Origin of the sequence: Streptomyces pactum, assembly GCF_002005225.1 — a bacterium.
Classification (GTDB): Bacteria; Actinomycetota; Actinomycetes; order Streptomycetales; family Streptomycetaceae; genus Streptomyces; species Streptomyces pactum_A.
Genome location: NZ_CP019724.1, coordinates 2,943,874 through 3,403,736, shown reverse-complemented (window position 1 = coordinate 3,403,736; position 459,863 = coordinate 2,943,874). Strand labels below are relative to the sequence as shown.

General features: G+C 71.5%; 401 protein-coding genes, 4 tRNA genes, 3 pseudogenes and 1 riboswitch (2 of these 409 only partly in view). Of the genes and pseudogenes, 226 read left to right on the top strand and 182 right to left on the bottom strand.

All coding sequences use genetic code 11. From position 1 onward, the window contains the following. Positions 1-95: the 5' end (the start) of a two-component system response regulator AfsQ1 gene (gene afsQ1 / locus B1H29_RS13855; protein ID WP_055418182.1), read on the bottom strand. 583 nt of this gene lie to the left of the window's left edge; 95 of the gene's 678 nt are visible here — the first part of the coding sequence; its start codon is at positions 93-95; the stop codon falls past the left edge of the window. A 224-nt stretch (positions 96-319) separates the two neighbouring features. Between afsQ1 and B1H29_RS13850 the strand changes: the two genes are divergently transcribed. Further along, a complete protein-coding gene (locus B1H29_RS13850; protein ID WP_055418181.1) occupies positions 320-1,078 on the top strand; it encodes a SigE family RNA polymerase sigma factor in 759 nt (252 codons plus the stop codon). Between the two features lie 216 nt (positions 1,079-1,294). Here B1H29_RS13850 and B1H29_RS13845 read toward each other — a convergent pair whose 3' ends face one another. Beyond that, a complete protein-coding gene (locus B1H29_RS13845; protein ID WP_234393009.1) occupies positions 1,295-1,930 on the bottom strand; it encodes a uridine kinase family protein in 636 nt (211 codons plus the stop codon). Between the two features lie 18 nt (positions 1,931-1,948). On the opposite strand from B1H29_RS13845, the pseudogene B1H29_RS40190 reads away from it, so the two are divergent. Beyond that, positions 1,949-2,353 (top strand): annotated as a pseudogene (locus tag B1H29_RS40190) (hypothetical protein); the annotation flags it as partial. 96 nt (positions 2,354-2,449) lie between these two features. Here the strand turns inward: B1H29_RS40190 and B1H29_RS13835 are convergent. From B1H29_RS13835 to deoC, 3 genes are read right to left on the bottom strand one after another with little or no spacing between them, the layout of a single operon-like run. Further along, positions 2,450-3,349 carry an aldehyde dehydrogenase family protein gene (locus B1H29_RS13835; RefSeq protein ID WP_055418179.1) on the bottom strand — a complete coding sequence of 300 codons (900 nt, stop codon included), beginning with the start codon at positions 3,347-3,349 and terminating at the stop codon, positions 2,450-2,452. Further along, positions 3,342-4,802: an aldehyde dehydrogenase family protein gene (locus tag B1H29_RS13830; protein ID WP_055418178.1), complete on the bottom strand. Its 1,461-nt coding sequence runs from the start codon at positions 4,800-4,802 to the stop codon at positions 3,342-3,344. Before B1H29_RS13830 ends, B1H29_RS13835 begins: the two co-directional genes overlap by 8 nt. Positions 4,803-4,807: 5 nt before the next feature. Then, the gene (gene deoC / locus B1H29_RS13825) at positions 4,808-5,773 is read right to left on the bottom strand and encodes a deoxyribose-phosphate aldolase (RefSeq protein WP_055418952.1); all 966 of its coding nucleotides are present in this window, start codon (positions 5,771-5,773) and stop codon (positions 4,808-4,810) included. A gap of 113 nt (positions 5,774-5,886) precedes the next feature. Here deoC and B1H29_RS13820 point away from each other — a divergent pair, with 113 nt between their 5' ends. Continuing rightward, the gene (locus B1H29_RS13820; RefSeq protein WP_079160211.1) at positions 5,887-6,567 is read left to right on the top strand and encodes a PH domain-containing protein; all 681 of its coding nucleotides are present in this window, start codon (positions 5,887-5,889) and stop codon (positions 6,565-6,567) included. A 541-nt stretch (positions 6,568-7,108) separates the two neighbouring features. On the opposite strand, the gene B1H29_RS13815 is transcribed toward B1H29_RS13820, so the two are convergent. From B1H29_RS13815 to B1H29_RS13800, 4 genes are all read right to left on the bottom strand, one after another. Next, on the bottom strand, positions 7,109-8,347 hold the full coding sequence (locus B1H29_RS13815) for a hypothetical protein (protein WP_055418176.1): 1,239 nt from the start codon (positions 8,345-8,347) through the stop codon (positions 7,109-7,111). 232 nt (positions 8,348-8,579) lie between these two features. Further along, the gene (locus B1H29_RS13810; protein ID WP_055418175.1) at positions 8,580-10,226 is read right to left on the bottom strand and encodes a phospho-sugar mutase; all 1,647 of its coding nucleotides are present in this window, start codon (positions 10,224-10,226) and stop codon (positions 8,580-8,582) included. Between the two features lie 467 nt (positions 10,227-10,693). Next, complete coding sequence (locus B1H29_RS13805) at positions 10,694-11,530, bottom strand: purine-nucleoside phosphorylase (RefSeq protein ID WP_055418174.1); 837 nt, start codon at positions 11,528-11,530, stop codon at positions 10,694-10,696. A gap of 96 nt (positions 11,531-11,626) precedes the next feature. Beyond that, positions 11,627-12,064, bottom strand: a complete 438-nt coding sequence (locus B1H29_RS13800; RefSeq protein WP_055418173.1) for a gamma-glutamylcyclotransferase — start codon at positions 12,062-12,064, stop codon at positions 11,627-11,629. Positions 12,065-12,148: 84 nt separating this feature from the next. Between B1H29_RS13800 and B1H29_RS13795 the strand changes: the two genes are divergently transcribed. Together B1H29_RS13795 and B1H29_RS13790 are read left to right on the top strand one after the other, a co-directional pair. Next, positions 12,149-13,597 carry an NAD(P)H-quinone dehydrogenase gene (locus B1H29_RS13795; protein WP_055418172.1) on the top strand — a complete coding sequence of 483 codons (1,449 nt, stop codon included), beginning with the start codon at positions 12,149-12,151 and terminating at the stop codon, positions 13,595-13,597. 179 nt (positions 13,598-13,776) lie between these two features. Next, a complete protein-coding gene (locus B1H29_RS13790) occupies positions 13,777-14,772 on the top strand; it encodes a DeoR/GlpR family DNA-binding transcription regulator (RefSeq protein WP_079160210.1) in 996 nt (331 codons plus the stop codon). A gap of 95 nt (positions 14,773-14,867) precedes the next feature. Here the strand turns inward: B1H29_RS13790 and B1H29_RS13785 are convergent, their stop codons facing one another. After that, complete coding sequence (locus B1H29_RS13785; RefSeq protein ID WP_055418170.1) at positions 14,868-16,640, bottom strand: acetyl/propionyl/methylcrotonyl-CoA carboxylase subunit alpha; 1,773 nt, start codon at positions 16,638-16,640, stop codon at positions 14,868-14,870. A 374-nt stretch (positions 16,641-17,014) separates the two neighbouring features. Here B1H29_RS13785 and B1H29_RS13780 point away from each other — a divergent pair, with 374 nt between their 5' ends. After that, positions 17,015-17,497, top strand: a complete 483-nt coding sequence (locus tag B1H29_RS13780; RefSeq protein ID WP_055418169.1) for a hypothetical protein — start codon at positions 17,015-17,017, stop codon at positions 17,495-17,497. Here the strand turns inward: B1H29_RS13780 and B1H29_RS13775 are convergent. From B1H29_RS13775 to B1H29_RS13760, 4 genes are all read right to left on the bottom strand, one after another. Further along, complete coding sequence (locus B1H29_RS13775) at positions 17,466-18,089, bottom strand: Maf family protein (protein WP_055418168.1); 624 nt, start codon at positions 18,087-18,089, stop codon at positions 17,466-17,468. The genes B1H29_RS13780 and B1H29_RS13775 overlap by 32 nt on opposite strands. 39 nt (positions 18,090-18,128) lie before the next feature. Next, complete coding sequence (gene mmpB / locus B1H29_RS39865; RefSeq protein WP_079160209.1) at positions 18,129-18,257, bottom strand: morphogenic membrane protein MmpB; 129 nt, start codon at positions 18,255-18,257, stop codon at positions 18,129-18,131. Positions 18,258-18,365: 108 nt separating this feature from the next. Next, positions 18,366-18,572 (bottom strand): acyl-CoA carboxylase subunit epsilon, encoded by a 207-nt coding sequence (locus B1H29_RS13765; RefSeq protein ID WP_055418167.1) that lies wholly within the window; start codon positions 18,570-18,572, stop codon positions 18,366-18,368. A gap of 10 nt (positions 18,573-18,582) precedes the next feature. Further along, positions 18,583-20,181: an acyl-CoA carboxylase subunit beta gene (locus B1H29_RS13760; RefSeq protein ID WP_055418166.1), complete on the bottom strand. Its 1,599-nt coding sequence runs from the start codon at positions 20,179-20,181 to the stop codon at positions 18,583-18,585. A gap of 110 nt (positions 20,182-20,291) precedes the next feature. Between B1H29_RS13760 and B1H29_RS13755 the strand changes: the two genes are divergently transcribed. Continuing rightward, complete coding sequence (locus B1H29_RS13755) at positions 20,292-21,155, top strand: biotin--[acetyl-CoA-carboxylase] ligase (protein WP_055418165.1); 864 nt, start codon at positions 20,292-20,294, stop codon at positions 21,153-21,155. Between the two features lie 540 nt (positions 21,156-21,695). Next, on the top strand, positions 21,696-22,838 hold the full coding sequence (locus B1H29_RS13750; protein ID WP_055418164.1) for an adenylate/guanylate cyclase domain-containing protein: 1,143 nt from the start codon (positions 21,696-21,698) through the stop codon (positions 22,836-22,838). A gap of 60 nt (positions 22,839-22,898) precedes the next feature. On the opposite strand, the gene B1H29_RS13745 is transcribed toward B1H29_RS13750, so the two are convergent. Continuing rightward, on the bottom strand, positions 22,899-23,579 hold the full coding sequence (locus B1H29_RS13745; protein WP_234393008.1) for a hypothetical protein: 681 nt from the start codon (positions 23,577-23,579) through the stop codon (positions 22,899-22,901). Between the two features lie 210 nt (positions 23,580-23,789). Here B1H29_RS13745 and B1H29_RS13740 point away from each other — a divergent pair, with 210 nt between their 5' ends. The 3 genes from B1H29_RS13740 (at position 23,790) to hutH (ending at position 27,645) form a co-directional block, all read left to right on the top strand. Then, positions 23,790-24,590, top strand: coding sequence for an enoyl-CoA hydratase/isomerase family protein (locus B1H29_RS13740; RefSeq protein WP_055418163.1), 801 nt, complete (start codon positions 23,790-23,792; stop codon positions 24,588-24,590). A gap of 274 nt (positions 24,591-24,864) precedes the next feature. Then, a complete protein-coding gene (locus B1H29_RS13735) occupies positions 24,865-26,013 on the top strand; it encodes a GGDEF domain-containing protein (RefSeq protein WP_055418162.1) in 1,149 nt (382 codons plus the stop codon). Between the two features lie 93 nt (positions 26,014-26,106). Next, entirely contained in the window at positions 26,107-27,645 is a 1,539-nt protein-coding gene (hutH, locus tag B1H29_RS13730) for a histidine ammonia-lyase (protein WP_055418161.1), read from the top strand. Between the two features lie 217 nt (positions 27,646-27,862). Here hutH and B1H29_RS38535 read toward each other — a convergent pair whose 3' ends face one another. After that, the gene (locus B1H29_RS38535; protein ID WP_167392533.1) at positions 27,863-28,180 is read right to left on the bottom strand and encodes a hypothetical protein; all 318 of its coding nucleotides are present in this window, start codon (positions 28,178-28,180) and stop codon (positions 27,863-27,865) included. A gap of 109 nt (positions 28,181-28,289) precedes the next feature. Here B1H29_RS38535 and B1H29_RS38530 point away from each other — a divergent pair, with 109 nt between their 5' ends. Together B1H29_RS38530 and B1H29_RS13720 are read left to right on the top strand one after the other, a co-directional pair. Further along, a complete protein-coding gene (locus tag B1H29_RS38530; RefSeq protein ID WP_055418159.1) occupies positions 28,290-28,643 on the top strand; it encodes a hypothetical protein in 354 nt (117 codons plus the stop codon). A gap of 224 nt (positions 28,644-28,867) precedes the next feature. Further along, a complete protein-coding gene (locus B1H29_RS13720; RefSeq protein WP_055418949.1) occupies positions 28,868-30,115 on the top strand; it encodes a L,D-transpeptidase in 1,248 nt (415 codons plus the stop codon). A gap of 188 nt (positions 30,116-30,303) precedes the next feature. On the opposite strand, the gene B1H29_RS13715 is transcribed toward B1H29_RS13720, so the two are convergent. Continuing rightward, on the bottom strand, positions 30,304-31,176 hold the full coding sequence (locus B1H29_RS13715; RefSeq protein ID WP_055418158.1) for a helix-turn-helix domain-containing protein: 873 nt from the start codon (positions 31,174-31,176) through the stop codon (positions 30,304-30,306). Between the two features lie 169 nt (positions 31,177-31,345). Between B1H29_RS13715 and B1H29_RS13710 the strand changes: the two genes are divergently transcribed. Together B1H29_RS13710 and B1H29_RS13705 are read left to right on the top strand one after the other, a co-directional pair. Further along, positions 31,346-32,386 (top strand): NAD(P)-dependent alcohol dehydrogenase, encoded by a 1,041-nt coding sequence (locus tag B1H29_RS13710; protein WP_055418157.1) that lies wholly within the window; start codon positions 31,346-31,348, stop codon positions 32,384-32,386. 173 nt (positions 32,387-32,559) lie between these two features. Then, a complete protein-coding gene (locus B1H29_RS13705; protein ID WP_055418156.1) occupies positions 32,560-33,375 on the top strand; it encodes an SDR family oxidoreductase in 816 nt (271 codons plus the stop codon). A gap of 87 nt (positions 33,376-33,462) precedes the next feature. Here B1H29_RS13705 and B1H29_RS13700 read toward each other — a convergent pair whose 3' ends face one another. Continuing rightward, positions 33,463-34,482 carry an aldo/keto reductase gene (locus B1H29_RS13700; protein WP_055418155.1) on the bottom strand — a complete coding sequence of 340 codons (1,020 nt, stop codon included), beginning with the start codon at positions 34,480-34,482 and terminating at the stop codon, positions 33,463-33,465. A 237-nt stretch (positions 34,483-34,719) separates the two neighbouring features. Between B1H29_RS13700 and B1H29_RS13695 the strand changes: the two genes are divergently transcribed. Then, entirely contained in the window at positions 34,720-35,316 is a 597-nt protein-coding gene (locus B1H29_RS13695; protein ID WP_055418948.1) for a TetR/AcrR family transcriptional regulator, read from the top strand. A 31-nt stretch (positions 35,317-35,347) separates the two neighbouring features. Here B1H29_RS13695 and B1H29_RS13690 read toward each other — a convergent pair whose 3' ends face one another. Then, a complete protein-coding gene (locus B1H29_RS13690) occupies positions 35,348-36,019 on the bottom strand; it encodes a hypothetical protein (RefSeq protein ID WP_055418154.1) in 672 nt (223 codons plus the stop codon). A 319-nt stretch (positions 36,020-36,338) separates the two neighbouring features. Between B1H29_RS13690 and msrA the strand changes: the two genes are divergently transcribed. Beyond that, positions 36,339-36,851, top strand: a complete 513-nt coding sequence (gene msrA, locus B1H29_RS13685) for a peptide-methionine (S)-S-oxide reductase MsrA (protein ID WP_055418153.1) — start codon at positions 36,339-36,341, stop codon at positions 36,849-36,851. 245 nt (positions 36,852-37,096) lie between these two features. Here msrA and B1H29_RS13680 read toward each other — a convergent pair whose 3' ends face one another. After that, on the bottom strand, positions 37,097-38,215 hold the full coding sequence (locus tag B1H29_RS13680; protein WP_055418152.1) for a hypothetical protein: 1,119 nt from the start codon (positions 38,213-38,215) through the stop codon (positions 37,097-37,099). 97 nt (positions 38,216-38,312) lie between these two features. Between B1H29_RS13680 and B1H29_RS13675 the strand changes: the two genes are divergently transcribed. Then, positions 38,313-39,467, top strand: a complete 1,155-nt coding sequence (locus tag B1H29_RS13675) for a cystathionine gamma-synthase (protein WP_055418151.1) — start codon at positions 38,313-38,315, stop codon at positions 39,465-39,467. A gap of 10 nt (positions 39,468-39,477) precedes the next feature. Here the strand turns inward: B1H29_RS13675 and B1H29_RS13670 are convergent, their stop codons facing one another. The 3 genes from B1H29_RS13670 to B1H29_RS13660 all read right to left on the bottom strand — a co-directional run bounded on the left by B1H29_RS13670 (position 39,478) and on the right by B1H29_RS13660 (position 40,994). Further along, the gene (locus tag B1H29_RS13670; protein WP_055418947.1) at positions 39,478-39,735 is read right to left on the bottom strand and encodes a hypothetical protein; all 258 of its coding nucleotides are present in this window, start codon (positions 39,733-39,735) and stop codon (positions 39,478-39,480) included. 109 nt (positions 39,736-39,844) lie between these two features. Continuing rightward, positions 39,845-40,360: a sigma factor-like helix-turn-helix DNA-binding protein gene (locus B1H29_RS13665; protein ID WP_055418150.1), complete on the bottom strand. Its 516-nt coding sequence runs from the start codon at positions 40,358-40,360 to the stop codon at positions 39,845-39,847. Between the two features lie 133 nt (positions 40,361-40,493). After that, entirely contained in the window at positions 40,494-40,994 is a 501-nt protein-coding gene (locus tag B1H29_RS13660; protein WP_055418946.1) for a MarR family winged helix-turn-helix transcriptional regulator, read from the bottom strand. 168 nt (positions 40,995-41,162) lie between these two features. Between B1H29_RS13660 and ilvA the strand changes: the two genes are divergently transcribed. The 3 genes from ilvA to B1H29_RS13645 all read left to right on the top strand — a co-directional run bounded on the left by ilvA (position 41,163) and on the right by B1H29_RS13645 (position 44,407). Then, positions 41,163-42,392 carry a threonine ammonia-lyase gene (gene ilvA, locus B1H29_RS13655; RefSeq protein ID WP_055418149.1) on the top strand — a complete coding sequence of 410 codons (1,230 nt, stop codon included), beginning with the start codon at positions 41,163-41,165 and terminating at the stop codon, positions 42,390-42,392. Positions 42,393-42,539: 147 nt separating this feature from the next. Further along, positions 42,540-43,553: an ATP-binding cassette domain-containing protein gene (locus B1H29_RS13650; RefSeq protein WP_055418148.1), complete on the top strand. Its 1,014-nt coding sequence runs from the start codon at positions 42,540-42,542 to the stop codon at positions 43,551-43,553. After that, positions 43,550-44,407 carry an ABC transporter permease gene (locus tag B1H29_RS13645; RefSeq protein ID WP_055418147.1) on the top strand — a complete coding sequence of 286 codons (858 nt, stop codon included), beginning with the start codon at positions 43,550-43,552 and terminating at the stop codon, positions 44,405-44,407. Before B1H29_RS13650 ends, B1H29_RS13645 begins: the two co-directional genes overlap by 4 nt. A gap of 94 nt (positions 44,408-44,501) precedes the next feature. Here B1H29_RS13645 and greA read toward each other — a convergent pair whose 3' ends face one another. Together greA and B1H29_RS13635 are read right to left on the bottom strand one after the other, a co-directional pair. Next, entirely contained in the window at positions 44,502-44,999 is a 498-nt protein-coding gene (gene greA, locus B1H29_RS13640) for a transcription elongation factor GreA (protein WP_055418146.1), read from the bottom strand. A gap of 180 nt (positions 45,000-45,179) precedes the next feature. Then, positions 45,180-45,578, bottom strand: a complete 399-nt coding sequence (locus tag B1H29_RS13635) for a DUF4307 domain-containing protein (protein ID WP_055418145.1) — start codon at positions 45,576-45,578, stop codon at positions 45,180-45,182. 179 nt (positions 45,579-45,757) lie between these two features. Between B1H29_RS13635 and mca the strand changes: the two genes are divergently transcribed. Continuing rightward, positions 45,758-46,639 carry a mycothiol conjugate amidase Mca gene (gene mca / locus B1H29_RS13630; RefSeq protein ID WP_055418144.1) on the top strand — a complete coding sequence of 294 codons (882 nt, stop codon included), beginning with the start codon at positions 45,758-45,760 and terminating at the stop codon, positions 46,637-46,639. Continuing rightward, positions 46,632-46,868 (top strand): hypothetical protein, encoded by a 237-nt coding sequence (locus B1H29_RS13625; protein WP_199832336.1) that lies wholly within the window; start codon positions 46,632-46,634, stop codon positions 46,866-46,868. The genes mca and B1H29_RS13625 overlap by 8 nt, the downstream gene beginning before the upstream one ends. A 174-nt stretch (positions 46,869-47,042) precedes the next feature. On the opposite strand, the gene B1H29_RS13620 is transcribed toward B1H29_RS13625, so the two are convergent. Next, entirely contained in the window at positions 47,043-50,294 is a 3,252-nt protein-coding gene (locus tag B1H29_RS13620; protein ID WP_055418142.1) for a tetratricopeptide repeat protein, read from the bottom strand. 532 nt (positions 50,295-50,826) lie between these two features. Here B1H29_RS13620 and B1H29_RS13615 point away from each other — a divergent pair. The 4 genes from B1H29_RS13615 to B1H29_RS13600 all read left to right on the top strand — a co-directional run bounded on the left by B1H29_RS13615 (position 50,827) and on the right by B1H29_RS13600 (position 56,292). Beyond that, positions 50,827-52,302, top strand: a complete 1,476-nt coding sequence (locus B1H29_RS13615) for a xanthine dehydrogenase small subunit (protein ID WP_055418141.1) — start codon at positions 50,827-50,829, stop codon at positions 52,300-52,302. Continuing rightward, positions 52,299-54,743 carry a xanthine dehydrogenase molybdopterin binding subunit gene (gene xdhB / locus B1H29_RS13610; RefSeq protein WP_055418140.1) on the top strand — a complete coding sequence of 815 codons (2,445 nt, stop codon included), beginning with the start codon at positions 52,299-52,301 and terminating at the stop codon, positions 54,741-54,743. The genes B1H29_RS13615 and xdhB overlap by 4 nt, the downstream gene beginning before the upstream one ends. 1 nt (position 54,744) lies before the next feature. Next, a complete protein-coding gene (gene xdhC / locus B1H29_RS13605) occupies positions 54,745-55,617 on the top strand; it encodes a xanthine dehydrogenase accessory protein XdhC (RefSeq protein ID WP_234393007.1) in 873 nt (290 codons plus the stop codon). A 171-nt stretch (positions 55,618-55,788) separates the two neighbouring features. After that, positions 55,789-56,292: a nucleoside deaminase gene (locus B1H29_RS13600; protein ID WP_055418139.1), complete on the top strand. Its 504-nt coding sequence runs from the start codon at positions 55,789-55,791 to the stop codon at positions 56,290-56,292. A 161-nt stretch (positions 56,293-56,453) separates the two neighbouring features. Here the strand turns inward: B1H29_RS13600 and B1H29_RS13595 are convergent, their stop codons facing one another. The 3 genes from B1H29_RS13595 to kdgD all read right to left on the bottom strand — a co-directional run bounded on the left by B1H29_RS13595 (position 56,454) and on the right by kdgD (position 60,959). Next, the gene (locus B1H29_RS13595) at positions 56,454-57,962 is read right to left on the bottom strand and encodes a GntP family permease (protein ID WP_055418138.1); all 1,509 of its coding nucleotides are present in this window, start codon (positions 57,960-57,962) and stop codon (positions 56,454-56,456) included. A gap of 100 nt (positions 57,963-58,062) precedes the next feature. Next, positions 58,063-59,421, bottom strand: coding sequence for an enolase C-terminal domain-like protein (locus tag B1H29_RS13590; protein ID WP_199832335.1), 1,359 nt, complete (start codon positions 59,419-59,421; stop codon positions 58,063-58,065). A 611-nt stretch (positions 59,422-60,032) separates the two neighbouring features. Then, complete coding sequence (gene kdgD, locus B1H29_RS13585; protein WP_055418137.1) at positions 60,033-60,959, bottom strand: 5-dehydro-4-deoxyglucarate dehydratase; 927 nt, start codon at positions 60,957-60,959, stop codon at positions 60,033-60,035. Positions 60,960-61,239: 280 nt separating this feature from the next. Between kdgD and B1H29_RS13580 the strand changes: the two genes are divergently transcribed. The 6 genes from B1H29_RS13580 to B1H29_RS13555 all read left to right on the top strand — a co-directional run bounded on the left by B1H29_RS13580 (position 61,240) and on the right by B1H29_RS13555 (position 71,061). Continuing rightward, positions 61,240-62,115, top strand: a complete 876-nt coding sequence (locus B1H29_RS13580; protein ID WP_055418136.1) for a LysR family transcriptional regulator — start codon at positions 61,240-61,242, stop codon at positions 62,113-62,115. A gap of 174 nt (positions 62,116-62,289) precedes the next feature. Beyond that, positions 62,290-64,332, top strand: coding sequence for a thioredoxin domain-containing protein (locus tag B1H29_RS13575; protein ID WP_055418135.1), 2,043 nt, complete (start codon positions 62,290-62,292; stop codon positions 64,330-64,332). 207 nt (positions 64,333-64,539) lie between these two features. Beyond that, complete coding sequence (locus B1H29_RS13570; RefSeq protein ID WP_055418134.1) at positions 64,540-65,802, top strand: glycosyltransferase; 1,263 nt, start codon at positions 64,540-64,542, stop codon at positions 65,800-65,802. Then, the gene (locus tag B1H29_RS13565; protein ID WP_055418133.1) at positions 65,799-67,454 is read left to right on the top strand and encodes an ArnT family glycosyltransferase; all 1,656 of its coding nucleotides are present in this window, start codon (positions 65,799-65,801) and stop codon (positions 67,452-67,454) included. Before B1H29_RS13570 ends, B1H29_RS13565 begins: the two co-directional genes overlap by 4 nt. Beyond that, entirely contained in the window at positions 67,451-68,632 is a 1,182-nt protein-coding gene (locus tag B1H29_RS13560) for a glycosyltransferase (protein WP_055418132.1), read from the top strand. The genes B1H29_RS13565 and B1H29_RS13560 overlap by 4 nt, the downstream gene beginning before the upstream one ends. Before the next feature lie 20 nt (positions 68,633-68,652). Further along, positions 68,653-71,061 carry a galactose oxidase-like domain-containing protein gene (locus B1H29_RS13555; protein WP_055418131.1) on the top strand — a complete coding sequence of 803 codons (2,409 nt, stop codon included), beginning with the start codon at positions 68,653-68,655 and terminating at the stop codon, positions 71,059-71,061. Here the strand turns inward: B1H29_RS13555 and B1H29_RS13550 are convergent. Genes B1H29_RS13550 through trhA form a run of 4 tightly spaced genes read right to left on the bottom strand, consistent with a single transcriptional unit; the run spans position 71,048 to position 73,611 of the window. After that, entirely contained in the window at positions 71,048-71,401 is a 354-nt protein-coding gene (locus tag B1H29_RS13550) for a hypothetical protein (RefSeq protein ID WP_055418130.1), read from the bottom strand. The genes B1H29_RS13555 and B1H29_RS13550 overlap by 14 nt on opposite strands. A 48-nt stretch (positions 71,402-71,449) precedes the next feature. Further along, positions 71,450-72,181 carry a Mut7-C RNAse domain-containing protein gene (locus B1H29_RS13545; protein WP_055418129.1) on the bottom strand — a complete coding sequence of 244 codons (732 nt, stop codon included), beginning with the start codon at positions 72,179-72,181 and terminating at the stop codon, positions 71,450-71,452. Between the two features lie 33 nt (positions 72,182-72,214). Next, the gene (locus tag B1H29_RS13540) at positions 72,215-72,859 is read right to left on the bottom strand and encodes a TetR/AcrR family transcriptional regulator (protein ID WP_055418128.1); all 645 of its coding nucleotides are present in this window, start codon (positions 72,857-72,859) and stop codon (positions 72,215-72,217) included. Between the two features lie 47 nt (positions 72,860-72,906). Next, positions 72,907-73,611, bottom strand: coding sequence for a PAQR family membrane homeostasis protein TrhA (gene trhA, locus B1H29_RS13535; RefSeq protein WP_055418127.1), 705 nt, complete (start codon positions 73,609-73,611; stop codon positions 72,907-72,909). A 296-nt stretch (positions 73,612-73,907) separates the two neighbouring features. Between trhA and B1H29_RS13530 the strand changes: the two genes are divergently transcribed. Both B1H29_RS13530 and B1H29_RS13525 read left to right on the top strand, forming a co-directional pair. Beyond that, positions 73,908-75,737, top strand: a complete 1,830-nt coding sequence (locus B1H29_RS13530) for a phosphoenolpyruvate carboxykinase (GTP) (RefSeq protein WP_055418126.1) — start codon at positions 73,908-73,910, stop codon at positions 75,735-75,737. Between the two features lie 357 nt (positions 75,738-76,094). Then, positions 76,095-77,591, top strand: a complete 1,497-nt coding sequence (locus tag B1H29_RS13525) for an FG-GAP and VCBS repeat-containing protein (RefSeq protein WP_159027819.1) — start codon at positions 76,095-76,097, stop codon at positions 77,589-77,591. A gap of 211 nt (positions 77,592-77,802) precedes the next feature. Here B1H29_RS13525 and B1H29_RS13520 read toward each other — a convergent pair whose 3' ends face one another. Next, complete coding sequence (locus B1H29_RS13520; protein WP_055418124.1) at positions 77,803-78,225, bottom strand: hypothetical protein; 423 nt, start codon at positions 78,223-78,225, stop codon at positions 77,803-77,805. Positions 78,226-78,306: 81 nt separating this feature from the next. Continuing rightward, positions 78,307-79,518, bottom strand: a complete 1,212-nt coding sequence (locus B1H29_RS13515) for a pyridoxal phosphate-dependent aminotransferase (protein ID WP_055418123.1) — start codon at positions 79,516-79,518, stop codon at positions 78,307-78,309. A gap of 125 nt (positions 79,519-79,643) precedes the next feature. On the opposite strand from B1H29_RS13515, the gene B1H29_RS13510 reads away from it, so the two are divergent. Then, positions 79,644-80,432: a hypothetical protein gene (locus B1H29_RS13510; RefSeq protein WP_159027818.1), complete on the top strand. Its 789-nt coding sequence runs from the start codon at positions 79,644-79,646 to the stop codon at positions 80,430-80,432. 227 nt (positions 80,433-80,659) lie between these two features. After that, on the top strand, positions 80,660-81,592 hold the full coding sequence (locus B1H29_RS13505) for a S1 family peptidase (RefSeq protein ID WP_055418121.1): 933 nt from the start codon (positions 80,660-80,662) through the stop codon (positions 81,590-81,592). A 68-nt stretch (positions 81,593-81,660) separates the two neighbouring features. Here the strand turns inward: B1H29_RS13505 and B1H29_RS13500 are convergent, their stop codons facing one another. Both B1H29_RS13500 and B1H29_RS13495 read right to left on the bottom strand, forming a co-directional pair. Beyond that, positions 81,661-83,271 carry an N-acyl-D-amino-acid deacylase family protein gene (locus B1H29_RS13500; protein WP_055418120.1) on the bottom strand — a complete coding sequence of 537 codons (1,611 nt, stop codon included), beginning with the start codon at positions 83,269-83,271 and terminating at the stop codon, positions 81,661-81,663. Positions 83,272-83,282: 11 nt separating this feature from the next. Beyond that, on the bottom strand, positions 83,283-84,578 hold the full coding sequence (locus B1H29_RS13495) for an amino acid deaminase (protein WP_055418119.1): 1,296 nt from the start codon (positions 84,576-84,578) through the stop codon (positions 83,283-83,285). Positions 84,579-84,775: 197 nt separating this feature from the next. Between B1H29_RS13495 and B1H29_RS13490 the strand changes: the two genes are divergently transcribed. From B1H29_RS13490 to B1H29_RS13465, 6 genes and pseudogenes are all read left to right on the top strand, one after another. Then, positions 84,776-85,816, top strand: coding sequence for a sugar kinase (locus B1H29_RS13490; protein ID WP_055418118.1), 1,041 nt, complete (start codon positions 84,776-84,778; stop codon positions 85,814-85,816). Next, on the top strand, positions 85,813-86,628 hold the full coding sequence (locus tag B1H29_RS13485) for an IclR family transcriptional regulator (RefSeq protein WP_055418117.1): 816 nt from the start codon (positions 85,813-85,815) through the stop codon (positions 86,626-86,628). The genes B1H29_RS13490 and B1H29_RS13485 overlap by 4 nt, the downstream gene beginning before the upstream one ends. Further along, positions 86,625-87,035: a RidA family protein gene (locus tag B1H29_RS13480; protein ID WP_055418116.1), complete on the top strand. Its 411-nt coding sequence runs from the start codon at positions 86,625-86,627 to the stop codon at positions 87,033-87,035. Before B1H29_RS13485 ends, B1H29_RS13480 begins: the two co-directional genes overlap by 4 nt. Before the next feature lie 123 nt (positions 87,036-87,158). Continuing rightward, the gene (locus B1H29_RS13475; RefSeq protein ID WP_055418115.1) at positions 87,159-88,646 is read left to right on the top strand and encodes a GntP family permease; all 1,488 of its coding nucleotides are present in this window, start codon (positions 87,159-87,161) and stop codon (positions 88,644-88,646) included. A 91-nt stretch (positions 88,647-88,737) separates the two neighbouring features. After that, positions 88,738-89,271, top strand: a pseudogene (locus tag B1H29_RS13470) (hypothetical protein); the annotation flags it as partial. A 385-nt stretch (positions 89,272-89,656) separates the two neighbouring features. Beyond that, positions 89,657-90,979: an Nramp family divalent metal transporter gene (locus tag B1H29_RS13465; RefSeq protein ID WP_055418114.1), complete on the top strand. Its 1,323-nt coding sequence runs from the start codon at positions 89,657-89,659 to the stop codon at positions 90,977-90,979. Between the two features lie 20 nt (positions 90,980-90,999). Here the strand turns inward: B1H29_RS13465 and B1H29_RS13460 are convergent, their stop codons facing one another. Further along, positions 91,000-92,079 carry an LCP family protein gene (locus tag B1H29_RS13460; RefSeq protein WP_055418113.1) on the bottom strand — a complete coding sequence of 360 codons (1,080 nt, stop codon included), beginning with the start codon at positions 92,077-92,079 and terminating at the stop codon, positions 91,000-91,002. Positions 92,080-92,327: 248 nt separating this feature from the next. Beyond that, positions 92,328-94,040, bottom strand: coding sequence for a chitinase (locus B1H29_RS13455; protein ID WP_055418112.1), 1,713 nt, complete (start codon positions 94,038-94,040; stop codon positions 92,328-92,330). A 476-nt stretch (positions 94,041-94,516) separates the two neighbouring features. Here B1H29_RS13455 and B1H29_RS13450 point away from each other — a divergent pair, with 476 nt between their 5' ends. From B1H29_RS13450 to B1H29_RS13390, 13 genes are all read left to right on the top strand, one after another. Continuing rightward, positions 94,517-95,422, top strand: a complete 906-nt coding sequence (locus B1H29_RS13450) for a hypothetical protein (protein WP_055418944.1) — start codon at positions 94,517-94,519, stop codon at positions 95,420-95,422. A gap of 84 nt (positions 95,423-95,506) precedes the next feature. After that, entirely contained in the window at positions 95,507-96,214 is a 708-nt protein-coding gene (cpaB, locus tag B1H29_RS13445) for a Flp pilus assembly protein CpaB (RefSeq protein WP_055418111.1), read from the top strand. A gap of 8 nt (positions 96,215-96,222) precedes the next feature. Next, complete coding sequence (locus tag B1H29_RS13440; protein ID WP_055418110.1) at positions 96,223-97,479, top strand: AAA family ATPase; 1,257 nt, start codon at positions 96,223-96,225, stop codon at positions 97,477-97,479. Next, a complete protein-coding gene (locus B1H29_RS13435) occupies positions 97,476-97,886 on the top strand; it encodes a TadE/TadG family type IV pilus assembly protein (protein ID WP_055418109.1) in 411 nt (136 codons plus the stop codon). Before B1H29_RS13440 ends, B1H29_RS13435 begins: the two co-directional genes overlap by 4 nt. 277 nt (positions 97,887-98,163) lie before the next feature. Then, on the top strand, positions 98,164-98,484 hold the full coding sequence (locus tag B1H29_RS13430) for a TadE/TadG family type IV pilus assembly protein (RefSeq protein ID WP_055418108.1): 321 nt from the start codon (positions 98,164-98,166) through the stop codon (positions 98,482-98,484). Between the two features lie 18 nt (positions 98,485-98,502). Then, complete coding sequence (locus tag B1H29_RS13425; protein WP_055418107.1) at positions 98,503-99,840, top strand: CpaF family protein; 1,338 nt, start codon at positions 98,503-98,505, stop codon at positions 99,838-99,840. A 132-nt stretch (positions 99,841-99,972) separates the two neighbouring features. Beyond that, entirely contained in the window at positions 99,973-100,917 is a 945-nt protein-coding gene (locus B1H29_RS13420; RefSeq protein WP_055418106.1) for a type II secretion system F family protein, read from the top strand. A gap of 14 nt (positions 100,918-100,931) precedes the next feature. Next, entirely contained in the window at positions 100,932-101,834 is a 903-nt protein-coding gene (locus tag B1H29_RS13415) for a DUF5936 domain-containing protein (protein ID WP_079160204.1), read from the top strand. A 444-nt stretch (positions 101,835-102,278) separates the two neighbouring features. Then, entirely contained in the window at positions 102,279-102,479 is a 201-nt protein-coding gene (locus tag B1H29_RS13410; protein WP_055418105.1) for a Flp family type IVb pilin, read from the top strand. Beyond that, positions 102,476-103,066, top strand: coding sequence for a pilus assembly protein TadG-related protein (locus B1H29_RS13405; protein ID WP_055418104.1), 591 nt, complete (start codon positions 102,476-102,478; stop codon positions 103,064-103,066). Before B1H29_RS13410 ends, B1H29_RS13405 begins: the two co-directional genes overlap by 4 nt. A gap of 33 nt (positions 103,067-103,099) precedes the next feature. Beyond that, positions 103,100-103,675: a hypothetical protein gene (locus B1H29_RS13400; protein ID WP_055418103.1), complete on the top strand. Its 576-nt coding sequence runs from the start codon at positions 103,100-103,102 to the stop codon at positions 103,673-103,675. An 8-nt stretch (positions 103,676-103,683) separates the two neighbouring features. Continuing rightward, the gene (locus B1H29_RS13395; protein ID WP_055418942.1) at positions 103,684-104,313 is read left to right on the top strand and encodes an OmpA family protein; all 630 of its coding nucleotides are present in this window, start codon (positions 103,684-103,686) and stop codon (positions 104,311-104,313) included. 76 nt (positions 104,314-104,389) lie between these two features. Continuing rightward, positions 104,390-104,887 (top strand): hypothetical protein, encoded by a 498-nt coding sequence (locus tag B1H29_RS13390; protein ID WP_055418102.1) that lies wholly within the window; start codon positions 104,390-104,392, stop codon positions 104,885-104,887. A 280-nt stretch (positions 104,888-105,167) separates the two neighbouring features. Here B1H29_RS13390 and B1H29_RS13385 read toward each other — a convergent pair whose 3' ends face one another. After that, positions 105,168-105,542: a DUF192 domain-containing protein gene (locus B1H29_RS13385; RefSeq protein ID WP_055418101.1), complete on the bottom strand. Its 375-nt coding sequence runs from the start codon at positions 105,540-105,542 to the stop codon at positions 105,168-105,170. Between the two features lie 141 nt (positions 105,543-105,683). Here B1H29_RS13385 and B1H29_RS13380 point away from each other — a divergent pair, with 141 nt between their 5' ends. The 8 genes from B1H29_RS13380 (at position 105,684) to B1H29_RS13345 (ending at position 112,397) form a co-directional block, all read left to right on the top strand. Beyond that, on the top strand, positions 105,684-106,343 hold the full coding sequence (locus B1H29_RS13380; protein WP_055418100.1) for a hypothetical protein: 660 nt from the start codon (positions 105,684-105,686) through the stop codon (positions 106,341-106,343). Continuing rightward, entirely contained in the window at positions 106,331-107,362 is a 1,032-nt protein-coding gene (locus tag B1H29_RS13375) for a hypothetical protein (RefSeq protein ID WP_055418099.1), read from the top strand. The genes B1H29_RS13380 and B1H29_RS13375 overlap by 13 nt, the downstream gene beginning before the upstream one ends. Before the next feature lie 128 nt (positions 107,363-107,490). Next, entirely contained in the window at positions 107,491-107,808 is a 318-nt protein-coding gene (locus tag B1H29_RS13370) for a hypothetical protein (RefSeq protein WP_055418098.1), read from the top strand. Further along, positions 107,805-109,169 carry a hypothetical protein gene (locus B1H29_RS13365; protein WP_055418097.1) on the top strand — a complete coding sequence of 455 codons (1,365 nt, stop codon included), beginning with the start codon at positions 107,805-107,807 and terminating at the stop codon, positions 109,167-109,169. The genes B1H29_RS13370 and B1H29_RS13365 overlap by 4 nt, the downstream gene beginning before the upstream one ends. 84 nt (positions 109,170-109,253) lie before the next feature. Further along, positions 109,254-109,847, top strand: a complete 594-nt coding sequence (locus tag B1H29_RS38095) for a hypothetical protein (RefSeq protein ID WP_159027817.1) — start codon at positions 109,254-109,256, stop codon at positions 109,845-109,847. Positions 109,848-109,864: 17 nt separating this feature from the next. Beyond that, on the top strand, positions 109,865-110,533 hold the full coding sequence (locus tag B1H29_RS13355) for a hypothetical protein (RefSeq protein ID WP_055418096.1): 669 nt from the start codon (positions 109,865-109,867) through the stop codon (positions 110,531-110,533). 41 nt (positions 110,534-110,574) lie between these two features. Beyond that, positions 110,575-111,447, top strand: a complete 873-nt coding sequence (locus B1H29_RS13350) for an LLM class flavin-dependent oxidoreductase (protein ID WP_055418095.1) — start codon at positions 110,575-110,577, stop codon at positions 111,445-111,447. Between the two features lie 158 nt (positions 111,448-111,605). Beyond that, positions 111,606-112,397 carry a methyltransferase domain-containing protein gene (locus B1H29_RS13345; RefSeq protein WP_055418094.1) on the top strand — a complete coding sequence of 264 codons (792 nt, stop codon included), beginning with the start codon at positions 111,606-111,608 and terminating at the stop codon, positions 112,395-112,397. 22 nt (positions 112,398-112,419) lie between these two features. Here B1H29_RS13345 and B1H29_RS13340 read toward each other — a convergent pair whose 3' ends face one another. Further along, positions 112,420-113,703, bottom strand: coding sequence for a winged helix DNA-binding domain-containing protein (locus B1H29_RS13340; protein ID WP_055418093.1), 1,284 nt, complete (start codon positions 113,701-113,703; stop codon positions 112,420-112,422). A 1,119-nt stretch (positions 113,704-114,822) separates the two neighbouring features. Here B1H29_RS13340 and B1H29_RS13330 point away from each other — a divergent pair. From B1H29_RS13330 to B1H29_RS13320, 3 genes are all read left to right on the top strand, one after another. Beyond that, positions 114,823-116,148: a PhoH family protein gene (locus B1H29_RS13330; protein ID WP_055418092.1), complete on the top strand. Its 1,326-nt coding sequence runs from the start codon at positions 114,823-114,825 to the stop codon at positions 116,146-116,148. Positions 116,149-116,575: 427 nt separating this feature from the next. After that, entirely contained in the window at positions 116,576-117,280 is a 705-nt protein-coding gene (locus tag B1H29_RS13325; protein WP_234393006.1) for a transglycosylase SLT domain-containing protein, read from the top strand. A 148-nt stretch (positions 117,281-117,428) separates the two neighbouring features. Then, positions 117,429-118,790 (top strand): AI-2E family transporter, encoded by a 1,362-nt coding sequence (locus B1H29_RS13320; protein ID WP_055418090.1) that lies wholly within the window; start codon positions 117,429-117,431, stop codon positions 118,788-118,790. Positions 118,791-118,855: 65 nt separating this feature from the next. Here the strand turns inward: B1H29_RS13320 and B1H29_RS13315 are convergent, their stop codons facing one another. Continuing rightward, entirely contained in the window at positions 118,856-119,392 is a 537-nt protein-coding gene (locus B1H29_RS13315; protein WP_055418089.1) for an alkyl hydroperoxide reductase, read from the bottom strand. Positions 119,393-119,398: 6 nt separating this feature from the next. Continuing rightward, positions 119,399-119,953 carry a peroxiredoxin gene (locus tag B1H29_RS13310; RefSeq protein WP_053136447.1) on the bottom strand — a complete coding sequence of 185 codons (555 nt, stop codon included), beginning with the start codon at positions 119,951-119,953 and terminating at the stop codon, positions 119,399-119,401. 137 nt (positions 119,954-120,090) lie between these two features. Here B1H29_RS13310 and B1H29_RS13305 point away from each other — a divergent pair, with 137 nt between their 5' ends. Beyond that, entirely contained in the window at positions 120,091-121,029 is a 939-nt protein-coding gene (locus tag B1H29_RS13305) for a LysR substrate-binding domain-containing protein (RefSeq protein ID WP_055418088.1), read from the top strand. A 68-nt stretch (positions 121,030-121,097) separates the two neighbouring features. Here the strand turns inward: B1H29_RS13305 and B1H29_RS13300 are convergent, their stop codons facing one another. From B1H29_RS13300 to B1H29_RS13280, 5 genes are all read right to left on the bottom strand, one after another. Continuing rightward, positions 121,098-123,440 carry an ABC transporter permease gene (locus tag B1H29_RS13300; RefSeq protein ID WP_055418087.1) on the bottom strand — a complete coding sequence of 781 codons (2,343 nt, stop codon included), beginning with the start codon at positions 123,438-123,440 and terminating at the stop codon, positions 121,098-121,100. Continuing rightward, positions 123,437-124,126 carry an ABC transporter ATP-binding protein gene (locus B1H29_RS13295; protein ID WP_055418086.1) on the bottom strand — a complete coding sequence of 230 codons (690 nt, stop codon included), beginning with the start codon at positions 124,124-124,126 and terminating at the stop codon, positions 123,437-123,439. The genes B1H29_RS13300 and B1H29_RS13295 overlap by 4 nt, the downstream gene beginning before the upstream one ends. After that, positions 124,123-124,647, bottom strand: a complete 525-nt coding sequence (locus tag B1H29_RS13290; RefSeq protein ID WP_055418941.1) for a PadR family transcriptional regulator — start codon at positions 124,645-124,647, stop codon at positions 124,123-124,125. The genes B1H29_RS13295 and B1H29_RS13290 overlap by 4 nt, the downstream gene beginning before the upstream one ends. A 161-nt stretch (positions 124,648-124,808) precedes the next feature. Next, positions 124,809-125,102: a hypothetical protein gene (locus B1H29_RS13285; protein ID WP_055418085.1), complete on the bottom strand. Its 294-nt coding sequence runs from the start codon at positions 125,100-125,102 to the stop codon at positions 124,809-124,811. Beyond that, positions 125,099-126,055, bottom strand: a complete 957-nt coding sequence (locus B1H29_RS13280) for an SPFH domain-containing protein (protein WP_055418084.1) — start codon at positions 126,053-126,055, stop codon at positions 125,099-125,101. The genes B1H29_RS13285 and B1H29_RS13280 overlap by 4 nt, the downstream gene beginning before the upstream one ends. Before the next feature lie 272 nt (positions 126,056-126,327). Between B1H29_RS13280 and B1H29_RS13275 the strand changes: the two genes are divergently transcribed. Beyond that, positions 126,328-128,637 (top strand): transglycosylase domain-containing protein, encoded by a 2,310-nt coding sequence (locus B1H29_RS13275; RefSeq protein ID WP_055418083.1) that lies wholly within the window; start codon positions 126,328-126,330, stop codon positions 128,635-128,637. Between the two features lie 63 nt (positions 128,638-128,700). Here the strand turns inward: B1H29_RS13275 and B1H29_RS13270 are convergent, their stop codons facing one another. From B1H29_RS13270 to B1H29_RS13255, 4 genes are all read right to left on the bottom strand, one after another. Further along, on the bottom strand, positions 128,701-130,800 hold the full coding sequence (locus tag B1H29_RS13270; RefSeq protein ID WP_055418082.1) for a SpoIIE family protein phosphatase: 2,100 nt from the start codon (positions 130,798-130,800) through the stop codon (positions 128,701-128,703). A gap of 280 nt (positions 130,801-131,080) precedes the next feature. After that, a complete protein-coding gene (fomD, locus tag B1H29_RS13265) occupies positions 131,081-131,797 on the bottom strand; it encodes a cytidylyl-2-hydroxypropylphosphonate hydrolase (protein WP_055418081.1) in 717 nt (238 codons plus the stop codon). A 77-nt stretch (positions 131,798-131,874) separates the two neighbouring features. After that, a complete protein-coding gene (locus tag B1H29_RS13260) occupies positions 131,875-133,278 on the bottom strand; it encodes a class II fumarate hydratase (RefSeq protein WP_055418080.1) in 1,404 nt (467 codons plus the stop codon). A 77-nt stretch (positions 133,279-133,355) separates the two neighbouring features. Continuing rightward, complete coding sequence (locus B1H29_RS13255) at positions 133,356-135,023, bottom strand: fumarate hydratase (RefSeq protein ID WP_055418940.1); 1,668 nt, start codon at positions 135,021-135,023, stop codon at positions 133,356-133,358. A gap of 216 nt (positions 135,024-135,239) precedes the next feature. Between B1H29_RS13255 and B1H29_RS13250 the strand changes: the two genes are divergently transcribed. Continuing rightward, positions 135,240-135,947, top strand: coding sequence for a DUF1707 SHOCT-like domain-containing protein (locus tag B1H29_RS13250; protein ID WP_055418079.1), 708 nt, complete (start codon positions 135,240-135,242; stop codon positions 135,945-135,947). Between the two features lie 103 nt (positions 135,948-136,050). Further along, complete coding sequence (locus B1H29_RS13245; protein WP_055418078.1) at positions 136,051-136,428, top strand: WhiB family transcriptional regulator; 378 nt, start codon at positions 136,051-136,053, stop codon at positions 136,426-136,428. Positions 136,429-136,618: 190 nt separating this feature from the next. On the opposite strand, the gene glpX is transcribed toward B1H29_RS13245, so the two are convergent. Continuing rightward, complete coding sequence (gene glpX / locus B1H29_RS13240) at positions 136,619-137,650, bottom strand: class II fructose-bisphosphatase (RefSeq protein ID WP_055418077.1); 1,032 nt, start codon at positions 137,648-137,650, stop codon at positions 136,619-136,621. A gap of 126 nt (positions 137,651-137,776) precedes the next feature. Between glpX and B1H29_RS13235 the strand changes: the two genes are divergently transcribed. Then, positions 137,777-138,310: a DUF4245 domain-containing protein gene (locus B1H29_RS13235; protein ID WP_055418076.1), complete on the top strand. Its 534-nt coding sequence runs from the start codon at positions 137,777-137,779 to the stop codon at positions 138,308-138,310. A 336-nt stretch (positions 138,311-138,646) separates the two neighbouring features. Continuing rightward, positions 138,647-139,771 carry an IS30 family transposase gene (locus tag B1H29_RS13230; RefSeq protein WP_234392994.1) on the top strand — a complete coding sequence of 375 codons (1,125 nt, stop codon included), beginning with the start codon at positions 138,647-138,649 and terminating at the stop codon, positions 139,769-139,771. 75 nt (positions 139,772-139,846) lie between these two features. Here the strand turns inward: B1H29_RS13230 and B1H29_RS13225 are convergent, their stop codons facing one another. Beyond that, positions 139,847-140,437, bottom strand: a complete 591-nt coding sequence (locus B1H29_RS13225) for a malonic semialdehyde reductase (protein WP_055418074.1) — start codon at positions 140,435-140,437, stop codon at positions 139,847-139,849. A 348-nt stretch (positions 140,438-140,785) separates the two neighbouring features. Between B1H29_RS13225 and B1H29_RS13220 the strand changes: the two genes are divergently transcribed. Then, positions 140,786-140,998, top strand: coding sequence for a DUF4287 domain-containing protein (locus B1H29_RS13220; protein ID WP_055418073.1), 213 nt, complete (start codon positions 140,786-140,788; stop codon positions 140,996-140,998). Between the two features lie 187 nt (positions 140,999-141,185). On the opposite strand, the gene B1H29_RS13215 is transcribed toward B1H29_RS13220, so the two are convergent. The 3 genes from B1H29_RS13215 to B1H29_RS13205 form a co-directional block, all read right to left on the bottom strand. Then, positions 141,186-141,446, bottom strand: coding sequence for an exodeoxyribonuclease VII small subunit (locus B1H29_RS13215; RefSeq protein ID WP_055418072.1), 261 nt, complete (start codon positions 141,444-141,446; stop codon positions 141,186-141,188). Positions 141,447-141,455: 9 nt separating this feature from the next. After that, entirely contained in the window at positions 141,456-142,664 is a 1,209-nt protein-coding gene (xseA, locus tag B1H29_RS13210) for an exodeoxyribonuclease VII large subunit (RefSeq protein WP_055418071.1), read from the bottom strand. Between the two features lie 78 nt (positions 142,665-142,742). Then, positions 142,743-144,116 carry an APC family permease gene (locus tag B1H29_RS13205; RefSeq protein ID WP_055418070.1) on the bottom strand — a complete coding sequence of 458 codons (1,374 nt, stop codon included), beginning with the start codon at positions 144,114-144,116 and terminating at the stop codon, positions 142,743-142,745. Positions 144,117-144,232: 116 nt separating this feature from the next. On the opposite strand from B1H29_RS13205, the gene B1H29_RS13200 reads away from it, so the two are divergent. Together B1H29_RS13200 and ppgK are read left to right on the top strand one after the other, a co-directional pair. Next, positions 144,233-145,249 (top strand): 4-hydroxy-3-methylbut-2-enyl diphosphate reductase, encoded by a 1,017-nt coding sequence (locus B1H29_RS13200; RefSeq protein ID WP_079160199.1) that lies wholly within the window; start codon positions 144,233-144,235, stop codon positions 145,247-145,249. A gap of 29 nt (positions 145,250-145,278) precedes the next feature. Further along, positions 145,279-146,043: a polyphosphate--glucose phosphotransferase gene (gene ppgK, locus B1H29_RS13195; RefSeq protein WP_055418069.1), complete on the top strand. Its 765-nt coding sequence runs from the start codon at positions 145,279-145,281 to the stop codon at positions 146,041-146,043. Positions 146,044-146,052: 9 nt separating this feature from the next. Here ppgK and B1H29_RS13190 read toward each other — a convergent pair whose 3' ends face one another. Next, positions 146,053-146,685: a DUF6542 domain-containing protein gene (locus tag B1H29_RS13190; protein WP_063787495.1), complete on the bottom strand. Its 633-nt coding sequence runs from the start codon at positions 146,683-146,685 to the stop codon at positions 146,053-146,055. Positions 146,686-146,862: 177 nt separating this feature from the next. Here B1H29_RS13190 and ychF point away from each other — a divergent pair, with 177 nt between their 5' ends. After that, positions 146,863-147,951, top strand: a complete 1,089-nt coding sequence (gene ychF, locus B1H29_RS13185) for a redox-regulated ATPase YchF (RefSeq protein WP_055418067.1) — start codon at positions 146,863-146,865, stop codon at positions 147,949-147,951. A gap of 108 nt (positions 147,952-148,059) precedes the next feature. On the opposite strand, the gene B1H29_RS13180 is transcribed toward ychF, so the two are convergent. Next, the gene (locus tag B1H29_RS13180) at positions 148,060-149,178 is read right to left on the bottom strand and encodes a tyrosine-type recombinase/integrase (protein ID WP_055418066.1); all 1,119 of its coding nucleotides are present in this window, start codon (positions 149,176-149,178) and stop codon (positions 148,060-148,062) included. Positions 149,179-149,202: 24 nt separating this feature from the next. Continuing rightward, entirely contained in the window at positions 149,203-149,703 is a 501-nt protein-coding gene (locus B1H29_RS13175) for a helix-turn-helix transcriptional regulator (RefSeq protein WP_055418065.1), read from the bottom strand. Between the two features lie 121 nt (positions 149,704-149,824). On the opposite strand from B1H29_RS13175, the gene B1H29_RS13170 reads away from it, so the two are divergent. Both B1H29_RS13170 and B1H29_RS13165 read left to right on the top strand, forming a co-directional pair. Next, positions 149,825-150,019, top strand: coding sequence for a helix-turn-helix transcriptional regulator (locus tag B1H29_RS13170; RefSeq protein ID WP_043473837.1), 195 nt, complete (start codon positions 149,825-149,827; stop codon positions 150,017-150,019). A 484-nt stretch (positions 150,020-150,503) separates the two neighbouring features. Continuing rightward, positions 150,504-151,757: a DUF3631 domain-containing protein gene (locus tag B1H29_RS13165; protein WP_055418064.1), complete on the top strand. Its 1,254-nt coding sequence runs from the start codon at positions 150,504-150,506 to the stop codon at positions 151,755-151,757. A 294-nt stretch (positions 151,758-152,051) separates the two neighbouring features. On the opposite strand, the gene B1H29_RS40185 is transcribed toward B1H29_RS13165, so the two are convergent. After that, positions 152,052-153,130, bottom strand: a protein-coding gene (locus B1H29_RS40185; protein WP_432280061.1) for an IS630 family transposase whose coding sequence is annotated in 2 segments (ribosomal slippage) — positions 152,052-152,629 and positions 152,629-153,130 — 1,080 coding nt in all. Because the reading frame shifts where the segments join, the coding sequence is not laid out codon by codon here. A gap of 163 nt (positions 153,131-153,293) precedes the next feature. On the opposite strand from B1H29_RS40185, the gene B1H29_RS13150 reads away from it, so the two are divergent. The 3 genes from B1H29_RS13150 to B1H29_RS13140 all read left to right on the top strand — a co-directional run bounded on the left by B1H29_RS13150 (position 153,294) and on the right by B1H29_RS13140 (position 157,357). After that, positions 153,294-153,818, top strand: a complete 525-nt coding sequence (locus B1H29_RS13150) for a hypothetical protein (protein ID WP_055418937.1) — start codon at positions 153,294-153,296, stop codon at positions 153,816-153,818. Beyond that, positions 153,808-155,505: a relaxase/mobilization nuclease domain-containing protein gene (locus B1H29_RS13145; RefSeq protein ID WP_055418063.1), complete on the top strand. Its 1,698-nt coding sequence runs from the start codon at positions 153,808-153,810 to the stop codon at positions 155,503-155,505. Before B1H29_RS13150 ends, B1H29_RS13145 begins: the two co-directional genes overlap by 11 nt. Positions 155,506-155,770: 265 nt before the next feature. Then, positions 155,771-157,357 (top strand): endonuclease NucS domain-containing protein, encoded by a 1,587-nt coding sequence (locus B1H29_RS13140; protein ID WP_159027816.1) that lies wholly within the window; start codon positions 155,771-155,773, stop codon positions 157,355-157,357. Positions 157,358-157,600: 243 nt separating this feature from the next. On the opposite strand, the gene B1H29_RS13135 is transcribed toward B1H29_RS13140, so the two are convergent. From B1H29_RS13135 to B1H29_RS13120, 4 genes are all read right to left on the bottom strand, one after another. Next, positions 157,601-158,146, bottom strand: a complete 546-nt coding sequence (locus B1H29_RS13135; RefSeq protein WP_055418061.1) for an HAD domain-containing protein — start codon at positions 158,144-158,146, stop codon at positions 157,601-157,603. Between the two features lie 33 nt (positions 158,147-158,179). Continuing rightward, positions 158,180-158,872 (bottom strand): class I SAM-dependent methyltransferase, encoded by a 693-nt coding sequence (locus B1H29_RS13130; protein ID WP_055418060.1) that lies wholly within the window; start codon positions 158,870-158,872, stop codon positions 158,180-158,182. A 1-nt stretch (position 158,873) separates the two neighbouring features. Beyond that, positions 158,874-159,785, bottom strand: a complete 912-nt coding sequence (locus B1H29_RS13125; protein WP_055418059.1) for a phosphotransferase family protein — start codon at positions 159,783-159,785, stop codon at positions 158,874-158,876. A gap of 74 nt (positions 159,786-159,859) precedes the next feature. Continuing rightward, complete coding sequence (locus B1H29_RS13120; RefSeq protein ID WP_079160197.1) at positions 159,860-160,609, bottom strand: hypothetical protein; 750 nt, start codon at positions 160,607-160,609, stop codon at positions 159,860-159,862. Positions 160,610-160,832: 223 nt separating this feature from the next. Here B1H29_RS13120 and B1H29_RS13115 point away from each other — a divergent pair, with 223 nt between their 5' ends. Beyond that, positions 160,833-162,188 carry a hypothetical protein gene (locus B1H29_RS13115; protein WP_055418057.1) on the top strand — a complete coding sequence of 452 codons (1,356 nt, stop codon included), beginning with the start codon at positions 160,833-160,835 and terminating at the stop codon, positions 162,186-162,188. Position 162,189: 1 nt separating this feature from the next. After that, the gene (locus B1H29_RS13110) at positions 162,190-162,726 is read left to right on the top strand and encodes an NUDIX domain-containing protein (RefSeq protein WP_055418056.1); all 537 of its coding nucleotides are present in this window, start codon (positions 162,190-162,192) and stop codon (positions 162,724-162,726) included. A gap of 476 nt (positions 162,727-163,202) precedes the next feature. Here the strand turns inward: B1H29_RS13110 and B1H29_RS13100 are convergent, their stop codons facing one another. Beyond that, a complete protein-coding gene (locus B1H29_RS13100) occupies positions 163,203-163,745 on the bottom strand; it encodes a hypothetical protein (protein WP_055418054.1) in 543 nt (180 codons plus the stop codon). 95 nt (positions 163,746-163,840) lie between these two features. Between B1H29_RS13100 and B1H29_RS13095 the strand changes: the two genes are divergently transcribed. Then, positions 163,841-164,197, top strand: a complete 357-nt coding sequence (locus B1H29_RS13095) for a hypothetical protein (protein WP_055418053.1) — start codon at positions 163,841-163,843, stop codon at positions 164,195-164,197. Positions 164,198-164,310: 113 nt separating this feature from the next. On the opposite strand, the gene B1H29_RS13090 is transcribed toward B1H29_RS13095, so the two are convergent. Further along, positions 164,311-165,375, bottom strand: coding sequence for a serine/threonine-protein kinase (locus B1H29_RS13090; protein ID WP_055418052.1), 1,065 nt, complete (start codon positions 165,373-165,375; stop codon positions 164,311-164,313). A 153-nt stretch (positions 165,376-165,528) separates the two neighbouring features. On the opposite strand from B1H29_RS13090, the gene B1H29_RS38090 reads away from it, so the two are divergent. Continuing rightward, positions 165,529-165,882, top strand: coding sequence for a hypothetical protein (locus B1H29_RS38090; protein ID WP_159027815.1), 354 nt, complete (start codon positions 165,529-165,531; stop codon positions 165,880-165,882). Here B1H29_RS38090 and B1H29_RS38085 read toward each other — a convergent pair. The 7 genes from B1H29_RS38085 to B1H29_RS13060 all read right to left on the bottom strand — a co-directional run bounded on the left by B1H29_RS38085 (position 165,860) and on the right by B1H29_RS13060 (position 173,966). Continuing rightward, positions 165,860-166,306 (bottom strand): phosphoribosyltransferase, encoded by a 447-nt coding sequence (locus tag B1H29_RS38085; RefSeq protein ID WP_055418051.1) that lies wholly within the window; start codon positions 166,304-166,306, stop codon positions 165,860-165,862. The genes B1H29_RS38090 and B1H29_RS38085 overlap by 23 nt on opposite strands. A 495-nt stretch (positions 166,307-166,801) precedes the next feature. After that, positions 166,802-168,040, bottom strand: a complete 1,239-nt coding sequence (locus B1H29_RS13085) for a hypothetical protein (protein WP_324610995.1) — start codon at positions 168,038-168,040, stop codon at positions 166,802-166,804. Positions 168,041-168,138: 98 nt separating this feature from the next. After that, on the bottom strand, positions 168,139-170,139 hold the full coding sequence (locus B1H29_RS13080; RefSeq protein WP_055418049.1) for a hypothetical protein: 2,001 nt from the start codon (positions 170,137-170,139) through the stop codon (positions 168,139-168,141). After that, entirely contained in the window at positions 170,136-170,930 is a 795-nt protein-coding gene (locus B1H29_RS13075; protein WP_055418048.1) for a toll/interleukin-1 receptor domain-containing protein, read from the bottom strand. Before B1H29_RS13075 ends, B1H29_RS13080 begins: the two co-directional genes overlap by 4 nt. A gap of 307 nt (positions 170,931-171,237) precedes the next feature. Beyond that, entirely contained in the window at positions 171,238-172,491 is a 1,254-nt protein-coding gene (locus B1H29_RS13070; RefSeq protein ID WP_055418936.1) for a helix-turn-helix domain-containing protein, read from the bottom strand. 366 nt (positions 172,492-172,857) lie between these two features. Further along, on the bottom strand, positions 172,858-173,589 hold the full coding sequence (locus B1H29_RS13065) for a HEAT repeat domain-containing protein (RefSeq protein WP_055418047.1): 732 nt from the start codon (positions 173,587-173,589) through the stop codon (positions 172,858-172,860). Further along, positions 173,511-173,966, bottom strand: a complete 456-nt coding sequence (locus B1H29_RS13060; protein WP_079160195.1) for a CPCC family cysteine-rich protein — start codon at positions 173,964-173,966, stop codon at positions 173,511-173,513. The genes B1H29_RS13065 and B1H29_RS13060 overlap by 79 nt, the downstream gene beginning before the upstream one ends. A 527-nt stretch (positions 173,967-174,493) precedes the next feature. On the opposite strand from B1H29_RS13060, the gene B1H29_RS13055 reads away from it, so the two are divergent. Further along, positions 174,494-176,671: an ATP-binding SpoIIE family protein phosphatase gene (locus B1H29_RS13055; protein WP_055418046.1), complete on the top strand. Its 2,178-nt coding sequence runs from the start codon at positions 174,494-174,496 to the stop codon at positions 176,669-176,671. Between the two features lie 61 nt (positions 176,672-176,732). Here the strand turns inward: B1H29_RS13055 and B1H29_RS13050 are convergent, their stop codons facing one another. From B1H29_RS13050 to B1H29_RS13040, 3 genes are all read right to left on the bottom strand, one after another. Next, the gene (locus B1H29_RS13050) at positions 176,733-177,917 is read right to left on the bottom strand and encodes a polyketide synthase (protein WP_079160194.1); all 1,185 of its coding nucleotides are present in this window, start codon (positions 177,915-177,917) and stop codon (positions 176,733-176,735) included. Between the two features lie 370 nt (positions 177,918-178,287). After that, complete coding sequence (locus B1H29_RS13045) at positions 178,288-178,779, bottom strand: DinB family protein (RefSeq protein ID WP_055418044.1); 492 nt, start codon at positions 178,777-178,779, stop codon at positions 178,288-178,290. 38 nt (positions 178,780-178,817) lie between these two features. Then, positions 178,818-179,444: a class I SAM-dependent methyltransferase gene (locus B1H29_RS13040; protein WP_055418043.1), complete on the bottom strand. Its 627-nt coding sequence runs from the start codon at positions 179,442-179,444 to the stop codon at positions 178,818-178,820. Between the two features lie 102 nt (positions 179,445-179,546). Between B1H29_RS13040 and B1H29_RS13035 the strand changes: the two genes are divergently transcribed. Beyond that, complete coding sequence (locus B1H29_RS13035) at positions 179,547-180,134, top strand: helix-turn-helix domain-containing protein (RefSeq protein ID WP_055418042.1); 588 nt, start codon at positions 179,547-179,549, stop codon at positions 180,132-180,134. 384 nt (positions 180,135-180,518) lie between these two features. Beyond that, a complete protein-coding gene (locus B1H29_RS13030) occupies positions 180,519-182,102 on the top strand; it encodes a S8 family peptidase (RefSeq protein WP_055418041.1) in 1,584 nt (527 codons plus the stop codon). Positions 182,103-182,123: 21 nt separating this feature from the next. On the opposite strand, the gene B1H29_RS13025 is transcribed toward B1H29_RS13030, so the two are convergent. Further along, the gene (locus B1H29_RS13025) at positions 182,124-182,702 is read right to left on the bottom strand and encodes a serpin family protein (RefSeq protein ID WP_055418040.1); all 579 of its coding nucleotides are present in this window, start codon (positions 182,700-182,702) and stop codon (positions 182,124-182,126) included. Between the two features lie 296 nt (positions 182,703-182,998). Here B1H29_RS13025 and B1H29_RS13020 point away from each other — a divergent pair, with 296 nt between their 5' ends. From B1H29_RS13020 to B1H29_RS12985, 7 genes are all read left to right on the top strand, one after another. After that, complete coding sequence (locus B1H29_RS13020) at positions 182,999-184,270, top strand: DUF4190 domain-containing protein (protein ID WP_055418039.1); 1,272 nt, start codon at positions 182,999-183,001, stop codon at positions 184,268-184,270. A 147-nt stretch (positions 184,271-184,417) separates the two neighbouring features. After that, entirely contained in the window at positions 184,418-185,170 is a 753-nt protein-coding gene (locus tag B1H29_RS13015) for a GntR family transcriptional regulator (RefSeq protein WP_055418038.1), read from the top strand. A 398-nt stretch (positions 185,171-185,568) separates the two neighbouring features. Then, on the top strand, positions 185,569-185,760 hold the full coding sequence (locus B1H29_RS13010; protein WP_055418037.1) for an SPOR domain-containing protein: 192 nt from the start codon (positions 185,569-185,571) through the stop codon (positions 185,758-185,760). 33 nt (positions 185,761-185,793) lie between these two features. Beyond that, positions 185,794-186,216, top strand: a complete 423-nt coding sequence (locus tag B1H29_RS13005; RefSeq protein WP_055418036.1) for a (deoxy)nucleoside triphosphate pyrophosphohydrolase — start codon at positions 185,794-185,796, stop codon at positions 186,214-186,216. A gap of 80 nt (positions 186,217-186,296) precedes the next feature. Further along, positions 186,297-186,770: an ATP-binding protein gene (locus tag B1H29_RS13000; RefSeq protein WP_055418035.1), complete on the top strand. Its 474-nt coding sequence runs from the start codon at positions 186,297-186,299 to the stop codon at positions 186,768-186,770. Between the two features lie 305 nt (positions 186,771-187,075). Further along, positions 187,076-189,661, top strand: a complete 2,586-nt coding sequence (locus B1H29_RS12995) for a SpoIIE family protein phosphatase (protein ID WP_055418034.1) — start codon at positions 187,076-187,078, stop codon at positions 189,659-189,661. 241 nt (positions 189,662-189,902) lie between these two features. Continuing rightward, positions 189,903-191,153 (top strand): glycosyl hydrolase family 18 protein, encoded by a 1,251-nt coding sequence (locus B1H29_RS12985; protein WP_055418033.1) that lies wholly within the window; start codon positions 189,903-189,905, stop codon positions 191,151-191,153. Between the two features lie 24 nt (positions 191,154-191,177). Here the strand turns inward: B1H29_RS12985 and B1H29_RS12980 are convergent, their stop codons facing one another. Genes B1H29_RS12980 through B1H29_RS12965 form a run of 4 tightly spaced genes read right to left on the bottom strand, consistent with a single transcriptional unit; the run spans position 191,178 to position 195,040 of the window. Continuing rightward, positions 191,178-191,945, bottom strand: a complete 768-nt coding sequence (locus B1H29_RS12980) for a succinate dehydrogenase/fumarate reductase iron-sulfur subunit (RefSeq protein ID WP_055418032.1) — start codon at positions 191,943-191,945, stop codon at positions 191,178-191,180. Beyond that, positions 191,942-193,885, bottom strand: coding sequence for a fumarate reductase/succinate dehydrogenase flavoprotein subunit (locus tag B1H29_RS12975; RefSeq protein WP_055418031.1), 1,944 nt, complete (start codon positions 193,883-193,885; stop codon positions 191,942-191,944). Before B1H29_RS12975 ends, B1H29_RS12980 begins: the two co-directional genes overlap by 4 nt. Continuing rightward, positions 193,885-194,721 (bottom strand): hypothetical protein, encoded by an 837-nt coding sequence (locus tag B1H29_RS12970; RefSeq protein ID WP_055418030.1) that lies wholly within the window; start codon positions 194,719-194,721, stop codon positions 193,885-193,887. Before B1H29_RS12970 ends, B1H29_RS12975 begins: the two co-directional genes overlap by 1 nt. Positions 194,722-194,749: 28 nt before the next feature. Beyond that, positions 194,750-195,040 (bottom strand): hypothetical protein, encoded by a 291-nt coding sequence (locus tag B1H29_RS12965; protein ID WP_055418029.1) that lies wholly within the window; start codon positions 195,038-195,040, stop codon positions 194,750-194,752. Between the two features lie 348 nt (positions 195,041-195,388). Between B1H29_RS12965 and B1H29_RS12955 the strand changes: the two genes are divergently transcribed. From B1H29_RS12955 to B1H29_RS12900, 12 genes are all read left to right on the top strand, one after another. Continuing rightward, a complete protein-coding gene (locus B1H29_RS12955; protein WP_055418028.1) occupies positions 195,389-197,755 on the top strand; it encodes an ABC transporter family substrate-binding protein in 2,367 nt (788 codons plus the stop codon). Between the two features lie 178 nt (positions 197,756-197,933). After that, a complete protein-coding gene (typA, locus tag B1H29_RS12950) occupies positions 197,934-199,841 on the top strand; it encodes a translational GTPase TypA (RefSeq protein ID WP_055418027.1) in 1,908 nt (635 codons plus the stop codon). 900 nt (positions 199,842-200,741) lie between these two features. Further along, positions 200,742-201,773 carry an ABC transporter permease gene (locus B1H29_RS12945; protein WP_055418026.1) on the top strand — a complete coding sequence of 344 codons (1,032 nt, stop codon included), beginning with the start codon at positions 200,742-200,744 and terminating at the stop codon, positions 201,771-201,773. A gap of 112 nt (positions 201,774-201,885) precedes the next feature. After that, positions 201,886-203,688: an ABC transporter substrate-binding protein gene (locus B1H29_RS12940; RefSeq protein ID WP_055418025.1), complete on the top strand. Its 1,803-nt coding sequence runs from the start codon at positions 201,886-201,888 to the stop codon at positions 203,686-203,688. Between the two features lie 113 nt (positions 203,689-203,801). Next, on the top strand, positions 203,802-204,779 hold the full coding sequence (locus tag B1H29_RS12935) for an ABC transporter permease (RefSeq protein WP_055418024.1): 978 nt from the start codon (positions 203,802-203,804) through the stop codon (positions 204,777-204,779). 10 nt (positions 204,780-204,789) lie between these two features. Then, positions 204,790-205,851, top strand: coding sequence for an ABC transporter ATP-binding protein (locus tag B1H29_RS12930; RefSeq protein WP_055418023.1), 1,062 nt, complete (start codon positions 204,790-204,792; stop codon positions 205,849-205,851). Positions 205,852-205,878: 27 nt separating this feature from the next. Further along, positions 205,879-207,024 (top strand): ABC transporter ATP-binding protein, encoded by a 1,146-nt coding sequence (locus B1H29_RS12925; RefSeq protein ID WP_055418022.1) that lies wholly within the window; start codon positions 205,879-205,881, stop codon positions 207,022-207,024. Positions 207,025-207,249: 225 nt separating this feature from the next. After that, positions 207,250-208,875, top strand: coding sequence for a peptide ABC transporter substrate-binding protein (locus tag B1H29_RS12920; RefSeq protein WP_055418021.1), 1,626 nt, complete (start codon positions 207,250-207,252; stop codon positions 208,873-208,875). 9 nt (positions 208,876-208,884) lie between these two features. Then, complete coding sequence (locus tag B1H29_RS12915) at positions 208,885-209,808, top strand: ABC transporter permease (RefSeq protein ID WP_055418020.1); 924 nt, start codon at positions 208,885-208,887, stop codon at positions 209,806-209,808. Beyond that, entirely contained in the window at positions 209,801-210,793 is a 993-nt protein-coding gene (locus B1H29_RS12910) for an ABC transporter permease (RefSeq protein WP_055418019.1), read from the top strand. Before B1H29_RS12915 ends, B1H29_RS12910 begins: the two co-directional genes overlap by 8 nt. Positions 210,794-210,801: 8 nt before the next feature. Beyond that, positions 210,802-211,785, top strand: a complete 984-nt coding sequence (locus B1H29_RS12905; RefSeq protein ID WP_055418018.1) for an ABC transporter ATP-binding protein — start codon at positions 210,802-210,804, stop codon at positions 211,783-211,785. Further along, positions 211,778-212,929 (top strand): ABC transporter ATP-binding protein, encoded by a 1,152-nt coding sequence (locus B1H29_RS12900; protein ID WP_055418017.1) that lies wholly within the window; start codon positions 211,778-211,780, stop codon positions 212,927-212,929. The genes B1H29_RS12905 and B1H29_RS12900 overlap by 8 nt, the downstream gene beginning before the upstream one ends. Before the next feature lie 136 nt (positions 212,930-213,065). Here B1H29_RS12900 and B1H29_RS12895 read toward each other — a convergent pair whose 3' ends face one another. Continuing rightward, on the bottom strand, positions 213,066-215,180 hold the full coding sequence (locus B1H29_RS12895) for a S9 family peptidase (protein ID WP_055418016.1): 2,115 nt from the start codon (positions 215,178-215,180) through the stop codon (positions 213,066-213,068). 188 nt (positions 215,181-215,368) lie between these two features. On the opposite strand from B1H29_RS12895, the gene B1H29_RS12890 reads away from it, so the two are divergent. Beyond that, a complete protein-coding gene (locus tag B1H29_RS12890; RefSeq protein ID WP_029393692.1) occupies positions 215,369-215,563 on the top strand; it encodes a hypothetical protein in 195 nt (64 codons plus the stop codon). Here B1H29_RS12890 and B1H29_RS12885 read toward each other — a convergent pair. Beyond that, positions 215,553-215,756 (bottom strand): DUF397 domain-containing protein, encoded by a 204-nt coding sequence (locus B1H29_RS12885; RefSeq protein ID WP_055418015.1) that lies wholly within the window; start codon positions 215,754-215,756, stop codon positions 215,553-215,555. The two genes, B1H29_RS12890 and B1H29_RS12885, sit on opposite strands and share 11 nt — an antisense overlap. Beyond that, positions 215,753-216,616 (bottom strand): helix-turn-helix domain-containing protein, encoded by an 864-nt coding sequence (locus B1H29_RS12880; RefSeq protein ID WP_055418014.1) that lies wholly within the window; start codon positions 216,614-216,616, stop codon positions 215,753-215,755. Before B1H29_RS12880 ends, B1H29_RS12885 begins: the two co-directional genes overlap by 4 nt. A 130-nt stretch (positions 216,617-216,746) precedes the next feature. On the opposite strand from B1H29_RS12880, the pseudogene B1H29_RS12875 reads away from it, so the two are divergent. The 5 genes and pseudogenes from B1H29_RS12875 to B1H29_RS12855 all read left to right on the top strand — a co-directional run bounded on the left by B1H29_RS12875 (position 216,747) and on the right by B1H29_RS12855 (position 221,792). Further along, positions 216,747-217,633, top strand: a pseudogene (locus B1H29_RS12875) (helix-turn-helix domain-containing protein). Positions 217,634-217,691: 58 nt separating this feature from the next. Further along, a complete protein-coding gene (locus B1H29_RS38080) occupies positions 217,692-217,928 on the top strand; it encodes a hypothetical protein (RefSeq protein WP_055418013.1) in 237 nt (78 codons plus the stop codon). Positions 217,929-217,938: 10 nt separating this feature from the next. Continuing rightward, positions 217,939-218,814 carry an N-acetyl-1-D-myo-inositol-2-amino-2-deoxy-alpha-D-glucopyranoside deacetylase gene (gene mshB, locus B1H29_RS12865; RefSeq protein WP_055418935.1) on the top strand — a complete coding sequence of 292 codons (876 nt, stop codon included), beginning with the start codon at positions 217,939-217,941 and terminating at the stop codon, positions 218,812-218,814. Next, positions 218,811-219,233 carry a DUF6113 family protein gene (locus B1H29_RS12860; RefSeq protein ID WP_055418012.1) on the top strand — a complete coding sequence of 141 codons (423 nt, stop codon included), beginning with the start codon at positions 218,811-218,813 and terminating at the stop codon, positions 219,231-219,233. The genes mshB and B1H29_RS12860 overlap by 4 nt, the downstream gene beginning before the upstream one ends. A gap of 156 nt (positions 219,234-219,389) precedes the next feature. Continuing rightward, positions 219,390-221,792 (top strand): hypothetical protein, encoded by a 2,403-nt coding sequence (locus tag B1H29_RS12855; protein WP_055418011.1) that lies wholly within the window; start codon positions 219,390-219,392, stop codon positions 221,790-221,792. A 164-nt stretch (positions 221,793-221,956) separates the two neighbouring features. Here the strand turns inward: B1H29_RS12855 and B1H29_RS12850 are convergent, their stop codons facing one another. Continuing rightward, positions 221,957-222,859 carry a transglutaminase-like domain-containing protein gene (locus B1H29_RS12850; RefSeq protein WP_055418010.1) on the bottom strand — a complete coding sequence of 301 codons (903 nt, stop codon included), beginning with the start codon at positions 222,857-222,859 and terminating at the stop codon, positions 221,957-221,959. A 30-nt stretch (positions 222,860-222,889) separates the two neighbouring features. Further along, complete coding sequence (locus B1H29_RS12845; RefSeq protein WP_063787494.1) at positions 222,890-223,903, bottom strand: GNAT family N-acetyltransferase; 1,014 nt, start codon at positions 223,901-223,903, stop codon at positions 222,890-222,892. 140 nt (positions 223,904-224,043) lie between these two features. Between B1H29_RS12845 and fdxA the strand changes: the two genes are divergently transcribed. Further along, positions 224,044-224,364 carry a ferredoxin gene (gene fdxA, locus B1H29_RS12840; RefSeq protein ID WP_003973842.1) on the top strand — a complete coding sequence of 107 codons (321 nt, stop codon included), beginning with the start codon at positions 224,044-224,046 and terminating at the stop codon, positions 224,362-224,364. Between the two features lie 133 nt (positions 224,365-224,497). Continuing rightward, positions 224,498-225,595, top strand: coding sequence for a bifunctional succinyldiaminopimelate transaminase/glutamate-prephenate aminotransferase (locus tag B1H29_RS12835; protein ID WP_055418009.1), 1,098 nt, complete (start codon positions 224,498-224,500; stop codon positions 225,593-225,595). A 405-nt stretch (positions 225,596-226,000) separates the two neighbouring features. On the opposite strand, the gene B1H29_RS12825 is transcribed toward B1H29_RS12835, so the two are convergent. Beyond that, the gene (locus B1H29_RS12825; protein ID WP_055418008.1) at positions 226,001-226,432 is read right to left on the bottom strand and encodes a hypothetical protein; all 432 of its coding nucleotides are present in this window, start codon (positions 226,430-226,432) and stop codon (positions 226,001-226,003) included. 323 nt (positions 226,433-226,755) lie between these two features. After that, positions 226,756-227,778: a heavy metal transporter gene (locus B1H29_RS12820; RefSeq protein ID WP_079160192.1), complete on the bottom strand. Its 1,023-nt coding sequence runs from the start codon at positions 227,776-227,778 to the stop codon at positions 226,756-226,758. A gap of 84 nt (positions 227,779-227,862) precedes the next feature. Between B1H29_RS12820 and dapE the strand changes: the two genes are divergently transcribed. After that, entirely contained in the window at positions 227,863-228,942 is a 1,080-nt protein-coding gene (gene dapE, locus B1H29_RS12815) for a succinyl-diaminopimelate desuccinylase (protein WP_055418006.1), read from the top strand. Positions 228,943-229,050: 108 nt separating this feature from the next. Beyond that, the gene (locus B1H29_RS12810; protein WP_055418005.1) at positions 229,051-229,809 is read left to right on the top strand and encodes a TIGR00730 family Rossman fold protein; all 759 of its coding nucleotides are present in this window, start codon (positions 229,051-229,053) and stop codon (positions 229,807-229,809) included. A 147-nt stretch (positions 229,810-229,956) separates the two neighbouring features. Here the strand turns inward: B1H29_RS12810 and folP are convergent, their stop codons facing one another. Further along, a complete protein-coding gene (folP, locus tag B1H29_RS12805) occupies positions 229,957-230,817 on the bottom strand; it encodes a dihydropteroate synthase (protein ID WP_055418004.1) in 861 nt (286 codons plus the stop codon). Positions 230,818-231,107: 290 nt separating this feature from the next. On the opposite strand from folP, the gene B1H29_RS12800 reads away from it, so the two are divergent. Then, entirely contained in the window at positions 231,108-231,467 is a 360-nt protein-coding gene (locus B1H29_RS12800) for a DivIVA domain-containing protein (protein WP_055418003.1), read from the top strand. Then, entirely contained in the window at positions 231,464-232,078 is a 615-nt protein-coding gene (locus tag B1H29_RS12795) for a DNA-3-methyladenine glycosylase I (protein ID WP_055418002.1), read from the top strand. The genes B1H29_RS12800 and B1H29_RS12795 overlap by 4 nt, the downstream gene beginning before the upstream one ends. Before the next feature lie 74 nt (positions 232,079-232,152). Here the strand turns inward: B1H29_RS12795 and B1H29_RS12790 are convergent, their stop codons facing one another. Continuing rightward, positions 232,153-232,956 (bottom strand): enoyl-CoA hydratase/isomerase family protein, encoded by an 804-nt coding sequence (locus B1H29_RS12790; protein ID WP_055418001.1) that lies wholly within the window; start codon positions 232,954-232,956, stop codon positions 232,153-232,155. A gap of 371 nt (positions 232,957-233,327) precedes the next feature. Between B1H29_RS12790 and B1H29_RS12785 the strand changes: the two genes are divergently transcribed. Beyond that, on the top strand, positions 233,328-233,495 hold the full coding sequence (locus B1H29_RS12785) for a DUF3117 domain-containing protein (protein WP_003966491.1): 168 nt from the start codon (positions 233,328-233,330) through the stop codon (positions 233,493-233,495). A gap of 113 nt (positions 233,496-233,608) precedes the next feature. Here the strand turns inward: B1H29_RS12785 and B1H29_RS12780 are convergent, their stop codons facing one another. After that, positions 233,609-234,307 (bottom strand): O-methyltransferase, encoded by a 699-nt coding sequence (locus B1H29_RS12780; protein ID WP_167392597.1) that lies wholly within the window; start codon positions 234,305-234,307, stop codon positions 233,609-233,611. 287 nt (positions 234,308-234,594) lie between these two features. Here B1H29_RS12780 and sigE point away from each other — a divergent pair, with 287 nt between their 5' ends. The 5 genes from sigE (at position 234,595) to B1H29_RS12755 (ending at position 239,979) form a co-directional block, all read left to right on the top strand. Then, the gene (gene sigE / locus B1H29_RS12775) at positions 234,595-235,266 is read left to right on the top strand and encodes an RNA polymerase sigma factor SigE (protein WP_055418933.1); all 672 of its coding nucleotides are present in this window, start codon (positions 234,595-234,597) and stop codon (positions 235,264-235,266) included. Positions 235,267-235,334: 68 nt separating this feature from the next. Next, positions 235,335-236,273: a zf-HC2 domain-containing protein gene (locus tag B1H29_RS12770; RefSeq protein ID WP_348273497.1), complete on the top strand. Its 939-nt coding sequence runs from the start codon at positions 235,335-235,337 to the stop codon at positions 236,271-236,273. A gap of 94 nt (positions 236,274-236,367) precedes the next feature. Then, positions 236,368-238,455 (top strand): trypsin-like peptidase domain-containing protein, encoded by a 2,088-nt coding sequence (locus tag B1H29_RS12765; protein ID WP_055417998.1) that lies wholly within the window; start codon positions 236,368-236,370, stop codon positions 238,453-238,455. Between the two features lie 148 nt (positions 238,456-238,603). Next, positions 238,604-239,062 carry a sec-independent translocase gene (locus B1H29_RS12760; RefSeq protein WP_055417997.1) on the top strand — a complete coding sequence of 153 codons (459 nt, stop codon included), beginning with the start codon at positions 238,604-238,606 and terminating at the stop codon, positions 239,060-239,062. A gap of 245 nt (positions 239,063-239,307) precedes the next feature. After that, the gene (locus B1H29_RS12755; protein ID WP_055417996.1) at positions 239,308-239,979 is read left to right on the top strand and encodes a hypothetical protein; all 672 of its coding nucleotides are present in this window, start codon (positions 239,308-239,310) and stop codon (positions 239,977-239,979) included. A gap of 66 nt (positions 239,980-240,045) precedes the next feature. On the opposite strand, the gene B1H29_RS12750 is transcribed toward B1H29_RS12755, so the two are convergent. The 3 genes from B1H29_RS12750 to B1H29_RS12740 are packed head-to-tail and all read right to left on the bottom strand — an operon-like array spanning position 240,046 to position 243,104. Continuing rightward, complete coding sequence (locus B1H29_RS12750; RefSeq protein WP_055417995.1) at positions 240,046-241,179, bottom strand: Mrp/NBP35 family ATP-binding protein; 1,134 nt, start codon at positions 241,177-241,179, stop codon at positions 240,046-240,048. A 43-nt stretch (positions 241,180-241,222) separates the two neighbouring features. Then, positions 241,223-241,822, bottom strand: a complete 600-nt coding sequence (locus tag B1H29_RS12745) for a DUF1003 domain-containing protein (RefSeq protein WP_055417994.1) — start codon at positions 241,820-241,822, stop codon at positions 241,223-241,225. After that, the gene (locus B1H29_RS12740) at positions 241,812-243,104 is read right to left on the bottom strand and encodes a magnesium transporter MgtE N-terminal domain-containing protein (RefSeq protein ID WP_055417993.1); all 1,293 of its coding nucleotides are present in this window, start codon (positions 243,102-243,104) and stop codon (positions 241,812-241,814) included. Before B1H29_RS12740 ends, B1H29_RS12745 begins: the two co-directional genes overlap by 11 nt. Positions 243,105-243,339: 235 nt before the next feature. Between B1H29_RS12740 and B1H29_RS12735 the strand changes: the two genes are divergently transcribed. Next, complete coding sequence (locus B1H29_RS12735; RefSeq protein WP_055417992.1) at positions 243,340-244,077, top strand: hypothetical protein; 738 nt, start codon at positions 243,340-243,342, stop codon at positions 244,075-244,077. Here the strand turns inward: B1H29_RS12735 and B1H29_RS12730 are convergent. Both B1H29_RS12730 and B1H29_RS12725 read right to left on the bottom strand, forming a co-directional pair. Beyond that, on the bottom strand, positions 244,074-244,595 hold the full coding sequence (locus B1H29_RS12730; protein ID WP_055417991.1) for a hypothetical protein: 522 nt from the start codon (positions 244,593-244,595) through the stop codon (positions 244,074-244,076). The genes B1H29_RS12735 and B1H29_RS12730 overlap by 4 nt on opposite strands. Positions 244,596-244,628: 33 nt before the next feature. Beyond that, a complete protein-coding gene (locus tag B1H29_RS12725; protein ID WP_055417990.1) occupies positions 244,629-245,744 on the bottom strand; it encodes a magnesium and cobalt transport protein CorA in 1,116 nt (371 codons plus the stop codon). Positions 245,745-246,253: 509 nt separating this feature from the next. Between B1H29_RS12725 and B1H29_RS12720 the strand changes: the two genes are divergently transcribed. Beyond that, on the top strand, positions 246,254-246,850 hold the full coding sequence (locus B1H29_RS12720) for a suppressor of fused domain protein (protein ID WP_055417989.1): 597 nt from the start codon (positions 246,254-246,256) through the stop codon (positions 246,848-246,850). A 23-nt stretch (positions 246,851-246,873) separates the two neighbouring features. Here the strand turns inward: B1H29_RS12720 and B1H29_RS12715 are convergent, their stop codons facing one another. Continuing rightward, positions 246,874-248,181 (bottom strand): MFS transporter, encoded by a 1,308-nt coding sequence (locus B1H29_RS12715; RefSeq protein WP_234393004.1) that lies wholly within the window; start codon positions 248,179-248,181, stop codon positions 246,874-246,876. A gap of 181 nt (positions 248,182-248,362) precedes the next feature. Between B1H29_RS12715 and B1H29_RS12710 the strand changes: the two genes are divergently transcribed. The 3 genes from B1H29_RS12710 (at position 248,363) to B1H29_RS12700 (ending at position 250,887) form a co-directional block, all read left to right on the top strand. Next, complete coding sequence (locus B1H29_RS12710; RefSeq protein ID WP_055417988.1) at positions 248,363-249,004, top strand: DUF6758 family protein; 642 nt, start codon at positions 248,363-248,365, stop codon at positions 249,002-249,004. Between the two features lie 355 nt (positions 249,005-249,359). Further along, positions 249,360-250,217: a PHP domain-containing protein gene (locus B1H29_RS12705; protein ID WP_055417987.1), complete on the top strand. Its 858-nt coding sequence runs from the start codon at positions 249,360-249,362 to the stop codon at positions 250,215-250,217. Positions 250,218-250,281: 64 nt separating this feature from the next. Next, positions 250,282-250,887, top strand: coding sequence for a MarC family protein (locus B1H29_RS12700; RefSeq protein ID WP_055417986.1), 606 nt, complete (start codon positions 250,282-250,284; stop codon positions 250,885-250,887). 115 nt (positions 250,888-251,002) lie between these two features. Here the strand turns inward: B1H29_RS12700 and B1H29_RS12695 are convergent, their stop codons facing one another. Further along, positions 251,003-251,155 (bottom strand): hypothetical protein, encoded by a 153-nt coding sequence (locus B1H29_RS12695; RefSeq protein ID WP_079160191.1) that lies wholly within the window; start codon positions 251,153-251,155, stop codon positions 251,003-251,005. Positions 251,156-251,393: 238 nt separating this feature from the next. Here B1H29_RS12695 and B1H29_RS12690 point away from each other — a divergent pair, with 238 nt between their 5' ends. Then, entirely contained in the window at positions 251,394-252,299 is a 906-nt protein-coding gene (locus B1H29_RS12690; RefSeq protein ID WP_079160190.1) for an NYN domain-containing protein, read from the top strand. 58 nt (positions 252,300-252,357) lie between these two features. On the opposite strand, the gene B1H29_RS12685 is transcribed toward B1H29_RS12690, so the two are convergent. Continuing rightward, positions 252,358-253,251 carry an alpha/beta fold hydrolase gene (locus B1H29_RS12685; protein ID WP_055417984.1) on the bottom strand — a complete coding sequence of 298 codons (894 nt, stop codon included), beginning with the start codon at positions 253,249-253,251 and terminating at the stop codon, positions 252,358-252,360. Positions 253,252-253,680: 429 nt separating this feature from the next. After that, a complete protein-coding gene (locus B1H29_RS12680) occupies positions 253,681-256,377 on the bottom strand; it encodes a DEAD/DEAH box helicase (RefSeq protein ID WP_055417983.1) in 2,697 nt (898 codons plus the stop codon). A gap of 512 nt (positions 256,378-256,889) precedes the next feature. On the opposite strand from B1H29_RS12680, the gene B1H29_RS12670 reads away from it, so the two are divergent. Further along, on the top strand, positions 256,890-257,654 hold the full coding sequence (locus tag B1H29_RS12670) for a ferritin-like domain-containing protein (protein WP_079160748.1): 765 nt from the start codon (positions 256,890-256,892) through the stop codon (positions 257,652-257,654). Between the two features lie 41 nt (positions 257,655-257,695). On the opposite strand, the gene B1H29_RS12665 is transcribed toward B1H29_RS12670, so the two are convergent. The 4 genes from B1H29_RS12665 to B1H29_RS12650 form a co-directional block, all read right to left on the bottom strand. After that, the gene (locus B1H29_RS12665) at positions 257,696-257,965 is read right to left on the bottom strand and encodes a hypothetical protein (protein WP_055417980.1); all 270 of its coding nucleotides are present in this window, start codon (positions 257,963-257,965) and stop codon (positions 257,696-257,698) included. Between the two features lie 246 nt (positions 257,966-258,211). Then, positions 258,212-258,439, bottom strand: a complete 228-nt coding sequence (locus B1H29_RS12660; RefSeq protein ID WP_055417979.1) for a DUF3107 domain-containing protein — start codon at positions 258,437-258,439, stop codon at positions 258,212-258,214. 167 nt (positions 258,440-258,606) lie between these two features. After that, a complete protein-coding gene (locus tag B1H29_RS12655) occupies positions 258,607-259,248 on the bottom strand; it encodes a TetR/AcrR family transcriptional regulator (RefSeq protein ID WP_055418932.1) in 642 nt (213 codons plus the stop codon). A gap of 255 nt (positions 259,249-259,503) precedes the next feature. After that, positions 259,504-259,725: a hypothetical protein gene (locus B1H29_RS12650; RefSeq protein WP_055417978.1), complete on the bottom strand. Its 222-nt coding sequence runs from the start codon at positions 259,723-259,725 to the stop codon at positions 259,504-259,506. A 259-nt stretch (positions 259,726-259,984) separates the two neighbouring features. On the opposite strand from B1H29_RS12650, the gene B1H29_RS12645 reads away from it, so the two are divergent. The 7 genes from B1H29_RS12645 (at position 259,985) to moeZ (ending at position 269,324) form a co-directional block, all read left to right on the top strand. Then, positions 259,985-261,007, top strand: a complete 1,023-nt coding sequence (locus B1H29_RS12645) for an alpha/beta fold hydrolase (protein ID WP_055417977.1) — start codon at positions 259,985-259,987, stop codon at positions 261,005-261,007. Positions 261,008-261,015: 8 nt separating this feature from the next. Then, a complete protein-coding gene (locus tag B1H29_RS12640) occupies positions 261,016-262,650 on the top strand; it encodes a DUF3152 domain-containing protein (protein ID WP_055417976.1) in 1,635 nt (544 codons plus the stop codon). 234 nt (positions 262,651-262,884) lie between these two features. Continuing rightward, positions 262,885-264,672 (top strand): DUF3492 domain-containing protein, encoded by a 1,788-nt coding sequence (locus tag B1H29_RS12635; protein ID WP_055417975.1) that lies wholly within the window; start codon positions 262,885-262,887, stop codon positions 264,670-264,672. Continuing rightward, complete coding sequence (locus B1H29_RS12625; protein WP_409350908.1) at positions 264,669-266,171, top strand: hypothetical protein; 1,503 nt, start codon at positions 264,669-264,671, stop codon at positions 266,169-266,171. Before B1H29_RS12635 ends, B1H29_RS12625 begins: the two co-directional genes overlap by 4 nt. 115 nt (positions 266,172-266,286) lie before the next feature. Beyond that, the gene (locus tag B1H29_RS12620) at positions 266,287-267,345 is read left to right on the top strand and encodes an NAD-dependent epimerase/dehydratase family protein (RefSeq protein ID WP_055417972.1); all 1,059 of its coding nucleotides are present in this window, start codon (positions 266,287-266,289) and stop codon (positions 267,343-267,345) included. Beyond that, positions 267,333-268,082, top strand: a complete 750-nt coding sequence (locus tag B1H29_RS12615; protein ID WP_055417971.1) for a spherulation-specific family 4 protein — start codon at positions 267,333-267,335, stop codon at positions 268,080-268,082. Before B1H29_RS12620 ends, B1H29_RS12615 begins: the two co-directional genes overlap by 13 nt. A 63-nt stretch (positions 268,083-268,145) precedes the next feature. Then, positions 268,146-269,324: an adenylyltransferase/sulfurtransferase MoeZ gene (gene moeZ, locus B1H29_RS12610; protein WP_055417970.1), complete on the top strand. Its 1,179-nt coding sequence runs from the start codon at positions 268,146-268,148 to the stop codon at positions 269,322-269,324. Positions 269,325-269,395: 71 nt separating this feature from the next. Here the strand turns inward: moeZ and B1H29_RS12605 are convergent, their stop codons facing one another. From B1H29_RS12605 to B1H29_RS12595, 3 genes are all read right to left on the bottom strand, one after another. Beyond that, a complete protein-coding gene (locus tag B1H29_RS12605) occupies positions 269,396-270,949 on the bottom strand; it encodes an alpha/beta hydrolase (RefSeq protein ID WP_055417969.1) in 1,554 nt (517 codons plus the stop codon). Positions 270,950-271,091: 142 nt separating this feature from the next. Further along, positions 271,092-272,648 (bottom strand): alpha/beta hydrolase, encoded by a 1,557-nt coding sequence (locus B1H29_RS12600; RefSeq protein ID WP_055417968.1) that lies wholly within the window; start codon positions 272,646-272,648, stop codon positions 271,092-271,094. 365 nt (positions 272,649-273,013) lie between these two features. Then, positions 273,014-275,818 carry a lysylphosphatidylglycerol synthase transmembrane domain-containing protein gene (locus tag B1H29_RS12595; RefSeq protein WP_055417967.1) on the bottom strand — a complete coding sequence of 935 codons (2,805 nt, stop codon included), beginning with the start codon at positions 275,816-275,818 and terminating at the stop codon, positions 273,014-273,016. 185 nt (positions 275,819-276,003) lie between these two features. Between B1H29_RS12595 and B1H29_RS12590 the strand changes: the two genes are divergently transcribed. Next, positions 276,004-276,390, top strand: coding sequence for an MGMT family protein (locus tag B1H29_RS12590; RefSeq protein ID WP_055417966.1), 387 nt, complete (start codon positions 276,004-276,006; stop codon positions 276,388-276,390). Positions 276,391-276,665: 275 nt separating this feature from the next. Continuing rightward, positions 276,666-280,517: a UvrD-helicase domain-containing protein gene (locus tag B1H29_RS12585; RefSeq protein WP_079160187.1), complete on the top strand. Its 3,852-nt coding sequence runs from the start codon at positions 276,666-276,668 to the stop codon at positions 280,515-280,517. A 110-nt stretch (positions 280,518-280,627) separates the two neighbouring features. Here B1H29_RS12585 and B1H29_RS12580 read toward each other — a convergent pair whose 3' ends face one another. Further along, complete coding sequence (locus tag B1H29_RS12580) at positions 280,628-281,827, bottom strand: IS110 family transposase (protein ID WP_055416408.1); 1,200 nt, start codon at positions 281,825-281,827, stop codon at positions 280,628-280,630. A gap of 261 nt (positions 281,828-282,088) precedes the next feature. Here B1H29_RS12580 and B1H29_RS12575 point away from each other — a divergent pair, with 261 nt between their 5' ends. From B1H29_RS12575 to nudC, 3 genes are all read left to right on the top strand, one after another. Further along, positions 282,089-285,658: an ATP-dependent DNA helicase gene (locus tag B1H29_RS12575; RefSeq protein WP_055417964.1), complete on the top strand. Its 3,570-nt coding sequence runs from the start codon at positions 282,089-282,091 to the stop codon at positions 285,656-285,658. Between the two features lie 10 nt (positions 285,659-285,668). Continuing rightward, a complete protein-coding gene (locus B1H29_RS12570) occupies positions 285,669-287,072 on the top strand; it encodes a dipeptidase (protein WP_055418931.1) in 1,404 nt (467 codons plus the stop codon). A gap of 161 nt (positions 287,073-287,233) precedes the next feature. Continuing rightward, positions 287,234-288,178, top strand: a complete 945-nt coding sequence (nudC, locus tag B1H29_RS12565; RefSeq protein WP_055417963.1) for an NAD(+) diphosphatase — start codon at positions 287,234-287,236, stop codon at positions 288,176-288,178. A gap of 84 nt (positions 288,179-288,262) precedes the next feature. Here nudC and B1H29_RS12560 read toward each other — a convergent pair whose 3' ends face one another. Then, positions 288,263-288,505: a mycoredoxin gene (locus tag B1H29_RS12560; protein ID WP_055417962.1), complete on the bottom strand. Its 243-nt coding sequence runs from the start codon at positions 288,503-288,505 to the stop codon at positions 288,263-288,265. A gap of 210 nt (positions 288,506-288,715) precedes the next feature. Here B1H29_RS12560 and B1H29_RS12555 point away from each other — a divergent pair, with 210 nt between their 5' ends. The 4 genes from B1H29_RS12555 (at position 288,716) to B1H29_RS12540 (ending at position 292,278) form a co-directional block, all read left to right on the top strand. Next, positions 288,716-290,917: an ATP-dependent DNA helicase UvrD2 gene (locus B1H29_RS12555; RefSeq protein WP_409350907.1), complete on the top strand. Its 2,202-nt coding sequence runs from the start codon at positions 288,716-288,718 to the stop codon at positions 290,915-290,917. A gap of 164 nt (positions 290,918-291,081) precedes the next feature. After that, positions 291,082-291,414 carry a hypothetical protein gene (locus tag B1H29_RS12550; RefSeq protein WP_167392530.1) on the top strand — a complete coding sequence of 111 codons (333 nt, stop codon included), beginning with the start codon at positions 291,082-291,084 and terminating at the stop codon, positions 291,412-291,414. A 175-nt stretch (positions 291,415-291,589) separates the two neighbouring features. After that, positions 291,590-291,958 (top strand): WhiB family transcriptional regulator, encoded by a 369-nt coding sequence (locus B1H29_RS12545; protein WP_055417960.1) that lies wholly within the window; start codon positions 291,590-291,592, stop codon positions 291,956-291,958. After that, positions 291,955-292,278: a hypothetical protein gene (locus B1H29_RS12540; protein ID WP_055417959.1), complete on the top strand. Its 324-nt coding sequence runs from the start codon at positions 291,955-291,957 to the stop codon at positions 292,276-292,278. The genes B1H29_RS12545 and B1H29_RS12540 overlap by 4 nt, the downstream gene beginning before the upstream one ends. Positions 292,279-292,387: 109 nt before the next feature. Here B1H29_RS12540 and B1H29_RS12535 read toward each other — a convergent pair whose 3' ends face one another. Together B1H29_RS12535 and B1H29_RS12530 are read right to left on the bottom strand one after the other, a co-directional pair. Continuing rightward, a complete protein-coding gene (locus B1H29_RS12535) occupies positions 292,388-293,782 on the bottom strand; it encodes an ABC1 kinase family protein (RefSeq protein WP_055417958.1) in 1,395 nt (464 codons plus the stop codon). After that, entirely contained in the window at positions 293,775-294,989 is a 1,215-nt protein-coding gene (locus tag B1H29_RS12530) for a TOMM precursor leader peptide-binding protein (protein ID WP_055417957.1), read from the bottom strand. Before B1H29_RS12530 ends, B1H29_RS12535 begins: the two co-directional genes overlap by 8 nt. Before the next feature lie 280 nt (positions 294,990-295,269). Between B1H29_RS12530 and B1H29_RS12525 the strand changes: the two genes are divergently transcribed. The 4 genes from B1H29_RS12525 (at position 295,270) to B1H29_RS12510 (ending at position 299,224) form a co-directional block, all read left to right on the top strand. Beyond that, entirely contained in the window at positions 295,270-295,866 is a 597-nt protein-coding gene (locus tag B1H29_RS12525) for a M48 metallopeptidase family protein (protein ID WP_055417956.1), read from the top strand. Between the two features lie 148 nt (positions 295,867-296,014). Beyond that, on the top strand, positions 296,015-297,757 hold the full coding sequence (locus B1H29_RS12520; protein WP_055417955.1) for a TerD family protein: 1,743 nt from the start codon (positions 296,015-296,017) through the stop codon (positions 297,755-297,757). Between the two features lie 13 nt (positions 297,758-297,770). Next, complete coding sequence (locus B1H29_RS12515) at positions 297,771-298,451, top strand: AIM24 family protein (RefSeq protein WP_030974882.1); 681 nt, start codon at positions 297,771-297,773, stop codon at positions 298,449-298,451. A 17-nt stretch (positions 298,452-298,468) separates the two neighbouring features. After that, positions 298,469-299,224, top strand: coding sequence for an AIM24 family protein (locus B1H29_RS12510; RefSeq protein ID WP_055417954.1), 756 nt, complete (start codon positions 298,469-298,471; stop codon positions 299,222-299,224). Between the two features lie 65 nt (positions 299,225-299,289). On the opposite strand, the gene B1H29_RS12505 is transcribed toward B1H29_RS12510, so the two are convergent. Together B1H29_RS12505 and B1H29_RS12500 are read right to left on the bottom strand one after the other, a co-directional pair. Further along, positions 299,290-299,805: an NUDIX hydrolase gene (locus B1H29_RS12505; RefSeq protein WP_055417953.1), complete on the bottom strand. Its 516-nt coding sequence runs from the start codon at positions 299,803-299,805 to the stop codon at positions 299,290-299,292. Then, on the bottom strand, positions 299,802-301,247 hold the full coding sequence (locus B1H29_RS12500) for a zinc-dependent metalloprotease (protein ID WP_055417952.1): 1,446 nt from the start codon (positions 301,245-301,247) through the stop codon (positions 299,802-299,804). Before B1H29_RS12500 ends, B1H29_RS12505 begins: the two co-directional genes overlap by 4 nt. Positions 301,248-301,439: 192 nt before the next feature. Between B1H29_RS12500 and B1H29_RS12495 the strand changes: the two genes are divergently transcribed. The 4 genes from B1H29_RS12495 to B1H29_RS12485 all read left to right on the top strand — a co-directional run bounded on the left by B1H29_RS12495 (position 301,440) and on the right by B1H29_RS12485 (position 304,621). After that, complete coding sequence (locus tag B1H29_RS12495) at positions 301,440-302,561, top strand: SDR family oxidoreductase (protein ID WP_055417951.1); 1,122 nt, start codon at positions 301,440-301,442, stop codon at positions 302,559-302,561. A gap of 140 nt (positions 302,562-302,701) precedes the next feature. Beyond that, positions 302,702-303,163 carry a molybdenum cofactor biosynthesis protein MoaE gene (locus B1H29_RS12490; RefSeq protein ID WP_055418930.1) on the top strand — a complete coding sequence of 154 codons (462 nt, stop codon included), beginning with the start codon at positions 302,702-302,704 and terminating at the stop codon, positions 303,161-303,163. A 143-nt stretch (positions 303,164-303,306) separates the two neighbouring features. Beyond that, positions 303,307-303,471: a hypothetical protein gene (locus B1H29_RS38515; RefSeq protein WP_167392529.1), complete on the top strand. Its 165-nt coding sequence runs from the start codon at positions 303,307-303,309 to the stop codon at positions 303,469-303,471. A gap of 55 nt (positions 303,472-303,526) precedes the next feature. Continuing rightward, entirely contained in the window at positions 303,527-304,621 is a 1,095-nt protein-coding gene (locus B1H29_RS12485) for a YlbL family protein (RefSeq protein ID WP_055417950.1), read from the top strand. 71 nt (positions 304,622-304,692) lie between these two features. Here B1H29_RS12485 and B1H29_RS12480 read toward each other — a convergent pair whose 3' ends face one another. After that, positions 304,693-305,235, bottom strand: coding sequence for a PPA1309 family protein (locus B1H29_RS12480; protein ID WP_055417949.1), 543 nt, complete (start codon positions 305,233-305,235; stop codon positions 304,693-304,695). 163 nt (positions 305,236-305,398) lie between these two features. Here B1H29_RS12480 and B1H29_RS12475 point away from each other — a divergent pair, with 163 nt between their 5' ends. The 4 genes from B1H29_RS12475 to B1H29_RS12460 all read left to right on the top strand — a co-directional run bounded on the left by B1H29_RS12475 (position 305,399) and on the right by B1H29_RS12460 (position 310,970). Next, positions 305,399-308,380 (top strand): UPF0182 family membrane protein, encoded by a 2,982-nt coding sequence (locus B1H29_RS12475; RefSeq protein WP_055417948.1) that lies wholly within the window; start codon positions 305,399-305,401, stop codon positions 308,378-308,380. Between the two features lie 75 nt (positions 308,381-308,455). Beyond that, a tRNA-Met gene (locus tag B1H29_RS12470) sits at positions 308,456-308,529 on the top strand. 230 nt (positions 308,530-308,759) lie between these two features. Then, positions 308,760-310,586 (top strand): tetratricopeptide repeat protein, encoded by a 1,827-nt coding sequence (locus tag B1H29_RS12465; RefSeq protein WP_199832333.1) that lies wholly within the window; start codon positions 308,760-308,762, stop codon positions 310,584-310,586. A gap of 310 nt (positions 310,587-310,896) precedes the next feature. Further along, positions 310,897-310,970 (top strand) — tRNA-Met (locus B1H29_RS12460). Between the two features lie 175 nt (positions 310,971-311,145). Here the strand turns inward: B1H29_RS12460 and B1H29_RS12455 are convergent. After that, the gene (locus B1H29_RS12455) at positions 311,146-311,562 is read right to left on the bottom strand and encodes a Fur family transcriptional regulator (protein ID WP_055417946.1); all 417 of its coding nucleotides are present in this window, start codon (positions 311,560-311,562) and stop codon (positions 311,146-311,148) included. Between the two features lie 144 nt (positions 311,563-311,706). Here B1H29_RS12455 and B1H29_RS12450 point away from each other — a divergent pair, with 144 nt between their 5' ends. Then, the gene (locus B1H29_RS12450; protein ID WP_055417945.1) at positions 311,707-313,158 is read left to right on the top strand and encodes a catalase; all 1,452 of its coding nucleotides are present in this window, start codon (positions 311,707-311,709) and stop codon (positions 313,156-313,158) included. A 174-nt stretch (positions 313,159-313,332) separates the two neighbouring features. Here B1H29_RS12450 and B1H29_RS12445 read toward each other — a convergent pair whose 3' ends face one another. Continuing rightward, on the bottom strand, positions 313,333-313,740 hold the full coding sequence (locus tag B1H29_RS12445) for a CBS domain-containing protein (protein WP_055417944.1): 408 nt from the start codon (positions 313,738-313,740) through the stop codon (positions 313,333-313,335). A gap of 142 nt (positions 313,741-313,882) precedes the next feature. Then, complete coding sequence (gene hisN / locus B1H29_RS12440) at positions 313,883-314,683, bottom strand: histidinol-phosphatase (protein WP_055417943.1); 801 nt, start codon at positions 314,681-314,683, stop codon at positions 313,883-313,885. A gap of 530 nt (positions 314,684-315,213) precedes the next feature. Between hisN and B1H29_RS12435 the strand changes: the two genes are divergently transcribed. Further along, positions 315,214-315,831, top strand: coding sequence for a TetR/AcrR family transcriptional regulator (locus B1H29_RS12435; RefSeq protein WP_199832332.1), 618 nt, complete (start codon positions 315,214-315,216; stop codon positions 315,829-315,831). 11 nt (positions 315,832-315,842) lie between these two features. On the opposite strand, the gene B1H29_RS12430 is transcribed toward B1H29_RS12435, so the two are convergent. The 4 genes from B1H29_RS12430 to B1H29_RS12415 form a co-directional block, all read right to left on the bottom strand. Continuing rightward, positions 315,843-316,166: a DMT family transporter gene (locus tag B1H29_RS12430; protein WP_055417941.1), complete on the bottom strand. Its 324-nt coding sequence runs from the start codon at positions 316,164-316,166 to the stop codon at positions 315,843-315,845. Between the two features lie 147 nt (positions 316,167-316,313). Continuing rightward, positions 316,314-317,327, bottom strand: coding sequence for a ribosome small subunit-dependent GTPase A (rsgA, locus tag B1H29_RS12425; RefSeq protein ID WP_055417940.1), 1,014 nt, complete (start codon positions 317,325-317,327; stop codon positions 316,314-316,316). A gap of 12 nt (positions 317,328-317,339) precedes the next feature. After that, positions 317,340-318,656 carry a 3-phosphoshikimate 1-carboxyvinyltransferase gene (gene aroA / locus B1H29_RS12420; RefSeq protein ID WP_055417939.1) on the bottom strand — a complete coding sequence of 439 codons (1,317 nt, stop codon included), beginning with the start codon at positions 318,654-318,656 and terminating at the stop codon, positions 317,340-317,342. Between the two features lie 138 nt (positions 318,657-318,794). Continuing rightward, a complete protein-coding gene (locus B1H29_RS12415) occupies positions 318,795-319,517 on the bottom strand; it encodes a M50 family metallopeptidase (RefSeq protein WP_055417938.1) in 723 nt (240 codons plus the stop codon). A gap of 103 nt (positions 319,518-319,620) precedes the next feature. Between B1H29_RS12415 and B1H29_RS12410 the strand changes: the two genes are divergently transcribed. The 10 genes from B1H29_RS12410 (at position 319,621) to B1H29_RS12365 (ending at position 330,098) form a co-directional block, all read left to right on the top strand. Then, on the top strand, positions 319,621-320,436 hold the full coding sequence (locus B1H29_RS12410; RefSeq protein WP_055417937.1) for an SOS response-associated peptidase: 816 nt from the start codon (positions 319,621-319,623) through the stop codon (positions 320,434-320,436). A gap of 22 nt (positions 320,437-320,458) precedes the next feature. Next, a complete protein-coding gene (locus tag B1H29_RS12405; RefSeq protein WP_055417936.1) occupies positions 320,459-321,094 on the top strand; it encodes an alpha/beta hydrolase family protein in 636 nt (211 codons plus the stop codon). A 317-nt stretch (positions 321,095-321,411) separates the two neighbouring features. Continuing rightward, positions 321,412-322,095: an RNA polymerase sigma factor SigR gene (gene sigR / locus B1H29_RS12400; protein ID WP_003973756.1), complete on the top strand. Its 684-nt coding sequence runs from the start codon at positions 321,412-321,414 to the stop codon at positions 322,093-322,095. Beyond that, positions 322,092-322,403, top strand: coding sequence for a mycothiol system anti-sigma-R factor (gene rsrA / locus B1H29_RS12395; protein WP_055417935.1), 312 nt, complete (start codon positions 322,092-322,094; stop codon positions 322,401-322,403). Before sigR ends, rsrA begins: the two co-directional genes overlap by 4 nt. Before the next feature lie 157 nt (positions 322,404-322,560). After that, on the top strand, positions 322,561-323,886 hold the full coding sequence (locus tag B1H29_RS12390) for an HD-GYP domain-containing protein (protein ID WP_055417934.1): 1,326 nt from the start codon (positions 322,561-322,563) through the stop codon (positions 323,884-323,886). A 448-nt stretch (positions 323,887-324,334) separates the two neighbouring features. Beyond that, a complete protein-coding gene (locus tag B1H29_RS12385; protein WP_055418928.1) occupies positions 324,335-325,549 on the top strand; it encodes an HD-GYP domain-containing protein in 1,215 nt (404 codons plus the stop codon). A gap of 114 nt (positions 325,550-325,663) precedes the next feature. Then, a complete protein-coding gene (locus tag B1H29_RS12380) occupies positions 325,664-326,644 on the top strand; it encodes a tetratricopeptide repeat protein (RefSeq protein ID WP_055417933.1) in 981 nt (326 codons plus the stop codon). Between the two features lie 88 nt (positions 326,645-326,732). Next, positions 326,733-327,383: a peptide deformylase gene (gene def / locus B1H29_RS12375; RefSeq protein ID WP_055417932.1), complete on the top strand. Its 651-nt coding sequence runs from the start codon at positions 326,733-326,735 to the stop codon at positions 327,381-327,383. Positions 327,384-327,633: 250 nt separating this feature from the next. Further along, entirely contained in the window at positions 327,634-328,725 is a 1,092-nt protein-coding gene (gene cyc1, locus B1H29_RS12370; protein ID WP_079160747.1) for an epi-isozizaene synthase, read from the top strand. Next, positions 328,722-330,098: a cytochrome P450 gene (locus B1H29_RS12365; RefSeq protein ID WP_055417930.1), complete on the top strand. Its 1,377-nt coding sequence runs from the start codon at positions 328,722-328,724 to the stop codon at positions 330,096-330,098. The genes cyc1 and B1H29_RS12365 overlap by 4 nt, the downstream gene beginning before the upstream one ends. Before the next feature lie 18 nt (positions 330,099-330,116). On the opposite strand, the gene B1H29_RS12360 is transcribed toward B1H29_RS12365, so the two are convergent. Further along, the gene (locus tag B1H29_RS12360) at positions 330,117-331,085 is read right to left on the bottom strand and encodes a GlxA family transcriptional regulator (protein ID WP_055417929.1); all 969 of its coding nucleotides are present in this window, start codon (positions 331,083-331,085) and stop codon (positions 330,117-330,119) included. 92 nt (positions 331,086-331,177) lie between these two features. Here B1H29_RS12360 and B1H29_RS12355 point away from each other — a divergent pair, with 92 nt between their 5' ends. After that, on the top strand, positions 331,178-331,423 hold the full coding sequence (locus B1H29_RS12355) for a hypothetical protein (protein WP_079160183.1): 246 nt from the start codon (positions 331,178-331,180) through the stop codon (positions 331,421-331,423). On the opposite strand, the gene B1H29_RS12350 is transcribed toward B1H29_RS12355, so the two are convergent. From B1H29_RS12350 to B1H29_RS12325, 6 genes are all read right to left on the bottom strand, one after another. Next, positions 331,336-332,412 carry a ribonucleotide-diphosphate reductase subunit beta gene (locus B1H29_RS12350; protein ID WP_079160182.1) on the bottom strand — a complete coding sequence of 359 codons (1,077 nt, stop codon included), beginning with the start codon at positions 332,410-332,412 and terminating at the stop codon, positions 331,336-331,338. The genes B1H29_RS12355 and B1H29_RS12350 overlap by 88 nt on opposite strands. Further along, a complete protein-coding gene (locus B1H29_RS12345; RefSeq protein ID WP_055417928.1) occupies positions 332,412-334,799 on the bottom strand; it encodes a ribonucleoside-diphosphate reductase subunit alpha in 2,388 nt (795 codons plus the stop codon). The genes B1H29_RS12350 and B1H29_RS12345 overlap by 1 nt, the downstream gene beginning before the upstream one ends. Positions 334,800-334,923: 124 nt before the next feature. After that, positions 334,924-335,072: riboswitch (cobalamin riboswitch) on the bottom strand. 77 nt (positions 335,073-335,149) lie between these two features. After that, positions 335,150-335,656 (bottom strand): GNAT family N-acetyltransferase, encoded by a 507-nt coding sequence (locus B1H29_RS12340; RefSeq protein ID WP_055418926.1) that lies wholly within the window; start codon positions 335,654-335,656, stop codon positions 335,150-335,152. A gap of 73 nt (positions 335,657-335,729) precedes the next feature. Beyond that, positions 335,730-337,340, bottom strand: coding sequence for a monocarboxylate uptake permease MctP (gene mctP / locus B1H29_RS12335; RefSeq protein ID WP_055417927.1), 1,611 nt, complete (start codon positions 337,338-337,340; stop codon positions 335,730-335,732). Then, positions 337,337-337,594 (bottom strand): DUF3311 domain-containing protein, encoded by a 258-nt coding sequence (locus B1H29_RS12330; RefSeq protein WP_079160181.1) that lies wholly within the window; start codon positions 337,592-337,594, stop codon positions 337,337-337,339. Before B1H29_RS12330 ends, mctP begins: the two co-directional genes overlap by 4 nt. A 158-nt stretch (positions 337,595-337,752) precedes the next feature. Then, positions 337,753-338,517, bottom strand: a complete 765-nt coding sequence (locus B1H29_RS12325) for a GntR family transcriptional regulator (RefSeq protein WP_055417925.1) — start codon at positions 338,515-338,517, stop codon at positions 337,753-337,755. A gap of 453 nt (positions 338,518-338,970) precedes the next feature. Between B1H29_RS12325 and B1H29_RS12320 the strand changes: the two genes are divergently transcribed. The 4 genes from B1H29_RS12320 to B1H29_RS12305 all read left to right on the top strand — a co-directional run bounded on the left by B1H29_RS12320 (position 338,971) and on the right by B1H29_RS12305 (position 343,661). Beyond that, positions 338,971-340,251, top strand: a complete 1,281-nt coding sequence (locus tag B1H29_RS12320; RefSeq protein ID WP_055417924.1) for an extracellular solute-binding protein — start codon at positions 338,971-338,973, stop codon at positions 340,249-340,251. A gap of 97 nt (positions 340,252-340,348) precedes the next feature. Continuing rightward, complete coding sequence (locus B1H29_RS12315) at positions 340,349-341,335, top strand: carbohydrate ABC transporter permease (protein WP_055417923.1); 987 nt, start codon at positions 340,349-340,351, stop codon at positions 341,333-341,335. Next, positions 341,332-342,162 carry a carbohydrate ABC transporter permease gene (locus B1H29_RS12310; protein ID WP_055417922.1) on the top strand — a complete coding sequence of 277 codons (831 nt, stop codon included), beginning with the start codon at positions 341,332-341,334 and terminating at the stop codon, positions 342,160-342,162. Before B1H29_RS12315 ends, B1H29_RS12310 begins: the two co-directional genes overlap by 4 nt. 8 nt (positions 342,163-342,170) lie before the next feature. Next, positions 342,171-343,661 (top strand): glycoside hydrolase family 3 protein, encoded by a 1,491-nt coding sequence (locus tag B1H29_RS12305; RefSeq protein WP_055417921.1) that lies wholly within the window; start codon positions 342,171-342,173, stop codon positions 343,659-343,661. Positions 343,662-344,169: 508 nt separating this feature from the next. Here B1H29_RS12305 and nagB read toward each other — a convergent pair. After that, complete coding sequence (nagB, locus tag B1H29_RS12300) at positions 344,170-344,955, bottom strand: glucosamine-6-phosphate deaminase (RefSeq protein WP_055417920.1); 786 nt, start codon at positions 344,953-344,955, stop codon at positions 344,170-344,172. A 132-nt stretch (positions 344,956-345,087) separates the two neighbouring features. Continuing rightward, a complete protein-coding gene (locus B1H29_RS12295) occupies positions 345,088-345,849 on the bottom strand; it encodes an SDR family oxidoreductase (RefSeq protein ID WP_055417919.1) in 762 nt (253 codons plus the stop codon). A gap of 97 nt (positions 345,850-345,946) precedes the next feature. Here B1H29_RS12295 and B1H29_RS12290 point away from each other — a divergent pair, with 97 nt between their 5' ends. Both B1H29_RS12290 and B1H29_RS12285 read left to right on the top strand, forming a co-directional pair. Continuing rightward, positions 345,947-346,591, top strand: a complete 645-nt coding sequence (locus B1H29_RS12290) for a TetR/AcrR family transcriptional regulator (protein ID WP_055418925.1) — start codon at positions 345,947-345,949, stop codon at positions 346,589-346,591. Positions 346,592-347,066: 475 nt separating this feature from the next. Next, the gene (locus tag B1H29_RS12285; protein ID WP_055417918.1) at positions 347,067-348,542 is read left to right on the top strand and encodes a sensor histidine kinase; all 1,476 of its coding nucleotides are present in this window, start codon (positions 347,067-347,069) and stop codon (positions 348,540-348,542) included. 171 nt (positions 348,543-348,713) lie between these two features. Here the strand turns inward: B1H29_RS12285 and B1H29_RS12280 are convergent, their stop codons facing one another. Next, positions 348,714-348,971 carry a WhiB family transcriptional regulator gene (locus B1H29_RS12280; RefSeq protein WP_003973730.1) on the bottom strand — a complete coding sequence of 86 codons (258 nt, stop codon included), beginning with the start codon at positions 348,969-348,971 and terminating at the stop codon, positions 348,714-348,716. Between the two features lie 321 nt (positions 348,972-349,292). Then, positions 349,293-350,261 (bottom strand): diacylglycerol/lipid kinase family protein, encoded by a 969-nt coding sequence (locus B1H29_RS12275; RefSeq protein ID WP_055417917.1) that lies wholly within the window; start codon positions 350,259-350,261, stop codon positions 349,293-349,295. Positions 350,262-350,386: 125 nt separating this feature from the next. Here B1H29_RS12275 and B1H29_RS12270 point away from each other — a divergent pair, with 125 nt between their 5' ends. Further along, positions 350,387-350,833: a hypothetical protein gene (locus tag B1H29_RS12270; RefSeq protein ID WP_055417916.1), complete on the top strand. Its 447-nt coding sequence runs from the start codon at positions 350,387-350,389 to the stop codon at positions 350,831-350,833. 55 nt (positions 350,834-350,888) lie between these two features. Here B1H29_RS12270 and B1H29_RS12265 read toward each other — a convergent pair whose 3' ends face one another. The 3 genes from B1H29_RS12265 to B1H29_RS12255 all read right to left on the bottom strand — a co-directional run bounded on the left by B1H29_RS12265 (position 350,889) and on the right by B1H29_RS12255 (position 352,886). Continuing rightward, the gene (locus B1H29_RS12265) at positions 350,889-351,965 is read right to left on the bottom strand and encodes an RNA polymerase sigma factor SigF (RefSeq protein ID WP_079160180.1); all 1,077 of its coding nucleotides are present in this window, start codon (positions 351,963-351,965) and stop codon (positions 350,889-350,891) included. Then, complete coding sequence (locus B1H29_RS12260) at positions 351,962-352,375, bottom strand: anti-sigma regulatory factor (RefSeq protein WP_003973726.1); 414 nt, start codon at positions 352,373-352,375, stop codon at positions 351,962-351,964. Before B1H29_RS12260 ends, B1H29_RS12265 begins: the two co-directional genes overlap by 4 nt. Positions 352,376-352,625: 250 nt before the next feature. Continuing rightward, positions 352,626-352,886 carry a UBP-type zinc finger domain-containing protein gene (locus B1H29_RS12255; RefSeq protein WP_055417915.1) on the bottom strand — a complete coding sequence of 87 codons (261 nt, stop codon included), beginning with the start codon at positions 352,884-352,886 and terminating at the stop codon, positions 352,626-352,628. 62 nt (positions 352,887-352,948) lie between these two features. Here B1H29_RS12255 and B1H29_RS12250 point away from each other — a divergent pair, with 62 nt between their 5' ends. Then, on the top strand, positions 352,949-354,541 hold the full coding sequence (locus B1H29_RS12250; protein ID WP_055417914.1) for a Na+/H+ antiporter: 1,593 nt from the start codon (positions 352,949-352,951) through the stop codon (positions 354,539-354,541). 397 nt (positions 354,542-354,938) lie between these two features. Here B1H29_RS12250 and B1H29_RS12245 read toward each other — a convergent pair whose 3' ends face one another. Next, positions 354,939-355,847: a 1-aminocyclopropane-1-carboxylate deaminase/D-cysteine desulfhydrase gene (locus tag B1H29_RS12245; protein ID WP_055417913.1), complete on the bottom strand. Its 909-nt coding sequence runs from the start codon at positions 355,845-355,847 to the stop codon at positions 354,939-354,941. 36 nt (positions 355,848-355,883) lie between these two features. Further along, entirely contained in the window at positions 355,884-356,462 is a 579-nt protein-coding gene (locus B1H29_RS12240) for an N-acetylmuramoyl-L-alanine amidase (RefSeq protein ID WP_055417912.1), read from the bottom strand. Positions 356,463-356,791: 329 nt separating this feature from the next. Between B1H29_RS12240 and B1H29_RS12235 the strand changes: the two genes are divergently transcribed. The 3 genes from B1H29_RS12235 (at position 356,792) to B1H29_RS12225 (ending at position 360,382) form a co-directional block, all read left to right on the top strand. Beyond that, positions 356,792-358,198 (top strand): family 2B encapsulin nanocompartment shell protein, encoded by a 1,407-nt coding sequence (locus B1H29_RS12235; RefSeq protein ID WP_055417911.1) that lies wholly within the window; start codon positions 356,792-356,794, stop codon positions 358,196-358,198. A gap of 87 nt (positions 358,199-358,285) precedes the next feature. Beyond that, positions 358,286-359,452 carry a family 2 encapsulin nanocompartment cargo protein polyprenyl transferase gene (locus tag B1H29_RS12230; protein WP_055417910.1) on the top strand — a complete coding sequence of 389 codons (1,167 nt, stop codon included), beginning with the start codon at positions 358,286-358,288 and terminating at the stop codon, positions 359,450-359,452. 282 nt (positions 359,453-359,734) lie between these two features. Then, positions 359,735-360,382, top strand: coding sequence for a GNAT family N-acetyltransferase (locus B1H29_RS12225; protein ID WP_055417909.1), 648 nt, complete (start codon positions 359,735-359,737; stop codon positions 360,380-360,382). A 188-nt stretch (positions 360,383-360,570) separates the two neighbouring features. On the opposite strand, the gene sodN is transcribed toward B1H29_RS12225, so the two are convergent. Beyond that, the gene (gene sodN / locus B1H29_RS12215) at positions 360,571-360,966 is read right to left on the bottom strand and encodes a superoxide dismutase, Ni (RefSeq protein ID WP_055417908.1); all 396 of its coding nucleotides are present in this window, start codon (positions 360,964-360,966) and stop codon (positions 360,571-360,573) included. Between the two features lie 145 nt (positions 360,967-361,111). Here sodN and sodX point away from each other — a divergent pair, with 145 nt between their 5' ends. Next, entirely contained in the window at positions 361,112-361,549 is a 438-nt protein-coding gene (gene sodX / locus B1H29_RS12210; RefSeq protein WP_055417907.1) for a nickel-type superoxide dismutase maturation protease, read from the top strand. On the opposite strand, the gene B1H29_RS12205 is transcribed toward sodX, so the two are convergent. Then, entirely contained in the window at positions 361,453-362,082 is a 630-nt protein-coding gene (locus tag B1H29_RS12205) for a CGNR zinc finger domain-containing protein (RefSeq protein ID WP_055417906.1), read from the bottom strand. The two genes, sodX and B1H29_RS12205, sit on opposite strands and share 97 nt — an antisense overlap. 100 nt (positions 362,083-362,182) lie before the next feature. On the opposite strand from B1H29_RS12205, the gene B1H29_RS12200 reads away from it, so the two are divergent. Further along, positions 362,183-362,962: a class I SAM-dependent methyltransferase gene (locus B1H29_RS12200; protein WP_055417905.1), complete on the top strand. Its 780-nt coding sequence runs from the start codon at positions 362,183-362,185 to the stop codon at positions 362,960-362,962. 83 nt (positions 362,963-363,045) lie between these two features. On the opposite strand, the gene B1H29_RS12195 is transcribed toward B1H29_RS12200, so the two are convergent. Genes B1H29_RS12195 through B1H29_RS12185 form a run of 3 tightly spaced genes read right to left on the bottom strand, consistent with a single transcriptional unit; the run spans position 363,046 to position 365,747 of the window. Continuing rightward, complete coding sequence (locus B1H29_RS12195; protein WP_055417904.1) at positions 363,046-363,807, bottom strand: amino acid ABC transporter ATP-binding protein; 762 nt, start codon at positions 363,805-363,807, stop codon at positions 363,046-363,048. Further along, positions 363,804-364,754, bottom strand: a complete 951-nt coding sequence (locus B1H29_RS12190; protein ID WP_055417903.1) for an amino acid ABC transporter permease — start codon at positions 364,752-364,754, stop codon at positions 363,804-363,806. The genes B1H29_RS12195 and B1H29_RS12190 overlap by 4 nt, the downstream gene beginning before the upstream one ends. 30 nt (positions 364,755-364,784) lie before the next feature. Next, complete coding sequence (locus tag B1H29_RS12185; RefSeq protein ID WP_055417902.1) at positions 364,785-365,747, bottom strand: ABC transporter substrate-binding protein; 963 nt, start codon at positions 365,745-365,747, stop codon at positions 364,785-364,787. Positions 365,748-366,387: 640 nt separating this feature from the next. Between B1H29_RS12185 and B1H29_RS12175 the strand changes: the two genes are divergently transcribed. The 4 genes from B1H29_RS12175 (at position 366,388) to B1H29_RS12160 (ending at position 369,752) form a co-directional block, all read left to right on the top strand. Further along, positions 366,388-367,617, top strand: coding sequence for an NAD(P)-dependent malic enzyme (locus B1H29_RS12175; RefSeq protein WP_055417901.1), 1,230 nt, complete (start codon positions 366,388-366,390; stop codon positions 367,615-367,617). A gap of 263 nt (positions 367,618-367,880) precedes the next feature. Then, entirely contained in the window at positions 367,881-368,846 is a 966-nt protein-coding gene (locus B1H29_RS12170) for a zinc-binding dehydrogenase (protein WP_055417900.1), read from the top strand. Positions 368,847-368,979: 133 nt separating this feature from the next. Next, positions 368,980-369,189: a helix-turn-helix domain-containing protein gene (locus tag B1H29_RS12165; protein ID WP_055417899.1), complete on the top strand. Its 210-nt coding sequence runs from the start codon at positions 368,980-368,982 to the stop codon at positions 369,187-369,189. Beyond that, positions 369,189-369,752 carry a Clp protease N-terminal domain-containing protein gene (locus tag B1H29_RS12160; protein WP_055417898.1) on the top strand — a complete coding sequence of 188 codons (564 nt, stop codon included), beginning with the start codon at positions 369,189-369,191 and terminating at the stop codon, positions 369,750-369,752. The genes B1H29_RS12165 and B1H29_RS12160 overlap by 1 nt, the downstream gene beginning before the upstream one ends. Before the next feature lie 129 nt (positions 369,753-369,881). Here the strand turns inward: B1H29_RS12160 and B1H29_RS12155 are convergent, their stop codons facing one another. Together B1H29_RS12155 and B1H29_RS12150 are read right to left on the bottom strand one after the other, a co-directional pair. Next, positions 369,882-370,937, bottom strand: coding sequence for a PadR family transcriptional regulator (locus B1H29_RS12155; RefSeq protein ID WP_055417897.1), 1,056 nt, complete (start codon positions 370,935-370,937; stop codon positions 369,882-369,884). Position 370,938: 1 nt separating this feature from the next. Continuing rightward, positions 370,939-371,883 (bottom strand): DUF4097 family beta strand repeat-containing protein, encoded by a 945-nt coding sequence (locus B1H29_RS12150; protein WP_159027814.1) that lies wholly within the window; start codon positions 371,881-371,883, stop codon positions 370,939-370,941. Between the two features lie 137 nt (positions 371,884-372,020). On the opposite strand from B1H29_RS12150, the gene B1H29_RS12145 reads away from it, so the two are divergent. After that, positions 372,021-372,830, top strand: a complete 810-nt coding sequence (locus B1H29_RS12145) for a hypothetical protein (RefSeq protein ID WP_055417895.1) — start codon at positions 372,021-372,023, stop codon at positions 372,828-372,830. 177 nt (positions 372,831-373,007) lie between these two features. Here the strand turns inward: B1H29_RS12145 and B1H29_RS12140 are convergent, their stop codons facing one another. The 5 genes from B1H29_RS12140 to B1H29_RS12120 all read right to left on the bottom strand — a co-directional run bounded on the left by B1H29_RS12140 (position 373,008) and on the right by B1H29_RS12120 (position 380,159). After that, a complete protein-coding gene (locus B1H29_RS12140) occupies positions 373,008-373,187 on the bottom strand; it encodes a DUF6104 family protein (protein ID WP_014674941.1) in 180 nt (59 codons plus the stop codon). A gap of 175 nt (positions 373,188-373,362) precedes the next feature. Then, positions 373,363-377,190 carry a multifunctional oxoglutarate decarboxylase/oxoglutarate dehydrogenase thiamine pyrophosphate-binding subunit/dihydrolipoyllysine-residue succinyltransferase subunit gene (locus tag B1H29_RS12135; RefSeq protein ID WP_055418923.1) on the bottom strand — a complete coding sequence of 1,276 codons (3,828 nt, stop codon included), beginning with the start codon at positions 377,188-377,190 and terminating at the stop codon, positions 373,363-373,365. A gap of 295 nt (positions 377,191-377,485) precedes the next feature. After that, on the bottom strand, positions 377,486-378,610 hold the full coding sequence (locus B1H29_RS12130; protein WP_055417894.1) for a sensor histidine kinase: 1,125 nt from the start codon (positions 378,608-378,610) through the stop codon (positions 377,486-377,488). Next, complete coding sequence (locus B1H29_RS12125; protein WP_055417893.1) at positions 378,607-379,347, bottom strand: response regulator transcription factor; 741 nt, start codon at positions 379,345-379,347, stop codon at positions 378,607-378,609. The genes B1H29_RS12130 and B1H29_RS12125 overlap by 4 nt, the downstream gene beginning before the upstream one ends. Before the next feature lie 113 nt (positions 379,348-379,460). Beyond that, positions 379,461-380,159 carry a spermidine synthase gene (locus tag B1H29_RS12120; protein ID WP_055417892.1) on the bottom strand — a complete coding sequence of 233 codons (699 nt, stop codon included), beginning with the start codon at positions 380,157-380,159 and terminating at the stop codon, positions 379,461-379,463. A gap of 253 nt (positions 380,160-380,412) precedes the next feature. On the opposite strand from B1H29_RS12120, the gene lon reads away from it, so the two are divergent. Next, positions 380,413-382,911, top strand: coding sequence for an endopeptidase La (gene lon, locus B1H29_RS12115; RefSeq protein WP_055417891.1), 2,499 nt, complete (start codon positions 380,413-380,415; stop codon positions 382,909-382,911). Positions 382,912-382,987: 76 nt separating this feature from the next. On the opposite strand, the gene B1H29_RS12110 is transcribed toward lon, so the two are convergent. Beyond that, positions 382,988-383,815: a lysozyme gene (locus B1H29_RS12110; RefSeq protein ID WP_055417890.1), complete on the bottom strand. Its 828-nt coding sequence runs from the start codon at positions 383,813-383,815 to the stop codon at positions 382,988-382,990. A gap of 238 nt (positions 383,816-384,053) precedes the next feature. On the opposite strand from B1H29_RS12110, the gene B1H29_RS12105 reads away from it, so the two are divergent. After that, positions 384,054-384,548, top strand: coding sequence for a MarR family winged helix-turn-helix transcriptional regulator (locus B1H29_RS12105; protein ID WP_055417889.1), 495 nt, complete (start codon positions 384,054-384,056; stop codon positions 384,546-384,548). 18 nt (positions 384,549-384,566) lie between these two features. On the opposite strand, the gene B1H29_RS12100 is transcribed toward B1H29_RS12105, so the two are convergent. Beyond that, positions 384,567-385,358 (bottom strand): protein phosphatase 2C domain-containing protein, encoded by a 792-nt coding sequence (locus B1H29_RS12100; RefSeq protein WP_055417888.1) that lies wholly within the window; start codon positions 385,356-385,358, stop codon positions 384,567-384,569. Positions 385,359-385,798: 440 nt separating this feature from the next. On the opposite strand from B1H29_RS12100, the gene B1H29_RS12095 reads away from it, so the two are divergent. Genes B1H29_RS12095 through B1H29_RS12075 form a run of 5 tightly spaced genes read left to right on the top strand, consistent with a single transcriptional unit; the run spans position 385,799 to position 391,887 of the window. Beyond that, positions 385,799-388,981, top strand: coding sequence for a sensor histidine kinase (locus tag B1H29_RS12095; protein ID WP_279636547.1), 3,183 nt, complete (start codon positions 385,799-385,801; stop codon positions 388,979-388,981). Further along, positions 388,978-389,523, top strand: coding sequence for a roadblock/LC7 domain-containing protein (locus tag B1H29_RS12090; RefSeq protein WP_055417887.1), 546 nt, complete (start codon positions 388,978-388,980; stop codon positions 389,521-389,523). Before B1H29_RS12095 ends, B1H29_RS12090 begins: the two co-directional genes overlap by 4 nt. After that, positions 389,520-389,990, top strand: coding sequence for a DUF742 domain-containing protein (locus tag B1H29_RS12085; RefSeq protein ID WP_055417886.1), 471 nt, complete (start codon positions 389,520-389,522; stop codon positions 389,988-389,990). Before B1H29_RS12090 ends, B1H29_RS12085 begins: the two co-directional genes overlap by 4 nt. Continuing rightward, the gene (locus B1H29_RS12080; protein ID WP_055417885.1) at positions 389,971-390,609 is read left to right on the top strand and encodes a GTP-binding protein; all 639 of its coding nucleotides are present in this window, start codon (positions 389,971-389,973) and stop codon (positions 390,607-390,609) included. The genes B1H29_RS12085 and B1H29_RS12080 overlap by 20 nt, the downstream gene beginning before the upstream one ends. 15 nt (positions 390,610-390,624) lie before the next feature. Continuing rightward, positions 390,625-391,887, top strand: coding sequence for a styrene monooxygenase/indole monooxygenase family protein (locus tag B1H29_RS12075; RefSeq protein ID WP_055417884.1), 1,263 nt, complete (start codon positions 390,625-390,627; stop codon positions 391,885-391,887). Here B1H29_RS12075 and B1H29_RS12070 read toward each other — a convergent pair. The 10 genes from B1H29_RS12070 to B1H29_RS12025 all read right to left on the bottom strand — a co-directional run bounded on the left by B1H29_RS12070 (position 391,851) and on the right by B1H29_RS12025 (position 401,518). Beyond that, positions 391,851-393,008, bottom strand: a complete 1,158-nt coding sequence (locus B1H29_RS12070) for a C40 family peptidase (RefSeq protein WP_055417883.1) — start codon at positions 393,006-393,008, stop codon at positions 391,851-391,853. The two genes, B1H29_RS12075 and B1H29_RS12070, sit on opposite strands and share 37 nt — an antisense overlap. 103 nt (positions 393,009-393,111) lie before the next feature. Beyond that, the gene (locus B1H29_RS12065; protein ID WP_055417882.1) at positions 393,112-393,435 is read right to left on the bottom strand and encodes a hypothetical protein; all 324 of its coding nucleotides are present in this window, start codon (positions 393,433-393,435) and stop codon (positions 393,112-393,114) included. A gap of 31 nt (positions 393,436-393,466) precedes the next feature. Next, positions 393,467-394,120 (bottom strand): TetR/AcrR family transcriptional regulator, encoded by a 654-nt coding sequence (locus B1H29_RS12060; RefSeq protein ID WP_055417881.1) that lies wholly within the window; start codon positions 394,118-394,120, stop codon positions 393,467-393,469. A gap of 62 nt (positions 394,121-394,182) precedes the next feature. Then, positions 394,183-395,121, bottom strand: coding sequence for an AurF N-oxygenase family protein (locus tag B1H29_RS12055; protein ID WP_055417880.1), 939 nt, complete (start codon positions 395,119-395,121; stop codon positions 394,183-394,185). 236 nt (positions 395,122-395,357) lie between these two features. After that, positions 395,358-396,815, bottom strand: coding sequence for a penicillin-binding transpeptidase domain-containing protein (locus B1H29_RS12050; protein WP_055417879.1), 1,458 nt, complete (start codon positions 396,813-396,815; stop codon positions 395,358-395,360). 16 nt (positions 396,816-396,831) lie between these two features. After that, the gene (locus tag B1H29_RS12045; protein WP_055417878.1) at positions 396,832-398,214 is read right to left on the bottom strand and encodes an FtsW/RodA/SpoVE family cell cycle protein; all 1,383 of its coding nucleotides are present in this window, start codon (positions 398,212-398,214) and stop codon (positions 396,832-396,834) included. A 43-nt stretch (positions 398,215-398,257) separates the two neighbouring features. Then, positions 398,258-398,734 carry an SH3 domain-containing protein gene (locus tag B1H29_RS12040; protein ID WP_055417877.1) on the bottom strand — a complete coding sequence of 159 codons (477 nt, stop codon included), beginning with the start codon at positions 398,732-398,734 and terminating at the stop codon, positions 398,258-398,260. 121 nt (positions 398,735-398,855) lie between these two features. After that, on the bottom strand, positions 398,856-400,100 hold the full coding sequence (locus B1H29_RS12035; RefSeq protein ID WP_055417876.1) for a sensor histidine kinase: 1,245 nt from the start codon (positions 400,098-400,100) through the stop codon (positions 398,856-398,858). Continuing rightward, on the bottom strand, positions 400,097-400,903 hold the full coding sequence (locus tag B1H29_RS12030; protein WP_055417875.1) for a hypothetical protein: 807 nt from the start codon (positions 400,901-400,903) through the stop codon (positions 400,097-400,099). The genes B1H29_RS12035 and B1H29_RS12030 overlap by 4 nt, the downstream gene beginning before the upstream one ends. A 108-nt stretch (positions 400,904-401,011) precedes the next feature. Continuing rightward, positions 401,012-401,518: a protein-tyrosine phosphatase family protein gene (locus B1H29_RS12025; RefSeq protein ID WP_055417874.1), complete on the bottom strand. Its 507-nt coding sequence runs from the start codon at positions 401,516-401,518 to the stop codon at positions 401,012-401,014. A 107-nt stretch (positions 401,519-401,625) separates the two neighbouring features. Here B1H29_RS12025 and B1H29_RS12020 point away from each other — a divergent pair, with 107 nt between their 5' ends. After that, on the top strand, positions 401,626-402,429 hold the full coding sequence (locus B1H29_RS12020) for a nuclease-related domain-containing protein (protein WP_055417873.1): 804 nt from the start codon (positions 401,626-401,628) through the stop codon (positions 402,427-402,429). Between the two features lie 330 nt (positions 402,430-402,759). Here B1H29_RS12020 and ligD read toward each other — a convergent pair whose 3' ends face one another. After that, entirely contained in the window at positions 402,760-403,641 is an 882-nt protein-coding gene (ligD, locus tag B1H29_RS12015) for a non-homologous end-joining DNA ligase (protein WP_055417872.1), read from the bottom strand. Between the two features lie 85 nt (positions 403,642-403,726). On the opposite strand from ligD, the gene B1H29_RS12010 reads away from it, so the two are divergent. Then, positions 403,727-404,848: a Ku protein gene (locus tag B1H29_RS12010; protein WP_055418921.1), complete on the top strand. Its 1,122-nt coding sequence runs from the start codon at positions 403,727-403,729 to the stop codon at positions 404,846-404,848. A 6-nt stretch (positions 404,849-404,854) separates the two neighbouring features. On the opposite strand, the gene B1H29_RS12005 is transcribed toward B1H29_RS12010, so the two are convergent. The 5 genes from B1H29_RS12005 to B1H29_RS11985 form a co-directional block, all read right to left on the bottom strand. Then, on the bottom strand, positions 404,855-405,649 hold the full coding sequence (locus B1H29_RS12005) for a hypothetical protein (RefSeq protein ID WP_055417871.1): 795 nt from the start codon (positions 405,647-405,649) through the stop codon (positions 404,855-404,857). Continuing rightward, positions 405,636-406,247: an ATP-binding cassette domain-containing protein gene (locus B1H29_RS12000; protein ID WP_055418920.1), complete on the bottom strand. Its 612-nt coding sequence runs from the start codon at positions 406,245-406,247 to the stop codon at positions 405,636-405,638. The genes B1H29_RS12005 and B1H29_RS12000 overlap by 14 nt, the downstream gene beginning before the upstream one ends. A gap of 155 nt (positions 406,248-406,402) precedes the next feature. Further along, entirely contained in the window at positions 406,403-407,056 is a 654-nt protein-coding gene (locus tag B1H29_RS11995) for a TetR/AcrR family transcriptional regulator (RefSeq protein ID WP_055418919.1), read from the bottom strand. 22 nt (positions 407,057-407,078) lie between these two features. Next, positions 407,079-407,579: a hypothetical protein gene (locus B1H29_RS11990; RefSeq protein WP_055417870.1), complete on the bottom strand. Its 501-nt coding sequence runs from the start codon at positions 407,577-407,579 to the stop codon at positions 407,079-407,081. A gap of 250 nt (positions 407,580-407,829) precedes the next feature. Then, positions 407,830-408,441: a nitroreductase/quinone reductase family protein gene (locus B1H29_RS11985; RefSeq protein WP_055417869.1), complete on the bottom strand. Its 612-nt coding sequence runs from the start codon at positions 408,439-408,441 to the stop codon at positions 407,830-407,832. 243 nt (positions 408,442-408,684) lie between these two features. Here B1H29_RS11985 and B1H29_RS11980 point away from each other — a divergent pair, with 243 nt between their 5' ends. After that, positions 408,685-409,221 carry a MarR family winged helix-turn-helix transcriptional regulator gene (locus B1H29_RS11980; protein ID WP_055417868.1) on the top strand — a complete coding sequence of 179 codons (537 nt, stop codon included), beginning with the start codon at positions 408,685-408,687 and terminating at the stop codon, positions 409,219-409,221. 86 nt (positions 409,222-409,307) lie between these two features. On the opposite strand, the gene B1H29_RS11975 is transcribed toward B1H29_RS11980, so the two are convergent. From B1H29_RS11975 to B1H29_RS11930, 10 genes are all read right to left on the bottom strand, one after another. Continuing rightward, on the bottom strand, positions 409,308-410,054 hold the full coding sequence (locus B1H29_RS11975) for a DUF4142 domain-containing protein (protein WP_055417867.1): 747 nt from the start codon (positions 410,052-410,054) through the stop codon (positions 409,308-409,310). Positions 410,055-410,185: 131 nt separating this feature from the next. After that, positions 410,186-410,620 carry a PPOX class F420-dependent oxidoreductase gene (locus tag B1H29_RS11970; RefSeq protein WP_055417866.1) on the bottom strand — a complete coding sequence of 145 codons (435 nt, stop codon included), beginning with the start codon at positions 410,618-410,620 and terminating at the stop codon, positions 410,186-410,188. 69 nt (positions 410,621-410,689) lie between these two features. Continuing rightward, positions 410,690-411,622, bottom strand: coding sequence for a DUF3152 domain-containing protein (locus B1H29_RS11965; RefSeq protein WP_055417865.1), 933 nt, complete (start codon positions 411,620-411,622; stop codon positions 410,690-410,692). A gap of 341 nt (positions 411,623-411,963) precedes the next feature. Next, positions 411,964-412,299: a TcmI family type II polyketide cyclase gene (locus B1H29_RS11960; protein WP_055417864.1), complete on the bottom strand. Its 336-nt coding sequence runs from the start codon at positions 412,297-412,299 to the stop codon at positions 411,964-411,966. Positions 412,300-412,389: 90 nt separating this feature from the next. After that, positions 412,390-412,869: an SRPBCC family protein gene (locus B1H29_RS11955; protein ID WP_055417863.1), complete on the bottom strand. Its 480-nt coding sequence runs from the start codon at positions 412,867-412,869 to the stop codon at positions 412,390-412,392. Position 412,870: 1 nt separating this feature from the next. Next, on the bottom strand, positions 412,871-413,140 hold the full coding sequence (locus B1H29_RS11950) for an acyl carrier protein (RefSeq protein ID WP_055417862.1): 270 nt from the start codon (positions 413,138-413,140) through the stop codon (positions 412,871-412,873). Positions 413,141-413,268: 128 nt separating this feature from the next. After that, positions 413,269-414,561 (bottom strand): ketosynthase chain-length factor, encoded by a 1,293-nt coding sequence (locus B1H29_RS11945; RefSeq protein WP_055417861.1) that lies wholly within the window; start codon positions 414,559-414,561, stop codon positions 413,269-413,271. Further along, positions 414,558-415,829, bottom strand: a complete 1,272-nt coding sequence (locus B1H29_RS11940; RefSeq protein WP_055417860.1) for a beta-ketoacyl-[acyl-carrier-protein] synthase family protein — start codon at positions 415,827-415,829, stop codon at positions 414,558-414,560. Before B1H29_RS11940 ends, B1H29_RS11945 begins: the two co-directional genes overlap by 4 nt. After that, positions 415,826-416,326 (bottom strand): cupin domain-containing protein, encoded by a 501-nt coding sequence (locus B1H29_RS11935; protein WP_055417859.1) that lies wholly within the window; start codon positions 416,324-416,326, stop codon positions 415,826-415,828. Before B1H29_RS11935 ends, B1H29_RS11940 begins: the two co-directional genes overlap by 4 nt. A 167-nt stretch (positions 416,327-416,493) precedes the next feature. Beyond that, on the bottom strand, positions 416,494-417,726 hold the full coding sequence (locus tag B1H29_RS11930) for a SchA/CurD-like domain-containing protein (RefSeq protein ID WP_079160175.1): 1,233 nt from the start codon (positions 417,724-417,726) through the stop codon (positions 416,494-416,496). A 373-nt stretch (positions 417,727-418,099) separates the two neighbouring features. Between B1H29_RS11930 and B1H29_RS11925 the strand changes: the two genes are divergently transcribed. After that, positions 418,100-419,971, top strand: a complete 1,872-nt coding sequence (locus B1H29_RS11925; protein WP_055417858.1) for an FAD-dependent oxidoreductase — start codon at positions 418,100-418,102, stop codon at positions 419,969-419,971. Positions 419,972-420,085: 114 nt separating this feature from the next. After that, positions 420,086-420,925 (top strand): patatin-like phospholipase family protein, encoded by an 840-nt coding sequence (locus B1H29_RS11920; protein ID WP_055417857.1) that lies wholly within the window; start codon positions 420,086-420,088, stop codon positions 420,923-420,925. Between the two features lie 311 nt (positions 420,926-421,236). On the opposite strand, the gene B1H29_RS38075 is transcribed toward B1H29_RS11920, so the two are convergent. Continuing rightward, positions 421,237-421,295 (bottom strand) — tRNA-Ser (locus B1H29_RS38075). Between the two features lie 200 nt (positions 421,296-421,495). Beyond that, positions 421,496-421,735 (bottom strand): helix-turn-helix domain-containing protein, encoded by a 240-nt coding sequence (locus B1H29_RS11915; RefSeq protein ID WP_079160174.1) that lies wholly within the window; start codon positions 421,733-421,735, stop codon positions 421,496-421,498. Between the two features lie 62 nt (positions 421,736-421,797). Between B1H29_RS11915 and B1H29_RS11910 the strand changes: the two genes are divergently transcribed. Both B1H29_RS11910 and B1H29_RS37305 read left to right on the top strand, forming a co-directional pair. Then, the gene (locus tag B1H29_RS11910; RefSeq protein ID WP_234393000.1) at positions 421,798-423,501 is read left to right on the top strand and encodes a DNA methyltransferase; all 1,704 of its coding nucleotides are present in this window, start codon (positions 421,798-421,800) and stop codon (positions 423,499-423,501) included. A 246-nt stretch (positions 423,502-423,747) separates the two neighbouring features. After that, positions 423,748-424,404, top strand: a complete 657-nt coding sequence (locus tag B1H29_RS37305) for a hypothetical protein (RefSeq protein WP_107095263.1) — start codon at positions 423,748-423,750, stop codon at positions 424,402-424,404. A gap of 385 nt (positions 424,405-424,789) precedes the next feature. Here the strand turns inward: B1H29_RS37305 and B1H29_RS11905 are convergent. After that, positions 424,790-424,861 (bottom strand) — tRNA-Arg (locus tag B1H29_RS11905). A gap of 200 nt (positions 424,862-425,061) precedes the next feature. Between B1H29_RS11905 and B1H29_RS11900 the strand changes: the two genes are divergently transcribed. The 16 genes from B1H29_RS11900 to B1H29_RS11825 all read left to right on the top strand — a co-directional run bounded on the left by B1H29_RS11900 (position 425,062) and on the right by B1H29_RS11825 (position 444,987). Continuing rightward, the gene (locus B1H29_RS11900; RefSeq protein WP_055417855.1) at positions 425,062-425,523 is read left to right on the top strand and encodes a response regulator; all 462 of its coding nucleotides are present in this window, start codon (positions 425,062-425,064) and stop codon (positions 425,521-425,523) included. 139 nt (positions 425,524-425,662) lie between these two features. Beyond that, positions 425,663-426,736 (top strand): ArgS-related anticodon-binding protein NrtL, encoded by a 1,074-nt coding sequence (gene nrtL / locus B1H29_RS11895; RefSeq protein WP_055417854.1) that lies wholly within the window; start codon positions 425,663-425,665, stop codon positions 426,734-426,736. A gap of 17 nt (positions 426,737-426,753) precedes the next feature. After that, positions 426,754-428,145 carry a diaminopimelate decarboxylase gene (gene lysA / locus B1H29_RS11890; RefSeq protein ID WP_055417853.1) on the top strand — a complete coding sequence of 464 codons (1,392 nt, stop codon included), beginning with the start codon at positions 426,754-426,756 and terminating at the stop codon, positions 428,143-428,145. A gap of 176 nt (positions 428,146-428,321) precedes the next feature. Next, positions 428,322-429,614, top strand: a complete 1,293-nt coding sequence (locus B1H29_RS11885) for a homoserine dehydrogenase (RefSeq protein ID WP_055417852.1) — start codon at positions 428,322-428,324, stop codon at positions 429,612-429,614. 6 nt (positions 429,615-429,620) lie between these two features. Further along, on the top strand, positions 429,621-430,679 hold the full coding sequence (thrC, locus tag B1H29_RS11880; protein ID WP_055417851.1) for a threonine synthase: 1,059 nt from the start codon (positions 429,621-429,623) through the stop codon (positions 430,677-430,679). A 420-nt stretch (positions 430,680-431,099) separates the two neighbouring features. Continuing rightward, a complete protein-coding gene (gene thrB, locus B1H29_RS11875) occupies positions 431,100-432,017 on the top strand; it encodes a homoserine kinase (protein ID WP_055417850.1) in 918 nt (305 codons plus the stop codon). A 407-nt stretch (positions 432,018-432,424) separates the two neighbouring features. Next, the gene (gene rho / locus B1H29_RS11870) at positions 432,425-434,521 is read left to right on the top strand and encodes a transcription termination factor Rho (protein WP_055417849.1); all 2,097 of its coding nucleotides are present in this window, start codon (positions 432,425-432,427) and stop codon (positions 434,519-434,521) included. A gap of 219 nt (positions 434,522-434,740) precedes the next feature. Further along, on the top strand, positions 434,741-436,540 hold the full coding sequence (locus B1H29_RS11865; protein ID WP_055417848.1) for a trypsin-like serine protease: 1,800 nt from the start codon (positions 434,741-434,743) through the stop codon (positions 436,538-436,540). 341 nt (positions 436,541-436,881) lie between these two features. Then, on the top strand, positions 436,882-438,045 hold the full coding sequence (locus B1H29_RS11860) for an LCP family protein (RefSeq protein WP_055417847.1): 1,164 nt from the start codon (positions 436,882-436,884) through the stop codon (positions 438,043-438,045). A gap of 124 nt (positions 438,046-438,169) precedes the next feature. Next, positions 438,170-438,394, top strand: a complete 225-nt coding sequence (rpmE, locus tag B1H29_RS11855; RefSeq protein ID WP_019326867.1) for a 50S ribosomal protein L31 — start codon at positions 438,170-438,172, stop codon at positions 438,392-438,394. 108 nt (positions 438,395-438,502) lie between these two features. After that, positions 438,503-439,579: a peptide chain release factor 1 gene (prfA, locus tag B1H29_RS11850; RefSeq protein WP_055417846.1), complete on the top strand. Its 1,077-nt coding sequence runs from the start codon at positions 438,503-438,505 to the stop codon at positions 439,577-439,579. Positions 439,580-439,682: 103 nt separating this feature from the next. After that, entirely contained in the window at positions 439,683-440,522 is an 840-nt protein-coding gene (gene prmC / locus B1H29_RS11845) for a peptide chain release factor N(5)-glutamine methyltransferase (protein WP_055417845.1), read from the top strand. Between the two features lie 50 nt (positions 440,523-440,572). Beyond that, positions 440,573-441,220 carry an L-threonylcarbamoyladenylate synthase gene (locus B1H29_RS11840; protein WP_055417844.1) on the top strand — a complete coding sequence of 216 codons (648 nt, stop codon included), beginning with the start codon at positions 440,573-440,575 and terminating at the stop codon, positions 441,218-441,220. Next, positions 441,217-441,894, top strand: coding sequence for a protein-tyrosine-phosphatase (locus tag B1H29_RS11835; RefSeq protein ID WP_055417843.1), 678 nt, complete (start codon positions 441,217-441,219; stop codon positions 441,892-441,894). Before B1H29_RS11840 ends, B1H29_RS11835 begins: the two co-directional genes overlap by 4 nt. Before the next feature lie 390 nt (positions 441,895-442,284). Then, positions 442,285-443,541, top strand: coding sequence for a serine hydroxymethyltransferase (gene glyA, locus B1H29_RS11830; RefSeq protein ID WP_055417842.1), 1,257 nt, complete (start codon positions 442,285-442,287; stop codon positions 443,539-443,541). A 129-nt stretch (positions 443,542-443,670) separates the two neighbouring features. Then, a complete protein-coding gene (locus B1H29_RS11825; protein WP_055417841.1) occupies positions 443,671-444,987 on the top strand; it encodes an MraY family glycosyltransferase in 1,317 nt (438 codons plus the stop codon). Positions 444,988-445,023: 36 nt separating this feature from the next. Here B1H29_RS11825 and B1H29_RS39300 read toward each other — a convergent pair whose 3' ends face one another. Continuing rightward, positions 445,024-446,193 (bottom strand): methylmalonyl-CoA mutase family protein, encoded by a 1,170-nt coding sequence (locus B1H29_RS39300; RefSeq protein ID WP_055417840.1) that lies wholly within the window; start codon positions 446,191-446,193, stop codon positions 445,024-445,026. A gap of 581 nt (positions 446,194-446,774) precedes the next feature. Between B1H29_RS39300 and B1H29_RS11815 the strand changes: the two genes are divergently transcribed. The 4 genes from B1H29_RS11815 to B1H29_RS39295 form a co-directional block, all read left to right on the top strand. Continuing rightward, on the top strand, positions 446,775-447,533 hold the full coding sequence (locus B1H29_RS11815; protein WP_055417839.1) for a thioesterase II family protein: 759 nt from the start codon (positions 446,775-446,777) through the stop codon (positions 447,531-447,533). Between the two features lie 316 nt (positions 447,534-447,849). Beyond that, positions 447,850-450,654, top strand: a complete 2,805-nt coding sequence (locus B1H29_RS11810) for a LuxR C-terminal-related transcriptional regulator (protein ID WP_079160172.1) — start codon at positions 447,850-447,852, stop codon at positions 450,652-450,654. Positions 450,655-450,762: 108 nt separating this feature from the next. Continuing rightward, positions 450,763-453,582, top strand: a complete 2,820-nt coding sequence (locus tag B1H29_RS11805) for a helix-turn-helix transcriptional regulator (RefSeq protein WP_079160171.1) — start codon at positions 450,763-450,765, stop codon at positions 453,580-453,582. A gap of 236 nt (positions 453,583-453,818) precedes the next feature. After that, positions 453,819-459,863, top strand: the 5' end (the start) of a protein-coding gene (locus B1H29_RS39295; protein WP_279636546.1) for a type I polyketide synthase. It continues 12,441 nt past the right edge of the window; only the first 6,045 of its 18,486 coding nucleotides appear in the window; its start codon is at positions 453,819-453,821; the stop codon falls past the right edge of the window.

Below are 459,863 nucleotides of genomic sequence, written 5' to 3'. Positions count from 1 at the left end.
GCAGCGGTGGCCACCCGGTGGCCCTGGCGGGTCAGGGAGAGCTCCAGGGCCGTGCGGATGGCGTCGTCGTCCTCGATCAGCAACAGGGAAGGCACGGGCTCATTCTGGCCCATGGAGGGGGTGCGGTTCGACCTGTGGGTCCGGATGGGGTCCCGCCACGCCGCCGGACCTCGTGAAGGAACGGTGGTGCAGCGGTGACGGACCCCTGTGACAGGTCTGTGACAGTCGGCGGACACGGCCATGAAGTCGCCGCGGCAAGCTTTTCGGCACAGGCAACACGGCAAGCCGAACACCGGAAGTCCACGACGGGGGGCGCGAGATGAACACGCTGAAGGGCACCAGCACCAGCGCAGTGGTCACGCGTCTGCACGACGTGCACACACACCGGGGTTCCGAGAAGTCCGGTGCCGTGAGCGGGCGGGGGTGCGCTCGCGGCACCGGGCGTCAGCACACCGCCTACATGGCGGTGGTCGACGCGCGTCAGGGGGAGACGCACGCGGGGTCGGTGTACGGGGAGGGCCCGGGGGAGCGTCGCTCCACGGAGGAGACGGTGGGTGCCGAAGCGGCGTTCACCGCCTACGTCCAGGAGCGCCGCGCCTCCCTGTACGCCACCGCCTACCACCTCACCGGTGACCGCTTCGAGGCCGAGGACCTGCTGCAGAGCGCGCTGTTCTCGACGTACCGGGCGTGGGACCGGATCAGTGACAAGGCGGCGGTCGGCGGGTACCTCCGCCGCACCATGACCAACCTGCACATCAGCGCCTGGCGGCGCCGCAAGCTCAACGAGTACCCGACCGAGGAACTGCCGGAGACGGTCGGCGACACGGACGCGATGCGCGGCACCGAGCTGCGCACGGTCCTGTGGCAGGCGCTGGCCCGGCTGCCCGAGCTCCAGCGCACCATGCTGGTCCTGCGCTACTACGAGGGCCGCACGGACCCGGAGATCGCGGACATCCTCGACATCAGTGTCGGCACGGTGAAGTCCAGCATCTGGCGGTCGCTCCGCCGGCTGCGCGAGGACGAGGTCCTCAGCTTCGGCCGTGACCGGGAGGACGCCTTCGGCGAGTTGGTCGCCTGAAGGACGGGGGCGGGGGCCCGTGAAAAAAAGTTCGAGCCGGGGTGTATCAGGGGGAGGGGACCGGGCTCTTACTCACGGGGAAGCACCACGGGGGATACGGGGGACACGGGGGAACAACCCGGGGGGACACGGGGGAAGCACGGGGGAGCGGAAGGAGAGCGGGACTGGAGGGCCGGGGGGTCCGTCCAGTCCCGCTTCTCTGTGTGCGGGCACGCGTCACACGGCCGTACGCGCCGTGGCGCACCGCCCCGCCGCCGCGGCGGCCAGGCGGCCCATCGCCTCGTCCCGGTCGCAGGCGTGCGCGCCCAGGGCCGTCTGCCGGGCGATGACCGACCGCTCCTGCCGCATCAGCCGCCAGCCGCGGCGCAGCAGGAACGGCACGGACTTCCGGCCCTCCCGCAGATCCCGCAGGAAGCGGCGGCGGAAGGTCGTCAAGGGGCCCCGGCTCAGGCACAGCGCGTCGGCCAGGACGCCCAGTTCCCGGCAGCGCGTCACGAGTTCGGCGGCGAAGATGCCCTCCGCGAGGAACAGCGGGGCCCGCCCGATGCCGATCGTCTCCTCGCCGGTGCGGGCGCTGAGCGCGAGGTCGTAGACGGGCACCCGCGTACGGCCCGTGCGGCACAGCTCCGTGATGGCGGCGACGGCCGTGTCCGCGTCCCACGATGCGGGATGGTCCCAGTCGATGTCGGAGCTCTCGGGCACCAGCGGCAGCGTCGGGTCGGTGCCCTCCTTGTAGAAGTCGTCGAGGCGCAGCACCGGAAGACCGGAGTGGGCGGCGAGGAGGGACTTGCCGGAGCCGGAGGGGCCGCAGAGCAGCACGACTCGCGTCGGTATGGGCGGATGGGAGCTCACGGGACACCAGTCTGGGGCATCGGACGGCCGCCGTACGACCCCGCGGGTCGACTTTGCAGCGCTCGTCACATCTCGGTGACGCTGTGCGGTGATCCGGTCACTGCCCGCACTGTTGGTGCGGTGGTCCGTGGCAACCGCCAAGAGGTGGCAGCGGCGACGGCCCGCCACGCGCTCCCCCCGGCGCCCCCACCGCAGGCCGGTCCGCAGGCCGTGACCGGCGTGGTCGGCTGCGTCACCGGTCCGGTCGCCGACCTCAAGCCCGGCCCGCCGGCCGGCGTCGGCGTCGACCCGCTGGACAACGGCGTCGGCACGAAGGTCGCCGACTTCCGGCCGCTGATCTCGACCGCCCTGACCGGGCCGGTGGCGCAGGCGCACTCCCTCGGCTCCGTGCCGGTGGCGGGGCAGGCGGCGGAGCTGCCGCGCCGACGCGCCCGCCCGCGCGGCACGCACACGAAGAACCGCGCCTTCCCCGGACGGAGGGAGGGCGCGGCTCGCTCGTGGGTGCGGAGCTCCGGCGCCTCAGTACGACGAGCCGGACGCGCCCAGCGCGCCCGTCGGGTGCCAGACCGTCTTCGTCTCCAGGAACGCCGTCATGCGGTCGGTGCCCGGCGTCGCCGACCAGTCCACGTCGTCCACAGGCTGTGGACGAAGGACGCGCTTCAGGTTGTCCGCCGCCGCGACCTCCAGCTCCTTCGCCAGCGTCTCGTCGGCGCCCGCGAGGTCGATGGCGTTGACGTCCTGGTGCGCGGCCAGCGGCGCGGCGATCTCCGCCGTACGGCCGGACAGGATGTTGACCACGCCGCCGGGGAGGTCTGAGGTGGCCAGCACCTCGCCGAGGGAGAGCGCCGGGAGCGGCGACTTCTCGCTCGCGATCACGACCGCCGTGTTGCCGGTGGCGATGACCGGGGCGACGACCGAGACCAGGCCCAGGAAGGACGACTCCTGCGGGGCGAGGACGGCCACCACGCCCGTCGGCTCCGGGGAGGACAGGTTGAAGAAGGGGCCCGCGACCGGGTTTCCGCCGCCCACCACCTGGGCGATCTTGTCGGTCCAGCCCGCGTACCAGACCCAGCGGTCGATCGCCGCGTCCACCTGGAGGCCCGCCTTGGACTTCGACAGGCCCTCGGCGTCGGCGACCTCCGCGACGTACTGGTCGCGGCGGCCCTCCAGCATCTCGGCGACGCGGTAGAGGATCTGGCCGCGGTTGTACGCCGTCGCGCCGGACCAGCCGCCGAACGCCTTGCGCGCGGCGACCACCGCGTCACGGGCGTCCTTGCGGGAGGAGAGCGGGGCGTTCGCCAGCCACTTGCCCTTTGCGTCGCTCACCTCGTACACCCGGCCGCTCTCGGAACGCGGGAACTTCCCGCCGACGTACAGCTTGTAGGTCTTGAAGACGCTCAGTCGGTTCTGGTCAGACATCGAGGTACGCCTCCAGGCCGTGGCGGCCGCCCTCGCGGCCGAAGCCCGACTCCTTGTAGCCGCCGAACGGCGAGGTCGGATCGAACTTGTTGAACGTGTTGGACCAGATCACACCGGCGCGGAGCTTGTTCGCGACCGCCAGGATGCGCGAGCCCTTCTCCGTCCAGATGCCCGCCGACAGGCCGTACGGCGTGTTGTTGGCCTTGGCGACGGCCTCGTCGGGCGTACGGAAGGTCAGCACCGACAGGACCGGGCCGAAGATCTCGTCGCGGGCCACCGTGTGTGCCTGGGTGACGTTCGTGAAGAGCGTCGGGGCGAACCAGTAGCCGCTCTCCGGGATGTCGCAGGCCGGGGACCAGCGCTCGGCGCCCTCCGCCTCCCCCTGGTCGGCCAGCGCGGTGATCCGGGCCAGTTGCTCGGCGGAGTTGATCGCGCCGATGTCGGTGTTCTTGTCCAGCGGGTCGCCGAGGCGGAGGGTGGACAGGCGGCGCTTGAGGGAGTCGAGGAGCTCGTCGTGGATCGACTCCTGGACCAGCAGGCGGGAGCCCGCGCAGCAGACCTGGCCCTGGTTGAAGAAGATGCCGTTGACGACGCCCTCGACGGCCTGGTCGATGGGGGCGTCGTCGAAGACGATGTTGGCGCCCTTGCCGCCGAGTTCGAGCGTCAGCTTTTTGCGGGTGCCCGCCACCGTGCGCGCGATCTGCTTGCCGACGGCGGTGGAACCGGTGAAGGCGACCTTGTTCACGTCGGGGTGGGCGACCAGCGCGGCGCCCGCGCGGCCGTCACCGGTGATGATGTTGACGACGCCCTTGGGCAGGCCCGCCTGACGGCAGATGTCCGCGAAGAAGAGGGCGGACAGGGGAGTCGTCTCGGCGGGCTTGAGGACGACCGTGTTGCCGGTCGCCAGCGCCGGGGCGATCTTCCACGCCAGCATCAGGAGGGGGAAGTTCCACGGGATGACCTGGCCGGCCACGCCCAGCGGGCGCGGGTTCGCGCCGTAGCCCGCGTGGTCGAGCTTGTCGGCCCAGCCCGCGTAGTAGAAGAAGTGCGCGGCGACCAGGGGGAGGTCGGCGTCGCGGGTCTCCCGGATCGGCTTGCCGTTGTCGAGGGTTTCCAGGACGGCCAGCTCGCGGCTGCGTTCCTGGATGATGCGGGCGATGCGGAAGAGGTACTTCGCGCGCTCCGGGCCGGGGAGCGCCGACCACTTCTCGAAGGCCTTGCGGGCGGCCTTCACCGCGCGGTCGACGTCCGCCTCACCGGCCTCGGCGACCTCGGAGAGGACCTCCTCGGTGGACGGGGAGACCGTCTTGAAGACCTTGCCTTCGGCCGCCTCGGTGAACTCGCCGTCGATGAACAGGCCGTAGGACGCGGCGATGTCGACGACGGCGCGGGACTCGGGCGCCGGTGCGTACTCGAACGCGGATGCGGCGGTCGGTGCGGATGCAGATGCCATGGTGATCAGTCCACCGTCACGTAGTCGGGGCCGCTGTAACGGCCCGTGGCCAGCTTCTGACGCTGCATCAGCAGGTCGTTCAGGAGCGAGGAGGCGCCGAAGCGGAACCAGTGGTTGTCCAGCCAGTCCCCGCCCGCGGTCTCGTTGACCAGGACGAGGAACTTGATCGCGTCCTTGGCGGTGCGGATGCCGCCGGCCGGCTTCACGCCGACCTGCACGCCGGTCTGCGCACGGAAGTCGCGGACCGCCTCCAGCATCAGCAGGGTGTTGGACGGGGTCGCGTTGACCGCGACCTTGCCGGTGGACGTCTTGATGAAGTCGGCGCCCGCCAGCATGCCGAGCCAGCTCGCGCGGCGGATGTTGTCGTACGTCGACAGCTCGCCGGTCTCGAAGATGACCTTCAGGCGGGCGGACGTCCCGCAGGCCTCCTTCACGGCGACGATCTCGTCGTGGACCTTCAGGTAGTCGCCCGCGAGGAACGCCCCGCGGTCGATGACCATGTCGACCTCGTTCGCGCCCGCCGCGACGGCCTCGCGCACGTCGGCCAGCTTGACCGCGAGCGAGGCGCGGCCCGCCGGGAACGCGGTGGCGACCGAGGCGACCTTGACGTCCGAGCCGGCGACGGCCTCCTTGGCGGCGGGCACCATGTCGGGATAGACGCAGACGGCCGCGGTGGCCGGGGCCGTGCGGTCGGTCGGGTCGGGGCGGACCGCCTTCGCGCCGAGCGCCCGGACCTTGCCCGGGGTGTCCGCGCCTTCCAGCGTCGTCAGGTCGACCATCGAGATGGCGAGGTCGAGGGCGTACGCCTTCGCGGTGGTCTTGATGGAACGGGTGCCGAGCGAGGCGGCGCGCGCCTCCAGGCCGACCGTGTCGACGCCGGGCAGCCCGTGGAGGAAGCGGCGCAGCGTGCTGTCGGACGCGGTGACGTCGGCGAGTCCGTGTGCGGGAACAGCGGATGCAGTGGTGGGCATGGTCACCAGGCGAGCATATCTACGCGCGTAGCGGCTGTACAGTCCCGTGCGCTCATTCCGCGGACCGGCACCGCCTATGAGCGCTCCCCGGGACGTCGGGCACAATCGGCACCATGACGACCCCGGAGCCCCAGCCACCATCGCCGCAGCCGTCGGTACCCGTGTCCAAGGACCGGGTCTACCGCTCGCCCGCGGGCGTCGCCGGCGGCGTCCTGCTGCTCGCGCTCGCCCTGTGGCTCGGCATCGACGCCCTGGTCGCGGGCGAGGGCCGCACTCCCTGGATGGCGCTCGCCACGCTGCTGTTCCTCGTGCCGCTGATCGCCGCCTACACCGTGCGGCCCGCCGTCTTCGCGGACGAGGACCGGCTGCGGGTGCGCAATCCCTTCCGCGTGATCGTGCTGCCCTGGGGTCAGGTCGCCTCGTTCCGGTCCGGCTACTCCAACGAGGTCTTCACGGAGTCCGACGACAAGTACCAGCTATGGGCCATTCCCGTCTCGCTGCGCGGCCGCAAGAAGGCCGTCCGGCAGGAGGCGCGACGGGCCTCCGGCGGTGGCCGGGGGCGCGGTGGCGTGCTCGGCGGCCTTGGCGGTGGCGGTGGTACCGGGTCCGCGGCGGCGGACGGTCCGGTGCGTGCGGAGACCGACAAGGTCATGGACGAACTGCGCGAACTGCTGGAGACGCGCAAGCCGGCCGACGGCTCGCAGGGCGAGGTGACGGTGCGCTGGGCGTACGAGGTCCTCGCGCCGGCGGTGGCCGGGGCGGTGCTGCTTGCCGTGCTGCTGGGCACGGGCTGACGCGCCGGGCGGCGCCGGGCTGTGGCAGGGGTCGGTGACTGGCTGACCCGCGCCGGGCGGTGCCGGGCTGGCGTGCCGGGTGGTGTGCGGCTGTGGGATCGAGTGGTGTCCGGCTGACGCGCTGCCGGGTGGTGGGGGCTCTTGGGGCAGGTGGTGTCTGGTTTGACGGGCGTCGGGTGGTGCCGGGCTGGCGTGCCGGGCTTGCGGTGCTGTCGCTCCGGGTGGTGTGGGGCTGTGGTGTCGGGTGGTGTCTGGCTTGACGGGCGTCGGGTGGTGCCGGGCTGGCGTGCCGGGCTTGCGGTGCTGTCGCTCCGGGTGGTGTGGGGCTGTGGTGTCGGGTGGTGTCTGGCTTGACGGGCGCCGGGCGGTGCCGGGCTGGCGTGCCGGGCTTGCGGTGCTGTCGCTCCGGGTGGTGTGGGGCCGTGGTGTCGGGTGGTGTCCGGCTGACGCGCGCCGGGCGGTGCCGGGTCATCGGCGTGGGCGGGCGCTGAGCCCGGGAGTGCCCGGTCGCCGGCGTTGTGGGCCGGCCGGCGGCGGGGTGTCACGGCGCGGCCGACCAGACCAGCAGCATGTACGCCCCGCAGTACGTGGAGCCCAGTACCGCCGCCGCCAGCACCATCGCGCGGTGGCGCCGGGAGGCGCGGGACAGGTGCAGGGCGAGCGGCAGGAGCAGGGGGAAGGCCGGGAGCAGGAAGCGGGCCCGGGAGAAGTACACGCCGCCGCTGCCCAGCACGATCGCCAGCATGACGCCCGTGAAGACCAGCAGGGCGGCGGGCTGGCGGTCCCACGCCGACAGGCCGAAGAGGACCACCGACGCGATCAGCGTGAGCGTCACCATCACCAGGAAGAGCTGCGGTGTCGGGTCGCGCCACAGCAGCCACCGGATCTGGTGCAGCGTCCGCAGGCCGCCGTCCAGCTCGTTGTACCAGAGCCGCTGTACGGCGAAGTAACCGTCCCAGCGGCCCAGGCGCAGGCCCACCCAGCCGAGGTAGGCGCACCAGCCGAGCGGCGCGAGGGCCGCGGCCGCGAGGACGCGCGGGACGAGCGCGCGGTGGCGGACGAGGTGCAGCAGCGCCGTCACGGTGACCGCCGCCGCCACCGCGATGCCGGTGGGACGGGTCAGGCCCGCCAGCGAGGCGAAGCCCGCCGCGCACAGCCAGCGGCCCGTGAGCACCGCGTACAGCGACCACGCCGCGCACGCCGTGAACAGCGACTCCGTGTACCCCATCCACTGCACCGCGCCGACCGGGAACGCCGCCCACAGCGTGGTGAGGAGCACGCCGACGCGGCGGCCGTGGAGGTGGTCGCCCACCGCGAAGACGCCCCACGCCGCGACGAGCGAGGCGACGACCGCGAGGCCGAGGCCCGTGGACGCGCGTGTGCCCGGCGTGAGGACCGCCAGCGCCTTCACCAGGACCGGGTACAGCGGGAAGAAGGCCAGGTTGTTGGAGTTGCGGGCGGTGCCCAGCTCGTGGTCGTAGCCGTGGTCGGCGATGGCGAGGTACCAGTCGGAGTCCCACTGCGCGGCGAGGTTCACCCAGAGGTCCTGGTGCCGGCGGGGGGCCCAGACGGCGAGCACCAGCAGGCCCGTGAGGCGTACGGCGAGGAAGGCGCCGAGGGCGGGGGCGGCACGGCGTGCGGCGCGCAGGACGCGCCGGGCGTGGCCGCGGGCGGTGCCTTGCGGGCGCGGGGAGCCGGCCGCGGGGGTCTGGGGGCGCCGGGTGCCGGGGATGTGTCCGCTGCGTCCGCTGGGGGTGGTCTTGGGGGCGGTCGAGGACACGGCGGCGGCTCCCTGGTGGCTCGGCGGTGCGGGTACCGGCGGTGCGTCCACCGGCGGTACGCGTGCCGGTGGCTGCGGGTACCGGCGGTGCGTTTTCCGGTCCACGGTTGCCCGGGGGGCGGTCCTGGGAGGGGAGGGCGGGTCAATGAGCGGGGGGAAATCACCCGATGGGGTGCCTCCGGGTGGGGGCACCCCATCGGGTTCCGTGGGCCGGGTGATCAGCCTCGCGTGGTCAGATGCCCGCCGCGGCCGACAGGTCGCGCTTGAGTGCCGTCAGCAGGTCCGTCGCCTTCGCGCGGGCCTCGGGGAGGGCGGCGTGCGCCGAGACCGGGACGACCACCTCCAGGTAGCACTTCAGCTTGGGCTCCGTACCGCTCGGGCGGACGATCACCCGGGCGCCGTCGAGGGTGTAGCGCAGGCCGTCCGTGGGCGGCAGCGTGTCCGTGCCCCGGGTGAGGTCCTCGGCCTTCGTGACGGGGAGGCCCGCGAGGCGGGCCGGGGGCTGTTCGCGCAGGCGGTGCATCGCGGCGGCGATGAGGGAGAGGTCCTCGACGCGGACCGAGAGCTGGTCGGTGGCGTGCAGGCCGTGCTCCACGGCGAGGTCGTCGAGGAGGTCGAGGAGGGTGCGGCCGGACTCCTTGAGGGCGGAGGCCAGCTCCGTGATCAGGAGGGCCGCGGTGATGCCGTCCTTGTCGCGCACGCCCTCGGGGTCGACGCAGTAGCCGAGGGCCTCCTCGTAGCCGTAGCGCAGGTCCTCGACGCGGGCGATCCACTTGAAGCCGGTGAGGGTCTCCTCGTACGACAGGCCCGCCTTCTCGGCGATGCGGCCGAGGAGGGAGGAGGAGACGATGGACTCCGCGAACGTGCCGTGCGCTCCGCGGGCGACCAGGTGGGCGGCGAGGAGGGCGCCCACCTCGTCGCCGCGGAGCATGCGCCAGTCGGTGCCGTCGTGGACCGCCACGGCGCAGCGGTCGGCGTCCGGGTCGTTGGCGATGACCAGGTCGGGGCCCGTCTCCCGGGCCTTCGCGAAGGCGAGGTCCATCGCGCCGGGCTCCTCCGGGTTGGGGAAGGCGACGGTGGGGAAGTCCGGGTCGGGCTCGGCCTGCTCGGTGACGAGGGCGGGCCGCGGGAAGCCGGCGCGGGCGAATGCCGCGAGGAGGGTGTCCTTGCCCACGCCGTGCATCGCCGTGTAGACGGTGCGGGCGGTGCGCGGGGAGCCCTCGGAGAGGACCGCGTCCGTGCGGGCGAGGTAGGCGTCGAGGACCGAGTCGTCGAGGGTCTGCCAGCCGGTCTCGGGGCGGGGGACGTCGTGCAGGGAGCGCACGGCGTCGATCTCGGCCGCGATGCCGGCGTCGGCGGGGGGCACGATCTGGGAGCCGTCGCCGAGGTAGACCTTGTAGCCGTTGTCGCGGGGCGGGTTGTGGCTGGCGGTGACCTCCACGCCGGCGACGGCGCCGAGGTGCCGTATGGCGAAGGCGAGGACGGGCGTGGGGAGGGGGCGGGGGAGGACCGCCGCCCTGAGGCCGGCGCCGGTCATCACCGCGGCGGTGTCCCGGGCGAAGTCCTGTGACTTGTGGCGGGCGTCGTAGCCGATGACGACGAGGCCGGCGGTGCCGTCCCCGTGCGGGGTCCCCTGCTTCTTGAGGTACGCGGCGAGGCCGGCGGCGGCCCGGACGACGACCGAGCGGTTCATGCGCATCGGGCCGGCGCCGAGTTCGCCCCGCAGGCCCGCGGTGCCGAACTGGAGGGTGCCGGAGAAACGTGCGGTGAGCTCGGCGTGGTCCTCGGCGTCGATGAGCTTGGCGAGTTCCGCGCGGGTGTCCGCGTCGGGGTCCTCGGCCAGCCATGCCCTGGCCCGTGCGAGGAGGTCGTCGTGCACGTCGGTCAGCCTCTCGTGTGGTCGTGGTGCGGGTGCGGGTGCGGGGTGCCTTCGGCGGCTTGTGCGGGGGCGGTGCCTGCTGCGGCCTGTGCGGGTTCGGTCGGGGTGCGGGGTGCTTGCGGCGGCCTGTTTCGGTGGGGGTGCGGGGTGCCTGCGGCGGCCTGTGCGGTTTCGGTGGGGGTGCGGGTGGCGCGTTCGGTTCGGTGCGGGGCGGGGCCGCGCCGGGGGTGTCCGTCCTCGGAACGGCGCGGACTCGGTCGGCCACGGAAGTGCCGGGCGATGACGCGCCGACCGCTGCGGGCGGACACCCCCCGGCACGTCCCCTTCCCGCCGTACGCGGCTCTGAGTCCGCGCGGTTCCCCGCGCCACGGTGCTCAGTCGCGCCGTGGCGGCCGTCGGTCGTACTTCCTGTGGCCGACTTCCCCGGGTGGGCGCAGGCGGCACCCACGCCCCGTGCCGAGGCCGGGCTACAGCCGGCCCAGTACCCGCGTCAGCAGCGAACCCATCCGGGTGGCCGAGTCGCGGCCCGCCTGGAGGACCTCCTCGTGGTTGAGGGGCTCGCCCGTCATGCCCGCCGCGAGGTTGGTCACCAGGGAGATGCCGAGGACCTCCGCGCCCGCCTCGCGGGCGGCGATCGCCTCCAGGACCGTCGACATGCCCACCAGGTCGGCGCCGATGACGCGGGCCATGCGGATCTCGGCCGGCGTCTCGTAGTGCGGGCCGGGGAACTGGGCGTAGACGCCCTCCTCCAGCGTGGGGTCGACCTCCTTGCACAGGGCGCGCAGGCGGGGGGAGTAGAGGTCGGTGAGGTCGACGAAGTTCGCGCCGACGATGGGGGAGGTGGCGGTGAGGTTGATGTGGTCGCTGATCAGGACCGGCTGGCCGGGGCGCATGCCTTCGCGCAGGCCGCCGCAGCCGTTGGTCAGGATGATCGTCTTGGCGCCGGCGGCGACCGCGGTGCGGACGCCGTGGGCGACGGCGGCCACCCCGTGGCCCTCGTAGTAGTGGGTGCGGCCCAGGAAGACCAGCGCGCGCTTGTCGCCGATGGAGTACGAGCGGATCTTGCCGCCGTGCCCCTCCACTGCCGGCTTGGGGAAGCCCGGCAGGTCGGTGACCTGGAGATCGGCCTCGGGGGCGCCCAGCGCGTCCACGGCCGGTGCCCAGCCGGAGCCCATCACCAGGGCGACGTCGTGGGTCTCGGCGCCGGTGAGTTCGCGCAGGCGGGCCGCGGCGGCGTCGGCGGCGGCCCTCGGGTCTACTGGGGTGGCGCCCTGGATGTCGTCCGGAAGAAGAGATGCGTTCACGCCGAAGAGGGTAGCCGGTTTACGCCTACGCGCGTAGATGACAGAGCTCACGGGATCCCGATTGTTGTTTCGTCGTTTCCGACGAGGGGCCGCGGTTCAGCAGGGGCGCTTGCGGAGTTCCATGACGTAGTCGTGCGGCGCGCCCGCCGATTCGGCCGCGTCCGCCACCTCGCCCAGGTAGCGGGCGGAGGGCAGGCCGCCCTCGTAGGCGTTCAGGACGTACGTCCAGGCGTTCTCCTCGCCCTCCAGCGTGTGGACGCGGACGCGGGTGCGGCGGTATATGTCCAGCCCCACGCCCTCCCACCGGTCGAGTGAGTCCTCGTCCATCGGGGCGATGTCGTACAGCGCCACGAAAACCTGGGTGATCGGGTCCTCGACGAGGGTCGCGAGCGCGCCCTCCCAGCCCATGTGCTCGCCCCCGAAGGTCAGCCGCCACCCGTTCAGCCAGCCGGTGGCGCGCAGCGGCGAGTGCGGGGCGCGGCGGGTCATCAACCGCGCGTCGAGGTTGCCGGCGTACGCGGCGTAGAGCGACATGGGGAGAGGGTACGGCAGCCTTCCGAGCGCCGCTCTTGTAACAGACGTGCCCCCGGGCGGCTCCGCGTCGGAGGGTGCGGGACAATGGAGTACGTGACTCGGATCGTGATCATTGGTGGCGGACCCGGCGGATACGAAGCGGCGCTGGTGGCCGCTCAGCTCGGCGCGGAGGTGACCGTCGTCGACTGCGACGGGCTGGGCGGGGCGTCGGTGCTGACCGACTGCGTGCCGTCCAAGACTCTGATCGCCACGGCCGAGGTGATGACCACCTTCGATTCGTCCTACGAAGAGCTGGGGATCATCGTCGCCGACGACACCCCGCCCATGGAGCAGGCCGCCCGGGTGGTCGGCGTGGACCTGGGGAAGGTCAACCGGCGTGTCAAGCGGCTGGCGCTGGCCCAGTCCCACGACATCACCGCCTCCGTGACGCGGGCCGGCGCCCGGGTCATGCGCGGGCGTGGGCGGCTGGAGGGCATGCAGGCGCTCGACGGGTCGCGGAAGGTCGTGGTGCGCGCCGCCGACGGGAGCGAGGAGACGCTCACCGCGGACGCGGTGCTCATCGCCACCGGTGGCCATCCCCGCGAGCTGCCCGACGCCCGGCCCGACGGCGAGCGGATCCTGAACTGGACCCAGGTGTACGACCTCGACGAGCTGCCCGAGGAGCTCATCGTGGTGGGGTCCGGTGTGACCGGTGCCGAGTTCGCCGGCGCCTACCAGGCGCTGGGGTCGCGGGTCACGCTCGTGTCGTCGCGGGACCGGGTGCTGCCCGGCGAGGACCCGGATGCCGCCGCCGTGCTGGAGGACGTCTTCCGGCGGCGCGGCATGAACGTCATGTCGCGGTCGCGGGCCCAGTCCGCCAAGCGCGTCGGGGACCGGGTGGAGGTGACGCTCGCCGACGGGCGGGTCATCACCGGCTCGCACTGCCTGGTGGCCGTGGGTGCCATCCCCAACACGGAGGGGATGGGGCTGGAGGAGGCCGGGGTCAAGCTCAAGGACTCCGGGCACATCCGGACCGACCGGGTCTCGCGGACCTCCGCTCCCGGCGTGTACGCCGCCGGTGACGTGACCGGCGTCTTCGCGCTCGCCTCGGTCGCCGCCATGCAGGGGCGTATCGCCATGTACCACTTCCTCGGGGACGCGGTCACCCCGCTGAACCTGAAGACCGTCTCGTCCAACGTCTTCACCGACCCGGAGATCGCCACGGTCGGGTACTCGCAGGCCGACGTCGACGCCGGCAAGATCGACGCCCGCGTGGTGAAGCTGCCGCTGCTGCGCAACCCGCGCGCCAAGATGCAGGGCATCCGGGACGGGTTCGTCAAGATCTTCTGCCGGCCGGGCACCGAGATCGTCGTGGGCGGTGTCGTGGTGGCGCCGCGCGCCTCCGAGCTCATCCACCCCATCTCGCTCGCGGTCGACAACAACCTGACGGTCGAACAGATCGCGAACGCCTTCACCGTGTACCCCTCCCTTTCGGGGTCGATCGCGGAGGTGGCACGGCAGTTGCACACGCGGAAGGCCGGCGCGGAGGGCTAGGCGCTCCGGCCGCGGCCGGAGCCGACTCCCGGCTGGTCACGGGGAGTTGCGGACCTTGCGGGCGGCATAGGCGGCCGGAGTAGGCGCGTATACCACTTCGGATCCTGCCATGCGAACAACTTCTGTTATTCGGCGCATACTGCTGAAAGCAGACGGTCGTTGGGGTTACTGTCAGTTTCGTGTTCGCTGCAGAACGTCGCCAATTGATCCTCGAAATGGTGCGAGCGAACGGGGCCGTGTCGCTCCGTGAGCTCGCCCGCGTCGTCCAGACCTCCGAAGTGACCGTACGGCGGGACGTGCGCGCACTGGAGGCAGAAGGACTCCTCGACCGCCGGCACGGCGGTGCGGTATTGCCGGGCGGATTCACGCGAGAATCCGGCTTTCCGCAGAAGTCCCATCTCGCGACCGCCGAGAAGACGGCCATCGCCGACCTCGCCGCGGGCTTCGTCGAAGAGGGCGAGGCCATCGTGGTGGGGGCGGGGACCACGACGCAGGAGCTGGCACGCCGGCTCGCGCGGGTCCCCGGGCTGACCGTCGTCACCAACTCGCTGCTGGTGGCCCAGGCCCTCGCCCATGCCAACCGGGTCGAGGTCGTGATGACCGGTGGCACGCTCCGGGGGTCCAACTACGCCCTCGTCGGGTCGGGTGCCGAGCAGTCCCTGCAAGGGCTGCGGGTGTCCAAGGCCTTCCTGTCCGGGAGCGGGCTGACGGCCGAACGGGGCCTGTCCACGTCCAACATGCTGTCGGCGTCCGTCGACCGCGCCCTGGTGCAGGCCGCCGCCGAGGTCGTCGTCCTCGCCGACCACTCGAAGTTGGGCACGGACACCATGTTCCAGACCGTGCCCACGGACGTGATCACCCGCCTGGTCACCGACGAGCCGCCCGGCCACGACGACCGTGCCGCCACCGAGCTCCAGGCCCTGGCCGACCAGGGCGTGCAGATCGCCGTGACCGGGGCGTCGGGGGGTGCGACGACGACCGGCTCAGGAGGGCCAGGGGCCTCGGGGACCTCCGGCGGTGATGCCGTCCCGGCGCGTCAGCAGCGCCGGGACGTGCCGCTTCCCGGACCCCGCCGCCAGGTCCCGGGTGCGGCGGCCGGGCTGCGGGCCACGGCCCTGGGAGAGCAGAACGCCGGGGCGGAACGGGCCCGCGTCGCGGATCTGCGCCGACGCTGAGCCACGCAGGGTCCGTCGCGTCCCCGGCACCAACGGCGGGGCGCCCGGCGGACCGCTGTGGTCCACCGGGCGCCCCGGACGCCCTGTACGGCCGCTCAGTCCTTGATCTCGCAGATGGGAGCACCGGAGGTGACGGAGGCGCCGACTTCGGCGCCCAGGCCCTTGACGGTGCCGGACTTGTGGGCGTTGAGGGGCTGCTCCATCTTCATGGCCTCCAGGACGACGATCAGGTCGCCTTCCTGGACCTCCTGGCCTTCCTCGACCGCGATCTTCACGATGGTGCCCTGCATGGGCGAGGCGAGGGTGTCGCCGGAGGCGGCGGGGCCGGACTTCTTGGCCGCGCGGCGCTTGGGCTTGGCACCGGCCGCCAGACCGGTGCGGGCCAGGGACATGCCGAGGGAGGAGGGGAGGGAGACCTCCAGGCGCTTGCCGCCGACCTCGACGACGACCGTCTCCCGCCCCATCTCGTCGTCCGCCTCGGTGTCGGCGGGCGCGGTGAAGGGCTTGATCTCGTTGACGAACTCGGTCTCGATCCAGCGGGTGTGAACCGTGAACGGGTCGGCGGAGCCGGTCAGCTCGGGGGCGAAGGCCGGGTCGCGGACGACCGCGCGGTGGAAGGGGATGGCGGTGGCCATGCCCTCGACCTGGAACTCCTCCAGGGCGCGGGCGGCCCGCTGCAGGGCCTCCTTGCGGGTGCGCCCGGTCACGATCAGCTTCGCCAGCAGGGAGTCCCAGGCCGGGCCGATCACGCTGCCGGACTCGACGCCGGCGTCGAGGCGGACGCCGGGGCCGGCGGGCGGGGTGAAGGCGGTGACGGTGCCGGGGGCGGGGAGGAAGCCCCGGCCGGGGTCCTCGCCGTTGATGCGGAACTCGAAGGAGTGGCCGCGCAGCACGGGGTCGCCGTAACCGAGTTCCTCGCCGTCGGCGATGCGGAACATCTCCCGGACCAGGTCGAGGCCGGCGACCTCCTCGGTGACCGGGTGCTCGACCTGGAGGCGGGTGTTGACCTCCAGGAAGGAGATCGTGCCGTCCACGCCCACCAGGAACTCCACGGTGCCGGCGCCGACGTAGCCGGCCTCCTTCAGGATCGCCTTCGAGGCCGCGTACAGCTCGTCAACCTGTGCCTGGGACAGGAAGGGGGCGGGGGCCTCCTCCACCAGCTTCTGGTGGCGGCGCTGCAGGGAGCAGTCGCGGGTGGAGACGACGACCACGTTGCCGTGGGTGTCGGCCAGGCACTGGGTCTCCACGTGGCGGGGCTTGTCGAGGTAGCGCTCGACGAAGCACTCACCGCGCCCGAACGCGGCCACGGCCTCACGGACGGCCGAGTCGTACAGCTCGGGGACCTCTTCCAGGGTGCGGGCGACCTTCAGGCCGCGCCCGCCGCCGCCGAAGGCGGCCTTGATCGCGATCGGCAGGCCGTGCTCCTTGGCGAAGGCCACGACCTCCTCCGCGCCGGAGACCGGGTCGGGGGTGCCGGCGACCAGCGGGGCGCCGGCCCGCTGGGCGATGTGCCTGGCCGCGACCTTGTCACCCAGGTCGCGGATCGCCTGCGGGGGCGGGCCGATCCAGATCAGACCGGCGTCCAGGACCGCCTGCGCGAACTCGGCGTTCTCGGAAAGGAATCCGTAGCCGGGGTGGATGGCGTCCGCGCCCGACTCACGCGCCGCTTTGAGGACCTTGGCGATGTCCAGGTAACTGGTGCCGGGGGTGTCACCACCCAGGGCGAACGCCTCATCAGCGGCGCGGACATGCAGAGCGTCCCGGTCCGGGTCCGCGTAGACGGCCACGCTCGCGATCCCGGCGTCCCGGCAGGCCCGGGCCACGCGGACAGCGATTTCGCCACGGTTGGCGATGAGCACCTTGCGCACGATTGAGGCTCCCTCCTTGAAACAAGCCGAGTTTAGGGACTGCCGACACGGCACTTCGACCCGTCCCCAATGGTGAGCTTGCCCACACGGAGCGTGATTCGAGGCTCGCTCGACCCGCGAAATCCCTTGTCGTACCGCGAAACGCAGGACTCCTCCGGGAAACCCTAGCCCCCCGATGTGGGCAAGGTCTCTGTAAGAGGGTGCTGCGGGCCACTCTGTTTCTTTGTGGAGTCCCTACGAATGGCCCAATGATTCTTTGCTCGTCGCAGACCTCTTGTCGTGGGGTTTACCCGTTAGTAGCGTTCCGGGTGTCTCGAACGTACTTGGGGTAACGGCTGTCCTGTGCGGCAGCGGTCGGAAGTGGGTGGGGACCGGTGTCAGTGCGCAGGCCGGTGGCGTGGATCGTGGCGGTCGTGCTCTTCGCGGAGGCGGTCGGCGTCGCTGCGCTGAACTGGTTCCTGGGAATCGTCGTCGACCGGCAGGACATGTCCCTGGCCGGCCTGGACCCGGGCATGATGTCCGTGTCCTCGAAGATCGGCGGTGTCGTCTTCGGGCTCTACTTCGCGCTGTGCGGGCTGGTCGCCCTGCTCGTGGCGTTGCGCGACCGCCCGCCCGCCGGGCTCGGCCGGATCCTGCTGATCAGCGCGGCCGTGGTGCACGGCCTGCTGGGCGCCTTCACCTGGGGGCTGGTGGGCCCCGGCGCCTTCGTCTTCATGATCGCCGTACTCGGTCTCCTCGTGCTGCTGCTGATGACCTACGACGCCCGCGAGGAGCCCGCGGCCGGGCAGCGGCCCGAGGACGGCAAGGGCGGCGACGGCGCCCCGGTCAGCCCCCCGCCGGCGCCCACAACTCCGTGATGCCGACCCCGAGCTCGGCGAGCAGCCGGCGTACGAGGGGCAGGCTGATGCCGATCACGTTCCCGTGGTCGCCCTCGATGCCGTCGATGAACGGGGCCGAGCGGCCGTCCAGGGTGAACGCCCCGGCGACGTACAGGGGCTCGCCGGAGGCCACGTAGGCCGCGATCTCCTCGTCGGTCGGCTCGCCGAAGCGGACGACGGTGGAGGCGGTGGCCGAGACGTGGCGGCCGGAGGCGGTGTCCCAGACGCAGTGGCCGGTCTGCAGCGTGCCCGCCCGGCCGCGCATCGCCTTCCAGCGGGCGGTGGCCTCCCCGGCGTCCGCCGGCTTGCCGAGGGCCTGGCCGTCCAGGTCGAGCACCGAGTCGCAGCCGATCACCAGGGCACCGCGCACCTCGGGCTTCGCGGCCACGACGGAGGCCTTGGCCTCGGCGAGGGCCAGGGCCAGCTCGGCGGGGGTGGGCGCGGTGACGGCGTCCTCGTCGACGCCGCTCACGAGCACCTCGGGGGCGAGCCCGGCCTGGCGGAGCAGGCCGAGCCGGGCCGGGGACTGGGAGGCGAGGACGAGCCGGCGGCGCGGCTGCTGGTCTGTCATGGGATCAAGGGTATCGGCGGCGTCACGGTCGCCGGCGCCTCAGCGCACGCCGATCACGATCATCGCCAGGACCATGGCCAGCGCCAGGAGAACGCTCAGCCGCCGCAGCATGTCCTGCATGTCGCGCAGTTCCTTGGGCGGCTCGTTCTCGGGGTCGGACCACAGCATGTCACCAGCGTGCGGCCTGGCCGCCGGGGGCGCTTGAGTACGGGTACTCATTCGGGGCGCGGCGTCCCTCTTCCGTGCGCGGTCCCCCGCGCCCCCGGGTGCCCGGCCTCAGCCCGGCCAGTATGTGCGGCCCCATGAGGCGGGGCCTGGCTGGGGCAGGTGCCGGGCCGCGATACGGGACGGGTCGGACCACGCGTCCCTGCTGCTCGGCGGGCCGGACGGCTCCGTCTCCGCCGCCGCGGCGCGGGCGCGGACCACCGCCAGGGCGGCGGCCAGCTCCTCCGGGGTGGGGTTGCCCCTTACGACCTTGATCACGCCGGGCTCCTTAGAGGGGGATGTTGCCGTGCTTCTTCGGAGGGAGGGATTCCCGCTTGGTGCGTAGCTGACGCAGGCCGCGGACGATGTGGCGGCGGGTGTCGGACGGCATGACCACCGCGTCGACGTAGCCGCGTTCGGCCGCCGTGTAGGGGTTGAGGAGGGCGTCCTCGTACTCCTGCATCAGGCGGGCGCGGGTGGCCTCGGCGTCGTCACCGGCCTCGGCCTCGGCGAGGGTGCGGCGGTGCAGGATGTTGACCGCGCCCTGGGCGCCCATGACGGCGATCTGGGCGGTGGGCCAGGCGAGGTTGAGGTCGGCGCCCAGGTGCTTGGAGCCCATGACGTCGTAGGCGCCGCCGAAGGCCTTGCGGGTGATGACCGTGATGAGCGGGACGGTGGCCTCGGCGTAGGCGAAGATCAGCTTGGCGCCGCGGCGGATGATGCCGTCGTGCTCCTGGTCCACGCCGGGCAGGAAGCCGGGGACGTCCACGAAGGTCAGGACCGGGACGTTGAAGGCGTCGCAGGTGCGCACGAAACGGGCCGCCTTCTCGGAGGCGGTGATGTCCAGGCAGCCGGCGAACTGCATCGGCTGGTTGGCGACGATGCCGACCGGGCGGCCCTCGACGCGGCCGAAGCCGGTGAGGATGTTCGGCGCGTACAGCGGCTGCGTCTCGAGGAACTCGGCGTCGTCGAGGACGTGCTCGATGACGGTGTGCATGTCGTACGGCTGGTTCGCCGAGTCCGGGACGATGGTGTCCAGCTCGGCGTCCTCGTCCGTGACCGCGAGGTCGGCCTCCTCCGGGAAGGCGGGCGGGTCGGAGAGGTTGTTGGACGGCAGGTACGACAGCAGTTGCCTGACGTACTCGACGGCGTCCTTCTCGTCGCCCGCCATGTGGTGGGCCACGCCCGAGGTGGAGTTGTGGGTGCGGGCGCCGCCCAGCTCCTCGAAGCCGACGTCCTCACCGGTGACGGTCTTGATCACGTCGGGGCCCGTGATGAACATATGGCTGGTCTGGTCGACCATCACCGTGAAGTCGGTGATCGCGGGGGAGTACACCGCGCCGCCCGCGCACGGGCCGACGACCAGGCTGATCTGGGGGATGACGCCGGAGGCGTGGGTGTTGCGGCGGAAGATCTCGCCGTACGCCCCGAGCGAGGCCACGCCCTCCTGGATGCGGGCGCCGCCGGAGTCGTTGATGCCGATGACCGGGCAGCCGGTCTTCAGCGCGAAGTCCATGACCTTGACGATCTTCTGGCCGTAGACCTCGCCCAGCGCCCCGCCGAAGACGGTGAAGTCCTGGGAGAAGACGGCGACGGGGCGGCCGTCGACGGTGCCGTAGCCGGTGACGACGCCGTCGCCGTAGGGGCGGTTGGCGTCCAGGCCGAAGTTGGTCGAGCGGTGCCGGGCGAACTCGTCCAGCTCGACGAAGGAGCCCTCGTCGAGGAGGAGGTCGATGCGCTCGCGGGCCGTCAGCTTGCCCTTGGCGTGCTGCTTCTCGACGGCGCGTTCCGACCCGGCGTGCGTCGCTTCCTCGATACGGCGCCTCAGGTCCGCGAGCTTGCCCGCGGTCGTGTGGATGTCGGGCTGCTGCTCTTCCGGCTCGGACATCGGGATGCGGCTCCCTGCCTGCTCAAAAGGGGGGACGGTTACTCATCCGTAGAGTAGTAGGGGGCCTTCCCTTCGGCAGTGCGGTGTTTCCCACACCTAGGGTGGGTTGCATGACGCCCCGAGATGCCTCTGACTCCCCCCGCGGCCGTTGGTCCGACCTGGACCGGCCGCCCCTCAACACCGCGGCCCTGCGCCGGGGACTGGTGCGGGAGGGCGGGCTGTGGCGGCAGGTGGACGTGGTGCAGCGCACCGGTTCCACCAACTCCGACCTGGTGGCCCGCGCCGAGGGGGAGCAGGCGGAAGGGCTCGTCCTCGTCGCCGAGGAGCAGACCGCCGCGCGGGGCCGCCTGGACCGGCAGTGGACGGCTCCGGCCCGCTCCGGGCTCTTCTTCTCCGTACTGCTGCGGCCCGCCGAGGTGCCCGTGACCCGCTGGGGCTGGCTGCCGCTGCTCACCGGCGTGGCGGTGGCCACCGGACTGTCCCGGGCCGCGGGTGTCGACACCGCCCTGAAGTGGCCCAACGACCTGCTGGTGACGGTCGGCGACGAGGAGCGCAAGGCCGGCGGCATCCTCGCCGAGCGGGCCGGTGACGACGGGGTGGTCATCGGCGTCGGCATCAACGTCAGCCTGCGGGCGGACGAGCTCCCGGTGGAGCGGGCCGGGTCGCTGGCGCTGGCCGGAGCCGTGAGTACCGACCGGGACCCGCTGCTGCGCGGGGTGCTGCGGTCGCTGGAGGACTGGTACGGGCGGTGGCGGGCGGCCGGCGGCGACCCCGCGGCCAGCGGGCTGCAGGAGACGTACGCGGCCGGGTGCGCGACGCTCGGGCGGATGGTGCGGGCGGAGCTTCCGGGCGACCGGTCGCTCGAGGGGGAGGCGGTGGCCGTGGACGGGGACGGGCGGCTGGTACTGGCCACGGAGGCGGGGGTGCAGGAGCCGGTGGGGGCGGGGGACATCGTGCACTTGCGGTTGGCGTGACCGGGGCCCGGGGGCCCGGGGGCCCGGGGGCTCGGGGGTGGGCGCGACCCGAGTTCGCCCGGGCAAGCGAGCGGGGCCCGGGGTGCCCCGCCTGGGCCGGTTGGGGAGTCCTGGAGATGTCCGCCTAAGCCGGCGGTGGGCTTGGGGGTGGGCGCGCTGTGTGGCGTGGTCTGTGCCCGGCTGGGCCCGGCGGTGGTGCTTGGGGGTGGGTGCGTTGCGGGGTGCGGCCCGTGCCTGCCGGGGCCGCTGGGGGGCCGGGGGGTGCCCCGCCCGGGTCGGCCGGGGGTTTCCTGGGGGTGCCCCCGCCTGGGCCCGGCGGTGGGCTGGGGGTGGGCGCGCTGCGGGGTGCGGCCCGTGCGTGCCCGGGCCGCCGGGGAGCCCGGAGGCACCCGCTCGGGTCGGCCGGGGTTCCTGTGGGGCCGTTCGGGTTCCGGGTGCGGCACGACTGCCCGCAGGCCGCGCGGGAGTGAGCTGGGGCACACCTGACGTAAAGTTGGGGCCGGTCGAACCTGACCGCAGCAGATCGGAAGGGCAGCAGGCGTGACCGTCGACGACACGGGCTCCGGCGCGGACGGGGACGGCCGGGTGGACCCCGAGCCCGGCCCGGACTCCGCCGAATCCGGCGAGGACCCGCTCGCGCTGCGCCTCGAAGGGCTCATTCTGGGCGCCGAGCGCCGCTACACCCCCTTCCAGGCCGCCCGCAGCGCGGGCGTCTCCATGGAACTGGCCTCCCGTTTCTGGCGGGCCATGGGATTCGCCGACATCGGCCAGGCGAAGGCGCTCACCGAGGCGGACGTCCTCGCCCTGCGGCGCCTGGCCGGTCTGGTGGAGGCGGGACTGCTCAGCGAGGCCATGGCCGTGCAGGTGGCCCGGTCCACCGGGCAGACCACCGCCCGGTTGGCCGAGTGGCAGATCGACTCCTTCCTGGAGGGCCTGACCGAGCCCCCGGAGCCCGGGATGACGCGCACCGAGGTGACGTATCCCATCGTCGAGCTGCTCCTGCCCGAGTTGCAGGAGTTCCTCGTCTACGTCTGGCGGCGCCAGCTCGCCGCCTCGGCCGGCCGGGTCGTGCAGGCCGGGGACGACGAGGAGATGGTGGACCGGCGGCTCGCCGTCGGCTTCGCCGACCTGGTCGGCTTCACCCGGCTGACCCGCCGCATGGAGGAGGAGGAGCTCGGCGAGCTGGTCGAGGCCTTCGAGACCACCGCCGCCGACCTGGTGGCCGCGCGCGGCGGTCGGCTGATCAAGACCCTCGGCGACGAGGTGCTCTACGCCGCCGACGACGCCGGCACGGCCGCCGAGATCGCGCTGCGGCTCATCGAGACGATGGCGAACGACGAGACCATGCCGGAACTGCGCGTCGGCATCGCCTTCGGCACGGTGACCACCCGGATGGGCGACGTCTTCGGCACGACCGTCAACCTGGCCTCCCGGCTCACCTCGATAGCTCCCCGGGACGCCGTCCTCGTCGACACCGCCTTCGCGGAGGAGCTGATCCGTACGCGGGACGCCCCGGCCTCGGAGGCGGCGGCCGCCGAGGAGGCCGCCGCGGCGGAGAAGGAGGGCGAGGAGCCGCCGGCGTACCGCTTCGCGCTCCAGCCGATGTGGCAGCGGCCGGTACGCGGTCTCGGCGTGGTGGAGCCCTGGCTGCTCTCGCGGCGCGCTGGCGGCGGGGAGTCGTAGGGCCAGGTGCGTCCGGTGGGCGGTCGCCGCGCACCGGCGCCCGCCGGGGGCCGGGGGCCGTCAGTGGTCGTCGCCGAGCAGGTCCACGCAGACCCCGATGACCGGTACGCACAGACCCGGACCGCCCGGTTCCGGAACCGGGGCGGACGTTGGCGGTGGCGGCGTCGGGGTGGGACGAGGTGCGGGGGTGTCCCGGCTTGGTGGCTGCGGACTCCGCGGGGACCGCGGTGGCTGTGACGTGGGCGGGGGCGGCGAGTCCCCGGCGCCCGAGTTCCTTGCGCCCGAGTTCTCGGCGCCCGAGTTCTCGGCACCCGTGTCCGCGGCGCCCGGGTCCGCACCGCCCGGGGCGGTCGTCGCGGAGGGGAGCGTGGCCGGGGGGCCGCTCGCGGACCGGCCCGGTATGAGGCCCGGCCCGGGGACCGGCGATCCGCTCGGACCGCCCATGGCCGAGGTGGCCGACGGGCTCACGTCCGGTGGACCGGCGGTGCTCGCCGCGGCGGGGTCCGTCGCCCGGTCCGTCGCGGTGCCGCCGCCCGTCCCCCCGTGCGGCGCGGCCTGCGCGCCGTACCCGTCCACGTCGCCGCCCCCGGGCCCGGGCAGCAGGCGGACGAGGCTCAGGGTGCCTGCCGCCAGGGCGAGGCCGCCGGCGGTGAGCAGCACCTTGCGGGGGCGGGGCCTGCGGTGCCGGCCCCGGTGGCCCCACGGGTGCTGCGGTCTCGTCGGTGTGCCGGTCGTCGTCATGTCCCCTCCCCGGTGCGCAGGCGCCCCCGCCGCGCCGTGGCGGAGCGAGGCTACGGGCTGCCGTCGGCCGGGGTACTGCGGTCGGCCGGATGTCACTCGAACGGGGAAGCAGGGCGGGGCGGGCCAGGGCGCGGCCGGCCTTTCCCCGCGGGGTCCCGCCTGCGATGATCGGGCGGTCGGATTGTTAACCCGCGTTAACCGGAGGGTGTCATGAGCGAGGAGCGGTTCGGAGAGTTCGTCCTGGTGCGGCGGCACGGGGACGGGCATGTCGCGGAGCTCGCGCTCGACCGGCCGAAGGCCATGAACGCCGTGTCGACCGCGATGGCCCGGTCCATCGGGGTGGCGTGCGCGGCGCTGGGCGAGGACCGGAGCGTACGCGTGGTGGTGCTGACCTCGACCCATGAGCGCGCGTTCTGCGTCGGGGCCGACCTCAAGGAGCGCAACTCCTTCTCCGACGCCGATCTGCTGCGGCAGCGGCCGGCGGCCCGGGCGGCGTACACGGGGGTGCTCGAGCTGCCGGTGCCGGCGATCGCGGCCGTGCACGGGTTCGCGCTCGGGGGCGGTTTCGAGCTGGCGTTGTCGTGCGACGTGATCGTGGCCGACCGCACGGCGGTGGTGGGCCTGCCCGAGGTGTCGGTCGGGGTGATCCCGGGCGGCGGCGGTACGCAGTTGCTGCCGCGCCGGGTGGGGGCGGCGCGCGCCGCCGAGCTGGTGTTCACGGCGCGGCGGGTGAAGGCCGCGGAGGCGCGCGAGCTGGGGCTCGTGGACCAGCTCGTGGACGAGGGGCGGGACCGGGAGGAGGCGCTGGACCTCGCCTCCCGGATGGCCGCGAACTCGCCCGTGGGGCTGCGCGCGGCCAAGCGGGCGCTGCGGCTCGGGCACGGGCTCGACCTGCGGGCCGGGCTCGAGGTCGAGGACGCGGCGTGGCGGGCGGTGGCGTTCTCGGGGGACCGGGCGGAGGGGGTGGCGGCGTTCAACGAGAAGCGGGCGCCGCGGTGGCCCGGGGAGTGACCTCGCCCGTGTGGCGCGGGCCGGCGGCAGCCACCGGGCCGGCGGCAGCCACCGGGCCGGCGGCAGCCACCGGGCCGGCGGCATCCGCATCCGCATCCGTAGCCGTCGGCCGGTCCGGTGCCCGGGGCGCGTCCGTGCGGGCCGAAGGGGGGCGCGTCCACGGCAGCGCGTGAGCGGGCATGTCGCTGTCCCGCGCGTTCACCACGCGCGCAAACGGCCCAACCGCCGGAGGTCTCATGTCCACTTTCTCCGTGAATCTCCCTAGCCTGGAGTGATGGGTGACGACAGGCGGCTCGCGGCCGTAGTGGCGCTGGCGCAGGGCATGGCCGCCGCGCACAGCTCGCGTGAGGCCTGGCGGGCGGCGGCCGTCGGCGCGTGTCTGGCGCTGGGCGGCGGTTTCGCCGCGCTGTCGGTGTGGGAGCGCGAGCTGGGCCGCCTCCGGGTCCTGGTGAACGTCGGCGAGCGGGCCGAGGGCGAGGAGGAGTTCCCGGAGGACGAGTCCTACCCGGTGCACCAGTTCGCGGAGATCACCGAGTTCCTGCACGAGCGCTGGGCCGGCGGCGGTGAGCCCGACGCCTGGGTCGAGACGGCCGAGGGTCCCGCCGCCGGGCGTCCGGGCTACGTCCACCAGCGCGTCGCCGCCCTGCGCCGCCGGGGGCGCGGCTGCTGCGTGGTCGCGCCGATCGTGCTGCACGGCCGCGCCTGGGGCGAGCTGTACGTGGCCCGTCCGGTGGGGGAGCCGGTCTTCGCGCGGCCCGACGCCGACTTCGCGACCGTGCTGGCCTCCGTCGTCGCCGCCGGGATCGCCCAGACCGAGCGGCTGGAGGAGGTCCGGCGCCTCGCGTACACCGACGCGCTCACCGGGCTGGCCAACCGCCGCGCCGTCGACTCCGCGCTGGACGAGGCCGTCGAACGGCACCGCGAGGAGGACGTCGTCGTCAGTCTCGTCGTATGCGATCTGAACGGCCTCAAGCGCGTGAACGACACGCACGGGCACGCCGTCGGCGACCGTCTGCTGGAACGTTTCGGATCGGTGCTGTCGCTGTGCGGGGCGATGCTGCCGGGGGCGCTCGCGGCGCGGCTCGGCGGGGACGAGTTCTGCCTGCTCGCGGTCGGGCCGTCCGCCGACGCGGTGGTCAAGGCCGCCGAGGAGCTGTGCCGCCGGGCGGCCGAGCTGGAGCTCGGTGACGGTGTGGCCTGCGGGGTCGCGTCCACGGATGACCCCGTCGGGCCGGTGCGCTCGGCCCGCCGGCTGTTCCGGCTCGCCGACGCCGCCCAGTACCGCGCCAAGGCCGAACGGTCCGCCGGGCCGGTCGTCGCCGGCCGCGAGGGGCCCGACGACCCCGTCGTACGGCTCGCGGACGAGCCCTCGCGGGAGGAGGACGGGGAGCGCAGGCGGTTCCGCGGGCGGCACTCGCCGTAGGGCCGGCGCGGTAAGGGGTGCAACCGGCACGCATCCGTGACGGCCTCCCTCGTGACATCATCGAATTCACTGCGTACGCTCCTGAATATGGATATGCACACTGTGGTGGTGGGGACGACCGGCGTCACCGCGTCCGACGTCCTCGCCGTGGCGCGCGCCGGCGCCCGGGTCGAGCTCTCCGACGAGGCGGTGGCCGCCCTGGCCGCGGCCCGCGAGATCGTGGCCGCGCTGGCCGCCAAGCCGGACCCCGTGTACGGCGTGAGCACCGGCTTCGGCGCCCTGGCGACCCGGCACATCAGCCCCGACCTGAGGGCCCGGTTGCAGCGCAACATCGTCCGCTCGCACGCCGCCGGGATGGGCCCGCGCGTCGAGCGCGAGGTGGTCCGCGCGCTGATGTTCCTGCGGCTGAAGACCGTCTGCTCCGGGCGCACCGGCGTCCGCCCCGAGGTCGCGCGGACCATGGCCGACGTGCTGAACGCCGGGATCACCCCGGTCGTGCACGAGTACGGCTCCCTCGGCTGCTCCGGCGACCTCGCCCCCCTGTCGCACTGCGCGCTCACCCTCATGGGCGAGGGTGACGCCGAGGGCCCCGACGGCACCGTGCGGCCGGCCGGCGAGCTGCTCGCCGAGCACGGTATCGCCCCCGTCGAGCTGCGCGAGAAGGAGGGCCTCGCCCTTCTCAACGGGACCGACGGCATGCTCGGCATGCTGGTCATGGCCCTCGCCGACCTCGACACCCTCTACAAGTCCGCCGACGTCACCGCCGCGCTGACCATGGAGGCCCTGCTCGGCAGCGACAAGGTGCTCGCCGCCGAGCTGCACGCCATCCGCCCGCACCCGGGGCAGGCCGCCAGCGCCGCCAACATGGCCGCCGTGCTCAAGGGCTCGGGCCTGACCGGGCACCACCAGGACGACGCCCCCCGCGTCCAGGACGCCTACTCGGTGCGCTGCGCCCCGCAGGTCGCCGGCGCCGGACGCGACACCATGGCCCACGCCTGCCTCGTCGCCGAGCGCGAGCTGGCGGCGGCCGTGGACAACCCCGTGGTGCTGCCCGACGGGCGGGTGGAGTCCAACGGCAACTTCCACGGTGCCCCGGTCGCCTACGTGCTCGACTTCCTCGCCGTCGCCGTCGCGGACCTCGGCTCCATCGCCGAGCGGCGCACCGACCGGCTGCTGGACAAGAACCGCAGCCACGGGCTGCCGCCGTTCCTCGCCGACGACGCCGGCGTCGACTCCGGTTTGATGATCGCCCAGTACACGCAGGCCGCCCTGGTCAGCGAGTTGAAGCGGCTCGCCGTACCCGCCTCGGCGGACTCGATCCCGTCCTCCGCGATGCAGGAGGACCACGTGTCGATGGGCTGGTCGGCGGCGCGCAAGCTGCGCACGGCCGTCGACAACCTCACCCGCGTGATCGCCGTCGAGCTGTACGCCGCCACGCGCGCGATCCAGCTCCGCGAGGGCCTCGCCCCCGCCCCGGCCTCGCGGGCGGTCATCGACGCCGTACGGGCGGCCGGTGTCGAGGGTCCCGGCCCGGACCGGTTCCTGGCGCCCGATCTCGCCGCGGCGGACGCGTTCGTGCGCGCCGGGCACCTGGTGGCGGCCGCGGAGGCGGTGACCGGGCCGCTGCGGTAGCCGGGCCGACGAGGTCCGAGGAGCCCTGTCGGGACGGCGGGGCTCCGCTGCGCTGTCGCGCCGTGCCGTCCCCCGAGCGTCCGCTGACGCCCGAGCGTCCGCTGACGCCCGAGCGCCCGCGGACGCCGGAATGCGCGCTGACGCGGGAGCGCCCGCTGACGCAGGAGCGCCCGCCGCCTTCGAACGGTCAAGAAGTCCAAAAGAACGTCAAGCGCCGTCAAAAACCGAGGCGTTCCCGGCGCACCGAGTACCCGACGAAGCCGGCGCCGAGACCGAGGCAGAGGGCGCCGCCGACGACGTACGGCGTGCTGTCGAAGCTTCCGGTGTCGGCCAGGCGGGTGGTGCCCCCGCCGCCGGCCTCCGTGCCCGTGGACACCACTCTGGCCTGCGCTGTGACCTGCGGAGACGAACTGGCGGAGGCGGACTTGAGTGCCGGTGTGTCGGGTGTCGCGTTCGCGGACGGGACGAACCACAGGGCGCACAGCAGGCCGCCCGCGGCGGCGGCGGTCAGCAACGGACGGCGAGCGGATGACACGGAATATCGATCCCCTTGTGGCGCTGGCGAATTGGCCGTGTGGGCAGATGTTAGTGAAAGCCGCGGGTCACAGGAAAGTCACGGGAGCGGTCGGCCTTACGCTCCGGGCATGAGTACTCCAGAGACGTCATCTTTTGTACGGATTCGCGTCGAGCTCGTTCTCGAGATCGACGACGAGGAGGCCGTCACCGGGGCCGCGCTGCGGTCGCTCGCCGACGACACCGACCTGTCCGACGCGGAGAGGGCCCACGCCGAGCGCGCTGTGACGGAGGACACCGCGGAGGCCCTGGCCCATCTCGTGGACCCGTTCGACCTGGTCAGCGCGGTACCCGGAGTCGAGCTCCAGCAGGCCTCCTGGAGTGGCGAGCAGATCGACTACGACCCCGATTCGCCGGAGTGGGACCTGGACGAGGAAGATGGCGACGAGAACGACCCCGAAGACGATGAACTGACGGTCGGCTGACGCGGTGTGGGGAAAAACGTGACCCCGGGCGGCAACCACCGTCCGGGGTTTCGTCGTCTCAAGGGGCGCGCCGGCCGGCCCCGCACCGCCCCCGCCTCCGCGGCAAACGTGGTGTGCCCCACACCTGTGAGCGATGTGGAACGGGACGAACCGGTCGTAGCGTTGAAAGTTCTTGACGGGGAATCTCGGGGTTTCCGGACTCGGCAACGATGGAGAAGCGTGTGATGACGGACGGTAAGCGGCGCAAGGGCCTGGCGGCCGCGTCCGCACTGCTCGGCGGTGTGCTGGTGCTCTCGGCATGTTCCAGTGGCGACGCCGACACCTCCGGAGGGGGGGACGGCAAGACCTCGCAGGCCGAGGTCGACGAGGCGGCGGCCAAGAAGTCGTCCGAGGCCCAGATCAAGATCACGCCCAAGGACAACTCGGACAACGCCTCCATCAACAACTCCGCCGGCGTCACCGTGAGCAAGGGCACGCTCACGGAGGTCAAGATGACCGCCACCGACGGCACGGAGGTCGAGGGCCAGATATCCGCCGACAAGACGAGCTGGAAGCCCAGCGGTCAGCTCGAGCGGGCCACCAAGTACCAGATCACGGCGACCGCGCAGGACTCCGAGGGCCGCGCCGCCCACGAGAACGCGTCGTTCACCACGGTCTCCCCGAAGAACAGCTTCATCGGCACCTTCACCCCGGACGACGGCAAGACCGTCGGCGTCGGCATGCCGGTGTCGATCAACTTCGACAAGGAGATCACCGACAAGGCCGCCGTCCAGAAGGGCATCACGGTCAACACCACCAGTGGCCAGGAGGTCGCCTGCCACTGGTTCAGCACCCAGCGCATGGACTGCCGCCCCGAGAACTACTGGCAGGAGGGCTCGACCGTCACCCTCAAGCTGGCGCTCGACGGGGTCGAGGGCGCCGAGGGGATCTACGGCGTCCAGCAGAAGTCGGTCACCTTCAAGATCGGCCGCAACCAGGTCTCCTACGTCGACGCCAAGACCAAGCAGATGAAGGTCACGCAGGACGGCAAGACCGTCAAGACGATCCCGATCTCGGCCGGCTCCCCCGAGAACAAGACCTACGAAGGCCAGATGGTGATCTCCGAGAAGTTCAAGGAGACCCGGATGAACGGCGCGACGGTCGGCTTCACCGACGACGACGGCGAGGGCGAGTACGACATCAAGGACGTGCCGCACGCCATGCGCCTGAGCACCTCCGGCACCTTCATCCACGGCAACTACTGGGGCAAGGGCATCTTCGGCAACGCCAACACCAGCCACGGCTGCGTGGGTCTGGCCGACGCCAAGGGCGCCGACGACCCGAACACGCCGGGCGCCTGGTTCTACGACAACTCGATCATCGGTGACGTGGTCGTCGTTCAGAACACCGGCGACAAGACCATCGCCCCGGACAACGGCCTCAACGGCTGGAACATGGACTGGGCCCAGTGGAAGGCCGGTTCGGCGGTCTGACGGCCCCGCCCCCCTCCGCGCCGCCCGTACAGCGCCTGCCGCCCCTCACCGGGGGCGGCAGGCGCTGCCGCATGTCCGGCGCGCGGGCGCTTCCCCATGTCCGGCGCGCGGGCCGTGGCGGGACGTCAGCCGGTGCGGTTCCGGGCGGCGGTGGCCACGGCCGCGGCCACTGACGGTTCGGCCGACCCTCACCTCGGCAGCGAGGCCGCCGCGTCCGTCCCCCAGCTCGCCAGCAGCCGCAGCGCCTCCGCCGAAGGGGAGCCGGGCTCGGCGTGGTACGTGACGAACGCCTGCTCCTCGTCGTCGACCAGGCGGAACGTCTCGAAGGACAGGGTCAGGTCACCGACCAGCGGGTGCCGCATCCGCTTGACGCCGTAGCTCTTCTCCTTGACGTCGTGCGTGGCCCACAGCCGCCGGAACTCCTCGCTCTTCACGGACAGTTCGCCGACCAGGGCGGACAGCCGCGGGTCGTCCGGGTGCCGGCCCGCGTCCATGCGCAGGAAACTGACCATGTCGGACGCCTTCTGGTCCCAGTCCACGAAGAGGTCCCGGTAGTCCGGGTTCAGGAAGACCAGCCGCGCCCAGTTCCGCTCCTCGGCGGGCAGCCCGCCCCAGTCGCCGAAGAGGGCCGCCGCCATCCGGTTCCAGGCCAGGATCTCCGAGCGCCGTCCCGTCACGTACGCCGGCACGGTGTCGATCGACTCCAGCAACTGGAGCAGCGCCACCCGCACCGGCTGCTGCGCCCGCGCCGCCGTCGCCCGCCTGCGCTGCTGCTTCGGCTTCGCCAGGTGTGTCAGGTGCGCCTGCTCGGCGTCGGACAGCCGCAGGGCGCGGGCGATCGCGTCGAGGACCTCCGCCGACACGTTCCGCCCGTTGCCCTGTTCCAGACGCGTGTAGTACGCCACCGACACCCCGGCCAACTGCGCCAGCTCCTCGCGCCGCAGCCCCGGCACCCGGCGGTGCCGCCCGAACGACGGCAGGCCCACGTCCTCCGGCTTCAGCCTGGCCCTGCGGGTGCGCAGGAACTCGCTCAGCTCGGCACGCCGGTCCAGTCCATCCATACCCTCCAGTATCGCCGGACGTATTCCCGGTCGTACGCACCCGAGACTGTCCCCGCCGGTGGTACGCACGCTGGACGTACGCAAAAGCGTGGTCTGGGTGATCCCGCAGGCCGGAGGCAGGGTGGAGGCATCACCCTGTCAATGCCAAGAGAATTCCGGAGAACCCGGCATGACCACTGTCGCCGCGTACGCAGCACCCGCCGCCAAGGCTCCGCTGGAGCGGACCACCATCGAGCGGCGCGAGGTGGGCGAACACGACGTTCTGATCGACATCAAGTTCGCCGGCATCTGCCACTCCGACATCCACCAGGTCCGGGAGGGCTGGGGCGAGGCCATCTTCCCGATGGTCCCGGGCCACGAGATCGCCGGTGTCGTCGAGGCCGTCGGCCCCGGCGTCACCAAGTTCAAGGCCGGCGACCGGGTCGGCGTCGGCTGCCTCGTCGACTCCTGCCGCGAGTGCGAGAACTGCGAGGCCGGCCTGGAGCAGCACTGCCTCAAGGGCAGCGTCGGCACGTACAACGCCGTCGGCTACGACGGTGAGCCGACCTACGGCGGCTACGCGCAGAAGGTCGTCGTCGCCGAGGACTTCACCGTCCGCATCCCCGACGGGCTCGCGCTCGACGTCGCCGCGCCGCTGCTGTGCGCGGGCATCACCACGTACTCCCCGCTCAAGCACTGGGGCGCCGCCCCCGGCAAGAAGGTCGCCGTGATCGGCCTGGGCGGCCTCGGCCACATGGGCGTCAAGATCGCCCACGCGATGGGCGCCGAGGTCACCGTCCTCTCGCAGTCGCTGCGCAAGAAGGACGACGGCCTGAGGCTGGGCGCCGACCACTACTACGCGACCAGCGACGAGAAGACCTTCCAGCACCTTGCGGGCAGCTTCGACCTGATCCTCTCCACGGTCTCCGCGCCGCTGGACTTCGGCTCCTACCTCGGCCTGCTCAAGACCGGCGGTGCCCTGGTGAACGTCGGCGCCCCCGAGGAGCCGATCGCCCTGAACCTGTTCTCGCTCATCGGCGGCAACAAGACCCTCGCCGGCTCCATGATCGGCGGCATCCAGGAGACCCAGGAGATGCTGGACTTCTGCGCCGAGCACGGCCTCGGCGCCGAGATCGAGGTGATCGCCGCGTCCGAGGTCAACGAGGCGTACGAGCGGGTCCTGGCGAGTGACGTGCGGTACCGCTTCGTGATCGACACGGCGACGATCTGACGGACCGGGAAGCCTCTGCCGACCGGCCGGAGAGGTTCTTCGGGAATCTTTCCCCCGGCTGTCACACGGCCGCGACGCCGCGGGTCATACCGCCGTAGACACACACGGCGGACGCCCGGACGGGCGGGGACCAGAAACCCGTCCGTCCGGGCGCCAGGACCCCGGGAGCAGTCATGACGTACCCCTCGTCCCCCTCCACCCCCATCCTCGTCACCGGCGGCACCGGCACCCTCGGCGGCCACGTCGTCCCACTGCTGCGGGCGGCCGGCCACGAGGTACGGGTCCTCACCCGGCGGGCCCGCCCCGCCGGGGACGGCGTCACCTACGTCACCGGCGACCTCCTCACCGGTGAAGGTGTCGAGGCCGCGGTCGACGGCGTGCACACCGTCCTGCACCTGGCGGGCGGCCCGAAGGGCGACGACAAGGCGACCCGCGCCCTGGTGCGGGCCGCCTCCGGCGCGGACGTACGGCACCTCGTGTACATCTCGGTGGTGGGCGCGGACAGTGTGCCGCTGGCGTGGCTGCGCACCAAGCTGGACTCGGAGCGGGCGATCGCCGACTCGGGCATCGGGTGGACGGTGCTGCGGGCGGCCCAGTTCCACGAGCTGACCCTGACGATGATCGAGAAGATGGCCAAGCTGCCGGTCCTCCCCGTTCCGGGCGGGTTGCGCCTCCAGCCGGTCGACTCCCGCGAGGTCGCCGCCCGCCTCGTCGAACTGACCCTCGCGGCACCCTCCGGCCGGGTTCCCGACATGACCGGCCCCGAGGTCCACGACCTGGCCGCCCTGGCCCGCCCGTATCTCGCCCTGCATGCCCGGCGCCGGCGTCCGCACCTGCCGGTCCGGATCCCCGGCAGGGCGGGCCGTGCCTACCGTGCGGGGGCGAACCTCACGCTGGAGGGGGCGCGGGTGGGCCGGCGGACGTGGGAGGAATTCCTGACGGAGCGTGCCGGACGCGAGGCGGCGACGGCTGCCGCCCGCCGCTCGTGACCCGGGCGGCCGGCGGCGCCTGCCCCCCACGACGGTCCGCGGCGTCACGCTCCGGCGGCCGGCGGCCGGACGCGCCGCCCACGACGGTCAGCGGCGCCGCAGCGACGCGTCCAGCAGCGCGGGCGGGGTGTCGAACTTCTCGTGCGCGGCCAGGTCGGTGCCGGGAGCCACGACGGCGTCGACGGCGTCGAGGACGTCGGCGGAGAGCACGGTGTCGGCGGCGGCGAGCTGCGCGTGCAGGTGGTCCAGGGTGCGCGGGCCGATGAGCGCGCTGGTCACGGCGGGGTGCGCGGTGACGAATCCGAGCGCGAGCTGGATCATGGTCAGACCGGCCCCGTCGGCGACCTCCGCCAGCCGCTCGACGGCGTCGATCCGTGCCCGGTTGGCCGGCAGGGAGGTGTCGAACCGTTCGGGCAGGACCGCCGAGCGGTGAGTGGCGATCTCCCGCCCGGCACGGACGGCCCCCGACAGCCAGCCCGAGGCCAGCGGGCTCCACACCAGTACGCCGAGCCCGTATTCCTCGGCCACGGGCAGCACATGGCTCTCGATCCCGCGCTGGAGGACGGAGTAACTGGGCTGCTCGGTGACGTATCGGCCCAGGCGGTGCTCGCGGGCCGCCCACTGGGCCTGCACGATGCGGTACGCGGGGAAGGTCGAGGAGCCGAAGTAGCGGATCTTCCCGGCGCGCTGGAGGTCGGTCAGGGCCGACAGCGTCTCCTCGTCGCTGGTGGCCGGGTCCCACCGGTGGATCTGGTAGAGGTCGACGTGGTCGACACCGAGGCGGCGCAGGCTGTTGTCCAGCTCGGTGACCAGCCAGCGGCGCGAGGCGCCCCGGTGGTTGGGCTCGTCGCTCATCGGCATGCACGCCTTCGTGGCCAGCACGATGTCGTCGCGGCGGCCGGCGATGGCCTTGCCGACCATCTCCTCCGACTCGCCGGCGCCGTACATGTCGGCGGTGTCGATGAGGTTCACCCCGCCCTCCAGGGCGGCGTCGACGATGGCGGTGGCCTCGTCCTGGGTGGTGCGTCCGATGGCGCCGAAATTCATGGCGCCGAGCGCGAGGGAGCTGACCTGCACGCCGGTGCGGCCCAGGGTGCGGTATCGCATGGGGTGTTCCTCCGTTGTGGGTGAAGCGGGGTGCGCGGGGCGGGACCGCGGACACCGTGAGTGGCACGGCGAGCGGCAGGGCGAGTGGCACGGCAAACGGCATGGCAAGCGCCCGGCGCTCGGGGGCGCTGGTGCCGGGAGTCGCGCTCTGGCATCATGACCAAGTGGAACGCCGTCCCGTTTGACAATACGGAACAGCGTCCCGTTTAGCAATCCCGGTGGCGGAGGAACGACGTGGTGCGAGAGCAGGACGGCGGCGAGGGCACGGCGCAGGCGGCCCGGCCCAAGCGTGCGGACGCCCGGCGCAACCAGAAGACCCTGCTCGACGCGGCCGCCGCGGTCTTCGTCGAGTCGGGCGTGGAAGCGCCGGTACGCGACATCGCGGCCCGGGCCGGCGTCGGAACGGCCACGATCTACCGCCACTTCCCGACACGCGCGGACCTCATCATCGGCGTCTACCGGCACCAGGTGGAGGCCTGCGCCGAGGCCGGCCCGGCCCTGCTGGCGAGCAGCCCGACCCCGTACGCCGCCCTGGGGCGGTGGATCGACCTGTTCGTCGACTTCCTGGTCACCAAGCACGGACTCGCTGCCGTACTGCAGTCCGACAACGCCGGCTTCGAGACGCTGCACGCGTACTTCCTCGACCGCCTCGTGCCCGTGTGCACCCGGCTCCTCGAAGCCGCGACCGCCTCCGGCGAGATCCGGTCCGACCTGTCCGCCCTGGAGCTCATGCGCGGCGTCGGCAACCTCTGCATCGGCGCGGAGAGCGACCCGCGCTACGACGCGCGGCGCCTGGTCGAACACCTCATCGCGGGGCTGCGCCAACCGGACTGACGGACCGGGACCCGCCTGTGTCGAGGCTGGGTCAGTGCTGAGCGACGCTGCCGTGGCTGTGCTCAGGGCGGCGGGTCCACAGGGATACGTCACTGCTCGTCGCGACGGCGATGGTCTCCCCGGAGGGGGAGAAGCCGAAGGCCCGAAGTTCCGAGTAGCTGGAGTGGAAGATGTGCCACCACTTCTCTCCGTACGGGCCGGAGTGGGGAAGCCCGCCATCGACCGAGAGCAGCACACGATCGTTGGGCCAGGCCGGGGTGACGACCTCCAGGGTCCAGCCGTCCCCGGTCGTGGTGTGCAGCCCACCGCCGAAGAGCCCCGCGATGCGCACGCGGCTCCCGGCGATGGGCCCGAGTCCGGGGCAGGACAGGTCGGCGACCGCGTCGGGGGTGCTGTCCTCGGGATCGGGGTCGCGGTCCCTGGCGATCTTCTCGCCGGTGACGGCGTCGAAGAGACCGTGACCGTCGTGCGAGACGACCATGACCAGGTCATGGCCGCTGCCGGGATGCGACGCGAAGCCGATGCCGAGCAGTCCACCGACAGGGACTCCGTACGCGTACGCGAAGACGGGCCGCCAGGGCGCGGGCGCGGGGACGACGGGGGCGGCGAGCGATCGGTCTCGCAGCGACCGCTGGTAAGCGGAGATCTCCGGTTCGCTGACGGATCGCTCCACCGGAGTCGCCTTCCTGATCTGCTTCGTCACCTGTTCATGATCTCGCGCCAGGCGGCCACCGCGTGGAGCCGGGCAGCGGAGAAGACCGCGGCATGGCAACCTCTGCCGGGCATCCCCACGTGCACGCTCCGCGCCTCCCGAGCTCCGTGAGGCAGCGCGGCGAGCGGTCGCCGCACCGTGATCGCTCCGGCAAGCCCAGCGAGGCGGACCATGGTTTCCGGCCGCGGGGCCGGTGCGGCGGGCCCGGAATCGCCGGGAACCCTCGCGCGTTGAGAAGAGTGGCCGGGGGATGCCGGCGGTGCCGGCCGAGTAGCCCGAGTGACCGAACGACGAATTGTGGAGGGCCGCAATGGCTGCGCAGACGCAGAGGGCCGTGCTCGCAGGTGGATGCTTCTGGGGGATGGAGGAGCTGATCCGCCGGCTCCCGGGCGTCACGGCGACCCGGGTGGGATACACCGGTGGAGACGTGCCGAACGCGACGTACCGCCACCACGGCACGCACGCGGAGGCCATCGAGATCCTTTTCGACCCCGAGGAGACGGACTACCGCGCGATCCTGGAGTTCTTCTTCCAGATCCACGACCCGAGCACCAAGAACCGTCAGGGCAACGACATCGGCCTCAGTTACCGCTCGGCGATCTACTACGTGGACGACGAGCAGAAGCGGATCGCCGAGGACACGATCGCGGACGTGGACGCCTCCGGACTGTGGCCGGGCAAGGTCGTCACCGAGGTGGAGCCGGTCGGCCCCTTCTGGGAGGCCGAGCCCGAGCACCAGGATTACCTTCAGCGTTACCCGGAGGGCTACACCTGCCACTTCCCGCGCCCGGGTTGGCGGCTGCCCGCCCGCGCCGAGGGCTGACCGGGGGCGGCCCGGCGGACGACCGAGGGCCGGCCGGAGGCGCGTAGACGTGCGCGGATCGGCCGGCGCGTAGACGTGCGCGGATCGCCCGGCGAGGAGACGAGGAGACCTGTGCGGACCGGCCCGAGGGGGGGAGAGAGACGTGTGCGGACCGGTCGGGGGTGCGATGAGTGCGTACCGGCCGGGGAGCGCGGTGTGTGCGTACGGCCGGCGGGTAGTCCGCCGGCCGCGTCAGGGGGTGGCCGTCAGTGCGGCAGTGTCGCCGGGCTGCCGCCGTTCGCCTCGTAGCCCGCGACGGCCAGGGCGCGGTAGACCGCGAACTCCGCCGCCGGGTCGGCGGACAGGGTCCAGGGCAGGGCGCCGACGTGGCCGTCGATGACTATGAGCTGGTTCATGGCCTCGGCCCAGCGCTCGCCGCGGACCAGGAAGAGGACCAGCAGATGGCGGACGTGCGCCTGCATCGGGTCGTCCGGGCGGGCCGAGTGGACCGCGTGCAGGGCGCCGTGGACCGCCTTGGTGACGACCTCGCTCTGGTAGAAGCCGCTGACCAGGTTGACCTCGGGGAGATGCTCGAACACGGCGAAGAGCGGCATCGCCGCGAGCAGGGAACCGCGGGGGGCACGGGCCGCCGCCGCCTCGGCGAAGGAGTACGCCAGGTCGCGGGAGCCGTGCCACTTCTCGCACCAGTAGTGCAGGGCGGCCAGGTGCGCGCCCATGTGGGCCGGGGCGCGGTCCAGGATCTTCAGCCAGAGCTGCTCGAAGTCCTCGCGCGGGTAGGCGAGGCCGCGGGCGACCGAGAGCTCGATGATGTACGGGATCGGGTCGCCGGGGGCGAGCAGTGCCGCCTCCCCGCAGGCTGCCTTCGCCTCCTCCATGATGATCCGGAACTCGTCCGTGCCCGGCGTCGCCGTCCGCCACGCCTGCTGCACCAGGAACTCGGCGTGCACGGCCGCGCCGCCCGCGTCCTTGGGCGCCTCGGCCCGCCACACCCGCAGCCACTGCCCGCCCGGCGTCTCGCCGACGCCGCCGGGCCGCTGCCGCAGCTCCAGCGACGCGGCACCCGCGAAGGCCTGCACACGCTGCCAGCGCCGCTCGCCCTCCGCCTCCGTGCCGGCGAGGAGCTGCTTGGCCCCCCGGTAGTCCTGCGTGCGCTGGACCAGGTCCAGGACGTCCAGCAGGTCCTGGTCCGGGCCGGGCATGCGGATGTCCAGCTCCTCCTCGCGGGCGAAGCCGTAGTTCTCGGGGTCCGCCGCGTCCGGGTGGCCGGCGGGTACCAGGCCGACCGCGCTCCGCCGGCGCCGCAGAACGGGGAGCAGCACGAAGCCGAGCATGACCAGCGCTATCAGGACCCACAGAATCTCCATGTCTCAAGCGAACCAGACGGCGCCGACAATTGGCCAACCTGGGCCGTGGCCCTGTGGAAAACGCGCGGAGCCGTCCGCGCGGCTACCCTCGGTTCCCATGAGCGACAGGCACATCAGTCAGCACTTCGAGACGCTCGCGATTCACGCGGGCAACACCGCCGACCCCCGGACGGGCGCGGTCGTCCCGCCGATCTATCAGGTGTCGACCTACAAGCAGGACGGCGTCGGCGGACTGCGCGGCGGATACGAGTACAGCCGCAGCGCCAACCCGACCCGTACGGCCCTGGAAGAGAACCTGGCCGCTCTGGAGGGCGGCCGTCGCGGCCTCGCGTTCGCGTCCGGACTGGCGGCCGAGGACTGCCTGTTGCGTACGCTGCTGCGTCCCGGTGATCACGTGGTGATCCCCAACGACGCGTACGGCGGTACGTTCCGGCTCTTCGCCAAGGTCGCCACGCGGTGGGGCGTGGAGTGGTCCGTGGCCGACACGAGTGACCCGGCGGCGGTGCGGGCCGCGCTAACCCCGAAGACCAAGGCCGTGTGGGTGGAGACGCCCTCCAACCCGCTGCTCGGCATCACCGACATCGCCGCCGTGGCCCAGGTCGCCCGGGACGCCGGCGCCCGGCTCGTCGTCGACAACACCTTCGCCACGCCGTACCTCCAGCAGCCACTGGCGCTCGGTGCGGACGTCGTCGTGCACTCCCTGACCAAGTACATGGGCGGCCACTCCGACGTCGTCGGCGGTGCGCTGGTCGTGGGCGACCAGGAGCTGGGGGAGGAGCTGGCGTTCCACCAGAACGCGATGGGCGCCGTCGCCGGGCCCTTCGACTCCTGGCTGGTGCTGCGCGGCACCAAGACGCTCGCCGTGCGCATGGACCGCCACAGCGAGAACGCCACCAAGGTCGCCGAGATGCTCTCCCGGCACGCGCGCGTGACGAGTGTGCTGTACCCGGGGCTGCCGGAGCACCCCGGGCACGAGGTCGCCGCCAAGCAGATGAAGGCGTTCGGCGGCATGGTGTCGTTCCGCGTCGAGGGCGGCGAGGAAGCGGCCGTCGAGGTGTGCGACCGCGCGAAGGTGTTCACGCTGGGCGAGTCCCTGGGCGGCGTCGAGTCGCTGATCGAGCACCCGGGCCGGATGACGCACGCCTCCGCCGCGGGCTCGGCCCTGGAGGTGCCCGCCGACCTGGTGCGCCTGTCGGTCGGTATCGAGAACGTCGACGACCTGCTCGCGGACCTCCAGCAGGCGTTGGGTTAGTCCGGCGCGTTCACCAGCCCTCCCAGCCCGTCACGGGTGGGGTCGTCTCCGACGGCGGCACCACCCAGGGCTGGACGGTCAGCGCCCACACCGTGAACGCCACGGCAGCGGCGCACAGCACCAGCCACAGCAGCCGACGGGCGGCGGTTCTGCGCCGCAGCATGCGAACGCCGCGGCGCACGGCGTCCGCGTACAGCTCGGGCGGCACCCGCGGCGGCGACTGCTCCATGATCCGCCGCGCGGCGGCCTCTCGCTGGAGGCGGTTCACCGGGGCCTCCCGGTGCCGCACGCGCGCGTGCCCGGCATCGTGCCGGCCGTCCCCACAAGCACCGTCCCCTCAAGCGCTGTGTCACGCGCCGCAGCGAGTGCCCCGCCCGTCATGGCGTCGCCGCCTTCGCCTTCGCCTCGGCGGCCACCGGGCGGGCCGGGTCCGCGGGCGGGTGCAGGAGGGTGGCCGTCGCACGGTCGCAGATCGTCCGTACGCGTTCCACGGGAAGTCCCAGCAGGGCGGCGGCCTGTTCCTCGGCGACACCCTCGTAGAGCCTGAGCACCAGGATCAGGCGTTCGCGCGGAGTGAGCCGGCCCAGGGGCCCGGTGGCGTACCGCCGGGCCCGGCCGAGGCCGTCGCGGTACCGGTGCCAGGCCTCGCGGGCGAAGCGGGTGGCCAGATACTGACGGGCCCGGTCGTAGGGGTCCTCCCCGTGCAGCCGGTCCCAGCCCGCGTACGTGTGGGCGAGCGACAGGGACAGCAGGCGCCGCGCGCGCGGGTTGTCGCCCGGCGGTTCGGCCGTGAGCAGGGTGGCGGCGTGCAGCAGCCGCCCTGCCGCGCCCGCGACGAACGCCTGGAACTCCCGGGCCCGGCGGGCACTGTGGGATGCCTGCCGTTCTCGCACCGCGCCTCCCGACCAGAGGGCGACGACTCCTCGAGTCCCGTACGACGACCCCTGCGTCTCATATCAGGCCAGGGGCGGCCCGCCGGTCAAGAGTCCGGTGCGGAACCGCCCCGGAAAGCCCGTGGAAGCCGGCTCAGGAGGCCGACGGCGACTCGGGGTCCGCGACACCCGTCGGGGCCATACGGGCGGACAGGGCGCCGTTGAAGCGCGCGAGGAGGGCGCAGAACGCCTCACGCTCCTCCGGCGCCCAGTCCTGGGTCAGTTCGGCCATGAGCTGACGCCGGGAGGAGCGGACCTCCTCCAGCCGCGACACGCCGCGGGGGGATAGCTGGAGCACCACGGCGCGGCCGTCCTCGGGGTGCGAGGTCCGCTTGACGAGTCCGGTGTCGACGAGCGGGGCCACCTGCCGGGTGACCGTGGAGGAGTCGATTCCCATGCTCGCGGCGAGCGCCTTGACGCCCATCGGGCCTTCTTTGTCGAGGCGGTTGAGCAGCAGGTAGGCGGCGCGGTCCATCGAGTTGCGCACCTGCCCGACCCCGCCGAGCCGGGTCTGTTCGGCACGTCGGGCGAAGAGCGCCACCTCGTGCTGGAGCGTCTCGAGAAGACCGGTGTCACCGGCGGTCGTCATGTCCATCGACATTTCGGGTGTTGTGGGCATGGCCGGGGGCTCACTTCGTGGAGGGCTGCTAATTGGGGGACAGGGTACGCGGCTGGGCGGCGAGCCGTACCTGCGCTGGGCAAAGCGGGTCTCGGAGGTTGGTCACAACGGCCCCGGGCGCCTGTGAACTGCGATGCTGGAGACATGAGCTACAGCACGGCCGCCCTTGCCGCACCCGTCACCCTCGACGACGTACGCGGGGCCCAGAAGATGCTCTCGGGCGTGGCGCGGGTGACGGCGATGGAGGGCAGCAGGCACCTGTCCCACCTGGTCGGCGCGCCGGTGCACCTCAAGTGCGAGAACCTTCAGCGGACGGGTTCGTTCAAGCTGCGCGGCGCCTACGTCCGGATCGCCGGGCTGCTGCCCGAGCAGCGGGCCGCCGGCGTGGTCGCGGCGAGCGCGGGCAACCACGCGCAGGGCGTGGCGCTGGCGTCGTCGCTGCTCGGGGTGCGTTCGACGGTGTTCATGCCGAAGGGCGCCCCGCTGCCCAAGATCAGCGCGACCAGGGACTACGGCGCCGAGGTGCGGCTGCACGGCCAGGTGGTCGACGAGACGCTGGCCGCCGCGCAGGAGTACGCGGAACGGACCGGCGCGGTGTTCATCCACCCCTTCGACCACCCCGACGTCATCGCGGGCCAGGGCACGGTCGGGCTGGAGATCCTGGAGCAGTGCCCCGAGGTGCGGACCGTCGTGGTCGGCATCGGCGGGGGAGGGCTGGTCGCCGGGATCGCGGTCGCGGTGAAGGCGCTGCGGCCGGACGTGCGGATCGTGGGCGTGCAGGCGGAGGGCGCGGCGGCGTATCCGCCGTCGTTGGCCGCGGGGCGTCCGGTGGCCGTGGAGAATCCGGCGACGATGGCCGACGGCATCAAGGTGGGACGGCCCGGCGACGTGCCGTTCGGGATCGTCGGCGAGCTGGTGGACGAGGTCCGCACGGTCTCCGAGGACGAGTTGTCCACCGCGCTGCTGCTGTGCCTGGAGCGGGCCAAGCTGGTCGTGGAGCCGGCCGGAGCGAGTCCGGTGGCGGCGCTGCTGAGTGAGCCGGGCGCCTTCGAGGGGCCGGTGGTGGCGGTGCTGTCCGGCGGCAACGTGGACCCGGTGCTGATGCAGGGCGTGCTGCGGCACGGCATGGCCGCGCAGGGCCGCTACCTGGCGGTCCGGCTGCGTCTGACGGACCGGCCCGGCGCCCTCGCCACGCTTCTCGGGGTGTTGTCAGTGGTCGACGCTAACGTCCTCGATGTGAGCCACGTCCGGACCGATCCACGGCTCGGGCTCACGGAGGCGGAGGTCGAGCTGCACCTGGAGACGAAGGGCCCGGAGCACTGCGCCGAGGTCGGCCGGGCGCTGCGTGAGGCGGGATACCCCGTCATCGGCTGACCCGGTCACCGGTTCCGGTCACTCGTTCGAGTAACTGCATTGTGAGACGCGATACATCGCGTTATGGTGTGTCGTAAATCGCTCGCCGCGCCGAGCGAAACGTACAAACCTAGCTTCCGAAGAATCCCCGACGACGTGGAGACTCATATGCCAGGCGCCATCTATGCCGAAGGCCTGGTGAAAACCTTCGGTGACGTAAGGGCTCTGGACGGCGTCGACCTCGACGTTCCAGAGGGCACGGTCCTGGGCCTGCTCGGTCCGAACGGCGCGGGCAAGACGACCGCCGTCCGCTGCCTGACCACCCTGCTGCGCCCGGACAGCGGCAAAGCGGTCGTCGCGGGCATCGACGTCCTCAAGCAGCCCAACGAGGTGCGGCGTTCGATCGGCCTCTCCGGCCAGTTCGCCGCGGTCGACGAATACCTGACCGGCCGCGAGAACCTCCAGATGGTCGGCCAGCTCTACCAGATGAGGTCCAAGGCCGCGAAGGCCCGGGCCGGCGAGCTGCTCGAGCAGTTCCACCTCGCGGACGCCGCCGACCGTCCCACGAAGACCTACTCGGGAGGCATGCGCCGCCGGCTCGACCTGGCGGCCGCCCTGGTCGTCTCCCCGCCCGTCATGTTCATGGACGAACCGACGACCGGCCTCGACCCACGCAACCGGCAGGAGCTGTGGGAGGTCATCAAGCAACTGGTCGCCGGCGGTACGACCCTTCTGCTGACCACGCAGTACCTGGAGGAGGCAGACCACCTGGCGCACGACATCGCGGTCGTCGACCACGGCCGGGTCATCGCCCGCGGCACCTCCGACCAGCTCAAGGCGCGCACCGGTGGAGAGCGCGTCGAGGTCGTGGTGCACGAGCGTGAGCACATGGGGACGGCCGCCGAGGTGCTCGGCGGGTTCGGCAAGGGCTCGACCACCGTCGAGGAGCACACCCGCAAGCTCACCGTCCCCGTCACCGGTGGCGCCAAGCTGCTCGCCGAGGTCATCCGGGAACTCGACACCCGCGGTATCGAGATCGACGACATCGGCCTGCGCCGCCCCACCCTCGACGACGTCTTCCTCTCCCTCACCGGCCACGTGGCCGAGGCCGGGAGGAACGGCCCGGCGGCCGATGCCGGCCGTGAGGACAAGGACAAGGAAAAGAAGGAGGCAGCCAAGTGAGCGCCGCCACCGACGCCGCTCGAGCCGCGGCGCCCGCCAACCCCGTCGGCCAGTCCGTCCGGGACTCGCTGGTCATCGCCCGCAGAAACCTGATCCGGATGACCAGGATCCCCGAGATGGTCCTGTTCGGGGTCATTCAGCCGGTGATGTTCGTCGTCCTCTTCACCTACGTCTTCGGTGGCTCGATGAAGATCGGGAACACCACCGACCCGGAGGTCTACAAGGACTTCCTGATGGCGGGCATCTTCGCGCAGACCGTCACGTTCGCCACCGCGGGATCGGCGGCCGGCATCGCCGACGACATGCAGAAGGGGCTGGTGGACCGCTTCCGCTCCCTGCCGATGGCCCGTGGCGCGGTGCTGACCGGCCGCACCGTCGCCGATCTCGTGCAGACGGCCGTCACGCTGCTCGTCCTCGCGATCGTCGCGCTGATCGTGGGCTGGCGCACCGGCTCCGCGGAGCCGACCAACGTCGGACAGATCCTGGCCGGCTTCGGCCTGCTGCTTCTCCTGGGCTACGCCTTCACCTGGATCGGCGCGCTGATCGGCCTGTCCGTGCGGACCCCGGAGGCGGCGACCTCGGGAGGCATCATCTGGCTGTTCCCGGTGACGTTCATTTCGAACGCCTTCGTGGACTCCAGCCAGATGACCCCCTGGCTCAGGCACATCGCCGAGTGGAACCCGTTCAGTGCCACGGTGCAGGCCTGCCGTGAGCTGTTCGGCAATCCGGGCGTCGTGCAGTCCGACGCCTGGCCCATGCAGCATCCCGTCTGGGCCTCGGTGATCTGGTCCGTCCTGATCATCGCGGTCTTCCGGACCCTGTCGGTGCGCAAGTACCGCTCGGCCGCCACCTGACGGCGGGATGACGACGAGCCCCCGGCGTCACCGGGACGCCGAGGGCTCGTCAACAACAGACGGCCGGTTGAGCACCGGCCGGGGAGGGGCCCGGTCAGCCGTTGTAGGGCTCGGCCTTGAGGATCTTCACGGACGCCGGCTTGCCGTTGGGCAGTTCGTACTGCGCGTCCTCGCCGACCTTGTGGCCCATGACGCCCGAGCCCAGCGGGGACTGCGGCGAGTAGGTCTCGATGTCCGAGCTCGCGTACTCGCGCGAGGCGAGCAGGAAGGTCAGCGTGTCGTCCTCGTCACCGTCGAAGGCGATCGTGACGACCATCCCGGGCGCCACGGCGCCGTCCGCGGCCGGAGCCTCACCGACCTTGGCGCTCTCGAGCAACTGGGTCAGTTGGCGCACGCGGAGCTCCTGCTTGCCCTGCTCCTCCTTCGCCGCGTGGTACCCGCCGTTCTCGCGCAGGTCCCCCTCCTCACGGGCCGCGGCGATCTTGGCAGAGATCTCGGTGCGCGCAGGACCAGTAAGGTATTCAAGCTCCTCCTTGAGCTTGTTGTACGCCTCCTGGGTCAGCCAGGTGACGTTCTCGCTGGTCTGGGTCACGGGTGCTCCTCGTTGGTACTGGGAATACAAATCAACGCCCTACCCAGAAGGATGTTCCTTCACGGAAGGGCGAAACCACGAGCCTAACAATTGAGTGGCCAAAGGGGGAGGACATAAGCCACCAGAATCATGTCACCGCAGGTCAGCGCCACGTATTTGCGCCGACTGGGCTCCGCGGGATCAGTCCGCGTGGCAGCCGAGCAGCTCGGCGGTCGTGCCCGCGGCCTTGGTCCGCAGGGTGACGACCTGGTCGATGCGCGTCTCGTCCCCGTCGAAACGGAAGTCGGCGCGGCCCACCTCGTCGCCGTCCTCCGCCTGGGAGCGCACCGTGCAGTAGCCCGCGACACCGGCGTCCTTGCGGACCTCCAGGTGCACCTGCACCGAGTCCTCGGCGAGCTCGAACCCGATCAGCTCGCCGCTGATCTTGTTCTGTCCGACGTAGTGGTAGCCGAACCAGCCGATCACGGCGAGCAGGACGGCGCCGAGCACGGCGCCGACGACCTTGAGCGTGCGGTCGGCCCGTTCGTCCGAGGAGCGGCCGTACCGGCTCTCGGGCGGCTGGGTGCTCGCCGTACTCATGATCGTCCTCTCGGCAGGAGCCGGTCTTCCCGGGCCCCGGAATTATTCGGCGTCCGATTCGGTCACTATAGAAGCCTCCGACCGCCACCCGACCGCCGCCCCTCGACGACGCCCCTGCGGGGCGGCACCTATTGGAATGCGCCGACGCACGCGGGCGCCGACTGACCGAGGAATGAGTCTTGACTGACCAGCTACGACTGATGGCCGTTCACGCCCACCCCGACGACGAGTCGAGCAAGGGCGCGGCCACCATGGCGAAGTACGTGTCCGAGGGGGTGGACGTGCTGGTCGTGACCTGCACCGGCGGGGAGCGCGGCTCCATCCTCAATCCCAAGCTCCAGGGTGACGCGTACATCGAGGAGCACATCCACGAGGTCCGCAAGAAGGAGATGGACGAGGCCCGGGAGATCCTGGGGGTCAAGCAGGAGTGGCTCGGCTTCGTCGACTCGGGCCTGCCCGAGGGCGACCCGCTGCCGCCGCTGCCGGAGGGCTGCTTCGCCCTGGAGGACGTCGACAAGGCGGCCGGTGAGCTGGTGCGCAAGATCCGCTCCTTCCGTCCCCAGGTGATCACCACCTACGACGAGAACGGCGGCTACCCGCACCCCGACCACATCATGACCCACAAGATCACGATGGTGGCCTTCGAGGGCGCGGCCGACACCGAGAAGTACCCGGAGGCCGAGTACGGGGCGGCGTACCGGCCGCTGAAGGTGTACTACAACCAGGGCTTCAACCGCCCCCGCACCGAGGCGCTGCACAACGCGCTGCTGGAGCGCGGGCTGGAGTCGCCGTACGGGGACTGGCTCAAGCGCTGGTCGGAGTTCGAGCGCAAGGAGCGCACGCTCACCACCCACGTGCCCTGCGCGGACTTCTTCGAGATCCGGGACAAGGCGCTGATCGCGCACGCCACGCAGATCGACCCCGACGGGGGCTGGTTCCGGGTGCCGATGGAGCTTCAGAAGGAGGTCTGGCCCACCGAGGAGTACGAGCTCGCGAAGTCCCTCGTGGACACCTCCCTCCCCGAGGACGACCTCTTCGCGGGCATCCGGGACAATGCCTGACATGAGTGCAAGCGCAAGCATGGCAATGACGCACCTCGTCACTCTCGCCGAACTCGACGAGGACAAGGTCACCCCCGGCGTCCTCGGGTTCATCGTCTTCGCGGTGATGGCCCTGGCGGTGTGGGGCCTGATGCGATCCATGAGCCGGCACATGGGGAAGGTGGACTTCAAGGAGGCGCCGGAACCGGAAGCCTCCGGCGGTGAGCGGGCCGAGCCGCAGCGGGGTTAGCGGCGCGGCGGTCCTGCCGAGACCGGGGGCGAGGGCGGCGACGTGGCCCGGGACGGTGGGCCTCCTCCACCGCCCCCGGCTGCCCGCGACCGCGCGGCGCGGCCGCGGGCAGCCGCGTCAGGTTGGTGACGCGGCCGCGGGCGGCCGCGTCACCAACCTGTCCGGACAGCACAGCTAGGGCGTCGCCGTCACCGCCACCCCCATGACCTCGCGGGCCTGGCGGCTGGGGACCATGCCCAGGTGCCAGGCCCGCCAGCCGGATTCCAGTTGGACGCCGCGTTCCAGGAGCAGTCGGTACGCCTCGATGTAGTCGTCCAGCTTCGCGTCCCGAGCCGGATGGCGGGCGCGGGACAGTTGGGCCAGTTCCTCCTGGGCCACCGCCGTACCCACGTCTACGCCCCCCGGGGCGGCGTACGGCAGGAGCGTGCAGCGCAGGAAGCGGGCCCAGTCGTCGCCCCTCCGGTCGCCGTAGGCCGCGAACAGCGCCGCCGCCTCGTCGCACAGCGCCAGCGCCTGCGGCGTACGGGCGTTGCCCGCGTCCACCACCGCCAGCTCCAGGCAGGTCCACGCCTCTCCGTGGCCGACGCCGATGCGCTGGAAGTCGGCGCGCGCGTCGACCAGGAGCTGACGGGCGAAGCCCGAGTTCCGCAGCGAGCCGGTCTGGGCGGCGCGCTGGTCGCGGGTCACGCGGGCCGAGTGGTGCCGGGCGCAGGCCAGGCCGTACACGTCCCGCATCCGGGAGAACATCGTGCGGGAGCGTTCCAGCTCGCGGACCGACTGGTCCAGGTCGCCGGTCTCCTCAAGGGCCTGGCCCACGTAGTAGACCGTCCACGCCTCGCCGCGCGCGTCCTCGTTCTCGCGGTGCCGGGCCGCCGCCCGCCGCAGCTCCCCGACCGCCTCCGACGCGTCGCCCTCCACCAGCCTGGCCCGCGCGAGCTGGGTCAGCGCCCAGGCCTCGCCGCGGGCGTCCTGGGTGCGGCCGTACAGCTCCAGGGCCGCGCGCAGGTCCGTCACGGCCCGGGGCACGTCGCCCATGCGCAGGTGCAACTGGCCGAGCTGGAAGTGGGCCCACGCCTGGCCGTGCACCGACTCGCCCGCCCGGTGCAGCACCAGTGACTCGGTGAGCAGGTCCAGGGCCTCCGCGAGCCGCGCCCGGTCCCGCTGCACCGCCGCCAGCGCGTGCAGCGTCCACGCACGGTCCGTGTCCAGCTCGGGCGAGGCCTGGAGGTCCAGCGCCTCGCGCAGCTTCGCCGCCGCCTCGGTCAGGTTGCCCTGGTGGTGCAGCGTGATGCCCAGCGAGCACAGGGCGCGGGCCGCCCCCGCGTCATGATGGGCCTCCAGGTACAGGTCGACCACGGAGGTGAGCGTCGTCCGGGCCTTGTCCAGCTCGCCGAGCTGCCGGGCCGCGATGCCCGTACGCCACTGCACCGAGCGCACCAGCAGCCCCTGGTCCACGGACTGGGCCAGCTCGCTGATCTCACCCAGCCGGTACAGGTCGCCGCGCAGCAGGCAGTAGTCGCACAGCGCGCCCAGCAGGTTCAGCACCGCGCCCTGGTCGACGCCCTCCGCGTGTCTGAGCGCCGCCGTGATGAAGCTCGACTCGTCGTCCAGCCAGCGCAGCGCCTCGTCCAGGGACGTGAAGCCGTGCTGCCCGAAGCGGTCCGAGCGGGTCGACATGTTGCCGTCGACCAGGCGCAGCACCGAGTCGGCCAGCTCGGCGTAGTTGGCGATCAGCCGTTCCTGTGCCGCCGCGCGCTCGGCCGGCTCCTCCTCGTCGGCGAGCCGGGCCCGGGCGAAGGCACGCACCACGTCGTGCAGCCGGTAGCGGCTGCCCCGGACGTGATCGAGCAGACCCGCCCGCGACAGTGCCGCGAGCTGCCGCGTCGCCTCCGCCTCGTCCGTGGCCAGCAGCGCGGCGGCGGCAGCGGCACCCAGCGAGGTGCGCCCCGCCAGCGCCAGTCGGCGCAGCAGCCGCCGGGCCGGCTCCGGCTGGTCGGTGTAGCGCAGCCACAGCGCCCGTTCGACCGGCTCGACCGGCCCGTACGCGCCCAGGTCGGTCGCCAGGGCGCGTGGCGAGCGCGGGCCCAGCGACGACCCCGCGACCCGCAGCGCCAACGGCAGGCCGCCGCAGAGCTGCCGGATCCCGTCGGTGGACTCGGCGTCGTAGGGCCCCGACGCGTCCTGCGCGGCGGCGCCCAGCAGTTCCTCCGCACCCGCCGCGTCCAGTGCCTCGACCGGGAGGTGGTGCACCCGTGCGGCCAGGTCGGGCGGCAGCTCCAGCGGCTCGCGGGCGGTGACCAGCACCAGGCTGTCCGACCGCTCCGGCACCAGCGTGCGCACCTGCCCGGCGTCCGAGGCGTCGTCCAGGACGACGGTGACCGGGACACCGGTCAGATGCTGGTGGTACAGCTCGCTGAGCCGCTTGACCTGCTGGGCCGCAGAGGAGCGCTCGCGGAACAGCAGTTGCTCGCGGGGCGCCCCGAGCCGGTTCAGCAGATGCAGCAGGGCGTCCCGGGTGCTCAGCGGCGACTCGCCGCCCGGCGCGGCACCGTCCCCGCCCGGCGCGGCACCGTCCCCGCGCGGATCGGCGCCGCCCCCGCGCAGGTCGACGACGCACGCCCCGCGGAAGTAGTCCCGCAGCTCGTGGGCGGCCCGCACCGCTAGCGTCGTACGGCCGCTGCCCGGCGCCCCGTGCAGCACGACCACCGTCGGCTTCGTCTCCGTGCTCGCGCGGGCCGCCTGCACCCACTGCCGCAGCCGCGCCATCTCCTGCCGCCGGCCCGCGAAGGTGCCCTCCGGCTCGGGCAGGTGCGCGAACGACTGCTCCAGCGCGCTGCGTCCCCGGGCCGCGGCGCTCTTGTCGGCACCCCTCAGCTTCGGGCCGCTCGTCTTCGGCCCGGTGGACGCGGCGAGCATCCGCTGCTGGTCCAGGAACGGGCGGATGCCGCGTACCTCGAGCGCCGTCAGCCACTGCAACCGCAACTGCTCGGGCCCGCCGGGCTGGCTGACGGCGCCGGCGCGGTGGTGGGCGGCCGGCACGTGGGACCCGACCACCTTCACCACGGTCGCCGCGGCGCCGACGACCCCGACCGCCACTCCCGCGCCCACCGCCGTGCCCGTGCCGGTGCCGAGCGCCATGTCCGCCACCACCGCGGCGACCGCCGCCACGGCGGCCACCAGCAGGGGAGTGCCGGCGCCCTCCCGGGCGTAGCGCTGCCGGAAGGTGAGCTGGCCGGCCGCCGCCTCGTCGAGGGCGCGGGTGTAGGCCTCGTACTCCTCGGCGGCCGTGCCCGCCATCGCGTCCAGCGCCCCGCGTGCCCGGGACAGCAGCACGTTCCCGTCCGTGCGCCCGCCCGAGCGCCGGACTTCCTCCTCCACGGCCCGCCCCAGTAGCCGCTCGGCCTCCGACCGATGACTGTCCCGCATGTCGCGCCCCCTCCGGCGGCATCGGTGTCACCCGGGTCTCCCCAGACCTCGCTGGGGCCCTCCCCGGCCCATCCCCGGGTCCTTCCCCGGTTGTGCCTCGGTCAAGTGTCCCGCGATGGGGAGACCCTGGGGAGGGCCGGCCCGGCATCGGCCGGGGCGGCCGGCCCGTTCACCTCTTGACCCCGGTGGCCCCAGCCACTAATTTGCGACGGAAGCAGACTCATGACTGCCGATAACCATGACTGGCGAAAGGAGGCGACCGGCGGATGAACACGAACTCCGATCTGGGACGCCTCGCCCGCCGTACCGTCTGGGTTTCGGGCCGGGTCGCGCACGGCTGCTGACAACGCCGTTCTGCTGTGCCCGTGAACGGGGCACATCTCGGGTTTCCCCTTCATCACTTCACGGCATGCCGCTGTCGCGTGCCGATGTGCGCTCGCTTTTCTCAAGCGGCGCGTCCGGACATAGAAAGCTGCCTGAAATTGGCGAACATGATGAATCGACCTGTCCCGAGTCGAAATGAAGGTCTGTCATGGTAGCGGCACGGATCACGGTAAACGGGAAAGAGGCACCGATCGCACCGGCCGCGGCCCACACCACGGTGCTGGACTTCCTGCGCGAGCGTGGCCTCACCGGTACGAAGGAGGGCTGCGCCGAGGGTGAGTGCGGGGCCTGTTCGGTCCTGGTGGCCCGCCCCGGGGTGAACAAGCCCACCGACTGGGTGCCGGTCAACGCCTGCCTGGTCCCGGTCGCGGCGCTCGACGGTCAGGAGGTCGTCACCTCCGAGGGCCTCGCCACCGCCGGCGAACCCGGCACGCTGCCCACCCTGCACCCGGTGCAGCAGGAGATGGCGGTCCGCGGCGGCTCACAATGCGGCTACTGCACGCCGGGGTTCATCTGCAGCATGGCCGCCGAGTACTACCGGCCCGACCGCTGCGCGCACGCGGACTCCGGCCCGGACGCGACCGACGGCACCGACGCCGAGCACGGCCCGAACGGTTTCGATCTGCACGCGCTCAGCGGAAACCTGTGCCGCTGCACCGGATACCGCCCCATTCGCGATGCCGCGTTCGCCGTCGGCGCGCCCACGGACGAGGACCCGCTGGCGCGGCGTCGCGAGCAGGCATCGCCCGCACCGGTCGCCACCGAATACGACCAGGACGACAGCACGTTCCTGCGGAAGAACACCCTGGCCGAAACACTGCGGTCGCTGCGCGAGCGGCCCGACGCGGTGGTGGTCGCCGGAAGCACCGACTGGGGCGTCGAGGTGAATATCCGTTCCCGCCGGGCGGATTGCGTGGTCGCCGTCGACCGGCTGCCCGAATTGCGGGAACTGCGGGTCGCATCCGACCACATCGAGATCGGGGCGGCTCTGACGCTCACCGAGATCGAACGCCGCCTCGACGGAACGGTCCCGCTGCTGGCGGAGCTGTTCCCGCAGTTCGCGTCCCGGCTCATCCGCAACGGTGCGACCCTGGGCGGCAACCTGGGAACCGGCTCGCCCATCGGCGACAGCCCGCCGGTGCTGCTGGCGCTGGAGGCCTCGGTGGTGCTCGCCGACGCCGACGGCGAGCGTACGGTCCCGCTGGCGGACTACTTCACCGGCTACCGGCAGAGCGTGCGGCGCCCCGGCGAGCTGATCCGCGCGGTGCGCGTCCCGCTGCCGCTGTCTCCGGTCGCGGCCTTCCACAAGATCGCCAAGCGGCGCTTCGACGACATCTCCAGCGTGGCGGTCGCCTTCGCGCTCGACATCGAGGCGGGGATGGTCCGCAAGGCGCGCATCGGTCTGGGCGGCGTGGCCGCCACCCCGGTCCGCGCTCTCGCCACCGAGGCCGCTCTGGAGGGCAGGCCCTGGGCGGCGGGAACCGTCGAGGCCGCGGCCGAGGTGCTGCGGGGGGAGGGCACGCCGATGAGCGATCACCGCGCCAGCGCCGACTACCGCTCCGCGATGCTCGGCCAGAGCCTGCTGAAGCTGTACGCACAGACCACCGAGGCGGTGCCGTCATGAGCCAGTTGTCCGAGCGTCCCGAAAAGTCCGTCGTCGGCGTCTCGATGCCGCACGAGAGTGCCGTCCAGCACGTCACCGGCACCGCGCTGTACACCGACGACCTGGTCCAGCGCACCAAGGACGTGCTGCACGCCTACCCCGTCCAGGTCATGAAGGCCCACGGCAGGATCACCGCGCTGCGCACCGAGCCCGCGCTCGCCGTGCCCGGAGTGGTCCGCGTGCTGACCGGTGCCGACGTGCCCGGCGTCAACGACGCCGGAATGAAGCACGACGAACCGCTCTTCCCCGACGAGGTCATGTTCCACGGCCACGCGGTCGCCTGGGTGCTCGGCGAGACCCTGGAGGCGGCCCGGCTCGGCGCGGCGGCCGTGGAGGTGGAGCTGGCGGAGCTGCCCTCCCTGATCACGCTGCAGGACGCCATCGCGGCGGGCAGCTACCACGGCGCCCGGCCGGTCATGGCGCACGGCGACATCGACGCCGGCTTCGCCGACTCCGCGCACGTGCTCACCGGCGAGTTCCAGTTCTCCGGTCAGGAGCACTTCTACCTCGAGACGCACGCGGCGCTCGCCCAGATCGACGAGGACGGGCAGGTGTTCGTCCAGAGCAGCACCCAGCACCCTTCGGAGACCCAGGAAATCGTCTCCCACGTGCTCGGTGTGCCCGCCCACGAGGTGACCGTGCAGTGCCTGCGGATGGGCGGCGGCTTCGGCGGCAAGGAGATGCAGCCGCACGGGTTCGCGGCCATCGCCGCGCTCGGTGCCAAGCTGACCGGCCGGCCGGTCCGGTTCCGGCTCAACCGGACCCAGGACCTGACCATGTCCGGCAAGCGGCACGGGTTCCACGCCACCTGGAAGATCGGCTTCGACGCCGAGGGCCGCATCCAGGCCCTGGACGCCACGCTGACCGCGGACGGCGGCTGGAGCCTGGACCTGTCCGAGCCGGTGCTGGCCCGGGCGCTGTGCCACATCGACAACACGTACTGGATCCCCAACGCGCGCGTCGCCGGGCGCATCGCCAAGACCAACACGGTCTCCAACACCGCCTTCCGCGGCTTCGGCGGACCGCAGGGCATGCTGGTGATCGAGGACATCCTGGGCCGCTGCGCGCCGCGGCTCGGCCTGGACCCCAGGGAGCTGCGGGAACGCAACTTCTACCGGCCGGGCCAGGGCCAGACGACACCGTACGGGCAGCCGGTCACGCAGCCCGAGCGGATCGCCGCCGTCTGGCAGCAGGTCCTGGACAACGGCGGCGTCGCCGATCGCGAGCGCGAGATCGCCGCCTTCAACGCCGCGCACCCGCACACCAAGCGGGCCCTCGCGATCACCGGCGTCAAGTTCGGCATCTCGTTCAACCTCACCGCGTTCAACCAGGGCGGCGCGCTGGTGCTGATCTACAAGGACGGCTCCGTCCTGATCAACCACGGCGGCACCGAGATGGGCCAGGGCCTGCACACCAAGATGCTGCAGGTGGCCGCGACCACGCTGGGCATCCCCCTGCACAAGGTGCGCCTCGCCCCGACGCGGACCGACAAGGTGCCCAACACCTCCGCCACCGCGGCCAGTTCCGGTGCGGACCTCAACGGCGGGGCGGTGAAGAACGCCTGTGAGCAGTTGCGCGAGCGGCTGCTGCGGGTGGCCGCGAGCCAGTTGGGGTCGAACGCCTCGGACGTGCGCATCGTCGAGGGCGTCGCGCGCGCCCTGGGCAGCGACGAGGAGCTGGCCTGGGACGACCTCGTACGCACCGCCTACTTCCAGCGGGTCCAGTTGTCGGCGGCCGGTTACTACCGCACCGAGGGGCTGCACTGGGACGCGAAGACGTTCCGGGGCTCGCCCTTCAAGTACTTCGCCGTCGGCGCCGCCGCCGCCGAGGTCGAGGTGGACGGCTTCACCGGCGCGTACCGCCTCCGGCGGGTGGACATCGTGCACGACGTCGGCGACAGCCTCTCCCCGATGATCGACATCGGCCAGGTCGAGGGCGGTTTCGTGCAGGGCGCGGGCTGGCTGACGCTCGAGGACCTGCGCTGGGACAGCGGCGACGGTCCCCACCGCGGCCGACTGCAGACCCAGGCAGCCAGCACCTACAAGCTGCCGAGCTTCTCGGAGATGCCCGAGGAGTTCAACGTCACGCTGCTGGAGAACGCCACCGAAGAGGGCGCGGTGTACGGGTCCAAGGCGGTCGGTGAGCCTCCGCTGATGCTGGCGTTCTCGGTGCGGGAGGCGTTGCGGCAGGCCGCCGCCGCCTTCGGGCCGGGCGGGGCCGTCGTCGAGTTGGCCTCGCCGGCGACACCGGAGGCCGTGTACTGGGCGATCCAGTCGGTGCGCCAGGACGCCGCCTCACGGAACGAGCCGACCCGCGACGGGGCCGCCACCGCCGGCCACGCCGGAAACGGGCAGGTGGACGGCGCGGTCCGGACCGACGCAGAAGCGCTGAGCGGTGCCTGACATGACATGGGTCGCCGCGGTCGCGCGGTTGCGGGCACGCCGGGAGTCCGGCGTGCTGGTGACCGTCGCGACCGTGCGCGGCCACGCCCCGCGCGACGCCGGTGCGAAGCTCGTCGTGGGGCGGACCGAGACGTGGGGCTCCATCGGCGGCGGCAACGTCGAGGCCGTCGCGATCGACCGGGCCCGGGAGATGATCGCCGCGTCCGGGCCGGAACCGGAGCTGATCGACTTCGCCCTGAACGACAAGGTGACCAACCAGCACGGCGTCCAGTGCTGCGGCGGCACGGTCTCGGTGCTGCTGGAACCGCTGCCGGTGGTACGCGCGGTGGCGATCTTCGGTGTCGGGCACGTCGGGCTGGAACTGGCGCGCATCCTGGCACGTCAGGACCTCGACCTCCACCTGGTCGACAACCGCTCCGGCATGCTCACCGAGGAGCGGCTCGACGTGCTGGCGGACGCGGTGGCGCAGGTGCACGTGCATCACACGCCGCTGCTGCCCGAGGAGGTGCTGGCCGAACTGCCGCACGGCACCCACGTCCTGATCATGACCCATGATCACGCCGAGGACGCCGCTCTGTGCGACGCCGCCCTGCGCACCACCCATCTCGCCTCCGTCGGGCTGATCGGTTCGGCGGCCAAGTGGGGACGGTTCCGCAAACGCCTCGCCACCGAGGGCGGCCACGACGAGGCCGCCCTCGACCGGATCAAGACCCCGATCGGGCTGGCCGACATCACCGGCAAGGAACCCGCGACGATCGCCGTGAGCGTCGCGGCCGATCTGCTGCGCACCTTCGAGACCGAGGGCGCCTGCGACGGGCCTGGGCCTGCCACGCGCCGTCCGGCCGACGAACACGGGCCCGACCGGTCCTTGTAGGAGTCTACGAAGCGTCGTTCTCAGCCCGCCCGCTGTTCGTGCCTTCGGCCTCTGGCCGGTTGTGATCGGCAGGATGTGTACTCCCCGTACAGGCTGGGATTCCGCGGACGCCCCGAACCGCGCCGAGGGGCGTCGCGGGCCCACCACTCACACGCCAACCAGGGGACACCCATGACCACCCACACCGTCGAGACCGGCAGCCGCGAATTCGAGCGGGCCTGGATGGACCAGGCCATCGAGCTCGCCACCACCAGCGTCCACAACGGCGGCGGCCCCTTCGGCGCCCTCGTCGCCAAGGACGGCGAGATCGTCGCGCTCGCCAACAACCGGGTCACCTCCAGCCTCGACCCCACCGCGCACGCCGAGGTCAACGCGATCCGCGCCGCCTGCCAGAGGCTCGGCACCTTCAGCCTGGAAGGCTGCACCCTCGTCACGTCCTGCGAGCCCTGCCCGATGTGCCTCTCCTCCTCCCTGTGGGCACGCGTCGACCGGCTCATCTTCTGCGCCGACCGCCACGACGCCGCCGTGGCCGGCTTCGACGACCGCAAGTTCTACGACCTGTTCGAGAAGCGGCCCCAGGAGATGTGGCCCATGTCCGTCGAGCACCTCGACCTGCCCCACCGCACCCAGCCGTTCGACGCGTGGATCGCCAAGACCGACCGCGTCGACTACTGACCGGCAGCCGCCTCCCTTCGGCGGAAGGGGCGAGGTGTCCTGCCACTTGGGATTCCCCGGATGACCGTGCGGCGTGCCGGTGATGTGGCACGCCGCTGCCCGCGGCACGGGGCCGCGGGCAGCGGGGGGCGGCGTTCAGGCGGTGCGTTCAGGCGGTGCGTTCAGACCAGGGCCAGGACGCCGCTGAGGGCGGCGGCGATGGCGAAGGCGGTCAGCCCCAGGAACGTCTCCATCAGCGTCCAGCTCTTCAGCGTGGTGCGGATGTCGATGCCCATGTACCGGTTGAAGAGCCAGAAGCCGGAGTCGTTGACGTGCGACAGCACCGTGCCGCCCGCTGCCACGGCCACTACGACGAGTGCGATCTCCGGCTGGGAGAGGTCCAACTCGCGGATGAGCGGCGCCACGATGGGCGCGGTGGTCACGATCGCGACCGTCTTCGAGCCGAGCGCCACCCGAAGGACCGTCGCTATGAGGAACGCGAGCACCACGGCCGGCAGCGCCGTCGCGCCCATCAGATCCGCCAGCGCGTCCCCGGCGTTCGACTGCTCGAGGACGGCGCCGAAGACTCCGCCCGCGCCGGTCACCAGCAGCACCAGCGCCACCGGGCCGAGCGACGCGGAGGCCGCCTTCTCGATGCGCTCCATGCTGAAGCCGCCCCGCACACCGAGCATCCAGATCGACAGCAGTGTGGCGATGGTGAGAGCGATGACCGGGGCACCGATGAACTCGAGCGCCGTACGCAGTGCGCCCTCGTCGAAGACCAGGCTCGCGAAGGTGTGCAGCATGATCAGCAGCACCGGAAGAACGATCACGAACACGGTGACGCCCAGCGAGGGCGGCGCATGTGACGGGGCCTTCGTCTCCTGGCCCTGCGCGCCGGTCGCCTCCGAGCGGCCCGCCTCCGAGCCGCTCGCCTCGCCGGTGCCCGCCTTCGACGACGCAAGGGTGCGCGCGTGGTCGGGGACCGGGATGTTCATCCGGTCACCGATCTTGACCCCGAAGAGGTAGGCGCCCACGAACCAGGCCGGAATGCCGCATATCAGCCCCATGACGGCCACCCAGCCCAGGCTCGCGCCGAGCAGACCGGCGGCGGCGACGGGACCCGGGTGCGGGGGCAGCACGGCGTGCATGATGGCCAGGCCGCCGACGGCGGGCAGGGCCACGCTGATCAGCGAGCGGCCGGAACGCTCCGCGACCGCGTAGATCAGCGGCATCAGCAGGATGAAGCCGACGTCGAAGAAGACGGGTACGCCCACCAGGAGCGCGGTGAGCCCCACGGCGAGCGGCGCCCGCTTCTCCCCGAAGGACGCCAGGAGCCTCCCGGAGAGCACCTCCACGGCACCGGACTCCTGCATGACCCGCCCCAGCATCGCGCCGAGGGCGACGATGATCGCGATCTCGCCGAGGGAGTCCCCCATGCCCTGTTCGAGCAAGCCGGGCAGTTCGTCGAGGCTGATCCCGGCGGCGACGGCGAAGCCGATGCTCACCAGGAGCAGGGCGAGGAAGGCGTGCAGCTTCACCTTCACGACCAGGAGCAGCAGCAGCGCGACCCCGCCCGCCACGAGCAGCAGCAGCGCCCAAGGCGGCAGGCTCCAGGTGGTGGTCGGCGCATCGGCTGCCAGTGTGGTCCAGGGCAGCCCGGAGGGGAGATCCGATGGTGCAGTAGGCATCGTTGCCTCCTGTCAGGCATGGATGACCCGGCAGGCCATGAGCGGCTCGCCTGCCGGGCCGAGGGCGGCGCGGGGCCGGTGGCTGCCGGCCCCGCGGGTATCAGTCCCGGTCGAGAGCCGGGCGCTTGGGGTCGAAGGACCAGCCGGGTACGAGGTAGCGCATCGCCACCGCGTCGTCGCGGGCGCCGAGTCCCTCGCGCTCGTACAGTTCGTGCGCGGCCGCGACCTGCTCCTCGTCCAGCTCGACGCCGAGGCCGGGCGCGTCGGGGACGCGCAGCAGCCCGTCGCTGATCGTGAGCGGGTCGCGGGTGAGGCGCTGGCCGTCCTGCCAGATCCAGTGCGTGTCGATCGCCGTGATCTCGCCGGGTGCCGCGGCGGCGACGTGCGTGAACATCGCCAGCGACACGTCGAAGTGGTTGTTCGAGTGCGAGCCCCAGGTCAGCCCCCACGCCTGGCACAGTTGCGCCACCCGTACCGAGCCGCTCATCGTCCAGAAGTGCGGGTCGGCGAGCGGGATGTCCACGGCGTCCGTACGGAGCGCGTGGCTGAGCTGCCGCCAGTCCGTGGCGATCATGTTGGTGGCGGTGGGCAGGCCGGTGGCCCGCCGGAACTCCGCCATCGTCTCCCGGCCCGAGTAGCCGTTCTCGGCGCCGCAGGGGTCCTCCGCGTAGGCGAGGACGTCCCGCAGGCCACGGCCGGTCCGGATCGCCTCGTCCAGCCGCCAGGCTCCGTTCGGGTCGAGGGTGACGCGGGCCTCGGGGAAGCGCCGCGCGAGTGCGGTGACGGCCGCGGCCTCGTCCTGTGCGGGCAGCACGCCGCCCTTGAGTTTGAAGTCGCGGAAGCCGTAGCGCTCGTGCGCCGCCTCGGCCAGCCGTACGACGGCCTCGGGGGTGAGCGCCTCCTCGTGCCGCAGCCGCAGCCAGGCGTCGGCCGGGTCCCCGGCGCCGCCCTCGTTCCGCGGGCCGCGGTAGTCGAGGTCCGTGCGGTTGCGGTCGCCGATGTAGAAGAGGTAGCCCAGGACGGGCACCTCGGTGCGCTGCCGCCCGTCGCCGAGCAGCTCGGCGACGGGCACGCCCAGGTGCTTGCCGTGCAGGTCGAGGAGTGCCGACTCGACTGCCGCGGCGGCGTGCACCGCCACGCGCAGGTCGAAGGTCTGCGTCCCGCGCCCGCCGGAGTCGCGGTCCGCGAAGTGTCCCCGTACTCGCGCGACGAGGGAGCGCAGCCGGGCCACCGGCTGTCCGACGACGAGTTCCGCGGCCGCCTCCAGCGTGCGGCGGATCGGCTCACCGCCGGGGACCTCACCGAGGCCCGTCCTCCCGTCCGAGTCGGTGAGGATCACCAGGTTGCGGGTGAAGTAGGGGCCGTGCGCGCCGCTCAGGTTGAGCAGCATGCTGTCCCGGCCCGCGACCGGTACGACGCGCATCGCGTCCACTTTCGGCCCGTGTTCTGTCACTGCCATGTCCGCCCATCTCCTGTCTCTGTGTCTTCCGCGTGGCTCAGTGCCGGCCCGGTTCGCCGTCGACGTGGCGCCACAGCCCCTCGGGGTTGCCGTCCGCCGGCGAGCGGGGCAGCAGTTGTCCGGGCAGGTCCTGGCAGGCAACAGCACGCGTCCGGCTCCCCGTTCGAGTACGGGCAGCAGCTCGCGGGCCGCCTCCTGGTCGCCTTCGGCGGTGTGGACCGTGGCGGTGAGCTGCCTCTCCAGGGCGCGCAGTACGCCGGTGACCTGCTCCAGGTCGCGGCAGCGCACCGCCAGCGCGGCGGGGGCCGAACATCTCCCGCCGCAGGGCCGGTTCGGCGGCGAAGTCGTCCGCGCCGACCGCCATGAGTACGGCCCGGGAGGGGCTCGCGCCGTCCGGCGGTGTGCCTTGCGGCTCGGCTTCCGGGGTGCGGTCGGAGTGTGGTGCGGGCACCAGTAATCCTTACGTGCGGGGCGTGCGGGGCGTGCGGGGCGTGCGGGGCGTGCGGGGCGTGCGGGGCGTGCGGGGTGTGCGGGGCGTACGCGGTGTTCAGGGCGTACGCGGTGTTCAGGGCGTACGGCCCCGGGGGCGGCTGTCCTGGGAGGGGTGGCCGTCAGGCGGAGAGGCCGGGCAGCCGCTCGACCAGCGCGGTGAGTTCGGCGAGCTCGTCCCCGGTGAGGTCGGTGAGCGGCGGGCGCACGGGGCCGGCGGGGTGACCGACCGCGGTCATGCCCGCCTTGACGATGCTCACCGCGTAGCCGGGCCGCCGGTTGCGGATCTGCGTGTACGGCAGGACGAAGCCGTCCAGCATCCGCGCGACGTCCTCGCGGCGGCGCTCCCGCACGGCGTCGTAGAAGGAGAGGGCGAACTCCGGGGCGAAGTTGAAGATGGCGGACGAATAGGTGGTGACGCCGAGTTCGAGGTAGGGCAGCGCGAACGTCTCGGCGGTGGGCAGACCGCCGATGTAGGTGAGCCGGTCGCCGAGGCGGGTGTGGATCCGCGTCATGGCCTCGATGTCGCCGATGCCGTCCTTGTAGCCGATCAGGTTGGGGCACGCCTCGGCGACCCGCGCGAGGGTGTCGGCGCAGTACACGGCGTTGGCCCGGCCGTACACGATGACGCCCAGCGAGGTGGCGCGGCAGACGGCTTCGACGTGCGCGGCCAGCCCCTCCTGGGAGGCCTCGGTGAGGTAGGGCGGGAAGAGCAGGATCCCGTCGGCGCCCGCGCGCTCGGCGGCGGCGGCGAACTCGCACGCGGTACGGGTGCCGTAACCGGCGGGCGCGAGGATCGGCGTTTCCTCGGGTGCGCTCGCCACGGCGGCGGCGGTGACCCGCTCGACCTCGACGGGAGTGAGCGAGAAGAACTCACCGGTCCCGCCGGCGGCGAAGAGGCCCCCGACGTCGTACGCGCCCAGCCGGGCGATGCTCGCGCGGTAGGCGTCCTCGTCGAAGGACAGATCACCGGCGAAGTGGGTCACGGGGAACGACAACAACCCGGACCCGACGCGACGGCCGAGCTCGACGGGGGAGAAGGAGGACATGGCTGCATTGCTCCAGGTGTCAACGGAAGGGGGCGGCGGCCGGGCGCGGCCCCTCGGGGTGGTGGGAACCGCGCGAGACCCCGCCCGGCCGGGAAGGGCCGGGCCCGGCAACGGCGGCTCGCTCCGGGCGACCTCGCGGACCACCGGCGGGGGTGCGCGGTGCGTCGTGCTGGTCGGGACCGCCGGACGAGTCCCACCGTTGGCGTTCCGACGAAGTTAAGGTCGTTTCTGATCCACGTCCAACATCACTTTTGGATCCAGTAATACTCGGAGAGCATGAATGTTCACCCTCGCGCAGTTGGCCGGCTTCGTCGCCGTGGCCGAGGAACTGCACTTCACGCGAGCAGCCGAGCGTCTCCGGATGACCCAGCCACCGCTGAGCCGCCAGATCCAGTTGCTGGAGAGCGAGCTGCGGGTGGAGCTCCTCGACCGCACGACGCGCTCCGTCCGGCTCACCCCCGCCGGGCGCGCGTTCTTCCACGAGGCCCGCCGTATCCTGCGCCAGGCGCACGACGCGGCCCTCGCCGTCCGTCAGGTCTCCGCCGGGGAGGCCGGGGTGGTGGCCGTGGGCTTCACCGCCGCCAGCGCCTACTCGAGTCTCGGCCGCCTGCTGGAGACGGCGCGTGGCGTCATTCCGGGCGCGGACATCGTGTTGCGCGAGATGGTCACCCGCGACCAGTTGGCGGCCATCGCCGAGGGCGCCCTCGATCTGGGCATGGTGCGTCCCGCCGCCATCGGCCCCGGTCTCGTCTCGCGTCCCGCCGCCCGTGAGGCCCTCCTCGCCGCCCTGCCCGCCGGCCACCGGCTGGCCGAGCGGGACGAGGACCCGCACATCACCGACTTCGACGGGCAGGAGCTGCTGATGTACGCGCCCGTCGAGGCGCGCTACTTCCACGAGCTGCTGATCAGCATCTTCCGCGCCGCGGGGATCATGCCCGAGTTCACCCAGTACCTCACGCAGGTGCACAGCATCCTGGCGATGGTCAACGCGGGCTGGGGTGTCGCGCTCGTCCCGGAGACGGCCGCGCAGATGCGCTTCCCGGGCGTCGTCTTCCGCCCCGTCGGCCTGACCGCGCCCGCCTCGGCCGAGCTGGACCTGGTGTGGAGGAAGAACAACGACAACCCGGCGCTGCACGTCCTCCTCGAACATCTCTAGTGTCTTCGACGCCGGCCGCACCGTTCCCGGCGACAGAACGACAGAACGACAGAACGACAGAACCCCGCCCCGGCCACGCGCGCACCGAGCGGCCACTCCCGCGCCCCGTCCGCGAGTCCCTTCCCCCCCCGTGGCGTATCGGCGGGGCGGCGGCGCGTGCGCGAGGATGGAGGTATGCCCAACCGACTTGCGCAGGCGACGTCCCCGTACCTCCTCCAGCACGCGGAGAACCCGGTCGACTGGTGGCCGTGGGAGGACGGCGCCTTCGAAGAAGCCAGGCGGCGTGACGTCCCCGTCCTCCTGAGCGTCGGCTACAGCGCGTGCCACTGGTGCCACGTGATGGCGCACGAGTCGTTCGAGGACGGGCCCACGGCCGAATTCCTCAACTCGCACTTCGTGAGCGTCAAGGTCGACCGCGAGGAGCGCCCCGACGTCGACGCCGTCTACATGGAGGCCGTGCAGGCGGCGACCGGGCAGGGCGGCTGGCCCATGACCGTGTTCCTCACGCCGGACGCCGAGCCCTTCTACTTCGGCACCTACTACCCGCCGGAGCCCCGGCACGGCATGCCGTCCTTCCGCCAGGTGCTCCAGGGCGTCCACCAGGCCTGGGCGGAACGACGCGACGAGGTCACCGAGGTCGCGGGGAAGATCGTGCGGGACCTCGCCGGGCGGGAGATCTCCTACGGCGACGCGCGGCCGCCCGGGGAGGCGGAGCTCGGGCAGGCGCTGCTCGGACTCACCCGGGAGTACGACCCGCAGCGCGGCGGGTTCGGCGGGGCACCGAAGTTCCCGCCGTCCATGGTGGTCGAGTTCCTGCTGCGCCACCACGCCCGCACCGGCGCCGACGGCGCGCTGGAGATGGCCCGCGAGACCTGCGAGCGGATGGCGCGCGGCGGAATCTACGACCAGTTGGGCGGCGGCTTCGCCCGGTACTCCGTCGACCGCGAGTGGGTCGTGCCCCACTTCGAGAAGATGCTCTACGACAACGCCCTGCTGTGCCGCGTCTACGCCCACCTGTGGCGCGCCACCGGCTCGGACCTCGCCCGCCGCGTCGCGCTGGAGACCGCCGACTTCATGGTGCGCGAACTGCGCACCGCCGAGGGCGGGTTCGCCTCCGCGCTGGACGCGGACAGCGACGACGGAACGGGCCGGCACGTCGAGGGCGCGTACTACGTGTGGACGCCCGCGCAGCTCACCGAGGTCCTCGGGGCCGACGACGCCGCACTCGCCGCGCGGTACTTCGGCGTGACCGAGGAGGGCACCTTCGAGCACGGGTCCTCCGTGCTGCAACTGCCGCGGCAGGAGGACGGGTTCGACGCCGAGCGGATCGCCTCGGTCAGGGAGCGGCTGCTCGCGGTGCGGGACGGGCGGCCCGCCCCGGCCCGGGACGACAAGGTGGTCGCCGCCTGGAACGGCCTCGCGATCGCCGCGCTCGCCGAGACGGGCGCCTACTTCGAGCGCCCCGACCTGGTGGAGGCCGCCGTGGCCGCCGCCGACCTGCTCGTGCGGCTGCACCTCGACGAGCAGGCCCGGCTCTCCCGCACCAGCAAGGACGGCCGGGCGGGCGCCCACGCCGGGGTGCTGGAGGACTACGCCGACGTGGCGGAAGGTCTCCTCGCGCTCGCGTCGGTCACCGGGGAGGGCGTCTGGCTGGACTTCGCCGGGCTGCTGCTCGACCACGTCATCACCCGCTTCACCGACGAATCCGGCTCCCTCTACGACACCGCGGCCGACGCCGAGCGGCTGATCCGCCGCCCGCAGGACCCCACCGACAACGCCACCCCGTCCGGCTGGACCGCCGCCGCGGGCGCCCTGCTGTCCTACGCCGCGCACACCGGCTCCGAGCCGCACCGCACCGCGGCCGAGCACGCCCTCGGCGTGGTGAAGGCGCTCGGCCCGCGCGTCCCGCGCTTCGTCGGCTGGGGGCTGGCCGCCGCCGAGGCGCTGCTCGACGGACCCCGTGAAGTCGCCGTGGTCGGACCCTCGTTGAGCGACGGTGCCACGAAGGGCCTGCACCGTACGGCACTGCTGGGGACGGCGCCCGGCGCGGTCGTCGCCTTCGGCGCCGAGGGGAGCGACGAGTTTCCCCTGCTGGCCGGCCGGCCGCTGGTGGACGGGGCGCCGGCCGCGTACGTCTGCCGGAACTTCACCTGTGACGCACCGACGACCGACCCGGAGCGGCTGCGTATCGCGCTGGGTGCCGCCCTGAACAGCTAGAACGACATAAGCGGAAGCATTCGGAACGCGACCGGCGGGCGAATTGTTCAGACCCGGTCCTCATTGTGAGGAAACACGCTCTTCACCCAAACACCTTATGAGTTTCACAGGTTACCCCTAGTCTCTTCACCGTGACGCGGCGGAGCGGGCGCCCGATTCGGGTGCTCCGCCGCGCAGGGGGAGTTCGAAGATCTGGGGGGATCTTTCTTGCTTACGTCCGTTTTCATCGCTGCCGTTTCACTGGCGCTTTTCTGGATGGCGGCGTTCACGCTCTGGTGGCAGATGCACGCCTGGCGTACGCCGGAGGTACTCGCCTCCACCCGGTTCAGCCGGCCCGACGGCGACGAGCACGTGTCGTTCTCGCTGCTGCTGCCCGCGCGCCACGAGCAGGCCGTGCTCGACCACACCGTCCAGCGGCTGCTCACCTCGTCCCACACCGACTTCGAGATCATCGTGATCGTCGGGCACGACGATCCGGCGACCACCGCCGTCGCCGAGAAGGCCGCCGACCGTGATCCGCGGGTCCGGGTCGTCGTCGACACCCACGAGAAGAAGAACAAGCCGAAGGCCATGAACACGGCGCTGCCGCACTGCCGCGGCGACGTCGTCGGCGTCTTCGACGCCGAGGACCAGGTCCATCCCGAACTGCTCGCCCACGTCGACCACGCCTTCCGCACCACCGGCGCCGACGTGGTGCAGGGCGGGGTCCAGTTGATCAACTTCCACTCGAGCTGGTACAGCCTGCGCAACTGCCTGGAGTACTTCTTCTGGTTCCGCTCCCGGCTGCACCTGCACGCGCAGAAGGGGTTCATCCCGCTCGGCGGCAACACCGTCTTCGTGCGCACGGACGTGCTGCGGGCGGCCGGCGGCTGGGACCCGGACTGCCTGGCCGAGGACTGCGACCTCGGCGTACGGCTCTCCAGCACCGGCAGGAAGGTCGTCGTCGCCTACGACTCCGACATGGTCACCCGGGAGGAGACCCCGGGCACGCTGGTGTCCCTGCTCAAGCAGCGCACCCGCTGGAACCAGGGCTTCCTCCAGGTGTACCGGAAGAAGGACTGGAAGCAGCTCCCCACCTTCACCCAGCGGCTGCTGGCCCGCTACACCCTGATGACGCCCTTCCTGCAGGCCTTCACCGGCGTGATCATCCCGCTCAACGCGGCCGTCGCGCTCTTCCTGGACGTGCCCGTCGGCATCGCCTTCGTCACCTTCCTGCCGGCCGTAACCGCCCTGGTCACCTTCGTCTTCGAGGTCGTCGGCCTGCACGACTTCGGCAAGCAGTACGGCCTGCGGGTCCGCTTCACGCACTACCTGAAGCTGATCGTCGGCGGCCCCTTCTACCAGGTCCTCCTCGCCGGGGCCGCGGTCCGCGCCGTATGGCGTGAGCAACGCGGCCGCAACGACTGGGAGCTGACCAGCCACGTGGGCGCCCACCTGGCCCCCGCGGACCGAGAGGACGTTCCCGCGTGACCTCCACCCTCCCCGCGGCGACCGGCGCCAAGGTCCCCGCGCAGCGCCGCCCTGCCCACGACACCGGCCCGGGCCCCGGAACCGGACCGGGGGCGCCGCCGGGCCGTCTGCGCTCCTCGCGCCCCGACCTGCTGCTGTGCGGCGGGCTCCTGGTGGCGATCATGCTCGTGCAGGGCTGGAACGTCTCCGACTACCCGACCCTCAGCGACGACGAGGGCACCTACCTCGCCCAGGCCTGGGCCGTCCAGCAGGGCGAGGGCCTGGCCCACTACACCTACTGGTACGACCACCCGCCGCTCGGCTGGATCCAGATAGCCGTGCTGACCTGGATACCCGCGCTGCTCAGCCCCGAGTCGATGACCGTCGGCGCCATGCGCGGCGTGATGCTGATCATCAGCGCCGTCTCCGCGGTCCTCGTCTACGTCATCGCCCGCCGGCTCTCCCTGCCCCGCTGGGCGGCGGGCCTGGCCATGGCCCTCTTCGGCCTCTCCCCGCTGTCCGTGGTCCTCCAGCGGGAGATCTTCCTCGACAACCTGGCGGTGATGTGGACGCTGCTGGCCTTCGCGCTCGCCGCCTCCCCCAGCCGCCACCTGTGGCACCACTTCGGCGCGGGCATCGCCGCGGCCACGGCCGTGCTCACCAAGGAGACGATGCTCCTCGTCCTGCCCGCCGTGCTGGTCACCATGTGGCGGCACAGCCATCCGGACACCCGCAAGTTCGCGGTGACCGGAGCCGTCACGGCCTGCGCGCTCATCGGGTTCTCCTACCCCCTGTTCGCCCTGCTCAAGGGCGAGCTGCTGCCGGGCGCCGGGCACGTCTCCCTGTGGGAGGGCATCGAGTACCAGCTCACCCGCCCCGGCTCCGGCTTCATCCTCGACGAGGGTTCCGGTTCCTGGGGCGTCCTGCAGTCCTGGCTGTACTACGACCGCGTCCTGCCGCTCGGCGGCCTCGCCGGGGCGCTGCTCCTGCTGGCCACCTGGCGCTGGTCGGTCACCGCGCGGGCGCTGGCCGGACCGGCCCTCACCGTCGCGATCCTCGCCGCCCTCGCCCTGCGCCCCAGCGGCTACCTGCCCGCGATGTACGTCATCCAGGCCCTGCCCTTCCTCGCCCTGGTACTGGCCGGCGGCGCCGCGAGCGTCGCCCACGCCGTGCTGCGCAGAGGGCGCGCGGAGGCCGAGAAACGGGGCGTCACCCTCGGCCGGTACGCGCTCGCCGGCGTCCTGGTGCTCGCCGCCGGCGCCTACGTCGTACCGCGCTGGTACGACGGCGACCGCACCGCCGTCACCGCCGACGCCAACGCCCCCTACGAGGCCGCCGCCGACTGGCTGGCGACCGAGGTGGTGAACCCGGAGGACACCCGCGTCCTCGTCGACGACGCGCTCTGGCTGGACCTCGTGCACGCCGGGTACGAACCCGGGCTCGGCGTCATCTGGTTCTACAAGGCGGACCTCGACCCGGCGGTGACGAAGACGATGCCGGGCGGCTGGCGCGACATCGACTACGTGGTCGCCTCCCCGACGGTGCGGCGTGACGCGGTCGACCTGCCCAACGTCAGGGCCGCCATGAACCATTCGGCCCCGGTCGCCGTCTTCGGCACCGGTGCGGACCGCATCGAGATCCGCCGTATCCAGCCCTCCGGAGCCGCCCGATGAGCCACGAGTCCACCGTCCCCGGCGAGCTGGGCCGTCCGGCCGTACGAGCCTCGGAGGTACCCGAGCCGGGTGCCGTCACCATCGTCGTACCGACCTTCAACGAGTCCGGGAACGTACGGCGGCTGCTGCACCTGATCACGGAGTCGGTGCCCGCCCGACTGCCCTGCGAGGTCGTCTTCGTGGACGACTCCACCGACGACACCCCGGACGTGATCCGCGAGGCGGCGCTCGACTGCCCCTTCCCGGTCACCGTCCTGCACCGGGACGAACCGGCCGGCGGGCTCGGCGGCGCGGTCGTCGAGGGCATGAAGGCGGCCGGGTCGGACTGGATCGTCGTCATGGACGGCGACTGCCAGCACCCGCCCTCCCTGGTACCGGAGCTGGTCGCCACCGGCGAGCGGGCGAACGCCGGGCTCGTCGTCGCCTCCCGCTACATCAAGGGCGGCAGCCGCGCCGGGCTGGCCGGCAGCTACCGGATCGCCGTCTCGCGCGCGGCGACCTGGCTGACCAAGGCGCTCTTCCCGCGCCGACTGCACGGCGTCAGCGACCCGATGAGCGGCTTCTTCGCCATCCGCCGCAGCGAGGTCACCGCCGAGGTGCTCAAACCCCTCGGCTACAAGATCCTCCTCGAACTGGCCGTCCGCAGCCGCCCCCAGGCCGTCACCGAGGTGCCGTTCGTCTTCGAGGAGCGGTTCGCCGGCGAGTCCAAGTCCACGGCGCAGGAGGGGCTGCGCTTCCTGCGCCACCTGGCCGGGCTGCGCACCACCTCGCCGCTGGCCCGCATGGTCGTCTTCGGGCTGATCGGGCTGAGCGGCTTCGTGCCGAACCTGGCCGCGCTGTGGGCGCTCACCGAGGCCGGGGTGCACTACCTGCCCGCCGAGATCGTCGCCAACCAGTTCGGCGTGGCCTGGAACTTCCTGCTCCTGGAGCGGGTGCTGTTCCGCGACCGGCGCCGGCACCGGCACTGGGCCGACCGGACCCTGCGGTTCGCGCTGATCGCCAACGCCGACCTGGTGCTGCGCATCCCGCTCATCGCCCTGCTGGTCGGGCAGTTCGGGCTGACCGTGCTGCCGGCCACCGCCCTGGCCCTGGTCATCACCTTCGTCCTGCGCTTCGCCGGGACGGAGGCGCTCGTGTACCTCCCGCGCAGGCGCCGTGGACCAAGGAGTGACGCATGAGAAGACTCGAGGAGTGACGCATGAGAAGACCCCGAAGGAGAACCTCCGCCCTCCTGGCGGTGTCCGCCCTCACCGGCGGCCTCCTCCTCACCGCGCCCCAGCCCGCCTCGGCCGCCAACCTGATCGAGAACCCCGGCTTCGAGACCGCCGGCACCGGCGACATGCCGTACTGCTGGGAGAAGTCCGGCTGGGGCGACAACGACTTCACCTTCGGGACCGTCGGTGACGCCCACTCCGGCACCAAGGCCATGAAGGTCGAGCTGACCCGCCGCACCGACGGCGACCGCAAGGCCCTGATCACCGAGTCCGCCGAGTGCGCGCCGGTGGTGACGCAGGGCAAGCAGTACGACCTGTCCCTCTGGTACAAGACGACGACCCCGGACGCCTCCCTCACCCTCTTCCGGCACGACGCCACCGCGGGCTGGCAGTACTGGACCGACCTCAAGACCCTCGACATGGCGGCCGACTGGACCGAGGCGAGCGTCCGCACGCCCGAGGTCCCGGCCGGCACCGACCGGTTGAGCTGGGGCGTCTCCGTCTACGGCACCGGCTCGGCGACGACCGACGACTACACGATGGAGCAGGTCGCCGACCCGGTGCCGGTCCCGGGGTGCACGGGCACCGCCGAGGAGTGCGCCAACGGCCGCTGGGACGTGCTGCCGACGCGCAACCCGGTCCGTTCGATGCACTCGGTCGTCCTCCACAACGGCAAGGTGCTGCTGATCGCGGGCTCCGGCAACGACCCGGAGATGTTCGAGGCGGGCACCTTCACCTCGGCCGTCTACGACCCGCGGACCGGCGAGTACACGACGATCCCGACGCCCGAGGACATGTTCTGCGCCGGGCACGTGCAGCTCGAGGACGGCCGGGTCCTCGTCATGAGCGGCAACGCCGGCTACCCGTCGGCGGACGGCTCGATCGGCTACCAGGGCTACAAGGACTCGTACATCTTCGACCCGGAGACCGAGACCTACGCCAAGACCAACGACATGAACGACGGCCACTGGTACCCGTCGGCGACGATCCTCGGCAACGGCGACGTCATCTCCTTCGGCGGCCTGCGCGAGGACTCCACCGGGTCGGTGACGGCCGACCTGTGGTCCGCCGAGCAGCAGAAGTGGCTGCCGACCTGGCAGGTCAACCAGACCTGGTCGTACTGGGGCCTGTACCCGTCGATGATCCTCATGCAGGACGGGCGGCTCTTCTACTCGGGCAGCCACGTCTTCGGCAACAACATCCCGGGCACCGGCTCGGCGATCTACGACTACGACGCCAACACCATCACCCAGGTGCCGGGCCTCGAGGACAAGGACGAACGCGACCAGTCCGCCAGCGTGCTGCTGCCCCCGGCGCAGGACCAGAAGGTGCTGACCATCGGCGGCGGCAACATCGACTCCAACCCGGACGCCAACCGCCTGACCGACATCATCGACCTCAAGCAGCCCGACCCGGCCTACGTCGCCGGCCCCCCGCTCCCGCAGGGCACCGTCGACCTCGGCGAGGGACCGGTCCCGCAGACCGGCGACCAGGGCAAGATGTACGTCTCCACCGTCCTGCTGCCCGACGGCACCGTGCTGGAGACCGGCGGCGCCCTGCACAACCGGGCCGACCCGGTGTACGAGACGTCGATCTTCGACCCCGCGACGGAGACCTTCGACCCGGTGGCCGCGGACCCGGAGGCCCGCGGCTACCACTCCTCGGCGTTCCTGCTGCCCGACGGCCGGGTGATGACGACCGGCGACAACCCGGGCAACGGCTCCTGGAACCACGACGTGTCGGTCTACACCCCGCCCTACCTGCTCAAGGGCGAGCGTCCGACGATCACCTCGGTCATCGACACCGAGTGGAACTACGGCGACACCCAGCGGATCACCGTCGACCGGCCCGTGGCCAAGGCCGAGCTGATCCGCCCCGCCGCCGTCACCCACTCCTCCGACCCGAACCAGCGGTTCGTGGACCTGCCCCTGTCCGTCGACGGGAACAACGTCGACCTCAACGTCACCAGCAACCCCAATCTGGCCCCGCCCGGCTGGTACATGCTCTTCGCGGTCGACGCGAACGGTGTGCCGTCGGTGGCCAAGTGGGTGCACCTCGACGGCCCGCGGGCGCTGAGCAGCAAGGACGCCTCCGCGCACGTCCACTCCTTCGCCGACGCCCCGTCCGGCAAGGCCGCGGGGCCCGGCCGGAAGCGCGCGTCGCACCCGGTCGGCCCCGCCGTCTCCGGCTGCGACCGGCACTACGGCACCGCCAACGTCTGCGTGCCGACCGCCTTCCCGGCCGAGGTGAAGAAGACGACGGCCGACCGCTGCGACTGGCTGGAGCGCAACGACTACGGCCGCCTGGCGGTCAACGGCCAGGACGATCCGCTGCGCCTGGACCCGGACGGGGACGGCACCGCCTGCGGGAAGGGGGACGTCAGGCGCCGCTGAGGATGAGCGCGCCCAGCGTGAGCTGAGCGCCCCACTGCAGGACCACAGCCCCGCACCTGGCCGACGTCCACCGGGCGCGGGGCCACGCCAGTGCCAGTACGCCCAGGACGGCCGCCGCCCACAAGCAGGCCCACAGCGCCTCGCCCGGGACGGCCGAGCACTGCTCGCCGTACGTCAGACAGCGGCCGCCGCGTTCGGTGGCGAGCACGGCGAGCCACGCGACGACGACGGTCGGCGCCAGCAGGACGAGCCCGGCCGCGGACCACCCGGTCAGGGCGCGGGCGGCGGGCGGCGGTGCGGCGGCGGACCGCGGCGCGGTGGGCGGGGTCGGGGTGCTCATGCCCTCCATCACACCGCGCCGGCCGCCCCCGGTGATCGGCCCGCGTACTCAACCGCCCTGAGTACCCCGGCGCACCGCCGCCTCGACGATGGCCTCCAACTGCTCGTGGTGCGCGCCCTTCCAGTACGCGCGTCCGCACGCGCGGCACTGCGCGAACACGTCGTACGACCGCTCGGTACCGCCCTTGAGCTGGTCCGCCACCTCCTCTTTGGTGGCCTCCTGGAGCAGTCCGTTGCAGGCGGTGCACCTGGTCCACGGGCGCAGCTCGGGCCGGAACCGGTCCAGGACCTCCTGGAGCTGGTCGCCGGGGCGGGTGCTGTAGACGTAGGCGCCGGCCCACAGCTCGCGGCGGCGCAGCAGGCCGCGGTCGCGGCTGAGCATGACCCGCTTCTCGGCCGCCGACAGCGCGGCGAGCGCCGGGTCGCCGAGGTCCGTCGACTCGTACGCCGTGTCCACGCCGAGCAGCCGCAGTCGGCGGGCGAGGGTGCCGAGATGCACGTCGAGCAGGAAGCGCAGGGGTGCGCCCGGGACCCGCTGGGGGTGCTCCACGGGCCGTACGCTCACCGACTCGCCGCCCGTGGGGACGTGTCCGGGCGGCACCTCGCGGCCGTCCACGAGGAGCGTGCCGACCTCGGTCAGCGGGACGCCGAGGGACTCGACGACGTGGCCGAGCGTGGAGACGCCGTCCGTGGCCGTGCGGGCGGCGCCGGTGGGGCGGGCGCGCGGGACGAACAGGTGCAGTTGCGGGGCGAACTCGACGCGGATCTCGGGACCGTTCACCCGGTCAGGATGCCACGGGCCGGGGACGTGGCCTCAGCCTTTTCCGAGGCCCGGCGGACCGTGCTCCAGGACGTCCAGGGCGCGCTCGACGAGATCGGCCGGGTCGTCCTCGTGACCGTGCTCGGCCCAGTACCGCGAGACCTCCAGCAGGCCGCCGACCAGGGACGTCGAGAGGACCCGCACCTCCAGGGCGTCGGGGTCGAGGCCGGTGCGGCGGGCGATGGCGCGGCCGAGCGGGCGGCCGGTGGCCGACATGGTCTCCAGCATCCGCGAGCGCACCGTCGGCACCTCGGCCAGCAGCCGCGCCCGGAGCCGGGTCAGCTCGGCCTCCTCGCCGGCGCCGGGTCGGACGGCCCCCCGCAGGACGTGCCGCAGGGAGACCGGCCACGGCTCGCCCTCGGGGCGGGCGGCCAGCTCCGCCGCCATGACCGGGGCGTACTCGTCGGTGAGGACGATGTCCTCCTTGGCCGGGAAGTAGCGCAGGACGGTCGACGGCGAGACCTCGGCGCGGTCGGCGATCCGCTCGATCGTCGTGGCGTCGTACCCCTGCTCCCGGATCAGTCCGTAGGCCGCGGTGCGGATCGCCTCACGGGTCTGGGTCTTCTTCCGCTCCCGCAGCCCCGGTCGCGGACCGTCGGCGGGGGAGTGGGGGGAACGCGCGGCCTTCATACCGGTCATTGTCGGCCATCGAGCGTCGGCGGGGCCCAGGGCGTGTCAGACGGCCTCTAGTAGGCGACCAGCGAGATCCCCACGTAGTGCGCGATGAAGGCGGCCAGCGTGAAGGAGTGGAAGACCTCGTGGAAGCCGAACCAGCGCGGTGACGGGTTGGGACGCTTCAGGCCGTAGATCACGCCGCCCGCGCTGTAGAGCAGTCCGCCCGCGATCACCAGGACGAGGACGGCGACGCCGCCGGCCCGCATGAACTCGGGGAGGTAGAAGACGGCCGCCCAGCCCATGGCGAGGTAGCAGGGGGTGTAGAGCCAGCGCGGGGCGCCGACCCAGAAGACGCGGAAGAGTATGCCCGCCGCCGCGGCGGCCCAGATGCCCCACAGCAGCCACTGGCCCTCGGCCTGGGGCAGCAGCAGCATCGTGAGCGGCGTGTAGGTGCCCGCGATGATCAGGAAGATGTTGGCGTGGTCGAGGCGGCGCAGTACGCCGTCCATCCGCGGGCTCCAGTCGCCCCGGTGGTAGAGCGCGCTGACGCCGAACAGCAGACAGGCCGTGAGGACGTAGATCCCGCAGGCGACGCGCGCTTCGGACGACTCGGCGAGGGCGGTGAGGACCAGGCCCGCGACGAGGACGGCCGGAAACATGCCGAGGTGCAGCCAGCCGCGCAGCTTCGGCTTGACCGGATGCGGCAGGGAGAGCGCCACAGGACCGCGGCCGTCGGCCTGCGTGTCCCTGGGCGCGTCGGGGGCGGACGCAGTCATGGGCGCATCGTACCTACGGGACCGTAAGTTACGCATCAGTACGGAGGTTCGCGGGCGGTGAGTGGTCATCGTCTCACGGGGTACCCGGCGCCACACCCCCCAAAAGAACCCGATGCGGGCACGTGGCGATCCTCACGCCGCTCAGGTGTGACGCCCTCTGGACAGATGGGCGCTCGCGTCGGATGATCAAATGAGTGCGGTCGACACCGGATGAGCGCCCAAGAGGTCAACGTCACGCATCCGGGTCGCAGCCCCCACGGGGCCCCAAACAAAAAACCCCTCATTTAGGAGCAATCGTGGCGCGCGACATCGCTGCTCCCCCCGTCCCCACCAACCACCAGGAGCTGATCTCGTGGGTGAACGAGATCGCCGAACTGACCCAGCCGGACGAAGTGGTCTGGTGTGACGGATCCGAGGCCGAGTACGAGCGCCTGTGCGGGGAGCTCGTCGAGAAGGGCACCTTCCGCAGGCTCGACCCGATCAAGCGCCCCAACTCCTACTACGCGGCCTCCGACCCCTCCGACGTCGCGCGCGTCGAGGACCGGACCTTCATCTGCTCCGCCGAGGAGGAGGACGCCGGCCCGACCAACCACTGGAAGGACCCCGCCGAGATGCGGGAGATCTTCCGGGGCACGGGCGGCGAGGGCGGCCTGTTCCGCGGCTCGATGCGCGGTCGGACCATGTACGTCGTGCCGTTCTGCATGGGCCCCCTCGGCTCTCCGCTGTCCGCGCTCGGCGTGGAGATCACCGACTCCGCGTACGTCGCCGTGTCCATGCGCACCATGACCCGCATGGGACGGCCGGTCCTGGACGAACTCGGTGACGACGGCTTCTTCGTCAAGGCCGTGCACACCCTCGGCGCCCCGCTGGCCGAGGGCCAGGCCGACGTCCCGTGGCCCTGCAACAGCACCAAGTACATCTCGCACTTCCCCGAGGACCGCGAGATCTGGTCCTACGGCTCCGGCTACGGCGGCAACGCCCTGCTCGGCAAGAAGTGCTACGCCCTGCGCATCGCCTCCGTCATGGCCCGCGACGAGGGCTGGCTCGCCGAGCACATGCTGGTGCTGAAGCTGACCCCGCCCACCGGGGAGCCCAAGTACGTCGCCGCCGCCTTCCCCTCGGCCTGCGGCAAGACCAACCTCGCCATGCTGGAGCCCACGATCTCCGGCTGGACCGTGGAGACCATCGGCGACGACATCGCCTGGATGCGCTTCGGCGAGGACGGCCGCCTGTACGCCATCAACCCGGAGGCCGGCTTCTTCGGCGTCGCGCCCGGCACCGGTGAGCACACCAACGCCAACGCGATGAAGACCCTGTGGGGCAACTCCGTCTTCACCAACGTCGCGCTGACCGACGACGGCGACGTGTGGTGGGAGGGCATGACCGAGGAGACGCCCGCCCACCTCACGGACTGGAAGGGCAACGACTGGACCCCCGAGTCCGGCACGCCCGCGGCGCACCCCAACGCCCGCTTCACCACGCCCGCGGCGCAGTGCCCGATCATCGCGCCGGAGTGGGAGGACCCCAGGGGCGTGCCGATCTCGGCGATCCTCTTCGGCGGGCGCCGCGCCACCGCCGTACCGCTGGTCACCGAGTCCTTCGACTGGAACCACGGCGTCTTCCTCGGTGCCAACGTGGCCTCCGAGAAGACCGCCGCCGCCGAGGGCAAGGTCGGCGAGCTGCGCCGCGACCCCTTCGCCATGCTGCCGTTCTGCGGCTACAACATGGGCGACTACATGGGTCACTGGGTCGACGTGGCCAAGGACAAGGACCAGTCCCAACTGCCGAAGATCTACTACGTCAACTGGTTCCGCAAGGACGACGAGGGCAAGTTCGTCTGGCCCGGTTTCGGCGAGAACGGCCGCGTCCTGAAGTGGATCGTGGAGCGTCTGGAGGGCAAGGCGGACGGCGTCGAGACCCCGATCGGCGTGCTGCCGACCAAGGAGTCCCTCGACACCGACGGCCTCGACCTCGCCGACGCCGACCTGGACTTCCTGCTCAGCGTCGACAAGGAGGTGTGGCGCGAGGAGGCGGCGCTCGTCCCCGACCACCTGAACACCTTCGGCGACCACACGCCCACCGAGCTGTGGGACCAGTACCGCAACCTGGTGCGGCGCCTGGGCTGACCGGCACCCACCCACCCAGCTCCGCGGCCGGTCCGGCTAGCCCTGACCCGCGAAGTCGTCACGAAGGCCGGCCGCGAGGGGGTCTCTCCCCGCTCCAGTAGCTCGCAGTACCCCGGAGCGTGGGGAGCCCCGCTCGGGCCGGGTCCCCGCACAACGGCGTGCGCAGGACCCGGCCCTTCGGCATGTCCGGGCCTCGCCCGCCTCCGGCCCCCAGATGTGAACCACGGGTGAAGGGCCCGGGATTGTTCGCCCACAAGTACGGGTCCCGGCCCGTTCGGGTACAACCCCTGCCTCACCTGGACCGTCGTGTGTGTGGCCCCCCACGCCTCACTGCTGTTCTCCGAGACTGGAGCAATCTTGCGCACACGCACCCTGGCCGCTGCCATGGCGGTCGCCACGGCAGCCGCGGGCCTGTCGCTGACCCTCGCCCCCACAGCGAGCGCGGCCACCTCCGCGGCCGACGACTTCAACGGCGACGGCATCGCCGACCTCGTCGTGGCCACCCCCGACGCACCCGTCGACGGGCACGTCAACGCCGGCTCGGTCACCGTCCTGTACGGGTCCGCCGACGGCGTCTCGCCCGCCCGTTCGACGACGCTCACCCAGAACTCGCCCGGCGTCCCCGGCGACGCCGGGTCGCACGACCTGTTCGGCACCAGCCACGCCGCCGGCGACCTCGACGCGGACGGCTACACGGACCTCGTCGTCGGCGCGCCGGGCGACGCGGTCCCCTACAGCCAGTCCTTCGGCACGCTCACCGTCCTGTGGGGCAGCGCGACCGGCCTGACCGGCGACGGCGTCTCGATCGCCAGCCCGCTCGCCTCCAGCCAGTGGGACGCCGAGAAGGAGTACGGCAAGAAGGTCGTCGTCGCCGACCTCGACGGTGACGGCACGCCGCAGCTCGCCGCGCTCAGCCGCACCAACCTGTGGGCGTACGACGACCTGGCGGGCCGCACGGCCCCCACCGACGCCCGGTACTCCGAGAGCTTCGCCCCCTACATACAGCCCCGCACCCTGACCGCGGGCGACTTCGCGGGCGCCGGACGCGCCCAACTCGTCGTCACCGGGTCGGAGAACTGCGACGGGACGGCGGGCGGGTGCCGGTACACCGGCGTCCACACCTGGGGCGACTACGGGCTCGAGCCGGTCTCCCTGCCGGACCCGGGCGGCGACGTCTCCGGCACGAACGAGGCGCCCACCGTCGCGACCGCCGCCGGGGACGTCGACCACGACGGCTACACCGACCTCGTCACCGGCCACGTCCCCGCGTCGGCGGTCACCGAGGGGGAGTACTCGGACGCGGCGGGCTTCGTCCACGTCCGCTACGGCAGCGCGGAAGGCCTCGGCGCCCACCGCACCGCCACGCTCGACCAGGACGCCACCGGGGTCCCGGGCAGGAGCGAGTCCGGTGACAACTTCGGCGCGTCCGTGGCGGTCGGCGACGTCACGGGCGACGGCTACGCGGACGTCGCGGTGGGAGTGCCGGGCAAGACGGTCCGGGGCGTGTCGGGGACCGGCGCGACGGTCCTGCTCAAGGGCACGGCCACCGGACTGACCGGCACCGGTGCCCAGACGCTCCACCAGACCACCGACGGCGTGCCCGACACGGCGGAGGCGGACGACTGGTTCGGCTCGGCCGTCGCCGTCACCGACCTCGACGGCGACGGCGCGGCGGACGTCACCGTCGCGGCGAAGGGCGAGGACGTCTTCGCCGGGTCGGTGCGGGACGGCGGCGACTGGGTGCTGCGCGGCTCGGCCACGGGCCTGACGACCAGCGGCGCGGCCTCGTTCAGCGCGCAGTCCTTCGGATTCACCCACCCGGACGCCGAGTTCGGCTCGGTCCTCGGCGGCTGACCCCCGCTCACGTGGCATGAGGGACGGACGGCTGCCGCGGGGCGCGACCCCGCGGCAGCCGTGCGACTACACGGTGAGCCGGCCCGGCGACGACCTGCACGAGGGGGCCACCGCTTCGGCGACGGCCCGCGTGTGGGATGCATGGCGCCCGGTCCGCGCGTCGCTGCGGGTGCACGCGGACCGGGGCCGTTCGGGGGGAGCCCCGCGGGGCTCAGTGGGGCGCGAGTGTGCGCGGCCGCAGGGCCGCGGTGTGCGCGTCCATCCGTTCGGCGGCGAGGATCGCCGCCGCCGTGTCGGCGCGCGACGCGGCGACGACCAGGGCGCGGCCCGCGAGGGCGTGCGCCCGCCCGTGCAGAGCCGCCGGGTCCGGCTCGCGGCCCGTCGTGGCCGCCGGCGCGCGGGCCGGCGTACGTCCTCCCCGCAGGCGGGCGACCTGCTCGCCGAGCCGTTCGGCCGCGGCGTCCAGATCGGCCGAGGGCGCGCTCACGCGCAGCTCGTCGGTGACGGCGAGCAGCGCGGCGAGATGGCCCGCGAGCTGGATGTCCAGCTCTTCCTCGCGGGAACGGTGGGGGAAGTCGTCGGGGGTGCCGGCCATCGTGCTGTGGACCGACTTGGTACGTATCGGCTCGTACATGGATGGCCTCCTGGGTGCTGACAGGAAACCATCCTACATTGGATTCGGTCTAAAGTTGATTCGTTCATAAGTGACGAACGGTCAGGGCTGGGCGTAACCGTCCAGGAAGCGGCCGATCCGGCCCATCGCGTCCCGCAGGTCGGTGACCGACGGCAGGGTGACGATCCGGAAGTGGTCCGGGTCCGGCCAGTTGAAGCCCGTGCCCTGGACGACCATGATCTTCTCGCGGCGCAGCAGGTCCAGGACCATCCGCCGGTCGTCCTTGATCTTGAAGACGTCGGGGTCGAGGCGCGGGAAGAGATACAGCGCCCCCTTCGGCTTCACGCAGCTCACGCCCGGGATCCGGGTCAGCAGCTCGTACGCCGCGTCCCGCTGCTCGCGCAGCCGGCCGCCGGGCAGGACGAGGTCGTTGATCGTCTGGCGTCCGCTGAGCGCGGCGACCACTCCGTGCTGACCCGGCATGTTCGCGCACAGGCGCATGTTCGCCAGGGTCGTCAGGCCCTCGATGTAGGAGTCGGCGTGGGCGCGCGGCCCCGAGATCGACATCCAGCCCACGCGGTAGCCGGCCACCCGGTACGCCTTCGACATGCCGTTGAAGGTGAGGGTGAGCAGGTCGGGGGCGACGGAGGCGGTGGGGACGTGCTTCGCGTCGTCGTAGAGGATCTTGTCGTAGATCTCGTCCGAGCAGACCAGCAGGTTGTGGCGGCGGGCGATGTCCGTCAGGCCCTTGACGACCGCCTCGTCGTAGACCGCGCCGGTCGGGTTGTTCGGGTTGATGACGACGATCGCCTTGGTGCGGTCGGTGACCTTGCGCTCCACGTCGGCCAGGTCCGGCATCCAGTCGGACTGCTCGTCGCAGCGGTAGTGCACCGCCGTACCGCCGGAGAGCGCGACGGCCGCCGTCCACAGGGGGTAGTCGGGCGCGGGGACGAGTACCTCGTCGCCGTCGTCCAGCAGGCCCTGCATCGCCATCACGATCAGCTCGGACACGCCGTTGCCGATGAAGACGTGCTCGACGTCGGTCTCGATGCCGAGGGTCTGGTTGTGCATGACGACCGCCCGGCGCGCGGCCAGCAGGCCCTTCGCGTCGCCGTAGCCGTGCGCCGTCGAGACGTTGCGGAGGACGTCCTCCAGGATCTCGGGCGGGCACTCGAAGCCGAACGCCGCCGGGTTGCCCGTGTTCAGCTTGAGGATGCGGTGCCCGGCCGCCTCGAGCCGCATGGCCTCCTCGAGCACCGGGCCGCGGATCTCGTAACAGACGTTGGCGAGCTTGGTCGACTGGATCACCTGCATGCAGGGAGCTTACGGCCCGGTATCGCCCCTCGGGCCGTGTTTTCCGCCACGTGAGACGCGTCGGTTCGGGTGACTATGTCCGTCCGCTGTCCCCTGCGCCCCTCGCGTCCCTACAATGCGCGGCCATGTCCAGGCCATCTCCGTACGCCGACGGGGTGAACGACGCGGCCGAGTCCCCGGGCCCGCCGAACGTCTACCTCCCGCAGAGCACCGCATCCCCGGCGTACGACGCCTTCGCCGACCCCGCGACCGCCCACGGCTGGCAGGACGCGTACGACGAGCCGCGGCCGGTGCGGGGCGGTGAGGACGGCGCCGCCGATCGCCCCGGTGGAGGCCGCTCGCGCCACGGATCGCGCCGGCGCGGCCGCCGCGCGGCCGGGTCGAGGGGCTCGCGCCGCGTGGTGGTGACCGCCGGGGCGGTCGGTGCGGTGGCGGTGGCGGTGCTGGTCGCCGGGCTCGCGTCCTCGGGCTCGTCGTCCGGTGGTGGCACGGGTGGGGGCGGCCGCACGGAGCCGGGACCCACGGCTGTGGAGGCCGGCGCTTCGCCCCCGGAGCCGGGCACCGCCTCCGGGGGGCCGGCCGTCGGCGGTGCTGCCCCGTCCGGGGCGGGCTCTCCCGGCGCGGGGGGCCCGGGCGAGGGACGGAACGCGGACGGCGGTACGGCGGACGGGAGCCCGGCGGACGGCGAGCCCGCGGACGGGGAACGGGCGGACGGGGAACGGGCGGACGGGGAGCCGACGGGCGGGGCGCCGGGCGGCGGGGTGCCGTCCGCCTATGTGAGCGACGCCTCCATCACCTCCACACCGACCCTCCCCGGGGCGACCCCCTCCGTCTCCACGGGGCCGGGCGAACCTGGTCCGGGCGATGCCGACGACCGGCCGGGCCGCGGCCGGGGTCCGAAACGGTCCAGGTAGGCGCGGGCGCCGGGCGGACGCCCGACCCGGGCGGACGTGGTCTGCGCGGTGGGCGGGCGGGCCGTCGGCCGGGCGCGTCCGGGTTCCGCGGTCCGCGGCCGTCCGGTGAAGCTACTCGTCGGAAACAAGTCCTTGCCCCCTCGACGTCCACGTGATGACAATGCGCATGACAATCCGTGGGCGGCCGGAGGATTTCCGGTCGCCCGACGTCACAAGAGGGGACCCCCATGAGAAAACCTCTCGTCGTCGCGCTCTGTGCCCTGGCCTTCGCCGGGGTGGGCGCGACTCCCGCGGTCGCCGCCGAGCCTTCCCCCACGGGCGCGGACACGACCACGGGCGCGGGCCCGACCACGTTGACGGACGCCGTCAGCGGCATGGTCGGGACCGTGACGGACACCCTGTCCGGGCTCACCGCACCCAGGGCCGGCGCGGTGGACTTCGCCGGCACCGTCTCGCTCAGCAACTGCTCCGGCTCCGTCGTCCGCATGCCCGGCTCGGCCGACGACGACCCGGCGCTCGTGCTCACCAACGGCCACTGCGTGGAGAGCGGCTTCCCCGCGCCCGGCGAGGTCCTGGCCGACCGGCCGTCCAGCCGCAGCTTCGGGCTGCTGAACTCCTCCGGCTCCCGGGTCGCCACTCTGCGGGCCGACCGGCTCGTGTACGCGACCATGACCGACACGGACGCGGCGATATACCGGCTCGGCACGACGTATGAGCGGATCAAGAGCTCGTACGGCATCGACGCGCTGACGCTGAGCGACACCCGGCCGACCGCCGGCACGGCCATCAGCGTCGTGTCCGGTTACTGGAAGCGGATCTACGACTGCTCCATCGACGGGTTCGCGTACCGCATGAAGGAGGGTGACTGGACCTGGAAGGACTCGGTCCGCTACACCGCCGCCTGCGACACCATCGGCGGCACCTCCGGCTCACCCGTCGTCGACAGCGCCACCGGCACGGTGGTCGCCGTCAACAACACCGGCAACAACGACGGCGAGCGCTGCACGGTCAACAACCCCTGCGAGATCGGCGAGGACGGCGAGGTCACGGTCCGCCGGGGCATCAACTACGCCCAGCAGACCTACCTGTTCCCCGCCTGTTTCGGCGTGGACAACAAGCTCGACCTCGACGCGAGCGGCTGCGCCGTGCCCAAGCCGTAGCGGACCGGACGGTCCGGAGCAGGCCGGACGCGCCGGAGCGTGCGGGCAGGCCGGACGGGGGCGGTCGGTCAGCGGGGAGTCCCGCGGACCGACCGCCCCGCCAGTTCGCCCGTCCGCCGACCGTCCTCGATCACGAACCGCCCGTCGACCAGCACGTGGGGGATGCCGGCGGGAAGTGTCCGCGGCTGCTCGAAGGTGGAGCCCGCGGCCACCGTCCCCGCCTCGAAGAGCACCAGGTCCGCCTTGTAGCCCTCCTTCACCAGCCCCCGGTCCGGCAGCCGCAGCCGGGCGGCCGGACGCGAGGTCAGATGCGCGACGCACTCCTCCAGGGACAGCACACCCAGTTCGCGCACGTAGTGACCGAGGTAGTGCGGGAAGGTGCCGTAGGCGCGCGGGTGCGGCTTGCTGCCCTGGAGGATGCCGTCCGACCCGCCGGTGTGGACCCGGTGCCGCATGATCGCGCGCACGTTCTCCTCGTGGCCGACGTGCTGGAGGATGGTCGGCGCCAGCCGGTCGGCCAGGAGGAGGCGGCGGGCGACCGTCCAGGGGCTCTCGCCGCGCAGCCGCGCCGACTCCAGGACCGTACGGCCGACGTACTCCCCGAGCGCGGGGTCGCCCGTGCCGGAGATCTCGATCGTCTCCCACTCCACGGGCACCCCGTGGCAGCCGTCTGAGCCGGTCTCCTCCATGTGGTGCCGGACGCGCTCGGCGGTGTCGTCGTCCGCCAGCCGCTGCAGGATCCGCTCCGGTCCGCCCTCGCTCGCCCAGCTCGGCAGCAACGCCACGAGGGTCGTGCAGCCGGGGGTGTACGGGTAGGTGTCGAGGGTGATGTCGGCGCCGGCGGCCAGCGCGTCGTCGAGCAGCGTCAGCAGCTCGGGCGCCCGGCCCTTGTTGACGCCGAAGTTCATGGTGGCGTGCGCCAGGTGCAGCGGGCAGCCCGCCTCCCGGGTCAGCTCCACCATCTCCTCGTACGCCTCGAGGGCCCCGGCCCCGTACGAGCGGTGGTGGGGGCAGTAGTAGCCGCCGTACCCGGCCACCACCCGGCACAGCTCGGTCAGCTCCGCGTCCTTGGCGTACATGCCGGGCGTGTACGTCAGCCCGGACGACATGCCGACCGCGCCCTGCTCCATGCCCTCGGCGACCAGCCGCCGCATGTGCTCCAGCTCGGCCTCGGTCGCGTCCCGGTCGTCCCAGCCGACCGCGAGGGCGCGCACCGTGCCCTGCGGGATCAGGTACGCGGCGTTGACCGCGATGCCCGCGTCGAGCCGGTCCAGGTACTCGCCGACCGACCGCCAGTCGAAGTCGATGTCGTCACCGGAGCCGTTCCACCCGGCGATGGCGCGGCGCACCTCGCCGAGGGTGCGGTCGTCGACCGGCGCGTAGGACAGCCCGTCCTGGCCGATGACCTCCAGGGTGACGCCCTGGGCGGCCTTGGCGCTGTGGTCGGGGTCCCGCAGCAGCGCCAGGTCGCTGTGGGCGTGCATGTCGATGAAGCCGGGGGCCAGCACCAGGCCCTCGGCGTCCAGCTCCCGGCGGGCCTCGGGACGCTGGCAGCCCGCGGCCGCCGCCTCCTTGACGATCGAGACGATCCGGCCGCCGTCGACCACGACGTCGGCGCGGTAGGAGTCCGCGCCGGAGCCGTCCACGACGTCCGCGTCCCGGATGACGAGCTCTTCCATGTCCCGCTCCCTCAGAAGAACGTACGGATGTAGTCGACGACCGTCCCGTCCGCCCGCACGAGGGGGATGAGCTGCCACTTGTCGAAGGACGTGCACGGGTGGGACAGGCCGAGGCCCACCCAGTCGCCGACCTCCAGGTCCGCCTCCGGGGCGGTGCGCAGCCAGGCGTGCTGGTCGGACAGACCGCTCACCGTGACGCCGCTCGCCGCCCGCTCCGGTCCGCCGTCCGCCGGGCGCACCACCTGCGCGAACGGCAGGTCGAGGTCGTACGCCGCGTCCCGCTTGCCCGCGTTGGCGAAGGCCTGTCCGGGCGAGGGGCGGGAGACCACCTGGGTCCACAGCCGGAACGCCGGCTCCAGGGCGCCCTCGGCGGGGACGCGGTTGAAGGGCGTCACCTCGCGGTAGTGCCCGTCGTCGTGCGAGACGTACGCGCCCGAGCGCAGCAGCTTCAGTACGGGCAGGGAGAGGCCGGGGACCTCGTCGAACACGTCGGCCACCGCGTCGAACCAGGCGCTGCCGCCCGCGCTCAGCACGATCTCGTCCAGACCGGCCGCGCCGAACCGCCCCGCCTTGTCGAAGTCCACGGCCAGCGCGACCAGCCGCCGCAGCCACGCGCGCACGCTCGTGGGGTCGGCGTCCCGCACCTCGCCCTCGTACCCGGCGACACCGGCCAGCCGCAGCGTCCGCGCCCCGGCCACCGCGTCGGCGACCGCCGCGCACTCCGCCTCGGTGCGCACCCCGGTCCGGGCTCCCTCACCGGCGCCCAGCTCGACCACGACGTCCACCGGGCGGACGGCGCCCGCGTCGGTCAGGGCCGCGTCCATCAACCGGACGCCGCGCACGGAGTCGGCGTAGCAGACGAAGCGGAAGTCCGGGTCGGCGTCCAGCTCCGAGGCGATCCAGCGCAGGGCGGCGGCGTCGGTCAGCTCGTTGGCGAGGAAGATCCGCGGGATGCCGAAGGCGCGGGCGACCCGCACCTGGTGGGGCACGGCGAGGGTGATGCCCCAGGCACCGCGCTCGAGCTGGCGGTGGAAGAGCTGCGGGGCCATGGAGGTCTTGCCGTGCGGCGCGAAGGCGAGGCCGTGCCGGGCCGCGTACGTCTTCATCAGCGCGAGGTTGTGCTCCAGGCGCTCGGCGGACAGGGCCAGCACGGGCGTGGTGAAACCGCCGGTGAAGAGGTTGCGGCGCTGACCGGCCAGTTCGCCGACGGTCAGGCCGTCGGCGTCCGGCGGGAGGCCCTTGAAGCGGTGGTCGACGCGCTCCTCGGCCAAACGGGCGAGGGCTGCGGTGCCGGTGTCGAGGGCCATGGAACCTCCGTGAGGTGCGGGTAGCGCAGGGGTCGCGCCAGGGGTCGCGTCCAGTGTCGCGCCGGTGTCGCTTTTTTGGTATTGCAATATGCGCAACGGTCATTGCGTATGTCGCTTACTGCTGTCTAACATCTCGGCCAACGCGGGGTCAACGGATCCACCGAGGCCCGCGAGAGCGACGAGGAGCCCCCACCATCGTGACCGCCACCGGACCCCCCAGCACCGCCCCCGGCGTCGTGGACGTCGTCGCGCTCGGCGAGTCCATGGTCACCTTCCTCCCCTCCCTGCCCGGGCGCCTCGCCGACGTCCCCTCCTTCGACCGGGCCATCGGCGGCGCCGAGTCCAACGTGGCCTGCGTGCTCGCCGCCGCCGGACACTCCGCGCGCTGGGTCGGCCGGGTCGGCGCCGACGGCTTCGGCGACCACCTCGTCGAGGCGATCGGCTCCTACGGCGTCGACGTCTCCGCCGTGCGCCGGGACCCCGTCCGCCCCACCGGGATCTACTTCCGCACCGCCGGCGACCGGGCCACCGACGCGCACGAGGTGGCGTACTACCGGGCGGGCTCCGCGGCCTCCGCGATGTCGGCCCGGAACATGGACCTCGACGCGATCTGCTCCGGGCGCGTCCTGCACCTCTCCGGCATCACACCCGCGCTCTCCGCCGACTGCCTCGGCCTGATGCGCGAACTCACCGCCCGCCGCCCCGGCCGCCCCCTCGTCTCCTTCGACGTCAACCACCGCCCCGGCCTGTGGCGCGGGGACACCGACGGCTCGCGGGTGCTCCTGGAGCTGGCGCGCGGCGCCGACCTCGTCTTCGTCGGCGAGGACGAGGCCTGGGGACTGGGCGGCGCCGACGCCGTGCGCGCCGCGCTGCCCGAACCCGAACTGCTCGTCGTCAAGCAGGGCGCGACCGGCGCGACCGCCTTCCACGGGCCGCACGTCACCTCCGTCCCCGCCCTCACCGTCGACGTCGTCGCCGCCGTCGGCGCGGGCGACGCCTTCGCCGCCGGGTTCCTCTCGGCCACCCTGCGCGGCCTGCCCGTCCGCGAGCGCCTGCGCCACGGCCACCTGATGGCCGCAGCAGCCCTCACCGTCCCCGGCGACCTCGCCGTGCCCCCGGCGCGCGACCACGCCGACCGCCTGGCCGCCCTCGACGACGACGCGTGGGGGACACTTCGACTCGGCCCCGGCTGGACACAGGCCGACGAAGGGGCCGAGGAGGAGGTACGTACGCCATGAGCCAGACCGTCGACCGCGCGCTGAGCATCCTGCCACTGCTCGCCGAGGGCCCCGCCGACCTGGGCCGGGTCGCCGACCGCCTCGGCGTCCACAAGTCCACGGCGCTGCGCCTCCTGCGGACGCTGCACGAGCACGGCTTCGTCTACCGCCAGTCCGACCAGCGCTACCGCCTCGGCGCCCGGCTGATCGCCCTGGCCCAGGAGGCGATGGAGAACCTGGACGTCCGCGAGATCGCCCACCCCCACCTCGTACGCCTCAACGAGCAGTGCGGACACACCGTCCACCTCGCCGTCTACGAGGAGAACGAGGTCCTCTACATCGACAAGGTGGAGAGCCGCTACCCGGTCAGGATGTACTCCCGGATCGGCAAGCCCGTCGCCATCACCGTCGCTGCGGTGGCCAAGCTGCTGCTCGCCGACCTCCCCGAGAACGAACGCCGGGCCGTCGTCGAGAAGCTCGACTACCCCATGTACACGGCCCGTTCGACACCGAACGCCGAAGGCTTCCTCAAGGAACTGGCCAAGGTGCGCGAACAGGGCTGGGCCACCGACCTCGGTGGCCACGAGGAGTCCATCAACTGCGTCGCCGCGCCCATCCGGGGCGCCGACGGCCGGGTGACGGCCGCGATGTCGGTCTCCGCGCCGAACGTCGTCGTCACCGCCGACGAACTCCTCACCCTGCTCCCGCTGGTGCGCCGTACGGCGGACGCGATCAGCGGCGAGTACTCCGGCAGGACCCCCGCTCCCGCCCCCGTGCGGCACACGGATCCTGTGCACCACCCCGAGCACCGCCCCGAGAAGGACACGGTATGACCGACAAGACCGCGCTCACCCCCGCGACCCACACCACCCCGCCGGCGAAGTTCTCCCACGGCGTCAGGAAGGGCAACATCCTCCAGGTCGCCGGCCAGGTCGGCTTCCTCCCCCACGAGGAGGGCAAGGCCCCCACCCCGGCCGGCCCGACCCTGCGCGAGCAGACCCTCCAGACCCTCGCCAACGTCAAGGCGATCCTGGCGGAGGGCGGCGCCTCCTGGGACGACGTGATGATGATCCGCGTCTACCTCACGGACGTCGACCACTTCGCCGAGATGAACGAGATCTACAACGCCTACTTCGAGGAGCAGGGCCTCACCCAGCCGCCCGCCGCGCGCACGACCGTGTACGTCGGTCTGCCCGCCGGACTCCTCATCGAGATCGACGCGCTGGCCGTCCTCGGCTGACCCTCCCCCCGGTCCTTCCTTCCGTCTGTCTGTCGCACGGCACGGTGCCCCTCGCCCCTCGGGGCGCCGTGCCGCGCCCCGCCCTGCCCGAAAGCTCTATGTGGTTACCCAGAGGACCCCCGTATGCCCTCCATATCCCTCCAGCTCGCCGCCTCCGCCCCGGCGGAGACCCCGCCGCACACCGGCGGTCTGCTCCACCTGATCGACGGCACGGCGGGCCTGCTGACCGTCGCCGCGATCGGCATCGCACTCCTGCTCTTCCTGATCATCAAGGTCCGGCTCCAGCCGTTCGTCGCGCTGCTCGCCGTCTCCATAGCCGTCGGCCTGCTCGCCGGCCTGTCGGTCACCGAACTCTTCGGCACCGTCCAGAAGTCCGACGCCGTCTCCACCATCGAGTCCGGCATGGGCGGCATCCTCGGGCACGTCGCCATCATCATCGGCCTCGGCACCATGCTCGGCGCGATCCTCGAAGTCAGCGGTGGCGCCCAGGTGCTGGCCTCCCGGCTGCTGGGCCTGTTCGGCGAGAAGCGCGCCCCGCTCGCCATGGGCCTGACCGGCCTGATCTTCGGCGTCCCGGTCTTCTTCGACGTCGGCATCTTCGTCCTCGCGCCCATCGTCTACGCCGCCGCCAGGCGCTCCGGCAAGTCGGTCCTGCTCTACTGCCTGCCGCTGCTGGCCGGCCTGTCGATGACCCACGCGTTCCTGCCGCCGCACCCCGGCCCGGTGGCCGCCGCGGGACTGCTGCACGTGGACCTCGGCTGGGTCATCCTCATGGGCATCGTCTGCGGCATCCCGGCCGTCCTGGCCGCCTGGGCGTTCTCCGCCTGGATCGGCCGCCGCATCTTCGTTCCCGTACCGCAGGACATGGTCGAGGCGGCCGAGGAGGCCAAGCAGGCCGTCATCGACGAGCAGAGCAAGGCCGGCGTGGCACCGCACGAGAGCCCGGTCGCGCTCGGCACCGTCCTCGGCATCATCGGCACCCCGCTGGTCCTGATCCTCGCCGCGACGTTCTCCTCCATCGCCCTGGACGAGTCCACCCCGCGCTCGGTGATCGAGTTCTTCGGCAACCCGTTCGTGGCCCTGACCATCGCGCTGCTCCTCGCCTACTACCTGCTCGGCATCCGGCGCGGCTGGTCCCGCAAGTCCCTGGAGACCGTCTCGACGGCCTCGCTGAAGCCGGTCGGCAACATCCTGCTGGTGGTCGGCGCCGGCGGCGTCTTCGGTGCCGTCCTCAAGGCCAGCGGCGTCGCGCAGGCCCTGTCCGACACCTTCAACGACGTCGGCCTGCCGGTGATCGTCCTCTCCTACCTGATCTCCCTGGTGCTGCGGGTCGCCCAGGGCTCGGCCACGGTGGCGATCGTGACGACGGCGGGCATCGTGGCACCGCTGCTCGCCGAGGGGGACCACTCCCAGGCGTTCGTCGCCCTGGTCATCATGGCCATCTCGGCGGGCTCCATCTTCGCCTCGCACGTCAACGACGGCGGCTTCTGGATGGTCGCCAAGTACTTCGGCATCAGTGAACGGGACACGCTCAAGACGTGGACCGTGCTGGAGAGCGTGCTGTCGGTCGCCGGCTTCGTGGTCGCCGCGGTGCTGAGCCTGTTCGTGTAGGTGGTCACGTGCGGGCGTCTCGTGTAGGCGTCTGATAACGAAGTTGGGGCTGGCTGTGTCCGGCACAGGTTCGTCGACCATACTGCCCGCTGTGGAGCAGCGCAGAGGATCGACCAGCCAGCCCCTGGAAGGCGCCGGATTCGACCCGGCATTCATCCCCGGGCTCACCGCGCCCGTGACCGGTGAGCCGGAGGACGCGAGACCGGCGAAGACGGACGCGGCGGACGCGGCGGAGACCGCGGCCGAGGACGTCCGCGACGCGGACGGGACCGCGGCCGTGGAACCCGCCGCCGAGCGGGCCGGGGAACCGGAGGAGGAAGAGGAGGCCCCCGACGGCCCCGTCTTCGAGGCCTCCGACCGCCGCGCCAGGATCGTCGCCGACCACAAGGGCGTACGGCTCTCCCTCGACGACCAGGCCTGCGAGTTCCGCTGGGACGAGGTCGGCGCCGTCGAGACGGAGACGGGACGCTTCGGCAAGCGGTTCACCGTCACGGTGCACACGCCGGACCGCCGCTGGTACCCGATCGAGATCGAGGCGTCGTCCCGGAGCCGCTTCCCGGAGTGGGAGTCGGCCCTGGACGAGGTCCTGGACGCCTACTTCGAGGACGGCGAGACCGAGGCCGAAACGCGAAACGAGGCGGACGGCGACGAGAAGGACGGCGACGCGCCGGAGGACACGAGCCGCGAGGCGTCGGACGAGAACGACGGCGAGGCGCCGGACGGCAAGGACCGCGACGCGCCGGGCGAGAACGACGGCGAGGCGCCGGACGGCAAGGACCGCGACGCGCCGGGCGAGAACGACGGCGAGGCGCCGGACGGCAAGGACCGCGACGCATCGGACGGCAAGGACCGCGACGCGCCCGACGGCAAGGACCGCGACGCGCCCGGCGGGAAGAACGGCGGGAGCGCCGAGCCCGACGGGGCCCGGACCCCCGCCGAGTAGGCACATCGCGTGAAGATCCCCGCACGCCCTCTTGTCCCACCGGCCGCCATGGGCTTGGTTGGCCCGCATGGCGGACACCACGGACAACACCAGTGACACCGGGGCACCACGGGACAGCGACTCGGCACCCCGTAAATCCAGTTGGCGCTACATCGGCCCCGGCATCGTCGTCGCGGCGACCGGGGTCGGCGCCGGCGACCTCGTCGCCACCCTGATCGCGGGCAGCAACTTCGGCTACACCCTGCTGTGGGCGGCGGTCCTCGGCTGCCTGGTCAAGATCTCCCTCGCCGAGGCGGCGGGCCGCTGGCACCTGTCCACCGGCCGCACCCTCTTCGACGGCTGGGCCAGCCTCGGCCGCTGGACCACGTACTTCTTCGCGGTCTACGTCGTGATCTGGGGCTTCTCCTACGGCGCGGCGGCGATGTCGTCCAGTGCCCTGCCGCTGCAGGCCCTGTTCCCCGGCGTGATGGACCTCGAATGGTGGGGCGTGGCCTGCGGCGTGGTCGGCCTGGTCTTCGTCTGGTTCAACAAGTACGCCGTCTTCGAGAAGGTCATGACGGTCATGGTGGGCGTCATGTTCGTGGTGACGGTCTACCTCGCGATCCGGGTGGTCCCCAACCTGGGGGACGCCTTCGCCGGCCTCCTCCCCGTCATCCCGGACGGCGAGGACTCCGTCCTCAACACCCTCGGCCTGATCGGCGGCGTCGGCGGCACCATCACGCTCGCCGCGTACGGCTACTGGGTCAACGCCAAGGGCTGGTCCAACACCGGCTGGATGAAGGTCATGCGGCTGGACAACCGGGTCGCCTACATCACGACCGGTGTCTTCGTCGTCGCCATGCTCTTCGTCGGTGCGGAGCTGCTGCACGCCGCGAACATCGCGCTCTCGGGCGGCGGGAAGGGACTGGTGCAACTCGGCGACATCCTGGAGGACGAGTACGGCACGGCGACGGCCAAGTTCTTCCTGATCGGCTTCTTCGCCACGTCCTTCACCTCACTCATCGGCGTGTGGCACGGAGTGAGCCTGATGTTCGCGGACTTCGTGAGCCGGCAGCGCGACAAGACCGCGGGCAGGGCCAGGGAGGTCGCCACCGGCGAGCACGAGCGCTCCTGGCCCTTCCGCGCCTACCTGCTGTGGCTGACCTTCCCGCCCATCGCCCTGCTCTTCCAGGGCGAGCCCTTCCGCCTGGTCATCATCTACGGCGTCCTGGGCGCGGCCTTCATGCCCTTCCTCGCCCTGACCCTGATCTGGCTCCTCAACTCCTCCCGCACTCCGCGCGAGTGGCGCAACGGCTGGCTGAGCAACACGATGCTCGCGGTCGCGGGACTGCTGTTCCTGGTGCTGTGCGTGAAGGAGGTCTGGGACCAGCCGTGGGCGGAGTTCTTCTGACCCGCCGCGGGCCGGCCCGGTCAGCCGCCGGAGGCCGGTGACTTCTTCGCCGACTCGGGGATCTCCCCGTCCTCCTTGATGGCCTTCCACAGCGCGGAGGCCCGCGGTTCCACGGCGACGACACGGGCCGGTTCGAGCTTGTCGTACTCGACCGGGAGCATGAGCGTCTCCATGGTGTCCGGGTTGACGCCCTGCATGCTGCGGCCGAACTCGGCCAGCGAGGTGAGCGAGGAGATCGCGGAGTCGGTGGTGAGCGACTTGGTCGCCGCGTTGGCGATCTTGTAGGCCTTGGTGGGGCTGCCGAGGAGGTCCTGCTTCCGCACCTCCGCGAGGAGCGCGAGCATGAACTGCTGCTGGAGGCCGATCCGTCCGAGGTCGCTTCCGTCGCCGACGCCGTGCCGGGTGCGGACGAAGGCCAGGGACTCCCGGCCGTTGAGCCTGTGCGAGCCGACCGACAGGTCGAGGCCGGTCTTCGAGTCCTTGATCGGCTGGTCCACCTCGACGGTCACCCCGCCGATCGCGTCCACCAGACTCGCGAAACCGGCGAAGTCGACCTCTATGTAGTGGTCGATGCGGACACCGGACATGTGCTCCACGGTCTTCAGCACACAGGCCGGCCCACCGGTCGGGTAGAGCGAGTTGAACATCACCCGCTCCTTGGCGGGAAGCGTGCTTCCGTCCTTCGCCGGGCACTCGGGCCGGGTCACCAGGGTGTCGCGGGGGATGCTGACCGACACGGCCTTGCTCCGGCCCTCCGGTATGTGCACCACCATCGTGGTGTCCGCCAGACCGCTGCTGTCGCCGCCGGCCAGGTCCGCGTTCTCGCCGGAACGGGTGTCGGAACCGAGGATCAGCAGGTTCTGTCCGCTGGTGGGCAGCTTTTCCGGACGGTCGTCGCCGAGGGCCTTGTCGAGGTCGATACCGTTGCCGAGGTTCGAGTTCAGGCGGTCGTACAGCCACCAGCCGGTGCCACCGGTGACGAGCACCACCGCCAGGAGGGTCCAGCCGATGGCGCGGCGGACGCGCTGACCGCGGGTGCGTACCTTGCGACCGCGGCGTCTGGACGGGCGGTCGGTGGGTATCGCGGTATCGGTGCTCATGCTGCTCAAACTCTCCTGGCATCGGCGAGACGAGGTGGACATCCGAGCTGCGGTGTCCTCGATACCGTCAGGGAGGTGGCATCCATGGCACTGATCAGTCGGCTGAACGAGCACTATAGACCGAACAGGCGCTCGAGGCCTGGACTTGTCGTACTTTCTGCCCGTTCCGGGCGGAACGGGTCGGCCGCTCACGCGAAGCGCCCGGCTGGGGAACCCCGGCCGGGCGCCGCGCGCAACCGCGTCGGAAGCTACGGCAGGGCGTGCACGTGGGCACCCACCGCGTTCGACCAGGCGTTGCCGGCCGTGGCGTCCCAGTTGGTGGACCAGGTCATCGCGCCCCGCAGGCCGGGGTACGTCCTGGACGGCTTGAAGGTGCCGCAGTTCGTCCCCTTGGTCAGGCAGTCCAGGGCGTTGTTCACCACGGACGGGGAGACGTAGCCGCCGCCCGCCGCCCGGGTGGAGGCCGGCAGACCCAGGCCGACCTGGGACGGGTCGAGGCCGTTCTCCAACTGGATGCAGGCCAGGGCGGTGAGGAAGTCGACCGTGCCCTGCGCGTACACCTTGCCGTCGCAGCCCAGCATCGTGCCGCTGTTGTAGTACTGCATGTTGACGACGGTGAGGATGTCCTTCACGTTCAGCGCCGTGCGGAAGTACGAACCCGACGTCGACTGCATGTCGATCGTCTGCGGCGCCATCGTGAGGATCATGTCCGGACCCGCCTTCGCCGACAGGGCGCGCAGGGCCTGCGTCATGTAGGTCGCGTTGAGACCGTTCTCCAGGTCGATGTCGACGCCGTCGAAGCCGTACTCCTGCATGACCGAGTAGACGGAGTCGGCGAAGTTCGTCGCGGAGGCCGAGTCGTTCACCGAGACGGTGCCCTTCTCGCCGCCCACCGAGATGATGACCTTCTTCCCGGCGGCCTGCTTGGCCCGGACGTCCGCCTTGAACCGGTCGACCGTGTAGCCGTCGAGGCCGGCCGTGTCGAGGTTGAAGTCCACCGCGCCCGGCGTGCCGGTCGCGTCCGCGAAGGCCACCGCGATGATGTCGTACTGGGAGGAGACGTCCGAGATCCTCTGGACCGCCGCGCCGTTGTCGAAGTTCTGCCAGTAGCCGGTCACCGCGTGCTCGGGCAGATCGCCGCCGCCCCCGCCGTCGTCCTTCTCCGCCGTGCGGGCCGTCACCGCCGCCGACTTCGCCGACTCGCCGGCCGCGTTGGTCGCCGTGACCCGGAAGGAGTACGACGTGGCGGCCGCGAGGCCGGTCACCGTCGCCGACGTGCCGGTCACCGCCGTCACCTTCGTGCCGTCGCGGTAGACGTTGTACCCGGTGGCGCCCGACACCGCGCTCCAGGCCAGCGACGCCGACGAGGACGTCGTACCGGAGACGCCCAGGCCGGCCGGGGCCGACGGGACCGTGGGCTCGGGCCCGCCGTCGTCGCCGCCGCCCCCGTCCGGGCCGAAGACGGACAGGTCGTCGGCGTAGTAGGCCGACTGCCCGTACCAGCCGTGCGTGTACACGGTCACCGAGGTCGTCGAGGAGCCCGTCGTGAACGTCGTCGACAGTTGCTTCCAGGAGCCCGAGTCCGGCGTCCAGGTCGACACGTCCGTCGTCCCCGTGCCCGTCACGCCCAGATAGGAGTACCCGCCCCGCACCCAGGCGCTCAGCTTGTACGTGGAGCCGGGCTCGACCTTCACCGTCTGGGCGCACCGGGCGTTGTCCTGCCCGCTCGGCGTCGCCTTGAGCGCGGCGGAGCCGGCGTGTACCGGGGAGGAGACGGTCGTACCGCTGTTCGCGGAACAGGTCCAGTTGCTCAGGCCGGCCTCGAAGCCGGCGTTCTTCGCGTTGTTGACGTCGGCGGCGGACGCCTGGCCGACCGCCGTGACCGAGAGGGCGAGAGCGGCGGTGACGGCCGACGCCCAGAACTTCGTCCGCCTGCCGAACCGTCTGTGCACGGGCTCCATTGAGGCCTCCGGTGGGGGAGTGGGGGCATTGAGGTACAAGGTGGTCCAGACCAATTGAGAGTGTCAAGAGGTAGGTCCGGACCAAGTTCGCCCTCGGGTGCCGGACTTGGCGCGCGCCCAGGCGGCGGGTCGCCGGTCGGGGTGTCGGCCGGCTGTCGGCCGGGGCGCCGGTCGGCTGTCGGTAGGGGTGTCGGTCGGATGCCGGTAGTGGTGTCGGTCGGCTGCCGGTGGGCCGTCCCTCGCTCGGTCGCCGACGGGAAATGCTCAACCTGCCCCGTTTTGCCGCACCTTGTGCAACGCGAGTTGTCCCAGAGCTACAGAAAGGCTGTTCTCCGGCCACAGACGCGTGGATACAGTGCTCAGGTAGTCACGCAGTGAAGTCATCCGGGTGTGCCGGAGTAACACCGGCGCACCGACGGGCATGGGGAGACGGGGAGCCGCGCGTGCCAACTGCCATTGCCGTGACCAGTGCCGACATGGCACTGCCGCCGCAGGACGAACGGACGCTGCCCGCGGTCGTGCTCCAGGACGTCGACCAACGTCCCCTGGAGCACGCGCTGGCCGAGCTGCAGTCGCTGATCGACCAGCACGGGCACGTGATCGTGGTGTGCTCGCAGGCCGCCCCGGCGAGCGTGGAACGCCGGCTGCACACCGTCCGCGCCCTCCTGGAGACCGACCGCATCGCCCTGTTCCGTCCACCGCTGCCCCCGCTCGGGCTCGCCGTACTCGCCCGGCAGTTGCGGCAGCTCGCCTCCTGCGACCTCAGCCCCGGCGTCCTCGCCTCGGCCGGCCGGCTGCTCACCCACTACATCCACGCCGGCGCGCTGCTCGGCTCCGTCGCCCGGCTCGATCACGTCCCCGTCGGCCTGAAATCGCACGCCAGGTCATGGATGCCGGGCAGCCAGTTCGGCGTCGTGGCCCACCCCGTACCGCAACTCGTGCGGATCGGCCCCGAAGCCGCCCTCGACGGACCCGAGTTCGGTACCTGGCTGCTGGTCGCCAGGGGCCAGCTCCCGGCCGACTGGGTCGCCGGCACCCTCGCCCCGTCCTGGCGGGTGCAGGGACTGCGCGAGACGCCCCTGCCCGCCGAGTCCCCCGGCTGGTGGGGGACCGGGCGGCTGACCGAGTTCTGCGCCTACCTGCCCGACCTCTCGGTCCTCTACCAACTGGTCACGTCGGTGCGGCAGAGCACCTGCCACTGGTGCGGCATCGACGTCATCGGCGACCGGTGCGTGTTCTGCTCCGCGACGCCGCCGGTGTACGACACCGGCAAGGACACCCGCGGCGACGCCGCTGAGGGCCACCGCGGCGTCAGAGCGCTCGGTCACCGCCGCGACCCCGCCCTCGGTCACCGCCGGGAGAGACGAGCCCTCACCCGGTAGGCCCGCACCACGCCGCTCCCGTCGCTCAGCCCGCCCGCCATCCGATCCGGTTCGACCGATTCCCCCAATGAGGTTGCACGGCTCATGAACTCCCGTCAGCGCCGCGGCATCATCCTGCTGATCCTGTCGGTCTTCTGCGCCCTCGGCGCGTTCGCCGGCGTGCTGTCCGTCATCGACGACGTGAAGTCCAAGGTCGGACCCGAGGTCACCGCCTACCGGCTCAAGACCGACGTGGAGCCCTACACGCCCCTGGGCGCCGGGCAGTTCGAGAAGATCGAGATGCCCGAGCGCTGGCTCTCGGAGAACGCCGTCACCGACCTCGGCCAGGTCCGCGGCAAGATCGCCGTGACGACGCTGAAGGAGGGCTCGTTGCTGCAGAGCGACATGATCGTCGACCAGCCCGCCCTGCGGCCCGGGCAGCAGGAGGTCGCCATCATGATCGACGCGGCGACCGGCGTCGCCGGCAAGATCACACCGGGCTCCACCGTCAACGTCTACGCCACCTTCGAGGGACAGCGTGAGGGCGACCCCGCCCAATCCAAGATCATCGTGACGAACGCCAAGGTCATCGACGTCGGCGACCTCACCTCGCTGCAGCCAGACGAGAACAGCCGCGACCGGGAACCCACCGACGCCGTGCCCATCACCTTCGCACTGTCCACCATCGACGCCCAGCGCATCACCTACGCCGAGTCGTTCGCCCAGCGGGTCCGGCTCGCGCTGGTGGCGCCCGGCGGCGACACCACGGTTCCCGACAAGGACCGGACGTACGAACTCGCGAAGGACAAGTGAGAGCCCGTATGCCCACGAGGATCCTCCCGGCAGTCGGCGACGCGGACGCCGTACGGTCCATCACGACCCTGCTCAGCCAGCTCCCGGACGCCGAACCGATGGCCCCGGTGACCGACTCCACCCAGCTCGTCGACACCCTCGCCCGGCTGGCCGCCGAGTCCGTCGACGAACTGCCCGAGGTCGTCGTCGTCCACGAGCGCATCGGCCCGGTCCCCGCGCTGGAACTGATCCGCGAGGTCGCCCTCCGCTTCCCGGCCGTCGGCGTCATCCTCGTCACCTCCGACCCGGGTCCCGGCCTCTTCCAGGCCGCCATGGACTACGGCGCCCGCGGCCTGGTCGCCCTGCCGCTGGGCTACGAGGAACTGGCCAGCCGCGTCCAGGCGGTGGCCCAGTGGTCGGTGGGCGTACGCCGGCACCTCGGCAGCGGCGTCGAAGTGTTCACCGGCGCCGGCGGCACGGTCGTCACGGTCAGCGGTGCCAAGGGCGGTGTCGGCACCACCCTGACGGCGATCCAGTTGGCCCTCGCCGCCCAGGCGTCGGGCCGCCCGACCGCCCTGGTCGACATGGACCTCCAGGCCGGCGACGTCGCCTCCTACCTGGACGTCCAGTTCCGCCGCTCCGTCGTCGACCTGGCCGCCATCACGGACATCTCCCCGCGCGTCCTGGCCGACGCCGTCTTCCGCCACGACACCGGCCTCGCCCTGTTGCTCGCCCCCGGCGAGGGCGAACGCGGCGAGGAGGTCACCGACCGTGCCACCCGCCAGATCGTCAGCGCCCTGCGCTCCCGCTACGAGGTCGTCGTCCTCGACTGCGGTGCCCAGCTCGGCGGCGCCGGCGCCGCGGCCGTGGAGATGGCCGACGCGGCGCTGCTGGTCACCACCCCGGACGTGGTCGCCGTACGGGGCGCCAAGCGGGCGGTGCGGATGTGGGACCGGTTGCAGATCCGCAAGGCGGAGGAGACCACCGTGGTGGTCAACCGGCACACGCGCGCCACGGAGATCCAGCCCCCGCTGATCCGGAAGATCACCGGCACGGCGGTCGCGAACACCACCGTCCCCGCCAACTTCAAGGAGCTCCAGGGCGCCGTGGACGCCGGCCGTGTCCACGAACTGGACAGCAGGGGCACGGTGAAGCAGGCCCTGTGGACCCTGGCGGGCGAACTGGGCCTGGCCCGGGCCGCCGAGGGGGACCACCGAAAGGGCGGCCGCTTCCGCGGCGACCGGGGGTCGGTGAGCTTCCGGCGACGGAAGGACGGTGCGGGATGAGTGCCTTGCGGCGCGGCTCCCGGGACGCCCGGCGCACGGGAGCGGACGCGGGCCAGGTCACCGTCGAGTTCCTCGGCATGACCCCGGTGATCATCGCGACGCTGGTGGTGCTGTGGCAGCTCGTCCTCGTGGGATACACGTACACGCTCGCGGGTAATGCTGCGGACGAGGCGGTACGGGCGGCTACGGCGGCGGACCGGGGGGCGCGGCAGGGAGCCTGCCAGGAGGCCGGCCGGGACAAGCTGTCCGGCGCGTGGGAGGGAGGCGCCGAGGTGGGCTGCGACACCGCGGGCGGCTATGTCACCGCCGACGTGCGCATCGAGGTGCCCATCCTCTTCCCGGGCACGGTCAGCTTCCCGTTCACCGTGCACGGCCACGCGGGCGCCGTGGAGGAGGAGACCGACTGAGATGCCGTACTCCGTGACCTCTGTGACCTCCGTGACTTCCGCGACCTTCGGGTACTCCGGGTGCTCCGGGTGCTCCGGGTGCTCCGGGTGCTCCGGGTACTCCGGGTACCCCGGGTATGCGTCCAGCTCGACGCGTGCGCCGGTTGCGCCGCACGCGTCGGACTCGTCGAACGCGCCAGACCGGCCGAACGCGCCAGACCGGCCGAACTCGTCGGACTCGTCGGATTCGTCGGACTCCTCGCGCTCGTCGAGCAGCCGGGCCGGAGACCGTGGCCAGGTGGCCATCGAGTACCTCGGATTCCTGCCGATCCTGATCCTCGTCGCCCTGGCAGCCGTACAACTGGGCCTGATCGCGTACACCGCCCAGCAGGCCGGTACGGCGGCCCGCGCCGGGGCCCGCAGCGCCTCGCTCCAGGAGAGCGCGGGCGAGGCGTGCGCGGCGGCGGTCAGCAGTTGGCTCGCGGACGGCACCGACTGCCCACCGTCGTACGGCGGGGACGAGGTGACGGTCACCGCCACCGTCGAGATCCCGTCGATCGTCCCGGGCTGGGAGTTCGACCCCGCCACCAGGACCGCCACCATGCCGCTGGACCACTGACCGAGGAGCCGAGGACGCATGAGCCTGCGCGCACGCATCCACTCCCCCGAGGAGCACGGCAGCCGGGGCGAGGACGGACACCTGGTCGCCTCCTACCGGGCCAAGCTCCTGGAGGAGATCGACCTCGCCGAAATGAGCTCCCTGGCGATGGCCGAGCGCCGCGCCCGCCTGGAACGGGTGCTCGGCCACATCATCAGCCGCGAGGGCCCGGTCCTGTCGACGGTCGAGCGCTCCCAGCTCATCCGCCGGGTCGTGGACGAGGCCCTCGGCCTCGGCATCCTGGAACCGCTGCTCGAGGACGCGTCCATCACGGAGATCATGGTGAACGGCCCGGACGCGATCTTCGTGGAACGCGGCGGCCGAGTCGAACAACTCCCGCTCCGCTTCGCCTCCAACGACCAACTGATGCAGACCATCGAGCGCATCGTGTCGACGGTCAACCGCCGCGTGGACGAGTCGAACCCGATGGTCGACGCCCGCCTCCCCTCCGGCGAGCGCGTCAACGTCATCATCCCGCCGCTGTCGCTGACCGGAGCCACGCTCACCATCCGCCGCTTCCCGCGCTCCTTCACCCTCCAGGAGCTGATCGGCCTCGGCTCGCTCGACGAGCACATGCTGTACCTGCTCGCCGGCCTGGTGCAGGCCCGCTTCAACATCATCGTCTCCGGCGCCACGGGCACCGGTAAGACCACCCTTCTCAACGCCCTCTCCGGCCTGATCCCGGAGACCGAACGCATCATCACCATCGAGGACTCCGCGGAACTCCAGCTCCAGCAGGCACACGTGATCCGCCTGGAGTCCCGCCCGCCGAACGTCGAGGGCCAGGGCAGGGTGACGATCCGCGACCTGGTCCGCAACTCGCTGCGCATGCGCCCCGACCGCATCGTCGTCGGCGAGGTCCGCGGCGGCGAGTCCCTGGACATGCTCCAGGCCATGTCGACGGGCCACGACGGCTCCCTCGCCACCGTCCACGCCAACAGCGCCGAAGACGCCCTGATGCGGCTCCAGACCCTGGCCTCCATGTCGGACGTGGAGATCCCGTTCGTCGCCCTGCACGACCAGATCAACAGCTCCGTCGACGTCATCGTCCAGCTCACCCGCTTCGCCGACGGCGCCCGCCGCATCACCGAGATCGCCCTGCTGGCCAGTCACGGCGGCGAACCGTACCGCCTGGCCACGGTCGCCCGCTTCAACGCCCGGCCGATGACCGCCGACGGCCGCATCTACGGCGCCTTCGAGTACCACCCCCTCCCGCGCCGCACCGCCGAGCGCCTCTACATGGCTAGCCAGCCCGTCCCGCAGGCCTTCGGCGTGGCCCACACCGCGGACCAGCTCGCCACCCGGGAGGCGAGGTAGGAAGCCGGGCAGGACCAACGGAAGCCAGGCGGAGAACGGAGCAGAACAGAACCACCCACACAAGCCAGGCAGGACCGCCCGAGATGGAAGCCAGGTAGGACCGCCCGATGGAAGCCAGGTAGGAACCGTCCCATGGAACTGGAAACGCTCGTCACGCTCACCACCGGCATCACGCTGCTGACCTGCGCCCTGGCGGTCATGGGCCTGCATTCCTACGCCGCCGGCAAGGCCCAGCGGGCGGCCCTGGTCGACCGCCTCTCCGCCACCGGCCAGCTCCCTCCCGCCGGCCGCCCGCGCCGTTTTCGCATCCTGGACCGCCGCCTGCGCCGGACGAAGCTCGGCCGCGACCTCGAACTGCGCTTGGCGGCGACCGGCCTGGACGTCACGCCCGGGGAGTTCTTCGCCTACATGCTCGCCACGGTCGCGGGCCTCTGGCTGATCGGCCAGGCCGCCCTGGCCCCGTTCTTCGGCCCCCTGGCGGGCCTGCTGGGCATCGGGGCGGCCATCCAGTTCCTCAACTGGCAACGCCAGAAACGCATCGAGAAGTTCATCAACCAACTCCCCGAACTCGCCCGCATCCTCGCCAACGCCACCCAGGCCGGCCTCGCCCTGCGCACCGCCATCGGCATGGCGGCGGAGGAGCTGGAGGCCCCCGCCGGAGAGGAACTGGGCAAGGTGGCCGCTCAGTTGGCCGTCGGCGCCTCCATGGACGACGCCCTCGGCGAACTCGCCGACCGCCTCCCCTCCCGCGAACTCGTCGTCCTGGTCACCACGCTCGTCCTGTCCAACCGCGCGGGCGGCCAGGTGGTGAGCGCCCTGCGCAACCTCACGGAGACCCTGGAGGAGCGAAAGGAGACCCGGCGCGAGGTCCGCACCCAGCTCTCCCAGGTCAGCATGACGTCGTACGCCGTCCCCGTACTCGGTGTCGGCTCGTTGTTCCTGATGGACGGGGTGAAGGACGGCGCCCTGGAACGCATGACGGGCTCCTCGGCCGGCCAGGCCGCGGTGATCATCGCCTTCACGCTCTACGCGGTCGGGTTCGTTCTCATCCGCCGCCTGTCCCGCATCGACGTCTGAGAGGGGGATCCACCATGGAACTGGGACGACTGGGACTGCTCCTGGCCCTGCTCATGGGCCTGAGCGTCTGGGGCGCCTTCGCCGGCATCCGCATGTACCGGGCCGACGCCAAACTCCCCGGCGACCTCGCCCTCGCCCTGGAGGTCGGCTCCACCCGCACCGGGGCCGTCGACTCCCTCATCGACCGCATGGGCATGCGCTACGCCCCCGCCGTACTGCGTCTGATGGGCCCGGCCCTGGTGGCCAAGTACCGCCGCAGGATCGACCTGGCCGGCAACCCCGGCGGCCTGACCATCGACCGCTACGCCGCCCGCCGCGCGGTGTACGGCTTCCTGGGCGCGGTCGGCTTCGTGGTCTTCCTCCTGCGCGGCCAGTACGTGGTGGCCCTGCTCCTCCTCGCCTTCGGCGCGTTCTGGACGGAGGTCGGCATCTGGTCGGCGATCCGGGTCCGTAAGGACGTCATCGAGCGCACGCTCCCCGACTTCCTGGACGTCCTCGCGGTCGTGGTCAGCGCCGGCCTCGGTTTCCGCCAGGCCCTGGACCGCGTGGCGATCCGCTACGAGGGCCCTTGGGCCGACGAACTGCGCATCACCCTCCGCCAGATGGACCTCGGCATGAGCCGCCGCCAGGCCTTCGCGGAGCTGCGCCGGCGCAACGACTCCGAACAGGTGGCGATGTTCGTGACGGCGCTCCAGCAGGGCGAGGAGCTGGGCGCCCCCATCGTCGACACCCTGGTCTCCCTGGCCAAGGACATGCGCCGCACGGACGCCCAGAACGCCCGCCGCAAGGCAGCGCGCGCGGTACCCAAGGCCACGATGATGATCACGACCTTCATGGTCCCGGCCACGATGATCCTCCTCGGCGCCGGCCTGATCCTGGGCTCGGGGACGGACTTCGGCACGATCACCGGCGAGTAGGGGAGGGGAGGGGCGCCATGCCGATCCAAGAGCCGGCGAAGGAGGGCGGCGTAAACGAACAGAGTGCGACTGCACACGAAGCGATGACGTCAACAAGCTCGCGCCTGAGGCATAGTCGGACCATTTCCGAGTTACATCTTTCGCACATGCAATCTGCTGTGGGAGAGTCGTTGTCTGGTACTCCCGACAGGTCGAGGTCCCAACCGAGCGCAGGGGAGGTGGAGATCGTGGACGACGCGACGTCCGGCATGACCAGCCAGCACATCGCCGCCACCCGCCCCCGCGACCACCACCACGCGGCTGCGCCCGGGGTGACCTCGGTGGACCGACTCACAGCACAAGACGGGGCCCGCGACGGGTCCCCGGGGCCCTCCGAGCCGAGGGCCCTCCCGCCGTACGTTCCGCACGACGAACGCGGCATCGTCCACCCTGGAGGGGAACACCATGACCAACTGGCTTCACACCACCGCCGCCTACCTGCACTCCCGCGCCACCGCCCGCAACGACAAGGGCCAGACGGCTGTGGAGTACCTGGGGATCATCGCGGTGGTGGTGGCGATCGTACTGGCGATCACGGGGACGGATATCGGGCAGACGATTTACAACGCGATCACGGACAAGATCACCGAAGTCACTGGCGGTTGAGGCACCTCCGCGGACACGGTGACGCAGGGCAGGCTTTCCCCATCTACATCACTGTGGTGGGGGGTCTGCTCTTTCTAGCGCTCGCATACTTTGCTGTCGGCCAGGCCGCATCGACTCGTAGCGAAGCCCAGACGGCGGCGGACGCGGCGGCACTCGCTGCAGCCTTGGAAACCCGGGATCAGCTCGCGGACCAGTGGTTGGCGAACGTATTGGAGCCAGGTTCATGGCAGGGGATCTTCGACGGTGAGGCACCGGTTCCCAGTGCATGCTGGCGCGCGCATGAGTTGGCTGCACGCAACGATGCAACGCTGAAATGCCATCCGGACGGGCTGCTGGGATACACCGTCGTGGCGGAGACCAACGAGACTGTCGGAGACACCATCGTGCCAGGCACGGAGGATCAGACGGCCACGGAATCCGCCACTGCCGTCATTGAAGCTCGCTGTTCGTTCGAATCACCCGCTGAGGAGGCCGGTGATGTGCTGCCCAAGCTCACGTGCGAGGGCGAGCAGTGGAATTTGGAACCGGACGACCTTTTGAACCTACCCAAGCCGGAGGATCTGTTCGATGTCCACCTGGCTGACTGACAAGGGAACGACGAGTAAGAAGGAAGCGGAGTCATGCGTATGGGGTTCACAGCCAAGACCCGCAGGGGACTGGTCGCCGTGCCCGTTGTCATCGGACTAGCTCTCGGCGTGGCTGGTTGCGCCGGCGGCGACGACGACAAGCCAGAGGCTACTGCGTCCTCGTCCGGAAGCGGCGAGTCCATGCCGGATGCGCATGAGGGAAAATCGGAGGCGCCACTGGCGGAGCTCAAAGGGCCTTCAGGCCTGATGCTCAAAATCACGCTCGCACAGCGGGACGCCGGAGGCTTTGTCACCGTCAGTGGTGAGCTGAAGAACGACGGCAGTAAGACGGTCACGGTGCCGGCGCAACTGAGTGGCAATGAGACCGAAATCGTTCGTAATGGCAGGTCGCTCGGCGGGGCCACGCTGGTGGATTCCAAGGGGAAGAAGCGCTACTACGTACTGCGAGACACAGATGGACGTCCGCTCACTACAGCCAATTTCTCCGCGATGAAGGCAGGCGAGTCACTGCCCGTCTTCATGCAGTTCCCTTCGCCTCCCATGAGCACGACTGAGATGACGCTTCAACTGCCGATGTTCTCGACTGCCGCCATCGAGATCTCCGGGTGAGGTTCACCATGACCCCAACCCCACGCCTAACCCTGTCCATCACCGCCGTCGCTCTCATGCTCGCCACGAACGTCTACGGCACAACCACCGCCCACGCCGACGACGACCCCAACGACCCCCCAGGCACCGAACCCAGCGCCTCCGCCCCCGTGGAAGTGGACCCCAACGACCCGGACCTCAAACTCCCGGACGGCGCCACGCTCGCCCAGGCGAAGGTGCTGGACATCAAGTCGGTCGTGGAGGAGCAGAGCGGCGACGAACGCCGTGAGGACACCAACACGAGCGTGACACTCGCGCTCCAGGCAGAGGTGCTGTTCGGAAAGGACAGCGCGAAACTCGGCGCCGAGGCGAAATCCCGGATCACGGGAATCGCGGAGGAGATCAAGACCCAGAACGCCTCCAGAGTCCGCGTCTTCGGCTTCACCGACAACCTCGGCTCCTCCGCCCACGGCGACGTACTCTCCAAGAAGCGCGCCAACGCCGTACACGACGTCCTGTCCCAGACCCTGAACGACCCGAGTGTCACATACGAGGTCCGCGGCTACGGCGAGCAGTACCCCATCTCCGACAACTCGACGGAGGCCGGCCGCAAGAAGAACCGACGGGTCGAGATCTCGTTCCCGCGCTCGGAGGGCTGACAGACCGATGCCGGGCCGAGAGGGTCACGAAGGGCAGCCGGTGCGACGACGCTCATTGCGGGGCCGCGGGAGAGCGATGGCCCTCGCGGCACTGACGCTGCTCACGGTGGCTGCGTGCGGCGGTCCGGACGAAACGGACTCGGTGCCGTCCTCGCCCCCGGAACGGCCGGCGGACTCCCGGTCGACGACGCAGTCCCACTCCGCGGGACCCGAGCCCTCCGTTTCGGCGGCGGACGGCCGGGACACCACAGCCTGCGCCGACGGCGACTGCGAGATCGCGGTGTCCGAGCCCGTGACGCTCCGCTTCGAGGGCCCGGACGGACCGGCGACGCTGTCCGTGACCGAGGTCGGCCCGAACAAGGTCGAGTACACGGTGAAGTCGGGCAACGGCCAGTCGAAGGGCGGCGCGAGCGGCCCGGGCCAGGGCTGTGTCACGGTCCTCCGGGAGAACGGCAGCGGCAACTCCTGCGGCGGCCTGTCCCGCACTCGCCCGAGCGCTCAGCCCGATGCCGTAGTGATCCAGGCGACGACCGAAGCGGACGGTACGGCACTCCTCCACATCGTGTCGCACTGACGGCGGAAAGGCCCGGGAGAAGGTCAGATGCCGCCTTCGGGTACCCACGTCCAGGCATCATCGCCGAGTTCGTCGTCGGGTTGAGCATGGCGTGTGAAGCCGGAGCGTGACGGGCCATCCACATCTCGATCCGCTTCCATGCCCGCTGTACGCGGAGGAAATCGCCGCTGCTGGTCACGCCGGGGAGCGTATCGATCGTGGTCGGTGCGCCGGACGTCACGCACGTGCCCGACGTCCGGCGAGGGAGGAGGCTGCCCAGGCGGGCGATGCCGCCTGCTCTCTACCCTTCCAGGACCTCCGTGCGTACCCCCACCCGCACTCCCCACCCGGCCATGGCCCCGGCCTCGGCCTCCAGGACATGCCGGGAACGCATCCGGGGCAGCCCCAGTCTGCCTGGCCGCATGGTGCGTACGGCGATGACCGTGAGCCGTTTGTCGAGGTATGCCACGTCGATGGGCATCCGCATCCGGAAGGTGTGCACGCTGTTGGCGGGGGACAAGAGAATCGCCCCGTCCACGAACTCCCGCCCCAGCAGCCCCTTGGTGCGGGCGCGGTAGGAGACGGCGATCTCCAGCGGAATGCGAACACTCGCGCCGTCGGTGTCTCCTCCGACGACCAGCACACCCGTCCCGTCCCGCCAACGCCGCAGTCCCATCTTGGTCCCCCTCCCGCAGCCGCCCTCCGTCCCACCGAACGTATCTGCCGCGGAGCAGACGCTTTCACCCTGGTGCCACTCCACCCCGGTGGCTACCGTTGCTTCGCTCGAGAGAAGCCCCGTCCCACCCAGGAGCCGACCGTGAACCGCCGCCGCCCCACCCTGCTCGCAGCGCTCACGCTGACCGCCGCTGCGGCCTTGACGCTGACCGCCTGCGGAGGCGGCGACAGCGCTGCAAAGGACAGCGACAAGATCGCAGGCGCTGACACAGGCGGCGAGACATCGGTCTCGTCAAGCCCTAGCGCATCGGATACCGGCGGCCGCCCGAAGATCTCATTCCCTTCTGACGCCAAGAACGTCTTCGACTACCAGAAGACAGGAAACGCGGCGAAGGACGCCGTCCTCGCGGACAGTGCACTGAGCGTCAACTCTGTCGACGAGGCCATCTTCAAGGGGAGCACTGACACCAAGGCCCTCGGCTTTTACAACACCGAGTCAGCCCTGCGCGACTCCATCACGTATGCACTTGGGTACATCAACAAAAAGAATACGTGGGTCGGTGAGACTCGGTACTTCGACCACAAGGTGAACCTCGCCGGGGCCGACCAGGCATACGTGACCTACTGCTCGGACGAGAGTAAGTCCTTCATCAAGAACAAAGAGACGGGCAAGGTCGAGAAGACGCCGACGACGGCTGACAGTTACGTCCTCTACAACACGAAGCTGGCGAGAAGCTCCAACGGCGTTTGGCAGACTACCGACATCGCGTCGAACCGGGGGAGCAAAGAATGCCAGCCGTGAAGAACAGTCTGAGGGTTACGGCCCTTGTCTCACTTGCCAGTGTTCTCGTGATCGCGGCTCCTACGGCGTTCGCGGGCGGGCGTGGTGAGGGCGGCACCCGCGGTTCGACGGATCAACGGGCCGAAGCCGGCGGTGATGGCACCGTCTCCGTGACCGTGGGCGGTGTCGTCTTCGACCGTTCGAAGAACGGCAGTGGTGACTCGGCTGGGGCATTGACATCCCCAGCATCATGGAGCCCGCCACCCTGCTGGTATGCCCCCAAATACAGCCCCGAGCAGTTGCAGGAGCATCTGGAACCGATTTGGGAAGCCGGCTCCACGGGGCACGAGTGGGACGCCAAGCAGCGGGACAAGTTCAACGCCGACGACGAGAAGACGGGCTTCAACAAGGACAAGTCCGGCAAGGGCTATTGGTGGGGCTCGTACGTCAACAGGAGCTACCCGCCCGGCTGGGACTCCTGTGACGAGGACTACTTCTGGGTGGACACGGGGGACGCCCCGCCAGCCAACGTCGAGAACGCCGTAACCCCCGAGGTCCTCGCCGAGCTCGCCTACGCGGAGATCCGCGTTCCCGGCACCGAGGTGACGCTGGCACCCGCGGAGACCACCAAGGTGAACCTTCCTACGTGGGCGTGGCTGGACGGAGCCGAGTTCAAGCCGGTCTCGGTCACCGCGTCCGTGGAGGCGATCGGTATCGAGGCGACGGCCACGGCGGAACCGGTCTCACTGAGGATCGAGCCGGGCACCGAGGACGCCGAGACGCACCCCGCATCCGGTGTGTGCGAGATCAATAATGGTCGTATCGGTGAGGCCTACGCCAAGGGCAGGGCGGAGGAGACGCCGCCCTGCGGTGTGACTTACCTGCGTTCCTCGGGCGACGGTTCATATCCGCTCCGGGCCACCGTCACCTGGCAGATCCACTGGACCGGCACGGGCGGCGCGGGCGGTGGCCTCCCCGACGGCGCGTTCGGCGCTACCCAGGACGTCGTCGTCCAGGAGATCCAGGCCGTCAACCGCTGATCGGTGACGCCAGCCCTCAGTGCGGTAAGTGATCCCCCGGAGGGGGTCAGTAGCCACCCGCACGCCACGAAAACCAGATGTGGTCGTTCCTCTCTCCGGTACAGGTGGACCGGAGAGGGGACGGACACATGGCGGAGCGGCTCGCCGTTGACGGCGATGAACTCGGGCGGTTCATGAAGTCGCTGAGGGAGTCGTCGACTTCGCTCAGGGGCGTGCGGAAGGCACTGTCGGACGCCACGATCACCGGCCTGGGCACGGACGACCTCGACTCGGCTTGCGAGACCTTCCAGGAGGACTGGAAGTACGGCTCCGAGGAAATCGGCAAGCAGACCGAGGACTTGGCCGACATCATCGGCAAGAGCAAGGACAGTTACCTCGAAGTCGACAAGGCGCTCGAGGAAGCGGTGCGGAAGTCGCGCGAGGCCGAGAGCGGCGGCAAGAAGTGACCGTCACCGCCGGAAACGACCAGTACGGCGCCGCCCTCGATCCTCGGTCCCGAGCGGACCTGGGTAAGCCGCAGGGGCTCAAGTCCGCCCCGCGTATCCCGAACCCCGGCTACCCGCATCTCGGCTTCAACCCCGTACCGGGCGACACCGACACCGTGCGGAGCCTGCGGAAGAAGCTCAGCGGTTGCGCCAAGGTCCTCCAGGAGGCCCACGACCTGGTCACCAAGCTCCTGGACGGCAGCTATTGGAAGGGCGACGCCGCGGTCGCCTTCCGCGAGCAGCTCGACGGTGGCCCACTGCCGCTGAACCTCAAGAACGCGGCGCACTCCATCCGCAAGGCGGCCAGGCAACTGGATCGCTGGGAGGGCGAACTCGACGACTTCCAGCGGCGGGCCGGGAAGCTCGAAGCGGACGCGAAGGAAGCCCAGGGCGCGGTCGACCGCGCGCAGGGCCGCGCGAGCAAGGCCGGCGACGATCCCGACCTCAAGAAGGACGGGACCGATCACGATGCCGCACAGAAGGCGTTGACGCGAGCGCACGCGGATCTGGACGACGCCCAGGCGGAACTGAAGAAGATCATCGGCAAGGCGAAGAGGCTGGCCGAAGAGCACGAGGAGAAGGCCGGGTACCGGGCGGACAAGATCCGCGACGCCACGAAGAAGCTGGTGCCGCACGAGCCGGGGTGGTTCGACGAGGTCCTGGACTGGCTGGGCGACAACTTGCCGGACATCCTCAGCTTCACGGCGGGGCTCATTGGGGTGGTGGCACTCCTCCTTTCAGGACCGCTGGGGTGGGGTATCGCGACGGTTGCGGCGCTCATGCTCACGGCTTCGGGGCTGAGCGCGACGGCGCTTGCGTTGCGGCTCAACGACCCGGAGGTGCGAGCGTCTTTGTGGGACGGCATTACCAAGGGAGAACTCGATGCTGACTTCTGGAGCAACGCCGTCTCTGTAGGAGCGGATGCCGCAGGTGCATTTCCCGGTGTTGCGGCAGTAGCTAAGGGATCCTTCGAGGCTACACGGGCGCTTCGGAGAAGCAGTCAAGTGCTTGACTTCTGGCAGAAGGCAGGCATCTATGGTTCGAAGGTCACCGGTGAGGCGAGGGCGATCACTAACCTTGGCAACTCGACGATTGCCCGAGCTGTGCACGGTTTCAGCGATCCCGATCGAGCGGCCAGAGTAATCGCCGGAGCTTCGGGCCTGACTGGTGTCGGCACAGGAGGGTTCGGGCTATACAACAAAGCCGTAGACGCAGAGGACGACGGCATCAAGGACGGCACCGTAGCCGGCGTCGACGGCTCACGCCTCATCCTCGACAGCGGTGGTCTCGTCGATATTGCACGGCACGTTTTGTGCCGCTAGGCGCGAAGGGGAGAAATTGTGAACCCTGTCGACTATGCCACCGCTTGGCAGCATCCAGCGACACGTAGGGCCTGGGTCGGTCACATGGTGATGAATCTCGTCGGATTCATCGGCTGGGCCAGTGGCTGGATCGTGCTGCTTGGAATTTCGGTGTACTCAGCCGACTGGGTCGTGTGGGTGTTCCTTCCGTACTTCCTTTATGGCCCATACCGTGCTCTGACGCAATTGCGGTACTTACCCGCAGCGGTGCGAATGCTGCGCATCCTGCACACTTATCCTTGGCAGATTCTGCGAGGTGTTCCGTACGGGCTGAGTGACCGGCCTGAGGTATTCAGCAGGCACTACGGATGGTTTGAGTTGCCGAACCCGGGTCGTCCGGGTCAGTGGTTGCCAGCCGTCTTCACCCAGCATCTTCGCTTGGAGTGGTGGTCTCGGCGTATGGCGCCTCGCGCCAAGCCGAGCCTGAAGGCGCAGATTGAAGAGATCTGGTTTGCGGGGGACGTGCGCTTCGTTGGTGTCATTGCTGCACCCACACGGAAGGGGCCGGCTCCTCGACGTTTGCATCTCATCGAGCAGCGGATGGATGTGCAGAGTGGCCAGCGGTTCAGCGATTGGGGTGCCGGTCCTGAGGACATCGAGCGCGGCCGGCAAGCGGGTGTTTACCGCGTGCAGTCCTGATTCGCTGGAGGGAAACTGTGAGTAGCTCTGAGATCGTCATTCACGACTCTGTCAACGACGCACAGGCAGAGTTATGGTTCGCCGAACCGGCTGGCTTCACGGCGCTGCCGCTGGACGCCCTGCTCGCCGAGCCCGATTCGCCGGCTGCCGAAAGGATGCGCACGGCCGTCGCTCCGGTGCTCGAGGCCGCGCCCAGCGAAGCGGTTCGCCACCGGCTGATTACGCAGGTTGCGTCAGGTCAGCAGATGCTTGGGGCGTTGTACGCCTCCGGCACCGTCCACTGTTCGATCGGTCTGCACCGCGACGACGTCGACGCGATGAGGTCGGGGACCCACCTGCTCTCCCTTTTCACGATCTCCTGGCGCGAGACGAACGTCGCCCCCCGCAGCGTCACAGCGGCCCGCGCGGTCACGTCGGTCGAGGGGCATACGCGCGTCGCCTTCCTCGAGGCTCCTTGCGGGCCCGCGGTTCTCAGCGAGACCACGTTGAGAAGTGCCGACGGCGGCGCACTCCCGCAGCGACCCCTCCTCCAGGTCCACGCGCACCTCCCGCACCCCGACTGCCGGCGCCTGGCCGTGCTCACGCTCAGCACCACGGCCACGGCACGTCGGGAGGAGTACCGGGCGATCCTGCGTCAGGTCGTCGAGACGGTCAGATTTGTGCACCCCCTGGGCGGCGACTCGTAATGCTGTTGTCCGGCGCCCCGGGCCGCGGGTAGGAAGAGCGCATGACTGGACTCGGTGCCGTGTTCCGCCCCCAGCTCGCCCCCGAGCGGCTGCGCGCCGTCGCGCGTGTTGCCGATGAGGTCGGGTTGGAGGAGCTGTGGTTGTGGGAGGACTGCTTCCGCGAGGGTGGGATCTCCGCGGCCGCCTCCGCGCTCGCCTGGACCGAGAGGGTGCGGGTCGGGGTCGGGCTGCTGCCCGTGCCGTTGCGGAACGTGGCCGTCACCGCGATGGAGGCCGCCACGCTGCACCGGATGTTCCCCGGCCGCGCGATCCTCGGCGTCGGGCACGGGGTTCAGGACTGGATGGGGCAGGTCGGGGCGAGGGCCGAGTCGCCCCTCACCCTGTTGCGGGAGCATCTCCTGGCGCTGCGGGCGCTGTTGGGCGGTGAGCGGGTGACCACCGAGGGACGCTATGTACGGCTCGACGACGTCGCGCTGGACTGGCCGCCGGGCCAGGGTGTCGAGGTGTTCGCCGGCGCCACCGGGCCCCGTTCGCTGCGGCTCGCCGGGGAGGCCGCCGACGGGACCGTGCTCACCGCGTCGACTCCACCCGACGGGGTGCGTCGGGCCAGGCGGCTCATCGACGAAGGGCGTGCGACGGCCGCGCGGGCCGACGGGCACAGGGTCGTGGTGTATCTCCTGGCCGCCACCGGCCCCGACGCCGGCGAGCGGTTGCGGGCCGAGCTGGCCGCCGAAGGCGACGCATCGGTGCCGGACCTCGGTGTCGCCGGTGACGCGGCGGCCGTCGCCAAGGCAGTGGAGAGGCTGGCCGAGGCCGGGGCCGACACCGTGGTCCTCCAGCCGACCGGTGACGAGCCCGACCCGGAGGGGTTCGTACGGTTCGCCGCTGAGGAGGTCCGGCCCCTGGTGGCCTAGGCGGCCGACGGTCTGGACAGCCGGTGGCTCCCGTGGGCGACGCGCTCCAGCCAGGCCGGTGACCTGGAGGAGAGGGCGCACGCGACTTCCCTCTCCCCGGCCGGTGACCCCCCTCCCCCTCCCCCTCTCCCCGTCCCCCATCGATCGGATACGCCCCGATGGCTCTGCATCACCCCCGCACCTTCGACGACCTCGTGGCCGAAGGCGCCTCCGCGCCCACCGAAGGGTGGGACTTCTCCTGGTTCGAGGGGAGGGCGACCGAGGAGCGGCCGTCCTGGGGGTACGCGCGGGCCATGTCGGGGCGGCTGGCCGAGGCCACCGCCGTGTTGGACGTACAGACCGGGGGAGGGGAGGTCCTGGACTTCGCCCTCGGAGCCGCCGCCCCGCACCGCCCGCCGCTCGTCGTCGCCACCGAAGGGTGGCGGCCCAACGTCGCCAAGGCCACCGCACTGCTCCGCCCTCGCGGCGTCCCCGTGGTCGCCGTGCCCGACGACGTGCTCCTGCCCTTCGCGGACGGGGCCTTCGACCTGGTCGTGAGCCGGCACCCCGTCGAGCCGCACTGGGGCGAGGTCGCCCGCGTGCTCGTGCCCGGCGGGACCTACTTCGCCCAGCATGTCGGGCCCGGCAGCGTCTTCGAGCTCATCGAGTACTTCCTCGGGCCCCAGCCGGAGGAGAGCCGGTACCACCGTCACCCCGAACGCGAGCGTGCCGACGCCGAGGCCGCCGGGCTGGAGGTCGTCGAGCTGCGGGCGGAGCGGCTGCGGATGGAGTTCCACGACATCGGCGCCGTCGTCCACTTCCTGCGCAAGGTGGTGTGGATGGTTCCCGGCTTCACCGTCGAGGGCCACCGGGACCGACTGCGTGCTCTGCACGAGCGCATCGAGGCCGACGGGCCCTTCGTCGCCCACAGCACGCGCCATCTCTTCGACGTGCGCAGGCCACGCCCCTAGGTCACACAGGGGCGCCGGCCGCTCAGGCGTGCGCGCCCACCGTCACCTCGCCCACCACCAGCTCGGCCCGGGCCTCCAGTACCTCCCCGACCCGATCCACCCGTGCCGCCAGTTCCCTCTCCTGCCGGGCCGTCAGGCGTCCCAGCGGTTCGACCGTGACCGTCGTACGCCGCCCCCGGCGCCGCTGGTGCCAGACGCCCGCCGCTACGCCGTCCACCAGCAGTACGGGGAAGTTGCCCGCCTGCCCGCCCGCCAGCGCCCGCTGGTACGCGGCTCCGGGGAAGAGCAGCTCCCGCGGCTGGGCCGCGATGAGATACGCGTCGAAGTACGGCAGCAGCCGCACGCCACGCAGCAGGTCTTCCTGTTCGGGCCCGCCGGGGAAGGCGGTGTCGCCCGTGACCACCCATGCCTGGGCCGCGCCGGTTGCCTCGAAATCGGCCTGCTCGATCTCGCCGGCGGCGGCCAGCCGGTCGTACAGGGCCCCGGCCCAGGCGGGCGGTGCGGCCAGCCACCGGGCGAAGTGCTGCGGCGTGGCCGGACCGTATGTGTGCAGGTAACGGAGTACGAGGAGCCGCAGTGCTTCGTCGGACCGCAGCGGAGTGATGCGGGGCGGGCGGGTGTACGTCACCTTGCGGCCACGGTTGGGGCCGAAGCACAGGGCGCCTGACTGGCCCGCCAGGTGCAACGCCTGCCGCCAGCGCGGCCACATGGTCTGGAACGCCGGCATCACCAGGTCGCCGGCCCAGGGACCGGTGCGGGCGACGACCTCGTCGCCGAGTTCGTCGATGGTCAGGAACGTGCCGTCGAGGGCGTCGCCGATAGCCGCCACCACCTCTTCCGCCTGCCTCCGCGTGAGCCGTACGCCGGACGGGAAGGGGCCCGGCCCGCCGGAGATCGCGGGCAGTGCGGCACACCACATCGGCAGGTCGCGGGCGGGGAGCAGGTGCACCGTCCCGCGCGGGCCGTGCGTCTTGACGAGCGAGGGAGCCGTGGAGGCCGACGCGGAAGGAGACGTGGAGGCCGACGCGGAAGGAGCCGTTGAGGCCGGCGTGGAGGGAGCTGTGGAGGCCGGCGCGGAGGCGGATCCGGTCGGCCACAAGGACGTCCGTACGTCCGCCCGGGTCACGCCGTCGGTCCGCAGGCCCAGCGAGAGTTCGGCCGCCGACAGCACCTGGGCGTGGACGCCGAGCATCGCGCCGGCCACGTCGGCGACCGGCGTGCCCGTTCGGGCGGACATGGCCAGGAACTGTCGCTCGAGCCGCCGCGCGCTCGCCGCGCCCCAAGTGATGCGCACCGTCTTCGTCATGAGGTGACGTTAGGGGAGGAGTAGGACAGTTCCCGGCCTACTAGGGGCACTGCGGATCGGGATCTTCAGGGTGTATGCGGCGCACCTTCGCAAATATCTGCACGCTCGGTGAGAGGGTGCGGAATCACCCTTCGATCCTCACGGGGTGTCCACATCGTTATTCATCGTTGTCCTCCTTGGGGCGGATCCGGCTCGCCAGATCACGTAGGTTCGGACCAGGTAATTCGCGTGAGCAAAGCTGCGCGTGTGGCACCGCGCAGTGGAGGGGGCTGCGCGGTGCCCGGTCAAGCGGGCGTTCGCCGGTGGGTTCACCCGGTGGAGGGAAGCGGGGGTGGTCCGCTGTCCGGCATCCGGTGCGCGTCGGCCCGCTTCGGGGCCCACGGTCCGTTCGCTCGGCCCCTTCAGGCGCCCGGTTCGCTGAGGAGGCCGCTGCCTTTTGGCCATGATTCAGGGCGGAACGAGTGCTTCCAGGGCCATCCGGGCGTTGCCGGGCGACTTCGGAGAGTAGTTGTGGCACGCCGATGCACGCAGCATCACTTACAAAGGGTTATGGTGGAAACCCCCCCCCTCGGGCCGGTCCGTCTCCCCCCCACGGACCGGCCCGTTTTTTCTGCCTCGGCCCGGCACCGCTTCTCCGCTCCGGGACCGTGCCCCCTCCTCCGCTCCCGGACCGCGCACCCCCTCCTCCGCTCCCGGACCGCGCACCCCCTCCTCCGCTCCCGGACCGCGCACCCCCTCCTCCGCTCCCGGACCGCGCACCCCCTCCTGCCCTCCTCCCCTCGCCCTCTTCCCGCCTCCCGCGGGGCGCCCGTAATGAGGAGTTCACCGGTGCGTCGTCCTGTGTCGTGGCATGGCGGCGCTCGTTCTAGGGCATAAGCCAAGCAGGTCGACGCCCGAACCACGGGTGTCGTATCTCAGCGGACGGCACGGAGCCGTCCGCCCGGGAGGCCCTTTGCACCAGCCCCACCGTGCGGTCACGGCACGGAAGACGCGGCGGAGGGCCGGTCCGCGGCCCGCGCCAGTGCAGGGCGGCCCTCGACCGGCCGGCTCGTTCCCGCCCTCCCGGCCCAGCGTCCACTCCGTCGCTCCCCGACCTCTTCCGAGGGGGTACGTCCTTCCGTGGTGACCAGCACAAAGCGCCACAAGCCCGATAGGCGCACCTACGTTCTCGACACCAGCGTCCTGCTGGCGGACCCGAACGCTCTGAACCGCTTCGACGAGCACGAGGTCGTGCTCCCCATCGTCGTGGTGACGGAGTTGGAGGCCAAACGGCACCATCCCGAGCTCGGCTACTTCGCCCGGCAGGCTCTGCGCCTGCTCGACGAGTTCCGAGTACGGCACGGTCGCCTCGACGCCCCCATTCCGATCGGGGATCTCGGCGGCACCGTGCGTGTCGAGCTCAACCACTCGGACCCCGGCGTGCTGCCCACCGGCTACCGCCTGGGGGACAACGACTCCCGCATCCTCGCGGTCGCCCGCAATCTGCAGGCGGAGGGGTTCGACGTCACCGTCGTGTCCAAGGACCTCCCGCTGCGGATCAAGGCCTCGTCCGTCGGCCTGCTCGCCGAGGAGTACCGCGCCGAGCTCGCCATCACGGACGCCTCCGGCTGGACCGGCATGTCGGAACTGACGCTGCCCGGCGAGCAGGTGGACATCCTCTTCGAGGAGGGGCGGGTCCACGTCCCGGAAGCCGCCGAACTGCCGGTGCACACCGGTCTGACCATCCAGTCCGAGCGCGGCAAGGCCCTCGGCCGGGTCACGCCCGACGGCAGCGTCCGCGTGGTGCGCGGCGACCGGGAGGCGTTCGGCATCAAGGGCCGCAGCGCCGAGCAGCGGATCGCGCTCGACCTGCTTCTCGACCCGGACGTCGGCATCGTGTCGATGGGCGGCCGGGCCGGCACCGGCAAGTCGGCGCTGGCGCTGTGCGCGGGCCTGGAGGCCGTGCTGGAGCGCCGGCAGCACCAGAAGGTGATGGTCTTCCGTCCGCTGTACGCGGTGGGCGGGCAGGAGCTCGGGTATCTGCCCGGCTCCGAGGCGGAGAAGATGAGCCCGTGGGCGCAGGCGGTCTTCGACACGCTGTCGGCGGTCACCAGCCGGGAGGTCATCGAAGAGGTCACCGCGCGCGGGATGCTGGAGGTGCTGCCGCTCACCCACATCCGCGGCCGCTCTCTGCACGACGCGTTCGTGATCGTGGACGAGGCCCAGTCCCTGGAGCGGAACGTCCTGCTGACCGTGCTGTCCCGGGTTGGAGCCAATTCGCGGGTCGTACTGACCCATGACGTGGCGCAGCGGGACAACCTGCGGGTGGGGCGGTACGACGGAGTCGTCGCCGTCGTCGAGAAGCTGAAGGGTCATCCGCTCTTCGCGCACGTCACCCTGACGCGCTCCGAGAGGTCCCAGATCGCGGCACTTGTGACCGAAATGCTGGAGGACGGCCACATCTGACGCTTCCGCGAAATCCGACCCGTCAAGGGCCGGTTACCCGAGAGTCGGCGCCGTTCGGAAAGGCCAAGAGCCTAGCCGGGCGGCGCCTTCGCGTGTGGGGGTTTCCGGGAATCCCCTGGGCCAAACGGGATGTGAGCTTTCACACGCAACGCAGAATTGCCTCACCCCGTCGGGTTACGGCAGAGTCTCACTCCTGTCAGGCCCCGCATACGACACAGCCGTACCCCCAGCGGTACGGCGCCACAGAAGCACCAGATCCAACTCCATAGCAGCGTCGTATGCCGCCCGAGCACCACGCGGCGCTCCCCTCGGGGGAGTTGTCCACCGGGCCCGTGCCTCCCGTGACCCGTAGTTGGGGAGGCCAGCGCCAGGGGCACGATTGCGTCCGCGAGGGTCACCGAAGCGGGCGATGCTGGAAGGAAACCGTGTGAGCCGGATCTCGGTCCGGGGATTCGCAGTGGCCTCGGCCACGGCGGTCACCGCAGTCGGAAGCGTCGTCGGCGTTGCCTCGGGCAGCACCGCGCAGAACAACGACGCGGAGGCGACAGCAGCGGGTACGACGCTGCTCGCGGACATCCCCATGGGCGAGCAGGCGCAGGTGCAGACCGCGTCCCTGACGCAGCAGGCCGACGTACAGGCCATCGCCGCGGACGCGAGCGCCAAGAAGGACGCCGAGGAGGCGGCCCGCAAGGCAGCCGCCGAGACCGCTGTGGCCAAGCAGGAGAAGGCCAAGAAGGCGGCAGCGGCGGCCGAGGAGGCCAAGAAGCGCGAGGCGGCGAAGGAAGCGGCCAGCCGCGACGCCGAGCGCGAGTCCACCAGCTTCTCCGTCCAGAGCTCCTACAGCACCAGCCAGATCCAGGCGATGGCCCGTCAGATGGTCCCCAGCGGCCAGTGGCAGTGCTTCAGCAACATCGTGGACCACGAGTCGAGCTGGAACTACAAGGCGGTCAACCCCTCCTCGGGCGCCTACGGTCTCTTCCAGGCGCTGCCGGCGGGCAAGTACTCCTCCGCGGGCGCCGACTGGCGGACCAACCCGGCCACCCAGATCAAGTGGGGCCTCAACTACATGGACAACCGCTACGGCAGCCCGTGTGAGGCCTGGACCTTCTGGCAGGCCAACCACTGGTACTGAGCCCCCTCCGGGGCGGCCCGGACCCCGCTCAACCCCGCGCAGCCCCTCACCGTCCTACGGTGAGGGGCTGCGTGCTTCCGCCATGTACGGTCGGACCGGAACGACTCCGGGGGGAGTGGTGGGGAAGGACGGGGGAAGAGGACGGATCATGTCTCGAGTGCCAGGGTGGCTCGGTCGGCTCGGCGCCGGACTGACGCGGATGAGCAAGCGGTTGGACGAGCGCCGCGAGGGCGCCGACGCACCGGAGCCGGCCGCCGACGACGCAGCGCCGCCGTTCCCGTACGACCTGTCTCAGGAGCACGCCTCCACGCAGTACCCGCTCGTGGTCCAGGCCCGCCCCGACCCGGCCCAGGCCGTGCCCTGGGGAATGCGCGTCGCCGCCGAGGCGGGGTGGCGGCTGCTGGTCCTCGCGGGCACCGTGTGGGTGCTGATGCGGGTCATCAGCGCCGTACAGCTCGTGGTGCTGGCGTTCGTGGCGGCGCTGCTGATCACGGCACTGCTCCAGCCGACCGTGGCGTGGCTGCGCCGGCACGGGGTGCCGAGGGGGCCTGCCACCGCCCTGACCGCGATCCTGGGGTTCGTGGTGATGGGGCTGATCGGGTGGTTCGTCACCTGGCAGGTCATGGAGAACATCGACAACCTCTCCGACCAGGTCCAGGACGGCATCGACGAGCTGCGCAACTGGCTCTTGAACAGCCCGTTCCACGTCACCGACAAGCAGATCAACGAGATCGCCAAGAACCTGCGCGAGGCGGTCGGCGCCAACACCGACCAGATAACGTCCGCCGGTCTCGAGGGGGTCACCGTCGTCGTCGAGGCGCTCACGGGCATCCTGCTGGCCGCCTTCTCGACGCTCTTCCTGCTCTACGACGGCAAGCGCATCTGGCAGTGGACGCTGAAGCTGGTGCCGGCGGCGGCCCGGCCGGGCGTGGCCGGTGCCGGCCCGCGCGCGTGGCGGACGCTGACGGCGTATGTGCGCGGCACGGTGGTGGTGGCGCTGATCGACGCCATCTTCATCGGCATCGGCATCTACTTCCTGGACGTGCCGATGGCCGTCCCGCTGGCCGTGTTCATCTTCCTGTTCGCCTTCATCCCGCTGGTCGGCGCCGTGGTGTCGGGAGCGCTCGCGGTCGTGGTGGCGCTGGTGACGCAGGGCATGTTCGCGGCGGTCATGACGCTCGTCGTGGTGCTGGTGGTGCAGCAGATCGAGGGGCACATCCTGCAGCCGTTCATCCTGGGACGCGCGGTACGGGTCCATCCGCTGGCGGTGGTGCTGTCGGTGGCCACGGGCGGCATGGTGGCCGGCATCGGCGGCGCGGTGGTCGCCGTACCGCTGGTGGCGGTGACGAACACCGTCGTGGGCTACCTGCGTGCGTACTCCCGTGAGGCCGTCGTGCGGCAGGCCCCGAAGCCGACCGGCGCCACGCCGACGGACGCCTCCCCGGCGGCGGAGCCCACGCCGCCGCCCACGGAGGCCGAGCCGCCCCCGGCGGACACCTCTCCGGCGTAGCGACAGGCAACGGGCCCCGCTCACCTCATCGGTGAGCGGGGCCCGTCGTGTTCCGCGTCGCGGGACTACTGGCCGGCGAGAACCGCCTCGGCGTCCAGCGTGGCGCCGACGGCCTCGACCACGGCGGCGATCTTGAACGCCTCCTGGATCGTCTCGCGGTCCACACCGGCCTTGCGGAGCACCTGCTCGTGCGAGTCCAGGCACATGCCGCAGCCGTTGATGGCGGACACCGCGAAGGACCACAGCTCGAAGTCGACCTTGTCGACGCCCGGGTTGCCGATGACGTTCATCCGCAGACCGGCGCGCAGGGTGCCGTACTCGTGGTCCGACAGCAGGTGCCGGGTCCGGTAGAAGACGTTGTTCATCGCCATGACGGCGGCGGCCGACTTGGCGGCCGAGTACGCCTCGGGCGTGAGGCTGGCCTTCGCCTCCGGCTCCAGCTCGCGCAGCACGATGGGGGAGCGCGAGGCGATGGCGGTCGCCAGCACGGTGCCCCAGAGCTGCTGCGCCGGGAGGTCGGAGTTGCCGATGACCGAGCCCAGGTTGAGCTTCAGGTCCTTGGCGTAGTCCGGTACGGCGGACTTCAGGGAGTCGAGGGACATGTCAGCTCACTCCCCGGCCAGCAGCGCGACCGGGTCGAGGGTCTCGTCGCCCTTGCTCCAGTTGCACGGGCAGAGCTCGTCGGTCTGCAGGGCGTCGAGGACCCGCAGGACCTCCTTGGGGTTACGGCCGACCGAGCCGGCGGTCACCATGGTGAACTGGATCTCGTTGTTCTGGTCCACGATGAACACGGCGCGCTTGGCGAAGCCGTCCTCGCCCTCGATGCCGAGGTCGCGCATCAGCTCGTGCTTGGAGTCCGCCATCATCGGGAACGGCAGGTCGGTCAGGTCCGGGTGGTCCTTGCGCCAGGCGTGGTGCACGAACTCGGAGTCGCCGGAGAAGCCGAGGACCTGCGCGTCACGGTCGGCGAACTCGTCGTTCAGCTTGCCGAAGGCGGCGATCTCGGTCGGGCACACGAAGGTGAAGTCCTTGGGCCAGGCGAAGACGACCTTCCACTGACCCTCGTAGGTCTTGTGGTTGATCTGCTGGAACTCCTTGCCCTTCTCCAGCGAGACGCAGGCGGTCAGATCGAACTCGGGGAACTTGTCACCGACAGTGAGCACGCGCTCTCCAAAAATGCAGCGAAGAAACACCCATTTTGCGAGTGTTTCCCATGGGTTGGACGTTATTGATGTTGGCACAGAGTGCATTGATTAGTGAAATAGCTACACTCGGTCGAGTTGATCGGAGGTGGCTATTAGTGACAGGTAGGAAGAGGCAGCCCAGCCTCGCCCAGCTACGGGCTTTCGCGGCGGTCGCCGAGCATCTGCACTTCCGCGACGCCGCCGCCGCGATCGGTATGAGCCAGCCCGCGCTCTCGGGCGCCGTCTCGGCGCTGGAGGAGGCACTGGGTGTCACCCTCCTGGAGCGTACGACGCGCAAGGTGCTGCTCTCGCCGGCGGGCGAACGGCTCGCGGTGCGGACGAAGGCGGTACTCGCGGAGGTCGGCGCGCTGCTGGAGGAGGCGGAGGCGGTGCGGGCACCGTTCACCGGGGTGCTGCGGCTCGGGGTCATCCCGACGGTGGCGCCGTATCTGCTGCCCACGGTGCTGCGCCTCGTCCACGACCGCTACCCCGACCTCGACCTCCAGGTCCACGAGGAGCAGACCGCGAGCCTGCTGGACGGCCTCACGTCCGGCCGCCTCGACCTGCTCCTGCTGGCGGTGCCGCTCGGCGTGCCCGGGGTCACGGAACTCCCGCTCTTCGACGAGGACTTCGTGCTCGTCACCCCGCTCGACCACCGGCTCGGCGGCCGGGAGGGCATCGAGCGCGAGGTGCTGCGCGAGCTGAGGCTGCTGCTGCTCGACGAGGGGCACTGCCTGCGCGACCAGGCGCTCGACATCTGCCGTGAGGCGGGCCGCGCGGGCGTCCCGGCGACGACGACGGCCGCCGGTCTGTCGACGCTGGTGCAGTTGGTGGCGGGCGGCCTCGGGGTGACGCTGCTGCCGCGTACGGCGGTCCGCGTCGAGACGTCCCGCTCCAGCCGGCTCCTCACCGGCTCCTTCGCGGACCCGGCCCCGACCCGCCGCATCGCCCTCGCCATGCGCACGGGCGCGGCGCGCTCCGCGGAGTACGAGGAGCTGGCGGCGGCCCTCCGGGAGGCGATGGCGGACCTGCCGGTGCGCACGGTCCACGGCTGAGGGCACGCCGGCGCGGCGTGCCCTCGGTCCCGCCCCGGGTGGGCCGGGGCCCTGCTCGGTGCCGGGGCCTACTCCGTGCGCAGCCCCTCCGGCCGCATCAGCCGCAGCAGCGGCGGCAGGCTGAGAAGGGTCACCGTCAGGACCACCCCGGCGCCGATGCCGGTCATGGAGAGGACGCCGGTCCAGTCGACGCGGACCGGGGTGCCGGTCATCTTCAGCAGCACCGTGCCCAGCGTCAGGCCCACCACCGAGGCCAGCAGCAGGCCCAGCGCGATGGGGATCGCGGTCTGCCACAGCACCGACAGGCTCAGGGTGCGGCGCCGGGTGCCGAAGGCGACCAGGGCCGACAGCAGTCGCTTCCGCTCGCGCAACTGCTCGAGCTGCGTGACCAGCAGACTGGCGCCGATCAGTGCCAGCACACACGTCGTCCCGACGAGCAGACCGGTGCGGATGGCGTCGAACCGGCCGGTCCGCTCCGTGGCCGCCCACTGCATGGCGTCCGCCAGTGGGTCGATGGCCGCGGTGGTGTTGCGTACCCGCTCGTGCACGTCCGTGACGGACTCGTCGAGCTTGAGGTACGCGTGCCCGGTCAGGGTGGGTGCGAGTGCGTCCGGCGACGCCTTGGTCGTGATCAGGAAGCCGCCCCGGTCGATACCGGCGAGCAGGCCGGTACGCGGCTTCGCCGCCTTGACGCCCTGCGGCACCGTCCAGGGGACCTGCATGCCCTTCGGCCCGCCCTCGTACGACGGGTCGAGGTACAGCTTGCGTCCGGGCGTCGCCAGCTTCGCCATGTCGACCTCGCCGTCCCACTCGGCACCGTGGACGGCGAACACGTCCCCGTCACGGCAGGACGGCAGGTCGGCGATCTCCCGCAACGACTCACAGTCGCCCACGGTCACCATCGCGCCGACGTCAGGCTCCAGCGCGCGGTCGCCGAGGTAAGCCTCGCCGTAGGCGTAGACGGCGTTCACACCCTCGGTGTCCCGCAACTTGTCGGCGGCCGGCGCCACCGGCACCTCGCTCGGCAGCACCACCTCCATCTGCGCCCGCGACAGGTCCTGCCCGGTGGGCCTGGTGTAGTCGTCGTCCACGCCCGCGAACAGCATCTGCAGCGCGATCGCCCCGGCGACGGCCACCGCCACGCCGTTGACCATGCGGGCCGCCGTGCCGCTGCTCATCTGCAGCCTGCGCACGGCGAGCTGCCAGGCCACGGGGCCGGAGCCGAGCCGGGCGACGACGGTCTCCACGATCCACGGCAGCAGCGCGGTCACGCCGACCAGGAGCAGGACGACACCGCCGGTCACCAGATACTGGTTGAAGTCCCCGTTGTCGCGCCCGTCACCGATCATCGGGTAGAGCATGGCCAGCCCCGCCAGCGGCAGCAGCAGCCGCCACCACAGCCGGCGCCGCGCCGGCCGGCCCGCCCGCACCACGCCGAGCGGCTCGATGACCACCCCGCGCAGCGCGAACAGCGTCACCAGCACCGCGGCCGCCGGCACCGCCACCGCCACCAGCAGGGCGAGCAGCGGCGAGGGGTTGAGGTAGCTCGGGAACACGCTGATGCGGTACACCTCGGCCGTCCCGGCGAGCTGGCGCCCGATCATGAAGAACCCGGCGCCGAAGACCAGCCCCAGCAGCGCGCCCGCCAAGGCCTCCCCGGCGGCGATGCGCCGGGTCATGCGGCTGTCGGAGCCCACCAGCCGCAGGGCCGCGAGCCGCCGGTCCCGCCGCTCGCCGCCGAACCGCACCGCCGCGGCGATGAACACCGCGACCGGCATCAGCAGCACCACGAAGACGACGAGGACCAGCAGGAGCAGCACCGGGTCGGACCGCTCGGACACCGGGTGCGGGTCCCCGTACCGGTCGATACGGCTGATCCGGCCGCCGTCCAAGTGCGGCGCGAGACCCTCGGCGCCCCGGTAGAAGGCGAGTTCGGCCGAGCCGATCAGCCCGCTCTCCGCGATGGTGCCGACGATCCGGTCCGGCAGCCGCTCGCGCAGCAGCGCCCCGGAGTCCGACTCCAGCAGCCTCTTCAGCGCGGGGGAGACCACCATCTCGCCCTCGGCCGGGAACTCGTCCACCCCCGGCGGCAGCGGAGCCCGCGGCCCCTCGGGCTCCAGGGCACGGCCCCGGACGTCCGCGTCGCGGAACTCCGTGCCGACGTCGGCGACCACGAGGGTGTCGTCGGCCTTCGGTATCTGCTCGACGGCGAAGGTGATGTCGGTCCGTGCGGCCTCCCGCTCGTGCCGGACGGAGAGCGCGTTGGGGATCGCCGTCGTCAACAGGAGCAGCGCCACACCGAGTCCGACGCCGATGGCCGTCAGCACGGCCCGGGTCCATCCCTCGCGCCCGCCGGTGAAGGCGAAGCGGACCCCCATGGCGAGGTCCCGGCCCCACTGGCCCGCGGTCATACGACCCGCTCCATGTCCCTGGACTTGCCGTCCCGTACGACGATCTCGCGGTCGGAGTAGGCGGCCACCCGCGCCTCGTGCGTGACCAGGACGACGGCGGCGTTGGTGGAGCGGGCGGCGTCCGTGAGGAGTTCCATCACGCGCTCGCCGTTGAGGGAGTCCAGCGCACCGGTCGGTTCGTCGGCGAACAGGACACGGGGGCCCGTGACCAGCGACCGCGCCACCGCGACCCGCTGCCCCTGGCCGCCGGAGACCTCGCCGGGCCGCTTCTTTCGCAGGTCGTCGACCTCGAGCCGCTCCATCCAGGTCAGCGCGGCCCGCTCGGCCTCCTTGCGGGAGGTGCCGTTCAGGCGCAGCGGAAGGGCGACGTTCTCGACGCAGGTCAGCTCCGGCACGAGCTGCCCGAACTGGAACACGAACCCGAAGTCGCTCCTGCGCAGCGCGCTGCGCCGGGTGTCGCTCATGGCGGACAGTTCACGCCCGTTGTACGTGATCGTCCCCGAGTCGGGCGGCACGATGCCGGCGAGGCAGTGCAGCAGCGTGGACTTGCCGGACCCGGAGGGGCCCATCACGGCGACGACCTCGCCGGGGTGGATGGAGAACTCGGCACCGTCGAGGGCGAGGGTGGGGCCGTAGGCCTTGCGGAGCTGCTCGGCCGAGAGCAGCGAACCTGCGGGAGGAGTCATCGGGCCACCGCCTCACGGAGCTTTTCGAGGCGCGCCGCGGTGAGCTCCAGCCAGCGCAGGTCGGCCTCCAGGTGGAACAGGGCGTGGTCGCAGATGAGCTGGTCGGCGAGGTCGCCCTTGCGCTTGCGGTCGGTGAGGATCCGCATGCCGCGCAGATGCTCCGAGCGCTGCGTGTCGAGGATGTCGGCGGCGTCGCGGTGGGTGAGCAGCGCGAGGACGACCTTGGTGTAGAGCGTCGACTGGAGATACGGCTCGGGCTTCTCGGGCGTGGCGAGCCACTGCTGTACGTCGGTGATCCCCGCGTCGGTGATCGCGTACCGCTTGCGCTCGGGACCGTCGCCCGCCTCGATGCCGTCGACCACGACGAGGCCGTTCTTCAGCAGGCGGGACATCGTCGAGTAGACCTGGCCGTAGTGCAGCGGCCGGTCGTGACCGAACTTCTCGTCAAAGGCGCGCTTGAGGTCGTAACCGTGGCGCGGCCCGGACTCCAGGAGTCCCAGGAGGGTGTGACCGATGGACATGCCGAGCACTCTACACATGGTGTATACGCACTATGTATACGTCGTGTGCAGAGGCCATGGCGACGCGTAGGGGAGCGCAGGTCGGAGCCGATTGTCACGGTTCCGTGACGACGGGGGCCGCGCCTCCGCGTGATGCGGCGACGCGGCCCGTTCCGGCTTCGCTACGACGGTGGCGCGGGTCCCGTTTCCGGGTCCGGTGCCCGGGGCGGTCGCCCCCGGCGCGGCAGCGGTCCGGCGTCCCCGGGCAGCCGGCCCGCCTCCGCCAGTGCCCTGCGGAGCAGGAACTCGATCTGGGCGTTGGCCGAGCGCAGCTCGTCGCCCGCCCAGCGGGCCAGCGCCTCGTACACCTGTGGGTCCAGCCGCAGCAGCACCTGCTTGCGCTGCTGGCGTGTCCGGCGCGGCGTGGGCGGCGTCCCCCCGGGCTCCGGGGCCGGCTCTTCGGAAGGGGCCGTCACTGGTAGAGGGACCCCGTGTTCAGGACCGGCTGGGCGGCGCGGTCCCCGCAGAGCACGACCATCAGGTTGGATACCATCGCCGCCTTGCGTTCGTCGTCCAGCTCCACGATGTCCTGCTCGCTGATCCGGGCGAGCGCCGCCTCGACCATGCCGACCGCGCCGTCCACGATCTGCCGCCGCGCCGCGACCACCGCGCCGGCCTGCTGCCGCTGGAGCATCGCCGAGGCGATCTCCGGCGCGTACGCCAGGTGCGTGAAGCGGGACTCGATGATCTGCACCCCGGCCGCATCCACGCGCGCGTGCAGTTCGATGGCGAGCTTCTCGGTGATCTCCTCGGCGTTGCCGCGCAGCGAGAGGCCGTCCTCGTCGTGGGCGTCGTAGGGGTATTCGATGGCGATGTGCCGCACGGCCGCCTCGGTCTGGGTGGAGACGAACTCGATGTAGTCGTCCACCTCGAAGGTGGCCTGCGCGGTGTCCTCCACCCGCCACACCACGACGGCGGCCAGCTCGATGGGGTTGCCGTAGGCGTCGTTCACCTTCAGGACGGCCGTCTCGTGGTTGCGCACCCGCGTCGAGATCTTGGTGCGCGAGGTGAGCGGGTTGACCCAGCGCAGCCCGTCCTGCCGGATCGTCCCCCGGTAGCGCCCGAAGAGCTGGACCACTCGGGCCTCGCCCGGCGCCACCATGTTCAGCCCGCACATCGCGAGGAACGCGGCCAAGCCGACCACGATGCCCCCGATGATCAGTGCCGCCTTCGCTCCCGCCGAGTCGACCGCCGTGGCGGCGGCGATGAGGCCGGCGCCGGCGAGCAGTCCGACCAGTCCCAGCAGCAGCGCGAGGCCGCCACCGATGCTGTGCGCCTGCATCTCGCGCACCCGTGGCGCGGGCATCTCGGGCACGTCGGCACCGACCTGCGAAGTGTCGAGCGTGTCGTGCGTGTCATGTGTGGTCATGAGTGGTCCCCCCGTGTCGGGCCGGCCGTGCTCGCGCAGGCTCGGCTTCTATCGTCGATTTAGCTAAGTGATATCACTTTACCCGCGAATGACAACCTTGAACCCCCCTCGTACGTCGGTTCCGTAGGAGCGGGTGCTGATTCTCACGTCCGTACAAGGCCGGATCGGCAGCCGTTCGTCACATCTCGCGGTGTTAGCTTTCTGAGCTGACCTGAGCGGCGAACCTGTGTGACGCGTGAGCACACACGAACGAAGCGGAGCGGATCGGACCCATGGGACGAGCGGAAGAGAGAAAAGCGCGACAGCGCGGTGGCCGCCGCGCGGCGCCGAAACGCCGCAGTCCGTCGGGTGCGGGCGGGAAGAGCGGCATACGCAGGCTGTTCACCTGGAAGAAGATCCTCGGGACCTTCTTCGGTCTCTGCCTGCTCGGCATGGGCGCCTTCATCGTCCTGTACATGGTGATCGACATCCCCGAGGGCAACCCCGAGGCGGAGCTGCAGAGCAACGTCTACAAGTACAGCGACGGCAGCATCATGGCCCGTGACGGTGAGCGCAACCGCGAGATCATCGACTTGGCCAAGGTTCCCAAGAAGGTCCAGCGCACCTTCGTCGCCGCCGAGAACAAGACCTTCTACAAGGACTCCGGCGTCGACCTCAAGGGCACCGCGCGCGGTGTGCTCAACACCCTCTCCGGCAAGGGCGCGCAGGGCGGTTCGACGATCACCCAGCAGTACGTGAAGAACTACTACCTGTCGCAGGAACAGACGGTCTCGCGCAAGCTGAAGGAACTGGTCATCTCCCTGAAGCTGGACCGGGAGAAGTCCAAGGACTACATCCTCGCCGGCTACATCAACACCAGCTACTACGGCCGCGGCGCCTACGGCATCCAGGCCGCCGCCCAGGCCTACTACCGCGTCGACGCCGAGGACCTGACGGTCGAGCAGGGCGCGTACCTCGCCGCGCTGCTCCAGGCGCCCAACCAGTACGACTGGGCGATCGCCAGCGACACCGGCAAGAAGATGGTCCAGGAACGCTGGAACTACGTCCTGGACAACATGGTCGAGGAGAAATGGCTGAGCCAGGCCGACCGTCAGGCCATGAAGTTCCCGGAGCCCCCGGCGCCCAAGCCGGTGCAGGGGATGGAGGGGCAGACCGGGTACCTGGTCGACGCGGCCAACCACGAGCTCAAGAAGCAGCTCGTCGCCCAGGGCGCCGCCGAGGACATGGAGCAGGCCAAGGCGCTGGTGGACCTCGGCGGCTACACCGTCACGCTCAACGTCGACAAGAAGAAGCAGGCGGAGCTGGAGAAGGCGGTCAAGGCCAAGCTCACCAGCAAGCTGGACCCCGACAAGCGCGAGGTCGACGCCGACGTCCAGGCCGGCGCCGTCTCCGTGGACCCGAAGACGGGCGGGGTCGTGGCGATGTACGGCGGCGTGAACTACGTGGAGCACTACACGAACAACGCCACCCGTGACGACTACCAGCCCGCCTCCACCTTCAAGCCGGTGATCCTCGCCGCGGCCGTCGACCAGGACGCCGAGACCCAGGACGGCGTGCCGATCACGGCCAACACCATCTACGACGGTACGAGCAGGCGCCCCGTGATGGACGGCGACCGCGAGGTCGGCTTCGCGCCCCCCAACGAGGACGACGTCGACTACGGCGACATCACCGTCCAGGAGGCGATGAACAAGTCCGTCAACTCGGTCTTCGCGCAGATGGGCATCGACGTCGGCATGACCCAGGTCATGAAGACCGCCGGCGAACTCGGCATGGACACCGAGGGCGTGCAGGCCGTGCCCGCCCAGACCCTGGGCAGTATGGGCGCGAGCCCGATGGAGATGGCCGGCGTCTACGCCACCCTCGACAACCACGGCCGGCAGGTCACCCCGGCCGTCGTGAAGTCGGTCGAGCACAAGGACCGCACGGTCGAACTCCCCGATCCGATCGGCGAGCGGGTCATCACCCGCGAGGCCGCCGACACGGTGACCTCCGTGCTCACCGGCGTCGTCGACGACGGTACGGCCAGGCGGTCCGTGCGGGAGAACCCGCTGCGCGACGGCCAGCAGGTCGCCGGCAAGACGGGTACGTCCGACAACAACAAGTCGGCCTGGTTCACCGGCTTCACCCCGGGCCTGGTCACCTCGGTGGGTCTGTTCGGCGAGGACCCGAAGACCCACAACCAGGTCCCGATGTACAAGGCGGGCGGCGTCGACTACCGCGTCAACGGCGGTGGCTTCCCGGCGGAGATCTGGGCGGCGTACACCTTCGGCGTGATGGGCGAGGTCACCGAGTTCGACCTGGAGACCAAGCAGGGCAACGCGGTCAAGCCGAGCAGCACGCCGACGCGGAGCGAGTCGCCGACCCAGTCGCCCACCCATGAGGAGACCACCGAGCCGCCGGAGAGCGAGGAGCCGACGACCGAGGCGCCGACGACCGAGGCGCCGGAGACCGAGGCGCCCGAGACCGAGTCGCCGACGCAGTCGCCGTCCGGCACCCCGACCACGGAGGAACCGCCCACCGGCGGGGAGTCCACGGAACCGGAGGACCCGCTCTTCCCGGACGGGGACTGGCAGCAGTAGCCGAGACAGGCAGCCGAAGGGCGCCCGGTGCTCACCGGGCGCCCTTCCGCGTGTGCCGGGGGCTCAGCCCCGGTTCAGCTCGAACCACACCACCTTGCCGGTGCTCAGCCGCGTCGCGCCCCAGCGCCGGGCCAGCCGGTTCACCAGGTACAGCCCGCGACCGCCCTCGTCCGTGTGCCGCGCCTGCCGCAGCCGCGGCAACTGCGGCACGTCGTCGCCGACCTCGCAGCGCAGCACGTCCGTGCGCAGCAGCCGCAGGGTGACCGGTTTCGAGGCGTACCGCACGGCGTTGGTCACGACCTCGCTGACCAGCAGCTCCACCGAGTCCGTGAGGTCCTCCATGCCCCAGCGGGCGAGTGCGCGCCGGGCCAGGCGGCGGGCCCGGCCGGGGGCGGCGTCCTCGGGCTCCAGGAACCAGTACGCCACGTCGCTGGGCGCGATGCCGTCGAAGCGGGCGGCGAGCAGCGCGATGTCGTCGTCCCGGTCGCCCGGGCCGAGCATGTCCAGCACCTCGTCGCACAGGGCTTCCAGGGGCGGCGGATGGTCGGGCCCGGTGAGCTGCGCGGTCGCCGCGAGGCGCTCCCGCAACTGCTCTATGCCGGTCCACACGTCCCGCAGCCGGGACTCGACCAGCCCGTCCGTGTAGAGGAGCAGGGTCGCACCGGCGGGGGCGTCCAGCTCCACGGCCTCGAAGTCCACGCCGCCCACGCCGATCGGGGCACCCGCGGGCACCCGCAGCACCTCCGCGTGACCGCCCAGGTGCAGGAGCACGGGCGGCGGGTGCCCGGCGTTGGCGACGGTGATGCGGTGCGATACCGGGTCGTACACCGCGTACAGGCAGGTCGCCATGCGGTCGGTGCCCAGGCGCTGGGCCTGCTCGTCGAGGTGGTGCAGCACCTCCTGCGGGGGCAGGTCGAGCCCGGCCAGGGTCTGCGCGGTGGTCCGCAACTGGCCCATGATGGCCGCCGACGTCATGGAGTGACCCATCACGTCCCCGACGACCAGCGCGACCCGGCTGCCGGGCAGCGGGATGGCGTCGTACCAGTCGCCGCCGACACGCGCCGTCTCCGCGGCCGGGAGGTAGCGGGAGGCCAGCCGCACGCCGGTGCAGCGCGGCAGGTTCTCCGGGAGCATCGTGCGCTGCAACTCGTCGGCGATGTACGCCTCCCGCCCGTACAGCACCGCCTTGTCGATGCCGAGGGCGCTGTGCGTGGCGAGCTGGGCGGCGACCAGCAGGTCGTCGGCCTCGAAGGCGACGCGCTCCGGTCCGCGCAGGAACAGCGCGGCCCCGATCACCCGGCGCCGGCCGCGCAGCGGCGCGAGGATCGCCCGCCGGCCGTCGGGCACGGCGAAGTCCTGGCCGTCACCGAGCAGTTCCGGCAGGGCGGCGCGGGCGGCGGGGGTCTCCGTGAAGACCGGTCGCACCCCGCGCAGCACCTCGGCGAGCGCGCTGCCCGGCCGCACCTCGCACAGCTCGGAGCCGACCGCCTCCAGTTCGGAGGGCTCGGGCTGGGCCGCGGGCGTGAACCCGCCCTCGGTGTCCCGCTCGGCCGGTATCCGGTCGGTGCGGCGCAACCGCAGCACCAGAGGGCCCGTGGGCCGCTCGTCGCCGACCGGCAGCGGTTCGCGCAGATAGACGAGGATCGCGTCCGCGAACGTCGGCACGGTGGCCCGGCACAGCCCCATCACGATCTCGTCGAGGTCCATGCCCCGGGCGATCCGCCGGGTCGCGGCTCCCACGAACCGCAGCCGGTCCCCGTCCCGGCGCATGGGCGTGGGCTGCCCCGGCACGGTGAGCTGCCCGGTACGGCGTTCCGCCCCCGTCGCCGCCCCGGAACCGGAGAGGGGCCCGGGAACGGCTCCAGCGCCGCTGTGCGCACCGCCCGGCTGGACCGGGACGCCCTCGGGCGTGGGCCGCGGGCGGTGCGTGTCGGGCTCGGCGGCCTGCTCGGCGCCCGGCTGGGAGTGCTCGAAGGCGCCGGAGGGGTCCGCGCCCGCGGTGGGCGGCGACTCCCCGGTACGCCCCTGTGCCGCTAACGCGGACCCGCCGGCGCGTGGCGGCACGGGGGTACGCAGGAGCGCCCCGCGGGGTTCCGTGGGGTCGCCGCCTGTCTGGGGGCGGTCGAAGGAGGTCGGGTGCTCCGTCACGCGTGTCGAATCCATCCGTCCGGGACTGCGCGCGGCGCGTGCAGTTCGTCCCGCAGAGATCCCGATACCCGCAATACGTGCCCGGGGAACGGGATCTCCGCGTGGTCAGAGGCTGTTCGTGTGTCACCGGCGGACCGTCTGCGGCCCGTCTCCGTGTTGTCCTCGTACCTCTCGCTCACGTCCTGCCGCCCCTCGGTGACGATCGGTCAAGCACAGCGCACGCTCGGCCGGTTGCTGCCGCGCTCCCTTGCGGAGGACGATCCTACGTTTCCTGCCCGGGGGCGTATCAAGGGTCTCATGAGGACACGTGCGCGGGCGTGCGGTCCCAGTCCCCCGGCAGCGACGGTACCGCCCAGGACGGATCCGGCCGCCAGTGTTCCCAGCCGTCCGCGAAGGGGGAGCCCCAGGCCCGGACCTCCGCCACCGCGGCACGCCCCGCCTTGCGCACCCGCTCGGCGAGCCGGGCGTCCACCAGCCGGTCCCGCTGGGCCTGCGCGAACTCGTCCTCGTCCCGCCAGTGCCAGGTGCGGTCCGGGTGGACGGAGATGTCCAGGAAGTGGTCCTCGGAGTCGACCCCGCCCTCCCAACGGGCCAGCGGTTCCTCCAGGTTCACGTACCAGTTCTTGAACCGCCAGTCCGGGTCCCAGAACAGCCACACCGACCAGGGCGCGCCGGGCCGGGCCAGCTTCAGCACACCCGTACCGAACCACCGGTCGCGCTGCACGGCGCGCGGTTTGGTGTAGCGCGACGCCAGCGGTTCCAGGTGCACGGGCGTGCCGTCGGCGAGCACCGGCTTCACACACTCGGTGCCGGGCGCCAGCCACACGGCGAGCAGGTCGGCGTCGTCCCGTACGACGGTGACGGGGCGCGCGATGTGCAGGTGCGGACCGCCGTTCTCCCGGTACCGCCACAGGATGTGGCTGCCGGGCGCCCAGTACCCCGCCGGGGCCGCCGGGGCGCCCACCTCCGCCTCCGCTTCCGTCGCCGCGCGCACCGCTTCACCGTCTGCCATGGACAGATATTAGGTGCCCTGGCCACCTGACGCGCGGGTGATCGCGGCGAGCGCCCGCGTCCGCGGCGGCCGCCCGGTCACGGACGGGTCATCCGCAGCACGTCCAGCGCCTCGTCCAACTGCGCGTTCGTGAGATCGCCGCGCTCGACGTACCCGCTCTCCAGCACCACCTGACGGATCGTCTTCCGCTCGGCCAGCGCCTTCTTCGCGACCTTGGCGGCCTCTTCGTACCCGATGTACCTGTTGAGCGGCGTGACCACGGACGGCGAGGACTCGGCGTACTCGCGAGCCCGTTCGCGGTGGGCGACGATGCCGTCGACGGTCCGGTCGGCCAGCAGCCGCGAGACGTTGGCGAGCAGCCGGACCGACTCCAGTACGTTCTTGGCGATGACCGGCAGCATGACGTTGAGCTCGAAGTTGCCGGCCGCTCCGGCGGCGGCCACCGTCGCGTCGTTTCCGGTGACCTGGGCGGCGACCATCAGCACGGCCTCGGGGACCACCGGGTTGACCTTGCCGGGCATGATGGACGACCCGGGCTGGAGGTCGGGCAGGGAGATCTCCGCGAGCCCGGTCCGCGGTCCGGACGCCATCCAGCGCAGGTCGTTGGCGATCTTCGTCAGTCCGACGGCGACGGTCCGGAGCTGACCGCTCGTCTCGACGATGCCGTCCCGCGCGCCCTGCGCCTCGAAGTGGTCGCGCGCCTCGGTCAGCGGCAGCCCCGTCGCGCGGGCCACCTCCTCGATGACGGCGGCGGAGAAGCCGGGCGGGGTGTTGATGCCGGTGCCGACCGCGGTACCGCCCAGCGGCAGCTCGGCGAGGCGGGGCAGGGACGCCTCCAGCCGCTCGATGCCGTACCGCACCTGGGCGGCGTACCCGCCGAACTCCTGGCCCAGCGTGACCGGCGTGGCGTCCATGAGGTGCGTACGCCCGGACTTCACCACGTCGGCGAACTCCTCGGCCTTGCGCTCCAGGGCGCCGGCGAGGTGGCCGAGGGCCGGGATCAGGTCGCGGGTGACGGCGGCGGTGGCGGCGATGTGGATCGAGGAGGGGAAGACGTCGTTGGACGACTGGGAGGCGTTGACGTGGTCGTTGGGGTGCACGTCCCGGCCGAGCCGCTCGGTGGCGAGGGTGGCGACGACCTCGTTGGTGTTCATGTTGGACGAGGTCCCCGACCCCGTCTGGAACACGTCCACGGGGAAGTGCTCGTCCCACTTCCCCTCGGCGACCTCACCGGCCGCCTCCTGGATCGCGGCGGCGACGTCCTCGTCCAGGACCCCCAGCTCGGCGTTGACCTTGGCCGCCGCGCCCTTGATCCGGGCGAGCGCCTCGATGTGGGCGCGTTCGATGCGCTGCCCGGAGACGGGGAAGTTCTCCACCGCCCGCTGGGTCTGCGCCCGCCACTTGGCGTGGGCGGGCACCCGCACCTCGCCCATGGAGTCGTGCTCGGTGCGGTACCCGGTCCTGTCCTGCTCGTCGGTCATCGACGATCACCTCCACGTCTCACAGCGTCCGCGACGCGACCACTGTTCCCCGTGGAGGCGGACCGTCACCACCGTTCTCAGGCGAGTCCGGGGCCCCGTACCGGAATGGACGTGAACGTCGGGGCCGGCGCCGGGTCCTGGAAGAAGTCGTTGCCCTTGTCGTCCACCACGATGAACGCCGGGAAGTCCTCGACCTCGATCTTCCAGACCGCCTCCATGCCGAGCTCCTCGTACTCGACGACCTCGACCTTCTTGATGCAGTCCTGGGCGAGCCGGGCCGCCGGGCCGCCGATGGAGCCGAGGTAGAAGCCGCCGTGCGCGTCGCACGCGTCGGTGACCTGCTTGCTCCGGTTGCCCTTCGCCAGCATCACCTTGGAGCCGCCCGCCGCCTGGAACTGCTCGACGTAGGAGTCCATGCGCCCGGCCGTCGTCGGACCGAAGGACCCGGACGCGTACCCCTGGGGCGTCTTCGCCGGTCCGGCGTAGTACACCGGGTGGTCCTTCAGGTACTGCGGCATCTCCTCGCCCGCGTCCAGCCGCTCCTTGATCTTGGCGTGCGCGATGTCGCGGGCCACGACCAGCGGGCCGGTCAGGGACAGCCGGGTCTTGACCGGGTGCTTCGTCAGCTCGGCCAGGATGTCGTCCATCGGCTGGTTGAGGTCGACCTTCACGACGTCGCCGGCCTCGTCGAGCTGCTCGTCCGTCGTCTCCGGCAGGAACCGCGCCGGGTCGGTCTCCAACTGCTCCAGGAAGACGCCCTCGGCGGTGATCTTCGCGACCGCCTGCCGGTCCGCCGAGCAGGACACCGCGATGGCGACCGGGCAGGACGCCCCGTGCCGCGGCAGCCGTACCACGCGCACGTCGTGGCAGAAGTACTTGCCGCCGAACTGCGCGCCGATGCCGATCTTCTGCGTCAGCTCGAAGACCTTCTCCTCCAGGTCCTGGTCCCGGAAGCCGTGCCCGAGCTCGGAGCCCTCGGCCGGGATCTCGTCCAGGTAGTGCGCGGAGGCGTACTTCGCGGTCTTCAGCGCGTACTCGGCCGACGTGCCGCCGACCACGATCGCCAGGTGGTAGGGCGGACAGGCGGCCGTGCCCAGCGAGCGGATCTTCTCCTCCAGGAACTTCATCATGGAGACCTCGTTCAGGACGGCCTTCGTCTCCTGGTAGAGGAACGACTTGTTGGCCGACCCGCCGCCCTTGGCCATGAACAGGAACTTGTAGGCGCCGCCGTCGGTCGCGTACAGCTCGATCTGGGCCGGGAGGTTGGAGCCGGTGTTCTTCTCCTCCCACATGGTGAGCGGAGCCATCTGCGAGTAGCGCAGGTTCAGGTTCTTGTAGGCGTCGTGGATGCCCCGGCTCAGGGCCTCCTCGTCACCGCCCGCCGTCAGGACGTTCTGGCCGCGCTTGCCCATGACGATCGCCGTGCCGGTGTCCTGGCACATGGGCAGCACGCCCGCCGCCGCGATGTTCGCGTTCTTCAGCAGGTCCAGCGCCACGAACTTGTCGTTGCCCGACGCCTCGGGGTCGTCGATGATGCGGCGCAACTGCGCCAGGTGGGCGGGGCGCAGGTAGTGCTGGATGTCGTGGACGGCCTCCTCGGCCAGTTGGCGCAGCGCCTCCGGCTCCACCTTGAGGAAGGTCCGCCCGTCGGCCTCGAAGGTGGTGACACCCTCGGAGGTCACCAGCCGGTACGGAGTGGTGTCCTCTCCCTGGGGGAGCAGATCGGTGTACGCGAACTCAGGCATCTCGCCCATTCCTCACTCGACAGACGCGCGGCTGGATTCCACCACGGCGGCTGGCCTCCATCGGCAGCGTCAACCAGCGTAGAACCTGCCACCGGCGGTGAGCTTGTGAGGTAAGGCTCAGTAGGGGCGGGAGGGATCCGGCGCGTCACGGCCGGTCCGCGACAAGGTGGTCCACAGGGGTAGTCGCGATCTATCGCGTTTCGGTACGCTGCTGCCGTGGACCTTCAGAAGCACGCCCAACCGCAGGACGCGGCACCGCGCGGCACCGCAGCGCACGTCTCCGAGATGCGCGCCTCGGACGCCGACCGGGACCGCGTCACCGACATGTTGCGCGAGGCCCTCGCCGAGGGGCGGCTCACCGCCGATGAGCACGCCGAGCGCGTCGAGGGCGTGCTGGCCGCCAGGACGGTCGGTGAGCTGGACGGCTTCGTGCAGGACCTGCCCGCCGCGCACGCCGGACGGCACCGGACCGCCGCCCCGGCCCCCAGCCGCCCCACCGCCGGTGCCATCCCGGCCGAACCCGACGAGAACCTGGTGGCGGTGTTCAGCAGCGCCGTCCGCAAGGGCCGCTGGCGGGCGAGCCGCCGCATCCACGCGTACGCGGTCTTCGGCAGCGTCGAGATAGATCTCAGTGAGGCGGTCTTCGAGCAACAGCAGGTCGTGATCAAGGCGTTCTCCGTCTTCGGCAGCGTCGAGGTGCGCGTCCCGGAGAACGTGTCGTTGCGCGGCGCGGGCGGCGGCGTGCTCGGCAGCTTCGAGGTCCACACGCTCGACTCGGCCGAGGTCGAGGCCCCCGTCGTCTACGTGGACGGCTGGGCCGTGCTGGGCAGTGTCGAGGCGCGGCCCAAGCGCGGCAAGGTCGTCGCGGACATCCTCGACCGGGTGCACCGCAAGGTCGAGAAGGGTTTGCGCAAGCACCTGTAGCGCGGCACCGGCGACGGTTGGAAACCCAGTGCATAGGCGCGCGCACAACGGGTAAGCCTGACGCATCGTCTCTCGCTCGCGAAGCCGTCGTCAGGAGTAGACCGTGCTGCAACCGCCGCATTCGTCCCTGCAGGTAGCCGCCGTTCCGGCCCAGCGGGTGCCCGTGCGGGACAGGGACCAAGACGCTCCCTGGCACACCGAGGCGGTGTGCCGGCGCGACGAGGCCGGACTGTTCTTCGCACCTTCCAAGGAACCCACCGCCGCCCGGCTCTCCCGCGAGGAGGCGGCCAAGCGCGTCTGCGCGCGCTGTCCGGTCATGGTCGAGTGCCGCGAGCACGCCCTCCTGCAGCCCGAGCCCTACGGCGTCTGGGGCGGCCTCACCGCCGCCGAGCGCCGTGTGGTCCTGGCCCGGCGCCGCCGCCGCGACGTCGAGCTCAAGAAGACCGCCCGCACGACGGGCCACATAGCGGCGGCCGGTTAGAACCCGGGCGTGAGAAGGGCACCCTCTCCGCACAGAGGGTGCCCTTCTCACGCCCGGGCGGGTCGAGCCGCTGAAGGCGCCGGGGCCGTGCCCGAACCGCGCTGCGCCGCGCGGGCGTGACCAGCCCCACTCCACCCGCACCCGCCACGCGACACCCTGGATCAGCAGGCGCCCCGCGGAACCGGCGGAGTCACTTCGCCCGGTCGAAGTCGATCGCGCTGTAGGCCCGCAGCTTGCTCAGCCGGTGCTCGGAGTCGATCCGCCGCACGGTGCCCGACTTGGACCGCATCACGATCGAGTCGGTCGTGGCGGTCTCGGACCGGTACCGCACCCCGCGCAGCAGCTCACCGTCGGTGATGCCGGTCGCGACGAAGAAGACGTTGTCCCCGGAGACCAGGTCGTCGGTGGTCAGCACCCGGTCCAGGTCGTGCCCGGCGTCGACCGCGCGCTGCCGCTCCTCGTCGTCCTTGGGCCACAGCTTGCCCTGGATGGTGCCGCCCAGGCACTTCACGGCGCAGGCCGAGATGATGCCCTCCGGCGTGCCGCCGACGCCGAGCAGCAGGTCGATGCCGGTGCCCTCGCGCAGCGCCAGGATCGAGCCGGCCACGTCGCCGTCGGAGATCAGCTTGATGCGGGCGCCGGTCTCCCGGACCTCCTTGATGAGGCCCTGGTGGCGGGGCCGGTCGAGGATGACGACGGTGACGTCCTCGGGGGTGCGCCGCTTGGCCTTGGCGATCCGGCGGATGTTCACGGACACAGGCGCGTTGATGTCGACGAAGTCGGCGGCATCAGGCCCGGTGACCAGCTTGTCCATGTAGAAGACCGCGGACGGGTCGAACATGGAGCCGCGTTCGGCGGCGGCCAGCACCGCGATCGCGTTGGTCATGCCGTTGGCGGTCAGCGTGGTGCCGTCGATCGGGTCGACGGCGATGTCGACCTCGGCCCCGGTGCCGTCGCCGACCCGCTCTCCGTTGAAGAGCATCGGCGCCTCGTCCTTCTCGCCCTCGCCGATGACGACGACGCCGTTCATCGAGACGGTGTGGACGAGGGTCCGCATGGCGCGCACCGCGGCGCCGTCGGCGCCGTTCTTGTCACCGCGCCCGACCCAGCGGCCGGCGGCCATCGCCGCGGCTTCGGTGACCCGCACCAGTTCCATGGCGAGGTTGCGGTCGGGGGCCTCTGAGGGGACGTCCAACTCGGACGGCAGATGATGCTCGGTCATCGGAGCGCACCTTTCTGATACGACGACGGCCGGATGAGGGTGTGCGCCGCACTCTATCGTCAGTCCGACTAAATGAGCAGGGGACCCCACGGATGAGCGGATCAGGCACCTGCGACGATAGGGGGTGTGGCAGGTATGCAAGGCAAGCAGAAGTCGGCCCGGGACATGATCCTCTCCCTCGGGCTCATCGTGCTCGCGGCGGGCGTGATCTGGATCTTCATTCCGCACGACGACGGCGAACCCCCCGTCGAGCGGGTCGACTACCGGGTCGAGCTGCTCACCGCGCAGCGCGCGGCGCCGTACCCGGTGGCGGCGCCCCAGGGCCTCTCCGAGGACTGGAAGCCGACCTCCGTCCGCTTCCGGGGTGACGAGTTCGACGCATGGCACCTGGGCTTCCACGCCCCGGGCGGCGAGTACGTGGCGATCGAGCAGTCCACGCAGAAGCCGTCCACGTTCATCGACGACGCCAGCCAGGGGGCGCGGGCGACCGAGGCGACCCAGGAGATCGGCGGCCGGACGTGGACCCGGTACACGGGCGGCCGGTACGACGCGCTCGTGCTGCACGACGCGGACGGCATGGAGGGCGCGACGACGGTCGTGGCGGGCACGGGCTCGTTCGACCAGCTCGGCCGGATGGCGGCGGCGCTGAAGCTGAGCTGATCCCCGCCGCCCGACGACGTGACGAAGCCCCCGGCCCTTGCCGGGTTCTACTGATCCCCGCAACACCCTGGAGTTCAGGGAGCTGCGGGGATCGTGGATTTTGAGGTGCTGAAGGCGAAGTTCTTCGAGGCGCTGGATCGGGAGGGCGGCAGCGTCACCGCTGCTGCTCGCGCGGTCGGAGTGAACCGCAATACGGCGTTCGGATGGGCCCGCCAGGCTGGTGTCCGCGGTCGCGGTAAGTCCGGCACGTCTGGGCATCCCGGTCGGGCGGAGTACGAGCGGCTGCGTGCGGCCGGAGTCCGACGCCGGGATGCCGCCGCGCAGGTCGGTGTCCACGTGCGCACGGCCCACGACTGGGACCAGGGCATCCGGCAGATCGGCCATTCGCGACTGCGCCCTGACGGCCGCCTGATCGTCTATAAGACCGGTGTGACCATCATCCAGCCGCCTCTCGCGGCGGTCGACGCGCCGCTGCACCCCAGGTTCCTGAACGTGGCCGAGCGGGAGACGATCGCCGACATGCACCGGGCCGGCCACTCGCTGCGGGCGATCGGGCGGGCTCTGGGACGGCCGGCGTCCACGGTCAAACGGGAGATCGACGCCCGGGCAGTCGACGGCGTCTACCGGCCGCACCGGGCCCAGCGGACCTGGGCCGAGAGCCGGTCACGGCCCAAGACCTCGAAGCTCGCCGCAGACGGGCCGCTGCGTCGATACGTTGAGGACAAGCTGCGCGAACGCTGGTCTCCAGAGCAGATCAGTCACGCTGTGGTCATCGAGTTCCCCGACGACGAGAGCATGCGGGTGAGTCCGGAGACGATCTACCAGGCCATCTACGTCCAGGCCCGAGGCGGCCTGCGCCGTGAGATCGCGGTCGCACTGCGCAGCGGTCGCACCCGCCGCAAGCCTCACCGCAGCCCGGAGCAGCGCACTCGCCGCTTCGTCGACGAGATGGTGATGATCTCCGAGCGGCCTGCCGAGGTGGAAGACCGGGCGGTTCCCGGCCACTGGGAAGGCGATCTGATCGTCGGTCCCCGCAGCGACAGCGCGATCGTCACCCTGGTCGAGCGCTCCACCCGCTACGTCATGCTCGGACACCTGCCCGGCGGACACACCGCCGAGGAAGTCCGCGACGTGCTGGTGCCGCTGATCCAGACCCTGCCCGAGCACCTGCGCGGCTCGCTGACCTGGGATCAGGGCTGCGAGATGGCCTCCCACAAGCAGCTCACCGTCGCCACGGGAGTGCCGGTCTACTTCTGCGATCCGCACTCCCCCTGGCAACGCGGGTCGAATGAGAACACGAACGGCCTGCTGCGGCAGTACTTCCCCAAGGGCACCGACCTGTCCGCGCACAGCGCCGAAGACCTCGAACACGTTGCCCAACAACTCAACGGCCGGCCACGCAAAACGCTCGGCTGGAGAACCCCAGCCGAGTGCCTGCGTGATCTACTGACAGCCGCGTAAGCCATCAGGTGTTGCGAGGACCCCGAGAATCCGCCCTTCGCCGGGGGCTTCGTCAGGTCATCGGGGCCGCGCGGCTCAGACCGTGGTGACGACCTCGTCGTACGCCAGGCGCGGGGAGCGCGGGAACCAGGAGTCCGGGCCCGGGCGGCCGATGTTGACGACCATCAGCGGGGTGTGGTCGTCGTCCAGGAACTCCTTGCGGACGCCGTCGAAGTCGAGGCCGGTCATGGGGCCGGCGGCCAGGCCCGCGGCGCGGACGCCGACGATGAAGTACGCGGCCTGCAGGGCGGCGTTCAGCGTGGCCGCGCCCTCCCGCACCGGGCGCTCGCTGAAGAAGGCGTCCTTGGCCTGCGGGAAGTGCGGGAAGAGCTGCGGCAGCTCCTCGTGGAACTCGTTGTCCGCCGACAGGATCGCGACCAGCGGTGCGGACGCCGTCTTGGGCTGGTTGCCCTCGGCCATGTGCCGGACGAGGCGCTCGCGGGCCTCGGGGGAGCGGACCAGCGTGATGCGCAGGGGCGACTGGTTGAAGGCGGTCGGGCCGTACTTGACCAGGTCGTAGATCGCCTGCACCTGCTCGTCGGTCACCGGCTCGTCGGTGAAGGTGTTCGCGGTGCGGGCCTCGCGGAACAGCAGGTCCTGGGCGGCGGGGTCAAGAACGAGAGACATACGTGAACTTCCTCGGGGTGTACGTCGGCGCTCCGCGCAGATCGGCGGGGAGCCGTTGACGGGCACGACGCTACGGGAATGAAGTTCAACCTTCAACCAAAACGGGAGTGCGGTGATCCGCTTCACATGGCCGAGGCGTGCGGGGGCGGGCGCCGCGGCTCCGGGCGTGCCGGGCGAGCGGGGTATGCGGCAAGGGGGCCGTCCGGCGACGCCGGACGTGCCGTGGTTCCGTCCCGTGCCCCCGAGGGTGAGGTGTCGCAGATCACATCGGCGGGGCGATCAGTTCTCCCGCTTCTCGCGGTCTTACCGGGCAGCACACCGCCACTCGCACACAGGGAGCACGCCGACATGACCGCCACCGTGAAGGGCCCCGCCTCCTACTTCCCGTCGATCGAGAAGAAGTACGGCCGCCCGGTCGCGGAGTGGAAGGAGCTGATCCGCTCCTCGCCGCTCACCAAGCACATGGAGCTCGTCGCCTGGCTCAAGGCCGAGCACGCACTGGGCCACGGGCACGCCAACGCGCTCGTCGCGCACACCCTGGCCGAGGACACCGCCAAGTAGGCCGTCCGTCCCCGCCCCGAGGAGCGGCGCGAAGCGGGCGCCCGTCCGTCCCCGCGCCGCCGCGGGACAGTGCGGAGAGGGCCGCCCGCCTCCTCGCGGCCGGGGACCGTTCGGCGGATCAGGCGGGCGTGCCGGCCCCGCGCCCGTGCCGGCCCCGCGCCCGTGGCGCGACGCGCCGGCGGAGGGGCTAGCGGTCCGCGTCCGCGTCCCGCGCCCCGGCCTCCTCGGCCTCCTCGGCCAGCGCCGCGTCCAGGCGGGCCCGGGCGCCGTCCAGCCAGCGGCGGCAGACCTTCGCCAGCTCCTCGCCCCGCTCCCACAGGGCGAGGGACTCCTCCAGCGTCGTACCGCCGGCCTCCAGCCGCCGTACGACCTCGATCAGCTCGTCCCGCGCCTGCTCGTACCCGAGCGCCTCGGACACGGCCGTCGGCTGCTCCACCTCGCTGGTCATCCACCCACCCTATGCGTCGACTCGTACGGAGAAGTCACCCTCACTGACGCGTGCCCGCAGCGTCTCGCCCGGCTCCACCTCGCCCGGGTCCCGGACGGCGTGGCCGTCGGCCCGCTGCAGCACGGCGTACCCGCGCTTCAGGGTCGCGGCGGGGGAGAGGGCCACCACGCGCGCGTGCGTGTGCGTCAGCTCGGAGTCGGCCCGGTCGAGGTGGTGCCGCAGCGAGCGCCGGCCCCGCTCCAGCAGGGCCGTCACCTGCTCGGCCCGCTCGTCGATCATCCGGTGCGGGTCCTGTATCGAGGGCCGGGCCAGCGCATGGGCCAGCCCCCGCTCCTCGCGGTCCACGTACGCCGCCACACACCGCCGGGCACGGTCGCGGAGCTGGCGCACCCGCTCGTACTCCTCGCCGACGTCCGGTACGACCTTCTTCGCGGCGTCGGTCGGCGTGGAGGCGCGCAGGTCGGCGACATGGTCGAGGAGCGGATTGTCCGGCTCGTGCCCGATCGCGGAGACGACCGGCGTACGGCACTGGGCGACCGCCCGCACCAACTGCTCGTCGGAGAACGGCAGCAGATCCTCCACGCTGCCACCACCCCGCGCGACGACGATCACGTCGACGTCGTCCATCGCGTCCAGCTCCTTCACCGCCTGCACCACCTGCGGCACGGCGTGCACGCCCTGCACCGGGACGTTGCGCACCTCGAAGCGGACGGCGGGCCAGCGGTGCCGGGCGTTCTCCAGGACGTCCCGCTCGGCCGCCGACGCCCGCCCGCACACCAGGCCGATCAACTGCGGCAGGAACGGCAGCGGCTTCTTGCGCTCCGGCGCGAACAGCCCCTCGCGCGCGAGTGCCTTCTTGAGCTGCTCCAGACGCGCGAGCAGCTCCCCGACGCCCACCGGCTTGATCTCGGCGGCCCGCAGCGACAACTGCCCGCGCGGTGCGTACCACTCCGGCTTGGCGTGCACGACGACCCGCGCGCCCTCGCCCACCACGTCCGCCACCGCGTCGAACACCTGCCGGTAGCAGGTCACGCTCACGGAGATGTCGTACGACGGATCGCGCAGCGTCAGGAACACGACACCGGCACCCGGCCGCCGCGACAACTGCGTGATCTGCCCCTCGACCCACACCCCGCCGAGCCGGTCGATCCAGCCCCCGATCAGCCGTGACACCTCACCCACGGGCAGGGGCGCTTCGGGGGTCGAGTTAACAGCCATGCGCCCGAGCGTAACGGCCGGGTGTGACAACCCGGCCCGGCGCGCGAGCCGCCCTTCGCCGGCCTCGGCTCACCGGCCTCACGTCCCCGCGGACCGCCTGCCGCGCGCCTGCGCCACCAGCACCACCAGTCCGACCGCCAGCCACACCGCCCCCACCACCTGCGCGGTCCCCGACGCCTCCACGATCACCGCGACGGTGATCACCGCCCCGAGCACCGGGATCAACACATGCCGCCACCAGCTCACCGGTCCCGCGCCGCGCCGGATCGCGAACCAGCCCACCACACTCGCGTGGAGCATCGTGAACGCGGTCAGCGCGCCGACGTCGACCACCGAGACCAGGTGGTCGAGACCGTCGTCCCGACGCGCCGCCCACACCGCCGCCACCATCGTGATCACGGCCGCGACCAGCAGCGCCACGCGAGGCACCCCGGAGTCCGTCCGCGACAGCGCCTTCGGCAGCCGCCGGTCGCGGCCCATCGCGAACAGCAGCCGCCCGGCCGCCGCCTGCCCGGCCAGCGCCGCGAACGCCGCGCCGATCGCCTTGCTCACCGCCACCAGGTCGTGCAGCCACGTGCCCACGGAGGCGTCCACGGCGTCGTAGAACGCCGACCCCTGCCGCTCCGGCTCCGCCGCCAGCTCCGCCGACGACACCGGCTCCAGCAGCGCCACCAGGTACGTCTGCGCCACGAACAGCACGCCCGCCAGTGCCAGGCAGAACAGCAGCGCCCGCGCGACCTTCGCCGAACCGCCGGTGACCTCCTCCGCGAAGGTCGCGATCGCGTCGAAGCCCAGGTACGACAGCACCGCCACCGACACCGCGCCGACCACCGCGGACAGCGCGAACGCCCCCTGCGTGCCGTCCCCGGACAGCGGCGACAGCCACCCGCGCTCGGCCCCGTCGCGCGCGAGCACCACGATCGCCGCCACCACGAACACCACCAGGACCGCGATCTCCATGGCGAGCACCAGGAAGCCCACCCGGGCCGCCGCGCGCACCCCCCACAGGTTCAGCAGGGTCGTGACGACCACCGCGATCGCCGTCCACACCCACCGCGACACCTCGGGGACCAGCGCCTCCATCGCGATGCCGGAGAAGAGATACGCCACCGCCGGGATGAGCACGTAGTCCAGCATCGCCATCCAGCCGGCGATGAATCCGGCCCCGTTGCCGAGCCCCGCGCGCGCGTAGGCGAACACCGACCCCGCCTGGGGGACCACCCGCACCATCTGGGCGTAGCTGAACGCGGTGAACGCCATGGCGATCGTCGCGACGACGTAGACGAGCGCCACGGCCCCGTGCGACTTGGCGTCCAGCGTGCCGAAGACCCCGACCGGCGCCATGGGGGCGATGAACAGCAGCCCGTAGACGACCAGGTCCCTGAAGCCCAGGCTGCGCTTCAGCTCGTGTTCCCCACCGGCCCCCTGGGCCGCCGTACCGGTCTCGGACATCGTGCCTCCGCCAGCGCATCGGACTGTGCCTCGGAACGTCCCCGTCAACGTCCCCGCCAGTCTCCCCGGCGACGTCGCACCCACGCGATCTCTGACCCGCCGAACGCGGCCTTACGATGGGTGCCATGACTGCTTCGCCCGGCCGCCGTGTCCTGCTCGCCGCCCCCCGTGGCTACTGCGCGGGTGTGGACCGCGCCGTGATCGCCGTCGAGAAAGCCCTCGAGCAGTACGGGGCTCCCGTCTACGTCCGGCACGAGATCGTCCACAACAAGTACGTCGTCCAGACCCTGGAGAAGAAGGGCGCCGTCTTCGTCGAGCAGACGGAGGAGGTCCCCCCGGGGAACATCGTGATGTTCTCCGCGCACGGCGTGGCCCCCGTGGTCCACGAGGAGGCCGAGCGCGGCAGGCTCGCCACCATCGACGCCACCTGCCCGCTCGTCACCAAGGTCCACAAGGAAGCCGTCCGCTTCGCGAACGACGACTACGACATCCTCCTGATCGGTCACGAGGGCCACGAGGAGGTCATCGGCACCTCCGGCGAGGCCCCCGACCACATCCAGCTCGTCGACGGCCCCGAGGACGTCGCCAAGGTCGAGGTCCGCGACCCGTCGAAGGTGGTCTGGCTCTCCCAGACCACCCTCTCCGTCGACGAGACCATGGAGACCGTCGACGCACTGAAGGACAAGTTCCCGCAGCTCATCTCGCCGCCGAGCGACGACATCTGCTACGCCACGCAGAACCGCCAGCTCGCCGTGAAGCAGATGGGCGCCGAGGCCGAGCTGGTGATCGTCGTCGGCTCGCGCAACTCCTCCAACTCCAAGCGCCTCGTCGAGGTCGCCAAGCAGGCGGGCTCCCGCGCGGCGTACCTGGTGGACTTCGCCGACGAGATCGACGAGTCCTGGCTGGAGGGCGTCACCACGGTCGGCGTCACCTCCGGCGCCTCCGTCCCTGACGTACTGGTCGAGCAGGTTCTGGAGTGGCTGTCGCAGCGCGGCTTCGAGGACGTGGAGATCGTCAAGGCCGCCGAGGAGTCGATCATCTTCTCGCTGCCCAAGGAGCTCCGCCGCGACCTGCGCGAGGAGGCCACGTCCCTGGTGGCGGAGCGGGGCGGCTCGGGTACCGCGGGGGCGTGACCGTCAGTCGTCCGTCGTAACGTGGTGCCATGCAGATCTTCGGCGTGGACATCGGCGGATCCGGGATCAAGGGCGCCCCTGTGGACCTCGACAGGGGCGACCTGGCCCAGGAGCGCTGCAAGGTACTGACCCCGCACCCTGCGACCCCCGACGGCGTGGCCGAGGGGGTGAAACAGGTCGTCGAGCACTTCGGCTGGACCGGACCGGTCGGGCTCACCTTCCCGGGCGTGGTCACGGGCGGCGCCATGGTCCGCACGGCGGCCAACGTCGACAAGAACTGGGTCGACACGGACGCGCGCGCCCTCTTCAGCGAGCGGCTCGGCGGGCTCGACGTGACGGTCGTCAACGACGCGGACGCGGCGGGCGTCGCCGAGATGCACTTCGGCGCCGGACGCGACCGCAAGGGCACGGTCGTCCTGCTCACCTTCGGCACCGGCATCGGGAGCGCGGTCTTCACCGACGGCGTCCTCGTCCCGAACAGCGAGCTGGGCCACCTGGAGCTGGACGGCCACGACGCGGAGAAGCGCGCCTCCAGCAAGGCCAAGGAGGACCACGACCTGTCCTGGGAGCACTGGGCCCACCGCGTGCAGCGCTACCTCGCCCACGTCGAGATGCTGCTCTCACCCGAGCTGTTCGTCATCGGCGGCGGGGTCAGCCGCAAGGCGCACAAGTTCCTGCACCACATCGAGGGCGTCCAGGCGGAGATCGTCCCCGCGCAGCTCCAGAACAACGCGGGGATCGTGGGCGCGGCGATGCGCGCGGCGGAGGGAAGCGGCCGGCCCGTCGCGGGCTGACCCCGGCCGTCACACCGGCGGACGGTTCCGGGCGGCGGCGGCCCGGCGGCGCAGCAGCCGCACCCTGCGCACGATCACGGTCGACCCGGCGACCAGGGTCCCGCCGTACAGCCAGCCTGCCTCGGTGGCCAGGGCGGTCACCAGTGCCATCAGGCGCCCGCCCAGCCCCTCGCCGCCGTCGGCGACCGCCACCAGGCCCACGGCGAAGGCGATCGGCACGACGACGGGTGCGGTCAGCAGGTCGCCTCTGCGCACCCAGAGCGCCGTGAGCAGGCTCACCGGCAGGAACAGCACGCCGTACACCGTGAGGGACGCGCCGAACAGCGACCGGTCGAGGAAGCCGAGCACGAGCATCACCGCCGCGCAGAACAGGCCGCCGCCCAGTCCGGTGAGCCTCGGATTGGGCATCCCGCGCAAAGCCCGCAGCGCCCGCACCACCGGAGGACCGGACCGCGCCACCGGCCGTGCCGTCGTCGGCTGTGCCGCGGCCTGCCTGCGCGGATCGCCGCCCGCGCCCGGACCGGCCGGGCGCGCGACGGGCCGCCCGACCGCGGCGCCGCCCGCTCCCCGCCCCTGCGGGGGCAGCGGCGCCCGGCCCCGTCGCGGTCCGTACTGCGCAGGTCGCGTCCCGTGTTGCTCCACTGGACCAACTTAGGTCGGTTTATGTGCCGAATAGCCCGACAGACACGCCGTCGGGCACAGCTTGGCCAAGCGTTCGACACCGCGCGGGGCCGGTACCGGCCACCCCGTAGACTGGTGGATCGGCCCTGCCCGGCCCGCCCCACCTCCTCCGCATCCTCACGTACGGGAAGTCGCAACGTGTCGCTCACGATCGGAATCGTCGGTCTGCCCAATGTCGGCAAGTCGACCCTGTTCAACGCCCTGACCAAGAACGACGTGCTGGCGGCCAACTACCCGTTCGCCACGATCGAGCCCAACGTCGGCGTGGTGGGCGTGCCCGACCCCCGCCTGACGAAGCTGGCCGAGATCTTCTCCTCCGAGAAGATCCTCCCGGCCACGGTCGACTTCGTCGACATCGCGGGCATCGTGCGCGGCGCGAGCGAGGGCGAGGGCCTGGGCAACAAGTTCCTCGCCAACATCCGCGAGTCCGACGCGATCTGCCAGGTCATCCGCGCCTTCAAGGACGAGAACGTCGTCCACGTCGACGGCAAGGTCTCGCCCAAGGACGACATCGAGACGATCAACACCGAGCTGATCCTCGCCGACCTCCAGACCATCGAGAAGGTCCTCCCGCGCCTCCAGAAGGAGTCCCGGATCAAGAAGGACGTGGCGCCCAAGGTCAAGGCGGTCGAGGAGGCCAAGGAGATCCTGGAGAAGGGCGACACGCTCTTCGCACACGGCATCCTCCAGGGCAGCGAGCGCGCCGAGCTCCTCCACGACCTGCACCTGCTCACCACCAAGCCCTTCCTCTACGTCTTCAACGTCGACGAGGACGAGCTGACCGACGAGGACTTCAAGAACGAGCAGCGCGCCCTGGTCGCCCCCGCCGAGGCCATCTTCCTCAACGCCAAGCTGGAGTCGGACCTCGCCGAGCTGGACGAGGACGAGGCCCTGGAACTCCTCCAGTCCGTCGGCCAGGAGGAGCCCGGCCTCGCCACCCTCGCCCACGTCGGCTTCCGCACGCTGGGCCTGCAGACCTACCTGACCGCCGGCCCCAAGGAATCCCGCGCCTGGACCATCGAGAAGGGCGCCACCGCCCCCGAGGCCGCCGGTGTCATCCACACCGACTTCCAGAAGGGCTTCATCAAGGCCGAGGTCATCTCCTTCGACGACCTGGTCGCCACCGGCTCCGTCGCCGAGGCCCGCGCCAAGGGCAAGGCGCGCATGGAGGGCAAGGACTACGTGATGCAGGACGGGGACGTGGTGGAGTTCCGCTTCAACGTCTAATACGTTCGGCGAAAGGCCGTCTGACCTGCGGCGGAGCGGGTTGGGCGGCCTTTGCGGTCCGCACGGAGTCCGCAGCGTGCTGACTTCGGTCAGCGCGCGGGGTAGCGGCTACGCCGCTTCGTCGACCTGGGGTTGGGCATCGGCGGACTGGTCCGCATACGCCTTGTCGACGGCGGCCCGGGTCCGCTCCTCGGAGTCGGGCCACAGGTGGGTGTAGATGTTCAGCGTCATGGCCGCGTTGGTGTGGCCGAGACGCTCAGAGACCGTCTTCACGGACTCGCCGTGCTTGATCAGCAGGCTGGCATAGTGATGCCGGAGGGCATGGGGTCCGGTGCCCTTCGGTATGCCGGCCTTCGCACAGGCGGGCCGCCAGGACCCGTCCATGAAGTGCGTGTAGACCACGGGTCCGCCCTGCGGCGCCGTGAAGATCCAGCCCTCGGGCCCATCGGCGGGGAAGTCCCGCAGGTGGGCCTTCATCGTATCCACCGCCATGCGGGGGAGCGGGACCGTGCGGTGCGAGCGAGCGGTCTTGGGCGGACAGACGTACACGCCGTGCTTGGCGGTCTGCTGGATCTGCTGCTCGACCGAGACGGTCGCGTGCAGCAGGTCCACGTGCCGGAGCTGGAGGCCGAACAACTCGCCGGGACGGAGCCCGGTGGCCGCACCGAGCAGCACGAGGCCCTTGTACCGGGCGGGCATCTCCTCGGACAGCGTCCGCACCTGCTCGACGGCCAGCGGCACGATCTTCTTCCGGGGCACCGAGGGCAGCTTCGCCTCGGCGCACGGGTTGTGAGGGATCATCCGGTCACGGACGGCCGCCCGGAAGACGGCGTTGACCGTGTTGAAGACCGTCCGTGAGGTGCTGGCGGCCAGCCCGTGCGTGGTGCTCAGGCTGGTGACCCAGCTCTGTACGTCGCCGGGCTTGATCGCGCCGAGTGCCCGCTTCTCCCAAGCCGGGTAGACGTAGCAGCGCAGGTGCTGGGCCACCGCCTTGGCCGTGGAAGGGCGGTGCGGCTGGATGGCCCGCCATTCCTCCGCGTAGTCCTTGAAGGGTTTCTTCGCCGACCGCGGGTCGACGTACTGACCGGTGACCAGGCTGGCCGTGACCTCGTCGATCCACCGTTGGGCGTCGATCTTGCGGTCGAAGTGGCGGGCGTGCTCCTTGCCGTCGAGGTCGCGGTAGCGAGCACGCCATTTGCCGTTGGGGCGTTTCTGGATGTTGGCCAAGTGGCCTCTCCTTCTTGTCGGTTGTCAGTAGTGGCCGTCGTCCTCGATGTCGCTGCTGAGCGTGCGAGCGTCGCGCTCGTCGCCCATGAGGCGGAGGCACTGCTCGTGGATCGCCCGCGAGCTGTCGGGATGGGCCTTGATGTGGTCGGCGATGGCGACCACGGCGTGATGGAGGCGGTCGCGCGCGTCTCGGGCCTCGTAGAACGCCTCGACGGCCTCTTGGACGAGCCGTCGACTGTCGATGTCGAGCCCCTCCAGGGGCGGTGACATCAGCTCTTCGAGAGGAAGCTCGAAGACGCGGGAGAAGGCGAGGGCCTCGTCGAGGTTGATGCGCCGGCGGGGGGTGCCGTTCTCGATGCGCCAGACCGCTGTCTGGTTCATCTTGATGCCGGCTCTGGTCACCCGCTCCGCCAGCTCGGTCGTGCTCCACCCTCTGACCTCGCGCTCTAGGGCGACGCGTGCGGCCACGTTCCCCTCGCTGTACAGCAGTGGCACTTCGCCACCCTCGGGCTTGTCGCCTGCCATCGAACCTCCATCATCACCATCGCTATCCCAATTGAAACATGAGCTTCCCGATTTGGGTAACCGCCGATCCTGGGGTACAACTCTATGCAGATCGAATCGTCGCCTAGTCGAATGGGAATGCATGCGATACCTGACCACCACCGAGGTCGCCGAGCGCTACCGCACGGCCGAGAGCACCGTCCGCTACTGGCGCCACATCCAGAAGGGGCCGCGCGGCATCAAGATCGGCAAGCGGGTGCTGTACCCCGAGGCGGAGCTGCTGCGCTACGAGCGCACGCTGATCGACGGCCAGGAGGAATGGGGCCTGGCCTCGTGAGCCGCCAGCAGTCCCGGACACAGCAACGGCCCCCGGCGCGCCAACGCCGAGGGCCGGAGATTCCCCTGCACGTCGCCCATCCCTGAACGAACGAACCGGTGAGGGGCGGGACCTTGCCCGTCCCGTCCCTCACCTGAGAGGAACGTCTATGGAGGACCCTACGTCCCCCGCCGCCTCGAACGCATCCGAGGTTGTCTGGCCCACCCCCGCGGTCCCCGGCCAGGGCATCCCCTGGCGCAACGGGGACCGAACGGAGTCACGGTCCCCTGCTTCGACGGGTGTTCCGGTCGGGGACCGAAACTCCGTCAGCGTGGAACATGCGCAGGTCAGCGCCTTGGGGACCGGTCCCGTCGAACCGGAAGCCGGGGACCGGACAGTGACTTCCGGTCCGCCGGTCCCCGAACCCGGTCCCCGAATTCTGGGCGAGCACGGCGCTCTCCGAGCCAATCTTGAGAGCCACGGTCCCCGCGCATCTGCGGGGACCGTGGTCCCCGACGGCGGATCGGGGACCGGGGACCGCGCTGGTACGGGCGGCGAGACGGCCGAAGAAGGAGCCGCGCTGCTGGATGACCTACGTGCGGCGATCGGCCGGTACGTGGTGCTGCCGAGCGAGGAGGTATTGACCGCAGTCACCCTCTGGGTGGCGGCCTCCCATATCCAGCCGGCTCTCCAGCACGCACCGCGCCTGGCGGTGGTGGGACCGACCAAGGGGTGCGGCAAGTCCCGGGTCCTGGACGTGCTCCACGAGACCGTGTCCCGGCCGATGATGACGGTGAACACCTCGCCGGCGGTGGTCTTCCGGATCATCGGCGAGGATCCGCCGACGCTGCTGGTGGACGAGGCCGACACCATCTTCGGCCCCAAGGCCGGCGACAAGGAGGACCTCCGGGGCCTGCTGAACGCCGGCCACCAGCGCAACCGCCCCGCCTGGCGGATCTCCGGCCCGGAGCACAAGCCCACCGCGTTCCCCACCTTCGCCATGGCCGCGCTGGCAGGCATCGGCGACCTGCCGGACACGATCATGGATCGCGCCGTCGTGCTCCGCATGCAGAAGCGCAAGCCCGGCGAGAAGGTCGCCCCCTTCCGCTCCCGGCACTCCGTCCCGGAACTGAACGCGCTGCGCGACCGACTGGCCGCGTGGCTGACCCCGCTGTGCGGGACAGCGCACCGGCTGGTGCCACCGATGCCGGTCGAAGACCGGGCCGCGGACACCTGGGAGCCCCTGGTGATCGTCGCCGACCTGGCCGGCGGCCACTGGCCCGCCCAGGCCCGTGCCGCCTGCCTGGCGATGACCCGGAACGAGGTGGTCCAGGACGAGCAGACGACCCTGAAGACCCGGTTGCTCCGGGACATCCGCCGCGTCTTCGAGCAGCAGGGCGACCGGGAGGCTCTGCGCAGCCACGATCTGCTCGCCGCCCTCATCCAGGACGCCGAGGCGCCCTGGGCCGAGTACGGGACGAAGGGCCTGAACGCCTACCACCTGGCCAACCTGCTGCGCGACTTCGGCATCAGCCCGGCCAACCACCGCTTCGAGAACGGCAGGCAGGCCAAGGCGTACGCCCGTAACCAGTTCCTCGACGCCTGGGCCCGCTACTGCCCCGACCCCGCCCAGCCGATCCCCGCAGCCGGCGAGACCGTGGTCGCACGTCGAGCCCAGGGCAAGCCACCGACGCCTCCGTCGGGGACGTTGCCCATCGGGCCGCCCGGTGGGCCTGCCGGCCCCAGGCCCACTCGCTGACACCAGCTCCGTATCAATCCGTCGCCTCCGTCCCCGCGCAGGTCAGCGCGGGGACGGAGTTCCTTGCCGATACGGATCACTCCGTACCTGCGACCGCTTCCGTACCTGTCCTGACCAGCTACGGGACGGATGCAACGGACGTGACGAAGCCCCACCGCACACGACTACCGGAGCACCACCGTGTCCGAAACGAGCACCGACAACTCCCCCGTCCGCCACCGCAAGGGATTCTTCGGCCTGACCCGCCGATCAGCAGCAAGCTGGAGCGAACGAGCCTCTACTGACTTCGGCTCGTCAGGGTGAGGCAGGTTCGTCGAGAGTCAGGCCGGTGCCGGCTATGAAGCCGTCGAGGGTGCCGGGCCGGTACTGAAGGCGCTTGAGTCGGTTACGGACGAGTGCTTCGAGCCGGTCGAGCGCGACGACGGCGAGGTTGGCCAGGCTGCGTTTGATGTGTGCCCATACCCATTCGACGGGGTTGAGGTCGGGTGAGTAGGCGGGCAGCAGGAACACTGTCAGCCATGCGCGCTCGGCGATCAACTTGCGCATGGCGTGAGAGACGTGGGTGTTGAGGCGGTCCCAGACCAGCACGATAGGTGCCTTGAGGAGCTGGTGGACGCCGTCGACGAGCGCGATGAAGTCACGCTCGCCCATGCTGCGGCGTTTGCCTCTGCCCGCCCGGTGGGCGCGCAGGCGGTGGCACAGCCGGGTACGGGAGCCGGGCCGCATGGCGATCAGTCCGGCCACCGACAGCCGCCCCGAGCGTCGCCCGCTGACGGTCACGACCGGGGTGTGCCCGCGCCGGCCCCAGGTTCGTCCCCGGGGCGGCTTCCGCGTGAACCCTGCTTCGTCCTCGAAGCAGATGTAGCCCCCGCAGGCCGCCCGGGCTCTTTTACCTCCGCCCAGGTCACCTCCTTCCACACGGTGACGGCCCTCTCGTCGCGCTCGGCGACCCGCCGTGCGGGGACCTGCGGGCTGAAGCCGAGCCGGTGCATCAGCCTCGTGGCACCGGAGACGCTGTAGGAGACGTGGAACTTCCGGCCGATCAGCGTGGCCACCCTCGCCGCGGTCCACACCTGGTCCTCCACCCAGCCGTGGGCGGCCGGGCCCTCATCGAGGTACGCAGCCAGTTTCTCCAGACAGCGCGGGGACAGCCGGCAACGGGATCCGCTCGGGCCGCGGGAGGCCAGAGCCTCATGACCACCGTCCCGCCACAGCTGGTGCCACTGGTAGGCCGATTTCAGGCTCACCCGCAGTCGCCGTGCCACCTCCGGCGGCTTGATCTCCTGCTCGAACAGCTCGGCCGCCTGCATCCGCACCGACTCCCGGCGCCGACGTCCCGCAGCGGTCAGCCCGCCCCCATCCGCATATCTCACACACCACGGAATACAGCCACCGCTCCAGACCCATCAGGGACTTCGCAAAGATTCACCCTGGCGAGCCGAAGTCAGTAACGAGGCTTCGTCCGCGCTTGCCCCCGCCCCAGGGGAGGCTGAGGAGAAGGCCGGGCGCCAGGGGGCGCCCGAGCCGGGGGAGGGCATAGCCGAGACCAGTTGCCCGCCCGCACCCAACTCCGTCGCCCCAAGCACCCAGCCGCCGGCCGATGTCCAACCGCCCGCCGAGCAGCCCTCCTGGCGGGACCTCGACGCCCCCGTCCTGCCCGCCCTGATGAACCGCAAGCGCACCGTGGAGAAGCGCGACCAGGAGAAGACCATCCGCTTCACCCGGACCGCTGTAAGCGTGATCAGCGCCGCAGCTCACCAGCGCGGCCAGAAATTTGCCGGATTCGTCGGCGACGCCGCTCTGGCCGTCGCCCTCGGCAAGGCGGGCCTGGTCGGCAGCCCGGAGGACGACCCAGTCCGCCCGCTGATCGAGGCCCTCGAGGCACACACGGTCGCGCTGAACCGCATCGGCAGCAACCTCAACCAGATCACCGCAGCCATCCACCGAGGAACAGTGCCCGAGCGCGCCGAAGCGGTGCTGGACCGCGTAGAGCAAGCAGCCGAGAGCAGCTACCAGCTGATCGACCAGCTCCTGACGGAGGGCACCGCGCATGGTTCCTGACGTCTCCACCGGCTCCGACACCCGCGGACTGATCGTCTACCTCTTCGGCCCAGGCCGCCGCGACGAACACACCGACCCTCACATAGTCGCCGCCTGGGACATGGCCGGCGCCCCCGACCCCGGCCGCGACCCGGCAGCCACCTACACCCAACTCGCCAAGCGCCTCGACCACCACGTCGACCTGCGCACCCGCGAACTGGGTGGCAAGAAGCCACCTCAGCACGTCTGGCACTGCCCGGTCCGCACCGCGCCCGGCGACCGCTACTTCACCGACGCCGAGTGGGCCGAGGTCGCGCGCCGCATCGTTCGCGCCGCCGGCATCGCCCCCGAAGGTGGCGAGAAGGCATGCCGGTGGATCGCGGTGCGCCACGCCGACGACCACATCCACATCATGGCCACCACCGTCCGCGCCGACGGACGCCGCCCCCGCACCCACCACGACGGCCAGCGCGCCCAAGCCGAATGCCGCAAGATCGAAGCCGAGTTCGGCCTGCGCCGCCTGACGTCCGGCGACCTCACCGCGCCCCGCACCCCCACCGGCGCCGAACGCGCCAAGGCCGAGCGCCAGGGCCAGACGGTCACAGCACGGCACTGGCTGCGCGAGCAGGCGTACGCGGTCGCCGCCGCCGTACGAACCGAAGCCGACTACTTCACCGTGCTGCAGTCCCTCGGCATCAAGGTCAAGACACGCCTCGGCCCCGAGACCGGCGACGTCATCGGCTACAGCCTCGCCGCCCCCGGCGACACCAACGCGGCCGGCGAACCCGTCTGGTACGGCGGCTCCAAACTCGCCCCCGACCTCTCCATCAACCGCCTACGCGAACGCCTCCCCGACCAGAAGGTGGCCGACCGCCCCCGGCATGTCGCGGACCCCGCCGCTCTATGGCGGCACACCACCACCGCCATAGACACGGCACGCACCGTGCTCGACTCCGGTGACGATGCGGCCGCCCAGGGCCACCTGGCCGCCTTCGGCGATGCCCTGTACAACATCGCCAGCGCCACGACCGGCCCTCACTGGGCGGAACTGCGTTCAGCGGCGATGGCGTTCAACCGCGCTCGCCGCTCCGCCATCCGTGCCGACCACGAGGCTGCCACCGCCCTGCGCAAGGCCGCCAAGGAACTCGCCTACGCCTCCGGCGAGCCGGGCGGGCTCGCCATCGCCCTGCTCTTCGCCACCGTGCATCTGGCCCGCGCCGCCGCCAAGTGGCACGAGCAGCGTGGCCACGAGCAGCAGGCCGCTGCGGCCGAGGAAGCCTTCCGCCACCTCCAGGCGGGCTACCAGCAGGCCGCCGCACCCGTCCTGGCTGACCTGGCCCGCCGCGCACCGCGAGCCGCGACCGCGCGCCGCTTCGAGCAGGACGTTCGTGCGGCCCTCCCCGACCACGCCGACCGAATCCTCACCGACCCCGCTTGGACCGCCCTGACCACCACCCTCGCCCACGCCGAAACCGCCGGCCACAACCCCCGACGCCTCCTGGCCGAAGTGGGCACCCAGCAGGAACTCGACAGCGCCGAGCACCCCGCCGAGGTCCTCAACTGGCACATCACCGCTCAACCGAACCGGCGGACGCAAGCAGCTCGCAGCCGAAGTACCACCAGCGGAACACCGGCCATGTCCGCCACGCCACACCCTCCGGCCACACCAGTGGCTACGAAGCCCGAAGAGCGCAGTCGGCACCGCTGACCCCGGCCAGATGCCCCGCCACGCGTCGTGGCGGGGCGTCGGGTTCAACGGCAGAGCTTCATGTCGTGATCTCCACTGCTCGGGCCTAAGTGAGAGCTCATCCAGGTGGTGGACCTTCTGACAGTCCTTGGCTCCGGGCAACCCACGGCTTCGTTAGGTCGAGGCCGAGAACGGGGTCAGGATTGTCGGACCGATCGCCTACTGTCAGACACTGATCGTCAGTCAACTGACCTGTTAGACACGAGACTTGTTTGAGGTGCGCGACATGAACGTTCCATACGAGGCACGACTGCGCGACATGCTGGCCAATCGCCTTCCTCTCATCGAGCCGAGTCTTCAGTTGATTGGCACGGAGTACCCGCTTCCCAATGCTCATGGAACGCGCGGGCGTATAGACATCCTGGCTCGAGACGGCCACGGGTCGTGGGTGGTGATCGAATTGAAGCGATCGGACTCGACTTCGGCTCGAGCCCTTCATGAGGTCACGAAGTACGCCGAGCTGTTGCAGCAGGAGATGGGGCTCCGTAAGGACCGCATCCGCGCGATGATCGTCTCCACCACTTGGCGCGAACTGCGAGTCCCAGTGAGCAACATGGCGCGAGACTGGTCCCACGATCTCCGCGGGTACCAACTTACATTGGACGACAATGGCGTTCCTGTGCGTGCGGACCGGGTGGAATTCCTCGAAGCGGCGGTACCGCCGCGGGTGACCCCACACCATTTCATCTACTTTTACAACTCTCCGGAAGAGCGAAGGAAAGGCTGGCACGAAATTCTGGGCAGAGCCGCCGAAGCGGGCGCGCGCGATCTCCTCGCAGCGGAATTCCGTCGCATCTCGCAGAGAGACCTTGTGGTCGCACCGTACGGCCTCTATTTCGCAGTCGGGCGTATAGACCCCATCGAAGCGCCGGCATGGCTTGATGGCAATGGGGCGGATTCGTACGAGGAGACCGGGGGTTATCCCTTGGAGTACTCGGCCCTCTGTCACATCACCAGACATGTCTTCGCGGCTGGCTATGATGCGGCCCGCCCTGGCGTGTTCCGGCATCTGGCGGAGAACCCACAATGGAAAATCGAGGGCTATCGGGCGGCTGGCAAATTTGAGAAGCGCACTTCACTGGACGAGCGAGATCTCCTCCGCGAGCTGAACGGTGACGAAGAGGGGATCGGTGAAGTCCTCTATACAGGCTCAGCGCGTACTACGGACCGTGGAAGATGGCCGGCTTTCCGGGAGGAGAGCAGGATGTGCTTTGCGGGGAACCCCGATTGGGAGAGGCTCGTGGCGCGGTGGCTTGATGACGTCTCAGCTGATGGCGTGGAGCGCGACGTCATGCTCCACGTTTACAACCCCTGCGATTTGATCCAATCTCTGATTCACGGGTGGCCTGACAAGCTCTCAGACCTTGTTCCGATGGCCTTTGGAACGGCACTCACCCAGGACGGTGTCGATCGCACGATCCGCGGCTCGCTCTACTGGGATGGAATTCCTCACGTCGATGTGGCTGACCGGGTGAGGCTGGTGTATCGCGACGCTATGCACTGGCAGGCTCACCGCCTCATGGATGAAGCCTGGGTAACCGATTTCGATCTCCTTGGCCTGCTCGGGCTCCGTTACGTACTCATCGAGCAAATCGGAGGAAATCCGCTGAACGTCTCCGAGGCGAACGAACTCCGACTCCACTTCATGCAGGGCACGGATCTCTGCACACTACCGATCCCTTGCGAGGGGTCGCAGTTGCGCGACGCTGGTTGGAATGGAGTCTACTCGCTCGATACATTTCTGGAGAGGCATAGCAGTCAGATCGATGTAATGATTTCGGCATATCGGTCTGGATTTCATTTCGGGCCCTGAAGCCCCTCGATAGTCAGTCGGCGGAGTGTCTCGCGTTATCGCCAGAATTCGCAGGGACTAGGTCACGCCCTCTGAGTAGTTGATAGATGCCAGTCAAATTCTGGTCGACGATACCGGCAGCATCGAGAAAAAACCCCATCACGCTGCTATCTCGTTTCCAGAAACTGAACGGCGCCCAGGCGTAGGCAGGGGCCACAGTGCACCCTGGTGCCCTCGCTGCTCGTGCAGCGAGGGCACCAGTCGTCAGGCGGCGTGGGCTGTGCGTAACTGCGCGACCCACCTCGTGGCCTCGGTCAGATGCTCGGGCTGCAGCCCGAGGTGTGGGTCGGGCTGAATGAGGAGGGTTGCCGTTCCCTTAGCAGTGCGCTCCACCGCCCATTCATGGTCGAGGCCGGTGAAGTCGTCGTCGATCCAGACAGCGGGGGCGTCGCCCAGCCAGGCGTCGACATGGTCACGCTTCCACAGGTAGCCGTTGGGATGGCTGGTGGTGATCTGCGGACGCGGCAGGTGGACGCACGGCAGGTCTGGGAGACCCAGGAGCGGGCCGATAAGGGTGGTGGCGTCCTGCCGCCAGCTGGTGCACCAGATCGGGGTGACCAAGCCGGTGCGGATGGCGTCCATGAGCAGGCGGCCGTGGTCGGGGTTGAGCCAGACGGTGACCGGGTTGTCGGCGCTGCGGCCGGCGGGGACGACGTCGTGGCGGGCGTGCGTGGCCGGGGTCGAGCCGTGCTCGTCGGGGAAGGGTATGAGGACGCCGTCGATGTCGAGAAGCAGGTAGGGCGGGCGCATCGGTTCCTCCGGGGGGAAGCCGGACGGGGGCTGTCAGAGCTTGCAGGCGCGGAGCAGCAGGGTGGTGGGCCAGTGGCCCATGCGGGGGTCGTGGAACTCCTGGGCCGAGGTGAGCCAGAAGCCGGCTTGGCTGAGGTGCTTCTCCCAGCGGTCGGTGTCAAATTCCCAGCGGGCGATGGGGAGCCGGGAGCGGTCGGGGAGGGTGACGAAGTCGCGGCGGGGCCGGCCATCGCCCGAGGGGCTTCGGCCGCCACGCTGCGGGTGGGGGACGGAGAAGGCAAGCACTCGTCCGGGCATGAGGCGCTGCGCGATGGCCGGCAACAGGAGCTCGGGGGCGACGAGGCCGACGGCGCCGAAGACGGAGTAGATCGCGTCGAACTGCTCGTCGGAGGCGTGCAGGTAGTGCAGGGCGTGACCGGCGACGAAGGTGAGGTTGTTCAGCCGTCCGTAGTGGGAGCGGGCGCGGCGGATCTGGAGGCCGACCAGGTCGACGCCGGTGACGTGGGCGCCGTGGCGGGTGGCGAGGTGGGCGGCGTTGTGGCCGGGGCCGCAGCCGAGTTCGAGGAGTCGCTTGCCGCGCAGGTCGGGGCCGAGGATGTCGGCGCCGGGTTCTTGGCCGGGTCTCGTGGTCCATTCCATCCGGGTGGGTACGGAGAGGGGTTCGGCGAGTCCGGCGGCGGTGCGTTGGAGGGCGTGGGCGTGCCATGGGGATGCCTGGGCGAGCACGTCAGATCTCCAGGAGGTGGAGGACGTCGGTGAGGTAGCGGCGGACGGCCTTGATGTAGGCGGGGTCGGTGGCCGGTTCGTTGATCCAGCGGATGGACTGTTCCATGAACCACTCGACAGCCCACATGCGGTGCCAGCCCAGGGCCCAGTTCTCGGCGGTAAGCCCGCCGCGCTGGGCGAGGGCGTCGGGGGTGCCGCCGGCGGTGACGTACTGCTCCAGGAAGACGCGCAGGCGCACGGGGTGCGGGGGCTCGATGGTGCCGTGCCAGCTGGCGAGGTCGAGCAGGCCGGGGCCGGTGAAGGCTCGGGCGAAGTCGAGTAGCCGCCAGCCGCGCTTGCCGATGTGGAGGCTGGTGGGGTGGAACTCGGAGTGCACCCAGCCGAACGGTTCCAGCGTCGCTCCGGCCGAGCGGGCCTCGGCGGCCTGGGCGATCCGGTCGAGCGCGTCCTCGACGTCGTCGGCGTCCTGCCACCGGTCGGCCTTACGCAACCGTTCGAGGTGCTCCAGCGCCCTGGCCGGGAGCGTCTGCAGCCGGTCCTGGTCGAGGACGGGCAAGGGCGGAGCCGTACGGGTGCCGTGCAGGACCACCGCTGCGGCGACGCCGTCGAGGTCGTCGGCTTCGCGGATGGACGGTCCGAGGTCCTCCATGAGCATGCCGAGCCAGCCGTCCAGGACGGCGGAGGCGTGGACCTGGGGGACGGGTACGCCGAGGGTGTGGGCCAGGCGGAGGGCCTGGTCTTCGCTGTCGAAGGGCTTCTTTGCGTATTTGAAGATGGCGGTGGCACTGTCGGGGAAGGTCACGCGCTCAACGCCGGACATGGACCACACGCGTACCTCCTCCCGTACGGCGGTGGTCTGGCCGGCCACGGTGAGCAGGTTGTCGAGGAGTTCGGCGCTGGGGTTCGTGGTCACGTGGGGCTCCGGGGGATGGTGGCGTCCGGGGCGGGCGGGGGATGCCAGCCCGCCCCGGAGCCTGATCGGGTGGGTTACGCGGCGGGGTTCACACGGTGGGCGTAGACCTGCTCGATCCAGCCCGCCTTGAATGCGGCGAGGTCGTCGCGGAAGTTCGCCATCGAGGCACCGTAGGGCGCGACCACGCCGCCGGACTGGTCCGGCACGGACTGGCAGCCGTGCACGAGCCGACCTCCGAGCGCGGCGTGGGCCTTGATGGACTCGATCCGGCGGTGCTCGTTGAACCAGCCGCCGTGGTAGACCTCGTCGAGCATCCCGCCCATCTCGTCGTCCAGGTCGAAGACGACGGAGGTGGCGGCGGGGAAGAACCAGCACGGGCCGACGTTGGAGATGTGACCGTCCAGCTCGACCTTGTTGAGCGCCATGAGCGTGGCCGCCTCGCGGAGCATCCGCAGGTGGTCGGCGGTGATCTGCGGCAGGCCGAGGCTGGCCAGGTGCTCGTCGCGGAAGAGGTACGCGTACACCTCGTACGCGGTGGCCAGAACGCGGGCCGCGTCGGAGGTCGACTCGCTGTGCTGCTTGATGAAGTCGAGCGCGAGCTGCTCGACCGCGCTCTCGGTCGTCTCGTCCACGTTCAGGAGCTGGGACTTGACCAGCTCCCAGTCGGCGACGAGCCACGTGCTCGACTCGAAGCGGAAGAAGTACTCGGCCGGGTCGATCGTGATGCGCCGGCCGTCGACCTGGATACCGGGCAGGCGGCTCCAGCGCGGGTCGAACGCCTCGGGCAGCTCGACCGTGATGGCCGTGGTGTCGATGGTGGTCACCGTGTCTCCGTCTCTGATCGGCCGGGCTCGGGCACAGGAATGCCCGAGCCCGGTGTGGGCGTACGGAACTTCGGGGTGCCGCCCGGACCAAGGGGGAGCCTGGATCACGGTCGCGCCGTTCCGGGCGGCTGCTGATAAGTGAACCGGTGGTCACGCTCAGTGGGTACGGTGGAAGGCAGTTGAAGCGGTATACGCGGTTTACAGCTCCAGGGCGGAGGCGATCGTGGCGGCGCAGAGAGAACCCAATTCCCGTCTGTGCGACGTCATTGCGGCGGTCGACTGCACCTACGAGGGCCTCGCCAGAGACGTGCGGCGCATCGCCGCCGAGAACGGCGAGATCCTCCAGACCAACAAGTCGGCCATCTCGCACTGGGTGAACGGAACCCGTGCCCCGTCGGGCCGGGTAGGCCAGTACCTGGCCGAGGCACTGTCCCGCCGCGCGGGACGCACGATCACCCAGACCGAGATTGGCCTCCATGCCGGAGATGACGAAGCGTCGGCGGAATCCGACCCCGTCCTCGCGGTCACCGACCTGGGCCGCGCCGACGTCGAGCGCCGCCGCTTCCTCGCCATCGCGGCCTTCACCACTGCCGGCGTCGCCATGCCGCTCGGCTACGACCACGGGGCCACCGCCCGCATGCTCCGCGCCCGCACCGGCACGTCCATGGTTGGCGCGGAGGAAGTGGACGTCGTGCGGCAGATCACCGCGGCCTTCAGCGCCGCCGACGAGCGCCTCGGCGGCGGCCACGGCCTGACCACCGTCACCGCGTACCTCGCCGACACCGCCGCCCCCATGCTGCGCGGACGCTTCCCCAGCGAAGCCTTACGCCGGGCCGCCTTCGGAGCTGTCTCCGAACTCGCCTACCTGGCGGGGTGGAAGCACCACGACCTCGGCGAGGAAGGTGCCGCCCAGCGCTACTACCAGGTCGGCTACAAGCTCGCCTGCGAAGCCGACCCCTACGGCCACGCCGCCTGGATGATGCGTGCCCTCGCCCACCAGGCCCTCAGCCTCAAACAGCCCCACCACTGTGTCGACCTCGTCGAAGGGGCTTTGAAGCGCGGCCTCGGCCACGTCGACGGCCAGACGAAAGCACTCCTCCACATCACCCACGCCCGCGCCTACGCCGCCACCAACGAGAACCCGTCGGCCGCACGCGCCCTGCTCGCCGCCGAGGACGCCCTCCTACGGGACGACGGCCCTCAGCCCAGCTACTCCCGTGTGAGCGGCCCCGCCGCGGGCACCGTGGCCAGCCACACCGCCCGCACCCTGACTGACCTCGCCGACCACATCGGCACCGAACAGCAGCACCGAGACGCCCTCACCCGCTGGGACCCGGAGAAGTACAAGCGCGTCCACGCCCTCACCCACGCAGACCTCGGCGACAGCCTCGCCGCCCAGGCACGCGCCGACGAGGCCGTTGCCGCCTGGACCCAGGCCCTGGTCCTCATGGAGGGCATGACCTCCGACCGCACCCGCAAGGCGATCACCTCGATCCGCTCCACTCTCGCGGTCTACCAGAGGCGCAAAGTGCCCGGTGCCGCTGATCTCGCTCGCCGCGCCCGCGAGGCCCTCGCCTAACATGCCCAACAACCCGCCCGACGAAGGGAACACCGTGGCCCAGCAGACCGACGACCAGCCGAAGGCCCTCAAGCCGGCGCTCGAATCCATGACCCTGCTGGTCGCCGCGGTCATCGTCCACGACAAGGCCACCAACCGCGTAGTCCTCCTCCAGCGCAGCGAGAACGCCAAGTTCGCCCAGGGAATGTGGGACCTCCCCGTCGGCAAGAGCGAGCCCGGTGAGCCCATCACCGAAACCGCGGTCCGCGAGCTCTACGAGGAGACTGGCCTCACGGTGAAGCCCGAGTCCCTCAAGGTCGCCCACATCATCCACGGCGCTTGGGGCGTCGAGGCCCCCAACGGCTTCCTCACGGTCGTCTTCGCCGCCCACGAATGGACCGGCGAACCCGAGAACCGCGAACCCCGCAAGCACTCCCAGGTCCGCTGGGTCGACGCCAACGCCATCCCCGAGGCGTTCGTGGATACCACGGCCAGCGCCCTCCACCATTACCTGAATGACGGCTCGGAGGTCTCGCTGGACGGCTGGTCGGCAGCGTGAGCATCACGCTGCTCCACCTCATACCCAAGGACCCGCACTTTTCGCCTGCGCCCGCTGCGAGCGAGGCTGCGCAAGCCCGGCTACGACAACTGGTTCCTGAGGCGTTGGGCGGTTACGACGTCTGGCACATCCCCGGCACAGCCTTCATTGATCCCGGGGAGAACTGGTGTGGTGTCCGGTGCCCCGTATGCGGCTCCGACATCGAAGACTGGTGGGGCGACGCGATGGACACGGCAACGCTTCCAGACGGCTAGTTCGACGCGCTTGCCGTGACGATGTCCTGTTGCTCTGCCCAGACGGACTTGAACGCCCTCGACTACGTCGAGGCTGCGGGTTTCGCCAGGTACAGCCTCGTCACCACAGACCCAGAATGCGAGCTGCCACTACCGCCAGCCACCGTCCAGGCGCTGGAGGACCTCCTGGGCACGGACCTGCGACAGGTCATCGCCCGGTACTGACGTCAAGCGCTGGCTTCGCTAGGCGGGGCCGCTCGGAAACAGAAGCTCGTACGGCAGGTGATCATCGTCAGGTACGCACGGCACGTAGTCCGGGGCCGTGCGTGCGGCCACAGCCAGCAGGCGAGCGGCAGCCTCCTCCTCGGAGAGGGAGGCAAGCCCGAGGGCGTGCAGAAGGCGGTCGCGCTCGGCGTCGAAGTCTGGGTGGTCGGCCCGAAGGCCCGAGCCGAGCTCGCTGATCGCGAAGCCCTTCGCCAGGTCGCGCCAGAAGGGCAGGACCACGATGAGGGCGATGGCCTCGACGAGGTCGGCGCCGATCAGTGTCGCCTGGCCCTCCGAGTCGGTGTACAGGACGGGCCTCTCCTCGGCCCCGGCTTCCCCGCACAGGAAGTAGGTGCCGCCAGCGCCGCAGCCGGCTATCGGGTGCAGGGGAAGCCCGGCGGGAAGGGCAAGGTCCTCAATGGGGTCCCGGCGCTCGATGTCGAAGTCGCCAGGCCAGGCGAGCGCGGCAGCAAGGGAAGGCTCCTGCTCGATCCGAAGGAGTAGATCGTCTGGTGCGGTCATGGGCGGAACGTAACAGCTCCCTCGGACGTCTGGTGCGGCTGGCCTGCTGATCGACGCTAAGCGGTACTGTCAGTAGGGCGTGGCACAGTTCGGCCATGAGCTACGACCTGGCGGTGTGGGAAGGCAGCAAGCCCGCTGACGATGTGATCGCGGGCGAGGTCCTCACCCAGCTGTACGACCGCTACATCGACACGGAGGAAGAGTTTCCACCGTCACCGCGTATCGCGGAGTACGTTGCTGGGCTCTTGGCGCGATGGGTGGATCTCACGGAGGACGAGGAGGACACCTCCCCTTGGTCGACGGGGCCGTTGATCGGCGAGGCGGCCGGGCCGTTCATCTACTTCCCAATGCGGTACAGCATGGCCGAGAAAGCGTCGGCCTACGCTGCGGACCTCGCGGCATCGATGGGGCTTGTCTGCTTCGATCCGCAGCTTCGGCTGCTGAGGCCGTGACTGCTTCCGCCCGTAAGCGTGTGTAGCGCCCCGGGAAGGCAGCCAGTAACCCGCTCACTCGTGCTGGCGGGCGGGACAGCACGGTATGGAATTCTGCCGTCCTCAATACCGTGCTAGAGGTTGCGAAGCACAGTGCGCAAAGCGGCAGGAAGGCTGTCTCGTTGGAGTCCGCTCTTCTCGTGCTGGCGTGCTCGCCGGCCTGTCTCGTGGCGCACCTCGACGCCGTAGCGCCCACGTGCGTCCTGTACCGCGCAGACCGAGACTGCCTTCGCCGTGTTGGTGGCGCCCCCTTCAAAGCATTGGTCGTGTCCGTCGTGGGGTGTGACGCGGCGCCAAGGTCTGTGAGGGCGTATACATTGAGCGAGTTGGTTTGCGAGAGCTTGCGCGCTGCTGGGACGAGCAACTGGATCGAGAGAGAGTCCTCGCTCGACGACGCTGCCGAGGCCCTGGGAGACATGCGGGGCGACATCGCGCAGTTTGTCGAACTGGCCGTGGAGAATTCGCTCCCTGCGGGCGCTTCGTCCCAGGGTTATCGGCCCGTTCGGGTACTGCCCGGACAGGAGGTAGAACATGGTGGCAGCCAGCGAGTAGACGTCTGAGGCCACCGAGCATTTGCCTGTACTCAGTACCTCCGGAGCTACGGTGGCGTATGTTCCGTTCGCGGCGGTATAGCCGTCGGCATCCATCCGCGCGGCAAAACCAAGATCTCCCAGCAGGACGTTGTTGCCGGTGTCGACGAACGCGTTGCCTGGTTTGACGTCGCGATGCAGTAGGCCGGCGGCGTGGACGCGCTCAAGTCCGTGCCCGAGCTGCTGGCCCCAGCGCACCGCCTTGGCGATGTCGATGCCGAACGGTACTGAAGCTGTTTCAAGATCGCCGTCCATGACGGGCATCGTGATGTAGCGGATGTCGGTCCCGCTGGCGATGTCGGCGTTGTAGACGGGGAGGAGGTACTGGCTCTGCAGCTCCTTGAGCGCCTGGGCTTCGTCCCACGTGGCTGGCTGACCTGACTGCGGTTCGAAGAGCTTGAGCGCCACCTCTGCGCGCAGATGCTCGTCCTCGACCCGATAGACCTGGCCACCAGCCCCGCCCCCGAGGTGTTCCAGCACCTTGTAGCGATCACTGAAGCGGTTCCCGACCTGGTGGTTGCCGACCTGGGCGATGACCGTTCCCGACATGCCTGTCACTCTATAGTGCTGTGCATGGAGGTACTTGGGATCAGTGTGGGTTTTCCAGCGGCAGGGCGAGGCCCTGTAGTTACCTGCGTTGTCCTGGGAGGATCGCAGGACGAGCCCCAGATTCAGGAGGCTTGTGAGCTTCGAACGGCGGCGTTGGAGGTCATCGACCAGGTTGAAGACCTGGGGCGCATGCTCAGTAGCAAGCTCTCGGCCTTGAATCCCAACGCCGTGGTGATCTGCGTTGCGGACGTTAGTCCCGCCGGGAACCGCAAGGAGGCACCCCGACATCGCCTCATGATCGAAGGTGCTCTCGGATACGTGTGTCGCGATCACAAGATCCAGCAGGTTGTGTACCGCAACGGCAAGGAAGTCGGCGAGGCGCTTGGCCTGAGCAAGGCGAAGGCACTGGCACGCGGTAAGACGCTGGACTCTAGGCGATCGGTGGCCGCTGCTGCGGCCCTTACGGGCTTGCCCGCTGCATCTACTACAGACCCGAATCTGTCGTAGACAAAGAGCGGGTCGGCGGTCGTTCTCCGAGGACGTCCAATGCATCTACGCCGCAGTCTGCGGCCTGCGCTGCAACCGCGGTCAGTTGATGGAGGACGACTGCGTGGATACGCCGTGCTCCGCGGCTGCGGGCGTGGCGGGCGGCCTGCGCCACCGTAGTGCCGCTGGCAAGGTTGACGTCCACGATCAGTACGTTCTGTGAGGCTGCGGCTGCCTGCGAGGACAAGCTGACCAAGTCGCTGCATGACGACAGGAGCGCGCCGACCAAGCGCTCGGCAACGGGGCTGGCGGCAAGGACCGCTTGGGCGCCGCACTGGCGAGCGACAGCGATCACTTGCTCGGTGGCGTCGCGTAGTGCACCCGGATCGGTGAGGCGCTCGATGTTGCTGTGAGCCGTGTCCACGGCGTCCAACAGATCGCTCATCGGTACACCCCCATAGGATCGCTGGCTTTCGGTATCTGCAGTCTTGATGGGCAACGGCGGCGTGCCAATACCGACGCTGATTCCGTTACCAACGACACTGCCTTCGGCTGCTGCGCGCGGCAAGCCGAACGGCTACCCACCCGTCCTGAGGTGTAACACGTCTCCAGGGAGAGTGGTACCGATTGCCGATCAAGCACGTGAGCGCAGCAGCATCCAGAAGACATCCAAGGGCAGCTACTCCAGGGAGTGGCACTCGTAGAAGGGCTCGGGCGCCATGAAGCTCAGGCCGTTCTCGTCGAGCGCGTTGAAGACGGTGACCCGGCCGTGTGGGAAGACGAACCCGATGGCCACCATCCCTTGCGCCGCATCGTGGCGCCAACGCAGGTCGAACCCAGGCCAACGGACGGACCCGGTGATGGTCTCGCAGGACAGGAGAGGCTCCCCTGCCGCGGTGTGCGGTGAAGGGGAGCCTCGGCGAGCTGACCGTCTACCGGATCAGACCCCGTTCTCGTCGTCCTCGTTCCATGGGCGGGGTTCGGCGGGCCGGTGCGGGCTGTGCGACGGGTCCCAGAAGTGGGGAGGCGGAGTGTCGTCCTCGCTCGTCTCCCACCGATCCTGGTCCCGGTCACCGGCGTTCGCGCTGCCCTCCGCCGTCCTCGGTGTGAACGTGCTCGCACCGGGGGCCACGTCCGGGTCGGTGAACGGCGGGCCTTCGGGGGCCGGGGAGCGGGGCGGCCAGGGGCCGGTAGTGTTCCCCTCGCTCGAAGGCTCGTCCTCCGGGCCATCGCCGGGAGCCAGGCCAAAGGCCCGCCTGATCTCGGCGGCGGCCTCGTCCAGCCCCTCCGTTTTCAAGAACCTCATTACGCGGTGCGCGAGCACCGTGTACCCGTCCATGTCCGGCTTCAGGCCCGCCTCCGTCAGCAACAGGCGCAGTCGATCCGAGACCCCTACTTCCTCCTCGCGGTCGAAAACCCCTCCTCCGTGGTCGTCCCCGTCCCACAGCGGGCCCCCGACGGTCGCTTCGCTCCGTGCGCTCACGGGTGGGACGAGCAGGTGGCGGAAGAGCTCGGGCACTTCCACGTCGTTGGCCGCCGCCGCGACCTGTGCGAGCGGGCCGATCATGTCGACCGCCTTCTCGATTTCGTTCTCGTGGCGGGCGAGCCACCACACCACCGCGCTGCCCGCGCTCTTGAGCACGTCGTCACCGAGGTAGCGCCGCTTGTTGCGCTCGTGCTGACGCTCGTACTCCCAGATCTCCTCGTCCTTGCGAAGGTCGTTCAGCTTCTGCAGGCGTTCGCGGTCGGCGGGGGCGAGGGTCAGCGTCACATCGGCCGCCATGGCCTTCACCCGTCCGCTCAGGTCGGGGAGCGGGATGCCCAGCTGCCCCTCCAAGAGATACCGTGCGAAGCTGGCCCGGCCGGGTTCCTCGTGACGGACGACCTCCAGGGCCCGGCTGACGACCGAGGACACGGCGAGGGCTGAGGAGGCACTGTCTGCCTGGCCGGCGTGGTCGGGGACCGGCCTCCACCACACGGTGGCGGAGAAGAGGAAGTCGTAGCCGTTCGTCGCGCTCGACAGCGCCGCGTCGACCACCCGTGCCTCCTGGTACGGCTGCTCCGTCGGCACCGCGGGCGGCTCGGGCTCCCCGGGCTCGTACGGGTCGGCGGACGTGTGGCCACCGCTGAGGACCGTCATCACGAGCAGCAGGGAACCGGAGGCCGTGACCATGGACATAAAGCCCCACAACCATGCCGACCAGTCCAGAAAGTGTCCGAGCACAGCCGGTGCGAGGCCGCAGAGAGCGACGAACAGCAGGCTGGGAAAACGGTGTTTCATCGTTCCTCTTCCGTGATCCGTGGTTCGGCGCCCGCACGCTCCTTACTCTCCGGGCGGGCGTACTGCGCTTGGTCGATGTGCCGCCAGAAGAGGGCGGCGACGGCCGCCCGGGACGGGTGGCGCGCAGACCGTGCCCAGCCGCAGGCGATGACGTAGAGGCGGTGGAGGGCGGCCGTGCGGCCGTGCGTCGCCCTGACCATCACGTCCAGCGCCATCTCTTGCGTGCGGTCGTCCGCCACGGCGTCCAGCCAGCTGCTCACCAGCGGGTTCCAGAGTTCCGTCGGCGGTTGCGAGAACACCGTCTTCCAGCCCAGGAAAAGGTCCGGCCAGCGGGGTGGGTCCGGCGCTCGGTCGCTCCTCAACAGCTCTGCGAGCAGGTGGAGATGGGAATGAGCCCCGGGTTGTTCCTGACGTGCCCGGTCCCGCAGGCGGTCGATCAGCAGTCGGTAGAGCCGACGGTCACGGCCGGCGAGGTCGAGAAGCGCTTCCCGGGCCCCGTGCGCTGCCCCCTCCCTCCGTACGGCGAGGTGGTGGAGGCGCACCACTGCTTGATCTGGGTGCGTCGCGCCGAGGCTCTGGTGACAGGCGGTTGTCAAGACACGGGCCAGGCCGTCAGACAAGGAGCCGGACCTCGTGACGCACTCGTACATCCGCCTGCGGAACCACCCCCCGAACTCCTCGTGGCGGAGACCGAGTTCGAGAGCTGTCGCGGCTCGCGGATCGCTGGACGCCCTGGCCGCGTCGTTCGCCCAGCGCACCACGAGGCCGAAGAGGTCGTCGGGCCGCCGGACGGCCAGAGACCGCTCGCCGAAGCGGACGACGACGTCCACCTGGTCGTCGGTGGTCAGGCCGTCCAGCTCGGCGGCAGAGCCGATCCAGTCCCTGAGGCCGTTGCGCACCCCGGGGAAGTTCGCCCAGAAGTACGTCCGCACCGCGTCGGCGTAGGCCAGCCGCTCGAAGCGGAGCCGTCCGTTCGGGGCCCGTTCGATCCCGAGCGCTTTCAACCGCTCCCCGAAGTCCGTCTGCGCGAACTCGGAGGTCACCTCCTCCTTGTGCCCCACTTCCTTCAATAGGCGTTGCCATGCCTCGTAAACGGTGTCTGCGCGAGATCCTTCGAACACTGCCGCCGTGAGCAGCAAGGCCCGCTCGGGCGCGGTGCGGACCGCGACCATCTGCTGACCCACCTCACCGGCACGGTCGGTCACCGCGTGCATCGCCTGGTCGAGCCATCCCGCGAAGTCGGATCCGAACCGGCCACTGTCGCGAGCGGCCTTCACCAGCCTCGCGAGCCGCGCCAGTTCCCGCATGGGGGAGCGGTCACACAGGTGCTGGAGGCCGGCGCTCCTCAGATCCGCAGGGTGGAAGGCCATCCGGTCCATGCGGAGGTACCGGGTGACGACAGCGACGCCCCGGGGGCGCTCCAGCTTCACCCTGTGCGGTTCGAAGTCCGGCGCATGGGCGTACTCCATGACCGACGGCAGGACGACGACCATGTGGGCCCCCGCCTCCTGGACCTTCGACCGGTGCACGGCCAGACGGCGCTGGGCCCTGGTGTACTCCTCTTCGTCGGTGATCCCGGAGAGGTCGAGAAGGAAACGGTCCCCCTCGCCGGGGGTGAGTGGCTTGTCGTTCCTGTTCTCGTCCTTGGCTGTGGCGGGAAGCTCCTCGACCCGAACCCTCTCCTCGTCGGTGTTCCTGTCATCCCCGACCCCGTGCAGCAGCATGATTGCCGCGGCACGGCGGCCGCTGCCGGGCGGTCCCTCCAGCAGCACCACCGATCCTGGTTTCTCCAAGTGGTCGGCGGCGATGCGGTAGCCCCTAGGGGGAACGAACCGGTCGGCCAGGCGCACCCGGTCCTCGAGGGCGATCCGGAGGGACTCGACCCCTTTGCGGGTCATCCAGTCCGTGGCAGCGCCGTAGAAGACGTACTGATGCCCCTCGCCGTTGTTCACCGGGCCGTGCGGATCGCTGACGGTGACGCGGTCCTGCTCGGTCATCGCCCGTCGTCCCAGCGTCGACGCTCGCGCTCGAAGCGCTGGTGGACCGTACCGCTGTTGTCGCCGGCGGTGAACTGGACCCCGGTGTTGTCGCCCTCGAAGTGAGGCGCGTTGTACTGGTGGCCCCGGCCGGTGTTCACGGGCCCCTGCGGCTCGTTGACGAAGGTGCCGGACAGGTCTCCGTTGAGGTTTCCGATGCCGCCGCGCACGCGCTGTTCGACGTCACGCGTCCGCATCCTGATGTGCCCGGTGTCCCGGGCCGACTTCTCGTGTGACTTCGCCTCCGTCCGCTCCCTTGCCGCACGGCCGTCGCGGTCCACCCTGCTCAGCTCGGGCAGCAGCCGGGCGAGGGTGTCTCCGAGCGTCGTCAGGTCCGATTCGGCGTTGCGGTGGTCGAACCGCCTGTACTGGAAGTCCGCCAGCTCCAGCAGATCGTCCGGAAGGACGGTGCGGTCGATCCGCGTGGCCTTTCCGACGAGCACGGGGATCACCAGGATCCCGCGGTCGAGCGCGGTCTGGATCTCGCGACGGGTCCAGTCCTGTTCGGCTTCGAGCGCGGGGCGGCCGTCGGTCCCCCGTACCTCCGCCCAGCGCGGGCCGATCACGGCGAGGAGCGCCTCGCACTCCTCCACCGCCCTGACCAGTTCCGCCGGGAAACGGCGTCCGGGATCAATTGAGTTGCTGGCGAAGAAGATCCGCTCGTCGCCGAACCTCCGGGTGAGCTCCCGGGCGATCATGGTCGCGGCGGATTCCTCGTCGCCTGTGCGGTAGTTGACGAAGACGTCGGGCATGAAGGTTCCCTTCGTGAGAGAAAGACGAGTGAACGGGCACAGGGCTGTGGACCGGGGTTTCGGTTCACCCGAGCCATGGGGTCCCGACCGTGTGACGGCATGGCGCGTCCACGGGAGGGCATGCGAATGGAGGGGCACCGCCTGTGCGTCACTGGCTGCGGGCAGCCCGGAGAAGCCGGGGGGCGCGATGCGACGCGTCGGGCGGGAATCAGAGAGGCCCGCGGGGATCATGGGATCCGGAGGGCCGGAGGGGGCGGTAGTGGGGCGAGCCGGGCGGCTCGAGTCCGTGTCGGTTGTGGAGCGGCTGTCAGTCGTGCGCGGGAGCGAGTACGCGCGCCAGCGCGGGTTGTAGATCACGCACGGCGCGGCTGCTCCGAAACCGGGACAGTTCCCGTGAGAGGCGTCGGACGTCGCTGTTCACCGTCGCCGAGGGCACGGCCGGCATCACTCCCAGGAGCTCCCCGGCGATCGCGCACGCGTGCTCGACCTCCCCGGAGGCGGCATGTGCCAGGGACCTGCGGAAGCCGTACCGGGCGCGGGTACGCAGCGCGTGCGGCGGGAGGCGGCGGTACTCTCGGTCGAGTACCTCGGCAGCAGTCTTGGGGCGCCCGAGGTCGTGCAGACACCAGCCGGTCGACATCGCCGCCGGATCGCTCACGTGTGAGGTGCCGATCACGGGCTCGGCGCCGTTGAGGGCGTCATCGTCGGCGAGCAGTTCCCGCGCCCTATCGAGGCTGCGGAGGCAGTCGACTTCGTTGCCGACGAGCGCGTGCCCTTGGGCCTCTCGTTGGGCCGCGAGTCCCCTGATGCGCGGTGGGAGTTCGCTGCTCTGGGCGCGGCGGGCCAGGGCGACGGTGCCAGCGGCGTCCCCGCCGTACATTGTGACCAGGGCGCGCCGCACCAGTGCGTAGGAACCGAGGTACGGGTCACCCCCGGCGCGTGCCAATTCGACGGCCTCGCCCGTCCAGCCGAGTGCTGCGTCGCTGTCCCCGGCCTCCTGGGCCATCCAGCCGGTGAACTCCGCGAACCGTGAGGCGAGCAGGAACGCAGGGGCCCGGGAGGCGGACCGGGCGTCGGAGGCGAGCCCGGCGACCATGCGGGTCTGCGTCTCCAACAGGGGGAGCAAGATCTTGGGAGCGGTGGACTGGCCGAGCTTCCGCAGCTGGTCGAATTGCATGCGGTAGGACCCCAGGAGGGGGTCGTCGGCGTAGGACAACGCCTGACCGCCGAGTTTCAGGCCGAGGTCGATCAGCACTCCCGTGCCCGCCGAGAGGACTGCCCGACGCCCGACTAGCCAGCGGCAGGGACCGGCGGGGGAGGCGGCGGAGCCCGAGTCCGAGTCCGCTTCGGGGCTGACGACCAGGCGCTGCAGTTCGCCGTCCGCGCCGAGAAAGGCGTCACACCGCCGGGCCAGTTCGGGGGACGCGGAACGCTCTCCGCGCTCGACCTTGCTGAGGTGCCCCTTGTCGTAGTTGAGCGCCACGGAGAACTCGGTAAGAGTTAGCCCCGCTTCCACTCGTAAACGGCGAAGTTCCGGGCCAAAACGTAAAGTCGTGCTCATCATCAACCTCCCCTTGAACAGTGACCGCGAGAGCCGTCCGCCCTCACGGGAGCCGTCATCAGACGACCACCGGTCGACGCGAAACCCGATGGTGAACACTTGCTGTAACGGTGTCGTTTCGCTTCGCGTCCGAAACTGAGTCTGGCACGACCCTCGTTTGGAGAATCGGGGTTCGACGGTGTTGCCCGTTGCCTCTTTCGTTCTTCGCTGTTCCCTGCCCGTTCCTCGGGGCGACCGGGATTGACCATGATCGGAACAAAGTGTTCGAGAGCGACAGGCCCATGGGCGGGGTCCCGTCCTTCGCGAAGTCACAGCGCTCGACTACGTAGCCGCAGCTGGTCTCCGCGGGTGCCGGAACGGCATCGGTCACTTATCCGGGTACAGGTCGGTACGGTCGATCCAGGTGGGGACGACGAAGGTGTTGTCGCCGACGGGGGCTTCGGAGGCTTCCAGCAGGGACCAGGTGCGGGACTTTTCGACCAGGTGCTCCCAGGGCGCACTCCAGTCGAGTTCCCAGTCCAGGCCGGGGTCGGAGACGCCGTACGTGCGGCCGGCGTCCACCTGCCAGAACTGGGAGTAGAGGATCACCTGGGCGTGGTCGGCCAGGTCGTTGATGATCTCGGTGAAGCGGGCCGAGGGCCAGCCCGGAGCGTTGTCCGCAGCGGTGGCTCGTAGGTGAGCAGTAAGCGGTGGGACGACGGGGGTGCGTGCGCCGAGTTCGGTCAGGGCCCAGCGGATGCCTTCCGGCTCGCTCCAGTCCGGTGGCGTCGCCCGTTCCAGGCAGGCGCGATAGGCGCTGCGCACGGGCTCGACCGCGTCGTCGATCTTCAGGCTGGCCAGGGCCATCGCCGCCCATTCCCGGACGGTGGAGTCGTCGCTGTGCAGGAGGGCGATCAGCGCGGGGCCGCAGCGGGGGTCCGCCACCTCTTCGAAGACCTCGATGGCGGTCAGCTGACCGAAGCCGCCGAGGGAGGACAGTCCGTCGATGATGGCGGGGATGGCGGCAGAGCCGATGCCGATCAGTTCCGCGCGGGCGTAGTACGACGGGCCGGACGAGTCGTCGAGCTGCTGGAGGAGTCTCTCGATGTGAGTGGGCATGGGTGATCGCGCCGCCAGAAGGTGGGCAGCCACCAGCAGAGCACCGAGCGGTCCTCGGGCCACGGGACGCGGTCCTCGGCTGACCAGTCTTCGAAGGAGTCGCGTGTCAGGTCGATGGGGCGCCAGGCGGGGGCGAGCGGCTCGTCCTCGGCCGGCGGGCGGACGTACCGCCGGCCGTGCTGGTCGCAGGCGCCGAAGTCCTGAAAGTTGCGCTGGGCCTCGATCAGGGAGATCTGGTTTGCTCCGCCGGGCATGGTCGGCCAGCGGAACTGGACCCCGTCGTCCTCCCAGAAGCAGACGGGGCAGATTTCGTAGGAGCCGGGCATGGCGTCGAGCACGCGGTGCCCGCAGCAGGGACAGGGGTAGCGGTCGCTCACCTGCGCAGTCTCGTTGCAGGTCTGGCCGGTGCGCCATGGATTTCTCCGCCTCGGCACCCCCGGCCAGTCCGCAGCCAGTCCGCAGGACACCCGTAAACGGCCGTCTGGAGTCAACGCATGCCAACGAGGAAATCCTAGGTCAGAGCCCTGGCTGGGGGCTCCGTCGCAGGTTAGGATCAGCCCGCAGACATTCCGCTTCAATGTGTAGCGGGTGACGCACCACCGCGCCTGGAGCCGGTGTCCTCGGCGCCCCGACATCCCGATGTCATCTCTGACTCGTGGCGCCGCCTGACGCTTCGGCAGCCCGGTCGTCGCGCCGGCACCGTCCCGGTCGGGCGAAGGGCCCGGCACACCTGCCGTGTGCCGGGCCGTCGCCATGTCCGCGTCGTGCGATCGGCTGGTGTGGGCGAAGCGGCCCCGGGTGTTATTGAATGAGGTGTGCGGTGAGGAATCTCGGGGTCCCGCCGCACGGGTTCCGGACGGCCCCGGCACTGTGCCGGGGTTGGTGAGCGAGCTGAGAGAGCCGGATGGACTCCACACCCTCGTCCTCGTCCTCGTCGCCGTTCGACCTGGTCAGCAGTGCCTTGGGGCAGTACATCCCGCGCGACGCAGCGGCAGCGGCCGCCGGTTCGGCCGACTCGCCGGGCGAGGGCACCGCCCCCCGGCAGGAACCCGCCAACCACACGGCCCGCCGTCAGGAGCAGATCCTCGGCGTGGTCAACCTGGACCGGGACCTCAGGATCACCCGCTGCAATCTGGACGCCCCCGTCTTCGCGGGGCTGGACCCCCCGGTCGGGAGCCCCATCGTCGATCTCCTGCCTCCCGGGGACGTACCGACGGTCACCCGGCGGTTGCGGCAGGTCCTCGAGACCGGTGACGCGCACGTCGCCCGGGTCCAGCGCCTGCGGCGTGGCGACGGGACGGAGCTGGTGGTCTCGATGAGCATCCTGGCCGCCGCGGAACCGCACGAGGGCCTGACCGTCTCCCTGATCGCCATGGCCAGGAGGCTGCACCTGTACGCCGCCGAGACCGCGATCGGCACCTCCCTGGACATCGGCGAGACCGCGCAGTCGCTGGCGGAGTCCCTGCTGGCCTGGGGAGACGTGGCCGCCATCGACCTCGACTTCGCCGTGTGGACGGGCGAGGGCGTCACCGGTCAGGCGCCGGGGCGCATCCGACTGCGGCGGGCGGCCCTGGTGCCGGACCGGGCGTGGCCCGAGGGCTACCTGACTCCGGGCGACGACCTCCCCCGGGACGCGAGTCGCCTGCTGGCACAGGCGATCCGGCGTGACGACGCCGCCCAGGCCATCGTCATACCCGACCGGGCGACGATCGAACGGGTACTCGGCAGTCCGCGGCTGGTACGTGCCCTGGTGCCCAGCGACCGGTCGGCGGGTGTGGCGTGCATACCGCTGGTCCTGGAGGGCACACCGCCCGTCGTACTGGGTGTGGCCGAGGTCTGGCGGCGGGCGGACCGCCCCTTCCACGACAGCGAGCTGTTCGACCTGCAGGAACTGGTGGCCAGGACCTCCCACCACGTGGACCTGGCCCGTCAGCACCAGCGCGAGCACACGCAGGTGCTGGCGTTGCAGCGGCGGCTGCTGCCACGGGCCGGCGGCGACACCATCGAGACCGCCAGCGTCTACCAGCCCGCCACCCCCGACAGCGCGGGCGTCGGCGGCGACTGGGTGAACAGCTTTCCGCTGCCGGACGGCCGTACCGCGCTGGTGGTCGGCGACGTCGTCGGGCACGGGCTGGGAGCCGCGGCGACCATGGGCCAGCTCAGCATGGAGGCCCGCGCGCTGCTGTCCGCGGGGCTGGCGCCCGACGAGGTGCTGGAGCACCTGGACGAGACGGTGACGCTGCTGGACGACGCGGAGTCCGGACTGGCGGCCGGCTACAGCGCCCTCGGGTCGACCTGCTGCATCGCCGTGTACGACCCGGTCAGCCACCACGTGGCGCTGTCCAGCGCCGGCCATCTGCCCCCGGTGCTGGTGTCGCCGGACGGATCCTCCGGCCCGCTCCCGGTCCGCCCCCACCCCGGCCTGGGCGCCGAGTTCGCGCTGCGGGAGCCGTTCCACGTGCACACGTTCGCCGCGCCCCCGGGCACCCTGCTCGCCCTCTATACCGACGGCCTGGTGGAGGACCCCGCCCTGTCGATCGACGAGGGCATCGGCCGGCTGGCGGACGCCGCGGCCACGGTGCACCCCTGGGACGCCCTGCCGGAGGCCGCACGGCACGTGGTCTCCGCGCTGGCGCCGGTGCGCCAGCGCGACGACGTCACCCTGCTGCTCGCCCGCATGATCGGCTACCGCAAGGGGGACACCGCGACCTGGCGGCTGCCCGCGCGCGACGACGCGGCAGCCCGGGCCCGCGTGCTGGTCTCCGCGCTGCTGCGGCAGTGGCGCAGCAGCGCCGACACCCGGGACAGCGTGCTGCTGCTGGTCAGCGAGCTGGTCACCAATGCGGTCCGCTTCGCCCGCGGACCCATCACGGTACGGCTGATCAGGGCCGGTCACGGCCTGCTGTGCGAGGTGGGGGACACCGGCAACGGCAGACCGAGGCTGGGTTCCGGCGGGCTCCTCGACGACAGAGGCCGCGGCTTGCACGTGGTGCACCGGCTCACCACCGGATGGGGGGTGCGCTGGACGGACACCGGCAAGGTGGTCTGGGCGAAAGTCGCGGTGCGGCCGTGGTGCCGGTGACCGGTGGTGCGGACGGCCCGGCCACCGGTGCCGGCGGTGCCGGCGGTGGCGCGGGCTCGCGCTAGAGCCACTCACCTTCCAGGGCGGTGGCCGTGAGGCCCGGTGCCGCCGCGTACAGGACGGCACGGTTGCCCGGCTGCTGCCCGGCGTCGTGCGCCCTGCGCATGATGTCGAACACGGCGGCGCCTCCGCGGTTGCCGCTGGCGTAGCTCTCCCGGCTGTGGTCCAGCAGCCCCGACGGCCACGCCTCGGGCATCGTCTGCTCCATGTACTCCAGCACCCGGGTCCCGCCGGGGTGCGCGAGCAGGACGTCGGGGTGCCAGGAGCCGGGGTCGTCCTGGTGACGCAGGCGCAGCCACTCCCACATCGCGGTGACCGTCTCCTGTACGGCGCGCGGCCCGCGCCGGTCCATCACGAAGTGGGTGCCGTCCGCCCGTGTCTCCAGGCGGTGCAGGTCCTGGGTGCCCGGCAGGGTGTGGTGCCAGGCGGTGTCGAGCCGGAGCACCGACTCGGGCCGCCGGCGGCCCGTGACCACCGCGGCGACGGCGGTGTCCGCGAACAGCAACCGGACGATCAGGGACTCCAGGGTGTCGTCCGCGGGCTGGTAGGTCGTGCTCAGCGCCTCCGCGATCACGACCAGGACCACCCGGTCGGGGTCCGCGGCCACGAGGTCGGCCGCCAGGGCGAGGGAGCGGGTCCCGGCTATGCAGGCCCACTGCGTGGCCGGCAGCAGCATCGCGTCGGCGCGCAGCGGAAGCCTGTTGGCCAGGGCGACGTCCAGGCCCGGCAGCGCCGGGGTGGTGGAGTGACTGGTGATCAGACAGTCGATGTCCGAGGCGTCCAGCCCCGCGATCTGCAGGGCGCCGCGCGCGGCGTGCTCCCCGTAGGACCGCACGGCCTCCCAGGCCGGCGCGGTGCGCTCCTGGACGGTCTGCGGCGCGGGCACCGCTTCGAGAGCGGCGATCACGCGGTCCACGTCCTGCTCGGTGAACCCGTCGCGGGCCAGCGCCTCTCGGGCCGGCCCGGTGCCGCCGGCCCCCAGGCCGTTCCCGGTGCCGGGGGCGACGGCGGTCTCCAGCGGCAGCATCCACCCGCGGGACTCGATGCCCGTACTGGCCGCGATGCCGTCGATGCGGGGTGTCCACGTGGCGTGCGGGTGCCGGCCGCGTACCTCCGCCACGATCTGGTCGGTCTGCACGGTGTGCTCGCCGTGTATCACGGCGGGAGGGCACAGGTAAGCGGCCACGGGTCACGCCTTTCTGCGGGGGACAGGGGGACGTCACGAGCGCCGGGTTGTGGGGTACTTGGCACTTCGCGTCCGGGAAACTGCCGCTGCGCTCTGCTTCGGGCGCCGGCATCCGTTCCGAGCATGGCCGCTAAAAGGACATTTCCGCTGTGATGTAGGCAACTTGGGCAGCTTTTGGGTGCGTGACACGGCACACACCGTCGGGGGCGAGACTCCTGACCCGCTCCCACGGGCCCGCTCTGACGCGCCGTCAACCGGTAGCCCGGCGATGCCGATGCCGATGCCGATGCCGACGCCGACGCCGACGCCGTGACGGTACCGGCCGTCCCGGGCGCCGCCCCGCCGCCCGGCGCCGCCCCCGCCGCGGGCGTCAGCGCCCTGTCGCGCCGTCGATCAGTTCACGGAGGACGTCCGCGTGGCCGGCGTGCCGGCCGGTCTCCTCGATCATGTGGGCGAGTGCCCAGCGGACACTGGGCGCGGGGCGGCCCGGCCGCGGCCGGGGGACCGGCTCGCCGAGGTCGGTGCAGTCGTCGAGGGCGGCGTTCGCGCGCTCGACGGCCGCCCGGTAGCGGGCGACGACGTCGTCCACGCCGTCCTGCGGCGCGGCGTGGAACGTCGCCTGCCAGTCGGTGACCGTCTCGCCCAGGAAGATCGCGCGTTCGACGAAGGTCAGGTGGTTGAGCAGGCCGAGCAGGTTCGTGCCCGAGGGGACTTGGGCCGTGCGGACCTGTGGCTCTGGGGCGCCCTCGACCTTCGCGGCCATCGAGGTCCGCAGGTAGTCGAGGAACCCGCGCAGCACGTCGGTCTCGCCGCTTCCGGTCCGGGGCGGCGGGGTGTCCCCGCGGCGGGATCCGGTGGGCATGTGACCTCCTTTACGGTGGTGGCTCCCGGGCCGCCCGGTCAGGCGGTGCGGCGGACGAGCAGGACGTGGTCGACGACCTCGGCGGTGCGCCCGCCCGGGCCGGTCGCCGTCCTGCGGGGCGCGTCGGCCCGCTCGACCGTCCACGCCGCCGGGTCCAGGCCGATGTCCGCCGCGACCTCCCGCGGGGCCGGGTACCGGACGTCGGCATCCTGGTTCCACGACCACGGCGCGGTCGAGCCGTGGTCGACGACCAGCAGCCGCCCGCCCGGGCGCAGCGCGTGCGCGGCCCCGCGCAGGACCGCCGACCGGTCCAGGTCGAAGGGGGTGTGGAGGTAGTGGGCGCAGACCAGGTCGAACCGGCCCCCGGGGAAGGACTCGCGCAGGTCGTGCTGCTCGGCGGTGACCAGGTCGCCGAGGCCCAGTGAGCGGGCGCGGCCGGCGAGCCGCTCGGCCGCCACGGCCGAGATGTCGACGGCGGTGACCCGCCATCCCCGGCGGGCGAGCCACAGGGAGTCGCCGCCGTCACCGCATCCGAGGTCCAGCACGTCGCCGGGCGGCAGGTCCGTGACCGTCTCGACGAGGCGGCTGTTCGGCCGCGGATCGGTGGCCGGCGGCCGGCCGCCGTAGACGCCGTCCCAGAACGTGACCGCATCGGTGGCGCTCATCGGAGCTCCTTGTCTGCCGGGATCGTCTGTCGGAATGCGGCCAGTCTTCACCGGGGGCACGCGAGCCGGCACGGATTCTTGCCGTTGTGGCAAGGTGGTCCGATGGACGGCGGAACGGAAGACGTGCTCGGCTCGGTGGGGCCTCGGCTGCGCGCGCTGCGGCGCGACCGCGCCATCACCCTCGCCGACCTCTCGGCGGCGACCGGCGTGTCGGAGAGCACGCTGTCCCGGCTGGAGAGCGGGCAGCGCCGGGCGACCCTGGAGCTGCTGCTGCCGCTCGCCCGCATCTACGACGTTCCGCTGGACGACCTCGTCGGCGCCCCGCGCACGGGCGACCCCCGCATCCACCTGAAGCCGATCCGGCGGTTCGGGATGGTCTTCGTACCGCTGTCCCGGCGGCCGGGCGGGACCCAGGCCTTCAAGATGATCATCCCGAGCCGGCCCCGGCCGCTCGAACCGACCCCGCAGACGCACGAGGGCTTCGAGTGGCTGTACGTGCTGGGTGGCCGGCTGCGCCTGGTGCTGGGCGAGCGCGACCTGACGCTGACGCCCGGTGAGGCCGCCGAGTTCGACACGTCCCTGCCGCACTGGCTGGGCAGCGCCGACGGCGGCGCGGTCGAACTCCTCGTCCTGTTCGGCCTCCAAGGGGTGCGTGCGCACGTACGCACCGGCTCCCCGCCGGTCGCGTAGTACACCTGCGGGGCCCGGTCTCCCGGGCGGACGTCACGTCCGTCCCGGACGGCTGGCCGGACGGCTGGCCGAACGGGACGGCTGACCGGACGGCTGACGGGGCGACAGGCCGACTGACCGGCTGGACGGCCGACTGAACGACCGGCCGGCCGACTGAACGACGGGTCAGGAAGCGCATCGGGAAGCAGGTCGCTCAGACGGCACGGGGGCCCGCACATCCGTGCAAGGCCCTTGTGCAATTCCTCTGGAAGCCTCAATCTTTCGGCTGACGCACCAAAGTCGCCCCGGATTGACATGACCATGACCCGATGGTCGTGACCAGGGGCGGCCTGCTCGGCGTGCACGAACCCCACCACGCACCACCGACTGAGGAGGACCCCTCACATGGCAGTGCTGCGTCAGCACCCCCACCGCACCACCCGGCGAAGACTGGCCGCCGTCAGCGCCGCGGCCACCGCGGCCCTCGCCGCGAGCCTCGTCTCCGCGCTCCCCGCCACCGCCGCGGAGGGCCGCATCCAGTACCAGGACGCGGCGAACGCGGTCGCCGGCAGCTACATCGTGACCCTGAAGGCGGACGAGGCGAAGGCCGGTTCGGCCGAGGGCCGCGCCGTCGCGGGGCGCCACGGCGCCGAGATCGAGCGCACGTACACCAAGGCCCTGAACGGCTACGCGGTCGAGGCCTCCGAGGCCGAGGCGAAACGTCTCGCCGCCGACCCGGCCGTCGCCTCCGTCGTCCAGAACCGCACCTTCCACGTCACCGGCACGCAGCCCAACCCGCCGTCCTGGGGCCTGGACCGCATCGACCAGCAGAACCGCCCGCTGGACAACTCGTACACCTACCCGGACAGCGCCGGACAGGGCGTGACCGCGTACGTCATCGACACCGGCGTCCGCATCACCCACAACGACTTCGGCGGCCGCGCCTCCTACGGCTACGACGCCATCGACAACGACAACACCGCCCAGGACGGCCACGGCCACGGCACCCACGTCGCCGGCACCGTCGCGGGCGGCGCGTACGGCGTCGCCAAGCAGGCGGATGTCGTCGGCGTCCGGGTGCTCGACAACTCCGGCTCCGGCACCACCGCGCAGGTCGTCGCCGGCATCGACTGGGTCGCCCGCAACGCCGTGAAGCCGGCCGTCGCCAACATGTCGCTGGGCGGCGGCGCCGACAGCGCCCTGGACACGGCCGTCCGCAACGCCATCGCCTCCGGCGTCACCTTCGCCGTCGCGGCCGGCAACGAGTCCACCAACGCCTCCTCCAAGTCCCCGGCCCGGGTGACGGAGGCGATCACGGTCGGCGCCACCACGTCGAGCGACGCCCGCGCGAGCTACTCCAACTACGGCTCGGTCCTGGACCTGTTCGCGCCCGGCTCGTCCATCACCTCGGCCTGGAACAGCGGCGACTCGGCCACCAACACCATCTCCGGTACGTCCATGGCGAGCCCGCACGTCGCCGGGGCCGTCGCGCTGTACCTGGCCGACCACCCCTCGGCCACCCCGGCGCAGGTCGCCTCCGCGCTGACGTCCGCCGCCACCAGCGGCGTCGTCTCGAACCCGGGCAGCGGCTCGCCCAACCGGCTGCTGAACGTCGGCGACGGCGGCACCACGCCCCCGCCGACCGGCGACCGCTTCGAGAACACCGGCGACTACACCATCCGGGACAACGCCACCGTCGAGTCCCCGGTGACCGTCTCCGGCGTCTCGGGCAACGCGCCCTCGTCCCTGGCCGTCGAGGTGAACATCGTCCACAGCTACATCGGCGACCTCCAGGTCCAGTTGGTCGCCCCGGACGGCACGGCGTACACGCTGAAGTCGTACGGCACCGGCGGCAGTGCCAACGACATCAACACCACGTACACCGTGAACGCCTCCTCGGAGGCCGCGAACGGCACGTGGAAGCTGCGGGTCAGCGACAACGCGTCGTGGGACACCGGGCGGATCGACGCCTGGGCCCTGCAGTTCTGACGGACCGCTCCTGACGCGGGCTCAGTGCAGGACCTCGCCCTCGCGGTGCGGCTCCGGGTCGGTGACCCGGCCCGCCGCGAGGGCGAGGCGCGTGTGCCGGTGCACGGCGAGAAAGCCGAAGGGGCGGTCGAACACGGCCCGGACGGCGGTGCTCAGCCGGCGCGGCCGGGGCAGGGCGCAGCCGAGCGCGCCGATCGCCGTCACCGCGGCGGTCCCGAAGCCCCGGGCGTCGAACGTGGCCGTGGCCAACTGCCGGGCCGCCTCGACGTACCGGGAGTCCGAGCTGACGCCGGGGAAGTGACCGTGCGCGTCCCGCGCGGCCGCCGTGAGCCCGAACAGCCCGGGGCGCGCCGGCAGATCGTGCCCGGCCGTCATGCCGGAGGCCGTCGTCGACACCTCGAGCGCGGGCGGCTCGGGCCCGCTCGTGTGCTCCCGCCCGACACGGAGTCCGGGGCCCGCCTCCCCGTACGGCAGGCGGGAGCCCGGTGTCACCGGACGGGCACGCGCGAGGATGCCGATCCCCGCCCCCAGCACCTGCCCGGACGCCATGCTCTCCGCACCCAGCAGCAGATGGACGTCCACCGCGGGGTCGCCCAGCACCTTCAGCTCGGTGACGTGGCCGTCGGGTGTGTCCGCACCCCGATCCGGTCCAGCAGCACGCTCCGCCGGCTCAGCCCCGGCAGTTCACGCCCCTCCCACGGACCGCCCTCCGGGACGACGCGGACCTCTTCGAAGAGCCGCAGCCGCCGGGTGCGTCGCGTTCGTGCCCCGCATACCGCCCCCGTCCGCCGCGCGCTTACCATGCGCTCAGTGATCGGCCGGCCACCTCTCGGACCCGGCCGCCCCCAGCCCCGCGGCGCCTTGGCGTCACCGCCCGAAACAGGAGCACGGTACACGTGTCCATACCCCCGCCGCCCGGCCCTCAAGGGCCCTACGACCAGGGGCAGTACCCGCAGGGGCAGTATCCACAGGGCCAGCACCCGCAGGGGCAGTACCCGCAGGGGCAGTACCCGCAGGGGCAGTACCCGCAGGGGCCGGACTCGCCGGGCCGGTATCCGCAGGGGCCGTACCCGCCCCGGCAGCCGTACCCGGGCGGCTGGGGCGGGCCCTACGGGCCCTTCCCCCGGCAGCCTCCCGTCAACGGTCTCGCCATCGCCGCGTTCGTGCTGGGCCTCCTGTGCTTCGTGCCGGCGGTCGGGCTCGTGCTGGGGCTGACCGCGCTGGCCCGGATCAGGAGGAGGGGCGAGCGGGGCAAGGGGTTCGCCGTGGCCGGTTCCGTGCTGTCCTGCGTGGGGCTGGCCCTGTGGGCGGTGTCGCTCTCCACCGGCGCCGCCGCCGACTTCTGGGACGGCTTCCGGGACGCCGCGCGGGGCGAGGGCACCGCCTACGCGCTCGAGAAGGGCCACTGCTTCACCACCCCCAGCGGATCCCTGCAGGGGGTGACGTACGACGTCGAGCGGGTGTCCTGCCGGGAGGAGCACGACGGGGAGGTGTTCGCCGCCTTCGAACTGCCGGGCGGCGCCTTCCCCGGCGACGGGGAGATCACCCGGACCGCCGACGAGCGGTGCTACGGCCTCCAGGACGCGTACGCCATGGACCGGTGGGCGCTGCCGACCGACGTCGGCGTGTACTACCTGACCCCGACCTCGCAGAGCTGGCGCGCGGGTGACCGGGAGATCACCTGCCTGTTCGGGAACACGGACGAGCGGGGGACGCTGACCGGCTCGCTGCGCAACGACGGTACGGGCCTCGACTCGGAGCAGTACGCCTACCTGGTGGCGGAGGGCTACCTCAACCGGGCCACGGACGAGATGCCCGTGGCCGACAGCGTCGAGGACGACCTCGCCGGATACCGGGTCTGGGCGGGGCAGATGTCGGAGGCGCTCGTCCGGGAGACCGGGATGCTGCGCCGGCACGACTGGTCCGCCGACGCCGAGCAGCCGGTCGCCGACCTGGTCGAGGACCTGGAGACGGCGCGCGAGGAGTGGGGGCTGGCGGCCAAGGCCACCGACGTGGACACGTACTACGAGCACCTCGACAAGGGCTTCGCGCTCATCGAGGCCGACACGACGGTCACCGCCCGCAAGGCTCTGGGGCTCGACACCACGCCGCCCGTGTACGAGGAGAGCGGTGACGGCGGCGGAGAGAGCCCCGGCAAGGAGGTGTGACGGCGGCCATAGCGGGGAGAAAGTGCCTGCGTAAAGCCCTCCGACGGCACAAGTCATCACATCGAGTGATTCTCTGGCCTTTGCTTGCCTGGCGGAACCTACGGTTGCCACGCTGTTGCTGTCTGTACAACCCGATGGGAGCGGCCAGTGACATTCGGTGAGCAGCCGGCGTATCTGCGTGTCGCGGGTGATCTCCGTAAGAAGATCGCCGACGGCCTGCTGCCGCCCCACGCCCGCCTCCCGTCCCAGGCGCGGATCCGCGAGGAGTACGGCGTCTCGGACACCGTCGCCCTGGAAGCGCGCAAGGTGCTGATGGCCGAGGGGCTGGTCGAGGGCCGCTCCGGTTCCGGGACGTATGTGCGCGAGCGGCCCGTGCCCCGGCGCATCGCCCGCTCCGGGTACCGGCCGGCCGGCGGTGCCACGCCCTTCCGGCAGGAGCAGGCCGACGGCATGGCCCGCGGCACGTGGGACTCGCGCAGTGAGCAGGCCGAGGCGAGCGTCGCCGTCGCCGAGCGGCTCGGCATCAAGCCCGGGGACCGGGTGATGTGCACGCGGTACGTCTTCCGGGACGCCGGCGAGGCCATGATGCTCTCCACCTCCTGGGAGCCGCTGGACCTCACCGGCCGCACGCCGGTGATGCTGCCCGAGGAGGGACCGCTCGGCGGCATGGGCGTCGTGGAGCGGATGGCCGCCATCGACGTCGTCGTCGACAACGTCACCGAGGAGGTCGGCGCCCGCCCCGGCCTCGCCGAGGAGCTGCTCGCGCTCGGAGGCGTCCCGGGACACGTGGTCCTGGTCATCCAGCGCACGTTCTACGCCTCGGGCCGGGCGGTCGAGACGGCCGACGTGGTCGTTCCCGCCGACCGCTACCGCGTGGCGTACCACCTGCCCGTCAGGTAGTGGCGTACCACCTCCCGTCAAGTAGCGGCGCCGCCGGGGGAGTTCGCGCGTCGCCGGTGGTGTGAGATGGCGCACGCCTCTCGTGCGCCTCCCGCGCCCCTTTTCCTTGCCGGCGCCGGTCTCCACGCCCCGTGCCGTGCTCCGCGCGGCGCTGGATCACGGTCGTTCCCGCAGGTCGTCCCGGGGGTTTCCGGCATGCCTCCGACCGGAAGCACGGGCGTGCGCGGACGGCGCGTTTCGCATCGTGCGCCCCCTGCGTTCTGGCTGGTTGCGTACCTCTTTGTGTAAAGCCGTATTCGCTGCGTGAAGGTTGGGCGTAGGCTCGGGCATATGCGGATCGGGGTTTCCTCAGCGGGCGGGGTACGGCGCGGGCCGTGGACGGGAAGTGGAGGGGCGCGATGAACGACGGCACGGTCACTCTTCCCTGGCTGGTCTTCCGGCAGGACGACAACGGCAACCGCTACCGCGTGGGCAGGTACGCGACCCGGGCCGAGGCCCAGAAGATCGCGGACACCCTCGACGGTCGCGGACACAAGCAGCTCTACTGGGTCGAGGAGCTCGGCGCGAACGGCACGGGCACGGCGGACTGACCGCGCCGGCGAGCAGGCCGTAGGCTCCGGCGCATGACGGAACGGATCGTGGTGGGCGCCGCCCTCGTCGACGGTGGACGCCTGCTCGCCGCGCGCCGCAGCGCACCGGCCGAGCTGGCCGGACGGTGGGAGCTGCCCGGCGGCAAGGTCGAGGCGGGCGAGACGCCCGAGGCCGCGCTCGTACGCGAACTGCGCGAGGAGCTGGGCGTGACGGCCGAGCCCGGTGAGCGGGTCCCGGGGCAGTGGCCCCTGCGGCCGCCCTTCGTCCTGCACGTGTGGACCGCACGTATGCTTCCCGGCTCCGCCTCCCCCGAACCCCTCGAGGACCACGACGCCCTGCGCTGGCTCGCGCCCGCCGAGGTCTGGGACGTGCCCTGGCTCGACCAGGACGTGCCGGCCGTCGAGCGGGCGCTCGCGCACCTGGGGCTGGAGGCGACGGACGCGCGGGGCGGGTGAGCGCTCCGGCGTGAGCGCCCCGTGTGCCGTCGGCGCCACAGTGCGCCCCCCGGTGCGGTACCGGCGCTGGAATATCGGGTATGTGCCCATTAACCCCACGAAAGTGGACATGGGTAGGGGCGCCTGCCGGGGAAGTGATCGGCGTGATCGACAGCGAAGGCGGCTGTGCCGAGTGGTTCTTTCCCGCGGCGCCGGACGCCGTGCGGACCGCCCGCTCCCTCGTCCGCCGCACCCTGCACGGGTGGGACCTCGACGACCTCGGCGACATCGCCGCCCTGCTGGTCAGCGAACTGGTCACCAACGCCCTGCGGCACGCCACCGGCCCCATCGGCGTCCGCCTGGTGCGCCACCCCGCCGGACCGGACGGCGTGCTGCTGGTCGAGGTCTCCGACCCGCTTCCGGACCCGCCCCGCGAGCGCGTCGCCCGCCCCGGGGACGAGGACGGCCGGGGCCTGCAACTGGTGGCCTCCTCCGCGCGCCGCTGGGGAACCCGGCCCGGAGAGGTGGGCAAGACGGTGTGGTTCGAACTCGCGGTGCCGGAACGACCCGCGTGACACACCGATTTCAGGGCGTCCTTCACTCCTTCCGGTACGTCCTTCACCGCGCCGGAACGCCCCGACGCCGGGCCCGGCCCCGCCGGCCTACTGGTTCAGGCCAGTGGCAGTTGTCGAACTGCGTGATTCGATGCCGTGTCCGCTGGTTAGAAGAGTGGAAGTGTTGTCACGGTCCGGACCGAAAACCATCGGGACCGTGCTGTGATCGTGAACACCGTGTTGTGCGGCGCCGTAGTGCTGGATACTGCGGGCAGCCGCCCCCGGTGACCGGTGCCGGACGCGGTGAGCTGGAGGGGACGGTTCGCGTGAGCGAGATACCAGCGAGGGCCACGGAGTCCGAGGGCCCGTCGGACGGCGTGCCGTTCGGTGACGCGGTGTGGCAGAGCAGCCCACCCGGCTCCATCTACGACTACGTCAAGGTCGCGTCCTTCTCGATCGGTCCCGACGGGCTCGTCGACCAGTGGAGCCTGCGCGCGGAGCAACTGCTCGGCATCCGGGCCCCGGACGCCGTGGGCACCGACCCCATCGAGGCCTTCGTCGATCCCGAACTGCGGGAACGGGGCCAGCGCAAGATGGCCGAGATCCTGGACGGACGGGAGTGGACCGGAGTGGTCCCCTTCCGGGTGCCGGACGACGGCGCCGGCGGCGGGCAGCGCCGGCGCGGACAGCGCGGGCTCGCCGAGGTGTACGTCATGCCGACGCGGACGGAGGACGGTGAGAAGGCCGCCGTCTGCATCGTCGTCGACGTCCGCGTCCTGCGCACCATCGAGACCGACCTCGCCGCCTCGCAGGCCATATTCGGCCAGTCCCCGTTCGGCTTCCTGCTGATCGACCCCGACCTCAGGGTGCGCCGCGCCAACGAGCGGTTCGCCTCCGTCTTCGGCGGCACCCCCGACGACCACCGCGGCAAGGGCGTCCACGACTACCTGCCGCGCGCCGAGGGCGACCGGGTCTCCGCGACCCTGCGCCGGGTGCTGGAGACCGGCGACTCCATCACCGACATGCACGTCACCGGCTTCGTGCCGGGCTCGGAGGAACGCCGCCACTGGTCCGTCAACCTCTACCGCGTGCACAGCGGTTCCGGCCGGCCCATCGGCGTGGCCTGGCTCGGCACCGACATCACCGCCCGCCGTGAGGCCGCCCGCGAGGCCGCCGCCGCCCGGCGCAACCTCGCCCTCCTCAACGAGGCGGGCGCGCGCATCGGCAACTCCCTCGACCTGGAGACCACCGCCCGCGAACTCCTCGACGTCGTCGTCCCCGGCTTCTGCGACCTGGCCACCGTCGACCTCTACCAGGGCCTGCTGGCGGGCGACGAGACCCCGCCCGGCCTCGCCGACGGCGGCGCGGAACTGCGCCGCGTGGCCTTCTCCAGCGCAGTCTCCGACGTGCCCTTCCACGGCACCGGCGAGCGGGTCCAGCTCGGCGCCGTCCACCACTACCCGTTCAACTCACCCTGCGCGGACGCCCTGCGCACCGCCCGCCCGCGCAACGTCCCCGCCGAGGACGGCGGCCTCGTGCAGTCCACGCTGGCCGTGCCGATGGTCGCCCACGACACGGTCGTCGGACTCGCCCAGTTCGCCCGGACCAAGGGCAGCGAGCCGTTCGGTGACCGCGACCGCGACCTCGCCGTGGAGCTGGCCGCGCGGGCCGCCGTCTGCATCGACAACGCCCGCCTCTACCGGCGTGAGCACGAGCGCGCGCTGATACTGCAACGCTCCCTGCTCCCGCCCGGCGACCCCGAGGCGTCCGGCCTCGACATCGCCTGCCGCTACCTGCCCGGCAACGCCGCCACCGGCCGGCCCAGCGAGGTCGGCGGCGACTGGTTCGACGTGATCGAACTCCCCGGTCACCGCACCGCTCTGGTAGTCGGCGACGTCATGGGGCGCGGCCTGCGCGCCGCCGTCGCGATGGGTGAACTCCGCACCGCCGTACGCACGCTGGCCCAGCTCGACATCGAACCGGCCGAGGTGCTCTCCCAACTGGACGAGATCGCGCGCGGTCTCGGCGCCCCGGGGGGCGTCCAGCAGGCGACCCGGGCCGCCCGCCGGCCCCGCGAGGCCGACCTGTCCGAGGTCTACCTGGCGACCTGCGTCTACGCCGTCTACGACTCGGTGACCAGGCGCTGCACCTTCGCCAACGCGGGCCACCTGCCGCCCGTCCTGGTCGAGCCCGGCGAGTCCGCGCTGATGCTGGACGTCCCCCCGGGCCTGCCGCTCGGCGTCGGCGGCGAGCCCTTCGAGGAGGTGGAGGTGGAACTGCCCGAAGGCTCCCTGCTCGCGCTCTACACGGACGGACTGGTCGAAAGCCGCGACCACCCCCTCGACGAGGGCCTCCAGGCCTTCGTCGGCGCGCTCACGGACCCCGCACGCCCCCTGGAGGACGTCTGCGACCAGGTCCTCAACACCCTCGACAGCCACCACGGAGAGGACGACATCGCCCTGCTGATGGCCCGCGTCCAGGGCCTGCCCAGCGAGTCCGTCGGAGACTGGACCCTGCCGCGCGAGCCGCGCAGTGTCGGCCGGGCACGCGAGCTGGCCCGCGCCAAGCTGTTCGACTGGGACATGGAACCGCTGGTCGACACGACGGAGCTGCTCGTCAGCGAACTGGTCACCAACGCCCTGAGGTACGGCGAGGGCGAGATCAGACTCCGCCTTCTCCTCGACCGCACCCTGGTCTGCGAGGTCTGGGACTCCGGCCTGGTCCAGCCCCGGCGGCGCCGGGCCCGCGCCACCGACGAGGGCGGCCGCGGCCTGCAACTGGTCGGCCTGCTCAGCGCGGCCTGGGGCTCCCGCCGTACACCGCGCGGCAAGACGGTGTGGTTCGAACTGCCCCTTCCGGGCGCCGACACCCAGCTCACGGACCCGGCGGAGGCTCTGCTGAGCCTGTTCTGACCCGGCCCGGTGTCGTACGGGTCCGGGCGCGCCGGGTGCGGCGCCGGTGGCCGTAACCGGCCAGCAGCAGCGCCGCCCCGGCCGTGACCAGGGGCGGCACCAGGTCGGCGGAGATCACGGCGCCGCGCTCCCGACCGCAACCGGAACACCGGTTCGAGTCGTCCACGCTGGCAACACGTTCGGAGCGTATGCGCGTGAACCGGCCACCGCGACCGGGGAGGGCCACAGGGAGGGGAACGCCGTGGATCACACGGAACCGAGCACTGACCCGAGAACCACCGACCCGAAAGCCACCGACGCCAGAACCACAGACTCGAGCTCCACCGACCCGAAAGCCACCGACCCCGGAACCACAGACTCGAGCTCCGCCGACCCGGCAGCCACCGACCCGGCGGCCGACGGCGGCGAGGGCCCGCCACAGGGGCCGCCGCCCGCCCCCGACGACGAGGCCCGCACGGACGGTTCCGGTGGGAGCGGAAAGCGAAGAAGGCGGCTCCGCCGCGTACGCCGCACCACCCTCGCCATCCTCCTGGTCCTGCTCCTTCCCCTCCTCACCGCCGAGACGGCCCTCCGCGTCAATTACATGGGCGACCCCGCCGAAGGCACCCACACCAGGAACCGCGACGCGATGTGGCTGGGCCACGCCTGGGTGGACGGCCGCAAGGACGACGCGGAGCTCGCCGCCTTCGCCCGCCGCCTGAAGACCACCGGCATCCGGGACCTGTACGTCCACACGGGCCCGCTGGAACACGACGGCACCCTGCCCGAGTCCCGCTACCCCGAGGCCCGCTGGCTGATCGACGCCGTGCACCGCGAGCTGCCCGGTGTCCGCGTCCAGGCATTCCTCGGCGACGTCCTGGCCACCGAGGGCCCCGACGGCATGCACCTGGAACGCACCGCCACGCGCGCCGCCGTCGTCCGCAGCGCCGCGCAGGTCCTCGACGCGGGCTACGACGGCGTCCACCTCGACCTGGAGCCGCTGCACTCCGGCGACCGGGACTACCTCTCCCTCCTGGACGACCTGCGCGCCGTCACCCGTGACCGGGACGCACAGCTTTCCGTGGCCGCCCACCAGATCGACCCGCTCCCGGCCCTGCACTCCGTCTTCGGCGTCTTCACCGCACACCCCAAGTGGTGGTCCCAGGAGTTCTTCGGCCAGGTCGCCCGCCGCGTCGACCAGATCGCCGTGATGTCGTACGACACCGCGCAGCCGCTGGAGGGCACCTACGGCGGCTACGTGGCGCAGCAGACGTCCCTCGCCCTGGAGGTCACGCCGCCCACCACCCACCTGCTGATGGGCCTGCCCTTCTACTACGAGAGCAACTTCGACCACTGGGGCCACGCCGAGACCGTCGCCGCCGCCGTCCGGGGCGTCCGCCTGGGCCTGTCCCGGACGGACGCCGACCGCAAGCTCTTCGGCGTCGCCCCGTACATCGACTTCGCGGCGACGGAGACGAACTGGGACGAGTACCGAGAGGGCTGGGTCCGCTGAGCGAGCGCTCGACGCCCTACGGGCCTAGGACCGGCGCCTGATCTTCGACCCCAGCCACACCAGCGGGTCGTACTTGCGGTCCACGGCCCGTTCCTTCAGCGGGATCAGCGCGTTGTCCGTGATCTTGATGCCCTCGGGGCAGACCTCCGTGCAGCACTTGGTGATGTTGCAGTAGCCGAGGCCGTGTTCGTCCTGGGCCGTGCGCCCGCGGTCCAGGCCGGTGTCGCCGGCCGCGTCCAGCGGGTGCATGTCCAGTTCGGCGACGCGCATGAGGAAGCGCGGCCCGGCGAAGGCGGGCTTGTTCTCCTCGTGGTCACGGACCACATGGCAGGTGTCCTGGCACAGGAAGCACTCGATGCACTTGCGGAACTCCTGCGAGCGGTCCACGTCCTCCTGCGTCATCCGGTACTCGCCCGGCCCGAGATCGGCGGGCGGGACGAAGGCCGGGACCTCGCGGGCCTTGGCGTAGTTGAAGCCGACGTCCGTCACCAGGTCACGGATGACCGGGAAGGCGCGCAGCGGCGTGACGGTGATCGTCTCCTCGCGGGTGAAGACGGACATCCGGGTCATGCACAGCAGCCGCGGCCGTCCGTTGATCTCCGCCGAGCACGAACCGCACTTGCCCGCCTTGCAGTTCCAGCGCACGGCGAGGTCGGGGGCCTGGGTGGCCTGGAGGCGGTGGATGATGTCGAGGACCACCTCGCCCTCGTTCACCTCGACGCGGAAGTCCTCCAGGCCGCCGCCGTCGGTGTCGCCCCGCCACACCCTGAAGCGGGCCTCGTAGCCGCTCATTCGGACAGCTCCTCCTCGGCGAGGTACTTGGCGAGCTCGTCCTTCTCGAAGAGGGCGAGCAGGTCGGGCCGGACGGGTTCGGTGGCCGTCCGTTCCAGGGCGATCTGGCCGCGCTCGGGGTCCGTCGCCGCCGCGCCGCCGCTCGGGTCGGCCAGGGAGCACAGCAGGTTGGCCGGGCGCCACCGGCGGTCCATCGAGGGATGGTCCTCGCGGGTGTGCCCGCCGCGCGACTCGGTGCGTTCCAGCGCGGCCCGCGCCACGCACTCGCTGACCAGCAGCATGTTGCGCAGGTCCAGGGCGAGGTGCCAGCCCGGGTTGAACTGCCGGTGCCCTTCGACTCCGGCCCGCCGGGCCCGTACCCGCAGCTCCGCGAGCTTCTCCAGGGCCTGCTTCATCTCCGGCTCGCGGCGGATGATGCCGACCAGGTCGTTCATCGTCTGCTGGAGCTCCTGGTGGAGGGTGTACGGGTTCTCCGGCGGGCCGTCGGACGGCTCGGGCGCCTCCGCCTCGGCGGAGAACGGCCGCAGCGCCTCCGCGGCGGCGGCGTCGACCTGGGCGCCGTCCACCCGGGGCCGCGCGTCGGACGCCCGCCCGGCCGCGTACTCGGCGGCGTGCCAGCCCGCCCGGCGCCCGAAGACCAGCAGGTCGGACAGCGAGTTGCCGCCGAGCCGGTTGGAGCCGTGCATGCCGCCGGCCACCTCACCGGCCGCGAACAGCCCCGGCACCCCGCGCGCGGCGGCCGTGTCGGAGTCGACCGCGATGCCGCCCATCACGTAGTGGCAGGTGGGCCCGACCTCCATCGGCTCGGCCGTGATGTCGACGTCGGCCAGCTCCTTGAACTGGTGGTACATCGAGGGCAGCCGGCGCTGGATCACCTCGGCGGGCATCCGGGTCGAGACGTCGAGGAAGACGCCGCCGTGCGGGGAGCCCCGGCCCTCCTTGACCTCGGCGTTGATCGCGCGCGCGACCTCGTCCCGCGGGAGCAGTTCGGGGGGCCGCCGGTTGTGGTCCGGGTCGTCGTACCAGCCGTCGGCCTCCTCCTCCGTCACCGCGTACTTGTCCTTGAAGACGTCGGGGACGTAGTCGAACATGAACCGCCTGCCGTCGGAGTTGCGCAGCACCCCGCCGTCGCCGCGCACCGACTCGGTGACGAGGATGCCCTTCACGGACGGCGGCCAGACCATGCCGGTCGGGTGGAACTGCACGAACTCCATGTTCAGCAGCGGCGCACCGGCCAGCAGCGCCAGCGCGTGGCCGTCACCCGTGTACTCCCACGAGTTCGACGTCACCTTGAAGGACTTGCCGATGCCGCCCGTGGCGATCACCACCGAGGGCGCCTCCAGCACGAAGAAGCGGCCCGACTCGCGCTCGTAGCCGAAGACGCCGGAGACCTGGCGTCCCTCCTTGAGGACACGGGTGACCGTGCACTCCTGGAACACCTTCAGGCGGGACTCGTAGTCACCGGTCTCCCGGAAGTCCTCCTGCTGGAGCGAGACGATCTTCTGCTGGAGGGTGCGGATCAGCTCCAGGCCCGTACGGTCGCCGACGTGGGCGAGGCGCGGGTACTCGTGGCCGCCGAAGTTGCGCTGCGAGATCCGGCCGTCCTTCGTACGGTCGAACAGCGCGCCCCAGGTCTCCAGCTCCCACACCCGCTGCGGGGCCTCCTGGGCGTGCAGCTCGGCCATCCGCCACTGGTTGAGGAACTTGCCGCCGCGCATGGTGTCGCGGAAGTGCACCTGCCAGTTGTCGCCCGGGTTGGCGTTGCCCATGGCGGCGGCGATGCCGCCCTCGGCCATCACGGTGTGCGCCTTGCCGAACAGCGACTTGCAGATCACGGCCGTACGGGCGCCCCGTTCGCGGGCCTCGATGGCGGCGCGCAGTCCCGCGCCGCCCGCGCCCACCACGACGACGTCCCATTCCTGCCGGTCGACCACGGACATCAGAACAACCTCGGATCGTCGAAGGCACCGGACGCGACGAGATACACGTAGAGGTCGGCGAGCGCCACGCTCACCAGCGACGCCCAGGCGAGCAGCATGTGCCGGGCGTTGAGCTTCCCGACCCACTGCCACATCCGGTAGCGCACGGGGTGCCGGGAGAAGTGCTTCAGCTTGCCGCCGACGATGTGCCGGCAGGAGTGGCAGGAGAGGGTGTACGCCCAGATCAGCACGATGTTGACGAGGAACACCAGGGTGCCCAGGCCCATGTGGCCCCACGCGTAGTGCTCGTCGCGGAAGGCGAGCACCGTGTCGTAGGTGAGGATCAGCGCGACCAGGAGCGCGGCGTAGAAGAAGTACCGGTGGATGTTCTGCAGGATCAGCGGGAAGCGGGTCTCGCCGGTGTACTTCTTGTGCGGCTCGGCCACCGCGCAGGCCGGCGGGGACGCCCAGAACCCCCGGTAGTAGGCCTTGCGGTAGTAGTAGCAGGTCAGGCGGAAGCCGAGCGGGAAGATCAGGATGATGATCGCGGGGGAGATGCCCCACCAGCCGCCGAACAGGTCCCAGTTGGGGCCGCCGCGCATCGGCTCGCAGTTCTGCGCCAGACAGGGGGAGTAGAAGGGCGAGACGTACGGCGCCGCGTAGTAGTCCGCATTGGCGAAGGCCCGCCAGGTCGAGTAGACGACGAAGGCCAGCAGGCCCGCGGCGGTGGCGGCCGGTGCCAGCCACCAGCGGTCGGTGCGCAGGTGCGGGGCGCGGATGGCGGCGCGCGTCGGGGTGTGGACGCCACCGCCCCGGGGATGGGGTTCGGTGGCTGGAGGTTCCGTACCAGTGGCCACTGGGCGACTCCGGTCGGTCGGGTCGGGTTCAGGGGGCGCGGCGGTCGCGGGCGCCGAGGCCCTCGTCGTCCGAGTCCGTCCACAGTGAACCGTCGTAGGGCGTGTCGGGGATCGGGACGAGGTCCGGACGTTTGGGCGCGTCCGGTACGGCCGCCGCCGTCCGCAGCAGCGCGAAGCTCTCGCGCAGGTGGTCGGCGTCGGTGCGGACCCGGCGGACCTCGAGTCCGCCGCTGCCCAGCCGCTGTTCCAGTCGGGCCACCGACCGGCACAGCTCGTCGAGACTGCGTTGCATCGATGACAGGTCGTCGTGCACGGACATGACGTGACCTCGCTCTCGTCGGACGCGGCACGGGGCCGGCCCTGGGTGTCGACGTTCATGCGCCTGCGAGTGTCGCGCGTCACACCTGCCGCTGGGAAGGGATGTGCGCCGATTGGCCGGGGCGTGTCGGTGCATCACGGGTGGTATTGCGCCGCACGGGTGAGGTTACGCACCGTCGTCGCCGTGTCTCCCAGCGTCGCCGAACCGTTTCCTCTTCAGTGGCGGCATCCCCGCCCGGGATACAAATGATCAACACCAATACCGCATATAGCGCATTCAACACCCGCGTACCACGTATATGCCGCCACAAGTGATCACCATGCCCGCGGCCCACCGGAGGTAGCAGAGATGTCCTACGTCGGCGTCGGACCGCGCGCGGTCATGCGCTCGGTCGCCTTCCTCACCGCGGGCGTGCTCGCGGTCCCCGCGCTGGCCGGCTGCAGCTCCGAGGACCCGTCGGGCAAGCCGCTCGCCGAGCAGGACGTCGCCGCGGCGGCCCGCGCCCAGGTCTCCGACGGCGGCACCCTGCGCTGGGCCGTGGACTCCGTGCCGGACACACTGAACACCTTCCAGTCGGACGCCGACGCCGCCACGACCCGCGTGGCCCAGGCCGTGCTGCCCTCGATGTACCGGATGGACGAGACCGGCCGCCCGGTGCGCAACCCCGACTACCTGGAATCGGCCGAGGTCGTCGAGACCGAGCCCAAGCAGGTCGTCGTCTACAAGCTCAACCAGCAGGCCGTCTGGAGCGACGGCCGCGAGATCGGCGCCGCCGACTTCGCCGCCCAGTGGCGCGCCCTGTCCGGCAAGGACAGCGCCTACTGGACCGCCCGCAACGCCGGCTACGACCGCATCGAGAAGATCCAGCGCGGCGACAGCGACCTGGAGGTCAAGGTCACCTTCAGCCGGCCCTACGCCGACTGGAGGTCGCTGTTCACGCCGCTGTACCCGAAGGACGTCATGGGCACCCCGGACGCCTTCAACGACGGCGCCCGGCGCAAGCTCGAGGTCACCGCCGGCCCCTTCGCCGTCGAGAAGGTCGACACCGAGGACGACGAGGTCGTACTCACCGGCAACCCGCGCTGGTGGGGAGAGCCGGCGAAGCTGGACCGGATCGTGCTGCGCGCCGTACCCCGCGACGAGCGGGTCTCCGAGCTGGTCGCGGGCAAGCTCGACCTGGCCGAGGTCGACCCGGGCACCGCCGAGCGGGCCGGCCTGGCCGCCGCCGAGCGGGAGGCCGGTACCGGCGCCCCGCTCATGGGCCCGGACGGCACCCCGGCCGCGGACTCGGGCGGCTCACCGCTCCCCGGCCCGCAGGGCAGGTCCGCCGCCCAGGCGCTGCGGTCCTGGGCGGTGGCCAACGGATCCGACGAGGAGGCCGCCGAGGAGGAGATCGAGGCCCGCGAGGAGCGGCGCGAGGCCCGGGCGAAGCTCGAACGCCGGCAGCAGGCCCTGAGCGGCTTCGAGGTCCGCAAGTCGCTTGAGCCCGCCTACACCCAGCTCGCCCTGAACGGCGCCGACGGCCCCCTCGCCGACGAACGCGTCCGTCGGGCCGTGGCCCGGGCCCTGGACCGCGAGGAGCTGGCCGAGGCGGTGCTGGGGCCGCTGGGCCTGCCCACCGAGCCCGTGGGCAGCCACCTCGCCCTGTCCGGGCAGGCCGCCTACGCCGACGGCAGCGGCGCCCTCGGCGAGCAGGACGCCAAGGAGGCCCGGGCCCTGCTCGCGGACGCCGGGTGGGTGCCGGGCGGGCCCGTGAAGGAGTCCGAGGACGGCGAGGAGGCGGCCGGCGCCGAGGGCGAGAAGGACGAGGACGGCAAGGACGAGGACGGCAAGGACGAGAAGAAGTCCGAGGGCGGCGACGAAGGGACGTACATCGTCGGCGAGGACGGCAAGAACACGGACGGCAAGAACACGGACGGCAAGGACGGGGACGGCAAGAACACGGACGGCAAGGACGGGGACGGCAAGGACAGTAAGGACGGGGACGAGGACGGTAAGGACGAGGACGGGGACGACACCGACGACACCGACCAGGAGAGCGGCGAGAAGCACAGCAGCGGCAAGAACACCGCACAGGGCGGCGCCACCGGCGCCTACGCCCCCAAGGGCACCGCCGCCCCGGCCGGCTCGGCGACGGCTCCGCTCGCCAAGGACGGCAAGGCGCTCACCCTGCGCTTCGTCCTCCCCTCCGGCCCCGGTTCCGAGGCGCTGCGCACCGTGGCCGACCGGATTTCGGACATGCTGGAGAAGATCGGCATCGGCACCGACGTCACCAGGGTCCCGGACGAGAGCTACTTCAAGGACCACGTCGCCTCCGGCGAGTACGACCTGGCCCTCTACTCCTGGCCCGCCTCCGCCTTCCCCGCCACCGACGCCCGCCCCATCTACGCCAAGCCGGTCCCGGCCGCCGACGGCTCCCTGAACGTCGCGCAGAACTACACCCGGGTCGGCACCGACCAGGTCGACCAGCTCTTCGACCAGGCCATGGCGACGCTGGACCAGAAGGAGGCCCGGGACCTGCTCCGCAAGGCCGACTCGCGGATCTGGGCGGCGGCCGGTTCCATCCCCCTCTACCAGCGCCCCCAGATCCTGGCGGCCCGGAAGAACCTCGCCAACGCGGGCGCCTTCGGTTTCGAGACCCCGGTCTACGAGGACATGGGCTTCCTCAAGAAGGGCGCCCACGGCTCACGTCCGTCGGCCTCTCCCGCGTCCTGACCGGGGTGCCGCGGAGCCCTGACCGGGGGCCCGCGGCCGGCCCGTACAACACCCGGGAAGCCTTGGCCCCCGGGGCCCCGTACCATTGGGTGAGGCCGTGGCATGTATCGCCCGGCAGGCCCGCGTGACACGGACGTACGCGAGGGCCGTCCTCACACCCTCCGGGAGTACGCCTCATATGGCCACGCGCCACGACATCCGCAACGTCGCCATCGTCGCCCACGTCGACCACGGCAAGACCACCATCGTCGACGGAATGCTCAAGCAGGCCGGTGCCTTCGCCGCGCACCAGCTCGACTCCGTCGACGACCGCATGATGGATTCGAACGACCTGGAGCGTGAGAAGGGCATCACGATCCTCGCCAAGAACACCGCGGTGAAGTACCACCCGAAGGACGGCGGGGACCCGATCACGATCAACATCATCGACACCCCCGGCCACGCCGACTTCGGCGGCGAGGTCGAGCGCGGTCTGTCGATGGTCGACGGCGTCGTCCTGCTCGTGGACGCCTCCGAGGGCCCGCTGCCGCAGACCCGCTTCGTGCTGCGCAAGGCGCTCAGCCAGCGGCTGCCGATCATCCTCTGCATCAACAAGACGGACCGCCCGGACGCCCGGATCGACGAGGTCGTCAACGAGACGTACGACCTCTTCCTCGACCTGGACGCCGACGAGGAGCAGATCGAGTTCCCGATCGTCTACGCCTGCGGCCGGGACGGCGTCGCCTCCCTCACCAAGCCCGAGGACGGCACGGTCCCGTCGGACTCCACCGACCTGCGGCCGTTCTTCTCGACGATCCTGGACTACATCCCGGCTCCGACCTACGACGAGGAAGCCCCGCTCCAGGCGCACGTCACCAACCTGGACGCCGACAACTTCCTCGGCCGTATCGCCCTGCTCCGCGTCCACCAGGGCGAGCTGAAGAAGGGCCAGACGGTCGCCTGGATGAAGCGCGACGGCTCGGTGAGCAGCGTGCGCATCTCCGAGCTGATGATGACCGAGGCGCTCACCCGCAAGCCCGCCGAGAAGGCCGGCCCCGGTGACATCTGCGCGGTCGCCGGCATCCCGGACATCATGATCGGCGAGACCCTGGCCGACCAGGAGAACCCGGTTCCGCTGCCGCTGATCACGGTGGACGAGCCCGCGATCTCCATGACCATCGGCACCAACACCTCCCCGCTGGTCGGTCGCGGCGCCACCGGCAAGGGCGCGGACAACAAGGCGGTGGTCAAGGACCGCAAGGTCACCGCCCGCCAGGTCAAGGACCGCCTGGACCGCGAACTGATCGGCAACGTCTCGCTGCGCGTCCTGGACACCGAGCGTCCGGACGCCTGGGAGGTGCAGGGCCGAGGTGAGCTGGCGCTCGCCATCCTGGTCGAGCAGATGCGGCGCGAGGGCTTCGAGCTGACGATCGGCAAGCCGCAGGTCGTCACCAAGGAGGTCGAGGGCAAGACGTACGAGCCCGTCGAGCGCATGACGATCGACGTGCCCGAGGAGCACATGGGCGCGGTCACGCAGCTCATGGGCGTGCGCAAGGGCCGGATGGACAACATGTCCAACCACGGCTCCGGCTGGGTCCGCATGGAGTTCGTGGTTCCGTCCCGCGGTCTGATCGGTTTCCGCACGGAGTTCCTGACCCAGACCCGCGGCACCGGCATCGCGCACTCCATCCACGAGGGCCACGAGCCCTGGTTCGGCACCCTCACGACCCGTAACAACGGTTCGCTGGTCGCCGACCGCTCCGGTGCCGTCACCGCGTTCGCGATGACGAACCTCCAGGAGCGCGGCGTGCTCTTCACGGAGCCCGGCACCGAGGTGTACGAGGGCATGATCGTCGGCGAGAACTCCCGCGCCGACGACATGGACGTCAACATCACCAAGGAGAAGAAGCTCACCAACATGCGGTCGTCCTCGGCCGACTCCTTCGAGGCGATCGTCCCGCCGCGCAAGCTCTCGCTGGAGCAGTCGCTGGAGTTCTGCCGCGACGACGAGTGCGTCGAGGTGACCCCGGAGGCGGTTCGCATCCGCAAGGTGAACCTGGACGCCCGCGAGCGCGCCCGCGCCGCGAGCCGCGCCAAGCACGGCTGATTCCACTCACCGACGGCACCGGACACCACGTTCGACGTGGTGTCCGGTGCCGTTTGGCGTGGTGCGGAGCGCCGGCGGCCGCGAGGGGCCGCCGAGAGGCGTAGGGATAACCCTCGATTTCGTGACGAGGCGCCGTCGAGCGGCTCGTTCCGCACTAACCTGCGCGGAAACCGGAGCGCCGACGGGTCGATTTTCGGTCCCCGTGGCCGGCGTCGCCGAGCGCGAGACAGACCTGCAAGGCAGCCTGCACCGCCGTCGCGTTACGCGCAATCACTTTTCGTCACACAGGCGTCCGTTATACGGACAGTGACCTCCGTTAGATGTGTAACAAGTCCGTTTCGCTGTGATCTCTCACCAAACCCTTTGTCCGGATTTTGAAAGATCTGGCCTCTATCTGTGATCGAACCGAGACCTCGAAGGTGTGGTTCGTTCCCTGGCCGATGGCAGATAGTTAGCCACATAAAGCTCGGATGAACGGGTCACGCGCTGACGGTGCGGACTCGCGAGCGGCGGGGGCACTTGGCGAATCTCCGGTCACCCATGAGTGGCCGGGATGTGTCGTGTGCTCCTCTTTGCGGTGAACCAGCGGATTCATGAGGAGGAACCCATGCGAGGTGCCACAAGCGCCATATGGGTCGTATCGTCCCCGATGGCAGGTGTAGGCCCCGCGGGTGCGTTCAGTGCCGTCACGGTGGTTGCGGTAGCGGCCAGGCGTCGCGAACTTCCTTGACGACGCGTGCCGTCGGCCGGTGGATGCCGGTCGCGAGCCAGGGTTCTCCAGGGGTGATGTCGCCCCTCCGTCGTTGTTCCCCTCGCGCGCTGCGGAAGACGTACGCCGTGCGAAGGCCGTCGGACGGCCGTGCAGTCCCGACGACCTCCAACCTGTGAAATGGACGAATCATGACGAGTCCAATCGAGATTGAGGGTGCTGAAGCCTCTTCCGTCTTGGACAAAGAGAGCGCGCCGCAGGGTGACGCCCAGGAGACCAAGGCGCCGGAAGGGCGCAAGCCCGGGCAGTTGATGTGGGCGCGCTTCAAGCGCGACCGGGCCGGTGTGGTCTCTGCCTTCGTCGTCCTGTTCTTCTTCGTGATCGCGGCGGCGGCGCCGCTGATCTCGAAGGTGTACGGCAAGGACCCGTACACGCTGTACGGGCAGGAGAACCCCGACCTCCTGGACATGTTCACCATGCCGGCCGCGCCGTTCGGCGGTATCTCCGGCGACTTCTGGTTCGGCATCGAACCGGGTCTGGGCCGCGACGTGTTCACCCAGTTGCTGTACGGGATGCGCAACTCGATGGCCACCGCGCTGGCGGCGACCGTCATCATGACGGTGCTGGGTGTCCTGATCGGCCTCGCCGGCGGCTACTTCGGCGGCAAGATCGACTACTGGCTCGGCCGGACCACCGACTTCTTCATGGCGCTGCCCAGCCAGCTCTTCTTCGTCGCCGCGATGCCCGTCATCACCACGGTGTTCGTCGCCCCGGACAAGGAGACGCCCACCTACGTGCGCGCCTGCGCGATCATCATCGTGCTGTCCTTCCTGGGCTGGATGAGCATGGCCCGCATCGTCCGGGGCGCCACGATGTCCCTGCGCGACCGGGAGTTCATCGAGGCGGCGCGCATTTCCGGTGCCTCGCCCTGGCGCATCCTGCGCAAGGAACTGCTGCCCAACATCGTCACCCCGACGCTGGTCCAGGCGACGCTCACGCTGCCGAGCACCATCCTCAGCATCGCGTTCCTGTCCTTCGTGGGTGTGGGGTACGTCGAGCCGACGCCGGACTGGGGGCGGATGTTCGCCATCGGCGCCGGCATCGTCGAGCAGGATCCGTACTACATGCTCTTCCCCGGAGTGGCCATGGTGATCTTCATTGTGGCCTTCAACCTCCTCGGTGACTCGGTGCGGGACGCCTTCGACCCCAAGACGAACCGCTGAGATCACAGGGGAATCCCCCCACATCCCCGCCCGGCCGGTTCGGTGCCGCTCAGCCCGGCCCAGGCCACGTACCAGCAGTGCTCACTACTCACAGGCAGGTGGATTCGTCCCTATGAGCATCTTCCGTAACCGCACCGCCACGGCCGCCATAGTCGCGGTCGCAGCCGGCGCCCTGACCCTCACCGCCTGCGGTGGTGGCGACAGCGACAGCTCGTCCAAGGACGCCAGCAAGCAGAAAGAGGACGCCAAGTCGCAGTCGAAGCCGGTCAAGATCGGTGACGCCAAGGCGTCGGTCGGTCCGGCCCCCGAGGTCCCGGGAGCCAAGTCGGGCGGCACGGTCACCGTGTACCAGGAGGACGACTTCTCCCACCTGGACCCGGGCCAGATCTACGTCTCGGACGGCAAGCTGCTCAGCCGCCTCATCTTCCGCGGTCTGACCCAGTACCAGGAGGACGAGAACGGCCAGATGACGGTCGTGGGCGACCTCGCCACCGACGCGGGCAAGCCGTCCGACGGCGGCAAGACCTGGACGTACACCCTCAAGGACAACCTGAAGGACGAGAACGGCAACCCGATCAACGCGGCGGACATCCGCAACACGGTCGAGCGCCTGTACTCCAACTACATCACCGACGGTCCGACGTACCTGCAGCAGTGGCTGTCCGGCGCCGGCACCACCTACCGTGACGCCTACGCCGGCCCGGACAAGGGCAAGCACCTGCCCGACACGGTCCTCGAGACGCCGGACGACAAGACGATCGTCTTCCACTTCAAGGACGCGCGGCCCGACGTCCCGCAGATGCTGACCATGCCCGGTTACAGCGTCGTCCCGGAGGAGACGGACACCAAGGCGAAGTACGACTCCGACCCGGTCGCCGTGGGTCCGTACAAGATCGCCGACTTCAAGCCGGGCAAGTCCATGAAGCTCGTCAAGAACGCCCAGTGGGACCCGAAGTCCGACTCGGTGCGTCACCAGTACGTCGACGGGTTCAACATCTCGATGAACCACGACGACGAGGACCAGACCAAGACCCTCCTCGCCGACCAGGGCGAGGCCAAGAACGCCATGATGTTCACGGGCCAGGTCGCCACCACGCAGCTCCAGAAGGTGGTGGGCGACAAGGAGGCCATGAAGAACCGCACGATCCAGGGCTACGCGCCCTACGTGTGGCAGCTCAACTTCAACCTGGACCGCGTCAAGGACAAGAAGCTCCGTGACGCCATCACCCTGGCGCTGCCCTCCGACGCGGTCTTCAAGACCGACGGTGGTGCCTACGGCGGTGAGGTCGCCAACTCGCTGATGTCGCCCACCACTCCGGGCTACAACGAGGACTTCGACCCGTTCAACCGGCACAAGAAGCCCAACGGTGACATCGAGGCCGCCAAGAAGCTGATCAAGGAAGGCGGCTTCGAGGGCAAGAGCCTCGTCTACGCCTACGGCAACACGCCGGTCCGTCAGAAGCAGGCCGTCCTGATCGCCGACGCCCTGGAGAAGATCGGTCTCGACATCCAGAAGAAGGAGATCGACTCCGCCACCTGGTACGAGCAGGTCGGCAAGGTCAAGAACGGCTACGACCTGTACATGACCGGCTGGGGCCAGGACTGGCCGTCCGCCTCCACGGTCATCCCGCCGGTGTACGACGGCACGCAGATCCAGGACGGCGCGTCGAACTACTCGCACATCAACGACGAGCACGTCAACTCCGAGATCAAGCGCATCGAGAAGATCGCTGACCCGGCCGAGGCCACCAAGGCCTGGGCGGAGCTGAACGAGTACATCTCCACGGAGGTCAACCCGGCCGCGCCGATCTACTACACCAAGGTCTTCCAGATCTTCGGTTCGAACATCGGCGGTCTCCGCTACAGCTCCGACTCGAGCTACGTGGACGTGACCCGGATCTTCCTCAAGAAGTAACCGTCAGGCCGGGACTTCGGTGGTGGGCGCGCGGCGGAGCGCCCACCACCGGGGCCCGGACACCTCCCAGCCTCCCCCTCCGATTGCCGCCGTCCTGAGAGCAGCTGCCTGCCATGCTTCAATTCCTCATTCGCCGGACGTTCGGCGCGGCGCTGATTCTGCTGTTGATCAGTGCGTTCACGTTCTTCATGTTCTTCGCGATCCCGCAGGACCCGGCCATGCTGGCCTGTGGCAAGAACTGCACTCCGGACGCGCTGGCGATCATTCACCAGAACCTCGGCCTCGACAAGCCGGTCACCGTCCAGTACTGGAACTTCCTGATCGGCATCTTCGCCGGGCGTGACTTCGCCGTCGGCCACTGCAGCGCCCCCTGCTTCGGCGTCTCCTTCGCCAACGACCAGAACGTCTGGGACACGATCCTCGACCGCTTCCCGCTGACCGTCTCGCTGACGCTCGGCAGCCTGGTGGTCTTCCTCATCCTCGGCCTCGGCGCCGGCATGCTGGCCGCCAAGTACCGCGGTACCTGGATCGACAAGGTGTTCAGCTCCGGGTCGCTGGTCGTCAGCTCCCTGCAGATCTACTTCCTCGGCCCGCTCGTGCTGCTCGCGTTCGTCTACAGCACCGGCTGGCTGGAGAAGCCGAAGTACGTGCCGTTCTCCGAGGACCTCGGCGGCTGGTTCGCGGGCCTGCTGATCCCCTGGGTCGTCATGGCGACCATCTTCACCGCCAACTACACCCGTATGAGCCGCTCGTCGATGATCGAGCAACTCCAGGAAGAGCATGTGAAGGCGGCCCGCGCCAAGGGCATGTCGGGCAACTACACCTTCTTCCGCTACGCCTGGCGCGGCTCCCTCGTCCCCATCGTCACCATCCTCGGCATCGACCTGTCCGCGCTGATGGGCGGCGGCATGGTGACCGAGCTGACGTTCGGTCTGGCCGGGGTCGGCCGGCTGGCGCTGGACTCCGTCACCAACAAGGACCTGCCGATGCTGATGGGCGTCATGCTCGTCAGTGCCGCGCTCATCATCGTCTTCAACCTGATCGTGGACGCCCTGTACGCCGTCATCGACCCGCGCGTGCGCCTGTCCTAGGAGAACCACCGTGACCACTCAGACCAAGCCCGATGAGGCCCCGGCCGCCGCCGCGGGGGACGCGTTTCTCTCGGTGCGCGACCTCAAGGTCCACTTCTCCACCGAGGGCGGCGTCGTCAAGGCGGTGGACGGGCTCTCCTTCGACCTGGAGCGCGGCAAGACCCTCGGCATCGTGGGCGAGTCCGGCTCCGGCAAGTCGGTGACCAACCTGGCCGTGCTCGGCCTGCACGACCGCCGGAAGACCGCCATCGACGGGTCGATCACGCTGGACGGCCAGGAGCTGACCGACGCCGACGAGAAGCAGTTGGAGAAGCTGCGCGGCAAGAAGATGGCGATGATCTTCCAGGACGCGCTGACCGCGCTGTCGCCGTACTACACGGTCGGCCGGCAGATCGCCGAGCCGTTCATCAAGCACAACGGGGCGTCCAAGAAGGACGCCCGGGTGCGCGCCATCGATCTGCTGGAGAAGGTCGGCATCCCGCAGCCGCAGACGCGCGTCGACGACTACCCGCACCAGTTCTCCGGCGGTATGCGGCAGCGCGCCATGATCGCCATGGCCCTCTCCTGCAACCCGGACCTGCTCATCGCCGACGAGCCGACCACGGCCCTCGACGTCACCGTCCAGGCGCAGATCCTCGACCTGCTCAAGGACCTCCAGCAGGAGTTCGGCTCCGCGATCATCATGATCACCCACGACCTGGGCGTGGTCGGCAACATGGCCGACGACATCCTGGTCATGTACGCGGGCCGCGCCGTCGAGCGCGGCACGGTGCGCGAGGTGCTCAAGTCGCCCCAGCACCCGTACACCTGGGGCCTGCTGGGCTCGATGCCGAGGCTCTCCTCCGACGTCGACGAGCCGCTGCTGCCGATCCCGGGATCGCCGCCCTCGCTGCTCAACCCGCCCTCGGGTTGCCCGTTCCACCCGCGCTGCGGCTTCACCGACCTGGTGTCCGGCAGTCGCTGCTCGGGTGAGCGTCCGACGCTCGCCCAGGGCCGCGCGGCCGCCTGTCACCTGACGGGGGACCAGCGGCAGCAGGCGTTCATCGACAAGATTCAGCCCCGGCTGGGCTGAGCGGAAACCGGCGACTGGGGCATCACCATGAGCGACAACAGCAAGACGACCACGGCGGTGGCCGACACGTTCCCGCAGCAGCGGGACGGAGACACCGCGCCGCTCCTCAAGGTCAGCGGCCTGTCGAAGTACTTCCCGATCAAGGGCGGCTTCCCGATCAAGCGCACCGTCGGCCACGTCAAGGCCGTCGACGGTGTCGACTTCGAGGTCTACCCGGGCGAGAGCCTGGGTCTCGTCGGCGAGTCCGGCTGCGGCAAGTCGACGACCGGCCGGCTGCTGACCCGCCTGTACGAGCCCACCCAGGGCACCATCGAGTACCGGGGCCAGGACATCACCCGCGCCAACCGGCGCCAGTTGGCGCCGATCCGGTCCGAGATCCAGATGATCTTCCAGGACCCGTACGCGTCGCTGAACCCGCGGCAGACCGTCGGCACGATCATCTCGGGCCCGATGGAGATCAACGGGATCAACCCGCCCGGCGGCCGGGAGAAGCGCGTCCGCGAGCTGCTGGAGATCGTCGGTCTCAACCCGGAGCACTACAACCGCTTCCCGCACGAGTTCTCCGGCGGTCAGCGCCAGCGCATCGGTGTCGCCCGTGCCGTCGCCCTGGAGCCGAAGCTGATCGTCGCCGACGAGCCGGTCTCCGCGCTCGACGTGTCGATCCAGGCCCAGGTGGTGAACCTGCTGCAGGAAGTGCAGCGGGAGATGGGGATCGCGTTCGTCTTCATCGCCCACGACCTGGCGATCGTGCGGCACTTCTCGCAGCGCGTCGCGGTGATGTACCTGGGCAAGGTCGTGGAGATCGCGGACCGCGACTCGCTCTACAACCGCCCCCGTCACCCGTACACGCACGCCCTGCTGTCGGCCGTGCCGGAGGCGGACCTCGACGTCGCAAAGCGGGAGCGGATCCGGCTCGAGGGTGACGTGCCCTCGCCGATCTCGCCGCCGTCCGGCTGCCGGTTCCGTACCCGGTGCTGGAAGGCGCAGGACAAGTGCGCGACCGAGGAGCCGCCGCTGGTCCGGCTCTCCGGCAACCGGGAGGGCCACCTGACGGCCTGCCACTTCCCGGAGGCGGGTACGACGGAGGCCAGGGACGCGGACATCGTCATGGACCAGGGCCTGAAGGCGCTGGAGGACGACGCCGACGGCGGCGCGGCGGTCTCCAAGAGCTGAAGCGGGCACGACCGAGGCGACCCGGCAGGAGAGCGGGGGCGGGAGGAGGACTCCCGCCCCCGCTCCGTGCGTGTGCGGCCGCCTCCCGCGGCCCCTCCCTCCCGGCACCCGTCCGGAGGACATCCGCAACCCGTACGGACCGGACGGGTGTGCGCCACGGAGCGGCCCCCCTGAAGCTGACCGGTAACGGACCAGCGGACGAGTCAGGGCACGAGGAGGCACTCCATGCGCGGAGCCACGCACGCCAAACGGGCCGTGTGCGCGGTGATGGTGGCCCTCGCGGCGACCGCCTGCGGAGGCGGGGGCGGCAGCGGCCAGGACACGAGCGCGGTCCTCAGCTCCTCCTGGGGCGACCCGCAGAACCCGCTCGAGCCGGCCAACACCAACGAGGTCCAGGGCGGCAAGGTCCTCGACATGATCTTCCGGGGCCTGAAGAAGTACGACCCGGAGACCGGCGAGGCGCAGAACATGCTCGCCGAGAGGATCGAGACCTCCGACTCGCGGAACTTCACCGTCACCGTCAAGGACGGCTGGACCTTCAGCAACGGCGAGAAGGTCACCGCCCAGTCCTTCGTGGACGCCTGGAACTACGGCGCGAGCCTGAGGAACAACCAGCGCAACGCGTACTTCTTCGCGTACATCGAGGGCTACGACAAGACGCACCCCGAAAGCGGCGAGCAGAGCGCCGACACGCTCTCCGGGCTGAAGGTCACCGGGCCCCTCACCTTCACCGTCGAGCTCAGCCAGAAGTTCTCGACCTTCCCCGACACCCTCGGCTACCCGGCCTTCGCGCCGCTGCCCCGGGCCTTCTTCGACGACCACGACGCCTGGCTGAAGAAGCCGATCGGCAACGGCCCGTACATGGTGGACAACTACACCCGCGGCTCCCAGATGTCCCTGCGCAAGTGGGAGGAGTACCCGGGACCGGACAAGGCGCGGAACGGCGGCGTCGACCTGAAGGTCTACACCGACAACAACACCGCCTACACCGACCTGATGGCCGGCAACCTCGACCTCGTCGACGACGTCCCCGCCGCCCAGCTCAAGAACGTCGAGAACGACCTCGGCGACCGGTACATCAACACCCCGGCCGGCATCATCCAGACGCTCGCCTTCCCGTTCTACGACGAGGACTGGAACAAGCCCGGCTCCGAGAAGGTCCGCAAGGGCCTGTCCATGGCGATCGACCGCGAGCAGATCACCGACACGATCTTCCAGCAGACCCGCACCCCGGCCACCGACTGGACCTCACCGGTCCTCGGCGAGGACGGCGGGTACAAGGCCGGCCTGTGCGGCGAGGCCTGCGAGTACAAGCCCGACGAGGCCAAGCAGCTCATCAAGGACGGCGGTGGCCTCCCCGGCGGCCAGGTCAAGATCACGTACAACGCCGACACCGGCTCCCACAAGCAGTGGGTCGACGCGGTCTGCAACTCCATCAACAACGCCCTGGACAACCAGCGCGCCTGCGTCGGCAACCCGGTCGGCACCTTCGCCGACTTCCGCAACCAGATCACCGACCGGAAGATGAGCGGCCCCTTCCGCGCCGGCTGGCAGATGGACTACCCGCTCATCCAGAACTTCCTCCAGCCGCTCTACTACACCAACGCCTCCTCCAACGACGGAAAGTGGTCCAACGAGGAGTTCGACGACCTCGTCGACCGGGCCAACGCCGAGACGGACACCGCCAAGGCCATCGGTCTCTTCCAGCAGGCCGAGGAGGTCCTGAGGGACGAGATGGGGGCCATCCCGCTCTGGTACCAGAACGGCAGCGCCGGCTACTCGGACCGGCTGTCCAACGTGGAGCTCAACCCGTTCAGCGTCCCGGTCTACAACGAGATCAAGGTCGGCTGAGGGGGCGCCATGGGACGCTACGTCGTCCGGCGGCTGCTCCAGATGATCCCGGTCTTCATCGGGGCCACGCTGCTGATCTTCCTGATGGTCAACGTGATGGGCGACCCCGTCGCGGGCCTGTGCGGCGACCGGGAGTGCGACCCGGCGACGGCCGCGCGACTGCGGCACGAGTTCGGCCTCGACCAGCCCGTGTGGCAGCAGTACGTCACCTACATGGGCAACCTCTTCACCGGCGACTTCGGCACCGCCTTCAACGGCCAGCCGGTCACCGAGCTGATGGGCACGGCGTTCCCGGTCACCATCCGGCTCACCATCATCGCCATCCTCTTCGAGATCGTCGTCGGCATCGTCCTCGGCGTCGTCACGGGCCTGCGCCGCGGCCGGCCCGTCGACACCGGGGTCCTGCTGCTCACCCTGGTCGTCATCTCCGTCCCCACCTTCGTCACCGGCCTCCTCCTCCAGCTCCTGCTCGGCGTCAAGTGGGGCTGGATCGACCCGGCCGTCTCGTCCGAGGCCCCGTTCCGCGAGCTGATCGTCCCCGGCCTGGTCCTCGCCTCGGTCTCGCTGGCGTACGTCACCCGGCTGACCCGGACCTCCATCGCGGAGAACCGGCGCTCCGACTACGTCCGCACCGCCATCGCCAAGGGCCTGCCCCGCCACCGGGTCATCAGCCGGCACCTGCTGCGCAACTCCCTCATCCCCGTCGTCACCTTCATCGGCACCGACATCGGCGCCCTGATGGGCGGAGCCATCGTCACCGAGCGGATCTTCAACATCCACGGCGTCGGCTACCAGCTCTACCAGGGCATCCTCCGCCAGAACACGCAGACCGTCGTCGGCTTCGTCACCGTCCTGGTCCTGGTCTTCCTCGTCGCCAACCTCCTCGTCGACCTCCTGTACGCCGTACTCGACCCGAGGATCCGCTATGCCTGAGCAGGAGCCCTACGAGCCGGAGCGCGCCATCGCCGGCACCGGCATGGGCGGCACGATGGACCTCGGCGCGAGCGAGGCGGTCACCCTCGAGAAGACCCCGGCGGGCCCGGACGGCGGCCCCGGCCCCGGCCCCCGGGACAAGCCCCGCAGCCTCTGGTCCGACGCCTGGCACGACCTGCGCCGCAACCCCGTCTTCATCATCTCGGCCCTGGTGATCCTCTTCCTGTTCGTCATCTCCGTCTGGCCGTCGCTGATCGCCTCCGGCAGCCCCCTCGAATGCGACCTGGCCAAGGCCCAGGAGGGCTCCCAGTCCGGCCACCCCTTCGGCTTCAACGGTCAGGGCTGCGACGTCTACACCCGCACCGTCTACGGCGCCCGCACGTCGGTGGCGGTCGGCGTCCTCGCCACGCTCGGGGTCGCCGTCCTCGGCAGCGTCCTCGGCGGGCTCGCCGGGTTCTTCGGCGGCGCGGGCGACGCGGTCCTGTCCCGCATCACCGACGTGTTCTTCGCGATCCCGGTCGTCCTCGGCGGTCTCGTCCTCCTCTCCGTCATCACCAGCAACACCGTCTGGCCGGTCATCGGCTTCATCGTGCTGCTCGGCTGGCCGCAGATCTCCCGCATCGCCCGCGGCTCCGTCATCACCGTCAAGCAGAACGACTACGTCCAGGCCGCCCGCGCGCTGGGCGCCTCCCACTCCCGGCTGCTGCTGCGCCACATCGCGCCCAACGCCATCGCGCCCGTCATCGTCGTGGCGACCATCGCGCTCGGCACCTACATCTCCCTGGAGGCGACCCTGTCCTTCCTCGGCGTCGGTCTCAAGCCGCCCAGCGTCTCCTGGGGCATCGACATCTCCGCCGCCGCCCCCTACGTCCGCAACGCCCCGCACGCGCTGCTGTGGCCCTCCGGGGCGCTCGCCATCACCGTCCTCGCGTTCATCATGCTCGGCGACGCGGTGCGCGACGCCCTCGACCCGAAGCTGAGGTGAGCCGCCGCATGCTGCTGGAAGTGCGCGACCTGCACGTGGAGTTCCGCACCCGGGACGGCGTCGCCAAGGCCGTCAACGGCGTCAGTTACGGCGTGGACGCGGGCGAGACCCTGGCCGTCCTCGGCGAGTCCGGCTCGGGCAAGTCCGTCACCGCCCAGACCGTCATGGGCATCCTCGACGTCCCGCCGGGCCGGATCACCGCGGGCGAGATCCTCTTCGAGGGCCGGGACCTGCTGCGACTGAAGGAGGAGGAACGCCGCAAGGTCCGCGGCGCCGAGATGGCGATGATCTTCCAGGACGCGCTGTCCGCCCTCAACCCGGTCCTCACCGTCGGCGACCAGCTCGGCGAGATGTTCACCGTGCACCGCGGGATGTCCCGCAAGGACGCCCGGACCAAGGCCGTCGAGCTGATGGACCGCGTACGCATCCCGGCCGCGAAGCAGCGGGTGCGGCAGTACCCGCACCAGTTCTCCGGCGGCATGCGCCAGCGCATCATGATCGCCATGGCGATGGCCCTGGAGCCGAAGCTGATCATCGCCGACGAACCGACCACCGCCCTCGACGTCACCGTCCAGGCCCAGGTCATGGAGCTGCTCGCGGAACTCCGGCGCGAACTGCACATGGGCCTGATCCTCATCACCCACGACCTCGGCGTGGTCGCCGACGTGGCCGACAAGATCGCCGTCATGTACGCCGGCCGGATCGTGGAGACGGCGCCGGTCCACGACATCTACAAGGCGCCCGCCCATCCCTACACCCGCGGCCTGCTGGACTCGATCCCGCGTCTGGACCAGAAGGGCCAGGAGCTGTACGCCATCAAGGGCCTGCCGCCCAACCTCACCCGGATCCCGCCCGGCTGCGCCTTCCACCCCCGCTGCCCGATGGCCCAGGACGTCTGCCGCACCGACGTGCCGCCCCTGTACGACGTGACGGACTCCGACGCGGAGCGGGGCAGTGCCTGCCACTTCTGGAGGGAGTGCCTGCATGGCTGAGGCGACCGAGCCGATCCTCGAAGTGCGCGGGCTCGTCAAGCACTACCCGCTCACCACCGGCATCGTTTTCAAGAAGCAGGTCGGCGCGGTCAAGGCGGTCGACGGCGTCGACTTCCACCTCGACCGGGGCGAGACCCTGGGCATCGTGGGCGAGTCCGGCTGCGGCAAGTCCACGGTCGCCAAGATGCTGGTCAACCTGGAGAAGCCGACGGCCGGCGAGATCCGCTACAAGGGCGAGGACGTCACCAGGCTGTCGGGCAAGGCCCTCAAGGCCGTACGCCGCAACATCCAGATGGTCTTCCAGGACCCCTACACCTCCCTCAACCCCCGCATGACGGTGGGCGACATCATCGGGGAGGCCTACGACATCCACCCGGAGGTGGCGCCGAAGGGCGACCGGCGGGCACGGGTCCAGCACCTGCTGGACGTGGTCGGCCTCAACCCCGAGTACATCAACCGCTACCCCCACCAGTTCTCCGGCGGCCAGCGCCAGCGCATCGGCATCGCGCGGGGCCTCGCCCTGCGCCCGGAGATCATCGTCGCCGACGAACCGGTCTCCGCCCTCGACGTCTCCGTGCAGGCCCAGGTGATCAACCTGATGGGCCGCCTCCAGGAGGAGTTCGACCTCTCCTACATCTTCATCGCCCACGACCTGTCGATCGTCCGGCACATCTCGGACCGGGTCGGCGTGATGTACCTCGGCCGCATCGTGGAGACCGGCCGCGACGCCGAGATCTACGACCACCCGACCCACCCCTACACCCAGGCCCTGCTGTCCGCCGTGCCCGTGCCCGACCCGGAGGCCCGGGAACACCGCGAGCGGATCATCCTGGCCGGCGACGTGCCGTCCCCGACCGACATCCCCTCCGGCTGCCGCTTCCGTACCCGCTGCTGGAAGGCGCGGGAGCGCTGCGCCCTGGAGGTACCGGCGCTGGCGGTGCCCGCCGAGTTCCGGGGCGTGTCGGGTCCCGCGGCCCACGACTCGGCGTGCCACTTCGCGGAGGAGAAGCAGGTGGTGCCGCCGGAGGAAGGCGGCACGGACGGACCCGGCGGCCCGCACGGCCGGCACGGCTCGCACCGGGAGGACGCCGAGGACGCCGAGGGCGCCGAGGACGGCGGTGGGCACGGCGGCGGGCCGGGGTGACATGGCGCTCCCCGGCCCGCCTACGGCACCCGCACGGCCGTACGCTGATCAGCCTCGCGCGTCCGTATGTCGGAACCGCGTCGGTGAAGTTGCCAGCGTGTTGAAGCGGTGGGTGCCTTCGGGTGAGGGGGTGAGGTCAGGTCAGCGACCGCTTGAGGAAGTCCACCTGGAGGAGCAGCAGGTTCTCGGCGACCGACTCCTGCGGGGTCATGTGCGTGACGCCGGACAGGGGGAGCACCTCGTGCGGGCGTCCGGCGGCCAGCAGGGCCGAGGACAGGCGCAGGGAGTGGGCGACCACCACGTTGTCGTCCGCCAGCCCGTGGATGATCATCATGGGGCGGTGCGGCTCGGCGGCGTCGACCAGGCCCGCGTCGTCGATCACCGAGTTGCGGCGGTAGACCTCCGGCTGCTCGTCCGGGTGGCCGATGTAGCGCTCCTGGTAGTGGGTGTCGTACAGCCGCAGGTCGGTGACCGGGGCGCCCACGACGGCGGCGTGGAAGACGTCCGGACGGCGCAGGGCCGCCAGCGCCGCCAGATAGCCGCCGAAGGACCAGCCGCGGATGGCGACGCGGTCCAGGTCGAGCGGGAAGTCGGCGGCGAGGGCGTGCAGCGCGTCCACCTGGTCCTGGAGCACGACGGCGGCCACGTCGTCCTTGATGGCCTTCTCCCAGGCGGGGGAGCGGCCGGGGGTGCCGCGGCCGTCGGCGACCACGACCGCGAACCCCTGGTCGGCGAACCACTGGGACGTGAGGTGGGCGTTGTGCGCGGCCGCCACGCGCTGACCGTGCGGGCCACCGTAGGGGTCCAGGAGAACGGGCAGGGAGGTGTCACCGCGGTAGTCCCTTGGCATAAGCACGGCGCACGGGACACGCCGTGCGCCCCCTTGGATGAGCGTCACGCGCGGGGACAAACCGGGGTCTTCGGCATAAGAGGCGACCGTCGCCAACGGCTTCCCGTCCCGGAGGACCTGTGCCCGCGCCCCCGGTCGGTCGAGCGTCGCGGAGACGAGAACGGTCACGCCCCCGGCACGCACCGCCGAGTGCACGCCGGGCTCCTGCGAGACGCGCTCCACGCCGAGTTCGTTGACCCGGTACACGTGCACCTCGCCCGTCTCCGGCTCGGCCGCCTCCTCACCCGCCGACGCGGAAACCAGCACGTCGTCGCCTGAGACGTCCAGTACGGCCCGCAGATGCAACTGCGCACCGGTGAGCGGTCGTTCACCGACCGCCAGCACTCGCGCCCCGCCCTCGTCGGCGATCCGGACGAGCTGCCCGGAGGGGCTCCAGCAGGGCACGCCGGGGAAGAGTTCCAGCCAAGTTGGATCTTCGTCGGCGTGCACCATCCGGGTCGTCCCGGAGTCGGTGTCCACCGCCAGGATCAACTGGCTGCGCTGGTCGCGCGCCTGTACGAGAAGGAGTGGCGCACCCGCCGCTGACCAGTGCACTCGCGCCAGGTACGGATAGCGCGCCCGGTCCCAGAGGACCTCCGTGCGCCCCCCGTCCAGCCCGACCACGAACAGCCGTACGTCCGCGTTGGCGGTGCCCGCCGCCGGGTACGGCACGTGTTGTGGATCACGCCCGGGATGGGCCGGGTCGGAGATCCACCACCGCCGCACCGGCGTGTCGTCCACACGCGCCACCAGCAGCCGGTCCGACTCCGGGCCCCACCAGAAGCCCCGGCCGCGCCCCATCTCCTCGGCGGCGATGAACTCGGCGAGCCCGTACGTGACACCCTCCGCGTCCGCCTCGGCCAGCGCCCTGTCACCGTCCCCCTCGGCGCCCACGACCCGCAGGGCGCCCTGGGCGACGTAGGCGATGTGCCGGCCGTCGGGGGAGGGGCGCGGGTCGATCACCGGCCCGGGGGTGGGCAGTTCGAGTGCCGTCCCGGCCCGCAGCTCGGCCGCGAAGAGCCGCCCTGACAAGGCGAAAGAGGCCAGCTCGACGGCCGCGTCGGTGGCGTAGCCGACGATGCCGGCGCCGCCCTCGCGGCTGCGTTCACGCCGTGCCCGCTCCTCGGGCGACAGACGCTCCTCGGCGCCGCCCAGGAGGACGCGCGGGTCGGCGGCGACGCGCTCGCCGCCCTCCTCGGTATCGAGGATCCACAGTGAACTGGCCCGGTCCGTGCCGGTGCCGGAGCGTAGGAAGGCGACCCGGGAACCGTCGGGTGCCACGGTGAACGAACGCGGCGCGCCGAGCGTGAACCGCTGGGTGCGGGCGTGCCGTTTGGGAAAGGAGTCGGACTCGGTCGTCATGCCCTGACCATATTGGCCATGCGCCCCCTTGTGCGGCCGTGCGCCGAGAGATGCGCGCGCACGGATAGTTATGATCACTGGCGCATAGTGGGTATCAACCAGATGCCCGCTGCGTGGATTTATCTGCCCCAAGGTTCGACTGCGTCCGACCCCCCCCATGTCCCTGGGCTTATTGGAGGTGAGCCGCCGTGGCACTCTCGATATCGGCGGTTGTGCTGCTGGCGATCATCGTCTTCCTGCTGGTCAAGAAGTCAGGACTGAAGGCGGGGCATGCGGTCGTCTGCATGCTGCTCGGCTTCTACCTGGCCTCGTCGACCGTCGCACCCACGATCAGTGAGCTGACGACGAACATCGCGGGGATGATCGGAAGCATCAACTTCTGACGGCGGTCACGAAGTCGGCCCAGGCCTCCGGAGTCACCACGAGCCGGGGGCCGGCGCCCGGGCGGTTCTTGGAGTCGCGGACGTGGACGGTGTCGGGTTCGTTGGCGATCTCGACGCAGGAGTCCGTTTCCCCGCCGCTGCTGTAACTGCTCTTGAACCACGCCAGGTCTGTGGACGAGGACGTGCGGATCATGTCTCCCCCAGCAGTTGCTCGATGAAGGCGGTCGACTCACGCGGCGTGAGGGCCTGCGCCCGGATGATGCCATACCGCAGTTCAAGGATACGGAGCTGCCTCGGATCAGTGACCGGTCGACCGCCGGCGATCCCCGGGGAGCGGCCCACTGCCGTACCGTCGCCGAACTTCAGCACCTCGATCCCGCCGTCTACCCCGGCGTGCTCCTCGCAGTCCATCGGCATCACCTGGATCTCGACGTTCCGCAACTGCGCGACTTCGAGCAGGTGCTCAAGCTGTCGACGCATCACGACGGAGCCGCCGAGACGTCGTCGAAGCGTCCACTCGTCCTGGACGAAGCTGAGTTCGGGTGCGGGGTCACGTTCGAAGACTGCCTTCCGGGCCATGCGGGCGGCCACGCCCCGCTCGATCTCCTCCTGGGCGTATCCCGGACGCCGCATCCGGAACAGTGCCAGTGTGTGTTCCGGCGTCTGCAACAGACCGTGGACGTTCACGGGGTCGTAGAGCTGAAGCTCCACCGCCCGCGCCTCCATCTGCGCCAGATCCCGCACCTTCTTCGGGTACCGGACCTTCCGCACGTCCTCCTTCATCGCCGAGATGAGCCCGCCCGCGTCCAGTACTTGGTCCGCGGTGTCGAGATAGTCGAGCCGGGGGATGCGCTTGCCGCCCTCGACCTTGTAGACCATGTCCTCCCCGTACCCGACCGCCACTCCGAACTCGGCGGCCCGCATCCCCGCCGCCTCGCGCCGCAGCTTCAACTGCCGTCCCACCGTGGCGATCACGGCGAGCGCCCAGTCGTCGTCCGGGTCCACCTCCCATCCCGGCTCGTCCGTCTGTTCCGTCTCGACGTCCACCGACATGTCGCGCCCCTCCGTAGTCCCGCGCCGTACGGCCGTTGCCCTACCCACAGCAACGCCGCCGACGGCCCGGACGGCACCGGACAAGCCCTGGACAGTCGCGGACACGGCGTCTCCAGGCACCGGAACCAGCGTGCCCCCGCACGCCCAGGCCCGCGTTGCGGGCGACAAGCACCCGAACCGGCGGCCCGGCGCGGCCCACCGCACCGGCGGGATCGTCCACGACAACACCCGCCACGCCACCCGCTTCACGGTGGTCGGCAACCACCTGGCCCAGCACCGCGAGCTGTCGCTCCTGGCCATCGGGCTCGGCACGCACCTCCAGTCGCTGCCCAAGGGCGCCCCCGCCGACATCAAGACCCTCACCGCCCGCTTCCCCGAGGGAGCGACCCGGATCTCAGCCGCCCTGCGCGAGCTGGAAGCCCACGGCTACCTGCGCCGGGAACGCGTACGCACTCCTGACGGCCGCATCGTCACCCGGACCGTCTCCTGCAACCAGCCCGCCTCGGCCCGCGACAGGTGCGGGCCGCGGGAGGGGGCCGAGGATCAGGAGACACGGCGGGAGCCGCACGGGCAACGTGGCCAGCGCGAGCGGCGCGCACCCCGGAAGACCCTGCCCACGGTCCCGCGCCCCGGGCACCCCGTCCCGGCCCTGCTCCAGAAGGCCACCGATCTCCTCGCGGGCCTCCACCGCGTCGACTCCCGCCTGCTCCTCTCCGCCTGCGACACGGACCACCTGGCTCCAGGCGTCGCCGCCTGGCTGGAGCGGGACGTCGGCCCCGCAGCCGTACACCAAGTCCTGACCGCCGACCTGCCACCCGAGGGACTGCGCCGCCCCGCCGCCTTCCTCGCCCACCGCCTCATGGCCCAGCTACCGCCCCCGCCCCCGTTCCGCGTACCGGCCACGCCGCCCCCGGTACGGCCCCCCTGCAGAACTGCGACGACTGCGACCGCGGCTTCCGCGCCCCGGAACCCGGCCGCTGCCGCGACTGCCGAACCGACCACCTGGAGGACGCCTAGCATGAACGTGACGGTCCTTGCCCGAGCCCGTGGGCACAGACGACGAGGAGCGAGCGCCATGACCATCGCACCCCACAGCGCACCGCAGGGCGCCTCCCACCTCTACCGGGCCCACGCGGTCTTCGACCCCCGCACCGGCACCGGCGCCGTCTTCACCGACATCCACGCCACCCCGGACGGCCCCCGCTACGCCACCCGCAAGGACTTCGTCTACGGCGAGGAGGTCACCGTCGCGGAGTGGACGATCCCCACGGACGGTCTCCCGCGTTACGAGGACGAGCACGCGGCCTCATAGGGTGGAGCCCATGACGGAACTCCCCGCCCGGCGTCTGCTGCTGGTGCACGCGCACCCGGACGACGAGTCGATCAACAACGGCGTCACCATGGCCAGGTACGCCGCCGAGGGCGCCCACGTGACGCTGGTGACCTGCACCCTCGGCGAGCGGGGCGAGGTCATCCCGCCCGAGCTCGCGCATCTGACCGGCGCCGCCCTGGGCGGGCACCGCAGGGGCGAGCTGGCGGCCGCGATGCGCGCGCTCGGCGTCGACGACTTCCGGCTGCTCGGCGGGCCGGGACGGTTCGCCGACTCGGGGATGATGGGACTGCCCGACAACGACGACCCCGGATGCCTCTGGCAGGCCGACGTCGACCGGGCCGCAGAGCTCCTCGTCGAGGTGATCCGCGAGGTGCGTCCCCAGGTGCTCGTCACCTACGACCCCGACGGCGGATACGGCCACCCCGACCACATCCAGGCCCACCGCATCGCCATGCGGGCGGTGGAGCTGGCCGCCGAGGCGGGGTGCCCGGTCGCCAAGGTCTACTGGAACCGGGTGCCGCGCACCGTCGCCGAGGACGCCTTCGCCAGGCTGGGCGAGGAGCTGCCGGGCCTGTCCTTCGAGAAGGCGGCCGCCATCGACCACGTACCGGGCGTCGTCGACGACGAGCGGATCACCGCCGAGATCCGCGGCGAGGGCTCCACGCACGCCGCCAAGGCCGCCGCCATGCGCGCGCACGCCACCCAGATCACCGTGGACGGGCCGTACTTCGTCCTCTCCAACGCACTGGCCCAGCCCCTCTTCACCACCGAGTACTACGAACTGGTGCGAGGCGAGCCGGCAGCGGCCGGGGGCGGGCGCGAGAGCGACCTCTTCGCCGGGATCGAGACCGAGGAGGCGTCGTGAGCGGGCGCGGCGAACCCACGACCTCCGCCCTGGCGCAGCCCCTGCGCGCGCCGTCCCTCGGGCGGGCCGCCCTCTACTTGGGGCTCTTCGTGCTCGGCGCGGTCGTCGGCGTGGCGGGAGCGCTGGTGCAGCCCGGGTGGTTCCCGGGCGGACTGCTGCTCGCGCTGGCCGCGGAGGCGGGACTCTGCGTCGGCGCGGGCCGGGCCGTGGGGCGCCGGGGCGGGGCCGTCGCGCCCGCCGCGGGCTGGGCGCTCGCCGTGGTCCTGCTCACCAGCAGCCGTCCCGAGGGCGATTTCCTCTTCGCCGCCGACAGCGGCTCCTACCTCTTCCTGCTCGGCGGGATCGCCGTCGCTGTGATGTGTGCCACCCTGGCGCCCGTGCGGCAACCGGACGGCGACGCCGCCCGACTTGGCAAGTGACGTACCACTTCGCCGGGGCGCGGGCGTGCGAGTCCGGTGTGGGTTTCCCCGGCGGTCGCGGGATACGCGCGAGAAGTGGCCAGTATGGTGGTGCGCGCCGCCGAGCCGCCCGCTTTCTGGTGTGCCGGGCGGCGGAGCCAACCGGGAGAACCTGCCTTGAGTCGTGAAACTGACAGTCCGTCCTCCGGGCCCCACGGGCGCGGCGGAGCCGCATACCCGTCGGGTACCCCGCCCTACGGGACACCCACGGCTTCCGACGCCGGTGCGGACGCGGGCCGTTCGGCCCCGCGGCCGGAGGAGCGCAAGACCGAGACGACGCTGACGACCCGAATCCGGATCAACATCCCCGGGTCGCGGCCCATCCCGCCGGTCGTCATGCGCAAGCCCGTCGCGGACGCCGAGGGCGCCGCCGGCGACACGGAGGCGACGGCCGAGCGGCCCGCGCCCGCGCCCGCACCGAGTGCCGCGGGGCCCACGGGAGCCGTCGAGGCCCCCGCCGAGCCGGCTCAGCACGCCCGGCCGGGCGAGGAGAAGCCGACCAGCGACTGGTTCGCGCCGCGCAAGTCCGGTCCGGGCGCGGGCGCTCAGGGTGGCGGCCCCGCCAACGGCACCGGTCTGCCCGGCGGTTCCGGAGCTGCCGCGGGCCCGCCGGGCGCGCCTTCCGCGGGGCCCGCGGGGCCGGGTGCCGGTGCTTCCGGTGCCGGTGCGCGACCGGGCGGCGGGAGTGGCCGTCCCGGTGGCGTCGTCGGCTCCATGAACGTGCCGGGCACAACCCGCCCCGGCTCCACCAACGGCGCCGGACTGTCCGGGGCGACCGGCGGACCCGTGGCGCCCGGTCACGGCGGCGGTACCGGCTCCTTCGACGTGACCGAGGCGCTGGCGTCGGGACCGCTGGGCAACGGCGGCGGCAACGGCAACGGCGGCGGAACCCGCCCGGGCCCCGACGGCGGTGCCGGACCGCGCCGCGACGACCTGCCGTACTTCTCGGAGAACGGCCAGGGCGACCAGCGCCCCGGCCCCCGCGGCGGGCAGGGCGGCCCGAACGGGCAGTCACCGTACGGCGGCCCCCAGGGCCCCGCGGGCGCGACGGGCGGCCCGGTCACCGGGGACAGCCGGCTGACACCGCCCCCGGTCGGTGATCTCGGCGATCTCGGCGGTCTGGGTGCCAGGGCGCAGGGCGGCCCCGGCGCGCCCGACGGACAGCGCGGGCCCGCACCGAACGCCATGCGCGGCCCGGGTGGCCCCGGTGGCCCCGGTGGTCCGGGTGGTCCGGGTGGCATGGGCGGTCCCGCTGGTCCGGGTGGCCCGGCTGGCCCGGGCAGGCCGCAGGGCGCCGGCCCGGACGCCGCGCGCCCCGGCCCCGGCGGCGGGCTCAGCGACGACACCGCGATCCTCACCCCGCAAAAGCCGGCCCCCGAGCCGGGCACCCCCGGCTACGGCAACCCGGACAACGTCTCCGGGAACACCGTCACCAGCGGCATCCCCGTCGTGCCGACCGACCGGAACGCGCCGCCGTTCCAGGGCGCGCCCGGCGATGGACCGCTGCCGCACACGCCCCCGAAGCTGCCCGAACCGGTCTCCACGGCCCCGGCGGGCTCGGCCAAGCCGGCGAAGAAGAAGGGGCGCGGGAAGCTCCCGCTGCTCGTCGGCGGGTTGGTCGTGATCGCCGGTGTCACCTACGGCGCCGGCCTGCTCATGAACCGCTCCGACGTGCCGAAGGGCACCACCGTGCTCGGCGTCGACATCGGCGGCAGTACGCGCGACGACGCCGTCGAGAAGCTGGACGACGTCCTGTCCGAGCGCGCGAGCGAACCGCTCAAGCTCACGGTGGGCGGCGAGACCGTATCCCTCAAGCCGGACCAGGCGGGACTCCAGCTCGACACGCAGGCCACGGCCAGCGCGGCGGCGACGAGCGACTACAACCCGGTGTCCGTGATCGGCTCCCTCTTCGGCCGGCAGCGCGTCGTCGACCCGGTCATGCCCGTCGACGAGGAGAAGCTGCACGCCGCCCTGGAGGACGCCGCCGGCGGGGCCGGATCGGTGACCGAGGGCACGATCAGGTTCGAGTCCGGCAAGGCCGTCCCCGTGTACGGCAAGCCCGGCAAGGGCATCGACGTCGACAAGTCGACTGAGGCCGTGCAAGAGGCGTACCGCGCCCAGGTGGAGACGGGCACCGCCACCCCCGTGAACGTGCCGACCACCACCCAGCAGCCCACGGTCTCCAAGGCCGAGGTCGACCGGATGATGAAGGAGTTCGCCGAACCGGCGATGTCGGCCCCGGTGACCGTGCAGGCCGACGGCGCGCAACCCGTCCCGATGAGCCCGGAGAAGTCGCTCTGGAAGTTCCTCCGGGTCACGGCCGTCAACGGCAAGCTGACCGACAAGCCCGACCTGAAGGCCCTCGAGGACCTCTACGGCGGGGCTTTCGACGGCGTGCTCATCACCCGGGCCAACGGTGAGAAGACGCCCGTCACCCCCGAGGACGTCTACGGCGCCCTGCGCCAGGCCCTCAAGAGCAAGACCGACCGCGTGGCGGTCATCGAGACGAACCCGAGCTGACGCCGCTCGACGAGGGGCGCCCGGCGAGTGCCGGGCGCCCCTTCTCGGTGACCGCGAACGCCGGCTCCCGCCAGGAGGGCCGGCTGTACCGCCGAAGTCAGGAGGGCCGGCTGCACCGCCAGAAGGGTCAGCGGTACCGCCAGAGGGGCCCGGACGGCGAAACCTCAGTTGAGCATGGACCGAGCCACCCGCGCCTCCCCCCGCACCTGCTCCGCGACCGCCTCGTCCACCGCCCCCACAACCTCCGCGTACGCCTCCAGCTCCCCGGCGCCCGCCGCGAACTCCCCCCGCTGCACCAGCACCCGCGCCCGCTCGTACCGCAGCCGCGCCGCGTGCGCCGGCAACAGCAACGCCAGCTCGATCGCCCACAGCCCGACAGCCGACTGCTCCGGACGGCCCGCCGCCCACGCCCGGATGTTGTTCAGGATCCGCGACACCACGTCCAACGGCGCCGCGGGCCTCAGCATCGACGGCCGCAGCCCCGCCCCCGTCGCCCCGGCGACCAGCAGCTCCGCGTCGTTCCCACTGAGCACCCGGCCACCGTCGAACGGATCGGCGAGCACCCGTCCCTCCTCCGGCCCGCACTCCGGTCCGAGCCGCGATCCGGACTCGTCGGGTCCGAACTCCGGCCCGAACCCGACCACGAAGTGCCCCGGCAGCGCGACCCCGTACACCGGGGCCCCCGCCCGCCGGGCGACCTCCAGCCACACCACCGACAGCATGATCGGCAGCCCGCGCCGGCGCCGCAGCACCTCGTGCAGCAACGACGACTCCAGCCGCTGGTAGTCGGCGGCGACCCCGTGGAACCCGCACCGCTCGCCGAGCAGGTCCCGCAGCGCCACCGCCCAGGCCTGCGGCGACCCCGGCCGGAACGGCAGCAGCCCGGCCAGCCGGTCGAGCTCCATCTGCGCGGCGTCCAGGCCCGCCTCGTCCAGGGCCCCGTCCGCCTCCGCGCCCACCAGCAGGCAGAGCGTGGCCAGGTCGGGCCGCTCGGACCGCGCCTCTTCGGCGAACCGCCGCCGCACCTCGGCGGAGCGTTCCGGCGACGGGGGATGAGGATGGCGCATGGCTGGTTCGTGCCCTTTCGCGGTGATCGGTTACCGGTCCGTTCCGGCGTTCGGGGGCTCCCGGTAGTGGTGGTACGCGTGATGTGCCGTGAAGCCCATGCCGGCGTACAGCGCCCGCGCCCCCGCGTTGTCCGTCTCGACCTGGAGCCACGCCGCGGACGCGCCCTCGTCGAGTGCCCGCCGGGCCAGCGCGGCCATCACCGCGGTCGCGAGTCCCCGGCGACGCTGCGCGGGGTCGACCTCGACGGCCGCGAACGAGGCCCACCGCCCGTCCACGACACACCGCCCGATCGCCGCGGGGGCGCCCGCGGCCGCACCGGGCACCGTCGCGAACCACACCGACGGTCCGGCGTTCAGCACCCGCAGGGCCACGTCGCTCACCCCCTTGCGCTGGTACCGCGCCAGCCACGCCTCGTCCGCCTCCCGGGACAGGGCCACACCGGTCCCCTCCGCCAGGTCGGCGACCGGCGCCAGTCCGCCGGTCCACACCTCGGCCGTCACCTCCCGGATCCAGCCCCGCCGCTCCAGCTCGGCGGACAGCAGCTCCTGCGTGCCCTCGGCCCCGGTCGCGGTCTGGACGTACGCGGGCAGGCCCCGTTCGGCGTACCAGCGCCGTACGGCGGTCAGCGCCTCGTCGAGCGGCAGCCCCGGATCGCCCAGCGGGAGTACGGAGTTGGCCCGCCGGGTGAACCCGGCGGCCGCCCGCAGCTCCCACTCACCGAGCCGCTCGCCCTCCACGGGGCACCAGGCCCGCGAGGCAACCCTCGCCAGCTCCTCGTAGGAGGCGGCGGGTCCGCGCCGACGCGCGGGCGCCGACGGCACGACCTTCCCCGCGACCAACGCGGACTCGGGGATACGGACGGATTCGCCACTCTTCCGTGTGATGAGCAACACACCGTCGTTCCATGATGTGAGAACACCGACCGTGTCGGTGAAGTTCCCGCCCGCGACACCCGGTTCGCTCAAGCGCCGGACGGAGACTCGTTTGCCCACGTCAGCAGCGGTGATACGAACCTCAAGACGCCCTGCGGCAGAGATTTCCACGGGTCGGTCCACCCCTCCTGTTCGGATCATGCCCAAGAACGGAGATACTAGGGGCGGGCATCGACGACGCCGCGCTCCCGCGCGCCAGGCGGCGGAGCCTGAGGAGGCCCGCCAGCGCCCTATCGAGGAGGAACGACAGCGTGACCTACGTCATCGCGCAGCCTTGTGTCGACGTGAAGGACAAGGCGTGCATCGAGGAGTGCCCGGTCGACTGCATCTACGAGGGCCAGCGGTCCTTGTACATCCACCCGGACGAATGCGTCGACTGTGGTGCCTGTGAGCCGGTCTGCCCGGTCGAGGCGATCTTCTACGAGGACGACACTCCGGAGGAGTGGAAGGACTACTACAAGGCGAACGTCGAGTTCTTCGACGAGCTCGGCTCGCCCGGCGGCGCCAGCAAGCTGGGGCTGATCGAGCGCGACCACCCGTTCGTCGCCGCGCTGCCGCCGCAGAACCAGTAGGAGCGGCCCCGCACCGCGCCGCCCCGGTCCCGTACGGCTGATCGCCCCGATCGACGCCGTGCGGGACCGAGGCGTTTCGCCCCGCAGCCGCACCGGCCGCACCGGCCGCACCGAAGAAAGTGAGCCAGTCACCGTGTCCGCAGTCTCCGACCGGCTTCCGGCCTTCCCCTGGGACAAGCTGGAGCCGTACAAGAAGACGGCCGCCGCGCATCCGGACGGCATCGTCGACCTCTCCGTCGGCACCCCGGTCGACCCGGTCCCCGAGCTGATCCAGAAGGCCCTGATCGACGCGGCGGACTCACCGGGCTACCCGACGGTCTGGGGCACCCCGGCACTGCGCGACGCGATCACCGGCTGGGTCGAGCGCCGCCTCGGCGCCCGGGACGTCACCCACCGCCACGTCCTGCCCGTCGTCGGCTCCAAGGAACTCGTCGCCTGGCTCCCGACCCAGCTCGGTCTCGGACCCGGCGACCGGGTCGCCTTCCCGCGGCTGGCCTACCCGACGTACGAGGTCGGTGCGCGCCTGGCCCGCGCGGAGTACGAGGCGTACGACGACCCGACCGAGCTGGACCCGACGGGCCTGCGGCTCCTGTGGCTCAACTCCCCGTCGAACCCGACCGGCAAGGTGCTGTCGAAGCCCGACCTGACCCGGATCGTGTCCTGGGCCCGCCAGCACGGCGTCCTCGTCGTCTCCGACGAGTGCTACCTGGAGCTGGGCTGGGAGGCCGACCCGGTCTCCGTCCTCCACCCGGACGTCAACGGCGGCTCGTACGACGGCCTGGTGGCCGTCCACTCGCTCTCCAAGCGCTCCAACCTCGCGGGCTACCGGGCGGCCTTCCTCGCGGGCGACCCGGCCGTCCTGGGACCCCTCCTGGAGATCCGCAAGCACGGCGGCATGATGACCCCGGCGCCGACCCAGGCGGCCGTGGTGGCGGCTCTGGGCGACGACGAGCACGTCCGCGTCCAGCGCGAGCGCTACGCGGCCCGCCGCACGGCCCTGCGCGGGGCGCTCCTCGGCCACGGCTTCCGCATCGAGCACAGCGAGGCCAGCCTCTACCTCTGGGCCACCCGCGACGAGTCCTGCTGGGACACGGTGGCCCGGTTGGCCGAACGCGGCGTCCTGGTGGCCCCCGGCGACTTCTACGGCCCGGCGGGCGGCAACTTCGTCCGCGTAGCCCTCACGGCCACGGACGAGCGCGTACGCGCGGCAGTGGAGCGGCTGACGGCCTGAGGCCGGACGCCCGACGCCTGAGGTCTCACGCCGGACGCCCGAGGCCGGACGCCGGACGCCCGAGGCCGGACGCCCGAGGCCGGACGCCCGACGCCGGATGCCGGACGCCCGACGCCGGATGCCTGACGCCCGACGCCCGAGGCCGGACGCCCGACGCCGGATGCCGGACGCCCGACGCCGGATGCCTGACGCCGGACGCCCGAGGCCGGACGCCCGACGCCGGACGCATGGCGCCCGGCGCATGGCGCCCGGCGCATGGCGCCCGGCGCATGGTGCCCGGCGCCCTGGCCGCCCCACGCCGGGTGCGTGGTCGCGACGCGCGCCCACCGCCCCGGCGTGGACACGCGAACGCCGGGGCCTGGGAACCCCAGACCCCGGCGCCGTACGAGCCGGGCGCGGCCGCCGTCAGCCGACCGGCAGATCCTGCACCGGCAGCCCGCCCGTGCCCAGCGCGTCCTTCGGCAGTCCGTCCTTCGTGGCCGTCTGCGCCGTGTCACCGACGACGTCGCCGGCGGAGTCCGCCGCGTCACCGGCGGCCTTCTGGGCCACCGGGGTGGCCTTCTTGACGACCGAGCCACCGGTCTTGCCCGCGGCCGGCACGGACTTCTTGAGGGCCTTGCCGCCGGTGTCACCCGCGGTCTTGGTGACGCTCTGGGCCGCGGAGTCGACGGTGTTGCCGACGTTCGCCCCGTCCAGGGCGGTCAGTCCCCCGAGGTTCGGGGTGGCCGGCAGTTCGGGAGCCGCGCTGGCGGAGCCGGCCGCACCGACCCCGGCAGCCGCTCCCGCAGCGACGAGCAGCGCGGCACGGGCGATCCGGCGGGTCAGGGGGAGGGACATGATGCTCCTTCGACGGAAGTCAATGATGAGGAATCCGACCGTGCCCGGCGAGTGATCGACCGGGCTCGGACGCAGTGACTACCGCTCGAAGGCCAGGAAGGTTGCGGCGGCGCAACGTAAAGAGTTGGTAATGCGTCGCATTATCAGGTGCACAGAAAAACGGGCAAAAGGACTCCGGTTCGGGAAGTCTGCCGAATCCTTACAGCCCTTGATGCTCCTGGACTCCGGCGGAACGAGGGGCGACGGCGCGCAAACCCGCGCACCGCGTCGACCCGACGCCGGTGCGGGTAACTCCCAGGGGTGACGGCTCGTACGGGCGAGCGCTACCGCGCGGAGGTGATGCGGACGGACCCCGCGGCCCGCTCGGCGCCGCCCGTGCTGCCCGTACCCGTCGGGTACCACTTGCTGTCGGTGCTTCCCGCGGTCCACACGCGGCCCGCGTAGGAGACGCGTTCGATGCGCAGCGAGGAGGCGTTGGCCACCGCCCAGTGGGCGAGCTGCCAGCCTCGCCGGTCGAGGCGCTCCTCCGTGCCCGAGCCGGCGGTCACGGGCAGCGTCACGGTCCGCCCGTCGGAGCCGTCGGAGCCGTCGGAGCCGTCGGAGCCGGCGGAGGCGCCCGTTCCGCCCGGGGTCGGGGAGGGGGAGGCCGTGGGTGCCGCCGAGGCGCCGTCCGCGGTCGCCCCGGCCGGCTGGAGCACGTCCTGCCCGAAGTCCCGTACGAGCGCCGCGCGGACCGCGGCCGGCCCCTCGGCCCGGGCCGCGCCCGGGCGTCCCTCGCAGGTCAGCGTCGCCGCGGAGCGTCCGGTCAGCGCGGCCGCGAGCAGCTTGGCGTCCGTTTCGTGCTTGGCGTAGGCCTGCGGGAAGCCGCTGCGCTGCACGCGCTGGGCGGCGACGGTCAGCGGCAGGCGCGTGTAGCCGGGCACCTCGACCAGGTGGTCGTAGAACCTGGCCGCCGAGTAGGCCGGGTCCATGATCTCCTTCGGGGTGCCCCAGCCCTGGGACGGCCGCTGCTGGAACAGGCCGAGAGAGTCGCGGTCGCCGTAGTCGATGTTGCGCAGTGTCGACTCCTGCAGGGCGGTTGCCAGCGCGATCGTCACCGCCCGCTCCGGCAGGTTGCGCGCGGTGCCCACGGCGGTGATCGTCGCTGCGTTCACCGCCTGCTCCGGTGTGAACTCGTAGGTCGTCCGGTCGTCCTCGGCCGAGACGACCTTGCAACCGGGGGCGCCCACGCCCCCGGTGACGTACTGCACCGCGAGGTACCCGGCGACCGCGAGCAGGACCATGGAGGCCGCGCCGGAACGGAGCAGGCGGCCACGGCGTTTGCGGGGTGGGGACGGCTGAAGCACGCGTACAAGGTACTGGAGGGTAGGGCGTGGCGTACGCCGGGTACGCACAGTGCCCGAAAGGGCGGGGGAGTTAGGGTCGGAGCCATGGCCGATACCCCGCTTGACCTCACGCTGGACGCCGCGGAGCTTACCGCGCGACTCGTCGACTTCCCCTCCGAGAGCGGCACCGAGGAGCCGTTGGCGGACGCGATCGAGAGCGCGCTGCGCGCCCTGCCGCACCTGTCGGTCGAGCGGTTCGGCAACAACGTCGTGGCGCGTACGGATCTGGGGCGGGCGGAGCGGGTGCTCCTGGCCGGCCACATCGACACCGTTCCGATCGCGGACAACGTTCCGTCGCGGCTGGACGAGGACGGCGTGCTGTGGGGGTGCGGCACCTGCGACATGAAGGCGGGTGTCGCGGTGCAACTGCGCATCGCCGCCACCGTCCCGGCCCCCAACCGCGACCTGACCTTCGTCTTCTACGACAACGAGGAGGTCGCCGCCGAGCTGAACGGGCTGAAGCACGTCGCCGAGGCGCACCCCGAGTGGCTGGAGGGCGACTTCGCGGTGCTGCTCGAACCGTCGGACGGCCAGGTGGAGGGCGGCTGCCAGGGCACGCTGCGGGTGCTGCTGAAGACGACGGGGGAGCGGGCGCACTCCGCGCGCTCCTGGATGGGTTCCAACGCCATCCACGCCGCCGCGCCGATCCTCGCGCGCCTGGCGGCGTACGAGCCGCGCTACCCGGTGATCGACGGGCTGGAGTACCGCGAGGGCCTGAACGCGGTCGGCGTCACGGGCGGGGTGGCGGGCAACGTCATCCCCGACGAGTGCGTGGTCACGGTCAACTTCCGCTACGCCCCGGACCGCAGCCCCGAGGAGGCCCTCGCCCACGTGCGCGAGGTCTTCGCGGACTGCGGGGTGGCGGAGTTCGTGGTCGACGACCACAGCGGCGCGGCCCTGCCGGGGCTGTCCCACCCGGCCGCGGCGGCCTTCATCGAGGCGGTGGGCGGCACCCCGCAGCCCAAGTACGGCTGGACGGACGTGTCGCGCTTCTCGGCGCTCGGCGTCCCGGCGGTCAACTACGGCCCGGGCAACCCCCACTTGGCCCACAAGCGCGACGAGCGGGTCGAGGTGGCGAAGATCCTCGCGGGGGAGGAGCGCCTGCGGTCCTGGCTGACCGCGTGATCCGCGCCGGGTTTACGCGGCTGTGTGACGGACATGCTGAGGTCCCTCGTACGTAACCCGCGTAGATCTACGCTGAGGTGGAGAAACCTGGAACTGGAGGGAGCGCGCATGGCTACCGGCAACCCCGAGGGCAAGAAGCGGCCACCGGAGGAGCAGCGCCTGGGCCCTGTCCTCCGGCGGCGGGGTCAGGTGCAGAAGAGCACCACGGACCAGCGTCTGCTGGACGAGCGTGCCCCGACGGACTGGGTGCACACCGACCCCTGGCGCGTCCTGCGCATCCAGTCGGAGTTCATCGAGGGCTTCGGCACGCTGGCCGAACTCCCACCCGCGATCAGCGTCTTCGGCTCCGCCCGTACGGCGGCGGACTCACCGGAGTACGAGGCGGGCGTGCGGCTCGGGCGCGGCCTGGTGGAAGCGGGTTTCGCGGTCATCACCGGCGGTGGGCCCGGCGCCATGGAGGCGGCCAACAAGGGCGCCCTCGAGGCGAACGGCACCTCGGTCGGTCTCGGCATCGAGCTGCCCTTCGAGCAGGGGCTCAACCCGTACGTCGACATCGGCCTGAACTTCCGCTACTTCTTCGTCCGCAAGATGATGTTCGTGAAGTACGCGCAGGGCTTCGTGGTGCTGCCCGGCGGACTCGGCACCCTCGACGAACTCTTCGAGGCCCTCACCCTGGTGCAGACCCAGAAGGTCACCCGTTTCCCCATCGTCCTCTTCGGCTCCGAGTACTGGGGCGGGCTGGTCGACTGGCTCCGCGGCACCCTGGTCGCCCAGGGCAAGGCCGCGGAGAAGGACCTCCTCCTCTTCCACGTCACGGACGACGTGGACGAGGCGGTGGCCCTGGTCTCCAAGGAGGCGGGGCGGTAGACACCAGCGGGGCCCATGGGCCCAGGTCCCCAGGCCCCCAGCCCCCAGGCCCCCAGGGGCCAGGGGGCGGGAGTCGGGCCCCTTGGGTCCCTTGGGTCCCCTGGGCCTCCCCTGAGTCTTCTCCGGGCCTGTCCCCGAGTCCGTCCCCTAAGCCAGGCCCCGCCTGGCGACGGCGGGCTCCCGGTGGCCCGCGATGGTCGCGACCATGTCCAGCACCTGCCGTGTCTCCGCCACCTCGTGCACCCGGTACACCCGCGCCCCCAGCCACGCGGACACCGCCGTCGTCGCCAGCGTCCCCAGCACCCGCTCCTTCACGGGCCGGTCCAGCGTCTCCCCGACGAAGTCCTTGTTGGACAGGGACACCAGCACCGGCCACCCCGTCTCCACCATCTCCCCGAGCCGCCGCGTCGCCTCCAGGCTGTGCCGCGTGTTCTTCCCGAAGTCGTGACCGGGGTCGATCAGCACCGACTCCCGCGGCACGCCCAGCGCCACCGCCCGCTCGGCCAGCCCCAGCGTCACCTTCAGGATGTCGGCCATGACGTCGTCGTACGTCACCCGGTGCGGCCGGGTCCTCGGCTGAGCGCCGCCGGCGTGTGTGCACACCAGCCCCGCCCCGTACCGCGCGGCGACCTCCGCGAGCTTCGGATCGACGCCGCCCCACGCGTCGTTGAGCACGTCGGCCCCCGCCTCGCACACGGCCTCGCCGACCTCGTGCCGCCAGGTGTCCACGCTGATCACGACGTCCGGGTACCGCCGCCGCACCTCCGCGACGAACCCCACCGTCCGCCGCGCCTCCTCCTCGGCCGACACCTCGTCCCCCGGTCCGGCCTTCACCCCGCCGACGTCGATGATCGCGGCACCCTCGGCCACCGCCTGCTCCACGCGCGCGAGGGCCGGCTCGTCGCGGAAGGTCGCCCCCCGGTCGTAGAAGGAGTCCGGGGTCCGGTTCACGATCGCCATGATCACCGGCTCGTGCGCCGCGAATCCACGCCTGCCCAGCCTGAGCATCCCCTGTGACCTCTCCTCATCCATACCGTTCTCACGTCCCGCTCTCGACCCTTGGGCCGACCACCGGATCCGACCACCGGGTCCCGTTCTCTCCGGTCCTCAACGTGCGGCTTCGACCGCCTGCGGCCCCGACTGTCAGACTCGCATGGCACGATCGGACCCGACACAACCGACTCCGACTCACTCGGGCTCCCGGTCCGACTCCCAGCCCGACTCAGATCCAACCAGCCACGCGATCCCGTCGAACCCACGCGATCGCCGCGCTCGACCCGACCATGGGGGCCTCAGCGATGGTCATGTTCCTGTTCCTCGTCGTCGCGCTGGCCGTCGTGGTCGCCGCGGTGACACTCGCCGTGGTGAGCGGCGGCGACAGCGGGCCGTTGCCCGACGCCGCCCCCGAGCGGCTGCGGGACTCCCTGCCCCCGGACCGCCCCGTGGGCCGCGCGGACGTCGAACGGCTCCGCTTCCCGCTCGTCGCCCGCGGCTACCGCATGGCGGACGTCGACGACGCCCTCGGCCGCCTCGGCGCCGAGCTGGCCGAGCGCGACGCCCGCATCGCAGACCTGGAGTCCGCGCTGGCCGGCGCCCGGGCCGCCATCGCCCACCAGCACGTCTCCATGGAGAAGCCGACCCCGAAGGAGCAGCAGTGAGCGCCGGGGAGGCCGTCGCGGGACCGGACGGCGCGCCGCGCTGCCCCTGGGCCCTGTCCACCGCGGACTACGTGACCTACCACGACGAGGAATGGGGTCGCGCGGTCCACGGCGACGACGCCCTGTACGAGCGCCTCAGCCTGGAGGCCTTCCAGTCCGGCCTGTCCTGGATCACCATCCTGCGCCGTCGCCCCGGCTTCCGTACCGCCTTCGCCGGCTTCGAGATCGCCAAGGTGGCGGACTTCACCGACGAGGACCGCGAGCGCCTGCTCGCCGACACGGGCATCATCCGCAACCGCGCCAAGATCGACGCGACCATCGCCAACGCGCGGGCGCTGGCCGAGTGGGCCCCAGGCGACCTGGACGAACTGATCTGGTCCCACGCCCCCGACCCGGCCGGCCGGCCGGTGCCCGGGAACCTCGCCGACGTCCCGGCCGTCACACCGGAGTCCACGGCGCTTTCCAAGGCACTGAAGAAGCGGGGCCTGCGTTTCGTCGGTCCGACGACCGCGTACGCGCTGATGCAGGCGTGCGGACTGGTCAACGACCACCTGGCGGCGTGCGTGGCACGCGACAGCCCGTCCGGGGGTGCCCCCTCCGGGGGAGCCTGAGGACGAGACCGTCCGGGCCGGGGCGGGGGCCCCGGCACCGGCACCGGTCAGCGCGGCCGGCGAGCAGGGGGGGCTCACTTGCCGAGATAGCGCGGCTTCTCCTTGTCGACGAACGCCCGCACCGCGATCGCGTGGTCCTGGGAGGAGCCCGCCCGGGACTGCAACTCGTCCTCCTTGTCCAGGGTCTCGGAGAGCGAGTGCGTCAGCCCGTACGCCATCGCCTCCTTCAGCGCCGCGTACGCCACCGTCGGGCCCTCCGCCAGCGCCCGCGCCGTCTGCTCGGCCTCGGCCCGCAGGTCGGCCGCGGGGACGACCCGGTTGGCGATGCCCAGCTCGTACGCCTCGCGGGCGCCGATGCTGCGCGGGAAGAGCAGCAGGTCGGCGGCGCGCCCGGGGCCGACGACGCGCGGCAGCGTCCAGGAGACGCCCGAGTCGGCGGTGAGCGCCACGCCCGCGAAGGACGTGTTGAAGGTCGCCGTCTCCGCGACGACCCGGTAGTCCGCCGCGAGCGCGAAGCCGAAGCCGGCCCCGGCCGCCACGCCGTTCACGGCGGCGACCACCGGCTTCCGGGCCTCGGAGAGCGCCCGCACGATCGGGTTGTAGTGCTCGCGCACCGTGCTCATGGTCTGGCCCGAGCCCGTTTCCCGGTCGGCGGCCAGCAGCCCGATGTGCTCCTTGAGGTCCTGGCCCACGCAGAACGCCCGATCCCCGGCCGCGGTCAGCAGTACCGCGCGTACGGCGTCGTCCGCCGCCGCGGAGCGCACCGCGTCCCGGAGCGCGACCTTGGTCTCGATGTTCAGCGCGTTCATCGCCTCGGGGCGGTTGAGCGTGATCGTCGCGAGCCCGTCGCTCACCTCGTAGAGCACGGTGTCGGCCATGGGGTTCCCCTCCGCGTCGTAGTCGTACGGTCGTGGTCGTAGGTGTCTGTCCGGGACACAGCATGACGGAGACCACCGGCGACGGATCGCTCGGGAGATGTGACCTGCGTCAAAGAATTCCGGTCCGTATCCATTCGGCGGAAGTGGGCGAGGGCGCGCAGTATCGCAGTCACATCGCCGAATTGAGTGGTTTTGCTCGCGTGCGTTGCCCAAGCGATGCCGACCGATGTTGGTCATCGGGTCCTGGGATGCGGGATAATGGCTTGGAAGCAATGTGTTCGATGCCGGTGTCGCGCGTCCATGCCGGACTGCGCGTGCCCTCACGGGCCGTCGGCGGTGACGGTGAGCTGGTATCAGGAAGGGGAACGAGCATGGCGGCCATGAAGCCGCGGACGGGCGATGGCCCGCTCGAGGTGACCAAGGAGGGGCGGGGCATCGTCATGCGCGTTCCGCTCGAAGGCGGCGGTCGACTCGTCGTCGAGCTGACCCCCGACGAGGCCGACGCGCTCGGCGACGCCCTCAAGAAGGTCGTCGGCTGACGCGCGAGCGACCATACCCGTTCAATCGCCCCGGTACCGCACAGGGTGCCGGGGCGATTGTTTTTCTGTTTTCACGTGAGATCCCGGTTTTTCCGGTCTGCCGCGGCCGGCATTCAGCGCTTGACGGCGCACAGCAGTCCGTCGCCCACCGGCAGCAGTGACGGCACCAGTTCCTGGCTCTCCCGCACCGCGCGCAGGACTTCCCGCAGCCGCAGCACCTCGGTGGGCTGCGGCCCGGAGTCGATCGTCCGGCCGGCGCCGAAGACGCCCTCGAAGGCGACGAGCCCTCCGGGGCGCAGCAGGCGCAACGATTCAGCGAGATAGTCCAGGTACTCCAGGCGGTCGCCGTCGCAGAAGACCAGGTCGTAACCGGCGTCCGCGAGCCGGGGCAGCACGTCCAGGGCGCGGCCCGGGATGAAGCGGGCCCGGTTGCTGGCGAAGCCCGCGGCCCGGAAGGCCTGGCGGGCGAACTGCTGGTGTTCCGGCTCCGGGTCGACCGTGGTCAGTACCCCGTCCGGCCGCATGCCGTGCAGCAGATGGATCCCGGAGACGCCGCAGCCGGTGCCGATCTCCGCGACGGCCTTGGCGTCCACGGCGGCGGCGAGCAACCCCAGCGCGGAGCCCGTGCCCGGGGTCACCGAGCGCAGGCCGGCCTCCCGGGCCCGGTCGCGTGCCCAGAGCAGCGCGTCGTCCTCGGCGACAAAGGCGTCGGCGAACGCCCAGCTCGTCTGCCGGTTGCCGGTAATGACCCTCTCCTGTCCCCGTCGTTGCCTCGGCGTGACTGTATCCGTTGGCGTCGGGAACCCGCAGATGGGACCGGTCGTTTAAAGGGGCGAGTAAAGAGACGACCGAGCGGCGGGACTGCGACGGGGGGCGGCGGATGGACCAGGGCGTCGAGCAAGTGCTGACGCAGCCGTACGAGCCGTGGCAGCCCAGATCAAATTCTCGTAAAACCGCTTATCCGGAGCTAACGGGCGAGGTGGCTATGGTAGGGGCTCCACTGGACACCACCAGAGCCGACAGGGGAGGTGCGGCCGCACCAGCGGATCGGGGAGGAGTGCTGCGGCGCTTCCTCGGATCGGCGGGCAGGCCGAAATCCGTGAACGACACCGCTGCTGACAACAGCCACGCCAATGGTCCCGCCACGGGACACGTTCAGACCGCGACCTTTTCCAGCGACGCGGACGGGCAGGCGTGGACTCCGCCCACCTGGGAGGAGATCGTCAGCACCCACAGCGGCCGGGTCTATCGCCTCGCCTACCGCCTCACCGGCAACCAGCACGACGCCGAGGACCTCACTCAAGAGGTCTTCGTCCGCGTCTTCCGGTCGCTGTCGACCTACACGCCGGGCACCTTCGAGGGCTGGCTGCACCGCATCACCACCAACCTCTTCCTGGACATGGTCCGCCGCAAGCAGCGCATCCGCTTCGACGCGCTCGGCGACGACGCGGCCGAGCGGCTGCCCAGCAAGGAGCCCAGCCCGCAGCAGGTCTTCCACGACGCCCACTTCGACGCGGACGTCCAGCAGGCCCTGGACACCCTCGCGCCCGAGTTCCGCGCAGCCGTGGTCCTGTGCGACATCGAAGGGCTGTCGTACGAGGAGATCGCCGCGACACTCGGCGTCAAGCTCGGCACGGTCCGTTCCCGGATCCACCGCGGCCGTTCCCAGTTGCGCAAGGCACTCGCGCACCGGTCTCCCAAGGCGCGTGCCGAGCGTCGCTCGTTCGCGCCCCGTGTTCCCGCACTGGGAGGAGGGGGCACGAGCGCGTGAGTGGATCACGGCCGAAATCCGAGGGGCACCTCGCAGAGCAGCATCTGGGAGACCGACTCTCCGCCCTGGTGGACGGAGAGCTCGGTCATGACACGCGTGAGCGTGTACTGGCGCACGTGGCCACCTGCCCGAAGTGCAAGGCGGAGGTGGACGCACAGCGCCGGCTGAAGAACGTCTTCGCGGAAGCGGCCCCGCCCGCCCCGTCCGAGAGCTTCCTGGCCCGCCTCCAGGGGCTCCCCGGGGGCGGTGACACCGGCGGTGCCGGTGGCTCGCCGCTGGGCGGGCAAAGGTTCGCCGGTGGCCTCGACGGGGTCTTCGGGACGAAGCGCGACGAGCGGTTCGAGTTCGACTACGTCCCCGCCCGGCCGCACTCCGCCGTACTGTCGCCCTCCTCGCGGGGCCCGTCCTCGCCGGGGCGGGGCTTCCGGGTTCATGACGTGAGCCGGCACGAGTCCGAGCGGTCGTCCTCGCGCGGCCTGCGGTTCGCCTGTGCCGCCGCCGGCGCGGTGTCGTTGGCCGCGATCGCGCTGGGCGGTGTCACCGTCGGCACCCCGGACACCAGCACGGAGGCCCGCGGCTCCGGGAGCGGCAGCAATGTGACGCCGACGCGCTCGCAGGGCGCGGGAGCGGTCACCGGCTCCGAGAGCCAGCGCCGGCGCGGGGGCGGTTCGCTGCTCGGGCAGGTCCAGGGGCAGCGGGCGCTCGGTGACACCCCCGTCGCCCCCACCGCGTTGTCCGCGCCGCTGCTGCCCGGGCTGCCCGCCCCCGCGGGCGCCGATCCGCGGCAGCAGGCCCTGCGTGCGCTGACGACTCCGGTGACGGCCGGTGCGGCCGCCATGTCCCCGCTGATACGTCCGCTCGAAGCGGTCCCGCCGCTCGCCCTGACCTCATGGTCGACGGCGCCCGAGGTCAGGCCGCCCGGCCTGTTCGCCGCACCGGTCCCCGACCCGGCCCCGTCTCCCTACCCGATGGCGGCTCCCACCGCGTCCCACCGTCCGGCTCCCTGACCGGGCTCTGCGCGCCGGCCCGCGAACCTGATTGAATCCGGGGTGGCATCAGAGCCCTTGGAGCCGACGATCTGCGGCTAGCTGCGGGGAGAACATGAACGAGGGGAAGCCCACGAAGGCGAAGTGGTGGAGTCGTCCCCGCTCGTCCGAAGGCCCGACCGACGGCGACTTCGAACTGGAACGCCCTCGCACGGCCCACACCACCGGCACCGGTGAAGACGTGGCCGACGGGGGCGGCGACCGGACCGACTTCGAACTGGCCCGCCCGGCGCCGTCGCGCGTGGCCGACGAGGGGGACTACGAACTGGACCGGCCGGCGTCCGAGACGGACGGACACCCGGACACCGGCCCCCACGGGGGCGCGGGCGCGGATCCTCGTGGCGCCGATGCCGGTCCGCATGCGGGCGTGGGCGCGGATGCCGTTCGGGACGTGGGCGCGGGCGCGGATGTCGTCCCGGAGGCCGGTGCGGGCGCGGATCCTCGTGGCGCCGATGTCGGCGGTGTCCTGACCGTCGCGTCCGGCGCCGAGCGGCCCAAGCCGCTGCACGACCCCGACCCGTACAGCACTCCGCCGTACGGCGAGCCGGGCCCCTGGGCCCCCGCTCCGCCGGTGCAGCATCCGGCGGCGACGCCCGCGCACGGCACGGTGGCGGCCGGACTTCCCGCGTCCGGCGTGGCCGCGGTGCCGTCGCAGGCTCCGCCTGCGGGTGCGGTGCCCGACCCGGCGTTGGCGGATGCTCCCCCTCCGGTTTTGCCGGCCCGGCACCCCGCGGGGTCTGCCGTGGCCGCGGTGCCGTCGCAGGCTCCGCCTCCGGGTGCGGTGCCCGACCCGGCGTTGGCCGAGGCCCCGCCTCCCGCCCCGCCCACGGCACCGGTGCACGGCGCGACGGCAGCCGCGGTGGCGCCCGCGCCGGCGGGGTCGCCGCAGGCACCGGTGCCCCCCGGTCCGGGCGGTGACGGCCAGGGTGGCGGCACCGACCCTTGGGGGCGTTACGACCCCTGGGCCGTCTCGGCCGCCGCCCCCCTCCAGCACAACGGTGCGGCCGCGCCGACGCGGGAGCAGCGCCGTAAGCGGGCCGGGAAAGCGATCGCCGGCGGCGCGCTGCTGATCGCCCTGGTCTCCGGCGGCATCGGCGGCGCCCTGGGCACGTACCTGGAGCGGAACGGCGGCGTGGGGACGGTGGAGCTGCCGCAGGCCGGCAAGGAGGCGGCGGAGCGGGCGCCGGACAGTGTCGCCGGGATCGCCGCCCGGGCCCTGCCCAGCGTGGTGACCCTGCACGTGAGCGGCAGCGACTCGGCAGGCACCGGCACCGGGTTCGTACTCGACGACCGCGGCCACATCCTGACCAACGACCACGTGGTGGAGCCCGCCGGTTCCGGCGGCGACATAACCGTCACCTTCAACAGCGGCGACACCGCCGAGGCCACGGTCGTCGGCCGCGACAGCGGTTACGACCTCGCCGTCGTGAAGGTGAAGGGCGTCAGCGGCCTCACCCCCCTGCCCCTCGGCAACTCCGACAACGTGCGGGTCGGCGACCCCGTCGTCGCCATCGGCGCCCCCTTCGACCTGGCCGGCACCGTCACCTCCGGCATCATCAGCGCCAAGGAGCGGCCCATCACGGCGGGCGGCGAGGAGGGCGACGGCAGCGACGTCTCGTACGTCGACGCCCTGCAGACCGACGCGCCCATCAACCCGGGCAACTCCGGCGGCCCCCTCCTGGACGCCCGGGGCCGGGCCATCGGCATCAACTCCGCCATCCGGTCCGCCGACAGCGGCGGCGCCGAGTCGGACGGAGGCCAGTCCGGTTCCATAGGGCTCGGCTTCGCCATCCCCATCAACCAGGGCAAGCGCGTCGCCGAGGAACTGATCAACACCGGTAAGGCCACCCACCCCGTCATCGGCATCACCCTCGACATGAACTACTCCGGCGACGGCGCCCGCGTCGGCGCCAAGGGCAGCGACGGCGGACCCGCGGTCACCACGGGCGGGCCCGGGGCCGAGGCCGGCATCCGGCCGGGTGACGTGATCACCGCCGTGGACGGTCAGCGCGTGCACTCCGGTGAGGAACTCATCGTCAAGACCCGCGCCCACCGCCCCGGCGACCGCCTGGAGCTGACGCTCGAGCGCGACGGCAAGGAGACGAAGGTCTCACTGGTGCTCGGCTCCTCCGACGGGGGCTGAGCGGCCGCGCGGGTCCACACGAGGCGCCGGGAAGGCAAACAATTCGGAAAGCGCCCGCGTACACGCACTCGGGGCTCACGGGACGGTACCGGTCGGACGGGGTCGCCGGGTACCGTGGTGGCGGCCCGGACATCCCAAGGAGCTTCAGGTGTTCAATGACATAGGCGCACTAGAGCTGGTGACGCTCGTCGTCCTCGCCGTGCTCGTCTTCGGTCCGGACAAGCTCCCCAAGGTCATCCAGGACGTGACGCGCACCATCCGGAAGATCCGGGAGTTCTCGGACAGCGCCAAGCAGGACATCCGGCAGGAGCTGGGCCCCGAGTTCAAGGACTTCGAGTTCGAGGACCTCAACCCCAAGACCTTCATCCGCAAGCAGTTGGACAACGACGAGCTGGGGCTCAAGGAGATCCGCAACGGCTTCGACCTGAAGAAGGAGATGGCCGAGGTCACCGACGCGGTGCACGGCCGTGAGTCGGACTCGTCGTCCGGTTCGGGGTCGTCCGGTTCCTCGTCGGCCGGCTCCACCGGCGGTCGCATCGACATGACCAAGAAGCCCGAGACCCCCGCCCTCGACGACCGCCCGCCCTTCGACGCGGACGCCACCTGAGTCCGGCCCACGGGCAGCGGTACGGCACGGAGGCCGGCCCCCTCGCCATAACGTGACGCGTCTCACACTCCGGACGGGGCGCACAGGGCCTGAAGGCGACGCCCGGGCGACCCACGCGCCGGGCGATTTCCCGGCTGCCGCCAGTGGTGTGGCTATGCTGCCCGAGTTGTTGTGCGGACCGGACGAGTCGCCCGAACGGGGGCGGGCCGTTCCGTTCCGACGAGAGCGAGGAGGCGTCCGGGCACATGGAGACGACGAGTCAGGCGGTCGCGCAGACGCCGGGCACGGAGGATGGACAAGACGTCCCCTCCGCCCGGCGGACGATCGACGGCTACCTGAGCGCGCCCTTCCCGTGGTACGGCCTCGACGAGGCCTTCACAGGGCGGCGCTGGCTGATGCAGGTGGGCACGGCGGCCGACGGAACCGTGGAACACGGCTCGACCGGGCACGGCGACGAACCGTCGGTGCGCAACGAACACGTGTCCGGTGACGACCAGGACGCCAAGGAGAAGTTCGCGGTCGTCGTGACCGTCGCGGCCAACCCCGACCGGCGCAGCGCCGACGGCACGGGACTGCTGGAGGCCACCTCGGTCTCCTCGGCGGCCTGGCTCGCCGGAGTGGGGCTGCTGTCCTTCACCTGGCCCGGCCAGATGGACCACTCGCTGCGCGACGACTGGCTGGAGCAGCAGACCGAGACCGCGTGGGTCCTCGCGGACGATCTCGACGGAGCGGACTGGTCGACGCTGTCCCTGCCCGTGGACGGCGTGCCGACGCAGTTCCACTACCGGGAGACCGAGTTCGGCTGGGTGCTCGCCGGTTCCACCGGGCAGGGCGTCCACCTGGGGGCGTACGGCAGGGGCATGAGCGCGTACGGGCTGGCCTTCTCGGTGGTCAAGGACATCGCCGCGTACGCCTAGGGAGCGCCCGGGCGTACGAAGAGGGGCGCCGTCCCGGTGGACAGCGCCCCGGCCCCGTACGGAGCCTCAGAACTTGTTCTTCGGCGTGATCCCCAGCGACAGCCCCGACAGGCCGCGCTGACGCCCGCCCAGCTTGCCGGCGATCGAGCGCAGGGCCGCGCCCGCCGGGGAGTCCGGGTCGGTCAGGACGACGGGCTTGCCCTCGTCACCGCCCTCGCGCAGGCGGACGTCGATCGGGATGGAGCCGAGGACCGGCACCGACGCGCCCGTGGTGCGGGTCAGGCCGTCGGCGACCGACTGGCCGCCTCCGGTGCCGAAGACGTCGACCATCTCGCCGCAGTGCGGGCAGGGCAGGCCGGACATGTTCTCGACCACGCCGACGATCTTCTGGTGGGTCTGGACGGCGATCGCGCCCGCCCGCTCCGCCACCTCGGCCGCGGCCTGCTGAGGGGTCGTCACGACCAGGATCTCGGCGTTCGGCACGAGTTGCGCCACGGAGATCGCGATGTCGCCGGTGCCGGGCGGCAGGTCGAGCAGCAGGACGTCCAGGTCGCCCCAGTACACGTCCGCCAGGAACTGCTGGAGCGCGCGGTGCAGCATCGGGCCGCGCCAGACGACCGGCGCGTTGCCCGGGGTGAACATGCCGATGGAGATGACCTTCACGCCGTTGGCCGAAGGCGGCATGATCATGTTCTCGACCTGGGTGGGCCGGCCGTCGGCGCCCAGCATGCGCGGCACGGAGTGGCCGTAGATGTCGGCGTCGACGACACCGACCTTGAGGCCGTCCGCCGCCATCGACGCCGCCAGGTTCACCGTCACCGAGGACTTGCCGACGCCGCCCTTGCCGGAGGCGACCGCGTACACCCGGGTCAGACTGCCGGGCTTGGCGAAGGGCACCTCGCGCTCGGTCTGGCCGCCGCGCAGGGCGTTCGCCAGCTCCTTGCGCTGCTCGTCGCTCATCACGTCCAGCTCGACGTCGACACGCGTGACACCCTCCACCCGCGACACCGCGTCCGTCACCCGCTGCGTGATCGTGTCCCGCATGGGGCAGCCGGAGACCGTCAGGTACACGGCGACCGCGACCGCTCCGTCCGCGCCGATCTCCACCGACTTGACCATCCCGAGCTCGGTGATGGGGCGGTTGATCTCGGGGTCGTTCACCGTCGCCAGTGCTTCACGCACCGCGTCTTCCGTAGCCATAGGTCGATGGTACGGCGCCGCCCACGGGGCACGGAAAGCCCCGTCACCGGTCGTGTACGTCACGCCCCGCGGACCGATCTGCCGGGAATACCCCGCGCTCGGGGTGGTGGCCGTTCTGCCGCTCCTCCAGGTCCCTGAGCACGTCCTGCAGCTCGGAGCGGATCCAGTCCCTCGTCGCCACCTCCCCGAGGCCGATGCGCAGGGCGGCGATCTCCCGCGTCAGGTACTCGGTGTCGGCGATCGACCGCTCGTTCTGCTTGCGGTCCTGCTCCAGGTTGACCCGGTCCCGGTCGTCCTGCCGGTTCTGCGCGAGCAGGATCAGCGGGGCCGCGTAGGAGGCCTGCAGCGACAGCATCAGCGTCAGGAAGATGAACGGGTACTCGTCGAAGCGCAGGCCGCTCGGCGCGGACACGTTCCACACCACCCACAGGATGATGACGACGGTCATCCAGACGATGAACCGCCCGGTGCCCAGGAATCGCGCCACGCGCTCCGACAGCCGCCCGAAGGACTCCGGGTCCCACTCGGGCAGCAGCCTGCGGCGCGGCGGGCGGGGCTGGTCCAGGCGCGTCCGGGCACGGGAGGACGCCGTGGCACCCGACGCGGCACGCTCACGGGTCGCGGTCTCGCGCTCAGGCGCCATCGGCGCTCACCTCCCCCGGCGTCTCCTCGAGGTGGTACTCGGTCTCCCGCCAGTCGTCGGGCAGCATGTGGTCCAGTACGTCGTCCACGGTGACCGCGCCCAGCAGCGACCCGGAATCGTCGACGACGGGCGCCGCGACCATGTCGTACGCGGCGAAGAACCCGGCGACCACGGGCAGCGCGGCGTCCGGATCCAGGGGTTGCAGGTCGTCGTCGATGATCGAGCCGACCAGCGTGTACGGGGGGTCGCGCAACAGGCGCTGGAAGTGGACCGTGCCCAGGTACTTGCCGGTCGGGGTCTCCTCGGGCGGCCGGCAGACGTAGACCTGCGCCGCGTGCGCCGGGGAGAGGTCGGGGTTGCGGATGTGGGCCAGGGCGTCCGCGACGGTCGCGTCGGGCCGCAGCACGATCGGCTCGGTCGTCATCAGACCGCCGGCCGTGTGCTCCTCGTACGCCATCAGGCGCCGCATGTCGGCCGCGTCGTCGGGCTTCATCAGGCTCAGCAGCCGCTCCTTGTCCTCCTCGGGCAGCTCACCGAGCAGGTCGGCCGCGTCGTCGGGGTCCATCGCCTCCAGCACGTCCGCGGCGCGCTCCTCCTTGAGCTTGCCGAGGATCTCGATCTGGTCGTCCTCGGGCAGCTCCTCCAGTACGTCCGCCAGGCGGTCGTCGTCGAGGGCGGCGGCGACCTCGGCGCGGCGCTTGGCGGACAGGTGGTGCAGGACGTTGGCGAGGTCGGCGGGGCGCAACTGCTCGAAGGTGGCGAGGAGGTTCTCCGCGCCCTGCCCCTGCTCCTCCACGGAGAAGCCGGTGACGCCGGACCACTCGACGGTCAGCGTCTCGCCCTTGTTGCGCCGGAAGGCGCCGCCCTTCTTGCCCTTGCGGACGAAGACCTTGTCGATCTCCCAGTCCCGGCGGGCCGGCAACTGCTGCACCGACAGGTCCAGGACGGTGACCTCCTCGCCGGTCTCGGTGAGGGTGACCCGCCGGTCGAGCAGCTCGCCGAAGACGAGGCGCTCGGTGGGCCGCTGCTCGAAGCGCCGCACGTTCACCACGCCGGTGGTGATGACCTGGCCGGACTCGATGCCGGTGATCCGGGTCATGGGCAGGAAGATGCGGCGGCGGGTGCTGAGTTCGACGACCAGGCCGAGCACGCGCGGGGGTTTGCGGGCGACGCGGAGCATGACGACCAGATCACGTACGCGTCCCACCTGGTCGCCGGCCGGGTCGAACACGGCGATGCCGGAGAGATGGGAGACGAAGATCCGGGGGGCGCCCGCTGCCATGGCCGCGGCTCCTTTTCGTAAGCGTGCGTGAGAGCTGATTCGTACGGTGTCTCATTCCCGAATTGCCCGCTCGGACGGGCTTCAGGCTAGCCCGTCCCGAACGGCTCCGCCCTGGTGGCCGGTCCGGACGGACTGGCTCCGTTCGCCGTCCACGGCCCCGGTACGCTGCGGTACGCCGCTGGGACCCGTCTCCCCGCCGGCCCTTGCCAGCTCTCGTCAGAAAGGCAGCCCACCTGTGTCTGCGACTCCCCGGCGTCGAATCCGCAGGGCCGCTGTGACGGGCGCGGTGTGCGCCCTGGCGGTGACCGGAGCGGGGCTGACGGGATGCAGTAGCGAGGACCCGGACGCGGGCACCAACGGCGTCGGGAAACTCTCCGCCACCGAGATCCAGGCCAAGGCCCGCACGGTCGCCGAGTCCGCCGAGGCGGTACGTCTGCACGGGACCGTGGCCGCCGGCGGGTCCACGTACACCCTCGACATGCGGCTGAAGCCCGACGGAGGGACCGGGTCGGTCGCCGCGCAGGGGACGACGTTCGGGCTGCTGCGCGTCGGCGAGCAGCTCTTCCTCAAGGCCGACGCCGGGTTCTGGAGTCATGACGGCGGGGACGCCGCGGCCGCCGAGAAGCTGGCCGGCAAGTACGTGAAGGTGCCGCAGAGCGACCCCGTGTACAAGAAGTTCAGCGGCTTCACGGACAAGGACGTCCTCCTCGGTGGTCTGCTGACCCTGCACGGCAAGTTGGAGACGGACGGCCGCCACGAGCAGGCGGGCGTGCGCACCATCCGGATCACCGGCGACCAGGGCTCCGGCGGTTCGCTGGACGTCTCCCTGGAGGGCACGCCGTATCCGCTGCGCCTGGTGCGGGCGGGCAGCGCGGGCACGCTCAGCTTCTCGGACTGGAACAAGGACTTCGCGCTCAAGGAGCCGGCCAAGGACGAGACGCTGGACTACGGCAAGCAGTTGCCGACGTCCTAGGCGCGCCAGCGCTTCTTCCGGCGCTTCAGCAGCAGGCGCGGCAGCCCCGCCGGGGCCGGTTCGCGCGTCGTCGCCGGGCTCGGCAGCGGAGCCTCGGCCAGCGAACCGTCGGGCAGGGGCGCCGTCGCCCCGGTCGGCTCCAGGCGCAGCACCCGGCACTCGCGGGCCCAGCGGTCGGTCATCGCCTCGCCGTCCGGGGCGTTCAGGCGCTTACCCTTGAGGTCGGCGACCGCCGCCTGCCAGGCCTCGGAGCCGGCCCGCAGCTCCACGACCAGGGCCGTCCAGGAGACCAGCCGGCCCCCCTTGTCCTTGCTGCGCACCGTCACCTCGGCCGCGGCCCCGTCGGCCAGCCCCGGCAGCGGCTGCTCGCCGGGTCCGTCACCGATGACGCAGGCCGCGCCCTCGTGCCAGACGTGCCACAGGGCGCGGGCGGGCACTCCCGGCCCCCGGACCCAGACGAGGCCGGACTTCTTCGTGGCCTCCTCGACGAGGGCCTGGTCGAGCAGCTCGCTTGTCATGCGGTCAGCCTATCCAGCCGTGTCCGGCCCCGGTCAGAGCCAGCCGTTGCGCTTGAGGGTGCGGTGGATGCCCAGACAGATGCCGACCGTGATCGACAGGACCAGCGGGTAACCGAACTTCCAGTGCGTCTCCGGCATGTAGTCGAAGTTCATGCCGTAGACCCCGCACACCATCGTCGGCACGGCGATGATCGCGGCCCACGAGGTGATCTTGCGCATGTCCTCGTTCTGCGCGACGGACGCCTGGGCGAGGTTGGCCTGGAGGATGGAGTTCAGCAGTTCGTCGAAGCCGATGACCTGCTCCTGCACCCGCGCCACGTGGTCGGCGACGTCCCGGAAGTACTTCTGGATCTCCGGGTCGATCAACCGCATCGGCCGTTCGCTGAGCAGCAGCATGGGCCGCAGCAGCGGGGCCACCGCGCGCTTGAACTCCAGTACCTCGCGCTTGAGTTGGTAGATCCGGCTGGCGTCCGTACCGCGCGGCGTGCCCTTGCGGCCCGGCGAGAACACCTCCGTCTCGACCTCGTCGATGTCGTCCTGCACCGCGTCGGCGACCGCGATGTAGCCGTCGACGACGTGGTCGGCGATGGCGTGCAGCACCGCCGAGGGGCCCTTGAGCAGCAGCTCGGGGTCCGCCTGGAGCCGGTGCCGCAGCGCGCGCAGCGAGCCCTGCCCGCCGTGCCGGACGGTGATGAAGAAGTCCCGCCCGGTGAAGCACATGACCTCGCCGGTCTCGACGACCTCGCTGTTGGCGGTGAGCTCGGCGTGGTCGACGTAGTGGACGGTCTTGAAGACCGTGAACAGGGAGTCGTCGTAGCGCTCGAGCTTGGGCCGCTGGTGGGCCTGGACGGCGTCCTCCACGGCCAGCGGGTGCAGTCCGAACTCCCGGGCGATACCGGCGAACTCGTCCTCGGTGGGCTCGTGCAGGCCGATCCACACGAACCCGCCGTCGCGGCGCACCTGGCGCATCGCCGTGTGCGGGGTCAGCGGCGCGTCCGTCTCGACGCGCGCGCCGTCGCGGTAGACGGCGCAGTCGACGACGGCGGAGGCGGTCGCCGGGTCCCGGGTGGTGTCGTAGGCGCCACTGTCCTTGCGCAGCGAGACGCGGGAGGGGCGGACCGCGGCGCGCAGGTCACGGATCATCGACATGGCAGGCTCCTTCGCGACGGGCAGCGAACGGGCCGGAAGACGGGTGGAACCACCCGGAATGAGGACGTCCTGACTACGTGCGTTCGGCACGTCCACAAAGCGGGGAGCACCGCACCGTCGCGGTGGCCGACTTCGCTGCTGATTCAGCTACTGATCCGGATCGATGGACCGGAACAGGCAAAACGAGACGAAGTGCTCTTCCCTGTGCGGGCGCGCGGGCGGAAAGCGGCGACGGAAGAAACCGGAGCGGCTGTGTCAGCGGCCGGAAGAGCGGGTGGTACTGCACGGTCGACTTCGGTCCATGCCAGCCCCACCTCCTCCGGCCGGTCCCTCGTGAGGGACGATCCATTCCCTCGTTTAGAGGGGTTCCCCGTAGGGGAGTGTTCATAGGGTCGGGAGCTTGATCGCGACGCGCTGCGTGCTGCCCCGAACCGCTGGGCCAGAGTACCAGTCACCCGGCGTGTCAAGGCGCCGCTTCGCCGCTCCGCTACGAGTTCTATGCTCGCCGCATGGCTGATGTTCTTCCTCTGGTCGAAGCCCGGTTGCGCAGCGCGCTGGGCGAGCCGGACGCGCGCGCGGCGGTCACCTTCGTCGGCACCGACCGCATCGAGGTGCTGCGCTTTCCCGGCGGTGGCCAGGAGGGCGACATCGTGCGCTACGCCACTCTCGGTATGTCGTCGCAGCCCATGGCGGACCCCACGGCCGTGCTCGCCGACCCGGTCAAAGGCCCCCGTGCCGAGCTGGTCCTCTCCGTCCGGGCCGGTCTCGCCGACACCGACAAGGTGCTCCGCCCGCTCGCCGTGCTGGCCGCCTCCCCGCAGGTCGAGGGCGTCATCGTGGCGCCCGGCGCATCCCTGGACGTCGGCGGGGCGCTGTGGCCCGGGGCGCCGTTCACGTCGGTCCTGGTCGCCGAGCCGGGTGGCCTGGTCGAGGATCTGGAGCTGGACGCCCCGCTGGACCCCGTACGGTTCCTTCCGCTGCTGCCGATGACCGCGAACGAGGCGGCCTGGAAGCGCGTCCACGGCTCCCAGGCCCTCCAGGAGCGCTGGCTGACGCACGGCACGGACCTGCGTGATCCGTCCCGCAGGTCCGTCCCTCTCGAGTGACGTAACTCACCGGTCTCCGGGTGTCAGTTGGCGGACCCCGTGGGCCGGGCGGCGGTTTCCGTGGGAGGGGTGGCGGTTTCCGTGGGCCGGGTGGCGGTCTTCGGCGGCCGGTCGGCGAAGACCGCCACCCCGTCCTGCGTCGCGTGCCGCGGTTCCAGCTCCTCCGCCTCGTGCGTCAGCGCGCGGCGCCGTACGAGGACCACGGCCGCGCCCAGCAGGGCGGTGACCGCCGCCACGGCGAAGGGGAGGTGGATGTCGGTCCACTCCTCGATCTTCGGCGCGAAGTAGGGAGCGGCCGCCGCCGCGAACCAGCGCACGAAGTTGTAGCCCGCGCTCGCCACCGGACGCGGCGCGTCCGACACCCCGAGGGCCAGTTCGGTGTAGACGGTGTTGTTCACGCCGATGAAGGCGCCGGACAGGATCGTGCAGACGATCGCCGTGGTGTGGTCGCCGTAACCGAGCACCAGTACGTCGGCCGCGAGCAGCACCAGAAAGCCGCCGAGCACCTTGAGCGAACCGAAGCGCTGCTGCATGCGCGGCGCCACGAGGACCGAGAAGAGGGCGAGCAGCACGCCCCACGCGAAGAACACGGCGCCGGACTTGTACGGGGTCATGTTCAGCACGAACGGCGTGAAGGCCAGCACGGTGAAGAACGTGTAGTTGTAGAAGAACGCCGACACGGCGGCGGAGGCGAGGCCGCCGTGGCCCAGCGCCTTGAGCGGGTCGAGCAGCGACGTCTTGCGGGCCGGCTTCGGCTGTTCCTTGAGGAACACGGTGATGCACAGGAAGCCGATCGCCATCAGGAACGCGGTGCCGAAGAAGGGGTAGCGCCAGTTGGCGTCGCCGAGCAGCGCGCCCACCAGGGGGCCGCAGGCCATGCCGAGACCGAGGGCGGACTCGTACAGCAGGATCGCCGCGGCGCTGCCTCCGGCCGCCGCGCCGACGATGACCGCGAGGGCCGTCGAGACGAACAGCGCGTTGCCCAGACCCCAGCCGGCCCGGTAGCCGACGAGCTGGCCGACCGTGTCGGAGGTGCCCGACAGGCCCGCGAAGACCACGACGAGGGCCAGGCCGAGCAGCAGGGTCTTGCGCCCGCCGATGCGGCTGGAGGCGAAGCCCGTGACCAGCATCGCGAGGGCGGTGATGAGGAAGTAGGAGGTGAACAGAAGGGAGACCTGGCCGGCGCTCGCGTCCAGGCCCTTGGCGATGGACGGCAGGATCGGGTCGACGAGCCCGATGCCCATGAAGGCCACGACGGACGCGCCGGCGGTCGCCCACACGGCCTTGGGCTGCCGCAGGATGCCGCTCGCACCTGCGTCGAAGGGGTCCATGCTTGCTCCAATGCCGACGGGAGGGGGAATCGCTCGCATCGCTCGGATGGTTGGCGTCTACATATAGTAAGTTAGCGTCGCTAATTAATGCAACCTACATGTAGTTCCGTCGGTCAGTCGTTCCGCCCGGATGGGTGATCGTCCTTGACGTGGGGGAGCGAGGGTAGGACCGTGGGGCTCTATGAGGGGCGAACCCAGTTGCCCGAAGTGTGGTGGCCGGGTCAGGGCTCCCGGCCTCTTCGCCGATTCCTGGCAGTGTGACCTGCACGGCACCGTGCACCCGTTGCAGCCCGTGCTTCCGCCCAGCGTCGAAGCGCTCGGCGTCGTGGTGCACCGCACCCAGGTGCCGGTGTGGATGCCGTGGCCGCTGCCGGTCGGCTGGCTGTTCACCGGCGTGGCGTGCGCGGGCGACGACCGCAGCGGAGGCCGGGCGACCGCCGTGGCCTGCTCCGGCCCCGGCCCCCTCGGCGGCGCCGGCGAACTGATCCTGGTCGCCGAGGAGCTCGGCGTCGGCCTGGGCGCGCGGTACGCGGGCATCGACGCCCCGGACCCGGGCCCCTACATGAACGTCGAGAAGCCGCCCCAGGCGAAGGTCCTGGCCGTCGGCCGCCCGACCCCCCTCTGGCATGTCTCCGGTGCCCCCGTCGACCGCGCCGTCTTCGCCGGGGAAGCCCTCGGGATGTGGCTGTGGGCCGTCGTGTGGCCCGAGCGATCGGGGCTGCTCATGTACGAGGAACTCGTACTGACCGACCTGAGGGACGCGGGTGCCGAGGTGGACCTGGTGCCGTGCGGGGCGCTGTCCCCGCGGTTGATCCAGCCGTAGTACCGCCTGCGGGTGGTCCGGTCGTGGGTGGTCCGGTGGTGGTGTCGGCCGTGGGTGGTCCGGTGGTGGTGTCGGCCGTGGGTGGTCCGGTGGTGGTGTCGGCCGTGGGTGGTCCGGTGGTGGTGCCGGCCGTGGGTGGTCCGGTCGTGGTGCCGGCCGCGGTGATCCAGCCGTGGTGCCGGCCGGTGTGCCGGGAGCGACGGCAGGGGTGTGGGTGTGAGTGCCGAGGGGGAAGGGTTCGGGGCGCAGGGCTGTAGGGGGTGCAGGGTGGCTGCGGGTGTGACGGTGGAGGGTGGATTTCCGGTTATCCTGTTGAGCGTCCCTTTCCGTCCCGTCACCGCTTGGAGTCAGCGTCGTGCGCATCGATCTGCACACCCACTCCACCGCGTCCGACGGCACGGACACCCCGGCCCAGTTGGTGCGCAAGGCAGCCGCGGCCGGGCTGGACGTCGTCGCGCTGACCGACCACGACACCACCCGCGGCCACGCCGAGGCCGTCGCAGCGCTGCCCGAGGGGCTCACGCTGGTCACCGGCGCCGAGCTCTCCTGCCGCGTCGACGGGGTCAGCATGCACATGCTTGCCTACCTCTTCGACCCCGAGGAGCCCGCCCTGCTCGCCGAGCGCGAGCTGGTCCGGGACGACCGGGTGCCGCGCGCCCGCGGCATGGTCGCCAAGCTCAACGCGCTGGACGTCCCCGTCACCTGGGAACAGGTCGCCCGGATCGCCGGTGACGGATCCGTCGGGCGCCCGCACGTGGCCTCCGCGCTCGTGGAACTCGGCGTCGTGCCGACCGTGAACGACGCCTTCACCGAGGACTGGCTGGCCGACGGCGGCCGGGCCTTCGTGGAGAAGCACGAGACCGACCCCTTCGAGGCGCTCCGCCTGATCAAGGGCGCCGGCGGGGTCGCCGTGTTCGCGCACCCGGCCGCCGCCAAGCGGGGCCGTACGGTGCCGGAGTCCACGATCGCCGAACTAGCCGCCGCCGGGCTCGACGGCATCGAGGTCGACCACATGGACCACGACGCGGACACACGGGCACGGCTGCGCGGGACGGCGAAGGAGCTGGGGCTCCTGGTGACCGGCTCCAGCGACTACCACGGCAGCCGGAAGACCTGTCTGCTCGGCGAGTACACGACGGACCCCGAGGTGTACGGGGAGATCACACGGCGTGCTTTCGGGGCGTTCCCCGTTCCCGGGGCCGGCGGGGTCTGAGCGGGCTCCGAGCCCCCTCCCGCACGCCCACCCTTCCTCCTCCCGCAAGGCCAGTAGCTCACCCATGTTCGACGTCGCCGTCTTCGGCTCCCTCTTCCTGACCCTTTTCGTCATCATGGATCCCCCCGGGATCACCCCGATCTTCCTCGCGCTCACCTCCGGCCGGCCCGCCAAGGTGCAGAAGCGGATGGCCTTCCAGGCCGTCTGTGTCGCCGGTGGCGTGATCACGGTGTTCGGTCTCCTGGGGCACCAGATCCTTGACTACCTGCACGTGTCCGTGCCCGCCCTGATGATCGCTGGCGGACTGCTGCTCCTGCTGATCGCGCTCGACCTGCTCACCGGCAAGACCGACGAGCCGAAGCAGACCAAGGACGTCAACGTCGCCCTCGTACCGCTGGGCATGCCGCTGCTCGCCGGGCCCGGGGCGATCGTGTCGGTCATCCTGGCCGTGCAGAAGGCCGACAGCACGACCACGCAGGTGTCGGTGTGGGCGGCGATCCTCGCGATCCACGTGGTGCTGTGGCTGGTGATGCGGTACTCGCTGCTGATCATCCGCGTCATCAAGGACGGCGGCGTGGTCCTGGTGACCCGCCTCGCCGGCATGATGCTCTCCGCGATCGCCGTGCAGCAGATCATCAACGGCGTCACGCAGGTGATCCAGGGCGCCTGAGCGCGCGGCGGCCCGGGCGGGCACGGGGGCCCGGTCGGGGACGGGGCCGGGCATGCGCAGGGCCCCCGCACGGAAACTCCGTGCGGGGGCCCTGGACGTGTGTGCAGGGACCGCGCTACAAGGCCGGGGTGCCGGCGGGGCGGATCCACAGTCGCTGCCCGATGGCCGCGGCCTGCTGAACGATGCGATTCACGGAGGCGGCGTCCACGACGGTCGTGTCCACGGGGGTTCCGTCGACGTCGTCGAGTCGCATGACTTCAAAGCGCATGGGCCTCTCCCTTGATCTGGTCATCCTCCTGAGGAGAACTACTGGTGTGGCTCCTGGGTCGTCGGTGCCCGGGCTTCCGTAGGAGTCAACGGACTGCCTGAGGCAAACATTCCCTACGCTAAGGAAATTTTTCGAGTGGCTAATTACTGACAGGTAAGTCGCTTGTCTCCCTGTGCGATAGGTGTCCGGTACAAGACTGACCGGGACCGGTTGTGTTCGCAGCGTGACCGCCGGGACAATGGAGGCGATGAACGACGACCTCGCGTCCCTGAACGCCCGCATCGATCGCACCAACGAGCTGCTGCAGCGCATGCTCGCCGAGGTGGCCAAGACGCCCTCGACCCACGCGATCTTCGTCGACGCCGGGTACCTCTACGCGGCGGCGGGACGCCTGGTGGCCGGGACCGAGGACCGCCGGGCCTTCGACCTGGACGCCGAAGGGCTGATCGAGGCGCTCATCGACAAGGCGCGCACCATCTTCGCGGACAGCCGCCTGCTGCGGGTCTACTGGTACGACGGCGCCCGGCGCCGCATCCACACCGCAGAGCAGCAGACCATCGCCGAGCTGCCCGACGTGAAGGTCCGCCTGGGCAACCTCAACGCCAACAACCAGCAGAAGGGCGTCGACTCACTCATCCGCTCCGACCTGGAGTCCCTCGCCCGGCACCGCGCCATCAGCGACGCGGCCCTGCTGGGCGGCGACGAGGACCTGGTCTCGGCGGTCGAGGCGGCCCAGGGATACGGCGCCCGCGTCCACCTGTGGGGCGTCGAGGCGCCCGAGGGCCGCAACCAGGCCGACCCGCTGCTCTGGGAGGTCGACAGTCAGCGCACCTTCGACCTGGAGTTCTTCAAGCCCTACGTCTCCCGGCGCACGGCCCACGCCTTCGAAGCGACGGGCGTGGCCAGGCCGGCCCGCGAGGACGTCCGTTTCGTGGGCGCGCAGATCGCGGCGAAGTGGCTGGCGGCACGTGGCCGCGAGTCACTGGTGGAACTGCTCCCCGGCCACCCCTACCTCCCCGGCTCGGTGGACCAGGACCTCCTGGTGGAGGCCGAGGGACTGCTCCAGTACTCGCTGCGCGGCCAGGCCGACCTGCGCAGGGCGCTGCGGGACGGCTTCTGGGAACACTTGCAGGCTCAGTACTGAGCCCGGTACTGAGCCTGTACGGCGCCCGGCAGTACCGAGCCCAGTACCGGGCTCGGTACTAGCGGTCCGACGGCGGTCGGGCGGGGACGCCGTCCCAGAAGTCGGCGAGGGCGCGGGCGGTCGGCAGCGGCTGGTCGGTGTTGGGGGAGTGCTCGGCGCCGGCGATGACGGTCCGGCGCGCGTCCAGCCGTACGGCCATCTCGTCCAGGAGCGGTACGGGCCAGGTGTCGTCGTAGGCGCCGGACAGCACGTGGCAGGGCAGCGGCAGGGCGGCGAGCTCGGCTACGCGGTCCGGTTCCGTGCACAGTTGCCGTCCCGTGGCGAGGAGCTGGGCGGGCCTGGTGCCCAGCCAGCGGTCGCGCAGCCGTTCCGGGTCGTCCGGGCCGTGCGCGGGTGCCGGGGCGCCGACCTCCTCGGGCGGGCCCATGGCCTGGATCACCTTCCAGACCTCGGCCATCGTCATGGTGCCGAGCGCGTCCCGAAGGAGCTTCACCCGCTGCTGCTGGGAGTCGGAGATCCGAGCCGGGCCCGAGGAGATCAGCGTGAGGGAGACGAAGGGGGAGTGGTCGAGCAGTACGGCGGCCCGGGCGATCTGACCGCCGAGCGAGTGCCCGACGAGATGCACCCGCGTCCCGAGGGCGGCGACCTGCGCGAGCACGTCCCGGGCCAGCTCGGCCTGCGCGTAGCCGGCTTCGTCGTGCTCGGGCCCGTCGGACTCGTACTGGCCCCGCCCGTCCACGGCGACCGTACGGTACCCGCGCGCCCCGAGCGGCTTGTGCAACAGCGTGAAGTCCTCCTTGCTCCCCGTGAACCCGGGCAGCATCAGCACCGTCCCCTTCCCGTCGACCCCGTCGGTCACGGGCGAATCGACCACGGCGAACTCGCCACGCGCGGTACGCAGCCGGTACGCGCGAGCGTCGGAGGGCGGGGTGAAGGCGGCGTTCTGGCTCACGGGCTGAGGTTATCCGGAGGCGGGAGCGGGGGAAGGGGCGGCGGGGCCGCTGGGATGCCGGTCTACCGGAGGACCGGGCTCGGCGAGGTGCCGGGCCGGCCGATGGGGGTGGGCGGTCGGTGGCAGGCGGTAGGTGACGGTCGGTCGGTGTCGCTACACGGCGGCGGGAGGCGCCGGGGCGCGGAATGGTGGTGCATGGGCGGCGGTCGTGGGTGGGGACGCCGTCGGCTTGGCCTCGCGTGGGGGGGGGGTCGGCCTGGCTTCGCGGGGGTGACTGTCGGCCTGGCTTCTCGTGGTGGGGGACGTCGGCCTGGCGCTGCGTCGGAGCGCCGACGGTCGGTTCCCGCGTGGGAACGCCGACGCCAACGCCGTCGGCCCGGCCCCGCGTGGGTGGCGGGACCGGGCCGGCGGTCGGGTGAGCGGCGTTGGTCAGCTTTCGCTGGACTCCGCGGTGTGCGTGGCGGCCGTGGCCGCCTTGCGGGTGCGGCGAGCCTTCGGCTTCGCCTCGGCCGTGTCGGTGGCCTCGGTGGGCGCCTCGGCGGCAGCCGCCTTGCGGGTACGGCGCCGCGGCGTCGCCGCCGGCTCCTGCGAGGCCTGGGCCGGAATTTCGGCGGCGGCCTCGGTGGATCCGGTGGCCTCGACCGGTTCGGTGGTCTTGCGGGTGCGGCGGCGCGGCTTGGTCTCGGTCGCCTCGGCGGTGTCGACGGCGGCCTCGGCCTTGGCGGCGGCCGTCTTCCGGGTGCGCCGGGGCTTGGCCTCGGCGGTCTCCGGTTCCTGAACGGCCGTGTCGCTGGTCTCCGCGGTCTTGCGGGTGCGGCGGCGCGGCTTGCTTTCGGTCGCCTCGGCGGTGTCGACGGCGGCTTCCGCCTTGGCGGCGGCTGTCTTCCGGGTGCGCCGGGGTTTGGCCTCGGCGGCTTCCGGCTCCTGTGCCGTCTGGGCCGGGATGTCGGCGGCGGCCTCGGTGGATCCGGTGGATCCGGTGGCCTCGACCGGTTCGGTGGTCTTGCGGGTGCGGCGGCGCGGCTTGGTCTCGGTCGCCTCGGCGGTGTCGACGGCGGCCTCGGCCTTGGCGGCGGCCGTCTTCCGGGTGCGCCGGGGCTTGGCCTCGGCGGTCTCCGGGGCCTGCGCGGCCTCGGTGACCTCTGCGGGGGCCTCCGCCGGCTGGGCGGCCGTGACCTTGCGGGTGCGGCGGGGCTTCGCCTCCGCGGTGTCCGCGGTGTCCGCGGTGTCCGCCGTGTCCGTCGCGGTCGACGCAGTGGCGGCCGACTTGCGGGTGCGGCGGGGCTTCGTCTCCGTCGGCTCGGACGCGGGCTCGGTCGCTCCCTCGGCCGTGTCGACCGCCGTCTCGGCGGCCGTGGCCTTGCGGGTGCGGCGGCGCGGCTTCTCCACGGGAACTTCGGCCACCGGGGCCTCGACGACGGCCGGCTCGATGACCGCCGTTTCGGTGGCCGCCGGCTCGACCACCGGGGTGGTCTCCAGCGGAGCCGCCGACGTCTCGGCCGACTTGCGGGTGCGACGGCGGCGCGACTTCGCCGGGGCCTCCACAACCTCCACGGCCTCCGCGACCTCGGGGGTCGCGAGCGCGGTGCCTTCCGCGGCCTGCGCCGCAGGAGTGTCGGTCGGCGCGGTCGTCACCTGCTGGCGCGGCTCTCCACCGCGCGTACGACGCCGGCGGCGCAGCGTACGGGGGCCGGTGGCGGCGTCCGTGTCCGCGTCGACGGCGCCGGCCGCACCGCCGGTCACGGCCTCGGGTGCGGTGGTCGTCGCGGAGGCGTCCGCGTCCACCGGTGCCCCGCCGCGCATCCGGCGACGGCGACGCGGCGTCGTACGGGACGACCGCTCGCGGTCGGCGGAACGTGACCCGTCCCGACCGTCCCGACCGTCCCGACCGCCTCGGCCACCCCGGTCGCCGCGCGCGCGGCCACCGCGGCCGCCCGGCTCGCCCAGGTCCTCCAGCTCCTCCGCGTCGAGCCCGGCGCGCGTGCGCTCCGAACGCGGGAGGACGCCCTTGGTGCCTTCGGGGATGCCGAGGTCGCTGTACAGGTGCGGGGAGGTGGAGTACGTCTCCGGCGGGTCGCTGAAGCCCAGGTCCAGCGCCTTGTTGATCAGTTGCCAGCGCGGGATGTCGTCCCAGTCGACCAGCGTGATCGCCGTACCCTTCGCGCCCGCGCGGCCGGTGCGGCCGATGCGGTGCAGGTACGTCTTCTCCTCTTCCGGCGACTGATAGTTGACGACGTGCGTCACGCCCTCGACGTCGATGCCGCGGGCGGCGACGTCGGTGCAGACGAGCACGTCCACCTTGCCGTTGCGGAAGGCGCGCAGGGCCTGCTCGCGGGCGCCCTGGCCGAGGTCGCCGTGGACCGCGCCGGAGGCGAAGCCGCGCTGCTTGAGCTGGTCGGCCAGGTCGGCCGCCGTGCGCTTGGTGCGGCAGAAGACCATGACCAGTCCCCGGCCGTCGGCCTGCAGTATGCGCGCCACCAGCTCGGGCTTGTCCATGTTGTGCGCGCGGTAGATGAACTGCGTCGTGTTCGCGACCGTCGCGCCCGCGTCGTCCGGCGAGGTGGCGGAGATGTGTGTGGGCTGCGACATGTAGCGGCGGGCCAGTCCGATGACCGCGCCCGGCATGGTCGCCGAGAACAGCATGGTCTGGCGCTTGACCGGAAGCATGTTGATGATCTTCTCGACGTCGGGCAGGAAGCCCAGGTCGAGCATCTCGTCGGCCTCGTCGAGGACCAGGCACTTGACGTGCTTCAGGCTGAGCTTCTTCTGGCCCGCCAGGTCCAGCAGGCGGCCCGGGGTGCCGACGATCACGTCGACGCCCTTCTTCAGGGCCTCCACCTGCGGCTCGTAGGCCCGGCCGCCGTAGATCGCGGTGACGCGCACGTTGCGGACCTTGCCGGCGGTCAGGAGGTCGTTGGTGACCTGCTGGCACAGCTCGCGCGTCGGGACGACGACGAGGGCCTGCGGGGCGTCGGTGAGGGCCTCGGGTGCTGCGCGGCCCGCCTCGACGTCGGCGGGGACGGTCACGCGCTCGAGGAGCGGAAGGCCGAAGCCCAGCGTCTTGCCGGTGCCGGTCTTGGCCTGGCCGATGACGTCCGTGCCCGACAGGGCCACGGGGAGCGTCATCTCCTGGATGGGGAAGGGAGTGATGATGCCGACGGCTTCAAGGGCTTCGGCGGTCTCGGGGAGGATCCCGAGGGATCGGAACGTCGTAGTCAGGGTGCTGCCTCTTCTGTGTACGTGGTGCGAGGCGAGCGCGCGGGTCGTGCCGGACCGTGTCGGGGACGTCGGCCGCCTTACGGGTGAGCCGTAGGACACGGGACCTCTGTCGACGCTCCAGCGCTCGTACCACTGAGGGTCCCCCTCCGGATTCCGTACGCAGTGTGGCTACGGCAGGGAGGGCTGTCGGGTCGGAGCCGATCGGGCCACCGACCGGGCATCCTCATGCGTGCGGCCCGACGACGATGTCACGTACCCGTACGTCACATACTCGGCAGGCGCATTACCACCATACCCCGGATTAGCGCACACGCGATGGCCGATTCGGTCACGTAGTCGTCGTCACACTGATTGACCAGGCCCCACCAGGGACGACCGGGGGCCTTCCGGCAGGCGGCGGGCGGGCTATTATGCGCTGCATGACGAGCTCTGACAAGCCTGGCAACGCCGCAGACGCCCCCGCCGAAACCACCGGAGCCACCGGAGCCACCGGTGTCGCCGCCCAGGACTGGGCGACGGCAGCCGCCGAACCGCAGTACCGTGCCGCGGTCGTGGACCTGCTCGGCGCGCTCGCGTACGGCGAACTGGCGGCGTTCGAGCGGCTCGCGGAAGACGCCAAGCTGGCGCCGACGCTCGCGGACAAGGCGGAGCTGGCGAAGATGGCGTCGGCGGAGTTCCACCACTTCGAGCGGCTGCGGGACCGGCTCGCCGAGATCGGTGAGGAGCCGACGGAGGCCATGGAGCCCTTCGTGGCCGCGTACGACGGCTTCCACAAGCAGACGGACCCGTCCGACTGGCTGGAGGGGCTCGTCAAGGCCTACGTCGGCGACTCCATCGCCAGCGACTTCTACCGCGAGGTCGCGGCCCGCCTCGACTCCGACACGCGTGAGCTGGTGCTCGCGGTGCTCGACGACACCGGGCACGCCGGCTTCGCCGTGGAGAAGGTGCGCGCGGCGATCGAGGCGGACCCGCGCGTGGGCGGGCGGCTCGCGCTGTGGGCGCGGCGGCTGATGGGGGAGGCTCTCTCGCAGTCCCAGCGGGTGGTGGCCGACCGGGACGCGCTGTCGACGATGCTCGTGGGCGGTGTCGCGGACGGGTTCGACCTCGCCGAGGTCGGCAGGATGTTCTCCCGGATCACCGAGGCGCACACCAAGCGGATGGCGGCGCTGGGTCTGGCCGCCTGACCGCTGTCAGTATGGGCGTGCCCCGGTACGGCGGCGGCCGGTCAGGCGGTCGCCGATCGGCGGCGGAGTCTTCCCGCGGGGCGCAGCAGCAGCGACAGCGAGGCCGCGGAGAGGGCCGCCGAGCCCAGGAGGGTCAGCGGGAGGCCGCCGGCGCCGAGCGCGGTGTGCGTCACGAACGCCCCGAAGAGAGCCCCGGCGATCCCCGTCGGCAGGACCAGGACGCGGTCCGGCAGGCGGTGGGGCAGACGGTGGGCGGCGGCCCATGCCAGGGCAAGGCCGAGGATCGCGGCGCTGAGCGCTTCCAAGAGCATGTCGAGGTCCCTCCCACACGGCCGGCCTGCCCAAAACGGTCACAGTCGTCTTACCCCTGACCTGCGGAATACAACCCTCCTCCTGTGGGTGAACTGTGCTCCGTCCGTGAACGGGACGGCGGGCGGCGGCGACGAAACACTGAGGCGCGGCGGTGGAACGGGGAAGGGGCCCGGCGGTGAGTCACCGCCGGGCCCCTTCCCCGTTCCGCTTGCGTCGTTCCGCTTGCGTCGTTCCGCGTTTGCCGACTAGAGCGCGCCGAAGCCCACCTTGCGCGGGGCCGGCTCGCCGATCTCGACGTAGGCCAGACGGTCGGCCGGCACCAGGACCTTGCGGCCGTGTTCGTCCACGAGGCTCAGGAGCGCCGACTTGCCGGCCAGTGCCTCGGCCACCACGCGCTCGACCTCCTCGGCATTCTGACCGCTCTCCAGAACGATCTCGCGGGGCGCGTGCTGCACGCCGATCTTGACCTCCACGGCTATGTCCCTCCGACGGTCAGTGATGTGCGCGATCTTCCGCGCCGTACCCAGCACACATTAGCCCGGTGAGGGGACGTACACGCTGCGTCGGAGAACGCCAGGAGCGAACAGCCGACGGGAACAGGTCCGTCGTACGCCCGCCGCCACCCGCCACGCCGTGACGGTCAGTGCTGCTCGGTGCCGTGCAGCGGGAACCCGGCGATACCCCGCCAGGCCAGTGAGGTCAGCAACTGGACCGCCTGGTCGCGCGGCACGCTGCGGTCGCTGTGCAGCCAGGAGCGGGCCACCACCTGGGCGAGGCCGCCCAGGCCCGAGGCCAGCAGCATCGACTCGGCGCGAGACAGGCCAGTGTCCTCGGCGATGACGTCGCAGATCGCCTCGGCGCACTCGTTCGTGACCTTGTCGACGCGCTCGCGCACGGCGGGCTCGTTGGTCAGGTCCGACTCGAAGACCAGGCGGAAGGCGCCGCCGTCGTCCTCGACGTACGCGAAGTAGGCGTCCATCGTCGCCCGGACGCGCTGCTTGTTGTCGGTCGTCGAGGCGAGAGCGCTCCGTACGGACTGGATCAGGGCCTCGCAGTGCTGGTCCAGCAAGGCGAGGTAGAGGTCGAGCTTGCCGGGGAAGTGCTGGTAGAGCACCGGCTTGCTGACGCCGGCGCGTTCGGCGATGTCGTCCATCGCGGCCGCGTGGTAGCCCTGGGCCACGAACACTTCCTGTGCGGCGCCCAGGAGCTGGTTGCGTCGGGCTCGGCGGGGAAGGCGTGTGCCCCGCGGGCGTACCGCCTCTGTCTGCTCGATGGCTGTCACGCCGCCTCCCATAGTCGTCCTCGTGCGGTGTGCGCCGCCTCGTCATCGTACTTTTCGGTAACCGTCGTGTGTGCGCTGCGAGCGCAGAATTTCACGGACCGGACGGTGGCGAAAGCCGCACAACAGGTTTCAAAAGGGTTCAGGCCGGGCAGGAATCGGCCTCCCTCCTGCTCGGGAGTCTCTCCGTCGACTCCGGCGCTGCCGTCTTCGCGCCGTCGTCTCCGGTCGCCCGCGGTCGCGTCCCGGCGGCGGCCGTCAGCGGTAGTCGTCCTCGTCGTGGGAGACGACCCGGGCCTGTTCGGCGAGGTCGGCCTCGTTGGCGCGGTCCGGATCGACGCCGGTCAGCGGATCGTCGCGCTCCGGCACGATGTCCGCCTGCTGTTCGGCGGCGTCGGCGTCGGGTGCCTCGACGTCGAATTCCTCCGCTTCCCGCGTCTCGTCGTCGAAGGTGTCGGGGTCGGTCGGGTCGACGGTCATGCTGGGCTCCCTTCCTACGAACGTCCCTGGGTGCAGGGGTCACACGCGGGTGCCCACTCCACGAGCCTAGGAGACACCCGATCCGGGCGCCATGCATCGCCCGTGCCGGGCCCCGTGCGTCGTCCGCGCCAGGCCCCCGTGCGCTCTCCGTGCCGGGCCCGTGCGCTGTCGGCATCAGTACCCGGCCGCCGCGCCGCCGCACCCGCCTTGTGATGGCGAACACATGAACCACTGCGTGATCGTCTCGTAACATTGCCGCATGCCTTCGATCGAGCCGCCGACCGTGCCGCCCGCCAACGTGCTGCCGAAGGTCGCAGCCGTCAGGGTCGCGGCCGGCGAGCGGCTCAGGTCGGTCCACCTGCCCGGTGTCACCCTGACGGTGCGCTCCAGACCACCGGCCCGCGAGGGACTGCCGCCCGCGCTCTACGTCCACGGCCTCGGCGGTTCCTCGCAGAACTGGTCGGCGCTGATGCCGCTGCTGGACGGCGTCGTCGACGGCGAGGCCCTCGATCTGCCGGGCTTCGGCGACTCCCCGCCACCGGACGACGGCGACTACTCGATCACGGGCCACGCGCGCGCGGTCGTCCGCTACCTCGAAGCGGCCGGACGTGGCCCCGTGCACCTCTTCGGCAACTCACTCGGTGGCTCCATCGTCACCCGCGTCGCCGCGGTCCGGCCCGACCTGGTGCGGACGCTGACCCTCGTCTCGCCCGCGCTGCCGGAGATCCGTGTGCAGCGCGGCGCCGTGCCGACGGGGCTGCTGGCGTTGCCGGGGGTGGTGTCGTTGTTCAACCGGCTCACCCGAGAGTGGACCGCGGAGCAGCGGGTGCGCGGCGTGACGGCGCTCTGCTACGGCGACCCGGAGCGAGTGTCGCCGGAGGGCTTCCGCAACGCCGTGGAGGAGATGGAGCGGCGACTTCGGCTGCCGTACTTCTGGGACGCGATGGCGCGTTCCGCGCGCGGGATCGTCAACGCGTACACGGTGGGCGGCCAGCAAGGACTGTGGCGACAGGCCCAACGGGTTCTCGCACCGACGCTGCTGGTCTACGGTGGACGGGACCAACTCGTCGGATACCGCATGGCCCAGCGGGCTGCCCGCGCCTTCCGTGACTCCCGGCTGCTGACCCTGCCGGACGCGGGACACGTGGCGATGATGGAATATCCGGAGACCGTGGCCACGGCGTTCCGTGAACTCCTCGCGGACACCGGGGAGTCGGCGGTCGGTGACAGGATCGACGCAGCCGTCGACGACGAGCCCGCCAACCAGACCACAGGAGGCTGAGGCGCGAAGTGGGACGCCACAGCCGCCGCGGACCCGCCCCCAAGGCCGACGCCGAGGACACCGCGGCAGCGCGGGAGGGCCGGTCCGGCCCGCTGGGCCGCCGCCGGGCGCCCGGGCCTCCGGCGGGGGAGCAAGAGCCACCGACGAGCGGAACACCCGACTCGGTACCCCGCGGGGCACCGGCACCGGGACGGGCCGGGGGCCCGGGCGAGGTCCGGGGCGCCGCTTCCCCCCAGGGATACGCGGGGCCGGGTGTACGACTCCCGGACGGCACGCCGACGCACGGTTTTCCGCGGGTGGCGGACGGTACGCCCGCGCGTGGTGTCCCCAGGTTTCCCGACGGTACGCCGGCGCACGGTGTGCCGCGGGCCCGTGGCGGCCATCCCGAGCAGCATGAACCAGGCGGTGGATGGGGCGAGTTGAGCGCGCGGACCGCTGCCGGACCCGGCATGCCGGCGGGACCGCACGCCGGTGCCGCGTCGTACCCCGCGCACCCTTCGTACCCCTCGCGTCCCGGGGACCCCGGGCCGCCTGGCCGGTCCGCGCAGCCCGGTCAGCCCGGTCAGCCCGGTCAGCCCGGTCAGCCCGCGCAGCCCGGCCGGCTCGGCCGGCCCTTCCCGAGGCAGCGGCAGGCTGCTCAGGGGGGCCCGCGCCAGGAGTACCTGGACGCCTTCGGCGCGGACGACGACGTCTTCGCACCCCGGCCCCCGCGCCCTGCCCCGGTCCCCGTGCAGCCCGCCGATCCGTACGCCTCCGGCACCGACTGGAACGCCGAGAGCGGGGACGGCGGCGTCGCGGGCGCCGACGACGCGCCGCCCACGGGCGAGCCCGCGCCGGTCAAGGGCGGTAAGGGCAGGACCTTCACCGGCGTCGCCGCGGCCGCCGTCACCACCGTGCTGGCGGTCGTCGTGGCCGGACAGGTCGCCGATGGCGCGGACGGCGACGACGTGCGCTCTCAGTCCGCCACCGACCAGGCCCGCGACGTCCACGACTCCGCGTCGCGGGCGGACGGGCTGCCGACTCCGTCGGAGAGTGTGACACCGCTGACGTACGAGCAGAAGATGGAGAAGACGTACCCGCTCAGCGCCACGCTCGACGGTTCGGGGAAGTTCGACGCGATCCCCGGCATCGAGAAGGGGCCCGGGACGGGGGAGAAGTACACCTACCGCGTGGACGTGGAACAGGGGCTCGGCCTCGACGGGGAACTCTTCGCCCAGGCCGTGCACAAGACGCTCAACGACGACCGGAGCTGGGCCCACAACGGCGCCCGCACCTTCGAGCGTATCCACTCCGGGCAGCCCAGGTTCGTCATCACGCTGGCCAGCCCCGGAACCACCGCCGACTGGTGCGCCAAGTCGGGTCTCGACACGACCGAGGACAACGTGTCCTGCGACTCGGCCGCCACCGAGCGCGTGATGATCAACGCCTACCGCTGGGCGCAGGGTGCGGAACCGTATGGCGACGACATCCACGGGTACCGGCAGATGCTGATCAACCACGAGATCGGCCACCGCATCGGCTTCAATCACGTCACCTGCGACAAGGACGGCGAGCTCGCCCCGGTCATGCAGCAGCAGACCAAGTTCATCGACCACGACGGAATCGACTGCCGCCCCAACCCCTGGGCCTATCCCAATAGTTGACTCCAAGGCAGGGCCGTCGACGGTGACCCATGGCCGACGCGTCGCCAATGGTGACCATCTGATCTCTTAGCGCGACAGAACGCGCTCCGCACGGGAAAGTTACGACCGTTCACCCCTTTTGGTGGCGCGATGGACAACCGTCCATCGCGCCACCGCCTTGTCCGCATACGTTCGTCCCGCTGCGAGCCGCCGGGCCAACGACGGCTCCCCAAACGGGAGATCGGGGGTGCGCGCGTGCGCATCGGACTGCTTACGGAGGGTGGCTATCCGTATGTGAGCGGTGAGGCGGGGCTCTGGTGCGATCGGCTCGTACGCGGGCTCGAGCAGCACGAGTTCGACGTCTACGCGCTCAGCCGCAGCGAGCGCCAGGAGGCCGAGGGGTGGACCCCGCTGCCGCCACAGGTCAGCGGGGTGCGCACCGGGTCGCTGTGGGACACCGACGACGACGGGGTGGGTCACGGACGGCGTGCGCGCCGGCGCTTCGCGGAGTGCTACGGCGAACTGGCCGCGGCCCTGTGCACGACCGCCCCCGAAGATCCGTCCGGGACCTCGGCGAAGGCATCGGGGAGGGCGCCGGAGGGGGAACCGGACACGGTGTCGGAGGGGCGGTCGGCCCTTGTGGCGGACCGTTTCGCCAACGCGCTGTACGGCCTCGCGGAACTCGCCCGCGACAAGGGCGGGCTGCCCGCCGCCCTCCGCTCGGAGACCGCCGTACGCGCCCTGGAGCGCGCCTGCCGCGCGCCCGGCGCCCACCGCTCCGCACGCGAGGCGCGCGTCCCCGACCTCCTCGCCGTCGCGGCGCGCCTCGAACGCGCGCTGCGCCCGCTGTCGCTCGACTGGTACGAGGACGACGGCCTCGGCGCTGTCGACCTCTGCCACGCGACCTCCGGTGGCACGGCGGCGCTCCCGGGCCTGCTCGCCCGGCACTTCTACGACGTGCCGCTGCTGGTGACCGAATACGGGGTGCGGCTGCGGACGCACTACCTCACCGAACCCGATGCCCCACCGGCGATACGGGCCCTGCTGGCCGCCTTCCACGGTCGGCTGGCCGCCGAGACCTACCGGTGCGCGGCCGTGATCACGCCCGGCAACCTGCACGCCCGCCGCTGGCAGGAGCGTTGCGGCGCCGACCGCGCCAAGCTCCGCACGGTGTACCCGGGCATGGACGCGACCCCCTTCGCCGAGACGGGAGAGTCGCCGGAGTGCGCCGACCCGCACACTCTCGTCTGGGTCGGTGGCGTCGAGCCCACCAAGGACCTGGTATCGCTGCTGCACGCCTTCGCGGAGATCCGCAAGGCGGAGCCCGGGGCGCGCCTGAGGATCGTGGGTGCCCCCACCGGCCTCGAGGGCGCGGCCTACCTCGCCCACTGCAAGGGCCTGGCCTCGCAGCTCTTCCCCGACGAGGCCGACGGCCCGCACGCCGTCGGACGCAACCCGGTGTCCTTCGAGGAGACCGGCGGACCGGAACTGCCCTCCCGCGCCGAGGCGTACGGAGCGGCCGCCCTGGTGGTCCTTTCCAGCGTCGTCGAGGGGTTCCCGTACGGGCTGGTCGAGGCCATGCTCTGTGGTCGCGCGACGGTCTCCACGGACGTCGGCGCGGTGGTCGAGGCGATCGGCGGCACCGGACTGGTCGTACCGCCGCGCAATCCGCGGGCGCTCGCCGAGGCGTGTGTCGCCCTGCTGCGGGACCCCGAGCGCCGTGCGCGCCTGGGAGCCGCGGCGCGCGCCCGCGCACTGGAACTGTTCACCGTCGAACAGAACGTCGCGGCATTTCACGGCATTTACCTGGAGATGCTCTCGCGCGCACCGGCTCGCCGCGTCATCCTCGGCGACAACGGTGAACCCCTGCCGTTCGCCGTTCCCGCCGAGGCCCACGTCCCCGGCCGCTGGACCGACTCCACGGCGCGCGTCGTGGCCCGGGGTGGTCCCGGCTGGGCGACGGACGCCCCCGTCCGGGCCACGTCCCCGGCCTCCCCGGCCTTCCCGGCCTTCCCGGCCTCCGCGACCGAGGGGGCCCGATGAGCGGCCTCGGTGAACCCGGCCGCCCCGGGGCCCAGGGCAGCCCGGGCGCCCGGGACTCTCGCTCGCGGGAGCCCCTGACCGACGGAGCGCCCGGCATCGCCGACGCACCTGCCGCGGAAGCGCGTGCCGATCGGTGGTCGGGTGAGAACCGGCGCACCGGCGAGCGCGGCTTCCCGGGCGCGAACGGGCGTTCACACGAGGCCGCTGGGGGCGATGCGGCGGAGGGTGGCGGTGTGGTGGCCCGTGGTGCGGTGGCCGAGGGCGGTGTGGTGGCTGGTGGTGGCGGAGTGGTCGTCAGGGGCAGTGCGGCTCATGGTGCCGATGTGAACCTCCGCGCAGTAGCCGCAGGTGGTGGAGTGGCCGGCGGTGGCGAAGTCGTAGCCGTAGCCGTCGGCAAGCAGTCGCCGTCCGCTGCGCGCCGTGCCGCCGCGGACCCGGTGAAAGCTCTGATGCACCGTCACCGCGCCTTGTGCGAGCGTGCCGTGGACCCCCTGGAGATCGCGGCAGGCCTGGAGGCGCACGGCGTCACCGACCGGACCGCCGCACGCTTCCGCCACCGGGACGTCTTCTCCCTCGCGGAGGAGATGTACGCCCGTGTCCCCCGCGACGGTGACACGCCCCCCTACCCTTCGAACCCCCACCCACCCGCACCTCCAGTACGCGTCGCATGGGTCGTCCTCACGCTGCTGCCCGGAGCGCTGTGTGCCGCCACCGTGGCCGGCCTGCGCCTCACCGACGGGCGACCGCGCCTGATCGCGGCCGTCGTCGGCAGCCTCGCGGTCACTCTGGCCCTGCGCGCGGCACTGCGCCGGGGGCCGCTGAGCGCCGCGACGCGTACCACCGGCACCTGGACCTGCTGGCTCATCGGCTACGCCCTCCTCGGCGACGGACTGCTCCGTGCCGCTGTCGCGGGCGGTCCGGACGGCCTGCCCGACGGCACCGCCGACGGCCCTTGGCCCGTCACCGTCGCTCCCGTACTGGCTCTCGCCCTGGCCTGCGCACCCGCGGCCGGAAGCGCCCACCTCCTCGCCGTCCGCGCCCGCCGCAAACTGACGGTCAGCCGCGGCCTGGCCGACTTCTCCGCCTCCGCGCGCCCCCTGCTGTTCGGCACGGTCGCGTTGTTCATGTGCGCCCTGACGGCGCTGGTCGCGCTGACCGGCGCGGTCCTCGCAGAGCCCGCCGCCCACCCTCAGGCACTCACCCTGGGCGCCCTGCTGCTGCTCGCCCGCCTGCTCACCGTGCACGGCCACACGCACGCCCCCACGCTCGTCCTCACCGTCGCGGCCACCGTCGAGGCGGCCGCCCTGGCCACGGTCTTCGCCGGCCGCCTCCCCGGCTGCGACCTCCTGGCCGTCCCCGTAGAGGCCCTGGTCGCCGCCTGCGGTCCGGCCGGCGTTCCGACGACGGCCTGTGGCATCGGCGCGCTGACCCTGCTGGTGCACGCGAACCGCCGCCTGACCAGAGCCTCGGCCCACGCACCGACGGAGCAGCCGCGGTGACCGCGCGTTCCCCGGACCACCCCCCACACATCCGCATCACCCTCGCCTCACCCCTCTGAAGGAGCCCCCAGATGACCACCTCCCGACCCGACGCCTCGGCACCGGGAGCAGCCCGATGAGAGTCCTGCTGATCGGAGCCAACGGCTATATCGGCCGCTTCGTCGCCGACCGTCTGCTCGCCGACCCGGCCGTCCAGCTCACCGCCCTGGGCCGCGGCGACGACGCCGACGTCCGCTTCGACCTCGCCACCGGCAGCCCCGGCGCCCTCACCCGCTTCCTCGACGCGGTCCACCCCGGCGTCGTCGTCAACTGCGCCGGAGCCACCCGGGGCGGTGCCCGCGAACTCACCCGGCACAACACCGTCGCCGTCGCCACCGTCTGCGAGGCCCTGCGCCGCAGCGGCTGTGGTGCCCGCCTGGTGCAGGTCGGCTGCAGCGCGGAGTACGGTCCCAGCCAGCCCGGCTCCTCCACCGCGGAGGACGCCGTGCCCCGCCCGGGCGGCCCCTACGGCGTCAGCAAACTCGCCGCGACCGAACTCGTCCTCGGCTCCGGCCTGGACGCCGTCGTCCTGCGTGTCTTCTCGCCCGCCGGGCCAGGCACCCCCGCGGGCTCCCCGCTGGGCCGCCTCGCCGAGGCCATGCGCCGTGCCATGCAGTCCGGCGACGGTGAGCTGCGGCTCGGCGGCCTCGGCGCCCAACGCGACTTCATCGACGTCCGCGACGTCGCCCGCGCCGTCCATGCCGCCTCTCTCTCCGCAGCCCAGGGCGTCATCAACATCGGCTCCGGCCGCGCCGTCCGCCTGCGTGACGCCGCCGCCACCCTCGCCCGCGTGGCCGGCTACGGCGGCGCCCTGCACGAACTCGACGGACCGCCCGGCGCACTGCGGCCCACCATCGGCCACCCCCGTACCGAATCCCTGGGTCACCGCGTCGACGCCCTCGGCCATCACCGCACCGACGCCCTCGGCCACCACCGTCCGGAGGCCCTCGGGCACCGCGGCGACCGCGCCGACGCCGAGCACGCGGCCCCGGTCGCCTACCCCTACCCGGACGGCTGCGGCAGTTGGCAGCAAGCCGATGTGCGTACCGCACGCGACCGGCTCGGCTGGCGGCCCCGTATCGCCCTCGAAGAGTCCCTCGCCGATATCTGGATGGAGGCGGCATGCCGTATCTGACCAGCACGAAAGCGGGCACCGCGAGCACCGGCGTCCGCACCGGCCTCGGTGTCCCGGGGCTGGCCCACCCCCTCGTCGCCCCCGGCGAGTGGGCCGGCCTCACCTCCCCGGGCACCCCCCTGCACTGGGTCGTCCTCAACGTCGCCAACGGCCCCGGCGCCCACCCCGACCCGCGCTGCCTGGATGCCGTCGGCCGCCTCCGCAACGCGGGCGTCCGGGTCCTCGGCCACCTTGACGCCGCGTACGGGGCCCGGAGCTTCGGCGAGCTGATGTCCGACGCGCACCGGCACCTCGACTGGTACCGGGCCGACGGCTTCCTCCTCGACCGCTGCCCGTCCGAACGGGCCGCGCTCCCCGAGGTCCGCCGCACCGTCGGCACGCTCCGGGTGATCCGTGACGACGCCCACATCGTGCTCGGCCACGGCACCCATCCGCACCCCGGCTATGCCGAGAACGCCGACCAGCTCGTCACCTTCTCCGGCGCGTGGAGCGACTACCGCTGGTCCCAGGCGGCCGAGTGGAGCGCCGACTATCCGCCCGAGCGCTTCTGCCACTTCGTCCACGGTGTCCCCCACGGGCATCTGGAGGAGGCACTGCGCATCGCCCGCTGGCAGGGCGCCGGGACGATTTACTTCACCGACCGCACGGACCGGGGCGGTCGAAGTGACCCCTGGGAGACGATGCCCGGCTACTGGGACGACATCGTCTCGCGGGTCGGGACGGGTGTCTCGGAATGAAAAAGGCCGTGGCAGTGTTACTGGGAGAACAACCGTAATCACTGACCGACCAACGGAGTCCCCGTGTCGCTGCCACCCCTGGTCGAGCCGGCCCCCGAGCTCACCGTAGACGAGGTCCGCAGGTACTCCCGCCACCTGATCATCCCCGACGTGGGGATGGACGGGCAGAAGCGGCTGAAGAACGCCAAGGTGCTCGCCGTGGGCGCGGGCGGCCTCGGTTCGCCGACCCTGATGTATCTGGCGGCGGCCGGTGTCGGCACGCTCGGCATCGTGGAGTTCGACGAGGTCGACGAGTCGAACCTGCAGCGGCAGGTCATCCACAGCCAGGCCGACATCGGCCGGTCCAAGGCCGAGTCCGCCCGCGACACCATCAAGGGCATCAACCCGTACGTGGACGTGGTCCTTCACCAGGAGCGGCTCGAGGCCGACAACGTGATGGACATCTTCAGCCAGTACGACCTGATCGTCGACGGTACGGACAACTTCGCGACCCGCTACCTGGTCAACGACGCCTGCGTGCTGCTGAACAAGCCCTACGTATGGGGCTCGATCTACCGCTTCGACGGCCAGGCCTCCGTCTTCTGGTCCGAGCACGGTCCGTGCTACCGCTGCCTCTACCCGGAGCCCCCGCCCCCCGGCATGGTCCCCTCCTGCGCCGAGGGCGGCGTCCTGGGCGTGCTGTGCGCGTCCATCGGTTCCATCCAGACCAACGAGGCCATCAAGCTCCTCGCGGGCATCGGCGAGCCGCTGGTCGGCCGTCTGATGATCTACGACGCCCTGGAGATGCAGTACCGCCAGGTCAAGGTCCGCAAGGACCCGGACTGCGCGGTCTGCGGTGAGAACCCGACCGTCACCGAGCTCATCGACTACGAGGCCTTCTGCGGCGTCGTGTCCGAGGAGGCCCAGGCGGCGGCCGCCGACTCCACGATCACTCCCAAGCAGCTCAAGGAGTGGATCGACGACGGTGAGAACATCGAGCTCATCGACGTCCGCGAGCCGAACGAGTTCGAGATCGTCTCCATCCCGGGCGCTCGGCTGATCCCGAAGAACGAGTTCCTCATGGGCTCGGCCCTGGAGAGCCTCCCGCAGGACAAGAAGATCGTCTTGAACTGCAAGACGGGTGTCCGCAGTGCGGAAGTACTGGCGGTCCTCAAGTCCGCCGGCTTCTCGGACGCCGTGCACGTGGGCGGCGGCGTGATCGGCTGGGTCAACCAGATCGAGCCGGCGAAGCCCGTCTACTGACCGGACCCCGACCCCGCTTCCCGGACGGCGGGGGTTTCGCGCACCGCAGGTGCCCGAAGCCCCCGCCGCCGTCATGAGCAGACCTTGCCGTCCTTCGGCACCGTCCCCTTCAGCAGGTAGGCGTCCACCGCTGAATCGACACAGTCGCTGCCGCTCCCGTACGCCCCATGGCCCTCGCCCTTCCAGGTCAGCACCACACCGACGTCCTTGCCCAGCTCGTCCGCCATCCTGCGGGCGCCTTCGTAGGGCGTGGCCGGGTCGCCGGTGTTGCCGACCACCAGGATCGGAGCCGCGCCGGACGCGCTCACCTCCGGGGTCTCGTGCTGACCGGCCACCGGCCAGTCGTGGCACCACCCGGCCGTGTCCCAGCCGAGGAAGGCCCCGAACACGGGTGAGACCTTCTCGAACCTCGGCAGCAGCTCCTTCGTCTCCTCCAGGGTCGGCCGCTGCTTGTCGTCCAGGCACGATATGACCCGTTGGGAGTGGGTCGTCGTGCCGTAGTGCCCCGAGGAATCCCGCTCGTTGTAGCCGTCGGCGAGTGCCAGCAACTCGGAGCCGTCGCCCTCCTCGGCCGCCGCCAGGGCGCTGGTCAGGGCCGGCCAGCCGTCCTTGCTGTAGAGCGGCAGCACGATCCCGGTGAGTGCCAGCGTCTGCGTCAGCTTCCGCCCCGGCGAGGACGTCGGCAGCGGCTCGGCGTCGAGCCGCTCCAGCAGGTCGGCGATCTCCCGCGACCCCTGCTCCGGGTCCTGCCCGGTGGAAGTCAGATAGTCGTCCAGGGCGCGCTGGAAGCCCCTGGCCTGGTTTTCGGCGTGGCCCATCGTGTCGGCGCCCGGGTCCACGACCGCGTCGAGGACCACGCGTCCCACGTGCTTGGGGAACAGGTGGGCGTAGACGCCGCCGAGTTCGGTGCCGTAGGAGATGCCGAAGTAGTGCGTCCTCTCGTCGCCCAGCACATGCCGCATCAGGTCCATGTCGCGGGCGGTGTCCGTGGTCGAGACGTGCGCCATCAGCTTGCCGGCGGCCTTCTCACAGCCCTTGCCGAAGTCCGCGGCGTCTTTGAGATACGCCTGTTCCTCGGTCGCGGTGTCCGGTGTGGAGTCCACCGATTCGGCGTCCTCGATCGCCTCGTCGCCGCGGCAGCGGATCCCCTCGCTGGCCGCCACCCCGCGCGGGTCCCAGCTCACCAGGTCGTACCGCTCGTGCAGGGAGGAGACGGTGTCGGCGTAGGACGGCATCATGGAGACGCCGGAGCCGCCGGGACCGCCGAAGTTGAACAGCAGGGAGCCGATGCGGTCGTCGCCGGTGGCCTCGGCCCGGATCAGCGCGAGGTCGATCGTCTCGCCGCCCGGCTCGGCCCAGTCCAACGGTGCCTTGAGCGTGGCGCACTGCCAGTCGCCGCCCGGCGCGGGGGAGTCCGTGGTGCCTTTGCACCGGCCCCAGTCGAGAGTCTGGGAGGCCAGCGACTCGGGCACCCCGGAAGGTGCCGCCGCCGACGGCCGTGCGCTGCCTGTCCCCTGTGTCCCCCCGCTGTCCTTGTCGTCACCGGACGAGCCGCTGCTGCAGCCCGCCGTCGTCAGCAGTGCGGCCGCGGCCGTCAGGGCCGTCCACCGTACGAGACGCGCCATGTGCTCTCCCCCCTCGCGAGCCGTCCGCGCCGTGCAGCGGATGGCGGTCATGCCATGGTAGGCGGAGCGCACAGCACCCGCTGCGCCCTGTGGATAACGTTCTGACCTGCTGGTTTACCCGTGCTTCGGCGTCGTTGGGGGATCAGGAACAGACGGTCTGGGCCGCCGGCACCTTCCCATCCAGCAGATAGCCGTGCACCGCGTCCTGCACGCACTTGTTCTTGCTGTCGTAGGCGCCGTGCCCCTGGCCCCTGTAGGTCAGTTCCACGCCCACGCCCTTGCCCAGTGCGTCCACCATCTTCCCGGCGCCCGCGTAGGGCGTGGCCGGGTCGCCGGTGTTGCCGATCACCAGGATCGGCGGCGCTCCGGGTGCGCTGACGTCGGGGTGGGCGGCTGCTCCGGGCACCGGCCAGTCGGTGCAACTGAGCATGGACCAGGCGAGATAGTCGCCGAACAGCGCGGAGGCCTGCCGGAACTCGGGAAGCCGGCGTCGCACGTACGCCGGGTCGTACCTCGGCTTGGCGTCGGCGCAGTTGATGGCGACGTTGGCCGCGGTGATGTTGCTGTACTCGCCGTCCTCGTTGCGCCCGTTCAACGCGTCCGACAGCACCATGAGGACCCTGCCGTCGCCCTCGTACGCCTGCTCCAGGCCGTCGGTGAGGTACTCCCAGAAGTCCTTCGAGTACAGCGCCTGCGCGATGCCTCCGGTCGCGGCCGTCTGGGTGAGTTCACGAGGGAAGACGCCGGGGATCGGATTGCGGTCGAGGTCCTTCAGCAGCCGTGCGACGCGGTCCTTGACGTTCTGGGCGCTGTCCCCGACGGGGCAGTCCTCGACCTTCGACACGCAGTCCTCGGCGTAGTTGTCGAGCGCGAGCTGGAACCCCTTCGCCTGGGCGAGCGAGCCCTGCTCCGGGGTCTGCGTCGGATCGACGACCGCGTCGAAGACGGCGCGGCCCACCTTCTCGGGGAACAGATGGGCGTAGACGCCGCCGAGTTCGGTGCCGTAGGAGATGCCGAAGTAGTGCAGCTTGTCGTCGCCGAGGACCTGGCGCATCAGTTCCATGTCGCGGGCCGCGTCGGTGGTGCGCACGTGCGGCAGGATCTTTCGCGAGTTCTTCTCGCAGGCCGCGTTGAAGTCCTCGGTGTTGTCCAGCAGCTCGGTGCGCTCGGCAGCGTCGTCGGGGGTGGCGTCCTGCTGGAAGTAGGTGTCGAGCTGCTTGTCGTCGAGGCACTCCACCGGGGCGCTGCGGCCGACGCCACGCGGGTCGAAGCTGACCAGGTCGTAGCGGGTGCGCAGGGTCGCGTAGTCCTGGCCGAAGGCGGGCAGAGTGGTGACGCCCGATCCGCCCGGGCCGCCGAAGTTGAAGACGAGCGACCCGATCCGGCGGCCCGCTTCACCACTCGCCTCGGCCCGGATCAGCGCGAGGCCGATCGTGTCACCCTTGGGGTCGTCCCAGTCGAGCGGCGCCTTCATGGTGGCGCACTGCCACTGAGTGCCGTCCGGAAGCGGGGAGGGAGCGGCGCCGCCGCCCTCGGCCTCGGAGGGGGCCGGGCAGTCCTTCCAGTCGAGCTCCTGGGCTGTCAGGTCCTCGTCGCCGCCGGAGTCGCTCCCGGAGTCGTCGCTGCAGCCCGCCAGGAGCGCGGACAGGGCTGCGGCGGCGGTCAGGGCGGCGGCGCGCAGCCGGAAGGAGTTCGGCATGCGTCCATCGTGCGGGCGCGCGGGGCCGTGCGCTCGGGGCAGGAGCCGTAAGAGGTACGGCCCGTAAGGGGTGCGGCCCGTAAGGGGTGCGGCCCGTGAGAGGTGCGGCCCGTAAGAGGTACGGCCCGTAAGGGGTGCGGCCCGTGAGAGGTGCGGCCCGTGAGAGGTGCGGCCCGTGAGAGGTGCGGCCCGTAAGGGGTGCGGCCCGTACGAGGTCTGGGCCGTGCGAGACCTGGGCCGGGGAGCCGGACGTCCGCGGGCGAGGCGACGCGTGCTGGCCGCTCCCGGCGTACGCGGCTGTTCCGCGGTGTGCCTACCCGGCGTGCGAGGTCATTCGCGGTGTAGTTCCTCGGCGTACGAGGCCGTTACAGCGCCTCTTTCCGGGTCAGGTGGTTGAAGACCAGCCAGCCCGGCAGTACCGGCAGCCACAGGGTGAGCAGCCGGTAGAGCAGTACCGCGGGGGCGGCGACCTCCTTGGGCAGGCCGACGGCGATCAGACCGACGGTCAGCGTCGCCTCCACAGCGCCCACACCGCCCGGTGTCGGTGCCGCGGACCCCAGCGCGTTGCCCGCGAGGAAGACGACCGCGACGCTGGCCAGGCTGATCGACGTCGACTCGTCGCCGAAGGCCCGGATCGAGGCGTCCAGGCACATCACGAAGCAGGCGGTGAGCAGCAGCATGCCGCCGATGCCGGTGACCAGCTTCTGCGGCCGCTGCAGCACATCCAGCATGCGCGGCACGACACCGGCGAAAAGCGACCGCACGCGCGTGACGACGAATTTCCGCAGGAACGGCACCGACGTCACAACGAGCACGAGCACCGCCACCGTCAGCAGACCCGCGATGACCGTCCGGGACGGCGACAGCGACGGCGTCTTCTCGGTGCCGGTCAGATATCCGAAGGCCAGCAGCATCAGGATGTGACAGCCGAGTCCAAACAACTGCGACGCGCCGACACTCGCCACCGCGAGCCCCGGCCGTACACCCGCGCGCTGCAGGAAGCGGGTGTTCAGAGCGACGCCGCCGACCGCGGCCGGGGCGACGATCTTCACGAACGAACCGGCGACCTGCGCGGCCACGGTCCGCAGGAACGGCACCTTCTCGGGCACGAACCCGAGCAGGGCCATCGCCGCCGCGATGTAACTCGCCGCCGAGAAGAGCACCGCCGCGGCCACCCAGCCCCACTGGGCGTTCGAGATCAGCGGCCCGAACTCGATGTGGGTGAGCTGCGTCAGCAGGAAGTAGGCACCGATCGCACCGGCGATGAAACTGATCAGCGTGCGTGGCCGCACCCGCTCCAGGCGGGCCGGCTCGACGGGGGCCTGCGGCCTGATCCGCAGCACGGCGTGCCGGATCTGCGTGAGCAGGTCTTCCTCGCGCGCCTCCTCCAGCGCCTCGTCCACGGCCCGCTTCTCCGCCCGCTGCTCGGCGCGGATGGCCTTCTTGTCGACCTTTTCGGTCTTGTCCGGCTTGTCGGCTCCATCGGATTCACCGGGCTTCTCGGGGTGTCCGGGTGCGGGGCTTGTGCCGTCGTCGGCGGTCGCCTCCGAACGGGCCAGTCTGGCCTGTCGGGACGACTCCAGGACTGCCTCCCGCTCGCGCTGGGCGCGTTCGCGGGCCAGTTTGCGCAGGGTCGCCCGCGTGGACCGGCTGAGCGCGATGGGCTGGAGCATCGGCAGGCAGTCCGCCACGGCGTCCGGGCCGAGCACGGCCACCGCCGAGGCGACCGCGCGTTCGGCGCCCACCCGCAGGCCGAGCGTCACCAGAAGCTGGGAGATGTCCATGCGCAGCAACAGGTCCCCGGCGGCGATCTCGCCGATGCGCAGGTCGGTGAGGATCACCGTGCCGGAACGATCCACCAGGATCGCGTCGCCCACCAGCCTGCGGTGCGCGATGCGCCGGGACTGCAGCGCCCGCACCTGCTGCCAGGTGCCGCGCAGCAGGTCGTCGGTGATCTTCTCGTCCGGCAACGAGTCCAGGGTGTGCCCGCCGGTGTGCTCGTAGACGAGCATCACGGCGTCGGGACCGAGCTCGGACGTCGCGATCAGCTTGGGAGCGTTGGCGCCGGCCCCGATCGCCGCGTAGGCGAGCAGCGCCTCCTGCTCCAGGGCCTGCCGCAGTGACGGGAGGCTGCTGCGGGTGGCGAAGCCGCGCAGCGTGAGGTTGCGCCACGCGCGGTAGAAGAAGCCCTGCGCCTGCTGCTCCCGGTCCACCACCGTCACGTCCAGCGGGCGGCCGTCCTCCAGCGTGACGAAGTAGCGGCGGCCGCGGTCACCGGTCTCCGCGGTGTCCGACGGCGCTTCCTCGCGGGCGGCGGTCACCGGGCGGAAGCCGACGTGCCGCAGGCCCGCCATCAGCGTGCGTCCGGTGGGGCGGACGTTGGGGGAGCCGACCGCGTACAGCGTTCCGTAGGCCACGGTCCAGCCGATGAGGACCGTCAGGATGATCGAGAACGGTGTGGTGTAGCCGGTGACCAGCATCGAGAACGCGTCGAGGAGCAGCACGATCCACAGCACCGCGCGCCAGCGGGGTCTGCGGGACATGCCGACGGCCGTCATGTACGCGATGACCGGCGCCAGGTAGCCGTGCACGGGATCGGTGAGAGCGTGGACGTCACCGGGCGAGGGCTGGGTGAGGGCCTCCTGGATGGAGCCGGGGGCGGCCTTGGCGACCCACAGGTCGGTGGCGAGGGTCACCCCGTGCGCGAGGACCGCCGCCAGCACGCCGTCGGCGATCCGCAGTCCGTCCCGCTTGATCAGCCGCTCGATCGCGAACGCGACCGGGACCAGGAGGATCGCGATGCTGGAGGCCAGTCCGGCGATCTTGATCAGCAGGTCGGGCGCCTGCCCGGTGCCCTTGTTGATGTCCTGTTCGAGGCCGGAGGTGGTGCCGTGCGCGAAGGCGGCGACGGCGAGCAGTACGACGACGGCGAGCACGCCCACCAGGAGCCGCATCAGGTCGGACGGACGGTGCACGCGCGAGGGGAGCAGCGGTTCGTCGCCCTCCACCTCGTCGATGTGCGCGACGTCATCGGGGTCGGCGGCCGTCGCCGACCTGCCCGCGGCCGTCTGCCGGCCGGTCTGCCCGCCGCTGCCGTCCGCGGTGTCCGGGCGCGACGAAGAGCCGGAGGTGCCCTCGGCGTCCTCGGGGTGCACACCCTGCTGCTTCATCGCCTCTTCTTGGTCTCGTATCACTGGTCACCGCCCGCACGATGGTGGCATGCCGTATCGGCCTCGGCAGGCATCAGGGTGCCCGTGCGGGCCGCACAGTCTGCCCGAAGCGCCGCTTCAGGGCGAGGGACGCTCACCGTCGGGAGCGCATCGCGTTGTCGGTGGGGTGGGGCAGGATGGGTCGGATGAGCGAGCAGAGCCTTCCGGACGACGCCCGCCCGGAGTACGCGGACGCGCTGCCCGAGTACGCCGAGCGGGTTCTCGAAGTGACCGAACTGATTCCGCCTGGCCGTGTCATGACTTACGGAGACATCGCCGAGTACCTGGAGGAGGGGGGACCCCGTCAGGTCGGACGGGTGATGTCCCTTTACGGGGGAGGCGTCCCGTGGTGGCGCGTCGTTCGCGCGGACGGGGCCCTGCTCGCGGGACAGGAGCTGGAGGCGCTCGACCGCTACCGGGAGGAGGGCACGCCCCTGAAGGAGGCGAGCAGGGCCGCGGAGGGCCACCTGCCGCGCCTCGATCTGAAGCGGGCGCGGTGGGACGGCGGCGAACGCGCACAGGGTCACACCTGACAGCTTCCGCCCTCCAGGCGACCGACGTGTGACCCGTGATCCGTATGAGGGAAAAGGAACACTTCGGGCACATGTGTGGCATGACGTACGTTCGTGGGGCGGGGGATACACGCGCCTCGAGTGACCCGAGAGGTCCGAGGGATGAAAAGGAAGCCCTGCTTCCGCCTCTTCCGTCGGCGTAGCGTCGCCCGCACGCGTCCCCCTCATGCCGCGGCCACCGCCGTGCCCGCGGCGCGGACGGCCCACCAGCACACCCACCAGGACCGGCGAACCACGTGAGCTCCTCTTCCTCCACCAGACACCCGTCGCACCCCCAGGTGCGCCGGGGGAGCCGTGGCGCTTACCGACTGGTGCGTACCCCACCGGTGCGACTGGCCCCCCCTCGTCTGGACGCCGCACAGCGCGCCGTGGTTGACCACGAGGGCGGACCGCTGCTCGTCCTCGCGGGCCCGGGCACCGGCAAGACCACCACGCTCGTCGAGTCCGTGGCGGACCGGATCGCCCAGGGCGGCGACCCCGAGCGGATCCTCGTGCTGACCTTCAGCCGCAAGGCCGCCGTGGAACTGCGCGACCGGATGGCGCTTCGCATGGGCGCCGTGCGTGCCCCCCGGGCGACGACCTTTCACTCCTTCGGTTACGCCTTGGTCCGCGCCCACCAGGACAGCGACCTGTTCGTGGAGCCGTTGCGGCTGCTGTCCGGCCCGGAACAGGACGTGACGGTGCGCGAGCTGCTCGCCGGGCAGGTCGACCTGGAGCGGCTCGGCCTGGCCCATGTGCGCTGGCCCGACGAGCTGCGCGCCTGCCTGACCACCCGCGGCTTCGCCGACGAGGTCCGCGCCGTCCTCGCCCGCACCCGCGAACTGGGCCTCGGCCCGGACGCCCTCGGTGCCTTCGCCCGGCGCATCGGCCGCCCAGACTGGCGTGCCGCCGCCGTCTTCCTCGCCGAGTACCTCGACGTGCTCGATCTGCAGGGCGTGCTCGACTACGCGGAACTCGTCCACCGCGCGGTGCTCCTCGCGCGCCGTCCCGAGGTCGCCGCGCACCTGGCGGCGCAGTACGACGCGGTCTACGTCGACGAGTACCAGGACACCGACCCCGCCCAGGTACGGCTGCTGCACGCCCTGGCCGGCGGCGGGCGGACCCTCGTCGCCTTCGGCGACCCCGACCAGTCGATCTACGCCTTCCGCGGTGCGGACGTGAACGGCATTCTCGACTTCCCGACCGACTTCCCGCGCGCGGACGGCCGCCCGGCGCCGGTCGAGGTGCTGCGGACCTCGCGCCGGTCCGGATCCGCGGTGCTGGCCGCCACCCGACTGCTGACCCAGCGCATGCCCCTGACCCGCCTTCCCGCCGACAAGGTGCGCGCCCACCGAGAGCTCGCCCCCGTGCGGGACGGGGGGCGTGTCGAGGCGTACACGTACCCGACATCCGGCACCGAGCTGGACAACATCGCCGACATCCTGCGCCGGGCCCACTTGGAGGACGGTGTTCCCTGGGGCGAGATGGCCGTCCTGGTGCGCGCCGGTTCCCGCACCATCCCCACGGTCCGCCGCGCCCTCACCGCGGCCGGCGTCCCCCTGGACATCGACGGCGACGACCTTCCGCTGCGCCACGAGCCGGCGGTGGCGCCCCTGCTGACGGCACTGCGGGCGGTGGCGGAGGCGGAGGCCGGGGAGCGGCCCCGGGCGGACCTCGGCGGCGGCGCGGAGACCGGGAGCGGGGCGGCCGGGGAGACGACGGGGGACGCCGGGAGCGGGGCGGCCGGGGAGACGACGGGGGACGCCGGGAGCGGAGCAGGCCCGGATGACGCGGGGGCGGCTGAGCCCGCCACCGAAGCGGCGGCGATGGCCCTGCCGGAGGCGGCCTCCGAGGCGGCGGTGAAAGCCATATCCGAGGTGACGGTGAAGGCCGTACCCGAGGCGGCCCACGAGGCGTCGGTGACGGACGTACCGGAACCCGCGCCTGAGTCTGGCGCCGACACCGACACCGACGCCGACACCGCCGACGCCGACGCCGACACCGATGCCGACGCCGATGCGGTGCCCAGTCCCGCGCCTGACGCCGACGCGGTGCCCAGTCCCGCGCCTGACGCCGGTGCGGTGCCCAGTCCCGCGCCTGACGCCGATGCGGTGCCCAACCCCGCGCCTGACGCCGATGCGGTGCCCAACCCCGCGCCTGACGCCGACGCCGACGCGGCCCTCAAAGCCGCCCCCGGTGAACGCGCTCTCCGCGCGGAGGATCCGTGCTGGCTCCCCACCGAGACCGCCCTCACTCTGCTCGCCTCCCCCCTCGCCTCCATGGACGCCGCCGACCTGCGCCGCCTCGGCCGCGCCCTGCGCGAGGAGGAGCGTGCCGCCGGCAACCCGCTGCCGCCGCCCTCGGACGAGCTGCTCGCGCGCGCACTGGCCGAGCCGGAGCGACTGGCGGTACACGACCCGGCGTACGCGCGCGGCGCCCAGCGGCTCGGCGCGCTGCTCCGGAAGGCCCGCGAGCGCCTGGCGGGCGGCGGCAGCGCCGAGGAGGCGCTGTGGGACCTGTGGGAGGGCACTCCGTGGCCCACCCGCCTGGAACGCTCCGCCCGTCGCGGCGGCGCCGCCGGACGCAATGCCGACCGCGACCTGGACGCCGTGTGCGCGCTCTTCGCGACGGCCGCCCGCGCGGAGGAGCGCACCGGTGGCCGGGGAGCCCTGAACTTCCTGGAGGAGATCGACGCCGAGGACATCGCGGCCGACACCCTGACGCGGCGTGCCGTACGCCCCGACGCCGTGCGTCTGATGACCGCTCATCGCTCGAAGGGGCTGGAGTGGCGGTTGGTCGTCGTCGCGGGCGTCCAGGAGGGCCTGTGGCCGGACCTGCGCCGCCGCGGCTCCCTGCTGGAGGCCGACCGGATCGGGCGCGACGGACTCGCCGAACCCCTCACGCCCGGTGCGCTGCTCGCCGAGGAACGCCGCCTGTTCTACGTGGCCGCCACGCGCGCGCGTGAACGGCTCGTGGTGACCGCCGTGAAGGCCCCGGCCGACGACGGCGACCAGCCCTCCCGGTTCCTGACCGAACTCGGCGTCGAACCCGCCGACGTCACGGGCCGTCCGCGTCGGCCCCTCGCCGTCGCCGCGCTCGTCGCCGAACTGCGCGCCACCACGGTCGATCCCCGCGTCTCCGAAGCCCTGAGGGAGGCCGCCGCCCGCCGCCTGGCCCGCCTCGCCGCCCTCGCCGACGAGGACGGCCGCCCCTTGGTGCCGTCCGCACACCCCTACCGCTGGTGGGGCATGTGGGACTCGACCGAGAGCAAGGTGCCGCTGCGCGAGCGGGACCAGCCCGTCACGCTCTCCGGGAGCGCCCTCGACCAGTTGGCCAACACCTGTGCCCTCCAGTGGTTCCTCGGCCGAGAGGTGAAGGCCGACGCACCCGCGACCGCCGCCCAGGGCTTCGGCAACGTGGTGCACGTCCTCGCCGACGAGGTGGCCTCCGGACACACGCCGGCCGACCTCGCCGTCCTCATGGAACGCCTGGACTCCGTGTGGAACGCGCTCGCCTTCGACGCGCCGTGGAAGTCGGCGCAGGAGAAGGCCAACGCGCGCGTGGCGCTCGAACGCTTCCTCAGGTGGCACGTCATGGACCGCGCCGGACGCACACCGGTGGCCAGCGAGCACGATTTCGACGTGACCCTGGAGGCCGGCGACTACGAGGTACGCATCCGCGGCCAGATGGACCGCGTCGAGGCCGACCGCGACGGCCGCGCCTACGTCGTCGACTTCAAGACGGGCAAACAGGCGCCCACCTCCGCCGAGGTGGCCCACCACCCCCAGCTCGCCGTCTACCAGCTCGCCGTCCGCGAGGGCGCCGTGGACGACGCGTTCGACGGTTCCCGTCCCGAACCGGGCGGTGCCGAGCTGGTCCAGCTACGCCAGGGCGCGCCCAAGCGCGACGGCGGCGAGGCCCTTCCCAAGGTGCAGGCGCAGGACTCCCTGGAGGGGCCGGCGGGCGAGTGGGTCGGCGACCTGCTCGCCACGGCCGCGGGCAAGGTTCTCGACGAACGGTTCACCCCCACCGCGGGCCAGCACTGTACTCACTGCGCCTTCCGCGCGTCGTGCAGCGCGCGGCCCGAGGGACGGCACGTGGTGGAGTGACCGGCCGGAGCGAACGGGACGCCGGTGTGATGAGCCGCACCACAGGCGCTGACCTGCGTTCTCTCCGCTCCGAAGGCGATGCCGTCCCCCGCTGATGCTCCTATTGCCTGTCAAACGGCTTGGAGCCAGTTGCGGTAGGCGTGGGCGAGGTCGTCGTCTCGGCGGGTCCCGCGTTCGAGGGTGGAGATGGTGGCCGGCCAGAGGGCGAAGTGGCGGGCTGCAGCGGTCAGGGTGATGTTCTTGGACCGCCGCAGCGGCCGTAGATCGTCGATGCCGGGGACGGTGACCGTGGTGGTCAGGCAGCGGAACATCTCCCGGGCGATGGCCCGTTTCAGCAGCCGGATGATCTCCTTCTTCGTCCGGCCGGCGGCGGTCTGACGTGCCACGTACTCGCGGGTGCGGGAGTCGCTCGACATGCGGACCAGGGCGACGCGGTAGAGGGCTGCGTTTGCTTGCCGGTCGCCGCCTCGCGAGAGGCGGTGGCGGTTGGTCCGGCCGCTGGAGGCGGGGACCGGTGCGGCTCCGCACAGGGCCGCGAAGGAGGCCTCGGTCCGCATGCGGTCGGGGTTGCCTCCGGCGGTGACGAGCAGTTGGGCCGCGGTGTCGGGGCCGACTCCGTGGGCGGCTCGCAGTCCGGGGTTGTGGACACTCACCACGCTGTCCAGTGCCTTGACCAGGGTCTCGTGTTCGACCGTCAGTTTCTTGACGCGTCGGGCGAGACTCTTCAGCGCGGTGAGGACCGCGGTATGGACCGCGTCCCCGGCGGGCCGCAGCCGGGCGAGGGCGTCGGTGCGGTCCGTTCCTTTGAGCCGGCCGTACTTGGCGCGGATGGTGTCGGGAGCGGTGATGAGGAGGCTGCCGATCTGGTTCAGGGCGGCGGTGCGGGCCTTGACCGCGGAGCGGGCGGCGTTGTGCAGGGCGCGTATGCCCGCGACCGTGTCGTCCTTGGGGGCGCTGGAGGCTCGTCCGGACAGGGCGGCGCGGGCGGCGGCGTAGGCGTCGATGGGGTCGGACTTGCCGATGCGGCGGCGTTCGGCCCGGTCGGGCCGGTTGACCTCCACGACATGAAGCCCCGCCTCGCGGGCGGCGCGGGTGAATCCGGCTCCGTAGGAGGCGGTGCCCTCCACCCCGATGGCGATCACGTGGCCGTGGGCGGTCAGGAAGGCCAGGGCCGCGGCGTATCCGGCGGCAGTGGTGGTGAACTCGGCGTCCGCGAGATGGCCGCCGTTGTCGCTGATGACCGCGACGTGGAGGGTGTCGGTGTGGGAGTCGACCCCGCCGACCACATCCTGGTCTGCCGTGTTGTCCATGACCGCTGATGTCATGCTGATGGTGCCTTCCCAGCCGAAGGTGGGCGCCGGCCGGGTGGCGCAGACAGGACATTGAAGGGGCTTCTGACCAAGCTCCTATCAGGTCATGTTCCGCCCGGCCGGAGCCATGAGAACAGGTCCCGGTGGCCGGACAGAACAGCCAGAAGACAGTCCAGCAGGACGTCAGTCAGTGGCAGAGCCATGACCACCGGAACCTGAGTATCAGGATCAATGTCAGTGGCCGCCGCTAGCCTCTGTGACGTGCCCGCCCATCTCACCGATCCCGAGCAGCTCAAAGAGCTCCTCGGCATCCCCTTCACCCCGGAGCAGACGGCCTGCATCATCGCGCCGCCCGCCCCGCAGGTGATCGTGGCCGGAGCCGGGTCGGGCAAGACGACCGTGATGGCCGCGCGCGTGGTGTGGCTGGTCGGTACCGGCCAGGTCGCCCCGGAGCAGGTCCTCGGTCTCACCTTCACCAACAAGGCGGCCGCCGAACTCGCCGAACGCGTCCGCAAGGCGCTGATCAGGGCAGGCGTCACCGACCCGGACGTGATCGACCCGGACAACCCGCCGGGCGAACCGGTGATCTCGACGTACCACGCCTTCGCGGGCCGTCTCCTGACCGACCACGGCCTGCGCCTCGGACTGGAGCCGACCTCCCGGCTGCTCGCCGACGCCACCCGCTACCAGCTCGCCGCGCGTGTCCTGCGCGAGGCCCCCGGCCCCTACCCCGCGCTCACCCGCTCCTTCGCCGACCTGGTCAGCGACCTCCTCGCACTCGACGCGGAGCTCGCCGAGCACCTCGTACGCCCCGAGGAACTGCGCACCTGGGACGCCGGCCTCCTGGACTCCCTGCACACCGTCAAGCTCAGCAACGCCGATCTGCGCAAGGTCCCCGAGGCCGCCGCCGCGCGCCGTGAACTCGCCGACCTGGTGATCCGCTACCGGGCCGCGAAGCGCGAACGGGACCTGCTCGACTTCGGCGACCAGATCGCGCTGTCCGCACAACTCGCCGGGCTCCCGGAGGTGGGCCGCGTCCTGCGAGACGAGTTCCGGGTCGTGCTGCTGGACGAGTACCAGGACACCTCGGTGGCCCAGCGCATTCTCCTCGCGGGCCTGTTCGGCGACGGCACGGGCCACCCCGTGACCGCCGTGGGCGACCCCTGCCAGGCGATCTACGGCTGGCGCGGCGCCTCCGTCGCCAACCTCGACGACTTCCCCGAGCACTTCGCGCACGCGGACGGCGGCCCCGCCACCCGGCAGGCGCTCAGCGAGAACCGCCGCAGTGGCGGCCGCCTCCTCGACCTCGCCAACGGCCTCGCCGAGCCCCTGCGCGCCATGCACGCGGGCGTGGAGGCCCTGCATCCCGCCCCGGGCGCCGAACAGGACGGCACGGTCCGCTGCGCCCTGCTGCGCACCCACGCCGAAGAGATCGACTGGATCGCCGACTCCGTCGCCCACCTCGTGCGTACCGGCAGGGCGCCCGGCGAGATCGCCGTCCTGTGCCGCACGGCGACCGACTTCGCCGAGATCCAGGGCGCGCTGGTGGCCCGCGACGTCCCCGTCGAGGTCGTGGGCCTGTCCGGACTGCTGCACCTGCCCGAGGTGGCCGACCTGGTCGCCGTCTGCGAAGTCCTCCAGGACCCCGGCGCCAACGCCTCCCTGGTCCGCCTGCTCACCGGCCCGCGCTGGCGCATCGGTCCGCGCGATCTCGCCCTCCTGGGCCGCCGCGCCCGGCTCCTGGTGAGCCACGCGCGCGTGGAGGGTGACGACGACCCCGACCGGCGGCTCGCCGAGGCCGTCGAGGGCGTCGACCCGTCCGAGGTGATATCGCTCGCGGACGCCCTCGACACCTTCCTGGAGACGCCGTTGGACGGCAGCGGGGACGACGACGGCCTGCCCTTCTCGCCGGACGCGCGCGTGCGGTTCGCACGGCTGGCCACCGAACTGCGCGACCTGCGCCGAGCCCTGTCCGACCCGCTCATGGACGTACTGCACCGGATCCTCGCCGTCACCGGCCTGGAGGTGGAACTGTCCGCCTCCCCGCACGCACTGGCCGCCCGTCGCCGCGAGACCCTGTCGAACTTCCTGGACGTCGCCGCGTCCTTCGCCGCGAGTGACGGCGAAGCCTCCCTGCTCGCCTTCCTGGGCTTCCTGCGCACCGCCGCCCAGTACGAGAAAGGCCTCGACAACGCCCTGCCCGGCGGCGAGAACACCGTCAAGGTGCTCACCGCGCACAAGTCCAAGGGCTTGGAGTGGGACGTCGTCGCCGTACCCGGCCTGGTCACCGGGACCTTCCCCAGCGGCCAGGGCCGCGAGAAGTGGACCGCCCAGGGCAAGGTGCTGCCGCACGGCCTGCGCGGCGACGCCGACACCCTGCCCGAGGTCGGCTCCTGGGACTCCCGGGGCCTGAAGGCCTTCCACGAGTCGATGAAGGAACACCAGCGCACCGAGGAACTGCGCCTCGGCTACGTCACCTTCACCCGCCCGCGCTCCCTGCTGCTGGGCTCCGGCCACTGGTGGGGCCCCAGCCAGAAGAAACCTCGCGGACCGTCCGAGTTCCTCACGGCGCTGTACGAGCACTGCGCCGCCGGACACGGCGAGATCGAGGCCTGGGCGGACGGACCCGCCGAGGACGAGGAGAACCCGGCCCTGCACCGGGCGACCGCCGACCAGGCCTGGCCCCTGCCACTGGACGACGCGGCCCTCGCCCGCCGCCGGTCCGCCGCCGAGACGGTCCTCGCACATCTGGACACCCTCGCCTCCCACGAGGACGGCCGCCTCGCCGCCGTGCACGACCCGGACACCCACGACGACCCGGACTGGCCGCCGCTCGAGGACGAAGAGGCACCGCAGGACGCTGAGGTACTCCATGAGGGAGAGGACCCCGGCGACCCCGACTGGACGGACGAAGGTCCCGACGACTGGGACTCCTGGACCGCGGACCGTCCCACCGCCCAGCCGGCCCCCGGCCCACCGACGCCGGACGTCAGCCCCGCCATCCCCCGCCAGGCGACTCCGTCGGGACCGCCCGGCGGCACCGACCTGCCCCGCCCGCACCGCGAGGAACCGCGCCCCGGGCAGGCCGCCCCCGCCTTCCTCACCCCTGAGGAGGCCCGCACCGTCGCCTCCTGGGACCGGGACCTCGACGCCCTCGCCGGGGAGCTCCTGCGCGCCCGCGAGAGCGTCACCGAGGTACCTCTTCCGGCGTCGCTGACCGCCTCCCAGCTACTCGCCCTGTCCGCCGACCCGGACGGCTTCGCACAGGAGCTGGCCCGTCCCATGCCCCGGCCGCCCCAGCCCGCCGCCCGCCGCGGGACCCGTTTCCACGCCTGGGTCGAGGCCCGTTTCGAACCCCTGACACTCCCCCTGCTGGAGCCGGAGGAGTTGCCCGGCAGCGACGCCGAGATCACCGACGAACGCGACCTGGAGTTCCTCAAGGACGCCTTCGAACGCACCGAGTACGCCCGGCGCACCCCCTACCGTGTCGAGGCGCCGTTCCAGCTCTCGCTCGCCGGCCGAGTCGTACGCGGTCGCATCGACGCCGTCTACAAGGAGGGCGACGGCGAGACGGTGACGTACGAGATCGTCGACTGGAAGACGAACCGTGCCGCCACCGCGGACCCGCTGCAGCTCGCCCTCTACCGCCTCGCCTGGGCCGAGCAGCAGCACGTACCGCTGGAGTCGGTGACGGCTGCCTTCCTGTACGTGCGCACGGGCGAGGTCGTACGGCCCGACGGGCTGCCGGACCGTGCCGCGCTGGAAAACCTGCTGCTGGCCGACCCGGTCGGTGACGAACCGCACGATCAGGGTGTCGGCGCGGGCCGATAGGCTCGTGAGCATGAGCGAGACCCCGGACAGCGCTGTCCGTACGTACATCGAGCACCACCGCGCCGCCTTCCTCGACGACCTCGTCGAGTGGCTGCGCATACCGTCCGTGTCGGCCCAGCCCGACCACGCGTCCGATGTGCGCCGCAGCGCCGACTGGCTCGCCGCCAAACTCGGGGAGACCGGCTTCGAGACCGCGGAGGTCTGGCCGACGCCGGGCGCCCCGGCCGTCTTCGCCGAATGGCCCTCCGGCGACCCGGAGGCACCGACGGTCCTCGTCTACGGCCACCACGACGTGCAGCCGGCCGCCCGCGAGGACGGCTGGAACAGCGACCCCTTCGAGCCCGTCGTCCGCGGAAACCGCCTCTACGCGCGCGGGGCGGCCGACGACAAGGGGCAGGTGTTCTTCCACACACTCGGCGTCCGCGCACATCTCGCCGCGACCGGCCGCACCGCCCCCGCGGTGAACCTCAAGCTGCTGATCGAGGGCGAGGAGGAGTCCGGCTCCCCGCACTTCCGCGCCCTGGTCGAGGAGCGCGCCGAGCGACTCGGCGCCGACGCGGTGATCGTCTCCGACACCGGCATGTGGTCCGAGGACACCCCCACGGTCTGTACCGGCATGCGCGGCCTCGCGGAGTGCGAGATCCGGCTGCACGGCCCGGACCAGGACATCCACTCGGGTTCCTTCGGCGGCGCGGTGCCCAACCCGGCCACCGCCGTCGCCCGCCTCGTCGCCGCCCTGCACGACGAGCACGCGCGCGTGGCGATCCCGGGCTTCTACGACGGCGTGACCGAACTCACCGACCAGGAACGCGACCTCTTCGCCGAGCTGCCCTTCGACGAGTCGCAGTGGCTGCGCACGGCCAAGTCGTACGCCGCCCACGGCGAGGTGGGGCACACCACCCTGGAGCGCGTCTGGGCCCGCCCCACCGCCGAGGTCAACGGCATCGGCGGCGGCTACCAGGGCCCGGGAAGCAAGACGATCATCCCGTCCTCCGCCATGGTGAAGCTCTCCTTCCGGCTGGTCGCGGGCCAGGACCCCGACCACGTCGAGAAGGCCGTCCGCGCCTGGGCCGCCGAGCAGGTGCCCGCCGGGATCCGCTGCGAGATCACCTTCAGCGGGGCCACGCGCCCGTGCCTGACGCCGCTGGACCACCCGGCGCTGCAATCGGTGGTCCGCGCCATGGGCCGGGCCTTCGGGAAACCGGTCCGCTTCACGCGCGAAGGCGGCTCCGGACCGGCCGCCGACCTTCAGGAGGTCCTCGGCGCACCGGTGCTCTTCCTCGGCATCTCCGTCCCGTCCGACGGCTGGCACGCCCCCGACGAGAAGGTCGAGCTGGACCTGCTCCTCAAGGGCGTCGAAACCTCCGCCCTCCTGTGGGGTGACATGGCGGAGCACTGGCGCCACGCGCCCTGAACGCCCCGCACGGTCCAGGTCCGGACCCGCATCACGCGCGCGGCACACCGAAAAGACCGCCCCGCACCGCCGAGCCCTCCGGGCCCCGGTCGCCACCCGCCCTACGACCCGCTGAACCGCCTGCCGAACCGAACCGCTCACCGGGGGAGTTGGAAGCACCCGTGACCACCTGGACCGACCACACCGCCGACCGTCCCATCTCGCTCACCGCTCCCAGCGGCATCGACCGCGCCGCCCACCACCGCCTGGACGAGGCCTGGCTCGCGGCGGCGTGGAGTCACCCGTCGACGCGCTGCTTCGTGGTCTCCGGCGGTCAGGTCCTCATCGACGAGACGCCCGACGGGCGTACTGAAGTCGTCATGATTCCCTCCTTCGAGGCCCCGCTCACCGAGGCACACCGCTACTTCCTGGGCACCGACGAGGACGGTGTCAGCTATTTCGCCCTCCAGAAGGACTCCCTGCCCGGCCGCATGGACCAGTCCGCCCGCCCGGCGGGCCTGCGCGAGGCCGGCCTGCTCCTGTCACCCCGTGACGCGGGCCTGATGGCCCACGCGGTCGCCCTGGAGAACTGGCAGCGTCTGCACCGCTTCTGCTCCCGCTGCGGCGAGCGCACCGTCATCGCCGCGGCCGGCCACATCCGCCGCTGCCCCGCCTGCGGTGCCGAGCACTACCCGCGCACCGACCCCGCGGTGATCATGGCCGTCACGGACGGGGAGGACCGCATTCTGCTCGGCCGCCAGGTCCACTGGCCCGAGGGCCGCTTCTCGACGCTCGCCGGTTTCGTGGAGCCCGGCGAGTCCATCGAGCAGTCGGTGCGCCGTGAGGTCTACGAGGAGGCGGGCATCACCGTCGGCCCCGTCGAGTACGTCGCCAGCCAGCCCTGGCCCTTCCCGTCCAGCCTCATGCTGGGCTTCATGGCCCGCGCCACCTCGACCGACATCAACGTCGACGGCGACGAGATCCACGAGGCCCGCTGGTTCTCCCGCGACGAGTTGGGCGCCGCCTTCGAGTCCGGCGACGTGCTCCCGCCCTACGGCATCTCGATCGCCGCCCGCCTCATCGAGCTCTGGTACGGCAAGCCGCTGCCGACGCGCGGCGCCTTCTGAGCAGTACGACGTGTAGAGGGGCGGCCCTCCCCGCCGGGGAGGGCCGCCCCTCTACACGTCTCGAGCGTCCGGCCGTGCCGTCGCTCAGGCGCCGACCTTCTGCTTCACCTGCGCCAGCGACGGGTTCGTCAGCGTCGAGCCGTCCGGGAAGAGCACGGTCGGCACCGTCTGGTTTCCGCCATTCGCCTTCTCGACGAACGCGGCGGACTCCGGGTCCTGCTCGATGTTGATCTCGGTGTACGCGATGCCCTCGCGGTCCATCTGGCTCTTCAGCCGACGGCAGTAGCCGCACCACGTGGTGCTGTACATCGTTACAGTGCCCGGCATGTCTATCGCGCTCCTTCGGCGGCTCGGGGATGAGGTCGCACCGAGGGAACGTCTGCGGAGGCGCCGCCATTCCCGGTGCGGGGCGGGTGCGGGTCTGGCGCGGTTCGCACGGGTCTCCGGTGCGTGACGCCTGTCGCATTGGTACGACTATCGGTGCGTGCCTGTGGACAACGGACTCACCCGCCTCCCATGACCTGGCAGCATGGCGGTGTGACAGCAGCAACGCACTCCACCCTCTTCCCGCAGGTACCGGACTCGGCCGACGCGGTGCTCGAAGGGCTCGACCCCGAGCAGCGCGAGGTGGCGACCGCCCTGCGCGGTCCGGTGTGCGTGCTGGCGGGCGCCGGTACCGGCAAGACGCGGGCGATCACCCACCGCATCGCCTACGGGGTACGCGCCGGGATCCTCCAGCCCTCCAGCGTGCTCGCCGTCACTTTCACCAACCGTGCCGCGGGGGAGATGCGCGGCCGGCTGCGCCAGCTCGGTGCCGCAGGCGTCCAGGCACGCACCTTCCACTCGGCGGCGCTGCGCCAGCTCCAGTATTTCTGGCCGAAAGCGGTCGGTGGCTCCCTGCCCAGGCTCGTCGACCGCAAGATCCAGCTCGTCGCCGACGCGGCCGCCGCCTGCCGCATCCGCCTCGACCGGGGCGAGCTGCGCGACGCCACCGCCGAGATCGAGTGGTCGAAGGTGACCCAGACCGTCCCCGCCGACTACGCTCTCGCCGCGGCCAAGGCCGGCCGCGAGGCGCCCCGGGACCCGGCCGAGATCGCCCAGCTCTACTCCGCCTACGAGGATCTCAAGCGCGGGCGCGGCGTCATCGACTTCGAGGACGTGCTGCTGCTGACGGTGGCCGTTCTCCAGGACCGGCACGACGTCGCCGAACAGGTCCGCGCCCAGTACCAGCACTTCGTCGTCGACGAGTACCAGGACGTCAGCCCCCTCCAGCAGCGCCTGCTGGAGCTGTGGCTCGGCGACCGTGACGACCTGTGCGTGGTCGGCGACGCCAGCCAGACGATTTATTCGTTCACGGGAGCAACCCCCGACCATCTGCTCGACTTCCGCGGCCGCCACCCCGGCGCCACCGTCGTCAAGCTGGTCCGCGACTACAGATCCACCCCTCAGGTGGTCCACCTCGCCAACGGCCTGCTCGCCCAGGCCCGGGGCCGGGCCGCCGACCACCGTCTGGAGCTCGTCTCCCAGCGTCCCGCGGGTCCCGAGCCCGTTTACACCGAGTACAGCGACGAACCGGCCGAGGCCGAGGGCGCCGCCCGGCGCATCCGCGAGCTCATCGACTCGGGCGTGTCGGCCGCCGAGATCGCGGTCCTGTTCCGCACGAATTCCCAGTCCGAGACCTATGAACAGGCCCTCGCCGACGCCGGGGTCCCCTACCAGTTGCGTGGCGCGGAGCGCTTCTTCGACCGTCCTGAGGTGCGCAAGGCAGGCAGTTCCCTGCGGGCCGCCGCGCGCTTCGGCGGCAACGACTCCCTCCTCGACGACGCCGTCGACCTGCCCTCGCAGGTGCGCGCGGTGCTGTCCGGGGAGGGGTGGACCACCCAGCCCCCCGCCGGGTCGGGCGCCGTCCGCGAACGCTGGGAGTCGCTGGCCGCACTGGTCAGTCTCGCCCAGGACTTCGCCGCCGCCAGAGCGGGCGCGACGCTGAGCGACCTCGTCGCCGAACTGGACGAGCGGGCCGGCGCCCAGCACGCCCCGACGGTGCAGGGCGTCACCCTCGCCTCCCTGCACTCCGCCAAGGGGCTGGAGTGGGACGTCGTCTTCCTGGTGGGTGTCGCCGAGGGCATGATGCCGATCACCTACGCAAAGACGGACGAGCAGATCGAGGAGGAACGCCGCCTCCTCTACGTCGGCGTCACCCGCGCGCGCGAACGCCTGCACCTGTCCTGGGCACTCGCCCGCTCTCCCGGCGGCCGGCCGAGCCGCCGTCCCAGCCGCTTCCTGAAGGGTCTGCGGCCCGGCTCCGGCACGGCGGGCGGGCGTACGGCCGCGGGCGGCCCCGGAGGCGTGGAGCGCGGCTTCGGGCGTGGCGGCGCCGCGCCCGCCGTCCCCAGACGTACCCAGCGGACCCCGGCCCGTTGCCGGGTCTGCGGGCGCACGCTCACCGAGGCGGGCGAGATGAAGCTGATGCGCTGCGAGGACTGCCCGTCAGACATGGACGAGGGTGTCTACGAGCGGCTGCGCGAGTGGCGTGCCGTCCAGGCGGGGCGCAGCGGGCAGCCCGCGTTCTGCGTCTTCACCGACAAAACGCTGATGGCGATCGCGGAGTCCGTACCGGAGGACGAGCGCGAGCTGGCACGCATCCCGGGAGTCGGAGCGCGCAAGCTCAACCGCTACGGAGCTGACGTCCTGGCCATCTGCGCAGGCCAGAGCGGCGTGGGTCTCGGCGAGGACGACTGATACAGACTCGTCGAAAAAATAGTTTGCGCATGCCCCGGGAATCCCCATAGGTTCTTGGTCACGGGAGCAGCGGCCTTCCCGAAGGCCCTGAATCCGTGTTGTACTTGCATATCCGCGGACTGGTTCATCCCAGTCCCCCGAGACGCCGAGAGGAGGCGAGTCCAGTGATCAGCATCAACTTCAGCTCCATCGTCAGCTCCACCGCCAAACTGACCGATCGCTCGGCCGTCTCCCTGTGCATGCTCGGCGTTTCCAACCGGGGTACCGGTCTGTCCGGCATTCGTGCCGTGCGTCCGGCCTCCGCCTCCGTTGCCCCCGCGGGCCTTCCCGTCCGTGAGCGCAATGAGCGACCGACCAAGGCACTGGAAGCAGCAGTAGCGACACAGGCGCAGGCCTATGCCTTTACCGCGACCGGTGCCGGATTCCGGAAGCAGACGACGCAGCACCACCTGATGTGGGCCTTCCGTGGGCCAGAACCCTGGAGTGATCCAGCCTGATCGGCGATCAGGCCGGCGCCTTCAGGGCCGCGGAACCCCACCCGGGATCCGCGGCCCTTCTGTTTGTCCTCGAACGGGGACGGCAGCACGAAGGAGCCTCGGGACAAGAAAAGAACCCGGTACCAAGCCGCCACCCGGCCGACCGGCCGGAACGACCAGACGAGGAAGACCACCCGTGCAACTCGAAGCGCACGCCCCGTCCGTACCGCCTTCCGACACGATCCCCAAGCCCGTCCCCACGGAGGACTCCACCTTGACTCCGCTCACCGCGCTCACCGCGCTTGACGACGCCATCGAGAACCTCGGCGTGCCCGTCCCCTGCCGCTCCTACGACCCGGAGGTCTTCTTCGCGGAGTCGCCGGCGGACGTCGAGTACGCCAAGTCCCTGTGCCGCACGTGCCCGCTGATCGAGGCCTGTCTCGCCGGCGCCAAGGAGCGGCGTGAGCCCTGGGGCGTCTGGGGTGGCGAGCTGTTCGTTCAGGGTGTCGTCGTTGCCCGGAAGCGGCCCCGTGGCCGCCCGCGCAAGAACCCGGTTTCGGCATGAACACCCCAGGAACGATCGACCGTCCCCTCACGTACGACCCCAAGAAGCAGGCCCCGATGAAGCCGTCCACCCACGACATCGCAGGCTCCGCGCCTGAAGACTTCACCACCAGCGACGCGAAGGACTCGCGTCAGAACAGGACCCGTGAGATGCAACTCATCCCAGAAGCCCTGGCTCGTGCGCATATGCACGACCGCCTGCAAGAGGCGGAGCAGGAACGCCGGGCCCTGCGCCTGGTGACCGCTCGCCGGATGCAGCGCCGGGCCGAGCGCGCCTCGCGGCGCGCCCGCCGGGCGCTCGCCATGGCGGTCATGCAGTAACCGAGCACACCCGAAGGGTGGCCTCCCGGCCAGGGAGGCGAAGCTCTCTTTGCGGGGGCCGGTCCGTTCCGAACGGGCCGGCCCTCACGGCGTGTTCAACTCCGGCGGTTCACGCTTCCGCCGCCGTTTCCCCCACCTCGTAGTCGTCCGCCGCCTCGTACTCGTCCTCCTCTTCGGGGACGAACCCCACCAACCACTCCTCCAACTCTTGGCGCAGCCGCACCGTCGCCCCCAACTGGCACAGCACACCGATGGTGCTCAGGGTCACGCGGTGAATCAACAAGTAGGCCGGCGGCAGGTTGAGCTGCTTGGCCAACTGGTAGGCGGGGGAGCGGGGGTCGCCGATCCGGGCCGCCTGGCTCCGCATCCAGCCACGGGTGAAGGTGAACTCGTCGACCCGGGCCGGCTCGATGATCGGCAGGAGATAGTCGAGGACGGCGTCGGGGTCCAGCTCTATCGACTCCCTGACGAAACCCTCTGTGCAGAGCATCTCGTAAACGGCGTCCGCCTCGCCGTCCAGCGTCATGCGCAGGGCCGCCCCGATGGGCTCGGGCAGGCCGCCCGGGAGGCGGTCGACCGTGCCGAAGTCCAGGACGCCCAGGCGCCAGTCGTCCTCACCGTCCGGCCCGCCGGGCAGCAGACGGAAGTTGCCGGGGTGCGGGTCGGCATGCAGCAGGCCGGTGCGCGCCGGACCCGAGAAGAGGAAGTGGGCCAGGAGCTGACCGGCCCGATCGCGCTGCTCCGGCGTGCCGTCCGCGATGATCTCCGACAGCGGGATGCCGTCGATCCACTCGGTCACCAGCACCTGCTCGCACTGGTGGACGACCTCCGGCACCGTAATGTCCGGATCATCCGCGAACTCCTCGGCGTGAGCCCGCTGTGCCTGCGCCTCCAGGTCGTAGTCCAGCTCCTCCGAGACCCGGTCCTTCAACTCCGTGATCAGCGGCTTGATGTCCATGCCGGGGACCAAGGGGCCGAGCAGGCGGGCGAAGCGGCTGAGCTGGTTCAGGTCGGACAGCAGGGCCTCGCCGGCGCCCGGGTACTGCACCTTGACCGCCACTTCGCGGCCGTCGTGCCACAGCGCCCGGTGCACCTGGCCGATCGAGGCGGCCGCGGCGGGCTTGTCCTCGAACTCGAGGAACAGGTCGTGCCAGTCCTCGCCGAGCCGCTCGGCCAGCACGGCGTGCACCGTGCGCGTCGGCATCGGCGGTGCGGCTTCCTGCAGCTTGGTCAGTGCCGCCCGATAGGGCCCGGCGACCTCCTCGGGCAGCGCCGACTCGAAGACGGACAGGGCTTGTCCGAACTTCATCGCCCCGCCCTTGAGCTCGCCCAGCACCTTGAAGAGCTGATCCGCGGTGCGTTGCTGCAACTGCTGGCCGACGATCTCCGCGGACTCGCCCACGATTCGCTTGCCGAGCCCCCAGGTCGCCCGCCCGGCGAAGCCGAGCGGGAGCGCGGCGAGCTTGGCGGTGCGGGTGACCGCCTTGCGCGGAAGATCAGACATGCGCCCTCCAAGTCCCAGCCGGCCGCGCCGGTTCTGCCTCATGGCGTACTTCCGTCGACGGCCCTTGCCCAGCCATTGTCGCGCGCCACCCCCCGTCCCCGGGGGTGTGTTCCTGGTTACCTTTGCCGGCGGCTCCGCACGGGCAGGCGGGGTGCGCCCGTACCGGCCGCGTGTGCCACCGCAGACCGGGCAGTGAAACCTCCCAGCGCGCACCGGTGCCCGAGGGCGTCCGGCCGTCCAGGAAGGCGAGCGCGTGGGCCGCCGCGAGCCCGGCGACGGTCGTGGCGAGGGTGAGGTCGCAGGCCTGCGCCCGGCGCTGTCGGCCGGAGCGCCACTGCGCCACCAGACGGGGCCAGGCCGGGTCACGGTCGGTGCGGTCCGCGTGCAGACAGCCGGCGCACCCCGTCTCGCCGGGCAGGACCAGGGGGCCGACGACGCCCGTTGCCTCCACGACGCCGGCGTACAGGTGAGGAGTACCGGAGGCCATCAGGGGTTCCGCGGCGGCAGGGTCGGGCGCGTGCACCGCGACGTCGTCGCGAGGCGCGACGACCACCAGGGAGAAACCCGGGGCGCTCCCCTCGGGCGGCGTCGTGGGACCGCGGCGCGACGGCCGGCCCGGGGCGGCCCGGCGGACCACCCGGCGGGCCGTCTCGTCGCGGCGGTCGCCGACGGACTCGGCGGGGAGCCCGCCCGGGGCGACGTCCCACGGCTCGACGCGGCCGCCGTCGAGCACGTCGATCTCGCCGACGCCCGCGCCCGACAACAGACCGGCGAGCACCGCGCCCACCCGCCCCGCACCCCGCACCCGCACCCGCAGGGCCCGCCGGGCGGCCAGGTGTCTCATGGCGTCCCCCGGTTCCGAGCTGGTCAGGGACAGCGAGGCGAGATCGGGGCGGAGCCGGTCGAGGAGCTCCTTCCTCTCCCGCAGCGCGTCGGCGTCCGGGCCGCCGCCCCGGGAGTCGTCGAGGATCCCGGCCCTGGCCAGCCGCTCCACCACCCGGTCGACGTGTCCGTCCGGCAGGTCCATGCGCCGGCCCTCCTCCCGCAGGAGCGCCGGTCCACGGGTGCCGTTGAGCAGTTCGAGAAAGCTGCCCGTCGCCGTGTCCACCGGGCCGAGCGTCAGCGCGTGCGCCGGCGTCATCCCGAACTGCACGGTGTTCAGATCGCGCCAGCCGCGCCTCAGCGCGGGCTTCACCATCGGATGCATGCCATATCCCCCATGACTCTTCGCGTTCCAAGGCTTCGAAAGTCCGGAACATCCCCGTATAGCCGGCGGTGGTCGGTCGCGTACCGGTTAGTGCGGTCGGTCGCGAATCCGCCGGCGAGTGCCAGCATGCCCGGAGGGGCGACCGGGCGTCGAAAGTTGTCCACAGGTGGTGGGTATTCGTCGTACGAATCGGTCGTCCACCTCCACGGAGGGGTGGCGGATCGGCGCCGAACCATCCCGGAGCCGGGACTTCCCCGTGTGCAGCGGGTAACGTCGAGGCGTGTCCGCCGACCCACTGCACCGCGCCGGGGCGCCCCAGCGCACACCGACGAATCCGCCGCCGAACGGCTCGAGGGCGAGCGCGATCGAGGTCCGCAGGAGCACCCGGCGACGCCGGACCGTCTCCGCGTACCGCGAGGGCGATCGCACCGTCGTGCTGATCCCCGCCCGGATGTCCGAGGCGGAGGAGCAACGCTGGGTGAGCGTCATGCTGGACAAGCTGGCCGCCCAGGAGAGCAAGCGCGTCCTCGGCGACGCCGAGCTGGCCGAGCGCGCGGAGCGTCTGTCGGGCCAGTACTTCGACGGCCGGGCCCGGCCCGCCTCGGTCCGCTGGGTCACCAATCAGAACACGCGCTGGGGCTCGTGCACCCCGTCCGAGGGAAGCATCCGGCTGTCGCACCGTCTCCAGGGCATGCCCGAGTACGTGGTCGACTACGTCCTTCTCCACGAACTGGCGCACCTGCTCGTCCCCGGGCACGGGCCCCGGTTCTGGCGGCTGCTGGACGCCTACCCGAGGACCGAGCGGGCCCGCGGCTACCTCGAGGGCGTGGTGGCCGCCGACAAGCTGCCGCACGTGCCCGGCGCTCGCAGCGAGTAGCGCGCGCCCCCGAGCGTGCCCCGGCGGAGTGTGCGACACGGCCGCGCACGGGTTCTGTACCGGCTCTGTACCGACTTCTTCCGGTGTCCGGGATTGCCGTTAGCCTGGCGCGACGCACTCACATTCGGATGGGGGACGGTCGTAACGCATGGCCAGGGAATTCCAACGCGGCCACAAGGCCAGGATCAGTGACCTCACCGCGGGCACGGATCTGTACGTAGGCGTGCAGATCTCCGGCCCCGGACTGAACTTCGACATCAGTTGCTTCGGTCTCGACGCCGACGAGCGGCTGTCGGACGACCGGTACTTCGTGTTCTTCAACCAACCGAAGACCCCCGAGGAGTCCATCCAGCTCCTGGGTGCGCAGGCGGGTGACACGGAATCCTTCCGAGTCACCCTCGACAGGATCCCGTCGCAGATCCAGAAGCTCTCCTTCACGGCGACGATCGACGGCGCCGGACAGATGTCGCAGGTCGGCCCCGGATACATCCGGATCGTCGCGGGTGGCGAGGAGGTGGCCCGGTATCCGTTCAGCGGCTCGGAGTTCTCCACCGAGCGCGCCGTGATGCTGGGCGACTTCTATCTGAAGGACGTGTGGCGTTTCGCCGCCGTCGGACAGGGCTTCGACGGCGGGCTGGACGCGCTGCTGAAGAATTTCGGCGGTGAGGTCGCCGAGGAGGAGACGCCCGAGCCGCAGCAGCCGCAGACCGGCGCCGCCCCGGCTTTCGCCCCGCCCGCCCAGGCCTCGGCGCCGCCGGCGTTCGGCGCGCCCGCCGCCGCTCCTGAGCCCGCACCGGCCCCTGCCCCGCAGCCCGCCCCACAAGGCTTCGCCCCTCCGCCCGCCGCCACGCCGCCCGCGCCCCCCGCCCCGACGCCCGGGCCCGACGTGCACGCCGCGCAGACCATCGTCGCGCCCGTGAACACGCCGCCCGGTGGCTCCCCGGTGCCGCCCCCTGCCCCGGCGCCCGCGCCGTACGGCCAGCCCGGTCAGCAGCCGCCGTACGGCCAGGTCCCCGGCCAGACCGCCCCGCCGCCCCCCGGATACGGCCAGCCGCAGGCTCCGCAGGCCCCGGCCCCGCCGCCCGGTTACGGCCAGCCCACTCCGCCTCCGGGGTACGGCCAGCCCCCCGCCCCGCCGCAGGGGCACGGACAGCCGGCCCCGCCTCCCGGTTACGGCCTGCAGGCCCCTCACGGAGCCCCGCAGGGCATGCCTCAGGGTGCGCCGCAGGGCGCCGGGATGATGGCCGCGCTCCAGCAGTTCAAGGAGACGGCGACCGGTCAGCGCTGGACCCAGCAGAACAAGAAGCTGGTCCGCGTCGACCTCGGCGCGGAAGGTCAGCCCGTACTCGCCCGGCAGGGCAGCATGGTGCTCTACCAGGGCAAGGTCGACTTCAGCTACAAGGGCGCCGGATTCGCCGGCCGGGTCGTGGGCAACGCCACCGGCCAGGAGATGCAGCTAATGCGCTGCACCGGCAAGGGACAGGTGTTCCTCGCCGACAACAGCGCGATGCTGCACCCCATCGAACTCCAGGGCGACGCCGTGTGCGTCTCCGCGGAGAACGTCCTGGCCTTCGACGAGAGCCTCCAGTACGAAGTCCGCCGCATCGAGGGACACGGCATCCCCGGTGGCGCGCTGTTCACGATGCAGTTCCAGGGCACCGGCACGATCGTCGTCAAGACGCACGGCGTGCCCGTGGTGCTGCCGGTCACGCCCACCACGTTCGCCGACTGCAACGCCGTCGTCGCCTGGTCGGCCGCCGCCCAGGTGGTCGTCTCCAGCCAGGTGCGGATGCGCCGCAACTCCTACGCGGGCGACACGGGCGAGAGCGTCAACCTGCAGTTCCGGGCGGCACCCGGCAACTTCGTCATCGTCCAGCCGTACGAGATCTGAGGGAGAGCCCGACATGAACCAGCCGCTCGCGGGCTACGCTCCCGCACCGGTCACCGCGCGCATGGAAAACCACGGCAACCACATGCTGAAGGTCGCCATGCAGACCGGAAACGACCTCCTCGCGCGCGTGGGCTCGATGGTCGCCTACGAGGGCTTCGTCCAGTACGAGCCCAATCCGCCCGCCGTCCGCCAGATCGCGAAGGACTGGATGACCGGCGAGGGCGCGCCCCTGATGAAGTGCTCCGGCGACGGACTGCTCTACCTCGCCGACTACGGCGCGAACGTCGTCGTCATCAACCTCAACGGCGACGGCATCTCCGTCAACGCCACCAACCTGCTCGCCTTCGACGCCCACCTGACGTGGGGCGTGGAGCGGGTCAAGGGCCTGGCGAAGTTCGCCGGGCAGGGCCTGTGGAACACCAAGATCTCCGGTCAGGGCTGGGTCGCGCTCACCTCCCGCGGCAAGCCGATCGTCGTCGACTGCGGCGGTGGCGAGGACGAGACCTACGTCGACCCGGACGCGCTCGTCGCCTGGTCCCCGAACCTCAAGGTGAAGGGCAAGCGCAGCTTCAAGGCGCAGTCGCTGATCGGCCGCGGCAGCGGCGAGGCCTACCAGATGGCCTTCTCCGGTCAGGGCATCGTCGTAGTCCAGCCCAGCGAGGACAGCACCGACCGCCTCCGGGTCCGGGGCTGAGGGGGAGCCAGAACATCATGCAGAGCCCGCTTTTCGCCTACACCGACCAGCAGACCCAGGAAGCCTGGAGCCTGCAGAACAAGCACCTGCTGCGCGTCGCCCTGCAGGGCCACGACGACGTGCTCGCCCGCAAGGGCACGATGGTTGCCTACCAGGGGCTCGTCGAGTTCGACGCCGAGTACCAGAGCGACAACCAGTCACGCGCGCGTGCGCGCACCGGTGAGGGCCTGGACCTGATGCGCTGCCACGGGCAGGGCACGGTCTTCTTCGCCAACCTCGCCCAGCACATCCACGTGATGGAGGTCGACCAGGAGGGCCTCACCGTCGACAGCAGCTACGTGCTGGCGATGGAGTCGTCCCTGCACCACGAGGTGATCGCGGTCGACAGCCTGTACGGCATCTCCGGCTCGGGGAAGTACCAGCTCAACATCACCGGCCGGGGCAAGGTCGCCCTGATGACCTCGGGTGCCCCGCTGCTGATGCAGGTGACGCCCGACAAGTACGTCAACTGCGACGCCGACGCGATCGTCGCCTGGTCCACCGGCCTGCGCGTGCAGATGCAGGCCCAGACGCACTCCTCCGGGGTGTGGCGGCGCCGCGGCAACACCGGCGAGGGCTGGGAGCTCAGCTTCATGGGCAGCGGCTTCGCGCTCGTCCAGCCCAGCGAGCTGCTGCCCCCGCAGAACGCCCAGCTCGGGCAGGGGGTATCCGCGCAGTACGGCATGGGCCAGCAGGGTGCCCGCGGTCAGAACCAGGGCAACGTCTGGAGCTGAGCGGGCGGCGCCGCGCCGCACGCTTTGTAAGGGGTGATCGCTAGGGCGGTCACCCCTTACCCGGTTCAGAGCCGGGCGCGGGTCGCCTCCAGCAGGCGTACGACCGACTCGTCGGCCACGTCCGCGACCTCGGCGTACGGGAACCAGCGCAGGTCCAGGGACTCGTCGCTGATCGCCTCGACGGCCCCCTCCGGAGCCAGCGCCGCGTACTGGACGTCCAGATGCCAGGCGCAGGGCGTGTGGTGGCGGTCCAGCCGCACGGGACCGCCGGGCAGCAGGGCCAGTCCGGCGATGCCCGACTCCTCCGTGCCCTCGCGCAGGGCCGCCCGCGCCAGCGTCTCGTCGCCCGGCTCGCAGTGGCCGCCCATCTGCAGCCACATGCGCAACTTCCTGTGGAGGGTCAGCAGGACCCGCCCGCGCGACGGGTCGATCACCATGACGCTCGCCGTGATGTGCCCGTCCGCGCAGGCCTTCCACATGCCGTCCGGGTACGTCGCGAGATGGTCCAGGTAGATCTGGCGCAGCTCGTCCTGGCCCTCGCACCCCTTCAGGACCAGGACGGCGTCGTCGTGGAGGCTCACTCGGTGTCGTCGCCCTTGCCGTCGGCCCCGCCCTGGCCCTTCTCGTCGTCCTTCTTCTTGAGATCGGGCTTGCCGGCCGCCTCACCGAGCATCTTGTCCAGCTCGGAGAAGTCGAGCTGCTCGCGGTGCACGAAGCCGTCCGGGTCGTCCAGGTCGGTCGCGGTCGGCAGCATGTCCGGGTGGGCCCACAGGCCGTCCCGGCCGTCGACACCACGCGCGTCCGTCAGGGACGCCCACAGACGGGAAGCGTCGCGCAGGCGGCGCGGGCGCAGCTCCAGCCCGATGAGCGTGGCGAACGTCTGCTCCGCGGGACCGCCCGAGGCGCGACGGCGGCGCAGCGTCTCGCGCAGCGCGTCGGCGGAGGACAGGCGCGGCTTGGCGGCGGTGTGCACCACCGCGTCCACCCAGCCCTCGACGAGCGCCAGAGCCGTCTCCAGACGGGCCAGCGCCGCCTTCTGTTCCGGGGTGTCCTCCGGCTGGAACATGCCCTGCTGGAGAGCCTCCTGCAACTGCTCGGGGTTCTGCGGGTCGAACTGGCCGACCACGTCCTCCAGCTTGGCCGTGTCGACCTTGATCCCGCGGGCGTAACCCTCGACCGCGCCGAACAGATGCGAGCGCAGCCACGGCACGTGCGCGAAGAGGCGCTGGTGGGCGGCCTCGCGCAGGGCGAGATACAGCCGCACCTCCTCCTGCGGCACGCCGAGGTCCTTGCCGAACGCCTCGACGTTCACCGGCAGCAGCGCGGCCTTGCCGGCCGGGCCGAGCGGCAGGCCCACGTCGGTCGAGCCGACGACCTCGCCGGCGAGCACACCGACGGCCTGCCCGATCTGCGTGCCGAACATGGCGCCACCCATGGAACGCATCATGCCGATCAGCGGGCCGGCCATGGCCTGCATCTCCTCGGGCAGCACGTCGCCCATGGCGGTGCCGACGCGCTCGGCGACCGGGTCGACGAGTTCCCGCCAGGCGGGCAGGGTCGCCTCGACCCACTCCGCGCGGCTCCAGGCCACCGCGGTACCGGCGCCGGAGGGCAGGGCGGTGGCGTCGTCCAGCCACAGGTCGGCCAGGCGGACGGCCTCCTGGACGGCATTGCGCTCGGCGGGGCCGACGCTGGCGTCCTTCGTGCCGTCCGGTGTGCCCTGGGAGACCGTCTGGCGGGCGATCTGCTTGGCCATGTCCCAGTTCACCGGACCGCCCTCGTAGGAGAGCATCTGGCCGAGCTGCTGGAACGCGGCGCCCAGGTCGTTGGGGTTCATGGAACCGAACATGGCAGCGAACGGGTTGTCCGCGCCGGGGCCGCCAAGGCCGCCGGCTCCGGACCCGAATCCGAACGGGTTGGCCGGTCCCTGACCACCGCCGCCCTGCTGGTCCTTCTTCTTGCCCTCGTCGCCGTCGTCCGGCTCCTCCGGCGGAAGGCCGAATCCGAATGGGGTGTCACTCACGGGGTTCCTCGGCTGGTAGGGCCGCCGGTTCTTTCCGGCGGCACGGCTGCCCGACTTCACCACCCAGCGTAGACACCTGCGGCGGTTCGGGCCTCGGTGCTTCGCCGACTGACGGCCTGCGGCAGGATGGATGCCACCTGGTACGTACGCGTCGCTCGCGCCCGTACTGAAGACAACCGCTGGAGACGCCCGGTGAGTTCCCCAGATCCGCAGGTTCGCGCAGCGCGAAACCAGTCAACCAGTTCCGCCCGCCCCGGCGCGCGCGGCCCCGTCGTCGCGGTCACCGGTGCCGCGTCCGGGATCGGGGCGCTGCTCATCGAGCGGCTCGCCGCGTCCGACGAGGTCAAACAGGTCGTGGCCATCGACGAACGGCGCGGTGAGTGCACCGCGGCACGGTGGCAGATCCTGGACGTACGGGACCCGGCCATCGCCGAGAAACTGCGTGGTGCGGACGTGGTCGTGCACCTCGCGCTCGACCTCGACCTGGAGACCGACGCGGCCGCCCGGACGGCTTACAACGTCCGGGGGACGCAGACCGTCCTGACCGCCGCCGCGGCGGCCGGCGTGCACCGGGTCGTGCTGTGCACCTCCGCGATGGTCTACGGGGCCCTCCCGGACAACGAGCTGCCGCTGTCCGAGGACGCCGAGCTGCGCGCCACGGCCGAGGCCACCGGAGTCGGGGACCTGCTGGAGATCGAGCGGCTCGCGCGTCGCGCACCTCGGGCGCATCCCGGCCTCAATGTGACCGTCGTCCGGCCGGCGGTGCTGGTCGGAGGCATGGACACCGCGCTGACCAGGTACTTCGAGTCGCCTCGGCTGCTTGTCGTGGCCGGTTCGCGGCCGGCCTGGCAGTTCTGCCACGTCGACGACCTGTGCAGTGCCCTGGAGTACGCCGTGCTGGAGAAGGCCGACGGGGAACTGGCCGTCGGCTGCGACGGGTGGCTGGAGCAGGAGGAGGTCGAGGAGCTCAGCGGGATCCGGCGGATGGAGCTGCCGTCGGCGGTCGCGCTCGGTGCGGCGGCCCGGCTGCACCGGATCGGGCTGACGCCCTCACCGGCCGGGGACCTGGCCTACACGATGTATCCCTGGGTGGTGAGCGGCAGCCGGCTGCACGACGCCGGATGGCGGCCGAAGTACACCAACGAGGAGGTGCTCGAGGAGCTGCTGGAGGAGGTCTCCGGGCGCCACACCGTCGCCGGGCGGCGCCTCGGGCGCAAGGACGCGACGGCGGCGGGAGCCGCGGGCGCGACGGTGGCGCTGCTGGGCGCGGCCGCAGTGGTGCGGCGGGCGCGCAAGGCCCGGCGGCGGATCTGAGGCGGGGGCCGGGCCGACGCCGGACTCCCGGCCCCGTACCGGCCGGCCGCGCCCCCTGTAGGAGGCTCCAGGGCGGTACGCGCGCGTGCCGGGTGATGGCGCTGTTCCGCGCCGTCCGTGCCGTGCGGCACGATGGGCGTATGGCAACCACGAACGACCACCCCGGTGAGCTGGCCGCGCCGGACCCCGTCAAGCTGATCGGCATCCGGGAGACGCCCCTCTCCGTGGACGAGGTCTTCCGGGCCGTCGGGGACGACGCGGCCGGCGGCACCGCGCTCTTCGTGGGGACGGTGCGCAACCACGACGGGGGGACCGACGTCGATCGGCTCGGGTACTCGTGCCACCCCAGCGCCGAGGCCGAGATGCGGCGCATCGCCGAGAAGGTCGTCGCGGAGTACCCCGTGCGGGCGCTCGCCGCGGTGCACCGGGTGGGTGACCTGGAGGTCGGGGATCTCGCCGTGGTCGTCGCCGTGTCCTGCCCGCACCGGGGCGAGGCCTTCGACGCCTGCCGGAAGCTGATCGACGACCTGAAGCACGAGGTGCCGATCTGGAAGCACCAGTCCTTCTCCGACGGTACCGAGGAGTGGGTGGGCGCCTGCTGAAGGCGGCAGACGGCCCTGCGCGCTCCCGCGTCCCCCTTGTCGCTCCGGTTGCGTGACCGACCCCCCGGCGTGAGCGTTGTCACTGCGGATGGTTAATCTGCTGATCAGTCAGTCGCGGACGCTCATGGGGTTGGGAGGTCGGCATGGCAGCGCTTGCCTGGTTGCTGATTCCGCTTGTGGCGGCTGTCGGCGCGGGTCTGTGGGGCAGTTGGGCCAACCGGACCCGTAGGACACGGGGTGACGGGCCGGAGCTGGACGGGTACGCCCGCTTCCGCGAGGCCATGGAGAGGCCCCGCACCGGAGCCTGACCGGACGGCGCAGCCCTGACGGTGTTCTGACAGCCCGGTCCCGTACTGTCGTGCCATGCCACGCCGCACCGCGACGATGCTCGCCTCCACCCTGATGCTGATCGCGCTCCTGTGCGCGGGTGTGTTCATCCCCGTGCCCTACTCGGAGATGTCCCCGGGGCCGACGGTGAACACCCTCGGGGACCACGATGGCGAGCCGGTGCTGCAGATCGACGGGCACAAGACCTACGAGGCGAGTGGCCATCTGAACATGACCACCGTCCGGGTCACCAGCGCCGAGTACAAGATGAACCTCGTGGAAGCGGTCTACGGCTGGCTGGCACACGACAACCGCGTGGTGCCGCACGAGACCCTCTACCCGGACGGCAAGACCGAGGAAGAAGCCACCCAGGAGAACGCGGAGGAGTTCAGCCAGTCCCAGGAGAGCGCCAAGGTCGCCGCCCTCAAGGCGCTCGGCATCCCGGTGAAGTCCTGGGTGGTCGTCTCCACGGTCGTCAAGGACTCACCGTCCGAGGGCAGGCTGCACGCCGGAGACGTGATCAAGGCGGTGGACGGCACACCGGTCAAGAAGCCCGCGGACGTCGCCGAGCTGGTGACCGAGCACAGGCCCGGACAGGACGTCGTCTTCACGATCGTGCCCGCCAAGGAGCAGGCCGCCGCGGAGAAGGAGGGCCGGACGCCCACCAAGACGCAGGAGGTCACGATCACCACCGCGACCTCCGACGACGCCGGCGAGAAGCGCGCCATCGTCGGGATCTCCGCCGGGACCGATCACACGTTCCCGTTCTCCATCGACATCAAGCTGGCCGACGTCGGCGGCCCGAGCGCCGGTCTGATGTTCGCCCTCGGCATCTACGACAAGCTCACGCCAGGCGACCTGACCGGCGGCAAGTTCGTCGCCGGCACCGGGACGATCGCCGACAACGGCAAGGTCGGACCGATCGGCGGCATCGGGATGAAGACCATCGGCGCGCGGGACAAGGGCGCCCGGTACTTCCTGACGCCCGCCGACAACTGCGCGGCGGCCGCCGAGGACGTCCCCGACGGGCTCACCCTCGTGAAGGTGGACACCATCGACGACGCCCTCGGCGCACTGAAGGACATCCGCTCGGGAGACTCCTCGGGCCTGCCGAAGTGCACGACGGGATGACGGAGCGGGCAGCCGGGTAGAGCCGCGGGGTTACGCGAGCCGGAGGGCTACGCGAGCCGCGGGGCTACTCCTCAATCCTCGAAGGTCGCCGTCAGTGCCTGGGCCAGACCCGGCACCAGGTCGGAGCCCGTGAGGACCTCCGTGGCGGCGTCCTTCTCCCGCAGCCGCAGCGCCGAGTCGCGGGTGCCGTCCCGCAGGACCGCGACCGTCATGCGGACCTCCTGGCGGTCCGGGTGCTCCGCCACCCACTGCGCCAGCTTCGTCTCGTTCAGGCCCTCCGGGACCTGGGCCTCGGCCGAGGGCGGCAGCATCAGGCGCTCCACCGCGAGCGCGCAGCCGACCACGGCGTCCGGCCAGGCGATGGTGCCCAGGAACTCGTCGAGCGGCTGGTCCGTTGGAATTTCGTCCTGCTCGATCGGGGTCAGGCCGGTGATCTCCGGCTCGTCCCGCAGACCGAGCCGGTCCGCGAGTGAGGGCTGATCGGCCCTCAACCGTGCGGTGTCGACAAGTGCGAAGAGGCGTGCGGGCTGGTCCCAGCCGAGGCCGGAGACGTACTCGTCGATCTCGAGTACGGCCCGGGTGAGGGGGCTCGCTGCCATGGGGGTGTTGGACATGGTCACAATCCTGCCTCGTTACTGGCCCGAATCGGGAACCGAGTAAACGATGAGTAAGTTGCATAGGTGTGGGCCCGCGAACACGGGGGCGCACGGGGGGCCCGCGAACCCGAGGGCCTGACGGATCAACAGCGAACTTCGAGGTGCCACCTTGGCTTTCCAGATGCCGGACCGCGGCGGAGGCCCCCCGACGGGGCCGCGGATCAGAGTGGGCCGCCCGTCCCGGCGTGTCCGAACCCTGCTGATGACACTTGGTGTCCTCGCCGTGCTCGGCATGGCGTTCACCATGTTCGCGGGATTCTGGACGGACTGGCTGTGGTACAGGTCGGTCCACTACTCGTCGGTGTTCACGACGACCCTGTGGACCAAGATCGGACTCTTCTTCGTGTTCGGTCTGCTGATGGCACTCGCCGTCGGGTTCAACATCTGGCTGGCCCACCGGCTGCGGCCGCCGCTGAGCGCCATGTCGATGGAGCAGCAGAACCTCGACCGGTACCGGATGGGTATCGCCCCGTACAAGAAGTGGCTGCTGCTCGGCATCACGGCCCTGGTCGGCCTGATCGCCGGCGCTTCCGCGTCCGGCCAGTGGCGGACCTGGCTCATGTGGGTCAACGGCGTGCCCTTCGGGCAGAAGGACCCGCAGTTCAAGCTGGACGTCTCCTTCTACGCCTTCGACCTGCCCTGGTACCGGTTCCTGCTCGGCTTCGGCTTCGCCGCTGTGATCATCTCGGTGATCGCCGCCGCGCTCACCCACTACCTGTACGGCGGGCTCCGCGTCACCAGCCCGGGTGCGCGCGCCACGGCCGCGGCCACCGGGCACCTGTCGGTGCTCATCGGCGTCTTCGTCGCCCTCAAGGCGGTCGCCTACTGGCTCGACCGGTACGGGCTGGCGGTGAAGTCCAGCGACTTCAAGGCCACCGATAGCTGGACGGGTCTGCGGTACGTCGACGCCAACGCCTACCTGCCGGCCAAGACAATCCTGTTCTGCATCGCCGTCATCTGCGCGCTGCTGTTCTTCGCGACGCTGTGGCGCCGCACCTGGCAGCTCCCCGTGATCGGTTTCGGCCTGATGGTGCTCTCCGCGATCCTCATCGGCGGCCTGTACCCGGCACTGGTCCAGAAGTTCCAGGTCCAGCCGAACGAGCAGGCCAAGGAGGCGCCGTACGTCGAGAAGAACCTCAAGGCGACGCGCGAGGCCTACGGCATCGAGGGCACCCAGGTCACCGAGTACCCGGGCGTGAGCCAGACCAAGGACAAGACCAAGCTCCGGGACGACGTGGACGCCGCCGCGTCCATCCGGATCATGGACCCGAACGTCATCTCGCCGACGTTCCAGCAGCTCCAGCAGATGAGGAACTACTACGCGTTCCCCAACAACCTGGACGTCGACCGTTACTCGAAGGACGGCAAGGACCAGGACACGGTCATCGGTCTGCGTGAGCTGAACCTGGCCGGCATCCCGAAGAAGAACTGGATCAACAACCACTTCCGCTACACCCACGGATACGGCGTCGTCGCGGCCAAGGGAACCGAGGTCGACTCCGAGGGCCGCCCGGTCTTCACCGAGTCCGACCTGCCGTCCCAGGGCGATCTCGGGACGTACGAACAGCGGATCTACTACGGCGAGAAGACCACCACCTACTCGATCGTGGGCGGCCCCCAGAAGGAGATCGACTACTCCGACGACAGTGGGGAGAAGACGTTCAGCTACAAGGGTGACGGCGGGATCGACCTCTCCAACGCGGTCAACCGGGCGGCGTACGCGGCAGCGTTCAGCGAGCCGCAGATCCTGTACTCCGGTGCGATCGGCGAGGGCTCGCGGATTCTCTACAACCGCACGCCCAAGGAGCGCGTCGAGGCCGTCGCACCGTGGCTGACCATCGACGGCGACGCCTACCCGGCGGTCGTGGACGGCCGTATCCAGTGGATCGTCGACGCGTACACGACGACGAACGGCTACCCGTACGCCTCCCGTACGACGCTCGGCGACACCACGGCCGACTCCCTGACCGCGAACAACAACTCACGCGCGGTGGTGGCCCAGCAGAACCAGGTCAACTACATCCGCAACTCCGTGAAGGCGACCGTCGACGCGTACACCGGCGACGTCAAGCTGTACCAGTGGGACACCAAGGACCCGGTCCTGAAGACCTGGATGAAGGCGTTCCCGGACACGGTGAAGGACAAGAGCGAGATCTCCGACGCGCTGATGGCGCATCTGCGCTATCCGCAGGACCTGTTCAAGGTCCAGCGCGAACTGCTCACGCGCTACCACGTGAAGGACGCCAACACGTTCCTGAGCGGTAGCGAGGTGTGGCAGGTGCCGGACGACCCGACCAACAAGTCGGGCGACGCGGTGCCGCCGTACTACCTGAGCATGAAGATGCCGGACCAGGATCAGCAGGCGTTCTCGCTGACGACGACGTTCACGCCCAACGGACGCGACAACATCAGCGCGTTCATGGCGGTGGACGCCGAGGCCGGGACAGACGGCTACGGCAAGATCAGAATTCTGAAACTGCCGACGAGTACGACCGTCAACGGACCGAAACAGGTCCAGAGCCAGTTGAACTCCGAGCAGGACATCGCCGAGACCATCAGGCTGCTGAGAGGTGGCGACTCCGAGGTCGAGTACGGCAACCTGCTGACGGTGCCGCTCGACGGAGGACTGCTGTACGTCGAGCCGGTCTACGTGCGCGGTGGCGACCTCAAGTACCCCCTGCTGCGCAAGGTGCTGGTGAGCTACGGAGGCAACACCGCCTTCGAGAACACCCTCGACGAGGCCCTCGCCAAGGTCTTCGGAGCGCAGGATCCCACGACCGAACCGCCAACGGACGAGGGCGAGGGCACCACCGAGCCGCCGCCGACCTCCACCAACCCGACGGTCCGGGAAGCGCTGAGCGACGCGCAGAAGGCCTTCGACGCCGGCCAGAAGGCGCTGGAACAGAAGGACCTCGCCGCTTACGCGGAGGCGCAGAAGGATCTGGAGGAGGCCCTGCAGCGCGCCGAGGAGGCGCAGACCAAGGTCGACGAGACCGGCGGCAAGAACGGCGACGACAAGAGCGGGGACAAGGGCGAGGACGGCAAGGCCAGTCCGAGTCCGAGCCCGGCCAAAGACTCCGGCGCAGGCTCGGACAGCGGCTGACCCCGTTGCTTCGTACCGAGCGTTAGAGCTGGTCAAAGCCCATCCCGCGCCGTGCTAGGGTTGTGAACACAACGGCGCGGGGTGGAGCAGCTCGGTAGCTCGCTGGGCTCATAACCCAGAGGTCGCAGGTTCAAATCCTGTCCCCGCTACTGAAGTCGTCAGCTACGTGCGAGCGACCATGAAGGCCCGGATTCCCAAGGGAATCCGGGCCTTTGTGATGTGCGAACGCATGTACCGGTGAGATCTACGGCCGCGCCGCCACTGGGAGTTGGGGAGATCTGTGTTTGACTTGTCTCCCTGTGGGCATGTCGACAAAACGCTGAAGTGACCTCACTGGCTGCGGTATACCGGATGTACCCAGGTTGCAGGTGGTGCGACGATGGACGTTATGGGGGACATGGCAAATCTGTTCGGGACAGGGCGTTTTGCGCAGCCGTCCGGTCAGGAGGAAGCCGCGGACGAGGCCCAGGAGGCCGCCGACGAGGCCGCCGAGGAAGTGCGCCTGCGGCTTGCCGTCGACGCCGGCGACGTCGAGGCGATGAGCGTCCTCGGTGCGATGCTGCTGCGCCGCGGCGACTTCGACGGAGCCGAGTCCCACCTGCGTGCCGCCACCGCAGCCGGTGACCGGGCCGCAGCCAACAACCTGGGCGTCCTGCTGCACCATCGGGGATACGCCGACGAGGCCGCCGGATGGTGGCGGATCGCCGCCGTCGCCGGGTCCGCGGCGGCCGCCCACGCGCTGGGGCGGCACTTCCGCGAGCGCGGCGACGAGCCCGCCGCCGGGTACTGGCTGTGCCAGTCCGCCGAACAGGGCCACGTGCTGGGCGCCTATGCGCTCGCCGACCTGCTGGAGCACCGCGGTGACGACGCCGGCGCCGAGCGGTGGATGCGGGCCGCGGCCGACCGAGGGCACCGGGAGGCCGCGTACCGGCTGGCACGGACGCTGGACCGGCGCGCCGGGCGGGACCGTGACGGCGACGGCAATGCGACCGCCCCCGCGGCCGAGGAGGCCGAGCAGTGGTACCGGCAGGCCGCCGCACGCGGTCACCGGCGGGCCGCACTGCACCTCGGGACGATCCTGGAGAAGCGGGGCGAGCTCAAGGAGGCCGGCCGCTGGTACCTGACCTCCGCCAAGGACGGCGAGGCCCGCGCGGCCTGCGCGCTCGGCTTCCTGCTGCGCGACGCCGGGGACACGGAGAGCGCCGCCGTGTGGTGGCTGCGGGCCGCCCAGGACGGCGACGGCAACGCGGCCAACGCACTGGGCGCGCTGCATGCCGAGCGCGGCGAGACCCAGACCGCCGAACGCTGGTACCGGGCCGCGATGGACGCCGGGGACGACAACGGGGCGTACAACCTCGGGCTGCTCTGCGCCGAACAGGGCCGCACCACCCAGGCCGAGCAGTGGTACCGCCGGGCCGCCTACGCCGGTCACCGGGAGGCCTCCAACGCGCTGGCCATCCTGCTGCTGCGCGGCGGGGACGAGACCGGTGCCGAGCCCTGGTTCTCCAAGGCCGCCGAGGCGGGCAGCGTCGACGCCGCCTTCAACCTCGGGATCCTGCACGCGGGACGGGGCGAGGACCGGACGGCGCTGCGCTGGTACGAGCGGGCCGCCGCCGCAGGGCACACCGAGGCGGCGCTGCAGGTGGGGATGGCGCGCCTGCGCGACGGGGACGAGCGGGAGGCCGAGCGGTTCCTGCGGTGTGCGGCGGGGGGCGGCAGCGCGGAGGCCGCCTACCGGCTGGCGGCGGTGCTCGACGCGCGCCGGCCGCCCGCGCCCGCGCACGAGCTCGGGGAGACGGCACAGGAGAAGTCCGAGTGCGAGGAGTGGTACGAGCGGGCGGCCTCCCAGGGGCACCGGCGGGCGCAGGTGCGGGTCGGGATGCTGGCCGCGGCGCGGGGCGAGGTGGTGGAGGCGGCCCGGTGGTACCGGGAGGCGGCCGAGGCCGGGTCCCGCAACGGCGCGTTCAACCTGGGGTTGCTGCTCGCCCGGGAGGGGAGCGATCCGGAGGCCGTCGTGTGGTGGCGCCGGGCGGCCGACGCCGGGCACGGGCGGGCGGCGCTGCGGCTCGCGCTGGTCTGTGCGCGGCGGGGGGAGCTGGCCGAGGGGCAGCGGTGGGCGGACCGGGCGGTGTCGCTGGGGCCGCGGGAAGTGGGGGAGCGGGCGGCTCGGTTGCGGGATGCCTTGCGGCAGGAGCTGTCGGCGTGACGCCTGCCGCGCGACTTGTGTCGCGTGAGGCGTCGCTGTGAGGCGTCGCTGTGAGGCGTGACGCCGGGCTCGGCTCGGGCGCTCCTTGAAGGCACCGACGTGGTCGCTGGGCGGGTGAGGCGCGTGGGCCGGTGCCGCGCGGGTGCGCCCCCCTCGGGGGGTGCCTCCAGCGGCGCCCTCCGTGCCGCCCCTGGCGGTACCTGCCGCGCCGTTCACGCGCTGCGGGGAGGCGCGACTGCCCGCAGTGAGGGGGCGGGCGGGAAGTGATTTGCTTCTGGTTGTGGGGTTGACGTAATGTTCCATTCATCGACGCGGGGTGGAGCAGCTCGGTAGCTCGCTGGGCTCATAACCCAGAGGTCGCAGGTTCAAATCCTGTCCCCGCTACTGAAGGCCGAGGGCCGGAATCCGAAAGGGTTCCGGCCCTCGGTGCGTTCACCAGGGCTACTCGGTTTCCCCACTGCCCCACTGCCCCCCGGCCTCAACGGCCCACTGCCCCAACGGCCCACGCCGAAAGCCCCGGCACCTGTCGGTGCCGGGGCTCTCGTGTGAGCGGAAGGGCTTACGCCGCCGCGCAGTTCGGGCAGGTGCCGCGGTACGTCACCTCGACGTCCGAGACGGTGAAGCCGAAGCGCTCCGAGTCTGGGAGGTCGGCCAGCGGGTTGCCGATCGGGTGGACGTCGCGGATCGCGCCGCACCGGGCGCAGACCAGGTGGTGGTGCGGCTGGTGCGCGTTCGGGTCATAGCGCTTGGCGCGCTTGTCCGTCGCGACTTCCAGCACCTCACCGAGCGATACGAGCTCGCCCAGGGTGTTGTAGACGGTCGCCCGGGAAATCTCGGGGAGCTTGTCCACTGCCCTGGCATGCACCTCGTCGGCCGTCAGGTGGACGTGTTCGCCGTCGAGGACCTCGGCCACGACGCGCCTTTGCGCGGTCATGCGCCAGCCGCGTCCACGCAGCCGTTCCAGTAGGTCACTCATACAGACCAGCCTAACAGCAAGGGGGACCAGGTCCCGAACGTGTGTGACTTTGGAGGCTTACTTGACTTAGACATTGTCCATTGTAGGATCGGTAGTGGCATTAGCCAAGGGACAGGTTTTGCAGGATTGGCGCAGGAGGCGTACGTGACTCAGGGACCGCTCACTACAGAGACCGGTGCTCCGGTAGCCGACAACCAGAACAGTGAGACCGCGGGCGTCGGCGGCCCCGTGCTCGTGCAGGACCAGCTTCTGCTGGAGAAGCTGGCCCACTTCAACCGTGAGCGCATTCCGGAGCGTGTCGTGCACGCCCGCGGCGCCGGCGCCTACGGCACCTTCACGGTCACCGCCGATGTCACCAAGTACACGCGGGCCAAGTTCCTCTCCGAGGTCGGCAAGCAGACGGAGACCTTCCTCCGCTTCTCGACCGTGGCGGGCAACCTGGGCGCGGCGGACGCCGTCCGCGACCCGCGCGGCTTCGCGCTGAAGTTCTACACCGAAGAGGGCAACTACGACCTCGTCGGCAACAACACCCCGGTGTTCTTCATCAAGGACGCCATCAAGTTCCCCGACTTCATCCACACCCAGAAGCGCGACCCCTACACGGGCTCGACGGAGATGGACAACGTCTGGGACTTCTGGAGCCTGTCGCCCGAGTCCACGCACCAGGTGACCTGGCTGTTCGGTGACCGCGGCATCCCGGCGTCGTACCGCCACATGGACGGCTTCGGTTCGCACACCTACCAGTGGAACAACGAGGCCGGCGAGGCATTCTGGGTCAAGTACCACTTCAAGACCGACCAGGGCATCAAGACCCTCACGCAGGCCGAGGCCGACAAGCTCGCCGGTGAGGACCCCGACTCCCACCAGCGCGACCTGCGTCAGGCCATCGAGCGTGGGGAGTTCCCGTCCTGGACCGTCGGCGTGCAGATCATGCCCGTCGCCGAGGCCGCGAAGTACCGCTTCAACCCGTTCGACCTGACCAAGGTGTGGCCGCACGCGGACTACCCGGTCATCGAATTCGGCAAGCTGGAGCTCAACCGCAACCCGGAGAACGTCTTCGCCGAGGTCGAGCAGTCGATCTTCTCCCCGGCGCACTTCGTGCCCGGCATCGGTCCGTCCCCGGACAAGATGCTCCAGGGCCGTCTGTTCGCCTACGGCGACGCCCACCGCTACCGCGTCGGCATCAACGCCGACCACCTGCCGGTGAACCGCCCGCACGCCACCGAGGCGCGCACCAACTCCCGTGACGGCTACCTGTACGACGGCCGCCACAAGGGTGCGAAGAACTACGAGCCGAACAGCTTCGGCGGCCCGTTCCAGACGGACAAGGCACTGTGGCAGCCGGTCGCGGTCTCCGGCGTCACCGGCGAGACCGAGGCCCCGTCGCACGCCGAGGACAACGACTTCGTCCAGGCGGGCAACCTCTACCGGCTGATGACGGACGAGGAGAAGGAGCGGCTGATCAACAACCTGGCCGGTGCCCTCTCCGGAGTCTCGCGCGACGACATCATCGAGCGTGCGGTCAACAACTTCCGTCAGGCCGACGGCGACTTCGGCAAGCGGCTGGAGGCCGCGGTCCAGGCCCTGCGCGGCTGACGTCCAGCACTGGACCGCTTGTCGTAGCGGCGGGCCGGATCCCCGGGTACGGGGGTCCGGCCCGTTCGTCGTGCAGGCGGCAGTGCCGCCGCGAGTGTCACCGGGGTGCCACCGGGGGTGCCATCGGGTCTGTCGCCGGAAGTGCCGTCGAACGTGACGCCTGGCGCGCCGCCGTCAGGCGATCACCGCCGGTGCCTGTGGCCGCGAGCGCTCCGGTGCCCAGCAGCGGATGATGTCGCGGACCGAGACGATGCCCGCGGGCTCGTCGTGGTCGAGGACGATGAGGTGGCGGAAGCCGCCGTGCGCCATCGCCCCGGCCGCCTCCTCCACGGTCCAGGACGGCGCGGCGAACACGACGTCGGTAGTGGTGTGGGCGTGGGCCCGTTCGGTGTCCGGGTCCTGGCCCAGGCCCAGGGAGACGAGCACGTCGCGTTCGGTGAGAATGCCGATGCCGCCGGCGTCGGGGTCGTACACCACGGCCGCGCCGACGCGACGCGCGGACATCAGGGCGGCGGCCTGGCGGAGGGTGTGGGCGGGACCGATGGTGAGGACGACCGTGCTCATGACTTCGCGGACGAGCATGGGTGGAGCCACCTCCTGCCGGTGATCCATGAGTTAGTTCATGGATTCACAAGTTCACAAGTGGGGGGACTCTCAGAGTGGCAGGCAAAGCACAGGTCAACAAGAGGGCGGAGGGAGCGTGCGACGGGCGCCAGGAGGGCGCTCAGTAGCGCTGGTTGAGATACCCGAGCAACTCGTCGTGGAGCCGGCCGTTCGACGCCGCCGCGTTACCGCTGTTCGGGCCCGGGCGGCCGTCGAGGCCGGTGAAGGTGCCGCCGGCCTCCGTGACGATGATCGAGTTCGCGGCCATGTCCCAGAGGGAGAGCTCGGGTTCGGCGCAGATGTCGACCGATCCCTCGGCGACCATCATGTACGGCCAGAAGTCGCCGTACGCGCGCGTGCGCCACACCTCACGGGTCAGGTCGAGGAAGCCGTCCAGCCGGCCCTGCTCCTCCCAGCCGCTGAGCGAGGAGTACGCGAAGGAGGCGTCGGAGAGCGCGGAGACCTGGGAGACCCGCAGCCGGGAGGCCGAGGTCAGGCTGCGGCCGGTGAACGCGCCGTGGTCCTTCACCGCCCACCAGCGGCGGCCGAGGGCCGGGGCGGAGGCGAGGCCGACGACGGGCTGGTAGCCGCCCTCGCCCGCCTCCATGAGCGCGATGAGGGTGGCCCAGACGGGGACGCCGCGGACGTAGTTCTTGGTGCCGTCGATCGGGTCGATGATCCAGCGGCGGGGGCCGGTGCCCTCGACGCCGTACTCCTCGCCGAGGACCGCGTCGCGGGGGCGGGCGCGGGCGAGGTGGCCGCGGATGAGTTCCTCGGCGGCCTTGTCCGCCTCGCTCACCGGGGTCATGTCCGGCTTGGTCTCGACCTTCAGATCGAGGGCCTTGAAGCGTTCCATCGTCGCGGCGTCGGCGGCGTCCGCGAGGACGTGGGCGAGGCGGAGGTCGTCGAGGTAGTCGGGCATGCGGTCACGGTATCTGCCGGGGGTGGGGCGGGGCTACCAGGGTTTGGCGGGGTGGAGCGGAATCCGGGGGCGGATGGTGGTGACGGGCGGGTGTGCGGCCCGGTGTTGGCGGGGCGCGGGTCCGTCGGTGCCGAGCGGGGGTGGCTCTCGCGGCCTGGCGTGGCGGGGGCGCCCCCGGCTCTCGGCTCAGCTCGAGCCGGTGCCCCGTCGCCCGCCCGTGCCGCCCCGGCGGCGCGACTGCCCACGGATGTGGCGGCGGTTGTGTGCGGTGGTGGCGTGCGGGTGTCCGCGGTTGTGGCGGCGGTTGTGTGCGGTGGTGGCGTGCGGGTGTCCGCGGTTGTGGCGGCGGTTGTGTGCGGTGGTGGCGTGCGGGTGTCCGCGGTTGTGGCGGCGGTTGTGTGCGGTGGTGGCGTGCGGGTGTCCGCGGTTGTGGCGGCGATTGCCCGCGGCGGTATACGGCGCGAGGGCTCTTGACAGTGCCCCCATACCCGTCAAATCTGGGCACCAAGTCGCTCGGCCCGAGGGAGGCGATGGTGCCTGCAGCCCGGGAGTCCCTGCTCGATGCCGCCTACACGGCGTTGGCGCGCCGGCCGTGGTCCGCTGTGCGGATGGTGGACGTGGCGGCGGCGGCCGGGGTGTCCCGGCAGACGCTGTACAACGAGTTCGGCAGCAAGGAGGGCCTCGCCCGGGCGCTCGTCCGCAGGGAGGCGGACGGGTATCTGGCCGGCGTGGAGCGTGCGCTTGCCGGTGGGTGCGGCGATCCTCGGGAACGGCTCACCGCCACCGCCGAGTGGACCACGTCCGCCGCCCGCGAGAACGCGCTGGTGCGGGCCATGCTCACGGGCTGCTGGAGCGAGCGGCTGCCCTCCCCGACCCTGATGGCGGTGCCGTCCTCCTCCGCCGTGCCTGCCCAGCGCCGGGCCGACGGCCCGCTGCCCTCGCCCGGAGATCTCGTCGCCCTCGTGCGCGACCGGGCCGTGGCCGTCCTGAACGGAGCCGGCACGCTCGCGCGCCCGAACGCTCCCGAACTGGCCCGCTCCTGTGAACTGGCCGTGCGGCTGGCGCTGTCCTGCGTCGCGGCGCCGCCCGCCGAGGGCGGGGTGGCGGAGCTCGTACGCACCGCCCTGCCGCGCCAGTTGACGGCCTAGCGGCTCACGCGTCAGTGCGCCGAGCCGGACAACTGGAGTCCGATCACGCCGATGATGACGAGGCTGATCGAGACGATCTTCAGGGTCGACACCAGGTCGCCGAGGAAGACCATGCCGTAGATGGCGGTGCCCGCCGCGCCGATTCCGGTCCACACCGCGTACGCCGGACCGACGTCGAGCTTCTTCAGGGACATCGTCAGCAGGCCGAAACTGCCCAGCGCGAAGACACAGAAGGCAACGGTGGGCCAGAGCCGGGTGAAGCCGTGCGACAGCTTCAGGCAGACGGCGAAGCCGGTTTCGAGCACCCCGGCCACTATGACCAGCAGCCACGCCATGTCTTGTCCTCCCGTAGTCCGTACCGTGACCGCTGCGTCGCCTTGCCGTCGTTACCCGGTCGCTTCGCCCGGCTTTGCTCGGGCTTGGTTCCGGCTTGGTGCGATTATGCACTTGCCGGTACCGCGGCACGGCAAACAACGCGAAGGTCAGTCGCCTTCCTTGCGTTCCCGCGTCGACAGCAGCCGGCGCAGCGAGTACAGCCGCGCCGGGTCGGCGTGTCCCTCGGCGACCCAGGTGTCCAGAGCGCAGTCGGGTTCGTCATGGCTGCACGCGCGCGGGCAGCCCTCCGTGCCGGGCACCAGGTCGGGGAAGGCGTTGATCACCCGGAACGGGTCGATGTGCGCCAGCCCGAACGACCGTACGCCCGGGGTGTCGACGACCCAGCCGCCCGCCTTCGAGGACAGCGGCAGGGCGAGCGCCGAGGTCGTCGTGTGCCGGCCGCGTCCCGTCACCGCGTTGACGTGCCCCGTCACCCGGCGGCGGTCCCAGGGCACCAGTGTGTTGACGAGGGTCGTCTTGCCGACGCCGGAGTGGCCGACGAAGGCCGTGATCTTGCCGTCCAGATGTTCCCGCACGAGGTCGGCCGCGGCGCCGTTCTCCAGCCCCTCGCGGCTGGTGACGACGTAGGGAATGTCCAACGCGCCGTACAGCTCCAGGAGTTCGTCAGGCGGCGCGAGGTCCGACTTGGTCATGACCAGCAGCGGGGTCAGGCCGCCGTCGAACGCCGCGACCAGGCAGCGGTCGATCAGGCGGGGGCGCGGCTCGGGGTCGGCGAGTGCGGTGACGATGGCGAGCTGGTCGGCGTTGGCGACGACCACGCGCTCGTAGGGGTCGTCGTCGTCCGCCGTGCGGCGCAGGACGGAGGTGCGTTCCTCGATGCGGACGATGCGCGCGAGCGTGTCCTTCTTGCCGGTGAGGTCGCCGACCAGCGCCACCCGGTCACCGACGATCGCGGCCTTGCGGCCGAGTTCCCGTGCCTTCATCGCCATGACGACCCGGTCCTCGACGAGACAGGTCAGCCGGCCCCGGTCCACGGTGAGGACCAGGCCCTCGGCGGCGTCCTCGTGCTTGGGCCGGGTGTGGGTGCGCGGCCGGTTGCCCTTGCGGTTGGGGCGGGAGCGGATGTCGTCCTCGTCGGTGTGCTTGCCGTAGCGGCGCATGGCGATCCGTCCCTACGCCCCGAGCATCCCGGTCCACAGGTCGGGGAATTCGGGCAGGGTCTTGGCGGTCGTCGCCACGTTCTCGATCTCCACGCCCTCGACTCCGAGACCGATGATCGCGCCGGCGGTGGCCATGCGGTGGTCCTCGTAGGTGTGGAAGACCCCGCCGTGCAGGGGGCGCGGGCGGATGTGCAGGCCGTCGGCGGTCTCGGTGACGTCGCCGCCGAGTTCGTTGATCTCCTTGGTGAGCGCGGCCAGGCGGTCCGTCTCGTGCAGGCGCAGGTGTGCCACCCCGCGCAGGGTCGACGGGGAGTCCGCGAGGGCGGCGACGGCCGCGATGCCCGGCGTCAGCTCGCCGACCTCGCCGAGGTCGACGTCGATGCCGTGCACGGCACCCGATCCGGTGAAGACGAGTCCGTAGTCGGTCAGTTCGCAGGAACCACCCATCTCGGTGAAGATCTCGCGGAGCCGGTCACCGGGCTGGGTGGTGCGGGACGGCCAGTCGGGAACGACGACCTTGCCGCCGGTCACCAGCGCCGCCGCCAGGAAGGGCTGGGCGTTGGACAGGTCCGGCTCGACCGTCAGGTCGCGGCCGAGCAGCGCGCCCGGCGTGACCCGCCACACGTTCGGCTCGCCGCCGGACTCCGGGGTGTCGACCTGGGCGCCGACCGAGCGCAGCATGTCGACGGTCATACGGATGTGCGGCACGGACGGCAGCGCCGAGCCGGTGTGGCGGACCTCTACGCCCTGGTTGAAGCGCGGCCCGGACAGCAGCAGGGCACTGACGAACTGCGAGGACGACGACGCGTCGATCTCGACCGGGCCGCCCTCCAGGGCGCCGCCGCCGTGCACGGTCATCGGAAGGGCGCCGCGCCCGTCGTCGTCGACGCGGGCGCCCAGGGCGCGGAGGGCGTCGATGACGCCGTGCAGCGGACGCTCGTACGAGCGCGGGTCGCCGTCGAAGCGGATGGCGCCGTCGGCGAGCGTGGCGACCGGTGGCAGGAAGCGCATGACCGTGCCGGCGTTGCCGACGTCGACCGTGGCCGGGCCGCGCAGGCCGGCCGGGATGACCCGCCAGAACTCACCGGTGCCGTCCGGGCCCACGCCCTCCTCGATCTCGACGCCCATCGCGCGCAGGGCACCGGCCATCAGCAGGGTGTCGCGCGAGCGCAGCGGGCGGCGCAGCCAGCCGGGCTCGGAAGCGAGGGCGGCCAGTACCAGGGCGCGGTTGGTGACCGACTTGGACCCGGGCACGTGGACGGTCGCGTCGACGGCTCCGCTCGCGAGCGGGGCGGGCCAGAGGGCGGTGTGCGCGGGTTTCACGGTCATGGCCCCCACTTTAATGGCTGAGGACGATCGGAGATCTTGATCAAAAGCGGCGAAACCTGACCGAAAGCGTGACAGTGCAAAGCGAGTGTGCAATTGCCGCGCATATATGCGGAAGCCTGGGGGCGGGACGCCGCCGGTTCACAACTCCAGCAACCAGCGCCCCCCGCCGATCAGCGAGCACAGCGACACCGCGTGGAACAGGAAGAACCACACCCCCGCCGGCGCGTGGGTGAGGCGGGCCAACTGGTCCGCGTCCGAGTCCCCGGCGCCGCCCCGCGCCCGCTTGGCCTGCAGTTCGAACGCCGGCCGCACCCCGCCGAGCAGCAGGAACCACACCACCGCGTACGCGAACGCCGCCTGCACCTGCGGCCCGGCCAGCCAGGACACCAGGACGAACGTGGCGCCGGTGAGCACCACCGTCAGCACCCCGTACGCGTTGCGCACCATCACCAGCAGGGCGACGAGCAGCGCCGTCGCCAGCCACAGCAGCAGCGTGATGCGCCCCGAGGCCAGCAGTGCGGCGCCGCCCAGGCCGAGCAGCGGAGGAGCGGTGTAACCGGAGACCGCCGTCATGATCATCCCGAGCCCGTGCGGCTTGCCGCGGCTGACGGTCAGGCCGCTGGTGTCCGAGTGGAGGGTGATGCCGGTCAGCGTGCGCCCGGTGAGCAGAGCCACGAGCCCGTGGCCGCCCTCGTGGGCGATGGTGATCGCGTTGCGCGCTATCCGCCACAGCCCGCGCGGTACGACGACGGCGAGCGCGGCGACCAGGGTCGCGATCACCACCCACAGGTCGGGATCGGTCTGGGTGCCGGAGACCTCGTCCCAGAGGGAGGTGAGCGAGGCCGTTGCGAGGTGGTCCATGTTCGGTGAGGGCTCCTCGTATGCGCGAATCGACGGGTGTGGCGCGCAGCGCCTGTCCGAAGGTGGTGGTCGGGAGGCGGGCGGGCCTGGCAGTGTGGCACGTATGTGCGGACGGTATGCGGCGAGTCGTGGACCCGAGGATCTCGCGGGAATCTTCGAGATCGAGAAGTGGGAGCCGGAGGAGACCCTGGAGCCCGACTACAACGTGGCTCCCACCAAGGAGGTCTACGCCGTCCTGGACCGTCCCCTGAAAGACGTCGAGGACCCGAAGCCGGTTCGTCAGCTCCGCAAGCTCAAATGGGGGCTCGTCCCCTCCTGGTCCAAGACGCCCGAGGGCGGCGCCCGGATGATCAACGCGCGCGCGGAGACCGTCCACGAGAAGCCGTCCTACCGCCGCGCCTTCGCCACCCGGCGCTGCATCCTTCCCGCCGACGGCTACTACGAGTGGGTCACCGGCAAGCAGGAGCGCGACCTGGAGGTCGAGGGGCGCAAGAAGCGGCCGCGCAAGCAGCCGTACTTCGTGACCCCGGCCGACGGGTCCGTGTTCGCCATGGCGGGGCTGTACGAGTTCTGGCGGGACCGGACGCTGCCGGACGACCACCCGCGATCCTGGTGGGTGACGTGCTCGGTGATCACCACCGAGGCGGAGACCACGCCGCTCGCCGTCGCCCCGGCCGACGGGCCGCACGCCCTGGCCGACATCCACCCGCGGATGCCGCTGATGCTGACACCGGACCGGTGGGACGACTGGCTCGACCCCGCGCGCACCGACCCGGACGAGCTGACCTCCCTGCTGGCGCCCCCGCCCGCCGGGCTGATGCGGGCGTTCCCCGTCTCCACGGCCGTGAGCAGCGTCCGCAACAACGGCCCGGAGCTGCTGAAGGAGCTGGAGGGGCCGGAAGAGGGCACACTCTTCTGATGTGACGGATGCGACAACGGATGTGACAGAGGTCGTCGAGACGGACGCGGGCCCCGCCCGCGTCACCTGGCACCCGGCCGAGAAGCCCCGCCTCGTCCTCGCCGTGAGCCACGGCGCGGGCGGCGGCATCGAGGCGCGTGACCTGCGGGCGCTGGCGGCCGCCCTGCCCGCGCACGGCGTCAGTGTCGCCCTCGTGGAGCAGCCCTGGCGGGTGGCCGGCAAGAAACTGGCACCGGCGCCCAAGACCCTGGACGCCGGCTGGCGGGGCATCTGGCCCGCGGTCGCCGCGCCGGGACTGCCGGTGGTCTCGGGCGGCCGCAGCGCCGGCGCCCGCGTCGCCTGCCGCACCGCCACCGAACTGGGCGCCCACGCCGTCCTCGCCCTGAGCTTCCCGCTGCACCCACCGGGCAAGCCGGAGAAGTCCCGCGCCGACGAACTGCTCGCGGCCGGCGTGCCCACCCTCGTCGTCCAGGGCGGCAACGACCCCTTCGGCAGGCCGGAGGAGTTCCCCGAGGCCCCGGGGAAGACGTACGAGCTCCTCGAGGTGCCGTACGGCGACCACGGATTCGCCGTGCCCAAACGGGCCGCGATCACACAGGAACGGGCCCTGGAACTGATCACCGAGGGTGTCGCGGAGTGGGTCGGCTCACTCGGGTGAACGCCCGGGAATGACCGGAGTGCGCCCACTGTTGTGGCGGACATACGCTGCTGAGAATCAGCACCGACGCCGTAGGAGAGGAAGTCCGCCGCATGGGTTCAGCCTTCTGCCCCAGTCGTGGCCGCGCCGACTTGGACTGGACGGTGCTGCACGCGGCGAAGACCGCCCCCATTCGGGCGGCGGGCGGACCGGATCGGCAAGCGTCCCCGACCGCGGGACAAGCGTCCCCGACCGTAGGACAAGCGCCCCCGACCGTAGGTCGTCTATCCTCCGATTCGAGTGGGACCGGTCTCGGTCTCACGACGACACTGGAGGAGGTGGGTCCGGTCACTGGGACCGACGCAGGGACCGAACACGGCCAGGCGGAGCAGCCCGAGGGCCGGGGCACGGGCGCGGAGTCGACCGCGGAGCGCAGCGCGCGCTTCGAGCGGGACGCGCTCGAGTTCCTCGACCAGATGTACTCGGCCGCGCTGCGCATGACGCGTAATCCGGCCGATGCCGAGGACCTGGTGCAGGAGACCTACGCCAAGGCGTACGCGTCCTTCCACCAGTTCCGCGAGGGCACCAACCTCAAGGCGTGGCTGTACCGCATCCTCACCAACACCTTCATCAACTCGTACCGCAAGAAGCAGCGCGAGCCCCAGCGCAGCGCGGCGGAGGAGATCGAGGACTGGCAGCTCGCGCGCGCCGAGTCGCACATGTCGACGGGTCTGCGCTCCGCGGAGTCGCAGGCGCTCGACCACCTGCCCGACTCGGACGTGAAGCAGGCGCTCCAGGCGATCCCCGAGGAGTTCCGCATCGCCGTTTATCTGGCGGACGTCGAAGGCTTTGCCTACAAGGAGATCGCCGACATCATGGGGACACCCATCGGTACGGTGATGTCCCGGCTGCACCGTGGACGCCGTCAGCTACGCGGCATGCTGGAGGACTACGCCCGCGACCGCGGGTTGGTCCCGGCCGGCGCCGGAGAGTCGAACGAAGCGAAAGGCTCGGGGTCATGAGCTGCGGAGAGCCGCACGAGACGGATTGCAGCGAAATCCTCGATCATCTCTACGAGTTCCTCGACAAAGAGATGCCGGACTCGGACTGCGTGAAGTTCGAGCACCACTTCGAGGAGTGCTCGCCCTGCCTGGAGAAGTACGGGCTGGAGCAAGCCGTGAAGAAGCTGGTCAAGCGGTGCTGCGGACACGACGACGTGCCGGGTGACCTGCGTTCCAAGGTGATGGGCCGGATCGACCTCATCCGCTCGGGGCAGTCGGTGCCCGAGCACGACGTCACGGCCGCGCCGCCGACTCCGCAGGAGTCCTGAGCCGCTGCCGGCCGGTCTCCCGACCGGGTCGGCACGCGACGCCTCACGCACCGTGTCACGTCACCCGTACGTGCTAATCCACGGGTTATCTGCCCGCGTACCCCCTGCCGTCGTCCTAGGCTCCGGAGCCTGACAGGCGTGGCCGGGGGAGGGGTGCATGGACGCGGTACCGGCGCGGGCACGCGCGTACGTCGCCGCCGTCGTCCTCGCCGCCCTGCTCTGCCTGCGCCCGCTGCCCCACATACACCCGTCCTGGTGGGCCGTGCTGCTGCTCGCCGGGCTGTACGCGGGCTCCGAACTGGTCGCCCGGTCCCGTCTCGTCGGGACCTGCTATCCCGTACTGCTCGCCGGGGCGTTCCTGCTGCCGCCGCCCGCCGCCGCGCTCGTGGCGCTGCCCGGGGCGCTGCTGTCCCCGGTGGCACAGCGGCCCTCCGCCCTGCGGCGCGTCTGGCGGGCCGCCCAGCTCACGCTCGCCGTGTGGGCCGCCGCCCGGGTGCACCGGGAGCTCGGGGGGCGTGACGCCGTTGTCGCACCCGACTTCCCGTACGCGCTCGTGCCGGCCGGGGCCGCGGTACTGGCGTTCTGCCTGGTGCTGACCCTGCTGGACGGCGGCATCCTGGCGCTCGCCGACCGTGTGCCGGTGCGACGGGCGTGGCGGGGGCTGTTCTCCCGGTCGCTCGCGCCGATCGCCGTGCACGGGCTCGCCGGGCTGATGATGGCCGTCCTGTGGCGCAGCCCGTACGGCCCCGTCACCGCGATGCTGGTGCTGCTGCCGATGTGCGTGGCGTGGTGGGCGTTCGCCCAGTACCACCGGGAGCGGGCCGCGTACCAGGCGACCATCCGCGCGCTGGTCCAGGCCGTCGACATCAAGGACGGCTACACGCGAGGGCACAGCGAGCGGGTCGGCCAGGCCTCGATGATGATCGCCCGCGAGCTGGGCATGGACGACGAGCGCGTCGAGACGCTCCGCTTCGCCGGCATCCTGCACGACGTCGGCAAACTCGGGGTGCCCACCCGGCTGCTGCGCAAGGACGGGCCGCTGACGCCCGAGGAGCGCCGGGTGATCGAACTGCATCCCGAGTACGGGCACGAGATGGTGCGCGGCATCCGCTTCCTGGGCGAGGCCCGGGCCGCCGTCCTCCACCACCACGAACGGCTGGACGGCAGCGGCTACCCCTACGGCCTGGTCGGCGACCGGATCCCGGAATCGGCCCGGGTGGTGGCCGTCGCCGACGCCTTCGACGCGATGACCTCCACCCGCTCCTACCGCAGGGCCCGTCCTGTCGCGGTGGCGGTGGAGGAGCTACAACGGTGTGCCGGGGCGCAGTTCGACCCACGGATGGTCCGAGCACTGGTCCGGTCCCTGGGACGTCACGGCTGGCGTCCGGCGGTGACGGCGGACGACACGGCGGCCCTCCCCGCCGACGTGATCCCGGCCCGCGGCGAGGACACGCGGAACAGTGTCGGGAAGGGGGCGCCATGAGGGGGCCGGGGGCGCACCGCGTGCCGACCGTGCCGGGGCGGCGAGGGGCCACCGCCCTCGCGGGTGCGGGTGCGGGTGCGGACAGGGACAGGGGCAGGGACCGGGGCGCTGGCGCGGACATGGCCATGGACACGGGTGCGGACATGGGCACCGGCACGAGCAGGGGCCACGGCCGGCCGTGGCCGCCGACGGCCGGCCGTGGTGAGGAACCGCGGGACCACGCCGGCGGGTATGCACCATGACGTCTCACGAGTCCCGGTTCGAGCCGCAGTCCCAGCCCCGGTCAGCGCCCGAGCCCCGGTCAGAGCCTCAGTCCCGGTCAGAGCCCCAGTCCCAGCCCCGATCCGAGCCCCGGAGCCGGCTCCACCCCCGGTTCGCGCCGCCGCAGTCCTGGCCGCCGCCCCCGGCAGGGCCACGGCCCACCACCGGGTCCCCGGCGGCCCTACCGCTGCTCCCCGTCGGAGCGGGGATCCTCGCGCTCGCCTGCCTCGCCTCCGTGCTGTGGTCGGGAATGGCGGAGCGGCCCGTCGCGCTCGCCTTCGGTGTCCTCGTCGCCCTCGGCGAGCTCACCCGGCGGGCCGGGGCCGAGGTCCGGGAGGCCGCGCCGCTCGGGGCCGCCGGGGCGCTGGCGTACGCGCTGCTCGGGGACGTCGCCGGACGGCCCACGCACCACGGCGTCGCCCAGACCGTCACCGTCGTGCTCGCCGCCTCGCTGCTCGGCAGCGTGCCCTACATCGCGCGAGGCAGCGGGCCCGTGCTGGACCACCTGGCGCGGCGGGTGCTCACCGTCGCCTTCGCCGCCGTGTGCTTCCAGCCGCTGTTCAACCGGGGCGTCTTCCAGGACTGGAGCGGCCCCGCCCACGCGCTGCTGCTGATCGCGCTGCTCGCCCTGACCACGCTGTGCGACGCCGTGCTCGCCGCGGCACCCGCGCACGCGCGCACCGGGTGGCCCTTCGGCCCGCTGCTGCGCGAGGAACTGCGCGGCATGGTCGGGATCACGTCCGCGGTGTGCGCGACCGGGGCGGTGATGGCGCTCGCGGTGGGCGTCGCGGGACTGTGGGCGCTCCCCGTCTTCTGCGTGCCGCTGCTGCTCACCCAACTGTCCTACCGGCGCTACACGGCTGTCCGGGCCACCTACCGGCAGACCATCGCCTCCCTGGCCCGCGCCACCGAGATCGCCGGGTACACCCCGGCCGGGCACGCCCGCCGCGTCGCCGAACTCAGCGGCGCCGTCGGGCGTGACATGGGACTGTCCGGGGCCGAGCTGAACGTGCTGGAGTACGCGGCCCTCATGCACGACATCGGCCAGCTCAGCCTGGTCGACCCCGTACCGGGCGGGGCCACCGCCGGCCTGCCCGCCGCGGAACAGCGGCGGATCGCGCTGCTAGGCGGGGCCGTCGTCCGCCAGACCGGGGTGGACTCGGCCGTCGCGGTGGTGGTGGAGCGGCAGGCCGACCCCTGCCGGGAGCAGCCGGTCGCCGCCCGGATCGTGCGGGCCGTGAACGCCTACGAGGAGAAGGCGCGGGGCGCCGGGCCCGGCGGCGGCCTCACGGCGCTTGAGGAGCTGCGCCTGGCCACCGCGGGCGACTACGCTCCGGACGTCGTGGAAGCGCTGGCCCGGGTGCTCGCTCGCGGCAGCCTTACCTCGCCCGCGGCTGGGTAACCCATGGGTAATGAGCGCCCCTCCAGCCGTACGTGGTTGGATGCGAAGGAGAAGGTGTCCGGGGGCGCGGGAAGGCACAGCCAGCCCACAGAACGGAACTGGCAGGCGGGAATCGTGAGGATCTTCGGCAAGGGACGGCACCGGCCCTCCGCCTCCTGGCGGCAGGCCACCGACCGTGCGTTCACGCTGATCGGCGACGGTCGCTACGAGGACGCGGGCGCGCTGCTGACGCGCGCCGCCGACCTGGAACCCTGGCTGTCGGAGTCGTGGTTCAACCTCGCCCTGCTGCACAAGTTCCGGCACGACTGGGAGCAGGCCAGGGCGGCGGGTCTGAGGGCGGTGGCGCTGCTCGACCGGGACATCGGTGCGCCCGACTGGTGGAACGTCGGCATCGCCGCGACCGCCCTGCAGGACTGGCCGCTGGCCCGCCGGGCCTGGCAGGCCTACGGGCTGCGCACCCCCGGGGACGCGACGGACGCCGGTGAGCCGCTCGGCATGGACCTCGGCAGCGCGGCCGTACGGCTGTCCCCGGAAGGGGAGGCCGAGGTCGTGTGGGGGCGGCGGCTGGACCCCGCCCGTATCGAGGTGCTGTCCATCCCGCTGCCGTCCTCCGGGCGGCGTTGGGGCGAGGTCGTCCTGCACGACGGGGTGCCGCACGGGGAGCGCACCACCACCGCCGGGCACGCCTACCCCGTCTTCGACGAGATCGAGTTGTGGGCACCGTCGCCCGTGCCCACCTGGGTGGTGCTCCTGGAGGCCGCCACCGAGTCCGACCGGGACGCCCTGGAGCAGCTCGCCGCCGACGCCGGGTTCGCCGCCGAGGACTGGTCGTCGTCGGTCCGGCTGCTGTGCCGGATGTGCTCGGAGTCACGGATGCCGTCCGACGAGGGCGAGGGAGAACACCTCGACCCGCACGACCACAGCGAACCGGGGCACCCGGGGCCGCTGGGCCACCGGACCGACGGGCAGCTATGGGTGCCCGAGCGAGAGTGCGGGGTGGCCGCGCCGGCCGCGCTGGTGAAGGGGCTGCTGGACGGGTGGGTCGCCGACAGCCCCGACTCCCGGGACTGGCGGGACCTGGAAGAGGTCTGCTGAGCGGCCCCGTAGTCTTTACCAGGGCCTCCGCGGCAGCGGTCGCCAGCAGCATCACCCCTTAGTTGTTCGAGGAAGGCATACGTCGGTCATGGCCCAGCAGGACACCGATCAGCAGCACGCGGGCGTGCTCCCCGTGGACGACGAGGGGTTCGTCGTCGACACCGAGGACTGCGAGGAGCGCGAGGCGGCCTGGCGTGAGCGCGGCACCTCGCGTCCGATCACGGTGGTCGGCAACCCGGTGCTGCACAAGGAGTGCGAGGACGTCACCGACTTCGGCGATGAGTTCCAGCAGTTGGTCGCGGACATGTTCGCCAGCCAGCGCACCGCCGAGGGCGTGGGCCTCGCCGCCAACCAGATCGGTGTCGGCAGGAAGGTCTTCGTCTACGACTGCCCCGACGACGAGGGCGTCCGCCACGTCGGCGTGGTCTGCAACCCGGTCCTCGTCGAACTGCCCGCCGACCGGCGCCGCCTGGACGACAGCAACGAGGGCTGCCTGTCCGTGCCGACCGCGTACGCGCCGCTCGCCCGCCCCGACTACGCCGAGGTGACCGGGCAGGACGAGAAGGGCAACCCGATCAGGGTGCGCGGCACCGGATACTTCGCACGGTGTTTGCAGCACGAGACGGACCACCTGTACGGGTACCTGTACATCGACCGGCTCTCCAAGCGCGAACGCAAGGACGCGCTGCGGCAGATGGCCGAGAACGAGCCGCGCTACCCCGTGGTCGCGAACGACTGACGCCGCGTCAGCGGTCCCACAACCACCGTGCGTACGGCGCCCGTTCGGGGTTCACCCCGAGCGGGCGCCGTTCGTCTGCCGGAACCTGCCACACACCAGGAGAATTCCGGCACCGGGGGGTGGCGAATGAAGCAAATCCGTTCCCAGAACGGTCAGTTGTGGTGCTGAATGGGAAGTGCGGGGATACGCAACGGCGCACGCCCCGCTCAGCGCGAGGGGTGCGCCACCGGCGGCTGAGAGGGGTTTGTTCGTGCATGCTTTCTCACACGGCACCACAGCGACACCGACCGCGGTCGCAGTACCGCCATCACTGCGCCTTCCGGTGATCGAGGCGGCATTTCCCCGGCAACTGCACCCGTATTGGCCGAAGCTCCAGGAGAAGACCCGTACCTGGCTGCTCGAAAAACGGCTCATGCCGGCGGACAAGATCGAGGAATATGCCGATGGCCTGTGCTACACGGACCTCATGGCGGGGTACTACCTGGGCGCCCCCGACGAGGTCATGCAGGCGATAGCGGACTACAGCGCGTGGTTCTTCGTCTGGGACGACCGGCACGACCGGGACATCGTCCACGGCCGTCCGGCCGCCTGGCGGCGACTGCGGAGCCGACTGCACACGGCACTCGACTCGCCGGAGGACCACCTGCACCACGAGGACACGCTGGTTGCGGGGTTCGCGGACAGCGTGCGGCGGCTCTACGCCTTCCTGCCGCCGCCGGCGACGTGGAACGCCCGGTTCGCCCGGCACTTCCACGCGGTGATCGAGGCGTACGACCGGGAATTCCACAACCGCACCCGTGGAATCGTGCCCGGTGTCGAGGAGTACCTCGAACTGCGCCGGCTCACCTTCGCGCACTGGATCTGGACCGACCTGCTCGAGCCGAGCGCGGGGTGCGAGCTGCCGGACACCGTTCGAAAGCACCCGGCATACCGCAGGGCGGCGCTGCTCAGCCAGGAATTCGCCGCCTGGTACAACGACCTCTGCTCGCTGCCCAAGGAAATAGCGGGCGACGAGGTGCACAATCTCGGAATCAGTCTCATCGCCCATCACGGGCTGACCCTGGAAGAAGCAATCGGAGAAGTCCGGCGGCGCGTCGAGGAATGCATTAACGAATTTCTCGCCGTGGAACAGGACGCGTTGCGGTTCGCCGACGAACTCGACGACGGGACCGTACGCGGAAAGGAACTGAGCGGCGCCGTGCGGGCGAACGTCGGCAATATGCGGAACTGGTTCAGTTCCGTCTACTGGTTCCACCACGAGTCCGGCCGTTACATGGTCGACAACTGGGACGACCGGTCCACGCCCCCGTACGTCAACAACGAAGCGACAGGTGAGAAATGACCGTCGAGTCCGTCAACCCCGAGACCCGGACCGAAGAGACACGTGAGCTGCGCGTGCCGCCCGTGGCGGGCGGCGGCGTCCCGCTCCTCGGCCACGGCTGGAAGCTGGCCCGCGACCCGCTGGCCTACATGTCGCAGTTGCGCGACCACGGCGACATCGTGCGCATCAAGCTCGGACCGAAGACCGTCTACGCGGTCACCACCCCGGAGCTCACCGGCGCCCTGGCCCTGAGCCCCGACTTCCACATAGCGGGTCCGCTGTGGGAGTCGCTGGAGGGCCTGCTCGGCAAGGAGGGCGTGGCGACCGCCAACGGCCCGCTCCACCGCCGCCAGCGGCGCACCATCCAGCCGGCGTTCAAGCTCGACGCCATCCCCGCCTACGGGCCGATCATGGAGGAGGAGGCGCACGCCCTCACCGAGCGCTGGCAGCCGGGGCGGACCGTCGACGCCACCTCCGAGTCCTTCCGGGTCGCCGTGCGCGTCGCCGCCCGCTGTCTGCTGCGCGGCCAGTACATGGACGAGCGGGCAGAGCGGCTGTGCGTCGCGCTCGCCACCGTCTTCCGGGGCATGTACCGGCGCATGGTGGTCCCGCTCGGACCGCTCTACCGGCTGCCGCTCCCGGCTAATCGCGAATTCAACAACGCGCTGGCCGATCTGCACCTGCTGGTGGACGAGATCATCGCCGAGCGCCGCACATCCGGTCAAAAGCCGGACGATTTGCTGACAGCATTGCTGGAAGCAAAGGACGACAATGGCGACCCCATCGGGGAACAGGAGATCCACGACCAGGTCGTCGCGATACTCACCCCCGGCAGTGAAACCATCGCCTCCACGATCATGTGGTTGCTGCAGGCACTTGCCGAACACCCGGAACATGCCGACCGCATACGCGACGAAGTCGAAGCGGTCACCGGCGGCCGTCCTGTGGCATTCGAGGACGTCCGCAAGCTCACGCACACCGGCAATGTCATCGTGGAGGCCATGCGTTTGCGTCCCGCGGTATGGGTATTGACGCGGCGCGCGGTCGTCGAGACCGAACTCGGTGGCTATCGCATTCCGGCCGGGTCGGACATCATCTACAGTCCGTACGCAATCCAACGCGATCCGAAGTCGTACGCGGACAACCTGGAGTTCGACCCGGACCGCTGGCTTCCGGACCGTGCGACGGATGTGCCGAGATTCGCCATGAAGCCGTTCAGCGTGGGCAATCGCAAGTGCCCCAGTGACCACTTCTCGATGGCGCAGCTCACGCTGATCACGGCGGCGCTCGCCACGAAGTACCGCTTCGAGCAGGTGGCGGGCTCGAACGACGCGGTCCGGGTGGGCATCACGCTCCGCCCGCACGACCTGCTGGTCAGGCCCGTCGTGCGGTGAGCGGCGCGGTGACGTGGTTCAGGCGACGGCCTCCGGGCCCCGGAAGGTGCGCCGGTAGGCGTGCGGAGTGGTGCCCAGGGCCCTGACGAACTGGTGTCTCAGTGCCGCCGCCGTGCCGAAACCGGTGCGCCACGCGACCGCGTCCATCGTCTCGTCCGTCGCCTCCAGCAGCCGCTGGGCCAGCAGCACGCGCTGGCGCAGGACCCAGCGGTAGGGAGTCGTACCCGTCTCCTGCTGGAAGCGGCGGGCGAAGGTGCGCGGGGACATGTGCGCGCGGGCCGCGAGCTGCTCGACGGTGACCTCCTCGTCGAGGTGCTGTTCCATCCAGGCCAGCACCTCGCCGACGGTGTCGCAGCGGGAGCGCGGCAGCGGCCGTTCGATGTACTGCGCCTGCCCGCCGTCCCGGTGCGGCGGTACGACCATGCGCCGGGCGATCTTGTTGGCGACGTCCGTGCCCTGTTCCTTGCGGACGAGGTGCAGGCAGGCGTCGATGCCGGCGGCGGTGCCGGCGCTGGTGATCACCGGGTCCTCGTCGACGTAGAGCACGTCGGGTGAGACGGTCACCCGCGGGTACTGCCGGGCCAGCTCGGCCGCCTGGTGCCAGTGCACCGCGCACCGCCGCCCGTCCAGCAGCCCGGCGGCGCCCAGCACGAACACCCCGGAGCACACGCTCAGCACGCGCGCACCCCGGTCCACCGCCCGGCGCAGGGCGTCCAGCAGCTCGGGCGGGTACTCCCGGCGGACGTAGTCGCTCCCGGCCGGCACGGCGATCAGGTCGGCCTCCTCCAGCCGGTCCAGCCCGTACGGCGTGGAGACGGAGAGCCCGCCGACATGGGTGCTCAGCTTCGGGCCCTCGGCGGAGACCACCGCGAAGTCGTACTCCGGCAGGCCCTCGTCGCTCCGGTCGATGCCGAAGACCTCGCAGATGACGCCTAGTTCAAAGGGGTGCGCGCCGTCCAGCAGGACGGCGGCCACGTTCTGCAGCATGCCGCCAGTGTGCCTCGGAAGTGGCAGGAAATCGAGGCCCTACGGCAGTCCTGCCACTCCCGGTAAGGAGTCTGGGGCGCGACAGTGGTGTCATGACCGGAAACCAGACGGAAGCCCTGTTCGGAATGCTCGTGACCTTCGGACTCCTGGTCCTCATGGTCCTCCCCTCGGTGATCGGCATCGTGCGCGACCGGCGCGTCGACCGTCAGCTCAGGGAGGCCCAGGAGGCGGTGAGTGCGGGGAAGGAGACTCAGAAGTCCTCGGACAGGTCGACGGTGCCCTCCACCGCCACCTGGTACGCCGAGGGGCGCCGCTCGAAGAAGTTGGTCAACTCCTGAACGCCCTGCAGCTCCATGAAGGAGAAGGGGTTCTCGGAGCCGTACACCGGGGCGAAGCCGAGACGCGTCAGGCGCTGGTCGGCCACGCACTCCAGGTACTGCCGCATCGAGTCGGTGTTCATGCCCGGGAGGCCGTCACCGCACAGGTCGCGCGCGAACTGCAGCTCGGCCTCGACGGCCTCCCGCAGCATGTCGGTGACCTGCTGCCGGAGCGCGTCGTCGAACAGCTCCGGCTCCTCCTTGCGCACGGTGTCGACGACGTCGAAGGCGAAGGACATGTGCATCGTCTCGTCCCGGAACACCCAGTTGGTGCCGGTGGCCAGGCCGTGCAGCAGGCCCCGGCTGCGGAACCAGTAGACGTAGGCGAAGGCGCCGTAGAAGAAGAGGCCCTCGATGCAGGCGGCGAAACAGATGAGGTTGAGCAGGAAACGGCGGCGGTCGGCCTTGGTCTCCAGACGGTCGATCGACTCGACCGAGTCCATCCACTTGAAGCAGAACCCGGCCTTCTCGCGGATGGAGGGGATGTTCTCCACGGCGGCGAAGGCGGCGGCGCGGTCGTCCGGGTCGGGCAGATAGGTGTCCAGCAGCGTCAGGTAGAACTGGACGTGGACGGCCTCCTCGAAGAGCTGCCGGCTCAGGTACAGCCGCGCCTCGGGGGAGTTGATGTGCTTGTAGAGGGTGAGCACCAGGTTGTTCGCGACGATCGAGTCGCCGGTGGCGAAGAAGGCCACCAGCCGGCCGATCAGGTGCTGCTCCATGGGGCTGAGCTTCGCCAGGTCGGCGACGTCCGAGTGGAGGTCGACCTCCTCCACGTGCCAGGTGTTCTTGATCGCGTCCCGGTAGCGCTCGTAGAAGTCCGGATAGCGCATGGGGCGCAGGGTCAGCTCGAAGCCGGGGTCGAGCAGGTTCTTCGTCGCGGGGGTCGCGGGGGTCGCGGGGGTCGCGGGGGTCGCGGGGGCCTCGGTGGCCGCGGGGGGCTGGGTGGTCATTACTGGCAGGCCTCGCAGGACTCGGGGTTTTCCAGGGAGCAGGCGACCGCGTCGGGGTCCGGGGTGGCCTGCACGGGGACGATGGCTCGGGCGGCGGCGCGGGCGATGCGGGTCGCCGGGCGCGAGCGCAGGTAGTACGTGGTCTTCAGGCCCTGCTTCCAGGCGTACGCGTACATCGAGGAGAGCTTCCCGATGGTCGGCGTCTCCAGGAACAGGTTCAGGGACTGGGCCTGGTCGAGGTACGGGGTGCGGGCCGCGGCCATGTCGATCAGGCCGCGCTGCGGAATCTCCCAGGCGGTGCGGTACAGCGCGCGGACGTCCTCGGGGATCCAGGAGAAGCCCTGCACCGAGCCGCCCGCCTCGCGCAGCGCCTCGCGGGTGCGGGCGTCCCACACGCCGAGCCGCTTGAGGTCGTTCACCAGGTATGAGTTGACCTGGAGGAACTCGCCGGACAGTGTCTCGCGCTTGAACAGGTTGGACACCTGCGGCTCGATGCACTCGTAGGCGCCCGCGATGGAGGCGATGGTCGCGGTCGGCGCGATCGCGAGGAGCAGGGAGTTGCGCAGGCCGGTCGTGGCGATGCGCTCGCGCAGGGCCGCCCAGCGCTCCGGCCAGGTGGGCTCGACGCCGTAGTGGTCGGGGTGCAGCACGCCCCGGGCGGTGCGGGTCTTCTCCCAGGCCGGCAGCGGCCCGCTCCGCTCGGCGAGGTCGGCGGACGTCTCGTACGCGGCGAGCATGATCCGTTCGGCGACGCGGGTGGAGAGGGCCTTGGCCTCGGGCGAGTCGAAGGGCAGACGGAGCTGGAAGAAGACGTCCTGGAGGCCCATCGCGCCGAGGCCGACCGGGCGCCATCGGGCGTTGGAGCGGCCTGCCTGCTCGGTCGGGTAGAAGTTGATGTCGACGACCCGGTCCAGGAAGGTGACGGCGGTGCGGACGGTGGCGTCCAGGCGCTCCCAGTCGATGTCCTGCCCGGCGGGGTCCACGAAGGCGCCCAGGTTGACCGAGCCCAGGTTGCAGACCGCCGTCTCCCCGTCGTCCGTGACCTCCAGGATCTCCGTGCAGAGGTTGGAGGAGTGGATCACGTGACCGGGTTCCGCGGTCTGGTTGGCGGTGCGGTTGGCGGTGTCCTTGAAGGTCATCCAGCCGTTGCCGGTCTGCGCGAGGGTGCGCATCATGCGGCCGTACAGCTCACGGGCGGGAAGCGTCTTGCGGGCCAGCCCCGCCTCCTCCGCCTCGCGGTACGCCGCGTCGAACTCCGCGCCCCACAGGTCGGTCAGCCCGGGCACGTCGACGGGGGAGAACAGTGACCACTGCCCGTCGGCGTCCACCCGGCGCATGAACTCGTCGGGGATCCAGTGCGCCAGGTTCAGGTTGTGCGTGCGGCGGGCGTCCTCACCGGTGTTGTCCCGCAGCTCCAGGAACTCCTCGATGTCCGCGTGCCAGGTCTCCAGGTAGACCGCCGCCGCGCCCTTGCGCCGGCCGCCCTGGTTCACGGCGGCGACCGAGGCGTCCAGCGTCTTCAGGAACGGCACGATGCCGTTGGAGTGCCCGTTGGTGCCGCGGATCAGGGAACCCCGGGCGCGGACGCGGGAGTAGGCGATGCCGATGCCGCCGGCGTGCTTGGAGAGGCGGGCGACCTGGTGGAGGCGGTCGTAGAGGGAGTCCAGCTCGTCCTTGGGGGAGTCGAGGAGGTAGCAGGACGACATCTGGGCGTGCCGGGTGCCGGAGTTGAACAGGGTGGGGGAGGAGGGCAGGTAGTCGAGGCGGCTCATCAGCCCGTAGAGCGCGGCCACCTCGTCGAGGGACCGTACGGTGTCGTCCTCGGCGAGTCCGGCGGCGACGCGCAGCAGGAAGTGCTGGGGCGTCTCGACGACCTTGCGGGTGATCGGGTGCCGGAGCAGGTAGCGGCTGTGCAGGGTGCGCAGCCCGAAGTAGCCGAAGCGGTCGTCGGCGGCCGGGTCGATCAGCGCGTCCAGGCGGTCCGCGTGCAGCCGGACGAACTCGGCGGTGCGGTCGGCGATCAGGCCCTCGCGGTGACCGGTGGCGACCGACTCGGTGAAGGAGGTGACACCCTGCGAGGCGGCCTCGGCGCGGATGGCGACGGTCAGCAGCCGGGCGGCCAGCCTGGAGTAGACCGGGTCCTCCGAGATGAGCCCGGCCGCCGCCTCCGTGGCGAGCTCCCGCAGCTCCGTCCCGTCCGCACGGGCGGACCGGCCGCGCAGCGCGGCGGCGGCGACCCGGCCCGGGTCGGCGTCGGGGAGGTCGGCGGTCAGCTCGGTCAGGGTCCGCAGCAACGCGGCACCGGGCCCGTCGGGCTCCTCGGTCACCGGGACCGCTGAAGTCGTCACCGGGGTCGCTGAAACCGGGTCGGCTGGCGCGATGGTCACGTAGGGGCACTCCCTCGCTCGGCACGGGGCCTGGGGGAGGGCGGGGGCAGCTCACGAGCGCACGCGGCGTCGCGTCCACCGGCCCACTCCACGAGGCCCGGACGTCAGGCACCCGGACCGGGACGGTACGGGCGCACTGTCGGCAGGTCCTCGGACTGAAGCCCGTGCGCGCTCACGCGACCACACGGACACGCGAACACGCACAAGTACACCGTTGCGGGACAGTTCCGGATTCGCACCGGATTCCCCTGCGGCGACAGCGAGCATGAGCATACATCTTGTGCCGCGTTCGGTGAGCACCCCCAGATGTTGTGTCGTGGACGGAGCGCCGCGGAAAGGTCGCACTGGTGTCAGAGCGTCAGTTCATAGGTGAGAAGGGTGATGTCGTCGAGCTCGGGCAGCGGGTTCCAGTCGCGGTCGGGGGTGCGGACGAAGCCCATCCGTTCGTAGAGGCGATGGGCGGGGCGCATGGTGCGCTGGGTCGACAGCACGACCCGCGTGCAGCCCTCGACGGTCCGGGCCCGGTCGACGCAGGCCCGCACGAGGGCCTCGCCCACCCCGCGTCCGCGTGCCTCGCGGGCGACGGCGAGCATCCGTATCTCGGCCTCTTCGGGCCGGGCGATGTCGGCCATGGGGCCGCCGGACGGCACGAAGGTCACGCCGCCGAGCACCCGGCCCTCCGCCGCGGCGACCAGCACCTCGGCGGCGGCCGCCCGCTTGGTCACGTCCCTCAGCTCGCCGAGGTACGCGTCGCTCTCCCCGAAGTCGAGGAGACCGTCCCGCAGATAGGCCTGCGCGGTGATCTCACCGAGGGTCGCGTACTCGTCCGTCGCCGCCTGCCGGATCACGAAGTCCATGCCGCCGAGTGTGCCCGACGGGTACGACAACGGGCCGCCGGATTCGCCCGACGGCCCGCTGACGTGGAGCCGGCTAGTGCGACGTGCCCGCCGTGGCCGGCGGCAGCTCCACCTCGACGCCCGGGTCGCCCGCGTCCGCCGTGTAGTCGCCCGGCTTGGTCTCGTCGATGCCGTCGGGCGCCTTGACCGCCCTCATGACGAAGGTCAGGACCACGGTGACCAGGACGTTCAGCACGAAGGCGGTGAGGCCGATGTAGCCGATCTCCCCGATGCCCGGGATCTCCTTGGAGGAGCCGCCGAAGTGCTTCTGCGTCGGCGAGGCGACACCGTACGCGGCGACGGTGCCGTAGATCATGCCGACCGCCCAGCCGCCGAGCAGCGCCCAGCGGTGGAACCAGCGGGTGAACAGGCCGCCGACCAGGGCCGGGAAGGTCTGCAGGATCCAGATGCCGCCGAGCAACTGGAAGTTGATCGCGACCGTCTTGTCCATGCCGAGGACGAAGACCAGCGCGCCCACCTTCACCAGCAGGGACACCAGCTTGGAGACCTTCGTCTCCTGGGCCGGGGTGGCGTCCGGCCTGATGAAGTCCTTGTAGATGTTGCGGGTGAAGAGGTTCGCGGCCGCGATCGACATGATCGCCGCCGGGACCAGGGCGCCGATGCCGATCGCCGCGAAGGCCACGCCGGCGAACCAGTCCGGGAACATGTTCTCGAACAACTGGGGGATCGCCAACTGCCCGTTCTCCACCTTGACCCCGGCCGCGATCGCCATGAAGCCCAGCAGCGCGAGCAGGCCGAGCATCAGCGAGTACAGCGGCAGGATCGTGGTGTTGCGGCGGATCACCTCACGGCTGCGCGAGGACAGCGTCGCGGTGATCGAGTGCGGGTACATGAACAGCGCCAGCGCCGAGCCGAGCGCCAGCGTGGCGTACGTCCACTGGCCGCCGTGGTCCGGCACCAGCCCGCCCTTGCCGGACTCGGTGAACTTGTCGCTCGCCGAGGCGAAGATGTCGTCGAACCCGCCCAGCTTGATCGGGATGTAGATGATCGCCACCGCGATCACGATGTAGATCAGCGTGTCCTTCACGAACGCGATCAGCGCGGGCGCGCGCAGCCCCGACGAGTAGGTGTACGCCGCCAGCACACCGAAGGCGATCAGCAGGGGGAGGTCCTTGATGAACCAGTTGGTGTCCTTGCCGCCGCCGACCCCCATCACGTCCAGCACGGCCTGGATGCCGACCAACTGGAGTGCGATGTAGGGCATCGTCGCCAGGATGCCGGTGACGGCGACCGCCAGTGACAGCCCCTTCGAGCCGAACCGGCCGCGCACGAAGTCCGAGGTCGTCACGTACCCGTGTTTGTGGGAGACCGACCACAGCCGCGGCAGGAAGGTGAAGATCAGCGGGTAGACCAGGATCGTGTACGGCACCGCGAAGAAGCCGGCCGCGCCCGCCGCGTAGATCGCCGCGGGGACGGCCACGAAGGTGTACGCCGTGTACAGGTCGCCGCCGAGCAGGAACCAGGTGACCCAGGTGCCGAACGAGCGGCCGCCGAGGCCCCACTCGTCGAGGCTCTGGTCGTTCGCGGCACGGCGCCAGCGGGCGGCCAGGAAGCCCATGGCGGTGACGAGGACGAAGAAGAAGATGAAGACGGCGAGTGCGACGCCGTTCACGCCGTCGTTCACTTGGCCCCGCCTTCCCGGCGGGCGCGCTGGTCACGCTGCCAGAGCTGGTACGCGATCACCGTGAGCACGGTGGAGATGAGCACCCATGCCATCTGGTACCAGTAGAAGAACGGGATGCCGATGAAGGCCGGGTCCGTCTTCGCGTACGAACCGACCCACAGCATGGCGACGAACGGTGCGACAAGGCAGAGGCCGATGACGACGCGCACCGGCGTCACCACCGGCCCTCTGCTCACTTCTGGGGCTTGTGACATGCGGTGGCTCCGTCCCCTCGCTGATCACCTCGTGCAGTGCGCACGAAATGTAGGTGACGGTGTCGAGACAGCGGAAGCCCTCGTCCGCATATCGGTCCTCAACTGCAACTTCGCGGTCACGCGCGGGGGAGTTTGCCCGATACGCCCTACGGCCGGCGTCAGTCCTGGGGCCGCTTCAGCCGGGCCACGAACTTGTAGCGGTCGCCCCGGTACACCGAGCGCACCCACTCCACCGGCTGTCCCGTCCGGTCGAGCGAGTGCCGGGAGAGCATCAGCATGGGCAGGCCCACGTCGGTGCCGAGCAGGCCGGCCTCGCGCGGGGTGGCCAGGGAGGTCTCGATGGTCTCCTCGGCCTCGGCGAGATGGACGTCGTACACCTCGGCGAGCGCGGTGTACAGGGACGTGTACTTCACCAGGGACCGGCGCAGGGCCGGGAAGCGCTTGGCGCTGAGGTGGGTCGTCTCGATGGCCATCGGCTCGCCGTTGGCCATGCGCAGCCGCTCGATGCGCAGCACCCGTCCGCCGGCCGTGATGTCCAGCAGTCCGGCGAGCCGGTCGTCGGCGGTGATGTAGCCGATGTCCAGCAACTGCGAGGTGGGTTCGAGGCCCTGGGCCCGCATGTCCTCGGTGTAGGAGGTGAGTTGCAGCGCCTGCGACACCTTGGGCTTGGCGACGAAGGTGCCCTTGCCCTGGATGCGCTCCAGGCGCCCCTCGACGACCAGCTCCTGCAGGGCCTGGCGCACGGTCGTGCGCGAGGTGTCGAACTCCGCGGCCAGTGTGCGCTCAGGCGGGACCGGTGTGCCCGGCGCCTGTGTCCGGGTCATGTCGAGCAGATGCTTCTTCAGACGGTAGTACTTGGGCACGCGCGCGGTACGGACGGTCGCCCCACCCTCGTTCTCCGCACTGCTGACGTCGGTGCTCATGCTCTGCCTTCCCGGCTCCGGGTGCCGAAGCGACCGCTATCCCTGTCGGCCACGGCTCACATCGTGGCACGGCTTGGTGCCGGGCTGGCCCCGCACGCTCCGTGATCCCTTCTGTATACCTCCGGGACCCCCGTTGGTCTAGTCCACAGCGCCGCTCGATGCCGCTGGTACGCGCGTTCGGAACGGTGTCGGCATGCCATTCGGTGGGTGGTGGTACACCCGGTCCCGGTCCGTCCGATCTGCCGCTTGCGCAATGAAAGGTCCCTGCATATCTCGGTCGCATCACGGACACGGAGAGCGCGCTTGCACACCCTTGACAGCCCTATTGGTCTGGGCCAAGCTCCCCGTACTGGTCTACACCATTGGTCCAGGTCCCGGCCCCATGGGCGGTCCGCGTCGACGAGCAACCGCGGGGAGGCAGGGGGGTTTTGTGGCATCCCTGAGGAGGGTGGCGTGAAGCGCAAGCTGATAGCCGCGATCGGTATCGCGGGCATGATGGTCTCGATCGCGGCGTGCGGGGGCGACAGCGGCGACGACGACGGCAAGAAGGCCGGGGCGGACGGTTACGCCGGCGAGACGCTCACCGTGTGGGTGATGGACGGGTCCTCGCCGGACGACTGGCAGGCCGAGCTCGCCAAGGAGTTCGAGGCGAAGACCAAGGCCGAGGTCGAGTTCGAGGTCCAGACGTGGAACGGTATCCAGCAGAAGCTGACCACCGCGCTCTCCGAGGAGAACCCCCCGGACGTCTTCGAGGTGGGCAACACCCAGACCCCGGCGTACGCCAAGACCGGCGGCCTCGCGGACCTGACCGACCTCAAGGCCGAGATCGGCAAGGACTGGACCGAGTCCATCAACGAGTCCTCCGTCTTCGAGGGCAAGCAGTACGCGGCGCCGTGGTTCGTGGTCAACCGCGTGGTCGTCTACAACAAGAAGGTCTGGGCGGACGCGGGCATCAAGGAGACGCCCAAGACCCGCGACGAGTTCTACGACGCCCTCAAGACGATCGGTGAGAAGACCGACGCCGAGCCGATCTACCTGCCGGGCCAGAACTGGTACCACTTCGTCGGCCTGGCGATCGGCGAGGGCGCCGAACTGGTCAAGAAGGACGGCGACAAGTACGTCTCCAACCTCGACGACCCGAAGATCGCCGCCGCGATGGAGACCTACAAGAAGTTCCAGTCCCTGTCCAAGGCGCCGAAGGACAAGGACGAGGCCACCCCGCAGCAGGGTGAGGTCTTCGCCAAGGGGAACGTCGGCGCCTTCATCGGCATGGGCTGGGAAGCCGCCACCGCGATCAAGGCCAACCCGAAGATCGAGAAGGACATCGGCTACTTCACCATCCCGGGTGAGACGGCCGCCAAGCCCGAGGGCGTCTTCCTCGGCGGCTCCAACCTGGCCGTCGCCGCGGGCAGCAAGAAGCAGGAGCTCGCCAAGGAGTTTCTGAAGATCGCGCTCTCCGACAAGTTCGAGGGCCGGCTCGCCAAGGCCAACGGCGTCACTCCGAACAAGGAGTCGCTGGTGAGCAACCTGGAGGGCAACCCGGCCGCCGAGGCCGGCTCGCCGGCCGTCGCCTCCGGTGGCACCACCCCGCTGATCCCGGAGTGGGCCGCGGTCGAGAACGCGCCCAACCCGATCAAGACCTACATGACCGCCGTGCTGAAGGGGAAGTCCCCGGCCGAGGCGGCCGAGCAGGTCGAGGAAGAGTTCAACAAGCGCCTGTCGCAGCAGCAGTAACACCGGGCGAGCCGGGGCGGGGTGGCCGGACGACGGCTCCCGCCCCGGCGACCGTACGCGGGTCGACGTACACAGGTCGAGAAGAGAGATCGCGAGCATGACCGTGCAGACCGAACGGCCGCCCTCCGGCCCGGCGGGCGTCCGCAAGTCGGACGACGAGGGCAGCGGCGGGCCGAAACAGAGAGCCGCGTCGCGCACCGGCGCGCTCGTCCCGTACCTGCTGCTGCTGCCCGCCTGCGCGGCCACCGTGCTGCTGCTCGGCTGGCCGCTGCTGAAGGACCTCCTGCTGTCCTTCCAGAACCTCAACATGACGCAGCTGATCCAGCACGTCACCGAGTGGAACGGCGTCGACAACTACCAGGAGACCCTCACCAGCGAGCACTTCTGGCGGGTCACCCTGCGCTCGATCCTGTTCGCGGCGGTCAACGTCGGCCTGATCATGATCCTGGGCACCTTGATTGGCCTGCTGCTCGCCCGCCTCGGCAAGTGGATGCGGTTCACCCTGCTGACCGGCCTGGTGCTGGCCTGGGCCATGCCGATCGTGGCCGCCACCACCGTCTACAAGTGGCTGTTCGCCGAGCGCTTCGGCGTCGTCAACTGGGTCCTGGACAAGCTCGGCTGGCACTCCATGGCCGACTACAGCTGGACCAGCAGTCAGATGTCGACCTTCTTCGTCGTCACCCTGCTGATCGTCTGGATGTCCATCCCGTTCGTCGCGATCAACCTCTACGCGGCGACCACCACCATCCCGAAGGAGCTCTACGAGGCGGCGTCCCTGGACGGAGCCGGCGCCTGGCGGAGCTTCACCACGGTCACCATGCCGTTCCTGCGGCCGTTCCTCTACGCGACGACCTTCCTGGAGATCATCTGGGTCTTCAAGGCATTCGTCCAGGTGTACGTCTACAACCAGGGCGGACCTGACCGGCTCACCGAGATCCTGCCCGTCTACGCCTACGTCGAGGGCGTCGGCAACCAGCACTACGGCATGGGTGCGGCGATCGCCGTGCTGACCATTCTGATCATGCTCGGTCTGACCTCCTACTACCTCAGGATCGTGCTCAAGCAAGGGGAGGACGAGCTGTGAAGCGCTCGCTCTTCGGCCGTCTGTGGCCCAACGCCACGGCCGTCGTCCTGTTCATCGGCTTCGTCTTCCCCGTGTACTGGATGTTCTCCACGGCCTTCAAGCCGACCGGCGACATCATCACGGAGGACCCGGTCTGGTTCCCGACCGACTTCACCTTCGAACACTTCAAGACGGCGACCGAGGCCGACCACTTCTGGACGTTCGTCACCAACTCGCTGACCGTCACCGTCCTCGCCGTCGTCTTCTCGCTGATCATCGCGCTGGCCGGTTCCTTCGCCCTGGCGCGGATGCGGTTCAAGGGACGGCGCGGCTTCGTCATCGGCTTCATGCTCGCCCAGATGGCGCCCTGGGAAGTCATGATCATCGCGATGTACATGATCGTGCGGGACGCGTCCATGCTGAACAGCCTCGTGCCGCTGACGCTCTTCTACATGATGATGATCCTCCCCTTCACCATCCTGACGCTGCGCGGCTTCGTCGCCGCCGTGCCGAAGGAACTGGAGGAGTCGGCGATGGTCGACGGCTGCACCCGCGCCCAGGCCTTCCGCCGGGTCATCCTGCCGCTGCTCGCGCCGGGGCTGATGTCGACCTCGCTGTTCGGCTTCATCACCGCCTGGAACGAGTTCGCCCTGGTCCTGGTGCTGAACAAGGACGCCGAGGCCCAGACACTGCCGCTGTGGCTGACCAGCTTCCAGACCGTCTTCGGTGACGACTGGGGTGCCACCATGGCCGCCTCGTCCCTCTTCGCCGTCCCGATCCTGATCCTCTTCGTCTACCTGCAGCGCAAGGCCGTCAGCGGCCTGACCGCCGGCGCCGTGAAGGGATAACGCCACCGATGACGACCATCGCCAGGGCCACCGACACCCTCACCCGCGACGCGCTCACCGTCCTCCAGCCCGGGTTCACCGGCACCACCGCCCCCGACTGGCTGCTGCGCCGCCTCGGTGAGGGACTGGCCTCCGTCGGCCTGTTCGGGCGCAACATCGCCTCGGCCGAGCAGGTGGCCGCGCTGACCGCGCAGTTGCGCGCCGAACGCGAGGACGTCCTCGTCGCCATCGACGAGGAGAGCGGCGACGTCACCCGGCTGGAGGTGCGCACCGGTTCCTCCTTCCCCGGCAACCTCGCCCTCGGCGCGGTGGACGACGTGGGGCTCACCCGGGAGGTGGCCGCGGAACTCGGCCGCCGGCTCGCGGACTGCGGGGTCAACTTCAACTGGGCCCCGTCCGCCGACGTCAACTCCAACCCCGACAACCCGGTCATCGGCGTGCGCTCCTTCGGCGCCGGCACCGGCCTGGTCGCCCGGCACACCGCCGCCTATGTCACCGGCATGCAGTCGGCGGGTGTCGCCGCCTGCACCAAGCACTTCCCGGGCCACGGGGACACCGGCGTCGACTCCCACCACGCCATGCCGCGCATCGACGTGGGCGCCGACGTGCTGGCCGAGCGTGACCTGATCCCGTTCCGCGCGGCCATCGCCGCCGGCAGCCGCGCGGTGATGAGCGCCCACATCCTGGTCCCGGCCCTGGATCCGGACCGCCCGGCAACGTTGTCCCGCCGCATCCTGACCGACCTCCTCCGCGGTGAGCTGGGCTACGACGGTCTGATCGTCACCGACGGCATGGAGATGCGGGCCATCGCGGGCACGTACGGCATCGAACGCGGCAGCGTCCTGGCGGTCGCGTCCGGCGCCGACGCGATCTGCGTGGGCGGCGGGCTGTCCGACGAGGGCACCGTGCGGCGGCTGTGCGACGCCCTGGTCGAGGCCGTCCGCTCGGGTGAGCTGCCCGAGGAACGCCTGGCCGACGCGGCGGAACGCGTCCGCGCCCTGGCCGGCTGGACCGCGGCGCACCGGGCCGCGGCCCGGGCCGGGGACACCGCGGACGGCGACGTGGGCCTGCGCGCGGCCCGCCGCGCCGTGCGCGTCACCGCGGCCGACGGCTTCGCCCCCCTCACCGAACCGCCGTACGTCGCCGCCCTCACTCCCGTCGCGAACATCGCGGTCGGCGACGAGACGCCCTGGGGCATCGCCGCCGAGCTCTTCCGGCTGCTGCCCGGCACGGAGACCGGCAGTTTCACCGGCCCGGACGCCGGGAACGACGTGCTGGCCGCGGCCGGTTCGCGCCGCGTCGTGGCCGTCGTCCGCGACGAGCACCGCCACCCGTGGATGGCGGCGGCCCTCGACACCTTGCTGGCGGCCCGCCCCGACACGATCGTGGTCGAGATGGGCGTCCCCCGTGCCGAGCCCCGGGGCGCCCTCCACCTGGCCACCCACGGCGCGGCCCGGGTCTGCGGCCGGGCGGCGGCGGAGGCGATCGCGGGCGCGTAGCGGGTGCCCTTTCCGCCGGGTTTCCGCCGGGTCTGTGCCGGGCTTCCGCCGGGCCTCTGCCGGGCCTGTGTCGGGCCTGTGTCGGGCTCCCCACGGGTTTCCGCCGGGATCCCGCCGGGGCCCGTGCCGAGTTTCCGCCGGGGTCTGTGCCGGGCTCCCGCCGGGTTTCCGCCGGGCTTTCGTCGGCTCCTGCTAGCTTCCGTCGGGCTCCAGCCGGGGCTCCCGTCGGTACGACAAGGCGCCGGTCCTCTTGGCGGGGACCGGCGCCTTTCGTGCGAGGTGGCGCATGGGCGCGTACGCCGGACTCGCGCGCCGGGGGGTGGTGCACGCCGGGCGTACACGAACGGCGTTGGCCGTGAGGCGGCGATGGCCGTGAGGCCGTAAGGCCACGAGCCGTGCGGCACCGTGTCCCGCTCGCCGGTACGGAGAAGGCGCCGAACCCCGTGGAAGGGATCGGCGCCTTTCGCGCGCGGCTGTCCGTGTCCGGCGGGTCAGGGCCCGCTCGGGATCAGATTCCCTGCCAGTCGGGCTTGTGTGCGTACGTGTGCCGGAAGTAGTCGGCGAGCTTCAGCTTGGCGGCGGCGGCCTCGTCGACGACGACCGTGGCGTGCGGGTGGAGCTGGAGTGCGGAGGCCGGGCACACGGCCGCGACCGGGCCCTCGACGCTGGCGGCGACGGCGTCCGCCTTGCCCTCGCCCGTGGCGAGCAGCACCACGTGCCGGGCTTGCAGGATGGTGCCGATGCCCTGCGTGATCACGTGGTGCGGAACCTGCTCGATGTCACCGTCGAAGAAGCGCGCGTTGTCGACGCGGGTCTGCTCGGTGAGCGTCTTGATCCGGGTCCGCGAGGCGAGCGAGGAGCACGGCTCGTTGAAACCGATGTGCCCGTCGGTGCCGATGCCCAGCAGTTGGAGGTCGACCCCGCCGGCCCCGCCCAGCGCCTTGTCGTACGCCTCGCACGCCCCCTGCACGTCCGCGGCCGTGCCGTCGGGGCCCATGAACGCGTCCATGCCGATCCCCAGCGGTTCGAGCACCTCGCGCCGCAGCACCGAGCGGTACGACTCCGGGTGCTCGGCGGGGAGCCCCACATACTCGTCGAGCTGGGCGATCCGCGCCTGCGCGGTGTCCACGGCACCCGAGCGCACCTTGGCCGCCAGTGCCTCGTACACGGGCAGCGGCGTCGAGCCGGTGGCCACGCCGAGCAGGGCGTCGGGCTTGCGCCGGAGCAGCAGCGCCATGGCTTCGGCTATCAGCTCGCCGCCTGCCTTGGCTTCCGGAACGATGACAACTTCCACGCTTGCCTGCCGTTTCGAAGAGGGGACTCACCCGGGGTCCGGGACTGGCTGTGTGGCGCCCTATGTGGTTTAGACCAATCTAACAGAGTCGGGCCCGGCGGGCGCGTCGAAACGGTCAGGTGGGTGGCGCCGTCAGGTCAGCGAACCTCCCGTCGCGTCCATCCAGCTTCCGGTGACCCACCGGCCCCCGTGCGAGGCGAGGAACGCGACCACATCGGCCACCTCGGCGGGCGTCCCCACCCCGCCCAGCGCGGAGAGCGCCGCCGCCCGGTCCCAGCCGTCCGCGCTCCCGTGCAGCAGCTCGGCCGTGTTGTCCGTCTCGATGATGCCGGGTGCCACCGAGTTCACCGTGATGCCGCGGGCGCCCAGCACCTTGGAGAGGTCGCGCGAGAACACGTCCAGCGCGCCCTTCGTCATCGCGTACGCCATGTTGTCCGGCATCACCGCGGTGCGGGACAGCCCCGACGAGATGTTGATGACCCGGCCGCCGTCGCGCAGCCGGCCCATGCCGTGCTTGAGGATGAAGAACGGCGCCTTCACGTTGACGGTGAAGACCGCGTCGTACTCCGCCTCCCCTATCTCGCCGATGGGGGGCGTGCTGCCGATTCCGGCGTTGTTCACCAGGACCTCCAGGCCGTCGGCGTGCCGGTCGAACTCCTCCCACAGGGCCTCGGCTGCCCCGGAGGTGCTCAGGTCGGCCCCGATCGCGAACGCCGAGCCGCCCGCCGTCTCGATCGCGGCGACCGTCTCCTTCGCCGCCGCCTCGTTCCTGCCGTAGTGCACCGCGACCCGGGCGCCGTCGCGTCCCAGCCGCTCCGCGATCCCTCGACCGATGCCCCTGCTCGCCCCCGTGACAAGAGCCGTCCTGCCCGCGAGTACCCCCTGCACGCCCATGCCGGCGCCCCCTTCGTATTTATCTAGCGGTCGCTACAGATATGACCGTACAGCAGGTCGGCGACATTTCACTAGTGCCCGCTATAAAATGCACTCCATGGTGAGCGGTGGGAAGAGTGGACAGGAGGGGGCGCCCGCGCGGGGCGGCGCGGCCAGGACCCGGGGCCGCCCCCGCTCCTTCGACCGGGCGACGGCCCTGGAGAAGGCGCTGATGGCCTTCTGGGAGCGCGGTTACGAGGCCACGTCGGTCTCCGATCTCACGAGGGTCATGGACATCGGGGCTCCGAGCCTGTACGCCGCCTTCGGCGACAAGCGCTCGCTCTTCGAGGAGGTCGTCCAGGTGTACGGCGAGCGGTACGGCTCGTTCGGCAGCCGCGCCCTCGCCGAGGAGCCGACCGCCCGCGCCGGTGTGGAGCGGATGCTGCGCGAGGCCGCCGTCGAGTACACCGCCCCCGGCCGGCCGCACGGCTGTCTCGTCATCCACGCGGCCGCCAACTGTTCGACCGCCGAGGTCGAGGAGTCCCTGCGCGAGCGGCGCAACGCCAACATCGCCGCGATCGAGGAAAGGATCGGGGCCGACGTGTCCGCGGGCGTGCTGCCGCCGGACACCGATGCGGCGGCTCTCGCCCGGTACGCCGGCGCCGTGATCCAGGGCATGTCGCAGCAGGCGCGCGACGGTGCGGGCCGGGCGGAGCTCGCGGCGCTCGCGGAAATTGCCCTGGCCGTCTGGCCCCGCCCGTGAGCCAACGGGGTTAGGCTTTGGCCGACTGCTCGGACGTCCGAGCAGTCGGCGGAACGCGGCAACGACGAACGCGACAACCACAAACACCGTCCCTCGCATGGACACGATGAGTGGTCTAGTCCACAATGGCGACTGAGACACTTGCACCGAGACCCTTGCCGTGACACTCGGGCAGGGTGATCGCAGGCTTCCGCCCTCCCCGCACAGGAGGGCGGACCGAGGAACCGGAGCTCTCTGCCCTGACTGCCCCGGCTCCTCATCCTTCGGCCGACCGGGACCGCACACCCCACGGCCGTTGTTGCTCCGGGCTGCGGTGCCGGGAGGGTTGAGGGTCCCTCTCAGGCGCCGCGGCCCGCGGGTGTCCTTGGGGCCAGGGGTCCAGAGGGCCAGGGGCCCGGGACCCGGGCCGGGACCGAAGCCGGTGGGATCTGGCTGGTTTCGATCGCTGTCCGAACCGCCAGGTACGCTCAGCCACGTGCCCTCCATGAACGAACTCGTACGCCAGCACACAGCGCTCGACGACTCCGACCTCGAGTGGCTCCACCTGCTGGTCTCGGAGTGGCAGCTCCTCTCCGACCTCTCCTTCGCCGACCTGGTCCTGTGGGTTCCCACCCGGGACGGCACCCGTTACGTCTCCGTCGCCCAGATGCGGCCCAACACCGGGCCGACCTCGTACCAGGACGACATGGTCGGCCACCTGGTCCCGCGCGGTCGGCGCCCCATGCTGGACGCCGCCCTGGACGAGGGCCGGATCGTGCGCGAGGGCGACCCGGAGTGGCGCGAGGAGGTACCGGTCCGCGTCGAGTCCATCCCCGTTCGACGCCAGGGACGTGTCCTGGGCGTCATCGCCCGCAACACCAACCTGCTCACGGTGCGCACCCCGAGCCGCCTGGAACTCACGTACCTGCAGAGCGCCTCCGACCTCGCGCAGATGATCGCGGCCGGCGCCTTCCCGTTCGAGAACCAGCAGGTCGACATGGACGCCTCACCCCGCGTCGGCGACGGACTGATCCGGCTCGACGCCGACGGGACCGTCCAGTACGCGTCCCCGAACGCCCTGTCGGCCTACCACCGCATGGGGCTCGCCGCCGATCTGGTCGGACATCACCTCGGCCGGACCACCGCCGAACTGGCCCCCTCCCGCGGCCCCGTGGACGAGGCACTCGCCAAGGTGGCCAGCGGCTGGGCGCCGCGCGAGTTCGAGATCGAGGCACACGACGGGGTGATCCAGTTCCGCGCCATCCCGCTCAAGCCGAAGGGCACGCGCATCGGTTCGCTGGTGCTCCTGCGCGACGTCACGGAACTGCGCCGTCGTGAGCGCGAGTTGATCACCAAGGACGCCACCATCCGGGAGATCCACCACCGGGTGAAGAACAACCTCCAGACGGTGGCGGCCCTGCTGCGCCTCCAGGCCCGGCGGATCGAGTCCGACCGGGGCCGCGAGGCGCTCGAGGAGGCCGTACGCCGGGTCGGTTCGATCGCGATCGTGCACGAGACGCTCTCCCAGAACCTGGACGAGCGCGTGGAGTTCGACGAGATCGCCGACCGTGTGCTGGCGATGGTGGCGGAGATCTCGCCGGGCAAGGTCACCGGCCGGCGCACCGGTCGCTTCGGCATCCTGGACGCCGAGGTCGCCACCCCCCTGTCGATGGTGCTGACCGAGGTGTTGCAGAACGCCCTGGAGCACGGCTTCCGCGACGGCGACACCGGCACCGTCGAGGTCTCCGCGGTCCGTGGCGGTACGACGAAGGAGGCCCGGCTCCTGGTCACCGTCCAGGACGACGGCGTCGGCCTGCCCGAGGACTTCGACCCGCACCGCTCCGGCAACCTCGGCCTGCAGATCGTCCGCACACTGGTGGAGGGAGAGCTGGGCGGCGCCTTCGGCATGGTCCCGGCTCCGGAGCGCGGCACCCGGGTGATCCTGGACATCCCGGTGCCCACGGACAAGTAGGGAGCGGGGCCGGGCAGCAAAAAGCCCCGGACCGGTGAGGGTCCGGGGCTTGTGCTCGTGCGATCCATCGTCCGATGCGCATCGGGGGTACTGCGCGCTGCGGCTCGGGAGCGGGGGTTGTGTACTCGCTGTACACGCCGCCAAGCTCAGGCTGTCAGCAGGGGTGGATGGTCAGGCGGAGGCCTGACGAGCCCGGTTGCGGGCGGCACGGCGCTTCATTGCGCGGCGCTCGTCCTCGCTGAGACCACCCCAGACGCCGGAGTCCTGGCCGGACTCGAGCGCCCACTGCAGGCACTGCTCCATGACAGGGCAGCGACGGCAGACGGCCTTGGCTTCCTCGATCTGCAGCAGCGCGGGACCGGTGTTGCCGATGGGGAAGAAGAGCTCGGGGTCTTCCTCGCGGCAAACGGCGCGGTGACGCCAGTCCATGGCTGCTACCTCTCCTTGGTATTACATGCTGGGATGCTTGTGAATGTGAACGCTTTCACGAATCCCTCAACAAGGGAAGGGCCTACCGTCAGGTTGCCCTGGCGTGGTCCTGTGATTTGAAGAGGGGTTCTGGTGATCTGTGGAGGCCGGTGTTGCGGGCCGTTCCGATCGCCAAGAAGAGACTCGCAAACCTCGGCGGCGGATACAACCCCTTCCGGAAAGTTTTTTTTGATTCTTCGGTGTCGACTAGGTCACAGCCGTACTTCCATGGGGTGGACCCTGGTCTAAACGTTCGAGTGAAAGGACTTTCGCCCCTTCTGCTCACACAATCACACGCAGTGCACGGCGAACGCCTGTGAACGCCACGCTGGTCCGCAGCCCCAGGTGGTCACCGTCCATCTGAAGGGGCAGCGGCACCTTCGAATGCAAGGTGAACTCGGTCATATCGTGCAGGGAGACGGCGTGCCGGCCACGGGGGCCGCGCTCGGGGGACGAAGTGAGCAACTGGGTGCCATACCGGGCAACCGCGGCCGTCGACAGGCGGCTGAGGCCGAAGACGTCGAGCCCGGTATCGAACGAGGCCTTAGGTGACGCATAGATCGGGCGATTGCCGAGAAACGTCCAGGGGCACGTGTTCGAGACTATGGACAGCACCAGATCGGTGATCGGATCCTCGCCCGCCCGCTCCAGGGTGATCGTCCCGCTGCGGCGGTGCGGCTCGCCGATGAGCGCGCGCATCACCTGGCGGACATAGAGGGCGTGCGTCGACTTCTTCCCGCGCTCACGGTGCTGCTCGACCCGGCCGACCACGCCGGCGTCGAAACCCAGCCCGGCGTTGAAGGTGAACCAGCGGGCCGGGACCGCCTCGTCCTCGGTGCCCGGCGCACCCGAGGCCAGGCCCAGTCCGACGGTCCGCTCGCTGCCCTCGCGCAGCGCGTCCAGCAGGGCGCCGGTGGCCTCCACCGCGTGGTTGGGCAGGCCGAGGGCGCGGGCGAAGACGTTGGTGGAACCGCCGGGGACCACCGCGAGGCCAGGCAGGTGCTCCGGGTCGGGACCGGCGTGCAGCAGGCCGTTGACGACCTCGTTCACCGTGCCGTCGCCGCCGAGGGCCACCACCAGCTCGATGTCGTCGCTCTGCGCCGCCTGCCGGCCGAGGTCGCGCGCGTGGCCGCGGTACTCGGTGGTGACCGCCTCCAGCTTCATCTCGCTCGCGAGCGCGTGGATCAGCACGTCGCGCGTGCGCGCACTCGTGGTGGTTGCCGCCGGATTGACCACGAGAAGTGCACGCATGGTTTGCAGGGTACCTACTGAGTGGTACCCGGCCCAGACCGAGGTGGAGATCACCGCGGGCGCACGGCGCGCGGTCCGCCGGACGCGCCCGCGGGCGCCGGTGCGCCGAGGGCTACCCTGCAGGGGTGAGCAGTGAGCAGACCCCCACCCCCGAAGCCGCCGAAGAGGCGGGCCCCCGTCCCGGCAGGCTGACCGCCGCGGCCGCGCTGGCCGCACTGGAGGGGCTGGCGCTGGTCGTCGGCGGCGGCTGGATGCTCGTGGGAGGCCTCACCGGCCACCCCGACGACCGGACCTCGGCCATCACCGGCGGCGTCACCCTGATCGTCCTCGCCCTGCTGCCGCTGCTCGCCGCCCGTGGACTGCTCGGCCGGCGGGGATGGAGCCGGGGGCCCGCCGTCATCACGCAGATCATGGCGCTGCCCGTGGCCTACAACCTGCTGCAGGCGGACAGCGTGGCCATCCCGGGAGGCATCGTGCTCGGCGTCGTCGCCGTCACGGCGCTGGTGCTGCTCGTGAACCCCACGACCACCCAGGCCCTCGGCATCCGGGGGCCCGGCAGCGCCGAGGAGTAAGCGCCGCCCGGTGCTCCGGCCGTGGCGTGAGCGACCACCGGCCGGTGTCCGGCGGCTACTCCTCGACCAGCAGCTTCTCCCGTAGCTGTGCCAGCGTGCGGGCCAGCAGCCGCGACACGTGCATCTGGGAGATCCCGACCTCCTGCGCGATCTGCGACTGGGTCATGTTGCCGAAGAAGCGCAGCAGCAGGATCCGCTTCTCCCGCGGCGGAAGGTCCTCCAGCAGCGGCTTGAGGGACTCCCGGTACTCGACGCCCTCCAGGGCCTCGTCCTCGGCGCCCAGGGTGTCCGCGACCGCCGGGGACTCGTCGTCGGTGTCCGGGACGTCCAGGGACAGCGTGGAGTACGCGTTGGCCGACTCCAGGCCCTCCAGGACCTCCTCCTCCGAGATCGCCAGCTTCTCGGCGAGCTCGTGGACCGTGGGGGAGCGCCCGTGCAACTGCGAGAGTTCCGCCGTGGCCGTCGTCAGCGCCAGGCGGAGCTCCTGCAGGCGCCGCGGGACGCGCACCGCCCAGCCCTTGTCCCGGAAGTGCCGCTTGATCTCGCCGACGACGGTCGGGGTCGCGTACGTGGAGAACTCCACCCCGCGGTCCGGATCGAAGCGGTCGACGGACTTGATCAGTCCGATGGTGGCGACCTGGGTGAGGTCGTCCAGGGGCTCGCCGCGGTTGCGGAAGCGGCGCGCGAGGTGCTCGACGAGTGGCAGGTGCATGCGGACCAGCCGGTTGCGCAGCTCCGCGTACTCGGGGCTGTCCTTCTCCAGCGTGCGCAGCTCGGCGAACAGGAGGCGCGCCCCGCTGCGGTCCTGCGGGTCGTGCCGCGTGCCCCGTGCACCCGGCGCTTCGTCCTCGGAGTGTCGCTCGTGCTCGCTCATCGTCCCGCCCGTTGCCCTTTCCCGAGCCTTCGCCTCCGCTCGGACGGGCCGGACGGGGGCGTCCCCGGTCCGCTCTCCGTCGCCCGGGACGACGGCCTCGGGGGAGGCCTCGTCCTCCGGATGCGGCCGGGCCTGCTCGGGGATGCCGTCGATGCCGTCCGCCGTGCGCCGGGCCTCGTTCTCAGAACGTGTGCCCTCGGCCGGCAGCTCCCGTGTGCCGCGCTCTTCGTCCCGCACCGGCCCGTCCCCGTTCCTCACGTCGGCCCGGGTCCCGCGCCGCGCTGTTTGTAGAGGCTGATCGAAACGGTTTTGTCCTCGTCCACGGCGGAGGACACCTTGCCCGCGAGGGCGGACAGCACGGTCCAGGCGAAGGTGTCCCGCGACGGGGCGTGGCCGTCCGTGGTCGGCGCCGAGACAGTGACCTCGAGCGAGTCGTCGACGAGGCGGAAGACACAACTGAGCACCGAGCCGGGCACGGCCTGCTGAAGCAGGATCGCGCAGGCCTCGTCGACTGCGATGCGCAGGTCCTCGATCTCGTCGAGGGTGAAGTCCAAGCGGGCTGCGAGGCCGGCCGTCGCCGTACGCAGCACCGACAGGTAGGCACCCGCGGCCGGCAGCCGGACTTCGACGAAGTCCTGGGTCGCGGGCTCGCCTGCGATCTGGGACACCCTCACCTCCAAGGTGGTACAAGCGTTACAGGGCCGAGGGTCGCCCCTCGGGATAACGCGATACGTGGTTCAGCGGTGACGTTATCGCGCTCCGAACTTTCCTGTCCCCGAGACCCCAACCCCTTGCTGTCACTCATAGTAAACACATGAACACACACAGTGGCTAGGGGTTCGGCGGGCCCAAATCGGAAGAGCGCGCGCCGGGTTGACGTACCCAGGCCTCAGACGGTCGAACCGTCCCGGGCAGAGGTCACACGAGGACGTGGTCGACGAAGCACCAGCGCCAGTTCTCCCCGGGCTCGAAGGTGCGCATCACAGGGTGGCCCGTCTCCTTGTGGTGCGCCGTCGCGTGCCGCCTCGGCGAGGAGTCGCAGCAGCCGACGTGACCGCAGACGAGGCACAGCCGGAGCTGTACCGGATCCGTGCCCTCGGCCAGACACTCCGGGCAGGTCTCGCCGCGCGGTTCCGGTTCCGGGTGCGGCAGCGCGTCGGCGTGCGTGCACTGTTTCATGATTGCCAGGTTACGACGGGTGTGCGGATCACCGCGCGGAAAAACGAGGGCGGGCGAGGACGATGGACGTGATGCCGCTGCTGCTGCTGGTGGCGGGCAGCGCCGCGATCGCCGCGGCGGGCCGGCGCGTGCCGGTGCCGGCGCCGCTGCTGCTGGTCGCGGTGGGGCTGGCGGTGAGTTATGTCCCCGGAGTGCCGGACTACACCCTCGACCCGCACATCGTCCTGCCCCTGCTGCTGCCCCCGCTGCTCCACACGGCGGCCACCGACAGCTCCTACCTCGATCTGCGGGCACAGGTGCGGCCCGTGGCGCTGCTGTCCGTGGGCTACGTCCTGTTCGCCACCTTCGTCGTCGGCTGCGCCGCGTACCTGATCGTGCCGGGCCTGCCGCTGACCGCGGCCCTGGTGCTCGGCGCGGTGGTGGCGCCGCCGGACGCCGTCGCGGCCACGGCGGTCGCGCGCCGCGTGGGGCTGCCCTCTCGCATCACCACGATCCTCCAGGGCGAGTCCCTGGTGAACGACGCCACCGCCATCACCGCCTTCAGGGTGGCGCTCGCCGCGGCGGTCGGCGAGGGCGCCACGTGGGCCGGCGGGATCGCGGAGTTCCTGATCGCGGCCATCGGCGGTGTCGGTGTCGGGCTGGTGCTGATGGTGCCGCTGCACTGGCTGCGCACGCACGTGAGCGAGGCGCTGCTCAAGAACACGCTCTCCCTGCTGATCCCGTTCGTCGCCTACGCGGTCGCCGAGCAGGTGCACGCCTCCGGGGTGCTCGCGGTCGTGGTCGTCGCGCTCTATCTCGGCCACCGCGCGTGGGAGGTCGATTTCGCCACCCGTCTCCAGGAGGAGGCGGTGTGGAAGATGGTCGCGTTCGTCCTGGAGTCGGCCGTGTTCGCCCTGATCGGCCTCCAGTTGCCCGTCGTCCTCAAGGGCCTCGGTGACTACGAGGGCGCCGACGCGGCCTGGTACGCGGTCGCCGTCTTCCTGGTCGTCGCCGTGGCGAGGTTCGTGTGGGTGTATCCGGCGACCTTCCTGCCGCGCTTGTCGGCACGCGTACGCGAGCGTGAGGGCGACCTCTCCTGGAAGGTGCCGTTCGTGATCGGCTGGGCCGGTATGCGGGGCGTGGTGTCGCTGGCGATCGCCTTCTCCATCCCGCTCACCGTGCACGGCGGCGATCCCTTCCCCGAGCGCAACCTCATCCTGTTCCTCACCTTCACCACGGTCATCGGGACACTCGTCGTCCAGGGCGTCACCCTGCCGCCGCTGATCAGCCTGCTGAAGTTCCCCGCGCGCGACGTACGGGTCGAGACGCTCGCGGAGGCCAACGCGCAGGCGCAGGCCTCCCGGGCGGCCGAGCAGCGCCTGGACGACCTCCTCGCCGACGAGCGCAACGCCCTGCCGGCCCCGCTCGCCGACCGCCTCCGCACGGTGCTGGAGCGGCGCCGCAACGCCGTCTGGGAACGGCTCGGACAGGTCAACCCCGTCACCGGGGAGACCGTCGACGACACCTACCGGCGGCTGTCGCGGGAGATGATCAGCGCCGAACGCGAGGTCTTCGTCCGGCTCCGGGACGGCCGCTACATCGACGACGAGATGCTCCGGACGCTGCTGCGCCGACTGGACCTGGAGGAGGCGGCGGCATACCGGGAGGCGGCGTAGCGGCGCCCACGCGCGCGTGAGGTGCCGGGCGAGGGGAACGGTGCGAGGGCCCGTCGCCCGCCCGTAGACCGAACCGGCCTCGCCCGAACGCGCGGGGCGGGCCCTGTGCTCCAGGGCGCGGAGGCGTGCGCACGCGTCGGTGAGGCCGTTGGAGCCGCAGAGCGTGTCGGGAGTCCCGGCCGTCCGGGGACCGCGAGGCCGCCCGAACGCGCCGGGCGGCCTCGCGGTCGGGTAGGCGTCCCACTCCGCGAGGGCGCCGGGACCCGCCGGTCGTGGGCCGGCCGGGGGCCGGGTGCGCCGGGGCCGAAGGCCGGCGGCGGCCGGTTCGGCGGTGTACCGCACGCGGGACCACGAGGCCCTGCGGCGCCCCCGACGCCTGGCGGGGTCCGTCGTCCGCTCAGGGGAAGGGGCGGCCGGTGATGACGGCCGCCAGGGCCGTGCCACGCGGGAAGGCGCCCTCCTCGGCGAGCGTGAGCAGGGCGTGGAGCATCTTGGCGACGTAGACGCGCTCCACGGGGAGGCCGTGGCGGTGTTCGAAGTCTTCGGCGAAGGAGTCGAGCTCCGGAGTGGTGCGGGCGTAGCCGCCGTGGTGGAAGCGGTCGTCGAGGCTCCAGGTGCCGCGGAGCCCGCCGAAGGCACGGACCTGGAGCCGCCGTATGTCGTCGGCCAGGAAGCCGCCCTTGAGGACGGGTATCCCGAGCGTCCGGCGGCCCGGCGGGAGGCCGGCGGCCAGCCCGGCGAGCGTGCCGCCGGTGCCGCAGGCGAGCGCGACCACGTCGGCGTGCTCGCCCAGCTCCTCGCCGAGGGCCCGGCAGCCGCGGACTGCCTCCGGGTTGCTGCCGCCCTCGGGGACGACGACCGCGCCCTCGGCGTCCGCCGCACGCAGGAGGGCCGCCAGGATCTCCGGTTCGGCCTTGCGGCGGTACGCCGAGCGGTCGGCGAAGTGCAGCCGCATGCCGTCGGCCGCGCACCGGGCCAGCGAGGGATTGAGCGGCCGGCCGGCCAGTTCCTGGCCGCGGACCACGCCCACGGTGGACAGGCCGAGCAGCCGGCCGGCGGCGGCCGTGGCGCGCAGGTGGTTGGAGTAGGCGCCACCGAACGTGAGGACGGTACGGCCGTCCGCCGTGGTGAGATTCGGTGCGAGTTTGCGCCATTTGTTGCCGACCAGCTCGGGGTGGATGAGATCGTCCCGCTTCAGCAGCAGGCGGACACCGCGACGTCCGAACCGCTCGTCGGCGACCTCCTGCACAGGAGAGGGCAGGCGGGGGCGCAGGGCGGCGAGGCCGCGGGTGTCGGTGCCGGTCACCCCGCCATTGTCACGCCGCGGCGCACAGCGGACACGTCACTTCAGCCGGTCCCGGATCCGTCCCCGCATCGACGCCATCGTGAACCCCCGCGGATCGACCTTCCCCGGCTGCCATTCGAGGTGGCCGATGACGGATCGTTCGTTCCACCCGTGGCGGCGGCAGACCGCGGCGGCGGCCCGCTCGATCGCCTCCAACTGCGCCGTCGGCCAGGGATCGTCGCCGTCGCCCAGGTTCTCGCACTCGAAGCCGTAGAAGTGCCGGTTGCCGTCGGTGTTCGCCTCGTTGTCCCGGGGCAGCCCCTTCTCCGCGATCACCGCGCGCAGCACGTCGTCGTCACCGAGCCCGGCGTGGTTGGCCCGGCCGTACCCGACCAGGTGGACCTTGCCGTCCTTGGTGATGACCCCGTGGCACAGTGGCCCCGGCAGGCCTTCGTAACCCTTGCGGCAGATCTCCACGGTCCGCGCGCTGCCCTTGGTGACCGTGTGGTGGATCATCACGCCGTGCACGGGTCCCCAGGGACCTTTGTGATTGCGGTTGTGGTCCCGCCAGTCGCCGACCTGGACGACGGTGAGGCCCTCCGCCTTCAGTGTCTTGAGGAAACTGCTCGCGGACATGGGTGACGCCACGGCCGACTCCTTCACGCTGCGCGACGACCGCCCGGCGCGTTCGCCTCGTAGGGAGCTTGTACCTAAGCGGAGTGCTCGCTAGTACCTGTTCGGTCCGTGTGCGATCCGATCCGGACAACCCCGTCCCGACCGACAGTTTTGAACAGATACCGACAAGAAACCGCGAACCCGAACGGGCTGCCCCTCTCTGCCCCGGTCATCGTTGATCCATTCCCGCTCTTTCGGGTAATAGCACCGGCACTCTCCGTGAGGAAGGCTGGTTCACGCACATCGATGCCGGGCGCAGCCGTCCGGCATGACCGGGAGGGCAATTCCTTATGTCGGTAGGCGAAGAGGTCCGCACCGAGCAGGCCAGGCCGCAGCAGAGTCTTGGCACGGCGGCCGCGCGGAACCTGGCCACCACGACCAAGTCCGTTCCTCAGATGCAGGAGATCAGCTCCCGCTGGCTGCTGCGCACGCTTCCGTGGGTGGACATCCAGGGCGGCACGTACCGGGTGAACCGGCGCATGACCTTCGCCGTCGGCGACGGCCGGGTGACGTTCGTGAAGACCGGCGACCGGGTCGAGGTCATCCCCGCCGAACTGGGCGAGCTGCCGGCCCTGCGGTCGTACGAGGACGAGGAGGTGCTCTCGGAACTCGCGCAGCGCTGTGAGCAGCGTGAGTTCGGCCCGGGCGAGGTGATCGCCTCGTTCGGCGGCCAGGCCGACGAGGTCTACCTGCTGGCGCACGGCAAGGTGGAGAAGGTCGGCACCGGCCCCTACGGCGACGACGCGGTGCTCGGGGTCCTGGCCGACGGCGCCTACTTCGGTGACCAGGCGCTGCTCGACGGGGACGCCATCTGGGAGTACACCGCCCGCACCGTCACCGCCTGCACGGTGCTCGTGCTGCCCCGCCAGGAGGTGGAGCAGGTCGCGGAGCGCGCGGAATCACTGCGCACGCACCTCGAGGAGCGGCGCTCGATCCCGGAGCAGCGCACCAACCGGCTCGGCGAGAAGGCGATCGACCTCTCCGCCGGTCACAGCGGCGAGCCGGACATCCCGCACACCTTCGTCGACTACGACGCCCGGCCCCGCGAGTACGAACTGAGCGTCGCCCAGACCGTGCTGCGCATCCACTCCCGCGTGGCCGATCTCTACAACCAGCCGATGAACCAGACCGAGCAGCAGCTCCGGCTGACGGTCGAGGCGCTGAAAGAACGTCAGGAGCACGAGCTCGTCAACAACCGCGAGTTCGGCCTGCTGCACAACTGCGAGTACGACCAGCGGATCCAGCCGCACGACGGCGTGCCGGGCCCGGACGACCTGGACGAGCTGCTGAGCCGCCGCCGCGGCACCAAGCTGCTCCTCGCCCACCCGCGCGCGATCGCCGCGATCGGCCGGGAGCTCAACAAGCGCGGGCTCGTCCCCGAGACGATCGACATCGCGGGCAACCGCATCCCGACCTGGCGGGGTGTGCCGATCTACCCCTGCAACAAGATCCCGGTCACCGAGGCCCGTACGTCCTCGATCATCGCGATGCGCACCGGCGAACAGGACCAGGGCGTCATCGGCCTCCGTGCCACCGGAATCCCCGACGAGATCGAGCCGAGTCTGTCGGTGCGTTTCATGGGCATCAACGAGCAGGCCATCATCAAGTACCTGGTCACGGCCTACTACTCGGCCGCGGTCCTCGTACCCGACGCGCTCGGCGTCCTGGAGAACGTCGAGATCGGCCGCTGGCAGTGACGCCGGTCTCCCGAACGCCGTGTCCCCGCCCTCCCGGGCGGGTACACCCCGGGGGTGCGGAGACGGGCGAATGGGGGAGGTGAGTCCATGACAGAGGCTCGGCACGCCACCGAGGCGCGTCGCCCCGCCGGGACGCTGGAAAGGCACGGGCACATCGGCACGCAGCGGGAGCAGGGGCCGAAGAAGCCGGGGGCGTTGTCCGACGGGCAGGGGCCGGCGGGGCCCGACGGACACGAGGCGACGGTGCTCCTGCGGGAGTCCCGGGCGTCGGTCGACCCCGAACTGCGCTCCGCCATCGCGTCACTGCCCGCCTCGATGCGCCGGATCGCGCTCTACCACTTCGGCTGGCAGCACGCGGACGGCACGCCCGCGGGGGGCAACGCGGGCAAGGCGATCCGCCCGGCGCTCGTCCTCACCTCGGCCGCCGCGCTCGGCGGACCCGGGGCGCGGACGGCGGCGGCGCGGGCCGCGGCGGCGGTGGAGCTGGTCCACAACTTCACGTTGCTGCACGACGACGTGATGGACCGTGACACCACCCGGCGCCACCGCCCCACCGCGTGGACCGTGTTCGGCGACGCCGACGCGATCCTCGCCGGGGACGCCCTCCAGGCGCTGGCCCTGCGGCTGCTCGCCGCCGACCCCCACCCGGCGTCGCCGGCGGCCGCCGCCCGGCTCGCCGACTGCGTCATGGAACTCTGCGAGGGCCAGCACGCGGACACGGCCATGGAGCGGCGCGCCCCGGGCGAGGTCACCCTCGACGAGACGCTCGCCATGGCCGAGGCCAAGACCGGCGCCCTGCTGGGATGCGCCTGCGCCCTCGGCGCGCTGTACGCCGGAGCCGCCGCCGAGGACGTCGAGGCCCTGGACGCCTTCGGCCGCGAGGCGGGCCTCGCCTTCCAGCTCATCGACGACGTCATCGGCATATGGGGCGACCCGCGCCGTACCGGCAAGCCGGCCGGCGCGGACCTGGCCGCCCGCAAGAAGTCGCTGCCGGTGGTCGCCGCCCTCACCTCCGGCACCCCGGCCGCCGCCGAACTCGCCGAGTTGTACGCGGCGCCGTACGAGGAGGGCGAGGAGGACCTGGAGCGCACCGCACTGGCCGTGGAGCGGGCGGGTGGCCGGGACTGGGCGCAGGTCCAGGCGGCCGACCGGATGGCCCGGGCCGTACAGGAGCTGGCCCGGGCCGTGCGCGACCCGGAGGCGGCGGGCGGCCTGCTCGCGCTGGCCGAGTTCGTGACCCGGCGCAGCGCCTGACGGCCACCCTGGCCGGCCCGGCGAGCGCGCGACGCCCGGCCGGCCGCGCAAGACCCCGGAGCCCGTGCAGGACCGTACGGACCTGACCGACGTACGGCCGCACCGCCGAGGGCTCCGGTTCGGCGGGTCCCGCACTTCCCCACGGTGTGCGGGGCCCGCCCCCTTCCGGTGTACGGCCGTACGGCCGGGGGCCGCCGACCGGCGCCCGCCTCCGCCGGCATCTGCGGCTAGGCTCAACCGCCGTACGGACGAGCGGTGTTGAGCCGAAGGGGCGGGCGGGACATGGGTGTGGTGATCCGGACGGCGGGGGAGGGCGACCGGGAGCTGGTCGTGCGGCTGCTGGACGAGGCCTTCCAGGACGATCCGGTGAGCGGCTGGGTCTTTCCCGACGAGGAGTACCGCCGCCGGACGCACCATCGGCTCATGGCGGCCTTCACCGACGCCGTGCTGGCCGACGGGCGCATCGATCTCACCGAGGACGGCGCGGCCTGCGCCCTGTGGCTGCCCGTGCCGGCGGACGGGCACACCGGCGACGAGCCCGGCGGTGACACCGGCGGTGACACCGGCGGCGGGGCCGAGGACGGCTCCGTCCAGGTGCGCGAGGCGGTCGACCCGGACAACGAGCGAGTCGAGCTGATAGCCCGGCTGACGGAGGGCATCCACCCGTACGGCCGGGCCCACGAGTACCTGTGGATGATCGGCGTCCTGCCCGGACGGCAGGGCGAGGGCCTGGGCACCGCGCTCATCGAAGCGGTCCTGGAACGCTGCGACCGCGAGCGGCTGCCCGCGTACCTGGAGGCCAGCAGTGCCCGCGGCCGGGGGCTGTACGAGCGCCTCGGCTTCGAGTTCACCGGCCGGCCCCTGGACCTGCCGGACGGCCCCCGGATGTGGCCGATGTGGCGCGAACCCCGGACACCGGCGACCGCCTGACCGCGACGCGCTGCTACGTGAACCGGGCGTCCAGGCCGGCTTCCGGGTCCGCGAGTCCGTGCAGGAGGCGGTGAAAGAAGGCCGCACCCGGTCCGTCAGGGACGCCGTGCTCGGCGTACCGCGGGCCGGGTGCGGACCGGAAGACCCAGCGACCAGGGAAAGCGCAGGTCAAACGGCGGGATCGAAGATCAGGCCTTCTTGGTCTCCCAGAAGATCTTGTCGACCTGGGCGATGTAGTCCAGGGCCTTCTGGCCGGTCGCCGGGTCGGTCGAACCCTTGGCGGCCGACAGGGCCTTCAGGGTGTCGTTGACGAGCTGGTGCAGCTCCGGGTACTTCTCGAAGTGCGGGGGCTTGAAGTAGTCGCTCCACAGCACGGAGACGTGGTGCTTCGCGAGCTCGGCGCGCTGCTCCTTGATGACCGTGGCGCGAGCCTGGAAGTGCGGGTCGTCGTTACCGGCCATCTTTTCCTGGACGGCCTTCACGGACTCCGCCTCGATGCGGGCCTGGGCCGGGTCGTACACGCCGCAGGGCAGGTCGCAGTGGGCGCTGACCGTGACCTTGGGGGCAAACAGGCGGGAAAGCATGGAGCGTTCCTTCCTCGTGATCGTCTTCTCAGGGGGGACATTACTCCCTGGGAGGCCCGATTTCGCGAGTGCCCCCGTGGGCTTAGGACAAAAGTCCGGGGTGAGACTGAGACTGGTGGAGGAAAGACCGGGGAGGTGCCGGGTCATGCCGGAGCAGTTGTCGCAGGAGAGCGAACGTGCGAGAGGGGCCCTGCCCTTCGGGCCGGCCGAGGTGACCGGGCCGTCCATGGTGCCCACGCTGCACCACGGGGACGTGCTCCTGGTGCACTGGGGGGCCAGGGTGCGGCCCGGTGACGTGGTCGTGCTGAGGCATCCCTTCCAGCAGGACCTCCTCGTGGTCAAACGCGCCGTCGAGCGGCGCGGGACCGGCTGGTGGGTACTGGGGGACAACGCGTTCGCGGGCGGGGACAGCACCGACTACGGGGTGGTCCCCGGGGAGCTCGTGCTCGGCAGGGCGCGGCTGCGGTACCGGCCGCTCAGGCCGGGTCAGCGCTCGCCGTTCGCCGTGGTCCGCTGGGTGCTGTCGGCGCTCAGGCCGGTGCTGACCGACCGGTCCGCCTCCAGGCGCTTGCGGGCGCGGTAGGCCGCCACGTTGGCACGGGTGGCGCAGCGGTCGGAGCAGTACCGCCGGGAGCGGTTGGTGGAGGTGTCCAGGTAGGCGTTGCGGCAGGGGGAGGCCTCGCACAGGCCCAGGCGGTCCACGCCGTACTCGGTGAGGTGGAAGGCCAGGCCCATCGCCGCGATGGCGGCGAAACCGGCCGTCGCGTTGGACGGATGATCCGCCAGGTGCATGTGCCACAGCGGGCTGCCGTCGTCGTCGCGGTGGTCGTGGCCGGAGATCTGCGGGCTCACCGGGAACTCCAGCAGGAGGGAGTTGAGGAGGTCCACGGCAAGCGTCTCGTCGCCGCCGTCGGCCGCCTCGAAGACCGAGCGCAGCCGTCCCCGCACCGAACGGAACCGGGTCACGTCCGCGTCCGTCGCGCGCCGGGCCGCCGACTGGTTGATGCCGAAGAGCTCGCGGACGGCCTCGACCGAGGTCAGTGAGTCCTGCCCCCGGGCCGGTTCCTCGGTGTTGACGAGACGTACGGCGTAATCCGAGTAATAGGCCAGTTCCACTTGTAGTCCTTACGAAGGGGCTCTATGGTCGTGCCTGCGATCAGGTAACGGCTGATCGTGCTTCCAGGGTATTACGTCTCGTACGCGACGGAGGGGCTCGATGACGGACGCGGACACCACCACTACCATCACGACCGCCGCTGACTGGCGGGCCTGGCAGGTGAGCTGGGACCGGCAGCAGGAGTGGTACATGCCGGACCGCGAGCAACGCTTCCGGACCATGCTGGACATGGTCGAGGCCCTGGTCGGCCCCGCGCCGCGGGTGCTCGACCTCGCCTGCGGCACCGGGACCATCACCGCCCGGCTGCTCGCCCGGTTCCCCAGGGCCACCAGCACCGGCGTGGACCTCGACCCGGCGCTCCTGGCCATCGCCGAGGGCACCTTCGCGGGTGACGAACGAGTCTCCCTGGTCGCCGCCGACCTGAAGGACCCCGACTGGACGGCGCGACTGCCTTACGGCTCCTACGACGCCGTCCTGACCGCCACGGCCCTGCACTGGCTCCACGCCGAACCCCTCGCGGCCCTCTACGGTCAGGTCGCGGAACTGGTCCGCGACGGTGGTGTCCTCATGAACGCGGATCACATGATCGACGAGACGACGCCACGGATCAACGAGGCCGAGCGCGCCCAGCGGCACGCGCAGATGGAGGCGGCCAAGCGCGACGGCGCGCTCGACTGGGCCCAATGGTGGCAGCTCGCCGCCAAGGACCCGGTCCTCGCCGGGCCCACGGCCCGCCGCTTCGAGATCTACGGCGAGCACGCCGACGGTGACACGCCCTCGGCGGCGTGGCACGCGCGCGTGCTGCGCGAGAAGGGATTCGGCGAGGTGCGGCCGGTGTGGTGCTCGCCGTCGGACACGCTGCTGCTGGCCCTCAAGTAGCCCGGGAGCAGCCCGAAGGGGCGGTACGGATCTCCGTACCGCCCCTCGGCCTGTCGTCGTGCGGTCCGCCGCCTCGCGGGCGTTCAGAGGACCTTGGACAGGAACGCCTTCGTCCGCTCGTGCTGCGGGTCGGTCAGGACGTCGCGCGGGTTGCCCGACTCGACCACCACGCCGTCGTCCATGAAGACCAGGCTGTCGCCGACCTCCCGGGCGAAGCCCATCTCGTGGGTGACGACGACCATCGTCATGCCGGACTCGGCGAGGTCGCGCATGACGTCGAGGACGTCGCCGACCAGCTCGGGGTCGAGCGCCGAGGTCGGCTCGTCGAACAGCATCAGCTTCGGGTCCATGGCGAGGGCCCGTGCGATGGCGACGCGCTGCTGCTGGCCGCCGGAGAGCTGCGAGGGGTAGTTGCCGGCCTTGTCGCCCAGGCCCACCCGCTCCAGGAGCTGGCGCGCGCGGTCCCTGGCCTGGGCCTTGCTCACGCCCTTGACCTGCACCGGCGCCTCCATGACGTTCTCCAGGGCCGTCATGTGCGGGAACAGGTTGAAGCGCTGGAAGACCATGCCGATGTCCCGCCGCTTGACGGCGACCTCGCTGTCCTTGAGCTCGTAGAGCTTGTCGCCCTTCTGGCGGTAGCCGACCAGCTCGCCGTCGACGTACAGCCGCCCGGCGTTGATCTTCTCCAGGTGGTTGATGCAGCGCAGGAAGGTCGACTTGCCGGAGCCGGAGGGGCCGATGAGGCAGAACACCTCGCCCTGCTTCACCTCCAGGTCGATGCCCTTGAGGACCTCGACCGCGCCGAAGGACTTGTGGACGCCCTCGGCCTTCACCATGGCGGTCATGCCGCGCCTCCCGTCGTGCTGGAGCGGTTCGACAGGGACAGCAGGTTCGCCCTGATCTTCTGCATCGGGGTCTTCGGCAGGCTGCGGCTGGAGCCGCGCGCGTAGTAGCGCTCCAGGTAGTACTGGCCGACGCTGAAGACCGAAGTCAGCAGCAGGTACCAGGCCGCGGCCAGGAACAGCATCTCGGCCGGCGCGCCGGAGGTCTGGCCGATGTCCTGGGCGACCCGGAACAACTCGGCGTACTGGACGACCGACACCAGCGAGGTCGTCTTCAGCATGTTGATGACCTCGTTGCCCGTCGGCGGCACGATCACGCGCATCGCCTGCGGGACCACGATCCGGCGCAGCGTCTTGGTGTGGCTCATGCCGAGCGCGTGGGCCGCCTCGGTCTGGCCCTCGTCGACCGCCAGCAGACCGGCGCGGCAGATCTCCGCCATGTACGCGGCCTCGTTGAGACCGAGACCGAGCAGCGCCGTCAGGAACGGCGTCATGAAGTCCGACCACTCGTCGCGGTAGAACGGGCCGAGGTTGATGTACTCGAAGACCAGGCCCAGGTTGAACCAGACGACGAGCTGCACCAGGACGGGCGTGCCGCGGAAGAACCAGATGTAGAACCACGCGATGGACGAGGTCACCGGGTTCTTCGACAGCCGCATCACGGCGAGCAGGATGCCGCCGAAGACGCCGATCAGCATCGCGAGGACGGTGATCAGGAGCGTCTTGCCCATGCCGGTCAGGACGCGGTCGTCGAAGAAGTAGTCCGGGATCGCACCCCAGTTGATCTTGCCCTGGGAGAACGCGTAGACGACCGCGGCCAGCAGCGCGATCGCGACGACCGCGGAGACGTACCGCCCGTAGTGCCGGACCGGGATGGCCTTGATGGCCTCCGGTCCGGCCGGCGGGGTGTCGGCCGGGCCGCCCGCCGTCTTGTCGATGTCAACAGTCACGGATGTTGCCTTTCAGTGCCCGCCGCGCGGTCACTTGCCGCCGTTGATGGTGGCCTCCGTGACGGCGCCTTCCGCGACGCCCCACTTGTCGAGGACCTTCTTGTACTCGCCGTTCGCGATCACCGCGTCCATCGCCGCCTTCAGGGCGTCCCGCAGCTTCGTGTTGTCCTTGGCGACCGCGATGCCGTACGGCGCGGCCTCGACCTGCTCGCCGACGATCTGGAAGTCGTCGCCGCCGCCGGAGGTCTTCACCGCGTACGCCGCGACCGGGAAGTCGGACGAACCGGCGTCGGCGCCGCCCGCGCGCAGGCGGGTCTGGGCCTGCTGGTCGTTGTCGAAGGGCTGCATGGAGATCTTCTTGCCCGCCGGGCACTTCTCGTTCTCGGCCTTGGCGAGGTCCTCCGAGACCGTGCCGCGCTGGAGCACGAGCTTCTTGCCGCAGAGGTCGGCCCAGGTCTTGATGCCCTGGTCGTCGCCCTTCTTGGTGTAGATCGAGACACCGGCGGTGAAGTAGTCCACGAAGTCGACGCCCTGGCCGACCTTCTTGCCGGTGTCCGAGTCGATGCCCTCCTGGCGGTCCTTGGTGTCGGTCATCGCCGACATGGCGATGTCGTAGCGCTTGGAGCGCAGACCGGTGATCAGGGTGTCGAAGGTGCCGTTCTCGAACTCGAACTTCACCCCGAGCTGCTTGCCCATGGCGTCCGCGAGATCTGGGTCGATGCCGACCGTCTTGCCGGACTTGTCCTTGAACTCGACCGGGGCGTAGGCGATGTCGGAGCCGACCTTGATGACGCCCTTGTCACGGATGGACTGCGGGAGCCGGTCGGCCAGGGGGGCGCCCGCCGCGGACTGGTTGTCGCTGCTGCCGGAGTCGCTGCTCTCGGTCTGGTCGCCGCATCCGGTGAGCAGCAGAGCGCCTGCGACCGCGATCGCACCGACCGCTGCTATCCGGGAGTGCGCGGCGGTCGTACGACGGGTGGAGCTTGCGGTCATGGTGGTTCCTCCGGCGGTGAAGGGAGTTGCCGATGGGGGCGGTGGACTTCCGGTGGGACGGGACGCCGGCCGGGTACCGGCAGGCGCCGTGGGTCGACGAGAGCACACGCCTTCGAGTGTCGCGACCTCGTGTGATTACGGCATCTTGCCATTCGGACTCGGCCATTCAGGGGGGACGCCATGTCAAAATCGGATAACGGGTCACCGCCCGAACCGCACCAGGTCGGTACATCACGACCGAACCTTTACGGGAATCGGCCCTTCCGGCCGAAAGATCTTCGGCATTTCTCGATATGTGGGCATGGTTCACCGGCGCGCGCGGCTGCTGAAGGCGTGTTCTCCAGGCCTGTCAAGGGGCGGCGAGAAGTTGTCCGGATCACTGGGTATGAGCCATGTCACCGACATGCGGCGTCCGGGGTCCGACATGTGAGCTTGCACTTATCGGACTCGTCGCGGGGGGTGTCCGTCGGGTAAGAAGGTTCTTTACACCCCTCATCAGGGGCTCAGGGCGCGTGTGCGGCGCGCCCGTCGCGCAGGGGTCCGTGTGGCCCAGACAGCCATCTTCCTGCGCGGTGCCCGCCCATTCCTCACCAGGAGTGGACAAACCCTCAAACCATGAACTCTTAAGGGGTAAGACAAAGTGGCAGCGGAGATCGTCAATCCTCGCAGCGACAGCGGCGCCAGTGCGGAGCAGGAGGCGGGCGCCGAGCCCCTCGACTCCTTCGACCCCGCGTTCGCGCTGCACCGCGGCGGCAAGATGGCCGTGCAGGCCACCGTGCCGGTCCGTGACAAGGACGACCTGTCCCTGGCGTACACGCCCGGCGTCGCGAAAGTGTGCAGCGCGATCGCCGAGCAGCCCGACCTCGTGCACGACTACACGTGGAAGTCGTCGGTCGTGGCGGTCGTGACGGACGGTACGGCCGTTCTGGGGCTCGGGGACATCGGGCCCGAGGCCTCTCTTCCGGTGATGGAAGGGAAGGCGATCCTGTTCAAGCAGTTCGGCGGTGTGGACGCGGTTCCGATCGCGCTGAACTGCACGGACGCCGACGAGATCGTCGAGACGGTGGTGCGGCTCGCGCCCTCCTTCGGTGGCGTGAACCTGGAGGACATCTCGGCGCCGCGGTGCTTCGAGATCGAGCGCAAGCTCCAGGAGCGCCTGGACATCCCGGTCTTCCACGACGACCAGCACGGCACGGCGGTCGTGACGCTGGCGGCCCTGCGGAACGCCGCGCGGCTGAGCGGGCGGACGCTGGGTGAGCTGCGGGCGGTGATCTCGGGTGCGGGCGCGGCCGGTGTCGCCATCGCCAAGATGCTGGTCGAGGCCGGCATCGGGGACGTCGCGGTGGCCGACCGCAAGGGCGTCGTCTCGGCCGACCGGGACGACCTGACCCCGGTCAAGCGGGAAGTGGCCTCCTTCACCAACAAGGCGGGGCTGTCCGGCTCGCTGGAGGCGGCCCTGTCCGGCGCCGACGTCTTCATCGGCGTCTCCGGCGGTACGGTGCCGGAGCCGGCGGTCGCCTCGATGGCGAAGGGCGCGTTCGTCTTCGCGATGGCCAACCCGAACCCCGAGGTGCACCCGGAGGTCGCCCACAAGTACGCGGCGGTCGTCGCGACGGGGCGGTCGGACTTCCCGAACCAGATCAACAACGTGCTGGCGTTCCCGGGCATCTTCGCGGGCGCGCTGCAGGTGCGGGCGTCCCGGATCACCGAGGGTATGAAGCTCGCGGCGGCCGAGGCGCTGGCCTCGGTGGTGGGCGACGACCTCGCCGCGGACTACGTCATCCCGTCCCCGTTCGACGAGCGCGTCGCGCCGGCCGTCACGGCCGCGGTGGCGGCGGCGGCTCGGGCGGAGGGGGTCGCGCGCCGGTGACGGTGTGACTCCGCGTGGGGTGAACGGCCTCGTCCTCGGTGGACGGGGCCGTCTGCTTTCGCGGACCGCGTTCTCGCGGGCTCGGGACGTGACGTGGGTGTGCGGGGCGGGTGGGCGGCCGGGAGTGGCCGGGGTCTTCCGGTCACGCGTGGGGGCGCGATGCCCGCACCTTTGCCGGGAGCGGCCGGCCGCGGTGACAAGAGGGCGTGTGTCACAGGGGCGTACGGTTCCGGATGGCGGGTGGGGAACCTATCGTCAAGGTCATGTTCGCTGTCTACGCCGCCCGCATCGACCGCGACCAGCCGCTGACCGGCCTCGAGTTGGGAGAGCGTCCCGCTCCCGAGGCCCGCCCCGGCTGGAGTGTCGTCGATGTCAGGGCCGCCTCCCTCAACCACCACGACCTGTGGTCCCTGCGCGGCGTCGGCCTCCCCGAGGACCGGCTGCCGATGATCCTCGGCTGTGACGCCGCCGGTGTCGACGAGGACGGCAACGAGGTCGTCCTGCACTCCGTGATCGGCCAGACCGGACACGGGGTCGGTCCCAAGGAGCCCCGCTCCATCCTCACCGAGCGCTATCCGGGAACGTTCGCCGAGCGGGTCGCCGTGCCGACCTGGAACATCCTGCCCAAGCCTAAGGAGCTCTCCTTCGAGGAGGCGGCCTGTCTGCCGACCGCCTGGCTGACGGCGTACCGGATGCTGTTCACCAACGCCGGGGTGCGTCCGGGTGACTCGGTGCTGGTGCAGGGCGCCGGCGGTGGGGTCGCCACGGCCGCGATCGTGCTCGGCAAGGCGGCCGGACTGCGTGTCTTCGCCACCAGCCGGGACGAGGCCAAGCGCAAGCGGGCCCTGGAGCTGGGCGCCGTGGAGGCCGTCGAGCCGGGCGCGCGGCTGTCGCGGCGGGTCGATGCCGTCATCGAGACCGTGGGCGCCGCCACCTGGTCCCACTCGGTGAAGTCGCTGCGGCCGGGTGGCACGCTCGTCATCTCCGGCGCCACCAGCGGCGACCGGCCCTCCCATGCCGAGCTCACCCGGGTCTTCTTCCTGGAGCTCAGGATCGTCGGCTCCACGATGGGCACCAAGGACGAGCTGGAGGACCTGCTGTCCTTCTGCGCCGCGACGGGTGTGCGTCCCGTCATCGACGAGGTGCTTCCGATGGACCGGGCCCGCGAGGGGTTCGAGCGGATGGCCTCCGGGGAGCAGTTCGGCAAGATCGTGCTCAGCGGTTCCTGACGCGTTCCCCCGAACCGTCCAGAGCGTCTACGGCGGGCCCGGTCGTCCGGGCCCGCCGTTCGCGTTCCCCGTACGGCAGCCAGGATGTCAACGGGGGTTGACATGCTCGAGGCTGTCAACCTATGTTGACCGCATGAGTGAAGCAACGGATCTCGCCGCGCGTGCGGGTGATCGCGATCCTCGGGTCGGGCTGCGGGCCGTCGCCGCACTGCGGAGGCTGCTGGAGCAGCTCGAGGCGGTGCAGGTGCGCAGCGCGCGCAATCAGGGGTGGTCGTGGCAGGAGATCGCCACCGAACTCGGGGTCAGCAGGCAGGCCGTGCACAAGAAGTACGGGAGGCATTGATGTTCGAGCGGTTCACGAAGGACGCCCGGGACGTGGTGCAGGGGGCGGTCGAGTACGCGGAGGGGGCGCGGGCGCAGACCGTTGATGCCGAGCATCTGCTGCTCGCCCTGCTGGATCGCGAGGGAAGCCGTGCCTCCTTCGCGCTGTCTGCGCTCGGGGCCGGCGAGCGCAAGGGCGCGGTCCGGCGGGCCCTCGCGGAGGCACGACGCCGGGCCGGGCTGTCGCAGGCCGAGACCGACGCCCTCGCCGGGCTGGGGATCGACGTCTCCGAGATCGTCGCCCGGGTGGAGGAGGCCCATGGTGTCGGTGCGATGTCCGGCGGCCGGAAGGGCAAGCGCTGGTGGTCCGGGCACCGCGGGTTCAGCAAGGGTGCCAAGGGGGTGCTGGAGCAGGCCTTGCGGGTCGCCGTCGCCCGGCGCGACCGGCACATCGGGGACGAGCACATTCTCCTCGCCCTGACCGTCCGCCCCGGTGTGCCCGCCGAGGTGCTCGCCGACCACGGGGTGACCCACGAGTCGCTGCTCAGGGTCCTGGGTGAGGGCACCGACGAGGCCTGCGCCTGACGTGCGTGGCGTCCCCCAACGGGGCACCCTCGTCGGGGGCCCCAGCGGGGCGCCCCGACGGGGCGCCCCGGGGCGCCCTCGGTGAGGTGTCCCCGGCCAGGCGCCCCCGGCTGTGCGCCGCGCCGGGGTTCAGGTCTTCGGTGCCCGCAGTATCGCTCCGATGTGCGCGGCGGCCGTCGACAACCGGTGGCGGGCGTCGCGGAGCTGGTCGGCCGTGACACCGTGGTCCCGGGCCGCATCGCGGATGTCGTCCCGGAAACGGTCGAGCAGCCGGTCCAGGTCCCGGGCCGGATCGCCGGTGGCCTCCGCCGCGTCCTCGTGGGCCCAGGCCGGGGTGTAACCGGCCGGGAAGTCCTCGGGGGTGGCGGAGTACTCGGGCCGGTGGGCGGTCGTGGCGGCGTCGGTGCGGCCGAAGCCCCAGTCCTTGCCGAACTCCTTCCCGAAGTCCTTTCCGAAGTCGCCGACCTCCTTGGCCAGTTCGCTCAACCCCTCGCGCAGGCCCGTCGGCCAGTCACCCCGCGAGAAGTGGTCCTGCACCTGTTCCTGGACCCGCTGGGCGATGCGCTGCACCTCTTCCTGGGCCTGTGCCCGGGCCCGCTCCTGGGCCTCCTTGGCCTGGAGCCGGGCCCGTTGTGCCTCGTCACGGGCGCGGCGGCTCTCGTCCTTGGCGCGGCGGGCCTGCTCCTTCCACTCCTGCTTGACGCGCCGCATCTCCTCCTTCGCGGCACGCCAGGCCTCCTTTTCGTCGGTGTCCGCGGAGCCGTCCGCCTCGCCGGGTGCGCCCGAGCCGGTGCCCCGGCGGGCCGCGCTGGCCGCCGCCCGCATCTCCCGGCGCAGATCACCCGCGGCGCCGCGCACGTCGGCCCGGATCTCGGCGGCGAGCTCGGCGACCGACTCCCGGATCTCCAGCTCCAGGTCGGCCAGCTCACCGCTGCGCTCGGACAGCTCGGCGCGGCCGGCGTCCGTGATGGCGTACACCTTCCGTCCGCCCTCGGTGGTGTGTGTGACCAGGCCCTCGGCCTCCAGCTTGGCCAGGCGCGGGTACACCGTGCCCGCCGATGGCGCGTACAGCCCCTGGAAGCGCTCTTCGAGGAGCCGGATCACCTCGTAGCCGTGGCGCGGGGCCTCGTCCAGGAGCTTGAGGAGGTAGAGGCGGAGGCGGCCGTGCGCGAAGACGGGGGACATGTCAGAGCACCTTCTTGTCGGTCGTGCAGTCGGCCGGGGCGCCGGTCGCGCCGTGGTCCCGGCCGGAACCGGAATTGTCCCCCGGGTCGTCCTGGGCGCCGCCCGCCGGGCCGGTGTCCCGCGGCTCCGGCTCCCACGGGGTGTCCGCCGGACGGCGCAGCAGGGCGATCGAGCCGGAGACAGTCGTGGCCTTCAGGCGGCCGTTGCCCGCGCCGAGCCGGCCGGTGATCCGCTTGGCGCCCCACTGACCGCCCACTCGGAGGTCCTCGAAGGCGCTGGAGACGGTGCCGCTCGCCGTGTTCGCCTCCACCTCCGCGTCGGCGGGCTGCGGCAGCCGGATGGCGATCTCCCCCGAGACGCTGGTCAGGCTGATGTCGGTGGGCTCGCCGGCGGTGTCCAGGTCCACGATCATCGAACCGCTCACCGAGTCCGCCCGGACGGAGGAGCCCGCCTCGACCACCGTCAGGTCGCCGGAGACGGAGTTGAACCGAAGGTCTCCGGTGAGGGCCTGCGCCTCCACGCTCCCGGAGACGGTGTCGGCGCGGACCGGGCCCGTGAGGCTCACCAGCGTGGTGTCGCCGGAGATGCCCTTCACCTCCGCGCGCCCGTCGAGCCCGGAGACCACGGCCGCGGCGCTGACGACCCCCACCTCCACGCGGGTGCCGGTCGGCACGGCCAGGGAGACCACCGCGCTGCGGCGCCAGCCCTTGCGGTCGAGCCATTTGAGGAAGCCCTTCCAGGGCAGGTCCTCGTAGGCCACCGTGAGCACGCCGTCCTGGTGGGTCACGATCAAGGGTGGTCCCTCGATCTCGGAGACCTCCAGGCGGGCGGAACCCTCGTCCGTACCCACCACGTTGACTGTTCCATTGACGACGCGTACCTGGAGCTCGCTCACGGGCTCGTCGAAGGTGAGTTTCCCGGGCTCCGCGACAGACCACTCGGACATGGTGCAGACCTCCTCGACCGAACGCGCCATATCGCGTCCTCCGCAATTCACGATATATCGCGGACCCGGAAAGTCAAGACACTCGTTCTGGTGACCTGCGATCGGCCGAAGGTGCTGGATTGACCTAGTTTGTGAGCATGTCGACGGAAGAGTCCGTGTCCGATCCCGCTCCCGGTGCTCTGCTGCTGTGCCGCGCCGAGCCGGACTCCGTCGCCGCCGTCGCCCCGCTGCTGGGCGAACGCATGCCGCTGGTCCGGGCCGGCGAGGAGTGGAGCGTGCTCGTCCCGGAGGGCCGGCCCTGGCGGCACGGCGGCGAACCGGTCGACCGGGTGGTCACCGGCTGGGCCGCCGCCCTCGCGGTCGGCGCTCCGTGGCCCGTACTCGCCCTGTGGTGGGACGCCGACCGGGCCGGCTACGCCCTCGCGTCGGGATTCCGCCGCCCCGTCGGCTACGTGTGGCTCGCGGGCGGCACTCCGGCCGGCGAGGACGAGGCGATGCGCACCTTCGCCGCCCGTCTCGGCCTGGACCCCGTCCTGGACGTCCAGTCGCTGGACCGGCTGACGGAGCCGGAGCCCGGGGCGGACGCCCGTGCCAGGCTGCGCGGACTGCTCGCGGTGCTCACGCGTGCGGGCGTCGCGCTCCCCGCGGGCCTCGACCCCGGCGAGCCCGCCGACCGCCTCGAAGAGGCCGCCCGCGCCCTGCCCGAGGTCCGGTGGACCGAGGCGGCCGGGCGTCATCCCACCGCCGACGAGAGCCGCCTCGCCCCCTGGATGCCCTGGGTGGGCGGCCCGGGCGCCCGTGCCCTGGCCGTGGCCCAGGTGGCGGCCGGCCTGCCGCTCACCGTCTGGGGCCTGCGCCGCCGTGCCGGAGGCTGGACCACGGCGGGGGCGCTGCTGGTCGCGCACGGCGCGCTGGGAGTGGCGTACGGTCTGGCCCGGCGTCCGTGACAACCGCGAGGCGGCGGGGGCACGGCGTCCGTGACAATTCCGCGGAGGCGGCGGCGTGGCGTACGACCCGGCCCGGCGTCCGTGACCACCGCGAGGAGGCGAGGCGGCGGCGGAGGCGGCGGCGTGGCGTACGACCCGGCCCGGCGTCCGCGACAACCCCGAGGAGGCGCGGCGGAGCTACTCGTCTTCCTCGTCGTCCAGCCGCGCCAGCCACGTCGCCAGCCGCTCCACCGGCACCTCGAAGTCCGGGTTGAGGTCGACGAAGGTCCGCAACTGCTCGGCGAGCCACTCGAAGGTGACCTCCTCCTCGCCGCGCCGCTTCTCCAGTTCCTCGATGCCGCGGTCGGTGAAGTACAACGTGCTCTCCGTCGGATGGGGTCGAAGGATGGGGTCGAACAAGGCCGGATCTGTGGAACCGCTGGTCCCAGGATAGGACGTGTGCGACACGCCGAAGGGCCCGGTCCGCGTTCACAGGAACGGGGACCGGGCCCTTCGGCGTGCCCGTCAGGTCACGTCAGGCGGGTTCGCGGGCTCAGGCCTCGAACACCTCACGCACCAGTTGCTCCTGCTCGGCCTGGTGCCGCTTGGCGGAACCGACGGCCGGGGAGGAGCCGTGCGGGCGCGAGATGCGGCGCAGGCGCTCGCCGTGCGGGACGTCGGCGCCGACCGCCAGGTCCAGGTGGTCGATCAGGTTGAGCGCGATGAACGGCCAGGCACCCTGGTTCGCCGGCTCCTCCTGGGTCCACAGGTACTTCTCGGCGTTCGGGTACTTGGCGATCTCCGCCTGGAGCTCGGCACCCGGCAGCGGGTACAGGCGCTCGATGCGGATGATGGCCGTGTCCGTCACACCGCGCTTCTTCCGCTCGGCGTCGAGGTCGTAGTAGACCTTGCCCGCGCAGAAGACGACCTTCTTGACCGCGGCCGCCTCGACCGAGTCGTCGCCGATGACCGGGCGGAACTGGCCCGTTGTGAACTCCTCCGCCTTCGAGGCGGCGGCCTTGAGGCGCAGCATCGACTTCGGGGTGAAGACGACCAGCGGCTTGTGGTGCGGGTTGTGCACCTGCCACCGCAGGAGGTGGAAGTAGTTCGACGGCAGGGTCGGCATCGCGACCGTCATGTTGTTCTGCGCGCAGAGCTGCAGGAAGCGCTCCGGGCGGGCCGAGGAGTGGTCCGGGCCCTGGCCCTCGTAGCCGTGCGGCAGGAGGAGGGTGACACCGGAGGTCTGGTTCCACTTCTGCTCGGCCGACGAGATGAACTCGTCCACGACCGTCTGGGCGCCGTTGACGAAGTCGCCGAACTGCGCCTCCCACATCACCAGCGCGTCGGGGCGGGCCAGCGAGTAGCCGTACTCGAAGCCCATCACCGCGTACTCGGAGAGCAGGGAGTTGTAGACGTTGTACCGGGCCTGGTCCTCGGACAGGTACAGCAGCGGCGTGAACTCGTCACCGGTCTCGCGGTTGATGAGCACCGCGTGCCGCTGGCCGAAGGTCCCGCGCTGCGAGTCCTGGCCGGACAGCCGGACCGGGACGCCCTCCAGGAGGAGCGAGCCGACGGCGAGGGTCTCGCCCATGCCCCAGTCGATCGTGCCGTCCTCGACCATCGCCGCCCGGCGCTGGAGCTGCGGCAGCAGCCGCGGGTGCACGGTGACGTGGTCGGGGATGTTGACCTGGGACTCGGCGATCCGCTTGACGGTCTCGGCGGTGACCGCGGTGTTCACGGAGACCGGGAACTCGGCCTGCGGGTCCGAGGGCTCGGCGGCGGCCGGCTGGGAGGCGGCCTCGCGCACCTCGGTGAAGACCTTCTCGAGCTGGCCCTGGTAGTCCTGCAGCGCCTGCTCGGCCTCTTCCAGGGTGATGTCGCCGCGACCGATGAGGGACTCGGTGTACAGCTTGCGCACCGAGCGCTTCTTGTCGATCAGGTCGTACATCAGCGGCTGGGTGAAGGCCGGGTTGTCGGTCTCGTTGTGACCGCGGCGGCGGTAGCAGATGAGGTCGATCACCACGTCCTTGTTGAACGCCTGGCGGAACTCGAAGGCCAGGCGCGCCACGCGGACGCAGGCCTCCGGGTCGTCGCCGTTCACGTGGAAGATCGGGGCCTCGATCATGCGGGCCACGTCCGTCGCGTACATCGAGGAGCGCGAGGACTCCGGGGCGGCGGTGAAGCCGACCTGGTTGTTGATGACGACGTGGACCGTGCCGCCGGTGCGGTAGCCGCGCAACTGCGACATGTTCAGGGTCTCGGCCACCACGCCCTGGCCCGCGAAGGCCGCGTCGCCGTGGACCGCGACGGGCAGGACGGTGAAGTCCGTGCCGCCCTTGTTGATGATGTCCTGCTTGGCGCGCGCGACGCCCTCCAGGACAGGGTCCACCGCCTCCAGGTGCGAGGGGTTGGCGACCAGCGAGACCTTGATCTGCTCGCCGTCCAGGCCGGTGAAGGTGCCCTCGGCGCCCAGGTGGTACTTCACGTCACCGGAGCCGTGCATCGACTTCGGGTCGAGGTTGCCCTCGAACTCGCGGAAGATCTGCGCGTACGACTTGCCGACGACGTTGGCCAGCACGTTCAGCCGGCCGCGGTGGGCCATGCCGATGACGACCTCGTCCAGGCGGGACTCGGCCGCCGAGTCGATGACCGCGTCCAGCAGCGGGATGACGGACTCGCCGCCCTCCAGGGAGAAGCGCTTCTGGCCGACGTACTTGGTCTGGAGGAACGTCTCGAACGCCTCGGCGGCGTTCAGGCGGCGCAGGATGCGGAGCTGCTCCTCGCGCTCCGGCTTGGTGTGCGAGCGCTCGATGCGGTCCTGGATCCACTTGCGCTGCTTGGGGTCCTGGATGTGCATGAACTCGACGCCGGTGGTGCGGCAGTACGAGTCGCGCAGCACGCCGAGGATGTCGCGCAGCTTCATCAGGGACTTGCCGGCGAAGCCGCCGACCGCGAACTCGCGCTCCAGGTCCCACAGGGTGAGCCCGTGCTCGGTGATGTCCAGGTCGGGGTGCTTGCGCTGCTGGTACTCCAGCGGGTCGGTGTCGGCCATGACGTGGCCGCGGACCCGGTAGGAGTGGATCAGCTCGAAGACGCGGGCGGCCTTGGTGACGTCGTCGTCGTGCGAGGCGTCGATGTCCTTGAGCCAGCGGACCGGCTCGTAGGGGATGCGCAGTGCCTCGAAGATCTCGTCGTAGAAGCCGTTCTCGCCGAGGAGGAGGTTGGCGACCTGGCGCAGGAACTCGCCGGAGGCGGCGCCCTGGATGACCCGGTGGTCGTAGGTCGACGTGAGCGTCATGACCTTCGAGATGCCGAGCTTGTTCAGGGTGTCCTGGCTGGTGCCCTGGAACTCCGCGGGGTAGTCCATCGAGCCGACGCCCATGATGACGGCCTGGCCGGGCATCAGGCGCGGCACCGAGTGGACGGTGCCGAGGCCGCCGGGGTTGGTCAGGGAGACCGTGACGCCGGAGAAGTCGTCCATCGTCAGCTTGCCGTCGCGGGCGCGGCGGACGATGTCCTCGTAGGCCTGCCAGAACTCGAAGAAGTTCAGCGTCTCGGCCTTCTTGATCGCCGCGACGACGAGCTGGCGGTCGCCGTTGGGCTTGACCAGGTCGATGGCGAGACCGAGGTTGACGTGTGCCGGCTTGATGAGCGTCGGCTTGCCGTCCTTCTCGCCGAACGCGTAGTTCATCGAGGGCATGGCCTTGATGGCCTGCACCATCGCGTAGCCGATCAGGTGCGTGAAGGAGATCTTCCCGCCCCGGGCGCGCTTGAGGTGGTTGTTGATGACGATGCGGTTGTCGAACAGCAGCTTCACCGGGACCGCGCGCACGGACGTGGCCGTGGGCAGCTCCAGCGAGGCGTTCATGTTCTTCGCGACCGCGGCGGCGGGACCGCGCAGCGTCACCAGCTCGGGCCCCTCGGGGGCCTCGGCGGCGGTGGCGTCCTTGGCGGGCGCGGCGGCCTTCGCCTGCGGCTTGGCGGCGGGCTTGGCCGGGGCGGGCTTCGCGGCCGGAGCCGCCGGGGCGGCGGCGGGCTGCGCGGCCTGCTGTGCGGGCGCGGCGGCCTGCTGGGGGGCGGCCTGGGGCCGAGCCGGGGCGGGAGCCTGCGCCTGCGGCGCGGGGGCGGCCTGGGGGGCGCTGCCGGAGTCCGCGCTCGCGGCACCGGAGGCGGACTGGGCCGCGGCCGCTCCCGGCTTGTAGTCGGCGAAGAAGTCCCACCAGGCTCGGTCCACGGAATTCGGATCCTGGAGGTACTGCTGATAGATCTCGTCGACGAGCCACTCATTGGCACCGAACGCGGCGGCGGGGTTCTTGCCCGCGTTGCCCGCTTGGTCGGTGTCGGTCGAGATGCTCGAGTTACTGGGGGACTGTGGCGACACGGCGAGAACCGCCCTCTTCCGCTTCTTCACAAGATGGTGGACAGCGGGAATCAAGGCTACGCCTCCCGGACCCGGAAGGTCAGACCGGGCCGGTTCATCGTCGCGTAAGTCACATCGCAGACCGCGTTTCGGCGCTGGAAATGGCGGGAAACAAGCGAGGTTCTGCTGCATGAGGGAAGGGGAGACCGGGACCCGGCGCCGAGAAAACGCGGGTCTGTGCCTGGTCTGCGCCTGATCACACGTGTCCGCCAGCGCGGACGTCAGTGGATCTTGACGCTCCGCTTCGAACCCTACGTCAACTCGACGCCGATGACAGGCCCGGAAGAGTGATGAGAATCCGGCAGCCCCGCTCGGATTCGGCCACCCCGATCCGGCCGCCGTGCAGATCCACCGCCCAGCGCGCGATCGCCAGGCCGAGCCCGGTGCCCCCGTCGCTGCCCGGACCGTGCGGTCGGGACACCGAACCCCGGTTGAAGCGCTCGAACACCCGGCGCCACTCCGAGCGCGGAATGCCGGGTCCCTCGTCGAGAACCTCCAGTTCCAGCGACTCCGGCAGTTCCCCGCGCCGCGCCCTGACCGTCACCCGGCCGTGCGGCGGGCTGTGCTTGACCGCGTTGTCGATGAGGTTGGCGACGACCTGGTGGATGCGCTCGGGGTCGGCGTGCGCGGTCAGCTCGGGCGGGAAGACGTCGAGGGCCAGATGCACGTCGGTACGGGTGTGGTTGCCGGAGCCGGAGGCGATGCCCGCGCGTGCCGACGCGACCATGTTGGCCTCCTTCAGGACGCCGGACAGGTACGGCCACACCTCGAAGCGCCGCTTGCGCAGCGGTATGACGCCGTTGTCCAGGCGGGAGAGGTCCAGCAGCGTCTCCACCAGCCGGCCGAGCCGCTCCGTCTGCCCGAGCGCCGTGCGCATGGTCTCCGGATCGGCCTCGGTGACCCCGTCGACGATGTTCTCCAGCACCGCGCGCAGGCCCGCGATGGGGGTGCGCAGCTCGTGCGAGACGTTCGCCACCAGCTCCTTGCGCTGGAGGTCCTGGGCCTCCAGGTCGTCGGCCATGCGGTTGATGGTGACGGCGAGGTCGCCCAGTTCGTCCCGGCGGTTCTCCCGCACCCGGCGCGTGTAGTCCCCGTGCGAGATGGAGCGGGCCACGGCGTTCATCTCGTCCAGCGGTGCGGTGAGCGAGTGCGCGACGAACTGGGTGATCAGCAGCGTGGCGATCATCGAGAAGACGGTGATGAAGCGCAGCTCCGTCTTGGTGTGCACCGCTATCACCGAAAGGCCGGTGGTGATCAGCACCGACGTGACGACCAGCGCGCCCAGCTTGGTCTTGATCGAGAACGGGCGTACGCCGCCCCAGGGATCCCCGGTGCTCCGGGGGCCGGGGCTCCTCCGTGCGGCCTGACGCCCTCGGCTCATGGCGTCGGTGTCTCCAGCGCGTAGCCCACGCCGTGCACCGTGCGGATGCGCTCGGCGCCGATCTTGCGCCGCAGCGCCTTGATGTGGCTGTCGACGGTCCGGGTGCCGGAGGCGTCCGCCCAGTCCCACACCTCGGCCAGCAACTGCTCACGGGAGAGCACCGCGCGCGGGGTGTTCGCCAGGCAGACCAGCAGGTCGAACTCGGTGGGGGTGAGGTGCACGTCGTCGCTGCGCACCCGCACCCGGCGCTGCGCGTGGTCGATCTCCAGTTCGCCGAGGCGCAGGATGCCGCTGCGCGGCGTGGAGGCGGCCACGACGGCCCGCTCCACCCGGCGCAGCAGGACGTGCACGCGCGCGGCCAGCTCGCGCATCGAGAACGGCTTGGTCATGTAGTCGTCGGCGCCCACGCCGAGCCCGACCAGCATGTCCGTCTCGTCGTCGCGCGCGGTGAGCATCAGCACCGGCACCGGACGCTGGGCCTGCACGCGCCGGCAGACCTCCAGGCCGTCGAAGCCGGGCAGCATGATGTCGAGGATCAGCAGGTCGGGCTGCCATGCCTCGGCCGTGTCGACCGCGGACGGACCGTCGCCCGCCGTTTGCACCAGGAACCCCTCGGCGCGCAGGCGGGTCGCGATGGCGTCCACGATCGTCTGGTCGTCCTCGACCACCAGCACCCGTCGCTGTGCGCCCGGAGTTGCCGTCGCCGTGCCGTTGTGGGAGGTCTGTGTCTGCTCCATCGCCCGCCCCTGAGGTGTGCTTTCCGGAATCCGTGGGGTGATCCCATGACTGCGCTTGACGCTTGAATGATCCGCGTCAGAGCAGCAGCGTACGGGGAGGCACCGCGCCTTTGCTATCCAGGCCCGATGCCGAGGTGGACGACGTCCGGAACGCCCCGGGCAACGGGGATCTCTTCGGTACGCACGTGTTGGAACCCGGCATTACGCAAGGTTTCTTCGAATTCCACAGAGGGCTGCGCAGACCATACGGCAAGCACCCCGCCGGGCCTCAACACCCTTGCGCAGCCCGCGAGTCCGGCCGGCGCGTAGAGCCCGTCGTTGCCCTCGGTGACGGTCCAGCCGGGGCCGTTGTCGATGTCGAGACAGAGCGCGTCGTACGTGTCGGATGTCTCATTGACGTACTCCACGAGATCCGCTTCCACGATCTCCGCGCGCGGATCGGCCAGCGCCTCGGTGGACAGCGCGGCCAGCGGTCCGTCCCGGTGCCAGTCGATGATGGCGCGCTCGCGCTCGACGACCGCGATCCGGCCCCAGCGGGGGTCGGCGGCGGCGTGTGCGAGCGAGAAGCCGACGCCGAGCCCGCCGATGAGCAGGTGCGGCGCGCTCCGTCCGGCGGAGGCGGCGAGGGCGTCGGCCGCCGCGTCGACCAGGTGCCGCTCCGAGCGTCCGTCGGAGGTGTCCATCAGGAAGCAGCCGTTCGCGATGATCTGCAGCAGCGCCCCGTGCCGGCGCAGGACGACCTCGCCGTGCGGGCCCTCGCGACGGTCCAGCACTTCGGGGATGTCGTAGGAGTCGTGGGAAGTGGTGGGCATCGGCCCATCCTGGCAGGGGGAATGCCGGGGCCTTCGCCCGTGCTCCCGTCCAAGGGGTCCGAAGCGCCTGCCGCCACGGGCCCCGGGCCCTGGCGGTACCGGGCCCTGGCGGTACCGGGCCCCGGGGCTCCCCGCCGCGGGTCCCGAGGCTCCCGCCCCCTTGATCGCTCAGAGCGAACACGCTGTGGGGAACAATCAAGGGCTCGCTTTCATTGAGTCGATGTAACTCAACTTGACTGCCGAAGGGGAGATCATGGCTGCTGAGTCCGCCGCCTTCACACCGCTCACCCTGCCCGTGCTGCCGCTCGACGACGAAGTGGTCCTGCCCGGAATGGTCGTCCCCCTGGACCTGAGCGACGCCGAGGTACGGGCCGCGGTGGAGGCCGCCCAGGCCGCCGCCAGGTCCGAGCCCGGCAAGCCCCGGGTCCTGCTCGTCCCGCGCGTCGACGGCACCTACGCCAAGACCGGCGTCCTCGGCACGGTGGAGCAGGTCGGCCGGCTGGCCGACGGCGACCCGGGAGCCCTGATCCGCGGCCGGGACCGCGTGCGGATCGGTGCCGGCACGACCGGCCCCGGCGCCGCGCTGTGGGTCGAGGGCACGCGCGTCGACGACACCGTGCCCGACCCGCTGCCCGGCCAGGTCACCGAGCTGGTGAAGGAGTACAAGGCGCTCGCCACCGCCTGGCTGCGCAAGCGCGGTGCCTGGCAGGTGGTCGACCGCGTCCAGGCCATCGACGGCGTCTCCGCGCTCGCCGACAACTCCGGCTACTCGCCCTTCCTCACCACCGAGCAGAAGGTCGAGCTCCTGGAGACCGCCGACCCGGTCGCCCGGCTGCGGCTCGCCACCCAGCAACTGCGCGACCACCTCGCCGAGCAGGACGTCGCCGAGACCATCGCCAAGGACGTCCAGGAGGGCGTGGACAAGCAGCAGCGGGAGTTCCTGCTGCGCCGCCAGCTCGAAGCCGTGCGCAAGGAACTGCGCGATCTCAACGGCGAGCAGGAGGGCGAGGAGTCCGACGACTACCGCGCCCGCGTCGAGGCCGCCGACCTGCCCGAGAAGGTCCGCGAGGCCGCCCTCAAGGAGGTCGACAAGCTGGAGCGGTCCTCCGACCAGTCGCCGGAGGGCTCCTGGATCCGCACCTGGCTCGACACCGTCCTCGAACTGCCGTGGAACGTCCGCACCGAGGACGCCTACGACATCCGGGGTGCGCAGGCCGTCCTCGACGACGAGCACGCGGGTCTGGAGGACGTCAAGGAGCGGATCACCGAGTACCTGGCGGTGCGCAAGCGGCGCGTCGACCGGGGCCTCGGCGTCGTCGGCGGCCGGCCCGACAAGGGGGCGGCGCGAAGCGCCTCGGCTGAGGGCGGTGGTGGGCGACGGGGCGGCGGCGCCGTGCTGGCGCTGGTGGGCCCGCCCGGCGTCGGCAAGACCAGCCTCGGCGAGTCCGTCGCCCACGCGATGGGCCGCGAGTTCGTCCGCGTCGCCCTCGGCGGTGTCCGCGACGAGGCCGAGATCCGCGGCCACCGGCGTACGTACGTCGGCGCGCTGCCCGGCCGGATCGTCCGGGCGATCAAGGAGGCGGGCTCCATGAACCCGGTCGTGCTCCTCGACGAGATCGACAAGGTCGGCTCCGACTTCCGGGGCGACCCGGCCGCCGCCCTGCTCGAGGTGCTCGACCCGGCCCAGAACCACACCTTCCGGGACCACTACCTGGAGGTCGAGCTCGACCTGTCCGACGTGGTCTTCCTCGCGACGGCCAACGTCCTGGAGGCCATCCCGGAGGCCCTGCTCGACCGCATGGAGCTGGTCCGCCTCGACGGCTACACCGAGGACGAGAAGATCGTCATCGCCCGCGACCACCTGCTCCCGCGCCAGCTCGAGCGCGCCGGACTCGACCGGGACGAGGTCACGGTCGACGAGAGCGCGCTGCGCAAGCTGGCCGGCGAGTACACCCGTGAGGCGGGCGTGCGCACCCTGGAGCGGTCGATCGCCCGGCTGCTGCGCAAGCTGGCGGCCCAGCACGAGCTGGGCGAACGGCAACTGCCGTTCACCGTCACCGACGGCGACCTGCGTGCCCTGATCGGCCGGCCGCACCACGTGCCCGAGTCCGCCCAGGAACCGGCCGAGCGGCGCACCTCGGTGCCGGGCGTGGCCACCGGCCTCGCGGTCACCGGCGCGGGCGGCGACGTCCTGTACGTGGAGGCGTCGCTGGCCGACCCCGAGACGGGCGCGGCGGGCCTGACCCTGACCGGTCAGCTCGGCGACGTGATGAAGGAGTCGGCGCGGATCGCGCTGAGTTTCCTGCGCAGCCGCGGCGCCGAGCTGGAGCTGCCGGTGGGCGATCTGAAGGACCGGGGCGTGCACATCCACTTCCCGGCGGGCGCGGTCCCCAAGGACGGCCCGAGCGCCGGCATCACCATGACCACGGCGCTGGCCTCGCTGCTCTCCGGGCGGCTGGTCCGCACCGACGTGGCGATGACCGGAGAGGTCTCGCTGACCGGCCGTGTGCTGCCGATCGGCGGGGTCAAGCAGAAGCTGCTCGCGGCGCACCGGGCGGGCATCACCACGGTGATCATCCCCAAGCGCAACGAGCCCGACCTGGACGACGTCCCGGCCCAGGTGCTGGACAAGCTCGACGTCCACGCCGTCACCGACGTCCGCCAGGTCCTGGAACTGGCACTGGCACCGGCGACGAACGGTGCGGAGTCGGAGATTCCGGTCGCGGTGACGGGAGCAGCTCCCAGGCTTTAGGCACTTGGGGAGGACGCGACCGCAAGGACAGGGCCCGGGGCTCCCGTGGGGAGGCCCGGGCCCTTGCCCCGCCCGATCAGCCGTTGGCGAGCGCCCGGACGCGGTCCAGGGCCCCGTTGAACTTGTTGTGGTCCCCGACCGTCGGCCCGGACGAGGTGTACTGCCACATCGTGTAGTACGGCCAGCCCGCCGGCAGCGTCCCCACCGAGGAGGCGTACCGGGCGATCCACAGCGGGTTGTTCGCCGCGAAGCCGCCGTAGTTGCCGGTGCACTGGGTCCACCAGCTCGTGGCCGTGTAGATCACGGCGTCGCGGCCGGTGCGCGCCTTGTAGGTGTTCAGGAAGTCGCGGATCCAGGAGACCATCTGGCTCTGCGACTTGCCGTAGCAGGCGGCCCCGTACGGGTTCCACTCGATGTCCAGGGCGCCCGGCAGCGTCTTGCCGTCGCGGGACCAGCCGCCGCCGTGGTCGACGAAGTAGTTGGCCTGGGCGGCGCCGCTCGTCGTGTCCGGGGTCGCGAAGTGGTAGGCGCCGCGGATCATGCCGACGTTGTACGAGCCGTTGTACTGCTGGGCGAAGTAGGGGTTGGTGTAGTACGTCCCCTCGGTGGCCTTGACGTACGCCCACTTGACCCCGCTGTTCCACAGGGTCGACCAGGCGACGTTGCCCTGGTGGCTGGAGACGTCGACGCCCTCCGTCTGGGTGGCGTCGCCCGGGACGGGGGTGCCCTGCCGCCCGTCGTGCTCGAGGACGCCCATGCCCATGTGGGCGGAGCCGCGCGGCGGGGTGTCGGCGGCCGACGACGCCTGTGCGGGGAGGGCGGACACCAGGGAGAAGGCGGCGAGCAGGATCCCGGTGACGGCGAAGCGCCGGCCGCGGGCCGATCCGGATCTGTGCACGAGCATGACGTGCCTCCGATGGCTCGGTGGTGCTCGGTGGGGGTTGCGTGAGTGGGGAGGACCCGCAGGTGGCGTGGGCATGCCATCGTGGATCCGGTGGAGACGCTACGCACGTAGAACGGGGGGTGGGAAGAGGGCCCGGAAGACGCCGTTGGTCTAAGCCTGCGAAATACTTGCCAAGCTGCGGTGATGGTGGCCCGTGGCGGAAACTTTCAGGACCGGGAAAATCGAGGCAGGGGCTGACGTGCACGAAAACGGGAACGGCGGCGGTCGCGGAGTCGAATCCGACCTGTCCGGCAGTGGTGTGAACCAGCCGGAGTTCCTGGCGCTGGAGCGGGAGTTGACGGTCCTGCTCCGGCGGGCTCGTGCCAATCAGGGCGAGATGGCCCGGGAGGTCCACCCCGACCTGGAGTCGTCCGCGTACGGCCTTCTCGTCCGGCTCGGCGAGTGCGGCGGGCAGCGGGCCACGGAGCTCGCCGCCTACATCGGCGTCGGCAAGGCGACGATGTCCCGCCAACTGCGCGCCCTGGAGGACCTCGGTCTCGTCGCCCGCGAACCCGACCCCGCGGACGGCCGCGCCTGGCTGATCACCCTGACCCCGGAGGGCCAGTCACGCGTCGGCCGGGTGCGGGAGGCGCGCCGCGCCCGGTACGCCCGCCGGCTCGCCGACTGGGACCCGCGTGAGGTGACGGAACTGGCCCGGCTGCTGCGCGAGCTGAACCGGGGGATGGAGAAGTAGCGCGCCCCCCGGGCGCGTTCACAGTTCCGCGTACACCACCGTCGCGTCGTCGTGCGTCTTGCCGCCCCCCAGGAACGCCCGGCCCCCCGCCGCGTCCGACCGCTCCAGCTCCCGCACCCGGTCCACCAGCGCCTGCGCGCCCTGCTTCCGTACCAGCGCGAGCCAGTCCGCCCAGTCGCCCTCCCGGAACTTCTCCACCCACCGCGCGGCCCCGTCGGTGAGCGCCGCCAGCGTGCGCACCTCGTCGCGCGGCAGCACGCCCGTCACCGCCCGCGCCGCCACCGCCGGGTCGGCCGCGGCCGTGAAGAAACCGCCCTCCCTGTTGCGCAGGTTGGCGTCGACCAGCGCGTCGCTGGCGAGGGCCGCCCGGGGCAGCCTGGCCAGCCGGTCGTCGAGGACGGCCGTGACCGTGCCGTCGGGGGCCTCGACCAGCAGGGCCGAGTCGGACAGGACCAGGTACTCGACGGCGGCGGGGGACCAGCGGGCCAGGGCCACGGTTGCCTGCGGAGTCCGCGGGTGAGAAAGGTCACAGGTTTCCGCGTGTGCCGCCGAGGTACGAGCGATGGCGCGGGACAGGGCTTCGGCGAGGGGGACATCCGGCAGTGAAACGGTCAGTTCGGTCAGGGCGCCGCCGAGGTGCGCGGTGAACCAGGGCACGGAATGCAGACATCCCGTCGCGGTCCGCGGCGGGGTCACGCCGTCCAGCACGACGAGCGAACCACCCTGTCCCGAGGCCGGAAGTCCGACGCTCGCGAAGTCCTCGTTGGGGTGGTCGGGCAGGCCGGGTTCCGAGACGAGTTCCGTGCGCATCCGGCCAGTCTGCACGACCTCTTCACGGTGTCCGCAAATGGCCGGTGACTTTCCCGGGACCGACGCAGGCGCGCAGGTCAGACGCCGGATTTGGGGTGGAATTCGGCACTCCGGCAACACGTGGCGGCACATAGTGCCACCGCCCGTCCCAGACGTCCAACCGGCGCGCCGCGCACCCGCGTCGCCCGAGCCGGGGGAACTTGCTCCCCAACTCCCGTCCGGGGTTCACTCCTTCGGGTGGCGGGTCGGATGATGCACGCCCACCGCCCACCGGCACTGGGAGGGTCGGGACCCGGTGGAGGGCCTGCCCTGCTCACGCGGTCTCCCCGTCCGATGCGCAGTCGGCGGCCGGGGAGCAGCCCAGAGCGTGGCGGAGGGTGCACGCGCCGACCGGCCAGTTGACGGAGCGCCACCCGGGCCCACGGGTACACGAGTCAGGAATGCGAGCACCGGTGCACAAGACGCGGCCTCGTCGCACAGGCAAGCAGACGGCCCCCGTGGGGAGCGCGGAGCGCACCCCCGGCACCTCCACCCCGGCGCCGCCTCAGGCCCCCGTCGGCAAGGGCCGTCCGACCCACGTACGCAACCGCCTCATCGTCGCCGTGGCGGTCGTCGCCGCGGCCATCGCCGGGGCCGGAGCCCCGTCGGTCGTGGCCGCCTCCGGGCAACTGCACGACTCCCAGGAACTGGTGACGCTCGCCGAGCAGACCCAGGGCGCGCTGACCCTCGCCCACTCCCTCGCCGACGAGCGGGACGAGGTCACCCCGTACATCGCCGCCGACCGCCCCGAGTCCAAGGCGCCCTCCGAGCAGCGCAGCGCCCGCGTCGACCGGCAGGTGGAGGAGCTGCGCGCCGACACCGACACGCCGGCCTCCCTGCGCGAGGACCTGGACGCCATCGCGGCGCTGCGCCGGGCGGCGCTCACCGGCAAGAGCAGCGCCCTCGAGGCCCACGAGGCGTACTCGGAGGCGATCACCGAACTCCACGCCCTGGCGGAGGAGCTGGCCGAGCGCATGCCGCCCCGCGCGGGCGCCGGCGCGTACGCCCTGGCCGAGCTGGACACCGCCGTCCAGCAGGCCGCCGCCACCCGCGGCCTGCTGCTCGCGGCGCTGAACGTGCCGAGCAGCACCCAGACGGTCATCGACCCGATCACGGGCCTGCCGACCGAGACGACCACCTCCTCGGACGCCGACGCCGAGCAGCGCGACGCGCTCGCCGCCGCCGCCCAGCAGGCCCGGGTGCGCTCCGACGCCGCCCTCGCCGACTTCCGCGAGGGCGCGCCCAAGGAGGCGCGCGGCAGCTTCGACACCACGGTCGCCGGCCCCGAGGTCAACTCCGCCGAGAAGTACCTCGCCGGCCTCACGGACGAGCCGACGCTCTCCGACGACGACCTCGGCACCAGCACCAAGAGGCTGGACGCCGCGCTCTCCGCCCGCGTCGACGCCATGCGCGGCGCCGAGTCCGCCCTGTACGAGAAGCGCACCACGGCCCTGGAGCAACTGCGCGACGACGACGTCACCGCGCTGGAGATCCGCATCGCGGCCCTCGGCGGCCTGATCCTGCTCGCCGTCGGCGTCGCCACCGCCATGGCCCGCACCCTCACCCGCCCGCTGTCGGTGCTGCGCCGCGGCTCGGCCCGGCTGGCCGGCGCGGAGGACCCCACAGCCGAAGAGCCCGTCACCTTCACCGGCCGCAACGACGAGTTCGCCCAGGTCGTCCGCTCCGTCAACGCCCTGCACACGCACGCCGCCACGCTCGCCGAGCGCGTCAACACGCTGGAGGCCGACCGCAAGCACCTCGTCGGCCAGCGGCAGAAGATGGCCGACGCCCGCGAGGAACTGCGCGCCGAACTCGCCGAGTCCGCCGCCCAGCTCGAGGTCGTGCGCAAGAGCATCGGCTCCACCTTCGTGAACCTCGCGCTGCGCACCCTCGGCCTGGTCGAGCGGCAACTCGCGGTCATCGAGAGCCTGGAGGAGCGCGAGCAGGACCCGGACCGTCTCTCCACCCTGTTCAAGCTCGACCACTTCGCCACGGTCATGCGCCGGCACAGCGAGAACCTCCTCGTCCTCGCCGGCACCGAGCATGTCCAGCACAGCGCCGGGCCGGTGCCGCTGGTCGACGTGGTCCGGGCCGCGGTCAGCGAGATCGAACGCTACGAGCGGGTCCGCATCGCCGCGCTGCCGCCGCACGCGCACGTGGCCGGATTCGCCGCCGACGACCTCTCCCACCTGCTGGCCGAGCTGATGGAGAACGCCACCTCCTTCTCGCCGCCGGACCTGCCCGTCGAGGTCTCCGGCTGGCTGCTGGAGAACGGCGAGGTGATGCTCTCCGTCCAGGACGAGGGCATCGGCATGGTCACCGAGCGGCTCCAGCGGCTCAACGCCCGACTCACCGACTTCGACCCGGACGCGCCCTACGACCAGGAGGGCGACGACGGTCTCGGGCTCGGCCTGTACGTGGTGGCCCGGCTGGCCCACCGGCACGGTGCGCGCGTGCGGCTGCGGGAGCAGAAGCAGGGCGGCGTCGCGGCCGTCGTGGTCCTTCCGGACACCCTGCTCGCGGCGGCCCCGCCGGCCGCCGTCGCCCCGACCGTGCCGATGTCCGAGGGCACCGGCTCCTTCTCCCTGCCGGGCGCCGACGCGGAGGCCAACTCCAACGTCCTGCACGGCCGCGCGGAGAAGGGTCCGCTGGACGGCGTGGACCCGTTGGTCGCCTCGGCGGAACAGGCCGTACGGCGCGCGGAGGCCGACGAGGCCAAGAGCGAGGAGGCGGCCCCGGAGGCGGAAGCGGCCGCGGCGCCCGCACCGGCTCCCTCCCCGGTCCCGCCGGCGGCACCGGAGACGGACCGGGCACGGGAAGCCGGCCCGGGCGCGGACCCGGAGCCCGCCCCGGAGGCGGCCCCGGAGCCCGTCCCGGAAGCGGAGGACTCCGCGTCCTCCCGACCGGGCCGCGACCTCCCCGACGACGCCACGATGGCCCTCCTGCTGCCGACGCCGACACCGGAACCGGCAGAGCCCACGGAACCGGAACCGGCACAGACCACGGAACAGGCACCGGACCGAGGACAGGCACCGGACCAGGCAGAGGCCCAGACCACGGAACCGGCACCGGAACCGGCACCGGCACCGGAGGAATCCACGCCGGAGCCCGCCCCGCAGGAGCCCACCGCGATCGAGCTCCCGGGACAGCGCTCCGCCGGCCCCTACGCCATCGGCCCCGACACCCACGACCGCACCCCGGACGAGGGCACCGCGCGGGCCGAGACTGCCGGTACCGCCGAGATTGCCGGTACCGCCGAGACCGCTGAGACTGCCGGTACCGCCGAGACCGCCGGTACCGCCGAGGACGCCGGACCGGCCGAGCCCGTCACCGACAAGGGGCTGCCCAAGCGGACCCCGAAGCTCAGCACACCCGCGGCGGACCCGCGGCCGCGCTCGGCGGGTTCCGTCGACGCCGACGCACTCCGCCGCCGCCTGGGCGGTTTCCGCCGGGGCGCGGAGGCAGGTCGCCGCGACGTCGAGGCGGAGATCGCCGACCGGACCGCTCAGACCGAGGCGCCGACCGCCGAAGCGGGGAAAACCGAAGAAGCCACGGGGGGCACTGTCGAGGAGGCAAGTAGTTGAGCGCGCCCAGTACCTTCGGACTCAGCAGTGAAGCCCGCAATCTGCACTGGCTGCTGACCAACCTGGTCGAGGAGGTGCCCGGCATCCTCTCGGTCGCGGTCGTCTCCTCCGACGGCCTGCTGCTGCTCTCCTCCGATCAGGACCTCCCCCACGCTCGAACGAGCTCGCGCGGGGGGACCCCCATCGACGCGGCCCGCGAGGCCCAGGCCGTGCGCCGCAGCGGCCCGCGGGGATCCGTCGCCGACCTCGCCACCGTCGTCTCCGGCGTCGGCAGCCTCACCATCGGCGCCGCCCGGCTGATGGACTTCGGCAACGTGAAGCACACGATGGTCGCCATGGACGAGGGCAGCCTGTTCGTGATGTCGATCAGCGACGGCTCGCTGCTCGGTGTGCACGGCTCCGCGGACGCCGACATGAGCGTCATCGCGTACCACATGGCGCTGTTCGTCGGCCGCGCCGGCCACGTCCTGACCCCCGAACTCCGCAGCGAGCTGCGGAAATCCCTGGAGACCGAGACGACCTCGACGGGGAGTACCCGATGAGCAGCAGCCCCAGGAAACCCCCGAAGTCCCTCCCCGTACGCGGCTCGGACCGCAAGTCCGCCCGCGTACGCCCCTACTCGCTCACCGGCGGCCGTACCCGCTTCGGGCACGTCCTGCTCGTCGAGACGTTCGTCGGCGCCACGGCCGGCACCGCCGCGCTGGAAGCCGCCGAGGAGCGCAAGGAACTGACTGGGGGTACCTCCCACGCATTTGGCAGTGGGGGAGGCTCGCTCACCTCCCGCGTGATGCCGGAGATGCGGGCCATCGTCGAACTGTGCCGCCGTATGCGTACGGTGGCCGAGATCGCCGCGCTGCTGAAGATGCCGCTCGGCGTGGTCCGCGTGCTCCTCAGCGACCTCGCGGACCAGGGAAAGATCCGTGTGTACGGAACCGGGACCGGCCACGGAACGGGCCGCCCGGACCGCGCTCTGCTCGAAAGGGTGCTCAGTGGACTCCGCCGTCTCTGACGCCGCCTACGGCGTCTCCCCGCTCGTCGACCCCGACGAGCCCATGCAGCCCTGGCAGACGGATCGCACCCGCGCGCCCATAGCCACGAAGATCGTGGTGGCGGGAGGGTTCGGCGTCGGCAAGACCACGCTGGTCACCGCCGTCTCGGAGATCACGCCCCTGCAGACCGAGGCGCTGATGACCGAGGCGAGCCAGGAGACCGACGACCTCACCGACACCCCGGGCAAGCTCACCACCACCGTGGCCATGGACTTCGGCCGCATCACGCTCGACGACGACCTGGTGCTCTACCTGTTCGGCACGCCGGGGCAGCAGCGGTTCTGGTTCATGTGGGACGACCTGGTGCGCGGCGCGATCGGCGCCGTCGTGCTGGCCGACACCCGCCGCCTGAAGGACTGCTTCCCGGCGCTGGACTACTTCGAGAGCTGCGGACTGCCGTACGTCGTCGCGGTGAACCACTTCGACGGCAGTGAGCTGTTCGAGGCGGAGGACGTGCGGGAGGCGTTGACGATCCCCGCGCACATACCTGTAATGATCATGGATGCGCGCCGCCGGATCTCGGCCATCGAGACCCTCTTGTCCCTCGTGGGCCACGCGCTCGACGAAACCCCCGAGTAGGAGACGGAACCCCGCATGCGGAAGATACTCGTCGTCGGAGCCGGCCAGTCCGGACTCCAGCTCGCCCTCGGCCTCCAGTCGCACGGCTACGAGGTCACCCTGATGTCCAACCGGACCGCCGACGAGATCCGCACCGGCCGGGTCATGTCGACGCAGTGCATGTTCCACACGGCACTCCAGCACGAGCGCGACCTCCAACTGAACTTCTGGGAGTCCCAGGCCCCGAAGATCGAGGGACTCGGCGTCTCGGTGGCGGCCCCCGGCTCCTTCGACCCGGGCCCCTCGCAGCGCGCGATCGACTGGCTGGGGCACCTCGACGGCTTCGCGCAGTCGGTCGACCAGCGGGTGAAGATGGCCGGCTGGATGGAGACCTTCGCGCAGCGCGGCGGCCAGTTGGTCATTCACGGCGCGGCCGTCGGCGACCTGGACTACTTCGCCCGTGCCTACGACCTCGTCCTCGTCTCGGCGGGCAAGGGCGAGCTGGTGCAGATGTTCGGCCGCGACGCCTCCCGCTCCCCGTACAGCGAACCGCAGCGCGCGCTCGCGGTGGCCTACGTCCACGGGATGGGCCCGCGCCCGGAGCACCCGGAGACGGAGGCCGTCCGCTGCAACCTGGTCCCGGGCGTCGGCGAGATGTTCATCATGCCGACGTTCACGACCTCGGGCCGCGCCGACATCCTGTTCTGGGAGGGCATACCCGGCGGCCCGCTGGACGCCTTCAAGGACGTCAAGGACCCGGCGGAGCACCTCTCCCTGACCCTGGAACTCATGGAGAAGTTCCTCCCCTGGGAGTACGCGCGGGCCACCAAGGTCGAACTGACCGACGCCGGCGGCACCCTCGCCGGCCGCTACGCCCCCACCGTCCGCAACCCGGTCGGCCGCCTCCCCGGCGGCGGCCTGGTCCTCGGCGTGGCCGACGTGGTCGTCGCCAACGACCCGATCACCGGCCAGGGCTCCAACTCCGCCTCCAAGTGCGCCGCCTCCTACCTCGCCTCCATCCTGGAGCAGGGGGAGAAGGAGTTCGACGAGGCCTGGATGCGGCAGACCTTCGACCGCTACTGGGACACGGCCCGGCACGTCACCAAGTGGACGAACACGATGCTCGCCCCGCCGCCGGAGCACGTCCTGAACCTGATCGGCGCCGCCGGCCAGCTCCAGCCCGTCGCCGACCGCTTCGCCAACGGCTTCAACGACCCGGCCGACTTCGAGAACTTCTTCTACGACCCGGCGAAGACCGAGGGCTACCTGACGGAGGTCTCGGGCGCGGCCGGCGCGTAGGCGGCCGCGTACCCCTCGTCGGACCCGTCCGTCGCCCCCTCGGGGAGCCGCGGCGGCGTGTACCGCCGCAGCGGCTCCCCGCCGGGGTCGGGGCGTACGGCGCCCAGGACCGGGTTGGCCGCGATCGGCGACACCTTGACCTCGGCGCCGGGGCGCGGTGCCTGGACGACCATGCCGTCGCCGAGGTACATGGCCACATGGGTGGCCTCGGGGAAGTACACGACCAGGTCGCCGGGCCGCAGCTCGCCCAGCGGCACCCGGTCCAGCCGCGCCCACTGCTCCTGGCTGGTCCGCGGGATCGGCGTACCGGCCCGCTCCCAGGCCACGGAGGTCAGCCCCGAGCAGTCGTACGACGCCGGTCCCTCCGCGCCCCACTCGTACGGCTTGCCGAGCTGCTCCACCGCGAAGCGCACCGCCCGGTCGCCCTCGGCGGACGGCTTGTCGTCGTCCCCGAGCGCGCCGGACGCCATGAACCGCTCCTGTGCCTCGGCGATCCCGCTCTTCTCGAACTCCGCCAGCGCGGCCAGTTCCCCGGGGGTGAGCGAGGCGAGCAGCTCCTCCACGGCACGCAGCCGCTCGTGTACGTCGTCCCGCTCCCGCTCCCGCCGTTCGGCCAGGACGAGTTGCCGGTCCAGTGCCTCGCGGGCCCGGCGGGCCAGCTCGCCGGCCCTCTTCTCGTCGCCGGTCAGGCGGCCCACCGTGTCGGCCCGCTCCCGGGCCAGCCGCCCGATCACGTGTCCCTGGGCGAGCGCGCGCTGCGGGTCACGGGCGAGCAGCAGCCGCAGGTAGGGGGAGAGGTCGCCGCTGTTGCGGTACTGCTGCCGGGCCAGCCGTCCGGCCGCGCCCCGGCTGTCGTGCAGGGACAGCCGGGTCCGGGCCAGCGCGGTGTCCAGCCGCTCGACCTCGGCACGCTGCTCCTTCAGCCGCTCCTCGGTGCCGTTGTAGGTCTCGGTGGCCTTCTCCGCCTCCCGGTACAGCCGCTGAAGGTCCGTCAGCAGTCCGGCCACGGACCGGTCGCCGCCGGCGCCCGGCTCGGGTTCGGCCGCGGCGGGCACGGGCGCGAGGACGATCCCGGCCGCCACCACCGCCGTACACGCCAGACGCAGAAGCCTTCCTGACACGCCATCACCTCCGTCGCGCAGCGGTGGGTCCGCTCCGCACGGTGAGCATGTGGCGTGTTTCCGGGCTCCGCGCGGCGAGTGTGCGCGGTTCGGCGCAACGGGGTCACCCGTGGGCGTCGTCCGGCTTGCCACCCGGCGTGGCGTCTGGCTCGCCGGCCGGCCCGGCGCCCGGTCTGGACCAGGGCCACTTCCGGCCGGCACCCTTCCGGCCCTCGGGGTCGTACGCGTACTTCCAGCGGGCGAACCGCAGCCCGCCCCGGGCGCCCCGGGGCACCCGCCGGTACACCAGCACGGTGGGCGGGCCGCCGTCCGGGTCCGGTACGGGGATGCGGTAGGTCTTCGGCGGGTGCCCGGTCATCCCGACCAGCACGGGCAGCACCCGCCCGTCCATGGGGCCGCCCTCGAAGGGGGTGTCTTCGCTCTTCACGCACCCAGTGTCAGTGATCCGGGCACCGGTGTCAGACGTCCGCCGCCAGCGCCTCGACCAGCGCCGCGGTCTGCGGGTCGCGGCGGGCGGTGACCGTCAGCACGGCGAGGAACTGCTCCACGAGCCAGTCCCGCAGCTCGTCCACGGGCGGCTGCTTGCCCTCGTCCAGCCAGATCAGCGAGGCCGCCTCCACCGCGGTGATCCACATCCGGACGGTCATCCGCAGCCGGGGTCCGGGTTCGGCGACGGCCAGATGGCTCATGATGTGGTCGGCGGCGGCCCGGCGTACGCCGTCCACTATGGAGGAGGTCCGGGAGGTCTCCGCCACGCTGCCGCCGCGCAGCAGGGCGCTGAAGCCGGTGTCGTGCTCGTCGACGAAGGCGAGGTAGCGGTCCAGGGCGCGGGAGAGCCGGGCCAGCAGCGGGCCCTCGCGGGGCTCGTCGAAGCACAGCCGCAGCTCGTCGGCGGCCGACCTGAGCGCCGCCTCGTAGAGCTGCTGCTTGCCGCCGGGGAAGTACCGGTACACCAGTGGCCGCGACACCCCGGCCTGCTCCGCCACGTCGTCCAGGGAGACCTCCTCCGGTGGCCGGTGCGCGAAGAGGGCGAGCGCCGCGTCGAGCAGTTGGACGCGGCGCTCCTCGACGCTGAGCCGGCGGTAGGCGGGGGTGGGGGCCTGCGGGGTCATGAACCGCAGCGTAACCCGCACACCGCCGACGCCTCGCGCGTGAGCGGCCCGGACCGGCCCGACTACGCCAGCAGTCCCGACGACCTCCACAGCTTCCGTCCGACCCCGCGCAGCACCCCGATGTCGTCCAGGAAGTCCGTCAGGCGCTTGGCTCCGGTCTGCATGATCTCCTTGCGGTGGCCGCTGGCCTTGACCTGGGCCAGGGCCTCGCGCTTGTCCAGGCCGACGTTCGTGTAGACCTCGGGGTTGATGAAGGCGATGGAGAAGACGCGGGCGAACTCGCCGGAGGTGATCCGGGTGAACTCCTGCGACCACTTCGGCGCCGTCACCATCTGGCGGCGCAGCTCCTCACGGGCGTAGCGCACGTGGCGGGCCTCCTCCACGACGTGGATGCGCGTGACGCCCCGGATCAGCGGCTGGACCCGCTCGTCGGGGAAGGTCAGCCGCTGCATCCAGTCCAGCACCTCCTCGCCGAGCAGCGTGGCGGTGAAGGAGCCGGGCGTGGTGGAGATCGTCTTGAACAGGCGCCCCAGGTGCTGGTGGACCGGGCTCACGGGGTACCAGGGAGTCTCGCCGCGCGATATCAGCCGGGCGAACATCTTCGAGTGCCGGCACTCGTCCTCGATCTCGGTCAGCGCGTAGCGCACGTGCGCGCTCGTCGCGGCCTTGTCGTAGATGTGCCGGACCAGGAGCTGCATGAGGATCAGCTCGAACCAGATGCCGAGCGAGGCGAGCGCCGCGGCCTCGTGCTGGGAGAGCACGATGCGCTGCTCCTCGCTCATCCGCTTCCACATCGGGGTGTCGTACAACGACACCAGCTCCGGCGGCCAGAACCACTTGCCCTCCTCGAAGGGCGCCTCCCAGTCCAGCTCCTTGTCCGGGTCGAAGGAGTGCTTGGCGGAAGAGTCGAGCAGCCGTTCGGCCACCTGCTCCCGGTCCTTGAGCAGGCCGAGCGCGTCGCGCAGACCATCGAGCGCGTCGGCTTCCGTCAGGGTCGTCATGGCTGTCCCACCTCGTCGTACGGTTCGGGTTACCCGCGGTCACTCACTCACTTCGTCTTATGAGACTGCGTGTCAGTAAGCCCGTCAATCCCCTGGACGGGACTTGTTGACCGGGAGTAAAGATGGGACCGGGCGCCAACGGCGTCGGGGCGTTCGCCTCCCGCCGTGCCGTCAGGTGGACGACGAGCCCGTTGTCGCCGGAGAACGGCACGTGCCGGCGTCGTGGTGACCCCGCCTCACGACTCGAGCACCGCCGCCATCACCGCCCGCGCGATCGGTGCCGCCAGCCCGCCCCCGCTGATGCCCTCGCGGTCCGCCGCGGAGCCCTCGACCACCACCGCGACCGCGACCTTCGGTTCCAGGTCGCCGTCGCCCTGCGCCCAGGAGACGAACCACGCGTACGGCGTGCCCGAGTTGCCGACGCCGTGCTGGGCGGTGCCGGTCTTGCCGCCGACGGTGGCGCCGCGGATCGCGGCGTTCGCGCCGGTGCCCTCCTCCACCACGCCGGTCATCAGCTCCTTGAGCCGTGCCGCCGTCGAGGGGCGCATCGCCTCCCGGGTGGGCCGTGACCCGGCCGTCGCCACCACGCTGCCGCCCGCCCGCAGGGTCCGCTCCACCAGGTACGGCGAGCGCACCCGGCCGCCGTCGGCCACCGCCGCCGCCACCATCGCCATCTGGAGCGGAGTGGCCCGCGTGTTGTACTGCCCGATCGACGACAGCCCGAGCTGCGCCCGGTCCACCGAGGTGTCGAAGGTGCTCGGCGAGACGGCGAAGGGGATCCGCACACCGTCGTCGTTGAAGCCGAAGGCCTCGGCCGTGGCCGCCATGCCGCGCACGCCCACGTCCACGCCGAGCTTGGCGAACACCGTGTTGCAGGACCACTCGAACGCCTCCCGCAGCGAGGCGTTCCGGCAGCCGTCGGCCTCGTTGGTCAGCCGGGTCCGGGTGCCGGGGAGGGTGTACGGGTCGGGCGAGCGGGTCGGCGTGTCGAGGCCCCGGATCACGCCCGCGTCCAGTGCCGCCGCCGCGGTGACCACCTTGAAGGTGGAACCCGGCGGATAGGTCCGGCGCACGGCCCGGTTGAGCATCGGCTTGTCCGGGTCGCCGTTCAGCCGGTTCCAGGTCCGGGTGGCCGCGGTGCTGTTCCCGGAGAGTAGCTGCGGGTCGTACGACGGCGTGGAGACCAGTGCCAGGATCCGGCCGGTCGACGGTTCGATCGCGGCCACCGCCCCCTTGTGCGGGCCGAGCCCCTCGAACGCCGCCCGCTGCGCGGCCCCGTTGATGGTCGTCACCACGTCGCCGCCCGGATTGTGGACCCCGGTGACGTCGTTCCACAGGGGGAGCGGCGCGAGCATCGGGTCGGCGCCGGACAGGAGGCCGTCCTCGGCGTCCTCCAGCAGGGTCGTCCCGTAGGCCTGCGAGGCGAAGCCGGTGATCGGCGCGTACAGCGGCCCCTCCTGGTACGTCCGTTCGAAACGCAGATGCTCGCCGGTGTCCCGGGAGCCGGTGACCGGCTCGCCGCCGACCAGGATGTCGCCGCGCGGCTGCTGGTAGCGGGCGATGTCCGGGCGGCGGTTGGCCGGGTTGCCGTCGTACTGAGGCGCCTGGACGATCTGCACCCGGGCCGCGTTCACCAGCAGGGCGACCAGCAGCAGGGCGCAGAAGACGGCGGCGTGCCGGATGTTCCGGGTCACCGGAGCCCGTCCGTTCTCACGGTGCCACCCGTCCGTCGGCTCGGCCGGCCTGGCTGCGGGCCGCGTGGCTGACCCGGATCAGCAGCGCCACGATCGCCCAGTTGGTGACGACCGAGGAGCCGCCCTGGGCGAGGAACGGCATCGCCATGCCGGTCAGCGGGATCAGCCCGGTCACCCCGCCCGCGATGACGAACACCTGGAGCGCCACGATCGAGGAGAGGCCGACCGCGAGCAGCCGGCCGAAGGGGTCGCGGGCGGCGAGGCCCGCCCGGTAGCCGCGCTCCACCAGCAGCGCGTAGAGCAGGAAGACCGCGGTCAGGCCGAGGAAGCCCAGCTCCTCCCCGGCGGTCGCCAGGATGAAGTCGGACTTGACGGCGAACCCGATCAGGACGGAGTGCCCGAGGCCCAGGCCCGTGCCGGTCACCCCGCCCGCCGCGAAGGCGAACAGCGACTGGGCCAGTTGGTTGGGCCCCCGGCCCGCCTCGATCGACGCGAAGGGGTGCAGCCAGTCCTCCACCCTGCTGTGCACGTGCGGCTCCAGCCAGCCCACGGCCACCGCGCCCAGCGAGGCCAGCACCAGACCGACGGCGATCCAGCCGGTGCGGCCGGTGGCGACGTAGAGAAGGACCACGAAGAGGCCGAAGAAGAGCAGCGAGGTGCCGAGGTCGCGTTCCAGGACCAGAACGCCGACGCTGACCAGCCATACGGCGAGGATCGGGCCGAGGACGCGGCCGGTGGGCAGTTGCAGCCGCCACACACGGCGGCCCGCGTACGCCAGCGCGCTGCGGTTGGCGGCCAGGTAGGCGGCGAAGAACACGGCCAGGAGGACCTTGGCGAACTCGCCGGGCTGGATGGAGAAGCCCTCGATCCGGATCCAGATGCGGGCGCCGTTCACGGCCGGGAAGAAGATCGGCACGGTGAGCAGGACGAGCGCGGCGGCGACGCAGACGTAGGCGTAGCGCTGGAGCACGCGGTGGTCGCGCAGGAGCAGCACGACCACGATGAACAGCCCGACGCCCAGCGTCGACCACACCAGTTGGGTCGGGGCCGCCCGGTCGCCCGGCGTCTCCAGGTCGAGCCGGTAGATCAGCACCAGGCCCAGGCCGTTGAGCAGCACCCCGATGGGCAGCAGCAGCGGGTCGGCCCAGGGGGCGCGCAGCCGCACCGCCAGATGGGCGAGGAGCGCGAGCACGCCGAGCCCGGCGCCGTAACCGGCGGCGCCGGGCGGGAGGGTGCCGTGCTGGGCGAGGCCGACGTTGCAGTAGCCGAACACCGACAGCAGGACGGCCACGACGATGAGCGCGAGTTCGATGCCGCGGCGCCGGGGGAGACGGGCGACGGGAGCGGGCGTGTCCGCCTGTGCCACGGTGATTCCGGTTCCGGTTCCGGCCTTGGTCATGTCCGGAACTTACCCAAATGGTGTGGTGTGGGGTTCGTTGGCATCAGCACCAGCGCGGCGCGGGACCGATGTTGTCGATGTGGCGGGCCGGGCCCCAGGCCCAGGTGCCGTCCGTGAGGAGGTACCAGAGGGGGTTGCCCTTCACCTTGTCCCCGGGGGTCTTGCAGTAGATGTGGACGGTCTCGCCCCGGTGGGCGTACCGGATGACCTCCCCGCCGCGGCTCGGCGAGGTGCGCAGGGCGAGCCGGTCGGCCGTGACGACACCCCGGTAGCTGCCCTGCTCCTGGCGGCCGCCGTTCCCGCCCCATTCGTCGCCGCCGTTTCCACCGCCGTTTCCACCACCGTTTCCACCGGACGGGCCGGTGGTGGCGCTGCCGGAACCGGCATCCCCGCCGCCCCATTCGTCGTTCGCGACGGCGGGCGTGACGGCGACGGCGGTGGCGAGCGCGCCGGCGGCGACCGCGGTGGCGAGGCCGCGCAGGAGCGGTGAGCGCGTGGAGCGTGCGGACAACAGGGACATGGGAGTTCCTCCCGGGAGCGAACGGGTCTTCAGGTGACTGATCGCCACATTAGGAGCGCTCGGCGCGGACCGCCCGCCGCACTGAGCCATCGGGGAACCGCCCCCGGTCACCGAGCCCGGGTCAGGGCTGCCGAGGCAGGCTCAGGACCGCCAGCGCCCCGCCGTCCGGCGGGTTCGTGAACTCCAGCCGCGCGCCGAGCACCTCCGCCTGCCCCAGGGCGATCGTCAGCCCGAGGCCGTGCCCCTTGGTCCCGCCCTCGGTGCGGAACCGCTGCGGCCCGTGGGCGAGGAGGTATTCCGGATAGCCGTCCCCGTGGTCCCGTACGGTGATCACCGGCCCGTCGACGGTCAGCACCACCGGCGCCCGACCGTGCCGCTGCGCGTTGGCGACCAGGTTGCCGAGCACCCGCTCCAGCCGCCGCCGGTCGGTCTCCACCCGCACGTCCCGTACGACGTCCACGCGGGTGTCGGTGCCGGAGCCCCGCACGACCCGCGCGGCCAGGTCGCCCAGCGCCTCCGGCTCCGTCTCCAGCCGCTCCCGTCCGCTGTCCAACCGGGAGATCTCCAGCAGGTCCTCGGTGAGTGTGCGCAGGGCCGCCACCCGGTCCTGGACCAACTCGGTCGGGCGGCCCGGCGGCAGCAGCTCGGCCGCCGCGTGCAGGCCGGTCAGCGGAGTGCGCAGCTCGTGCGCCACGTCCGCGGTGAACCGCTGCTCGGCCAGCAGCTTGCCCTGCAGTGACGACGCCATGGAGTCCAGCGCGGCGGCGACCGAGGCCACCTCGTCCTGCGGGCGCGTCGGATCCTGCGCACGGGGGTCGCCCACGCGCGCGTCCAGGTCGCCCGTGCTGATCCGCCGGGCCACCCGCGCCGTCGTGTGCAGCCGGCGCGTCACCCGCGTCACCGCGAACGCCCCGACCAGCAGCGTCGCCCCGATCGCCAGCGCCGACGACCACACGATCGCGCCGTCCAGGCCGTCGATGGTGCGCTGCCCCTGCGTGTGGTCGACCTGTACCGCGAGCGCCCGGCCACCGTCGGCGGGGCCCGCCGCCCACATGGTGGGGCGCCCGTCGTGCTCGGCGACCATCGTGCCGCGCAGGCCCGAGACGGCCAGCTCCCGCAGCGGCCGCGGCAGCCCCGGCGGATCGACGCCGGCCCCCCGCCGCAACGGGTCTCCGGCCTCGTACGCCTTCGTCGCCTCCCCCAGTCTGGACAGGGCGGCGTCGCGGGCCTGGCCCACGGCCTGGTCGGTGACCGAGACGTGCACCAGGACGCCGAGCAGCGCGGCGAGCGCGCAGCACATCACGGTGATGAAGACGGCGGCCTTCACCGCGAGCGGGCCGGTCCACCGGGGGAGGGCGAGTCTCACCGGGCGCTCACCGACGGGGACGCGGACCGGGACGCCGACGGGGACGGGGACGGGGGCATGGACGGGGACGGGGACGGGGACGGACGCTTGGCGGGCTTCCCGCCGTCGTCCGTGCGCAGCATCTCGTCGCTCGTGAGGAGCATGGCCCGCTGGTCGGGGTCCCACGTCCACCGGAGCCGGTACTCGTAGCCCGCGACCTCCGACGGCGAGCGGAGGATCACCGTCCGCCCGGCCAGCGCGACCGAGCTCACCGCGTCGTCGTAGGACATGACCCGTACGAGCCGGTCCTTGTCGACGGTGTAGACGCGCACGGCGGTCATGTTCTCGGGCAGCAGCCGGAAGCCCAGGGTCATCTCGGGGCGCCCGTCGCCGGTCAGGTCGCGGTAGTACGGCCTGAGCACCGGGCACCGGCCGTCCGCACCGTCGGCCCAGCCCGGGCCGCAGTCCGCCATCCGGCGGGCCGTCTCGCGGTACGGCGCCTCGTCGCCCTCGTAGTCGTCCGGGTGCGCGGCGATCTCGGCCCGCACGGCGGCCACCGGGTCGGCCTCGCGGATGTCACCGCCGGGCACGGCGACACCCTTGACGACCTCGTTGTCCACCTCGCCGATGTCGTAGGCCGGGCTCGACGCCGGGGCCAGGTCGGGCCAGAGCCGGGCCGGGCTCCGCGCGGCCGGTGTCGCCCCCGCGCTCCGCAGCCCGCCCGAGTCACCGCAGGCGGTCAGCGCGCCGGCCGCCGCGGCCGCCAGGAGCAGCGCGAGGACGGCGGTGACGCGGGCGGGGCGCCCGCGGCGGCTCGGGGGCACTGCACTCCTGGGGTTCGGTCGTCTGACGACGTCAGGTGATCGGCATCGGTGATCCGCTACACCTTATTCGGACGGAAGTCCATTTTGCGTGCCCACAGGCGTGCCGGGCTACTCGGCCAGCTCCTCCAGCAGACGCGCGGTGTCGAGCCCGGCCCGCAGGTACTCCACGAACAGGTCGTTGTGCAGCGCCCACGGCGAACGCCGGGCCCGGATCAGCCGGACCGCCTCGTCGGCGGTGCCGCCCCGGCGCATCAGGGTGTGGGCGACGACGAGACCGGAGCGGTTGTACCCGTGGTAACAGCGCACGAGGACCTTGCGGCCCCCGTCCAGCGCCTCGCCCGCGGCCTCCGCCAGCCGGATCACCCCCGCGAGCTGCGTCCCGTCGAGGGGACCGTCGGGGATCGGCCACACATGGTGCTCGACGCCGTCGTCCGGCCCGTGTCCGGGCAGCCGGAGCAGAGTCTGTACGAGATCGAACTCGTCCCGCACGACGGCGAACGCCGACTCCCCCGCCTGCCGCCGGAACTCGTGCCCGCCCATCCACAGCCCCGGCACGATCTCGTCCCACGGCCTGTCCGGAGCCGGTGCGTCCGGTCCCTTCCCACGGGTACGCAACAGCGCCTCCCCATGCCGCCCGAGAGTCTGCCCGACCGCTGCCAAAGGTAGCCGCCTTCTTGCCCCCGCAGCACCCCGCCTGTTCCCATGGACCGGGGTGATGGTGCATGAACGGACTGCGCGTCATACCGTCCCGGCGGCACGGTCGGGAACGGCTGTACGTCTGCCTCCCGGACGGCGGGAACGTCGCCTGGTACGACCGTGAGACGGCCCGCGTCAACCTGCTCGGCGACGACCGCGAGAACGAGGTACTCGAGGCCCTGGGCCCCTTCCTCACCGGCCCGGTCACCGTAGGCCCGCCCCCGGTCCCGACCCCCGCCGAGCTGGCCCGGCTCTCCCTCCACCCGGACGACGACCTCGCCCCCAACCGGCCCGGCGAGGCGCTCCTGGTCGCCCTGGAGCGCGACCCCGGCCCGGCGCACCGGCTGCGGCCCGACCCGCGGCGCCGGGCGCTGGCGGCCGAGCAGGCGACGGGAGCGGCCCTCGACCGCCTCGAAGGCGCCGGGTGGCACACCCTGCACTCCGTCCCGCTGCCCGGCGGCGACCGCGTCCACCACCTGGTGATCGGCCCCGGCGGCCTCTTCGCCCTGCACGTGCTGCCCGCCCGCGGGCAACGCGTCCACGTCACCGACCCCCTGGTCGCACTGGGCCGCCGCGAACCGCTTCCCCTGCTGCGCCGGGTCCGTTCCGACGCCGACCGGTCCTCGTACGCCCTGACGGCGGAGGTCCGTCCGGTCCTCGTCCTGGTCGGCGCGGCGCGCGTGACCGTCACCGCGCCGCCCCGCTCGGTCCGCCTGCTCACGGACACGGAGCTGCCGGAGCTGGCCCGCCTGGGCGGGATGCTGAAACCGGCGGACGTGGAGGCCCTGCACGCCATGGCCCGCGACCGCGCCACCTGGACGCGCGTCTGAGGGCCGCCACGCCGGGGCGGAGTCGTGCGTGTCAGGGCCGGGCCGCCACGCTCGGGCGGAATTGTGCGTGTCAGGGCCGGATCGGCACGCTCGGGCGGAGTCGTGCGTGCCAGGGCCGGGTCGGCACGCTCGGGCGGAGTCGTGCGTGTCAGGGCCGGGTCGGCACGCTCGGGCGGAGCCGTGCGTGTCAGGGCCGGGTCGGCACGCTCGGGCGGAGTAGTGCGTGTCAGGGCCGGGTCGGCGTGCGTCGGGGCGGAGCTGCCGTGTGCCAGGGCCGGGTCGGCGTGCGTCGGGGCGGAGCTGCCGTGTGTCGGTGCCGGCCGGTGCGCGTCAGGGCAGGGACGCCGCTCGCCGCCGCTCGAACAGCGGTGCCAGCAGGTCGCCGTAGTCCTGCACCCGCGGCCCGATGTCGTCCGCCCCGAAGACGAACTGCTCGGCCCGCCGGCACCCGGCCACCTCCTCCCACGTGACCGGTGTGGAGACCGCCGGCGCGGAGCGGGCCCGCATCGTGTACGGAGTGGCCGTGGTCTTGCGGGCGGCGTTCTGGCTCCAGTCGACGAAGACCTTCCCCGGCCGCAGGCTGCGCGTCATCCGGTGCACCACCAACCGCGGCAGTGCCCGCTCCGCCTCCGTGGCCAGCGCCTTCGCGTACTCCGACACCCGCTCCGACGAGGCCCCCCGCACCCCCGCCAGCAGATGCAGCCCCTTGGCCCCGGAGGTCTTCGCGTACGCCTCGATCCCGTCCGCCGCCAGCCGCTCCCGCAGCCACAGCGCGACCTCGCAGCAGTGCACGACGGTCGCGGGCGGACCGGGGTCGAGGTCGAACACCAGCCGGTCGGCCTCGCCGGGGTCGTCCGCGGTCCACTGATGCGTGTGGAACTCGGTCACCAGGTTCGCCGCCCACATCAGGGACGCGAGGTCCTGCACCAGCACCATCCGGGCCGGCCCCTCCGAGCGGGGCACCTCCGCCGTGGTGACCCACTCGGGCGTACCCGGCGGCACGTTCTTGGCGAAGAACACCTGGCCGTCCGGACCGTCCGGGTACCGCAGGAAGGACACCGGCCGGTCCCGCAGGTGCGGCAGCAGCACCTCGGCGGTCGTCGCGTAGTAGTGCAGCAGCTCGCCCTTGGTGAAGCCGGTCGCGGGATACAGCACCTTGTCCAGGTTGCTGAGGGCGACCCGTCGCCCCTCCACCTCTGTGATAGGCGCCATACCATGAGAATCTCATGAAACACGGACAAACCGCCCGACGGTCCTCCGGCAGTCGGCCGGCTGGAAGCTGGAAAGGGTGCTGCACGTGCGATCCATCTGGAACGGCGCCATCTCCTTCGGCCTGGTCAGCATCCCCATCAAGCTGGTGAACGCGACCGAGAGCCACGCGGTCTCCTTCCGCCAGATCCACACGGAGGACGGCGGCCGGATCCGCTACCGCAAGGTCTGCGAGCTGGAGGACCGCGAGGTCGCCCAGGACGAGATCGGCAAGGCCTACGAGGACGCCGACGGCTCGATGATCCCGATCACCGACGAGGACCTGTCCCACCTGCCGATCCCGACCGCGCGGACGATCGAGATCGTGGCCTTCGTGCCCGAGGAACGCATCGACCCGCTCCAGATGGGCTCCGCCTACTACCTCGCGGCGAGCGGCGCCCCCGCCGCCAAGCCGTACACGCTGCTGCGCGAGGCCCTCAAGCGCAGCAACCGGGTGGCCATCGCCAAGTTCGCGCTGCGCGGCCGTGAGCGCCTCGGCATGCTCCGGGTCGTCGGCGACGCCATCGCGATGCACGGCCTGCTGTGGCCGGACGAGGTACGCGCACCCGAGAACGTCGCCCCGGACACCGGCGTCACTGTCCGCGACCAGGAGCTGGACCTCGCGGACGCACTGATGGACACCCTCGGCGAGATCGACCTGGACGACCTGCACGACGAGTACCGCGAGGCGCTGGAGGAGGTGATCGCCGCGAAGGCGGCCGGTGAGGCGCCCCCGGAGACCCGCGAGGCGGCCGCGCCCGGCAAGGTGCTGGACCTGATGGCCGCGCTGGAGAGCAGCGTGCGGGCGGCGCGGGAGTCCAGGGGCGGGGGAGAAGGTGCCGGAGCGGCCGAGGAGGCCGAGGTCAGAACCCTGCCGCAGCGCAGGACGTCGTCCCGGCAGACCCCCAAGGAGACCGGCGGCAAGAAGTCGACGTCCACGGCCGCGAAGAAGACGGCGGCGACGAAGGCGACCGCCTCGGGCGCCGGGAAGGCGACGGCGAAGTCCGCCCGGCCCGCGAAGAAGACGGCGGCCAAGGGAGCCGCCAAGGAGACGGCCGGCAAGGAGACGGCCGGCAAGGGTGCGCCCGCAAGGAGCACCGCCAGGAGCAGCGCCAAGAACCCCGCCAAGAACCCCGCCAAGAAGACGCCGTCCCGCAAGCGCAGCGCCTGACGCCGCTCAGCGGGTGCGGTCCCGCGTCCGGACCCGGAAGATGACCAGCCCCACCGCGCTGAACCCGGCCGCCCAGGCCAGCCCCAGACCGAGGTGTCCCCACAGGGCGGAGTCCGCGAAGGCGCCGCCGGACGCGAACTGCATCGGTCCGAAGGACGGGAACCACTGCAGGATCGGCTCGTTGGCGAGCGGGTTGCCCAGCGGGTTCTGCAGGAACGTGTCCATCAGCCCGCCCATGATGATCAGGAAGAAGCCCTCCAGGTCCCGCTTGACCAGGACCCCGAGGAGCAGGCCGAGGGCGCCGTAGGCGAGCGCGATGACGGTGAATCCGGCGAGTACGGCGAACCAGGCACCCGCCGCCGGGCGCCAGAAGAACAGGACCGCCAGCGCGGTGTAGAGGGCGATGCCGGTGGCGACCCCGGCGACGGCGAGGGTCTTGGCGCCGATCAGGGTGGACTGCCGGTACCCGGCGAAGACGAGCCGCCGGTCGAAGGCGAGCGACTTGCGCACGGCGTCGAAGACGACGAACCCGGCGATCATCGTCACGGAGTTGAGCCCGGCCGTGATCAGGGTGAGGTGCCCGCCGTCGACGTGCAGCACCTCGCCGGTGGCGTACAGCTTGAAGTCGAGCACCTCGCCTCCGGCCATCGCGTTCATCACCAGGTACCAGACCGGCACGAACACCACGAGGAGCAGCCCGGCGAGCCGGTTGCGGGTCTGGTCGCGCACCGAGAAGCGCAGGGCGGTGGGGAACTGCCCGTACAGCGGTCCCGGGCGGGTCGTCAGGTCAGGCGTCGACACGGTGGTGCTCCCTTCCGGCCGCCGTGCGGGCGGTGAGGCGGCCGTCGGCCAGGTCGGCCAGCAGGTCGAAGCGGTCCTGCTCGAAGACGAGGTGGGTGATGACCACGACGGCCTTGCCGCGCGTGCGCAGGTCCTCGACCAGGTCCCAGAAGCGCAGATACGTCTCCCAGTCGAACCCCTGGTACGGCTCGTCGAGGAGCAGCACGCCGGGGTCGTGCAGCAGGGCCAGGGTGAGGTTGAGCTTTTGACGGGTACCGCCGGAGAGTTCGGCCGCGGGGGTCTGTGCGTAGCGCTCGTAGCCCAGGGCCCGGACGAGCTCCCGGCCGCGGTCCAGGCCGGGGAGGCGGTGCGCGGCGGCGAAGTAGCGCAGGTGCTGTTCGACCGTCAGGCTGCCGCTCAGCACCGGTTCCTGGGGGCAGTAGCCGAGCGTCCCGGTCAGGGCGACCTCGCCGCGGTCCAGCGGCAGGGTGCCGGCCAGCGCCTTGAGCAGGGTGGACTTCCCGGCGCCGTTCTCACCGACGATGGCGACCAGTTGCCCGGGGGCGACGGTGAGGTCGGCGCCGCGCAGGACGCGGTGGGAGCCGTACGACTTGTGCAGGTCACGGGCGCGGAGTACGGGTGCCGTGGGCGTGGGCGTGGGCGTGGGCGTGGGCGTGGGCGTGGGCGTGGGCGTGGGCGTGGGCGTGGGTGAAGCGGGCGCTGCGGGTGCGGGGTCGGTCGGCACGTGCGGTCACCATGGCCTTCCTGTGCTTCTCAGGCTTCCGGGGGCGCCTCTCGGGTGGGTCCGGGAGGCGAAGCGTTCAGCCCGCCCGTGTAGATGCCGAGCACCTCGGGCGCCCAGCGGGCCATGCCGTCGGCCGACAGGGGGTCGGTGCCCAGGACTTCGCCGAGACGGTCGCGCAGCAGGAACACGGCCAGGTCGTTGGCGAGCAGGACGGCCGCGCGGGCCGCCGGGTCCCGGCCCGGCACCGCCAGCCCGGCCGCCGCCAGGTCGTCCAGGGCGGCCCGGCTCAGCTCGTACAGGCGGCCGAACAGCAGCCTGCCGCCCTCCGAGTCGCCCAGCAGCAGGCGGCGGAGGTAGCCGGGCAGCGGCGATCCGGCCGGGAAGTGACGGGTGAACGCCGCGCTCAGCGACGCCGCTCCGGCGCCGGAGTCGAGCGACTCCACTCCGTCCTCGCCGGTCAGTTCGCCCAGCACGGCCTCGAAGGCGCCCACGACGTACTGGTCGATCTCCTGGCGCAGTCCGTCCTTCGAGCCGAAGTGGTGCACCACGAGCCCGGGCGACACACCGGCCGCGGTGGCGATCTGCCGTACGGTCACCGACTCCGGCCCGTGGGCGGCGAACAGGCCGAGGGCCTCGTCGCGGATGAGGGCCCGGGTGGTCCGGTCCTCCGGGATTGAACGCATGTACAACATGCTAAACAAGCGTTCAGTCGATTGTCCAGGGAGAGGCCGACATCCGGGGGGCGGCGGACGGGTCGGGTTCGAAGGCCGCGGGGCTGGCGTCGCCGGAGGCCGTCGGCGCGAGAGAGGCGACGGTGGGCAGGACGGGGCTCTCCTCGAGATGCTGCCCGATGGTGTCGGCCGGTCCGCCGCCCGGTGTGCCGGGGCCGGTGGACAACTGCGACCACGCGGTCAGGGCGAGGGCGACCGCGGCGGCCGTGCCGATCACCCGGCCGACCCGTCGGATCCGGGCCCGCCCGTCCAGCTCGCGCCAGACCGGGCCGGCCCACGGGTCCTCCGGATCCCAGGGCTCGCCGACCACGTCCGGGGGCGGCCCCGGACGCCATCCCGAAGTCCGCTCGCGCGCGGCGGGTTCCCTGGGGGCGGAGGCGCGGATGGCGTGCTCGTCGTCCTCCAGGAACTTCCGCCAGACGTGGTCCGGCACGGACGGCGTACCGTCCGGCTCGCCCGGTCCGGAAGTGGTCATGATGCCCCTCGTCCTCTCGCTCTCGTCTTCGGTCCGTACGGCGGCCGGGCGGGAGTGGGAGCGGGAGGGGAGCCCGCCGGCGGCCGGTGTGCCGTCCTGTGCCGCAGCACCGTTTCGGTGTCACTCCCGGGCGCCGTACGGCAGCCGGCCGCAGACCGGCCCCCCGCTGGATCATTGCACAGTGCAAAAACAGATCGCCAGGGTCTCCGGCCCTCCTCTTCCACCCACCGCCGGTCCCGCGGCCCGGTGGTCATGGCCGGCGGTCTCCGTCGGCCGCGACGAGCCGCACGAAGGGGACGGCCCGTCCGGCGTCACGGAACGACGCCTCGCCGCCGTCCACCGCCAATCCCATGAACGCGCAAAGACGCCGGGCCGTTCCCGGGTGCCGCCGGGCGTACTCCGCCATGATCCCGGCGCCCTCCTCGGCGGGCAGGAAACGGGCGGTGACGGCGTGGTGGCGGTTGCCGAACTGGATGACCGTCTTGGGCTGCCGCCGCAGGTTCCGGTACCAGTCCGCCTCCGGACCGAAGCCGGAGGCGACGGTCCAACTCCGTCCGTGCGGCTCGCGGGAGTCGGAGTCGGAGGAGTCGGAGGAGTCGGAGGAGTCGGAGGGGCCGTCGGGGTTGCGGGAGTCGTGGGGGCCGGTGGGCTCACCGGAGCCGTCGGGGTCGTAGGAGACCACTTCGAGGACGACCCGGTGGTCCCTGCCGCTGATCCGGCCGGTGTGGTGCAGCAGGAGCAGCCGCTTGCCGAACAGGGGACCCAGCCCTCCGCGGAAGAGGAGGACGGGCAGCCGTGCGACGGCGCGCCGCAGGCCGGCGGGCGGCCGGGGCCGGTGGGGTGTGGTGTCCGTGCGTGCCATTCCCGCCCTCCTGATTCGGGACCCGGCGTCCACCTTTGCACAGGGGAAAGGTGTACGGGCAGTGGCCACCGTCCTTTTGCGCCGGTCCGGTCACCCGGCCGGACCCTCCGTCACCAGGCCGGTCCCCTCCGTCACCGGCACGGGCCCTCGCCGTCGAGGCGGGCCCCTCCGCCGTCGAGGCGCACCCCTCCCTCCTGCCGATCAGGTGGGTGAGCAGGGACTTCGGCACGGTAAAAAGGACACATGCCGGAGCGTGAGATGCCCGTCGGGGGCCTGGACGACGTCGACGCGGTCACCAGGGCCGTACTGTCCGCGTCGCGACTGCTGGTGGCCGTCTCCGCGCGGTCGCTCGCCGAGGTCGAGGAACGGGTGACGCTGCCCCAGTTCCGGATGCTGATGGTCCTCTCCACGAGAGGCGCCACCAAGCTCGTCGCGCTCGCCGACCACCTCCAGGTCGCCCCGTCGACGGCGATGCGCATGGTCGACCGGCTGATCGCGGCCGGGCTCGCCGACCGGCAGACCAACCCCGCCAACCGGCGCGAGACCCTCCTGCGGCTCACCGACGAGGGCCGGCGCACCGTCGCGAACGTCAGCGCCCGGCGCCGCGCCGAGATCGCAGCGATCGTCGAACGCCTCGCCCCGGCCCAGCGGGCGGCCCTGGTGGAGGCGCTCACCGCCTTCAGCGAGGCGGGCGGCGAGCCCCTCGCCCCGGCACCGGACGATCCTCAGCCGCACCCGCTCGGCTGGGCCGCGGACGTCGCCCCGGCCCGCGACGCCTGACGCGTCGGCCCGCGACGCCCGACGCGTTCAGACGCGCGACGCGTTCAGACGCCCGACGCGTTCAGACGCGCGACGCGTTCACGGGGTCACGGGGCCGCCGGTGAGGGGGTGGGCGTCGGGGAGGCCGTGTTCACGTTCAGGTCGGGCCGCGGCTTGAGCACCAGCACTCGCTCGCCCGGCTGCGGCGGGGGCGGGGTGACCTTCTCCCTCGGCAGCTTCGCCGGGCCGGTCTGCTGGAAGGTGACCTGGTCGTACTCGACCAGCCCGGTCTTCTCCAGCACCGTGATGTGGTCCAGGACGGTGTCGTTGGCCAGGTCGGCCAGTTGCCGCACCAGGGTGTTCTTGGTGGTGGCACGGATCTTGGCGATCGCCGGGAAGATCTGGCCGTGGGTCACCCGCATGATGTTGACCGCCGACGAGTCGAACTCCTTGCCGCTCTTGGACTTCACCGTCGTCACGAAGCCCTCCTGCTGCGGTGAGGCCCGGTTGGGCAGCGTGATGCCCAGCTCGGGGGAGATCTCCCGGCACATCGCGTCGAGACCGGCGTGGCCGACCACCAGGTGCTCCCCGGCCGTCTTCATGGCCTTCGTGGAACCGCGCTCCATCACGATCTCGCCCAGCGGGTACTCCCACAGCCCGGCGGCCCGGACCTTGACCACGAAGTCGCGGTCGGCCTCGGTGAGCGGCCCGAACTTGGTGGCGGCCACGACCCGGTTCTGGTTGCCGTCGGCCTTGTCCAGACCGAGCATGGCCGGGAAGGCCAGCGCGGTGAGGGTCAGGGTCATCGCACCGAACAGGACGACGACTCCGATCCTGCTGCGGGACAGGCGCATGATGCCTCCAGGGGCGACGCGAGCGACTCGCACTCGACTCGTACTCGTACTCGTTCGCCAGGAGGTACGGAAACGGCGGGCGGATCTATCACCGCTGGGGCACAAATCTCGGGTCGCCGACCGGCGCCCGTTCAGCCGACGTCGGCCCCGTACACGCGCTCCACCGTCATCGTGATCAGCACCCGCCGGTCGGACACCATCGTCATCCGGTACTCGTCCCAGTCCGGGTGCTCGCCGGCGGCGGCGTGGTAGTACTCCACCAGCGCCTCGACCTCCGGTCCGTGCGGGTCGGTGCCCGGCCCGGTGAGGGTCGCCACGCCCTCGGCGGTGGCCCAGGACCTGCCGTCCGGGGCGGTCACCTCGAGGGTGGCCCGCGGGTCGCGGCGCAGGTTCGCCGTCTTGGCCAGCCCCTCCCGGGTCGAGACGCGGATGACGCCGGCCTGCGGATCGTAGGCGGGCATGACGGGGGAGAGCTGCGGGCGGCCGTCCGACTTGATCGTCGCGAGCACGCCGAGCCGGCTCTCCGCCAGCAGGGTGCGGGGGTCGAAGCGCGGTGTGGTGGTCATGGACCGATCATCACCCCTCGCCCCGCCGACTGTCCCGCGAACCGCCCGCCGAGCGCCCCACCGGGTGATTCAGGGGACCGACGGCCCACTCAGATAGTTACCGTCGTCGTCGTGGGGCCAGGCGTTGGCGACGCATCCCTTGAGACCCTTGATCTGCTGCATCATCGCCGGGGCCGGCAGTCCGGGGCCGGGGCAGGTCTCGTGGCCGTGGCCGAGGCGGTGGCCGACCTCGTGGTTGATGATCAGCGCCCGGTACTCGCCGATCGGGCCGTCGAACTGCGGGGAGCCCAGCACCCAGCGCTTGAGGTTCACCACGACGTCCGTGCCGACCGCGCAGTTCACCTCGCCCCGGGTGAGCAGACCGTAGGCGCCGCAGATCTCGTCCACGGTGCCCGGCGTGGCGATCTTCACCACGAAGTCGTACGAGCCCGAGCTGACCAGCCGGAAGGAGTTGACCCCGTCCCGGGTCCAGCCGCGGCGGTCGGCGAGCACGTCGGATATCTCGGCCGCGGCGGCGCTCGCCCGGACGTCGATGCCCTCCTCGACCAGCACCTTGTAGCGGCGCACGCGGCTGCCGGTGCCCACGGTCGTGCCGTCGGACTCGGCGGTGACGAAGGTGCCGGGGCCGGTGGCGGGGATCGCGATGGTGGAGGGCGAGGGCGAGGGCGAGGACGTCGGCGATGGGGAGACCTTCGCCGACGGCGAGGCGGAGGGGCTCGGCGACACGGAGGGCGTCCCGTCGGCGGCGCCGGGGCCGGCCGTGCGCTCGGCGGCGTCCAGGGCGTCCGCCACGTCGGCCGCCTGGTCGTCCGTCGCCGGGAACCTGGTGTCCCGCCAGTACGCGACGGCGGCGCCCGCCGCGAGCAGTACGACCCCTAAGGTCAGGCCGGCCAGGACGACGCGGGCGGAACCGCGGCGTCTCCGTCTGCGGGCGCGGGACCTGCGCCCCGCACCTTCCGGCACGGCTCTTCGGCTGGTCCGGCGGGGTGTGGGTCGGCCCACGACGTGCGTCCTCTCTGCTGGCCGGCGGGGCGCACAGTGGAGTCCTGTGTGCTTTTGTGCCCCCAAAATCAAAGCGGAAGGATGTGCGAAAACATCACAGGACTCCGAGTGGGGCTTCTCACGCACGCGTTCGGTCCCGGCGGTACAACCTTTCGGCGTCCCGGGGGGTCCGCGAGCCCCGGTCCCGTCGTACGCGCACACGTGCGTCGGGGGTCGTACGCGCACACGTGCGTCGGCATGTCGTGCGGGCGCACGTGCGTCGGCATGTCGTGCGGGCGCACGTGCGTCGGGGCCGCCCAGCGGTTGCCGGGCGGCCCCGACGCGGTGCGGGACGGGGACCGTCAGCCGGCGGCGGTCCGCTCCCAGCGGTAGAAGCAGCGCGCCATCGCGTCCTTCGGACCGCGCCAGGTCGCCGGGTCGTACGCCGAGACGTACGGCTCCAGCCGCTCGCTGACCTGCCGGAACTCCGGATGCCCGGTCAGCCTGCCGATGGTGGGGGCCGGGTCCTCGTCGCTCTCGATGAGGTGCAGGTACACGCCGTCACCGAACTCGAAGAGACTGCGCCGGTTGACGCCCACCAGGTGCGGCAGCTCGCCGCTGTCGGACTCGGCGAACACCTTCGCGATGTCCGGGGCGGCGCCCGGTGCCATCCGGGCGACGATCAGGGTGTGGTGCATGGGGAGGTGCCCTCCGTCGGGGTCGTTCGTCGCTGTCGTGCGGCGCTGCGGTTCGGCCCTGTCGTCCGTCGCCGCCGCCGGCCGGCGGGGTCAGTCGGCGAGTACCGAGGCGGTCCGCCGCTCGCCCGCCGCCTGCTCGATCCGGTCCCGGATGAGGGCCATCTGCGTCCGCGAGTTGCGGTTGATGTTGTCCGTCATCCAGGCGTCGTCCACCGGCGCGTCCGGCTTCATCGCGAAGTCCTGGATCCAGCGCATCCGGGTGCCGTCCGCGGTCTCGCTGTACTCCCAGACGATGTTCATGTACTGGAAGGGACCGGTCTCGACCCGGTGGGCGCGCACGGTGCGCGTCGTCGGGTCGGCGACGCGCTCGGAGACCCAGCTCCACACCTTGCCGTCCGCGTCCGGGTGCATGGTGAGCCGGAACGTGACGCGGTCGCCGTCGCGCTCGAGCACGTCCACGGAGGCGTACTCGCTGAACAGCCGGGGCCAGTCGTCGATGTCGTTGGTCATGTCCCAGACCAGCTCCATCGGCGCGGCGATGGTGATCTCGTTGTCGGTGTGGCCTGCCATGTCACACTCCCGTCTTCAGGGCGCCGTTGATCAGCGCGAGGAAATCCGCGGGCGTCTTGCAGCGCTCGGCCTGCTCCGGCAGGCCCAGCCCGTACCGCTTCTCCAGCTCGGCCACGATGCCCAGCAGGCCGAGGGAGTCCAGGCCGAAGGTGTCGAAACCGGCGTCGGCCTGCTGCTGGAGGGTGACCGGGTCGACGTGCACGCCCGCGGTGCGCTTCATGAGCGTCGCGAGCTCCTCGACGGTCACCTGGTAGTCCAGTTGGTCGGTCATGTGGATGTCCTCCTTGACTCGGTTCGGCGCGCGCCCTAGAGCGGCGCTTGTGGGTCGGTGTCGGTCGGGTCGGTGTCGGTCGGGTCGGTGCCGGTCGGGTCGGTGCCGGTCGGGTCGGGTCGGGTAGGTCATCGGTCCGTGGACGGCACGGCGCCCTGCCGCAGGACGAGCGCCGAGTTGGAGCCCATCAGGCCGCGGCCGAGGATCAGGGCGGTGTGCGTCTGGGCGGGGCGGGCCCGGCCGGCCACCACGTCCAGGTCGTGGCACACGTCGAACACGTGCGGTGTGGGCGGGACCAGCCCGTGCTCCATGGCCAGCACCGCGGTCGCCACGTCCAGCACCGGCGCCGCGCAGTACGCCCGCCCCATCCCGGTCTTCGGCGCGGTGACCGGCACGCGCCGCGCGTGCGGGCCGAGCGCGTCGGCGAGGGCCAGGGCCTCGGCCCGGTCGGCCTCCGGGACGCCGAGGGCGTCCGCGAACACCACGTCCACCTCCTCGGGCCGGCACCCCGCCTCGGCCAGCGCGCCCTCGATCGCGCGGGCCAGCCCCTGCCGGGACTCCGCCCAGCGGGACGGGCCGGTGAAGGTCGCCGCGTGCCCGGCCACCGTCGCCCGCACGTCCGCCCCGCGGTCCCGGGCCGCCGCTTCCTCCTCCACCACGAGCACGGCACCGCCCTCGGCCGGGGCGAACCCGCAGGCCGCATCGGTGAACGGACGGTAGGCGCGGTCGGGTTCGGTGGCCCGGCTCAGCTCGGGGTAACCCAGTTGGCAGACGATCGAGTACGGGGCGAGCGGCGCCTCCGTCGCGCCGCAGACCACCGTGTCGGTGCCGTTCCGCACGGCCAGCGCCGCGTGCGCCAGGGCGTCCAGGCCGCCCGCCTCGTCGGCGGCCACGACCCCGCAGGGACCCTTGAAGTCGTTGCGGATGGAGATCTGACCGGTGCTGGCCGCGTAGAACCAGGCGATCGACTGGTAGGGGCCGACGTACCGGGACCCCTGGCCCCACAGGTTCTGCAGCTCCCGCTGCCCGAACTCGCCGCCGCCCGATCCCGCGGCGGTGACCACGCCGACCGAGAACGGTGACTCGATGTCGGCGCGCCCGTAACGGGCGTCGTCCAGGGCCAGTTGGGTGGCGGCAAGCGCGAAGTGCGTGAACCGGTCGGTCTGGACGAGATAGCGCTCCTCGACCGTCTCGGCCGCGTCGAAGCCGCGCACCTCGCCCGCGACCCGCAGGGGCATGTTCTCGCAGCCCTCCCGGGTGACGGGCCCGAGACTGCTGGTGCCGTCCGCGACCGCCTTCCAGAAGACCTCGGCCCCGATGCCGTGCGGGGACACCACACCGAGTCCGGTGACGACGGCGCGCCTGCTTCCGTCCTGGCCCGAGTCCTTGCTCCGGCTCCTGGTCCGTTGTGGTCCGCTCATCGCAGCCCTCCTTCGGAACCGCTCAGTACGACGGCGGACTGGAAGCCGCCGAAGCCGCTGCCCACCGACAGCACGTGCCGCAGCGTCCGCTCCCGCGCCTCGCGCGGCACGTAGTCCAGGTCGCACTCTGGGTCGGGGGTCGTGTAGTTGGCGGTGGGGGGCACCACCTGGTGGGCCATCGCCAGCACGCAGGCGGCCAGCTCGATCGAGCCGATCGCACCGAGCGAGTGGCCCACCATGGACTTGATCGAGCTCATCGGCGTCGCGTAGGCGTGCTCGCCCAGCGAGCGTTTGACGGCCGCGGTCTCGTGCCGGTCGTTCTGCTGGGTGCCGGAGCCGTGCGCGTTCACGTAGTCGATGGCGGACCCGTCCAGCCCGGCCATGTCGAGTGCCGTGTCGATGGCCCGCGCCATCTCCAGGCCCTCCTTGGTGAGCCCGGTCATGTGGTACGCGTTGCCGAAGGTCGCGTAGCCGGAGATCTCGCAGTACACGTCCGCGCCACGGGCCCGGGCGTGCTCCAGGTCCTCAAGGACGAGTACGGCGGCCCCCTCGCCCATGACGAAGCCGTTGCGGTCGGCGTCGAAGGGCCGGGAGGCGTGCGCGGGGTCGTCGTTGTTCGGCGAGGTCGCCTTGATGGCGTCGAAGCAGGCCATGGTGATCGGCGATATCGGCGAGTCCGCCGCGCCCGCCAGGCACACGTCGACGCGGCCCTCGGCGACGGCGTGGTAGGCGTACCCCACCGCGTCCAGACCGGAGGTGCACCCGGTCGACACGGTCTGCACCGGCCCGCGCACGCCGAACTCCTCGGCGACCGCGGACGAGAGGGTGGCGGGCGTGAACGCGCGCTCCAGGTGCGGCTCGGCCCGCCGGTCGTCCACGTCCCACCGCGAGCCGCGCTCGCTGACGAGGACGTAGTCGTGCTCCAGCCGGGTCGTGCCGCCGACGGCCGTGCCGAGCGTGGCGCCGGCCCGCCAGGGGTCGTCCCGCGCCAGGTCGAGGTCCGCGTCCCGTACCGCCTCGGCGGCGGCGACGAGTGCGAACTGCACGTAGCGGTCGGACCGCTGGACGGTAGCGAGGTCCAGCCCGTGCTCGGACGGTTCGAAGTCGCACTCGGCGGCTATCTGCGATCGCAGCCCGGCCGGGTCGAACAGGGAGATGCGGCGCGTCGCCGTACGGCCGTCGGACAGCAGGCCCCAGAACTGGGGCACGCCGATCCCGCCCGGGGCGACGACGCCTATGCCCGTGACGGCGACCCGACGCCTGCTCATGACACCGCCTCGGCCGCGGTGGCGGGCTGCCCGTGCCCCGCGCACCCCGCGTGGCCGGGGCCCTGGCCGTCGTCCCGGCCGTCGTCCCGGTCGTGCGGGAGGGCGTTGCCGGCCGCGTCCTCCGTGTCGACGTGGCCGAGTTCCGGCCGTGGGGCCAGCGGCCCCAGGTGGAAGACGAGGCGCGCCTCGACGTCGCCCACGTTGCGGAAGCGGTGGCGCATGTCCTGCGGGATCAGCAGCCCCTGCCCGGTGGAGAGGGCGTGCGGCACCCCGTCCAGGTCCACCTCGAGCGCGCCGTCGGTGACGTACACGAACTCCTCCGAATACGGGTGGTAGTGCTCGGCGATGCGGTCGCCTGGCTGCACGATGGCCACGCCCATGAAGCCGCTGGTCGACCCGGCGGTGGTGGGCGTGAGAAGGGCGCGGAGGTCTCCGCCGCGGCGGCGGTTCGGCGCGATGTCGCCGAGGGAGACGATGCGTACCTGCTGGTCTGTCATGTCGTTCACTCCGGGTGACGGGAGGCGGTGGGGGAGGTCGGGGCGGTCGGGGAGTTCCGCACGGACCGGCGGGCGCGCCGTTGGGCCCGGCCAGCCGCGTGGCGGGGCCGCGCGGTTCGAGTGCCTGGTGCGGCCGAGTGCTTCGGCCGCGCGCTTCGGACGCTGGTTCAGGAGACTGCGGAACGCCGGTCGGTCAAGGGCGTCATGCGGGCCCGCGCGAGCAACTGGGACATCGTGCGGGCCTCCGTCAGTGGCCCGTCGATACCGACGGCGGCGGTGTCCAGCAGCCGCTCGGCCACGGCGACCCCGGCGCTCGCGGCTGCCCCGGAGGCGTCGGCGGACCCGTGCAGACCCAGGACGAAAGCGGGCGCGTCGTCCGGGTCACCGTCCATGTCGAGGAGCCGTACGACCAGGTCGTCGCGGTGGAAGACGGTGGCAGCCAGGACCGGGCTGTCCGGTGTGTGCGCGGCCTGCGCGTCCTGGCGGGCGAGCAGCCGGGCCAGTTCGGGACCGGCGCCGGGGCGGACCGGGTAGAGCAGCGCGACGCGTTGCGTGCGCGCGCCGGTCCTGGCGGCGGACGACACGTGGTGGACCGCCGGCATGGCGGCCCGTGTGAAGAACCGCCGGGCGTCCCGGGGATCGCGCAGGTCCCGCCGCTGCTCCAGGAACGGGTTGAGGGCCTCCTCGACGGCCCGCACCGCGGGCTGCCCGGCGACGTGGCGCAGTGCGGTCTGCAGGTCGCCCTGCACCTCCACGGCTCGTACGACCCGGTTGCCGTGCAGGAAGACCGAGGTGCGCAGCAGCCGACCGGAGCCGTCGACGCGGGCGTCGGGCGGCGCGTAGCCGGACAGCAGCCGGGCGACCTCCTCCTCGCTGCCGGACCGCACGGTGAAGGTCAGGGCGTGCCGTACGACGTTGCCCCCGATCCGGGGAGCGGCCGGCGGCGGCTCACCTGCCGCGGCGGACGGGGACTCGGCACCGGCGGTCTCCCGCAGGACGCTGTAGCGCAGGGAGTGGGTGTCGCGGACGTAGTCCTGCAGGGGCTCGACGGTGTCCAGGTGCTCTTCGCTGTTGACCCAGGCCAGGAAGGGCTCCGCGCTCTCCCACTCACTGGTGAGCAGCCACTGGGTGGGATTGTCCACGGACTGGCACAACTGGTCGCTGACGTGTCCCCGAACGGCGGCGACCCGGTCCCGGATGCCGTCGTAGGCGTCCAGGAACTCCTGCTGCATTCCGTCGTGGATGTCCAGCATCAGGACGACCCGCACGCGGGATCCGTCGAACGCGGATACCGACACGCCGCCCGCGTCCGCGGCCACGGCGGCCGATGCCGCCGCGGCGTCTGTGGTCAGGGCATCCGCCGACACGGTATCCGTCGCTACGACGGGAGAGACCGACATCCGGCCCACCTCTTCTCCGGGGAACTTCCTCGTGGACTGGGGGGGAGGCGATCGCCGCGGCGTGCGCCATTGCTCCGGCGTGGTGCGGCGGTCGCAGTAAGCACGATCGTGGGCCGTGCCCGCGGGGACCGCGATCCAGGAGGGTTAAGCGGGTGAAGCCTGAGCCGCCACGGGCCGCAGGGGGCATGCATGAAGACCCCCGGCGCACACCTGTCGCGGGGCGAGTCACACGACGAGGGTCCGGCGTACGGAGCGCGCACGTCTGTCACCACGGAGGAAGACGTCCGCCACGACGAAGGGCCACGTCCGCCACAACGGAAGACGACGTCCGTCACGACACGGGACGAACGTCCGTCACAACGGAGGACGAACAATGAACCAAAGAGCCGATCGGTCCGGCGGAGCCGCCCCCGGGGGCGGAGTCCACCGCGTCCCGGTGCTCATCGTCGGCGGATCCCTGGTGGGCCTGTCGACCTCGGTGTTCCTGGGGCGGCTGGGCATCCGGCACACCCTGGTGGAGCGCCACGCCGGCACCTCCATCCACCCCCGCGGGCGCGGCAACAACGTCCGCACGATGGAGATCTTCCGCGTGGCCGGCACCGAGCCGGACATCAGGAAGGCCGCCGCCGTCCTGGCCGACAACCACGGCATCTTCCAGACACCCACCCTGGTCGGCGACGCGGGGGAGTGGCTGTTCAAGGAGATGGACGCAGGGGGCGGACTGGCCCGCTTCAGCCCCAGCTCCTGGTGCCTGTGCTCCCAGAACGACCTGGAGCCGGAACTCCTCACCCACGCCACGAACCTCGGCGGCGACCTGCGCTTCGGCACGGAGCTGCTGTCGTTCGAGGCCGACGCCGAGGGTGTCACCGCCATCGTCAAGAGCCGGGAGACCGGTGAGCACTCCACCATCCGCGCGGACTACCTCGTCGCCGCCGACGGTCCCCGCAGCCCCGTCCGCGAGCAGTTGGGCATTGAGCAGAGCGGCCCCGGCGACCTCTTCCACAACGTCAGCATCACCTTCCGCTCCCGCCGCCTCGCCGACGTCGTGGGCGACCGCCGCTTCATCGTCTGCTATCTGACCAACGAGGACGCCGACGGCGCCCTCCTGCCGGTCGACAACCGCGAGAACTGGGTCTTTCACGCCCCCTGGCACCCCGAACAGGGTGAAACGGTCGAGGACTTCACCGACGAGCGCTGCGCCGCCCACATCAGCCGCGCGATCGGCGTCCCGGACCTCGACGTGGAGATCACCGGCAAGGCACCCTGGCACGCCGCCCAGCGCGTCGCCCGCAGCTACCGCTCCGGTCGCGTCCTCCTGGCCGGCGACTCGGCCCACGAGATGTCCCCGACCGGCGCCTTCGGTTCCAACACCGGCATCCAGGACGCCCACAACCTGGCCTGGAAACTCGCCGCGGTCCTGGAGGGCTGGGCGGGCGAGGGCCTCCTGGACACCTACGACGCGGAACGCCGCCCGGTCGCGGAGGCCACCAGCGCCCGAGCCGCCGGACGCTCGGTCGAACACAGCCACCCGGGGTTCGCACCACCGCCCGGTATGGGGGGCGGGGCACCGGCCGGCGGCCCCGAGGGCGGTCCCGGCGGTCCCCCTGCGGGCGGTCCCGGGGGCGGTCCCGGCGGTCCCCCTGCGGGCGGTCCCGGCGGTCCCGGCGGTCCTCCTGCGGGCGGTCCTGGTGGTCCCGGCGGTCCCCCTGCGGGCGGTCCTGGTGGTCCCGGCGGTCCCGGCGGTCCCGGCGGAGGCCCGCAGCGCGGCATCCTCAACGTCGCCCTCGGCTACCGCTACCCCCAGGGCGCGGTGGTCGGCGCCGACCCGGCGACCCCGGTGGTCCCGGAGAGCCTCGACCTCACCGGCGCACCGGGCAGCCGGGCCCCCCACGTCTGGCTCCGCCGCGGCGACGACCGGGCCCGCATCTCCACCCTGGACCTCTACGAGGACTCCCTGGTCCTGCTCAGCGACGCGGCACAGCCCACCGGCTGGCACGAGGCGGCGACGCGCCTGGCGGCCGATCTGCGGGTCCCGCTGAAGTCGTACCGCGTGGGCGGAACACCGGCGGCCGACCTCATCCAGGACGACGAGGAAGCCGACTGGGCGAAGGCCCACGGAGTGACCCGCGGCGGTGCGGTCCTCGTCCGCCCCGACGGCTTCGTCGCGTGGCGCTCCCCGGGCCCGGCCCCGGACCCGGAGCAGATGCTGCGCCAGGTCGTGAGGACGGTACTGGCACTGGCGTGACATGAGCCGCCCACCCCGCCCACCACAAAACGTGGACCACTCCCCGCTTACCTGCTAGCGTCTCGCCGACAGGCTTACCGGGGAGTGATCCCCGTTACGTGAGGAGGGGCGGGCATGGCGGACACGGCACTGGTGCTGGGCGGGGGCGGCCTGACCGCGTACGCGTGGCAGATCGGCGTACTGGCGGCACTGGCGGAGGCGGGGATCGACCTCGGCGACGCCGACGTCCTCGCCGGCACGTCGGCCGGCGCACTGCTGGCGCTGGACCTGGCCGAAGGATCGCCCTCCTCCGCGCTCTACGCGGAACAGATCAACCGCGAACGGGCCATGCTGGACGTGGACTTCACCTTCGCCATGACGGTCAGGTACCTGTGGGCCGCGCTGGGTTCGCGCGACCCCAAGACCGTGATCAAACGCATCGGCCGACTGGCACTCACCGTGCGCGACGTCCCGGAGACCGAGGTCTTCGAAGCCATAGGCCCTCAACTCCGGGTCTCCACATGGCCTCAGAGGCCCGTACGCCTCTTCGCCGTCGACGCCCTCACCGGCGAACCGACGGCCTTCACCGCCGACAGCGGCGTCGACCTGCTGCACGCCATGTCGGCCACCTGCGCACTGCCGCCCCTCTTCCCGCCGATCACCATCGGCACGGGCCGCTGGATGGACGGCGGCGTACGCTCCACGACCAACGCAGACCTGGTCGACGACTGCGCGCGGGTCGTCGTACTGGCGCCCATCCCCAAGGGGGCGGGAGCGAGTCCGAGCGCGGCGACCCAGGTACAGACCCTCGTCTCGAACGGCGCCCGGGCCGCCCTCCTGACCCCCGACCGACAGGCCCGCCGCGCCTTCGGCCGCAACCCCCTGGACGCCGGCCGCATCCCGGCCGCGGCCCGGGAGGGCCTACGGCAGGGCACGGCACAGGCCGACCGGATCAGAACAACCTGGCAAGGCTGACCCGTCACACAGGGCTCGCGGAGAAGGAGAAGACGGGCGAGACCGGGCCGGCGACCTGACCGATGGGCTGAGCCCCGGACCCATGAGCGGTCCGGGGCTCAGCCACGACCACGACTGGCCCGCACGGCGTCGCCCAGAGCCTTGCGAAACCCGCTTCGACCCGCCGCCGGCGAAGCCCGTCCAGACCATGACGTCGTCATCGGTGATCACCGGCAAACGCCTGCTCGGGGCGGCACCCGCCCGCACATACGCGAAGACCCCGTCCGCAGCGAACTCGCCGATGGCGGGGTCTTTGGACACTTCCTGCGAAGTGCCCCCGGCAGGATTCAAACCTGCGCACACGGCTTCGAAGGCCGCTTGATCCTCGGGCGAAGCAGCAGGGCTGAGATACACACGCGGCCGTTCGCGGGCAGCCAGTCCACAGATGGTCCACGGCTCATCGGCGCCTGTGAGTGCTCAAGCTTGATGAAGCGGTGCCCCTGATGATGCTCGAGGCCTTGGGCGACCGCGTCGGCGGCGTTGACTCCCATGCTCAGGAGACGAGCGAGATGAACGTCCTTCTTGAACCCATCAGATACCTTCGAGCAATTGTGCGGCATCGATCTTGAGTGCACGTGCGAGGGCAATGATGTTGTCAAGACTTACGTTGCGCTGACCTCGTTCCAACGAAGAGACGTAGGTGCGGTGGATCCCCGCAGCTTCCGCGAGCTCTTCTTGTGAGAGGCCTGCTGAGAGACGGTACTCCCGCACGCGGCGGCCGAACGCCTCACGCTGCCGCTGGATGCGGAGCTTGTCGGAGGCGTGCGTCATGATGTGGGGACGCTAAGACGGTGCAGACGATGGGTCTACAGACTATGAGTAACAGTGGTGGCATGGCTGAGGAGATCGTGGTGGGTCGTGGTGACCCTGCCTACCTCGCCCACGCCTACCTGACGAAGGTCCCCGTGCCTGCGATTACGCCGTTCATCGAGGCATACTGTCCGCCCGGCGGCGTCGTGGTCGACCCGTTCGCCGGATCCGGCATGACCGGGATCGCGGCGCGGATCACCGGGCGTCAGGCGCGCCTGTCGGACATCTCTGTGCTGGGTCGACACATCGGGTCCAACTACCTGAACATGGTGGAAGGGTACGAGTTCACGGGTGCCGCGCAGGCCGTTATCAAGCGGGCCAAGGACGCTGTGGGCAAGATCTACGAGGTTCCCTGCAGTGGGTGCGGTGGGAATGGCCAACTTGCGAAAACCGTTTGGAGCGTTCTGGTGAGGTGCGCGGGCTGTGAGGAGCCCGTGAACTACTACCACTCACTCGAGGCCGCAGAGTGGTCGAAGCCGAAGATGATTTGCCCCCATTGCTCGGCCCACATTTCGAGTTCGCTCGAGCGCGTGGGTGAGCAGCCCGTGGTCGACTACGTTAACTGCGCGTGCTCCCCGAAGCAGCTTGAGCAGCCGGCGGTCGCCGCGCCGCGCATCGACGTCGACGGCCTGGACTTCCCCCACGTTGAGATTACGCCCGATCGGGAGATGTATCGGGCCTCTGCGCTGGGCAAGAGCGGCTACACAACCGTAGCTTCGTTCTATTCGCCGCGTAACTTGCGCACTCTGGTGGCCCTGCGCGATGAGATCCGCAGTATCGAGGACCGGGCCCTGAGCCAGAAGCTGCTGTTCGCGTTCACCGCAACATTGACTCGGGCGAGCAAGCGGTATCAGTGGTCGCACAAACGTCCACTGAACGCCGCGAACCAGAATTACTACATCGCGCCGGTTTTCTACGAGTGGAACGTCTTCGAACTATTCGAACGCAAGACGACCGCCGTGCTGAAGGCTGATGAATGGATCCGGGGACAGGCGTTCACGCACAACGTGGACGCGGACTCGGTGCCTGCGGAGTACGTCACGGAGAGTGCTGCGGAGCTGTCCCTGCCGGACGCAAGCGTGGACTACGTGTTCACGGACCCGCCGTTTGGTTCGAACCTCTTCTACGCGGATATGGCGTTGTTCCAGGAGGGCTGGCTGGATGGTTTCACCGACGTCGGCAAGGAAGCGGTCATCGATCGCTCTACTGGCACGAAACGCACGGCGGGCCGCTATGAAGCGCTGCTGACGGAGTCGCTGAAGCAGTGCCGCCGCATCCTTAAGCCTGGCGGACGCATTTCAATGGTCTTCGGTAACTCCTCGGGCAAGATCTGGGCAGTGGTCCAGCGAGCAGTCGCAGCAGCCGGCCTGCGTATCGAGCCGGAGAAAATCGCTATCCTGAACAAGGGGCAGCGCTCCGTTAAAGGCCTGGCCTCGGGCTTCGAACACGTAGCTACGCTCGATCTTGTCCTGACGATGGTTCCGCAGGACGACGCCGAGGCTTCGTTCAAGCAGCCGACGGCCGAGGCTGTTGCTGCGGCGACGCGCGAGTTGGCCGGCGCTGCCGGCCCTGCCTCTCCGAGTCACCTGTATCTGGAGCTGCTTCGTCGCGCGCTTCGTGAAGGATGGGGCGTCGCGGACCTCAGCCTGCAGACGGCGACGGCAACGCTGCTCGACGACGGGTGGAGCATCGACCCGAAGACAGGCCTCATGGTCGAGCCCGAGTAGGCGCTTCGGGTAGCCGGAGGGCGGTTGCCCTCTCGCCAACGGGTGCCGCCCCTACTCGAAGCCAGTGGCCGCGCTGGTTTCCGGCACTCACTCAGACGCCAGGCCAGTGCCTGGGTCAGGGGAAGCCCGCACACGACTTTCAAAGCCGCAGCCCTACGCACTCGAACGCCGGACTCTTACGCTCCGCATCCGTGGTGTTACTTATAGTCTGTAGACGTTGATCCAGGGGCAGGCGACCGTTCTTATGTGACTGATCATCAGCCCGTCCCGAGGCAGCGAGACCCGCAAGACCAGGGGGCTCTCCTCCGTCCGCAAGGTGATATCCGCAAGATCGTAGAACTAGGGTTGCAGCTTCAGAGGAGCGCCTCTGAGCGGCATATTCATAACGTGTTTGACGATGGAGGGTACAAGGAGCTTTTGCTGCTTGAATTGTTCAACCTCACCAAGGGGGGAGGGCGAGTTGGTAACGATGCAACGGATGCGCTAGGGCGAGAGTATGAAATTAAAACTGTCGCAAGAATGAATTTCAAAGGTGAGCGCAAGAAGAGTCTAAGTGTCACTACGGAACACACGCTCACTCTCGATAATATTGATCGATACAGGTCGGTTCATCTCTGGATCGTTGCGGTTTTCGACCAGTCGAGTCCGGAAGCAATTTACGAGATTCATCCGCACAATTTGGAGCCGTACTTCTCTCAGTGGGAAGCGGCGCTCCGGCGGCAGATTGAGATTGATGCTCGTCGGGGCGGAGGTGCGCGCCCGCACCTCAACAACCCTAAAATTCCCCTGAATTTCGTTGCTCGTCACGGTGTGCAGGTTTGGCCCCCAAATGGTCCCGCTCAGGGCATGCTTCCGAATTATATTCAAGATGGGCTTGAGGAAGCCCAAGAATTCGTCGAGTGATTCACTTCGTATGCCCCATCGATGCGAACTGCAGGTGGGGGGGGCGTTGAAGTCATTCGGACCGGTCGCGAACTTTGCTGCCGACTGCTGGGGTTGAACTCGTGGAGTCGTAGGGGCTGACGACTCGTCGCCCGTGCGGCATCACCGAAGGCCTGCGGTATCCACAAGGGGGCGGGTTGACCGCCGAACGGCGGCGGCAGATGTGGGACGACGGCGGTCCGCGGGCTCTGCCGCCGCATGCCAAGACCTGGTCGCAGCGCGGACGGGCCCCTGTCCACAGCCTCCGGCATACGCCCGCTCCGAGCGGCATACGCCTGCACATACGCGAAGACCCCGTCTTCAGCGAAAGCGCTGATGGCGGGGTCTTTGGGCACCTCATGCAAGGTGCCCCCGGCAGGATTCGAACCTGCGCACACGGCTCCGGAGGCCGTTGCTCTATCCCCTGAGCTACGGGGGCGTGTCGGTCGCGTTCGGTGTTGCTCGCGGCGACGGGTAGAACACTACCAGCTCCCCCGGGGTGGTCATGAACGGGTTTTCGCGGGTCGTGGGGCGTCCGGGGGCGGCCGGGTGTGTCAGCCGTGGGGGCGTTGTCCCCCGCACGGGGTGGAAGTGGGGAAAACCCGGACGCGGTGGCCGGTCCGGACCTACTCTCGAGTTGTGCCTAGGGCGTCTGGCCGGGTTCTTGTTGTGGACGACAACAAGGTCATCCGGCAGTTGATCAGGGTCAATCTCGAGCTGGAGGGCTTCGAGGTCGTGACCGCGGCCGATGGTGCCGAGTGTCTTGAAGTCGTCCATCAAGTGCGGCCTGACGCCGTCACGCTGGACGTGGTCATGCCTCGGCTGGACGGGGTGCGGACCACTGCCCGGCTGCGTGCCGACCCGCGTACGCGGGAGCTTCCGGTCGCCATCGTCAGCGCTTGTACGCCGTACGAGGTCGACGCCGCGGTCGATGCCGGGGCGGACGCCTTTCTGTCCAAGCCGTTCGAGCCCGCCGAGCTCGTCGCTCTCGTGCGGCGGTTGGTCGAGCGGCAGGCCCGCGGGAGCGCGGCTTCCTTCCGGACGGTGTTCGGCGTGACCGGGGAGAGTGAGTCGGCCGCTCAGGCCGAGTCGGCCGGGTGACTCCCGCCAGGGGGCCGGGTGACTCCCACTGGAGGGGCCGGGTGACTCCCGGCAGGGGGAGGGGGCGCTCCGTCCACATGTCGGGATCGGGGTCAAACCTGTTCGCCCGGCCACCCCCCTCCTCCCATACGCTTGACCCGTGACCCCCGTAGAGCTCTCCCGTACCGTGCTGCACGCGGTGCGTCGCGCCGTCGACGCGGGTGAGCTGAACGTGACCGTTCCGGCGCGGGCCGTGGTCGCTCCGCCGGGGCCCGGAGGGTGCGGGGACTACGCCACCGGCATCGCCCTCCAGCTCGCCCGGCCGGCCGGGCAGCCGCCGAACCGGGTCGCCAAGGTGCTGCTGCCGTATCTCGTCGACGTCGACGGGATCACCGACGTCGTCCTCACCGGGCCCGGGTTCCTCAACATCAGCCTGCACGGTGCCGCGCCCGCCGACCTCGTCGCGGAGATCCTGCGGTACGGGACGCGGTACGGGTACGCCGAGGAGTACGCCGGCGGGACCGGCTCGGACAGCGGCCGCGTCGTGCGGCTGCACTGCGCCCACGACCTCCGTGCCGTCGTCGTCGCCGAGGCCACCGCCCGGATCCTGCGCTCCCGGGGCGCCCTGGTCCGCACCGACTGCGCCGCGCCGATCGACCCCGAGTGGACCGCCGTCCTCGGCGTGCGCGTCGACGCGGCCGGGCCCGCGCCCACGCCCGCGCCCGCGGAATTGACCGTCGGTGTCCGTCCCGTTCCGGCTCCGGCCGACCCCCTGCCCCTCGGCCGTGACGCCGCCCGCTGGGCCCTGCTCCATCCCGCCGCCCACGACCGGCCCCGGACCGGCGACGAGCACCTCGTCCAGCGCGAGAGCAACCCCCTCTTCCGGGTGCGGTACGCCCACGCCCGCACCCGTGCCCTCGCGCGCAACGCCGCCGACCTCGGCTTCGCCGCCGCGCCCGGCCCCGTCGACGGCGCGCAGGACCTCCTCGCCGTCCTCGCCGACCACCCCCGCGTCCTCGCCGCCGCCGCGGCGCACCGCGCGCCCGACCGGCTCGCCCGGCACCTCGTCACCGTCGCCGATGCCGCGCTGCCCTTCCTGCCCACCGTGCTGCCGCGCGGTGCGGAGAAACCCTCGGCCGCCCACCGCGCCCGGCTCGCCCTCGCCGAAGCCGCCGGGACGGTGCTGGCCGGCGGCCTCTCCCTCCTCGGTATCGACGCACCCGACCACCTCTGAGAGAGCACGAAGACGCCATGAGCCGTTCCGCACACCCCGCCGGGCCCCGTCACGCCGATGTCCTCCCCGAGGGGCACTACTCCGCCCCGCCGACCGACCTCAACGCCCTCGACCCCAAGGTGTGGGCCCAGACCGTCGACCGGGACGCGGACGGCGTCGTCACCGTCGGCGGGATGACCGTCACCCAGCTCGCCGAGGAGTACGGCACCCCCGCGTACGTGCTCGACGAGGCCGACTTCCGGTCCCGGGCGCGGGCCTGGCGCACCGCGTTCGGGGCCGACGCCGACGTGTTCTACGCCGGCAAGGCCTTCCTCTCCCGCGCCGTCGTGCGGTGGCTGGACGAGGAGGGGCTGAACCTCGACGTGTGCTCCGGTGGCGAGCTCGCCACCGCGCTGGCCGCCGGGATGCCCGCCGACCGCATCGCCTTCCACGGCAACAACAAGTCGCCGGAGGAGATCGAGCGCGCCGTCCGCGCCGGGGTCGGGCGGATCGTGCTCGACTCGTTCCAGGAGATCGTGCGCGTCGCCCACACCGCCCAGTCGCTGGGCGGGCGGCAGCGCGTCCAGATCCGTATCACCGTCGGGGTCGAGGCCCACACGCACGAGTTCATCGCCACGGCCCACGAGGACCAGAAGTTCGGAATTCCGCTGGCCGGCGGGCAGGCGGCGGAAGCCGTGCGGCGGGCCCTGCAGCTCGACGGGGTCGAGGTGATCGGGATCCACTCGCACATCGGGTCGCAGATCTTCGACATGTCGGGGTTCGAGGTCGCCGCCCACCGGGTGGTCGGGCTGCTCAAGGACATTCGCGACGAGCACGGCGTCGAGCTGCCCGAGATCGACCTCGGCGGCGGACTCGGGATCGCGTACACGAGCGACGACGATCCCCGTGAGCCGCACGAGATCGCCAAGGCGCTCACCGAGATCGTCACGCGGGAGTGCGAGGGCGCGCAACTGCGCACGCCCCGCATCTCCGTCGAGCCCGGGCGTGCCATCGTCGGGCCCACCGCCTTCACGCTCTACGAGGTCGGCACCGTGAAGCCGCTCGACGGACTGCGCACGTACGTCTCCGTCGACGGTGGCATGTCGGACAACATCCGCACCGCGCTGTACGACGCCGAGTACAGCGTGGCCCTGGTCTCCCGCACCTCCGACGCCGAGCCGATGCTCGTGCGGGTCGTCGGCAAGCACTGCGAGAGCGGGGACATCGTGGTCAAGGACGCCTTCCTGCCGGGTGACCTGGCACCCGGCGACCTGATCGCCGTACCGGCGACCGGGGCGTACTGCCGTTCCATGGCCAGCAACTACAACCACGTGCTGCGCCCGCCCGTCGTCGCCGTGCGGGACGGTGCGGCGCGGGTCATCGTGCGCAGGGAGACCGAGGAGGACCTGCTGCGCCTCGACGTCGGATGAGCCCCGGCCGGCAGACAGGCGCGCGGGTGAGCGGGCGACGAGCCGGGTGGAAGATCTTCCGTCATCCGCCCCTGCGAAAATGAAATAAACGTCTCACGATCCGGACGAAAGGCAGGAAATCCCGTCCGGTGCGTGAGACTGGTCCAACCGTAGACGGTATGAGGAAACGAGGTCGGATGATGCGTACGCGTCCGCTGAAGGTGGCGCTGCTGGGCTGTGGAGTGGTCGGCTCAGAGGTGGCGCGCATCATGACGACGCACGCCGACGACCTCGCCGCCCGGATCGGGGCCCCGGTGGAGCTCGCGGGCGTGGCCGTACGGCGGCCCGACAAGGTGCGCGAGGGCATCGACGCGGCCCTCGTCACCACCGACGCCACCGCCCTCGTCAAACGCGGGGACCTCGACGTCGTCGTCGAGGTCATCGGCGGGATCGAGCCCGCCCGGACCCTCATCACCACCGCCTTCGAGCACGGCGCCTCCGTCGTCTCCGCCAACAAGGCGCTCCTCGCCCAGGACGGCGCCGCCCTGCACGCCGCGGCGGACGCAAATGGCAAGGACCTGTACTACGAGGCCGCCGTCGCCGGTGCCATCCCGCTGATCCGGCCGCTGCGCGAGTCCCTCGCCGGTGACAAGGTCAACCGGGTGCTCGGCATCGTCAACGGGACGACGAACTTCATCCTCGACGCGATGGACACCACCGGGGCGGGCTATCAGGAGGCCCTCGACGAGGCCACCGCCCTCGGGTACGCGGAGGCCGACCCGACCGCCGACGTCGAGGGGTTCGACGCCGCCGCCAAGGCCGCCATCCTCGCCGGGATCGCCTTCCACACGCGCGTGCGCCTCGACGACGTGTACCGCGAGGGCATGACCGAGGTCACCGCCGCCGACTTCGCCTCCGCGAAGGAGATGGGCTGCACCATCAAGCTCCTCGCCATCTGCGAGCGGGCCGCGGACGGGGCGTCGGTCACCGCGCGCGTACACCCCGCGATGATCCCGCTCAGCCATCCGCTGGCGAACGTGCGCGGCGCCTACAACGCCGTCTTCGTCGAGTCGGACGCAGCGGGGCAGCTCATGTTCTACGGGCCCGGCGCCGGCGGCTCGCCGACCGCGTCCGCCGTGCTCGGCGACCTCGTCGCCGTCTGCCGCAACCGGCTGGGCGGCGCGACCGGGCCCGGCGAGTCCGCGTACGCGGCGCTTCCCGTCTCGCCGATGGGCGACGTCGTCACGCGGTACCACATCAGCCTCGACGTGGCCGACAAACCGGGCGTGCTCGCCCAGGTCGCGACCGTGTTCGCGGAGCACGGTGTCTCCATCGACACCGTGCGGCAGTCCGGCAAGGACGGCGAGGCCTCCCTCGTCGTCGTCACCCACCGCGCGTCCGACGCCGCCCTCGGCGGTACGGTCGAGGCGCTGCGCAAGCTCGACACCGTGCGGGGTGTCGCCAGCATCATGCGGGTTGAAGGAGAGTAACCAGCAATGACCCACCAGTGGCGCGGAATCATCGAGGAGTACCGGGACAGGCTGCCCGTCTCCGACAGCACGCCCGTCGTGACGCTCCGTGAGGGCGGCACGCCGCTCGTGCCCGCGCGGGTGCTCTCCGAGCGCACGGGCTGCGAGGTCCACCTCAAGGTGGAGGGTGCGAACCCGACCGGGTCCTTCAAGGACCGCGGCATGACCATGGCCATCAGCAAGGCCAAGGAGGAGGGTGCGCAGGCCGTCATCTGCGCGTCCACCGGCAACACGTCCGCGAGTGCCGCCGCGTACGGCGTCCGCGCGGGCATGGTCTCCGCCGTCCTCGTGCCGCAGGGCAAGATCGCGCTCGGCAAGATGGGCCAGGCCCTCGTGCACGGCGCGAAGATCCTCCAGGTCGACGGCAACTTCGACGACTGCCTCACGCTCGCCCGCGCGCTGAGCGACAACTACCCCGTGGCGCTGGTCAATTCGGTCAACCCGGTGCGTATCGAGGGACAGAAGACGGCCGCCTTCGAGATCGTGGACATGCTCGGCGACGCTCCCGACATCCACGTCCTGCCGGTGGGCAACGCGGGCAACATCACCGCGTACTGGAAGGGCTACAAGGAGTACGCCGCCGACGGCGTCAGCACCGGGGCGCCGCGCATGTGGGGCTTCCAGGCCTCCGGCAGCGCCCCGATCGTGCGCGGCGAGGTCGTCAAGGACCCGTCGACCATCGCCACCGCCATCCGCATCGGCAACCCCGCCTCGTGGGACTTCGCGCTCGCCGCGCGGGACGAGTCGGGTGGCGCCATCGACGAGGTGACGGACCGTGAGATCCTGCGCGCCTACCGGCTGTTGGCGTCCCAGGAGGGCGTCTTCGTGGAGCCCGCGTCCGCCGCGTCGGTGGCCGGACTGCTGAAGGCCGCCGAGCAGGGCAAGGTAGACCCGGGGCAGCGGATCGTGTGCACCGTCACCGGCAACGGGCTGAAGGACCCGGACTGGGCCGTCGCCGGCGCCCCGCAGCCGGTCACCGTCCCGGTCGACGCGGCGACGGCAGCCGAGCGGCTCGGCCTGATCTGAGGATCGCGCCCGACAGCGCCCGACCGCGCCCGACCGCGCCGACCGCGCCCGACCGCGCCGACCGCGCCGGACGGTGTCCGATCGCACCGGACGGCGCCGGATCGCCGCCGTCTCACCGGCGTAAGAGGGCGTAAGCGACGCTCGGCCGGGAAAGTCTTTCACGGGGGGTGCACAGGGGGCTTACGACACGCATCGTGCGCCTCCTGTGCGCCCTATGTCGCCACAGAACCTTCCTTCGATAGGCTGTACCGAAAGCCCGCCGCATATGCCGCGGGGCCGCGCCGTCTCCGCGGTCGGGAAGCCGCCGGGGGCCGGCGGGCAGGCAGCGGCCGGCCGTTGGGCAGGCAGCGGCGACCCGAGGTTCCGTACGTCATCGAATGTCATTCGACAGTCACGCAGCTCAAGGAGAGTCATCAAGCGATGGCCGGTCCAGCGTTCCGCGCCGCCGCCGTCCGGGTGCGCGTCCCCGCCACCAGCGCCAACCTCGGCCCGGGCTTCGACGCCCTCGGGCTCGCGCTGGGCTTGTACGACGACGTCGTCGTCCGGGTGGCCGACTCAGGGCTGCACATCGACATCGCGGGCGAGGGCAGCGAGACGCTGCCGCGCGACGAGAAACACCTCCTCGTCCGCTCCCTGCGCACCGCCTTCGACCTCCTGGGCGGACAGCCGCGCGGGCTGGAGATCGTCTGCGCCAACCGCATCCCGCACGGCCGCGGCCTCGGCTCCTCCTCCGCCGCCATCTGCGCCGGCATCGTCGCCGCGCGCGCGGTGACCATAGGCGGCGAGGCCCGCCTCGACGACGCCGCGCTGCTCGACCTCGCCACCGAGATCGAGGGCCACCCCGACAACGTGGCGGCCTGCCTGCTGGGCGGCTTCACCCTGTCCTGGATGGATTCCGGCGCCGCCCGGGCGATCAGGATGGAGCCCGCCGATTCCATCGTTCCGGTGGTTTTCGTGCCCGGAAAGCCGGTACTGACCGAGACCGCGCGAGGACTGCTCCCGCGCAGCGTCCCGCACGTCGACGCCGCCACCAACGCGGGCCGCGCCGCGCTGCTCGTCGAGGCGCTCACCAGGCGCCCCGAGCTGCTGCTGCCGGCCACCGAGGACCGCCTGCACCAGGAGTACCGTGCCCCGGCCATGCCGGAGAGCGCGGCACTGGTGGAACGGCTGCGTGGCGACGGCATCCCCGCAGTGATCTCGGGTGCCGGACCCACGGTGATGGCCCTGGCCGACGCCGACACGGCCGACAAGGTCGAGGCGCTGGCCGGGAGGGACTGGGCGGCCAACCGGCTCGGCCTGGACCAGCAGGGCGCGTGCGTCCTGCCACTGGCGACCTGACACACGGTTGCCGGATTTCGAGAGGGGGAATGTTTGTTGGATCCGGTAGTGTTAACCTCAAGTCTGCACCCGACCCCACCATGGCGAGGTGCCTCGTGTCCCCGTCCGGGACAGACATTCTTCCGGGAGCCCCCCAAGCCGCATTGTGTAGTGGATGTCGTACGTGATCAGTACGGCCGACATGGACACTGAGCGGCCGCCGGGCACGCTTCGGAACCGGTGCGACCGAGCCGCATGACACAGACACTGGGTGCCAGGGCTAGGGGAAGCGCCATCACCAGATATCTCTTCCGCCGTTCAGGCGGACCACCGCCCCGGCACGGTTCGCACAGCAAGGACCGAAGCCGGACAGCACAACCGGTCGCCGAGCCAGACAGGCCGACGTCCGCTCCAGGGAAGGACCCTTCGTGAGCGACACCACCGATCTGATGGGCGCACGTGTCGAGGAGACCGCTGCCGCGCCCTCCACGGACGCCTCCGCGCCTGCCACCGGTGCCGGCTCCCGGCGGCGCCGCGGTACCGGCCTCGAGGGCATGGTGCTGGCCGAGCTGCAACAGGTCGCATCCGGCCTCGGTATCAGGGGCACCGCGCGCATGCGCAAGAGCCAGTTGATCGAGGTCATCAAGGAGGCGCAGGCCGCCGGGGGAGGGGCTCCCGCCAAGGCCGCGCCCGCAGCGGCGGACGTCGCCGGCGAGACCAAGCCGAAGCGCCGCAGCACCTCCCGGTCCCGTACGGGCGACGAGGCCCCCGCCGAGAAGGCGGAGAAGGCCGGCAAGGCCGAGAAGAAGGCGGACAAGACGGTCGCCGACAAGGCCGCCGCCCAGCAGCAGATCGACATCCCCGGCCAGCCGTCCCCCAAGGTCGCGCCCTCGGCCGACCAGGCCGGCGCCCCCGCCGACGAGGCCCCCTCCGAGCGCCGTCGTCGCCGGGCCACCGCCGGCGCGGGCAGCCCGTCCGCCGCCGCCGAGACGGTGGCCGTCGAGACGAAGAGCGAGCCGAAGGCCGAGGTCTTGGCCCAGCAGCAGTCGCAGGGCCAGGGCCACCAGCAGGGGCAGGGCGACGCCCGCTCCGACGGTGAGGGCGGCGAGGGCCGTCGCCGCGACCGCCGCGACCGTGGCGACCGCGACCGTGGCGACCGCGACCGCGGTGACCGCGGACGCGACCGCCGCAACAAGGGCGACGACCAGCAGAACCAGGGCGGCGGCCAGCGTCAGCAGCAGGGCGGCGGACGACAGGACCGCCAGCAGCAGGACGACGGCTACGACGACGACGCGGGCGGCCGCCGCGGCCGGCGCGGCCGCTACCGGGACCGCCGTGGCCGCCGTGGGCGCGACGAGGTCCAGGAGCCGCAGATCAACGAGGACGACGTCCTCATCCCGGTCGCCGGCATCCTCGACATCCTCGACAACTACGCGTTCATCCGGACCTCCGGCTACCTGCCCGGCCCCAACGACGTGTACGTCTCCCTCGCCCAGGTCCGCAAGAACGGCCTGCGCAAGGGCGACCACATCACCGGTGCCGTGCGCCAGCCCAAGGACGGCGAGCGCCGCGAGAAGTTCAACGCGCTGGTCCGCCTGGACTCCCAGAACGGCATGGCGCCCGAATCCGGGCGCGGACGGCCGGAGTTCAACAAGCTGACGCCGCTGTACCCGCAGGACCGCCTCCGTCTGGAGACGGACCCCGGCGTCCTCACCACCCGCATCATCGACCTCGTCGCGCCCATCGGTAAGGGGCAGCGCGGTCTGATCGTGGCCCCGCCGAAGACCGGCAAGACCATGATCATGCAGGCGATCGCCAACGCGATCACGCACAACAACCCCGAGTGCCACCTGATGGTCGTCCTGGTCGACGAGCGTCCGGAAGAGGTCACCGACATGCAGCGGTCGGTCAAGGGCGAGGTCATCTCCTCGACCTTCGACCGCCCGGCCGAGGACCACACCACGGTCGCCGAGCTCGCCATCGAGCGTGCCAAGCGCCTGGTGGAGCTGGGTCACGACGTGGTCGTCCTGCTCGACTCGATCACCCGTCTGGGCCGTGCGTACAACCTCGCCGCCCCGGCCTCCGGCCGCATCCTGTCCGGTGGTGTCGACTCGACCGCCCTGTACCCGCCGAAGCGCTTCTTCGGCGCGGCCCGCAACATCGAGGACGGCGGCTCGCTGACCATCCTCGCCACCGCGCTGGTGGACACCGGGTCCCGCATGGACGAGGTCATCTTCGAGGAGTTCAAGGGCACCGGCAACGCCGAGCTCAAGCTCGACCGGAAGCTCGCCGACAAGCGTATCTTCCCGGCGGTGGACGTCGACGCGTCCGGCACCCGCAAGGAAGAGATCCTGCTCGGCAGCGACGAGCTCGCCATCACCTGGAAGCTGCGCCGGGTGCTGCACGCGCTCGACCAGCAGCAGGCGATCGAGCTGCTCCTCGACAAGATGAAGCAGACCAAGTCGAACGCCGAGTTCCTGATGCAGATCCAGAAGACGACGCCGACGCCCGGCAACGGCGACTGAGTCGCCGCCGCCCCACTCCGGCGCGGTCCGAAGTCCCGCTCCGTCACACAGGTGACGGGGCGGGACTTCCGCCTTGTAAGATCAGCGCGCTGCAGTGGGGGGGAACGTGTTTTCGGATACGCCCACGGGGAGGTCAGTGCTGCCTCCGGCGGGTCCGCGTGCCGGGTCCGCCGGGTTTCTCCTCTCCTGTCAGCACACCGACGGCGACAGGAGACACGAGTGACATCTACCCCCCGAAGAGCCCACCTGGCGCTTCCCGCGGCCGCCGCCGCACTCGCCCTCTCGGGCGCGGTCCTCACGACCACCCCCGCCCAGGCGTCCGGCACCGCCCCCGTCCCGCCCCAGCCGGCCGTCACCGGGAAGGCCGGCGCCTCCCAGGCCGAGCTGCTGGAGCGGATCCAGGGCTCCGGGACCGCGCTGGCGGACGGCACCGCCACCGTTCCCGGCGCGGAGCCCGAGGCCGGCGCGGAGTCCGAGGCCGACGCGAGCCCCGAGGCCCCGTCCGGCACCGCCGATCCGAAGATCATCGGCGGCACGGACGCGACCATCGCCGAGGCGCCGTGGATGGTGCAACTGCACTACTACGACAACAAGGGCACCGCGGATCCGGCCGACGACGACGGCTACTTCTGCGGCGGGACCCTGGTGGCGCCGGCGAAGGTCCTGACCGCCGCGCACTGCGTGTCCGGCCTGGACTGGGCGACGCACGGCGCCGTCCTCGCCGGCACCGACCGGCTGCCGGACGGCGACGACCTGCACGGCGGCCGGGTCGCCGGCGTGTGGCGCCAGTGGGTCGAGCCCACGTACAACCCGGCCACCCTGGCCGGCGACGTCGCCGTACTGACGCTGACCGAGGCGCTGCCGTACAAGACGCTGCAGCTCACGCCGAGCTCCGACACCGTCTCGTACGCCAACGGCACCCCGGCGACGGTGTACGGCTGGGGGCGCACCAGCTCCACCAGCGACGACATCTCGCTGACGCTGAAGAAGGCGACCGTGCCGATGCGGTCGGACGCGGCGTGCACGAACTACTGGGGTACCGACTTCCGGCCCGGCCCGATGGCCTGTGCCGGCGACCCGGCCTCCGGCCAGGACACCGGCACGGTCTCCCCGTGCAACGGCGACTCCGGCGGCCCGCTCGTGGTCAACGGCCGCATCGCCGGTGTCGTGTCCTGGGGCGTCGAGGACTGCGTCTCGGCGGGCGCCCACAGCGTCTTCGCCAAGACCCGTTCCTACGTCGGCGCGGTCAACGCGCGCGTCGACGACGCCGACCTCGACTTCGACGGTCTGGCGGACCTGTTCGCCCGCACGCCCGGTGGCGAGGCCTACGAGTACTACTCCCTGGGCGACAAGTGGCCCTACCTCGCGAACCGCGTCTCGGCCGACGACTGGAGCGGGCTGAGCCTGGTGCGCCAGGCCGACCTGAACCGCGACTTCTTCCAGGACTACCTCTACCGCACGCCGGACGGCGTCCTGTACGACTTCGCTTTCAACGGGGACGACCGCTTCGAGTCGATCCGCGTCGGCGGCGGCTGGAACGTGATGAAGGACATCCGAGTTCCGGGCGACCTCTCCGGCGACGCCCGGCCCGACCTGGTGGCCCAGGACAAGTACGGCGTCCTGTGGCTCTACCCCGGCAAGGGCGACGGGACGTTCGGCAGCCGCGTCCGGATCGGCGGCGGCTGGTCGAGCTACACCATCAGCGGCAAGGGCGACTACGACCGCGACGGCAAGCCCGACCTGCTGGCGCGGGACGGCTCCGGGGTGATGTGGCTGTACCCGGGCACCGGCGTCGCCTCGCCGGCGCTCGGCAAGCGGATCCGGGTCGGCGGCGGCTGGAACACGTACGACGCCTTCGCCACCGCGGGTGACGTCACCGGCGACGGCAAGCCCGACCTGCTGGCCCGCGACACCTCCGGGGTGATGTGGCTGTACAAGGGCACCGGGTCGGCTTCGGCGACGTTCGCGAGCCGGGTCCGGGTCGGCGGCGGCTGGAACGCGTTCAACCTCTTCGGCTGATCCCGCAGGACCGTCCGCGCTCGGGTCAGGGGCCGTCTCCGCTTCGGGGGCGGCCCCCTCGTCTGCGACCTTCGCCACAGGCACCGTCCGCGCACCGTTCCGGTCGGCCCGGACCGGTGCCCGCGGACGCCCAGGTCAGCGAGGCCGGAACCGGCGCGTCGAACACGCTCCGTCACCGTTTGCCCACCCGGTCGCCACAGACCGTTGTGCAACCCTGTCCCGAGTTCCGCCGTCTGAGCTACGGAGGGACCATGGTGAGGTACCGGCGCAAACCCGCCGGAGCCGACCGACCCGACCCCGAGCGCGGGGGGTAACCGACCGGACGAGCACCCGAGGAGCACATGTCCGCCGAGAGCACGCCGGATCCCGCGATACCCGGCCCCGGTCAGTCCCGTGCCGCCGGAGGCGGCCGCCGGGGCAAGGGCCGCCGCCGCAAGCCCAGAGCCAAGCGGCGCAAGGCCCTGCTGGTCACGGCCTGGACCGCGGCGGGCGTCGTCGTGCTGGGCGGCACCGGAGCCGGGGTCCTGTTCTTCAAGCTCAACGGCAACCTCACGAGCGTCGACATCGACCAGGCCCTCGGCACCGACCGGCCCGAGAAGGCCGGCGACGGCTCCGAGAACATCCTCGTCCTCGGCTCCGACACCCGCTCCGGCGGCAACAAGAAGCTCGGCGGCGGTACCGACGACGGCACCGCCCGCTCCGACACGGCGATGGTCGTGCACGTCTACAAGGGCCACAAGAAGGCCAGCGTGGTCTCCATCCCGCGCGACACCCTCATCGACCGCCCCGAGTGCACCGGCACCGACGGCGGCGAGCGTCCCGCCGCCCGGGGCGTGATGTTCAACTCGGCCTACTCCACCGGCGGCGCCGCCTGCGCCGTGAAGACCGTCGAGTCGATGAGCGGCCTGCGCATGGACCACTACCTGGAGGTCGACTTCAGCGGCTTCCAGCAGCTCGTCGACGACCTCGGCGGCGTCGACGTCACCACCACCGAGGCCATCAAGGACCCCGACAGCCACCTCGACCTGCCGGCCGGCACCCACACGCTCGACGGCGAGCAGGCCCTCGGTCTGGTCCGCACCCGGCACGGCGTGGGCGACGGCTCCGACCTCGGCCGCATCCAGCTCCAGCAGGCCTTCGTCAAGGCCCTGGCCGACCGGGTCAGGGACATCGGCCTGCTCGGCAACCCCAAGAAGCTCTACGACATCGCCGACACCGCCACCAAGACCGTCACCACCGACTCCGACCTGGGCTCGGTGAACTCCCTGATGTCCTTCGCGAGCGGCCTCAAGGGCATCAGCCCCGCCGGCCTGCGCATGGTCACGATGCCGGTGGTCTACGACCCCGCGGACGCCAACCGCGTCCTGGTGGAGAAGACCAAGGCCGAACAGGTGTGGACGGCCCTGAAGAACGACAGGCCGATCCCCGCGTCGGCCACGGAGGGCACGGCGTCGGGCGGCGCCCAGGGCGTGGTGAACAGCGCCCCGCAGGGGCGTCGGGAATAGTGGGCCGCCACCCCCGGTTTTGGGAGAAGACCCCAGTCCTGGCAGACTGGTACGTCGGCTCCGGTTCACGCTCCCGCATCCCGCGGCGGCGACCCGGCGCCCTCCCGGAACACTAGGAGACACCTTGAAGCGCGACATCCACCCCGAGTACGTCGAGACGCAGGTGAGCTGCACCTGTGGCGCGTCGTTCACCACCCGCAGCACCATCGAGTCCGGCACCATCCGGGCCGAGGTCTGCTCCGAGTGCCACCCGTTCTACACGGGCAAGCAGAAGATCCTCGACACCGGTGGCCGCGTGGCCCGCTTCGAGGCCCGCTTCGGCAAGGCTGCCGCCGGCTCCAAGAAGTAGCGAGCCCCCAATCGCCGGTCCACGGCCGCGACCCCAGCCGGGGGAGCGCCGGGACCGGCGTTTTTGGTCGCCCGCCCTACCCTTCCCACGCAGTAGCAGGAGCCCAAGATGTTCGAGGCCGTCGAGGAACTCGTCGCCGAGCACGCCGACCTGGAGAAGAAGCTCGCCGACCCGTCGGTCCACTCCGACCAGGCCAACGCGCGCAAGCTGAACAAGCGTTACGCCGAGCTCACCCCGATCGTCGCCACGTTCCGCTCCTGGAAGCAGACGGGCGACGACATGGAGACCGCGCGCGAGCTGGCCGCCGACGACCCGGACTTCGCCGCCGAGGTCAAGGAGCTCGACAAGCAGCGCGACGAGCTCACCGAGAAGCTCCGCCTCCTGCTCGTCCCGCGCGACCCCAGCGACGACAAGGACGTCATCCTGGAGATCAAGGCGGGCGCGGGCGGCGACGAGTCGGCGCTCTTCGCCGGCGACCTGCTGCGCATGTACCTGCGCTACGCGGAGCGGGTCGGCTGGAAGACCGAGATCATCGACGCCACCGAGTCCGAGCTGGGCGGCTACAAGGACGTCCAGGTCGCCGTGAAGACCAAGGGCGGCCAGGGTGCCACCGAGCCCGGACAGGGCGTCTGGGCCCGGCTGAAGTACGAGGGCGGGGTGCACCGCGTGCAGCGGGTGCCGGCGACCGAGTCCCAGGGCCGCATCCACACCTCCGCGGCCGGCGTGCTCGTCACGCCCGAGGCCGAGGAGATCGACGTCGAGATCAACCCCAACGACCTGCGCGTCGACGTCTACCGGTCCTCCGGCCCCGGCGGCCAGTCCGTCAACACCACCGACTCCGCGGTGCGCATCACGCACGTTCCCACCGGAGTCGTCGCCTCCTGCCAGAACGAGAAGAGCCAGCTCCAGAACAAGGAGCAGGCGATGCGTATCCTGCGCTCGAGGCTGCTGGCGGCGGCGCAGGAGGAGGCGGAGAGGGAGGCCGCGGACGCCCGGCGCAGCCAGGTCCGCACCGTCGACCGCTCCGAGAAGATCCGTACGTACAACTACCCGGAGAACCGCCTCTCGGACCACCGCGTCGGCTTCAAGGCGTACAACCTGGACCAGGTCCTGGACGGCGACCTCGACTCGGTCATCCAGGCCTGCGTCGACGCCGACTCGGCCGCCAAGCTCGCCGCGGCCTAGCCCGTAGCCGCACCGGACCCGTACGCCCGTACCGACGAACAGCCCAGCCCGGAGGACCAGCGTGCAGCAACATCACGGGGGGCGACCCCCGAACCCCCGCAGCGTGCTGCTCGCGGAGGTGGCCCAGGCCACCCAGCGACTGGCCGACGCCGGTGTGCCCTCGCCGCGCACCGACGCGGAAGAGCTCGCCGCGTACCTGCACGGCGTCAAGCGGGGCCAGCTCCACACGGTGCCGGACGCGGACTTCGACGCCCGGTACTGGGAGGTCGTCGCCCGCCGCGAGGCGCGCGAGCCGCTCCAGCACATCACCGGACGCGCCTACTTCCGCTACCTGGAGCTCCAGGTCGGCCCCGGCGTCTTCGTGCCCCGCCCCGAGACCGAGTCGGTCGTCGGCTGGGCCATAGACGCCGTACGCGCCATGGACGTCGTCGAGCCCTGCATCGTGGACCTGTGCACCGGCTCGGGCGCCATCGCGCTCGCCCTCGCCCAGGAGGTGCCGCGCTCGCGCGTGCACGCCGTGGAACTGTCCGAGGACGCCCTCAGGTGGACGCGGAAGAACGTGGAGGGGTCCAGGGTCGAGCTGCGCCAGGGAGACGCCCTGACGGCCTTCCCGGACCTCGACGGCCAGGTCGACCTGGTCGTCTCCAACCCGCCGTACATCCCGCTCACCGAATGGGAGTACGTCGCCCCCGAGGCCCGCGACCACGATCCCCAGATGGCCCTGTTCTCCGGCGAGGACGGCCTCGACCTGATCCGCGGCCTGGAACGCACCGCCCACCGCCTGCTGCGCCCCGGCGGGGTCGTCGTCGTCGAGCACGCCGACACCCAGGGCGGCCAGGTGCCGTGGATCTTCACCGAGGAGCGGGGCTGGGCCGACGCGGCCGACCACCCCGACCTCAACAACCGGCCGCGGTTCGCGACCGCCCGCAAGGCACTGCCGTGATCACCACCCGCACTTCAACCCCGCAGTACGTGTACGAGGAGGCCCGCTAGATGGCACGGCGATACGACACCAACGACGCGACCGACCGTGTGACCGGTCTGCGCGAGGCCGCGTCCGCCGTCCGCCGTGGCGAGCTCGTGGTGCTGCCGACGGACACCGTGTACGGCATCGGCGCCGACGCGTTCTCCTCGGAGGCCGTCGCCGACCTGCTGGACGCCAAGGGCCGGGGCCGCAACATGCCCACGCCCGTCCTCATCGGCTCGCCGAACACCCTGCACGGCCTGGTCACCGACTTCTCGGAGATGGCCTGGGAGCTGGTCGACGCCTTCTGGCCGGGCGCGCTGACGCTCGTCGCCAAGCACCAGCCGTCCCTCCAGTGGGACCTCGGCGACACCCGCGGCACGGTCGCCGTCCGCATGCCGCTGCACCCGGTCGCCATCGAGCTGCTCACCGAGTTCGGCCCCATGGCCGTCTCCTCCGCCAACCTCACCGGCCACCCGGCGCCGGAGGACTGCGACGCCGCCCAGCAGATGCTCGGCGACTCCGTCTCCGTCTACCTCGACGGCGGCCCCACCCCCGGCATCGTCCCGTCGTCCATCGTCGACGTCACCCGCGAGGTGCCCGTGCTGCTGCGCGCGGGCGCGCTGTCGGCCGAGGAACTGCGCAAGGTGGTACCCGACCTCGAGGTGGCGAATTGACGGCCCCTGAGACGGGGCGTGGCATAGGCAACGGGGAACGCGCCGCGGAGATCACGACGACGTTCGGCTTTCCGCGCGACAGCTTCCGCATCCTCCACGTCAGCACCGGCAACGTCTGCCGCTCGCCCATCACCGAGCGGCTGACCCGGCATTTCGTGACGGAGCGGCTCGGCGTACTGGGCGGCGGCCTCATCGTGGAGAGCGCCGGCACCTGGGGCCACGAGGGCGCGCCCATGGAGGCGAACGCGGAGACGGTCCTCGCGGACTTCGGCGCGGACGCGGCCGGCTTCACCGGGCGGGAGCTGCTCGACGAGCACGTCATCCGTGCCGACCTCGTGCTGACGGCGACGCGGGACCACCGCGCCCAGGTCATCTCCATGGGGCACTCGGCCGGTCTGCGCACTTTCACCCTCAAGGAGTTCACCCGCCTGGTGAACGCCATCGACCCCGCGACGCTGCCCTCCCTGGACGAGGGCGTGGTCACCCGTGCGCGCGCCCTGGTCCGCGCGGCGGCCGCGCTGCGCGGGTGGCTGCTGGCGCCGACGGTGGAGGCGGACGAGGTGTACGACCCGTACGGGGCGCCGCTGCCGTTCTTCCGGTCGGTCGGGGACGAGATACACCAGGCGCTGGATCCGGTGGTGACGGCGCTCACGGGGGTCGCGGCGCGGATGTAGGCGGGGCCGCCGCCCCCCCCCGGGACGGTGTTCGGTGTTGTGGGCGGTGCGGCCTGCCGGGATGGTGCCCGGCGTTGTGGGCGGTGCGGCCTGCCGGGATGGTGCCCGGCGTTGTGGGCGGTGCGGCCTGCCGGGATGGTGCCCGGCGTTGTGGGCGGTGCGGCCTGCCGGGACGGTGCCCGGCGTTGTGGGCGGTGCGGCCTGCCGGGACGGTGCCCGGCGCTGTGGCCCTGCCCACCCTCCCCGCCGGCCCGGGGCACGGGGAGTACGGGGGCGCCCCCGTCGTCCCGCGACACGACGGCCCACGGCAGTCGCGGCAACGCGGGCGCGCTTCGCCCCCCGGGCCTACATTGGTCGTACGTCACCGTCGACGCACGCCCGGAGCGCACCATGTCGGTCACCCACGACATCCTCGAGGCCGATGACTCCCTGTTCGGGAGCCTGCTACGCCAGGACCCCGAGCTGGCCGAGATCCTGCTCGCCGAACGCCGCCGGCAGTCGACGACCCTCCAGCTCATCGCCGCCGAGAACTTCACGTCCCGCGCCGTGCTGGCCGCCCTCGGCTCCCCGCTGGCCAACAAGTACGCCGAGGGCTACCCGGGCGCCCGCCACCACGGCGGCTGCGAGATCGTCGACGTCGCCGAGCGGCTTGCCGTGGAGCGGGCCCGGGAGCTGTTCGGCGCCGAGCACGTCAACGTGCAGTCCCACTCCGGCTCCTCCGCCGTGCTGGCCGCCTACGCCGCGCTGCTGCGCCCCGGCGACACCGTCCTCGCGCTGGGCCTGCCGTACGGCGGCCACCTCACGCACGGCTCGCCCGCGAACTTCTCCGGCCGCTGGTTCGCATTCGTCGGCTACGGAGTGGACGCGGAGACCGGGCTGATCGACTACGACCAGGTGCGCACCCTGGCCCGTACCCACCGGCCCAAGGCGATCGTGTGCGGCTCGATCGCCTACCCCCGCCACCTCGACTACGCGTTCTTCCGCGACGTCGCCGACGAGGTCGGCGCCTACCTCGTCGCGGACGCCGCCCACCCGATCGGGCTGGTCGCCGGGGGAGCCGCGCCCAGCCCGGTGCCGTACGCCGACGTGGTGTGCGCCACCACGCACAAGGTGCTGCGCGGGCCGCGCGGCGGCATGATCCTGTGCGGCGGCGAACTGGCCGAGCGGGTCGACCGGGCGGTCTTCCCGTTCACGCAGGGCGGCGCGCAGATGCACACCATCGCCGCCAAGGCCGTCGCCTTCGGCGAGGCGGCGACCCCCGCGTACGCCGCGTACGCCCATCAGGTGATCGCCAACGCCCGGACGCTCGCGGCCCACCTGGCCGCCGAGGGACTGGTCGTCACCACCGGCGGCACCGACACCCACCTGATCACCGCCGACCCCGCCCCGCTCGGCGTCGACGGGAAGAGTGCGCGGGGCCGGCTCGCGGCGGCCGGGATCGTCCTGGACTGCTGTGCGCTTCCGCACGGCGACGCCCGCGGGCTGCGCCTGGGCACGGCGGCCCTCACCACGCAGGGCATGGGGGAGCGGGAGATGCGGGCGGTGGCCACCCTGCTCGCGGAGGTGCTCCGGGGCGGCACCGACGCCGCCGCGGCACGGGAGGACGTACGGGATCTGCTCGTGGAATTCCCGCCGTATCCGGACTGAGCCGGGTGGGCGCACGCACGTGCACAGCCACGCGTGCAACTATCGTCGCTACCCGGAAGTCCCCAACCATATGCGCGCATCGCTAGGGTGTGGGGCTGAGGATGGCCAGCGAGATCTGTGGGGAAGCCTGTGCGTGAATACCTGCTGACGCTCTGCATCACGGCCGCGGTGACGTATCTGCTGACAGGGCCGGTACGGAAATTCGCGATCGTGGCGGGGGCGATGCCGGAGATCCGGGCACGTGACGTGCACCGGGAGCCCACTCCGCGCCTCGGCGGGATCGCGATGTTCTTCGGACTGTGCGCGGGCCTGCTGGTGGCCGACCACCTCACCAACCTCAGTGAGGTCTTCGAGAAGTCCAACGAGCCGCGGGCCCTGCTCTCCGGGGCCGCCCTGATCTGGCTGATCGGCGTCCTGGACGACAAGTTCGAGATCGACGCCCTGATCAAGCTGGGCGGCCAGATGATCGCCGCCGGCGTGATGGTGGTGCAGGGTCTGACGATCCTGTGGATTCCCGTCCCGGGCGTCGGCAACGTGGCGCTCACCCAGTGGCAGGGCACCCTGCTGACGGTGGCGCTGGTCGTGATCACCATCAACGCGGTCAACTTCGTGGACGGCCTCGACGGCCTCGCGGCCGGCATGGTGTGCATCGCGGCGGCGGCGTTCTTCATGTACGCCTACCGGATCTGGTACTCGTACGGCATCGAGGCCGCGGCCCCGGCCTCGCTGTTCGCGGCGATCCTCATGGGCATGTGCCTGGGCTTCCTGCCGCACAACATGCACCCGGCCCGGATCTTCATGGGCGACTCGGGGTCGATGCTGATCGGCCTGGTGCTGGCGGCGGGCGCGATCTCGGTGACGGGGCAGGTGGACCCGGACGCGATGCGGCTGTTCTCCGGCTCCGAGCGCAACACGGTGCACCAGATGGTGCCCGTCTACATCCCGCTGCTGATGCCGCTGACCATCATCGCCATCCCGGCCGCCGACCTGATCCTGGCGATCGTCCGGCGCACCTGGCGCGGCCAGTCGCCGTTCGCCGCCGACCGGGGGCACCTGCACCACCGGCTGCTGGAGGTCGGTCACTCGCACAGCCGCGCGGTGCTGATCATGTACTTCTTCTCGGCGCTGATCGCCTTCGGCGCACTCGCCTACTCCGTGAACGCCGCTTCCATGTGGATCGTGCTGAGCGTCGTCTTCCTCAGCACGATCGGCCTGGTGCTGCTCCTGCTGCCGCGGTTCACGCCGCGCGCGCCGCGCTGGGCCGAGCGCTTCGTGCCGCCCCGCTACCGGCGTCGGGGCGCCCCCGCCGCCGTGCAGCAGGCCGCCCCCGCCCAGGCCTCCGGCGCGGCCGGCCGGACGGCCCACGGCAGCACCGCCCTGTCGGAGCGGGCGAAGAGCGCTGCCTCCGGCGATCGCTTCCGGGAGTACGAGAAGGAACGGGCGTAGGGGCCGCGCCCCGGGCCCCACGGCGCGGTGCGCGGTTCAGCGGCGGGTGACCGGGGGGTCCGGCGCCCATGTCTCGCGCAACGCGGCGCAGACCTCGCCGAGGGTCGCTCGGTACGCCAGCGCCTCGCGCAGCGGGCCGAGGAGGTTGTCGTCGCCCCGCGCGGCCTCGCACAGACGCAGGAGCGCGTCGTCCACGGCCGGCTGTACGCGCCAGGCGCGGAGTTTGGCCAGCCGCTCGCTCTGCCGGGCCCGCACGGTGTCCGACGACGTCCAGGGCCGGGCGAGGCGGGGGAGCGGCGCGGGCAGGCCGGGTCCGTGGACACCGAACAGCTCGGGGCCCCGGCGCCGTTCCAGGACCGCGTACAGCCCGCCTTGCCGTGCGACGCGGTACAGCAGGTCGGCCGCCGTCGCTTCGAGACCGACGGGACCGGTGGGCTCGGGTGCCGTTCCGGTCCCCGCCGCGGTCGCGGACAGGCGGTGGTCCGCGGCGCTCACGCACAGGCGCGGGACGGGGGCCGTTCTGAGGTGAGCGCGCACCGTCCGGACCCACAGCCGGCGTACGGCGCGCACCTTGGCCCGGCTGTCCCGCTCGGCGCGGGCTGCGGAGACGCACAGGGTCGTACGGGCGGCGACGGCGGCGGGGTCGAGGCCGATGGCGGCCGCCGTCAGCAGGTACTCGCTACCGGCGGCGACGGTGAAGGCGATCTCCTGGGCGGGGCCCGCGCCGGCCTCCGCGAGCCGGTCGCCGCGGACGGTCACGCAGCGCCAGCGCGGCAGCTCGGCCAGGGCGTGGGCGAGCACGTCCCGAGTGAGCCGCAGGGCCGCGCGGGGCGGGAACGGAGCGGAGCCGGACAGCAGGAGGTCGGTCAGGACGTCGTTGCCCACCCCGCCGGTCAGCCGGCCGGCCGGCGTCCCGTGCTCCTCGGCGACGAGCCCGTACAGGGCGAGGAGCGGCGCGGCGCAGCCGTCGGTCGCCAGGGACACCGCGACCCGATCCAGCGGCAGGCCGCCGAGCAGCACCCGCATGTCGTCGATCGAGTCGATGGGGACGCCCCGGTGACCGACCAGGCCCCAGGCACCCGGCGAGGACGAGTCCAGGCCGGTGCGCGTGGGCGCGTCGAAGGAGACCGTCAGCTCACGGGCGCCCGCGCCGACCATCCGCCGCATCCGGGCGTTGGCCTGGGCGGCACCCACGCAGCCCGTCACGACCCGCCGGGCTCGCCGGACCCGGCCACCGCGCGGGGCGGGAAGCCGCTCCCGTCGCCCGCTCCGCCCCGGACAGCCGCCACGGGTGCGCCGACCGCACCGACGCCGTGGACTCGGCTCACAGCTCCACCTCTCCGGGAACCCCGGGCCGCCGCTCATGGCGGCCACACGGCTCGCAGCCTGGGCCACCCGTCCGGCCGGCGGAACCCCTAATCCCGCGGGCCGGTGCGGGGGCCGGGCGCCTCCCCGCGCATCGGGGTGGCCGGTACGGGTGCCGGTGCGGACGGGGCGTGCCGGGAGCCGGCCGGCTCGTGGCGTGGACCACATGTGCGGGTGAGACATCCGTCACCTCTGCCGACGGGCGCTTTCGCGGTGTCCGCCCGGCCCGGCGTCCGGTCGGCCGTACCAGGTCTGCCCGAGCGGGCAGGGCTCTCCCCGTCCGGTCGCCCCGGGCCGAAGGGGGGTAGGGGGGTGCGATTCCGGTTAGGGGTTGTGGGGTCCCTTACGGGCGACGAAGCATGGTTGTGCCGGTCAACGGCCGTGTGTACAAGTCCGCCAGCCGCAAATGGAAGGTTCTTATCGTGAGTGCCCCCCACGTTGGCGAAGGTCTGTGGGTGCGTCAGTTCCACCCGGCTCCCGCGGCGGTGACCCGTCTCGTCTGCTTTCCCCACGCGGGCGGATCCGCCCCCTACTTCCTTCCGGTGTCGAAGGCGCTGAGCCCCGGTGTCGACGTGGTGGCCATCCAGTATCCGGGGCGACAGGACCGCCGGCACGAGAAGTGCCTCGACAACATCGCGGACCTGGCCGACGCCGTGACGGCCGAGCTGCTGCCGTGGGCCGACCGGCCGCTGGTGCTGTTCGGGCACAGCATGGGAGCCACCCTCGCCTTCGAAGTGGCCCTGCGGCTGGAGCGCAAGGACGTCGTCCCCCTCGCCCTGTTCGCCTCCGGGCGGCGGGCGCCGTCGCGGTACCGCGACGAGCAGGTCCACACCCGCAGCGACGACGAGATCATCCAGGAGCTGAGGCTTCTGAGCGGGACCAGCTCCCAGGTGCTCGGCGACGAGGAGATCCTTCGCATGGCGCTGCCGGCCATCCGCGGCGACTACACGGCGGCCGAGACCTACCGGCACACCGGCGGAGCCCGGCTCGCCGCGCCGATCCACGTGCACTACGGCACGGAGGACCCGAGGGTCGACCGCGAGGAGGCGGAGGCCTGGGCGGAGCACACCAGCGACCGTTTCGAGATCCAGCGTCATCCGGGCGGGCACTTCTACCTCAACGACGAGGCTCCGAGACTGATCGAGGCGATCGCCCGCGTCTGCTCGTCCGTCAAGGGCTGAGGCGCAGCGGCGTGAATGAGAACGGGTGACCCGGTGGTGCATTGAGAAATGCGTGCGGGACTTCTCTTTTCCCCCACATCATTCCATGCCCAATTCCCGAGCCGTGCAAAGGCTTTTCCTGCCATTGTCCGGCAAGATCTTTCACTCTTGACGTTCACTGCGCGTAAGTGTTCTAATCGTACGGGATGCGGGGTCCGGACGGATTGACTGGCGGGGCGGCGAGTGGTTGGGGGAGGGCTTTCTGACCCCGTTCACTGGTCCACCGTGCGCCTGCGACCCCGGTTTGACTTGGTCGATACGGGGTGTTTAGCGATTCATGGTGCTGACTGGGCGACGTCTGGAAATAGCTCGACTTCACGAAACCTATTGTTCGGTTCAGGCCACCGGTAGATCCCAGGTCGTGGTCGTCGAGGCGGCCGCGGGGTGCGGCAAGAGCGAACTGCTGGAGGAGTTCGTACGCGGTGTGGAGCCCCTCGGGCCGAGTCTGCTTCAGGCCACCGCGATCAACGAGGAGCGCGGTACGCCGCTGAGCGTCCTGCGGGGCCTCGTCAATGGGGCGCCCTTTCCGGATGCCGTGGTGCGCCGGTTCCAGGCCATGAGCGACGCCGCGATCCGGAAGATCTCGGCCAAAGGCAGGGAACGGGCGCGCCGGGACGCGGCCTGGTACGACCTGACACGGACCTTCTGCGGCGGCGTGCGGGCCCTGGCCCGGCGCGCGCCCGTCGTGGTGACCGTCGACGACCTCCACCACGCGGACCCCGACTCGCTGCGGCAACTGGTCCATCTGACCCGGCACTGCCGCAGCATCCCCCTGCTGCTGTTACTCACTTGCTCGCCCGCCGGCGGCCCGGCCGACCGGGCCGCCGGCGCCGAACTGCTCAGGCAGCCCAACCTCCAACGCCTCCAGTTGCCCAGGCTCCGCCTCGAGGACGTCACCGACATCCTGGGCCGACTGGGCCGGCCGGCCGCCGCCGGGCAGCACTGCCTGGCGGTCAGCGGCGGCAATCCGCTGCTGCTCGGGGCGCTGCTGGAGGACATGGGTGACGAGGCCGACGGTGACGCCCCGAGCGCGCTGCCCCGGCCCGGGCAGGCGTACGGCAGGGCGGTCCTCGCCTGCCTGGACAGAGGCGGCGCGCGCACCCGCGAGGTGGCCGCCGGCCTGGCGGTGCTCGGCGAGGCGTGCACCGAGGAACTGCTGTCCCGGCTCCTGGACGTCTCACTCGTCGAACTCGCCGAGAACCTGGGCGCCCTGCGCGGCTCCGGCATCGTCACCGGCAGCTCCTTCCAGCACCCGGCGGTGAAGGCGGCGGTTCTGGACTCGCTGGAACCCTCCTCGCGCCTCGACCTGCACTGGCGCTCCGCCCAACTGCTGCACGCCTCGGGTGCGCCGGCCGCCCTGGCCGCCGAACACCTGCGGCAGGCCGGCCGGGCCGACGGCGCCTGGGGCCTGGGGGTGCTTCAGGAGGCGACCCACCAGGCACTGTCGGCCGACGAGGTGCCACGGGCCGTCTCCTACCTCGAACTGGCCCACGGCGCGGCCGCCGACCTGCTGGCGCGCACCGAGATCAAGATGAAGCTGGGCATGGTCACCCGCCGGACCAGCGTCGGCGAGGCCGAACGCCATGTCGACGAAGCCCTGCGGGCGCTGCGCACCGGCCGGCTCGACCCGGCGGACGCGCGGGGCGTCGGCGCCGCGCTGCTCTCCCACGGCCGGCTCGAGCAGGCGCACGCGCTGCTCGGCCAGGGCTCGCCGCCGCCCGAGGGGGAGGCAGCCCGGGCGGTGGCCGGCTGGCGGATCGCCGAACCGAGGGAGGGCACCCCGGGCTGCCGGCCGTACGGCGTGCCGGCGGGGCCCGCCGGGACCGCGGACGCCCCTGCGGCCGGTCCGTCGGCGGGCCCGGGAGGCACCTCCGTCCTGACCCGGCTCGCCGGACCGCACCCCGGCCGGCTCGCCCGGCGCCGCACGGACACCGGCGGCCTGCTGGAGACCACCCGGCTGACCGACGACACCTTCGACCTGGTCCGCGACGCCGTCCGGACGCTCCTGTCACTCGGCGCGGTCGAGGAGACCCGGCACTGGTGCGACCACTTCGTGCGGGAGTCGGCCATGCGCGGCGCACCCGGGTGGGAGGCCGGCTTCCGGGCCGTGCGCGCCGAAGGAGCCCTGCACGGTGGCCGCCTCACCGAGGCGGAGCAGGACGCGCGCCGCTGCCTGGCGCTGCTGTCGGGGCCGTATCCGGCGCCTTTGGAGGCCGGCGCCGTCTCGCACCTCGTGACGGTCCTGGTGGCGCGGGGCAAGGGCAAGGAGGCCGCCCGGCAACTGAGCCGGCCCCTGGCCGACTCCCTCTCGGGCACCATCCACTGGCTCGACTACCTGCGCGCCCGGGGCCTCTACAGCCTCGCCACCCAACAGCACCACGCGGCGCTGCGGGACTTCCACGAGGCGGGCCGGATCGCCGAACGATGGGGGGCCGACCGGCCCGCCCTGCTGCCGTGGCGCACGGACGCGGCGCAGGCGCTGCTGCTCCTGGGAGAGCGCAAGCAGGCGCTGGAACTGGCCGTCGAGCAACTGGCCATGGTCGAGGACGACGCCCCCCGCATCCGGGGCATCTCCCTGCGCCTGCAAGGGCTCGCCTCCGAGCCCGACGCCCGCCCGGATCTGCTGAACCGGGCCGTCACGGAGCTGGAGCGGGCGGACGACCGGCTGGAGCTGGCCCGCGCCCTGTTCGATCTGGCGGACGTCCACCAGCAGGCCCGCCAGACGCGGCAGGCGGGGACGGCGCTGCGCAGGGCGCGACAGGTGGCCGAGCGCTGCGGGATGCGGCCCGCCGACCGGCCCGGCCCGTCCGACTGCGCGGTGACGGGCAAGCGCGTCCTCGTGGCGGCGCCCGAGGAGCGCAACGACTGGGGGCACCTCAGCGAGTCGGAGCGCAAGGTCGCGCGCCTGGCCGCCGGCGGATACACCAACCGTGAGATCTCGGTACGGCTTTACATCACCATGAGCACGGTTGAACAGCACCTTACTCGCGTATATCGAAAGCTGAAAATACGGGGGCGGGATGAGTTGCTGCAACGCGCCTCGGGTGCACGGGCCCGTGAACTTCGTGGCGAAACCTGCTAATAGGGGGGCGGGGATATAGGGGTGTGCCTCCGGTCCGGCGCTCGATAATCTGTCCATGAATGGACGGCGAAGAGCGAATACAGGTCGGGTTCGGACGCGGGGGCACGAGTGGTTCTGGCATACTCCAGTGGGTTTTCGGACATTGTCGAGCGGGCCGAGGAAATATCCGTACTCACGCAGGCGCTGACGGATGCCGAGTGCGGCGAAGGCGGCGTGGTCCTGGTCAATTCGGGGCCGGGAGTCGGCCGTACGGCACTGCTCAACGCATTCCTGCGGCAGGCCGCCGAATCCGGGGCCAGAGTATGCGCCGCCACGGGTGCGTCCGCGGAGACCGGCATCGAGTTCGGTGTCGTCACCCAGCTCTTCCCGTCCGACGGCCCGCTCACCGCCGGCCTCCGACTGGCCCGGGCCACCGGCGGCCGCGACGGCGCCCTCCCCGAGGCCGACCGGCACTGGGAGGAGCTGTGCCGGGAGTTCCGGCGCGGACCGGTCGTCCTGGCGGTCGACGACGTCCAGTTCGCCGACACCGCGTCACTGCGGTTCCTGCTGTACCTCGTTCGCCGGCTGCGCACCGCCCCGGTGCTGATCGTGCTCACCGAACCCACCGGTTCGGACACGCTGCCGCCGGCCTGCCAGGCGGAACTGCTGCGGCATCCGCGCTGCCGGCGCCTCGGACTGCGGCCGCTGTCCCCGGACGGCGTCACCCGGATGATCGCGCCGCACGTGCCCGAGTCCGAGGCCCCGCGGCTGGCGGCGGAATTCCACGCCGTCAGCGGCGGCAACCCCCTCCTGCTCGGCGGCCTGCTGGCGGACCACCGGGCCGCCCGGCGGCACGGCCCGCACGGCGTCGCCGACCGGCCCGCCGACGGTGCGGCCTTCGCGCACGCCGCCCTGGCCTGGGCCTACCGGGGCGATCCGGTGCTCTTCGACGTCGCCTGCGGCTTCGCGGTCCTCGGCCGGAAAGCCGGCCCCGCACTGGTGGCCTGCCTGGTCGACCGGGGAGCCGACGCGGTCGCCCGCGTCATGACCGCGCTGGACAGCGCGGGCCTGCTGGACGGCACGGCCTTCCGCAGCGACCACGTCGGCAGGGCCCTGCTGGAGCGCGTGGACGTGAAGACCCGCGGGGACCTGCATCAGCGCGCCGCCCGACTGCTCCACGGCGACGGCGCGCGGCCCGCCGACGTCGCGCACCACCTGCTCGCGGCCCCCGTCGACACCCCCTGGGCACTGCACACCCTGCTCGCCGCGGCGGAGCAGGCCGTGCGGGACGGCCGGCAGGAGTTCGGCCTCGACTGTCTGCGGCTGGCCGGCCGGTACGCGGCGACCGGGGAGGACCGCGCCGCCCTCCTCACGGCGCGGGTGCGGATCGGCTGGGAGATCGACCCCCGGCTGATCGGCCCGTGGCTCGACGAACTCGGCACCGCCGTGAAGGAAGGCCACCTCGGCGGCGCGGACGCCGCCGGAGCCGTCCGGCACCTAGCCTGGCAGGATCGTTTCGAGGAGGCCGCGGACTGCCTGACCGTGCTGGCCGGGCGCACCGGCGGCGACACCGAAGCACACCCCGAGCTCCACGTCGTACGGCAATGGCTGCGCCACACCTGCCCCACCCTGAACGCGGCGGTCGCCGTCACCGGCACACCCCCGGCACCGGGCACCGCCCCGCGGCCTCGCCGGCTGAGCCCGGCCTCCTACGCCGTCGACATGCTCGGCCGGACGCTCAGCGACGGGCCCGTCGACCACGCGGTCGCGACGGCCGAGGAGATCCTGCGCGGCTGCCGGTTCGAGGAGACGGCCGTCGACGTCCTCGAAGCGGCCCTGCTCGTCCTGGCCTACGGCGAACGCCCGGACAGGGCACTGCACCACTGCGATGCCCTGCTGGCCCGGGCCGGTGACCGGCCGACGGGTACCGCGGCGGCGATCCTCAGCGCCGTCCGCGCCGAAATCTCCCTGCGCCAGGGCGCGGTCCAGGACGCCGAGCGGTACGCCCACCAGGCACTCGCCGCCATCTCGCGGCCCGGCTGGGGCGTGGCCGTCGGCTCCCCGCTGGCAGCCCTGGTGCGGGCCGCGACCGTCTCGGGCCCGACGGACGTGGCCGGGGCCTGCCTCAACCAGGACGTGCCCGAAGGGATGTTCCGCACCCGCCACGGGCTGCTCTACCTGTACGCGCGCGGCCACTACCACCTCGCCGTCGACCGCCCGGCCGCCGCCCTGGAGGACTTCCTCATCTGCGGCGGACTCGCCAGGGAATGGGGCATGGACGTCCCCACCTTCCTGCCCTGGCGGACCTCGGCCGCACAGGCGCAACTGGCCCTCGGCAACGGCAGCCAGGCCCGGACCCTGGCCCGGGAGCAGCTCGCCCGGCCCGGCGGCGGCTCGCCGAGATGCCGGGGCGTGTCGCTGCGGGTGCTCGCCGCCACCAGCGACCTCACCCGCCGCTCCGCCCTCCTGCACGAGTCGGTCAGCCTGCTGGAGAGCTGCGGTGATCACGTGGAACTGCTGCACTCGCTGGCCGCCCACTCCCAGGTCCTGCACGAACTCGGCGCGCCCGCCAAGGCCCGCATGGCCGCCCGCCACGCCCGGACCGTCACCGAAGACTGCGGCGCGGACGGGCTGTTCCGCCGGCTCTTCAAGGAGGACGTCCGCGACGACGCCGACGAACCGACGGGTCTGGCCGACGACCCGCCGGGCCCGGCCAGCCTGACGGCCGCGGAGCGGCGGGTCACCGCCCTGGCCGCCCTCGGCCATTCCAACCGGGAGATCAGCCGCAAGCTGTTCATCACCAAGAGCACCGTCGAACAGCACCTCACCCGCGTCTACCGCAAGCTCGGCGTACGCAACCGGGCCGACCTGGGCGATCTTCTCGCCGGTGTCAACCTCACCGCCCAGAACCAGCAGATGAGCAGGACGTCCCTGGCCGCGGCCGGCTGAACCGACCGGCCCCCGGGGACGGCCGGCTGAACCGACCGCCCCTGGGGGCGCCCCCTGTGCCGTCCAGCGCGCTGAGGCACCGGTCAGCGGGGGCAAAAGCCCGACCGGGGCCCTCGGCTAAGGGGTCGCCTAGTGGTTGAGGCTAGGGGCCGCCCGACCGGATATTCGGTGTGACCCGCGGCCATCGCGCCGCAGTGAGCGCGCTTCGTAGATTTCGAGCAACGTGAGGGAAACTCATGGCGGGTGGATCCGAGTCGGATGTCGCTGGGTTCGCGGCGCGATCTGCTCAGCCGATCGCGGTGGTGGGAATGGCGTGCCGACTGCCCGGTGCGGCAGGACCGGAGGAATTCCGCGATCTTCTCCGCAATGGCAGGGAAACCGTCCGAGCCGCCGCCGAGGATCGCCCCTACGCGCCGCGCCGGGGCGGCTTCCTGACATCGGTGGATCTTTTCGACGCGGGGTTCTTCGGCATTTCGCCGCGCGAGGCCGCGATCATGGACCCGCAGCAGCGGCTGATGCTGGAACTGTGCTGGGAGGCACTCGAGAACGCCGGCATAGTGCCCGCACGCCTCGACGGTGACGACGCCGGGGTCTTCGTCGGCGCCATCGCCGACGACTACGCCGCGCTGTCCCGGTCCGCCGGTGCGGGGGCCACCACACCGGAGACGACCACCGGCCTCAGCCGGGGCATGATCGCCAACCGGGTCTCCTACACGCTGGGCCTGCACGGCCCCAGCCTCACGGTCGACTCGGGCCAGTCGTCGTCCCTGGTCGCCGTGCACCTGGCCGCCGAGAGCCTGCGCCGGGGCGAGTGCTCCCTGGCCCTGGCCGGAGGCGTGAACCTCATCCTCGCCGAGGAGAGCACGGCCGCCCTCGAACGCTTCGGGGCGCTCTCCCCGGACGGCCGCTGCTACACCTTCGACGCCCGTGCCAACGGCTATGTGCGCGGCGAGGGAGGCGGCGTCGTCGTCCTCAAGCCGCTCGCCGACGCGGTCGCCGACGGCGACGACATCCTGTGCGTGCTCGCGGGCAGCGCGGTGAACAACGACGGCGGCGGCGAAGGCCTGGCCGTCCCCGACCGCGAGGGCCAGCAGGCGGTGCTGACCGCCGCGTACGAGCAGGCCGGGATCGACCCGGACGCCGTCGGCTACGTCGAACTGCACGGCACCGGGACCCCTGCGGGCGACCCTGTCGAGGCCGCGGCCGTCGGCACCGTGCTCGGCGCCGGAAGGAGCGCCCGACGGCCGCTGCTGGTCGGCTCGGTGAAGACCAACATCGGCCACCTGGAAGGCGCCGCGGGCATCGCGGGCCTCCTCAAGGCCGTACTGACCGTCCGCCACCGGGAGATACCCGCCAGCCTCAACCACACCACCCCCAGCCCCCGCATCCCCATGACGGAGCTGGGCCTGCGCGTCAACACGGCCACACAGCCCTGGCCCCCGGAGGCCGGTCCGCTGGTCGTCGGCGTCAGCTCCTTCGGCATGGGCGGCACCAACTGCCACGTCGTCCTCACGGAATGGGACGGCACCGCACCGGCGGCCGCACCCGGCATCCGGCCCACCGGAACTCCGCTGCCCCTGCTCGTCTCCGGCCGCGACGAGCGGGCACTGCGCGACCAGGCGCACCGGTTGCTACGGCACCTCGACGAGCACGGCCCGCTCGACGTCCAGGACGTCGCCCACACCCTGGCCACCGGCCGCACCGCCTTCCCGCACCGGGCCGTGCTCCTGGCCCGGGAGCCGGGAGAGGCGGCCGGACAACTGGCCCGGCTCGCCGACGGCGCGCCTGCCCCGGACCTCGTGCGCGGCACCGTGACCGAGGGCTCCCTCGCCTTCCTCTTCACCGGTCAGGGCAGCCAGCGCCCCGGCATGACCGCCGGACTGTACCGGTCGGCACCGCGGTACGCCGCCGCCCTCGACGAGGTGTGCGCCCACCTGGACCCCCATCTGCGGCTGCCCCTGCGGGACGTGCTGTTCGCCCCCGAGGGATCGGCCGAGGCGGCACTGCTGGACCGCACCGAGTTCACCCAGCCCGCGCTGTTCGCCGTTCAGGTCGCCCTGTTCCGGCTCGTGGAGCACTACGGCCTCGCCCCGCGGCTGCTGCTCGGCCACTCCGTCGGCGAGCTGGCCGCGGCGCACGTCGCCGGCGTCCTGTCGCTCGCCGACGCCTGCGTCCTGGTCACGGCGCGCGGCCGGCTGATGCAGGGCCGGCCGGCCAACGGGGCGATGGTCTCCGTCCAGGCCACCGAGGAGGAACTCGTACCGTTCCTCGATGAGGCGGTGGCCGCCGCCGCCCTGAACGGTCCCGCCTCCACCGTGCTCGCGGGCGACGAGGACGCCGTCCTGGCCGTGGCCGCCCACTGGGCCGCCCGGGGCCGCAGGACCAAACGCCTGCGGGTCAGCCACGCCTTCCACTCACCGCACATGGACGGCATGCTCGCCGAGTTCCGCGACATCGCCGGGCGACTGGCCTACGCGGCCCCCCGGATCCCGATCGTGTCGAACGAGACGGGCGCCCTGCTCACCGAGGCCGAGGCACGTTCCCCGGAGTACTGGGTCCGGCACGCCCGCGCCACCGTGCGCTTCCTGGACGGCGTACGCCTGCTGGAGGAGCAGGGCGCGACCACGCTGGTCGAACTCGGCCCCGACGGCACCCTGTCGTCCATGGCCCGGGACTGCCTGCGCGAGGCCGGCACCGCGTCCGTGCCCCTGCTGCGCGGCCGGGACCGCGCGGAACCGGAAGCGGTGGTCGCCGCGCTGGCCGCGCTCCAGGTCCGCGGCGTGCCGATGGACTGGGAGCGGCTCGCCACCGAGGAGGGCGCCAGGCGGGTACCGCTGCCCACCTACGCGTTCCAGCGGCGCCGCCACTGGCTGCCCGACCAGACCCCCGCGACCACCCCCCGCCGGGACACCGGACACCCGGCCCCACGCGCCGACGAGCCGACCGTGCCGAGGCGCGCACCACACGGCGACCGTACGGCGCTGGAGACCGTCCGGGCAGCTGCGGCCCTCGTGCTCGGGCACGACTCGCCGGACGACATCGCCGCGCACGCGCCCTTCAAGGAGCTGGGGTTCAGCTCCCTGATGCTGGCCGAACTCGGCGAGCGGCTCACCGAGGCGACCGGACACCGGGTCCCCACCACGCTCCTCTTCGACCACCCGACACCGGACGCGCTCGCCCGCCGGCTCTCGCCCGCCGGCGTCGAAGCGCCCCTCGCCACGGCGTCCCCGGCGGCGCACGACGACGACCCCGTCGCGATCGTGGGCATGGCCTGCCGACTGCCCGGGGGGATCCGGTCGCCCGAGGAGTTCTGGCAGTTCGTCTCGGCGGACGGCGACGCCGTCTCCCCGCTGCCCGCGGACCGGGGCTGGACCCTATCCCGGGACTTCCCGGGCGAGGGCGCGTTCCTCGCGGACGCGGCCGACTTCGACGCGGCGTTCTTCGGGATCTCGCCGCGTGAGGCGCTGGCGATGGACCCGCAGCAGCGGCTGCTGCTGGAGACGTCGTGGGAGGCGCTGGAGCGGGCCGGAGTGAACGCGCGGTCCCTGCGCGGCAGCCGTACCGGCGTCTTCGTCGGAGCGAGTCCCTCCGAATACGGCCCCAGGCTCCACGAGCCGTCGCCGGCCGACGGACACGTGCTGACCGGTACGGCACCCAGTGTGCTGTCGGGCCGGGTCGCCTACACGCTGGGTCTCGAGGGACCCGCGCTGACGGTGGACACGGCGTGCTCCTCCTCGCTGGTGGCACTGCACCTCGCGGCGCAGGCGCTGCGCAACGGCGAGTGCGATCTCGCCCTCGCCGGTGGTGTCACCGTGATGGCGACCGCCGGTATGTACGCCGAGTTCGCGCGGCAGGGGGGTCTGGCTCCGGACGGGCGGTGCAAGGCGTTCGCGGACGGGGCGGACGGTACGGGGTGGGGTGAGGGTGCGGGTGTCCTGGTGCTCTCGCGGTTGTCCGAGGCGCGTCGGCGGGGGCACGCGGTTTTGGCGGTGGTGCGGGGTTCGGCGGTCAATTCGGACGGTGCGTCGAATGGTCTGACGGCGCCGAACGGTCCGTCGCAGCAGCGGGTGATCCGGCAGGCGTTGGCGTCGGCGGGGCTGTCGCCGGCCGATGTGGATCTGGTGGAGGCGCACGGTACGGGGACGAGTCTGGGTGATCCGATCGAGGCGCAGGCGTTGCTGGCGACGTACGGCCAGGACCGCGCGGACGACCGGCCGTTGCTGCTGGGGTCGGTGAAGTCGAACATCGGTCATACGCAGGCGGCGGCGGGTGTGGCGGGTGTGATCAAGTCGGTGCTGGCGTTGCGGCACGGGGTGATGCCGGCGACGTTGCACGTGGACGCGCCGTCGCGGGAGGTGGACTGGTCGGCGGGTGCGGTGGAGCTGCTGACCGAGGCCAGGCGGTGGCCGGAGACGGGACGGCCCCGCCGGGCGGGGGTGTCGGCGTTCGGGATCAGCGGCACCAACGCACACGTGATCGTCGAGGAGCCGACGCGGCCGGCACAGGCGCCCGACCGCGGGACGCCGGCCGCCGCACCGCCGCTGACCCCCTGGGTGGTCTCCGGCCGGGGCGAGCAGGCGCTGCGCGCGCAGGCCGCCCGGCTGCTGGACCGCGTGGCGGGCGAGCCCGAACTGGACCCGGCGGACGTGGGCCTGTCGCTGGCCCGGTCGCGCACGGCGCTGGAGCACCGGGCGGTGCTCCTGGGCACGGACCGGGACGAGCTGATGGCCGGCCTCCGGTCGGTCGCCGAGGACACGTCGGCCGCCGGAACCGCGCGCGATGTGACGGGCGAGGGCGCGACGGCCTTCCTGTTCACGGGCCAGGGAGCGCAGCGCCCGGGCATGGGCCGCGAACTGTACGAAACGTTCCCGGTGTTCGCGGCGGCCTTCGACGAAGTGTGCGCCCAGGCGGACCCCGGACTTCAGCGGCCGCTGAAGGAGGTCGTCTTCGGCGGTGACCCCGCTGTACTGGCGGACACCGGCTGGGCTCAGCCGGCGCTGTTCGCGGTGGAGGTCGCGCTGTTCCGGCTCCTGCAGGCGTGGGGTGTGCGGGCGGATGTGCTGGTGGGGCATTCCGTCGGTGAGCTGGCGGCGGCTCATGTGGCCGGGGTGTGGTCGTTGGCGGACGCGTGCCGGGTGGTGGTGGCGCGGGGCCGGTTGATGCAGGGGTTGCCTTCCGGTGGGGCGATGGTGGCGGTGGAGGTGGCCGAGGACGAGTTGGGGGTGTTGCCGGCGGGGGTTTCGGTGGCGGCGGTGAACGGGCCGCGGTCGCTGGTGCTGTCGGGTGATGAGGGTCCGGTGCTGGAGCTGGCGGAGTCGCTGGCCGGTGCGGGCCGGCGGACCAGGCGGCTGTCGGTGTCCCACGCGTTCCACTCGGCGCGGATGGAGCCGATGCTGGCCGAGTTCGCCGAGGTGCTCAAGGGCGTGGAGTTCCGTTCCGCCGCGATCCCGGTGATCTCCAACCTCACCGGTGGGACGGCGGGCGCGGAACTGACCACGCCCGAATACTGGGTGCGGCAGGTCCGCGAGGCGGTCCGCTTCGCCGACTGCGTCACCACCGCGCACGGCGAAGGCGTCCGGCGCTACCTCGAACTCGGACCCGACGCCGTCCTGACCTCGCTCACCCAGGACGCCCTGGCCGAACGGGGCACCGACCGGAACCCGGTCGCCGTGTCCGCGCTGCGCCGTGACCGATCCGAGCCCTTGGCACTGCTGAGCGCCCTCGGCCGGCTGCACGCCACCGGACTGGACGTGGACTGGGCGGCCTACCTCGCACCGTACGGCGCCCACACGGTCGAGCTGCCCACCTACGCCTTCCAGCGCCGGCGCTACTGGATGGACCCCGTCACCCCGTCCCCCGCGCCGACCGACCCCGTCCGCTACCGCGTCGAGTGGGCGATCGTGCCGGACGGCGCCACAGCGTCGTTGAGCGGTGTCTGGGCCGTCGTCGTCCCCGCGGGCGAGGAGCACGCGGACCTCGTATCGGACGTGACCACGGCCCTGCGGGAGCACGGCGCACGGCCCGTGCCGGTCGAGGTCGACCCGGAGGAGGCCGACCGGGCCGAGACGGCCGACGCCCTGCGCGCCGCGCTCGGCGAGGAGGGCCGCGGCGTGGTCTCGCTGCTCGCCCTGGACCGCGGGCCGGGCGCGGGCACCGCCGCGACGGCCGGGCTGCTGCGGGCCCTCACCGGGCCGGGCGGCGGCCGGCTGTGGTCGCTGACGCGGGGCGCGGTGTCCGTGAGCCCTTCCGACGCGCTCACCGCGCCCGCGCAGGCCCAGGTG

Bases quoted from the DNA above. Each gene is read 5' to 3' on its own strand.
- B1H29_RS12535 (WP_055417958.1), bottom strand. From the start codon at position 293,782: ATGTCTGATCTTCCGCGCAAGGCGGTCACCCGCACCGCCAAGCTCGCC.
- B1H29_RS13200 (WP_079160199.1), top strand. From the start codon at position 144,233: ATGGGTGCCATGACTGCTTCGCCCGGCCGCCGTGTCCTGCTCGCCGCC.
- B1H29_RS11915 (WP_079160174.1), bottom strand. From the start codon at position 421,735: ATGACGCACGCCTCCGACAAGCTCCGCATCCAGCGGCAGCGTGAGGCG.
- B1H29_RS13510 (WP_159027818.1), top strand. From the start codon at position 79,644: ATGTCCAGGCCATCTCCGTACGCCGACGGGGTGAACGACGCGGCCGAG.
- xdhC (WP_234393007.1), top strand. From the start codon at position 54,745: ATGACATGGGTCGCCGCGGTCGCGCGGTTGCGGGCACGCCGGGAGTCC.
- B1H29_RS11975 (WP_055417867.1), bottom strand. From the start codon at position 410,054: ATGCGCCTGTCCCGCAGCAGGATCGGAGTCGTCGTCCTGTTCGGTGCG.
- B1H29_RS12600 (WP_055417968.1), bottom strand. From the start codon at position 272,648: ATGCCGAACTCCTTCCGGCTGCGCGCCGCCGCCCTGACCGCCGCCGCA.
- B1H29_RS12445 (WP_055417944.1), bottom strand. From the start codon at position 313,740: ATGCTCGTCCGCGAAGTCATGAGCACGGTCGTCCTCACCATCGGTCCC.
- B1H29_RS12755 (WP_055417996.1), top strand. From the start codon at position 239,308: ATGGAGACGACGAGTCAGGCGGTCGCGCAGACGCCGGGCACGGAGGAT.
- B1H29_RS12045 (WP_055417878.1), bottom strand. From the start codon at position 398,214: ATGACCAAGGCCGGAACCGGAACCGGAATCACCGTGGCACAGGCGGAC.
- B1H29_RS13495 (WP_055418119.1), bottom strand. From the start codon at position 84,578: ATGGCCCTCGACACCGGCACCGCAGCCCTCGCCCGTTTGGCCGAGGAG.
- B1H29_RS12480 (WP_055417949.1), bottom strand. From the start codon at position 305,235: ATGTCCAACACCCCCATGGCAGCGAGCCCCCTCACCCGGGCCGTACTC.
- B1H29_RS38095 (WP_159027817.1), top strand. From the start codon at position 109,254: ATGGTGATGAATCTCGTCGGATTCATCGGCTGGGCCAGTGGCTGGATC.
- B1H29_RS13350 (WP_055418095.1), top strand. From the start codon at position 110,575: ATGACTGGACTCGGTGCCGTGTTCCGCCCCCAGCTCGCCCCCGAGCGG.
- B1H29_RS13080 (WP_055418049.1), bottom strand. From the start codon at position 170,139: ATGACCGAGCAGGACCGCGTCACCGTCAGCGATCCGCACGGCCCGGTG.
- B1H29_RS12895 (WP_055418016.1), bottom strand. From the start codon at position 215,180: ATGACGACCGAGTCCGACTCCTTTCCCAAACGGCACGCCCGCACCCAG.
- B1H29_RS13650 (WP_055418148.1), top strand. From the start codon at position 42,540: ATGCCAGGCGCCATCTATGCCGAAGGCCTGGTGAAAACCTTCGGTGAC.
- B1H29_RS38080 (WP_055418013.1), top strand. From the start codon at position 217,692: ATGACCATCGCACCCCACAGCGCACCGCAGGGCGCCTCCCACCTCTAC.
- B1H29_RS12290 (WP_055418925.1), top strand. From the start codon at position 345,947: ATGGTGAGCGGTGGGAAGAGTGGACAGGAGGGGGCGCCCGCGCGGGGC.
- B1H29_RS13475 (WP_055418115.1), top strand. From the start codon at position 87,159: ATGCCCTCCATATCCCTCCAGCTCGCCGCCTCCGCCCCGGCGGAGACC.
- thrC (WP_055417851.1), top strand. From the start codon at position 429,621: ATGACCCACCAGTGGCGCGGAATCATCGAGGAGTACCGGGACAGGCTG.
- aroA (WP_055417939.1), bottom strand. From the start codon at position 318,656: ATGACCGTGAAACCCGCGCACACCGCCCTCTGGCCCGCCCCGCTCGCG.
- B1H29_RS12720 (WP_055417989.1), top strand. From the start codon at position 246,254: ATGGCTGATGTTCTTCCTCTGGTCGAAGCCCGGTTGCGCAGCGCGCTG.
- B1H29_RS12195 (WP_055417904.1), bottom strand. From the start codon at position 363,807: ATGACCGCCATGGTGAAGGCCGAGGGCGTCCACAAGTCCTTCGGCGCG.
- B1H29_RS12330 (WP_079160181.1), bottom strand. From the start codon at position 337,594: ATGTCACAAGCCCCAGAAGTGAGCAGAGGGCCGGTGGTGACGCCGGTG.
- B1H29_RS12530 (WP_055417957.1), bottom strand. From the start codon at position 294,989: ATGCATCCGATGGTGAAGCCCGCGCTGAGGCGCGGCTGGCGCGATCTG.
- B1H29_RS12810 (WP_055418005.1), top strand. From the start codon at position 229,051: ATGGCTACCGGCAACCCCGAGGGCAAGAAGCGGCCACCGGAGGAGCAG.
- B1H29_RS11990 (WP_055417870.1), bottom strand. From the start codon at position 407,579: ATGACCACTTCCGGACCGGGCGAGCCGGACGGTACGCCGTCCGTGCCG.
- B1H29_RS12055 (WP_055417880.1), bottom strand. From the start codon at position 395,121: ATGACGACCCTGACGGAAGCCGACGCGCTCGATGGTCTGCGCGACGCG.
- B1H29_RS12510 (WP_055417954.1), top strand. From the start codon at position 298,469: ATGCAGAGCCCGCTTTTCGCCTACACCGACCAGCAGACCCAGGAAGCC.
- B1H29_RS13070 (WP_055418936.1), bottom strand. From the start codon at position 172,491: ATGAGCACGACTTTACGTTTTGGCCCGGAACTTCGCCGTTTACGAGTG.
- B1H29_RS13300 (WP_055418087.1), bottom strand. From the start codon at position 123,440: ATGACCGCGGGCCAGTGGGGCCGGGACCTCGCCATGGGGGTCCGCTTC.
- B1H29_RS12200 (WP_055417905.1), top strand. From the start codon at position 362,183: ATGACGGACGCGGACACCACCACTACCATCACGACCGCCGCTGACTGG.
- B1H29_RS11935 (WP_055417859.1), bottom strand. From the start codon at position 416,326: ATGACAGACCAGCAGGTACGCATCGTCTCCCTCGGCGACATCGCGCCG.
- thrB (WP_055417850.1), top strand. From the start codon at position 431,100: ATGGCCGGTCCAGCGTTCCGCGCCGCCGCCGTCCGGGTGCGCGTCCCC.
- B1H29_RS12615 (WP_055417971.1), top strand. From the start codon at position 267,333: ATGCCGTATCTGACCAGCACGAAAGCGGGCACCGCGAGCACCGGCGTC.
- B1H29_RS11930 (WP_079160175.1), bottom strand. From the start codon at position 417,726: ATGTCGGTCTCTCCCGTCGTAGCGACGGATACCGTGTCGGCGGATGCC.
- B1H29_RS11970 (WP_055417866.1), bottom strand. From the start codon at position 410,620: ATGACCACCACACCGCGCTTCGACCCCCGCACCCTGCTGGCGGAGAGC.
- B1H29_RS12700 (WP_055417986.1), top strand. From the start codon at position 250,282: ATGTTCGACGTCGCCGTCTTCGGCTCCCTCTTCCTGACCCTTTTCGTC.
- B1H29_RS13175 (WP_055418065.1), bottom strand. From the start codon at position 149,703: ATGGCAGGCGACAAGCCCGAGGGTGGCGAAGTGCCACTGCTGTACAGC.
- ppgK (WP_055418069.1), top strand. From the start codon at position 145,279: ATGCAGATCTTCGGCGTGGACATCGGCGGATCCGGGATCAAGGGCGCC.
- B1H29_RS12920 (WP_055418021.1), top strand. From the start codon at position 207,250: ATGCGCGGAGCCACGCACGCCAAACGGGCCGTGTGCGCGGTGATGGTG.
- ligD (WP_055417872.1), bottom strand. From the start codon at position 403,641: ATGGCGCCTATCACAGAGGTGGAGGGGCGACGGGTCGCCCTCAGCAAC.
- B1H29_RS12765 (WP_055417998.1), top strand. From the start codon at position 236,368: ATGAACGAGGGGAAGCCCACGAAGGCGAAGTGGTGGAGTCGTCCCCGC.
- B1H29_RS12355 (WP_079160183.1), top strand. From the start codon at position 331,178: ATGACCGGAAACCAGACGGAAGCCCTGTTCGGAATGCTCGTGACCTTC.
- B1H29_RS13710 (WP_055418157.1), top strand. From the start codon at position 31,346: ATGACCACTGTCGCCGCGTACGCAGCACCCGCCGCCAAGGCTCCGCTG.
- B1H29_RS12275 (WP_055417917.1), bottom strand. From the start codon at position 350,261: ATGCGTGCACTTCTCGTGGTCAATCCGGCGGCAACCACCACGAGTGCG.
- B1H29_RS13385 (WP_055418101.1), bottom strand. From the start codon at position 105,542: ATGGGACTGCGGCGTTGGCGGGACGGGACGGGTGTGCTGGTCGTCGGA.
- B1H29_RS13095 (WP_055418053.1), top strand. From the start codon at position 163,841: ATGAGCTACGACCTGGCGGTGTGGGAAGGCAGCAAGCCCGCTGACGAT.
- folP (WP_055418004.1), bottom strand. From the start codon at position 230,817: ATGCTCAGGCTGGGCAGGCGTGGATTCGCGGCGCACGAGCCGGTGATC.
- B1H29_RS13515 (WP_055418123.1), bottom strand. From the start codon at position 79,518: ATGCAGGTGATCCAGTCGACCAAGCTCGCCAACGTCTGTTACGAGATC.
- B1H29_RS12910 (WP_055418019.1), top strand. From the start codon at position 209,801: ATGCCTGAGCAGGAGCCCTACGAGCCGGAGCGCGCCATCGCCGGCACC.
- B1H29_RS12650 (WP_055417978.1), bottom strand. From the start codon at position 259,725: ATGACCGTCGACCCGACCGACCCCGACACCTTCGACGACGAGACGCGG.
- xseA (WP_055418071.1), bottom strand. From the start codon at position 142,664: ATGGCTGTTAACTCGACCCCCGAAGCGCCCCTGCCCGTGGGTGAGGTG.
- B1H29_RS11980 (WP_055417868.1), top strand. From the start codon at position 408,685: ATGCCGGAGCGTGAGATGCCCGTCGGGGGCCTGGACGACGTCGACGCG.
- B1H29_RS13720 (WP_055418949.1), top strand. From the start codon at position 28,868: ATGACGGACGGTAAGCGGCGCAAGGGCCTGGCGGCCGCGTCCGCACTG.
- cpaB (WP_055418111.1), top strand. From the start codon at position 95,507: ATGAACTCCCGTCAGCGCCGCGGCATCATCCTGCTGATCCTGTCGGTC.
- B1H29_RS13205 (WP_055418070.1), bottom strand. From the start codon at position 144,116: ATGTCCGAGACCGGTACGGCGGCCCAGGGGGCCGGTGGGGAACACGAG.
- B1H29_RS13290 (WP_055418941.1), bottom strand. From the start codon at position 124,647: ATGTCCATCGGTCACACCCTCCTGGGACTCCTGGAGTCCGGGCCGCGC.
- B1H29_RS12350 (WP_079160182.1), bottom strand. From the start codon at position 332,412: ATGACCACCCAGCCCCCCGCGGCCACCGAGGCCCCCGCGACCCCCGCG.
- B1H29_RS13440 (WP_055418110.1), top strand. From the start codon at position 96,223: ATGCCCACGAGGATCCTCCCGGCAGTCGGCGACGCGGACGCCGTACGG.
- B1H29_RS38530 (WP_055418159.1), top strand. From the start codon at position 28,290: ATGAGTACTCCAGAGACGTCATCTTTTGTACGGATTCGCGTCGAGCTC.
- B1H29_RS13270 (WP_055418082.1), bottom strand. From the start codon at position 130,800: ATGGATTCGACACGCGTGACGGAGCACCCGACCTCCTTCGACCGCCCC.
- rsrA (WP_055417935.1), top strand. From the start codon at position 322,092: ATGAGCTGCGGAGAGCCGCACGAGACGGATTGCAGCGAAATCCTCGAT.
- lysA (WP_055417853.1), top strand. From the start codon at position 426,754: ATGAGCCGTTCCGCACACCCCGCCGGGCCCCGTCACGCCGATGTCCTC.
- B1H29_RS13760 (WP_055418166.1), bottom strand. From the start codon at position 20,181: ATGTCCGAGCCGGAAGAGCAGCAGCCCGACATCCACACGACCGCGGGC.
- B1H29_RS12430 (WP_055417941.1), bottom strand. From the start codon at position 316,166: ATGGCGTGGCTGCTGGTCATAGTGGCCGGGGTGCTCGAAACCGGCTTC.
- B1H29_RS13275 (WP_055418083.1), top strand. From the start codon at position 126,328: ATGGGACGAGCGGAAGAGAGAAAAGCGCGACAGCGCGGTGGCCGCCGC.
- B1H29_RS13435 (WP_055418109.1), top strand. From the start codon at position 97,476: ATGAGTGCCTTGCGGCGCGGCTCCCGGGACGCCCGGCGCACGGGAGCG.
- B1H29_RS11950 (WP_055417862.1), bottom strand. From the start codon at position 413,140: ATGACCGACCAACTGGACTACCAGGTGACCGTCGAGGAGCTCGCGACG.
- B1H29_RS13135 (WP_055418061.1), bottom strand. From the start codon at position 158,146: ATGCGCCCGCCCTACCTGCTTCTCGACATCGACGGCGTCCTCATACCC.
- B1H29_RS11985 (WP_055417869.1), bottom strand. From the start codon at position 408,441: ATGGCACGCACGGACACCACACCCCACCGGCCCCGGCCGCCCGCCGGC.
- B1H29_RS13215 (WP_055418072.1), bottom strand. From the start codon at position 141,446: ATGACCAGCGAGGTGGAGCAGCCGACGGCCGTGTCCGAGGCGCTCGGG.
- B1H29_RS13045 (WP_055418044.1), bottom strand. From the start codon at position 178,779: ATGCCCACCGGATCCCGCCGCGGGGACACCCCGCCGCCCCGGACCGGA.
- B1H29_RS12885 (WP_055418015.1), bottom strand. From the start codon at position 215,756: ATGATCCGCACGTCCTCGTCCACAGACCTGGCGTGGTTCAAGAGCAGT.
- hutH (WP_055418161.1), top strand. From the start codon at position 26,107: ATGCACACTGTGGTGGTGGGGACGACCGGCGTCACCGCGTCCGACGTC.
- B1H29_RS12980 (WP_055418032.1), bottom strand. From the start codon at position 191,945: ATGAGCGGCTACGAGGCCCGCTTCAGGGTGTGGCGGGGCGACACCGAC.
- B1H29_RS11945 (WP_055417861.1), bottom strand. From the start codon at position 414,561: ATGAGCGGACCACAACGGACCAGGAGCCGGAGCAAGGACTCGGGCCAG.
- B1H29_RS13225 (WP_055418074.1), bottom strand. From the start codon at position 140,437: ATGTCTCTCGTTCTTGACCCCGCCGCCCAGGACCTGCTGTTCCGCGAG.
- B1H29_RS13740 (WP_055418163.1), top strand. From the start codon at position 23,790: ATGAGCGAGGAGCGGTTCGGAGAGTTCGTCCTGGTGCGGCGGCACGGG.
- sodX (WP_055417907.1), top strand. From the start codon at position 361,112: ATGCCGGAGCAGTTGTCGCAGGAGAGCGAACGTGCGAGAGGGGCCCTG.
- B1H29_RS13850 (WP_055418181.1), top strand. From the start codon at position 320: ATGAACACGCTGAAGGGCACCAGCACCAGCGCAGTGGTCACGCGTCTG.
- B1H29_RS13055 (WP_055418046.1), top strand. From the start codon at position 174,494: ATGGACTCCACACCCTCGTCCTCGTCCTCGTCGCCGTTCGACCTGGTC.
- B1H29_RS12945 (WP_055418026.1), top strand. From the start codon at position 200,742: ATGACGAGTCCAATCGAGATTGAGGGTGCTGAAGCCTCTTCCGTCTTG.
- B1H29_RS12940 (WP_055418025.1), top strand. From the start codon at position 201,886: ATGAGCATCTTCCGTAACCGCACCGCCACGGCCGCCATAGTCGCGGTC.
- B1H29_RS12695 (WP_079160191.1), bottom strand. From the start codon at position 251,155: ATGCGCTTTGAAGTCATGCGACTCGACGACGTCGACGGAACCCCCGTG.
- B1H29_RS12670 (WP_079160748.1), top strand. From the start codon at position 256,890: ATGACGAGCTCTGACAAGCCTGGCAACGCCGCAGACGCCCCCGCCGAA.
- B1H29_RS12605 (WP_055417969.1), bottom strand. From the start codon at position 270,949: ATGGCGCGTCTCGTACGGTGGACGGCCCTGACGGCCGCGGCCGCACTG.
- B1H29_RS12745 (WP_055417994.1), bottom strand. From the start codon at position 241,822: ATGGCGCCTGAGCGCGAGACCGCGACCCGTGAGCGTGCCGCGTCGGGT.
- B1H29_RS13735 (WP_055418162.1), top strand. From the start codon at position 24,865: ATGGGTGACGACAGGCGGCTCGCGGCCGTAGTGGCGCTGGCGCAGGGC.
- B1H29_RS12315 (WP_055417923.1), top strand. From the start codon at position 340,349: ATGACCGTGCAGACCGAACGGCCGCCCTCCGGCCCGGCGGGCGTCCGC.
- B1H29_RS13260 (WP_055418080.1), bottom strand. From the start codon at position 133,278: ATGACCGACGAGCAGGACAGGACCGGGTACCGCACCGAGCACGACTCC.
- B1H29_RS12580 (WP_055416408.1), bottom strand. From the start codon at position 281,827: ATGGACAACACGGCAGACCAGGATGTGGTCGGCGGGGTCGACTCCCAC.
- B1H29_RS13460 (WP_055418113.1), bottom strand. From the start codon at position 92,079: ATGAGCACCGATACCGCGATACCCACCGACCGCCCGTCCAGACGCCGC.
- B1H29_RS12060 (WP_055417881.1), bottom strand. From the start codon at position 394,120: ATGACCCCGCAGGCCCCCACCCCCGCCTACCGCCGGCTCAGCGTCGAG.
- sodN (WP_055417908.1), bottom strand. From the start codon at position 360,966: ATGCTTTCCCGCCTGTTTGCCCCCAAGGTCACGGTCAGCGCCCACTGC.
- B1H29_RS11840 (WP_055417844.1), top strand. From the start codon at position 440,573: ATGGCACGGCGATACGACACCAACGACGCGACCGACCGTGTGACCGGT.
- B1H29_RS12305 (WP_055417921.1), top strand. From the start codon at position 342,171: ATGACGACCATCGCCAGGGCCACCGACACCCTCACCCGCGACGCGCTC.
- B1H29_RS13220 (WP_055418073.1), top strand. From the start codon at position 140,786: ATGACCGCCACCGTGAAGGGCCCCGCCTCCTACTTCCCGTCGATCGAG.
- B1H29_RS12295 (WP_055417919.1), bottom strand. From the start codon at position 345,849: ATGGGCGTGCAGGGGGTACTCGCGGGCAGGACGGCTCTTGTCACGGGG.
- B1H29_RS13795 (WP_055418172.1), top strand. From the start codon at position 12,149: ATGGAGTACGTGACTCGGATCGTGATCATTGGTGGCGGACCCGGCGGA.
- B1H29_RS12340 (WP_055418926.1), bottom strand. From the start codon at position 335,656: ATGGACTTCGTGATCCGGCAGGCGGCGACGGACGAGTACGCGACCCTC.
- B1H29_RS12255 (WP_055417915.1), bottom strand. From the start codon at position 352,886: ATGAAACAGTGCACGCACGCCGACGCGCTGCCGCACCCGGAACCGGAA.
- msrA (WP_055418153.1), top strand. From the start codon at position 36,339: ATGGCTGCGCAGACGCAGAGGGCCGTGCTCGCAGGTGGATGCTTCTGG.
- prfA (WP_055417846.1), top strand. From the start codon at position 438,503: ATGTTCGAGGCCGTCGAGGAACTCGTCGCCGAGCACGCCGACCTGGAG.
- B1H29_RS12325 (WP_055417925.1), bottom strand. From the start codon at position 338,517: ATGAGCACCGACGTCAGCAGTGCGGAGAACGAGGGTGGGGCGACCGTC.
- typA (WP_055418027.1), top strand. From the start codon at position 197,934: ATGGCCACGCGCCACGACATCCGCAACGTCGCCATCGTCGCCCACGTC.
- B1H29_RS12750 (WP_055417995.1), bottom strand. From the start codon at position 241,179: ATGGCTACGGAAGACGCGGTGCGTGAAGCACTGGCGACGGTGAACGAC.
- B1H29_RS12235 (WP_055417911.1), top strand. From the start codon at position 356,792: ATGTCGGTAGGCGAAGAGGTCCGCACCGAGCAGGCCAGGCCGCAGCAG.
- B1H29_RS12965 (WP_055418029.1), bottom strand. From the start codon at position 195,040: ATGTCCGTGCACGACGACCTGTCATCGATGCAACGCAGTCTCGACGAG.
- B1H29_RS13580 (WP_055418136.1), top strand. From the start codon at position 61,240: ATGTTCACCCTCGCGCAGTTGGCCGGCTTCGTCGCCGTGGCCGAGGAA.
- B1H29_RS11920 (WP_055417857.1), top strand. From the start codon at position 420,086: ATGGCGGACACGGCACTGGTGCTGGGCGGGGGCGGCCTGACCGCGTAC.
- B1H29_RS11810 (WP_079160172.1), top strand. From the start codon at position 447,850: ATGGTGCTGACTGGGCGACGTCTGGAAATAGCTCGACTTCACGAAACC.
- def (WP_055417932.1), top strand. From the start codon at position 326,733: ATGGCCCAGCAGGACACCGATCAGCAGCACGCGGGCGTGCTCCCCGTG.
- B1H29_RS13830 (WP_055418178.1), bottom strand. From the start codon at position 4,802: ATGGCATCTGCATCCGCACCGACCGCCGCATCCGCGTTCGAGTACGCA.
- B1H29_RS12250 (WP_055417914.1), top strand. From the start codon at position 352,949: ATGGACGTGATGCCGCTGCTGCTGCTGGTGGCGGGCAGCGCCGCGATC.
- B1H29_RS12800 (WP_055418003.1), top strand. From the start codon at position 231,108: ATGGTCATGTTCCTGTTCCTCGTCGTCGCGCTGGCCGTCGTGGTCGCC.
- B1H29_RS13425 (WP_055418107.1), top strand. From the start codon at position 98,503: ATGAGCCTGCGCGCACGCATCCACTCCCCCGAGGAGCACGGCAGCCGG.
- B1H29_RS13705 (WP_055418156.1), top strand. From the start codon at position 32,560: ATGACGTACCCCTCGTCCCCCTCCACCCCCATCCTCGTCACCGGCGGC.
- B1H29_RS13675 (WP_055418151.1), top strand. From the start codon at position 38,313: ATGAGCGACAGGCACATCAGTCAGCACTTCGAGACGCTCGCGATTCAC.
- hisN (WP_055417943.1), bottom strand. From the start codon at position 314,683: ATGCCCGACTACCTCGACGACCTCCGCCTCGCCCACGTCCTCGCGGAC.
- B1H29_RS13340 (WP_055418093.1), bottom strand. From the start codon at position 113,703: ATGACGAAGACGGTGCGCATCACTTGGGGCGCGGCGAGCGCGCGGCGG.
- B1H29_RS13680 (WP_055418152.1), bottom strand. From the start codon at position 38,215: ATGGAGATTCTGTGGGTCCTGATAGCGCTGGTCATGCTCGGCTTCGTG.
- B1H29_RS12935 (WP_055418024.1), top strand. From the start codon at position 203,802: ATGCTTCAATTCCTCATTCGCCGGACGTTCGGCGCGGCGCTGATTCTG.
- B1H29_RS11925 (WP_055417858.1), top strand. From the start codon at position 418,100: ATGAACCAAAGAGCCGATCGGTCCGGCGGAGCCGCCCCCGGGGGCGGA.
- B1H29_RS12040 (WP_055417877.1), bottom strand. From the start codon at position 398,734: ATGTCCCTGTTGTCCGCACGCTCCACGCGCTCACCGCTCCTGCGCGGC.
- B1H29_RS12520 (WP_055417955.1), top strand. From the start codon at position 296,015: ATGGCCAGGGAATTCCAACGCGGCCACAAGGCCAGGATCAGTGACCTC.
- glyA (WP_055417842.1), top strand. From the start codon at position 442,285: ATGTCGGTCACCCACGACATCCTCGAGGCCGATGACTCCCTGTTCGGG.
- B1H29_RS13345 (WP_055418094.1), top strand. From the start codon at position 111,606: ATGGCTCTGCATCACCCCCGCACCTTCGACGACCTCGTGGCCGAAGGC.
- B1H29_RS11885 (WP_055417852.1), top strand. From the start codon at position 428,322: ATGATGCGTACGCGTCCGCTGAAGGTGGCGCTGCTGGGCTGTGGAGTG.
- B1H29_RS12100 (WP_055417888.1), bottom strand. From the start codon at position 385,358: ATGCGCACGGAACTCGTCTCGGAACCCGGCCTGCCCGACCACCCCAAC.
- B1H29_RS12410 (WP_055417937.1), top strand. From the start codon at position 319,621: ATGTGCGGACGGTATGCGGCGAGTCGTGGACCCGAGGATCTCGCGGGA.
- B1H29_RS12465 (WP_199832333.1), top strand. From the start codon at position 308,760: ATGGACGTTATGGGGGACATGGCAAATCTGTTCGGGACAGGGCGTTTT.
- B1H29_RS12160 (WP_055417898.1), top strand. From the start codon at position 369,189: ATGTTCGAGCGGTTCACGAAGGACGCCCGGGACGTGGTGCAGGGGGCG.
- B1H29_RS12085 (WP_055417886.1), top strand. From the start codon at position 389,520: ATGAGCAGCAGCCCCAGGAAACCCCCGAAGTCCCTCCCCGTACGCGGC.
- B1H29_RS12790 (WP_055418001.1), bottom strand. From the start codon at position 232,956: ATGGCCGACACCGTGCTCTACGAGGTGAGCGACGGGCTCGCGACGATC.
- B1H29_RS13410 (WP_055418105.1), top strand. From the start codon at position 102,279: ATGACCAACTGGCTTCACACCACCGCCGCCTACCTGCACTCCCGCGCC.
- B1H29_RS12490 (WP_055418930.1), top strand. From the start codon at position 302,702: ATGGCAACCACGAACGACCACCCCGGTGAGCTGGCCGCGCCGGACCCC.
- B1H29_RS12415 (WP_055417938.1), bottom strand. From the start codon at position 319,517: ATGGACCACCTCGCAACGGCCTCGCTCACCTCCCTCTGGGACGAGGTC.
- B1H29_RS12240 (WP_055417912.1), bottom strand. From the start codon at position 356,462: ATGTCCGCGAGCAGTTTCCTCAAGACACTGAAGGCGGAGGGCCTCACC.
- B1H29_RS12740 (WP_055417993.1), bottom strand. From the start codon at position 243,104: ATGGCAGCGGGCGCCCCCCGGATCTTCGTCTCCCATCTCTCCGGCATC.
- deoC (WP_055418952.1), bottom strand. From the start codon at position 5,773: ATGCCCACCACTGCATCCGCTGTTCCCGCACACGGACTCGCCGACGTC.
- B1H29_RS13550 (WP_055418130.1), bottom strand. From the start codon at position 71,401: ATGAGCACCCCGACCCCGCCCACCGCGCCGCGGTCCGCCGCCGCACCG.
- B1H29_RS12730 (WP_055417991.1), bottom strand. From the start codon at position 244,595: ATGACAAGCGAGCTGCTCGACCAGGCCCTCGTCGAGGAGGCCACGAAG.
- B1H29_RS13140 (WP_159027816.1), top strand. From the start codon at position 155,771: ATGAACGTTCCATACGAGGCACGACTGCGCGACATGCTGGCCAATCGC.
- B1H29_RS13375 (WP_055418099.1), top strand. From the start codon at position 106,331: ATGCCAGCCGTGAAGAACAGTCTGAGGGTTACGGCCCTTGTCTCACTT.
- xdhB (WP_055418140.1), top strand. From the start codon at position 52,299: ATGAGCCAGTTGTCCGAGCGTCCCGAAAAGTCCGTCGTCGGCGTCTCG.
- B1H29_RS13835 (WP_055418179.1), bottom strand. From the start codon at position 3,349: ATGTCTGACCAGAACCGACTGAGCGTCTTCAAGACCTACAAGCTGTAC.
- B1H29_RS13625 (WP_199832336.1), top strand. From the start codon at position 46,632: ATGCCTGACATGAGTGCAAGCGCAAGCATGGCAATGACGCACCTCGTC.
- B1H29_RS12595 (WP_055417967.1), bottom strand. From the start codon at position 275,818: ATGAAGCAGCAGGGTGTGCACCCCGAGGACGCCGAGGGCACCTCCGGC.
- B1H29_RS13615 (WP_055418141.1), top strand. From the start codon at position 50,827: ATGGTAGCGGCACGGATCACGGTAAACGGGAAAGAGGCACCGATCGCA.
- B1H29_RS13800 (WP_055418173.1), bottom strand. From the start codon at position 12,064: ATGTCGCTCTACGCCGCGTACGCCGGCAACCTCGACGCGCGGTTGATG.
- B1H29_RS12095 (WP_279636547.1), top strand. From the start codon at position 385,799: ATGCGAGCACCGGTGCACAAGACGCGGCCTCGTCGCACAGGCAAGCAG.
- B1H29_RS12645 (WP_055417977.1), top strand. From the start codon at position 259,985: ATGCCTTCGATCGAGCCGCCGACCGTGCCGCCCGCCAACGTGCTGCCG.
- trhA (WP_055418127.1), bottom strand. From the start codon at position 73,611: ATGACTGCGTCCGCCCCCGACGCGCCCAGGGACACGCAGGCCGACGGC.
- B1H29_RS12900 (WP_055418017.1), top strand. From the start codon at position 211,778: ATGGCTGAGGCGACCGAGCCGATCCTCGAAGTGCGCGGGCTCGTCAAG.
- B1H29_RS13320 (WP_055418090.1), top strand. From the start codon at position 117,429: ATGTCTCGAGTGCCAGGGTGGCTCGGTCGGCTCGGCGCCGGACTGACG.
- B1H29_RS13465 (WP_055418114.1), top strand. From the start codon at position 89,657: ATGGCGGACACCACGGACAACACCAGTGACACCGGGGCACCACGGGAC.
- B1H29_RS12825 (WP_055418008.1), bottom strand. From the start codon at position 226,432: ATGTCCCTCCCCCTGACCCGCCGGATCGCCCGTGCCGCGCTGCTCGTC.
- B1H29_RS13065 (WP_055418047.1), bottom strand. From the start codon at position 173,589: ATGCCCACTCACATCGAGAGACTCCTCCAGCAGCTCGACGACTCGTCC.
- B1H29_RS12185 (WP_055417902.1), bottom strand. From the start codon at position 365,747: ATGACCGCAAGCTCCACCCGTCGTACGACCGCCGCGCACTCCCGGATA.
- B1H29_RS13595 (WP_055418138.1), bottom strand. From the start codon at position 57,962: ATGCCTACTGCACCATCGGATCTCCCCTCCGGGCTGCCCTGGACCACA.
- B1H29_RS13485 (WP_055418117.1), top strand. From the start codon at position 85,813: ATGAGCCAGACCGTCGACCGCGCGCTGAGCATCCTGCCACTGCTCGCC.
- B1H29_RS13715 (WP_055418158.1), bottom strand. From the start codon at position 31,176: ATGGATGGACTGGACCGGCGTGCCGAGCTGAGCGAGTTCCTGCGCACC.
- B1H29_RS13560 (WP_055418132.1), top strand. From the start codon at position 67,451: ATGAGCCACGAGTCCACCGTCCCCGGCGAGCTGGGCCGTCCGGCCGTA.
- B1H29_RS12785 (WP_003966491.1), top strand. From the start codon at position 233,328: ATGGCGGCCATGAAGCCGCGGACGGGCGATGGCCCGCTCGAGGTGACC.
- B1H29_RS13635 (WP_055418145.1), bottom strand. From the start codon at position 45,578: ATGAGTACGGCGAGCACCCAGCCGCCCGAGAGCCGGTACGGCCGCTCC.
- B1H29_RS13000 (WP_055418035.1), top strand. From the start codon at position 186,297: ATGTGCCCATTAACCCCACGAAAGTGGACATGGGTAGGGGCGCCTGCC.
- B1H29_RS12625 (WP_409350908.1), top strand. From the start codon at position 264,669: ATGAGCGGCCTCGGTGAACCCGGCCGCCCCGGGGCCCAGGGCAGCCCG.
- fomD (WP_055418081.1), bottom strand. From the start codon at position 131,797: ATGGCAGACGGTGAAGCGGTGCGCGCGGCGACGGAAGCGGAGGCGGAG.
- B1H29_RS13755 (WP_055418165.1), top strand. From the start codon at position 20,292: ATGACGCCCCGAGATGCCTCTGACTCCCCCCGCGGCCGTTGGTCCGAC.
- B1H29_RS12590 (WP_055417966.1), top strand. From the start codon at position 276,004: ATGAGCGAGCAGAGCCTTCCGGACGACGCCCGCCCGGAGTACGCGGAC.
- B1H29_RS13010 (WP_055418037.1), top strand. From the start codon at position 185,569: ATGAACGACGGCACGGTCACTCTTCCCTGGCTGGTCTTCCGGCAGGAC.
- B1H29_RS13280 (WP_055418084.1), bottom strand. From the start codon at position 126,055: ATGACCACACATGACACGCACGACACGCTCGACACTTCGCAGGTCGGT.
- B1H29_RS12485 (WP_055417950.1), top strand. From the start codon at position 303,527: ATGCCACGCCGCACCGCGACGATGCTCGCCTCCACCCTGATGCTGATC.
- B1H29_RS13170 (WP_043473837.1), top strand. From the start codon at position 149,825: ATGCGATACCTGACCACCACCGAGGTCGCCGAGCGCTACCGCACGGCC.
- B1H29_RS12725 (WP_055417990.1), bottom strand. From the start codon at position 245,744: ATGTCGATGATCCGTGACCTGCGCGCCGCGGTCCGCCCCTCCCGCGTC.
- B1H29_RS11960 (WP_055417864.1), bottom strand. From the start codon at position 412,299: ATGCACCACACCCTGATCGTCGCCCGGATGGCACCGGGCGCCGCCCCG.
- ilvA (WP_055418149.1), top strand. From the start codon at position 41,163: ATGAGCTACAGCACGGCCGCCCTTGCCGCACCCGTCACCCTCGACGAC.
- B1H29_RS13820 (WP_079160211.1), top strand. From the start codon at position 5,887: ATGACGACCCCGGAGCCCCAGCCACCATCGCCGCAGCCGTCGGTACCC.
- B1H29_RS11955 (WP_055417863.1), bottom strand. From the start codon at position 412,869: ATGGCAGGCCACACCGACAACGAGATCACCATCGCCGCGCCGATGGAG.
- B1H29_RS12710 (WP_055417988.1), top strand. From the start codon at position 248,363: ATGAGGGGCGAACCCAGTTGCCCGAAGTGTGGTGGCCGGGTCAGGGCT.
- B1H29_RS13775 (WP_055418168.1), bottom strand. From the start codon at position 18,089: ATGACAGACCAGCAGCCGCGCCGCCGGCTCGTCCTCGCCTCCCAGTCC.
- B1H29_RS13370 (WP_055418098.1), top strand. From the start codon at position 107,491: ATGGCGGAGCGGCTCGCCGTTGACGGCGATGAACTCGGGCGGTTCATG.
- B1H29_RS12075 (WP_055417884.1), top strand. From the start codon at position 390,625: ATGCGGAAGATACTCGTCGTCGGAGCCGGCCAGTCCGGACTCCAGCTC.
- B1H29_RS13540 (WP_055418128.1), bottom strand. From the start codon at position 72,859: ATGACCGGTATGAAGGCCGCGCGTTCCCCCCACTCCCCCGCCGACGGT.
- B1H29_RS12435 (WP_199832332.1), top strand. From the start codon at position 315,214: ATGGTGCCTGCAGCCCGGGAGTCCCTGCTCGATGCCGCCTACACGGCG.
- B1H29_RS13085 (WP_324610995.1), bottom strand. From the start codon at position 168,040: ATGTCCATGGTCACGGCCTCCGGTTCCCTGCTGCTCGTGATGACGGTC.
- B1H29_RS12455 (WP_055417946.1), bottom strand. From the start codon at position 311,562: ATGAGTGACCTACTGGAACGGCTGCGTGGACGCGGCTGGCGCATGACC.
- B1H29_RS13505 (WP_055418121.1), top strand. From the start codon at position 80,660: ATGAGAAAACCTCTCGTCGTCGCGCTCTGTGCCCTGGCCTTCGCCGGG.
- B1H29_RS12570 (WP_055418931.1), top strand. From the start codon at position 285,669: ATGAGCGAGACCCCGGACAGCGCTGTCCGTACGTACATCGAGCACCAC.
- B1H29_RS12680 (WP_055417983.1), bottom strand. From the start codon at position 256,377: ATGACGCTCCCCGTGGCCCTGTCGGGCACGGACGTCATCGGCCAGGCC.
- B1H29_RS13555 (WP_055418131.1), top strand. From the start codon at position 68,653: ATGAGAAGACCCCGAAGGAGAACCTCCGCCCTCCTGGCGGTGTCCGCC.
- B1H29_RS13415 (WP_079160204.1), top strand. From the start codon at position 100,932: ATGGAACTGGGACGACTGGGACTGCTCCTGGCCCTGCTCATGGGCCTG.
- B1H29_RS12130 (WP_055417894.1), bottom strand. From the start codon at position 378,610: ATGAGCCGAGGGCGTCAGGCCGCACGGAGGAGCCCCGGCCCCCGGAGC.
- B1H29_RS13255 (WP_055418940.1), bottom strand. From the start codon at position 135,023: ATGCCTGAGTTCGCGTACACCGATCTGCTCCCCCAGGGAGAGGACACC.
- B1H29_RS38085 (WP_055418051.1), bottom strand. From the start codon at position 166,306: ATGAGCGATCTGTTGGACGCCGTGGACACGGCTCACAGCAACATCGAG.
- B1H29_RS13420 (WP_055418106.1), top strand. From the start codon at position 99,973: ATGGAACTGGAAACGCTCGTCACGCTCACCACCGGCATCACGCTGCTG.
- B1H29_RS12560 (WP_055417962.1), bottom strand. From the start codon at position 288,505: ATGCCGGGCACTGTAACGATGTACAGCACCACGTGGTGCGGCTACTGC.
- B1H29_RS13090 (WP_055418052.1), bottom strand. From the start codon at position 165,375: ATGTCGGGAACGGTCATCGCCCAGGTCGGCAACCACCAGGTCGGGAAC.
- B1H29_RS13390 (WP_055418102.1), top strand. From the start codon at position 104,390: ATGGCCCTCGCGGCACTGACGCTGCTCACGGTGGCTGCGTGCGGCGGT.
- B1H29_RS13745 (WP_234393008.1), bottom strand. From the start codon at position 23,579: ATGACGACGACCGGCACACCGACGAGACCGCAGCACCCGTGGGGCCAC.
- B1H29_RS13575 (WP_055418135.1), top strand. From the start codon at position 62,290: ATGCCCAACCGACTTGCGCAGGCGACGTCCCCGTACCTCCTCCAGCAC.
- B1H29_RS12715 (WP_234393004.1), bottom strand. From the start codon at position 248,181: ATGGACCCCTTCGACGCAGGTGCGAGCGGCATCCTGCGGCAGCCCAAG.
- B1H29_RS11940 (WP_055417860.1), bottom strand. From the start codon at position 415,829: ATGAGCAGGCGTCGGGTCGCCGTCACGGGCATAGGCGTCGTCGCCCCG.
- B1H29_RS12110 (WP_055417890.1), bottom strand. From the start codon at position 383,815: ATGCTCGTGCACAGATCCGGATCGGCCCGCGGCCGGCGCTTCGCCGTC.
- B1H29_RS12540 (WP_055417959.1), top strand. From the start codon at position 291,955: ATGAACACCCCAGGAACGATCGACCGTCCCCTCACGTACGACCCCAAG.
- B1H29_RS13455 (WP_055418112.1), bottom strand. From the start codon at position 94,040: ATGGAGCCCGTGCACAGACGGTTCGGCAGGCGGACGAAGTTCTGGGCG.
- B1H29_RS12955 (WP_055418028.1), top strand. From the start codon at position 195,389: ATGTCCTACGTCGGCGTCGGACCGCGCGCGGTCATGCGCTCGGTCGCC.
- B1H29_RS13700 (WP_055418155.1), bottom strand. From the start codon at position 34,482: ATGCGATACCGCACCCTGGGCCGCACCGGCGTGCAGGTCAGCTCCCTC.
- B1H29_RS11910 (WP_234393000.1), top strand. From the start codon at position 421,798: ATGGCTGAGGAGATCGTGGTGGGTCGTGGTGACCCTGCCTACCTCGCC.
- B1H29_RS13600 (WP_055418139.1), top strand. From the start codon at position 55,789: ATGACCACCCACACCGTCGAGACCGGCAGCCGCGAATTCGAGCGGGCC.
- B1H29_RS11860 (WP_055417847.1), top strand. From the start codon at position 436,882: ATGTCCGCCGAGAGCACGCCGGATCCCGCGATACCCGGCCCCGGTCAG.
- B1H29_RS13075 (WP_055418048.1), bottom strand. From the start codon at position 170,930: ATGCCCGACGTCTTCGTCAACTACCGCACAGGCGACGAGGAATCCGCC.
- B1H29_RS13660 (WP_055418946.1), bottom strand. From the start codon at position 40,994: ATGGACATGACGACCGCCGGTGACACCGGTCTTCTCGAGACGCTCCAG.
- B1H29_RS13400 (WP_055418103.1), top strand. From the start codon at position 103,100: ATGCGTATGGGGTTCACAGCCAAGACCCGCAGGGGACTGGTCGCCGTG.
- B1H29_RS12665 (WP_055417980.1), bottom strand. From the start codon at position 257,965: ATGCTCTTGGAAGCGCTCAGCGCCGCGATCCTCGGCCTTGCCCTGGCA.
- B1H29_RS13590 (WP_199832335.1), bottom strand. From the start codon at position 59,421: ATGGCAGTGACAGAACACGGGCCGAAAGTGGACGCGATGCGCGTCGTA.
- B1H29_RS12620 (WP_055417972.1), top strand. From the start codon at position 266,287: ATGAGAGTCCTGCTGATCGGAGCCAACGGCTATATCGGCCGCTTCGTC.
- B1H29_RS13295 (WP_055418086.1), bottom strand. From the start codon at position 124,126: ATGACTCCTCCCGCAGGTTCGCTGCTCTCGGCCGAGCAGCTCCGCAAG.
- B1H29_RS11995 (WP_055418919.1), bottom strand. From the start codon at position 407,056: ATGCGTTCAATCCCGGAGGACCGGACCACCCGGGCCCTCATCCGCGAC.
- B1H29_RS13100 (WP_055418054.1), bottom strand. From the start codon at position 163,745: ATGACCGCACCAGACGATCTACTCCTTCGGATCGAGCAGGAGCCTTCC.
- B1H29_RS13145 (WP_055418063.1), top strand. From the start codon at position 153,808: ATGGTTCCTGACGTCTCCACCGGCTCCGACACCCGCGGACTGATCGTC.
- B1H29_RS12690 (WP_079160190.1), top strand. From the start codon at position 251,394: ATGGAGGCGATGAACGACGACCTCGCGTCCCTGAACGCCCGCATCGAT.
- rsgA (WP_055417940.1), bottom strand. From the start codon at position 317,327: ATGCGCCGCTACGGCAAGCACACCGACGAGGACGACATCCGCTCCCGC.
- B1H29_RS12850 (WP_055418010.1), bottom strand. From the start codon at position 222,859: ATGCGCCATCCTCATCCCCCGTCGCCGGAACGCTCCGCCGAGGTGCGG.
- B1H29_RS13500 (WP_055418120.1), bottom strand. From the start codon at position 83,271: ATGGAAGAGCTCGTCATCCGGGACGCGGACGTCGTGGACGGCTCCGGC.
- B1H29_RS13395 (WP_055418942.1), top strand. From the start codon at position 103,684: ATGACCCCAACCCCACGCCTAACCCTGTCCATCACCGCCGTCGCTCTC.
- B1H29_RS13450 (WP_055418944.1), top strand. From the start codon at position 94,517: ATGGCACTGCCGCCGCAGGACGAACGGACGCTGCCCGCGGTCGTGCTC.
- B1H29_RS12360 (WP_055417929.1), bottom strand. From the start codon at position 331,085: ATGCTGCAGAACGTGGCCGCCGTCCTGCTGGACGGCGCGCACCCCTTT.
- B1H29_RS13110 (WP_055418056.1), top strand. From the start codon at position 162,190: ATGCCCAACAACCCGCCCGACGAAGGGAACACCGTGGCCCAGCAGACC.
- B1H29_RS12230 (WP_055417910.1), top strand. From the start codon at position 358,286: ATGACAGAGGCTCGGCACGCCACCGAGGCGCGTCGCCCCGCCGGGACG.
- B1H29_RS12165 (WP_055417899.1), top strand. From the start codon at position 368,980: ATGAGTGAAGCAACGGATCTCGCCGCGCGTGCGGGTGATCGCGATCCT.
- B1H29_RS12155 (WP_055417897.1), bottom strand. From the start codon at position 370,937: ATGTCCCCCGTCTTCGCGCACGGCCGCCTCCGCCTCTACCTCCTCAAG.
- B1H29_RS13480 (WP_055418116.1), top strand. From the start codon at position 86,625: ATGACCGACAAGACCGCGCTCACCCCCGCGACCCACACCACCCCGCCG.
- dapE (WP_055418006.1), top strand. From the start codon at position 227,863: ATGGCCGATACCCCGCTTGACCTCACGCTGGACGCCGCGGAGCTTACC.
- B1H29_RS13620 (WP_055418142.1), bottom strand. From the start codon at position 50,294: ATGCGGGACAGTCATCGGTCGGAGGCCGAGCGGCTACTGGGGCGGGCC.
- B1H29_RS13030 (WP_055418041.1), top strand. From the start codon at position 180,519: ATGGCAGTGCTGCGTCAGCACCCCCACCGCACCACCCGGCGAAGACTG.
- mshB (WP_055418935.1), top strand. From the start codon at position 217,939: ATGACGGAACTCCCCGCCCGGCGTCTGCTGCTGGTGCACGCGCACCCG.
- B1H29_RS13035 (WP_055418042.1), top strand. From the start codon at position 179,547: ATGGACGGCGGAACGGAAGACGTGCTCGGCTCGGTGGGGCCTCGGCTG.
- B1H29_RS13520 (WP_055418124.1), bottom strand. From the start codon at position 78,225: ATGTACGAGCCGATACGTACCAAGTCGGTCCACAGCACGATGGCCGGC.
- B1H29_RS12225 (WP_055417909.1), top strand. From the start codon at position 359,735: ATGGGTGTGGTGATCCGGACGGCGGGGGAGGGCGACCGGGAGCTGGTC.
- lon (WP_055417891.1), top strand. From the start codon at position 380,413: ATGGCTGCTGAGTCCGCCGCCTTCACACCGCTCACCCTGCCCGTGCTG.
- B1H29_RS13040 (WP_055418043.1), bottom strand. From the start codon at position 179,444: ATGAGCGCCACCGATGCGGTCACGTTCTGGGACGGCGTCTACGGCGGC.
- B1H29_RS13315 (WP_055418089.1), bottom strand. From the start codon at position 119,392: ATGTCCCTCGACTCCCTGAAGTCCGCCGTACCGGACTACGCCAAGGAC.
- B1H29_RS12365 (WP_055417930.1), top strand. From the start codon at position 328,722: ATGACCGTCGAGTCCGTCAACCCCGAGACCCGGACCGAAGAGACACGT.
- B1H29_RS12390 (WP_055417934.1), top strand. From the start codon at position 322,561: ATGGACGCGGTACCGGCGCGGGCACGCGCGTACGTCGCCGCCGTCGTC.
- glpX (WP_055418077.1), bottom strand. From the start codon at position 137,650: ATGACCGAGCATCATCTGCCGTCCGAGTTGGACGTCCCCTCAGAGGCC.
- B1H29_RS12975 (WP_055418031.1), bottom strand. From the start codon at position 193,885: ATGTCCGTGGTCGACCGGCAGGAATGGGACGTCGTCGTGGTGGGCGCG.
- B1H29_RS13005 (WP_055418036.1), top strand. From the start codon at position 185,794: ATGACGGAACGGATCGTGGTGGGCGCCGCCCTCGTCGACGGTGGACGC.
- B1H29_RS12020 (WP_055417873.1), top strand. From the start codon at position 401,626: ATGAACGGACTGCGCGTCATACCGTCCCGGCGGCACGGTCGGGAACGG.
- B1H29_RS12905 (WP_055418018.1), top strand. From the start codon at position 210,802: ATGCTGCTGGAAGTGCGCGACCTGCACGTGGAGTTCCGCACCCGGGAC.
- B1H29_RS38515 (WP_167392529.1), top strand. From the start codon at position 303,307: ATGGCAGCGCTTGCCTGGTTGCTGATTCCGCTTGTGGCGGCTGTCGGC.
- B1H29_RS12475 (WP_055417948.1), top strand. From the start codon at position 305,399: ATGCCGGACCGCGGCGGAGGCCCCCCGACGGGGCCGCGGATCAGAGTG.
- kdgD (WP_055418137.1), bottom strand. From the start codon at position 60,959: ATGTCCTCCTTCTCCCCCGTCGAGCTCGGCCGTCGCGTCGGGTCCGGG.
- B1H29_RS12515 (WP_030974882.1), top strand. From the start codon at position 297,771: ATGAACCAGCCGCTCGCGGGCTACGCTCCCGCACCGGTCACCGCGCGC.
- B1H29_RS12145 (WP_055417895.1), top strand. From the start codon at position 372,021: ATGTCGACGGAAGAGTCCGTGTCCGATCCCGCTCCCGGTGCTCTGCTG.
- B1H29_RS12120 (WP_055417892.1), bottom strand. From the start codon at position 380,159: ATGCCCACCACTTCCCACGACTCCTACGACATCCCCGAAGTGCTGGAC.
- B1H29_RS12150 (WP_159027814.1), bottom strand. From the start codon at position 371,883: ATGTCCGAGTGGTCTGTCGCGGAGCCCGGGAAACTCACCTTCGACGAG.
- B1H29_RS12280 (WP_003973730.1), bottom strand. From the start codon at position 348,971: ATGGACTGGCGTCACCGCGCCGTTTGCCGCGAGGAAGACCCCGAGCTC.
- B1H29_RS12170 (WP_055417900.1), top strand. From the start codon at position 367,881: ATGTTCGCTGTCTACGCCGCCCGCATCGACCGCGACCAGCCGCTGACC.
- B1H29_RS12915 (WP_055418020.1), top strand. From the start codon at position 208,885: ATGGGACGCTACGTCGTCCGGCGGCTGCTCCAGATGATCCCGGTCTTC.
- B1H29_RS12925 (WP_055418022.1), top strand. From the start codon at position 205,879: ATGAGCGACAACAGCAAGACGACCACGGCGGTGGCCGACACGTTCCCG.
- B1H29_RS12125 (WP_055417893.1), bottom strand. From the start codon at position 379,347: ATGGAGCAGACACAGACCTCCCACAACGGCACGGCGACGGCAACTCCG.
- mmpB (WP_079160209.1), bottom strand. From the start codon at position 18,257: ATGCTGTGGTCCGACCCCGAGAACGAGCCGCCCAAGGAACTGCGCGAC.
- B1H29_RS12880 (WP_055418014.1), bottom strand. From the start codon at position 216,616: ATGTCGGTGGACGTCGAGACGGAACAGACGGACGAGCCGGGATGGGAG.